At 35.6% G+C, this 461373-nt stretch carries 477 protein-coding genes, 13 tRNA genes and 3 rRNA genes (2 of these 493 running past the window's edge); 216 read left to right on the top strand and 277 right to left on the bottom strand.

Going from position 1 to position 461373, the window contains the following annotated elements; translation table 11 throughout:
* Positions 1-2318 carry the 5' portion of a RelA/SpoT family protein gene (locus AC6EJA_RS05390; protein ID WP_498501642.1) on the bottom strand. Its footprint begins 13 nt before the window's first position, so only the first 2318 of its 2331 coding nucleotides appear in the window; its start codon is at positions 2316-2318; its stop codon lies off the left edge, out of view.
* A gap of 59 nt (positions 2319-2377) precedes the next feature.
* On the opposite strand from AC6EJA_RS05390, the gene AC6EJA_RS05385 reads away from it, so the two are divergent.
* The gene (locus AC6EJA_RS05385) at positions 2378-3982 is read left to right on the top strand and encodes an ABC transporter ATP-binding protein (RefSeq protein ID WP_498501640.1); all 1605 of its coding nucleotides are present in this window, start codon (positions 2378-2380) and stop codon (positions 3980-3982) included.
* Positions 3983-3985: 3 nt separating this feature from the next.
* On the opposite strand, the gene AC6EJA_RS05380 is transcribed toward AC6EJA_RS05385, so the two are convergent.
* Together AC6EJA_RS05380 and ylqF are read right to left on the bottom strand one after the other, a co-directional pair.
* Positions 3986-4951, bottom strand: coding sequence for an RluA family pseudouridine synthase (locus tag AC6EJA_RS05380; RefSeq protein WP_498501639.1), 966 nt, complete (start codon positions 4949-4951; stop codon positions 3986-3988).
* Positions 4952-4954: 3 nt separating this feature from the next.
* The gene (ylqF, locus tag AC6EJA_RS05375; RefSeq protein WP_498501638.1) at positions 4955-5821 is read right to left on the bottom strand and encodes a ribosome biogenesis GTPase YlqF; all 867 of its coding nucleotides are present in this window, start codon (positions 5819-5821) and stop codon (positions 4955-4957) included.
* A gap of 364 nt (positions 5822-6185) precedes the next feature.
* Here ylqF and AC6EJA_RS05370 point away from each other — a divergent pair, with 364 nt between their 5' ends.
* Entirely contained in the window at positions 6186-7391 is a 1206-nt protein-coding gene (locus AC6EJA_RS05370; RefSeq protein WP_498501637.1) for a phosphoglycerate kinase, read from the top strand.
* Positions 7392-7446: 55 nt separating this feature from the next.
* Here the strand turns inward: AC6EJA_RS05370 and AC6EJA_RS05365 are convergent, their stop codons facing one another.
* On the bottom strand, positions 7447-8166 hold the full coding sequence (locus AC6EJA_RS05365; RefSeq protein ID WP_498501635.1) for a DUF8623 domain-containing protein: 720 nt from the start codon (positions 8164-8166) through the stop codon (positions 7447-7449).
* A 41-nt stretch (positions 8167-8207) separates the two neighbouring features.
* On the opposite strand from AC6EJA_RS05365, the gene AC6EJA_RS05360 reads away from it, so the two are divergent.
* Positions 8208-9272, top strand: a complete 1065-nt coding sequence (locus AC6EJA_RS05360) for a UDP-N-acetylglucosamine--N-acetylmuramyl-(pentapeptide) pyrophosphoryl-undecaprenol N-acetylglucosamine transferase (RefSeq protein ID WP_498501634.1) — start codon at positions 8208-8210, stop codon at positions 9270-9272.
* On the opposite strand, the gene AC6EJA_RS05355 is transcribed toward AC6EJA_RS05360, so the two are convergent.
* The 10 genes from AC6EJA_RS05355 to AC6EJA_RS05310 all read right to left on the bottom strand — a co-directional run bounded on the left by AC6EJA_RS05355 (position 9256) and on the right by AC6EJA_RS05310 (position 18398).
* Positions 9256-10344, bottom strand: a complete 1089-nt coding sequence (locus tag AC6EJA_RS05355; protein ID WP_498501633.1) for a pyridoxal phosphate-dependent aminotransferase — start codon at positions 10342-10344, stop codon at positions 9256-9258. The two genes, AC6EJA_RS05360 and AC6EJA_RS05355, sit on opposite strands and share 17 nt — an antisense overlap.
* A 15-nt stretch (positions 10345-10359) precedes the next feature.
* Positions 10360-11535 (bottom strand): quinone-dependent dihydroorotate dehydrogenase, encoded by a 1176-nt coding sequence (locus AC6EJA_RS05350; RefSeq protein ID WP_498501632.1) that lies wholly within the window; start codon positions 11533-11535, stop codon positions 10360-10362.
* A 1-nt stretch (position 11536) separates the two neighbouring features.
* Positions 11537-12019 (bottom strand): ribonuclease H family protein, encoded by a 483-nt coding sequence (locus tag AC6EJA_RS05345; protein ID WP_498501631.1) that lies wholly within the window; start codon positions 12017-12019, stop codon positions 11537-11539.
* Between the two features lie 58 nt (positions 12020-12077).
* Complete coding sequence (gene rplL / locus AC6EJA_RS05340; RefSeq protein ID WP_498501630.1) at positions 12078-12473, bottom strand: 50S ribosomal protein L7/L12; 396 nt, start codon at positions 12471-12473, stop codon at positions 12078-12080.
* A 49-nt stretch (positions 12474-12522) separates the two neighbouring features.
* Positions 12523-13050 carry a 50S ribosomal protein L10 gene (rplJ, locus tag AC6EJA_RS05335; RefSeq protein WP_498501629.1) on the bottom strand — a complete coding sequence of 176 codons (528 nt, stop codon included), beginning with the start codon at positions 13048-13050 and terminating at the stop codon, positions 12523-12525.
* 215 nt (positions 13051-13265) lie between these two features.
* Entirely contained in the window at positions 13266-13973 is a 708-nt protein-coding gene (gene rplA / locus AC6EJA_RS05330) for a 50S ribosomal protein L1 (protein ID WP_498501628.1), read from the bottom strand.
* 67 nt (positions 13974-14040) lie between these two features.
* Positions 14041-14466, bottom strand: a complete 426-nt coding sequence (gene rplK / locus AC6EJA_RS05325) for a 50S ribosomal protein L11 (RefSeq protein WP_498501627.1) — start codon at positions 14464-14466, stop codon at positions 14041-14043.
* Between the two features lie 110 nt (positions 14467-14576).
* Positions 14577-15200 carry a transcription termination/antitermination protein NusG gene (gene nusG / locus AC6EJA_RS05320; RefSeq protein ID WP_498503552.1) on the bottom strand — a complete coding sequence of 208 codons (624 nt, stop codon included), beginning with the start codon at positions 15198-15200 and terminating at the stop codon, positions 14577-14579.
* A gap of 111 nt (positions 15201-15311) precedes the next feature.
* The gene (gene secE / locus AC6EJA_RS05315; RefSeq protein ID WP_498501626.1) at positions 15312-15554 is read right to left on the bottom strand and encodes a preprotein translocase subunit SecE; all 243 of its coding nucleotides are present in this window, start codon (positions 15552-15554) and stop codon (positions 15312-15314) included.
* Positions 15555-15632: 78 nt separating this feature from the next.
* Entirely contained in the window at positions 15633-18398 is a 2766-nt protein-coding gene (locus tag AC6EJA_RS05310) for an ATP-dependent Clp protease ATP-binding subunit (RefSeq protein ID WP_498501625.1), read from the bottom strand.
* 145 nt (positions 18399-18543) lie between these two features.
* Between AC6EJA_RS05310 and eno the strand changes: the two genes are divergently transcribed.
* Positions 18544-19842 (top strand): phosphopyruvate hydratase, encoded by a 1299-nt coding sequence (gene eno / locus AC6EJA_RS05305; RefSeq protein WP_498501624.1) that lies wholly within the window; start codon positions 18544-18546, stop codon positions 19840-19842.
* 11 nt (positions 19843-19853) lie between these two features.
* On the opposite strand, the gene AC6EJA_RS05300 is transcribed toward eno, so the two are convergent.
* From AC6EJA_RS05300 to AC6EJA_RS05290, 3 genes are all read right to left on the bottom strand, one after another.
* Positions 19854-21518: an ABC1 kinase family protein gene (locus AC6EJA_RS05300; RefSeq protein WP_498501623.1), complete on the bottom strand. Its 1665-nt coding sequence runs from the start codon at positions 21516-21518 to the stop codon at positions 19854-19856.
* 16 nt (positions 21519-21534) lie between these two features.
* A complete protein-coding gene (locus AC6EJA_RS05295) occupies positions 21535-21774 on the bottom strand; it encodes a hypothetical protein (protein ID WP_498501622.1) in 240 nt (79 codons plus the stop codon).
* A gap of 120 nt (positions 21775-21894) precedes the next feature.
* A complete protein-coding gene (locus AC6EJA_RS05290) occupies positions 21895-22335 on the bottom strand; it encodes a hypothetical protein (RefSeq protein ID WP_498501621.1) in 441 nt (146 codons plus the stop codon).
* A gap of 236 nt (positions 22336-22571) precedes the next feature.
* Here AC6EJA_RS05290 and AC6EJA_RS05285 point away from each other — a divergent pair, with 236 nt between their 5' ends.
* The gene (locus AC6EJA_RS05285; protein ID WP_498501620.1) at positions 22572-23528 is read left to right on the top strand and encodes an NAD(P)/FAD-dependent oxidoreductase; all 957 of its coding nucleotides are present in this window, start codon (positions 22572-22574) and stop codon (positions 23526-23528) included.
* A 26-nt stretch (positions 23529-23554) separates the two neighbouring features.
* Here AC6EJA_RS05285 and AC6EJA_RS05280 read toward each other — a convergent pair whose 3' ends face one another.
* From AC6EJA_RS05280 to AC6EJA_RS05270, 3 genes are read right to left on the bottom strand one after another with little or no spacing between them, the layout of a single operon-like run.
* Positions 23555-23836 carry a P-II family nitrogen regulator gene (locus tag AC6EJA_RS05280; protein WP_498501619.1) on the bottom strand — a complete coding sequence of 94 codons (282 nt, stop codon included), beginning with the start codon at positions 23834-23836 and terminating at the stop codon, positions 23555-23557.
* Between the two features lie 3 nt (positions 23837-23839).
* On the bottom strand, positions 23840-24835 hold the full coding sequence (locus AC6EJA_RS05275) for a sodium-dependent bicarbonate transport family permease (RefSeq protein WP_498501618.1): 996 nt from the start codon (positions 24833-24835) through the stop codon (positions 23840-23842).
* Positions 24836-24842: 7 nt separating this feature from the next.
* Positions 24843-26504 carry a SulP family inorganic anion transporter gene (locus AC6EJA_RS05270; RefSeq protein ID WP_498501617.1) on the bottom strand — a complete coding sequence of 554 codons (1662 nt, stop codon included), beginning with the start codon at positions 26502-26504 and terminating at the stop codon, positions 24843-24845.
* A gap of 139 nt (positions 26505-26643) precedes the next feature.
* Between AC6EJA_RS05270 and AC6EJA_RS05265 the strand changes: the two genes are divergently transcribed.
* The 6 genes from AC6EJA_RS05265 (at position 26644) to AC6EJA_RS05240 (ending at position 32883) form a co-directional block, all read left to right on the top strand.
* A complete protein-coding gene (locus AC6EJA_RS05265) occupies positions 26644-27591 on the top strand; it encodes a DnaJ C-terminal domain-containing protein (RefSeq protein WP_498501616.1) in 948 nt (315 codons plus the stop codon).
* A gap of 35 nt (positions 27592-27626) precedes the next feature.
* Complete coding sequence (gene hemB, locus AC6EJA_RS05260) at positions 27627-28628, top strand: porphobilinogen synthase (protein ID WP_498501615.1); 1002 nt, start codon at positions 27627-27629, stop codon at positions 28626-28628.
* Positions 28629-28682: 54 nt separating this feature from the next.
* A complete protein-coding gene (locus tag AC6EJA_RS05255) occupies positions 28683-29081 on the top strand; it encodes a VOC family protein (protein ID WP_498501614.1) in 399 nt (132 codons plus the stop codon).
* Between the two features lie 15 nt (positions 29082-29096).
* The gene (locus AC6EJA_RS05250; protein ID WP_498501613.1) at positions 29097-31511 is read left to right on the top strand and encodes an endonuclease MutS2; all 2415 of its coding nucleotides are present in this window, start codon (positions 29097-29099) and stop codon (positions 31509-31511) included.
* Positions 31512-31617: 106 nt separating this feature from the next.
* Positions 31618-32604: an Obg family GTPase CgtA gene (gene cgtA, locus AC6EJA_RS05245; RefSeq protein WP_498501612.1), complete on the top strand. Its 987-nt coding sequence runs from the start codon at positions 31618-31620 to the stop codon at positions 32602-32604.
* A gap of 96 nt (positions 32605-32700) precedes the next feature.
* Positions 32701-32883: a hypothetical protein gene (locus AC6EJA_RS05240; RefSeq protein WP_498501611.1), complete on the top strand. Its 183-nt coding sequence runs from the start codon at positions 32701-32703 to the stop codon at positions 32881-32883.
* 66 nt (positions 32884-32949) lie between these two features.
* Here AC6EJA_RS05240 and AC6EJA_RS05235 read toward each other — a convergent pair whose 3' ends face one another.
* The 3 genes from AC6EJA_RS05235 to AC6EJA_RS05225 form a co-directional block, all read right to left on the bottom strand.
* Complete coding sequence (locus tag AC6EJA_RS05235; RefSeq protein ID WP_498501610.1) at positions 32950-33183, bottom strand: CP12 domain-containing protein; 234 nt, start codon at positions 33181-33183, stop codon at positions 32950-32952.
* 146 nt (positions 33184-33329) lie between these two features.
* Positions 33330-33947, bottom strand: coding sequence for a DUF2301 domain-containing membrane protein (locus AC6EJA_RS05230; RefSeq protein WP_498501609.1), 618 nt, complete (start codon positions 33945-33947; stop codon positions 33330-33332).
* Positions 33948-33986: 39 nt separating this feature from the next.
* Positions 33987-34961, bottom strand: a complete 975-nt coding sequence (locus AC6EJA_RS05225) for a glutathione S-transferase family protein (protein ID WP_498501608.1) — start codon at positions 34959-34961, stop codon at positions 33987-33989.
* Positions 34962-35011: 50 nt separating this feature from the next.
* Between AC6EJA_RS05225 and AC6EJA_RS05220 the strand changes: the two genes are divergently transcribed.
* Positions 35012-35929: an aspartoacylase gene (locus AC6EJA_RS05220; RefSeq protein WP_498501607.1), complete on the top strand. Its 918-nt coding sequence runs from the start codon at positions 35012-35014 to the stop codon at positions 35927-35929.
* On the opposite strand, the gene AC6EJA_RS05215 is transcribed toward AC6EJA_RS05220, so the two are convergent.
* Positions 35926-36294, bottom strand: a complete 369-nt coding sequence (locus AC6EJA_RS05215; RefSeq protein WP_498501606.1) for a hypothetical protein — start codon at positions 36292-36294, stop codon at positions 35926-35928. The genes AC6EJA_RS05220 and AC6EJA_RS05215 overlap by 4 nt on opposite strands.
* A 13-nt stretch (positions 36295-36307) precedes the next feature.
* A complete protein-coding gene (locus AC6EJA_RS05210) occupies positions 36308-36448 on the bottom strand; it encodes a YWSERL motif small protein (RefSeq protein WP_498501605.1) in 141 nt (46 codons plus the stop codon).
* A gap of 175 nt (positions 36449-36623) precedes the next feature.
* On the opposite strand from AC6EJA_RS05210, the gene psbA (AC6EJA_RS05205) reads away from it, so the two are divergent.
* From psbA (AC6EJA_RS05205) to aroC, 3 genes are all read left to right on the top strand, one after another.
* On the top strand, positions 36624-37706 hold the full coding sequence (gene psbA, locus AC6EJA_RS05205) for a photosystem II q(b) protein (RefSeq protein ID WP_498501604.1): 1083 nt from the start codon (positions 36624-36626) through the stop codon (positions 37704-37706).
* 350 nt (positions 37707-38056) lie between these two features.
* Positions 38057-39139, top strand: a complete 1083-nt coding sequence (gene psbA, locus AC6EJA_RS05200; RefSeq protein WP_498501604.1) for a photosystem II q(b) protein — start codon at positions 38057-38059, stop codon at positions 39137-39139.
* Between the two features lie 139 nt (positions 39140-39278).
* The gene (gene aroC, locus AC6EJA_RS05195; protein WP_498501603.1) at positions 39279-40364 is read left to right on the top strand and encodes a chorismate synthase; all 1086 of its coding nucleotides are present in this window, start codon (positions 39279-39281) and stop codon (positions 40362-40364) included.
* 51 nt (positions 40365-40415) lie between these two features.
* Here the strand turns inward: aroC and AC6EJA_RS05190 are convergent, their stop codons facing one another.
* From AC6EJA_RS05190 to psbO, 4 genes are all read right to left on the bottom strand, one after another.
* Complete coding sequence (locus tag AC6EJA_RS05190; RefSeq protein WP_498501602.1) at positions 40416-41099, bottom strand: bifunctional 4-hydroxy-2-oxoglutarate aldolase/2-dehydro-3-deoxy-phosphogluconate aldolase; 684 nt, start codon at positions 41097-41099, stop codon at positions 40416-40418.
* On the bottom strand, positions 41083-42933 hold the full coding sequence (ftsH, locus tag AC6EJA_RS05185; RefSeq protein ID WP_498501601.1) for an ATP-dependent zinc metalloprotease FtsH: 1851 nt from the start codon (positions 42931-42933) through the stop codon (positions 41083-41085). The genes AC6EJA_RS05190 and ftsH (AC6EJA_RS05185) overlap by 17 nt, the downstream gene beginning before the upstream one ends.
* 43 nt (positions 42934-42976) lie before the next feature.
* The gene (gene sat / locus AC6EJA_RS05180; RefSeq protein WP_498501600.1) at positions 42977-44149 is read right to left on the bottom strand and encodes a sulfate adenylyltransferase; all 1173 of its coding nucleotides are present in this window, start codon (positions 44147-44149) and stop codon (positions 42977-42979) included.
* Between the two features lie 122 nt (positions 44150-44271).
* A complete protein-coding gene (gene psbO / locus AC6EJA_RS05175; protein WP_498501599.1) occupies positions 44272-45072 on the bottom strand; it encodes a photosystem II manganese-stabilizing polypeptide in 801 nt (266 codons plus the stop codon).
* Here psbO and AC6EJA_RS05170 point away from each other — a divergent pair.
* Positions 45071-45259 carry a hypothetical protein gene (locus AC6EJA_RS05170; protein WP_498501598.1) on the top strand — a complete coding sequence of 63 codons (189 nt, stop codon included), beginning with the start codon at positions 45071-45073 and terminating at the stop codon, positions 45257-45259. The genes psbO and AC6EJA_RS05170 overlap by 2 nt on opposite strands.
* 35 nt (positions 45260-45294) lie before the next feature.
* Here AC6EJA_RS05170 and coaBC read toward each other — a convergent pair whose 3' ends face one another.
* Positions 45295-46551: a bifunctional phosphopantothenoylcysteine decarboxylase/phosphopantothenate--cysteine ligase CoaBC gene (coaBC, locus tag AC6EJA_RS05165; RefSeq protein ID WP_498501597.1), complete on the bottom strand. Its 1257-nt coding sequence runs from the start codon at positions 46549-46551 to the stop codon at positions 45295-45297.
* Positions 46552-46712: 161 nt separating this feature from the next.
* Here coaBC and AC6EJA_RS05160 point away from each other — a divergent pair, with 161 nt between their 5' ends.
* Positions 46713-46913, top strand: coding sequence for a DUF8635 family protein (locus tag AC6EJA_RS05160; protein WP_498501596.1), 201 nt, complete (start codon positions 46713-46715; stop codon positions 46911-46913).
* A gap of 97 nt (positions 46914-47010) precedes the next feature.
* Complete coding sequence (locus AC6EJA_RS05155; RefSeq protein WP_498501595.1) at positions 47011-47352, top strand: DUF565 domain-containing protein; 342 nt, start codon at positions 47011-47013, stop codon at positions 47350-47352.
* Positions 47353-47373: 21 nt separating this feature from the next.
* Here AC6EJA_RS05155 and AC6EJA_RS05150 read toward each other — a convergent pair whose 3' ends face one another.
* Both AC6EJA_RS05150 and AC6EJA_RS05145 read right to left on the bottom strand, forming a co-directional pair.
* A complete protein-coding gene (locus AC6EJA_RS05150; RefSeq protein ID WP_498501594.1) occupies positions 47374-48390 on the bottom strand; it encodes an aspartate carbamoyltransferase catalytic subunit in 1017 nt (338 codons plus the stop codon).
* On the bottom strand, positions 48390-48989 hold the full coding sequence (locus AC6EJA_RS05145) for a DNA-3-methyladenine glycosylase (protein WP_498501593.1): 600 nt from the start codon (positions 48987-48989) through the stop codon (positions 48390-48392). Before AC6EJA_RS05145 ends, AC6EJA_RS05150 begins: the two co-directional genes overlap by 1 nt.
* A 125-nt stretch (positions 48990-49114) precedes the next feature.
* On the opposite strand from AC6EJA_RS05145, the gene AC6EJA_RS05140 reads away from it, so the two are divergent.
* Together AC6EJA_RS05140 and gatC are read left to right on the top strand one after the other, a co-directional pair.
* On the top strand, positions 49115-49909 hold the full coding sequence (locus AC6EJA_RS05140) for a creatininase family protein (RefSeq protein ID WP_498501592.1): 795 nt from the start codon (positions 49115-49117) through the stop codon (positions 49907-49909).
* Between the two features lie 3 nt (positions 49910-49912).
* The gene (gene gatC / locus AC6EJA_RS05135; protein ID WP_498501591.1) at positions 49913-50206 is read left to right on the top strand and encodes an Asp-tRNA(Asn)/Glu-tRNA(Gln) amidotransferase subunit GatC; all 294 of its coding nucleotides are present in this window, start codon (positions 49913-49915) and stop codon (positions 50204-50206) included.
* Here gatC and crtR read toward each other — a convergent pair whose 3' ends face one another.
* Together crtR and AC6EJA_RS05125 are read right to left on the bottom strand one after the other, a co-directional pair.
* Positions 50207-51250 carry a beta-carotene hydroxylase gene (gene crtR / locus AC6EJA_RS05130; RefSeq protein WP_498501590.1) on the bottom strand — a complete coding sequence of 348 codons (1044 nt, stop codon included), beginning with the start codon at positions 51248-51250 and terminating at the stop codon, positions 50207-50209.
* A gap of 53 nt (positions 51251-51303) precedes the next feature.
* Positions 51304-51385, bottom strand: a tRNA-Leu gene (locus tag AC6EJA_RS05125).
* A gap of 136 nt (positions 51386-51521) precedes the next feature.
* Between AC6EJA_RS05125 and ileS the strand changes: the two genes are divergently transcribed.
* On the top strand, positions 51522-54425 hold the full coding sequence (ileS, locus tag AC6EJA_RS05120; RefSeq protein WP_498501589.1) for an isoleucine--tRNA ligase: 2904 nt from the start codon (positions 51522-51524) through the stop codon (positions 54423-54425).
* Here the strand turns inward: ileS and AC6EJA_RS05115 are convergent, their stop codons facing one another.
* Both AC6EJA_RS05115 and AC6EJA_RS05110 read right to left on the bottom strand, forming a co-directional pair.
* Complete coding sequence (locus tag AC6EJA_RS05115; RefSeq protein WP_498501588.1) at positions 54426-54737, bottom strand: DUF7734 family protein; 312 nt, start codon at positions 54735-54737, stop codon at positions 54426-54428.
* A gap of 9 nt (positions 54738-54746) precedes the next feature.
* Positions 54747-55358, bottom strand: a complete 612-nt coding sequence (locus tag AC6EJA_RS05110; RefSeq protein ID WP_498501587.1) for a DUF3177 family protein — start codon at positions 55356-55358, stop codon at positions 54747-54749.
* Positions 55359-55459: 101 nt separating this feature from the next.
* Between AC6EJA_RS05110 and trmB the strand changes: the two genes are divergently transcribed.
* Both trmB and AC6EJA_RS05100 read left to right on the top strand, forming a co-directional pair.
* On the top strand, positions 55460-56104 hold the full coding sequence (trmB, locus tag AC6EJA_RS05105) for a tRNA (guanosine(46)-N7)-methyltransferase TrmB (RefSeq protein ID WP_498501586.1): 645 nt from the start codon (positions 55460-55462) through the stop codon (positions 56102-56104).
* A gap of 35 nt (positions 56105-56139) precedes the next feature.
* Positions 56140-56712 carry a thioredoxin domain-containing protein gene (locus tag AC6EJA_RS05100; RefSeq protein ID WP_498501585.1) on the top strand — a complete coding sequence of 191 codons (573 nt, stop codon included), beginning with the start codon at positions 56140-56142 and terminating at the stop codon, positions 56710-56712.
* Between the two features lie 10 nt (positions 56713-56722).
* Here AC6EJA_RS05100 and thyX read toward each other — a convergent pair whose 3' ends face one another.
* From thyX to AC6EJA_RS05085, 3 genes are read right to left on the bottom strand one after another with little or no spacing between them, the layout of a single operon-like run.
* Positions 56723-57355: an FAD-dependent thymidylate synthase gene (gene thyX, locus AC6EJA_RS05095; protein ID WP_498501584.1), complete on the bottom strand. Its 633-nt coding sequence runs from the start codon at positions 57353-57355 to the stop codon at positions 56723-56725.
* A gap of 2 nt (positions 57356-57357) precedes the next feature.
* A complete protein-coding gene (gene dcd / locus AC6EJA_RS05090; RefSeq protein ID WP_498501583.1) occupies positions 57358-57948 on the bottom strand; it encodes a dCTP deaminase in 591 nt (196 codons plus the stop codon).
* Positions 57949-57957: 9 nt separating this feature from the next.
* Positions 57958-58614 (bottom strand): cob(I)yrinic acid a,c-diamide adenosyltransferase, encoded by a 657-nt coding sequence (locus AC6EJA_RS05085; RefSeq protein ID WP_498501582.1) that lies wholly within the window; start codon positions 58612-58614, stop codon positions 57958-57960.
* A 198-nt stretch (positions 58615-58812) separates the two neighbouring features.
* On the opposite strand from AC6EJA_RS05085, the gene ntcA reads away from it, so the two are divergent.
* From ntcA to AC6EJA_RS05070, 3 genes are all read left to right on the top strand, one after another.
* Positions 58813-59553, top strand: a complete 741-nt coding sequence (gene ntcA / locus AC6EJA_RS05080; RefSeq protein WP_498501581.1) for a global nitrogen regulator NtcA — start codon at positions 58813-58815, stop codon at positions 59551-59553.
* 62 nt (positions 59554-59615) lie between these two features.
* A complete protein-coding gene (locus AC6EJA_RS05075) occupies positions 59616-60599 on the top strand; it encodes a DUF3084 domain-containing protein (protein ID WP_498501580.1) in 984 nt (327 codons plus the stop codon).
* Entirely contained in the window at positions 60596-61030 is a 435-nt protein-coding gene (locus tag AC6EJA_RS05070) for a RuvC family protein (RefSeq protein ID WP_498501579.1), read from the top strand. Before AC6EJA_RS05075 ends, AC6EJA_RS05070 begins: the two co-directional genes overlap by 4 nt.
* On the opposite strand, the gene AC6EJA_RS05065 is transcribed toward AC6EJA_RS05070, so the two are convergent.
* The 4 genes from AC6EJA_RS05065 to psbH are packed head-to-tail and all read right to left on the bottom strand — an operon-like array spanning position 61014 to position 62391.
* Complete coding sequence (locus tag AC6EJA_RS05065) at positions 61014-61271, bottom strand: DUF3146 family protein (protein ID WP_498501577.1); 258 nt, start codon at positions 61269-61271, stop codon at positions 61014-61016. The genes AC6EJA_RS05070 and AC6EJA_RS05065 overlap by 17 nt on opposite strands.
* Entirely contained in the window at positions 61268-61906 is a 639-nt protein-coding gene (gene pth / locus AC6EJA_RS05060) for an aminoacyl-tRNA hydrolase (RefSeq protein WP_498501576.1), read from the bottom strand. The genes AC6EJA_RS05065 and pth overlap by 4 nt, the downstream gene beginning before the upstream one ends.
* A 32-nt stretch (positions 61907-61938) precedes the next feature.
* A complete protein-coding gene (locus tag AC6EJA_RS05055) occupies positions 61939-62157 on the bottom strand; it encodes a TatA/E family twin arginine-targeting protein translocase (RefSeq protein ID WP_498501575.1) in 219 nt (72 codons plus the stop codon).
* Between the two features lie 30 nt (positions 62158-62187).
* Positions 62188-62391 carry a photosystem II reaction center phosphoprotein PsbH gene (gene psbH / locus AC6EJA_RS05050; protein ID WP_498501574.1) on the bottom strand — a complete coding sequence of 68 codons (204 nt, stop codon included), beginning with the start codon at positions 62389-62391 and terminating at the stop codon, positions 62188-62190.
* A 335-nt stretch (positions 62392-62726) separates the two neighbouring features.
* Between psbH and AC6EJA_RS05045 the strand changes: the two genes are divergently transcribed.
* Both AC6EJA_RS05045 and AC6EJA_RS05040 read left to right on the top strand, forming a co-directional pair.
* Positions 62727-62855, top strand: coding sequence for a photosystem II reaction center protein I (locus tag AC6EJA_RS05045; protein ID WP_498501573.1), 129 nt, complete (start codon positions 62727-62729; stop codon positions 62853-62855).
* Between the two features lie 103 nt (positions 62856-62958).
* A complete protein-coding gene (locus AC6EJA_RS05040; protein ID WP_498501572.1) occupies positions 62959-64941 on the top strand; it encodes a DUF3769 domain-containing protein in 1983 nt (660 codons plus the stop codon).
* Between the two features lie 15 nt (positions 64942-64956).
* Here AC6EJA_RS05040 and AC6EJA_RS05035 read toward each other — a convergent pair whose 3' ends face one another.
* From AC6EJA_RS05035 to AC6EJA_RS05015, 5 genes are all read right to left on the bottom strand, one after another.
* On the bottom strand, positions 64957-65574 hold the full coding sequence (locus AC6EJA_RS05035) for a 3-isopropylmalate dehydratase small subunit (RefSeq protein ID WP_498501571.1): 618 nt from the start codon (positions 65572-65574) through the stop codon (positions 64957-64959).
* 9 nt (positions 65575-65583) lie between these two features.
* A complete protein-coding gene (gene leuC / locus AC6EJA_RS05030) occupies positions 65584-66987 on the bottom strand; it encodes a 3-isopropylmalate dehydratase large subunit (RefSeq protein WP_498501570.1) in 1404 nt (467 codons plus the stop codon).
* Positions 66988-67011: 24 nt separating this feature from the next.
* The gene (locus tag AC6EJA_RS05025) at positions 67012-68301 is read right to left on the bottom strand and encodes a competence/damage-inducible protein A (protein ID WP_498501569.1); all 1290 of its coding nucleotides are present in this window, start codon (positions 68299-68301) and stop codon (positions 67012-67014) included.
* Between the two features lies 1 nt (position 68302).
* Positions 68303-69550 carry a serine hydroxymethyltransferase gene (gene glyA, locus AC6EJA_RS05020; RefSeq protein WP_498503513.1) on the bottom strand — a complete coding sequence of 416 codons (1248 nt, stop codon included), beginning with the start codon at positions 69548-69550 and terminating at the stop codon, positions 68303-68305.
* 122 nt (positions 69551-69672) lie between these two features.
* A tRNA-Arg gene (locus AC6EJA_RS05015) sits at positions 69673-69746 on the bottom strand.
* A 161-nt stretch (positions 69747-69907) separates the two neighbouring features.
* Here AC6EJA_RS05015 and AC6EJA_RS05010 point away from each other — a divergent pair.
* Together AC6EJA_RS05010 and AC6EJA_RS05005 are read left to right on the top strand one after the other, a co-directional pair.
* Positions 69908-70198: a DUF3181 family protein gene (locus AC6EJA_RS05010; RefSeq protein ID WP_498503512.1), complete on the top strand. Its 291-nt coding sequence runs from the start codon at positions 69908-69910 to the stop codon at positions 70196-70198.
* A gap of 25 nt (positions 70199-70223) precedes the next feature.
* Positions 70224-70487 (top strand): cytochrome-c oxidase, encoded by a 264-nt coding sequence (locus AC6EJA_RS05005; RefSeq protein ID WP_498503511.1) that lies wholly within the window; start codon positions 70224-70226, stop codon positions 70485-70487.
* Here AC6EJA_RS05005 and murJ read toward each other — a convergent pair.
* Complete coding sequence (murJ, locus tag AC6EJA_RS05000; protein ID WP_498503510.1) at positions 70474-72069, bottom strand: murein biosynthesis integral membrane protein MurJ; 1596 nt, start codon at positions 72067-72069, stop codon at positions 70474-70476. The genes AC6EJA_RS05005 and murJ overlap by 14 nt on opposite strands.
* 79 nt (positions 72070-72148) lie before the next feature.
* Between murJ and sfsA the strand changes: the two genes are divergently transcribed.
* The 4 genes from sfsA (at position 72149) to AC6EJA_RS04980 (ending at position 76464) form a co-directional block, all read left to right on the top strand.
* Positions 72149-72898 (top strand): DNA/RNA nuclease SfsA, encoded by a 750-nt coding sequence (gene sfsA / locus AC6EJA_RS04995; RefSeq protein ID WP_498503509.1) that lies wholly within the window; start codon positions 72149-72151, stop codon positions 72896-72898.
* A 137-nt stretch (positions 72899-73035) separates the two neighbouring features.
* The gene (locus AC6EJA_RS04990) at positions 73036-74535 is read left to right on the top strand and encodes an ammonium transporter (protein ID WP_498503508.1); all 1500 of its coding nucleotides are present in this window, start codon (positions 73036-73038) and stop codon (positions 74533-74535) included.
* A 112-nt stretch (positions 74536-74647) separates the two neighbouring features.
* On the top strand, positions 74648-75859 hold the full coding sequence (locus AC6EJA_RS04985) for a 4-hydroxy-3-methylbut-2-enyl diphosphate reductase (protein ID WP_498503507.1): 1212 nt from the start codon (positions 74648-74650) through the stop codon (positions 75857-75859).
* Between the two features lie 56 nt (positions 75860-75915).
* Complete coding sequence (locus tag AC6EJA_RS04980) at positions 75916-76464, top strand: DoxX family protein (protein WP_498503506.1); 549 nt, start codon at positions 75916-75918, stop codon at positions 76462-76464.
* A 36-nt stretch (positions 76465-76500) separates the two neighbouring features.
* On the opposite strand, the gene purH is transcribed toward AC6EJA_RS04980, so the two are convergent.
* Positions 76501-78054 carry a bifunctional phosphoribosylaminoimidazolecarboxamide formyltransferase/IMP cyclohydrolase gene (gene purH, locus AC6EJA_RS04975; RefSeq protein WP_498503505.1) on the bottom strand — a complete coding sequence of 518 codons (1554 nt, stop codon included), beginning with the start codon at positions 78052-78054 and terminating at the stop codon, positions 76501-76503.
* Positions 78055-78112: 58 nt separating this feature from the next.
* Here purH and AC6EJA_RS04970 point away from each other — a divergent pair, with 58 nt between their 5' ends.
* Positions 78113-78721 carry an alpha/beta hydrolase gene (locus AC6EJA_RS04970; RefSeq protein WP_498503504.1) on the top strand — a complete coding sequence of 203 codons (609 nt, stop codon included), beginning with the start codon at positions 78113-78115 and terminating at the stop codon, positions 78719-78721.
* On the opposite strand, the gene AC6EJA_RS04965 is transcribed toward AC6EJA_RS04970, so the two are convergent.
* Positions 78718-79086, bottom strand: coding sequence for a DUF3155 domain-containing protein (locus AC6EJA_RS04965; RefSeq protein WP_498503503.1), 369 nt, complete (start codon positions 79084-79086; stop codon positions 78718-78720). The genes AC6EJA_RS04970 and AC6EJA_RS04965 overlap by 4 nt on opposite strands.
* A gap of 360 nt (positions 79087-79446) precedes the next feature.
* Between AC6EJA_RS04965 and AC6EJA_RS04960 the strand changes: the two genes are divergently transcribed.
* Complete coding sequence (locus AC6EJA_RS04960; RefSeq protein ID WP_498503502.1) at positions 79447-80556, top strand: sensor histidine kinase; 1110 nt, start codon at positions 79447-79449, stop codon at positions 80554-80556.
* Here the strand turns inward: AC6EJA_RS04960 and cobS are convergent.
* Positions 80531-81241: an adenosylcobinamide-GDP ribazoletransferase gene (gene cobS / locus AC6EJA_RS04955; RefSeq protein WP_498503501.1), complete on the bottom strand. Its 711-nt coding sequence runs from the start codon at positions 81239-81241 to the stop codon at positions 80531-80533. The genes AC6EJA_RS04960 and cobS overlap by 26 nt on opposite strands.
* Positions 81242-81384: 143 nt before the next feature.
* Here cobS and tgt point away from each other — a divergent pair, with 143 nt between their 5' ends.
* Together tgt and AC6EJA_RS04945 are read left to right on the top strand one after the other, a co-directional pair.
* The gene (tgt, locus tag AC6EJA_RS04950) at positions 81385-82527 is read left to right on the top strand and encodes a tRNA guanosine(34) transglycosylase Tgt (RefSeq protein WP_498503500.1); all 1143 of its coding nucleotides are present in this window, start codon (positions 81385-81387) and stop codon (positions 82525-82527) included.
* Positions 82528-82536: 9 nt separating this feature from the next.
* Positions 82537-82680, top strand: coding sequence for a photosystem II reaction center protein K (locus AC6EJA_RS04945; RefSeq protein ID WP_498503499.1), 144 nt, complete (start codon positions 82537-82539; stop codon positions 82678-82680).
* An 86-nt stretch (positions 82681-82766) separates the two neighbouring features.
* On the opposite strand, the gene AC6EJA_RS04940 is transcribed toward AC6EJA_RS04945, so the two are convergent.
* The 3 genes from AC6EJA_RS04940 to AC6EJA_RS04930 form a co-directional block, all read right to left on the bottom strand.
* A complete protein-coding gene (locus AC6EJA_RS04940; protein WP_498503498.1) occupies positions 82767-83771 on the bottom strand; it encodes a Gfo/Idh/MocA family oxidoreductase in 1005 nt (334 codons plus the stop codon).
* Positions 83772-83780: 9 nt separating this feature from the next.
* Positions 83781-85088 (bottom strand): hemolysin family protein, encoded by a 1308-nt coding sequence (locus AC6EJA_RS04935; RefSeq protein WP_498503497.1) that lies wholly within the window; start codon positions 85086-85088, stop codon positions 83781-83783.
* Between the two features lie 13 nt (positions 85089-85101).
* Positions 85102-85174, bottom strand: a tRNA-Ile gene (locus AC6EJA_RS04930).
* A gap of 108 nt (positions 85175-85282) precedes the next feature.
* Here AC6EJA_RS04930 and pyrE point away from each other — a divergent pair.
* Entirely contained in the window at positions 85283-85873 is a 591-nt protein-coding gene (gene pyrE, locus AC6EJA_RS04925; RefSeq protein ID WP_498503496.1) for an orotate phosphoribosyltransferase, read from the top strand.
* Positions 85874-85928: 55 nt separating this feature from the next.
* Positions 85929-86681, top strand: coding sequence for a CAF17-like 4Fe-4S cluster assembly/insertion protein YgfZ (gene ygfZ / locus AC6EJA_RS04920; protein ID WP_498503495.1), 753 nt, complete (start codon positions 85929-85931; stop codon positions 86679-86681).
* On the opposite strand, the gene AC6EJA_RS04915 is transcribed toward ygfZ, so the two are convergent.
* Positions 86673-88133 carry a TM0106 family RecB-like putative nuclease gene (locus AC6EJA_RS04915; protein ID WP_498503494.1) on the bottom strand — a complete coding sequence of 487 codons (1461 nt, stop codon included), beginning with the start codon at positions 88131-88133 and terminating at the stop codon, positions 86673-86675. The two genes, ygfZ and AC6EJA_RS04915, sit on opposite strands and share 9 nt — an antisense overlap.
* Before the next feature lie 67 nt (positions 88134-88200).
* Here AC6EJA_RS04915 and AC6EJA_RS04910 point away from each other — a divergent pair, with 67 nt between their 5' ends.
* Together AC6EJA_RS04910 and rdgB are read left to right on the top strand one after the other, a co-directional pair.
* Positions 88201-89646, top strand: a complete 1446-nt coding sequence (locus AC6EJA_RS04910) for a phosphohexomutase domain-containing protein (protein ID WP_498503493.1) — start codon at positions 88201-88203, stop codon at positions 89644-89646.
* 2 nt (positions 89647-89648) lie between these two features.
* On the top strand, positions 89649-90239 hold the full coding sequence (gene rdgB / locus AC6EJA_RS04905; protein ID WP_498503492.1) for an RdgB/HAM1 family non-canonical purine NTP pyrophosphatase: 591 nt from the start codon (positions 89649-89651) through the stop codon (positions 90237-90239).
* Positions 90240-90262: 23 nt separating this feature from the next.
* On the opposite strand, the gene AC6EJA_RS04900 is transcribed toward rdgB, so the two are convergent.
* The 3 genes from AC6EJA_RS04900 to fabI form a co-directional block, all read right to left on the bottom strand.
* Positions 90263-91750 (bottom strand): carotenoid oxygenase family protein, encoded by a 1488-nt coding sequence (locus AC6EJA_RS04900; RefSeq protein ID WP_498503491.1) that lies wholly within the window; start codon positions 91748-91750, stop codon positions 90263-90265.
* A 78-nt stretch (positions 91751-91828) separates the two neighbouring features.
* Entirely contained in the window at positions 91829-92446 is a 618-nt protein-coding gene (gene hisB, locus AC6EJA_RS04895) for an imidazoleglycerol-phosphate dehydratase HisB (protein WP_498503490.1), read from the bottom strand.
* A gap of 36 nt (positions 92447-92482) precedes the next feature.
* Positions 92483-93262, bottom strand: a complete 780-nt coding sequence (gene fabI / locus AC6EJA_RS04890) for an enoyl-ACP reductase FabI (RefSeq protein ID WP_498503489.1) — start codon at positions 93260-93262, stop codon at positions 92483-92485.
* A gap of 114 nt (positions 93263-93376) precedes the next feature.
* Between fabI and AC6EJA_RS04885 the strand changes: the two genes are divergently transcribed.
* A complete protein-coding gene (locus AC6EJA_RS04885; RefSeq protein WP_498503488.1) occupies positions 93377-93985 on the top strand; it encodes a thioredoxin family protein in 609 nt (202 codons plus the stop codon).
* Between the two features lie 53 nt (positions 93986-94038).
* Positions 94039-95187, top strand: coding sequence for a DegT/DnrJ/EryC1/StrS family aminotransferase (locus AC6EJA_RS04880; protein WP_498503487.1), 1149 nt, complete (start codon positions 94039-94041; stop codon positions 95185-95187).
* Here the strand turns inward: AC6EJA_RS04880 and AC6EJA_RS04875 are convergent.
* Complete coding sequence (locus AC6EJA_RS04875) at positions 95184-95747, bottom strand: NUDIX hydrolase (protein ID WP_498503486.1); 564 nt, start codon at positions 95745-95747, stop codon at positions 95184-95186. The two genes, AC6EJA_RS04880 and AC6EJA_RS04875, sit on opposite strands and share 4 nt — an antisense overlap.
* 69 nt (positions 95748-95816) lie before the next feature.
* Entirely contained in the window at positions 95817-96377 is a 561-nt protein-coding gene (gene folK / locus AC6EJA_RS04870) for a 2-amino-4-hydroxy-6-hydroxymethyldihydropteridine diphosphokinase (RefSeq protein ID WP_498503485.1), read from the bottom strand.
* A gap of 81 nt (positions 96378-96458) precedes the next feature.
* Here folK and bchD point away from each other — a divergent pair, with 81 nt between their 5' ends.
* Entirely contained in the window at positions 96459-98591 is a 2133-nt protein-coding gene (bchD, locus tag AC6EJA_RS04865; protein ID WP_498503551.1) for a magnesium chelatase ATPase subunit D, read from the top strand.
* Positions 98592-98593: 2 nt separating this feature from the next.
* On the opposite strand, the gene AC6EJA_RS04860 is transcribed toward bchD, so the two are convergent.
* Both AC6EJA_RS04860 and AC6EJA_RS04855 read right to left on the bottom strand, forming a co-directional pair.
* Entirely contained in the window at positions 98594-99433 is an 840-nt protein-coding gene (locus AC6EJA_RS04860; RefSeq protein ID WP_498503484.1) for an MlaD family protein, read from the bottom strand.
* A 5-nt stretch (positions 99434-99438) separates the two neighbouring features.
* Positions 99439-100221: an ABC transporter ATP-binding protein gene (locus AC6EJA_RS04855; protein WP_498503483.1), complete on the bottom strand. Its 783-nt coding sequence runs from the start codon at positions 100219-100221 to the stop codon at positions 99439-99441.
* A 197-nt stretch (positions 100222-100418) separates the two neighbouring features.
* On the opposite strand from AC6EJA_RS04855, the gene AC6EJA_RS04850 reads away from it, so the two are divergent.
* Positions 100419-101750 (top strand): gluconeogenesis factor YvcK family protein, encoded by a 1332-nt coding sequence (locus tag AC6EJA_RS04850; protein WP_498503482.1) that lies wholly within the window; start codon positions 100419-100421, stop codon positions 101748-101750.
* A gap of 1 nt (position 101751) precedes the next feature.
* Here the strand turns inward: AC6EJA_RS04850 and AC6EJA_RS04845 are convergent, their stop codons facing one another.
* From AC6EJA_RS04845 to AC6EJA_RS04835, 3 genes are read right to left on the bottom strand one after another with little or no spacing between them, the layout of a single operon-like run.
* Positions 101752-102297, bottom strand: coding sequence for an NAD(P)H-quinone oxidoreductase subunit J (locus AC6EJA_RS04845; protein ID WP_498503481.1), 546 nt, complete (start codon positions 102295-102297; stop codon positions 101752-101754).
* 5 nt (positions 102298-102302) lie between these two features.
* The gene (gene nuoB / locus AC6EJA_RS04840; RefSeq protein ID WP_498503480.1) at positions 102303-103070 is read right to left on the bottom strand and encodes an NADH-quinone oxidoreductase subunit NuoB; all 768 of its coding nucleotides are present in this window, start codon (positions 103068-103070) and stop codon (positions 102303-102305) included.
* Positions 103036-103398, bottom strand: a complete 363-nt coding sequence (locus AC6EJA_RS04835) for an NAD(P)H-quinone oxidoreductase subunit 3 (RefSeq protein WP_498503479.1) — start codon at positions 103396-103398, stop codon at positions 103036-103038. Before AC6EJA_RS04835 ends, nuoB begins: the two co-directional genes overlap by 35 nt.
* 134 nt (positions 103399-103532) lie before the next feature.
* On the opposite strand from AC6EJA_RS04835, the gene AC6EJA_RS04830 reads away from it, so the two are divergent.
* The 5 genes from AC6EJA_RS04830 to AC6EJA_RS04810 all read left to right on the top strand — a co-directional run bounded on the left by AC6EJA_RS04830 (position 103533) and on the right by AC6EJA_RS04810 (position 105630).
* Positions 103533-103889 (top strand): rubredoxin, encoded by a 357-nt coding sequence (locus AC6EJA_RS04830; RefSeq protein WP_498503550.1) that lies wholly within the window; start codon positions 103533-103535, stop codon positions 103887-103889.
* A gap of 14 nt (positions 103890-103903) precedes the next feature.
* A complete protein-coding gene (locus tag AC6EJA_RS04825) occupies positions 103904-104911 on the top strand; it encodes a photosynthesis system II assembly factor Ycf48 (RefSeq protein WP_498503478.1) in 1008 nt (335 codons plus the stop codon).
* 106 nt (positions 104912-105017) lie between these two features.
* Positions 105018-105266, top strand: coding sequence for a cytochrome b559 subunit alpha (gene psbE / locus AC6EJA_RS04820; RefSeq protein ID WP_498503477.1), 249 nt, complete (start codon positions 105018-105020; stop codon positions 105264-105266).
* 34 nt (positions 105267-105300) lie between these two features.
* The gene (gene psbL, locus AC6EJA_RS04815; RefSeq protein WP_012194880.1) at positions 105301-105420 is read left to right on the top strand and encodes a photosystem II reaction center protein PsbL; all 120 of its coding nucleotides are present in this window, start codon (positions 105301-105303) and stop codon (positions 105418-105420) included.
* Between the two features lie 15 nt (positions 105421-105435).
* Positions 105436-105630, top strand: a complete 195-nt coding sequence (locus AC6EJA_RS04810) for a photosystem II reaction center protein J (RefSeq protein WP_498503549.1) — start codon at positions 105436-105438, stop codon at positions 105628-105630.
* 13 nt (positions 105631-105643) lie between these two features.
* Here AC6EJA_RS04810 and mtnP read toward each other — a convergent pair whose 3' ends face one another.
* A complete protein-coding gene (gene mtnP, locus AC6EJA_RS04805) occupies positions 105644-106561 on the bottom strand; it encodes an S-methyl-5'-thioadenosine phosphorylase (RefSeq protein ID WP_498503476.1) in 918 nt (305 codons plus the stop codon).
* Here mtnP and selD point away from each other — a divergent pair.
* A complete protein-coding gene (gene selD / locus AC6EJA_RS04800) occupies positions 106553-108775 on the top strand; it encodes a selenide, water dikinase SelD (protein WP_498503475.1) in 2223 nt (740 codons plus the stop codon). The two genes, mtnP and selD, sit on opposite strands and share 9 nt — an antisense overlap.
* On the opposite strand, the gene AC6EJA_RS04795 is transcribed toward selD, so the two are convergent.
* Positions 108758-110035: a tRNA nucleotidyltransferase/poly(A) polymerase family protein gene (locus tag AC6EJA_RS04795; RefSeq protein WP_498503474.1), complete on the bottom strand. Its 1278-nt coding sequence runs from the start codon at positions 110033-110035 to the stop codon at positions 108758-108760. The genes selD and AC6EJA_RS04795 overlap by 18 nt on opposite strands.
* Before the next feature lie 20 nt (positions 110036-110055).
* The gene (locus tag AC6EJA_RS04790) at positions 110056-112491 is read right to left on the bottom strand and encodes an ATP-dependent helicase (RefSeq protein WP_498503473.1); all 2436 of its coding nucleotides are present in this window, start codon (positions 112489-112491) and stop codon (positions 110056-110058) included.
* Between the two features lie 527 nt (positions 112492-113018).
* On the opposite strand from AC6EJA_RS04790, the gene cpeB reads away from it, so the two are divergent.
* From cpeB to AC6EJA_RS04775, 3 genes are read left to right on the top strand one after another with little or no spacing between them, the layout of a single operon-like run.
* Entirely contained in the window at positions 113019-113567 is a 549-nt protein-coding gene (gene cpeB / locus AC6EJA_RS04785; protein ID WP_498503472.1) for a phycoerythrin subunit beta, read from the top strand.
* Positions 113568-113620: 53 nt separating this feature from the next.
* A complete protein-coding gene (gene cpeA / locus AC6EJA_RS04780; protein WP_498503471.1) occupies positions 113621-114088 on the top strand; it encodes a C-phycoerythrin subunit alpha in 468 nt (155 codons plus the stop codon).
* 35 nt (positions 114089-114123) lie between these two features.
* Positions 114124-114729 (top strand): hypothetical protein, encoded by a 606-nt coding sequence (locus AC6EJA_RS04775; protein ID WP_498503470.1) that lies wholly within the window; start codon positions 114124-114126, stop codon positions 114727-114729.
* On the opposite strand, the gene AC6EJA_RS04770 is transcribed toward AC6EJA_RS04775, so the two are convergent.
* Complete coding sequence (locus AC6EJA_RS04770; protein ID WP_498503469.1) at positions 114726-115607, bottom strand: HEAT repeat domain-containing protein; 882 nt, start codon at positions 115605-115607, stop codon at positions 114726-114728. The two genes, AC6EJA_RS04775 and AC6EJA_RS04770, sit on opposite strands and share 4 nt — an antisense overlap.
* A gap of 182 nt (positions 115608-115789) precedes the next feature.
* On the opposite strand from AC6EJA_RS04770, the gene AC6EJA_RS04765 reads away from it, so the two are divergent.
* On the top strand, positions 115790-117094 hold the full coding sequence (locus AC6EJA_RS04765) for a hypothetical protein (RefSeq protein WP_498503468.1): 1305 nt from the start codon (positions 115790-115792) through the stop codon (positions 117092-117094).
* A gap of 17 nt (positions 117095-117111) precedes the next feature.
* On the opposite strand, the gene AC6EJA_RS04760 is transcribed toward AC6EJA_RS04765, so the two are convergent.
* From AC6EJA_RS04760 to psbB, 15 genes are all read right to left on the bottom strand, one after another.
* Complete coding sequence (locus AC6EJA_RS04760; protein WP_498503467.1) at positions 117112-117690, bottom strand: chromophore lyase CpcT/CpeT; 579 nt, start codon at positions 117688-117690, stop codon at positions 117112-117114.
* A 5-nt stretch (positions 117691-117695) separates the two neighbouring features.
* Complete coding sequence (locus AC6EJA_RS04755; protein WP_498503466.1) at positions 117696-118226, bottom strand: phycobiliprotein lyase; 531 nt, start codon at positions 118224-118226, stop codon at positions 117696-117698.
* Positions 118216-118398, bottom strand: coding sequence for a hypothetical protein (locus AC6EJA_RS04750; protein WP_498503465.1), 183 nt, complete (start codon positions 118396-118398; stop codon positions 118216-118218). Before AC6EJA_RS04750 ends, AC6EJA_RS04755 begins: the two co-directional genes overlap by 11 nt.
* A gap of 221 nt (positions 118399-118619) precedes the next feature.
* On the bottom strand, positions 118620-119411 hold the full coding sequence (locus AC6EJA_RS04745; protein ID WP_498503464.1) for a phycobilisome rod-core linker polypeptide: 792 nt from the start codon (positions 119409-119411) through the stop codon (positions 118620-118622).
* A gap of 36 nt (positions 119412-119447) precedes the next feature.
* Positions 119448-120839, bottom strand: a complete 1392-nt coding sequence (locus AC6EJA_RS04740; protein WP_498503463.1) for a BCD family MFS transporter — start codon at positions 120837-120839, stop codon at positions 119448-119450.
* Between the two features lie 349 nt (positions 120840-121188).
* A complete protein-coding gene (locus AC6EJA_RS04735; protein WP_498503462.1) occupies positions 121189-121434 on the bottom strand; it encodes a hypothetical protein in 246 nt (81 codons plus the stop codon).
* Between the two features lie 107 nt (positions 121435-121541).
* Positions 121542-121614 (bottom strand) — tRNA-Phe (locus AC6EJA_RS04730).
* Between the two features lie 119 nt (positions 121615-121733).
* Positions 121734-121955 carry a DUF2470 domain-containing protein gene (locus AC6EJA_RS04725; RefSeq protein WP_498503461.1) on the bottom strand — a complete coding sequence of 74 codons (222 nt, stop codon included), beginning with the start codon at positions 121953-121955 and terminating at the stop codon, positions 121734-121736.
* Positions 121956-122089: 134 nt separating this feature from the next.
* The gene (locus AC6EJA_RS04720; RefSeq protein WP_498503460.1) at positions 122090-123343 is read right to left on the bottom strand and encodes an FGGY-family carbohydrate kinase; all 1254 of its coding nucleotides are present in this window, start codon (positions 123341-123343) and stop codon (positions 122090-122092) included.
* Positions 123344-123362: 19 nt separating this feature from the next.
* Positions 123363-124592, bottom strand: a complete 1230-nt coding sequence (gene metK, locus AC6EJA_RS04715) for a methionine adenosyltransferase (RefSeq protein WP_498503459.1) — start codon at positions 124590-124592, stop codon at positions 123363-123365.
* A gap of 31 nt (positions 124593-124623) precedes the next feature.
* Positions 124624-125394, bottom strand: a complete 771-nt coding sequence (locus AC6EJA_RS04710) for an HAD family hydrolase (protein WP_498503458.1) — start codon at positions 125392-125394, stop codon at positions 124624-124626.
* Between the two features lie 28 nt (positions 125395-125422).
* Complete coding sequence (locus tag AC6EJA_RS04705; RefSeq protein WP_498503457.1) at positions 125423-126526, bottom strand: 30S ribosomal protein S1; 1104 nt, start codon at positions 126524-126526, stop codon at positions 125423-125425.
* 104 nt (positions 126527-126630) lie between these two features.
* Entirely contained in the window at positions 126631-127110 is a 480-nt protein-coding gene (gene nrdR, locus AC6EJA_RS04700) for a transcriptional regulator NrdR (protein ID WP_498503456.1), read from the bottom strand.
* A 178-nt stretch (positions 127111-127288) separates the two neighbouring features.
* Positions 127289-127384, bottom strand: a complete 96-nt coding sequence (locus AC6EJA_RS04695) for a photosystem II reaction center protein T (RefSeq protein ID WP_320665045.1) — start codon at positions 127382-127384, stop codon at positions 127289-127291.
* A 35-nt stretch (positions 127385-127419) separates the two neighbouring features.
* Complete coding sequence (gene psbB, locus AC6EJA_RS04690) at positions 127420-128976, bottom strand: photosystem II chlorophyll-binding protein CP47 (protein ID WP_498503455.1); 1557 nt, start codon at positions 128974-128976, stop codon at positions 127420-127422.
* Positions 128977-129422: 446 nt separating this feature from the next.
* Here psbB and psbM point away from each other — a divergent pair, with 446 nt between their 5' ends.
* The 3 genes from psbM to AC6EJA_RS04675 all read left to right on the top strand — a co-directional run bounded on the left by psbM (position 129423) and on the right by AC6EJA_RS04675 (position 131135).
* Complete coding sequence (gene psbM, locus AC6EJA_RS04685) at positions 129423-129581, top strand: photosystem II reaction center protein PsbM (RefSeq protein WP_498503454.1); 159 nt, start codon at positions 129423-129425, stop codon at positions 129579-129581.
* A gap of 85 nt (positions 129582-129666) precedes the next feature.
* Complete coding sequence (gene prmC / locus AC6EJA_RS04680; protein WP_498503453.1) at positions 129667-130539, top strand: peptide chain release factor N(5)-glutamine methyltransferase; 873 nt, start codon at positions 129667-129669, stop codon at positions 130537-130539.
* Positions 130536-131135: an L-threonylcarbamoyladenylate synthase gene (locus AC6EJA_RS04675; RefSeq protein WP_498503452.1), complete on the top strand. Its 600-nt coding sequence runs from the start codon at positions 130536-130538 to the stop codon at positions 131133-131135. Before prmC ends, AC6EJA_RS04675 begins: the two co-directional genes overlap by 4 nt.
* Before the next feature lie 207 nt (positions 131136-131342).
* On the opposite strand, the gene AC6EJA_RS04670 is transcribed toward AC6EJA_RS04675, so the two are convergent.
* From AC6EJA_RS04670 to ctpZ, 6 genes are all read right to left on the bottom strand, one after another.
* A tRNA-Thr gene (locus tag AC6EJA_RS04670) sits at positions 131343-131414 on the bottom strand.
* 63 nt (positions 131415-131477) lie between these two features.
* A complete protein-coding gene (gene minE / locus AC6EJA_RS04665) occupies positions 131478-131804 on the bottom strand; it encodes a cell division topological specificity factor MinE (protein WP_498503451.1) in 327 nt (108 codons plus the stop codon).
* 2 nt (positions 131805-131806) lie between these two features.
* On the bottom strand, positions 131807-132622 hold the full coding sequence (gene minD, locus AC6EJA_RS04660) for a septum site-determining protein MinD (RefSeq protein WP_498503450.1): 816 nt from the start codon (positions 132620-132622) through the stop codon (positions 131807-131809).
* Between the two features lie 149 nt (positions 132623-132771).
* Positions 132772-133416 carry a septum site-determining protein MinC gene (locus AC6EJA_RS04655; RefSeq protein WP_498503449.1) on the bottom strand — a complete coding sequence of 215 codons (645 nt, stop codon included), beginning with the start codon at positions 133414-133416 and terminating at the stop codon, positions 132772-132774.
* 53 nt (positions 133417-133469) lie between these two features.
* Positions 133470-134723 carry an HD domain-containing protein gene (locus AC6EJA_RS04650; protein WP_498503448.1) on the bottom strand — a complete coding sequence of 418 codons (1254 nt, stop codon included), beginning with the start codon at positions 134721-134723 and terminating at the stop codon, positions 133470-133472.
* A 17-nt stretch (positions 134724-134740) separates the two neighbouring features.
* Entirely contained in the window at positions 134741-136033 is a 1293-nt protein-coding gene (gene ctpZ, locus AC6EJA_RS04645; protein ID WP_498503548.1) for a carboxyl-terminal processing protease CtpZ, read from the bottom strand.
* A 66-nt stretch (positions 136034-136099) separates the two neighbouring features.
* On the opposite strand from ctpZ, the gene petB reads away from it, so the two are divergent.
* Together petB and petD are read left to right on the top strand one after the other, a co-directional pair.
* The gene (petB, locus tag AC6EJA_RS04640; protein WP_498503447.1) at positions 136100-136756 is read left to right on the top strand and encodes a cytochrome b6; all 657 of its coding nucleotides are present in this window, start codon (positions 136100-136102) and stop codon (positions 136754-136756) included.
* Positions 136757-136827: 71 nt separating this feature from the next.
* Positions 136828-137310: a cytochrome b6-f complex subunit IV gene (petD, locus tag AC6EJA_RS04635; protein WP_320665034.1), complete on the top strand. Its 483-nt coding sequence runs from the start codon at positions 136828-136830 to the stop codon at positions 137308-137310.
* On the opposite strand, the gene AC6EJA_RS04630 is transcribed toward petD, so the two are convergent.
* Positions 137311-138777 carry a glycoside hydrolase 100 family protein gene (locus AC6EJA_RS04630; RefSeq protein ID WP_498503446.1) on the bottom strand — a complete coding sequence of 489 codons (1467 nt, stop codon included), beginning with the start codon at positions 138775-138777 and terminating at the stop codon, positions 137311-137313. It abuts the gene before it with no gap.
* Between the two features lie 644 nt (positions 138778-139421).
* On the opposite strand from AC6EJA_RS04630, the gene AC6EJA_RS04625 reads away from it, so the two are divergent.
* The 5 genes from AC6EJA_RS04625 to rrf all read left to right on the top strand — a co-directional run bounded on the left by AC6EJA_RS04625 (position 139422) and on the right by rrf (position 144612).
* Positions 139422-140906: ribosomal RNA gene (locus tag AC6EJA_RS04625) — 16S ribosomal RNA — on the top strand.
* A 161-nt stretch (positions 140907-141067) separates the two neighbouring features.
* Positions 141068-141141: transfer RNA gene (locus AC6EJA_RS04620), tRNA-Ile, on the top strand.
* Between the two features lie 9 nt (positions 141142-141150).
* A tRNA-Ala gene (locus AC6EJA_RS04615) sits at positions 141151-141223 on the top strand.
* A 310-nt stretch (positions 141224-141533) separates the two neighbouring features.
* Positions 141534-144407 (top strand): 23S ribosomal RNA (locus AC6EJA_RS04610).
* 88 nt (positions 144408-144495) lie between these two features.
* Positions 144496-144612: ribosomal RNA gene (gene rrf / locus AC6EJA_RS04605) — 5S ribosomal RNA — on the top strand.
* The 16S, 23S and 5S rRNA genes sit together here with 2 tRNA genes alongside, the layout of an rRNA operon.
* Before the next feature lie 69 nt (positions 144613-144681).
* Here the strand turns inward: rrf and AC6EJA_RS04600 are convergent.
* Together AC6EJA_RS04600 and AC6EJA_RS04595 are read right to left on the bottom strand one after the other, a co-directional pair.
* The gene (locus tag AC6EJA_RS04600) at positions 144682-145545 is read right to left on the bottom strand and encodes a DNA-formamidopyrimidine glycosylase (protein WP_498503445.1); all 864 of its coding nucleotides are present in this window, start codon (positions 145543-145545) and stop codon (positions 144682-144684) included.
* Between the two features lie 6 nt (positions 145546-145551).
* Positions 145552-145767, bottom strand: a complete 216-nt coding sequence (locus AC6EJA_RS04595) for a photosystem I reaction center subunit IV (RefSeq protein ID WP_498503444.1) — start codon at positions 145765-145767, stop codon at positions 145552-145554.
* Positions 145768-145893: 126 nt separating this feature from the next.
* Between AC6EJA_RS04595 and AC6EJA_RS04590 the strand changes: the two genes are divergently transcribed.
* The gene (locus AC6EJA_RS04590; RefSeq protein ID WP_498503443.1) at positions 145894-146937 is read left to right on the top strand and encodes a hypothetical protein; all 1044 of its coding nucleotides are present in this window, start codon (positions 145894-145896) and stop codon (positions 146935-146937) included.
* A gap of 15 nt (positions 146938-146952) precedes the next feature.
* Here AC6EJA_RS04590 and AC6EJA_RS04585 read toward each other — a convergent pair whose 3' ends face one another.
* Together AC6EJA_RS04585 and AC6EJA_RS04580 are read right to left on the bottom strand one after the other, a co-directional pair.
* A complete protein-coding gene (locus tag AC6EJA_RS04585; RefSeq protein ID WP_498503442.1) occupies positions 146953-147660 on the bottom strand; it encodes a LysM peptidoglycan-binding domain-containing protein in 708 nt (235 codons plus the stop codon).
* Positions 147661-147751: 91 nt separating this feature from the next.
* Positions 147752-149131, bottom strand: coding sequence for an aldehyde dehydrogenase family protein (locus AC6EJA_RS04580; protein WP_498503547.1), 1380 nt, complete (start codon positions 149129-149131; stop codon positions 147752-147754).
* Positions 149132-149494: 363 nt separating this feature from the next.
* Between AC6EJA_RS04580 and AC6EJA_RS04575 the strand changes: the two genes are divergently transcribed.
* Positions 149495-150247 carry a TVP38/TMEM64 family protein gene (locus tag AC6EJA_RS04575; RefSeq protein WP_498503441.1) on the top strand — a complete coding sequence of 251 codons (753 nt, stop codon included), beginning with the start codon at positions 149495-149497 and terminating at the stop codon, positions 150245-150247.
* 470 nt (positions 150248-150717) lie between these two features.
* Here the strand turns inward: AC6EJA_RS04575 and AC6EJA_RS04570 are convergent, their stop codons facing one another.
* The 6 genes from AC6EJA_RS04570 to AC6EJA_RS04545 form a co-directional block, all read right to left on the bottom strand.
* Positions 150718-151839 (bottom strand): FAD-binding domain-containing protein, encoded by a 1122-nt coding sequence (locus tag AC6EJA_RS04570; protein WP_498503440.1) that lies wholly within the window; start codon positions 151837-151839, stop codon positions 150718-150720.
* Positions 151840-151936: 97 nt separating this feature from the next.
* Positions 151937-152413, bottom strand: coding sequence for a hypothetical protein (locus AC6EJA_RS04565; protein WP_498503439.1), 477 nt, complete (start codon positions 152411-152413; stop codon positions 151937-151939).
* Complete coding sequence (locus AC6EJA_RS04560) at positions 152400-152609, bottom strand: DUF6737 family protein (RefSeq protein WP_498503438.1); 210 nt, start codon at positions 152607-152609, stop codon at positions 152400-152402. The genes AC6EJA_RS04565 and AC6EJA_RS04560 overlap by 14 nt, the downstream gene beginning before the upstream one ends.
* 143 nt (positions 152610-152752) lie before the next feature.
* Positions 152753-152860 carry a high light inducible protein gene (locus tag AC6EJA_RS04555; protein WP_498502973.1) on the bottom strand — a complete coding sequence of 36 codons (108 nt, stop codon included), beginning with the start codon at positions 152858-152860 and terminating at the stop codon, positions 152753-152755.
* Positions 152861-153015: 155 nt separating this feature from the next.
* Positions 153016-153435, bottom strand: a complete 420-nt coding sequence (locus tag AC6EJA_RS04550) for a DUP family protein (protein ID WP_498503437.1) — start codon at positions 153433-153435, stop codon at positions 153016-153018.
* Between the two features lie 86 nt (positions 153436-153521).
* Positions 153522-153725: a hypothetical protein gene (locus tag AC6EJA_RS04545; protein ID WP_498503436.1), complete on the bottom strand. Its 204-nt coding sequence runs from the start codon at positions 153723-153725 to the stop codon at positions 153522-153524.
* A 360-nt stretch (positions 153726-154085) separates the two neighbouring features.
* Here AC6EJA_RS04545 and AC6EJA_RS04540 point away from each other — a divergent pair, with 360 nt between their 5' ends.
* The 5 genes from AC6EJA_RS04540 (at position 154086) to AC6EJA_RS04520 (ending at position 158884) form a co-directional block, all read left to right on the top strand.
* Positions 154086-154268: a hypothetical protein gene (locus tag AC6EJA_RS04540; protein WP_498503435.1), complete on the top strand. Its 183-nt coding sequence runs from the start codon at positions 154086-154088 to the stop codon at positions 154266-154268.
* Between the two features lie 872 nt (positions 154269-155140).
* Positions 155141-156187 (top strand): amino acid ABC transporter substrate-binding protein, encoded by a 1047-nt coding sequence (locus AC6EJA_RS04535; RefSeq protein WP_498503434.1) that lies wholly within the window; start codon positions 155141-155143, stop codon positions 156185-156187.
* Between the two features lie 21 nt (positions 156188-156208).
* A complete protein-coding gene (locus tag AC6EJA_RS04530) occupies positions 156209-157120 on the top strand; it encodes an ABC transporter permease subunit (RefSeq protein ID WP_498503433.1) in 912 nt (303 codons plus the stop codon).
* Positions 157121-157205: 85 nt separating this feature from the next.
* Complete coding sequence (locus AC6EJA_RS04525; protein WP_498503432.1) at positions 157206-158135, top strand: amino acid ABC transporter permease; 930 nt, start codon at positions 157206-157208, stop codon at positions 158133-158135.
* Between the two features lie 5 nt (positions 158136-158140).
* Positions 158141-158884 carry an amino acid ABC transporter ATP-binding protein gene (locus AC6EJA_RS04520; protein ID WP_498503431.1) on the top strand — a complete coding sequence of 248 codons (744 nt, stop codon included), beginning with the start codon at positions 158141-158143 and terminating at the stop codon, positions 158882-158884.
* Between the two features lie 199 nt (positions 158885-159083).
* On the opposite strand, the gene AC6EJA_RS04515 is transcribed toward AC6EJA_RS04520, so the two are convergent.
* The 5 genes from AC6EJA_RS04515 to AC6EJA_RS04495 all read right to left on the bottom strand — a co-directional run bounded on the left by AC6EJA_RS04515 (position 159084) and on the right by AC6EJA_RS04495 (position 164764).
* The gene (locus AC6EJA_RS04515) at positions 159084-159614 is read right to left on the bottom strand and encodes a hypothetical protein (RefSeq protein WP_498503430.1); all 531 of its coding nucleotides are present in this window, start codon (positions 159612-159614) and stop codon (positions 159084-159086) included.
* Between the two features lie 190 nt (positions 159615-159804).
* On the bottom strand, positions 159805-160971 hold the full coding sequence (locus tag AC6EJA_RS04510; protein WP_498503429.1) for a pyridoxal phosphate-dependent aminotransferase: 1167 nt from the start codon (positions 160969-160971) through the stop codon (positions 159805-159807).
* Entirely contained in the window at positions 160968-162785 is a 1818-nt protein-coding gene (locus AC6EJA_RS04505) for a thiamine pyrophosphate-binding protein (protein WP_498503428.1), read from the bottom strand. The genes AC6EJA_RS04510 and AC6EJA_RS04505 overlap by 4 nt, the downstream gene beginning before the upstream one ends.
* Positions 162782-163570 (bottom strand): SDR family NAD(P)-dependent oxidoreductase, encoded by a 789-nt coding sequence (locus AC6EJA_RS04500; RefSeq protein ID WP_498503427.1) that lies wholly within the window; start codon positions 163568-163570, stop codon positions 162782-162784. Before AC6EJA_RS04500 ends, AC6EJA_RS04505 begins: the two co-directional genes overlap by 4 nt.
* A complete protein-coding gene (locus tag AC6EJA_RS04495; RefSeq protein ID WP_498503426.1) occupies positions 163571-164764 on the bottom strand; it encodes a class I SAM-dependent methyltransferase in 1194 nt (397 codons plus the stop codon).
* Positions 164765-165508: 744 nt separating this feature from the next.
* Between AC6EJA_RS04495 and AC6EJA_RS04490 the strand changes: the two genes are divergently transcribed.
* Together AC6EJA_RS04490 and AC6EJA_RS04485 are read left to right on the top strand one after the other, a co-directional pair.
* Positions 165509-165736 (top strand): hypothetical protein, encoded by a 228-nt coding sequence (locus AC6EJA_RS04490; RefSeq protein WP_498503425.1) that lies wholly within the window; start codon positions 165509-165511, stop codon positions 165734-165736.
* 164 nt (positions 165737-165900) lie between these two features.
* Positions 165901-166062, top strand: coding sequence for a hypothetical protein (locus AC6EJA_RS04485; RefSeq protein ID WP_498503424.1), 162 nt, complete (start codon positions 165901-165903; stop codon positions 166060-166062).
* Positions 166063-166241: 179 nt separating this feature from the next.
* Here the strand turns inward: AC6EJA_RS04485 and AC6EJA_RS04480 are convergent, their stop codons facing one another.
* The 8 genes from AC6EJA_RS04480 to AC6EJA_RS04445 form a co-directional block, all read right to left on the bottom strand.
* Entirely contained in the window at positions 166242-167351 is a 1110-nt protein-coding gene (locus AC6EJA_RS04480) for a hypothetical protein (RefSeq protein ID WP_498503423.1), read from the bottom strand.
* Complete coding sequence (locus tag AC6EJA_RS04475; protein WP_498503422.1) at positions 167348-168352, bottom strand: hypothetical protein; 1005 nt, start codon at positions 168350-168352, stop codon at positions 167348-167350. Before AC6EJA_RS04475 ends, AC6EJA_RS04480 begins: the two co-directional genes overlap by 4 nt.
* Positions 168353-168625: 273 nt before the next feature.
* A complete protein-coding gene (locus AC6EJA_RS04470; protein ID WP_498503421.1) occupies positions 168626-168838 on the bottom strand; it encodes a hypothetical protein in 213 nt (70 codons plus the stop codon).
* A 348-nt stretch (positions 168839-169186) separates the two neighbouring features.
* Complete coding sequence (locus tag AC6EJA_RS04465; protein WP_498503420.1) at positions 169187-170029, bottom strand: hypothetical protein; 843 nt, start codon at positions 170027-170029, stop codon at positions 169187-169189.
* A 45-nt stretch (positions 170030-170074) separates the two neighbouring features.
* A complete protein-coding gene (locus AC6EJA_RS04460; protein ID WP_498503419.1) occupies positions 170075-171310 on the bottom strand; it encodes an inverse autotransporter beta domain-containing protein in 1236 nt (411 codons plus the stop codon).
* Between the two features lie 403 nt (positions 171311-171713).
* Positions 171714-171926 carry a tyrosine-type recombinase/integrase gene (locus AC6EJA_RS04455; protein WP_498503546.1) on the bottom strand — a complete coding sequence of 71 codons (213 nt, stop codon included), beginning with the start codon at positions 171924-171926 and terminating at the stop codon, positions 171714-171716.
* A gap of 619 nt (positions 171927-172545) precedes the next feature.
* A tRNA-Thr gene (locus tag AC6EJA_RS04450) sits at positions 172546-172617 on the bottom strand.
* A 10-nt stretch (positions 172618-172627) separates the two neighbouring features.
* A tRNA-Tyr gene (locus AC6EJA_RS04445) sits at positions 172628-172709 on the bottom strand.
* Between the two features lie 108 nt (positions 172710-172817).
* Between AC6EJA_RS04445 and aroQ the strand changes: the two genes are divergently transcribed.
* From aroQ to cobI, 3 genes are read left to right on the top strand one after another with little or no spacing between them, the layout of a single operon-like run.
* The gene (aroQ, locus tag AC6EJA_RS04440) at positions 172818-173264 is read left to right on the top strand and encodes a type II 3-dehydroquinate dehydratase (protein WP_498503418.1); all 447 of its coding nucleotides are present in this window, start codon (positions 172818-172820) and stop codon (positions 173262-173264) included.
* Complete coding sequence (locus tag AC6EJA_RS04435; RefSeq protein WP_498503417.1) at positions 173261-173878, top strand: MiaE family protein; 618 nt, start codon at positions 173261-173263, stop codon at positions 173876-173878. Before aroQ ends, AC6EJA_RS04435 begins: the two co-directional genes overlap by 4 nt.
* Positions 173879-173903: 25 nt before the next feature.
* On the top strand, positions 173904-174689 hold the full coding sequence (cobI, locus tag AC6EJA_RS04430; RefSeq protein ID WP_498503416.1) for a precorrin-2 C(20)-methyltransferase: 786 nt from the start codon (positions 173904-173906) through the stop codon (positions 174687-174689).
* On the opposite strand, the gene dusB is transcribed toward cobI, so the two are convergent.
* Positions 174682-175680, bottom strand: coding sequence for a tRNA dihydrouridine synthase DusB (gene dusB, locus AC6EJA_RS04425; protein ID WP_498503415.1), 999 nt, complete (start codon positions 175678-175680; stop codon positions 174682-174684). The genes cobI and dusB overlap by 8 nt on opposite strands.
* A gap of 315 nt (positions 175681-175995) precedes the next feature.
* Between dusB and der the strand changes: the two genes are divergently transcribed.
* The 6 genes from der to proC all read left to right on the top strand — a co-directional run bounded on the left by der (position 175996) and on the right by proC (position 180828).
* The gene (der, locus tag AC6EJA_RS04420; RefSeq protein ID WP_498503414.1) at positions 175996-177366 is read left to right on the top strand and encodes a ribosome biogenesis GTPase Der; all 1371 of its coding nucleotides are present in this window, start codon (positions 175996-175998) and stop codon (positions 177364-177366) included.
* 3 nt (positions 177367-177369) lie between these two features.
* Positions 177370-178278: an energy-coupling factor transporter transmembrane component T family protein gene (locus tag AC6EJA_RS04415; RefSeq protein ID WP_498503413.1), complete on the top strand. Its 909-nt coding sequence runs from the start codon at positions 177370-177372 to the stop codon at positions 178276-178278.
* Between the two features lie 69 nt (positions 178279-178347).
* Positions 178348-178614: a PipX family protein gene (locus tag AC6EJA_RS04410; protein WP_498503412.1), complete on the top strand. Its 267-nt coding sequence runs from the start codon at positions 178348-178350 to the stop codon at positions 178612-178614.
* Between the two features lie 10 nt (positions 178615-178624).
* Complete coding sequence (locus tag AC6EJA_RS04405; RefSeq protein WP_498503411.1) at positions 178625-179254, top strand: YggS family pyridoxal phosphate-dependent enzyme; 630 nt, start codon at positions 178625-178627, stop codon at positions 179252-179254.
* Between the two features lie 163 nt (positions 179255-179417).
* Complete coding sequence (locus AC6EJA_RS04400) at positions 179418-179990, top strand: cell division protein SepF (protein WP_498503410.1); 573 nt, start codon at positions 179418-179420, stop codon at positions 179988-179990.
* Positions 179991-180030: 40 nt separating this feature from the next.
* The gene (gene proC / locus AC6EJA_RS04395) at positions 180031-180828 is read left to right on the top strand and encodes a pyrroline-5-carboxylate reductase (protein WP_498503409.1); all 798 of its coding nucleotides are present in this window, start codon (positions 180031-180033) and stop codon (positions 180826-180828) included.
* Here proC and AC6EJA_RS04390 read toward each other — a convergent pair.
* The 4 genes from AC6EJA_RS04390 to hpf all read right to left on the bottom strand — a co-directional run bounded on the left by AC6EJA_RS04390 (position 180725) and on the right by hpf (position 184252).
* A complete protein-coding gene (locus AC6EJA_RS04390) occupies positions 180725-181999 on the bottom strand; it encodes a glycosyltransferase family 4 protein (protein WP_498503408.1) in 1275 nt (424 codons plus the stop codon). The genes proC and AC6EJA_RS04390 overlap by 104 nt on opposite strands.
* 188 nt (positions 182000-182187) lie before the next feature.
* Entirely contained in the window at positions 182188-182979 is a 792-nt protein-coding gene (recO, locus tag AC6EJA_RS04385) for a DNA repair protein RecO (RefSeq protein WP_498503407.1), read from the bottom strand.
* Positions 182976-183662 carry a beta/alpha barrel domain-containing protein gene (locus AC6EJA_RS04380; RefSeq protein WP_498503406.1) on the bottom strand — a complete coding sequence of 229 codons (687 nt, stop codon included), beginning with the start codon at positions 183660-183662 and terminating at the stop codon, positions 182976-182978. Before AC6EJA_RS04380 ends, recO begins: the two co-directional genes overlap by 4 nt.
* Positions 183663-183673: 11 nt before the next feature.
* Positions 183674-184252, bottom strand: a complete 579-nt coding sequence (gene hpf, locus AC6EJA_RS04375) for a ribosome hibernation-promoting factor, HPF/YfiA family (RefSeq protein WP_498503405.1) — start codon at positions 184250-184252, stop codon at positions 183674-183676.
* Between hpf and lipB the strand changes: the two genes are divergently transcribed.
* The 5 genes from lipB to queA all read left to right on the top strand — a co-directional run bounded on the left by lipB (position 184235) and on the right by queA (position 190225).
* Positions 184235-184960 (top strand): lipoyl(octanoyl) transferase LipB, encoded by a 726-nt coding sequence (gene lipB / locus AC6EJA_RS04370; protein ID WP_498503404.1) that lies wholly within the window; start codon positions 184235-184237, stop codon positions 184958-184960. The genes hpf and lipB overlap by 18 nt on opposite strands.
* Positions 184961-185066: 106 nt before the next feature.
* The gene (locus AC6EJA_RS04365) at positions 185067-187004 is read left to right on the top strand and encodes an AMP-binding protein (RefSeq protein ID WP_498503403.1); all 1938 of its coding nucleotides are present in this window, start codon (positions 185067-185069) and stop codon (positions 187002-187004) included.
* 72 nt (positions 187005-187076) lie between these two features.
* On the top strand, positions 187077-187520 hold the full coding sequence (locus AC6EJA_RS04360) for a YlqD family protein (protein WP_498503402.1): 444 nt from the start codon (positions 187077-187079) through the stop codon (positions 187518-187520).
* 167 nt (positions 187521-187687) lie between these two features.
* Complete coding sequence (locus tag AC6EJA_RS04355; RefSeq protein ID WP_498503401.1) at positions 187688-189076, top strand: dihydrolipoamide acetyltransferase family protein; 1389 nt, start codon at positions 187688-187690, stop codon at positions 189074-189076.
* A 63-nt stretch (positions 189077-189139) separates the two neighbouring features.
* Positions 189140-190225 (top strand): tRNA preQ1(34) S-adenosylmethionine ribosyltransferase-isomerase QueA, encoded by a 1086-nt coding sequence (gene queA, locus AC6EJA_RS04350; protein ID WP_498503545.1) that lies wholly within the window; start codon positions 189140-189142, stop codon positions 190223-190225.
* A gap of 11 nt (positions 190226-190236) precedes the next feature.
* Here queA and cysK read toward each other — a convergent pair whose 3' ends face one another.
* The 4 genes from cysK to rpsD all read right to left on the bottom strand — a co-directional run bounded on the left by cysK (position 190237) and on the right by rpsD (position 194803).
* A complete protein-coding gene (gene cysK / locus AC6EJA_RS04345; RefSeq protein ID WP_498503400.1) occupies positions 190237-191214 on the bottom strand; it encodes a cysteine synthase A in 978 nt (325 codons plus the stop codon).
* Between the two features lie 98 nt (positions 191215-191312).
* Positions 191313-192776 (bottom strand): PLP-dependent transferase, encoded by a 1464-nt coding sequence (locus AC6EJA_RS04340; RefSeq protein WP_498503399.1) that lies wholly within the window; start codon positions 192774-192776, stop codon positions 191313-191315.
* A complete protein-coding gene (locus AC6EJA_RS04335) occupies positions 192766-193845 on the bottom strand; it encodes a trans-sulfuration enzyme family protein (protein WP_498503398.1) in 1080 nt (359 codons plus the stop codon). Before AC6EJA_RS04335 ends, AC6EJA_RS04340 begins: the two co-directional genes overlap by 11 nt.
* A gap of 349 nt (positions 193846-194194) precedes the next feature.
* Complete coding sequence (gene rpsD, locus AC6EJA_RS04330; RefSeq protein ID WP_498503397.1) at positions 194195-194803, bottom strand: 30S ribosomal protein S4; 609 nt, start codon at positions 194801-194803, stop codon at positions 194195-194197.
* 97 nt (positions 194804-194900) lie between these two features.
* On the opposite strand from rpsD, the gene yidD reads away from it, so the two are divergent.
* From yidD to AC6EJA_RS04315, 3 genes are all read left to right on the top strand, one after another.
* The gene (gene yidD, locus AC6EJA_RS04325; protein WP_498503396.1) at positions 194901-195137 is read left to right on the top strand and encodes a membrane protein insertion efficiency factor YidD; all 237 of its coding nucleotides are present in this window, start codon (positions 194901-194903) and stop codon (positions 195135-195137) included.
* Positions 195138-195205: 68 nt separating this feature from the next.
* Positions 195206-195457: a thioredoxin domain-containing protein gene (locus tag AC6EJA_RS04320; protein ID WP_498503395.1), complete on the top strand. Its 252-nt coding sequence runs from the start codon at positions 195206-195208 to the stop codon at positions 195455-195457.
* Complete coding sequence (locus AC6EJA_RS04315; protein WP_498503394.1) at positions 195454-196983, top strand: UDP-N-acetylmuramoyl-L-alanyl-D-glutamate--2,6-diaminopimelate ligase; 1530 nt, start codon at positions 195454-195456, stop codon at positions 196981-196983. Before AC6EJA_RS04320 ends, AC6EJA_RS04315 begins: the two co-directional genes overlap by 4 nt.
* On the opposite strand, the gene AC6EJA_RS04310 is transcribed toward AC6EJA_RS04315, so the two are convergent.
* Entirely contained in the window at positions 196984-198153 is a 1170-nt protein-coding gene (locus tag AC6EJA_RS04310; protein WP_498503393.1) for an aminotransferase class V-fold PLP-dependent enzyme, read from the bottom strand.
* Between the two features lie 49 nt (positions 198154-198202).
* Here AC6EJA_RS04310 and AC6EJA_RS04305 point away from each other — a divergent pair, with 49 nt between their 5' ends.
* From AC6EJA_RS04305 to AC6EJA_RS04290, 4 genes are all read left to right on the top strand, one after another.
* Positions 198203-198364: a hypothetical protein gene (locus tag AC6EJA_RS04305; protein ID WP_498503392.1), complete on the top strand. Its 162-nt coding sequence runs from the start codon at positions 198203-198205 to the stop codon at positions 198362-198364.
* Between the two features lie 160 nt (positions 198365-198524).
* Positions 198525-198851: a hypothetical protein gene (locus AC6EJA_RS04300; protein ID WP_498503391.1), complete on the top strand. Its 327-nt coding sequence runs from the start codon at positions 198525-198527 to the stop codon at positions 198849-198851.
* Between the two features lie 543 nt (positions 198852-199394).
* Positions 199395-199640: a photosystem II reaction center protein PsbN gene (gene psbN / locus AC6EJA_RS04295; protein ID WP_498503390.1), complete on the top strand. Its 246-nt coding sequence runs from the start codon at positions 199395-199397 to the stop codon at positions 199638-199640.
* Between the two features lie 195 nt (positions 199641-199835).
* The gene (locus tag AC6EJA_RS04290) at positions 199836-200501 is read left to right on the top strand and encodes a hydantoin utilization protein A (RefSeq protein ID WP_498503389.1); all 666 of its coding nucleotides are present in this window, start codon (positions 199836-199838) and stop codon (positions 200499-200501) included.
* Here AC6EJA_RS04290 and sodX read toward each other — a convergent pair.
* The 3 genes from sodX to AC6EJA_RS04275 form a co-directional block, all read right to left on the bottom strand.
* On the bottom strand, positions 200493-200807 hold the full coding sequence (gene sodX, locus AC6EJA_RS04285) for a nickel-type superoxide dismutase maturation protease (RefSeq protein WP_498503544.1): 315 nt from the start codon (positions 200805-200807) through the stop codon (positions 200493-200495). The two genes, AC6EJA_RS04290 and sodX, sit on opposite strands and share 9 nt — an antisense overlap.
* Positions 200808-200859: 52 nt before the next feature.
* Complete coding sequence (gene sodN / locus AC6EJA_RS04280) at positions 200860-201330, bottom strand: superoxide dismutase, Ni (protein ID WP_498503388.1); 471 nt, start codon at positions 201328-201330, stop codon at positions 200860-200862.
* 96 nt (positions 201331-201426) lie between these two features.
* Positions 201427-202023 (bottom strand): FKBP-type peptidyl-prolyl cis-trans isomerase, encoded by a 597-nt coding sequence (locus AC6EJA_RS04275; RefSeq protein WP_498503387.1) that lies wholly within the window; start codon positions 202021-202023, stop codon positions 201427-201429.
* A 50-nt stretch (positions 202024-202073) separates the two neighbouring features.
* Between AC6EJA_RS04275 and AC6EJA_RS04270 the strand changes: the two genes are divergently transcribed.
* Positions 202074-203573 (top strand): carbon-nitrogen hydrolase family protein, encoded by a 1500-nt coding sequence (locus AC6EJA_RS04270; RefSeq protein ID WP_498503386.1) that lies wholly within the window; start codon positions 202074-202076, stop codon positions 203571-203573.
* A 12-nt stretch (positions 203574-203585) separates the two neighbouring features.
* Here the strand turns inward: AC6EJA_RS04270 and mnmA are convergent, their stop codons facing one another.
* Complete coding sequence (mnmA, locus tag AC6EJA_RS04265) at positions 203586-204710, bottom strand: tRNA 2-thiouridine(34) synthase MnmA (RefSeq protein ID WP_498503543.1); 1125 nt, start codon at positions 204708-204710, stop codon at positions 203586-203588.
* Between the two features lie 139 nt (positions 204711-204849).
* Between mnmA and AC6EJA_RS04260 the strand changes: the two genes are divergently transcribed.
* Both AC6EJA_RS04260 and AC6EJA_RS04255 read left to right on the top strand, forming a co-directional pair.
* Positions 204850-206424, top strand: coding sequence for an NAD(P)H-hydrate dehydratase (locus AC6EJA_RS04260; protein WP_498503385.1), 1575 nt, complete (start codon positions 204850-204852; stop codon positions 206422-206424).
* Positions 206425-206552: 128 nt separating this feature from the next.
* On the top strand, positions 206553-207494 hold the full coding sequence (locus tag AC6EJA_RS04255; RefSeq protein ID WP_498503384.1) for an RpoD/SigA family RNA polymerase sigma factor: 942 nt from the start codon (positions 206553-206555) through the stop codon (positions 207492-207494).
* Between the two features lie 5 nt (positions 207495-207499).
* Here the strand turns inward: AC6EJA_RS04255 and pdhA are convergent, their stop codons facing one another.
* Positions 207500-208591, bottom strand: a complete 1092-nt coding sequence (gene pdhA / locus AC6EJA_RS04250) for a pyruvate dehydrogenase (acetyl-transferring) E1 component subunit alpha (protein WP_498503383.1) — start codon at positions 208589-208591, stop codon at positions 207500-207502.
* Positions 208592-208694: 103 nt separating this feature from the next.
* Here pdhA and AC6EJA_RS04245 point away from each other — a divergent pair, with 103 nt between their 5' ends.
* The 5 genes from AC6EJA_RS04245 to AC6EJA_RS04225 all read left to right on the top strand — a co-directional run bounded on the left by AC6EJA_RS04245 (position 208695) and on the right by AC6EJA_RS04225 (position 214549).
* Positions 208695-210791 (top strand): IMS domain-containing protein, encoded by a 2097-nt coding sequence (locus tag AC6EJA_RS04245; protein WP_498503382.1) that lies wholly within the window; start codon positions 208695-208697, stop codon positions 210789-210791.
* Positions 210792-210862: 71 nt separating this feature from the next.
* A complete protein-coding gene (ffh, locus tag AC6EJA_RS04240; RefSeq protein WP_498503381.1) occupies positions 210863-212314 on the top strand; it encodes a signal recognition particle protein in 1452 nt (483 codons plus the stop codon).
* A gap of 83 nt (positions 212315-212397) precedes the next feature.
* Entirely contained in the window at positions 212398-212763 is a 366-nt protein-coding gene (rpsP, locus tag AC6EJA_RS04235; protein WP_498503380.1) for a 30S ribosomal protein S16, read from the top strand.
* 5 nt (positions 212764-212768) lie between these two features.
* A complete protein-coding gene (locus AC6EJA_RS04230; protein WP_498503379.1) occupies positions 212769-213734 on the top strand; it encodes a PhoH family protein in 966 nt (321 codons plus the stop codon).
* A gap of 77 nt (positions 213735-213811) precedes the next feature.
* The gene (locus AC6EJA_RS04225; RefSeq protein WP_498503378.1) at positions 213812-214549 is read left to right on the top strand and encodes a Bax inhibitor-1/YccA family protein; all 738 of its coding nucleotides are present in this window, start codon (positions 213812-213814) and stop codon (positions 214547-214549) included.
* 52 nt (positions 214550-214601) lie between these two features.
* Here AC6EJA_RS04225 and AC6EJA_RS04220 read toward each other — a convergent pair whose 3' ends face one another.
* On the bottom strand, positions 214602-215117 hold the full coding sequence (locus AC6EJA_RS04220; RefSeq protein ID WP_498503376.1) for a sll1618 family protein: 516 nt from the start codon (positions 215115-215117) through the stop codon (positions 214602-214604).
* 50 nt (positions 215118-215167) lie between these two features.
* Here AC6EJA_RS04220 and era point away from each other — a divergent pair, with 50 nt between their 5' ends.
* The 4 genes from era to larB are packed head-to-tail and all read left to right on the top strand — an operon-like array spanning position 215168 to position 218421.
* Positions 215168-216115: a GTPase Era gene (era, locus tag AC6EJA_RS04215; protein WP_498503374.1), complete on the top strand. Its 948-nt coding sequence runs from the start codon at positions 215168-215170 to the stop codon at positions 216113-216115.
* A gap of 4 nt (positions 216116-216119) precedes the next feature.
* Entirely contained in the window at positions 216120-217343 is a 1224-nt protein-coding gene (gene trmD, locus AC6EJA_RS04210) for a tRNA (guanosine(37)-N1)-methyltransferase TrmD (RefSeq protein ID WP_498503373.1), read from the top strand.
* Positions 217340-217759 carry a TIGR03792 family protein gene (locus AC6EJA_RS04205; RefSeq protein WP_498503372.1) on the top strand — a complete coding sequence of 140 codons (420 nt, stop codon included), beginning with the start codon at positions 217340-217342 and terminating at the stop codon, positions 217757-217759. Before trmD ends, AC6EJA_RS04205 begins: the two co-directional genes overlap by 4 nt.
* Entirely contained in the window at positions 217756-218421 is a 666-nt protein-coding gene (larB, locus tag AC6EJA_RS04200) for a nickel pincer cofactor biosynthesis protein LarB (protein WP_498503370.1), read from the top strand. Before AC6EJA_RS04205 ends, larB begins: the two co-directional genes overlap by 4 nt.
* A 10-nt stretch (positions 218422-218431) precedes the next feature.
* On the opposite strand, the gene AC6EJA_RS04195 is transcribed toward larB, so the two are convergent.
* The 6 genes from AC6EJA_RS04195 to AC6EJA_RS04170 form a co-directional block, all read right to left on the bottom strand.
* Positions 218432-218575, bottom strand: a complete 144-nt coding sequence (locus AC6EJA_RS04195) for a hypothetical protein (RefSeq protein ID WP_498503369.1) — start codon at positions 218573-218575, stop codon at positions 218432-218434.
* A gap of 65 nt (positions 218576-218640) precedes the next feature.
* Entirely contained in the window at positions 218641-218808 is a 168-nt protein-coding gene (locus AC6EJA_RS04190) for a DUF8633 family putative protein (protein WP_498503368.1), read from the bottom strand.
* Positions 218809-218929: 121 nt separating this feature from the next.
* Positions 218930-219904 (bottom strand): DUF1517 domain-containing protein, encoded by a 975-nt coding sequence (locus AC6EJA_RS04185; protein WP_498503367.1) that lies wholly within the window; start codon positions 219902-219904, stop codon positions 218930-218932.
* 24 nt (positions 219905-219928) lie between these two features.
* A complete protein-coding gene (gene thiS / locus AC6EJA_RS04180; protein ID WP_498503366.1) occupies positions 219929-220141 on the bottom strand; it encodes a sulfur carrier protein ThiS in 213 nt (70 codons plus the stop codon).
* Positions 220138-221181 carry a thiamine phosphate synthase gene (locus AC6EJA_RS04175; RefSeq protein ID WP_498503365.1) on the bottom strand — a complete coding sequence of 348 codons (1044 nt, stop codon included), beginning with the start codon at positions 221179-221181 and terminating at the stop codon, positions 220138-220140. Before AC6EJA_RS04175 ends, thiS begins: the two co-directional genes overlap by 4 nt.
* Positions 221182-221326: 145 nt before the next feature.
* Positions 221327-222268, bottom strand: a complete 942-nt coding sequence (locus tag AC6EJA_RS04170; protein ID WP_498503364.1) for a bifunctional riboflavin kinase/FAD synthetase — start codon at positions 222266-222268, stop codon at positions 221327-221329.
* A gap of 60 nt (positions 222269-222328) precedes the next feature.
* Here AC6EJA_RS04170 and AC6EJA_RS04165 point away from each other — a divergent pair, with 60 nt between their 5' ends.
* On the top strand, positions 222329-222907 hold the full coding sequence (locus AC6EJA_RS04165) for a DUF3611 family protein (RefSeq protein ID WP_498503363.1): 579 nt from the start codon (positions 222329-222331) through the stop codon (positions 222905-222907).
* Here AC6EJA_RS04165 and surE read toward each other — a convergent pair.
* The gene (gene surE, locus AC6EJA_RS04160) at positions 222900-223697 is read right to left on the bottom strand and encodes a 5'/3'-nucleotidase SurE (RefSeq protein WP_498503362.1); all 798 of its coding nucleotides are present in this window, start codon (positions 223695-223697) and stop codon (positions 222900-222902) included. The genes AC6EJA_RS04165 and surE overlap by 8 nt on opposite strands.
* Before the next feature lie 80 nt (positions 223698-223777).
* On the opposite strand from surE, the gene pheS reads away from it, so the two are divergent.
* Both pheS and AC6EJA_RS04150 read left to right on the top strand, forming a co-directional pair.
* Positions 223778-224785: a phenylalanine--tRNA ligase subunit alpha gene (gene pheS / locus AC6EJA_RS04155; RefSeq protein WP_498503542.1), complete on the top strand. Its 1008-nt coding sequence runs from the start codon at positions 223778-223780 to the stop codon at positions 224783-224785.
* Positions 224786-224867: 82 nt separating this feature from the next.
* Positions 224868-225776 carry an NAD(+) kinase gene (locus AC6EJA_RS04150; RefSeq protein ID WP_498503361.1) on the top strand — a complete coding sequence of 303 codons (909 nt, stop codon included), beginning with the start codon at positions 224868-224870 and terminating at the stop codon, positions 225774-225776.
* On the opposite strand, the gene cbiE is transcribed toward AC6EJA_RS04150, so the two are convergent.
* Positions 225773-227065: a precorrin-6y C5,15-methyltransferase (decarboxylating) subunit CbiE gene (gene cbiE, locus AC6EJA_RS04145; protein ID WP_498503360.1), complete on the bottom strand. Its 1293-nt coding sequence runs from the start codon at positions 227063-227065 to the stop codon at positions 225773-225775. The genes AC6EJA_RS04150 and cbiE overlap by 4 nt on opposite strands.
* Positions 227066-227118: 53 nt before the next feature.
* Here cbiE and AC6EJA_RS04140 point away from each other — a divergent pair, with 53 nt between their 5' ends.
* The 7 genes from AC6EJA_RS04140 to AC6EJA_RS04110 all read left to right on the top strand — a co-directional run bounded on the left by AC6EJA_RS04140 (position 227119) and on the right by AC6EJA_RS04110 (position 232935).
* On the top strand, positions 227119-227391 hold the full coding sequence (locus AC6EJA_RS04140) for a DUF8678 family protein (protein ID WP_498503359.1): 273 nt from the start codon (positions 227119-227121) through the stop codon (positions 227389-227391).
* Position 227392: 1 nt separating this feature from the next.
* Positions 227393-227896: a DUF3122 domain-containing protein gene (locus AC6EJA_RS04135; protein WP_498503358.1), complete on the top strand. Its 504-nt coding sequence runs from the start codon at positions 227393-227395 to the stop codon at positions 227894-227896.
* A 3-nt stretch (positions 227897-227899) separates the two neighbouring features.
* Positions 227900-228997: a bifunctional diaminohydroxyphosphoribosylaminopyrimidine deaminase/5-amino-6-(5-phosphoribosylamino)uracil reductase RibD gene (gene ribD / locus AC6EJA_RS04130; protein WP_498503357.1), complete on the top strand. Its 1098-nt coding sequence runs from the start codon at positions 227900-227902 to the stop codon at positions 228995-228997.
* 105 nt (positions 228998-229102) lie between these two features.
* The gene (ftsH, locus tag AC6EJA_RS04125) at positions 229103-230962 is read left to right on the top strand and encodes an ATP-dependent zinc metalloprotease FtsH (protein ID WP_498503355.1); all 1860 of its coding nucleotides are present in this window, start codon (positions 229103-229105) and stop codon (positions 230960-230962) included.
* A gap of 63 nt (positions 230963-231025) precedes the next feature.
* Positions 231026-231979 carry an ornithine carbamoyltransferase gene (gene argF, locus AC6EJA_RS04120; protein WP_498503354.1) on the top strand — a complete coding sequence of 318 codons (954 nt, stop codon included), beginning with the start codon at positions 231026-231028 and terminating at the stop codon, positions 231977-231979.
* A 65-nt stretch (positions 231980-232044) separates the two neighbouring features.
* Positions 232045-232662, top strand: coding sequence for a transcriptional repressor LexA (lexA, locus tag AC6EJA_RS04115; protein WP_498503353.1), 618 nt, complete (start codon positions 232045-232047; stop codon positions 232660-232662).
* A 78-nt stretch (positions 232663-232740) separates the two neighbouring features.
* Positions 232741-232935 carry a hypothetical protein gene (locus AC6EJA_RS04110; RefSeq protein WP_498503352.1) on the top strand — a complete coding sequence of 65 codons (195 nt, stop codon included), beginning with the start codon at positions 232741-232743 and terminating at the stop codon, positions 232933-232935.
* Positions 232936-233158: 223 nt separating this feature from the next.
* Here AC6EJA_RS04110 and AC6EJA_RS04105 read toward each other — a convergent pair whose 3' ends face one another.
* The 5 genes from AC6EJA_RS04105 to AC6EJA_RS04085 form a co-directional block, all read right to left on the bottom strand.
* Positions 233159-234694 (bottom strand): BCCT family transporter, encoded by a 1536-nt coding sequence (locus tag AC6EJA_RS04105; protein WP_498503541.1) that lies wholly within the window; start codon positions 234692-234694, stop codon positions 233159-233161.
* 47 nt (positions 234695-234741) lie between these two features.
* Positions 234742-235926, bottom strand: coding sequence for an FAD-dependent oxidoreductase (locus AC6EJA_RS04100; protein ID WP_498503351.1), 1185 nt, complete (start codon positions 235924-235926; stop codon positions 234742-234744).
* A complete protein-coding gene (locus tag AC6EJA_RS04095; protein ID WP_498503349.1) occupies positions 235923-236990 on the bottom strand; it encodes a Glu/Leu/Phe/Val dehydrogenase dimerization domain-containing protein in 1068 nt (355 codons plus the stop codon). Before AC6EJA_RS04095 ends, AC6EJA_RS04100 begins: the two co-directional genes overlap by 4 nt.
* A 2-nt stretch (positions 236991-236992) precedes the next feature.
* Positions 236993-238039, bottom strand: a complete 1047-nt coding sequence (locus AC6EJA_RS04090; RefSeq protein WP_498503348.1) for a class I SAM-dependent methyltransferase — start codon at positions 238037-238039, stop codon at positions 236993-236995.
* A 522-nt stretch (positions 238040-238561) separates the two neighbouring features.
* Positions 238562-239656, bottom strand: a complete 1095-nt coding sequence (locus AC6EJA_RS04085) for a hypothetical protein (protein ID WP_498503346.1) — start codon at positions 239654-239656, stop codon at positions 238562-238564.
* Positions 239657-239834: 178 nt separating this feature from the next.
* On the opposite strand from AC6EJA_RS04085, the gene AC6EJA_RS04080 reads away from it, so the two are divergent.
* From AC6EJA_RS04080 to AC6EJA_RS04060, 5 genes are all read left to right on the top strand, one after another.
* Positions 239835-239907: transfer RNA gene (locus AC6EJA_RS04080), tRNA-Ala, on the top strand.
* A gap of 125 nt (positions 239908-240032) precedes the next feature.
* A complete protein-coding gene (locus tag AC6EJA_RS04075; protein ID WP_498503344.1) occupies positions 240033-240947 on the top strand; it encodes a TauD/TfdA family dioxygenase in 915 nt (304 codons plus the stop codon).
* Positions 240948-241065: 118 nt separating this feature from the next.
* The gene (locus AC6EJA_RS04070; protein ID WP_498503342.1) at positions 241066-242946 is read left to right on the top strand and encodes a carbamoyltransferase family protein; all 1881 of its coding nucleotides are present in this window, start codon (positions 241066-241068) and stop codon (positions 242944-242946) included.
* Positions 242947-242948: 2 nt separating this feature from the next.
* The gene (locus AC6EJA_RS04065) at positions 242949-243341 is read left to right on the top strand and encodes an SxtJ family membrane protein (protein WP_498503341.1); all 393 of its coding nucleotides are present in this window, start codon (positions 242949-242951) and stop codon (positions 243339-243341) included.
* A 4-nt stretch (positions 243342-243345) separates the two neighbouring features.
* A complete protein-coding gene (locus tag AC6EJA_RS04060; protein WP_498503340.1) occupies positions 243346-243507 on the top strand; it encodes a DUF5989 family protein in 162 nt (53 codons plus the stop codon).
* A gap of 90 nt (positions 243508-243597) precedes the next feature.
* Here the strand turns inward: AC6EJA_RS04060 and AC6EJA_RS04055 are convergent, their stop codons facing one another.
* From AC6EJA_RS04055 to AC6EJA_RS03935, 25 genes are all read right to left on the bottom strand, one after another.
* Positions 243598-244662 (bottom strand): glycosyltransferase family 4 protein, encoded by a 1065-nt coding sequence (locus tag AC6EJA_RS04055; RefSeq protein ID WP_498503338.1) that lies wholly within the window; start codon positions 244660-244662, stop codon positions 243598-243600.
* Between the two features lie 42 nt (positions 244663-244704).
* Entirely contained in the window at positions 244705-245658 is a 954-nt protein-coding gene (locus AC6EJA_RS04050; RefSeq protein WP_498503337.1) for a glycosyltransferase family 2 protein, read from the bottom strand.
* Between the two features lie 176 nt (positions 245659-245834).
* Positions 245835-246554: an NTP transferase domain-containing protein gene (locus AC6EJA_RS04045; RefSeq protein ID WP_498503336.1), complete on the bottom strand. Its 720-nt coding sequence runs from the start codon at positions 246552-246554 to the stop codon at positions 245835-245837.
* Positions 246544-247461: a glycosyltransferase gene (locus tag AC6EJA_RS04040; protein WP_498503334.1), complete on the bottom strand. Its 918-nt coding sequence runs from the start codon at positions 247459-247461 to the stop codon at positions 246544-246546. Before AC6EJA_RS04040 ends, AC6EJA_RS04045 begins: the two co-directional genes overlap by 11 nt.
* Entirely contained in the window at positions 247451-248098 is a 648-nt protein-coding gene (locus AC6EJA_RS04035) for an HAD family hydrolase (protein WP_498503332.1), read from the bottom strand. Before AC6EJA_RS04035 ends, AC6EJA_RS04040 begins: the two co-directional genes overlap by 11 nt.
* 77 nt (positions 248099-248175) lie before the next feature.
* Positions 248176-249396 (bottom strand): 2-phospho-L-lactate transferase CofD family protein, encoded by a 1221-nt coding sequence (locus AC6EJA_RS04030; RefSeq protein ID WP_498503330.1) that lies wholly within the window; start codon positions 249394-249396, stop codon positions 248176-248178.
* Between the two features lie 88 nt (positions 249397-249484).
* Positions 249485-250756, bottom strand: coding sequence for a glycosyltransferase (locus AC6EJA_RS04025; protein WP_498503328.1), 1272 nt, complete (start codon positions 250754-250756; stop codon positions 249485-249487).
* 81 nt (positions 250757-250837) lie between these two features.
* Positions 250838-252766, bottom strand: coding sequence for an acyltransferase family protein (locus AC6EJA_RS04020; RefSeq protein ID WP_498503327.1), 1929 nt, complete (start codon positions 252764-252766; stop codon positions 250838-250840).
* Between the two features lie 180 nt (positions 252767-252946).
* Entirely contained in the window at positions 252947-254002 is a 1056-nt protein-coding gene (locus tag AC6EJA_RS04015) for an EpsG family protein (protein ID WP_498503325.1), read from the bottom strand.
* A 173-nt stretch (positions 254003-254175) separates the two neighbouring features.
* Positions 254176-255291 carry a CDP-glucose 4,6-dehydratase gene (gene rfbG / locus AC6EJA_RS04010; protein ID WP_498503324.1) on the bottom strand — a complete coding sequence of 372 codons (1116 nt, stop codon included), beginning with the start codon at positions 255289-255291 and terminating at the stop codon, positions 254176-254178.
* Entirely contained in the window at positions 255273-256046 is a 774-nt protein-coding gene (rfbF, locus tag AC6EJA_RS04005; protein ID WP_498503540.1) for a glucose-1-phosphate cytidylyltransferase, read from the bottom strand. Before rfbF ends, rfbG begins: the two co-directional genes overlap by 19 nt.
* A gap of 261 nt (positions 256047-256307) precedes the next feature.
* Complete coding sequence (gene asnB / locus AC6EJA_RS04000) at positions 256308-258278, bottom strand: asparagine synthase (glutamine-hydrolyzing) (RefSeq protein ID WP_498503322.1); 1971 nt, start codon at positions 258276-258278, stop codon at positions 256308-256310.
* Between the two features lie 4 nt (positions 258279-258282).
* Complete coding sequence (locus AC6EJA_RS03995; RefSeq protein WP_498503320.1) at positions 258283-259230, bottom strand: NAD-dependent epimerase/dehydratase family protein; 948 nt, start codon at positions 259228-259230, stop codon at positions 258283-258285.
* Positions 259231-259412: 182 nt separating this feature from the next.
* Complete coding sequence (locus AC6EJA_RS03990) at positions 259413-260468, bottom strand: alpha-ketoacid dehydrogenase subunit beta (RefSeq protein WP_498503319.1); 1056 nt, start codon at positions 260466-260468, stop codon at positions 259413-259415.
* A 32-nt stretch (positions 260469-260500) separates the two neighbouring features.
* Entirely contained in the window at positions 260501-261481 is a 981-nt protein-coding gene (locus AC6EJA_RS03985; protein WP_498503316.1) for a thiamine pyrophosphate-dependent dehydrogenase E1 component subunit alpha, read from the bottom strand.
* 33 nt (positions 261482-261514) lie between these two features.
* A complete protein-coding gene (locus AC6EJA_RS03980; RefSeq protein WP_498503315.1) occupies positions 261515-262567 on the bottom strand; it encodes a zinc-binding dehydrogenase in 1053 nt (350 codons plus the stop codon).
* A 9-nt stretch (positions 262568-262576) separates the two neighbouring features.
* On the bottom strand, positions 262577-263248 hold the full coding sequence (locus AC6EJA_RS03975; RefSeq protein ID WP_498503314.1) for a class I SAM-dependent methyltransferase: 672 nt from the start codon (positions 263246-263248) through the stop codon (positions 262577-262579).
* A 186-nt stretch (positions 263249-263434) separates the two neighbouring features.
* Positions 263435-264937: a PfkB family carbohydrate kinase gene (locus AC6EJA_RS03970; RefSeq protein WP_498503313.1), complete on the bottom strand. Its 1503-nt coding sequence runs from the start codon at positions 264935-264937 to the stop codon at positions 263435-263437.
* Positions 264938-265033: 96 nt separating this feature from the next.
* Positions 265034-265669, bottom strand: coding sequence for an SIS domain-containing protein (locus AC6EJA_RS03965; RefSeq protein ID WP_498503312.1), 636 nt, complete (start codon positions 265667-265669; stop codon positions 265034-265036).
* 2 nt (positions 265670-265671) lie between these two features.
* The gene (locus AC6EJA_RS03960) at positions 265672-266376 is read right to left on the bottom strand and encodes a nucleotidyltransferase family protein (protein WP_498503311.1); all 705 of its coding nucleotides are present in this window, start codon (positions 266374-266376) and stop codon (positions 265672-265674) included.
* 7 nt (positions 266377-266383) lie between these two features.
* Positions 266384-267568, bottom strand: coding sequence for an NAD(P)/FAD-dependent oxidoreductase (locus tag AC6EJA_RS03955; RefSeq protein ID WP_498503309.1), 1185 nt, complete (start codon positions 267566-267568; stop codon positions 266384-266386).
* A gap of 76 nt (positions 267569-267644) precedes the next feature.
* Positions 267645-268331: a D-glycero-alpha-D-manno-heptose-1,7-bisphosphate 7-phosphatase gene (locus AC6EJA_RS03950; RefSeq protein ID WP_498503308.1), complete on the bottom strand. Its 687-nt coding sequence runs from the start codon at positions 268329-268331 to the stop codon at positions 267645-267647.
* 10 nt (positions 268332-268341) lie between these two features.
* Entirely contained in the window at positions 268342-270105 is a 1764-nt protein-coding gene (locus tag AC6EJA_RS03945; RefSeq protein ID WP_498503307.1) for an ABC transporter ATP-binding protein, read from the bottom strand.
* 18 nt (positions 270106-270123) lie between these two features.
* Entirely contained in the window at positions 270124-271464 is a 1341-nt protein-coding gene (locus AC6EJA_RS03940; RefSeq protein WP_498503305.1) for a nucleotide sugar dehydrogenase, read from the bottom strand.
* 21 nt (positions 271465-271485) lie between these two features.
* Positions 271486-272508 carry an NAD-dependent epimerase gene (locus AC6EJA_RS03935; RefSeq protein ID WP_498503304.1) on the bottom strand — a complete coding sequence of 341 codons (1023 nt, stop codon included), beginning with the start codon at positions 272506-272508 and terminating at the stop codon, positions 271486-271488.
* A 351-nt stretch (positions 272509-272859) separates the two neighbouring features.
* On the opposite strand from AC6EJA_RS03935, the gene AC6EJA_RS03930 reads away from it, so the two are divergent.
* Complete coding sequence (locus AC6EJA_RS03930; protein WP_498503303.1) at positions 272860-273972, top strand: polysaccharide biosynthesis/export family protein; 1113 nt, start codon at positions 272860-272862, stop codon at positions 273970-273972.
* Between the two features lie 7 nt (positions 273973-273979).
* Positions 273980-275608 carry a GumC family protein gene (locus AC6EJA_RS03925; protein WP_498503302.1) on the top strand — a complete coding sequence of 543 codons (1629 nt, stop codon included), beginning with the start codon at positions 273980-273982 and terminating at the stop codon, positions 275606-275608.
* Here the strand turns inward: AC6EJA_RS03925 and AC6EJA_RS03920 are convergent.
* From AC6EJA_RS03920 to AC6EJA_RS03905, 4 genes are all read right to left on the bottom strand, one after another.
* Entirely contained in the window at positions 275605-277479 is a 1875-nt protein-coding gene (locus AC6EJA_RS03920) for a hypothetical protein (protein WP_498503301.1), read from the bottom strand. The two genes, AC6EJA_RS03925 and AC6EJA_RS03920, sit on opposite strands and share 4 nt — an antisense overlap.
* Positions 277480-277481: 2 nt before the next feature.
* Positions 277482-278498, bottom strand: coding sequence for a GDP-L-fucose synthase family protein (locus AC6EJA_RS03915; RefSeq protein ID WP_498503300.1), 1017 nt, complete (start codon positions 278496-278498; stop codon positions 277482-277484).
* Positions 278499-278502: 4 nt separating this feature from the next.
* Entirely contained in the window at positions 278503-279636 is a 1134-nt protein-coding gene (gmd, locus tag AC6EJA_RS03910; RefSeq protein WP_498503298.1) for a GDP-mannose 4,6-dehydratase, read from the bottom strand.
* A gap of 204 nt (positions 279637-279840) precedes the next feature.
* Positions 279841-279914, bottom strand: a tRNA-Arg gene (locus AC6EJA_RS03905).
* A 100-nt stretch (positions 279915-280014) separates the two neighbouring features.
* On the opposite strand from AC6EJA_RS03905, the gene AC6EJA_RS03900 reads away from it, so the two are divergent.
* Positions 280015-280737 carry a hypothetical protein gene (locus tag AC6EJA_RS03900; protein ID WP_498503296.1) on the top strand — a complete coding sequence of 241 codons (723 nt, stop codon included), beginning with the start codon at positions 280015-280017 and terminating at the stop codon, positions 280735-280737.
* A 32-nt stretch (positions 280738-280769) separates the two neighbouring features.
* Here the strand turns inward: AC6EJA_RS03900 and AC6EJA_RS03895 are convergent, their stop codons facing one another.
* Together AC6EJA_RS03895 and rsmI are read right to left on the bottom strand one after the other, a co-directional pair.
* Positions 280770-280991 (bottom strand): hypothetical protein, encoded by a 222-nt coding sequence (locus tag AC6EJA_RS03895; RefSeq protein WP_498503295.1) that lies wholly within the window; start codon positions 280989-280991, stop codon positions 280770-280772.
* Between the two features lie 29 nt (positions 280992-281020).
* A complete protein-coding gene (rsmI, locus tag AC6EJA_RS03890) occupies positions 281021-281902 on the bottom strand; it encodes a 16S rRNA (cytidine(1402)-2'-O)-methyltransferase (RefSeq protein WP_498503294.1) in 882 nt (293 codons plus the stop codon).
* Here rsmI and AC6EJA_RS03885 point away from each other — a divergent pair.
* Positions 281901-282812 (top strand): 3'(2'),5'-bisphosphate nucleotidase CysQ, encoded by a 912-nt coding sequence (locus AC6EJA_RS03885; protein WP_498503293.1) that lies wholly within the window; start codon positions 281901-281903, stop codon positions 282810-282812. The genes rsmI and AC6EJA_RS03885 overlap by 2 nt on opposite strands.
* A 13-nt stretch (positions 282813-282825) precedes the next feature.
* Here AC6EJA_RS03885 and AC6EJA_RS03880 read toward each other — a convergent pair whose 3' ends face one another.
* The 12 genes from AC6EJA_RS03880 to sppA form a co-directional block, all read right to left on the bottom strand.
* On the bottom strand, positions 282826-284997 hold the full coding sequence (locus AC6EJA_RS03880; protein ID WP_498503292.1) for a polyribonucleotide nucleotidyltransferase: 2172 nt from the start codon (positions 284995-284997) through the stop codon (positions 282826-282828).
* A 177-nt stretch (positions 284998-285174) separates the two neighbouring features.
* Positions 285175-285477 (bottom strand): 30S ribosomal protein S14, encoded by a 303-nt coding sequence (rpsN, locus tag AC6EJA_RS03875; protein WP_498503291.1) that lies wholly within the window; start codon positions 285475-285477, stop codon positions 285175-285177.
* Positions 285478-285632: 155 nt separating this feature from the next.
* A complete protein-coding gene (locus tag AC6EJA_RS03870) occupies positions 285633-286709 on the bottom strand; it encodes a M50 family metallopeptidase (RefSeq protein ID WP_498503290.1) in 1077 nt (358 codons plus the stop codon).
* 13 nt (positions 286710-286722) lie between these two features.
* On the bottom strand, positions 286723-288000 hold the full coding sequence (serS, locus tag AC6EJA_RS03865) for a serine--tRNA ligase (RefSeq protein WP_498503289.1): 1278 nt from the start codon (positions 287998-288000) through the stop codon (positions 286723-286725).
* Positions 288001-288083: 83 nt separating this feature from the next.
* Positions 288084-289571, bottom strand: a complete 1488-nt coding sequence (locus AC6EJA_RS03860) for a Ycf46 family AAA ATPase (RefSeq protein WP_498503288.1) — start codon at positions 289569-289571, stop codon at positions 288084-288086.
* A 95-nt stretch (positions 289572-289666) separates the two neighbouring features.
* Positions 289667-290812, bottom strand: coding sequence for a membrane protein insertase YidC (gene yidC / locus AC6EJA_RS03855; protein ID WP_498503287.1), 1146 nt, complete (start codon positions 290810-290812; stop codon positions 289667-289669).
* 79 nt (positions 290813-290891) lie between these two features.
* A complete protein-coding gene (locus AC6EJA_RS03850; protein WP_498503286.1) occupies positions 290892-291299 on the bottom strand; it encodes a PH domain-containing protein in 408 nt (135 codons plus the stop codon).
* A complete protein-coding gene (gene rnpA, locus AC6EJA_RS03845) occupies positions 291296-291682 on the bottom strand; it encodes a ribonuclease P protein component (RefSeq protein WP_498503285.1) in 387 nt (128 codons plus the stop codon). Before rnpA ends, AC6EJA_RS03850 begins: the two co-directional genes overlap by 4 nt.
* A gap of 12 nt (positions 291683-291694) precedes the next feature.
* Positions 291695-291832: a 50S ribosomal protein L34 gene (rpmH, locus tag AC6EJA_RS03840; RefSeq protein ID WP_498503284.1), complete on the bottom strand. Its 138-nt coding sequence runs from the start codon at positions 291830-291832 to the stop codon at positions 291695-291697.
* A gap of 50 nt (positions 291833-291882) precedes the next feature.
* Positions 291883-292467, bottom strand: a complete 585-nt coding sequence (locus tag AC6EJA_RS03835; RefSeq protein ID WP_498503283.1) for a DUF2808 domain-containing protein — start codon at positions 292465-292467, stop codon at positions 291883-291885.
* Positions 292468-292562: 95 nt separating this feature from the next.
* Positions 292563-292937: a chorismate mutase gene (gene aroH / locus AC6EJA_RS03830; protein ID WP_498503282.1), complete on the bottom strand. Its 375-nt coding sequence runs from the start codon at positions 292935-292937 to the stop codon at positions 292563-292565.
* 3 nt (positions 292938-292940) lie between these two features.
* Positions 292941-293750 carry a signal peptide peptidase SppA gene (sppA, locus tag AC6EJA_RS03825; RefSeq protein WP_498503281.1) on the bottom strand — a complete coding sequence of 270 codons (810 nt, stop codon included), beginning with the start codon at positions 293748-293750 and terminating at the stop codon, positions 292941-292943.
* A gap of 53 nt (positions 293751-293803) precedes the next feature.
* Between sppA and AC6EJA_RS03820 the strand changes: the two genes are divergently transcribed.
* Genes AC6EJA_RS03820 through AC6EJA_RS03810 form a run of 3 tightly spaced genes read left to right on the top strand, consistent with a single transcriptional unit; the run spans position 293804 to position 297709 of the window.
* Positions 293804-294763: a DMT family transporter gene (locus AC6EJA_RS03820; protein ID WP_498503280.1), complete on the top strand. Its 960-nt coding sequence runs from the start codon at positions 293804-293806 to the stop codon at positions 294761-294763.
* Entirely contained in the window at positions 294763-295851 is a 1089-nt protein-coding gene (locus tag AC6EJA_RS03815; RefSeq protein WP_498503279.1) for a glycosyltransferase family 4 protein, read from the top strand. The genes AC6EJA_RS03820 and AC6EJA_RS03815 overlap by 1 nt, the downstream gene beginning before the upstream one ends.
* A gap of 16 nt (positions 295852-295867) precedes the next feature.
* Entirely contained in the window at positions 295868-297709 is a 1842-nt protein-coding gene (locus AC6EJA_RS03810; RefSeq protein ID WP_498503278.1) for an ArnT family glycosyltransferase, read from the top strand.
* Positions 297710-297724: 15 nt separating this feature from the next.
* Here the strand turns inward: AC6EJA_RS03810 and AC6EJA_RS03805 are convergent, their stop codons facing one another.
* The 3 genes from AC6EJA_RS03805 to AC6EJA_RS03795 all read right to left on the bottom strand — a co-directional run bounded on the left by AC6EJA_RS03805 (position 297725) and on the right by AC6EJA_RS03795 (position 299334).
* On the bottom strand, positions 297725-297964 hold the full coding sequence (locus AC6EJA_RS03805) for a CopG family transcriptional regulator (protein ID WP_498503277.1): 240 nt from the start codon (positions 297962-297964) through the stop codon (positions 297725-297727).
* A 152-nt stretch (positions 297965-298116) separates the two neighbouring features.
* Positions 298117-298638: a flavodoxin FldA gene (gene fldA, locus AC6EJA_RS03800; RefSeq protein ID WP_498503276.1), complete on the bottom strand. Its 522-nt coding sequence runs from the start codon at positions 298636-298638 to the stop codon at positions 298117-298119.
* Positions 298639-298932: 294 nt separating this feature from the next.
* Positions 298933-299334, bottom strand: a complete 402-nt coding sequence (locus AC6EJA_RS03795; RefSeq protein ID WP_498503275.1) for a hypothetical protein — start codon at positions 299332-299334, stop codon at positions 298933-298935.
* Between the two features lie 143 nt (positions 299335-299477).
* Between AC6EJA_RS03795 and psbF the strand changes: the two genes are divergently transcribed.
* On the top strand, positions 299478-299801 hold the full coding sequence (gene psbF / locus AC6EJA_RS03790; protein WP_498503274.1) for a cytochrome b559 subunit beta, long form: 324 nt from the start codon (positions 299478-299480) through the stop codon (positions 299799-299801).
* Between the two features lie 113 nt (positions 299802-299914).
* Complete coding sequence (locus tag AC6EJA_RS03785) at positions 299915-300424, top strand: hypothetical protein (protein ID WP_498503272.1); 510 nt, start codon at positions 299915-299917, stop codon at positions 300422-300424.
* A 627-nt stretch (positions 300425-301051) separates the two neighbouring features.
* Here the strand turns inward: AC6EJA_RS03785 and AC6EJA_RS03780 are convergent.
* The 4 genes from AC6EJA_RS03780 to AC6EJA_RS03765 form a co-directional block, all read right to left on the bottom strand.
* The gene (locus AC6EJA_RS03780; protein ID WP_498503271.1) at positions 301052-301201 is read right to left on the bottom strand and encodes a hypothetical protein; all 150 of its coding nucleotides are present in this window, start codon (positions 301199-301201) and stop codon (positions 301052-301054) included.
* 113 nt (positions 301202-301314) lie between these two features.
* Positions 301315-301506: a hypothetical protein gene (locus AC6EJA_RS03775; RefSeq protein ID WP_498503270.1), complete on the bottom strand. Its 192-nt coding sequence runs from the start codon at positions 301504-301506 to the stop codon at positions 301315-301317.
* A gap of 87 nt (positions 301507-301593) precedes the next feature.
* Positions 301594-301827, bottom strand: coding sequence for a CAB/ELIP/HLIP family chlorophyll-binding protein (locus AC6EJA_RS03770; protein ID WP_498503268.1), 234 nt, complete (start codon positions 301825-301827; stop codon positions 301594-301596).
* A gap of 1 nt (position 301828) precedes the next feature.
* Positions 301829-301936 (bottom strand): high light inducible protein, encoded by a 108-nt coding sequence (locus AC6EJA_RS03765; protein ID WP_498503267.1) that lies wholly within the window; start codon positions 301934-301936, stop codon positions 301829-301831.
* A 129-nt stretch (positions 301937-302065) separates the two neighbouring features.
* On the opposite strand from AC6EJA_RS03765, the gene AC6EJA_RS03760 reads away from it, so the two are divergent.
* From AC6EJA_RS03760 to AC6EJA_RS03750, 3 genes are all read left to right on the top strand, one after another.
* Entirely contained in the window at positions 302066-303295 is a 1230-nt protein-coding gene (locus AC6EJA_RS03760) for a glycosyltransferase family protein (protein ID WP_498503266.1), read from the top strand.
* A gap of 308 nt (positions 303296-303603) precedes the next feature.
* A complete protein-coding gene (gene glyQ, locus AC6EJA_RS03755; RefSeq protein ID WP_498503264.1) occupies positions 303604-304479 on the top strand; it encodes a glycine--tRNA ligase subunit alpha in 876 nt (291 codons plus the stop codon).
* A 118-nt stretch (positions 304480-304597) separates the two neighbouring features.
* Positions 304598-306100 carry an iron uptake porin gene (locus AC6EJA_RS03750; RefSeq protein ID WP_498503263.1) on the top strand — a complete coding sequence of 501 codons (1503 nt, stop codon included), beginning with the start codon at positions 304598-304600 and terminating at the stop codon, positions 306098-306100.
* Positions 306101-306248: 148 nt separating this feature from the next.
* Here the strand turns inward: AC6EJA_RS03750 and AC6EJA_RS03745 are convergent, their stop codons facing one another.
* Positions 306249-306488: a hypothetical protein gene (locus AC6EJA_RS03745; protein WP_498503262.1), complete on the bottom strand. Its 240-nt coding sequence runs from the start codon at positions 306486-306488 to the stop codon at positions 306249-306251.
* A gap of 86 nt (positions 306489-306574) precedes the next feature.
* Complete coding sequence (locus AC6EJA_RS03740) at positions 306575-307240, bottom strand: Fe2+-dependent dioxygenase (protein ID WP_498503261.1); 666 nt, start codon at positions 307238-307240, stop codon at positions 306575-306577.
* Between the two features lie 141 nt (positions 307241-307381).
* Between AC6EJA_RS03740 and AC6EJA_RS03735 the strand changes: the two genes are divergently transcribed.
* Positions 307382-308407: an extracellular solute-binding protein gene (locus tag AC6EJA_RS03735; RefSeq protein WP_498503260.1), complete on the top strand. Its 1026-nt coding sequence runs from the start codon at positions 307382-307384 to the stop codon at positions 308405-308407.
* 64 nt (positions 308408-308471) lie between these two features.
* A tRNA-Ser gene (locus tag AC6EJA_RS03730) sits at positions 308472-308556 on the top strand.
* Between the two features lie 247 nt (positions 308557-308803).
* Here the strand turns inward: AC6EJA_RS03730 and AC6EJA_RS03725 are convergent.
* Positions 308804-309757 carry a glycosyltransferase family 2 protein gene (locus AC6EJA_RS03725; protein ID WP_498503259.1) on the bottom strand — a complete coding sequence of 318 codons (954 nt, stop codon included), beginning with the start codon at positions 309755-309757 and terminating at the stop codon, positions 308804-308806.
* Between the two features lie 236 nt (positions 309758-309993).
* Between AC6EJA_RS03725 and AC6EJA_RS03720 the strand changes: the two genes are divergently transcribed.
* Complete coding sequence (locus tag AC6EJA_RS03720) at positions 309994-311472, top strand: hypothetical protein (RefSeq protein WP_498503258.1); 1479 nt, start codon at positions 309994-309996, stop codon at positions 311470-311472.
* A gap of 17 nt (positions 311473-311489) precedes the next feature.
* Here AC6EJA_RS03720 and rfbB read toward each other — a convergent pair whose 3' ends face one another.
* Positions 311490-312533 (bottom strand): dTDP-glucose 4,6-dehydratase, encoded by a 1044-nt coding sequence (gene rfbB, locus AC6EJA_RS03715; RefSeq protein ID WP_498503257.1) that lies wholly within the window; start codon positions 312531-312533, stop codon positions 311490-311492.
* 28 nt (positions 312534-312561) lie between these two features.
* Between rfbB and rfbA the strand changes: the two genes are divergently transcribed.
* On the top strand, positions 312562-313455 hold the full coding sequence (rfbA, locus tag AC6EJA_RS03710) for a glucose-1-phosphate thymidylyltransferase RfbA (protein ID WP_498503256.1): 894 nt from the start codon (positions 312562-312564) through the stop codon (positions 313453-313455).
* 29 nt (positions 313456-313484) lie between these two features.
* Positions 313485-313889 carry a GtrA family protein gene (locus AC6EJA_RS03705; protein ID WP_498503255.1) on the top strand — a complete coding sequence of 135 codons (405 nt, stop codon included), beginning with the start codon at positions 313485-313487 and terminating at the stop codon, positions 313887-313889.
* A 5-nt stretch (positions 313890-313894) separates the two neighbouring features.
* Here AC6EJA_RS03705 and AC6EJA_RS03700 read toward each other — a convergent pair whose 3' ends face one another.
* Positions 313895-314674, bottom strand: coding sequence for a histidine phosphatase family protein (locus tag AC6EJA_RS03700; RefSeq protein ID WP_498503254.1), 780 nt, complete (start codon positions 314672-314674; stop codon positions 313895-313897).
* Positions 314675-314973: 299 nt separating this feature from the next.
* On the opposite strand from AC6EJA_RS03700, the gene AC6EJA_RS03695 reads away from it, so the two are divergent.
* The 4 genes from AC6EJA_RS03695 to AC6EJA_RS03680 all read left to right on the top strand — a co-directional run bounded on the left by AC6EJA_RS03695 (position 314974) and on the right by AC6EJA_RS03680 (position 319332).
* Entirely contained in the window at positions 314974-315939 is a 966-nt protein-coding gene (locus AC6EJA_RS03695) for a GNAT family N-acetyltransferase (RefSeq protein WP_498503253.1), read from the top strand.
* Between the two features lie 89 nt (positions 315940-316028).
* Positions 316029-317294: an NDP-hexose 2,3-dehydratase family protein gene (locus tag AC6EJA_RS03690; protein ID WP_498503252.1), complete on the top strand. Its 1266-nt coding sequence runs from the start codon at positions 316029-316031 to the stop codon at positions 317292-317294.
* A complete protein-coding gene (locus AC6EJA_RS03685) occupies positions 317279-318220 on the top strand; it encodes a Gfo/Idh/MocA family oxidoreductase (protein WP_498503251.1) in 942 nt (313 codons plus the stop codon). The genes AC6EJA_RS03690 and AC6EJA_RS03685 overlap by 16 nt, the downstream gene beginning before the upstream one ends.
* Complete coding sequence (locus AC6EJA_RS03680) at positions 318217-319332, top strand: DegT/DnrJ/EryC1/StrS family aminotransferase (protein ID WP_498503250.1); 1116 nt, start codon at positions 318217-318219, stop codon at positions 319330-319332. Before AC6EJA_RS03685 ends, AC6EJA_RS03680 begins: the two co-directional genes overlap by 4 nt.
* Positions 319333-319334: 2 nt before the next feature.
* On the opposite strand, the gene AC6EJA_RS03675 is transcribed toward AC6EJA_RS03680, so the two are convergent.
* Positions 319335-320072 carry a methyltransferase domain-containing protein gene (locus AC6EJA_RS03675; protein ID WP_498503249.1) on the bottom strand — a complete coding sequence of 246 codons (738 nt, stop codon included), beginning with the start codon at positions 320070-320072 and terminating at the stop codon, positions 319335-319337.
* Positions 320073-320286: 214 nt separating this feature from the next.
* On the opposite strand from AC6EJA_RS03675, the gene AC6EJA_RS03670 reads away from it, so the two are divergent.
* The 3 genes from AC6EJA_RS03670 to AC6EJA_RS03660 all read left to right on the top strand — a co-directional run bounded on the left by AC6EJA_RS03670 (position 320287) and on the right by AC6EJA_RS03660 (position 322652).
* Positions 320287-320937: a hypothetical protein gene (locus AC6EJA_RS03670; protein WP_498503248.1), complete on the top strand. Its 651-nt coding sequence runs from the start codon at positions 320287-320289 to the stop codon at positions 320935-320937.
* Positions 320938-321144: 207 nt separating this feature from the next.
* Entirely contained in the window at positions 321145-321462 is a 318-nt protein-coding gene (locus AC6EJA_RS03665) for a hypothetical protein (RefSeq protein ID WP_498503247.1), read from the top strand.
* A gap of 170 nt (positions 321463-321632) precedes the next feature.
* Positions 321633-322652: a GDP-mannose 4,6-dehydratase gene (locus AC6EJA_RS03660; RefSeq protein ID WP_498503246.1), complete on the top strand. Its 1020-nt coding sequence runs from the start codon at positions 321633-321635 to the stop codon at positions 322650-322652.
* A gap of 118 nt (positions 322653-322770) precedes the next feature.
* On the opposite strand, the gene AC6EJA_RS03655 is transcribed toward AC6EJA_RS03660, so the two are convergent.
* The 4 genes from AC6EJA_RS03655 to AC6EJA_RS03640 all read right to left on the bottom strand — a co-directional run bounded on the left by AC6EJA_RS03655 (position 322771) and on the right by AC6EJA_RS03640 (position 326189).
* Positions 322771-323949 carry a glycosyltransferase family protein gene (locus AC6EJA_RS03655; RefSeq protein ID WP_498503245.1) on the bottom strand — a complete coding sequence of 393 codons (1179 nt, stop codon included), beginning with the start codon at positions 323947-323949 and terminating at the stop codon, positions 322771-322773.
* A gap of 105 nt (positions 323950-324054) precedes the next feature.
* Positions 324055-324300, bottom strand: coding sequence for a 2Fe-2S iron-sulfur cluster binding domain-containing protein (locus AC6EJA_RS03650; protein ID WP_498503243.1), 246 nt, complete (start codon positions 324298-324300; stop codon positions 324055-324057).
* A 4-nt stretch (positions 324301-324304) separates the two neighbouring features.
* Positions 324305-325801 (bottom strand): cobyric acid synthase, encoded by a 1497-nt coding sequence (locus AC6EJA_RS03645; RefSeq protein ID WP_498503242.1) that lies wholly within the window; start codon positions 325799-325801, stop codon positions 324305-324307.
* Between the two features lie 10 nt (positions 325802-325811).
* Entirely contained in the window at positions 325812-326189 is a 378-nt protein-coding gene (locus tag AC6EJA_RS03640; protein ID WP_498503240.1) for an Npun_F0494 family protein, read from the bottom strand.
* 74 nt (positions 326190-326263) lie between these two features.
* Here AC6EJA_RS03640 and AC6EJA_RS03635 point away from each other — a divergent pair, with 74 nt between their 5' ends.
* Positions 326264-326896, top strand: a complete 633-nt coding sequence (locus AC6EJA_RS03635; protein ID WP_498503238.1) for a nucleoside triphosphate pyrophosphatase — start codon at positions 326264-326266, stop codon at positions 326894-326896.
* A gap of 58 nt (positions 326897-326954) precedes the next feature.
* Here the strand turns inward: AC6EJA_RS03635 and psbC are convergent, their stop codons facing one another.
* Positions 326955-328337, bottom strand: a complete 1383-nt coding sequence (gene psbC, locus AC6EJA_RS03630) for a photosystem II reaction center protein CP43 (RefSeq protein ID WP_498503237.1) — start codon at positions 328335-328337, stop codon at positions 326955-326957.
* Positions 328321-329397: a photosystem II D2 protein (photosystem q(a) protein) gene (psbD, locus tag AC6EJA_RS03625; protein ID WP_498503236.1), complete on the bottom strand. Its 1077-nt coding sequence runs from the start codon at positions 329395-329397 to the stop codon at positions 328321-328323. The genes psbC and psbD overlap by 17 nt, the downstream gene beginning before the upstream one ends.
* A 184-nt stretch (positions 329398-329581) precedes the next feature.
* Between psbD and AC6EJA_RS03620 the strand changes: the two genes are divergently transcribed.
* Positions 329582-330142 carry a photosystem I assembly protein Ycf4 gene (locus AC6EJA_RS03620; RefSeq protein ID WP_498503235.1) on the top strand — a complete coding sequence of 187 codons (561 nt, stop codon included), beginning with the start codon at positions 329582-329584 and terminating at the stop codon, positions 330140-330142.
* 8 nt (positions 330143-330150) lie between these two features.
* Positions 330151-330843 carry a peptidylprolyl isomerase gene (locus AC6EJA_RS03615; RefSeq protein WP_498503234.1) on the top strand — a complete coding sequence of 231 codons (693 nt, stop codon included), beginning with the start codon at positions 330151-330153 and terminating at the stop codon, positions 330841-330843.
* On the opposite strand, the gene ilvN is transcribed toward AC6EJA_RS03615, so the two are convergent.
* Both ilvN and AC6EJA_RS03605 read right to left on the bottom strand, forming a co-directional pair.
* On the bottom strand, positions 330844-331368 hold the full coding sequence (ilvN, locus tag AC6EJA_RS03610; protein WP_498503233.1) for an acetolactate synthase small subunit: 525 nt from the start codon (positions 331366-331368) through the stop codon (positions 330844-330846).
* A 12-nt stretch (positions 331369-331380) separates the two neighbouring features.
* Positions 331381-332388, bottom strand: a complete 1008-nt coding sequence (locus tag AC6EJA_RS03605) for an alpha/beta fold hydrolase (protein ID WP_498503231.1) — start codon at positions 332386-332388, stop codon at positions 331381-331383.
* Positions 332389-332491: 103 nt separating this feature from the next.
* On the opposite strand from AC6EJA_RS03605, the gene petM reads away from it, so the two are divergent.
* The 4 genes from petM (at position 332492) to infA (ending at position 334227) form a co-directional block, all read left to right on the top strand.
* Positions 332492-332590 carry a cytochrome b6-f complex subunit PetM gene (gene petM / locus AC6EJA_RS03600; RefSeq protein WP_498503229.1) on the top strand — a complete coding sequence of 33 codons (99 nt, stop codon included), beginning with the start codon at positions 332492-332494 and terminating at the stop codon, positions 332588-332590.
* A gap of 57 nt (positions 332591-332647) precedes the next feature.
* Positions 332648-333610 carry an NAD(P)H-binding protein gene (locus AC6EJA_RS03595; RefSeq protein WP_498503228.1) on the top strand — a complete coding sequence of 321 codons (963 nt, stop codon included), beginning with the start codon at positions 332648-332650 and terminating at the stop codon, positions 333608-333610.
* Positions 333611-333667: 57 nt separating this feature from the next.
* The gene (locus AC6EJA_RS03590; protein ID WP_498503227.1) at positions 333668-333883 is read left to right on the top strand and encodes a DUF8669 family protein; all 216 of its coding nucleotides are present in this window, start codon (positions 333668-333670) and stop codon (positions 333881-333883) included.
* Between the two features lie 71 nt (positions 333884-333954).
* On the top strand, positions 333955-334227 hold the full coding sequence (gene infA, locus AC6EJA_RS03585) for a translation initiation factor IF-1 (RefSeq protein ID WP_498503226.1): 273 nt from the start codon (positions 333955-333957) through the stop codon (positions 334225-334227).
* A gap of 3 nt (positions 334228-334230) precedes the next feature.
* Here the strand turns inward: infA and trxB are convergent, their stop codons facing one another.
* The 3 genes from trxB to AC6EJA_RS03570 all read right to left on the bottom strand — a co-directional run bounded on the left by trxB (position 334231) and on the right by AC6EJA_RS03570 (position 336756).
* A complete protein-coding gene (gene trxB / locus AC6EJA_RS03580) occupies positions 334231-335622 on the bottom strand; it encodes a thioredoxin-disulfide reductase (RefSeq protein WP_498503225.1) in 1392 nt (463 codons plus the stop codon).
* Positions 335623-335735: 113 nt separating this feature from the next.
* Entirely contained in the window at positions 335736-335981 is a 246-nt protein-coding gene (locus AC6EJA_RS03575; protein WP_498503224.1) for a DUF8673 family protein, read from the bottom strand.
* 196 nt (positions 335982-336177) lie between these two features.
* Positions 336178-336756, bottom strand: coding sequence for an EF-1 guanine nucleotide exchange domain-containing protein (locus AC6EJA_RS03570; RefSeq protein WP_498503223.1), 579 nt, complete (start codon positions 336754-336756; stop codon positions 336178-336180).
* A 136-nt stretch (positions 336757-336892) separates the two neighbouring features.
* Between AC6EJA_RS03570 and AC6EJA_RS03565 the strand changes: the two genes are divergently transcribed.
* The 4 genes from AC6EJA_RS03565 to AC6EJA_RS03550 are packed head-to-tail and all read left to right on the top strand — an operon-like array spanning position 336893 to position 340863.
* Entirely contained in the window at positions 336893-338035 is a 1143-nt protein-coding gene (locus AC6EJA_RS03565) for a Re/Si-specific NAD(P)(+) transhydrogenase subunit alpha (RefSeq protein ID WP_498503222.1), read from the top strand.
* The gene (locus AC6EJA_RS03560) at positions 338035-338340 is read left to right on the top strand and encodes an NAD(P) transhydrogenase subunit alpha part 2 (protein WP_498503221.1); all 306 of its coding nucleotides are present in this window, start codon (positions 338035-338037) and stop codon (positions 338338-338340) included. The genes AC6EJA_RS03565 and AC6EJA_RS03560 overlap by 1 nt, the downstream gene beginning before the upstream one ends.
* Positions 338341-338354: 14 nt before the next feature.
* Positions 338355-339770 carry an NAD(P)(+) transhydrogenase (Re/Si-specific) subunit beta gene (locus AC6EJA_RS03555; protein WP_498503220.1) on the top strand — a complete coding sequence of 472 codons (1416 nt, stop codon included), beginning with the start codon at positions 338355-338357 and terminating at the stop codon, positions 339768-339770.
* A complete protein-coding gene (locus AC6EJA_RS03550) occupies positions 339757-340863 on the top strand; it encodes a YheT family hydrolase (protein WP_498503219.1) in 1107 nt (368 codons plus the stop codon). The genes AC6EJA_RS03555 and AC6EJA_RS03550 overlap by 14 nt, the downstream gene beginning before the upstream one ends.
* Before the next feature lie 43 nt (positions 340864-340906).
* On the opposite strand, the gene AC6EJA_RS03545 is transcribed toward AC6EJA_RS03550, so the two are convergent.
* Entirely contained in the window at positions 340907-342127 is a 1221-nt protein-coding gene (locus AC6EJA_RS03545) for a 1-deoxy-D-xylulose-5-phosphate reductoisomerase (RefSeq protein ID WP_498503218.1), read from the bottom strand.
* 97 nt (positions 342128-342224) lie between these two features.
* Here AC6EJA_RS03545 and AC6EJA_RS03540 point away from each other — a divergent pair, with 97 nt between their 5' ends.
* The gene (locus AC6EJA_RS03540) at positions 342225-343550 is read left to right on the top strand and encodes a sodium-dependent transporter (protein ID WP_498503539.1); all 1326 of its coding nucleotides are present in this window, start codon (positions 342225-342227) and stop codon (positions 343548-343550) included.
* Positions 343551-343584: 34 nt separating this feature from the next.
* On the opposite strand, the gene cysS is transcribed toward AC6EJA_RS03540, so the two are convergent.
* Entirely contained in the window at positions 343585-345078 is a 1494-nt protein-coding gene (gene cysS, locus AC6EJA_RS03535; RefSeq protein WP_498503538.1) for a cysteine--tRNA ligase, read from the bottom strand.
* Between the two features lie 1020 nt (positions 345079-346098).
* Between cysS and AC6EJA_RS03530 the strand changes: the two genes are divergently transcribed.
* Together AC6EJA_RS03530 and AC6EJA_RS03525 are read left to right on the top strand one after the other, a co-directional pair.
* Entirely contained in the window at positions 346099-346692 is a 594-nt protein-coding gene (locus AC6EJA_RS03530) for a DUF2939 domain-containing protein (protein WP_498503217.1), read from the top strand.
* A 145-nt stretch (positions 346693-346837) separates the two neighbouring features.
* Positions 346838-347008 carry a hypothetical protein gene (locus AC6EJA_RS03525; RefSeq protein ID WP_498503216.1) on the top strand — a complete coding sequence of 57 codons (171 nt, stop codon included), beginning with the start codon at positions 346838-346840 and terminating at the stop codon, positions 347006-347008.
* A 31-nt stretch (positions 347009-347039) separates the two neighbouring features.
* Here AC6EJA_RS03525 and polA read toward each other — a convergent pair whose 3' ends face one another.
* Together polA and AC6EJA_RS03515 are read right to left on the bottom strand one after the other, a co-directional pair.
* Positions 347040-349964, bottom strand: coding sequence for a DNA polymerase I (gene polA / locus AC6EJA_RS03520; protein ID WP_498503215.1), 2925 nt, complete (start codon positions 349962-349964; stop codon positions 347040-347042).
* A 19-nt stretch (positions 349965-349983) separates the two neighbouring features.
* A complete protein-coding gene (locus AC6EJA_RS03515; protein ID WP_498503214.1) occupies positions 349984-351060 on the bottom strand; it encodes an efflux RND transporter periplasmic adaptor subunit in 1077 nt (358 codons plus the stop codon).
* 136 nt (positions 351061-351196) lie between these two features.
* On the opposite strand from AC6EJA_RS03515, the gene ychF reads away from it, so the two are divergent.
* The 6 genes from ychF (at position 351197) to AC6EJA_RS03485 (ending at position 357379) form a co-directional block, all read left to right on the top strand.
* Positions 351197-352288: a redox-regulated ATPase YchF gene (gene ychF, locus AC6EJA_RS03510; RefSeq protein ID WP_498503213.1), complete on the top strand. Its 1092-nt coding sequence runs from the start codon at positions 351197-351199 to the stop codon at positions 352286-352288.
* A 689-nt stretch (positions 352289-352977) separates the two neighbouring features.
* Positions 352978-353565, top strand: a complete 588-nt coding sequence (locus tag AC6EJA_RS03505; RefSeq protein ID WP_498503211.1) for a rhomboid family intramembrane serine protease — start codon at positions 352978-352980, stop codon at positions 353563-353565.
* A 1154-nt stretch (positions 353566-354719) separates the two neighbouring features.
* Positions 354720-354866: a hypothetical protein gene (locus tag AC6EJA_RS03500; protein WP_320664799.1), complete on the top strand. Its 147-nt coding sequence runs from the start codon at positions 354720-354722 to the stop codon at positions 354864-354866.
* A gap of 175 nt (positions 354867-355041) precedes the next feature.
* Positions 355042-356298, top strand: a complete 1257-nt coding sequence (locus AC6EJA_RS03495) for a BaiN/RdsA family NAD(P)/FAD-dependent oxidoreductase (RefSeq protein ID WP_498503210.1) — start codon at positions 355042-355044, stop codon at positions 356296-356298.
* Between the two features lie 56 nt (positions 356299-356354).
* Positions 356355-357077 carry a Type 1 glutamine amidotransferase-like domain-containing protein gene (locus AC6EJA_RS03490; RefSeq protein ID WP_498503209.1) on the top strand — a complete coding sequence of 241 codons (723 nt, stop codon included), beginning with the start codon at positions 356355-356357 and terminating at the stop codon, positions 357075-357077.
* A 71-nt stretch (positions 357078-357148) separates the two neighbouring features.
* Positions 357149-357379, top strand: coding sequence for a hypothetical protein (locus AC6EJA_RS03485; protein WP_498503208.1), 231 nt, complete (start codon positions 357149-357151; stop codon positions 357377-357379).
* A gap of 166 nt (positions 357380-357545) precedes the next feature.
* On the opposite strand, the gene AC6EJA_RS03480 is transcribed toward AC6EJA_RS03485, so the two are convergent.
* Entirely contained in the window at positions 357546-357686 is a 141-nt protein-coding gene (locus AC6EJA_RS03480) for a hypothetical protein (protein WP_498503207.1), read from the bottom strand.
* 402 nt (positions 357687-358088) lie between these two features.
* Here AC6EJA_RS03480 and AC6EJA_RS03475 point away from each other — a divergent pair, with 402 nt between their 5' ends.
* Complete coding sequence (locus tag AC6EJA_RS03475) at positions 358089-359267, top strand: fatty acid desaturase (RefSeq protein ID WP_498503206.1); 1179 nt, start codon at positions 358089-358091, stop codon at positions 359265-359267.
* Between the two features lie 13 nt (positions 359268-359280).
* Here AC6EJA_RS03475 and AC6EJA_RS03470 read toward each other — a convergent pair whose 3' ends face one another.
* Together AC6EJA_RS03470 and AC6EJA_RS03465 are read right to left on the bottom strand one after the other, a co-directional pair.
* Entirely contained in the window at positions 359281-359532 is a 252-nt protein-coding gene (locus tag AC6EJA_RS03470) for a TIGR03643 family protein (protein ID WP_498503205.1), read from the bottom strand.
* Between the two features lie 4 nt (positions 359533-359536).
* On the bottom strand, positions 359537-360031 hold the full coding sequence (locus AC6EJA_RS03465) for a DoxX family protein (protein WP_498503204.1): 495 nt from the start codon (positions 360029-360031) through the stop codon (positions 359537-359539).
* A gap of 818 nt (positions 360032-360849) precedes the next feature.
* Between AC6EJA_RS03465 and AC6EJA_RS03460 the strand changes: the two genes are divergently transcribed.
* Both AC6EJA_RS03460 and AC6EJA_RS03455 read left to right on the top strand, forming a co-directional pair.
* On the top strand, positions 360850-361119 hold the full coding sequence (locus tag AC6EJA_RS03460; protein WP_498503203.1) for a DUF8643 family protein: 270 nt from the start codon (positions 360850-360852) through the stop codon (positions 361117-361119).
* A 51-nt stretch (positions 361120-361170) separates the two neighbouring features.
* Positions 361171-361302 carry a hypothetical protein gene (locus AC6EJA_RS03455; protein WP_498503202.1) on the top strand — a complete coding sequence of 44 codons (132 nt, stop codon included), beginning with the start codon at positions 361171-361173 and terminating at the stop codon, positions 361300-361302.
* Between the two features lie 17 nt (positions 361303-361319).
* Here AC6EJA_RS03455 and AC6EJA_RS03450 read toward each other — a convergent pair whose 3' ends face one another.
* A complete protein-coding gene (locus AC6EJA_RS03450) occupies positions 361320-362042 on the bottom strand; it encodes a type 1 glutamine amidotransferase (protein WP_498503201.1) in 723 nt (240 codons plus the stop codon).
* 421 nt (positions 362043-362463) lie between these two features.
* On the opposite strand from AC6EJA_RS03450, the gene AC6EJA_RS03445 reads away from it, so the two are divergent.
* On the top strand, positions 362464-362700 hold the full coding sequence (locus AC6EJA_RS03445; RefSeq protein ID WP_498503200.1) for a hypothetical protein: 237 nt from the start codon (positions 362464-362466) through the stop codon (positions 362698-362700).
* A gap of 326 nt (positions 362701-363026) precedes the next feature.
* Here AC6EJA_RS03445 and AC6EJA_RS03440 read toward each other — a convergent pair whose 3' ends face one another.
* The 3 genes from AC6EJA_RS03440 to AC6EJA_RS03430 form a co-directional block, all read right to left on the bottom strand.
* Positions 363027-363887 (bottom strand): DMT family transporter, encoded by an 861-nt coding sequence (locus tag AC6EJA_RS03440; protein ID WP_498503199.1) that lies wholly within the window; start codon positions 363885-363887, stop codon positions 363027-363029.
* A 99-nt stretch (positions 363888-363986) separates the two neighbouring features.
* The gene (locus AC6EJA_RS03435) at positions 363987-364445 is read right to left on the bottom strand and encodes a peroxiredoxin (RefSeq protein ID WP_498503198.1); all 459 of its coding nucleotides are present in this window, start codon (positions 364443-364445) and stop codon (positions 363987-363989) included.
* Between the two features lie 22 nt (positions 364446-364467).
* Positions 364468-364641, bottom strand: a complete 174-nt coding sequence (locus tag AC6EJA_RS03430) for a hypothetical protein (RefSeq protein ID WP_498503197.1) — start codon at positions 364639-364641, stop codon at positions 364468-364470.
* A 612-nt stretch (positions 364642-365253) separates the two neighbouring features.
* On the opposite strand from AC6EJA_RS03430, the gene AC6EJA_RS03425 reads away from it, so the two are divergent.
* Positions 365254-365457, top strand: coding sequence for a hypothetical protein (locus AC6EJA_RS03425; RefSeq protein ID WP_498503196.1), 204 nt, complete (start codon positions 365254-365256; stop codon positions 365455-365457).
* A 20-nt stretch (positions 365458-365477) separates the two neighbouring features.
* Here AC6EJA_RS03425 and AC6EJA_RS03420 read toward each other — a convergent pair whose 3' ends face one another.
* Positions 365478-366386, bottom strand: coding sequence for an oxidoreductase (locus AC6EJA_RS03420; protein ID WP_498503195.1), 909 nt, complete (start codon positions 366384-366386; stop codon positions 365478-365480).
* A 74-nt stretch (positions 366387-366460) separates the two neighbouring features.
* A complete protein-coding gene (locus tag AC6EJA_RS03415) occupies positions 366461-366655 on the bottom strand; it encodes a hypothetical protein (protein ID WP_498503194.1) in 195 nt (64 codons plus the stop codon).
* 101 nt (positions 366656-366756) lie between these two features.
* On the opposite strand from AC6EJA_RS03415, the gene AC6EJA_RS03410 reads away from it, so the two are divergent.
* Complete coding sequence (locus tag AC6EJA_RS03410; protein WP_498503193.1) at positions 366757-367212, top strand: thiol-disulfide oxidoreductase DCC family protein; 456 nt, start codon at positions 366757-366759, stop codon at positions 367210-367212.
* Between the two features lie 29 nt (positions 367213-367241).
* Positions 367242-367721 (top strand): glutathione peroxidase, encoded by a 480-nt coding sequence (locus AC6EJA_RS03405; RefSeq protein WP_498503192.1) that lies wholly within the window; start codon positions 367242-367244, stop codon positions 367719-367721.
* A gap of 17 nt (positions 367722-367738) precedes the next feature.
* On the opposite strand, the gene AC6EJA_RS03400 is transcribed toward AC6EJA_RS03405, so the two are convergent.
* Positions 367739-368695, bottom strand: coding sequence for an aldo/keto reductase (locus AC6EJA_RS03400; protein ID WP_498503191.1), 957 nt, complete (start codon positions 368693-368695; stop codon positions 367739-367741).
* A gap of 48 nt (positions 368696-368743) precedes the next feature.
* Between AC6EJA_RS03400 and AC6EJA_RS03395 the strand changes: the two genes are divergently transcribed.
* Complete coding sequence (locus AC6EJA_RS03395; RefSeq protein ID WP_498503190.1) at positions 368744-369505, top strand: MBL fold metallo-hydrolase; 762 nt, start codon at positions 368744-368746, stop codon at positions 369503-369505.
* Positions 369506-369590: 85 nt separating this feature from the next.
* On the top strand, positions 369591-370256 hold the full coding sequence (locus tag AC6EJA_RS03390) for an SDR family oxidoreductase (RefSeq protein WP_498503189.1): 666 nt from the start codon (positions 369591-369593) through the stop codon (positions 370254-370256).
* 19 nt (positions 370257-370275) lie between these two features.
* Here the strand turns inward: AC6EJA_RS03390 and AC6EJA_RS03385 are convergent, their stop codons facing one another.
* Positions 370276-372174 (bottom strand): ABC-F family ATP-binding cassette domain-containing protein, encoded by a 1899-nt coding sequence (locus tag AC6EJA_RS03385; RefSeq protein WP_498503188.1) that lies wholly within the window; start codon positions 372172-372174, stop codon positions 370276-370278.
* Positions 372175-372315: 141 nt separating this feature from the next.
* On the opposite strand from AC6EJA_RS03385, the gene AC6EJA_RS03380 reads away from it, so the two are divergent.
* The 4 genes from AC6EJA_RS03380 (at position 372316) to AC6EJA_RS03365 (ending at position 374070) form a co-directional block, all read left to right on the top strand.
* On the top strand, positions 372316-372483 hold the full coding sequence (locus tag AC6EJA_RS03380) for a translation initiation factor IF-2 N-terminal domain-containing protein (protein ID WP_498503187.1): 168 nt from the start codon (positions 372316-372318) through the stop codon (positions 372481-372483).
* A 58-nt stretch (positions 372484-372541) separates the two neighbouring features.
* Positions 372542-372709, top strand: a complete 168-nt coding sequence (locus AC6EJA_RS03375; RefSeq protein WP_498503186.1) for a hypothetical protein — start codon at positions 372542-372544, stop codon at positions 372707-372709.
* 76 nt (positions 372710-372785) lie between these two features.
* A complete protein-coding gene (locus AC6EJA_RS03370) occupies positions 372786-373649 on the top strand; it encodes an NAD(P)-dependent oxidoreductase (RefSeq protein ID WP_498503185.1) in 864 nt (287 codons plus the stop codon).
* A gap of 241 nt (positions 373650-373890) precedes the next feature.
* On the top strand, positions 373891-374070 hold the full coding sequence (locus AC6EJA_RS03365) for a Nif11-like leader peptide family natural product precursor (RefSeq protein ID WP_498503537.1): 180 nt from the start codon (positions 373891-373893) through the stop codon (positions 374068-374070).
* 127 nt (positions 374071-374197) lie between these two features.
* Here the strand turns inward: AC6EJA_RS03365 and AC6EJA_RS03360 are convergent, their stop codons facing one another.
* Positions 374198-374443, bottom strand: coding sequence for a hypothetical protein (locus AC6EJA_RS03360; protein ID WP_498503184.1), 246 nt, complete (start codon positions 374441-374443; stop codon positions 374198-374200).
* Between the two features lie 233 nt (positions 374444-374676).
* Here AC6EJA_RS03360 and AC6EJA_RS03355 point away from each other — a divergent pair, with 233 nt between their 5' ends.
* Positions 374677-375108 carry a hypothetical protein gene (locus AC6EJA_RS03355; RefSeq protein WP_498503183.1) on the top strand — a complete coding sequence of 144 codons (432 nt, stop codon included), beginning with the start codon at positions 374677-374679 and terminating at the stop codon, positions 375106-375108.
* Positions 375109-375187: 79 nt separating this feature from the next.
* On the top strand, positions 375188-375460 hold the full coding sequence (locus tag AC6EJA_RS03350) for a SemiSWEET transporter (RefSeq protein ID WP_498503182.1): 273 nt from the start codon (positions 375188-375190) through the stop codon (positions 375458-375460).
* A gap of 300 nt (positions 375461-375760) precedes the next feature.
* Here the strand turns inward: AC6EJA_RS03350 and AC6EJA_RS03345 are convergent, their stop codons facing one another.
* The 3 genes from AC6EJA_RS03345 to AC6EJA_RS03335 all read right to left on the bottom strand — a co-directional run bounded on the left by AC6EJA_RS03345 (position 375761) and on the right by AC6EJA_RS03335 (position 377075).
* Positions 375761-376066: a hypothetical protein gene (locus AC6EJA_RS03345; protein ID WP_498503181.1), complete on the bottom strand. Its 306-nt coding sequence runs from the start codon at positions 376064-376066 to the stop codon at positions 375761-375763.
* Positions 376067-376430: 364 nt separating this feature from the next.
* Entirely contained in the window at positions 376431-376685 is a 255-nt protein-coding gene (locus tag AC6EJA_RS03340) for a DUF8674 family protein (RefSeq protein WP_498503180.1), read from the bottom strand.
* 45 nt (positions 376686-376730) lie between these two features.
* Positions 376731-377075, bottom strand: coding sequence for a hypothetical protein (locus AC6EJA_RS03335; RefSeq protein ID WP_498503179.1), 345 nt, complete (start codon positions 377073-377075; stop codon positions 376731-376733).
* A gap of 517 nt (positions 377076-377592) precedes the next feature.
* Between AC6EJA_RS03335 and AC6EJA_RS03330 the strand changes: the two genes are divergently transcribed.
* From AC6EJA_RS03330 to AC6EJA_RS03305, 6 genes are all read left to right on the top strand, one after another.
* Positions 377593-377781, top strand: a complete 189-nt coding sequence (locus AC6EJA_RS03330; RefSeq protein ID WP_498503178.1) for a hypothetical protein — start codon at positions 377593-377595, stop codon at positions 377779-377781.
* A gap of 70 nt (positions 377782-377851) precedes the next feature.
* Positions 377852-378520: a DUF3386 domain-containing protein gene (locus tag AC6EJA_RS03325; protein ID WP_498503177.1), complete on the top strand. Its 669-nt coding sequence runs from the start codon at positions 377852-377854 to the stop codon at positions 378518-378520.
* Positions 378521-378591: 71 nt separating this feature from the next.
* Positions 378592-378894: a hypothetical protein gene (locus tag AC6EJA_RS03320; protein ID WP_498503176.1), complete on the top strand. Its 303-nt coding sequence runs from the start codon at positions 378592-378594 to the stop codon at positions 378892-378894.
* A 159-nt stretch (positions 378895-379053) separates the two neighbouring features.
* Entirely contained in the window at positions 379054-379200 is a 147-nt protein-coding gene (locus tag AC6EJA_RS03315) for a hypothetical protein (protein WP_498503175.1), read from the top strand.
* A gap of 309 nt (positions 379201-379509) precedes the next feature.
* On the top strand, positions 379510-379911 hold the full coding sequence (locus AC6EJA_RS03310) for a hypothetical protein (protein WP_498503174.1): 402 nt from the start codon (positions 379510-379512) through the stop codon (positions 379909-379911).
* Positions 379912-380250: 339 nt separating this feature from the next.
* Complete coding sequence (locus tag AC6EJA_RS03305) at positions 380251-380394, top strand: hypothetical protein (RefSeq protein WP_498503173.1); 144 nt, start codon at positions 380251-380253, stop codon at positions 380392-380394.
* Between the two features lie 102 nt (positions 380395-380496).
* Here AC6EJA_RS03305 and AC6EJA_RS03300 read toward each other — a convergent pair whose 3' ends face one another.
* Complete coding sequence (locus AC6EJA_RS03300; protein ID WP_498503171.1) at positions 380497-380694, bottom strand: hypothetical protein; 198 nt, start codon at positions 380692-380694, stop codon at positions 380497-380499.
* Positions 380695-380890: 196 nt separating this feature from the next.
* On the opposite strand from AC6EJA_RS03300, the gene AC6EJA_RS03295 reads away from it, so the two are divergent.
* The 4 genes from AC6EJA_RS03295 (at position 380891) to AC6EJA_RS03280 (ending at position 385551) form a co-directional block, all read left to right on the top strand.
* A complete protein-coding gene (locus AC6EJA_RS03295) occupies positions 380891-381982 on the top strand; it encodes a chlorophyll a/b binding light-harvesting protein (RefSeq protein WP_498503170.1) in 1092 nt (363 codons plus the stop codon).
* A gap of 394 nt (positions 381983-382376) precedes the next feature.
* Positions 382377-383447 (top strand): chlorophyll a/b binding light-harvesting protein, encoded by a 1071-nt coding sequence (locus AC6EJA_RS03290; RefSeq protein ID WP_498503169.1) that lies wholly within the window; start codon positions 382377-382379, stop codon positions 383445-383447.
* Between the two features lie 265 nt (positions 383448-383712).
* The gene (locus tag AC6EJA_RS03285; protein WP_498503168.1) at positions 383713-384774 is read left to right on the top strand and encodes a chlorophyll a/b binding light-harvesting protein; all 1062 of its coding nucleotides are present in this window, start codon (positions 383713-383715) and stop codon (positions 384772-384774) included.
* Between the two features lie 558 nt (positions 384775-385332).
* Positions 385333-385551, top strand: a complete 219-nt coding sequence (locus tag AC6EJA_RS03280) for a hypothetical protein (protein WP_498503167.1) — start codon at positions 385333-385335, stop codon at positions 385549-385551.
* Between the two features lie 345 nt (positions 385552-385896).
* Here AC6EJA_RS03280 and AC6EJA_RS03275 read toward each other — a convergent pair whose 3' ends face one another.
* From AC6EJA_RS03275 to AC6EJA_RS03265, 3 genes are all read right to left on the bottom strand, one after another.
* Positions 385897-386118 carry a hypothetical protein gene (locus AC6EJA_RS03275; protein ID WP_498503166.1) on the bottom strand — a complete coding sequence of 74 codons (222 nt, stop codon included), beginning with the start codon at positions 386116-386118 and terminating at the stop codon, positions 385897-385899.
* Between the two features lie 109 nt (positions 386119-386227).
* Positions 386228-386926: a hypothetical protein gene (locus AC6EJA_RS03270; RefSeq protein WP_498503165.1), complete on the bottom strand. Its 699-nt coding sequence runs from the start codon at positions 386924-386926 to the stop codon at positions 386228-386230.
* A gap of 136 nt (positions 386927-387062) precedes the next feature.
* Entirely contained in the window at positions 387063-387404 is a 342-nt protein-coding gene (locus tag AC6EJA_RS03265; RefSeq protein WP_498503164.1) for a phenylpyruvate tautomerase MIF-related protein, read from the bottom strand.
* A 430-nt stretch (positions 387405-387834) separates the two neighbouring features.
* Here AC6EJA_RS03265 and AC6EJA_RS03260 point away from each other — a divergent pair, with 430 nt between their 5' ends.
* Positions 387835-388401: a pentapeptide repeat-containing protein gene (locus tag AC6EJA_RS03260; RefSeq protein WP_498503163.1), complete on the top strand. Its 567-nt coding sequence runs from the start codon at positions 387835-387837 to the stop codon at positions 388399-388401.
* Between the two features lie 390 nt (positions 388402-388791).
* Here AC6EJA_RS03260 and AC6EJA_RS03255 read toward each other — a convergent pair whose 3' ends face one another.
* Together AC6EJA_RS03255 and AC6EJA_RS03250 are read right to left on the bottom strand one after the other, a co-directional pair.
* Positions 388792-388998: a hypothetical protein gene (locus tag AC6EJA_RS03255; RefSeq protein WP_498503162.1), complete on the bottom strand. Its 207-nt coding sequence runs from the start codon at positions 388996-388998 to the stop codon at positions 388792-388794.
* A 468-nt stretch (positions 388999-389466) separates the two neighbouring features.
* Positions 389467-390318: a PfkB family carbohydrate kinase gene (locus AC6EJA_RS03250; RefSeq protein ID WP_498503161.1), complete on the bottom strand. Its 852-nt coding sequence runs from the start codon at positions 390316-390318 to the stop codon at positions 389467-389469.
* A gap of 90 nt (positions 390319-390408) precedes the next feature.
* On the opposite strand from AC6EJA_RS03250, the gene AC6EJA_RS03245 reads away from it, so the two are divergent.
* A complete protein-coding gene (locus AC6EJA_RS03245) occupies positions 390409-390750 on the top strand; it encodes a DUF2834 domain-containing protein (protein WP_498503160.1) in 342 nt (113 codons plus the stop codon).
* 4 nt (positions 390751-390754) lie between these two features.
* On the opposite strand, the gene AC6EJA_RS03240 is transcribed toward AC6EJA_RS03245, so the two are convergent.
* Complete coding sequence (locus AC6EJA_RS03240; RefSeq protein ID WP_498503159.1) at positions 390755-392005, bottom strand: MFS transporter; 1251 nt, start codon at positions 392003-392005, stop codon at positions 390755-390757.
* A 44-nt stretch (positions 392006-392049) separates the two neighbouring features.
* On the opposite strand from AC6EJA_RS03240, the gene AC6EJA_RS03235 reads away from it, so the two are divergent.
* A complete protein-coding gene (locus tag AC6EJA_RS03235) occupies positions 392050-393597 on the top strand; it encodes an alpha/beta hydrolase (protein WP_498503158.1) in 1548 nt (515 codons plus the stop codon).
* Here the strand turns inward: AC6EJA_RS03235 and AC6EJA_RS03230 are convergent.
* The 11 genes from AC6EJA_RS03230 to AC6EJA_RS03180 all read right to left on the bottom strand — a co-directional run bounded on the left by AC6EJA_RS03230 (position 393594) and on the right by AC6EJA_RS03180 (position 402876).
* Positions 393594-394613, bottom strand: coding sequence for an ABC transporter permease (locus AC6EJA_RS03230; RefSeq protein WP_498503157.1), 1020 nt, complete (start codon positions 394611-394613; stop codon positions 393594-393596). The two genes, AC6EJA_RS03235 and AC6EJA_RS03230, sit on opposite strands and share 4 nt — an antisense overlap.
* A complete protein-coding gene (locus tag AC6EJA_RS03225; RefSeq protein WP_498503156.1) occupies positions 394600-396087 on the bottom strand; it encodes an ABC transporter substrate-binding protein in 1488 nt (495 codons plus the stop codon). The genes AC6EJA_RS03230 and AC6EJA_RS03225 overlap by 14 nt, the downstream gene beginning before the upstream one ends.
* Positions 396088-396236: 149 nt before the next feature.
* Entirely contained in the window at positions 396237-396443 is a 207-nt protein-coding gene (locus AC6EJA_RS03220; RefSeq protein WP_498503155.1) for a DUF8657 domain-containing function, read from the bottom strand.
* Between the two features lie 97 nt (positions 396444-396540).
* Entirely contained in the window at positions 396541-397860 is a 1320-nt protein-coding gene (locus AC6EJA_RS03215) for a homoserine dehydrogenase (RefSeq protein ID WP_498503154.1), read from the bottom strand.
* Between the two features lie 34 nt (positions 397861-397894).
* A complete protein-coding gene (locus AC6EJA_RS03210) occupies positions 397895-398353 on the bottom strand; it encodes a SufE family protein (RefSeq protein WP_498503153.1) in 459 nt (152 codons plus the stop codon).
* 36 nt (positions 398354-398389) lie between these two features.
* Positions 398390-398965, bottom strand: a complete 576-nt coding sequence (locus AC6EJA_RS03205; protein WP_498503152.1) for a 5-formyltetrahydrofolate cyclo-ligase — start codon at positions 398963-398965, stop codon at positions 398390-398392.
* A gap of 22 nt (positions 398966-398987) precedes the next feature.
* Positions 398988-399455 (bottom strand): crossover junction endodeoxyribonuclease RuvC, encoded by a 468-nt coding sequence (ruvC, locus tag AC6EJA_RS03200; protein WP_498503151.1) that lies wholly within the window; start codon positions 399453-399455, stop codon positions 398988-398990.
* A 4-nt stretch (positions 399456-399459) separates the two neighbouring features.
* Positions 399460-400551 (bottom strand): magnesium chelatase ATPase subunit I, encoded by a 1092-nt coding sequence (gene bchI, locus AC6EJA_RS03195; RefSeq protein WP_498503150.1) that lies wholly within the window; start codon positions 400549-400551, stop codon positions 399460-399462.
* 79 nt (positions 400552-400630) lie between these two features.
* Positions 400631-401578 (bottom strand): serine hydrolase, encoded by a 948-nt coding sequence (locus AC6EJA_RS03190; protein ID WP_498503148.1) that lies wholly within the window; start codon positions 401576-401578, stop codon positions 400631-400633.
* Positions 401579-401753: 175 nt separating this feature from the next.
* Positions 401754-402479, bottom strand: coding sequence for an RNA methyltransferase (locus AC6EJA_RS03185; RefSeq protein WP_498503147.1), 726 nt, complete (start codon positions 402477-402479; stop codon positions 401754-401756).
* A gap of 10 nt (positions 402480-402489) precedes the next feature.
* Positions 402490-402876, bottom strand: a complete 387-nt coding sequence (locus tag AC6EJA_RS03180) for a c-type cytochrome (protein WP_498503146.1) — start codon at positions 402874-402876, stop codon at positions 402490-402492.
* Positions 402877-402930: 54 nt separating this feature from the next.
* On the opposite strand from AC6EJA_RS03180, the gene petG reads away from it, so the two are divergent.
* Entirely contained in the window at positions 402931-403050 is a 120-nt protein-coding gene (gene petG, locus AC6EJA_RS03175; protein WP_036917974.1) for a cytochrome b6-f complex subunit V, read from the top strand.
* Here the strand turns inward: petG and rsmD are convergent.
* From rsmD to AC6EJA_RS03155, 4 genes are all read right to left on the bottom strand, one after another.
* Positions 403031-403633, bottom strand: a complete 603-nt coding sequence (rsmD, locus tag AC6EJA_RS03170) for a 16S rRNA (guanine(966)-N(2))-methyltransferase RsmD (protein ID WP_498503144.1) — start codon at positions 403631-403633, stop codon at positions 403031-403033. The two genes, petG and rsmD, sit on opposite strands and share 20 nt — an antisense overlap.
* A 7-nt stretch (positions 403634-403640) precedes the next feature.
* Positions 403641-404234 carry an imidazole glycerol phosphate synthase subunit HisH gene (gene hisH / locus AC6EJA_RS03165; RefSeq protein WP_498503536.1) on the bottom strand — a complete coding sequence of 198 codons (594 nt, stop codon included), beginning with the start codon at positions 404232-404234 and terminating at the stop codon, positions 403641-403643.
* 88 nt (positions 404235-404322) lie between these two features.
* Complete coding sequence (gene trxA / locus AC6EJA_RS03160; protein WP_498503143.1) at positions 404323-404646, bottom strand: thioredoxin; 324 nt, start codon at positions 404644-404646, stop codon at positions 404323-404325.
* A gap of 216 nt (positions 404647-404862) precedes the next feature.
* Positions 404863-406026, bottom strand: coding sequence for a GuaB3 family IMP dehydrogenase-related protein (locus tag AC6EJA_RS03155; protein WP_498503142.1), 1164 nt, complete (start codon positions 406024-406026; stop codon positions 404863-404865).
* A gap of 652 nt (positions 406027-406678) precedes the next feature.
* On the opposite strand from AC6EJA_RS03155, the gene gyrA reads away from it, so the two are divergent.
* Together gyrA and crtL are read left to right on the top strand one after the other, a co-directional pair.
* The gene (gene gyrA / locus AC6EJA_RS03150; RefSeq protein WP_498503141.1) at positions 406679-409303 is read left to right on the top strand and encodes a DNA gyrase subunit A; all 2625 of its coding nucleotides are present in this window, start codon (positions 406679-406681) and stop codon (positions 409301-409303) included.
* A 29-nt stretch (positions 409304-409332) separates the two neighbouring features.
* Positions 409333-410529: a lycopene beta cyclase gene (crtL, locus tag AC6EJA_RS03145; protein ID WP_498503535.1), complete on the top strand. Its 1197-nt coding sequence runs from the start codon at positions 409333-409335 to the stop codon at positions 410527-410529.
* On the opposite strand, the gene AC6EJA_RS03140 is transcribed toward crtL, so the two are convergent.
* On the bottom strand, positions 410526-412094 hold the full coding sequence (locus AC6EJA_RS03140; RefSeq protein WP_498503140.1) for a glycoside hydrolase family 57 protein: 1569 nt from the start codon (positions 412092-412094) through the stop codon (positions 410526-410528). The two genes, crtL and AC6EJA_RS03140, sit on opposite strands and share 4 nt — an antisense overlap.
* Positions 412095-412349: 255 nt before the next feature.
* Here AC6EJA_RS03140 and AC6EJA_RS03135 point away from each other — a divergent pair, with 255 nt between their 5' ends.
* The 3 genes from AC6EJA_RS03135 to AC6EJA_RS03125 all read left to right on the top strand — a co-directional run bounded on the left by AC6EJA_RS03135 (position 412350) and on the right by AC6EJA_RS03125 (position 414928).
* On the top strand, positions 412350-413972 hold the full coding sequence (locus AC6EJA_RS03135) for a 2-isopropylmalate synthase (protein WP_498503138.1): 1623 nt from the start codon (positions 412350-412352) through the stop codon (positions 413970-413972).
* Between the two features lie 84 nt (positions 413973-414056).
* Positions 414057-414290: a hypothetical protein gene (locus AC6EJA_RS03130; protein WP_498503136.1), complete on the top strand. Its 234-nt coding sequence runs from the start codon at positions 414057-414059 to the stop codon at positions 414288-414290.
* Between the two features lie 248 nt (positions 414291-414538).
* Positions 414539-414928: a hypothetical protein gene (locus AC6EJA_RS03125; protein WP_498503135.1), complete on the top strand. Its 390-nt coding sequence runs from the start codon at positions 414539-414541 to the stop codon at positions 414926-414928.
* 19 nt (positions 414929-414947) lie between these two features.
* On the opposite strand, the gene AC6EJA_RS03120 is transcribed toward AC6EJA_RS03125, so the two are convergent.
* Positions 414948-417011 (bottom strand): HDIG domain-containing metalloprotein, encoded by a 2064-nt coding sequence (locus AC6EJA_RS03120; RefSeq protein WP_498503134.1) that lies wholly within the window; start codon positions 417009-417011, stop codon positions 414948-414950.
* 107 nt (positions 417012-417118) lie between these two features.
* Between AC6EJA_RS03120 and folD the strand changes: the two genes are divergently transcribed.
* Genes folD through AC6EJA_RS03100 form a run of 4 tightly spaced genes read left to right on the top strand, consistent with a single transcriptional unit; the run spans position 417119 to position 420938 of the window.
* Entirely contained in the window at positions 417119-418027 is a 909-nt protein-coding gene (gene folD, locus AC6EJA_RS03115) for a bifunctional methylenetetrahydrofolate dehydrogenase/methenyltetrahydrofolate cyclohydrolase FolD (RefSeq protein ID WP_498503133.1), read from the top strand.
* Positions 418028-418069: 42 nt separating this feature from the next.
* Positions 418070-418972 (top strand): geranylgeranyl diphosphate synthase CrtE, encoded by a 903-nt coding sequence (crtE, locus tag AC6EJA_RS03110; RefSeq protein WP_498503132.1) that lies wholly within the window; start codon positions 418070-418072, stop codon positions 418970-418972.
* Positions 418969-419478 carry a divergent PAP2 family protein gene (locus AC6EJA_RS03105; protein WP_498503131.1) on the top strand — a complete coding sequence of 170 codons (510 nt, stop codon included), beginning with the start codon at positions 418969-418971 and terminating at the stop codon, positions 419476-419478. Before crtE ends, AC6EJA_RS03105 begins: the two co-directional genes overlap by 4 nt.
* On the top strand, positions 419475-420938 hold the full coding sequence (locus AC6EJA_RS03100; protein ID WP_498503130.1) for an AAA family ATPase: 1464 nt from the start codon (positions 419475-419477) through the stop codon (positions 420936-420938). Before AC6EJA_RS03105 ends, AC6EJA_RS03100 begins: the two co-directional genes overlap by 4 nt.
* A 39-nt stretch (positions 420939-420977) precedes the next feature.
* On the opposite strand, the gene AC6EJA_RS03095 is transcribed toward AC6EJA_RS03100, so the two are convergent.
* The 7 genes from AC6EJA_RS03095 to AC6EJA_RS03065 form a co-directional block, all read right to left on the bottom strand.
* Positions 420978-422393 carry a cobyrinic acid a,c-diamide synthase CobB gene (locus AC6EJA_RS03095; RefSeq protein ID WP_498503129.1) on the bottom strand — a complete coding sequence of 472 codons (1416 nt, stop codon included), beginning with the start codon at positions 422391-422393 and terminating at the stop codon, positions 420978-420980.
* 23 nt (positions 422394-422416) lie between these two features.
* A complete protein-coding gene (locus AC6EJA_RS03090) occupies positions 422417-423730 on the bottom strand; it encodes a glucose-6-phosphate dehydrogenase assembly protein OpcA (RefSeq protein ID WP_498503128.1) in 1314 nt (437 codons plus the stop codon).
* Positions 423731-423761: 31 nt separating this feature from the next.
* Entirely contained in the window at positions 423762-425285 is a 1524-nt protein-coding gene (gene zwf / locus AC6EJA_RS03085) for a glucose-6-phosphate dehydrogenase (protein ID WP_498503127.1), read from the bottom strand.
* 126 nt (positions 425286-425411) lie between these two features.
* Positions 425412-426578, bottom strand: a complete 1167-nt coding sequence (locus tag AC6EJA_RS03080; protein WP_498503125.1) for an FAD-binding oxidoreductase — start codon at positions 426576-426578, stop codon at positions 425412-425414.
* 84 nt (positions 426579-426662) lie between these two features.
* Positions 426663-427040 carry a hypothetical protein gene (locus AC6EJA_RS03075; protein ID WP_498503124.1) on the bottom strand — a complete coding sequence of 126 codons (378 nt, stop codon included), beginning with the start codon at positions 427038-427040 and terminating at the stop codon, positions 426663-426665.
* A gap of 305 nt (positions 427041-427345) precedes the next feature.
* A tRNA-Glu gene (locus AC6EJA_RS03070) sits at positions 427346-427418 on the bottom strand.
* A 42-nt stretch (positions 427419-427460) separates the two neighbouring features.
* Positions 427461-428609 (bottom strand): histidine kinase, encoded by a 1149-nt coding sequence (locus tag AC6EJA_RS03065; RefSeq protein ID WP_498503123.1) that lies wholly within the window; start codon positions 428607-428609, stop codon positions 427461-427463.
* A 174-nt stretch (positions 428610-428783) separates the two neighbouring features.
* On the opposite strand from AC6EJA_RS03065, the gene AC6EJA_RS03060 reads away from it, so the two are divergent.
* Positions 428784-429233 carry a DUF8650 domain-containing protein gene (locus AC6EJA_RS03060; RefSeq protein WP_498503122.1) on the top strand — a complete coding sequence of 150 codons (450 nt, stop codon included), beginning with the start codon at positions 428784-428786 and terminating at the stop codon, positions 429231-429233.
* Between the two features lie 14 nt (positions 429234-429247).
* Here the strand turns inward: AC6EJA_RS03060 and AC6EJA_RS03055 are convergent, their stop codons facing one another.
* On the bottom strand, positions 429248-430243 hold the full coding sequence (locus AC6EJA_RS03055) for a ribose-phosphate pyrophosphokinase (protein WP_498503121.1): 996 nt from the start codon (positions 430241-430243) through the stop codon (positions 429248-429250).
* Between the two features lie 942 nt (positions 430244-431185).
* Between AC6EJA_RS03055 and malQ the strand changes: the two genes are divergently transcribed.
* Positions 431186-432739 (top strand): 4-alpha-glucanotransferase, encoded by a 1554-nt coding sequence (malQ, locus tag AC6EJA_RS03050; RefSeq protein ID WP_498503120.1) that lies wholly within the window; start codon positions 431186-431188, stop codon positions 432737-432739.
* A gap of 6 nt (positions 432740-432745) precedes the next feature.
* Here the strand turns inward: malQ and AC6EJA_RS03045 are convergent, their stop codons facing one another.
* From AC6EJA_RS03045 to AC6EJA_RS03035, 3 genes are read right to left on the bottom strand one after another with little or no spacing between them, the layout of a single operon-like run.
* Entirely contained in the window at positions 432746-433330 is a 585-nt protein-coding gene (locus AC6EJA_RS03045; protein WP_498503119.1) for a helix-turn-helix domain-containing protein, read from the bottom strand.
* Positions 433288-434001, bottom strand: coding sequence for a pseudouridine synthase (locus AC6EJA_RS03040; RefSeq protein ID WP_498503118.1), 714 nt, complete (start codon positions 433999-434001; stop codon positions 433288-433290). Before AC6EJA_RS03040 ends, AC6EJA_RS03045 begins: the two co-directional genes overlap by 43 nt.
* Before the next feature lie 44 nt (positions 434002-434045).
* Positions 434046-435692: an ABC1 kinase family protein gene (locus AC6EJA_RS03035; protein WP_498503534.1), complete on the bottom strand. Its 1647-nt coding sequence runs from the start codon at positions 435690-435692 to the stop codon at positions 434046-434048.
* A gap of 194 nt (positions 435693-435886) precedes the next feature.
* Here AC6EJA_RS03035 and AC6EJA_RS03030 point away from each other — a divergent pair, with 194 nt between their 5' ends.
* On the top strand, positions 435887-437182 hold the full coding sequence (locus tag AC6EJA_RS03030; RefSeq protein WP_498503117.1) for an Orn/Lys/Arg family decarboxylase: 1296 nt from the start codon (positions 435887-435889) through the stop codon (positions 437180-437182).
* A 75-nt stretch (positions 437183-437257) separates the two neighbouring features.
* Positions 437258-438142 (top strand): phosphatidate cytidylyltransferase, encoded by an 885-nt coding sequence (locus AC6EJA_RS03025; protein WP_498503116.1) that lies wholly within the window; start codon positions 437258-437260, stop codon positions 438140-438142.
* Between the two features lie 3 nt (positions 438143-438145).
* Here the strand turns inward: AC6EJA_RS03025 and AC6EJA_RS03020 are convergent, their stop codons facing one another.
* From AC6EJA_RS03020 to rimI, 5 genes are all read right to left on the bottom strand, one after another.
* Positions 438146-438760, bottom strand: a complete 615-nt coding sequence (locus AC6EJA_RS03020; RefSeq protein ID WP_498503115.1) for a hypothetical protein — start codon at positions 438758-438760, stop codon at positions 438146-438148.
* Positions 438753-439643: an alpha/beta fold hydrolase gene (locus tag AC6EJA_RS03015; RefSeq protein WP_498503114.1), complete on the bottom strand. Its 891-nt coding sequence runs from the start codon at positions 439641-439643 to the stop codon at positions 438753-438755. The genes AC6EJA_RS03020 and AC6EJA_RS03015 overlap by 8 nt, the downstream gene beginning before the upstream one ends.
* A gap of 10 nt (positions 439644-439653) precedes the next feature.
* The gene (locus AC6EJA_RS03010) at positions 439654-440778 is read right to left on the bottom strand and encodes an iron-containing alcohol dehydrogenase family protein (RefSeq protein ID WP_498503113.1); all 1125 of its coding nucleotides are present in this window, start codon (positions 440776-440778) and stop codon (positions 439654-439656) included.
* A gap of 26 nt (positions 440779-440804) precedes the next feature.
* A complete protein-coding gene (locus tag AC6EJA_RS03005) occupies positions 440805-443342 on the bottom strand; it encodes an ATP-dependent Clp protease ATP-binding subunit (RefSeq protein WP_498503112.1) in 2538 nt (845 codons plus the stop codon).
* 159 nt (positions 443343-443501) lie between these two features.
* Entirely contained in the window at positions 443502-443975 is a 474-nt protein-coding gene (rimI, locus tag AC6EJA_RS03000; RefSeq protein WP_498503111.1) for a ribosomal protein S18-alanine N-acetyltransferase, read from the bottom strand.
* Between the two features lie 99 nt (positions 443976-444074).
* Between rimI and lysA the strand changes: the two genes are divergently transcribed.
* Genes lysA through AC6EJA_RS02970 form a run of 6 tightly spaced genes read left to right on the top strand, consistent with a single transcriptional unit; the run spans position 444075 to position 449662 of the window.
* A complete protein-coding gene (gene lysA, locus AC6EJA_RS02995; RefSeq protein ID WP_498503110.1) occupies positions 444075-445439 on the top strand; it encodes a diaminopimelate decarboxylase in 1365 nt (454 codons plus the stop codon).
* A gap of 29 nt (positions 445440-445468) precedes the next feature.
* Complete coding sequence (gene cdaA, locus AC6EJA_RS02990; protein WP_498503109.1) at positions 445469-446371, top strand: diadenylate cyclase CdaA; 903 nt, start codon at positions 445469-445471, stop codon at positions 446369-446371.
* Positions 446372-446385: 14 nt separating this feature from the next.
* Positions 446386-447174: an undecaprenyl pyrophosphate synthase gene (gene uppS / locus AC6EJA_RS02985; RefSeq protein ID WP_498503108.1), complete on the top strand. Its 789-nt coding sequence runs from the start codon at positions 446386-446388 to the stop codon at positions 447172-447174.
* A 16-nt stretch (positions 447175-447190) separates the two neighbouring features.
* Entirely contained in the window at positions 447191-448195 is a 1005-nt protein-coding gene (gene bioB / locus AC6EJA_RS02980; protein ID WP_498503107.1) for a biotin synthase BioB, read from the top strand.
* Entirely contained in the window at positions 448182-449150 is a 969-nt protein-coding gene (gene trhO, locus AC6EJA_RS02975; RefSeq protein ID WP_498503106.1) for an oxygen-dependent tRNA uridine(34) hydroxylase TrhO, read from the top strand. The genes bioB and trhO overlap by 14 nt, the downstream gene beginning before the upstream one ends.
* Positions 449147-449662 carry a hypothetical protein gene (locus tag AC6EJA_RS02970; RefSeq protein ID WP_498503105.1) on the top strand — a complete coding sequence of 172 codons (516 nt, stop codon included), beginning with the start codon at positions 449147-449149 and terminating at the stop codon, positions 449660-449662. The genes trhO and AC6EJA_RS02970 overlap by 4 nt, the downstream gene beginning before the upstream one ends.
* Positions 449663-449665: 3 nt before the next feature.
* Here AC6EJA_RS02970 and lipA read toward each other — a convergent pair whose 3' ends face one another.
* Positions 449666-450583: a lipoyl synthase gene (gene lipA, locus AC6EJA_RS02965; RefSeq protein WP_498503104.1), complete on the bottom strand. Its 918-nt coding sequence runs from the start codon at positions 450581-450583 to the stop codon at positions 449666-449668.
* Positions 450584-450591: 8 nt separating this feature from the next.
* The gene (gene recR / locus AC6EJA_RS02960; protein ID WP_498503533.1) at positions 450592-451191 is read right to left on the bottom strand and encodes a recombination mediator RecR; all 600 of its coding nucleotides are present in this window, start codon (positions 451189-451191) and stop codon (positions 450592-450594) included.
* Positions 451192-451311: 120 nt separating this feature from the next.
* Here recR and psbP point away from each other — a divergent pair, with 120 nt between their 5' ends.
* Entirely contained in the window at positions 451312-451869 is a 558-nt protein-coding gene (psbP, locus tag AC6EJA_RS02955) for a photosystem II reaction center PsbP (RefSeq protein ID WP_498503103.1), read from the top strand.
* Here psbP and AC6EJA_RS02950 read toward each other — a convergent pair.
* From AC6EJA_RS02950 to AC6EJA_RS02930, 5 genes are all read right to left on the bottom strand, one after another.
* Positions 451858-453663, bottom strand: a complete 1806-nt coding sequence (locus AC6EJA_RS02950) for an ABC transporter ATP-binding protein (RefSeq protein WP_498503102.1) — start codon at positions 453661-453663, stop codon at positions 451858-451860. The genes psbP and AC6EJA_RS02950 overlap by 12 nt on opposite strands.
* Before the next feature lie 33 nt (positions 453664-453696).
* Positions 453697-453987, bottom strand: coding sequence for a hypothetical protein (locus AC6EJA_RS02945; protein WP_498503101.1), 291 nt, complete (start codon positions 453985-453987; stop codon positions 453697-453699).
* Positions 453988-453994: 7 nt separating this feature from the next.
* Positions 453995-455833: a DEAD/DEAH box helicase gene (locus tag AC6EJA_RS02940; protein WP_498503100.1), complete on the bottom strand. Its 1839-nt coding sequence runs from the start codon at positions 455831-455833 to the stop codon at positions 453995-453997.
* A gap of 151 nt (positions 455834-455984) precedes the next feature.
* The gene (locus AC6EJA_RS02935) at positions 455985-457703 is read right to left on the bottom strand and encodes an ATP-dependent DNA helicase (RefSeq protein ID WP_498503099.1); all 1719 of its coding nucleotides are present in this window, start codon (positions 457701-457703) and stop codon (positions 455985-455987) included.
* 10 nt (positions 457704-457713) lie between these two features.
* Positions 457714-461373: the 3' portion of a UvrD-helicase domain-containing protein gene (locus AC6EJA_RS02930; protein ID WP_498503098.1), read on the bottom strand. The gene runs 105 nt beyond the window's last position; the window shows 3660 of its 3765 coding nt (coding positions 106-3765); the start codon falls outside the window, past its right edge; it ends in the stop codon at positions 457714-457716.

Here is a 461373-nt window from a genome sequence, read left to right as displayed (position 1 = left end):
GTTCTGGCTATGTCAAGAACATCTGCCATTGACTTTATTTGAGCCATTGTTGCTTTTAATTGACTTGAACTTTTTAGTTCTACTGTTAGATCAATGCAAGCAGGTTTGTTCAGGGTTGTTTGTACACGGGCATCACTAACATTAATTTGACTATCTGAGAGTCGCATTAAAATATCTTTTAAAACACCTACTCTATCGATTACTTCAATTCTTAATTGAACTTCAAATTTTTCATTACCAAGATTTGAATCATTATTCCAAAGTACAGATAATCTTCTCTCTTTTGGGATTTGTTCAACATTAAGACAATCATCTCTATGTATGGTGATTCCATGGTTGCCTAAAGCAATTGTTCCTACAATAGATTCTCCAGGAAGTGGCGTACAGCAACCACCTATTCGATAATTCAGACCTTCAATTCCAATAATTGGGCATGTATTGATTGATGGCCTTTTTAATTGTGATGAACTTGAATTAACACTAATCCTTTGAGCCATATCTTCATTACTTAATTGTTCTTTTGATTTGACATCTTCAATATGAATATCTTCATGTAATCGATTTAAAATTTGATGAAGAGTTACCCCTCCAAAGCCTAGTGAAGCTAAAAGATCATCTGTAGTTTTAAGGTTACATTTTTCAGCCACCGTTGCCATCGATTCACTTTTAAGCAAACTTTCTAATCCCTCTCTTCCAAGTTCTTTCTCTAATAATTCTCTACCTCTAAGAATGGTTTCTTCTCGATGACTTTTTTTATACCACTGTCTTATTCTATTTCTAGCGCTAGGTGTTACTACAAAATTTAACCAATCAAGACTTGGATGAGCATTTTTGCTAGTTAATATCTCAATAAAATCGCCATTATTTAAAGGTGTCGATAGAGTACATAGTCTATCGTTGATTTTTACTCCATGGCAATGATTACCGACTTCAGAGTGGATTCGGTAAGCAAAATCAATTGCTGTAGATCCCTTCCTTAATCCCACAACATCAGCATTAGGAGTGAAAACAAAAACCTCTTCACCAAATAAATCTTCTTTGATAGATGCTAAGTAGTCATTGTGGTCATTATTGACACTTTCCTTTTGCCATTCAATTAATTGATGAAGCCAATTGAACCTATCTGCACTACTACCTACTGGAGACCCTCCTTCCTTATATTTCCAGTGAGCTGCAATACCAAACTCAGCAACTTCATGCATTTCTGGTGTTCTTATTTGCACCTCAATAGGTCTATGTCGACCAATAACTACAGTATGAAGTGACTGATAGCCATTAGGTTTTGGAAGGCCAATATAATCTTTAAATCTCCCAGGTATTGGCTTAAAAGTGTCATGTACCACAGCTAGAGCACGATAACAAGATTCGACTTTTGGAACGATAATTCGAAGTGCTGCAACATCATATATCTCATGGAAAACTTTTTGTTGTCGTTGCATTTTGCTCCAAATACCAAAAAGATGCTTTGGCCTCCCACTAATTTCACAATTGTTTAATCCCACAAACTTTAGTTGTTTTTTTAATGATTCAATTGTTTGTGAAAGTCTCTCCTCTCGCTTACTTCTTTTTGTAGAGACAGCTTCTTGAATCTCTCTATATGAACTAGGTTCAAGTAACTTAAATGATAGGTCTTCAAGCTCCCATTTGAATCTTCCAATACCAAGTCTATTTGCAAGCGGCGCATAAATTTCACGAGTTTCTTGAGCTATCCTCTGCTGTTTATCCTTACTTAGCCATTCAATAGTCCGCATATTGTGCAATCTGTCAGCGAGTTTAACTAGCACTACTCGAATATCACTTGCCATCGCCAAAAACATTTTTCTGAGATTTTCAGCTTGCGCTTCGGTACGATTAGTAAAATGGATTCCGCCTAATTTTGTAACACCCTCAACTAGCTCTCTAACTTCGCTCCCAAAATATCCCTCAAGCTTGGCTGGACTGATGTCGGTATCCTCAACAACATCATGCAAAAAACCAGCTGCAATGACACTAGGCGTTGCTCCAATCTCACGTAAAAGATCAGCAACAGCTAACGGGTGCGTAATATAAGGCTCTCCGCTAGCTCTAAATTGCCCTTCGTGTTGTCTGTATGCCAGGTCAAAAGCTAATGCTAACAGTGAGTTCGAATTAAGTGGACATGAATCTCCCATTCCTGGTGGATTCTCAGTAATACATTTCTCTAGCCAGTTTGGGAGTGGAATTTCATAATCTTTAGTGCTATTTATTGGATTAGTTCTAAGTTGAGGTTCACATACAAATGATGGATCACACAACTTTTGCGCCTGAGTCGAATTGCCTAGTGATAGGGCGTTAATCATTCGACCAATTAATTTGCTTAATTTTATATTATTCAGCCTCACCAATACTTGCTACACACATGATCAATTCTTCAAAAGAAATTTTAAAAATTGAAAAATTGAGAATGAAATATATTAATCAATCTGAATGGATTTTGAATGGTATTAACCTGCAGATTAATCAAGGGGATAAGTTCGCATTAATAGGTAAGTCAGGTTGTGGGAAGAGTACATTAGCAAGGACCATTCTTCAGTTATTTCCCTGTAAGGCTATATGTGAAGGAGAAATTTTTGTTGCAGGTCAATCATCAAAAAGTATTAGTAAGGCAGCTTTAAGAAAAATAAGAGGTGAATCTGTGGGATTTGTTTTTCAAGATCCGATGACTCGACTAAATCCTCTTATGACTATTGGAGATCATTTGCTGGATACTCTAAATTGTCAAAGAGCTGATAAAAGTGAAAATTGGAAAAGGCATAGAGCCTATGATTTACTCAATTTGGTTGGAATTAATTCATCACGCTTTAACTCGTACCCTCATGAATTTAGTGGTGGAATGCGTCAACGTATAGGAATTGCATTGGCAATTTCATTAAATCCAAAATTAATAATTGCTGATGAACCAACGACGAGTTTGGATGTTCATATTGCAAATCAAATCATGAGTGTGTTAAACGACCTTTGTGATGAATTTGGCACATCCTTATTGTTGATTACCCATGATTTGGCGATGGCCTCCAAATGGTGTGAACGCATGGCCATTCTCGATTCAGGTGTGATTGTTGAGGAATCGACGAGTGAAAATATCATTAGGAATCCACAATCATTACCAGGGAAAAAACTCATTGCTGCTTGTAGAGCTAAGGAGAAAAATACAAAGAAATTCTCTCAGAGTCTTGAGCTTGCACTAGAAGTCCAAAATTTAAGATGTTGGTATGCGTCGCCAACCTTTCTTTGGAAATCAAAATGGTTCAAAGCAGTTGATGATATAAGCTTTGAACTTATGAAGGGGGAAATGCTTGGCATTGTAGGAGCATCAGGCTGTGGAAAAAGTTCGTTATGTAGAGCTATAGTTGGTTTAACACCAATAAGAGGTGGAGAAATAAAAATCAATGGAAAAAATCTTTTTGATTCATCTGGGTTGTTTTTTCATAAAAATCGAAAAATGATTCAAATGGTTTTTCAGGATCCTCAAGCTTGCTTCAATCCTAATATGTCAATTTTTGATGCGATAGCTGATCCTTTACGCATTCATAATTTAATTCAAAAAAAAGATATTGTAGGAGAAATTAAAAATTTACTGATTCAGGTAGGTTTACCTCAGTCAGATGACTTCATGCAAAAATATCCCTTTCAATTATCTGGTGGGCAGCAACAAAGAGTTGCTATTGCAAGAGCTTTAGCCTTAAAACCCAAGGTTTTAATTTGTGATGAAAGTATCAGTATGCTTGATATTCAAGTGCAAGTTGAGATACTTAACCTACTAAAAAGTTTGCAAAAACAACTTAGACTCGCAATTTTATTCATAACTCATGATCTGCTGGTGGCTAAAAGTTTTTGTGATCGAATTCTTGTGATGCATAACGGAAAAATAGTCGAACAAGGTTTAAGTCAAAATATTTTTTCACATCCTCTGAATAAAGAAACAAAGAAATTGTTAAATGCCTCACCAAAATTGATGTTATAAATTTCAACTAGTTTGCCTGAGTGTGGTGATAAGACGTTCAAGCTTTGGTGGTAGGGGAGCCTCAAAAAGCATTTTCTCCATAGTTATGGGATGAATTAGTCCTAATTTGATTGCATGTAACGCCTGCCCATCAAGGTTCCCCGGAATTTTCTTGCATCTACTATAAAGTGGATCTCCTAAAATTGGATTTCCTTGGTGAGCGCAATGAACTCTTATTTGGTGAGTACGTCCTGTATCCAGCTCAAAGCTAACTAGTGAATAGTTTCTAAAGCGTTCGATAAGTTTCCAGTGAGTACATGCATGTCTACCCATACCATCACTTACAACTGCATATTTTTTTCTGTTGATTGGATGTCTTCCAATATCTCCTAAAATTGTGCCGTTATCTCCTGAGAATACTCCATGAATAAGAGCTATATACTTTCTTTTGGCAACCCTTTGTTGAATCTGCTTTTGTAAATTGACTAATGATTCTTGACTTTTGGCTATGACAATACATCCAGTAGTATCTTTATCTAGTCGATGGACAATTCCTGGCCGAAGCTTTCCTCCAATGCCTGGAAGATTCTTGCAATGGTACAACAGGCCATTTACTAATGTTCCGCTCTTATTTCCAGGTGCTGGATGAACTGCTATACCTGCATTTTTGTTTATAACTATAATATGATCATCCTCAAAGATTACGTTTAATTTTATTTTTTCTGGCAAAAGATATGGTAATTCCTCGGGTGGAGGCATCCAGAGTTTAACTATGTCTCCATTTCTTAGGGGTGTCTTTGCTTTCCCTGTATTGTTATTAACAAGGACAAAACCCGATTCGATAAACTTTTGTATTCGTGCTCGACTTTGTTCAGACCTTTGGCTTACAAGCCATCTATCAAGTCTCATTGGCAAAGGTTTTTGATAATGAAGAGTAATTAGTTCCCCTTCACCTTCTCCAAAATTTTGCATTGGATTATTTTTATTCATTAATTAAGGTAATTCTAGTGAAATCGGGCCTAATAATGATTTACGAAAATCGTCTAAGATTCTTTGCGCCATTCTTCTTGTATTTGATGAGGTATGTAACTCTGCTGCCTTTAGTAACCAAGTATGCGGGGAGAAATTATTTTGATTCAGCTCGGTTAAATATCTCTCGGCTAAAATTTTTTTATGTTTTTTTGTCAAGTCAGGTAAGTCTGGTTTTTTAATTAATATTTCCAAAAAGAGAAGCGCTACTGTTTCTACGTCATAAGCGGCTTCTCCAATATCGTCGCATAATGCCAAAAGTAATGCAGATTTTTGGTCATCTAGTTTTGGTGGGAGAACTCCAGGAGCATCAAGTAAATCAAGCTCTTGTCCAACTCTTACCCATCGAAGTGATCGTGTAATCCCTGCTTTCCTTGAACTTGCGACTATTTTTTTTTTTACTAGCCTATTTATCAATGCTGACTTCCCAACATTTGGGAATCCCAATGTAAGTGCTCTTATCGGCCTGGTGCGCATACCTCTTGAATGTCTCCTGTCATTGATTTCTTTACCGGCATTTATAGCGGCCTCCTGGATTTGTTTAACGCCTGTGCCTAATTTTGCATTACACCACCATGGCCTGTCACCTTTTATTCTGAACGATCTATCCCAGTCTTTCATTGCTTCCTCACTAATCATATCCCTTCTATTAATAACGAGTAGATGCTTTTTCCCTTTCGTCCAGCGGCCAATTTGAGGATGGGAGGTCGCAATAGGTATTCGTGCATCTCTGACTTCGATAACCAAGTCAATTTTTTCTAAATTTTTGGCTAGTTCTCTCTCCGCTTTTGCAATATGTCCAGGATACCATTGAATAATTGGATGATTCATGGCAAGACGAAAGTAAGTTGAAAGTCATCTTGATCAAAAAATTTATTTGTTTATTTTTTAACCATCTCCAATAATAATTATTCTGACGACCATTAACTTGAATGATTTGGTTTAGTAGGGATTTTCTTGATGAGCTGGAATTAATCTTTTTAAGTGAAGTTTAGTTAATATACAAACAATTTCTTATATATTCCAAAATATTTTCGCATTAGTCAGAAATATTGCCATTACACGATATTGATTGATTAGATAGGTTGGTTTTGGCTTTATATGCTGAATAGCCAGATGCTTTTTCTGTCCGTAAATTCTTTTAATTAGGCCTGCAGCGAGGTATTGTCACTCAGATTTTAGTTTCAGAGTAAAAATGGCAAAGCGTTCCCTCTCAAGTCTCGGAGCGGAGGACTTATGCGGAAAACGCGTCCTTGTGAGAGTTGATTTCAATGTTCCACTTAATGAAAAGGGTGAAATAACTGATGACACAAGAATCAGAGCAGCTTTACCAACAATTAAAGATCTGATGGGTAAAGGATCCAGGATTCTTCTTGCAGCTCATTTCGGCAGACCAAAAGGCAAGGTTAATGAGACCATGAGGCTAACTCCTGTTGCAAAAAGACTTGGAGAACTGATAGGTAAAACTGTTTTAAAAACAGATAGGTGTTTTGGTAAGGATGCAATAAACAAAGTCGATTCTCTCTCAAACGGAGATGTACTTTTGCTGGAGAATGTTCGTTTTGAAGAGGGGGAAGAGAGTAATGGCGATGAATTTGCTAAAGAACTAGCCTCAATGGCCGATTTATATGTAAATGACGCATTTGGGGCTGCCCATCGTGCTCATGCTTCCACTCAGGGGGTTACAAATTATCTGAGTCCCTGCGTTGCTGGATACTTAATGGAAAAAGAACTTCAGTATCTTCAAGGCGCTATTGATAATCCCAAAAGGCCACTTGCAGCAATAGTAGGAGGCTCAAAAGTTAGCAGCAAAATAGGTGTTCTTGAATCATTGATAGATAAATGCGACAAAATCTTGATTGGTGGAGGAATGATTTTTACTTTCTTTAAGGCAAGAGGTTTAAATGTGGGAAAGAGTTTGGTTGAGGAGGATAAATTAGAACTTGCAAAAGAGCTTGAACTTAAAGCTAAGTCGAGAGGAGTTCAGTTGCTTTTACCCACGGATGTTGTTCTTGCAGATAATTTTGCGCCTGATGCATCAACTAAAGAGGTTTCAATAACCGAGATTCCAGAGGGGTGGATGGGATTAGATATAGGCAAACAGTCAATAAAAGTTTTTCAGGAGGCTTTATCCGATTGTCAAACAATAATTTGGAATGGACCAATGGGTGTTTTTGAATTTGAGAAGTTTGCTAATGGAACAAATTCAATTGCATCTACTCTCGCTGAATTGAGTGATAAAGGATGTTGCACCATAATTGGTGGAGGCGATTCTGTAGCAGCTGTTGAAAAAGCTGGCTTGGCTGGCAAAATGTCACACATTTCTACTGGTGGAGGCGCGAGTCTTGAACTTCTTGAGGGCAAAGTACTTCCAGGAGTAGCAGCCCTAGATAATGCGTAAAATATTTTTATAATTTAAAACTGTTTTACTTTCAGATATTTATTTAATTTTTAATTTATTGTACGTCGATAATTTTTGTTATTGAAACTACTCCTTCAGGATGAATTAACAATGCTGCTAGTGATTGTTTCCCTGCTTTCATTGGCGCTTGGACTGATTTAAATAAGCCCCCAGCACCCAATGGAATTATATCGATCTTAGGATTCGCTTTGAGGGTTTGAATTTCATTTTTAGTGTCAACTATTCCGCCCACTAAAAAGTTCTTTTCTAAGGGGTTTTCCAAAATGATATCCACATCATAAATTGAACCAGTAAGTACTTGTTCAGGAATTGCAAGTTTAATTTTCAATGGACTACCTTTCGTTTTAAGAATGGCTCGAGAACTTAAACTTTCAAAATTATTGATCTTATTATTACTCATATCTAATTTAATAAATTCTTCAGAAAATAAATCAAATATTTGATCCCCTATTTTTCTTTCCCCGTTAATTATTACTTTTACTATTTTATTTTTGTGTTTATTATTTATGATTGGAATTATTTTCCATTTTAAAGATGAATAATTATTTAAAAATGACTCTCTTTTTTTTATAAAATTTAAAAAAATATCATCTTTGAAAAAAGATTTAAGTTTACTATCATTATTTCTATTCATAGCAAATTCTAGTTTTTTACTAAAAATATTCATATCTGTATTCTCTGAATATACAGGAGAAAGAGTTGATCCAAGAGCAATCAGTATTGCAACAAAAGTGGATTTTAAAAAATTATTCATTTAATGTGAGGCGATAGTTTTCAATAGAAAGATTTATTTTTATGCCAAACCTTTTGATAGCTGCTAGTGGAACTGGAGGACATATTTTTCCTGCTTTAGCAATAGCACAATCATTACCAAAATCATGGCGTGTTATATGGTTAGGTGTACCAGACAGACTTGAAAATACCATAGTACCATCTAAATATAATTTAAGAACCATCACTTTATCAGGATTGCAAGGGAACTTAATTCAAAAGTTTTTCCAATTAATAAAATCAATTTTTGCTATTAACAAAATTTCTCACATTATTAAAAAGGAGAAAATTGAACTTATTTTTACCACAGGCGGTTATATTGCAGCTCCAACTATATTGGCGGCAAGACTATGCAAAATTAAGGTAGTTCTACATGAGTCAAATGCATTCCCTGGCCGCGTTACAAGGATTCTTGGAAATCTTTGTAATAAAGTCTTGATTGGATTGCCACCAGCTGAAAAATTTTTAAAAGGCTCAGATATTATTTTTACAGGCATACCTATTCGTAATTCATTTTTAGTAAAGCCGAATTATCCAATTTGGTTGCCTCTTGGATCAGGTCCATTAGTTGCTATTTTTGGCGGCAGTCAAGGAGCTATAGGTTTAAACTATATGGTAAAAGATTTAATCCCTTTTTTGCTAAATAAAGGGTGTAGAATTGTTCATCTTACCGGTGCAAATTATGATAATCGTGCGGAAATTAATTCTCCTAATCTTGTGGTAAAGGAATTTTCTGATGATATCCCTGGATTGCTTTATCATACAGATCTTGCAATTTGTAGAGCAGGAGCAGGAACAATAAGTGAGTTAGCAATAACAAAAACGCCAGCAATTTTTGTTCCTTTTCCATATGCTTCAGATAATCATCAGTTTATTAACGCTCAATATGTAGCTATGAATGGTGGCGGTTTAATATTCCATCAAAGGGACTATTCAAGTAATAGATTAAAAGACATAGTTGTTAATTTATTAGGTTTAGAAAATCAAGATCGAACTAATTTAATTTCTATGAAAAAATATATTGGTAAATTAGGTGTAAAAAACTCTTCCGAATTGATTGTTAATATCTTGTTTAATTATCTTCAATGATTCTTTTCAATGACATAAATATCTTTTTATTATCCGATCTTTTTTGAAGACTAATCCTCAACCAATTAGAGTTAAGGTTTTTAAATGATTGACAATCTCTAAGAAGTATTTTTTGGTGTTCAAGCTTCTCTCGTATCTGAGTAAGTGGATATTTACTCTCAATTAATTGAAAATTTGTACTAGTTGGGTGTGCCTTTATTCCATTAAGACTTCCTAAATGTTTACTAAGCCAAGGCCGCTCTATATTTATCCAGTTATGAATTTTTTTAATCCATTTTTTAGATTTTTCTTGATTATTGAATAATGCTTTTCCAGCTTCAATTGCCAATCCATTAATAGGCCAAGGGTCTCGCCATTTTTCCCATTTTTTCAATCTTGATTCAGATCCAACTACATAACCCAATCTTAAACCCGCAATAGCAAAGAGTTTTGTGAGACTTCTAATAACAATTAAATTTTGATATTGATTGACTAATGGTACTAAAGATTGCAATTCTCCATTTGGAGTTAAAGGTAGAAAGGCCTCATCACAGATAACAAGTTCATGTTTTTCTAATAGAGCCTCTAGTGATTTCTTATCCCAAAGTTGGCCAGTTGGGTTGTGTGGATTTGTTATCCATATAACTTTAGCTGCGGAATTAATAGGAAAAGCTTGTGGGATTTGATCATGCCAACTCAATTGCAAAGCAGCATAGTTAAACTTACCTTCCCAACATTTCAGAGCTCTCTCATAATCAGAAAAACACGGAGCTGGAATAGCACTCGTACCAATAGATGAAGCCTCTCTTGCTGCCCATGTAATAAGTTCAGACGCTCCATTCCCAGGCAGAATCATATCTGGATCGATATTATGCCAAGCTGCAATTGATGTTTTAAGAGCATAATGCGAACGGTCAGGATACGAACTAATCACACGTGATTTCAGTGATTTTTCAATGCTTTTTATAATTATTAAGGGAGGAGAGAAGGGAACTATTGAAGCACTTGCATCTAAGACTTGACTGGGAATAAATCCAAGTCGTTTTGCCTCAAGTTCCAAATTTCCACCATGTTGGTATCTTTTCAGTGACATATAAATTTCAGGGCTTTATATCCAAGGCGCCTTGCTCCCAACTGCCTCAGTGATTGTATTAAAGCCATGTTTATCGAGTTGACTAGAAAACTCTTGAAGAATTCTTGGTACTAAAGTTGGCCCCTCATATATCCAGCCTGTATAAAGTTGGATAAGAGAGGCCCCTGATGTAATCCTCTCCCATGCTGACTTAGGTGTTCTGATACCGCCTACTCCAACTAATGGCATTTGAGGATTCACGTTGTATAAAACATTGATTACCTCATTTGCTCTTTGACACAAAGGGTCACCACTCAATCCACCTTTCTCATCCTCAAGCGATAGATTGCTTTGTTTTAAAACTCTTTTCTCTAGACCCAATCTTTTGATACTTGTATTAACTGCAATAATGCCAGATATTTCTTCAATTTCTGCTAGTTTTGCAATATCAATTATTTCTTTATCGTAAAGATCGGGTGCAATTTTTATCAGTAATGGGGGACAATATCTCACAGATTTAAGTTTACTTATTAATTTTCTAAGTTCTTTTGTATTTTGTAATTCTCTTAGTCCAGGTGTATTTGGTGAGCTTATATTTATTACTACATAATTAGCTTCCTCAGCAAGAATTTCTAATGAAGCGGAATAGTCATCAATAGCTTCTTCTAGTTTAGTAATTTTAGATTTACCAAAATTTAAACCAAGTGTCATATGCCTTTTATTAGGTTTTAAAAGTTTTTGACTTAAGATTGACTCTTTTACTTTTTTTGCACCAATATTATTAAAACCCATTCTATTAAGAGCGGCCTTTTCTTTTGCTAAGCGGAATAATCTTGGACGTTGGTTGCCCGCTTGCGGATGAAAAGTTACTGTACCTAGCTCAGCAAAACCAAAGCCAAAGTTATCCCATATCGCTGCTGCTGATGCATTTTTATCGAAACCAGCAGCAAGACCAATAGGGTTTTTAAAATAACATCCAAAAATATTTTGTTGTAATCTACTGTCGGTAAAACATAATTCTTTTTTTAAATTATCTAGTATCTTCGAAAATAAAGGGAATTTTCTGTAAATTGATAATTTTGCGAGGGAAAATAACGCTAATTCAGATAATATTTCTGCATCAATTCCTTCATCCTTACTTAAAATAGAGCCACAAAAATTCTTATATAAATCCTCTATTTTACTATTTTTTATTTGAGAATTTGACTTCATACTAACAATTTTTGCAATTTATGGTTATGTCTTTACCTTTTGAAAATCCCACCGCTATCGCATCCACGCGATCATTATCAATATCTCCGCTATGGCCCTTAACGTATTGAAGACTTACGCCATTAATTCGAGCTGCATCAAGTTTTAACCACAAGTCTTGATTAAGCACGGATTTTCCGGATGCAGTTTTCCATCCTTTTTTTTTCCATCCAATTATCCATTTTGTGAATCCTTCAATTAAGTACTTACTGTCGGTTCTTATTTTTAGATTTTCTTGAATTGATAGATTTTTTAGTCTTTTTAAAACTTCCAATGCTGCGGATAATTCCATTCTGTTATTTGTTGTTTCAGAGGAAAATCCTCCAAATTCCTCGATACTACCGTCATCAAAGCGAATTAGAGCTCCCCAGCCTCCCGGGCCTGGATTGCCACTGCAAGCGCCATCAGTGGCAGCTGAAATTACCTTCTTTTTTGTCATTGTCATGTTAAAAAAATAGCCGGTCTTTTGACCGGCTATTTTTTTCTAAAGTGTTTTTAAAGTTTTACTTTAAAGTTACTTTGCCACCCACGGCTTCAATAGCCTTTTTAAGGGCTTCTGCTTCCTCTTTTGCCATACCCTCTTTTATGGTTTTTGGTGCTGCTTCAACCATAGCTTTTGCATCTCCAAGGCCCAAACCAGTAGCATTTCTGACTTCTTTGAGAACTTTGATTTTTGCAGATGCTTCGAAACTATCCAAGACAACATCAAATTCAGTTTTTTCTTCAGCTGCTGCACCTGCGTCTCCACCAGCAGCTGCACCGGGAGCTGCCATAACTACACCAGCTGATGCAGCAGCAGAAACACCAAAAGCATCCTCAATTTGTTTTACAAGCTCAGAGGCCTCAATCAAAGAGAGGGACTTTAAGGATTCGAGAATTTCGTCGGTTTTGGTAGACATGATTTTAAGTTCAGCGATTAATGGATGAAAATGGAGTCAAAAAAGTTTGTCAGCTTTCGCTGGAAGTTGCATGCTGATTGAGTGATCTTGCTAAACCAGAAGGAACTTCGTTGATAGCGACGGCAAGTTTTGTTGATACAGCGTTTAGTGCACCGGCAATTTGAGCAATAAGTGCTTCTTTGCTTGGCAAACTGGCAATAGCTTTTATTTCATCTTGAGATAAAAGTTTGCCCTCAAAAATTCCACCTTTAGTTAGTGATTTTTGAGTTTCTTTTTGAAACGCTTGAAGTTCTTTAAGAGCACCTCCAATATCTCCTTTAACTAAAACAAAAGCATTTGTTCCAGTTAGAAGGCCGTTGAGATGTGACCATTCAGAACTTCCATCAATAGCCTTCCTCATCAAGGTATTTTTTGTAACCTTGCAGATACCACTTTTTGAGTGCAAACGCGATCTCAAGTCAGAGATATCTTTAATTGAAAGACCCTTGTAGTCGACTACTAATGCGAGTTCAGCATCATTAAGAAGACCTTTCAGTTCATCAACTATTTCTTTTTTGCTCTCAAGGGAGCGTCCCATAATAATTGGATTGAATCAGGGGAGGTTGAATGGACAAGCAGCCATAACTTCTCATATTGAGACGAGAGCGCTGTCGATTCAATCCAAATGGAAAAATCTTTGCGATTACCTCGGCAGGATTTATAAAAATGTGGCATTTAGCCGACATATCAGACCTGCTGTCTTTGGCAGAGCAAAAGCCCTAAGCTTATCGTGCTAATAATATATCAGAAAGATTACTGATCTTGTTTGATGTCTTGAAGTTGGCTGAAATCCACTTCAACTGATGGCCCCATGGTGGATGTTATGAATAAACTTCTCCAATAACGACCTTTAGCTCCACTGGGCTTATTGCGATCAATACTTTCTTGTAGAGTTTTTAGATTTTCAAGTAGATTTTCCTCTGAGAAACTTGCTTTTCCAAAACGCACATGAACAATTCCTGCTTTATCTGCTCTAAATTCAAGTTTTCCAGCTTTGAATTCTTTGATTGCATTAGCCAAATCTGTTGTAACTGTTCCAGCCTTTGGGTTTGGCATTAGTCCTCTAGGACCCAGGACTCTTCCAAGTTTTGCAACTTTTGGCATCATATCGGGCGTAGAAATTAGGAGATCAAAATTCATCTCCCCTTTATTAATTGCTTCTACGAGCTCCTCCTCTCCAGCCAAGTCAGCACCAGAGGCTTTTGCTTCAGCGACTTTTTCTCCTCTTGTTACTACTGCTATTCGAACCTTCTGACCAGTTCCCTTTGGAAGTACAACAGTTGTTCTTAGTTGTTGATCTGTGTACTTTGGATCGATTCCTAATCTAATGTGAGCCTCAATTGTTTCGTCAAATTTTGCGTTTGCATTTTCTTTGACAAGTTTTATTGCTTCAAGGGGCTCGTAAGAACGATCCTCTATTTTTGATTTGAGTGATCTAATCCTTTTGGTTAGTTTTTTCATTTGTTTATTGGGGTAGTAACGACAATGAATTTGCCTCCCCCTAGGTTTTTTATAAGTTTAGATGATATTAACCGCTGATTGTCACACCCATATTTTTAGCTGTTCCCTCTATGACTTTCATGGCCGATGAGATGTTGTTGCAATTTAAATCAGGCAATTTAGTTTTTGCAATTTCCTCAAGTTGGTCCTTTGTGATACTTCCAACAGAACCTTTTGCTGATTCTCCAGATCCTTTTTCTATCCCCGCTGCTTTTGTTATTAAAACTGATGCGGGGGGGGTTTTTGTAATAAAGGTAAAACTTCTATCTTCAAAAACTGAAATTTCAACAGGTATGACAAAACCAGCTTTATCTTGCGTTCTTGCGTTGTACTCTTTGCAAAACGCCATGATATTTACACCATGTTGACCAAGAGCTGGACCAACAGGTGGGGCAGGATTTGCTTTGCCAGCCTGCAAGGCTAGTTTGATTACTGCTACAACTTTCTTAGCCATCTGCAAAAAATAAAAGGACTTCTAAGGGAGCAAACTATCAAAATAGCTTGTTTTGCGTACAAATTAAAACTTTATCCAGTTTGAGAGTCTTTTAAAAGCATCTCTTGGATTTAGTTTTGTTTGTTGATTTGAGAGAACTCAAGCTCAACAGGTGTGTCACGACCAAAGATGGAGAGAAGAGCTTTTAGTTTGCTTCTCTCACCAGAAACTTCAATTACTTCGCCTTGGAAATCTTTGAATGGTCCTGATGTAACAACTATTTGATCACCCTCTGCTAAGTCTAGCTTGACGACCGTTTTCTTTTCAGCGGCTCGTTTGAAAATCCTATTCACTTCCTGCCTACTTAGTGGTCTTGGCTTGATGTGACCTCGGCTTTTACCAGTAGCTCTTCTATCCTCTGCACCAACAAAATTTATGACATTAGGAGTACTTCTCACTGCCATCATTGTGTCCTCATCCAAAATCATCCGAACTAGTACATATCCAGGAAAGACTTTTTCTTCAATTGTTTGGCGACTTCCATCTTTTTTCAACTTGACCCCAGGTGTCTGAGGAATTTCAATTTCAAGTATTTTGGTACTGACACCAAGAGTTATTGCTCTTTGTTCAAGAGTTGCTTTTACTTTTTTCTCACAGCTTGATGCAACTTGGATTGCATACCATCTTGCAATAGATGTTTTTGCAGATTGATTTTGGTTTGCAAAATTTTCACCAAGATTTCCATCTGGGGCCAATTCCAACAAATCTTGTTGATCGTTAAGGTTGCTATCAGTATCTGACACTTTTTTGAGGATGAAATGAAAAAGGAAACTTATTCAAAGTCTATTCTATAGTTTTTTAATTGATCAAAGAAAAATTTGAGAAGAGGCCCATCCATAGAATCTACTAACGGCCGCGATAGAAGCTGCGGATAGCGTAACCATCAAAATTACAGCTATTGATTCGCTGAAAAGCTGTTGCCTAGTTGGCCAAACCACTAACTTGAGTTCCTCAGCTGTTGAATTCAAAAATCCTTTTTTTATTTGGACATCCTCTTCATTAGATGCAGTTGAAGATTCTTTATCCTCATTAGGTGTTGATTCTGCCACTTGATTAAGAAATCTTTTTTATAAGGTTAGATGAATTCATCATGTTTTTACTAACTTATTCGATTAATAATAATAGAGTCAGTTTAATGCAATAAATTCAAATGATTCAGAACCCTCCTTAGGAGGGCTAACCCTAATCCCCCTGGCACCTAAGAAGGTTTGCTCAAGTAGTTGCGTGGCCAGAGGATTCTCAAGTTTACGACGTATTAATCTTTTTAGTGGCCTAGCGCCGTATTCTGGTTGATATCCATCAGCCGCTATTTTTTCGATTGATTCATTATCAACAATTAATTCAAGATTTTGTTCATTTAGTAGCTTCTCAAGATCTTTCAGAAGAAGACTAACAATTCTCTTCAAGTCTTTGTTGTTTAGGGGATTGAATTGAATTATCTCATCAATTCGATTAAGAAATTCAGGCCTAAATTGTTTTTTAAGTGCTTGATTAATTTTAGTATTTATTTCTTGATTATTTTGTGATGATTGAGGATTTAAATCATCATTTTTATTTTCTTTGGCATAACTAAGAATCTCCTCGCTCGCAAGATTACTTGTCATAACTATAATAGTATGCCTAAAATCGACTGTTCTTCCTTGCGAATCTGTTAATCGTCCATCATCTAGAACTTGCAAAAGCACATTAAATACTTCTGAATTTGCTTTTTCGATTTCATCAAATAAAAGTACTGAATATGGCCGCGTTCTTACTGCTTCTGTTAATTGCCCACCTTCTTCGTAACCAACATATCCAGGGGGTGCTCCCAAGAGTCTTGCCACTGCATTCCTTTCCATAAACTCACTCATATCAAGTCTGACAAGAGCATCTTCCTTGTCAAATAAAGAGGATGCCAGGGTTTTTGCAAGCTCAGTTTTACCAACACCAGTGGGTCCAAGAAACATAAAAGAACCAACGGGTCTCTGGGGATCTTTCATGCCCGCTCGCGCTCGTCGGATCGCTGCCGATACAGCTTGTACTGCTTTTGCTTGTCCAATAACGTTGTTATTTAGCTCTGCCTCAAGATTCAAGAGTTTTTCTCTTTCTCCTGCAAGAACTTTATTAACGGGAATACCTGTCCACTTAGAGACAACATCAGCGATGTCGTCGGATTTAACTTGATCTTTGATGAAGGTATTAGGTAATTGTTTTTTTGAATTCAGGATTTTTTCTAATTCACGTTTTTGTTTGTTTAAATCTTCTAATTCATTAAACTTTAAACGTGAAGCATTTTCTAAATCACCAACTTCCTCATAATTTGAAATTTCATTTTCTAAATCTAACGTTTCTTGTACTAATTGTTGAAATTGAGAGAGTAAATATTTTTCTTCATTCCATTGATGAAGAAGTTTCTTAAGTTTGCTTTCAATTTGTAATTTTTGTTTCTCTGCGATTAATATTTTTTCTAAATCTGAAGATTTTTGATAGTCTTCTAAAATTGTATTTAGATTTAGTAGCTCTGATTCAAGATTTTCTATTATTTGAGGCTTAGAAGTTGTTTCAATCTTAATTTGAGCAGCAGCCTCATCAATTAAATCGATTGCTTTATCTGGTAAACATCTATCACTTATGTATCTATCAGCGAGACGATTTGCGGTCTCTAAGGCGTCGATACTTATACCTATGCCATGGTGAATTTCATATCGCTCTTTAACACCTCTTAAAATATTTAGGCTTACATCAAGAGTTGGTTCTTTGATAACTACTTGCTGGAATCTTCTATTAAGAGCCTGATCTTTTTCTATGGTTCGGCGAAAGTTTTCTGGTGTTGTAGCACCGATACATCTTAATTCGCCACTGGCTAAAGCAGGTTTCATCAAACTACCTGCATCAGCGATCGATCTATCGTTATTTAAGAATGTATGAAGCTCATCAATGAAAAGAATAATTCCCTGATTTGAACTTCTTATTTCTGTAATTACAGTTCGTAATCGCTCTTCAAATTGTCCTCTTAGTTTGGTGCCGGCTATTAACGCACCCATATCCAGTGAGACTAGTTTCAATCCTTGAAGCGAATCAGGCACTTCTCCAGTTATTATTCTCTGCGCCAATAATTGAGCGATAGCTGTTTTGCCAACTCCCGGAGCGCCAATTAAGACAGGATTGTTTTTACTTCGCCTTGAAAGAACTTTTATTAATCTGCGAATTTCATCATTGCGGCCAATTACTGGGTCTAGTTCTCCTAATTTCGCGGCATTAGTAAGGTCTTTTCCATAAAGTTCAATAGCATTTGGTTCTTTTTGAATTACAAGGTCACTTTTATTATCATTTTCAAAATCATCTATGCGATTTTTAGTATTAGAGACCGAAAATGATTGCTCGTTATTGTTTTTTTTGAATTTTATATCATTATTATTTGAAGGTGAAACTTTTGATTTTCCTGAAATTTCAGTGCTATTAAATGATGATGGTGTTGGTAATTTTTTAAGCTCAGCTTCAAGTTTTTCCCCTGGAAGCCCAGCTTCGTCAAAAAGTTGAGCTCCAATTCGAGGATCCCTCCCTACTGCATTGATCATGTGGGAAATATCAATCAATTTTGACCCCCAATTACTTCTTAAATTGTCTGCTGTGTCCAATAGCTCCTCAAGATCTTCTCCTATAAAAATGCTTTGATCTCTTGATATTGGTATTTCTGCGAGGAATTCTTCCAGATTTTCGAGTAGATCTGAGCTTCTTATGGGTAGTGCATCAGTAAATTTTTTGTAGTCTCTGTTAGTGAACAAGACTTGTATCAAGTGCTCTACATCTAAATTTCCATGTCTCCATCGCTTGGCAGTACTCTCACCTGCTAGTAGAAGATCCCATGCATCATCACTAAATCGATTAGGTTCTTGAGTGAGGCTTCTGCTCATGTCAAAAAAGTTTTTGCGTTCACCATATGTATTTATTCTCTATCGAAAAAATGTAAATGGTTATTTTGAAATACTTGGAGTGCTAAACAACACAGAGACAACTTACTCTAATAAACATAGGATCATAAAAAGATAATAAAAGAATTTGAACGATTCCTTAGATCTAATCATCGACACAATCTTGGCTCGTGAAGTACTTGATTCTCGAGGTAACCCAACTGTTGAAGCAGAGGTCATTCTTGATGGGGGAGCAATTGGTCGAGCAATTGTCCCAAGCGGAGCCAGTACAGGAGCTTATGAAGCTCACGAATTGAGAGATGCTTCGAGTAGATATAAAGGGAAAGGTGTTTTGAAGGCGGTTAGCAACATTCACGAAAAAATAGGGCCTGCTCTGTGTGGCCTATCCGCTCTGGACCAAATTCAGATTGATAATCTGATGTGTGAACTTGATGGCACTGAAACTAAATCTAATCTGGGCGCGAACGCAATTTTGGCAGTAAGTATGGCTACCGCAAGAGCAGCAGCCAATGCTTTAGGTATCCCTTTGTATCGATATTTGGGAGGACCAATGTCAACTCTTTTACCTGTTCCGCTTATGAACGTAATTAATGGAGGTGCACATGCTGCAAATAATCTTGATTTTCAAGAATTTATGCTTGTTCCGCATGGTGCAACAAGCTTTCGAGAGTCTTTGAGGATGGGTACAGAGGTATTTCATACCTTGAAAGCTCTGCTTGAGAATCAAGGCCTCTCAACTTCAGTCGGAGATGAGGGAGGCTTTGCTCCTAACCTTCCAAGTAATAAGGTTGCTGGTGAGCTACTTATTGATTCAATTGAAAAAGCAGGATACATCCCCGGAACTGAAATATCTCTCGCATTAGATGTTGCAAGTACAGAGTTTTTTAAACAAGGTAAGTATCAATACGGCGGAGGGAATTACACAAATGAGCAGATGGTTGAAGAGTTAGAAAAATTAGTTAATAATTTTCCAATTATCTCTATTGAAGATGGCTTAGCAGAGGATGATTGGGAAGGTTGGAAATTTCTTACGGAAAGATTAGGACATAAAGTTCAATTAGTTGGAGACGATCTATTTGTTACCAATACGAATCGATTGCAGAGAGGAATTGATAATAAAGTAGCTAATTCTATTTTGATAAAAGTAAATCAGATTGGCACTTTAACTGAGACACTAAAAGCAATTGATTTGGCGAAAAAATCTGGATATACAAGTGTAATAAGTCATAGAAGTGGAGAGACTGAGGATACAACAATTGCAGATTTATGTGTTGGTACCAGAGCCGGTCAAATAAAAACAGGCTCGCTTAGTAGAAGTGAGCGAATAGCAAAGTACAATCAACTTTTGAGGATAGAAGATCAATTAGCAGAACAGGCTGAATTTGCTGGATCAGTAAATTCAGGACCTAAAGGTAAGGAAAATTAAATAAAGATTATCTATCTTTTTGAATTACTAGGAATCCTATCTATTCTTGAATCCCTTTTCATTTTTAACTGTAACTTTATCCAACTTGCAAAAATAGGTAGTGAGCAGATAATCGGGATTAATGTAAGCGTGCCTTTATTATTTGAAATTAGTAGAGATGCTGCAATACCAAGACAGCCTAATAGAATTGATTGACTGAGAGATTGCTGAGCAATAATCATTCTGCGAAGTTGTCTATCTGACTCTCCCATTCTTATTTGGAGTTGAAGATCACCCTGCTCAAGTCTTTCTAGACTCTCGTCAAGCCGTTTTGGAATCCCAACTGCTCTACTTCCTATTTCTCCTACTTGCCGCCCAATTTCATTGATGAAATCACTGGAATTGTTGTTTGATGAGGCCATTAATGGAATTAAGTATGGTTTGGCTATTGATATCAAATTAAACCCTGAGTCTAGGCTTCGTCCAACTCCCTCAAAAGTTGAAAGAGCTCTAAAAACGAAAATTAATTCAACTGGGAGTTGAAAAGGCTTATCGTAGACGAGGTCATATAGATCTCCAGAGAGTTTCTCAAAAATATTTGGATTAAAAGGTGGAGTCAGTGCTTCTTTTAACATAACCCTCACAAATCGTCTTACAGGACCTGTATCAACATTAGAGGCGATTACCCCAGCTGATTGAAGTTCTCTTACAAGTGCATTAGCATCTCTCAGGGCTGCGGCTCTGATCATTAGACCTAACCTTTGTCTAAGTCTTTCCGATATCAGGCCCATCATTCCAAAGTCATAATATATTAATGCTCCATTTTCGCTGATAGCAAGGTTCCCTGGATGAGGATCAGCATGGAAAAAACCATAATCGACAAGTTGTTTGATATAGCTTTTTGCGCCAATATCTATAATAAAACTTGGCCTAATTCCTTTTTCTATTATTTGCTTTTGATCATTGATCTTTATTCCTTTAATATACTCAAGGCATAAAATCTTTTTTGTACTTAAATTCCAATAAACTGAAGGGATTTTGACATTTGGATCATCAAGAAACTGCTGTCTGAATCTTGCTGCATACTGTGCTTCAATTTGGAAATCAAGCTCTCTTGTAAGAACTCTTCGACATTCTTTGGCAATACCAACCCAATCTCTTCCTTGACTCCATGCATGATTTTTTTGAAGGAGACCAGCAACTTGTTGCATAACCTCCAAGTCAAGTTTAAAAAGTGTTTCAAGCCCAGGCCTCTGAATTTTGAAAACTACATTTTTACCGCTTTTTAAGGTTGCTTTGTGAACTTGCGCTATTGATGCAGCACCAAGTGGAATTTCTTCAAGTTGGTCGATATCAAAAAATTTTTCTTTGAGCTCCCTTTTTAAGATTTTATTGACAACATCAAAACTAAAAGGAGGAACCTTATCTTGTAAATCAGCCAGCTCGCTTATCCAACTGGATGGCAAAACATCAGGCCTTGCTGATAGAAGTTGCCCAAGCTTTATAAATGCAGATCCAAGAAATAGTAATTTTTTTGTAAGCCACTTTGCTCGAATTTTTTGCCTTATTTCTTGATTTCTTTTGTTAAAACCTTTTATGTAGCTGAATTTTCTTGCATCCCACCATAGATAAAAGACTAATAGAAAAACTGTCTTCCATATTTTTATAGATCTAAATAATTTTTTCTGATTAAGCATTTTCTTAATTTTAAAATTAAATTTTTTCTCCAACTTTTTTATTCAATTTAGAAACTTTAGTACGGAGAGAATCTATTTTTTCAATTGGAGTTTCTGATCCTCTCCTCTCTTCTGCTTCGTTATTTCTATTGTCACTTTCATTCTCAATTCTCTGAGCTTCCTGGTATATCTCATCCTTTAAAATTTCAAATTCATGTTTGATTTTTTCAGGGTAATCTTTTGCTTTTGTTGCAATATCTATTGCAGTTTCGACCATTTTATTTGTCAATCTTGCCGAAAGACGATTGATTGTTGCTCTCAGTAGGGGATCAGAGCTTTTCATAAAATCAATAGACCGGTGTTTAACCTAATCCATTTTTGTGGATTTGGTGTTTATTCAATATCTTGGGAGAGCTTCAAAAAGCTTTTGAATGCTGTGTTCCTGAAAAAATTCCCTATTTTCTAAATCTATTCCTTGAGGGTTAAAAGGATATTCAACGTTTTTTTTTGAACGAGGATTTTTCTTTTTTAGGTTCTGACCATTTTTGGAAAATTTCTCAGTATTTTTCTGAGGTATGTTTGAATTTGTCCTTTCCGATTTTTTTGGATTTTCAATTATTTTTTTTTCTATAGTTTCTCCAATACTCTTTGGGGTATTCATTTCTCTTATCGCCGATGGGGGAGGATTAGAAGAGTCTTTGATATCATGATTATTTCTAAGATCCCTATAAAATATTGAGGTTTTGGTAATTCCATAGCCTAAAGCGAGACAGCTCCCTAATAGAAAAGGTCCTATCCATAGATTCCACAATTTATGAATATGCTTTTTTGATTTCATGACAGATTTTTATTTTGATTGAATTTCGCCTAAGTTTTTTAACCTATGGTTCGAGGTGATTTCCAGATTTGTATATCTATGCTTATTGATTTTCTTTGTAATAGTCATTTCTTTCACTAAAGTCAATAGATAACTCTATTATTTTTTGGCTAACTTGTTTGTGTCGCAATTGCCTCAAAAATTTTTGAGCCCAATTGCTCCAGATAAGCCAGATTCTTTCAGGAGAGAAACAAACCTTGGAAACAATTGAAACAGATGTAGTGATTGTTGGCGGGGGACCTGCAGGCTGCACGTGTGCGCTGTATACCTCTAGAGCTGATTTGAAAACAGTGATTCTTGATAAGAATCCAGCAGTTGGAGCATTGGCCATTACTCATCAAATAGCAAATTATCCAGGCGTTTCTTCCGAAATGAGCGGAGAAGCATTGCTTGAGCTCATGAGAGAACAAGCTATTCAGTACGGGACTGACTACAGAAGAGCACAGGTTTTTGGTGTAGACATTAGCGATGACTGGAAAACCGTTTACACACCTGAGGGAACATTCAAAGCAAGGGCACTTGTTTTAGCAAGTGGTGCAATGGGTAGACCTGCTTCATTCAAAGGAGAGGCTGATTTTCTTGGTAAAGGAGTAAGTTATTGTGCGACTTGTGATGGTGCCTTCTACCGCAATAGAGAAGTAGCTGTAGTAGGGGTTAATAAAGAAGCGATAGAAGAGGCTCAGGTTCTTACAAAATTCGCTTCAAAAGTTCATTGGATCACCTCAAATGATCCAAAATCAGATGATTTGCATGCACAACAATTAATTGAGCAAAAAAATGTACTTCACTGGAGCAAAACAAGATTAATGCTTATCGAGGGAGATGAGTCGGGTGTAACTGGTATTAAATTGAAAAACCGCACGTCCGAAGATCAACAATCTTTGCAAGTAGATGGTGTTTTTGTATACATGAGTGGCTCTAAGCCAATAACTGATTTTCTTGGTGATCAGCTTGCTTTAAAAGAGGATGGTGGTGTTGTTGTTGATGATTTCATGGCAACAACTTCTGAGGGTGTTTGGGCTATCGGTGATATTAGGAACACACCTTTCAAGCAGGCAGTTGTTGCTGCATCGGACGGGTGCATTGCAGCAATGGCGATTGACAGATTTATAAATAGCAGGAAATCAATTCGAGTTGATTGGGTTCATTCTTGAGAGTGGTATGGGCAAATATTTTTAATTTATAAAGGGGTTGCTTCTGATACATATGCAACTCCTCCATAATAATTAAGTATTGAACGTATATATTCTCTAATTTTATCAATGACTTCTTGTTCGCAAAAAACTATTACGTGGGCATTAGCTCCCAGCCCTGTGAATTCCATGTCTTCTGTTACAACCCTCTCGGGCCCTCTACCAGTTGCATGTTTCATTACGGTATAGCCTGGGACATTTGCTTTTTCAAGAGCTGTCAGGACCTGATCAAGCTCTCTTTCACTAAAAATTAAATCTAATCTTTTCATTTTTTATAAGGTTGTGGGGATTAATTTATTAACCAAGCTCATATACATTGGAATACCAATAACAATATTGAAGGGAAAAGTGAGCCCTAAGGTTGTTGATATGTAATAGCTTGACTTGGCTTCTGGAACGGTCATTCTCATTGCTGCTGGAACAGCGAGATAGGAGGCACTGGCACAAAGGACTACAAAAAGCAACGCATTCCCTGGACCTAGTGATAAAGCTCTTGCAACAAAAACACCTATCAGTGCATTAAAAATTGGCATCAAGACTGCGAAACCAATTAAGAAGGAACCCGCTTGCTTCAATCTGGGAAGTCTTTGAGCTGCAACAATTCCCATATCTAAAAGAAAAAAGCACTCAGCACCGTAAAAAAGTTTTCCAGTAAAAGGCTGCATTTTTTCCACTCCTGCAGCATTATTAGATGCGGTAAGAAAGCCTATTAAAAGACTTCCAAGTAATAAATAGACTGAACCGTTAAGCATTGACTCGTGCAAAATTGCCCTTAGTTTCATTGGCTTTGAATTTGGCCTTTTGTGGGGCGCACCCAGCTTGACTAGTAGTAAACCAACAATTATCGCTGGTGATTCCATAAAAGCTAGTGCTGCAACCATAAATCCATCAAATTGAATGGACTGGCTTTCTAAAAAACTCTCTGCGGTGATGAAAGTTACTGCACTAATAGATCCATAGGCAGCAGCAATAGCCGCAGAGTTGAAAACATCAAATTTGACTCTTAATACGACGAAGCATATCAACGGAATAAGCAATGACATAAATATTGCCGCACTTACTGTGGGGATTACTTGACCCCCTAATCCGCTTTTTTGAAGTTCTATGCCACCTTTAAAGCCAATTGCAAGCAAAAGATAAAGAGAAAACAATTTTGGCAATGGAGCAGGTATTTCTAAATCGGATTTTAGAAATACCGCAATTGTTCCCAGAAAGAAAAATAAAATTGGTGGGGATAAAACATTCTGAAGTATTAAATTGACTTCCATAGAAACCCTAATTCTTTAAATCATTTATGGCTGCCTCTAAGGCATCCTTCCTCGAACCAATAACATCAACACCGAATTTTGAAAGACGGTCCTTGACTCCTCCACTAGCTCCAGCAACATATGCTTTCCTTGAATTTATTTTTGCCTCTTGAACCATATCTTCAATAGCAAGAGTTGCTGTTACACCCAACCTAGGAACATCAGTTATGTCCAAAATAAGAACTTTATAGTTTCTTACTAAGACCATTCTCTCAGTGATACCCTTTGCAGCACCAAAGCTTAGAGGTCCTCTTAATCTAAATAACATCACTTCACCAGAGCATTCATTAAGAAGGGATTGCTCGTCAGAAGGAAGAGGTGCATATGTTGAAACTATATTTTCTTCTGAATTAAATGGATTGTCCGCTTCCATTCCCTCAAGTTGTGTTTGAGTTATTGAGTCAATGGTGAGCATATTTGCAATAAATACACCCACTAGAACAGCCCAGATTAAATCCCAGAAAACTGTCATGAGTAATACTCCGTACATGACAGCGGCGGTTTTAAGAGATAATCGATGAGCTCTTAATAAAAATCCCCAGTCGATGATGTCCAAACCTACTTTGATCAAAATACCTGCTAGTAAAGCGGTAGGTATTTGTTCAGCTAGAGGGCCTGCTCCTACAAGGACTATAAGAAGTACCACCGAGTGAACCATGCCTGATATTGGAGTTGATCCACCGGATTTGACATTTATCACCGTTCGCATTGTTGCACCTGCTCCAGGAAGCCCAGAGAAAAGTCCAGCCACTGCATTGCCTATTCCTTGGCCAATTAATTCTCTATCCGAATTGTGTCTAGTTTGAGAAATATTGTCTGCAACTAAGGAAGTCAGTAAAGAATCGATAGCTCCCAAGACAGCTAGAACCAAACCTGCTTTAAGAATGATCGGGAAAAACTGATTAAAGCTTGGTAAATTCAAGGATGGTATACCCTTAGGAATTTCTCCAATCCGATCAAGACCTGTATCGCCAAAAAGAATTATTGATAAAGGTGTGACTATAAGCAGTGCTAGTAAAGGGGAGGGAACCCATTGACTAATCTTTCTTGGTGTGAGAAAAACTATGAAAAGAGTTAAGAAAGCAACGATTATGGCAGGAGTGCTTGGTTGAAAATTTGAGAAAACAGTTGAGAGAGATTCAACAACTCCACCTCGTGTGCTGATACCAAGGAGCGGCCCAATTTGAAGCGCTATTATTATCACCCCTATTCCTGACATGAATCCAGAAACAACTGAGTAGGGGACAAGTGTTATGTATTTACCAAGCTTTAGTAATCCAAAAAGGACCTGAAACAGACCTCCAATAACTACTGCTGCCATTACTAAGGGCAAGATTTGTTCCGCTGATAAGTCCCTTGGAACACCAGCTGCAGCAAGACTTGCAACAACTCCTGCCACAGTTACGCTCATTGGTCCAGTGGGACCACTAACTTGAGCTGGAGTTCCCCCAAATAATGCTGCTAAGAATCCCACAACTACCGCCCCATAAAGACCGTAGATAGCCCCCCCCGGCCCAAGTGCAGCGTTGCCGAATGCAAGCGCAAGTGGAAGAGCCACTACTGCTGCAGTTAGTCCGCCTAAAACGTCACCTCTGACGTTTTTAAGATTAAGGCCGTTAATTACAGTCACCTAACCACTCCAGTTAACACATAACTCATATAAGAATATATCTTTACGGTCTTAAAAAAAAAAAAATCGCGCATTTCAACCTTTTAATTGCTTAATCTTGTAACTAATTAAGTGAGAGGCTTAAAGAGCAAGAAAACTCATGGCTTCAGATGGATTTCGGAACTATTATAAGATTCTTGGTCTTGATAGACTCGCAGACGAAAATTTAATTAAAAAATCTTTTAGACAATTAGCGAGAAAGTATCATCCAGATATTAATCCTGGAAATAAAAAGGCTGAAGAGAAGTTCAAAGAAATTACCGAGGCCTATGAGGTTCTCTCTGATTCTGAAAAACGAAAAAAATATGATAATTACGGTAAGTATTGGAGCCAAGGTGATGGCGTTGGTGAAGGTTATGAAAGTTCAAAAGGTCAGGACTTGAAATTTACTGAATATGGCAATTTTGATGATTTTATTGATGAGCTTCTTGGTAGATTTAAAAATTACAGCAAACAAAATTACTCGCCACAAAATACTGCAAATTTTGACTTCAGAAGTCCTAAGAAACCAAATTTAGATTTAGAGATAGATTTGATCATCAGTTTTTTTGAAGCATTTAAAGGAACCGAGAGATCTCTTGCTATTAATAATGAACGTGTAAAAGTAAAAATACCTGCTGGCATAAAAACTGGTGCAAAGTTACGAATAAAAGGGAAAGGAAATTTACAACCAGGTAAAGGAAGACGAGGGGATTTATATCTCAGAGTGAATGTGAAGCCCCATAAAATCTGGACTTTAGACGGAGATGATGTTAGAGCTGATTTTCCTCTTTCGCTTGATGAAATTGCCCTTGGAGCTAAGTTGAGAATCAATACGTTAGAGAGTGAAGCCCAGATTGTTATTCCTCCCAAAAGCAAACCAGGACAGAACTTGAGGTTGGTCGGTAAAGGTTGGCCAACAAATAATGGTTTTGGAGATTTAATACTTACGATAGAAATTGCTTACCCTTCAAAATGGTCTGACGCAGAAATTGAGCAATTAAACAAACTCCGAATTTCAAGAAACTTTGATCCGCGGGAAAATTGGAATTATTCCTCAACTTCTTAGTAATATTAGTGACCTAATTTTACAAATTGGTCTATATGGATCTTTCTTACCGTCCACGACGTTTGCGTCGTACAAGCTCCATAAGAAGTATGGTCAAGGAGCATAGGCTACATCCTTCGGATTTTATCTACCCCTTATTTGTTCACGAAGGCGATGATATTCAGGCCATACCAGCTATGCCTGGGGCGAATAGATGGAATTTAAATGCACTTTTGGTTGAGGTTGAGCGGGCCTGGAATTTAGGAATTAGGTGTGTGGTTCTTTTTCCAAAAGTTGAGGAATCATTAAAGTCAGAAAATGGATTCGAGTGCACTAATGAAAATGGATTAATACCCAGAGCAATTCAACGCTTGAAGCAGGAAATCCCAGAGATGACAATAATGACTGACGTAGCTTTGGATCCCTATTCAATTGATGGACATGATGGAATTGTTAACAGCGAAGGAGTTATTCTTAATGATGAGACTGTTGATATTTTATGTCAACAGGCAATTGTTCAGGCTCGATCTGGAGCAGATTTAATAGGGCCTAGCGATATGATGGATGGTCGTGTTGGTGCCATCAGAGAAGCTTTAGATGACGAAGGTTTTGAAAATGTTGGGATTATAAGTTACACCGCAAAATACTCCTCTGCCTATTACGGTCCGTTTAGGGAGGCATTAGATTCTGCACCAAATATTGAAAGTTCAAAACCTATTCCTAAAACAAAAAACACTTATCAGATGGATCCATCTAATGCAAGGGAAGCTATTACTGAAGCGCAGTTAGATGAGCAAGAAGGCGCAGACATACTGATGGTTAAGCCGGGTTTGGCATACTTGGACATTATTTACAGATTAAGGCAGGAATCTGAACTCCCTATTGCTGCCTATAACGTAAGCGGAGAGTATTCAATGGTAAAAGCAGCGGCGAAAGCAGGATGGATTGATGAAAAGGCCGTTGTTTTAGAGACTTTATTGAGCTTCAAACGAGCAGGAGCGGATTTGATTTTGAGTTATCATGCTTGTGACGCGGCTGAATGGCTATCAAAAATTTGAATAATTTGTTTAAAATGAATTACCTATTTTAGATGCATTTAATTAATGGTCTCGATGTCATTAGAAAAAAAATCTACAGCTGTTAAGAGACTCGGTCACATAGCAATACGAGTTAAAGATGTTGAGCGAGCTAAAGCTTTTTATCTGAATATTGGCATGAAGTTAATCTGGGATGATCCTGATTGGTGTTATCTAGAAGCGCATCCAAGTAAAGATGGCTTAGCACTTTTAGGTCCAGGATATAAAGCTGCTGGAGCGCATTTCGCCTTTCATTTCACAGACAAAAGTGAAATCGTTGATGCCCATGAGCATCTTAAATCTGAGGGGGTTCGCGTTGGAGCTCTTCACGATCACAGAGATGGAACGACGTCATTTTATTTGAGAGATCCTGAGGGGAACTGGCTAGAGATGCTATACCACCCGCCTGAGGGCATACCAACCAATCAACACTGAAAAGAAATTTTTAATGTGTGCCTAGAAAGAGAAATTACTGAACTAGCCCAGAGGACCTTTTTAGATTCTTTGAATCTTATTGAATGGCCTACTGTATGCGAGCATCTTTCGACTTTTACCAGCACATCACTTGGTAGAAATGAATGTAAAAAATTAGCTATTCCTGCAGACATAGCAACTAGTAAACGTCTTTTGGATTCAACTGTTGAAATGGTAGGATTAGACGAGGAGATTGAAAATGGAATAAGTTTTGAAGGCATCTATGATATCACCGACATAATTAAAAGATGTTCTAAAGGAGGTATTGTTCAAGGTGAAGAATTATTATTAGTTGCGGATACTCTCAGCTCATCTAGACGTTTACGTCGTCAGATAGATAATACCGCCATGAGGCCAGTTCTAAGTGCATTGTTTAATGACTATGCAACTTTGCCAGAGCTAGAGAAGCAATTAAAAATAGGCCTCGAGGAAGGTGGAAGGATTGCAGATAGAGCAAGTAAAGACTTAGAACTTTTTAGAAGACAGTTGTTTAAGTTAATGTCTGATAGACGTATCTTGATTCAGGATATCTTGCAAAAATATAGCTCTTTGCTACAAGATTCAATCATATCGATTAGATTTGGGAGACCTGTTATTTCAATAAAATCCAATGCTATAGATCAGGTAAAAGGAACAATACATGATTATTCCTCTTCTGGAAGCACTATATACATTGAGCCCTCAAGATTAATTCCCCTGAATAATAAGATAATTGCTATGGAAGCAAAGATTTTTAAAGAGGAGCAAAGACTTTTAGCAATTTGGAGTAATATTGTCGGTAAAGAAGTAGTTAATATAAGTCATTTATTAAACGTAATCAGATTCTTAGATCTCTCTTTGGCTAGAGCACGTTATGGCATGTGGATAGGTGGGGTAATACCTGAAATCAATGCAGATGGTAAATCATCTTTCTCTTTACAAAATTTCCGTCATCCATTATTGATTTGGCAAGCAGCTCATGGCAATGGATCTAGGGTTGTCCCTATTAGTTTTGATATCAATAGTGAGTTGAGAGTGGTTGCAGTAACAGGTCCAAATACTGGGGGTAAAACGGCTTCAATTAAGAGTATCGGATTGGCTGCAATTATGACACGTTTTGGACTGTTGTTGCCATGTTCTGGCACTCCAAAAGTCCCTTGGTTTAGCATGATTTTTGCTGATATTGGGGATGAGCAATCTCTTCAACAAAATTTATCTACTTTTAGTAGTCATATTCTTAGAATTTCAAGTATTCTAAATTCTTCAAAACATGTTAATGGAGATAGTTTAGTATTGCTTGATGAAATTGGTGCTGGAACTGATCCTTCAGAGGGTGCTGCAATTGCAATTGCACTATTAAAGAAATTTGCTGAAATTTCAAAATTGACTGTCGCGACAACTCATTATGGTGAACTAAAATCTTTAAAATATAAAGATCGTAGGTTTGAGAATGCCTCTGTTGGTTTTGATGATGAGACACTAAACCCTACTTATTTATTACAGTGGGGAATACCAGGTAGAAGCAATGCGATCTCAATATCATCTAGGTTGGGATTAGATCCAGAAGTAGTAAATTTAGCTTCTGAATTAATAGATCATAGAGGTATTGAGGATGTTAACTCTATTATCGAAGGTTTAGAAAAAGAAAAAAGACTTCAACAAGAAGCATCGGAAAATACGGCTGCTATTCTGGCTAGAGCTGAATTATTGCATGATGAATTACAAGCTGAGTGGAAAAAACATAAATTAAGAACAGAAGCTTTTCGCGAGGAGGGAAGACTAAAGTTGAGTGATTCTATACGACAAGGTCAAACTGAGGTCAGAAAATTAATACGACGTCTACGAGATGGAGAGGCTGATGGTGAAATTGCTAGAAAGACCGGAAGACGTTTACGTGAGATCGAACGAAAAAATTTAAATAATGTCATTAACAAAAAATCTCACTCTTATTGGATACCACAAAAAGGTGATCGAGTTAGAGTTCTATCCTTAGGAAAAGTAGGAGAGGTTATTTCAATTTCTGACAATGGCACTATCTTGAAAATTCAATGCGGCCCTTTTAGGAGTGTAGTCCCTATCGAGGAAATTGAAAGTATTGAAGGGTTGAAACCCAAAAACTTATCTGTTAAGGTCAATTTTAATAAAAACCAAAACAACAAAAAAACTTTTGCCTGTAAAAGTAAAAGTAATACTTTAGATGTTCGTGGTTTGAGAGTTCACGAGGCAGAGTCAGAGATTGAGGAAAAAATGCGACATTCTTCAACCCCAATATGGGTGGTTCATGGAGTTGGCTCAGGAAAATTGAAAAGGGGTATTCGTGAATGGCTTAGTGGGCTCCCATATGTTGAAAGGTATAGTGATGCTGAAACTCATGATGGTGGGGCTGGTTGTACTGTAATTTGGTTGAACTAATCTCCACCTAATAGTGAGATTCAAAGATTAATTCACTGTTTATTCTTTAATGTCTTTTATTGGATGAGAAGATTAGAAACTAATCCAATTATTAATTTCTAAATCTGTGCATTTTATTGATCAAGCACAAGTAACTGTAAGAGCTGGCAAAGGGGGGGATGGGATTGTTGCTTTTAGAAGAGAAAAGTATGTACCAGCAGGTGGGCCATCTGGTGGTGATGGAGGTAATGGAGGAAAAATAATATTCCAAGCTGACAATAATTTACAAACCCTTTTGGATTTTAAATACAGACAAACTTTCTCTGCAGATGATGGTAAAAGGGGCGGTCCAAATAAAAGAGCAGGCGCTGCTGGGAGGGATCTAATTCTCAATGTTCCTCCTGGAACCGAAGTGAAACATCTACCAACAGGAATTATCTTTGGGGATTTAACTACTAATGGTGAGTCGCTGGTCGTGGCATTTGGCGGCCGTGGTGGTGCAGGCAATGCAAGGTATTTGAGTAATCGAAATCGTGCTCCGGAGAAGTTTACAGAGGGCAAGGATGGCGAAGAATGGTCATTACAGCTTGAGCTTAAGTTGCTTGCAGAGGTTGGTATTATTGGTTTGCCTAATGCAGGTAAAAGTACCCTTATTGCAGCTATTTCTGCAGCTAGACCCAAAGTTGCCGACTACCCGTTTACAACACTAATCCCAAATCTTGGTGTAGTTCAGCGACCAAGTGGAGATGGAACGCTATTTGCAGATATACCTGGTCTTATTTCTGGCGCAGCTAAAGGTGCTGGTTTAGGACATGATTTTTTGAGACATATTCAAAGGACTAAGTTACTTTTACACCTAGTTGATTCGAGTTCAGATGATCCTGTGAGAGATATTAAAGTTGTTGAAAAGGAACTTGTCGATTATGGACATGGCTTAATTGATAAACAAAGAATCATAGCTTTTAATAAAAAAGAACTCTTATCTGAACCAGATCTGATTGATCTGGTTCAAAAAGCATCCAAAGAATTTAAGGGCAAAACAATATTTTTTATTTCAGGGGCCATGAAATCAGGACTCACTGAAATACTTGAATTTATTTGGATGAACTTGTAGCTCAACAAACTTTTTTGCTTTTTTGTGTTCAGGTATTGATTTGTACTTGTTTTTTTTGTATGGATTGGGCATAAAGGAGATGAAATTATTATTATTATGAATTTTTATAGTTGTTTTGATGAAAATGGAGAAGTAATTGCACGATGTCAAACAACTGCCGATATAGAGGTTTTAAAAAAAATGGGAAGACCAATCAATGAGATAAGAGAAATGAAGCGTGAGGAGGCAGTTGTTTGCTCTCTTACCGGTAGCCCATCAGACTTCAACATGGACTATTGAGTTTGTTCATTGAAAAAAAAAAAAAAAAAAAAAGCGGGGTACTGACCCCGCTTTTTTTCTAGTAAATTAATCGTCGTATACAAGACATTCTGGTTCGTCAGGATTTGCATCACAGAATAATTCTAGAGCGTTGGGATCATGATGATCACCCGCCTCTATTTCTTCTTTGTGATGCTCTTTGTATTCCTCAAGGGAATGAAGTTCATCAGTCAAATGACGGACTTTTGGATCATCACCGGCTTCTTTTGCCGTTTGGATCTCAGATTGATCCTTAAGAATGTGTTCCTCGATTGATTTCATAGAGTCTTGGCTTTCGCCATTTCTTTATTTGAATTATATGATAATTAGCCTTAGCAGTTATGCGATGTGTGTAACGCTTTTTAAGTTGGGTTCAGAACACTTTTTAGTTTGACTATGGTGGATATCATTTGTGAAATGTTTTTTGCTCAACTTTCCATTTGTTGAAATACACTTTTGTCTCCAATATCCAAAGATGGATTTGTTCCAAATTTTCTCAGTGCCAGAACAATAGATAGTATTGAAGTCACATAAAGAAGAGCAATCACTATAGGACCTTTGATTAATTGACCTAGATAACCAACCAGTGAAATTGGCAGTAAAAGGCTTATGCCAACCGCTTCTGGCTTTCGAAAACAAAAGAATTCTTTAAAGCCAATTCCAGTAAATGATGCGAATAAAGGTCCAATAGCGAAAACCCAAAATGGATTATTAACAAGAATGGATGCAAAACTTTCGCTTCCAAGGTTAAAAATTATTAGACAGAATCCAATTGTACCGAGAAGCCAAAAAAGTATTAGCAGTCTATGCAGAGATCTCATATAAATATGTATCCATTTTAATGAGCCTCCTAAACCAACAATAAAAAGTACCATCCAAATCCAAATAGAAGTCTGATTGATAAAAATCCATTGTGAAAGGCATAAGAAAAAAGCCAAAGCAGTCAATAACAAGGACAATCTGTAACGCTTCACCTCGTACTTGTCTTGATTATTTATTGAGTATTCACCATAAATACCTTGATATTTTTCTTCTTTTTCAAGCATAATTTTTATTTTATAATACTAGTAAATTATTGAATAAAATTAACCTTTAATAATTGTTTCTAAAGAGGGCCCCTCGGGTATAATGCCACTTGGTCTTAATGGAAAAAGTGCTCCAAAATAATCCTTTCTCCACGAATTAATATCACAAGTTTCTGAAACTTTAGGTAAATTATAGAAATTTTTTCTCCATTTACATATTTGGTGGTATTTGCTTAATGGCTTCTTGCTACAACCGAAAAGGGGCTCGTAGACTGCTTCCCATCTTATCAAAGTAGGAAATAGTCTAATATCAGCAACTGTTAATTTATTGCCACATAGCCACGGACCTTTTTTGATTAAAGCCTCTTCGATTTTATCTAATCCCTCAAATAAGTTATCTGAGGCTTTTTTGTATGCATTTTGATTCCTAGCAAATCCACATTTATATACGCCATCATTCACTGAAGGTTGAATTAAGGAATGCCATTCACTTATAGAATTTTTCAATTCATCTGGTAAAAAGTCATTATTTTTTTCTTCATTAGGCCAGTTATTCAAAACCTCAACTAGTTGAGAGCTTTCATTACCAAGAAGACGCGGTGGAAACTTATTAACAATTCCTGGGTCAACTAAGGCTGGTACAGTTGCCCTTAGGGTTGGATTTGTTTTACATAAAAGATAGAGATCTAGGAGTGTCCTACATCCCATCCATGGTGGTGATATCTCCCAAGTACCATTGTGAAAATTAGGTCTTGCTATTAATAAATTGAGGTTTTTATCGAGATTTCTTAGCGAAAACATTAACCAAGTTCTATGCGCCCAAGGACAACTTTTACCAATGACCAGCCTTGGTATTTCTATTTTTGATCTAAGTTCTAAATCTTTTTTCAGAAGTGCAACTCCATTTAATTTTTGGCTAACTGGTCTTGTGTAATTCCCATCCGCATCGCATGGTGCCAACCCCCTCATGAGTTGTTTCCATTGAAACACCCAACCTTTTTTTGCAGCAGATACTAATAGTGGATGTGGAGTCATAACTATTCCTCTAAGCTTTAATTCTTAATTGATTTATCAAATTATTTTTCATGTCAAAAGTTCAATTGTTGCTTGTAGCAGGAACACATGGAAACGAGTTGAATGCACCATGGTTGTTTGATCAGTGGAGTAAAAATAATGATGTTATAAAAAGTTTTGGAGTGGTTACCAAAACTGTAATAGGTAATCCTAAGGCTAGACAAAAATGTAAAAGATACATTGATCGTGATTTGAATAGAAGTTTTTCAAAGCATTTGCTGGAATCAAATTCAATTGTTGATTATGAAGTTACACGTGCCAAAGAACTTATAAATAATTATGGACCTCTATCAAAAAAACAACCTTGCCAGCTGGTGATTGATTTTCACAGTACAACTGCAAACATGGGATCTTGTTTAGTTGTCTATGGGCGGAGGAAAACAGATTTAGCTTTGGCAGCTCTCTTGCAATATCGTTTAGGAGTTCCTATTTATCTTCATGAAAATGATTCAGCTCAGACAGGATTTTTGGTTGAATCATGGCCATGTGGCTTGGTGATCGAAATTGGTCCAGTAGCGCAAGGATTAATTAATTTAGAAAGTGTCCGTAAAGCTAAAATTATATTAGAAATTTGTCTTGAAGAGATCTCTAAAATTTTTTCTGGAGATTCAAAATATCCTGAACAAGTTATTATTCACAGACATATTTGTAGTAAAGATTACCCAAGAGATGCTAAGGGATATATAGATGCATTGATTCAAAAAAATATTCAAAATAGAGATTGGTATAGTATTTTTTCTCAAAATTATTTATTTGAAAAAGTCGAAGAAAATCAAGTAGAAAAAAGTTTTGACAAAGATGCGATACCGGTATTTATTAATGAAGCTGCCTATGCTGAAAAAAATATTGCAATGAGCTTTACTAACAAAGAAATATGGCCTTTTGAATCAAAATGGAAAATTGAACTTAATAAATTAATCTCGACTTAACCACAAGCCCAAATATTTTGCTCTTTGGTACAGGGCAAATCTGTCTTACTTCCATCTTTCCAATAGATTCTTATACGATCATCTTTGGATCCAATCCTCAGGGTTATGGATCTTATTTGACTCATTTCATCTTTCTGAGGCTCCAAAGTTTTATTGTCAATATCTTGGGTTATTCTTCTCTCCAGTCGTGAGATTTCACTTTTGAGTTGATTTAATTCTGCCTCAAAATATGGATATTGATTTACTGAAATCTGAAATTCTTCTGAAGGAGGTTTTTTCTGACAACCTACGATAACAATAGCAACGAAAAAGATAGAGAATTTTCTAGAAACTCTAGTAAAGTTTTTGAAAAGAGTTTTTCTCAAATAAATCTCTTTATTAATAATAAGTTAGCAGTCTTTCACTCCAATAGACTATTGCGCCCTGGCATTCCAATTCATTTCTTCTATGCCTTGCTGCATAAAGAGGAACCTTTTCCTCCATGCGTGAACCGTTTTGCATCCATTTAATCAACACCAAGATTCAAGGCCCGAATCGTAGGGAAAGAATCTTAAATCTTTATAAGGCTTTTTTTGTATTTTCTTAATAAATTGTCCTTCAACGTGCCCACGGAAAGCTCCCACATCAATTAAAGTTCCCCTGACAGGTTTCCTGTTCTTAAATACTCCCTTTTGGGATATCTCATTTCGTCCTCATGACCACCATTAGACAGCAACGTTCTTCGTTGCTCAAAGGCTGGCCACAGTTCTGCGAGTGGGTCACATCTACTGACAATCGTATCTATATCGGTTGGTTCGGTGTTTTGATGATTCCTTGCCTAGCTGCTGCAGCTATTTGTTTCACAGTTGCATTTATTGCAGCTCCTCCAGTTGATATTGATGGTATCCGTGAGCCAGTAGCAGGATCTTTCCTCTACGGCAACAACATCATCTCTGGAGCTGTTGTTCCTTCAAGTAACGCAATCGGCCTTCACTTCTACCCAATCTGGGAAGCAGCGAACGTTGATGAGTGGCTTTACAACGGCGGTCCTTACCAATTGGTTATCTTCCACTTCCTCATCGGAATCTGTGGATGGATGGGTCGTCAGTGGGAACTTTCATACCGTTTAGGTATGCGTCCATGGATCTGTGTTGCTTACTCAGCACCTGTTTCAGCTGCTTTCGCAGTATTCCTTGTATACCCATTTGGTCAGGGTTCTTTCTCTGATGGTATGCCTCTAGGAATTTCTGGAACATTTAACTTCATGTTCGTTTTCCAGGCAGAGCACAATATTCTTATGCACCCATTCCACATGGCTGGTGTTGCTGGAATGTTTGGTGGAGCACTTTTCTCAGCAATGCATGGTTCTTTGGTGACTTCTTCACTAATCCGTGAAACAACTGAGACTGAGTCTCTTAACTATGGTTATAAGTTTGGACAAGAAGAAGAGACCTACAACATCGTTGCAGCTCACGGCTACTTCGGTCGCTTGATCTTCCAATACGCAAGCTTCAACAATAGCCGTAGTCTTCACTTCTTCTTGGCTTCATGGCCAGTAATTTGTGTTTGGTTGACTTCAATGGGCATTTGCACCATGGCATTCAACTTAAACGGCTTCAACTTCAACCAATCTGTAGTTGATGCAAACGGCGTTGTAGTTCCTACATGGGGTGATGTACTTAACCGTGCAAACCTAGGTATGGAAGTAATGCACGAGCGTAATGCTCACAACTTCCCTCTAGACCTTGCAGCTGCTGAAACAACTTCAGTTGCTCTAGTAGCTCCTTCCATCGGTTGAGCTTAGGGTTTTAGATAAATTAAAAAGCCCCCTTTTTTAAGGGGGCTTTTTTCATGCCTTTCGTCGCAAGCTCAATATTTACTTATTTCACTTCAATTAGAAAATTCCCAAAACAAAGAGTTTGTTTTTCAAGCATCTTAAAAATTTATTTTCAGATTTGAACGCCCACAAAAAAGAAAAACCCAAGTGATAAGTTTTTCTTATTAGTATTAAAAGTAATGTTAATTGAAGAAAGCTGCTTTTTTTTGCTTTTGTATTGGTGTTTCTGTCTATTATTAACGTGTTGAGAAAAATCTCAATCTTACATAACGTCTTTTCATTTAAGACACCCCTTATAAACGCTTTAATTCATGACCACCATTAGACAGCAACGTTCTTCGTTGCTCAAAGGCTGGCCACAGTTCTGCGAGTGGGTCACATCTACTGACAATCGTATCTATATCGGTTGGTTCGGTGTTTTGATGATTCCTTGCCTAGCTGCTGCAGCTATTTGTTTCACAGTTGCATTTATTGCAGCTCCTCCAGTTGATATTGATGGTATCCGTGAGCCAGTAGCAGGATCTTTCCTCTACGGCAACAACATCATCTCTGGAGCTGTTGTTCCTTCAAGTAACGCAATCGGCCTTCACTTCTACCCAATCTGGGAAGCAGCGAACGTTGATGAGTGGCTTTACAACGGCGGTCCTTACCAATTGGTTATCTTCCACTTCCTCATCGGAATCTGTGGATGGATGGGTCGTCAGTGGGAACTTTCATACCGTTTAGGTATGCGTCCATGGATCTGTGTTGCTTACTCAGCACCTGTTTCAGCTGCTTTCGCAGTATTCCTTGTATACCCATTTGGTCAGGGTTCTTTCTCTGATGGTATGCCTCTAGGAATTTCTGGAACATTTAACTTCATGTTCGTTTTCCAGGCAGAGCACAATATTCTTATGCACCCATTCCACATGGCTGGTGTTGCTGGAATGTTTGGTGGAGCACTTTTCTCAGCAATGCATGGTTCTTTGGTGACTTCTTCACTAATCCGTGAAACAACTGAGACTGAGTCTCTTAACTATGGTTATAAGTTTGGACAAGAAGAAGAGACCTACAACATCGTTGCAGCTCACGGCTACTTCGGTCGCTTGATCTTCCAATACGCAAGCTTCAACAATAGCCGTAGTCTTCACTTCTTCTTGGCTTCATGGCCAGTAATTTGTGTTTGGTTGACTTCAATGGGCATTTGCACCATGGCATTCAACTTAAACGGCTTCAACTTCAACCAATCTGTAGTTGATGCAAACGGCGTTGTAGTTCCTACATGGGGTGATGTACTTAACCGTGCAAACCTAGGTATGGAAGTAATGCACGAGCGTAATGCTCACAACTTCCCTCTAGACCTTGCAGCTGCTGAAACAACTTCAGTTGCTCTAGTAGCTCCTTCCATCGGTTGAGCTTAGGGTTTTAGATAAATTAAAAAGCCCCCTTTTTTAAGGGGGCTTTTTAATGGGTTATTTTAGTTTCAATCAAATTCATTTTTTGCTAGCTTTTTCAAAAGTGTATGTGATTTTTATTTCCTTCAAGTAATTAATTATGGGTAGCACTTTTGGACATCTTTTCAAAATAACAACTTTTGGAGAATCACATGGTGGTTCTGTTGGTGTTGTTCTTGAAGGATGTCCACCATTAATTGAAATTGACTTAGATCAAATTCAATATGAATTAGATAGACGTAGACCAGGTCAAAGTAAAATAACTACCCCAAGAAATGAACCTGATAAATTAGAAATATTAAGTGGTTTAAGAGGAAATATTTCATTGGGGACTCCCATATCAATAGCGGTAAAAAATAAAGATACAAGACCTACTGACTACTCAAATTTAACTAATGTTTTCAGACCTTCTCATGCTGATGCAACTTATCAAGCTAAATATGGAATACAAGCCCAAAGTGGCGGTGGTAGGGCCTCCGCAAGAGAGACAATTGGCAGAGTTGCTGCAGGAGCAATTGCAAAGCAGATATTAAAGCAAGAGACAAAAACTGAGGTTCTAGCTTGGGTGAAAAGAATTCATGATATTGAAGCTGAAGTTGATCAAAGCAACGTTTCACTTCAAGCAATTGAATCGAATATTGTGCGCTGTCCTAATAAGGATATTGCTGAATTAATGATTAAGAGAATTGAGGAAATTAGTCAGGAAGGAGACTCATGTGGAGGGATGATCGAATGTGTGGTAAAAAATCCTCCAATAGGATTAGGAATGCCTGTTTTTGACAAATTAGAAGCAGACTTAGCAAAAGCATTGATTTCTCTACCTGCAACAAAAAGTTTCGAGGTGGGCTCAGGTATTCAAGGTACATTCACAAAAGGTAGTGATCATAATGATGAATTCTTACCTTCTGAAAATGGCCGACTAAAAACTGCAACTAACAATTCCGGAGGCATTCAAGGAGGAATAAGTAATGGTGAACCAATAATTTTAAGAGTTGGGTTTAAGCCAACTGCCACTATCAGAAAAAAACAAATTACAGTTGATTCAGATGGCAATCCAACAACTTTAGGAGCGAAAGGACGTCACGATCCTTGCGTTTTACCAAGAGCAGTACCAATGGTTGAGGCTATGGTTGCGTTGGTTCTTGTGGATCATTTGCTCAGGCAACGTGGCCAATGTGGGAAATAAATTAATTTAAATCGAAAAAATGTCATAGTTTTTTAATAACAACTATTGGATTTAACCAAAATTTCGATTTTTAACCCATTCTATTAATGAAGTGTCAATGTTATCATTTATATAAATTTTTCTACCCAAAGCAACTGCGCAATGCCCTGAATTAAGCCAGTCATTTATTTCTTTAGCTTTGATTCCTCCTGCGGCGATTATATATGGGATTGAATTTATTGGGGCCTTAATTATATTAATGTATTTGAGCCCGAGAACTGCAGCAGGGAAAAGTTTAATAACTCTCCACCCAAAGCATTTTGCATATTCAATTTCAGTTGGGCTGAATACCCCAGGTATTAAAAGAGTGTTAGATTCCCTTGCGAATTCTTGTAACTTTTGATTCCAAGTAGGAGTCATTGCATAATTTAATTCCAGCTTTGTGAAATCATTTAAAGCTTCTTGAGAAGTTACAGATGCAATGCCTAGAGATAAATTAGGCATCGAAGTTTTAATTTCTCTTATCAGCCTTGGCCAAAAAATGTTTTTAGACCAAGCAATTTCAATATGATTTATACCTATTTGATTCAAATGCTCAATTTTTTCTAGGAATTTGTCGCGTTCTAGGGAATTTTCTAATTGAATTTTACTTGGTCTTAAAACAATTATTAAAGGTAACTTTGATAGGGAGGATATAAAATCCTCTTGTTTAGCAATCCACTTGGATTTTTGATTCTGTTTATACGTATTCTGCAACTTTTACTTCTTTTCTGATTAGAAGGGCTTGTAATTCTTCAGAATTTACTGTTTCTTTTTCAATAAGCATATCAGCCAATTCATCTAAAATATGTTTGTTATCTCTGAGAACTTTGTTGGCTCGCTTGTAAGCGGTACTAACTAATTCTGAGACTTCTGAATCTATTGTGGCTGCTGTGTCTTCAGAGAAGTCTCTTTCTGATGCGATGTCTCTCCCCAAAAACATTCCGCCTTGAGACCTCCCAAGTGCTATTGGGCCAAGTTTATCACTCATCCCAAATTTGGTAATCATCTGCCTAGCTACTTGAGCTACTTGCTTAAGATCGTTTGAAGCTCCAGTGGTGACTTCATCGTCACCAAAAATAATTTCTTCGGCAACTCTTCCACCCAGAGCAACTGCCATTTGATTTTGTAGGTAAGAACGAGAATAAAGACCTGATTCCATTCTTTCCTCACTTGGGGTGAAGAAAGTTAGTCCACCGGCTTGTCCTCTAGGGATTATTGAGACTTTTTGAACTGGGTCATAATCTGGCATTAAAGCTCCAACTACTGCATGACCAGCTTCATGATAAGCAACTAATTTCTTTCTTCTTTCACTCATGACTCTATCTTTTTTTTCTGGACCAGCCATAATTCTTTCAATTGCATCACCAACCTCATCATTTGTGACTTCGGTAAGATTTTTCCTCGCAGCAAGAATTGCTGACTCATTTAAAAGATTTGCTAAGTCTGCCCCTGTGAATCCTGGCGTCCTTCTTGCGACTTGGTCTAGATCTACATCTCTTGAAAGTGTCTTTCCTTTTGCATGTACATTTAGTATCTCAAGTCTTCCTGAGTAATCAGGTCTATCAACTGTTACTTGCCTGTCAAATCGACCTGGACGCATTAGGGCGGAATCAAGAACGTCTGGTCTGTTTGTTGCTGCGACAATAATTATTCCGGAATTACCCTCAAATCCATCCATTTCAGTGAGCAATTGGTTGAGAGTTTGCTCCCTTTCGTCGTTACCACCGCCAAGACCAGCTCCCCTTTGACGACCAACAGCATCTATTTCATCAATAAAAACAATACATGGCGCATTTTTTTTCGCTTGTTCAAAAAGATCTCTGACTCTACTTGCACCTACACCAACAAACATCTCAACAAACTCTGAACCTGAGATTGAAAAAAATGGGACTGCAGCCTCCCCGGCTACAGCTCTGGCTAAAAGTGTCTTGCCTGTTCCTGGTGGTCCAACAAGTAGAACTCCTTTAGGTATTTTTGCTCCTACCGCAGTAAATCTATCGGGATTTTTTAAGAAATCTACTACTTCAGAAAGTTCAAGTTTTGCTCCCTCAATTCCAGCAACATCCCCAAAAGTAACTTGGGTTGAGGGCTCCATTTGCAATCTTGCTTTGCTTTTACCAAAACTCATTGCGGGATTACCGCCGCCTCCACTCCCCTGAGATCGCCTGAAAAGGAAGAATATTCCACCAAGTAACAAAACAGGGAAAATCAAGCTAGTTGCGGCTTGTTGGAGTGGCCTGGGTTGGCTAGTTGGTTGGACTGCTATGTCGACTTCATTATTGGTGAGCAATTCCAAAAGGTCCTTGTCCGGAGCTAAATTCACCTTGGAACGGCTTCCGTCAGTTTCTACAACCTGAGCAGTGCCCTGATCTGGAGATATCAAGACGCGACTGACCTGCCTATCTTCTACTGCTTCAAGAAAATCACTGTAGCGCAGGGTTTTTGTTGCTTTTGCTGGATCGGGTTGATCAAAAAATGCGCTTCCAACAAAAATAACAACCAGGACCATAAGTACATATAGTCCGATGTTTCTCCAACGTTTGTTCAAGGTTCTTTTTCCGGTACTTATAGATGTTAGTAGGCTCGAGGACTTATTTGGAGCGTCTTAGTACATCTACTACGCTTTTGAATGCAAACCATTCGGGAATTTCTTCGTTGGATCTGAGCATTTTTCTAAATTGCGTACCGCTGAGTTTCTTGATATGAAGGCCAAGTTGCTCGGCTTTTTCAGCTGTGACATAACCCTCTTCTTCAGTAAAAACTAAATTCAAAGAAGGTACGGTTTTCATCTCAAGTTCGCCAGAGCATTCTCTTGCAAAATTTTGTGCATCATATGGCCCATAAAAATCGTTACCGTCCAAAGACGATTTGCAGCCTGCCATGTCTCTACCAATAATAAAATGGGTGCAACCGTAGTTTCTTCTTATAATCATGTGTTGTAGAGCTTCTCTTGGCCCAGCCATATGCATAGAGTAAGGAAGATATGCCCATTTAATTCTTGGATTATTTAATTCATTAGCTAGTTTTTCGTAGGTTTCAAATCTCACAGCCCCTGGAATATCGTCTTGTTGAGTAGGGCCGCAGGTTGGATGGACTAAAACAACAGCTTCTTTGGCTACATTTTCGGCTTCTAGTGCTCTAGTAAAAAGTTCATAATGGGCACGATGAATTGGATTTCTGCATTGAAAAGCAACAACGTTTTTACCAGAGGGAAGCATTTTTCTGACCTCTGAAGGAGTTTTACATGGGAAAATTCTCTTTGGTAATTCAAGGCCTTTAACTTCGCCACTTAGATAATATTTTTTTCTCTCAGTTGCAATCATTTTCACAGCAGGATGCTCTAATGAAGTTGTGCCGTAGCAAAGTTTTGCTTCCAGTACTTTGTCAGGTTCCCATTTTTCTTTTACCTCAAGAATTGCAATATTTTGATTTTTGTATTTGAGAAGAATTTTGTCTCCCTTGGTGATGTCCTCTCTATCAGTGTCAAAAACAATCGGCAGTCCAAAAAGTTTGCCATTTTCTAATCTGTGATTATTGACTACCGAAAGATAATTCTTTTGACTCATAAACCCAGTCAAGGGGGAAAATCCACCAACAATTAATAGTTCAATGTCGCAAGCATTCCTATCAGAGCATTCAAGATTTTTATTGCATTCTTCTAATAGTTTTTTTTGTTCAATTTTATTTGTCATTAAGTCTATTAACTCCCCTCCATATGGAGGGATAATTGAGAGCTCTTTCGCTTCGTAATTATTTATGCCCATGGAAAATCAAAAATATATTGATGAATTCTCCCAGATAGAGGACCAATTATTTTTTTTAAACCGAAATTCACAAAAAAAGAGGCCCCGATGGGCCTCTTTTTTTGTGAATTTAAAAGCAGAAGTTAAGCTTTCTTACCGTAAAAATTACCGATGATTTTTACATCAGTAGGGTCCTTAGATCCTAGGTCGTTGTCAGAAGGTTGAATAGCTTCAAAAGAACCTGAGAATTCATTTGTATCTGAATCAACAGCTTCAACAGTCAAAGTGATCACGCCCTTGCCGGATAGATCTTTTTTGACATTTTCTCTTGCAAGCTCCTCATCGTCGCCACCAAGAGCAACTAGCCCTTGAGCATATTCAACACCTGTATCCTTGGCCCTACTTTTTGGATCCAAGAAAGCACCTGTTCTGTAGCTAGGGGTGAATGTAGTACCTTTGAATTCAGCTCCTGGGGCAATAGTTTTGCCACCATCAGCAACCATGTCTTTAACAGAGAAGGCTAATGGGAATTCTTCCCCATCAGGAGCTAGAACTGTAATTAAAGAAAAGTCAATACCACCTTTCTCAGTGAATTTTCCACCAGAAAGATCTCCATAAACCTCATCAATACTTGTGTTGAATCTAGGACTGATGATTTTTGCAGGTACAAATTCTGCTTGCTTACGCTTGCTTGCAGCTGCCTTTACAAAAATCTTTTGAGGTTGTAGGCAGAGGCTTTTGAAGTTTCCATCAGCACTGATGGAACCAGATGCACCCTCTGAGAGGGTTGTGCATTCTCCTGCCTGGCCAGTATTTACAACATTACCGAACTTGGCATTGCCTCTCTCGGGGCCTTTTACAAAGGCTGCAGAGACATCAGTTGGGGCAGATATGAAGGCAAGGCAGAAAGCCAGTGCCAAAGCTAAAAGAGGACGAAATCGCATGGGAAGTAAGCCAAAGAGGCCAAATGACTGCGGTATAAACCGCCCAATGAATCAGTTGGGAGCTTACAAGGGTAAACGGGCGTTGGGAGATGCATTAAGCACCTCTCAACAACCCGTAGCTTATTGGAATAAACAAAAAGATTGCAATAATCTCCAGATCAGCTGTGCTGCAATCGATCTGCTTTAATTTGCAGAAAAATGGAAGTTGCGATTATTTTTGATTCATAAAATATTTTTTGTTTTATTTGCCATTAATTGATCGAGGATTTTATTTGCTAAGAGAAATTTGGGCATGGGTTCAAATTCTTTCTCAAAATTTTTAGCACCAATTAAAAATCCTCCGTTTGGACAATTCCCAAAACCTTGACTTTCTACATCAATAGGATTCGCAAAAATAAAATCACATCTTTTACTAGTGAGTTTTTGCTGCCCTGAATCTTTCAGTTGCTTCTTATCGCCTGTGACTGCAGCAAACCCAACAATAGTTTGGTTCTTTACTCTTTTGGAGCACATTTCTTGCAAAAGGTCAGGAACTAACTCAAGGTTTTGACTGATCGAATGAATAAGGTTCTCTTTTCTTATTTTTTGGGTAGTTTCTCCACCGATTCTTCTTAAGTCAGAAACTGCTGCGGCCATAAATATCAATGTTGATGATGGCTGAAGTAAACACAATTTTTCCCTCATTTCCAGGGAATTCAATCCGCTATGAGTAGTTAATCCTTCTAATAATTCATCGGGAACATCTAAGGATCCATGTATTAAATCAACTTTTGCTCCTCTGAGACGAGCAGCCTGGGCAATAAAGACTCCTGTTCGCCCAGAGCTTTTGTTGGAAATTTGCCTGGCAGGATCCAATGCTTCTAATGTCCCCCCTGCAGTTACGAGAACTCTCTCATTATTGAAATCTTTTTTTATTTGTCCATTTTTTTGTCTTGTAAGAAGAGCACTCTGTATTGCTAGAACAATAACTTCATTATTTGCCATCAAACCTTTGCCCTCACTATCACAAGCTAAGAGACCATCAACTGGATCAAGCGTTATTGTTTTTGGATTATCTGCCAGGGCCTCCCAATTTTTCTTTATTGCACCATTGTTCCACATGGCTGTATTCATAGCCGCTGCAGCAATGACGGGGCATTCAGATGCCAACAAAACACTTGCGAAAAGGCCTTCTCCCAATCCAACTGACCACCTTGCGAGGGATGATGCGCTCAATGGAGCAGCAACAATTACGTCTGCCCATTCGGCGAGCTCGATATGTAAAGGTTTTGTTTGACCATGACTCCATTGATCTTTATCTAAAAAGCATTTATTCCTGCAAAGAGTCGATAGAGATAGAGGACTAACTAATTTCGTGGCACTTTTTGTTGCTACGCAACGTACATTTGCACCAGCTTTGACTAGTTCACTTACTAAAGCGGGTATTTTTACAACAGCGATGCTTCCAGATAGGCAAATTAAAATATTTGCTCCTGTCATCGGTGCTAGCTTTTCTTTATGGGGATTGTGCGTAATCAAAATATAGGAATAAAATTTACTTTTAATGATCTAAATAGTTACATGTGTATTTTATCTCTTAATGGCTAAAGTAAAAATGTACCTAAATAATTAAGGTCAGAGATTTCCCACTAATTTAATCAATGTCTCAATCAAAAAGAGAACAGGTGGTAAGTCACCTCAGATACATTCGGCAGGAATTGCGAGAAATGAATCAAGGTGTCATTGATGATGATTTGCTCCCTGAACCAGGAGAAATTCGTGGTGTTTTGGCCCAAATGGAGGCGCTCCAGGAATTATTGGAGGGAAAAGTAAAACAAAAATCAAAGAATGAAGAAACATAGGTAACTTTTAATAAAAAATAGAATCTTTTATTAAAAGTTACTGATAATGATACAAAATAAATCTAATAAATTCATTTTTTAATTAAAGAGGTTATCTATGAAAAGTAGATTACAAAAAACTAATTTGCACAAAAATATTACTTTATCTTTTGAGAGACTTGTTAATTGGTCAACTAATCCCTGGAGAAGATACTCAACCTATTTGATAATCTTCTTTGTAGGGTTTGTTCTTGGCTCCTCCTTGGGAATGATCAACGGAACATTATCTTTAATGGATCCAGTTGGAGCTTTTTTTACATTATTATTTATTGAATCAAGTATAAGATTTAGAAGAAATTTTAAATCCAATAAACATAATAGAATTATAATTGGTTTTTTAGATATGTTAAGAATGGGAACTCTATATGGATTGTTTATGGAGGCTTTTAAATTGCTCTAATAAAAGATAAATTCGCTATTGTTAGCTATAATTTTGTGTGATTAAATAGAGAAGAGCCATCCTTATTGGGATTCCATTACTTACTTGATCCTCGATTAAACTTATTGACTGATCTTCTACTACTTCACCACTAATTTCTATGCCTCTATTAACAGGTCCAGGGTGAAGCACAGGTATTTTTCTTTTGCTTATATTCAATTTTTCATGAGTTATTCCAAAATCCAAAAAATATCTTGATAAATCAGTTATTAAATTCTTTTTCATTCTCTCTTTTTGTAGTCTAAGGGTCATTACTGCATCAGCATTTTTTAGTGAATCTTTTAGAGATCTATTAATGAAAATATCACCTCTTTTATCAACAGGGTCCTTTTTTTGGCCGGGGGGAGGACTTTTAACAAATTCAGAAAAATCATTTGGTAACAAACTTGGTGGACCACAAAGAGTTACATTTGCTCCACATGCCGTTAATGCCCAAAGATTGGATCGAGCAACTCTGGAGTGCAGAATGTCGCCAACTATCGTAATTTCTTTGCCATGGATTACATCAGGGGAAGGATCCTTTGGGTTGAAGAAATTTGCGAGGGTGAATAAATCTAGAAGGCCTTGACTTGGATGACTATGAAGTCCATCTCCAGCATTCAAAATTTTGGTTGATTTATCTGTTGCATCAATGAAATTTGCAAGTTCATCAGCAATATTTGCTGAACCATGTCTCACAACAAGTACATCTGCTCCCATGGACATGTAAGTGATTGCTGTGTCCAATGGACTTTCTCCTTTACTCAAAGCACTGTTGGATGGAGAAAAGCTTTGAGTATCTGCGGATAGACGCTTAGCTGCTAATTCAAAGCTAGTTCGAGTTCTTGTGCTTGCTTCAAAAAATAGTGTGGTTACAAGTTTCCCCTGCAAAGCAGGCAGTTTTCGGGAGCTTTGATTAGGTAAAGATTTGAATCTATTAGCTAGTTCAAAAACAGTAGCGTAGTCCTCAATTGAGAAATTTGAGAGATCAATTATGTGCTTATGTTCCCAGTTGCTCATTAGCTGTTATGAAAAGAGGGTCTCCATGCATTGACATGAGAGGGGATCCGATCATTTTTAGATCTTTTGCTTATGCTTCGACTTGATTGCATGTACCACCTCCAAGGTAATTCTTTTGCTTTAGATATACCAATTCTGTTTGTTGCAATTATCTTTTGCATTTTTGCCGAGTTTGATGGTTCAGTTAGCCAGATACCATTTTCTACTGAAATTGATAGATTGTCATGTGATTTATTTAAACCAAACCTCATTGCTAATAGACCTGGACCAGATGCAACTCTCTCATTCTCTCCTGGCACAGCAACTGATCTAAGCAAAACTCCACTAGCCCAATTTGTTTTTTCTGTGACTATATTTACACAAAAATATTTCCCATATGTCATATAAACATATAACCTGCCTGGCTCTCCAAAAAGAGTTTTATTTTTCAAAGACTCATTTTTAAATCCATGACAAGCTTCCTCTTCTTGTGAATAAGCTTCCGTCTCCACAATTACTCCCCAGAGTAATGAGTTATCACTATTCCTTTTTATAAGTTTGCAGCCAATTAAATCTTGACCTACTTTTTTGGCAGATCTACAAAAAAAACTTTTATTCAAGATTTCATCTTTTATTTTAAATACCCCTTCAGACGAATATCAACTTAATAAATTTACTAAGCTTTTGGTATATATCATCATCTTCAAAATATTATTCAATCTAAACCCTAGGCTTAATTTTATAAATGTCCAAAACAATTAATCCAAATTTTCCTGGTGCAGTTGAAAACTTTGAAGATGTTCGGTTAGATCTAAAAACATGGAGTGAAATAGAAGAATATTTAACTCACTGTAAAGCGATTATTTTTCCTATTGGCTCTACTGAACAACATGGGCCCACTGGGGCAATAGGAACAGATGCCATAACATCAGAAGCAATAGCAAGAGAATTAGCAAGAAGAACGGGTGTATTGGTTACTCCAACTCAATCATTCGGGATGGCAGAGCACCATTTGTGCTTTCCTGGCACTATGAGTCTGCGGCCCGTAACTTTAATTAATTTGATTCATGATTTGGTTTTATCATTGTTAAAACATGGATTTGAGCGCATTTATTTTGTAAATGGACATGGTGGTAATATTGCCACTCTAAAGGCTTCATTTCATCAGATTTACTCAACTGCTTTGGATCAAAGAATTCCATGCGCAGATAAATTGAAATGCAAAGTTGCAAGTTGGTTTATTTTCCCAGAGGTTTTTAAATACGCTCAAGATCTTTATGGTCAACAAGAAGGCCAACATGCTACTCCAAGCGAAATAGCAATCACTTTGCATTTATTCCCATCTCTAATCGAAAAACAGATCGCCTTGAAGGATCCATCAGGAGAAGGGGCGATTTACAATAGAGTTGACTTTAAATCCAAATATACTGATGGAAGGATGGGTTCTAACCCATTTCTAGCCAAAGCTGAACATGGCAAAACACTCATAGAAAAATCTGCATCAGCCATGATCCAAGACTTATCCCTTTTTCTTCAATAAATTATGACGAGAATCACCCCAAAAGATGTACGAAAAGTAGCAAAATTATCACGTTTGGATTTAACCAATAATGAAGTAGATATGTATGCGAAACAATTAGAGGATATTCTTCAATATATTGAGCAGCTTGAGCAGGTTGTGACGGATGATATCCCAGAAACAACAAGAGCTATTGAAGTTGTTAATGTAACTAGGAATGACGAAATAGTTAATTCAAATATTCGTGAGGATTTATTAAATCTCGCTCCCAATAGAGATGGAGATTTCTTTAAAGTTCCTAAAATATTAAATGAATGATTAATGTTTTCTGGATTTTTTTTGAGGTATTATTGCAGTCTGGTGTAAGACATGTATAAATTTTTTCCTCATAAAGTGAGTTGGAATAATTTTTGCAAGGACTCTTATTTTGCTTCTGTTTTTTTTATGACTTCTGATACCCAAGACTATGTCGTAGAGAAAATTAAATCCATCTTTACTAGATTCGAAAATGCCCATCCTTTGAGGCGATCCTTTTGCATCCAGAAGTGGTTTGGTAACCTCATAAGCAGGCTTATACTCAAACCATGGTATTGAAGGCCAAAGGTGGTGAACTAGATGATAGTTTTGACCCATTATTAACCAATTCATCGTTTTGCTTGGGTAAACCCTGGAATTTTTCCACCTATTTCTCGATAGAAAAGGTCTGTGAGGAAGATAATCAAAGAATATCCCTAAAGTAACTCCGACCATCAGTGCAGGTCCAAACCATAGGTTATAAATAACATTCATAAAATTAAATTTTATACCAGCCAAAACAATTGTTATGAAAAGACTTCTTTCTATTCCCCATTGAAGTAATTCGTATTTCCTCCAAAGCTTTCTCTCAAAGAAGAAATATTCGTGGTAAAAAAATCTCGGCGCGATTAACCAAACTGGACCAAACGTGCTAACAATATGATCTGGGTCATTTTTAGGATCGTTTACGTATTTATGGTGTTCAAGGTGAACTCTAGTAAATACTGGGAAACTAAATCCCAGCAATATTGCGGCCCCATGCCCCATTGCTTGATTTATCCACCGATTAGGGTGAGCAGCATTGTGACATGCATCATGAATTACTGTGCCCTCCATATGAAGAGCTAGAAATGCCAAACCAACTAACACTGGAAGAGGCCAATTGCCTTGATACCATTGCCATACACTCAGTATCGCCAGGATATATCCTCCAATAAAAAGGCCTACAGTTATGTTCCATTTATCTGGGGGGTCGAGATATCTCTGCAGCTCGTTTTGCCAGTTAAAAGAGGTTTTTGAGTTGTTCGACAACTGTTGGGGTTTAGCAGTTGAAGAAGCTACGTTCATCGCCTTTTGAAATTAGAGCAAAATTTTCATTACTTACTACTGTAAGAAATTTATGCCCACCGGGAGACTTGAACTCCCACTACCTAAGTAACGGGTACCTAAAACCCGCGCGTCTACCAATTCCGCCAGGTGGGCTAGCAATTAGATCCAAATGATACTAGCGTGCTGAGATTCAAGCCCAGTAGGAATGTTCAAAATCCGTTTGATTTTGAACATTCTCCCGTCTAGGATTGATAATCGAATTTACAAATATTTTTAGGAACCAACGGAGATGCCAAAGGAGGAAGAGATAAAAACTTCATACAAGGAAACTTTGAATCTTTTGAAGACGTCTTTCTCCATGAGAGCTAATTCCGTTACTCGAGAACCTGAATTGCAGGAGTTTTGGCGGGTTAGAGGCATTGATTTTGAACTAGGAGCTTCTAACGAAGGAGAAATTTTTACTTTGCATGATGGTCCCCCTTATGCCAATGGAACTCTTCATATGGGGCATGCTCTCAATAAAGTTCTCAAGGATATTATTAACAAATACCAAATATTAAAAGGGAAAAAAGTCAGATTTATCCCGGGATGGGACTGTCATGGTTTACCGATCGAATTAAAAGTTTTGCAAAACCTTGATAATGAACAAAGAGAAAAATTAACCCCACTAAAACTTAGAAAAAAAGCTGCTGCATATGCAAAGAAACAAGTTGATAGTCAAATGTCTGGATTTAAAAGATGGGGAATTTGGGCTGATTGGAAAAATCCATATTTAACTCTTAATAAAGAATATGAGGCTGATCAGGTAAGACTTTTTGGAGAAATGGCTCTCAAGGGTTACATCTACAGAGGGCTAAAGCCAGTGCACTGGAGTCCAAGTTCTCAAACAGCTCTTGCTGAAGCAGAATTGGAGTATCCAGAGGGCCATATTAGCCAAAGTATTTATGTTAATTTTTCAATTACTTATCTGCCGGAAGCGTTACTAGAAAATCTCAATCAACAAACTTATATTTCTGATAAATCAGATGTAACTGGTTTAAATATTAAAGCTTCTATATGGACAACTACTCCTTGGACTTTGCCAGCAAATTTGGCTATTGGTATTAATCCAAATTTAAATTATATCTTTGCGGCTAATAATTCTGGAGAAATTATTATAGTAGCTGAGGAACTTCTTGATCATTTAAACGAAGTCACTGGTATTAATTATATAAAAAAAGCCTTAGTTAAGGGAAAAGATCTTGAGGGTATTTTATATCAACACCCTTTATTTGACTCTATCAATCCTATAGTTTTAGCTGGAGATTATATAAATACCGAATCAGGAACTGGACTTGTTCATACTGCGCCAGGTCACGGAGTTGATGATTATAAAACCGGGCAAAAGTATGGTCTAAAAGTTATTTGTCCAGTTGATGAAAATGGCATCTTCACAAGTGAAGCAGGTGATTTTGAAGGCCTAAATGTATTAGATAATGCGAATCAAAAAATAATTTCTGTGTTGGCAAAGTCTGGTGCTTTATTAAAACAATTGCCTTATGAGCATAAGTATCCCTACGATTGGCGAACAAAAAAACCTACAATTTTCAGAGCTACAGAACAGTGGTTTGCTTCTATTGAGGGCTTTAGAGATTTAGCTTTAAAGTCAATTAACGAGGTTGAATGGATTCCCATTGCGGGTCTCAATAGAATAAATTCAATGGTAAAGGAAAGGGGTGATTGGTGTATCTCTAGACAAAGAACATGGGGAGTACCCATACCGGTTTTCTATGAAAAAGATGGAGATAAAGTTCTTTTAAATAAAGACACTCTTGAACATATTTATTCTCTTTTTAAGATACATGGAGCTGATGTTTGGTGGGAAAGAGATGAGTCAGAATTACTCCCCCCTCCTTACTCTTTAGATGCTGATAAATGGGTAAAAGGTACAGATACTATGGATGTATGGTTTGATTCAGGTTCCAGTTGGAAGGCAGTTTGCTCGCAAGAAAAGGATCACAATTGCCCCGCAGATTTATACATGGAGGGGTCAGATCAGCATAGAGGATGGTTTCAGTCTTCTCTATTGACATCTGTTGCAGTTTCAGGAGAAGCGCCTTATAAAAAGGTTCTTACGCATGGTTTTGTTTTAGATGAAAATGGTAGAAAGATGAGTAAGTCTCTGGGTAACATTGTCGATCCTTTAGTAATAATTAATGGAGGGAAAAATCAAAAGATTCAACCTGCCTTTGGAGCAGATGTTTTAAGACTATGGGTTAGTTCAGTAGATTATTCAGTAGATGTTCCAATTGGATCGAGTATCCTAAGACAATTATCTGATGTCTATAGAAAAATTAGAAATACTTCTAGATATTTATTAGGTAATTTGCATGATTTTAATCCTGAGGCCGATTCTATTGAATTTGATGATTTGCCAATATTGGATAAGTGGATGCTTCAACGGACATCTGATGTGATGGAAGAAATTGAAAAGGCATTTGAGGATTTTGAGTTTTATAAGTTTTTTCAATTAATTCAGTCTTTTTGTGTTGTAGATTTATCTAATTTTTATTTAGATATAGCAAAAGATCGCTTGTACGTAAGTGCACCTTTTGATAAGAGAAGAAGATCTTGCCAAACCGTATTATCAATATTAATTGAAAAAATAGCAGGCTTAATTTGTCCTGTACTCCCTCATATGGCTGAGGATATTTGGCAGAATATTCCTTATAAGCTAAAGGAAGATTCGGTTTTTAGAAGAGGATGGCCAATCTTATCTCATTCTTTTAGAGATCCTAATATTATGGAGTCAATAAAATTACTAAGGGAATTGAGAACTGACATAAATAGAAGTCTTGAAGACTGCAGAACTAATAATTATCTTGGTTCTTCATTGGAAGCTTCGGTACGAATTGATCTTACTAATTCAGATACAATCAAATCGATTAATTGGCTTAATAAAAACTCAGAGAAAGATGTTGATAACTTTAGAGATTGGCTAATAGTCTCTGATTTAAAAATTGGAGGAGAGCCATGGGCAGAGATTCTAGTCTCAAAAGAAACCCACAATGGAACTATTGAGATTGCAAAGGCAAAAGGAAAAAAATGTGATAGATGTTGGCATTTTCAAACTGATGTTGGATTAAATCAAAAACATCCAAAATTATGTGAAAGATGCGTTGATGTTTTAGACAGGATTACCAAATTAAAATAATTATTCCCACTGATTTAAATTTAAAAAAATTTCGGGTTTATTTGGTCCCTTAACTATTTCTCTTGAGGAGAGATTCATTGGTGCCTTGATAAGAATAGCGGATAATAATTTTGAGTTTCTTGGAATTGTTGTTTCTTGCTCATTAAATTCTGTTGGGTGAGTTAATGAACTTGAGAAACCCCTATAAATGACTATCTCTAGGTCTTCTTCTTGTTTAAATTGATTTATTAAAATGCCTTTAATTATAAGAATCCTCTCTCTTTTTTCTTGACTTAGGGCCTCAAGCTTTTTTATAAGGTAATCATTTTTCATATAAATAGATTAAAATTCTCCTGCTATTCGTCCTTGTTTAGGAAATCTAATTAACAACCATTGTATTAGGCCAATAGCATAAATTATTAAAGATGCATAACCTACAAAACCAGCTAATCCTTGAGTCCATTCTCCGCCGAATAGAAATTTCATAACTATGCTTGAAACTCTATGTAGATTTTTTGGGTCCTCTGTCCAGGAAAGACAATTATTTTGATTGAAAAAGGTGAAACAATTCAAAGTTAGTGTAGAAATGTATAGATGTCCAAAACATAAAAAAGTTAATGCCCATCGCCATATTTTTGTTGTAAGAGGAAGTGCTTTCCATTTTGGCATTTCATCAAGTTCCTCATTTAAGTCAACCCAAAACCAAATTGATCCCGCAATTAAAATTGCTGAAATAAAAGCCGTCAAAATGCCTATTCGTTGATTATTTGTAAGTAAAAGGATACTGATAATTAGTAGGCTCGATACTTTCCAATAAATAGACATTAATCTAAAAATTGCACTTTCTTTTTTTGCTGCTGACCATACTAGAAGAACAATAGGCAGACCAAAGGCAAAAGTTGCCGCAAGCCGGTAATAAAGCCAAATTAATGAATCGTATTGGATTTCAGACACAGATGTTTTTAATTAAATGATATCATTAGATAGCTTATATAGAATTCATCAGTTTGTTAGTTTATTATTAATTTTCAAGTTGAACTTATACAGAAATAAAAATGCGGCAGCATGTCAATCCTTTAAGTAAATTTTATCAGGAGCCTTTAGAGTTACCAAATGTAAATAATTTATTTGAAAAAAATGATTTACCAATCCATTTAGATATCGGATCTGCAAGAGGAAAGTTTCTATTAAAAATGGCATCACATAATAACGACTGGAACTATGTGGGAGTAGAAATTAGAAAACCTTTGGTTATATCTGCTAAAAAACAAAGAGATGCTTTGGATCTGAAAAATTTAGATTTTTTCTTTTGCAACGCAAACGTAAGTTTGGAAAGATGGATAGTAAATTTGAAAAGACATATATTGAGAAGAGTTTCTATTCAGTTTCCAGACCCTTGGTTTAAAAGAAGGCACTTCAAGCGCAGAGTCCTGCAACCAGAATTACTTTTAGCGATATCTAAATCATTCCTTCCTGAATCAGAGTTATTTATTCAAAGTGATGTTTACTCAATTATCAAGCCTATGACAGAATTAATTGAGGAATCTAATTTCTATAGGAGGGTTGTAATTAATAAAAATGAATGGCTTAAAAATAATCCATTTGATGGGACCACAGAAAGAGAGCAATATGCCATAAAAAAAAATCTCCCAATATATCGAGCTCTTTACATTAGAAATAATATTGAAATAGGCAAATAATTTTTTTAATATGAGATAAATATTCGCTTTATATAATGACCAATGGCACAAAAGAAAATCAACAACTTAATACTCCGCAAAAGGTAATACTAATTTCTGTTGCTTTTATAATTTCACTTTCACTTTTTTTCTTTAAAGGAAGCTTCAACACGCGTACAACACTTCAGGAGCTAGAGGCACAATCTATCCCCTTAAATGAAGCTTTTGCAAATGGGAAACCAACTTTCCTCGAATTCTATGCGGATTGGTGTGAAATCTGTAGAGAAATGGCCCCATCCTTAAAAAATATAGAGAAAAAATATCAAGGTTCTATTAATTTTGTCATGCTAAATGTTGATAATGAACAATGGGAGAACTTAGTTAATAAATATGAAGTAAATGGAATCCCTCAGATAAATATATTTGATAAAAATACAAATCCTAAAGGTGTCTTTTATGGTCTTCAGAGTGAATCTAAATTAATTCAAATATTTGATTCATTAGATAAGGGGAAAGACTTAAATGCTTATTTAAACAAAAAACAAGAAGGTGATTTATCAGAGATAACTTCTATATTGCTAGAAAAAAATAAAAGTAAGAATTCCTTTAATCCAAGAGCTCATGGCTGATTATTAATATTTACCATTCTAGTGCGCTTGCAACGACTGGAAAGTTTGTTATAAATATTTTCCTGCAATTTTCTGCAATTTTCATGTGTTCTTTTTGGGTACCATGTGCTGTTCTTAGGGAAATATAATGTATCCAAGAACGGCATGAACCCGTCATATATATTCTTGTTGGAGTTGATAAAGGCAGAACGAATCTTGCACACTCTTTTGCGACATCTGCTTCAAGTAATTCTTCATAAAGTTTTTTTGCTGAGTCAAACTGAATTTTAATTTTATCGTTAAATTTTTTTATTATCTCCTTAGGTAGATCTTCGGTTGAGTTTTGCCTGTTTTTATTGTCTTGTCGCCTTAATTCAGGAATGGGAATACTTCCCAATTGAGTACTCTCAGAATATCTTTGAGAAAACTCTTGGAAAGTAAATGATCTATGTCTAAGTATTTGAGCTGCGATACCTCTATTTGTCTCGATTTGAAGTGTCATAAATGATTGCTCGAATACACTCCAGTGCTCATTTTTGATGCAGTACTTTAATAAACCATCGAATTTTTCATTTTCTTGATTTGATGGATTACTAACTCTGGCTATATAAGCCATAGTCTTTTCAGCATCAGGGGTAATGCTTATTAACTGAACATTTGTCATGGTTAAACTTTCGCAAGAGTGACTCTTTCTGGTTGATGTTGATATTTACCTTTTCGATCACTGTAAGTAGTTTCACATTGGTCGCCCTCAAAAAATAGCAATTGACAAATACCCTCATTGGCATAAATCCGGCAATCAGCTCCAGAACTATTACTAAATTCAAGTGTCAAGTGACCTTCCCAGCTTGCTTCTGCTGGAGTTGTATTTACAATTATCCCTAATCGGGCGTAGGTGCTTTTACCAAGACATATAACTGTTATGTTTTCTGGTACTTTCATTTTTTCTAGCGCAACTCCCAAGCCGTATGAATGTGCCGGGAGAATAAAAAATTCTCCATCTTCATCTTTTTGCAAGGGTGTTTTTTCAAGATTTAATGGATTGAATTTTTTTGGGTTCATTACCGTTCCAGGCACATGCCTGAATATTAAAAATTCTTTGCTTGATAAACGAAGGTCGTATCCATAAGAGGAACATCCAAAACTAAGTACGGGATTTTTATTTTCAGGTTTGAGATGTCTCACTAATTTTTCTTGAAAGGGAACTATCATTCCCTCCTTGGCTTTTTCAGTGATCCAAAGGTCGTTTTTTAGCATTACTTGATGTCAGCGAAGTGAAGTGACTTGGTCAGCCATTTCATTTATCTCATTGGAAATATATGGCCCTGTGAGGATTACATCAATAGCTGGAGGTCTTTTATTAAGTGTAGAAATCAAGTCATTTTCATCTATAAAACCTAATCTAACCGCAAGACTTATCTCATCAAGGACTAATCGATCGATTTCTTTTCTTATTAATTTTTCTTTGCAGATTTCCCAAATATTTTTTATTTCATTTTCAAATTCAGATTGATCAATTTCAGAAGAATCTCGATTTGAGATATCAATACAATTTGGAATGTCTGGTCTTATCCATTGGAGATTATTGCAAAGCTTAATTCCATTTTTTGGTCCTTGAGACACACCTCCCTTTAGAAATTGTGCAATGAGTACTTTGCTCCCAAATCCTGCAGCTCGCAATGCATCACTAAAAACCATAGAAAAACTTCCTCTAACCGACGCAGTATGAACTTGTAATTGCCCCTGAGGAATAACCAGCTTTAGATGGGGCCCCGTTTTTGATGTGGTTGGACTTGGTAATCCAACTAAGTGGTTTACGGATGAATCTTCAACAGTTTTAAGAGGTGATGACATTTTATTTTTAATACCAATCGCTTTGAACAATCTAGCGTCGTCAGACTTATGTACAACGCGATTAAGCACTATAGGTAGTGCTTAATAATATTTGCAGTGATATTTGTTTTACAGGAGGAACTGAAAATCAAGTTATTTCAACCGTATAGCATGGCCTTTGGTCAAAAGAGTTGAAACTAATAGAATTCATTAAGATCATAAAAAGTACTCATGGCTACACAACCATTTCTCTTGTCTTATTAACCTCAAGCCATTGATTTTCTCGTTATGGTTGCCTCCTCGAGTGGATTCCATCGATTTGCGCAGGCAAAACCCATTGGCGTTCAGTCTGTGAATACAACAAAAGATACTATTGAATTGACGAAAGCCTCATTGATTGATGTCATCAGGGCTCTTGATGGGGCTTCAACAGATGTTGTTGACCGATCTAAAACTATTTTTTTCCCTGGTGATCCTGCTGAGAGAGTTTATTTAATTAGAAGAGGTGCTGTAAGGCTATCGAGAGTTTATGAGTCAGGAGAGGAGATTACAGTTGCTTTGCTCAGAGAAAATAGTTTATTTGGGGTTTTATCTCTCCTAACCGGCCACAGATCTGATCGTTTTTATCACGCTGTTGCTTTTACGAAAGTTGAGATGATAACGGCACCTGCTGCGTCAGTTAAGAAAGCAATAGAGGCAGATACAGCTGTCAGCATGCTTCTGATGCAGGGCCTATCGAGCAGAATTCTTCAAACTGAGACGATGATCGAAACTTTAACCCATAGAGATATGTCATCAAGACTTGTGAGTTTCCTTTTAGTACTTTGCAGGGATTTTGGTGTCCCAGGCGAAAAGGGCATAACTATCGATCTTCGCTTGTCTCATCAATCAATAGCCGAAGCTATTGGATCAACCAGGGTAACCATTACTAGGCTACTAGGCGACTTGAAAAACGCAGGTCTTCTCCAGATTGATAGAAAAAAAATAACAGTGTTTGATCCTATTGCACTGGCAAAACGTTTCAACTAATCCCTTTAGGTGTCAACATATAGATACTGAATATATCAGTAAAAAAGTTAACTTTTTGGCTTGTGACGGGTTGGCTTCTAATTATTTCTCTTCTGATTTTAGGAGGACTCCTATCAACCTTGGGGGACCGCCTAGGTTCTCGCGTGGGTAAAGCAAGATTAAGCATTTTTAAATTAAGACCAAGAAGAACAGCAGTTTTTATTACTGTTCTCACTGGAAGTTCTATTAGTGCATTATCACTTGGCTTGATGCTTCTTGTAAGCAGGGAACTCAGAGTGGGATTGTTCGAACTGAATGACTTGCAAGCTAAGTTACAAGAAAGTAGAGAGGCTTTAGTTCCCTTAAAAAAAGAGAGGAAAAATTTAGAAAATAGAATTGTAAGTGGAGAAAGAGAATTAAAAAAATTAGAAATTGACTTAATTGCACTTAGGAGAGGTGATGTAGTTATAAGCAGTGGTGAATCTTTGGCTAGTTCAACTTTAAATATTAAAGATACAAATAAGATTAAGCAAAAAATAGAAAATATTTTACAAAAGGCAAATCTTTATGCTTATTTAAAAATGAGACCAGGAGAAAAACCAAATAGAAGAATTTTATTGGTAAGACGAGATCATATTAATCGGCTCGAAGAAGTTATCAAAAAAAAAGGTAGTTGGATCGTAAACATTCGCTCAGCTGGTAACGTTTTGAGAGGAGAAAATTTTATATATGCTTTCCCTGAAGTTATTCCAAATAAAAAGATTGTTGCAAAAGACGAGGTCATTGCAACAATTACTTTAAATCCAAAAAATATGACAAAACTACAAATACAAAAAAATATAAAATTGCTTCTCTCTTCAACACTTGCTGAAGTAAAAAGGAGAGGCTCGTTAACAACAGATATAAAAATAAATAAAAATAAAATAAATAAACTTGTCAGAAAACTTGAAAATAGTCAAAAAACCTTAGTCAAATTGAATTCAATTTCGGATAGCGATAGAAGTACTATTGATACTGTTTCAGTAAGTCTTGAAACTTTCAATTTAATTAAGAATATTAATCAATGAATGTCATTTCTATCGATCCAGGATCTAAGAAATGCGGAATGGTATTAGCCGAAATATCTTCTCTTTCTATTACTGAAGCAAAAGTTGTTAGCTTTAGTCATGTAATAAAATTAATTAAAATTTGGGAAGAGAAAGTTAAAATTGATTTTCTAATTTTGGGTAATGGAACAGGTAGTAAATATTGGCAAGATGAAATTAGCAACACTACGAACTTAAAAGTAAAATTAATAGATGAGAGAAATACCACTTTAAGAGCTAGAGAAAGATATTGGGAAATTTGGCCTAAAAAATATTATTTAAAATTTATTCCAAATGGATTATTAATTCCAAGAGAAAACTTAGATGCCTTAGCTGCTCTTATACTTCTTGAAGATCACATTAAATTAAAATTCACCTGGAAGACTTATAAAGATTTTAAAATTTGGCCCTAATAGTAAAAACATAGTCACTCCCTGGTTCAAGCTTATAATCGTCTTTAATGAGGAATTTTTCAAGAGAATCTTTGATTAAGGCTCTACCAAGAGGAGGAGATACAGTTAGTTCTCCTTTATTAAACTTCCATATGAATCCCCATTCATAATTACCTGCGGAGACTCTCCCCTTTATTGATTGCTCTGAAAAATCTTGTCTTTCAACCATTACGTGAGCTTTTGTTTGAGGTTTGTTTCTCATAAATTATTTTTATCAAGACTATATAGATATGAATTAATTTGGTTGGTAACATATTCTATTCCGAAACTATCTATAGATTCAAAAACCGCAATCGCATAACTAATAACTTCATTTATTATTTTTTTTTCTAAAGCAGTAAAATTTCCAAGTACATAGGAGTTCGTGCGAATCTTTCTTTGCTCAGGGTCTTTTGCTGGAGATCCTATACCTATTCTCAACCTTAAAAAATCTTGACTTCCAAGTTGGGCAATTGTGCTTTTTAGTCCCTTGTGACCTCCAGCTCCACCTTTAGCTCTAAGCCTTAATTTACCAAGAGGTAGATCCATATCATCCACAATTATAATTAGATTATCTAACTCAAGGTTGTACCATTTTAAAGCAGCACAAATTGAACGGCCACTTTCATTCATATAGGTTTCTGGCATGAGTAAAACTTTTTTGGTTTGTCCAGAGCCAAACTCTGCAATTTTCCCTAAAAGTTTTTTGGATTTATTAAAACCAACATATTTTTGAGAAGCTAAATTCTCAACCAACATAAATCCTACGTTGTGCCTTGTCCCAGAATATTCTTTTCCAGGATTACCTAGTCCAACAAACAGTCTAATTTTATTTTCTGTAGATATTGATTTTGACAATATTCTCTTGGCTAAAAATCTTTAATTAAAGATTAGCTATTTTCATTTTCGGCGCTAGCTTTGTCTTCTTGATCGTTCTCAGACATTGCTTTTTGAACTTCTTTCTCAAATTCATTGGAGGCTGATTGAAGGCCTTTTAATGTCTTCCCAAGCGTTCTACCTAATTCTGGTAGACGCTTGGGACCAAATATAACAAGAGCTACTCCTGCTATAACAGCTATCTCAGGCAAACCAATGCCGAAGATGTTCATTATAAAAACCTCTTTTTAAAAATCAAATGATCAATTAACCCCATTCCAATCAACTGAAAAACCCTGTAGTAGTAGTGATTGATTGTAAATCTGAAGCATGATTACTAGAAAAACTAGAAGCAAAACACCTATGAAAGCCATTACAGGTGCTGCTCCAAACCCAGGAACAACCTTGCCTTGCCCAGAATTGCCAATGGATTTAAGAAGTGATCCCAAAGCGGTTTTTTGTCCCATGTCTAAAATTGTCCCTCTTTTTAAGATGAATTCGGTTAATTGTATGAGACCTTGCCTTAAATCAGAGTGCCAAATTAGAAACATTTATGGAATTGTTTTTTTTTGCCGGAGAGATTTATTCTGTTTTTTTTGCTGTTCACTGCTTGGAAGGACTCAAACTGCCTGCTAATACTGACTTCCTGTAATTAATGAGAAAAATTAGGGGGTGAGAATGCACGATGAAATTTGCAACAATGTAAATCTCGGATCCCAAGTATGTGTAACACCTTCTTTACCCAAATATCAAAAAAGGGCTCACTTAGGATAGGGTTTGATTTAAGAAATAAACAGCTTTCATGCTTGCACTCAAGATTTCCGTATATACCATCGTCTTCTTTTTTGTAGGAGTCTTTTTGTTTGGCTTCCTTGCCAGTGATCCATCTAGAGTCCCCGCCAGAAAAGATCTTGAAGGCCCGCAGGAGTAGTTTTATCCTGAAGCTTTAATAGACCGCGTGCAACTGTATCGCTTAGTTCGGTGCATTGCTTTGCTATGAAGTATTTTGATTATGTGTTAGGGACCTTTTGTCGTTGAAATTCTCGAAAAAACTTATAGGGATATTTGCAATTAGCAGTGTCTTTTCTTTGCCTGTGCATTCTGACGTTTTTGAAGAAATATCCACAGAGAAAAAACAATTGCTAATTTCTACAAATAAAAATATTAAAATTCCTAGTGAGTTAAATATATTAGCAGATCGCCAGTATGATTTAAATAACAATATATTTGTAGCGGAGGGTAATGTTAAAGCTAATTTTAAGGGTGCTTTAATTACTGCTAATAGATTAGAGTTTAATCGAAAAGAAAAAGTCATTTTAGTGCAGGGTAATGTAACTTTTCAAAAAGGTGGGCAATATTTTCAGGCCAGTAAAATTAAATATAATTTTATAAATAATTACGGAGAAATTAATGATGTTTATGGTGTTTTATCAATTGATGCAATCTCAAAAGATTTAAAATTTCTTGATAAAACCACTAAAAATACAGATGGAAAAATACAAATTCAGAATAAAACAATTAGTAAAATTAAACTCAAAGATGGTTATCAGATTATAGGGGGAAATATAAATGAAAAGTACAATCCATTAATTAATCTTGAACTTAAAAAGAAAGGGATAAATATTTGGAGAATTCAATCGCAGAAGATAAATATAATTCCAGATGGATGGATAGCAAATAAAGTTAGTTTTACAAATGATCCTTTAACTCCTTCTCAAACGAGAATTGAAGCTAATAATGTTATTGCCAAAGAGGAGGATGGATCAACCTGGATTTCATTTGACAAAAGTAGATTGGTCCTTGAAGATAAAATCTCGATTCCACTATTAAGAAATAGAAAAACAAACTTTGGCCAAACTCAAAAAGCCAAATGGCTTGTAGGTCTTGATTTTAAAGATAGAGATGGACTTTTTCTTCAAAGACAGTTTGAACCAATTAACTTTTCCCGTAATTTCGAACTTTATCTGCATCCCCAGTATTTATTACAAAGATCCATTAGGGGTGAATCTGATAGCTACATAACCGCAAATAAATCTCCGATAAGCTCAAAATCTCGTGTTAAAACTAATACAGCAGATTTGTTTGGCTTGAAATCTGAACTGAATGGATCTATTGATGAATGGGGACTGAATTTAATGACTGATATATCAACATTTGATTCAAGTAGATTTTCTAATGGTTATAGATATAGAGGTACTATTAGTAAGAATTTTAATTTGAATCGTATTGAAAAAGTCAAGGCTTCTTTCTTTACGTCTTATAGATATAAAGTTTGGAATGGCTCTTTAGGTGAAACTGATATTTATAAAGCCACAGGGTTTTCATTAGATAAAAATGGCAATTATAGAAGTCAATCGGGAAAAGTAAAAAATGAATATAGTATAAAATTTGGTATTGGTAATTATGAGGCGGAAAGCTTTTTTAAAAAAGAACTTGTTGAAATAAGGAAAAATAATTTATTTGCATCATTTAAGACTACTTATCCAATCTATAGATTTAAGAATACAAAAAATTATACATTGCCAGATTACAGATACACTCCTGAACCTATAAAATCTGGTATTAGTTTTACATCTGAGGTAAAAACTTCTTATTCTATTTATGAAAATAATTACTACCAAGCTTTAATAAAATTATCTGCCGGTCCAGAATTAAAGCTTGGTCAATTTAAAAAATCTTTCTTTGATTATACAAAGATTTCTATTATGCCTGGAATAACTATTAAGGATGGTGGTAGTCCATTTAAATTTGACAATGATGTGGATCTAAGAACAATAAGTATTCAATTTGATCAGCAAGTTTATGGACCTTTATTGTTAAGCACCGGAGTTGAATATAACATTGATAAGCGCTCAAATCATTATGGAAAATCTTTAGATTCTCAAGCCGCTTTAATAGTCCAAAGAAGATCATATGGGTTTGGTATTTTTTATCAACCTTATCAAAAAGCCGGCGGCATAATGTTTACCGTTAATGGCTTTGATTTTAATGAATCAGGGAAAAAGTTTATTGATTGATTAAATATTATTAACTTAAGTTTTGAAATTATTAATGTAGGGAAGTTTTTTCATTACTTTTTGAAGCTCATCTTTTTTTTCAATTAGTTGGGAGGTTGCGTCCCATTTACCTGTGGTTAACATTTTATAGGGTCCAGATTCTAAATCTAAATCGAAACAAATTTTATCGCTATTTAACTTTTTTTTAATCAAATCTAATGTCCAGTTCATTTCGCTTGCCTCTTCTAAATGATTTTGAATATTCTTAATTGCCTTTGAAGAGGATGTTGCACAGGGTATTCCCAGGGCTAAGCAGTTACCGTAAAAAATCTCAGCAAAACTTACTCCGATAACAGCTCTAATGCCCCATCTCATTAAAGCTTGAGGTGCATGCTCTCTACTCGAACCGCATCCAAAATTATTATTTACAACAAGTATTTTCCTACTCTCCTTTGTGTAAATATCAAATGGATGTTGCCCTTGCATCTCCTTTCTATCATCGGCAAAAACATGTTCTCCTAGTGCTTCAAAGCTAACGCATTTGAGGAATCTTGCTGGAATAATTCTGTCTGTATCAATATCATCGCCTTTAAGAGCGATACATTTACCTTTTATTTGAGTAATTTTACCTTGAGGGAAACTTTTGATAGGCATTTATATCCTTTAGAGCATTTCCCTGACATCAGTCACTTTCCCATTGACTGCTGCGGCAGCAACCATTGCGGGACTCATAAGTAATGTCCTCCCTGTTGCAGAACCCTGCCTCCCCTTGAAATTCCTATTGCTTGAACTTGCACTTATTTGTCTTCCTTTTAACTTATCTGGATTCATAGCAAGGCACATAGAGCAACCCGGCTCTCTCCACTCGAAACCTGCTTCAGTGAATAATTTATTCAAGCCCTCTTTTTTTGCTTTTTTTGCAACCTGCTCGGAACCAGGTACTACAAATGCTTTTATTCCATCAGCAACACGTTTACCTCTAGCTATTTCCGCGGCAGCTTGCAAATCACTTAAACGACCATTTGTACAACTGCCAATAAAACAAACATCTATTGGCGTCCCATTTATGGGAGTACCTGGTTCTAGGCTCATGTATTTATAAGCTTCCTCAGCAATGGGGCGATCATTTTCTTCGAGGGATTCAGGTCTGGGTATACATTCATCTACCCCAATACCTTGACCTGGAGTTATGCCCCAAGTGACAGTTGGGGCTATTTTACTGGCATCAAAAATTACTTCATCGTCGAAAACTGCTCTCTTATCACTTGCCAGACTTTTCCACCAATTGATTGCTTCATCCCAGTTCTCGCCTCCAGGAGAATTTTTTCTACCTTTTAAATAATCAAAAGTTTTAGTATCAGGATTTACATAGCCGCATCTAGCTCCTCCTTCAATAGCCATGTTGCATATGGTCATTCTCTCCTCCATTGAGAGGGATTCGATTGCTGGTCCTGCAAATTCATATGCAAACCCCACTCCACCTTTAACTCCCAATTTACTAATTACATGAAGTATTAGGTCTTTTGCATAAACACCATTTTTTAATTTTCCCTGAAACCAAAGTCTCTTAACTTTAAGTTTGTTCATTGCAATACTTTGACTAGCAAGGACATCTCTTACTTGACTAGTACCAATACCAAAAGCAATTGCTCCAAAAGCACCATGAGTAGAGGTATGCGAGTCACCACAGGCCACTGTCATACCTGGTTGTGTGAGCCCTAACTCTGGAGCCATTACATGAACTACACCTTGATTCCCGCTGCCAAGTCCATGGAGTTTGATTTTATTTTCTAGGCAATTCTTTTCTAGGGTACTCAGCATCTCCTCTGCTAAAGGATCCTCAAAAGGTCTGTTTTGACTAACTGTTGGAACGATATGGTCAACTGTGGCAATTGTTCTCTCGGGATGCAAAACTTTGAGTCCTTTCTCTTTAAGTGCAGCAAAAGCCTGAGGACTGGTCACTTCATGGATTAAATGTAATCCGACAAACAACTGAGTTGAACCACCAGGGAGTTCAGTTACCCGGTGCATATCCCAAACTTTGTCGTAGAGGGTGTTTGTGCTCAAAGATAACCTCTATCTTTATAAAGATTACTTGGTTGTGAGTAAAAATATGCGAAGTTGATCTAAGGCGTTTAAAACACTCAATTTTTGAATATTTGCTCGTCCTCTTTTGGAATTGAAATTTTTGGGTCCGCAAACCATTCCTTTCTTATTTTTTATGCAAAATTGAACCAGACCAACTGGTTTGGACAAAGAACCACCATCTGGTCCGGCAATACCGGTAACTGCAATGCTCCAATCAGAATTAAATTTTTTCAAAACCCCCTCTGCCATAGCATTAGCAACTTCCTCAGATACTGCTCCGTATTTATCTAAAAGTTCTTTTGGTACATCTAATAATTTTTGTTTGATTGAGTTTTGGTAAGCAATAACGCCACCAAGAAATACATCTGAAGACCCTGGAATAGCTGTTAGTTCTGAGCCAACTCCCCCACCTGTGCATGATTCTGCAACTGCTAATGTTTCGCCTCTTTTGCGAAGTAAATCAAGAACAATTGAAGCAATGCTGTCACTGTCAGACCCAAAGCATAATGTTCCAGTTCTTTTCCTTATCTCCGAAACTACTGGAAGTAATAATTTTTCAGCAGATTCCAAGTTATTAGATTTTGCCGTGATCCTCAATTTAACCTCTCCTAGTGAGGCATAGGGTGCAACTGTAGGGTTTTGATAAGCAAGGAGATCGTTAACTTTTTCAGCAAGCTTTGATTCAGAAATTCCAGAAAATCTGAGTATCTTGCTTGTGAATGTATTGTTAAATCCTAAGTTTTGTTTTAGCCAGGGAACCGCTGTGTTTAGCCACATTTGCTTCATCTCAGAGGGAACTCCTGGGAAAGTAATAATAGTAAAACCTGCTATTGGGGTCCAAATCATTCCTGGAGCAGTCCCTGTTTTATTAGGTAATATCTGAGCACCCTCAGGTAAAAAAGCTTGTTTTTTATTACTGTTAGGAATTGATGGATTTCTAGTTTTAAATTTCTCTTGAATATCCAGCCATATTTCTTTTCTAAATTTTAGAGATCCTTTAAAAGCATTTGTAATAGCTTCTGTTGTTAAGTCGTCAGGTGTTGGTCCTAATCCTCCAGTAGTAATCAATACTCTAGATCGTTTGGCAGATTCTAAAATTACATTTTCTAGTCTATTTTTATTATCTCCAATTACAGTTTGTCTGAAATGATTTAATCCAAGAAATGCTAATTCTTCAGAAAGCCACTTTGCATTACTATTTATAATATTGCCAAGCAATATTTCCGTACCAATACAAAGTATTTCAATATCATTTGATTTGCTTTTAGCTTGTTTTTCGTTAATTGAATTCAATTTAATAAAGTTGATATTTTTCACAAAGTCTTTGAACTTCTTTTTTACATTTCATTTTAACTTTTTCGTCTTCTGCATTTAAAAGGCGATCAGCAATAATGTTTGCGATTGATTTAAATGCCTCAGGATTTAATCCTCTAGTGGTCATTGCCGCGGCTCCTAAACGTAGTCCGCTAGTCACAAAAGGAGACTCTGGGTCAAAAGGGACTGTGTTCTTATTGGCGGTAATATTTATTTCAGAAACCAATTGATCAGCTATTTTTCCAGTAATTCCAATCTTTCTTAAGTCCAAAAGCACTAGATGGTTGTCTGTTCCGCCACTAACAATGGGTATACCTCTTTGCTGTAATTGATTCGCAAGTGCTTGTGCATTTGCAATAACTGTTTCTATGTAACTTTTAAAGTCAGATTGAAGTGCTTCTCCAAAAGCAACTGCCTTTGCGGCAATTACATGTTCCAATGGGCCTCCTTGACTCCCAGGAAAGACTGCCTTATCAAACTTTTTACCAAGATTGATATCGTTGCAAAGTATCAAACCTCCTCGAGGCCCTCTGAGGGTTTTGTGTGTAGTTGTAGTTACCACATCACAAACATCTACTGGATTAGGGTGCAAACCTGCTGCTACAAGTCCTGCAATATGAGCAATATCGGCCATTAAGTAAGCCCCGACTTCATCCGCTATTGCTCTAAATGCTTTGAAGTCAATTTCTCGAGAATAAGCGGAGTATCCGCAAATTATTAACTTTGGCTTTGCTTTAAGAGCTTGAATACGAATCTCTTCAAAATCGAGAATTTCGGTTTCCTTATTGACACCGTAATGCACAGATTTGAACCATTTACCACTGAAATTTACCGGTGATCCATGGGTTAGATGCCCCCCATGCGATAAGTCCATTCCCATAATTGTGTCACCAGGGTCTAAAAGACTTAGAAATACGGCAAAATTGGCTTGAGCGCCGCTATGGGGTTGGACATTAGCCCAAGATGCATTAAAAAGTTTTTTGGCACGGTCGATTGCAAGTTGCTCAATTAAATCGACGTGCTCGCAACCTCCGTAGTACCTTTTGTGGGGTAGCCCTTCGGCATATTTGTTTGTCAATACACTTCCCTGTGCTTGCATAACAGCTTTGGAAGTGAAGTTTTCACTAGCTATTAATTCCAAATGGGATTCCTGTCTCAATAATTCTTGATTTATAAGTTGGGATATTGATGGATCGGAGTTTTTTAGCTCGGTATTAATTGATTTCAAGAATTAATCCCCTTGAGATTCGTTTTGTTTGGATGGTAATCAAATCAGATCAAAACTGATTAAAAAAATGATCTATTTCCAATTTTGTAAGGATTACCTGAAATAAATTTGTAAATTTTGTACGCGCCTGGAGAGATTCGAACTCCCGACCCTCTGATCCGTAGTCAGATGCTCTAATCCGCTGAGCTACAGGCGCATGGAGGATTAATATCAACCCATTAGGGGGGCTTCGTCAACTGTTCGAGGAGAACTTACTAAAAATTCATCATCGCCTTGTTTCTCATTTTAAATTTATTTTGATGCGATTTCACAAGAGGAGCTAGTGTTTTTTGAATAAAAATTATCGGGACTCACCTCATGAGTTTGAGCAAAAATGAACTAGACGAAGTTGAGAGTTCTATTTCTGATCGAATTTACATAAAAATTGAAAAATGGAATCTTTTCTTGGGTGATGCAGGCTTGTCAAAAGCTCTTGCCATCGAGTGTAATGCCTACCTTTCTCAGGGAGCAGATGTCGCCGCAAGAAGGGCTCTTGAGGGTGTTCAGGTACAACTTGGGAACGGAAATACTAAATTACCCCTGGCAAGAATGATTCCTTCTGGTCAAATTTTTGACCTGGAAGAGATTTTGGCGCCTTATTGCAGATAAGGTTGTTGAGACTGATTAAATCACTTTGCTTATTATTGAAGTTAAAAACGCCCGCGAGGTACTTCGCCAACGCTACGGGCGGCTAGGAGAAAGGTTTATTGGAAAAGTCCTTGATGCTGAAGAGCAGGTAGAAAAAGCTTTAATTCAGGAAATGGAAACTGCTTTTCAGGAATTTGGTATTGAGGCTAAAATTCTTTCGGTTGATGGTATAAAACTTGATGAAACTAATTCTTTGGAATTAAGAGTCAAAGTTCGTGAAGAAAGAGATGTTTATCTCACCGAAGGGTAAGATCTTTTAAACTTCTTAATATAATATTTGTCTCACTTATTTTTAAAGATTTTGTCATTGCGGTAAAAGTAAATAAGCCTATTAAAGAAGTAAATATTGTTTTAAATAAAATTGAAATACCGTTATTAAATGAGTGGTTTATTAGTAATATTAAAAATATTGAAATAACTCCTGAAAAAAATATTTTTGATAAATCAAAAAACCAACATTTTAAATTAACTTGAGGTAACTTTTCTTTTAATCTAATTAGGAGTAATCCACATGTAATGAAATTTATTATTACTGTGGCAAAAATGATACCAGGCGCTCCATAATTAAATGGTAATTTATTCCCCCATGGAGTAGGCCCGCCAGTTAAAACCCAATCAAGAAATATATTTAATATCACACCGTATGCTGAGAAGATATATGGTGTTTTAGCATCTCCTAGTGAATAAAAAACTCTTACTAATAAGTCTCTTCCAAGATAAGCAGGCATTCCAATACTATAAGCAACTAATAATTGACTTACTAATACAACTGCATCTTGATCAAATACTCCACGTTTATATATAAGTTCAACAAGATTTGAACTGTTAGGTATTAGAATAGTCGCTAATCCAAACATACTTATTGATGATATGTATAGCCCTTGTCTAATCTTTTTTATAAGAGGCTTCCTGTCTATTGAATCTGCTAGTTTTGAATATAAGGGTAATAAGGGTATTATTAAACCACTTGAAATTAATCCTAAGGGTGCTTGTACTATGAAGTTTGCATAACTAAGTCCTGAAGCTGCTCCTGTTATTGCTGAAGCAAAAAATAGATCAATAAATACATTTATCTGTAACATCCCCGATGAAAAAGTAGCAGGCCAAAGTATTTGCAGGATTTTCTTTATCCCAGGTTCATTTAGCTTTAACTTAAAATTATTGATTTGAAATTTACATTTTTTTCTAGGATTTAATTGTATAAACCATTGGAGAAAAGCACCAATTAAAGTTGCAAGCGCTAGTAAATATCCACCTTTTAAATTATATATATCATTTTTAAGAGTTGTACTTTCTATTATAAAAAATATACCTATAATAAGTATTATTGAAATGCTCGACATGATTGGTGCTATTGATGGAATAAGGAATTTATTTCTTGAATTAAGCGATCCAAATCCAATCCCAATTAATCCTGAAAGAAGAATTATTGGAGACATTATTTTTAACTGCTGAACAGCCATTTTATTAATTTCTGGAGATAATCCTGGACCTACACATTTTATTATTAAATTTGATCCGAAGAATAAAATTATAGTAATAATTATAAGTAAACTAGTAATTATTAAATTCATATTATAAAGTAGATAATCTTTTTCTTTATCGCTCTTCTTGCTTAATACGGTAACCATTGCATTATGAAAAGGCCCATTTACTCCTCCAAGTAATACTAGAAAGAAACCGGGAATAATATAGGCATAGTTGTAAGCCTCATAGGCTGGACCAATTCCAAAAGTAAAGGCAATTACAAGTTGTCTAAGTAAGCCTGAAAATTTACTAATTAGCGTTCCAAGAGTCACAATTAGGGCAATATTTTTTATGCTTTTTGTCATTTCTTAATTAATTGGTAGAAACATAAAGTTATTAACTTTTTTGATTTATATATATAGTTATTATAACTTGCGTTCTGCGATGGATGATCCGATATTAATGAAATTTGGACAACTCCATGAGGGGGTATTGATAAAAAGATATAAAAGATTTTTAGCCGATGTAAGACTTGAAAATGGAGAGGTTGTAACAGCGCATTGTCCTAATACAGGACCTATGCAAGGTGTCATTCAATCTGAAGGCAAGGTTAGATTGAGTTTTAATCCTTCACCTTCGAGGAAGCTAGCTTGGACATGGCAACAATCTGAAGTTGTTGGGCAGAATGGAAATCTTTGCTGGGTGGGTGTTAATACACTTTTAGCAAATAAAATTGTTCGAGCTGCTATTGAAAATGGCTTCCTTGAAAAGGAACTAGGAAAAATCAAAGAGATAAGTCAGGAAAAAACTTATGGTGTAAATAGAAAAAGTAGAATTGATTTATTACTGGACCCTGTTTTAGCTGAAAAAAATGATCATCGAAAGATCTTTGTTGAGGTGAAAAATACAACGTGGGCAAAAAATAAATTAGCTTTTTTCCCTGACACGATCACCAAAAGAGGTCAAAAACATCTTTGTGATTTGATAAGTGTTTTGCCCTCTTCAAGAGCAGTTTTAGTCTTCTGCATTACTAGAAATGATATTGATGCATTTTCACCAGGAGATTCTGCTGATAAAGATTATGGAAGACTTTTCAGAGAAGCGATTCATGCTGGTGTAGAAATTATTCCAGCTTCTTTTAGTTTCTACAGTGATTGCATTAAGTGGTCAGGAATTAAAAAATTAGCTCTATAAAAGTTGTCGTTAATACTTTTTTTTAGGCCTAAAGGAATTTTTGTAGCATTAAATACCTGAGCTCGGTTGATTTGAATACATAGTTAATACAAATTCTGGTTTTACCAGATAACTACACAACGCATTTAGGCATTTTTATGACTATTGCCATGCATAAGCCCTCGAAAAAAAGGGCTTCACGGCTTCAAGATGTAAGTCTTCTGAACGGTCCTTTACTTCTTTTAAGAGGTTTTAGAGGATTGAGGGCGAATCGATCCTTGATTTGGCTTTGTACGATCCCATTGTCTTTTTTGGGACTAGGTATTTTCAATTTTGCTGCCAAAGCGGAGGTTGGCCTATCAGATCTTTCAGGTGCGCAGGCTGCCTCGTTTTTAGCTGATAACCTTTGGCTTTTTGTGGCGACGATTTTAGTAATATTTATGAATGCGGGTTTCGCGATGGTCGAGGCGGGGATGTGCAGACAAAAAAACGCTGTTAATATTCTTGCCAAAAATCTTTTTGTTTTTGCCTTAGCAGTTACTTCCTATTGGGTTGTTGGATATTCCTTAATGTATGGGAATCCTGTTGTTGATGGATGGATTTTTTTTAAAGGACTTTTTGTTAATCCTGATCCCTCATCTGCATTGGCTTGTGCCGCGGGCTTGGCTGAAGATGGATGTTCTCAATTAGTGCCCTCCGTTGATTTTTTATTTCAAGCAGCATTTGCCGGGACAGCAGCAACAATAGTTTCTGGATTGGTAGCTGAAAGAGTCAAATTTGGAGAATTTATTGTTTTCTCAATTGTCTTGACAGCATTCATTTATCCAATATCCGGAAGTTGGCAGTGGAATGGCGGCTGGCTAAGTAATCTTGGTTTTATTGATTTTGCTGGTTCCTCAATAGTTCATTCTGTTGGTGGATGGGCAGGCCTTGTTGGGGCAATGCTTCTCGGTCCCAGAATTGGAAAATTTGTTGATGGAAAACCTCAAGCAATGCCTGGTCACAACATGGCAATAGCCACTCTTGGTGCATTAGTTCTATGGATTGGTTGGTATGGATTTAACCCTGGTTCAGAGTTGGCGATGGATGAATACGTAGCATATGTTGCAGTAACAACAACTTTGGCTGCTGCAGGGGGTGCAATTGGAGCAACAATTTTTTCAACTTTGACTTCTGGTAAACCTGACTTAACAATGATAATTAATGGGATATTGGCCGGTTTGGTCAGTATCACAGCAGGATGTGCAAATATGACTTTTACTGGTTCCTGGCTTGCAGGTGCTGCGGGAGGAATAATTGTTGTTTTTGCAGTTTCTGCCCTAGACGCAGCTGGAATAGACGATCCTGTTGGAGCTTTCTCAGTTCATGGCATTTGTGGTGTCTGGGGAACTGTTGTTATTGGTTTATGGGGAGTTGATTCAATGGACTCAGGTGCTTCGGGGATTGGCTTATTAAATGGTGGTGGGTTAGATCAGTTCCTTATACAAGCACTTGGAGCAGCAGCTTATGGTATCTGGACAGTAGTGACCTGTTGGATAGTCTGGTCTGTCATTGGGAGCCTCTTTGGGGGTATCAGAGTCTCTGAGAAAGAAGAGATTCAGGGACTTGATATTGGCGAGCATGGAATGGAGGCATATCCAGATTTCGCAGCAAATTAGTAAACTAACCTGAAGTTAAATCTAAAAAAGTCCGGAATTGGTCCGGACTTTTTTAGTATGACGGCAATTTAGAATAAAAACGTGAGTAAATCCTATTGCCAGGAGCTTTGAAATGGATACTCAAGCTTTTAAGCAATCCCTTCACAAATCAGATCGATACAACAGGCGAGGTTTTGCTTCTGCTGCTAAAAGGGCAGAGGCATTAGCAAACGCTTATCAGAGTAATCTGATTGGGACAATAAGAGACAACGGCAATCTCCTTGAGCATGGTCGTTTAAGAGTAAAACTTGCTGAGGCTTTTGGCTTTTGTTGGGGAGTTGAGAGAGCAGTTGCAATGGCTTATGAGACAAGAAAGCATTATCCCGCTGAGAGAATTTGGATAACAAATGAAATTATTCATAATCCATCAGTTAACGATCATCTTAGAAAGATGAATGTACTTTTTATCTCAGAGGAGAATGGTGTTAAGGACTTTTCAGCAGTTAAGGATGGAGATGTAGTTATTCTGCCCGCATTTGGTGCGACTGTTCAAGACATGCAACTCTTACATGAAAGAGGCTGCCACATTATTGATACGACCTGTCCTTGGGTTTCCAAAGTTTGGCATACTGTAGAAAAACATAAGAAGCATACCTTTACTTCAATTATTCATGGAAAGTATAAGCATGAAGAGACATTAGCAACTAGCTCTTTTGCAGGGACTTATCTAGTTGTTTTTGATTTAGAAGAGGCAAACTATGTTTCAAATTATATTTTAGGTAATGGAAATAGAGATGAATTCCTTAAAAGATTTGCAAAAGCATCATCAGATGGTTTCGATCCTGATCGTGATCTTCAGAGGTTAGGTGTTGCTAATCAAACCACCATGCTCAAGAGCGAAACAGAAGAAATAGGTAAATTATTTGAGAGAACGATGCTTGAAAAATATGGCCCCTCAGAACTTAATGAGCACTTTTTAGCTTTCAATACTATTTGTGATGCGACGGAAGAAAGACAAGGTGCGATGTTTTCTTTAGTAGATGAACCACTTGATGTAATGGTTGTTATTGGTGGATACAATTCCTCTAACACAACACATCTGCAGGAGATAGCTGTCAGCAGAGGAATTAGATCATTTCACATTGATACTCCCGAGAGAATTGGCGAAGATACAAACACAATTACTCACATGCCTCTTGGTGAAGATCTGATCACTGAAAAAGATTTCCTACCATCTGGCCTTGTAAATGTTGGGATAACTTCTGGTGCATCTACTCCAGATAAAGTAGTAGAACATGTCATTCAGAAACTTATGAAACTCAGTGAGAACAATGATTTATCATAAGTAATCCACTTTTAGACAAGTCAGTCTTCTAATATCAAAATAACTCCATTGCGAATATGTCCCAATCAAGTAATCCAAATCAAAAAACATCAAAGACAAATGCTTCTTCTCAGAAAGTAGAAGTTGTGGTTCAAAGCCCAAATGCACCTGGAGAGGTCAATATCATGGGCGAACTTGCAACTTTTGCTTTAAGAGTTGGTTTCAGCCTTTTTATGGTTCATCATGGACTTGAAAAATTGAATGATCCAGAAGGGTTTTCTGAATTTGTTGTGGGAAAATATTTCAGCTTCCTTCCTGGTGATCCCATAATTTGGACATATGCTGCCGGAGTCACGCAATTGATATGTCCATTGGGCCTGGCTACTGGTATTTTTGCTCGAATTTCAGCTTTAGGGATACTTGGAACTATGGTTTTTGCTTGCTATTTCCATTTCGTAGACACAGGACTTGAAGGGTTCCCATTTGCTGTAGTCGAAGGTCACAATTACGCCTTTGAGCTGTCAGCGATTTATGCGGCTATTTCCTTTTACTTCCTTTGTGCGGGTCCTGGAAGATTGGCTTTACTTCGTAAAACTAATAAAATTACTTATTACCCTTCAAAGTAGCCTATTAATCAACTAATCCGGTCAGCAATATTCAGTTTAATGTAAGAAATGTCTTTTACCTGTGAATATCATCGAAATATTTAAATCATTGCATTTGTCAATACATTCTTGATCCCTAATACTCCCGCCTGGCTGAATAACTGAACTAATTCCGAACCTTGAGGCTAATTCTATTGTGTCATCAAAGGGAAAGAAACCATCACTTGCAAGAACTGCACCTTTTGCTTTTTCACCTGCTGATTTGAGAGCGATTTCTGCAGAACCTATTCTATTCATCTGACCAGCTCCAATCCCAAGACTTTGCCCTGAAGCGGCAACCACTATTGCATTTGATCGAACATGCTTAGCTAATCGCCATGAGAAAAGTAAATCTTTTCTTTCTTGTGATGTCGGTATTTTTTTTGTAATTGTTACCCATTCTTTTTCATTTATATTTCCTATATCTTGATCTTGGACCAAAAATCCTCCTGAGATACTTCTCACATTTTCGTTGTGGGTTGAGAGAAGGGCTTCCTTATCGATTTCTAATATTCGTAGGTTTTTTTTATTTTTGAGGATTTCCTTTGCTTCTTCTTCAAAATATGGCGCAATAATGCACTCTAGGAACTGACTGTTAAGTTCATTGGCTGTGGATATATCGACGGCAGAATTTAGTGCAACTATTCCTCCAAACGAGCTTTTTCTATCAGCATCAAGTGCTTTTGAGAGAGCTTCGCTTGCGGAGTTGCCAATTGCAACTCCGCAGGGGTTTGTATGCTTAATGACCACAGCTGCATGCTCAAAATAATCTTCTTTTGCCTCTCTAAAACCAAATTCCCTAACAGTAGATAAAGCTGCTTCAAGATCTAACAGATTATTTGCACTTAAATCTTTTCCTTGAAGTTGTTTTGTTGCTCCAAATCCTTGCCCTGGATAACTATACCAAGATGCTTTCTGATGGGGATTCTCTCCATACCTAAGAGTTTGTTTAAGAGGAACAGATGATTCCCAAGAGTGGTTATTTTTGATTGATTGATTTATGAACCAATTAGATATTGCACTGTCATATTTAGCCGTATGAGTAAATGCTTCTGATGCAAATTTTTTTCTAAGCTCATAATCAATTTTGCCTGCTTTGAGACAACTTAGAAATTTTTTATATTGTGAAGGATTTGATAGAACTACTACATCCTTATGATTCTTAGCTGCAGCTCTTATTAGCGTTGGACCACCTATATCTATATTTTCGATAGCATTTTCAAAGTTTGAATTAGGATTATTAATTGTCTCATTGAAAGGATATAAATTGACAACAACGAGGTCTATTTCAGAAATCTTATTGGCTCTTAAGTCTTCGGCATGTGCTTGATTCGATCTTTTTGCAAGAATACCGCCATGGATTTTAGGATGAAGTGTTTTAACTCTGCCTTCAAGAATTTCTCTAGCGCCTGTGTAATCAGAAACCTTTCTAACAGTTATTTCATTATCCCTGAGATGTTCCGCAGTTCCTCCACTAGAGATAATTTCATAACCAAATTCTTCAGTTATCCTTTTGGCTAGCTCTACTATGCCTTGCTTGTCTGAAACACTCAACAAGGCAATCGGAGCCATAACTAGTAAAAATTAAATTCAGAGCTTAACTTAGTTACTTAAAAGGTAAATGGGTGAAATGAATCAAAAACTTGTTTGGTTGAACACAACAAATCCAACTTTTCGATTAATTCTCCTTCATGGATGGGGTGCAGACGCAAATGATCTTTTGCCTATTGCAGAGACTATAAGGGCGAATCTGAAAAAAAAAGTTGATTTTTTGTTAATTAATGCCCCAAATAAACGGCCAGAAGGGATTGGAAGGCAATGGTACGGACTTTTCCCTGCAGTTTGGGAGGATGTTCCTTTTGCTGTAAAGGATTTAAAAACATCAATTAATTCAATTGCTAGTCCATATGTACCTCTAGAAAAAACAGTTCTAATGGGCTTCTCTCAAGGGGGCGCAATGGCACTTTCTGTTGCGACTGAGCTTCCATTGGCAGGAGTTATTGCATGCAGTTCATATCCTCACAAAGATTTGAATGTCAAAAGATCAATGCCTCCCGTTCTTTTGACCCATGGATCAAAAGATGAATTAGTACCGATAATTGCATTAAAAAAAATAGAGGAAAAATTAAAAGAAAAAAAATGTAAATTTAATTCAAAAATATTCAATGGAGGCCATGAAATACCAAGCGATGTTCTCGATATTTGCGTTGATTACTTAGAACTTTGGTTTTGTGGCTAAACGAAAGCGTATTCGTATTCTTCAATTTCTTCCCAATCATCGGCAGTAAGCTCAAGACCTTCAAAAATTTTTTCTTCACCGATACAATCTACGATGGATCTCAGAGAGGGAAAGAGGAAGTGGTTTTCTTCAGCATATTGAGCGCTAAAAAGACCCTTTTCACCCCAAAAGAATCTATCTGTGGTGTGTTCATTTCTTCTTACATTGAGAAGACAGGGTGAATTCAGCCCAGATTCTGCAATGTAGTGTCTTGCGGCAGTAACCGGTTTGTGTTTACCCGTTTCAAGGTGAAAGGTAGGAACATGAGCCATGACTCGCTGTCCTGCCAATCGTCTTCTGCTAATTCTTTTGCGCTTCTTAGACATAAATAAAACTCTTTTAGGAGCAGTGATTGATGAAATTGGGCTTGGAATCGAGTTATAGTACTTTTACCTTTCTCAAACCTTTTTGGCTTGAGCATTACATCGGCTCGTAAATAACTTCGAAAAGTACAAATCTCTAATTAATTCAGAGAATTCGCTATCACAGTCCCATCAATAATCTGCGGTAGCGCATTTGCACAATTTGTGCGAATCTTTTGAATTAATCTTGAGAGAACTTCAATAGGCTCTTATCAGGCCTACTGAATATCTTAATACTTTTTTCTAGATTTTCAAGTTTTTTTATTTTCTTCTGAACCACTAAAAGCCTAAAAATGCAGTCTTATGAGGATTTCTGAAAGGTTCTTGAATTTAGTCAGACAACAGCTCAATAGTTTTGAGTCAGATTTTGGTGTTGAGCATTTGGTGGTTTACATAGCTCAATCAAGTGAAGGAGATTCCCCAAGCTTGGAAGTTGTTGGACAATGGCCTGAAGCTAAAAAAGTACTCAAGCCACTCGAGGCTGATACAGAATTACGTGCACCTTCTCCAAATAGAAGATGGTATCCACTTCAAGAGGGATCTATTCTTCTAGGGGTATTGCGGGCGGAGCGCTTCTCTTCATCTGATCAATGGTCTGAACAGCTTGATAGAAGATTGCAATCAACTGCTCAAGCTCTTGCTCATTGTCTTGGCTTGGAGCTTGAAAGAGAGAAACTATTAAATGAATTAAGTACTCAGAGGGATCAAATCGGATTAATGGTTCATCAATTGCGTAATCCTCTGGCGGCTCTGGGCACCTACGCAAAGCTTCTTTTAAGAAAACTTGGTCCAGAAAGTAATCATCGGTCGTTAGTGGAAGGGCTAATTAATGAACAAAAGCAATTAAATAAATATGTTTCTGTTTTAGATGACCTTAGTCAGCTAAAACTTCCATCTAAAGATGATGAACCATCTGGATTGTTGCTACCACCTGTTTTTTCGCAACAAAAGTCAATTAATTTAAAAGACTTAATTGAGCCACTTGTTGAAAGGGCATCAGTAACAGCAAATCTTGAGAATAGATATTGGACCGCACCTCCTGACTGGCCCCTCTGGATGCAACAGCCTAGATCAATTGATGAGGGAGTAGTTGCAGAAATAGTGGCTAATCTTCTAGAAAATGCATTTAAGTACAGTTCCAAAGAAACTCAAATAGGAATCTGCTTTGATGAAAATAAAATTTGTGTCTGGGATGCAGGTAATCCCATCGAAACAGCATACAGAGAAAAAATTTTTGAGAAGGGATTTAGAGGAATAAAAAATACAGACATCACTGGAAGCGGTCTTGGATTGGCTTTAGCAAGACAATTAGCTGAAAAAATTAATGGAAACTTGAAATTATTAGATAAACCTTCTGATTTTTTGCCATCTCTTCCTCAAGTAGGAAATGCATTTTTATTAATACTCCCTAAAGGATCAAAGATAAAAGTATGAAGATAGCTATTTCTGTCAGGACAACAGATGCTCCATAGCTATCTCCAGTGTGCCCTCCAAGTTTCTTGCCTAAAAAGTAAGGAATAAATATTGCTGGAACAATTCCAAGCCAAGCAGATATTAATAATTTAATATAATTATAAGTCTTGAAAGGATTTATTATTAATATGAATGTGAGACTTAAAATGAATAATATACTAGGAATCATCTCACTTTTTAGCCCTTTCCAATTGCTTTTATGTAATGCTCCAAGACCCTTTGGATGTAAATATGAAAATTTTTCAATAGCAATTAATTGAGAGAAACGCCCCCAAAAACATACAATTGGGAATAAAAAAAAAGATAAATCACCTAGTCTTAATATAGAAGAAATTTGTAATAATAATACTAATAATAATGCTTGTACACCCATTGCACCTACTCTGCTATCGCGCATTGCTTCTAGGCATTTTTCCTTGCCCGCTGAAAGTCCATCAGCAGTATCAATAAGTCCATCAAGATGAAGTCCACCTGTAACTAGATAGCCAATTGAAATAACTACAAGTGTCTTTGATTCTGTCGACCAATTTAATTGGCTCAGAATAAACCAAAGTATAGATTGAAATAAACCTATAAAGAAACCAATTAATGGGGCAAATCGTACAATTCTATTAAATGAAGTTTTAAAAATAGGCAGTTTTGGCAAAATTGTGTAAAAGATCCAAGCCCCGGCGAGATCCCTAACCCAAAAAAAAATTTTCAGTGCCTTCATCAGTTTTTCAATAAGATTAAAGATAGATACATAGTTAAATTTTGGCTTGGTTTCATTCAAAAAAGTTTTTTTAAATTGTGTTTGAATTTAAAATTTCAAATTTTTGCTCAACTACAAGAGCTAGAGCGGGATGTTTTTTCACACCTCATGGGGAGATTAAAACGCCTAAATTTATGCCGGTTGGTACATCGGCCACTGTAAAAGGGATCTCTTCTGCTCAGCTTTCACAAACTGGAGCAGAGATGATTTTGGCAAACACTTTTCATCTTCATTTGCAGCCTGGAGAAGAAATAATTTCACGTTTAGGAGGAATTCATGAATTTATGGGTTGGGATGCTCCAGTGCTGACTGATTCAGGCGGTTTTCAAGTTTTTAGTTTGGCTAAAATCAACAAAATCGACGATAAAGGTGTTTCATTTAAGAGTCCTCGAGATGGTAAGAAAATTGACCTTACGCCTGAACTTGCAACTCAAATTCAAATGAAGTTAGGTTCAGATGTTGCTATGGCATTTGATCAATGTCCTCCCTATCCATCATCGGAGAATGATGTGGAAATTGCATGTAATAGGACACATAGTTGGCTATCAAGATGTGTTGATTTTCATGAAAAAAACGATCAGGCTCTCTTTGGAATAGTTCAGGGTGGTTGTTTCCCACACTTGAGAACTAGAAGTGCTGAGGTAATAAGTGATTTTAATTTGCCAGGTATTGCTATTGGAGGTGTAAGCGTTGGAGAGCCTGTTCAAAATATCCATAGCGTCATAAGGCATGTCACCCCTCTTTTGCCTAAAGATAAGCCTAGATACTTAATGGGAATAGGGACTTTAAAGGAGATGGCAATAGCTGTTGCAAACGGAGTTGATTTTTTTGATTGTGTCATCCCAACAAGGCTAGGTAGGCATGGAAGCGCGCTCGTTAATGGTGAAAGGTGGAATCTTAAAAATGCACGTTTTCAGGGCGATCCAAAACCTTTAGACGCAACATGCAATTGCGAAACTTGTCTTAATTACAGCAGAGCTTATTTGCACCACTTAATTAAGAGCAACGAGCTTCTCGGATTGACGCTTTTAAGTGTTCATAATCTTAATCATTTGATTCGATTTACTTCCGCTATGCGCATGGCAATTGAGCATGGTTCCTTTTCAGAGGATTTCGCTCCTTGGGAATCTGCTTCGAAAGCACGTGACACGTGGTATTGTCCATCAAACGACAACCGATGATTTTTAGGGATGGCTTTTATTTCCCTCGACTTGCTTGCTCAGCTGCCTGAGGCATATCGAGCTTTTGCTCCAACTGTGGATATCCTTCCGCTAATTCCCATCTTCTTTTTCCTGCTCGTTTTTGTGTGGCAGGCTGCTGTTGGATTCCGCTAAAAAACGACTTCTTAAGTCTGTTCAGCTTAGTTGAATCTAAGTATGGAATTAAGAGAGGGATTTACCTGATCTTTTGTAATTGAGTTTTATAACTCGAGGTCTATCAATGCGCCTTTTTTGGTATTTTCAACAGCATCTTCAATTAAATCAGCTAGCCTGAGCGCTCTTGAGGCTTGCAGACCATCAACTGCAGGGACCTCTATTCCTCTAACGCATTGGAGAAAATGCTCTAGTTCGGCGTAAAGGGGTTCAATGGAGGTTGTGTTTACCTCTTCGACAAATCCATCATTCCTATAGAGCAGTTCACCATGATCTGCTGAGTACCATTCATGAGCACGCCTATGAATGTGAATGTTGTGATTTAAAAAATCTGTCTCAACAAGGCTTTGCTTGCAATGAGCACTGAGATTTCTTATTTTCCTGTGACTCATTTTGCTTGCAGTAAGACTTGCAATTACACCATTACTAAAGCCAATTGTTGCGTTCACATAATCAATAGGGCCATCACTACTTCTCCCCCCTACTGCAGCCAGTCTGATCACTCTGGAATTAGCCAGTTCAAGTACTAAGTCAATATCATGAATCATTAGATCAAGAACTACAGAGACATCATTTGCTCTGTCTGAGTGAGGACTATGCCTTCTTGCTTCAAGTACAACAACTTCCTCATTTGCAATAACCTTTGTTAATTCCCTAAAAGCAGGATTAAACCTTTCAATATGACCGACTTGAAGTAAGCATTTTGCTTTGTTTGATGCATTTATAAGCGAAGCGGCTTCATCTTGTGATGCTGCGATTGGCTTTTCGATTAATACATGTTTACCCGCTTCAAGACAGTCTAGTCCAACTTGATGATGAAGCAAAGTTGGTACTGCGATACATACTGCCTCCACATGAGGCAAAAGCTCTTGATAAGTTTTGAACCAATTGCATTCAAATTGCTCAGTGGCAAGTTTTCCACGATTCGCATCAAGGTCAGCAACGCCAATCAGTTCAGCATCTTTGAGAAGGCTTAAAACCCTGGCGTGATGCCAACCCATATTGCCGATTCCTATGACTCCAACTTTTACCGGAACCATTTTGGTTGCCATTTTAGGAGATCAAAGTTCATTTGAGATTAGCTCTCTAGATTCATCTTCAAGAGAGTCTTTAAAGAGAGTTATCTTAACTCTCTTAATTCTGGGCCCATCCATAAGTGCGATATCAAATTTCGTTCTTTGATGAATCAATGATTGGCCAGAGGAGGGGATTTTTTGAAGCTTTTCAAGTAGAAATCCAGCAAGAGTGTGATGGTTATCTGATTCAGGTAGATCTAATCGAAGTTGTCTGTTGAGTTCGATTATTTCACAATCTCCATCAGCCAACCACGAGAGTGAATTGCCTTCTATGGATCGAAGATATGGTTCTTCAATTTCTGTTTGTATCTCTTCTCCAACAATTTCACCTGTTAAGTCAGTTGCAGTAATTAGTCCCTCTGTTCCTCCATGCTCATCAATAACCAAAAGGAGTGGGTTTCCACTTTTTATAAGAGGTAGAAGTTCGGCAAGTGTCGATGTCTCAAGAACTTTTGGCGCTTTTTTTATGTAGGGTTCAAGAGGGGTTTCAGCTTGCATTAATCCCATGGATATTGGTTCAGCCAATTGTCGTAAGTCGAGGATTCCAAGAATGTCGTCAAGTGATTCGCCAGTTACAAAAAAGCGCGCATGGCGAGAATTATGAACCTCTCTCATGAGTTCAAAAAATTTTACTTCCTTTGGTAAAGTAACCATTCCTGATCTGGGTACCATTACCTCCCTAACTTGAGTATCTCTGAGTGCAAAAACCCCTTCAAGAATATTTTTTTCATCGGGTAGTAAACCTGTTACTCGCCCACTTTCAATCAGGGTCTCTAATTCTCCAGCAGATAAAGCAGAAACCAGAGAATCCCATTGGGCATTTAGTCCAATTAATTTTAGAAAAAATGAGGTAATTTTTTCAAAAAGAAAAAGAAACGGTGCAAAAACTTTCATTATTGACTCCATTAGTGGAGCAAGTTTTAAAGCAGCTGTCTCAGGCCTGTTAAGCACAAGGGCCTTTGGCAAAAGGCCTGCTAGCAAAGTAGATAACATTGTTAATGCAAAAAATATTAACCAATCAAAGTTTTCTAATAATCTAAAACTGTCTGGCAATGATTTGAGTAAATCTTTCCCGATCCATCCCAAAGAAACAAGAGATATTGTTACCCCTAATTGGGCAACCATAATTGCTCTTCTCATGCGCTTTTGAAGACGATTTATTGCCTGAGCACCAGGCTTTCCCTCCTCAAGTAAACTCTCAACACGACTTGGTCTAAGCCTTATTAATGCGACTTCACCGGCCGCAAAAAATGCCGGTAATGCTATCAGTACGCCAATTAGTAGAAATTGCATCAAAAAATTTGTATGGGGGTGGCGAGGATCGAACTCGCCTAAGGCGAATTATGAGTTCGCTGCATTCACCAGATTGCTACACCCCCAATTGATAGATTGAGTAAATCAAATTGATAATAGAGGCATATTCAGTGAATATAAATAGCCTCTAAGCAATTCAAAAAAACCATCTTATCAACTCTATAGAACTTACAATGAATTACAAAACTAAATCTAGTCAATCTCCAAAAGAAGATTTACTAGATCTTTTAGCTATCCATGCCTACAAATTTGGACAATTTACCCTTTCCTCTGGTAGGGAAAGTACTCATTACGTTAACTGCAAACCAGTAAGTCTCAGTGGGAAAGGTCTCCATCTTATAAGTGATTTGATGCTTCAATTTGTTGAGCCAGATTCCGTAGCAGTTGCAGGATTAACACTAGGAGCAGATCCATTGGTAAGTGGTGTATCGATGAGGGCCTGGCAAAATAGTCGTGATTTATCTGCACTAATTGTTAGAAAAAAGCCTAAAGGTCATGGCACAGAATCATTATTGGAAGGTGCTTTACCTGAGAAGGGCGCTTTAATTACTGTTCTTGAGGATGTTGTCACAACAGGTGGATCTTCAATTCAAGCTGTTAACCATCTTCGCGAAGCAGGATATGTGGTAAATAAAGTGATAACTGTTGTTGATAGGGAAGAGGGAGGTAGATCCTTAATGAACAATCTAGGACTTCAACTTGAGAGTATTTGTTTGCTTAGCGAGATTTACTTGCGTGCTGAGAGTTTAAGTAATGAAAAATAGCAATGTTTTCAAGTGGGAATCTTTTTTCCCCTCGATTAAATTGAAGGGTTCAGGGGTGAAAAAATTCCTACATGGTCAGACTACAGTTGATATTTTAAATGCAAATACAGGCAAACCTTTTCTTGCATGTTGGCTATCCGTTTCGGGTCAAGTTAGGGCTATTTTTGAGATTAACTTGTCTGAAACAGATGCAACTTTAATTTCAATAGTTGGCAAATTAAATGAAGTAAAAGAAGGATTTGAGGATGTAATTTTCCCTTCGGATGATGTTGAAATATTGTCATCACAGGATATATTTAGAACTCAGGAAATGGAATTTGGAATAGACTGGACTCAATCAAATATTCAATGGGATTCAACTCCTAGAGATAATAAGGATAACAAAAATAATGATAAAACAAGATTTCAAAAAATTGCTTTAGCTAATTGGCTTTTACTCAGGGAAAATCAAATGTTTAAAGAATATAATCCCTATGAACTTGGATTGTCTTGCCTAATTAACTTAAATAAAGGCTGCTATTTAGGACAAGAAGTTATGGCTAGAATTAATAGAAATAAAAATATTTATAAAAGACTTTGTTATTGGGAGTCTGAATCAATTCTTAATATGAGGAGTAATTTAATTACTTATATTGATGAAAATAATAGTAAATCAAAAAAAATAATTGGAGATATTTTAATTTCAAAAGAAGAGAATGATAATGGAAGCTATGGCTTGGCAATGATTAAAACTAAAAATATAGATAGAAATGTAATGTCTGCTAATGAAGAAGCTTTATCTTTTCTGAAAATGATTGATTTAACTTAAGGACTCTTGATTGATCATCCAAGAAGCAACTGCCAAAGTTGCTAAACAATCATCACGATTATATTTAAAAATAGAGTTTAAATTCTCTGAATGCTTTTTTTTTGAGCGTTTAGAATTTAACCATTGTCTCCACCAGAGTAAGGCTTTTGCTCCATTAGATCCTTCGATTTCCCACTCAAAACCAATATATTTACATACAGTTTTTAGACTATAGTTATTGATTGGAAGAATCCAATGCTTTCTTAATCTTGAGTGAATATCAACTAGTCTTTTATCTATTTCTTTATACTCAGCTTTTGGTATCTCCAAACGATAAGCCAAACGTCTTAAAAATAAAGACTCAGTTTCTCCATAGTGAATAATTGGCCAATTAGGATGTGAATTGATTTTATTTATTAATCTTTTCCATAGAATTATATCATTATTCTTTTCAAGTAAGAGAATTGGTTGATATGTATATTTTTTATTTTTAAATTGATATCTATTTGTATTCTTTATGCTTATAAAACCATGAAGGAAGTCAAATCTTTCATCTGGATCTGATTCGATATCATATACAAAGCAACTTTCAGAATTTTTTAATTCGGGCAAAGATGATGTTACATCTATATGAATACTTTCATTATTAGCTTGAGCACTAGCTTGCTTAATAATTTTTAAACTTATATCAGAATTATATGTTTCAAAAATTTTATCAATTTTTAGAGGATCAGAATTAGCTAAATCAGAATAGGTTTTAATTCCATTTTTTTGAAGTTTTTCCATCCTCTTTACACCCACACCACTTATTTCGCTCAGAAAATTGCTGTTAGTGGCAACTTGACTACAACTTTTTTCCCAGCAGCAAATAGTGCATTTACGTCTATTAGCTGTTATGGGTGGAGGCTCAAAGTTTTCCAGATCTTTATTGAGCTTATTAATACATTCATGAAGTTGACTCTCTAGTTGATTAGAAAGATGAACTTTCTCAAGTTTCAATAGATTATTTTTTCTTGAAACTGCAATTCCGCTATTTAAAGGGGTTTCTTGATATCCATTCAATAAATATTTAACAAGAGAAAGGTTTAGTAAATTCTCTCGAGTAACTTTTTTACCTTGTTTTGCAATAACTGGCCTGTAGGCAAATTCCCCCCAAATACTTCGCCCTTGAATCTTCTTTAAAATAGGTGGATTTGCTTTGATTTTTTGCCCTGATTGGCTAATACCTTCAAGCCTTAAACCATAATTATAATCATTGCTTCCTTTGAATTCACCTTGGCTATAATTATTTGATTTTTTTATCAACTCGATATAGCTTTCATGTTGATTATTAATCTGGAGAGTTAAGTGAGGTGTCCAAATTCTTTTATTTTTGTCTTCGTATTTGTCGAGCCATGCTTTCCGTCTACACTTAATCCAGCTTCGGAGTAAGCGGTCATTAATTTCACTTTGATTTGATAGTCTTCTTTGCATACATAGAAGATAAACCAATGGAACTAGTTATCAGAAGATTTATCTGTTTTTTATTGTAATTTGATCAATGCAGTCATTTCTTGAGAACATAAAATTTGGGACTGATGGGTGGAGAGGCATACTAGGTGTCGATTTCACAATGGAAAGGCTGATATCTGTATCAATTGCCTCTGCTCAGGAATTGGCATATAGATATCCAATTGGTCTAAAAAGTAGAAAAGTTGTAATTGGATACGATTGCCGTTTCATGGCGAAAGAAATGGCAATAGCCGTCGCTGCAGCGGTTAGGGGATGCGAATTAACACCATGCCTATCTGATGCCCCTTTGCCAACGCCTGCTTGTAGTTTTGCAGTTGTAAACACAGGAGCAATCGGAGCTTTGGTCATTACAGCAAGTCATAACCCTCCTGAATGGCTTGGATTGAAGATAAAAAGCCATTTGGGAGGGTCTGTAGATGGAGATTTCACTAAAGCTGTTGAGCAGAGACTCGAGGTTGGTGGTGTTACTGCACCCAAAAATCTAGTTAATAAATTATTTAATTTTAGGGGTGATCATTTAAATCATTTAAAAACTAAATTTGATATTCCCCACATTTCTGCAAGATTAAAATCGATTGGGTTGGAGTTAATTATCGATTCCATGCATGGATCTGCTGCAAACTGTATTACTGAATTATTTAATGAATATTCTAATGATATTATCAAAGAAATAAGAAATAATCGGGACCCCCTCTTTGATGGTAATTCTCCTGAGCCAGTTGAAAAGAATGTAAATAAATTAAAGAAAATAATTATAGATAAAAACATAAATAAAAAATCTGTAATGGGTATTGTTTTTGATGGTGATGGAGACCGCATAGCGGTTATTGATGAGTATGGAAGATATTTAAGTACTCAATACTTAATGCCTATTTTGATTGAGTATTTGTCAGCTAAAAAAAGATCTACTGGATGCATTGTGAAAACAGTTAGTGGATGTGATTTGATGAGAACAGTTGCAGAGGCTCATTCGAGGAAAGTAATAGAAATGCCAGTCGGCTTTAAGCACATAGCTAATCAAATGAAAACAGAAGATGTATTAATAGGAGGTGAAGAGTCTGGAGGAATAGGATTTGGTAATCATTTACCTGAGAGAGATGCTTTGTATACTGTTTTAGTCCTGCTAGAGGGAATTGCTGAAAGTGGAGAGCTTCTGGGTCAGCAATTTAATAATCTCAAGAAAAAATATGGAGAGTCATATTTTGATAGATTAGATTTAAAGTTCAAAAATTTTGAAGAAAGAGAAAGTTTTGAGAGGAAATTAAATCAAAATCCTCCTTCTTCTATAGCTGGATATAAAATTAATGAGATTAAAAAGATTGATGGAATTAAATTCTGCTTTAAAAGAGGCCACTGGTTGATGTTAAGATTCTCAGGCACTGAGCCACTTCTCAGAATTTATTGTGAAGCCCCAGATAGAAAAATTCTTGAAAAAACATTTGATTGGGCAAGGAATTACGTTAAGTTGTTCTAGCTGTGAAAAAAAATATTTTTTCTGAATTGATAATAGCAAGTTCTAATAAGGGGAAAATTAATGAATTTCAAAATTATTTAAAGTCCTTAGAATTAGATATTCACACTCAGCCTGATGGAATAGTAGTCAATGAGAATGGCAACACTTTCAAAGATAATGCAATGATCAAAGCTAAAACAGTTTCTGAATTTACTGATAAATTAATCTTGGGTGATGATTCAGGCCTCTGCGTTGATTCTTTAAATGGAGGCCCTGGAATCTTTTCGGCTAGATATGCCAAAGATGATAAGTCAAGGATAGAGAAATTGCTTTTTGAAATGAAATCATTCCAAAATAGAAAAGCAACTTTTGTTGCTGCTTTATGTATTGCGCATAAAGGGGAAATATTGATCCAAGTTGAGGGAATATGCAAGGGCAATATAACTTATGCGCCAAGAGGAATATCTGGTTTTGGTTATGATCCTGTTTTTGAAGTTGAGGGTACTAATTTGACATATGCAGAGATGAGTATTAACCAGAAGAGATATTTTGGACATCGTGGAGAAGCCATAAAACTGCTGTTACCTGAATTGAAGAAATTAATTTCTAATTAATAAAATGATTTACTCTTTTGATCTCATACCCAACTACCATGCAAACCGTAAGTAATTGGAATGGGTAACAATAAACTGGCCTTTTCTGACATATCCTTTGCGTCAAGAATGATTAGTTCAGTTTGCTTTTTTTCTCCATTCCAAATCAGAAGTATTATCCAACCAGAATCTTCCTTAGTTGAGTTTTGATTAGGAATCATTAATGGTTCGTTTACAAAACCCCTTGGGGCAGCGCTCCAGAAATTGCTTGTTCCTGTCTCTAAATTGATTTTTTTTATGCTTTGTAGTGGACCATTACCAATTTTATTTTGAGCGGTTGCCATCCAAGCGTATTTTGCGGGTCGACCTTCTCGTTCAGGATTGACCATAGCGAATTCACAGCATTGATCACTTAAGGTCTCCACTTGGCAGCTTTCATCTTTAGTACTTATTAGACATCGCTTTAAAATACCTTCAGGTAAAGCATTAAAATTGATTTCTCTAAAATCGTCGTCTGGACCTATAGACGGAAAATCACTATAGAAAATACTTTCTAAACATATGTTTTGCTTATCATTTTCAAAAGCATTGACATGATGAAAAACAAATCCTTCAGGAGCGTTAATGATTTTTGGTTTTTGACCTGCAAATTCTCCGCAGTCCCGGGGAATAAGCCAGAATTTTGCTTGACCATTTTCTTTGGAAGATAAGCATTGAGCGGCGCCTTTTTTCCCAAGGACAAAGGGTATGGGATTGAAGTTGATTGAATTTTGAAGAAATATCGCCCAATTAGGAGTTATTGCAAAATCGTGTAAAAAAGCAAAGCCATTGAAAGTATCTCTTCTGTCACTTAAAAGATTTCCTGCCTTATCACCTTCAGTTTCAAACTCCATCAACCTCAATGTACTTTTTGGACCGGTGCTTACCCCAAAAGTCACCATTCTTGGATTGCCATGATGCCCTGGGTCAAATCTTGGATGGGCACTAAAGGCCTCATTTGGTTTGAGAATTCCGCCAAGAGTAGTTAAACCATTTGTTTCAAGTGTTTCTGGATTAAGCGAATGTGGACTTGATGCCTCCCATAGTGCAAGTAATTCTCCACCAAGTTTTATAACATTAGTATTTGCAATATTTTTCAACCTCAAATCAAAGATATTAGCTAGCTGTCCACCAGGCTTTTGAGTGCCAAACACACCTCTGTAAAGGAACTTCTGAGCTTCTTCTTCTTCTTGCCAAGCTTGTGTCCTAATAAATCGATTTGTAAAATTTACCTTCCCATTCTCAAACTTCATAGAGGCAATCATTCCATCGCCATCGAATGGATGGTGAACCCATTTGCCACCTCTCTCAACTTGACCAGGCCCATTTCTATAAAAAGTGCCCTTTAGTTCTTTTGGAACCTCTCCTCTGATTAGCTCAAGGGTTGCATCTGTTAATTCCTTCTCAACATTCACATAAGCACTAGCCCAATCTTCCCGTCTATAGTTGTTTTTTTGGGCCAATGGTGTTGTTTTTAACAATGCTGAGGTCACAGATGGAACTATTTCTAAGAATATGATCGCTAAAAAATAGAGGAGCTGTGGTTTGAGGGGCTTTTGATGATTGAAAAATTATTTCTTTCCCCCCGCTTGTTCAAGAACTCCTTTGCTGCTTGGTACTTCCATCCCTCGTCTTGGATCAAATTCAACCGACATTCTTAATGCTCTTGCAAAGGATTTAAAACAAGCCTCGATTATGTGATGTGAGTTGGTCCCTTCAATTTGTCTGATGTGAAGTGTTAAACCACTGTTATTAACGAAAGCCGCAAAAAACTCTTTCACTAATTCAGTGTCGTATGTGCCCACTTTTTCAACAGGAATATCGAGAGAGTAACTAAGGTGAGGCCTTCCAGAACAATCTAAAACAACTTGAATTAGAGCCTCGTCAAGAGGGGCTACAAAATGCCCAAATCTATGGATTCCCGATCTTTCTCCAAGGGCTTTCGAAAAAGCTTGACCCAGTGCAATCCCAACGTCTTCATTGGTGTGATGATCATCGACATGAATATCTCCATTTGCATGAACCTCTAGGTCAAATAATCCATGACTTGATATCTGATGAAGCATATGATCCAAAAATGGTATACCAGTTTTGATCTCGCAAACACCAGTTCCATCAAGATCCATTCGGACAATTACATCCGTTTCTTTGGTTTTGCGATGAACAGATCCTTGTCTTTTGTTATTCATATCTCAAACATATTTAAAAACATTTTGACAGTTAAATTACATTCCGTTAATGCAATAGCCAGCATCAACGTAAATTGTTTGCCCAGAGATGCCGCTTGAGAGATCACTTAATAAAAATGCAGCAGTGTTACCAACTTCTGTTTGGGTAACTGTTCTTCTCAATGGAGCTTTTTCCTCAACATTGTGAATCATGTCCAAAATCCCCCCGATTGCAGAACTTGCCAATGTTCTAATTGGACCAGCACTAATTGCATTTACTCGAACTTGTTTGTCTGGTCCAAGTTCAGCAGATAGATATCGAACAGATGCCTCTAGAGCAGCTTTTGCAACCCCCATTACGTTGTAGTTAGGAATTGCACGGTCCGCTCCTAGGTATGTAAGCGTCACTACTCCCGCGTTATTTGAAAATAAAGGTTTTGCATATTTACATAGAGGAGCAAGTGAGTAGGCGCTTATGTCAAGAGCTCTTGAGAATCCCTCAGAAGTTGTTGCGCTGTAATCTCCAATTAATTCCTCTTTCCCTGCAAATGCCAAGCAATGGACAAGTCCATCAAGTTTTCCCCACTTATCAGAAATCGCTTTAAAAACCTCCTCAAGTTGATTCTTATCTTGAACGTTTAATGGCAAAAATAAAGAGGGCGAAAGAGGTGATGTAAGTTCTTTTACCTTTGATTCAAATCTTCCTCTTTCATCAGGCAGATATGTAACCCCCAGTTCCGCTCCAGCTTTATGCAACTGTTGCGCGATTCCCCATGCTATGGATCTGTTGTTGGCTATTCCTGTGACGAGGATCTTTTTTCCGCTTAAGTCGAGCATATCAAAAATTAAAAGGAACCTTTTAACAATTCTCTCTCATGCTAGGTACAGATTCATTAGAGTTGATTTATATATTCAATAAGTCAAATACACTTATTTAGTGAACTTTTAAAAATGGTAAAAACTTTTTCAACGATGTTGTCCTTAGAAACTGAATTACCAGCTTTTGACTTGGAAAATGTGAACAGTAAAACGTGCAGAGATAATTCAACGATTAATCTTCGAAGCAGCGATCTAAATGATAAACCAATCTTACTAATGATAATTTGCGCTCACTGTCCATTTGTGAAGCACATAGAGCACTCAATAAGTGATTTGGATAATGATTACAGAAATCAAATACAAATAATTGCCATATCAAGCAACAGTTTGATCACGCATCCTCAAGATGGACCATTGAATCTTTCAAATCAAGCGAAAAATAACGATTGGGCTTTCCCCTATTTAATTGATTCTGATCAGTATTTGGCTAAAGCCTTAAAAGCAGCTTGCACTCCTGACTTTTTTCTTTTTGCTTCTGATGAATTAGGTAAACAACGTTTGAAATACAGAGGTCAATTGGACAGCAGTACCCCAGGGAATGATTTGCCTAGCGATGGAAAAGATTTGCGCCTTGCTGTTGAATCAGTGCTTGATAATAGAAAAATAGATTGGGATCAAAAGCCCTCTATTGGTTGCAATATCAAATGGCATCCGGGTGAGGAACCCTCCTGGTTCGCTTGATATTTAGATGCTTTTCTATCAGAAATTACTCCTAAGCAATTAAGGTTCAATATATGCAAGTCCCCCCTTTCACTCTCGAAAAGCAACTCTCTGAGATAGGAGAGGAACTCAATAAAGCTGTATCGCGTGTTATTGAAAGTGGAACTTACATTGGTGGGAATGAGGTAACATCTTTTGAGAATGCCTTTGCTTCTTATGTTGGAGTGCAGCACGTTATCAGTTGTAATAGTGGCACTGATGCTTTAGTACTTGCTTTAAGAGCACTCGATATTGGACCTGGCGACGAAGTCATAACTCCTTCTTTCTCTTTCTTTGCAACAGCTGAGGCAGTTAGTAATGTAGGCGCTACCCCTGTTTTTGTTGACGTTGAAGAAGATAGTTACCTCCTTAATCTTGATTTAGTAGAACTCGCGATAACTCCAAAAACAAAAGCGATTATCCCTGTTCATTTATTTGGAGCTCCAGTCAACATGGATCGGTTGTTAGAAATAGCCCAAAGTCATAACTTAAAGGTTATTGAGGACTGTGCTCAAGCTGCGGGAACTACATGGAAAAATAAGCCTGTTGGTAGTTTTGGTTCTATTGGTTGCTTTAGTTTTTTTCCTACAAAAAATCTTGGTGCAGCTGGGGATGGAGGTGCTACAACTACTAACGAAAAAGGCTTGGCAAAAAAGATTAAAGAGCTGTCGATCCATGGCATGCCAAGAAGATATCTTCATACAGATTTGGGGTATAACAGTAGACTTGACGCTGTACAAGCAGCTTTATTAAAGGTTAAGTTGCCCAAGCTTGATGAGTGGATTTATCGAAGAAAATTAATAGCAGAAAGATACGAAAAAGAGTTATCGGGATTAATAAATATCAAATTACCCGTGTTCTTAAATCACAAAATTTCAAATCACTCTTGGAATCAATATGTAATACAAGTTTTAGATTACAAAAATGAAAATCTAGATATTGATATGCATAATCAAAGAGATAAGTTTAAATATGACCTTGATAAATTAGGTGTAAAAACAATAATTTATTATCCAATACCAATTCATCTTCAGCCAGCTTATGAGATTCTTTCTTATAAACCAGGTGATTTTCCTAAAACAGAAAAATTGTGCAATAAAGTCCTTAGCTTGCCTATTTATCCCGAGCTCTCATCTGATGAACAAAAACATGTAATTGAATCACTTTTTAAGCTTCTTGGTTAACTTTTTGCTAGAAATTGACACGCTCTATGCCAAGCCGTGATGCTTTTCCCATCAAGAACCTCCTCTCCGCTTGATATTTTTTTATCTAATTCATCTTTACTCATTATCAGGACCTCTATATCTTCATCAATATCTCCTTCGGGTTGTTTGTCGAGGATTTTTAAATCTCTTGCTAAGTAAAGATGAATTACTTCGTCTGAATAAGCAGGACAAGGGACCATTACGCCTAGGTCATCCCACTTAGATGCCTCATAGCCACTTTCCTCTCCGAGCTCTCTTTTCATTGACTCAAGAGGATCCTCCCCTTGTTCAAGAGTCCCCGCCGGGAATTCAAGTAATCGTCTTGCGACGGCAAATCGATATTGCCTAAGAATTATTACTTCGCCTTTTTTGGTTATTGGTACAGCAAGAGATGCTCCAGGATGGTAAATGATTCCGAAGTTTTCTTTAACTCCGATTGGCAATTGAATCTGATTAATTTCGAATCTGAATTTTTTTGCGTTAACACTGATATTTGTATCAAGAATTTTTGATGGCTCGAGAGGCGGCAATTTAGCCATGATTTGTTGTTTTAAGGAATAATATTTCTATAAGTCTATTGTTTAGGCTCAGAACTTATTAGTAAAAAATTACTCATCCCAACCTTCTATTGCTACAAGTTGTTTGGGTCTGTCATGCTCATTAGATAAAACTGCAGCTAAAGGACTTATCACGAAATTTCTCTCAATCATTCTTGGATGTGGAATGACCAGCTTTTCATTTTTTACTTGAAGTTCCCCCCAACATAGGAGATCAATATCTATAGTTCTCGGTCCCCAAAGGATATTTTCCTTTCCTCTTTTACGCCCCAAATCATTCTCAATTTTCGAGGTTTTTTCAAACAATTTAAAAATGGCTTTTTCTGTCTCATTAATTATTTCCATTTTTGGCCCATCAATTAAAACGACTGCATTTATGTAATTGTCTTGATTAGGTGGGCCGCCAATAGGTTTAGTTTCAAAAAGTGGGGACCATCTCCAATTGAGGTGCCCCTCTAAATTATTTACATTTGAGGAGATATTTAAACATTCGTTAGACCACGAGATCACGGCAGCTTTTAAAAGTTGCCTTGCTATTACTAGTGTTGCTGATGGGGGGCCATGTTTACTTCTAAGATTCGCCCCAAGTGCTATTGCAAGTGTCTTTGCCAATTGTCTTACTTAACTGCTTGTTAGTTCATAATCACAATAGAGAAATCTATTTTTCTTTCAGGATTGATGGTTGAAAACAAGATGGAATCGGAAGAAATTAATCAGGGATCTGCTTGTTCCCCAACAAGTGATTTCGCAAACAGGGCATTCCCACTGGCAGCGATAACTGGTCATGGAACGCTCAAGCTTGCTTTAATGCTGGCTGCTGTTGATCCTGGCTTGGGGGGTGTGATCATTGCTGGTGGTAGAGGTACGGGAAAATCAGTTCTTGCTCGAGCTTTGCATGCGCTAATGCCGCCAATTGAGATATTTGATGCTAATGCTTGTGACGTTGAACCTGTTTCGGAAAATGGAACATTCCCAATTGGAAAAAATCTTGATATTGGTTTTATGGAGGAATGGGATTTATGTTCAAGAAAATTGGCTAAAGAGCATAAAGAATCTGTCAAAAAGAAAGGCTGCGAATCATCATTACCAGTAAAAGTTATCCCAGCGCCATTTGTCCAAGTTCCTCTGGGCATTACTGAAGATAGATTGATCGGATCTGTTGATGTCACTGCATCATTAAAAAGTGGGGAGGCTGTCTTTCAACCGGGTCTTTTAGCTGAGGCTCACAGAGGAGTTTTGTATGTGGATGAACTAAATCTTTTGGATGAAGGAATAGTAAATTTACTTCTTGCCTCAGTTGGTGCAGGTGAGAATAAGATTGAGAGAGAGGGGTTGAGTCTCAGTCATCCTTGCCGCCCACTTTTGATAGCAACTTACAATCCTGAAGAAGGTCCTGTTAGAGATCATCTTTTAGATCGATTTGCGATAGTTTTGTCGGCTGATCAGATTATTTCAAGTGAGCAAAGAGTAGAAATCACGCAATCAGTAATTTCTCATAGTCAAAATACCGAGAACTTCTCAAAGAAATATGCTGAGCAAACAGACGCTTTGTCCACTCAGCTTTTGCTTGCTAGGCAATGGTTAAGTGATGTACAAATTAGTCTTGAACAAATTAAGTACCTTGTTGTTGAGGCTATAAGGGGAGGGGTAGAGGGGCATAGATCAGAACTTTATGCAGTCAGAGTTGCAAAAGCACATGCTGCGCTTTGCGGGAGGGATATCGTTGAAGCAGAAGATCTCAAAGTCGCAGTGCGTTTAGTTATTGCACCTCGTGCTCTTCAAATACCTCCACAAGAAGAGGATCTTGAACCCCCACAGCCAGAAGATCAAGAGCCGCCGCCTCAGGAGAATACAGATGATGAAGAGCAAGATGACGAATCTGAAGATGAAAATAATGAAGAAGATCAAAATGAAGATTCATCTCCTCCTATCCCTGAGGAATTTATGCTTGATCCGGAGGCTTGTGCAGTAGATCCTGATCTTCTACTGTTTGCATCTGCTAAGTCAAAGGCTGCCAATAGCGGAAGTCGCTCCGCAGTCATGAGTGACAGTCGAGGTCGATATGTTAAACCAATAATTCCGAGAGGTCCTGTTAGTAGAATTGCCGTAGACGCAACTTTACGAGCAGCCGCTCCTTATCAAAAAGCAAGGCGAGCAAAGAAACCTGATAAAAAAGTTGTTGTTGAACAATCCGATTTGAGAGCAAAACTTTTACAAAGAAAAGCAGGCGCATTAGTAATTTTCTTGGTTGATGCGAGTGGATCCATGGCACTTAATAGAATGCAAAGTGCCAAAGGGGCTGTCATCAGGCTTTTGACTGAGGCTTATGAAAATAGGGATGAGGTCTCCTTAATCCCCTTTAGAGGAGAACAGGCCGAGGTCCTTCTTCCTCCTACTAGATCAATCACTGCTGCAAAAAGAAGATTGGAAACAATGCCCTGTGGTGGAGGTTCACCCCTAGCGCATGGACTTACTCAGGCTGCGAGAGTTGGGGCAAATGCATTATCAACAGGTGATATTGGCCAAGTAGTGGTCGTTGCAATTACCGATGGCAGAGGGAATATCCCTTTGGGGATCTCATTAGGACAGCCTCAGCTTGATGACCAAACTCCAGTGGACTTAAAGCAAGAAGTTATAGATATTGCCTCTAGATATAGACTTCTAGGGATTAGATTGCTTGTGATTGATACTGAGAGGAAATTTATAGCAAGCGGGATTGGCAAGGATTTAGCAGATGCAGCAGGTGGAAAGTATGTTCAATTACCTAAGGCAAGTGATAAGGCCATTGCTTCAATTGCAATGGAAGCAATAAGTGATATTAATTGAATTTAAGGATAGATATCATTGAATAATTTACCTAATCCTATAGTTACATCTCTCAAGGCATTTGTTAATTCATCATCACCCAATAATTCTTCAACATTTGAAGTTAATTGATTCATTTTTTTTGTTAAAGATTTTGTAGAACTGGCAGTTTCTACAATGTCATTAAGAGTCTTTTTATTATCTATTGCCGATAGAATATTCGTAAGATGAGTTGCTGCTTTTGTCAGTTCTGTAATTATTGGCCTTGCTCTAATTAATTCTGATTTTGATAAAAGAATTAATTCGTCAAGATTAGCTTGAGTTCTATCAAACTGTTCCATTGAATCAAGAATATCTCCAATTACATCTTCTTTTTCTGCTTTATAAAGTATTTTCTGAAGTTCTTCAGTTAGTGAAGAAATGCTTTTTAGTCTTTCCCCTTTGATTATGTCACCATTACATACTATTTTTGTAGAATCACAATTTTTAGAGAGCGGGAGTTGATCTAGTGAGGGTTGACCTAGGCTAATTAAGGAGACTTGAACATCTCCACCAAGTACTGAATTGGTTGTTACTTTTGCATAGACAGGTTTAGATAAGACCAAATCTTTGTTGTTTATTTCAATTTTGGCTTGAACAAAAGATGGCTTGAATTTGATTTTTTTCACTGAGCCAACAAGTATTCCTCGATGAGAAACGGGTGACATCTCAGATAAACCACTAGCATCCTTAAAGTTTGCAGTGATTGTCCATGAATTGGAACTGAATTTGATACCTCTTAGCCATAACAAGGAACCTGAGAAAACAATGATCCCCCCAATCAATGAGAATCCCACAAAGGCATCACGTACGCTGCGACGCATAGTAATTAAATGTCCTTAGGTTGCATTGGCCCTTGAAGACTACCTCTGCGGAACTGTTTTACATAAGAATTATCACTTTGTTTGAATTCCTCAACAGATCCTTCCCATTGAAACTTGCCGTCGTAAAGCAAAATAACTCTCTTCGCAGATCTCTCAATAGTACTAAGAACATGACTTACAACAATTGATGAGCCCTTAGCAACATTTGTCGTCTTTACTATTAGGTCCTCGATTCTTGTGCATGCAATTGGATCAAGTCCTGCTGTTGGTTCATCGTACAAAAGCAAAGGCATGGCATTAGCGTCTTGTGATTCATCTATCAAAGCTCTAGCAAAACTTACTCTTTTTTGCATGCCACCACTTAATTGACCTGGATATTTTTCTGAGATGTCTTCAAGCCCTACTTCCTTAAGACAAGAAATAACCTTTTCTCTAATGAAATTTGGTTTATTTTTTTTGTTCTTTTTCAATAAGAACCCTACATTTTCTTCCACTGTAAGAGATCCAAGTAATGCTGGATTTTGGAAAACAATGCGAACATCAGGGGGATTATTTTGATCTAATCTCAGATAATGCTGTTTTTCTCCAAATAACTTGATTGATCCCTCTGTAGGTAAAATTAGTCCGGCAAGTAGTCTTAATATGGTCGACTTGCCTGAGCCTGATGGTCCAACTATCGCTACACGCTCTCCTGGATAAAGTGAGAAGTTGATTTTATTAAGAACTGAATTGGATTTCCATTTCATTTCTAAATTTTTGACTTCTAGAACTGGCAAGTTGGATCTCATTGCTAGTTATCTATCTAATCGTTTATCTAATTCTGCCGTGAATGTTTAACTAGTGAGGTTTTCTTATCTTCTTTAAACTCATTGCTATCTATTTGTTATATCTTTAAAAAAAAACATTGAAAAGCCGCCTTAAAAATGCTCCTAATTTTTTGAAGATCAGGAAAAGATCTTTAAAAGCCATCCATCAAAGTCACTTGATGGAACGCTCGCAGAGAGCTGTGAGATGGCTTTTGCCAGGTTTAGTAGTTAAGAGGTGGATGATCACATCTGGGCTTGGGTTGTTGATGGGATTACTGGGAGTGATTATTTGGGCTGATTTCAGGCCAGTTTATTGGTTTTTAGAAATTTTATTTTGGTTTCTAGGAATTATTACCACTTTTTTACCAATAAGTTTTACTGGGCCTTTTGTTTTACTTCTGGGACTCTGTTTAATAATTTATGGACAAAGCCGAAGTTTTGAATCGATTTCTCAAGCATTATCACCCTCAAAAAATACCTTTTTAGTAGATGCTTTGTTAGCAAAGAGTAAATTAAATAGAGGCCCAAATATATTGGCAATCGGTGGTGGTACTGGATTGTCCTCTTTGCTTAAAGGATTGAAAAGATACAGTAGCAACATCACTGCCATTGTGACAGTTGCCGATGATGGTGGAAGTAGTGGCATTCTTCGTAGAGAGTTAGGAGTTCAACCACCTGGTGATATCAGAAATTGTTTAGCAGCTTTATCTCAAGAAGAGCAGTTACTGACACGTCTTTTTCAATATAGATTTTCTTCAGGTAATGGGCTTGAGGGACATAGTTTTGGGAATTTATTTTTAAGTGCATTGACTTCGATCACTGGTAATTTTGAGAGTGCCATAACTGCTTCAAGTAAGATCCTTGCGGTGCAGGGACAAGTAGTGCCTGCAACAAATGTTGATGTGAGATTGTGGGCTGAACTTGAAAATGGCGAAAGGATATATGGAGAATCAGCAATAGGTAAATCTAAAAGTCCAATCGTTAGAGTCGGTTGTATCCCTGAGCAACCACCAGCTTTGAAAAGTTCAATTGAGGCAATTAATAATGCTGATATTATTCTTTTAGGTCCAGGAAGCTTGTATACTTCATTGCTTCCAAACTTGTTAGTTCCTGAAATAGTAAAGGCCATACAAAAAAGTAGAGCCCCAAAACTATATATATGCAATCTAATGACTCAACCAGGTGAAACAGATGGACTAGATGTTGAGGGTCATCTAAGAGCCATAGAATCTCAATTAGCAAGTCTTGGTATTACAAAAAGGATATTTAATACAATCTTGGCGCAAGCAGATCTGGCGGATTCACCACTTGTTGATTATTACAGACATAAAGGAGCAGAACCTGTTGTGTGTGATAGGGAAAAACTTATATCTCAAGGTTATCGTGTGATTCAAATGTCTCTTCAAGGCGATAGACAATCTGCCACTCTTAGACATGATCCAAGAAGTTTGGCAATTGCCATAATTCGTTTTTACAGGAGATATAGGAGAGCTTCAAAAATTAGGTATTAAATTAGTAAGCATCTTGCATTTCGTAAAAATCAGGTTGAACGTAATCTTTTCTTAATGGCCAACCCTTCCAATCTTCTGGCATCAGAAGCCTTTTTGGATGAGGGTGACCCTCAAATTCAATCCCAAACATGTCGTAAGTTTCTCTTTCTTGCCAATCAGAACCTCTATATAAACCGTATAAGCTTGGGACTTTTAAATCTTCGTTTCTTTTTAAAAAAACCTTTAACCTGACCTCTCTGGGTTTACTACTTTCAGGAATATCCTCCACAGCTATTAAATGGTAAAAACAGACAAGATTTTCTCCAGGTCCTTCATCATATCCTCCTTGACATTGAAGACAATTGAAACCATCGTTTTTTAACTCACTAGCAATTTGATATAAGTCCTTTGCTTCTACAGAGATAATTTCTATTCCCAGATGATCACTTTCAAGGGGTTTGTGCAATAAATTTTTTTTCGTTAAAAATTCACTAACAGGTAAGGGTTGAAGTTTTTCTATTTCTTCTGTGGCTGAATCTTTTTTAATGGGAAGTTGATTGTTGGTCATGATTTTTAATTCTCACTGGGCAATACAACTTTTTCTTTTTCTTTCGAAATCTCTAGAGCCTTCTCGAGGGCAGGTTTTAAAGCTGCTTTTTGAGTGTCAGCGTTTAAATATTTACCAGTTACTTGTGGTTCTATTCTCTTCATTTGATGCGGAATGGTGATGTAACGATGGGTTTGATCTATTTTTGATCTTTCAAGGAAGGATTCATTACCAACCTTTTTTCTCAATTTTATAACGGCATCAAAAATAGCTTCTGGTCTTGGAGGACATCCAGGTAAATAGAGATCGACAGGGATTAGTTTGTCAACTCCTCTTACGGCAGTTGTTGAATCCGCACTGAACATTCCCCCGGTGATAGTGCAGGCACCCATAGCGATGACATATTTTGGTTCAGGCATTTGTTCATAAAGCCTTACTAGCGCTGGCGCCATTTTCATAGTGACAGTACCAGCAACTATTAATAGATCAGCCTGACGAGGTGAACTTCTAGGTACCAGTCCGAATCTGTCAAAATCAAAGCGTGAACCAATAAGCGCTGCAAATTCAATAAAACAGCAGGCTGTGCCATATAAAAGTGGCCAAAGACTGCTCAATCTTGCCCAGTTGTGAAGGTCATCAAGACTTGTGAGAATTATATTTTCACTTAAGTCATTGGTAACCTTTGGAGCCGAAACAGGCCCGCAAGTTGCTGATCTTAGATCGCGAATTGATTTTTGAGAGGGAGATTCAGTCAAGAAATTAACTCCATTCAAGTGCTCCTTTTCTCCACGCATATGCTAGTGCGACAACCAGGATAGCGATGAAAATAAGAGCTTCTATAAACGCAAGAAGTCCTAAACGATGAAAAGCGACAGCCCAAGGGTATAGAAAAACGGTCTCAACATCAAAAATTACAAAAACAAGAGCAAACATGTAATATCTAATATTGAACTGAATCCAAGCTCCACCAATGGGTTCCATTCCTGACTCATAAGTAAGCTGTCTCTCTCCGGCTTTACTTTTGGGAGAAACTACCTTATTAGTAACCAGGGCTAGGACAGGTACTGCAGCTGATAAGAGCAAAAAACCAAGGAAATAGTCATAACCCTCTAAGGAAAACATTTGAATTAACTTCTTTTTAAATCATTTTGGCACTTTTTTTAGTCGAAGTGTAGATAGAGTTGAGTTGTGTGAGAGTGCAAACTGTGAGCCAAGACAAAAAACAAGCCACTGAGAATAAAAGTTCTCCTGAAAAATTGGAACTTTCCCTCGAAAACTCTCAGGAGAAAAATGATGATGAAAAAAATCATCGTTTTGAATGTTGTAGCTGCGGCTACATCTATGACCCCACTGAGGGGTTGAAGAAATATCAGATCAAAAAGGGAACACCTTTTCAAGAGATTGATCAGGAAAAATTCCGATGTCCTGTATGTCGCTCTGGATTTGGTGCTTATAGAGATATAGGACCTAGACTTAAGCCAAGTGGATTTGATGAGAATCTAAGTTATGGATTTGGGTTCAATAAGCTTCCCTCGGGACAAAAAAATGTCTTGATTTTTGGAGGCTTGGCATTTGCCGCTGCTTGCTTCCTCTCCCTTTACTCTCTTCGCTGATTTTTAATTTATCAATGAATCGTTTTTTTTCTAATTCGCTAAATATTTTACTCACTATTTTTTTGGGTATTTTTCTTAGCGGTTGCGTCGCGACAAGAATTCCAGAGGCGGTTTCAAGCCCATGGGAACCAATCAAACTTGATACAAACTCAAACCCTTTAGATATTGATTTTGTAGATGAGAACAAAGGTTTTCTTGTAGGCACTGAAAGATTAATTTTAGAAACTAATGATGGAGGGAAAAGTTGGCAAGAGAGAAGTCTTGAAATTCCATCTGAAGAGAATTTTCGATTAGTAAGTGTAGATTTCCTTGGCAGTGAGGGTTGGATAGCAGGCCAACCAGGCTTATTACTTCACACCACTGACTCTGGGAAGATTTGGACCAGGCTTTCATTAGGTAACAAGTTGCCTGGTGATCCATATCTTATAAAAACAATCAGTGATGATTCTGCAGAACTTGCAACAACGTCAGGAGCTATCTACAGAACAAATGATGCTGGTATCAATTGGGAGGCCTTAGTTGCTGATTCATCTGGTTCAGGCGGTTCTCGTGATATCAGAAGGAACCCTGATGGAAGTTATGTGACAGTTAGTAGTCTGGGAAATTTCTTTTCCGTACTTCCTAACGGAGCCACCAATTGGGAACCTCATCAAAGAGCCAGTAGCAAAAGAGTTCAAAGTGTTGGCTACAGGCCAAATGGAGATCTTTGGATGCTTTCAAGGGGCGCTGAAATTCGTTTTCTTGATGATCCAAAAGATCTTGATAGCTGGGGTAAGCCAATCATCCCAATTCTCAATGGCTACAATTATCTCGATGTAGCTTGGGACCCCAATGAATCAATTTGGGCTGCTGGCGGCAATGGAACTTTAATTGTTAGTAATGATGGCGGAGAATCATGGGTTAGCGACCCAGTAGGAGAGTCTGTTCCAACTAACTTCATAAGAATTATTTTTGACGATAATCAGAAAGACAAAGGTTTTGTCTTTGGTGAGAGGGGAAATCTCCTGAGATGGAGGGGATAAAGACGAATTTTTACAAATTCCGCAACGCTGTGTAACCACCTGCTTAAGCATTCGCGTAGTTACGTGCGAGTTTTGATAGTATCCATAAGCTGATTCGCGTAAGGCTATGGCTGCCGGCTCCACAGGGGAACGCCCATTTTTTGAAATCATTACCAGTGTCCGCTATTGGATTATCCATGCGGTAGCTCTCCCAGCTATTTTTGTCGCTGGATTTTTATTTGTGTCTTCAGGTCTTGCCTACGATGCATTTGGAACTCCTAGACCAGACACTTACTTCCAGGGTTCTGAAGCTAAAGCTCCAGTAGTAACTCAAAGATTTGACTCAAAGGCTCAACTTGATTTGCGCCTTAAATAAACAAATCACTAAATAGTGATACTCATTTTTTATCATGCAAGTCAATCCCAATCCCAACAAACTTCCCGTTGAGTTAAACAGAACAAGTCTTTATCTTGGGCTGCTTTTGACTTTCGTTATGGGAATTCTTTTCTCAAGTTATTTCTTCAACTAATTTTATTCATTTCCTATCATGAGTACAAAAGGACCAGATGGACGCTTGGGTGATCGTCTTCCAGATGGACGCCCTGCTGTTTCATGGGAACGTCGGTGGACAGAGGGTTCTCTCCCGTTGTGGCTAGTAGCAACTGCAGGAGGAATAGCAGTTATTTTTGTCTTAGGAATATTTTTCTATGGTTCATATACTGGCGTTGGATCAGCCTAAGTAGACTGAAAAACTATTTTTGGCTATCTTCCCAATAAGGGGCAGTGAAAACACTTATTTTTTCTCTTGTTTTTTTGGGAACTTTATCTTTTGAGGTCATTAAACCGTCTCTTAACGCAAAGTGAGCATCGCTCTCAGGCCTTGATTTGCCGATCCTCTTAGCTGTGGCTTCAACAATTTTTGAGGCTACTTCTGCATTTGTTTTTAGGTTTTCTAATACAAGCTCAACTGTCACATCCTTTTGATTATTGTGCCAACAATCGTAATCAGTAACCATAGACATTGAGGCATAGGCTATTTCAGCTTCTCTTGCAAGTCTTGCCTCGGTATGGTTTGTCATGCCTATGACTGAACAACCCCAACTTCTATAAAGCTGAGATTCTGCTCGAGTTGAAAATGCAGGGCCTTCCATAGCCAGATAAATTCCTCCTTTATGAATTTGTCTGCCCTCAGGAATTAATTTATCTCCTTCCTCAAGCAGAAATTTAGAAAGTATCGGACAAAATGGATCCGCCATTGATACATGAGCTACTGCACCATCTGAAAAAAAAGTATTTGGTCTTCTATGTGTTCGATCAATAAATTGATCTGGAATAACAATATCAAGAGGTCTTATTTGTTCTTGAAGAGATCCAACTGCTGATGGAGAAAGAATCCAGCGCACATTCAAAGATCTTAGCGCCCATACATTTGCTTTATAAGGGATGTCAGATGGAGGATAGGTATGGTGCCTCCCGTGACGTGCTAAAAACACAACTTCAATATCACCTAAATTCCCCAGACGCAGCTTATCTGATGGATTCCCATAAGGAGTCTGAACAGTAATCTCTTCTAATTCAGTTAGTTTGTCTATAGAGTAGAGACCGCTACCCCCGATTATGCCAAGCCTGGCTTTGGATAAAGATGAATTGGTGGAAAGATTTTGAATCATTTTAAAAAAGAAAGGTCTGTTGATCATCTGGTCCTTGCAGGAGGAGGACATTCACATGTTCTTGTTTTGCTTAGGTGGGCCAAAAAACCCAGTTTGAGACCAAAAGGACTCATAACACTTATTAATAGAAATAGCACAACTATTTATTCTGGGATGGTCCCTGGGGTTGTATCTGGTAATTATTGTCTAGAGCAGGCTCAAATTGATTTAAGGAAATTAACCCAGCAAATTCATGTTTCATTGATTATTGGAGAAATTGAAAGTCTTGATATCCAAAAGAGAAATATTGTTCTCAAAAACAGATCGGTCATTTCTTTCCAGAGAATTAGTTTAAATATAGGATCAGAAACCAATACCTCAAATTTCGTTCAATCTGAGATTGATGCTTACTCGCATATGCCAATAAAGCCATTTGAAAAATCTATCAAATGGCTTGAAAATTTCGACAGTTATTCGAGGAATAAATCCAAACAAAATTTTGCTGTTATTGGTGGCGGCTTTGCTGGAATTGAACTGATTTTTGCTTTAAGAAAAAGATGGCCAAATAAAAACCTAATACTTCAAGTAAAAAAAAATAAGTTGTCAAAAAAACTTCTTGAACACCTTTCCTCACTGAATATCCAGGTTCTCGAAAGTCAGTATCTTCCCGGTTACCCGGCATTAGTTTGCACTGGTAACAAACCACCAGACTGGATTAAAAGTACTGGGTTGTCCTTAGATAATTCTGGCAGAATTATAACTTTGTCGAGTTTTCAAACACTTAATTATCCATATATTTTTGCTGTTGGTGATTGTGCAGTTATTCAAAACGCTTTTCGTCCTGCGTCGGGGGTGTGGGCAGTTCGTGCAGCAATTAACTTATCAAAAAATCTTGAGAGAGATCTCAAGATTGAAAAATCTATAAATTGGAAACCGCAGTCAAAAGCTTTGCAATTAGTAAGTAGTTACTCATCCTTGAATAAAGATTTGAGCTGGGCTTCTTGGGGGAAGTGGATGATTGGACCTAATAGATTTTTTTGGATCTTAAAAAAGATATTAGATGAAAAATTTATTACGATGTTTAGAGACATAGACCTAATGAATACTACTAAAAATAGTTATAGTGATATGGATGCATGTAGAGGCTGTGCAGCAAAGTTATCCTCACATCCGCTTAGAATGGCATTAAGAGAGGTTGGGCTTAAAAAAATTAGCGCTCAACCGGAGGATGCTTCTGAAATCATAAAATTAGACTCAGGAGAGACGTTAATACAAAGTGTTGATGGATTCCCTTCTTTAGTAAGTGATCTCTGGTTGAATGCAAGGATTACGACTTTGCATGCATGCTCTGATATTTGGGCTTCAGGCGGATTTGTTCAGACAGCTCAGCCAATAATTAGTATCCCCTACGCTCCCGAATCAATACAAAAAGAAATACTTGCTCAAATCCTTGGAGGTATTAAATCAGCTCTTGACGAGCAAAATGCAAGTATTATCGGCGGACATACAATTGAGACGCGTAATCATATGCCATATGGAGTTACAACCGAAGTAGATATATCTATTTCAGTGAATGGTATTGTGCCTAAATCAAAAAGTTATTGGAAAAAAAGTGGCCTTAAGAAAGGGGATGTTATCTTATTGAGTAGATCTTTGGGTAGTGGTTGTATTTTTGCTGCAGCAATGAAAGGTAAAATTAAACCTCATATTTTAGACAATTTATGTCAAACCATGAATCAAAGCCAACATACACTTTTAAATGATCTTATTAGAATAGACCATTCTTTTGGGCATACAGATAGTGATAGCTGTATACATGCCTGTACAGATATTACTGGCTTCGGTTTATTGGGACATTTGAGTGAAATGTTGTTTTCAAGCAATGAACTGCAATCTGAAAAAAGTAATTCTCTGTTGAAAATAATTTTAGATGGACATTCAATCCCGAGTTATCCTGGAGTTTTTAAATTACTATCGGAAGGATACTTTAGTACTTTATCTCCCTCTAATAGACAATATTGGGAATTTTTTAAACCTAATAGTCATGGCTATCAGCCATTCGAACTTAAATTGGACGAGGACCAAATAAATCTAATCAGTAGGGATCAAATAATGGAACTTCTCGTTGATCCTCAAACCTGTGGACCTCTGGCATTAGCTTGTACTCCAGAGTTTGGAGAAAGATTAGCGAGTACTCAAAAATGGATAAAAATAGGATTAGTAGTTGGTGTCTAATAAATTCTTTCTTTGTCGATTTAATTCTTCACTTATCGAGGGCCCTGGGACCCAACCTTTCTTAATTAATTCTTTAGCGGATGTAGGGGATTTAATAAATTGCCAATTTTCATACCAGTCTTTAAATTTCTCACTTAGAGGATGCTCTAAACAAATAGCTATTGCAATTACCTCTTTTGGAGATTTTTGGGATTCAATGACTTCGCACCAATGAGATGGTTTCCAGTGTAAGTATTTTTTTTCTTCAAGTGCTTTTGTAAAAGAAGTTAGAAATATTCTATATTCTTCAAGAAGATTTATCTCTCTCTTAGGTAATTGCAATCGCCTGGCGATAATTAGACTTGATGGCGTTCCAGCAATAAAAGCTGTTAACGGATCAATATTAAATTTTGACGACAGGCTAAGGCGTTTTTCCCATTGAGTGTCTTTTTGCAGTACTTCATCAAATAAGACCATAGAACCCCAATTCTGCATATTTGTTAATGCTTTTCTCCAGTCTTCAGATTTAAGAAGGGTATTCATTTCCATTCTTAGACGTACCCCTAAGGATGGAGGAATATCCCCTAAAGAATTTTCTTGTTGGATTAGCCATGGCCAAGAGTTGATTGTGTTGGTTATTTGATTACGACTATTTTTAGAAATCTTTAGGTTGAATCTAGCCGCATAACGTGCACCTCTTACGATCCTTGTTGGATCTTCTTCAACACTTTTTGAATGAATAAAACTCAATTTTAATTTTTTTAATTGATCATATCCATCAAGTGGGTCTATTAGCTTATTGGTTGATAAGTCAAGAGCTATTGCATTGATTGCAAAGTCTCTTCTGTTGAGGTCTTCCTCTATCGAAGTTGGTTGAACTTCAGGATTTTCTCCTGGTGAGGCATACATTTCTTTTCGAGCACAAGCTAGGTCTATCTTCAATCCAAAAATATTCATTTCTACTGTTTGATATGAGCGATTGTCTCTGGTAATTTGCAGGTGGGACGAACCGAGTTCCTCAATAAGTTTGTTGGCTAGTTTTATTGGAGAACCTTCGAGAACAATATCGATATCCTGGAAAAGTGGTTTAACACTATTGAAATGATTTGCATAAAGTAAATCCCTAACAACCCCTCCGACTATAGCTATCTTCTTAATTCCAATATTCCTAGCGGCATGGCGAATGATCTCAATAAGATCGTTTGAAATTTCTGGAATTTTAATATGAATCTCATATTTACCAGATTTTTTTTCAGTCAGGGTACAGTTAAAATCCCTCATGATAATTCTGGATCTTGTGGTTAATTAATTTCATTAAAGAGTTCAATTGGAGCAAGTCTTGGATCAAGTATTTTTACACCAAGACCAGTAAATTTTACAGCTAAGGATATTTTTTCCCCCTCACCAAAGGTATGAGTTATTTCACCCTTGCCGAATGATTTATGTAGGACTTTATCTCCAATATTCCATGTTTTACCAGGTGAAGGCCCTGAATATTTTCTTCTAACTGCATTGATGGCTGTTCCTTTGAGTCTTCTATTAGCACCAAAAGTTTGATCATTTTCGTTGTTGTTTCGATTAAGCCTTTCATTTTCCCTATATTGCCTTAGTGGTGTGCCTCCTGATAAAGGGATGTCGCCTTGCAGTAGATCAGTTGGTAGTTCAGAAAGAAATAATGATGGAATTGAAGGTTCACGCATACCCCCCCAAAGTCTACGTTCATTTGCGTAAAAAAGAAAAAGCCTTTCTTTTGCTCTAGTTATGCCTACATAACATAGTCGTCGTTCTTCTTCTAGAGAAGAGGGGTCGTCTAAAGATCTATAGCTTGGGAAGAGTCCTTGTTCCATTCCGGTCAAGCAGACAATTGGAAATTCAAGTCCCTTACTGCTATGTAAGGTCATGAGGGTAACTTGATTATTAAGATTATTTTTTTTGTCAGCATCACTTGCAAGAGCTGCAATCTCTAAAAAACCACTCAAGGTTGGCGCATCACTTTCTTCTTGATATTGTATTGCTGCATTAACAAGCTCTTGTAGATTTCTTCTACGTTCTTCTGATTGATCTGTTGCACTTGCAATAAGCTCGTTAAGATAACCACTCTTCTCAAGAACTAACTGTATTAATTGGGCAGGGCTAAGTATTTCCGATTGTTCCCTGAGTAAATTTATAAGCTCGCTAAACACAAAGATCCCTTTTGAGGACCTCCCTCCTATGGTTCTAATTGATTCGACATCATTAAGTAATTCCCATATAGGTATTCCTAGTTGACTTGAGGCGTCGCTGATACGTTGAATTGTTGTTTTCCCTATCCCTCTCTTGGGTACATTTAATATTCTTAAAAGGCTTACACTATCAGCAGGATTAATAAGTAATTTCAGATAGGCAAGAATATCCTTTATTTCTCTGCGATCATAAAATCTCAAACCACCAACAACCACATATGGAATTCCCCACCTAACTAATGATTCTTCAATAGCTCGTGATTGCGCATTTGTTCTATAAAGGATAGCCATTTCACCCCAGTTTAATTCTGGATTGGCTGCTTCGAGAAGTCTTAGCTTATGAACTATTGCCTCAGCTTCTGCTATTTCATCATCGCAACATGTGAGTTTTATTAGCTCACCTTCACCTCGAGTTGCTCTAAGTACCTTATCTAAACGTTCTTTGTTGTTAGAAATTAATGAATTTGCTGCCTGAAGAATTGTTGCTGTTGACCTGTAGTTATCTTCAAGTTTTACAATAGTTGAATTGACATTAGTTTCATTTGGTTTACCAAAATCTTCTTGAAAACCCATAAGAATCCTAAAATCGGCAGCTCGAAAGCTGTAAATGCTTTGATCAGCATCCCCAACTACAAAGACAGATCTATCTGACCAATTATTGAAGTTATTTGTTGGGATACCATTTGTAACTAGAAGCTTCAATAGCTCGTATTGAGTCCAATTAGTATCTTGATATTCATCAACTAATATATGTTTAAATCTATTGTGCCAGTATTGTCTGATTTTCTTATTTTGCGTTAATAGTTCTACCGGGATTAAAAGAAGATCATCAAAGTCAAGAGCATTGTTAGCGGCCAATGCTTTTCTATAAAGTCCATAAACTTTTGAAATTATTTTTTCTCTTAATCCTTCTGCATTATTTTCAAAAACATCCGGTAGTATACCTTTGTTTTTAGCGTTACTAATTGCCCACCTTATTTTTTTGGGCTCAAATCTTTTAGGATCTAATTGAAGATCTTGAGTGACAATTTCTTTTACAAGACTTTGAGCATCGGATTCATCATATATTGTAAATTGTCTTGTCCATTTTAAACCATCTTTATCAATAAAATTATGAATATCAAATCTTAATAATCTTGCAAAGAGAGCATGAAATGTTCCAATCCAAAGCTCCTTAGTTATCTCATTGTATATTTTATTTCTCAACTGTCTTTGGTGCTCAATCTTTAATGTTTGCCAGGGTTGTCCATATTGAATTTCTGCAAGCCTTTTTGCAAGTAATAACTCAAGTCTATCTTTCATTTCACGTGCAGCTTTGTTCGTAAAAGTAACTGCCAGAATTGTTGCAGGATCTACATCATATTTTGATATTAGGTGTGCTATTCGATGCGTAAGAGCTCGTGTTTTTCCACTCCCAGCACCAGCAACAACCAATAAAGGACCTGTAAAGTGATCTACGGCAAGAGTTTGTTCATTGTTTAGCCCTTTCAAGAAATTTTTTGACTCTTTAATCATTGATTTGAATACAGGTTTTGATTTGGTATTGTTTGTGAATGGTTCTAAATTGAACTTCTTACTCCCCTCTCAATAGGAGTATATTGTTTCAAACATAGAAAACATTAATGAAGATTATTAATTACGTTTAGAAGATAAATCATGACTTGAAATTACAAAAATTTTCTTTGAATAAACCGTTGTTTTTTTATTTTCGGAGCTGAGTATATATAGATTTTTTTCTTTTGCCCAATCAAGGAAATAATGAGGTAATGATATTTGTTTTATTGGTGCGTTCTTCATGAAATTTATCAATATTTTTAATTACTCAGAAGGATAGCTCACCTTTTCAAAATTAAAGTGGAAAATACCTTTAATGAATTTTAAAGAAATCTACTTCCTCAATAAAATCAGGGTTCGGTTACGAACCATTGCGTTCTTACTAAACAATGATCAACTAAGCCATACGAAGACGTAATTTATAAATTAGTGCTTTTCCTTACTGGCTAGTAGCACTTCAATCACATTATTAGTTGACCTGCTTTCAAATGCTTGACGCATTCTCCCGAGCTGTAGTTAAAGCTGATTCCAAGGGATCACCTATTGGAAGTGATGATTTGGCCGAGTTGAAAAAATATGTATCCGATGCCAACAAAAGAATAGATGCAACTCTTGCCATAACTCAAAATGTCTCTTGCATAGCTGCAGATGCAGTATCAGGAATGGTCTGTGAGAACTCTGGACTGACTCAACCTGGGGGAAATTGTTATCCAACCCGTAGAATGGCTGCTTGCTTGAGAGATGGAGAGATAATCCTCAGATATGTTAGTTATGCATTGCTAGCTGGAGATCCTTCAATTCTTGATGACAGATGTATTAATGGACTCAAAGAAACATATTTAGCTCTTGGAGTTCCAACAGCTAATGCAATACGAGCAATAGAAATTATGAAAATAGCTACTGTTGCAATTATGACTGAAACTAATACAGGTCGAAAAATGTTTGAGGGAGTTAATTCTGGATCAGGGGCTCAATGCAAAGATATCGCTGCTGAGGCAGCCTCATACTTTGATAGGGTCATTGATTCTCTTAAATGACATCTATTCAACTCATCTGGTGCAAACTTTTTTTATTTTAAAAATTTAAAACTATGAAATCCGCAGTTACCACAGTTATCTCTGCAGCAGATGCGGCGGGCAGATTTCCTTCTTTAAGTGATCTTGAATCGGTAAAAGGTTCTTTAGATAGAGCCTCAGAGAGAATGGAGGCTGCTGAAAAACTTTCATTATCTATTGATCAATTAGCAAATACAGCAGTAGATCATCTTTACGAATCTGGAAACTTCACTCAAACGAATAAGGACAAGTGTGCGAGAGACATAAATCATTATCTGAGGCTGATTAATTATTGTTTAGTTACTGGAGGAACAGGGCCTTTAGATGAGTGGGGAATCGCAGGTATGAGAGAAGTCATCAGAATTCAGAAATTACCCTCAGCGGCTTACATAGAAGCATTTGCTTTCATTCGTGACAAATCGGATTTATCAAGTTTTGTTGGCAAGCAAGCTTTGGCAGAGTTTAAATCTTTGCTTGATTACTTAATAAATGCTTTAGCCTAAATCAATTTTAAAAATTTTTTTATTAATAAATTTAGATGCAAGATAACGATAAAAAAAAGCCTAAGTTGATTGATATCTTAATTGATTTTGAACATCCAAATCCCTACATTAACAAAAAAGCATTTGTAGCGATGGTAAATCATTGGCCTAAGGAATCTATGAAAATCTTAATCTCTAATTTGAGTAAATCAGATGACTCCTTGAGAAGGAAGTCGGTTAAAGGCCTTGCTTTTTTTGGGGACAAGGCATTTGAACCGCTGATTAGTTTATATTGTTCAAGCACCGATGATAAATTAAAAATTTCTTGCCTTAAAGTTTTTATATTAATTGCATCTAATTTAGATATAAAGTTAATACCAAAAACACTTTTTGTAGTCATAGATAAAGCCATGAAAGAAGAAAAACCCCAATTAATACTTATGGTTGTATCTCTTCTTAGACAACTTAATATTGCAGGAGTTAATTCCTTAAAAATATTATCTGTGGATCAAAATGTACTCAAAGCTAAGGCCGCTGTTAGTGCCTTAATTGAAATAAATGATTCGTCTATACCAGATTTTCTTAGGAGTCTAATTAATAATGATAATGTTGACATTCTTGTAAAACAAACTGCAATGCAGGGCTTATCAAGAGTTTTTTAAAGCGAATACTTTATTTGCTTCAAGAAGAGTAATAGGATATTTTTTACTGATTCATTATCTTCTATCAAAAGGCGATCTTGTATAAATTTGATTGATTTTTTTGAATTAATTTGGATTAGAGCCAAAACACAATTTTTTCTGACCATAGAACTTTGGTCATTGATCTTTTCGATAAGTAACTTCTCTGCTCGATCTTTATCTTTTATGAGAACTATTACTCTCACTGCTTCCGCTCTTACCTCTGCGGAAAAATCATCAAGAGCATTAATAAGAATTTTCTCGATTTCTTTTGAATTTAACTTATCAACTAAATTTTCTAACGAAGCAATTGAAGCTGAGCGGATTAGAGTGCTGCTTGATTTTGTAGCTTTTTTAATTGTTTCTGGTGCTTCTGAACTTGCAAATGTAAAGGCCCATGAGGCAAAACCAAGTTGCATTGAGTTAGCCTTAGGGTTTTCGAGGATATCAAGAAGATATTTGATAGATTTTGCACCAAAAATAGCAATTGCTCCGGCTGCTGAACCTTGAACTACAGGATCTTCATCCTCCATTAATGCAGCGACAAGATATGGAAGTGCAGATGGGTCTCCAACAAGTTTTAGGGTTTTTGCTGCAGCCCTTCTTTGAGTAACATTTTTACTTGTCCTCAAAGCTGTAATTAAATGTGGTGTTGCTTTACGTCCAATTTTGCCAAGGCTCTCTGCAAAAAATCTTCTTAGATTACCTCTTTCATCACCAAGACAGGCAACCATAAATTTAATTTTTTTTTCACCAAATTCTTTGTGTTTCCCTTCATTTAATTCAGCTTTTAGTTTGTTGGCAAAATCTTCGTTATCAATTGGCTTATAGGACTCATCTATTTTCAAAAATTTATCCATTTTCCCAGGTTTCAATTTTTAAGCAGACCGTGAAATAATTTATTCTTTTTTAAGTATATATATAAATTAGAGATAATATCCTATTCTAAATACAAATTAATAGAAAATAAATTCCTAAAAATTCAATTAAAAGAAATCTGTTATCATCTTAATTGAAATCTTTAATCAAAGTCAATATTCTTGTGGCTTCTCCAGATTTTAATAAAGAACTTGCCATAAGGATTTTAGATTTATCCTCTAAAAACAAAGAGATATCTCTTGACCCTTACTACGCTGTATGTAAATTAGAGGAATATCCTTGTCCAGAGACAAAAAAGGCTCTTGTAGAGTTTCTAAAGCTTACAAGTAAAAGAGTTTCTATAAAAATTGCACAAAGAAAGGCTGTACAGGTTTTATCACGAATGCCTGTAAAGAATACAGTCGATATAATTAGTAAATTTTTATATAGCGATGATCCATTTACAGTTGAAAATACAGCTTGGGCATTACAAGAGTTGAATTGTAATGATCCAAAAATTCATCTTCGGATATCCGAGTTGATCGATGATCCCCAGCAAAATAGAAGAGTTTTAATTCAATCATTAGCAAAGATGAATGTAATTAATCAGCTTTCTAAGATAAAAATAATCAGCAAGCAATCTTTTAATTCACCAGGAGTAATAGGAGCATCAATAGCAGCTGTTTCAAAATTTACAAAAAAAAAATATATGCTTAAAGAATTACAATCATTTTTAAAAAGTCGTAATCAAAATAACAGACAAATGGCGATCCAGGATATTATTGATGCCAATGCAATTGATTTACTTTCTGATGTCAATAGATGCCCCGTCTCGCCTTTTTTTCGAATAAGAGCTACCGAAATATTTTTTAGATGTAATTTACATAGAATCGAAAAAAATAAATTTTATAGACTCCTTGATAATTTAGTTGAGGATAGACCAGAAAATATCGATTTGTATGATTTAGATAACAAAGATATTTCAATTGAATCTCTTGTCAATCAACTTTTTAATACAGATTTTAATTCTGGATATTTTGCCCTTAAACATTTGGTTAAAATAAATCCTCATAAATTATGGCCATTAATTTATTCTAACTTAGACAGGTTTCAAAAAGACTATGGTGCATTATACTTTTTATTTAAATTATTTTATTTTGTTGATGACTGGCAGTATTATCACAAAAATACTATAGAGGTTATTCTTAAAGTAGCAATAAACAGTGATTGGCCTGAGTATGTGAAATTCCGGCCGGCAGCAATTTTATGCTTAATTAAATATGACACTTTAGATCAGGATATTTATCTTAAGAGGTTTATCGATCAAGAAAAAACAACTTATTGGTTCTCAAGATATTCAGTATTATTTGCCATTAATAAATTCTTTGATAATGAAAGGAAAAATGAATTTTTAAGAAAACATCAATCAATCTCTAAAGATCCACACCCCTTAGTAGTAGAAAAGTTTAAAGAAATATCCAGTATTTAAAATTTAAAATTATAATTTTACAGTGCATAACTTTTGATTTTTTTGAAAATAAATTGCCCATTTTCTGATCCCCATACCCTTAAATTTGTTTCTATGTCTAACCCTTCATCCTGGCAAATCCACATATCATTTAATAACTCTGCTTTGCTTGAAAGGTATGTAGATTTATATCCATGTTTGATTATACAATTCTGACCTGGTTCAATTTGACCTTTAAAATGATTAATAGCAATTTTTCTGAAATGCATATCGCATCCTATACGGTTTTCTAATTTAGCTTTATCTAATTCATCCAGAAGTTCAGGGTGTGAACCAGCACCAGCAACTCTATCTTTGTTCTGAATAGCATAATTTTCTAAAATTATTGTCTCTGAGGAATTCTTTATGAAAAGAACAGACTGTCTATATGGAGCCCATAGATTAAATTCATAACTTTGCTCTGTGTAGATTGCATTTCTTCCAAATTTTAAAAAATCTAATGGTCTAAAAAATATATTTATATTTGCGAAAGACTGAGGACTTTTTTGAGCCTGCTCTTTATTACTATATTTACCAACTAATGAATTTTTAAATTGTGAAATTAAGTTATTATTCATTTTATTTATATATTAATTTTCCGAATTTCCGACGCAAATGATGTTTGTAATATACTATTGTTTGCTGAAGACTTTACCACTGAGGATCTGCACCTAACATTTTCTGAAATAAACCAAATAACTTCTTCAGTTTTGGTTTGATTATAATTACTTGAAAGTATAAGCATGTTATTTTTATTGATTTTATATTCTGATATTACGCTCATTGGTTCTGTGTATCCCATACTTCGTATCATTTGACCATTTGAATCAGAATGTGGTATTGGTACGACTATACTCTCTCCGTTTTCTAAACTTTTTGAATCATTGCTAAATTCATCTTTAGGAGACCACTTTATTCTAAACGGGGAATCTATATATTTATTTTGAATATTATTTTTCTCTAGAAGATTCTGCACCTGAACATTATCTTTTTCTAAAAAATTAATTTCTAACCTGCTCACGATATTTTCAAATTGTTGAAAAGCAAGGGAGTGCCCACTCCTCATAGATTTCCATTCGCCTTCACTTTTAGTTACAAATTGATTAATATTCATCAATATTTTCTGCTACTGAAGAATCATTTCCATTTTCAATATCTGCTTTTTGTATCATTCTGACCATCGAATCTACCATCATCGACATTGCCATTGGAATTTCCTTGCCTGATGGCGTCTTAGATGATTGTTCTTTTGGTTTTTTATTAGATGATGGCCGATTTAATTTCATGAGGGCTTGGTATGTGGATTTTCATTTAGATTTACAAGTATTTAATTATATTTGAAGAAATAATCCATCTTTTTAAAATTCTGATAGTTTGTCTACCTTTACACTACACTTAATAAGGCAATAAATTTTTAAATTTATAATATTTTTATAAGATCAACTGAGTATTTTAATGGGAGATCAATTAATAAGAAAAACTCAGGTTTTAAAAATAATTGATTAACTTACTTTTTTTTTAAATTGTCGCTAACAGCACCCGCTCCAATTATATTCATCGTATTTAAAAATAAAGAAGTTCTCATCCCAATCTGAGTATTGACAAATCTTATAAATGGTACTGTATGGTCTCCAAAATTCTCCATATACTCCAATGAATCTATTAGTGTATCAATATGAAAATCAAATCCATCATTAGCAATTATTCCTACATGTTTTATTAGTTCATTTTGATTAATCGTTGTGCGTCCTAAAACATGCTTGAAACTTAATTCAACACATCTAATTTGATTAACATTCTCAAAGTAATGATGTTTATAAAAGTTTGACTTTGCGAGATTTCTTATGAATTCTTTTATAGTTATGTCACCATTTCTTAGTCTCCTTTCTAAGTCAATAGGCTTTTCACTTTCGAAAGCATGAAAATTGCCGTAAATTTGTCTATAGGATGCCCTAATCGCAAAAATTAGAGATTCATCATCGTGAGGTTGGAATTGCCTTTGGAATGAAAAATCCTCAATTTTTCCAGACCAAAAAGATATTGGTGTATTTATTGATAAAAGATTATGTAGAACAAAAGATTTTATTTTTCTTTGCTCTATTTCTAATGAATAAGCTCTCAATTTTTTTTTATAATTTGGTGTGAAAATTGAGCTTTGCCCTGGCATACAAGCTCCTCTTGAATGAAGTATGTAAGAAGGGCTTAAACTCCCGGAAACTTTACTTTTGCCGTAATTTATAGATTGTAATGGTGGATTGTGAAGAATCCCAATAATTTTCTGAGATGGCATTGATTTCATGAGAAATAGCCTGAAAATTACACTTTTTCTGATGATCTAATCAAGATCAGCAATCATAAGTGTCTCTAAAGAAGCAGAAGTTTCTTCTTTGAATTTTTTAACACTAACCCTTCCTAAGACATATATTGCAAGGCACGTAACAATAATTTCAAGAGAAAAAACAAAACTGAATGCCAAAAAAGGATTATCTGGACCAGTAAATAATCTTCCAACATCAAGAAGTCCACCACCAATTATTTTCCCTGCAGCCCTTGAAAGTGCCTGTGCTAATCCCCATACCCCTACCAAAGTCCCCGCCATTTCCGGCAGGGTTAAATCTAGCATTAAGGAAAGTGCGCTATTAGTTGCTATCCCTGCCGCTAATCCAAAAATAACAAGTACCCCAAATAAAGCATTTTGATTCTCAACAGAACCACTCAAAATGAGTAGAAATAATGAACAAATGATCATCCAACAACCAGTTCTTGCAGTGGCTAATTTACCTAGTCTTGGTGTTATAAATAGTCCTCCAATTAATAAACCTACAAGCGTACCAACCCCCCAAAAAGCATTTAGTAAAGTTGTTTGTGAAATTGGTAAATTAAAAACTTCAGCACCGTAACTTTCTAGAATTGGATCCTGTAAAAAAAGACCAAGTGTATAAAGAATTAAAAATACAAAGAAGATCAATATTTGCCTACTTGAAGTTATTATTGCAAATGCTTTTTTAATGCCTACTTCGTTACTCGTTGATGCTTTTGTATCCTTGAGCTTTCTATGATCAATCTTCTTTTCTATTCCAGCACATGCAAATATGGTTATTCCCAAGACTATTATTCCAACTCTCGTCATAAACTTCTGCAGTGCAGGTTCTAACAACAATGGGTCGGATACTCCATCAAGTCCTTTGGTTGCTATGGAAATTGAGATAGCACCCACAATTATCCCAATAGTCAACATGCACCAAATAATTCCAACTGCTTTTGGTCTCTCCTCTTCTGTTGTTAAATCGATTACTAGTGCGAGGTATGGAGTTGTTGCTAACGATACTGCTAAACCATAAAGAGAAAATAAGGTACATAAGCCAATTGCAGCAATGATTATTGAAAATGTACCGCCATCCGAAAGAGCCTTCTCCGTAAGAAATATCAAAGGGATTGAGGTTATTGCCATTGCGCAAAAACCAAAAGTTCCAAGCAGAATATAAGGCGTTCTTTTTTGTCCGCGAATTGGCCAAGTATCCGAGATGTTTCCGAAAAAGACTCTTGATGGAGCCATTAATTGTTCGAAAGCAAGACCCCCTCCAACTAGTAAAGCTGGAAAAGCCAGTTCTGAAATCATTATTCTGTTTAGCATGCCTGCAAAAATTACAGCTAGGCAACCCAAGCATCCTTGAAATAGACTTAGTCTCGCAAGGTTTAGGGCGGATAAACCATTAGTTTGACTCAAATTAAGATTCTCCTTTTAGAGCCGTTATGTAATAAAAATAACGCATTAAAAAATTATTTCTTTAAAACTATTTTTATTTTCCAAATTCACATTACTTGATTGGCATTTTGACTTGGCTCAATAACAAATTCAGTATAAAATCCTTCGTGCTTTTCCCGCATTGATACTAAGTCATCTTCCTTGGATTGATCTAAATGTTTTCATTAGATCCTTGAAATAAATCTTCAGTAGAATTTCATTAACTGATTTTGAAAAATTATATATCACCAGTTTTTCGCTTAGTCTCTTTGAAGAGCGCAGCCTTTCAAGAGAATTATCATTTTATGTAAGTTAAAAAAAACTTTTTAACTTACATAAGGTTTAAAAGACGAATCCGGAAATTGGCAATTTGTTTGGCCTTGGTTGGATTGTCAATGAGATAGGGATGAGATTCAATCTTTTTTAGAACTAGATTTATTTTTTGATCTATACCAAGGTCTTTGTCTTCTGATTTTGAAATTTCACTTTTCCATGTTTTATCAAAAGCGATCGCAAAACTGTCAGCGTTGTTTGCTACAAAATCGTCATTTGTTGAGTTTGGCAGATGAAAAGGCAAGATTCGTTTTGAGTATCTCTAGTTGATGAGCATAAATTAAAAAAGATAGGTTTGCATGAAAAAACACCATCACACATAAGTGCAAATTTAATAATGCGGAAGTGATATGCCAGGACCCAGATTTGAACTGGGGACACGGCGATTTTCAGTCGCCTGCTCTACCAACTGAGCTATCCCGGCGTTGAGGAAGTTCAACTTTTATTAGATTACTCTGTTGTGAGCCAATGGAATATATTTTGGTCCCAATTTGTTCGGAATTTCTGGTTTTCGAATTATGGTTTTGACAATTTGATTATTCGCTAGGAGTTTTTTGGAATCGCTTTAAGCATTGACACCAACGTTGTATGCGCATCTTTGCTGTCTTGAATTAGGTGATCAAATTTGATCTTTATAATTTTTTTATCCACAGTTAACTCCAAATATTCAGCGTCTATCCCAGTCATCACAGCTTCTTGAAAATCATGTATTCCTCCATAGTGTGTTGCATATTGTGCTACGGCATCTTTGTGATCTGAATTCATGTGGTTGCAAATCCTCTCAATCACATTGGCGTCTAATTCTTCTGATGACATGTACCATTATTATCTAAAAATAAGATAGTTCGTAAGTTGATTAAATGTGAGATTTGTGAAATTAAATTGTATTTAAGTAAAGCTTAATTTTTTTTAGTTTTTTTTAAACTATTTAAAGCAATAATAGCCGCTCCAAAGCAAGGAGGTTTGCTACTCCTCCTAATGGGTATACCTAACTTTTTTTGCCTTATTGCATGCCATTTAGAATTTTTAGAGCCTTTCCCAATAGTTACTATTCTTTTTGGTTTCGAAACTCCCAATTCAATAAGCTTTAGCCAACCTTTCTTTTCAATTTCTGCAAGCCCCTCAAGAAGAGCTTGTAGATACAATGCATCACTTATAGGTCTTGGAAAAAGAATAGGTTCAAGATTTGGATCATCAATTGGGAACCTTTCGCCTTTAGATGGAAGTGGTAGTAATTCAAGTCCACTCGATATATTCGGATTAATTTGATTACTTAATTCTTCTATTTGTTCATCTAGAAAAAATTTCTTTAGAACAGCGCCACCCGCATTTGAGGCTCCTCCGCAAATCCACCTTCCTCCAATAATATGATTTGTTATGCCCCTGGCAAATATTGGATTAGTTACATATTTTTTTAAAACAATAGTACTGCCAAGAACACAAATACCCTCTTTTGGAGATGCATCTGTGGCAATGACTGCGGCATTAGAGTCAGTCGTTCCCGCTATAAATGATAGATTGTCTGGGAGGCCCAAACGATTTGCTCGCTCGGGATTGATTTTTCCAATAAGCTGACCGCTAGAAACTATTTTTGGAAAAATTTTTCTTAAGGGATGGCTCTCTAAGCTTTTTGGCCATGACTTGTTTAGTGGATTCCACCCTAATTTTAAGTTGTTGCATTCTTCTCCATATTCCCAGCAATTCATCAGCCATCCATTAATCCAATCTGCTTGATGTCTTAATAAAATATCTGTTCCATGATCTTCAATCAGCTGTAATCCACGTTTAATACTGCAATGATTATTTTGAATTACTTCGGGACAAATAAGATTAATTTTTTTATTTTGATTCGAGCAACTATTGTAATAAGGGATTGCTTCACCAAGTGCCTCTCCGCTTTTATCACATGCAATTAATGTCCCAGAGGTTCCTGCAATAGAGCAAAGAATAATTTCTTTTTTAATGTAAACTGGAATATTTTGTATTAATTCAATTAAGCAACTTAACCAACCATAAGGTTCTTTAAAACTAGTTTTATAGTTTAAAGAATTTGTATAGATAACTTCTTTTTCAATATTTATTATAATAATTCTTACACCTGAGGTACCTAAATCAATCCCCAGGATGAGATTTTTATTAACTAGTTCTCGCACAATAGAATTTTGTTATCAATTAAAGGTTGTCTTTTATTTCTTTTACTTTATCGGATACATCCTCCCACGGAAGATTTAGATCAGGCCTCCCAAAATGTCCATATGCTGCAGTTTCTTGATAGAACTTCCCATTTCTTATTTGGGGTAGTTCTCTCAAGTTAAATTGTTCAATAATTGCTCCAGGCCTAAGATCAAATTTTTCCTCTACAAGTTTACCTAGATCTGAATTTGAGTATTTACTAGTACCAAAAGTCTCTACCAAAATAGAAACAGGTTTAGCAATCCCAATTGCATAACTTAGCTGTACTTCTACTTTTGAGGCTAGCTCAGCAGCTACAAGCACTTTTGACACAAATCTTGCGGCATATGCTGCTGACCTATCAACTTTGGTTGGATCCTTGCCTGAGAAAGCTCCACCACCATGCCTGGCATACCCCCCATAAGTGTCAACGATTATTTTTCGGCCAGTCAATCCAGCATCACCTTGAGGCCCACCAACAACAAATTTCCCAGTTGGGTTTACTAAGAATCTTGTCTCACCCTTTTTCGGTTGAATATCTAAATCTGTTGTAGCAGGTATTACCACATGCTCCCAAAGATCTTCTTCTATTTTTTGTCGAATCTTTTCTTCAGATTGAAGTCCCTCCACAAGGGCTGAATGCTGAGTAGATATGAGAATTGTGTCAATTGAAATGGGTTTATCGTTTTCATAAACAACACTAACTTGAGTTTTTCCGTCAGGTAAAAGATACTTGAGGACCCCTTGATGACGAATCTCGGATAATCTCCTTGCGAGCCTATGGGCCAAGCTTATTGGCAATGGCATTAGTTCTGGAGTCTCGTTACAGGCATAACCAAACATAATTCCTTGGTCCCCAGCTCCAATTTTGTCAAGAGGGTCGCCACTATGATCATCTGCTTCATTAACCCCCTGGGCGATATCGGGAGATTGTTGATCAAGTGCTACGAGTACCGCACAGCTATTTGCGTCAAAGCCACCAGCCTTTGCGCTTTCGTAGCCAATTTCTGAAATTACCTTTCTTGCTAATTTGATGAAATCAACTTTCGCCTTGGAGGTTACTTCTCCAGTTATCAAGCATAAACCAGTATTCACAACAGTCTCACAGGCGACTCGACTGTAGGGATCTTGACTTAAGAGTGCATCTAATACGGAGTCGCTAATTTGATCGCAAATTTTGTCAGGGTGACCTTCAGTTACTGATTCAGAGGTGAAAACAAATCTACTCATGGGATAATAATTTAGATTTTTATTTTAGTTTTTAGTGACACGTAAGGTCTTCCCAGTTAAATAATAATTTATCTTGATATGTCATTTTGGGCTGGATTTTCCAACCTGACATGAAACCAAGATTAATTCCTATTTTTGCAATTTTTCCCATTTTCATGTCTGTGTCACTATCACCAATAAACAAGCAATCGGAGCAGTTAAGGCTCATTTTTTCACACAATATTTTTACTGCTCTGGGATCTGGCTTTTGTGGGATATTCTCGCAACTCCAATAATGTTCAAAAATATTTCCTAAATGATTTGCGTTTAGGAAATTTTTAATTCCTTTCTCTGAATCATTGCTCATTATTGAACATTTGATCCCAGAATTTTTCAACTTATCGAGAGTTTCAGGAACACCTTTGATTAGTGCGCAATTCTTTTTTCCATACTTTGTCTCTAATTCAATATCTGCTTTTTCGAAGATTTCCTCAGAAATTTGAAGAGCTTGAGGCCATGAATATCCTTTTAAGCATGCAACTGTTGCTGTGCTTACAAGGTTGTCATGCCTGGATGCGATTGCTAAGGATCCATTGGGATCGATCCCGTCAGGTTTGAGACCATAGGCATCATTAAGAAGTTTCTCTAAATTAAAATTATTTTGAGAGATTGATTGTTTCCCTAGTTTTTTTATAGCTTCCTCAATTCTCAATTCTGCAATACTTTTTAGATAGTTCTCACTGCTAGATAAAGTCCCGTCTTTATCAAAGATTACTGCTTTAAAATTGCCGATAAATATATCTTTTATATAAAAATCTGGCACTTAATTATTAATTCTATTTTTGACGAAACTAAACTGTCATCACAGCAATTGGATCTTCACCTTCCTCAGCTTGTTCTAGGAGCATTTGTTTGTATTTTGCCGCCATTTCCTCGGCATTATCAAATACTTTTTTGGGGTCAGTCAACATATCCCCTGGCTCAGGCTCAAGTGCTTTAGTTGATAGCGAAATTCTTCCCCTTTCTGCGTCTAGATCAATAATCATGACTTTCATTTGGTCATTGACATTGAGCACTGAATGGGGAGTTTCTATATGCTCATGACTAATTTCTGAAATATGCAGAAGACCACTAACCCCACCAATATCTATAAATGCACCGTATGGTTTTATTCCTCTTACGGCTCCCACAACAACTTCTCCAACCTCAAGACGATTCATTTTTCTCTCTACAAGTGCTCTTCTATGACTGAGAACTAACCTGTTTCTCTCTTCATCAACTTCAAGAAATTTTAAGGGAAGAAAATCAGCGACTAACTCCTCTTTAGCTTTTCTAGTGCTTATGTGTGATCCTGGTATAAATCCTCTGAGCCCTTCGACTCTTACTAGCGCACCTCCCCTGTTTGTTGCAAATACCTCTGAGTAAATTGTTGCATCCTCTTTTTGAAGCTGTCTTACTCTCTCCCATGCTCTTTGATATTCAATACGTCTAATTGACAAAGCTAGTTGTCCATCTTCATTTTCTTCGGACATTATGAAAAATTCTCTTTGCTCAGTTGGTTGGAGAACATCGCTTAATCCCTCAACTCTATTTATGGATACTTCCTGCATTGGCATAAAAGCCGCAGTTTTTGCTCCAATATCAATCATTGCCCCCTTGGATTCGAGAGCAAAAACAGTACCCTTTACAATATCGCCAGGTTTGAAGTTGTAATCATATTTGCTTAATAATGAGGCGAATTCATCAACGGTGAAGCCTGCTCCATCAAAGTCATATTTTTTTGCTCTGCTGCTTGGATCGTCAGCAGTAGGGATATCATCAGGAATATCTTGAGATTCCAAGATCTCCTCTTTTTGTGTTGCCTGATTTTTCGTAGGCTCAGAAGATATGTTCTCTGAATTATTTTTCTGGTCTTCTATTTGATCTTGATCAGTTACTTGAAGATTTTCGGACATGTTGATTAGGCGGTCTACCTTTTAGGTAGTAGGTAAGGGTGTCCATAAAAGCCCGCCGACTTTATGGCATTTATTTGAGTACTCTACATAATCAAGCTTCAGTATTAGAGAACACTTGCTAATTGCTCTTTACTTTTGGGGTTAAAAGATTCCAAAGTCTCTATGAAATCCTCCACGCCATGAAATTGTCTATAAACTGATGCAAAACGAATATAAGCCACTTCATTGATAACTTTTAAGTGCTCAAGAACCATCTCGCCAATTTCTGAGCTTGAAACTTCTCGTAGATTTCTCTGTTGAAGCTTTGTCTCAATATCATCAATGATAAATTCAAATTTTTGATTTATTACAGATGTTTTTTCACAAGCCCTAGTTATTCCATTGAGAAGCTTGGTTCGATTAAAAGTTTCCCTGTTTCCATTCCTTTTAATTACACTTATTGGAATTGTCTCAACCCTCTCATAGGTTGTGAATCGGAAATCACAATTAAGGCATTCTCGCCTCCGTCGGACACTTTTCCCAACGTCGGCAGAGCGTGATTCAAGCACACGACTATCTGTGTTTTGGCAGGCGGGGCATTGCATTTCTGCCCTTCGATTAATAAATATAGTTATACTTTAGACATCTTTTTCGATTATGAAAAGGGTTGCTTTTAAGACCTTTATTGGTTAAGGAACTTTTTGGGTTCTCAAAATAAAATTTAGTAGAAAATCACAAACAAAAAAAAGCCCTTGCTAGTAGTGCAAGGGCTTTTCAATTGGCTTATTTGTCGTATTTTGGGGGATCGCGAAAAGCAACCGCAAAAAATAATGTGACAACTGCCAAGGTCATGAGGAGTGTGTAAGCGAAGGCTTCCATCTAGATTCTCGGTAGGGGATAAGGATTCCTTTGGTTTAAGCGCGTCCAGGCATTCGCCGTGTGGACTCGTCTCCAAGCTTCTTGAAGAGGCCGAATTCGACTCTATCTCCAAGCTCAGGATCAATTCCAGCAAATCTATCTCTAAAGAGGGTCCTGGCTGCATGCCACCAATGTCCAAATAAGAATAATAATCCGAAACATAGATGAGCATAAGTAAACCAGGCTCTTGGAGAGCTGCGGAATACTCCGTCAGATTTGTAGCGCTCTCTATCAAACTTGAAGGCTTCTCCTAATTGAGCCTTACGAGCAAGTCGCTTGACAACAACAGGATCAGTAAAGGTTTGACCGTTAAGCTCGCCACCATAGATGGTTGCTGTTACTCCAGTTTGTTCAATGGAGTACTTGGCCTCAGCTCTTCTAAATGGAATGTCTGCTCTGACGTTTCCATCAGCATCTTCAAGAATTACTGGGAAGTTTTCGAAGAAATTGGGTATTCTTCTTACCTCTAAATCATTGCCCTCTTTATCTTGGAAAGCAATGTGACCCTGCCAACCAGTTGGTAATCCATCACCATTTACAAGAGCACCAGTCCTGAAAAGGCCACCTTTTGCAGGGCTGTTCCCAACATAATCATAGAAAGCAAGTTTCTCAGGAATTGAAGCGTAAGCTTCCTCCTTTGTTGCTCCGTTGTTTATTGATTCTTGAACTCGACGGTTTATTTCAGTTTTGAAATAGCCGGAATCCCACTGGTAGCGAGTTGGACCAAAAAGTTCAACTGGGGTAGTAGCGGATCCATACCACATCGTTCCTGCTACTACAAATGAAACGAAAAGCACTGCGGCAAGAGCACTGGCTAATACACCTTCTATATTTCCCATTTTCAGGGCTTTATAGAGTCTTACTCCAGGGCGGTTAGTGATATGGAAAACACCACCAATTATTCCGATAAGTCCAGCACCAATATGATTGGCGACTATTCCACCAGCATTAAATGGATTGAAACCTTCAGCTCCCCATGCTGGAGCTACTGCTTCAACATGGCCTGAAAGTCCATATTCATCTGATACCCAAATACCAACTGAGGCACAATGAAAAGCTCCGAATCCGAAGCAAGTAATTCCTGCAAGAAGTAAATGAATACCAAAAATCTTTGGAAGATCAAGTGCTGGTTCTCCAGTCCTTGAATCTTCCCAAAGTTCAAGATCCCAATATGTCCAATGCCATATTGAGGCCAAAATTAAAAGACCACTAAAAACTATGTGCGCAAGGGCAACACCTTCAAAAGTTGAGAAGGGGAGAGCCTTGCCCCAAAAATCTAGTGAATCGAAGTCAAATGCTCCAGTCCCTCCCATTATGTCCCAGCCACGCCAGCTGTTGGTGACGCCAAGACGGGCCATAAAGGGCATGACGTACATGCCTTGACGCCACATTGGGTTTAAGACTGGATCAGTTGGATCAAAAATGGCCAATTCGTAAAGGGCCATTGAGCCGGCCCAGCCGGCAAGTAAAGCTGTATGCATGAGGTGCACGGCCAAGAGTCGGCCAGGGTCGTTAATTACGACTGTGTGCACCCGATACCAGGGCAATCCCATGTGTCAGGTTTCGTGAACGAAGCTACTTAATGCAGCCAGACCGCATGATCGTAAAGGTTCCTGCATGCTCAATGGCAAAGGTTGTAGCTAGCTGAAATGACTATTGACACTATTGGCGAAGAAATTAGCTGGTTTTTGTCTTCTTTTTACCCTATTTATTCCCCCAAATCAATGCTTGTGAAAGCGATTTGCTTGGTTTGAGTATCAAAATGAAACTTTTTTAGATTTTTTTATTTTTTTTAGATTTCTTTATTTTTTTTATGGCTCTAACCCAAATTTTTTGTAAAAAAATTCTGGTTTGAGTTTTTTTATGGAAAATTTCAACGTAATTCAATCAAAAAAAATGTTGTGTAGTTACAAAATCTCTTTTTTAAATTTGAGTAAGGCAAATCTAGTGAAAAAGAGATTTATAGTGATGTGGGTGAAATTCTACGTAAAACCAGAGTATGGAAACTACTAATTTTGGGGCAGCAGCAAGTCTTCTTTTCGTGGGCGTCCCAGTCATCTTTCTTATCGGTCTTTATCTTGCAACCGCAGATGGTGAGAAATCAAGCTTCTTTTCAGATACCAGTAAGGGAAGACTATCTCCAGAGCAAAAAAAATAAGGCTTTAATTTAGATAGGAAAACTTCAAGGTCTAATTTTTGTATAGACGTAATTTTTTCTCAACAAGAGAAAAGATATTTTTTGTATGGGACCTAATCTTGCGAGAGGAAAAGAAATATCAGCTCTTAGAGAGCTAAGTTTGAAAAAAGGTGGTGAGATTGAATCCTTTGATTGGTTACTTGACATAGCTTGTGGCATAAGTAAAAGAAAGCTCCACAGAATTAAGCTATTCCCTCAAGAGTTTTTTGAAATTAAAATAACTCTCGACGAATTATCAAAGCTTTGGAATATTCACCTTAAAAATGGAACCCCAATTCAACATTTGGCTGGGAGAAGCCCTTGGAGAGATTTCATCGTTGATGTCAACGATAAAGTACTCATACCAAGGAATGAGACAGAGCTTTTGATTGACTTGGCTTTAGAAAAAGTAAATAAAAATTTCCCCGGTAGGTGGTGCGACCTCGGTACAGGTTCTGGTGTTTTATCAATTGCTTTAGCAATGGCTCTACCCAAATGGACTGGTCATGCAGTTGACATTAGTTACCCCTGCATAGAAATAGCGCAAAAAAACATGAGAAATTTAATGCCAAAATCTAAAGTCAACTTTTATTTAGGAGATTGGTGGGAACCATTGAGAGCTTTTTCTGGCAAATTCAATTTAGTGGTATCCAATCCTCCTTATATTCCTCAAAATAAGCTCTCAACTTTGGATAAATCTGTAAGAAATTTTGAGCCTCGTCTAGCTCTCAGCGGTGGATGTGATGGACTCGAGTGTTCTAAAAAGATTATTTCCGGAGCTGTTGATGCCCTCGCAAGCAAGGGTTGGTTAATGCTTGAGCATCATTTCGATCAAAGTGAAATTACAAAAAGCATACTCGTTGATTTTGGATTTATAAATGTCTCGCATGCATTTGATTTCTCAGGAGTTAAACGATTTGCATTGGGGCAAAAAAAATGAATTTGATTCAAAATAATCAATATGGTCCTTTTGATCTGACCAAGGAAATTCTCAAAGGAAGGCCAGTAATCTTTCCAACAGATACTCTCCCAGCTCTTGGAGTGGCACCAAAATATGCTTATAAATTATGGGAAATTAAAAAGAGGCCAAAGAACAAACCCTTGATTTTGATGGCCTCGAGCATTAATTATTTAATAGATTTAATAATCCCTGAAGCTAAAAAAGATGCTTTGGAATTTGCCAATCTCCACTGGCCAGGAGCTTTAACGATGGTTTTCCCAACATCTTGTAGAGAGTTTGAAATGCTAAATCCTTTTCAAAAAAATATCGGAATGAGAATCCCCAATCTTATGGTGGCTCAGAAATTACTCTCCCAAAGTGGTCCCTTAGCTACAACAAGTGCAAATATCTCAGGCGAGAGGCCAATACTTAACGAAAAGGAGGCTTATGAAATATTCCCTGAGGTGCCCTTTTTGGGACCAACTCCTTGGCCTAAACCATCAGGCTGCGCAAGTACTGTGATTTCTTGGAAAAGTCCAGGGGAGTGGAAATTATTAAGAAAAGGATCTTTAATACCTGAAAACGTATCTATTTGAATGATTTGGTTGATTACTTTGGTAATTATTTTGCAGAGTGTGTTTTTTTATTTACTTAAGCCTCTCATCTTTATATCAACATCATTTTTTGAATTGAAATTCATACCAATACTCGGGATTCTCTTTTTAATTTGGGTTATGTCTAAAAGTGAATAAAGTTATTTTCAGAAAGTAGCTAATTGAGATTATTTGAGAAAAATTTTTGAATGCCGGCTAACAGATTTGAACTGATGACCTTCGCTTTACAAAAGCGCTGCTCTACCGCTGAGCTAAGCCGGCCTATTTAAATTTTAACTATCTCGATATCAATCTAGAGAGATCTGGATGCTAATCGTCATCATTTTAATCTGAATTGGTTTCAGATTCATTATTAGGTTCTGGTGCTTTTTCCTTTAATTGAATTTCCCCATCTTTTGTTCTTTTGATGGGGAGATTAGCCACAAGTGCAGTCATTCTATCTTCTGTCTCTAGACTTACTGCACCCTCTTCCATATCTATCTCAACGTATTTTGCTACTACATCAAGTATTTCTTGCCTCATTTTGTCAAGTAAATCACTGCTGAGGTCAGTTCTGTCATGAGCAAGAACAAGTTGTAACCTCTCACGAGCAGTGCTAGCACTTGCTGGCTGCCTTCTTAAAATCTTGTTAATTAAATCTCTTAGTGTCATTTTTAAAAAATCTTGGTTTGCATTAATTTTCTAAACTTGTCGACGAATGTGTTACTTTCTTTTGTTGGATCAATGAGAGGTATTACTTCTCCTTGAAGTCTTTTAGCAATATTTGAATAGCACTTGCCAGCTGGAGATTGACTGCCATTTAAAGTTAGTGGTTCTCCCCGATTGGTACTAACAATTACCTGTTCATCTTCCAGGACAAGACCCAAAAGGGGCAATGCAAGAATATCAGTCACGTCATTTATAGATAGCATCTCTTGAGATAACATCATTTTTGGTCTGACTCGATTAAGTACGAGTTGTACAGGGCTTATGGAATTCGTGTTTAGCAAACCTATTACTCTGTCAGCGTCTCTTACGGCTGAGACTTCTGGATTCGTGACGACGATGGCTTCTTTAGTTGCCGCTGCTGCATTCTTAAATCCGTCTTCGACCCCTGCTGGGCAATCGATTAAAACATAGTCGAATGACTCACTAAGCATTTCAACGATTTTTTTCATATCGTTAGGCTTAAGCCACTCAAGCATTCTTGGGTTTCCTGCAGGCAATAGAGCTAAATTTGGTTCTTGCTTATGCTTAACGAGAGCTTGGTCAAGCTTGCAATTTTCTTCAAGAACCTCCTGAGCTGTATAAACTATTCTATTTTCAAGGCCTAGTAGAAGATCAAGATTCCTCAACCCAAAATCAGCATCTAGTACTGCAGTTTTTGCACCTTGACTTGCAAGAGAGATTCCAAGGTTTGCTGTGAGGGTTGTTTTCCCCACACCACCTTTACCAGAACAGATAAGAATGACTCGAGTATCTTTCGCCACTGATGTTTTCAAAGTCAATGAAGTTTAGTTGAATTTTGGATATTTGAAAGGAATTGGTTGAAAATTAGTATTTTGATGGAACAAATGCTTGGGAAATTTGTTTAAAAAGTTGATTTTTACCGATTGTCTTTAAATTTGAAATTTCTGCTCTACACCTCTAAGGGGGCTATTACGATTGAATCAGAAACCAGTCTAGCTTCTTCGGCCATTCCTAAATCGGGTTTTTCTTGAGGGCCTCTAGCTACTTTATCTGCAATTCTTAACTGAACAGGACGAAAGTGAAGCGCACCAATCGTAGCTTCTCTATTACCCAATTTACCTGCATGTGCAATTCCAAGAAGCCTCCCCCATATTTTTATGTCTCCTTTGGCTGATGCAATCCCTCCAGGATTTATATCACCAAGTATTAACAAATTTTCCTCGGAATATATATCGTCACCGGAGCGAACAGTACCTATATGCAAAAACGTTTTTTTATCTTTGCGAATTAATTTAGAATTTGTATTTGAAACCTCATGATCTTTCGACTCCTGAGTATTATCAGAATTTAACCTTGCTTCAATTCTAAGTGATTTAGATGCAATTATTGTTTCAACTGAATTTGATTTTATAGAGATTATATGAACTTTTAATTTTTTGCAAATAGTATTTATTTTTTTTAAATCTGAGCAGTTTAATAGCCAGTCTTTAGAATCTAATTCTATTTTATTTGCATTCAAAGAGATTACTTTTTCTTTAAAAAAATTTTCCCAACCAAAAAATTTTTTACCATAAAGTTTAAGTGTTTTTGTCAAAATAAAATAATTACCTCCAATAGTCAGAACATAAATTAAATGCTAATACAGCTTTATTGATACCTCAAGTTTAAAAGTTCTTTTTCTAAATCATCATGAATATTTTTTTCATGAATAAGTAGTGTTGATTCTGCTGGTCTAGTTAGACTTAAAATTAATTCAGAGGAATCTTCAAGAGCTTTTAATTTATTTCCGTCCCAAAGCCTCAGGCCGCCTTTGTAAGCGTAATAGCCATGAAGTTTTTGCTTCTTTAAACCGCAATTCATATCAGGGTTTAGCCCATTCTTTAGTGATAATTTTCTTGCAATAAACAGGGCTTTTAGTTGTTTCTCTGTTGTTAAATCCTGAATTTCGATAGCTTTATGAAGATCTCTGTTGATATATCTTTTACAGAGATTAGATAAGTGCTCTTGATTATCCTCTGCCCACCGAAAAAGGTGATAATTTAATGAGATGTCGTCAATTGATAGGAAAGACTCTAGTGATATTTTGTCTTTGTCCCAAAGCCACTTATACATATGCTTATCATGCCAAATTTTTTCAGGTCCAATATTTCTAGCTAATGAGAAAATTTTTTCAAGAAGCCAATTTGATACCTCGTTTAATCGATGATTGTAAACAGTTTTGTACATGAGGTTTCTGGTAACAAGGTAATGCTCAACAGCAGATAAACCTTTTGGATGAATGGCTAAATCACCATCTGGAGCAATTGTTAAAGCACCCAGAATTCTTTCTAAATCTAAAAAACCATATTTAGTTCCAGTTGAGTAACTATCTCTAAGGAGATAATCAAGACGGTCACAATCAAGTTGACTACTAACTAAAGCTTTGATGGCTTTGTTTTCATTGAAATTCCCATTGATTAAATTGGCGATTTGAGCTGAGGAACCTTTTTGGAAACTTTCAAGAGGACCATTTATTGATGGGTGTTCTGTAATAATGCGTGATGACCAATGTTCATGTCTGACTCCGAGGAATATTTCACTAGTGTGACTCAAGGGACCATGTCCAAGGTCATGTAAAAGTGTTGAAGCGTATAATAAATAATTAAATTTTAGTAGATCAGGATTAGCTTTTTTGAGTTTTTTAAGCGCTTTTCTGGCAATGTGAAAAACTCCAATAGAGTGAGTGAAACGGCTTGATTCAGCACCGTGGAATGTTAGGAATGCAGGCCCTAATTGACGTATTCGTCTTAATCTCTGAAAAGGAGGAGAGTCAATAAGTTTCATTATTAGACTTTCTTCTGGGATGTCTTCATCAAGAGTTATGCCTTGATGAAGAGGATCGTAATAAGTTCTTTGGCTCATATTTGTTGGACTTATTCTTAAGGATCTTTAGATGAATCGACTTGGTTTGATAACTTTTCAAGTTCTAGAGAATTTCTATCAAGTGATGCCTCCATGTAAAGCTCTGCGTCCATAAGCCATCTATCTTCATTCCCACCAGGATTAAGGGGCTGTGGAAAATCGAGAACTTTATCTGGTTCTATACCCAAATTTTGTATGTCTCTTCCGCTTGGAGTTAAGTAACTTGCGACAGTTATGGCTAAGCCACTGCCATCACTAAGATTAGTTAAAGATTGAATTAAACCTTTCCCAAAAGTTTTGCTACCAAGCAATTCAGAGCGATGGTTATCTTGAAGAGCTCCAGCAAGAATTTCACTTGCACTAGCAGTTCCCTCATTTACCAGGGTCACCATGGGGCCGTCATATAGAGTTTCTTTACCTGCAGGAATAGGATCATTAACACCAGTTCTATTCCTTGTTTCAACTATGGGTTCTCCACTTATAAATGCGTCTGCCACAGCCAGACCAGAACTTACTAGCCCCCCAGAATTATTTCTCAAATCTAAAATCAGCCCTTCAATATTTTTTTGAGATAACTCAAGTAAAGCTTCTTTAACTTGTTCAGGGACTCCCTCACTGAATTGAGTTATGCGCAAGTATCCAAGCGTATGTGATTCATTCCTCAATCTTCTTGTCCTCACTGGCCTTAGATCAACAAGCCTGCGCTCAAGAGTAACCTCCTCGATTGAGGAATCAGGACTTTGAAGTTGAATCACAACTTGTGACCCTGTTTCACCCCTTAGTCGAGCGGCCGTAGCTTCTAATCCGAGTTCCTTTGGAGATTCCCCATTGACTTTGAGTAATATTGTTCCGCTTGATATCCCAGCATCTGATGCTGGTGAACCTTCCAAAGGTGAAATTACAACAACTTCATTATCTTGATTTCTTAATCCAAGTTGAAGGCCAACGCCATTGATTTCGCTACCAAGGTTGCTTGCTTTCAGAGCTTCGTAATCGGAAGGTCTTATTAGTCTTGTGTATGGATCCTCCAAGCGGAGCACCATCGCATCTATTGCTGCATAGGCTTGGAAAGATGTTGTTATGGGTTTTTCAAGGGCTCTCTGCCTTAATCGACGCCATTGAATATCATTTAGTTTTTCCGAGCTTAAATATCCTTCATTAACAAGTGACCAAGCCTCTAAAACCAATTGCTGGCCATCATTAAGGGCATATGAAGGTTGAGCTATCAACAAAAGTGATAGACAAATGGCAATAAGTTTTGGGATGAATTGCCTCATATTTTTCAGCAGAGATTTAACAGTTGGAAGCATTCGATTAACCTTTGCACTGTCCATGCGACACATCAAGTAGAATCTTTTTAAAAGATCACTGATCCAATGGCGAACTCCTCGCCCGTTTATGATTGGTTTCAAGAAAGACTTGAAATCCAAGACATTGCGGATGATGTCACTTCAAAATACGTTCCTCCTCATGTAAATATTTTTTATTGCTTAGGTGGGATAACTCTAGTCTGTTTTTTGATTCAATTCGCGACAGGTTTCGCGATGACTTTTTATTACAGGCCGACTGTAGTAGAGGCTTACAGCTCTGTGAGTTACCTGATGACTGATGTCAGCTTTGGTTGGTTGATTAGATCAGTGCATAGGTGGAGTGCCTCAATGATGGTTCTCATGCTTATTCTGCATGTTTTTAGAGTTTATTTAACCGGAGGTTTTAAGCGACCTAGGGAACTTACATGGGTAACTGGAGTTGTTATGGCAGTCATAACAGTTGCTTTTGGTGTTACTGGATATTCTCTTCCATGGGATCAAGTTGGTTATTGGGCTGTAAAAATTGTTTCTGGTGTACCAGCTGCGATACCAATTATTGGAGATTTTATGGTGGAGTTACTGAGAGGTGGTGAAAGTGTTGGCCAGTCTACTTTGACAAGATTTTATAGCTTACATACTTTCGTTTTACCCTGGGCTCTAGCTGTTTTTATGCTTATGCACTTCCTAATGATCAGAAAACAGGGAATATCTGGCCCCTTGTAAAATCTCGAAACCATCACTTAAAATATAGTTAATTAATTTTGAAAGACTTAAAAAAACCTCGCTAACCTCAAATGTCCTCACTCAAAAAGCCTGATTTAGCCGACCCAAAATTGAGAGCTAAATTAGCGAAAGGAATGGGCCACAATTACTACGGGGAGCCTGCTTGGCCTAACGATCTCTTATATATTTTCCCAGTAGTGATATTGGGAACCATCGCATGTGTGGTTGGTTTAGCAGTCTTAGACCCTGCTTTTCTTGGGGACAAAGCTAATCCTTTCGCTACTCCTCTCGAAATTCTCCCTGAGTGGTACCTTTATCCTGTCTTTCAAATTTTAAGAGTCGTACCTAATAAACTCCTTGGCATAGCACTACAAACTCTTATCCCATTGGGATTGATGTTGATCCCATTTATCGAAAACGTTAACAAATTCTCTAATCCCTTCAGAAGGCCAGTTGCAATGACATTTTTTCTATTCGGTACTGTCCTCACAATTTATTTAGGCATTGGAGCTTGTCTCCCCATAGACAAATCGTTAACTCTTGGACTGTTTTAATCAAATGATTAGTTCTGGAGGTTCTTCTTGAATGTCCAGCATTAGAACATCATTTGGCTCCGCTCTCAAAATGTGGTGAAGAAGCAGAAATCCAACAATTGTCCATGTTTGATAGGTTCTTGATTGCTGCCCAACCCATGTTCCCGTAGGCCCATCGAAATATTCAGCCCATTTTTGTCTTGGTAACTGATTTAACTGACTCCAATAGGATTCCTCCAAGAGAGCTCTCATTTGCCCCATTAACAAAACGTCTGCTTTTGGGTACCGTTTTTCATGAAGCAAAATAGACGCACCAAAAAACCACAACAAACTTGGCCAATGTCCCCCGTTGTGGTAGCTCCAAGGCCAGTTTTTAGGGTCAGATCCAGTTTTATTTTGCCACTCATCAATGTCCATTGGAGGATGACAAATTCTCATTGGCATTTGTGCCATGAGATGCTCTCTGTTGTGTAATACCAGTCTGAATAATGCTCTTTGCTGAGGAGCTGTTAGGACCCCAAACATGCAAGCAAGAGAATTACCTAAACTGTAAAAACGAAAATCTGGTCGTCCTGTTCTTATATTTCCAATTAAATAACCGCCTCTATTTTCAAGCCAATCCTGCAACCAAGAGGGAACAACTTGAGGCTGAACATTGAACTCATTCTGATGTTGATCCTCTCCATACTGCTCTGTGGGTCTTCTCCTTAAGACTTGCATGGTTTTGCTTGTGACCCAGTAATGCTTAAGGAGGAATTGACGAAGATCATGAACCCATTGCCTTGTAAGAACAAGTCTCTGATCAAGAAGCCTGCTTACTTGATTTTTTCTGCTTAATTCCATCAATTCTGTACAACTCCTAAGACAGGCATAAAGAAGCACTTCAACCTCTAAGGGTGCTCCCCAAACATCCATTGGGCGATCAATCATGAATGAGCAATCTGGAACAAATAAAACTGGAGTCCCCTCAAAAGTTGGGTGAAGAACTAGATCGAGAAGTAGTTGAATACCCCTCTGAACTTGTTGACTTGTGCCAAAGCTTGTATCTCCGCTTTTCCTGACATAGAGCCAGCATAAAATTGGCCACCAAAGGCTGGCATCTGCCGAAGTTATTCTTCCGATGGATCTTTGCCCATAATCAGCAATTAATTCGCCTTCCTCTTCGACAAAGCTTGTTGGGAATACTCCTCTTGTTTGATATGTGGTGCTTTGAAGACCCAAAGTTACAGATAGGAATTTTTTTACAATTTCATATCTTTTTTGAGTCAACAAATAAATCATTACCGGAACATTATCTCGTAAAAAGATTTCCCCATAATTGAGAGCATCGTTGTTAGCTGGGTGCTCAAGGGCTGCAACACTCCCGGTGAGGCTCCCGGAAATTTCAATTAATGTCTTCTCAAAGTGCTCTTTTGCTTTCTCAATGATTTTGTCCTCATTGGAGCTGGGCCGAACTCTTTGGTTTTGCTGACTGAATCGTCCTGCCATTTAATCCCTGTATTACTGGGGCAAAAGCTTTTTTTAGCTCGCTCCTTATATTCAAATACTAATTGTGCAATCGATAAGTGTTATTAGTTGTTGCACATGGGGGGTTTATGGTCTACATTAAATGATGCGCATCTGGCTGAGATCAGATCGCAGCTCACACGACCAACGAGACGAAAGTCTGTTCGTGAAGTGGGCACTTACAGCCAAAGATACCCTCTTTTGTTGTAAGTTCCAATACGGTCATAAAAGACCGATAATCCTTAGTCTTCAATTTTTTTGAATCTAAGGATTGCACCTGGACAACTGAAAAGTTTAGGAACTGACGCTTTTATCGCGTTCTTAAATTCCGTATGTTTATCACATGGATTTATGAATGTATTGCGATAAAGGTGTGAGGTCCCGTCAAAAGAAATTAAGTTGTTATCCCCTTTAATGCATTTGATTGGGTTTCACGGCTCATGACATGTATAGGTGTTACTGGTGGATACAACGACCGGATCTGAGATCTCGGAAAGACACGAAGAAGAGATTCTGATGTGCACTCTTTGAAACCTTCTTTAAATTGAAGGGCTGAAACTACTGAACTAATCAGTGGGCAAAGCAAATCAGACTGAGTAGATATTTTCTGCAAAAGGGTTTGACATACAACGGAGAGTTTGATCCTGGCTCAGGATGAACGCTGGCGGCGTGCTTAACACATGCAAGTCGAACGGACCTTCGGGTTAGTGGCGGACGGGTGAGTAACGCGTGGGAATCTGCCCTCAGGAGGGGGATAACGGTTGGAAACGACCGCTAATACCCCATATGCCGAGAGGTGAAATGAATTTCGCCTGAGGATGAGCCCGCGTCTGATTAGCTTGTTGGTGAGGTAATGGCTCACCAAGGCTTCGATCAGTAGCTGGTCTGAGAGGATGATCAGCCACACTGGGACTGAGACACGGCCCAGACTCCTACGGGAGGCAGCAGTGGGGAATTTTCCGCAATGGGCGAAAGCCTGACGGAGCAACGCCGCGTGAGGGATGAAGGCCTCTGGGCTGTAAACCTCTTTTCTCAAGGAAGAAGATATGACGGTACTTGAGGAATAAGCCACGGCTAATTCCGTGCCAGCAGCCGCGGTAATACGGGAGTGGCAAGCGTTATCCGGAATTATTGGGCGTAAAGCGTCCGCAGGCGGCCTTTCAAGTCTGCTGTTAAAACGTGGAGCTTAACTCCATCATGGCAGTGGAAACTGTTGGGCTTGAGTGTGGTAGGGGCAGAGGGAATTCCCGGTGTAGCGGTGAAATGCGTAGATATCGGGAAGAACACCAGTGGCGAAGGCGCTCTGCTGGGCCATAACTGACGCTCATGGACGAAAGCCAGGGGAGCGAAAGGGATTAGATACCCCTGTAGTCCTGGCCGTAAACGATGAACACTAGGTGTCGGGGGAATCGACCCCTTCGGTGTCGTAGCCAACGCGTTAAGTGTTCCGCCTGGGGAGTACGCACGCAAGTGTGAAACTCAAAGGAATTGACGGGGGCCCGCACAAGCGGTGGAGTATGTGGTTTAATTCGATGCAACGCGAAGAACCTTACCAGGGTTTGACATCCTGCGAACCTCTAAGAAATTAGAGGGTGCCTTCGGGAATGCAGTGACAGGTGGTGCATGGCTGTCGTCAGCTCGTGTCGTGAGATGTTGGGTTAAGTCCCGCAACGAGCGCAACCCACGTTTTTAGTTGCCAGCATTTAGTTGGGCACTCTAGAAAGACCGCCGGTGATAAACCGGAGGAAGGTGTGGATGACGTCAAGTCATCATGCCCCTTACATCCTGGGCTACACACGTACTACAATGCTACGGACAAAGGGCAGCTAACTCGCGAGAGCACGCAAATCCCATAAACCGTGGCTCAGTTCAGATCGTAGGCTGCAACTCGCCTACGTGAAGCAGGAATCGCTAGTAATCGCAGGTCAGCATACTGCGGTGAATACGTTCCCGGGCCTTGTACACACCGCCCGTCACACCATGGAAGTTGGCCACGCCCGAAGTCGTTACTTCAACCCTTGTGGAGGAGGACGCCGAAGGTGGGGCTGATGACTGGGGTGAAGTCGTAACAAGGTAGCCGTACCGGAAGGTGCGGCTGGATCACCTCCTAACAGGGAGACAAAAAACTGATCGTGATGTTTGAGCTTTTTTATTCTTAAACCATGATCCTGTCACCTTAGGTCGATCGGTACCTCAGTTTTGAAAGTTATTTTTAACTTTTAAAATCTCAGTTCCTAAACTTGTCTAGGTCACACCCAACAAGGGTTCTCCTGGGCCATTAGCTCAGGTGGTTAGAGCGCACCCCTGATAAGGGTGAGGTCCCTGGTTCAAGTCCAGGATGGCCCATTCGGTGTTGGGGGTATAGCTCAGTTGGTAGAGCGCCTGCTTTGCAAGCAGGATGTCAGCGGTTCGAGTCCGCTTACCTCCACTGATTTAACCACCAGAATTAACAGCGACAAGGAGAATTTTTAGTGACTTAGATTTCATATTATTGACCCCAGCTTTCTATCATTCCACTTTTTTGGTTGATAACAAGCTGGGCTCCAAAATTCTCAGAATTTTGATTGAGTTCAGAAGAACCTTGACAACTGCATAGATTAAGTCTGTAACAAAGAAGCATCTCATAGATGTAGTTTCTTTTCAGTCTGATTTCATTGGTTTATTCAATGAATTGCTGAATTGATTTTTATTGATTTTGAAAAGCCAAGATTTTGGTATTAACAAATACTGAAATTTATGGTCAAGCTACAAAGAGCTCATGGTGGATACCTAGGCACATAGAGGCGATGAAGGACGTGGTTACCTGCGATAAGTCTCGGGGAGCTGGATACACGCTTTGATCCGGGAATTTCCGAATGGGGCAACCCTTAATACGGCCAGCTGAATCCATAGGCTGGCGCGAGCCAACCCAGCGAACTGAAACATCTTAGTAGCTGGAGGAAAGGAAAGTAAAAACGACTCCCTTAGTAGCGGCGAGCGAACGGGGAATAGCCCAAACCGACGATTTCGATTGTCGGGGTTGTGGGACAGCAATATGGACCAACAAACCTAAAAGAAGCGTTTGAATGGCGCGCCACAGAGGGTGAAAGCCCCGTAATTGAAAGGAGCGTTGGCCTAGCTGTATCCCGAGTAGCACGGAGCACGTGAAATTCCGTGTGAATCCACGAGGACCACCTCGTAAGGCTAAGTACTCCTATGTGACCGATAGCGCAACAGTACCGCGAGGGAAAGGTGAAAAGAACCCCGGGAGGGGAGTGAAATAGAACATGAAACCATGAGCTTACAAGCAATGGGAGCCCGACTTATCGGGTGACCGTGTGCCTGTTGAAGAATGAGCCGGCGACTTATAGGCACTGGCGGGTTAAACCGGAAATGGTGGAGCCACAGCGAAAGCGAGTCTGAATAGGGCGTTTGTCAGTGTTTATAGACCCGAACCCTGGTGATCTAACCATGGCCAGGATGAAGCTTGGGTGATACCAAGTGGAGGTCCCAACCCACTGACGTTGAAAAGTCACGGGATGAGCTGTGGTTAGGGGTGAAATGCCAATCGAACCAGGAGCTAGCTGGTTCTCCCCGAAATACGTTGAGGCGTAGCGTCTAGTGCTCCAGCAGGGGGGTAAAGCCACCATTTCGGTGCGGGCTGCGAGAGCGGTACCAAATCGAGATGAACTCTGAATACCCTGTGTGTAACTAGGCAGTCAGACTGTGGGGGATAAGCTCCATAGTCGAAAGGGAAACAGCCCAGACCGCCAGCTAAGGTCCCAAAATCAACGCTAAGTGATAAAGGAGGTGGGATTGCCCAGACAACCAGGAGGTTTGCTTAGAAGCAGCCATCCTCAAAGGAGTGCGTAATAGCTCACTGGTCGAGCGATCCTGCGCCGAAAATGAACGGGGCTAAGCGTTGTACCGAAGCTGCGGATTTATTTATAAATGGTAGGGGAGCGTTCTATGTGGGGCGAAGCGTTAGCGTAAGCGGGCGTGGACTGCATAGAAGTGAGAATGTCGGCTTGAGTAGCGAAAACATGGGTGAGAATCCCATGCCCCGAAACCCTAAGGGTTCCTCCGGCAGGCTCGTCCGCGGAGGGTTAGTCTGGTCCTAAGGTCAGGCCGAAAGGCGTAGTCGATGGATAACAGGTCAACATTCCTGTACCAGTTATGTTTTGGGAAGGGGGACGGAGAAGGCTAGCCAATCCAGATGTTGGTTACTGGTTCAAGCGTTCAAGGCTTTGAGGAACGGAGAAAACGTTCTGAGCTGAGGCGTGAGTACGAGCTGCTACGGCAGCGAAGTTGGTGACGTCATGCTTCCAAGAAAAGCCCTACACCCGTTAAGACATAACTGCCAGTACCCGAAACCGACACAGGTGGGGTGGTAGAGAATACCGAGGGGCGCGAGATAACTCTCTCTAAGGAACTCGGCAAAATGACCCCGTAACTTCGGGAGAAGGGGTGCCAGCGAGAGCTGGTCGCAGTGAAGAGGCCCAGGCGACTGTTTACCAAAAACACAGGTCTCCGCTAAGTCGCAAGACGATGTATGGGGGCTGACACCTGCCCAGTGCCGGAAGGTTAAGGAAGCCGGTTAGCGTAAGCGAAGCTAGCGACTGAAGCCCCGGTGAACGGCGGCCGTAACTATAACGGTCCTAAGGTAGCGAAATTCCTTGTCGGGTAAGTTCCGACCCGCACGAAAGGTGTAACGATCTGGGCGCTGTCTCGGAGAGAGGCTCGGCGAAATAGAATTGTCTGTGAAGATGCGGACTACGTACACCCGGACAGAAAGACCCTATGAAGCTTTACTGCAGCTTGGTATTGTGCTCGGGCTCTGAATGCGCAGGATAGGTGGGAGACTTTGATGTAGTGCTCTTGGGTGCTATTGAGTCAATGGTGAGATACCACTCTTTCAGAGCTAGAGTTCTAACGTTTACCCGTTATCCGGGAAGCGGACAGTATCTGGTGGGCAGTTTGACTGGGGCGGTCGCCTCCTAAAAGGTAACGGAGGCGCACAAAGGTTCCCTCAGGCTGGTTGGAAATCAGTCTTCGAGTGCAAAAGCAGAAGGGAGCTTGACTGTGAGACCTACAAGTCGAACAGGGACGAAAGTCGGTTTTAGTGATCCGACGGTTCTGCGTGGAAGGGCCGTCGCTCAACGGATAAAAGTTACTCTAGGGATAACAGGCTGATCTCCCCCAAGAGTTCACATCGACGGGGAGGTTTGGCACCTCGATGTCGGCTCATCGCAACCTGGGGCTGAAGTCGGTCCCAAGGGTTGGGCTGTTCGCCCATTAAAGCGGTACGCGAGCTGGGTTCAGAACGTCGTGAGACAGTTCGGTCCATATCCGGTGTACGCGCAGGAATATTGAGAGGATTTCTCCCTAGTACGAGAGGACCGGGAGGAACGCACCTCTGGTGTACCAGTTATCGTGCCAACGGTAAACGCTGGGTAGCCATGTGCGGAGTGGATAACCGCTGAAAGCATCTAAGTGGGAAGCCCACCTCAAGATGAGTATTCCCATGGCATAAGCCAGTAAGATCACGGGAAGAACACCCGTTGATAGGCTCTACGTGGAAGCTTGGTAACAAGTGCAGCGGAGGAGTACTAATAGATCGAGGGCTTGACCTTTTTTGACTTTTTAAATTGCTTTTAGTTCAGACTAAAGTTAATAACTTAAACTCTATGCAGTTCTCAAGGCTCACTTGAGAATTTTTTTCCTGGTGTTCATGGCGATGTAGAACCACTCCGATCCATCTCGAACTCGGCTGTGAAATGCATCAGCGGCGACGATATTTGGGGGGCAGCCCCCTGAGAAAATAGCTCAATGCCAGGTTAAAATATTCCTCAAAATTTTTTAAAAAATATGCCACCCTTTGGGTGGTTTTTTATTTTATTAAACTTTTTATCTTTGACAAGATGGACACCAGTGGGTTCCTCTCCCACATATTTTCGTCTTAAGAATCTTTGAGCCGCACGTCTTGCATGGTTTTTTATCTCTTTTATAGACATAAGCCTCTTCTCCATAATTTCCATTGAGTCCTTCAATATCTCTGAAATCACTAAAAGTTGTTCCGCCTTTCCCAATACTAATTCTCAAGATCTTTTTTAGAGAATTACATAATTTTTCTAACTCAAAATTTTTAATATTCCCTGATGCTCTTGTAGGAAGAATACCTGCTTTAAATAAACTTTCATCTGCATATATATTTCCAGTACCCGCAACAATAGTTTGATCTAAAAGTGCTGATTTAATTGAGCGAGTTTTACCAGTTAATTTTTGTTTTAAGTATGATGAATTGAATTTTTTACTAAATGGTTCAGGCCCTAATTTTTTTATACCCTCATTTGAAACACTTGGGTGACTTTCATTACTGTGCCACCACATTTGTCCAAAGTTTCTTATATCTACAAATCTAAGTTCTCTACCTTTGGAATCATAAAACCTAACCCTAGTATGTTTACAGGGTTCTTGAAAGTCATTATAAAATTGAAAATGTCCTGTCATTCTGAGATGAATGATCCACCAACCTGCGGCTTCTGAAAAATTTCCCCCATCTTTAGATTTTTCCAGTTCTGCGATTATATACTTTCCCCTTCTTCCCCAAGATTTTACATTTGTGCCACTCAGCATACTAGTAAATTGCTTGACACCTCCAATACTTGCAATAGTTCTATCTTTTAAAACCTCTATTTTTGCAATCCTAAAATCTAAAAGTTTTTTCTCAAGGCCTAACTTTACTGTTTCTACTTCAGGTAATTCTGGCAATTTTTTTTATGCCTTTTCAAGTTCATAAGCAGCAAAATTATTAGTGTTTAATCCTCCTTCTTGGCCGCTGTAAACCTTGTAATCAACTTTATCGAAGCGTACTGTTATTGGATATCTTATGGGCGGAACAGATTTATCTATGGATGCAACTTTTCCCGTTTGATTAAACCAATAAGATTCGGGTCTTTTGATCCTTACGGTGTCACCTCTTGCTATTGACATGGCTCACTTAGCAAAATTTATTTGAATATCATATCGCCTTAATCCCAAAAGTTTGTTTAACCGTCACAGAATGTCGTTGCTCTTTTTATTCGGTGTGTCAGGATCTGTTTCTGCTTTTAAAATCTTTTGACATCATCACTAGAAACTGATCAAACATTTTTAGATCTAGAACTGCCTGATCCTGAGAAAGATGATTTGAGCAGTATTGATTTCTTGAAAAAACTTGAGAATGCTTGGTCCATATGCGAAAGAGTAGATTTACAGACTGAGATTTGGAGAGGGAGGATTTTAAGAGCAGTTAGAGATAGAGAAAAAAGAGGTGGTGAAGGCAGAGGCGCTGGATTTTTACAATGGTTAAGAGAGATGGAAATAAGTAAAACACGTGCTTATCAGCTTATTCAACTTGCTGATTCTTCAGATAATCTTGTTGGGGGGGGGATTTTAGAGGAGGGAAGTGTTAATAAGTTTTCAAGAAGAGCTTTTATTGAAACCTCTCAATCTTTACCAGAAGTCCAAAAAATGATTTCAGAAGCAGCAAATGAAGGGCAAGAAATTACTAGAAGACAAGTTAAAAAGTTATCAGATGAATTTACTGCTTCCACAAGCAATCTATTGCCTGATGAAATAAGACAGCTTACTCAAGCGAATTTGTTGCCTACAAGAATGGTTGCACCGCTTGTTAAAGAATTATCAAAATTACCCGAGACACAACAAGATGAAATCAGAGAAACTTTAAGTCAGAATCCCAAAATTGAATGTGTTAAGGAGGTAACTAATCAGGCACGTTGGATTGGCAAATCTCTTGATGCTTCACTCTCTCTTAAAACCTTTCAGAACCAAGAATTGAATCTTGAGGGGGCTCTCAAAGAGGCGCAGAGATTAGATGCATTGGGAATGCTCTCTGATGCATTTGGACAAGCTAGGACGATAGAAGCAGCAGTGGTGAAATTTTATCTTTCATGGAAGAAACTCAGCAACTTATACGATGCTCTTTGGGTGGAAAGTGGAAGTAGCACTCCTCATCTGAGGGAGATGCTTGAGGCACTTCAGACTATTACAGGTTCAACCATAAGGGTTTCATTAGGCGAAATTGGCGGTGGAAAAAAACTTAGGATTCAAATAGCGGAGGAATCTGCTGAGCAACTTAATACTCCTATGATAAAAAATTAAAATTCTTTTAATTTTTTAGTTGTTACACAATTCATTAATTATGGAAAACTCAAATCCCTGCTCAGGCTTTATCCAGTTTCTCCATTTACCATCTTTTCCAGTTCTATTAATAATACCCTTATTACATTTGACTGCAATAAAAAGAGGTTTTCCACTTTCATGAATTGAAGTTGCTATGTAACTTTCGTTTTTAAATTTCCAACTAGACCAATTTATTTTTAAAGGACCATAATTTTTCCAGTTGTAATTATTATCTTCATTTTCGATAACCCCCTGTAAAATTATTGATTTTTTAGTTTTATTCCTTTTTTTTGGATCGGAGTTTATATTAGTTAGATTAGAAGACTCATCATTATAATCAGTTGCGGGCAAGTAAATTCTCTGACCGATTAATATTACATCTTCGGACTTGATATTGTTTAAACTTATTAATTCCTTTATTTCTAAATCATATTGAGCAGCTATTTTTATTAAAGAGTCACCCTTTTTTACGATATGTATTTTATATGAGATTGAGTTTTTTGGTAACTTTATTTTATCGCCCACTTCTAATTTGTTGGCATCGATAATATCATTTAACTCCATCAATTCTCTCAATGTAATATTGTTTTCTGCTGCTATTTTTGTAAGTGTATCACCTTTTTTTATTAATATTTCAGTTGCTAGACTTGGGAGGCTTAATATTGAAAAAAGAAAAAAAACAAATAAAAAAGCTCTTTTCATTATTTTTGATATTATTTTAAAATATAAAACCTTTTCACTGATTTGCCAAATTAATAAATGAAGGCTTTATTAATGGTTGCGGAATGTCAATTTACCCCAAGAATTTTTTTAAAAATGATAAGTCCAGGCTATACGGCGGATACCTGAATTTAATATCAAACCAAAAGGGCTTTCTTAGTATTGACTTTTGATGCGAAAAAGTTAGGAAACCAGCGAGGCCATGATAGTAACCCATTCCACTATTACCAACACCACCAAACGGCAATTCAGGAATTCCAGCTTGCAGCACTACATCATTAATGCAAATTCCTCCTGAACTAGTTTTTGATATGAATTTATTCTGTTCACTTTGATTTCCTCCAAAAAGGTATAAAGCAAGAGGTTTTGGTTGATTTTTGATAATTTTAAGAGATTCATCAATTGTTTTATAACTAATAATTGGAATTAATGGGCCAAATATTTCCTCCTTCATTAATGGATCGTTTTCATCTTTTACATCAATAAGTGAGGGAGCAATTCGGTTTCTTGTTTCATCAAACTCTCCTCCAAAGATAAGTTGATTATTTTGTTTGGCATTGTCTAAAAGAGTTTTTAATCTTATAAAATGATGATCATTAATTATTTTCCCCAAGTTTTTTGAATTAATAGGGTTAGTGCCATAAAAACTAGATATGTACTTTTTCATTGAACTTATCAAATCATTTTTAATATCTTCTTGTACTAGAACGTGGTCAGGAGCTATGCAGGTTTGCCCTGCATTTAGACCTTTCCCCCAAGTGATACGCTTTGCGGAAATATCTACATCTGCACCTTTGATAACAATTGCAGGACTTTTACCACCTAATTCGAGTGTTACAGGAGTCAATGAATTTGATGCTGAGCGCATAACCTTTTTACCAATTTCGCTCCCACCAGTAAAAAATACGTGATCAAATCCCATCGATATCAACTCTTCAGCAATTGCACCATTACCTTCAATCACAGTCACAATATCGTTAGGAAAATATTTATCAATTAATTTATGAATTAATTTTGATGTTGCAGAAGCATGTTCAGATGGTTTCAAGACAGCTGTATTGCCGGCTGCAAGTGCACTTACCAGTGGTTGAAGAGTAAGCGAAAAAGGATAGTTCCATGGACCAATAATTAAAACGCAGCCAAGTGGTTCGGGTTGCGTAAGAGCAGTTCCAGGTTGAAGTGATAGTGGAATTTGAATTTTTTTAGGTTTTGTCCAACTCTTCAGATTCTCAAAAGCAACTTTTAATTCCTGTCGAATTGCTATTACCTCGAAGTACGCCTCTGTGGTTGGTTTCTCGAGATCAAAATACAATGCTTGTATTATTTCATCCTCATGATTTTCAAGGATTGAGTCCAAAATACTAAGCTGCTTTCTTCTCCACTCCAAAGAAAGTGTTTCACCTGAGCAGACGATATTACGCATTTTGTGAACTAGGTTTTCTTGGATAATCAAGTTACTCATATCAACTAATCAATTGGTCTAACAAATTTACGATAAATTTGTTGAAAAATATTTCTCAATATTGAACAAATTTGCTTGAATGTAGTCCTTGGAGCAATTTGAACGAAAATTTACTTGCCGTGATCAACTTCCCTCTTGAGGTTTTTTTTAATTAATTATTCCTTTGAAAATCATTGGACTTGCATCTAATATTTCATTGGTTTGTCACTTTTCATACTTAAAAAAAACAAAAGCAAAAAAAGATAGATATGGTATTATTCATTTCTTCTCTTAATTTATTCCATCTTATCAAAATAACTTTTTTGATTAAATGGAATTTAAAGTTAAGAAGATATAATATTAAAATTTTTAAAAATGATCAAGAATTTTTATTTAAAAAAAACAACTAAGATAAAAGTAAAACGTAATTCAAAATTAAAGTATATATTTATTTTTATCATAATAGTTTTTCTTGTATTTCTATATAAAAAAATTGATTTTGAATTTATAAATAGAATATTTATTGATAATCAATATTACATAGAAAACTCTAAATATTTTGCAGCAATTTTAATAGTATTTCTACGTTCATTAAGTATTATAATACCAGTAATACCGGGTACTTATTGTTCTGTTATCTGTGGTTATATCTTTGGCATTAAATCTGGACTCCCCCTAATATTTTTTGCAGATTTGATTTCTTGTTCTATCTGTTTCTCGATATCTAGAGTTCTTGGTAGAGATTTTGTAGAGAAATTATTGGGAAATAATCAAATGAAAAAAATAGAGAAATTTAGCAAACAATATTTTGAACAAAATCTTTTCCTTCTTACTGCGATTCTTATGACTTCATGGTTTGATTTTGTCTGCTATGCCGTTGGTTTGACGAAACTTTCCTGGAAAAAATTCATTTTCCCACTTATGATAAGCATAGTTATCTCAGACCTCCCCTTTGTAGCAGGAGGTTATGCCTTATCTCAGATAAAAGATATAAACTTCAGTCAAATTTTTAATGGTGAAGTAAGCATTATCGAAGGTCCATATCTAGCTATTTTAATTTCATCTGTTTTAGTTGTATTTACTTTAGGTATACTTAATGTATTTACATCAAGAAAAATAAGAAATTGACTGTTGGTTTCTGCAAAATATTTAACTATTAACTCGCTTGAGGGATTCGTGGTGACTATGCTTTAACCATTCCTCTTGAACTATATTTTTTAAATTGATTTTTATAATATTAATCCTTTTCAATGACAATATCAAATAACCTTTATGCTCATTCAATTGATTGAATTTTTCAGTTTTAAACAAATATAGCCTATTCAAGTAATTTCGTGATGTCATTAATCTTTCCATCACTTCAAAAGACAAGAAAGTTATGATATTTCAATCTTCACTCTTTTTTTTTGTTTGACAAGTTTAATTTTTTCTAATTAAAGCATTTGTAATATTTCTTCCGTCATTTCATTTTGGCTGACTTCTTTTGTTGAAATAATTAAAATATATTCCTTTTTAAATTTTCTCGAGTGGGAATTGATAATGAAAGCATCTCTATCCCTTGATCTGCAACAATTAATACTTAAATTTATTATATATATTTAAATATTAATACTTAAAAATTTTTTCTTGAAATTAAAGAAACCTGAACGGGCAAAATCCCATGCCTTTAAATCATTATCTCTCTTTATCATATTAATTTTGTGGAAATTATTTTTAGAAATATTTTTAAGGATATCCAGACTGTCACCCACACCAGGATAAATAACATCAAAAAATGTTTTTCCTTCAAGTAATCTACTGAATTCAGATAAGGTGAGGATTTCAGTTTCAGGATTTTTCTCTACAAAACTTTTGATTAGATTAAATTTAAATTCAAGTATTTTATTAGACAACTGAATCTCTCTATCTTTGTTATTTATAACAATTATATATATTTTTTTATATTTGTTAATGAGTTCTAGAATATTGGGAAAAAAAAGATCATTCTCTAGAAATACAAGGTTATCGTATTTCTTTTTAGTTGATTTTTTGAAGATTTTAGTCTCTGGAATGTAATTTGATGTTTCTTCAATTAGTATTTGATTTATATTTAACTGTTCACTATTGAATCTTGAGGCAGTATATTTAGCAATATTTGATTGATTTGCGATGTAAGGCCTTTTATTTGTGTGTAGACCTGCAACCCACCGCCAAGATAGGGTATTACTAGCAGCGTCTCCATCAAGAAGATGTTGTAAGAAGAAATTGGCACCTAACTCCCAAGGCAATCTTAATTTAAAGATCCAGATACTCGCAAACCACATTCGTGTATGGTTGTGCAAATAATTTTCCCTTTTTAATTCTTTAGTCCATTCATCAAAACAGTGAATCCCAGTTTCAGCTCCAGTCGCTTTTTCTAGAGTCCCCTCAGAAAATTTTTTAGTCAGGCTTGATTTAAAATTTCTCCAAATTTGCGGATTATTCTCTAAATAACCCCTCCAATATATTCTCCATGATATTTCCTCAATAAATTTAGTATATTTTTCACTTTTATTTGAGGATTTAATTCTGGATATTATTTCATACTCATACAGAATTCGGTGGGTGATATATTTTGATAAACAAGATGTATTATCTCTATTTTTTGGCCCTAGGTCATAATTTCTACTTTTAGCATATTTATCAATTCCATTATTAAGGAAATGATGAAAGCTATTTTCTGCCTCAGAGAATTGATTCATCAGTCTATTTTATGATTGTATAAACTTCGATGAATAGAGAAAATATTATCCCACATCAAAGATACAAATTGAACTAATACTCTTATAGCTATTATTTTTAACTTTTGCGTATATTTCTTATATAAATAAAAGCTATTGTCAATAAGCATATAAGACATACAAAAATTAATAATTGTTTTTTGATATTAATTAGAAGAAAGATTGTGAGTATAGATATCAAAATATTATTAATAATTGACTTGTAATTATGATGCTTTAAGCTTCGTTTCTTTTCTGGGATTTTGAGGATTGGTACAAATCTTCCCCTATTCTTTATATACCTTAAAGCTAATCGTCTTCTACTTTCATCGAAAATTTCTAGGCCTTTTTTCCATTCTAGTTTTGTGCTTACTTCACAAAAATATAAAACTTTATATACCTCTTCTGCAGAAAGATCATCAATCTTTTTCTCATATAGTCCATTGAATTCTTTACCTGTGACTAATGGGGCATATGCCTTTATAAAGTCGCTCCGCCACTCATTTGGTATCTTGAAATCTTCTTTATTTTCATCATAATTACTAAACTGTTTCATTTTCTTCAAAATACTTTGGGGCTAATATTAAAAATATTACCCACCATATTATTATTACAATCGTCACTAATATAGTTATATAGATGTTACTAAATATATAAAAGGAAAAGAATGATATTAAAATACCAAATAAAACTATTGTCCAAGGTTGACACCATAAAGGCTTAGTGTCCCAATATGACTTTTTCAAACTCATATTTAATTAGCTTTTTGATTCAAGCTAAAATTAACAGCTTCTTAACTTCTACCATACATAGGATAAAAAGCTTGACCATTTTTGGTGATTTTGAAAAAAAAAAAAGATCATGATTCCCATGATCTTTTTTTTTTGTGGCAGTCCTAGAAAACTCCTGGAATGATCTGACCAGTTGTTGCGTACGCGCCAAAGGCTGCAACAAATCCGAGCATAGCTGCCCAACCATTAAACTTTTCTGCTTCTGGAGTCATGAGTGTGAATGTAATTGATCCAAATCTAAAATATTCATGAAGAAAGTGTGACTATTCTGTTTATTCAGATTCAAGCAAAATTTATATTTTCCATAAGATTTTTAAATGCATTGGATAGGGATACATAACCCTGTTTTTTCATCGCGTGGACTTTTTCAGTTGTTCTTTCTCCAAAGGCTACGCTTCTTGATTAGATCTTCTAGGTTAGGCCAAGCAGCAATTAATTCTTTTACCGCCTTTCTGTTCGGTGTATATAAAATACATGAAAAAGAACTGATTATATATAGAATAAACCACCATCGACTGACTGAATACACCGAGACAAATGAAAATAAAAAACTACCTAAAAATATAAAAAATAATATCCTATTAATAATTTCTAAGGGTGGTTTTTTTAAACGATTTAAAGAGTATTTTTTCTTTTCCTTCATCTTTTTTACCAGCTCTTCTCTCTCTTCTTGAATTATTCGTTCCTTTTCTTTATCCAAGTCTTCATTATCTTTGACAAGACTAGCTAATTCTTCGTCTGTCAAATTATTAAACAGACCATCTATTTTTTGAGGATTAGATTTCATGGTCAAACTATAGGAATTTAAATTAAGGTGCAAAAAAATATAAATACTAATTATGGGATTTCATTCATGAATTTCTGGTCTTGATTTCACAAATAAATTCCCTTATCTTGAATAAACATATGGAACGTTGGATTGTTTAGGTATTGAATATACATAACGTAGGCACCAGCTAAAATTGATGCACAGCTAGCAACGATAGATCCAAAGATAAAAATCTGTTTTTTGGGAATCTCAGGTCTTGTGTCAACAAATTTAAATCCCCTTGCTGATTTTTTTCTTGTTAAAGCCATTTTTGTAAAGTAGTTATTCAACCAATAGCAAAGATTGCAGCGTGCTATTTTTTATTTAATAAATTCTTATGGTCTTAAATAATTTCTGCCAATTGATTGATTGATTATTTAAAGCCGATGCTCAAAGTGGTTTTATCGCAGAATCAACAATTTATTGCGCTTATTTAGTAGATTCTACCATTATCAATCCCTTTAAAAGGGACCCCCATTTTTTAGATCATTATAGGATAATTCTTTATGTAGAAATAACTGAGTCAAGTTGTTCTTGGACTAGTATTATCACAGGCTGTTCTAATTAGTTAATTAATGATGTATCCCTTTTTTCCCTTTGCCATACAAATTTTGGATTTGAGAGGATTGGTGAATTTACCTTTCGAAATCTTAAAGTCTCTACCAACTGACCCTCTGTCTACCAAATTATTAAGTGCTCTTCCCATTGTTGCTTTCATAGCATTGATTCTTACTGCTATTTGGATCCAAGCGAAAAAATATCCTACCAGAGCAATTCAGGATGCCAATGTAGATAGTGCAAGAAGTTTTTAGAGGGATTACTTTTTTTGATTCAATCAATCATTTATTCATTCTATCCAAATATTGTGAGTGAATTTGTGTGATTTTTTTTACATTAGACAGAAATATGCTTCTTTTTCTCCTATGAGAACTTGATTTTAATTTTCTCTCGTGAATAATTAGAGAGAATTACTTGTAATTATGATAATCAAGAAACTTTTCTATTTCAAAAATAAATTTTAAAATAGCTTGATTTTTAATATATTTCTCATAAAAGATAACTCATTGCAAGAAGAGCAGATAACTTTTTGGCACGTTACTTGAGGGTGGATTAAGGTAATCATATTAATCTGGTTGTAAAATAACTCAGTCAATTATTTCTGTATAGGATAGTGAATTAATGAAAATGCATAGAGTTGGCATCTTATTTATAAATAGACTTAGATCGAATGCTTAGTAAATTTATAAGTTGATTATCCATATTACATCTAATCATGTATAAATATCAATATTACTTTAGCAAAGCTATTTAATTATGAACAATAAAGGATTTTAAATTTAGCGTAAGAAAATTTATTTATGTTGATTTTACCTTTATAAATTAATGTTTTATACATGAATTATTATTAGGGGTGCAAGAAATGATAAAGTAAATTCATAATCTCTTCACTTAAATTTTCTTGTAATAATTTAACTTTACTTTGTTGTTACTTTATTACTCCAGTGAAAAAAATAAGATATTTAATAGTAATACTTTTATTAATATTAAATTTAATTTTTTACTCGGTTTAAAAGTAAATATTATATGTGTCAGTTTTTTATATTCGGAAAAGTATAAAGAATTTGAATTATTTACCCACTCCACTCAAATATCTGATAGACAGATAGTATAGATTGATTTGCACATGAGACGAATCCTATTAGGCTGTTTGAGTTTGACAATGCTTTTGGGCGGATGCGCTACAGTCCAAGGGCCAAATAGCTCCAGACTTGAGTTAATTAAACAACGAAATGAACTTGTTTGTGGCGTAAGTGGGAAAATACCTGGCTTTAGTTTTCTTAGGAATGATGGAAGTTATCAAGGAATAGATGTTGATATTTGTAGAGCATTTGCTGCAGCATTTCTTGGCGATGAAAATAAGGTTCGATTTAGACCCCTGACTGCTGCTGAGAGGTTTACAGCAGTACGCACTGGTGAGGTTGATCTTTTATCGAGAAATACCACCCTTAATTTGAGCAGAGATTCATTTTTGGGTAATGCCCTAACTTTTGCCCCAGTAGTGTTTCATGACGGTCAAGGATTAATGGTTAAAAAAAATAGTGGAGTAAAGTCTTTGGAAGATCTTGCTGACAAATCCATTTGTGTAGGTTCTGGCACAACTACTGAACAGAATATTAATGATGCTTTTGAAAGTAAATTAATTCCTTATACACCAATAAAATATCAAGATCTCAATCAAGTTGTTGCTGGATACTTGCAAGGACGTTGCGCAGCGATGACATCTGATCGCTCACAATTGGCAGCGGCAAGATCAGGATTCAGCGACCCCAAAAATCACATTATTCTTGAAGATGTTCTTAGCAAAGAACCTCTTGCCCCTGCATCACTGAGTGGGGATCATGTTCTTAGCGATGCAATGAGATGGGTCGTTTTTTCTCTTATTGCTGCTGAGGAGCAGGGTATTACAAAATCAAATGTTGCTGAAAAATTCAAATTGGCTAAATCAAATCCTCAACTGAAACGATTACGTAGATTTTTGGGAATAGAAGGAGATCTCGGTAGGAAATTAGGACTAGATAATAACTTTGTTGTTAATGTGATAAGTTCCACCGGTAATTATGGTGAAATCTATAATAGACATCTAGGACCAACAAGTGATGTGCCAATTCCAAGGGGAATGAACCAACTTTATAGTCAGGGTGGCATACAAATCTCGCCGCCATTTAATTAAATAACAAGCAAAAAATTATAAATGTATAAAGTCAAAAACGTTATTATACAAATCTGTTTTGTTGTTTTTATATTGTTAATATTAGCCATATTAGGGAATAATTTATACATTAATCTTTTACGAGTTGGTTTAGGATTTAACTTTGATTGGCTTTTTAATCCTTCTGGTTTTGCTTTAGCGGAACACGCCTTGCCTTACTCACCTTCAGATAATTATCTTTGGGCTCTTTTTATGGGCTGGTTGAATAGTCTTAAAGTAATTTTCTCATCTTTGATTATTTCAACTTCTATTGGTTTTTGTATTGGCATAACAAGAATTAGTCGCAATATTTTCTTGAGGATTATCTCTTCAACTTATGTGACAATAATAAGACAAACTCCATTGTTATTACAGTTGATGTTCTGGTATTTCGTTGGATTTTTAAGTATTAAAAATGACTTTTCTTTTCCTGTTAAAGGTATTTTAAATTTATCTAATCAGGGCATGGTGATACTTGGTTTTAATTTTACAGCGGAATTTTCAGCAATGTTACTTGGATTAAGTCTTTTCACTGCTGCTTATATCTCTGAAGTAGTTCGTGGAGGAATTAATTCAGTACCAAGAGGCCAATGGGAGGCTTTTAGAAGTCTAGGTTTATCGGAAAGTATTGGCTTGTTCAGAGTTGTACTGCCTCAGGCATTGCCAGTCATGATTCCAGGATTAACCGGCCAATATTTAAACTTAGCAAAAAACAGTACTCTTGCTATTGCTGTTGGTTACTCAGATATATATGCAATAGGTGATACCATTATTACTCAAACTGGAAGAGCTATTGAGGGATTTATTTTATTATTAGTTAGTTTTTTGCTCTTAAATCTTTTAATAACTAATACAATGGAATTTTTAAATACCTTTTTTCTGGTAAAAAAGAAAAACATAGTTAATCTTGATTAAAATTATGCTTAATTTAATCAAGGAAATAAGGCGGCTTACCTTTAATAATTTAAGGGACTCTTTGATCTCTATAAGTTGTATTTTTATGGCAACTTTAATTTTTATACAGATATTTAAATGGTTTGCATTTGAAGCTGATTGGATAGTTGTTATTAGGAATTTAAGACTATTTGTTTTTGGACTTTTTCCAGAGCGAGAAATATGGCGTCCAGGTCTTTGGCTTTCATTATTATTAGTATTATCTTTTGGAACACTTTTCAAATCGCAAAGATTTAGTAAGTCGAAATTTATTCCTTATTTTTGGTTTATTTCAATTCCAATAGGCATATATTTGCTTTCAGGTGGTTTTGGGCTAAGCGTTGTCTCTAGCAATGATTGGGGAGGGTTAACTTTGACTATTTTCTTAACTTTGCTAAGTTCTTTATTCTCTTTTCCTCTTGGCGTTTTCCTTGCCGTTGGTCGGCAAAGTCAACTAAATGCGGTAAGGATTGTATGCAAAATCTATATTGATTCAATGAGAGCTGTTCCGTTAATTGCAATCCTATTCTTCGGACAATTACTAATACCTCTTTTTTTGCCTGAAGGATTTGAAATAAATAGAGTTACTAGGGCAATTATAGCCTTTTCACTTTTTGTATCTGCCTATGTAGCTGAAGACATTCGAGGTGGAATGCAATCTATCCCAAATAGTCAAATAGAAGCTGCCAAAGCTCTTGGGCTTGGCGAAAGACAAATTATCAGACTTATTATGCTCCCCCAGGCAATAGCAGTAGCAATACCAGCATTGACTAACCAGATTGTGGGACTTCTTCAAAACACGTCTTTGATGTCAATTTTAGGCCTAGTTGAATTATTGGGTATAAGTAGAAGTGTACTGGCAAATCCACAATATATCGGCCGTTATATTGAGGTTTATGTCTGGATCGCTATAGTCTATTGGAGTATTTGTACGATAATGTCTCTACTTTCTAGACATATTGAAAATTCTATAAATTACAAAAAAAGTATTTGTTAGTTACTATGGCTGTTATTTTAGCTGAAAACATAATTAAGACTTTCTCCAATCATTTGCTTGCGCTTGATAATGTTTCTCTAAAAGTAAATAAAAAAGAAGTTTTAGTAGTTATGGGTCCCTCAGGTTCTGGTAAGAGCACTCTTATTAGGACATTTAATGGCCTTGAAAAATTTGATGCAGGAAAACTTGAAGTTTTAGGTATCCCACTTGATCCTGGCTTTGATGAAAGAAATGTTCGAGAAATCAGAAAGCGAGTAGGAATGGTATTCCAGCAATTCAATTTATTTCCCCATTTATCAATACTAGAAAATATTACTCTTGCCCCGATTAATGTTCAAAAACAAAAACGTAACGAGGCGGAGGAATATGCGAGATATCTTCTGGAAAAAATGGGTATTGGAAAACAGGCTTTAAAATTTCCCAACCAACTAAGTGGTGGAGAACAGCAAAGGGTAGCCATTGCAAGATCCTTGGCTCTTAAACCAGAATTACTTCTATTTGATGAGCCCACAAGCGCGCTAGATCCTGAGAGAGTGAGCGAAGTTTTAGATGCTATTCGAAGCTTGGCTAAGAGTGGAATGACGATGATAGTTGTTACTCATGAAATTGGTTTTGCCAAAGAGGTGGGAGACAGAATATTATTTATGGATTCAGGAAAAGTTATAGAAACCTCAACTCCAGATATATTTTTTACAAGTGCGCAGCATGAAAGAAGTCGTAAGTTTCTTAATCAAATCCAATCACAGTAAATTATAAATTTCTTAAATTGCAAATATTAATTTTTAGTTTTATATATAAATAATTTTATTTTTTTTTCAACTTAACTTTTTAGCATAAGTTTGCACCTGGTGCGGGATGTTATTACGATAGAATTCCCATCTAGGTTTGAAAATGATAGGAATTGGATACATTGATTGATATCAATCATACTTATAGTCTTGGGCAATTTTATTCTTCATAGTTATCATCAATCCAATCTATCATTTCTCTGATGGCTATTTTTGTGGCATTATCAAGCTCATCCTCAGATACATTTAATCCTTTTTTCTTTGCCCTTTTTTCCAGAATTAGCATTACTTCGTCCTCAGCTTCTGATCCTCCATAGGCAATTCCATATTCATCAAGTTTTTCTTGAAGTTTTTCTGGGGAAATTAGGGCAACAATTTCTTGAGGAGATGAATTGGTGATTTCAGAAAAAGTTTTTCCTTTGGTAAAAATAAAATCAAATGCAAAAACTTTATAATCATTCGGATAGCCGTCCCCAAGCAAAGCATTTTCTTCGAATTCTTCAATGTCGTCGTCACTCATTCCTTTTTGCACCCAATATTCATTTTTTGCATCCTCATTAGCATCAGGATCAAAGTTCAATGCTTCTTGGTTTTCATCAAAAAAAATAATCTTTTGTTTGTTAGTAGTACAGAGTTGAGCAATATTCCAATACTGTTCAATTTTTTCTTCAAGACTTTTTTCTTTAGTCACTTCATAGGTAAATAGCTCAGTTAAAGCATAGTTGGGTTGTCCCTATTCGTCAGCTAAATTAATTAAAAATACCAAAAGATTATCTTCTGTTCCTTACATTTCCCAGTGATGAATTTGTTTAAAAAAAAGAAATAATTATAGTATTTTATTAAATTAAAATTTCTATATATAAAATAACTTTTCTTTTTATTTAGATAAATCCTTTTTTCATTCTGGCCAATGCTGTTGTTATATTTTCCTTTGAAGTTGCAAAGCAAAATCTTACATAGCCTTCTCCTTTAGTTCCAAAATAAATACCTGGGCAGGTTGCTACATTTCTCTTTTCAAGTAAATTATTAGAGAATTGTACACTTGATGAAATGTAGTTTTTTATGTTTGCAAAAGCATAGAAAGTGCCCTCAGGCTTCATACAACTAATATCATCAATTTGATTAATTCCATCTACCAATAAATCTCTTCTTTGCTGATACTCATTAATCATTTCAAGGGAAACTTGCCCACCATGTTTTAACACCTCTGCGGCTGCTAATTGAATGAATGGAGGGACACACGAGGTAATAGTCTCAAAAAGTAATTGCATCCTTTTAATTATATCTTTAGGCCCTGTTACCGCTCCTATTCGCCATCCAGTCATTGCGAAGGTCTTACTAAAAGAATGAATCAATATAGTTCTATTAAGACAATGGTCTATTTGGGATGCTGAGTAGAAACCCGCTTGTGAATCATTAAATATCATTCTTCCATATACTTCATCTGATATTAAATAAATTCCATATTTATCGCAAAGTCTATAAAGTTCTTGGATCCTTTCTCTATTTAAAACAGCACCAGTTGGATTATGAGGTGAATTAACAATAATTGCTTTTGTTTTATTATTTATTTTTCTCTTTACTTCTTCTGGATTAAGTCTAAATGAATCTTTTTCCTGCAAAGGGATATAGACAGGAACTCCCCTACATGCTTTGATAATTGATGTATAACTTACAAAAGATGGGTCAGAAAGTATTATTTCATCTCCAGGGTTTAATAAACAAGAAATAGCTAAATAAATTTGAATATTGGCGCCAGATGTAATAAGCAATTGTTCATAAGAAGGTGAAAAACCTCTTGATTTTTCTGTGGCGGAAATACAGGCATCTTTTAGTTCGGGCAAGCCAGAACTCTGAACATAATGAGTTATATTTTTATCTAAACATCTTTTTAAGGCATCCTTCGCTATTTTTGGGCTATTAAAATCTGGATCTCCGATTTCTAAATGTATTACATCATTTCCAGCTGTCTCTAATTCCTTTGCTTTCGCCAATATTTGAAACATTTTTTGCCCTTCTAGATGTTCTGTAAAATCTGCGTATCTCATTTTCTTAAATCAATATTATGTTCTAATCCAACTTTCTCATATTCATATTTATCAAATGGTTTCATTAGATGAATATCATTAGGGCTAAAAGTTCCATCCTTATTATCTTTAAAACTAGCTGTAAATAAATTACCATGAGATGGAGAAGCAAATATTTCGAGGATGGTATGTTTTCTATACGATAAACATTTATTAAGAACACTTTTAAAGTCAGACGAACTTTTTAAAGATAGATATTCAAAATTAAAAGCATCAGCTATTTTTTTTATAGATGGTATTTCTAATCCATTCGCAAAATTAGAAGTACCGTAAAACCTTCCTTTTAAAAACTGTCCCTGTGTATGCCTTATTGCTAAATAGCCATTATTATTTATAACTATAATTAAGGAAGGTTTGCAATTTGTAATTAGTGTTTGAAGCTCTTGTAAATTGAACATTAGACTGCCATCCCCAATAATACAAAAGAATCTTTTATTATTACTATTAGCTGATACTCCAACCAACTCTGGTAAGCCTGTTCCCATTGCGGAAATTGCAGTACTACATATTAGTTCAAGGTTTGAATCTTTCGGCAAGCATTGAAAACCTGCGTATAGTGCACACCCACCCCCGTCAATAATCACACTATCCCCACCCCCTAATTTTGAATATAGGTGTGCTAAAAAAAGATGAGGGTTCGCAAAACCTTTCTCTGATAATTTTTCGGAACATTTTAATGGTGCTAAATCATCAGAAATAAATGAACAAAATTTATTCCAGTCAGTAAAATCACCGGAAATCTTTTTAGTTACAAATATTTTAAAAAAATGCTCGTAATCAATAATTATTTTAGATGAATTATTTTCAATGAAAAGATTCTCAAGTTCATTTTGATCAATATTAATATAAACAAATTTTTGCTTTTCAGAGATACTGGTGTAATTATTACCTGCCTGAGTGGCAGAGAAATGGCAACCAATAAATATAGCTAAATCTGATGTCCTCAATGCTAGATTCGCAGCTTGTTGGCCACTTACCCCAATAATTCCAACATGATTGGCCTTGCCACCAACTTTTCCTGCACTACCCCACGTTGTCAATATTGGCAATGAATTTTGAGATATATATTCAAGAAATGAGTTAAGAGTTTTATCCTCGACATAATTTCTACCCAGAATAAAAATTGGTTTATTAGCAATATTTATTTCGGCGACTAATTTATCTATTTCAATATTTGCGCTGCTTATAAAACGATCATTTATTTGCTTTTTTTCTGTATTTTTATTTTTAATTTCTAATTCTACATTAGACCATTGAAGATTGACTGGTACATCAATCCAAACAGGTCCTCTTCTGGGTTCCATACATATATCTATGGATTCTTTCATTATTTGCTGAATATCTGATTCTTCTGTGATTAGATATTGAGCTTTTGTCCAAGGTTTAACTACATCGATTATGTTGCATTCTTGTGAGCCTCTTTGTCTTACTTTTTTACCATAGCTTGTTTGTTCTTTTCTTGTTTGACCAGAGATAAATAATATTGGAATTGAGTCTTGCCATGCAGACAAAAGTCCTGTAAGAGAGTTTGTTGTAGCTGGTCCTGTAGTAACTACACACACACCAAGAGTATTATTCACCTTTGAGTTTGCAACTGCAGCCAAAGCAGAAGCTTGTTCATGATGGTTGTAGCAAACATTTATGTCAGTAACTTGATGGATTGAATCAAATATATGTACTACTGCCCCTCCCTGAACTCCAAAAACAGTATTGACATTATTATCACTTAAGCTGTTGGCTATTACATCTGTTAATTTAATTCTTTGAATTTTCATGGTTCATAATTTGAATGAAGAAAATGTCTTGATTGTCCACCATCTATACCAATTATTGATCCATGTGAAAATGATGCATGATTTGAACAGAAGAATATTACTGTTGGTGTGAATTCCTCGGTTTCCCCAAAACGACCAAGAGGACATCTTTCTTTAAGATATTTTTCGGCATGAGAGGGGTTTTCAGTTAAAACCTTTTCCCAATGCCCACCTTTTGTTTTTATGACTCCTGGGTAAACAGCTGTCATGACAATACCAGGACTCTCGATAGCAAGAATTCTTCCCCTTGTTCTGGTGTATGCGGTAAGTGCTGCCTTAGAAGATGTATAAGTTACTGGACCAGAATTTTCAAAACCCGCACATGAAGTGATATTTACAATACGTCCCCATTGATTTGAATTCATATGAGGAATGCATTGATCAGTGAGTTTTACCGCGCTTAAAAAATTTAGATTAAATATTGCATTCCATTGTTCATAGCTACAATTTGGGTCGGTTAAATTTAGTGTATGGCCTGCATTATTTACTAAAATGTCATATTCAAATTGATTGTTACTTAAAAAGTCCTCCGTTGATTTCTGCGATGATAATTCAGCTATTTTGTATTTAAATTTTGCTTTAAGATTATCATCAAGTTTATTAATAAAGATTTCTGCAGATCTATCACTTCTTGTAGTGGCTGTAACGTTACAGCCTTCTTTCATTAAATCAATAGAGATTTGAGCACCGATTCCATTACATCCCCCAGTGACTAATGCACTTTTATTAGTTATGCCTAAGTCCATTTAAATCACCATAAAAGGGGAAAATAAATAACGCGGCTCTCTATCAATAAGTTTTTGAAGAATCTTTCTATGTGCCATCCTTGTAGCGACCGCTGAAATACATATAGATCTATCTTTGAATGAAGATCTAGAATCATCATAGAGTATTGGTACATTTATATCGGCATATTTAAGGAACTGTTTCTTATCATTTTGATCATATATACCTTTTGCTTTTTTCAATGCTGGATGATACCAAAATAAAATTGGGAGCATTAAAGACGCCCCATAACAATAAATTTCATTGGTTTCTTCAATTATCTCATTTAAGAAGTTTGCCGACTTAGTAAAATGATCTATTCTATTAGCAATAAAATTATTTGATATACAACCCAAGTTGATTTTTGTTTTTGAAATAGAATCTTTTGAATTATTTAATTTATCATTGGAGACCAAGTGTACTCTTAGAGTTCCATAATGTTCAATATCAAATTGATGATTTATAAGCTTAAATCCAAAATTTTCAGAAAGCCTTTTTATTGATCCTAGCGTAAAATAATGTAGATGTTGATTGTTAATTAAATCGTATCTGTTTGATTCTACCATTAGTTCTAAAGAAGGGAATTGTAAGTATATATTTTCTAAGTTATTAAATGATCTTAAGAATTGAAAGAAACCAATTGGTGATTCTATATGTTCTAAAGTATGACTGGATACTATAGTTAAGCCTTTGTTGTCAAAAACTTTAGTGTCTACCTTTTCAAAAAATGAATTGATAACATCAAATTTTGAACCTTCAGCTAATTTAGCATTTGGATCAATTACGCATCCCGCTGGGGCATTGATATCCTCTAATAGAGAACTACTATTTCCACCGATATCAAGTGTATAATTTTGTCCGTAATTGTTTTCTAATATGAATTTGGTGAAATTTTTTACAGATAGTATTGCCCCACCACTTTCTGTTGTGACTGTGTTGTAGTTTGAATCTGCATAAAGATATTCTGGTGGTACAACTGATTTAAGGAATGCATGAGAGCATTTAGAGCATGAAATAAACTCTTGATCAACCTCAAGAAGCTTGAAGTTGGGACTCTCATTTTTCTTATAAAATAACTCTGTAATTGGATAGCTAGGCAGTGATTTAATTAGTGAGATATCAAATGATTCACAGACTGGGCAATTATTGCGAATCTTAGGCTTAACTAAGTCCATAATATTGCAAACAAGATCATTCGAGAATTTTATCATATACGCAATATTTATTATTTGAGATTGAATATTCTCTTTTGTTAATCAATTACACAAAAACGAGGATAAGTTTATCGATTGAATTTTTGATTTACTATGCCATCTACTTGTGTAAAGCCCAACATTTGGACCTGTATTTTCACCCTTATGTTAATATCAACATAATTAAAAAATAAAGCTTTTTAAGCTGAATAAATTTATTTTACTACAATTAAAAATATTGATCTTAATTTTTACTATAATAATTAGAATTTTGTCAGATAATATATCTTAGTTTGATTTATTATATGTTATTCAAATGGCTTTCAATCAAATGGTATTGGGCTGAGAAGTCAGTGAAGATATTGTGAAAAATATTTATTAAAAATTTAATAATTTTTGATATAACTCAAGGATTTTATCCTACTGTTTTGTATTAATTAAGGTTGCAAGTCCCAGAACATTTTTTGCAATAATAAATTCTTCATCCTTAATGTAGATTTGCAAGTTTCTTATTGATATAAATCCTTTCTAATATTATCATTATTGGAAATTTTATAGTGTATTTATGTAAATAGATTCACCCCATATAAACTTCAGTGGCGATTCCGCAAAAGCCTATACCTAGCACATAGCTTGTGCCACAAGAAATATTCATAGTTTAAAAAATAGAAAACAAAGATCACAGCAATGCCTGGTTAGATTATTTTTTACTAAGACTTGAATCATTTGCTACGCACCCCTATTAGGATCTGTGAAGTTGATATTTTCAGGATGGGCTTTGTCTCCTTTGCTCTTGCCTCTTCCCAGTGGGGGGTTAGCAGGTTCACAACTGATTTTTTTGCGTTAGCGGCACTCGGGGTGTTAGCGAGTTTGCCAATACTGCTCCTAAGACCTTTTGTCCAAGCCAAAAGCTTGTGGAAACCTGGAAATGCCATTTCTGATAGATTTAACTGATTATTAACATTAATGGCGAAATTCGTTTAAGGGCTTTGGTTCTTAGAGTTAGCTGCGCAAATGCCAGCAAAGCCTCAATGTCCATAGAATCAATTTTTACGATAAACCTAATCAAAAAGCACATTATGTGATTATAGTTTTGTTGCACAAGAGGTTTTCAAGCAATGGATTTTTTTGCTCTTGCTCATTCTGAGTTTGGACTAGGACATTTCGTAACCGATCTGATTCTTGTTATCTCCTTCGCGGTTGTTACTGCTCTTCCTATGTATTTGTTGCGACCCCTTATGCCTGAAAGTAAGGTGAAGAGTTCAGTTTTTAGTGATTAGCATTAAAATAATATTTTATCAATTTCTTCATAAATTACTCTCTGTATTTTCATCAAGTCTTGACAATTTAGTATTAAAAAGATGCAAGCTTAAAAATTATAATATTTTTCTAAAATTTTTAAAGAACATTAATAATATTTCCCATTCTTATTAATAACTGCGAGTTTCTTTTCATTTTTTTATTGACTTGTTTTTCTTGCTAGGAGTTTATTATAAGCTTCGTATAGATCTTCCTTAGAGTAGTTAGGGTAAACTTGATCCCATAGAACATAAGCATCAAATGATATATAGGGTTGATCCCCAATTGAGAAATTATAGGATTTCTTATAGTGCTTGGGATTATCATCAAAAGAACCTTTTGCAAAGTTTATTACAATGCTTTTTGAGCCTTTAGTGAAAAAGGACGCTCCCGCAGGGCCAGATGGTTGAACTAAATTAACCAAACTATTTGAATATAAAATAAATCTATTCTCAATATTTTTTCTCGCTTCAATATTGATTATAATATCTTCATTAAAAGTATAGTAATTCAGCTTTGTGAGATCATCAGGTACGATAATTAATTTACAATTAAGTAATTTAGAAAACTCAAAAGCTTTTACAATGTCAGATTGTTTGGTATTTCTTTCAGGCGCAAAGCCATAATCTCGTAAAGTTAAGGTTATGTATGAATTTACTGTAGACATTAAAAATGAATATGATTGTGTCGGATGTAAATTTCTAGAATCTATATCTGGATAATAAAAATTATCCAGATCTTTGAACATAGAGTGGACTTTCTTATAACAAAATACAGGAGGAGAAAAAAATACTGGATGGTAATATTTAGGTATTAACCTTTTCTTATTTCTTACAATATCAAGAAGAGTATCCCTGTTATGTATTACATGCAAATTCTTAATACATGAAAATCCTTTAGCCATAGGCAATATCATATTATTTACTCTTAAAGATAAGTCAGTATCACTTACAACTTCATTATAGGATTTCCATGTCATTGCTTTTAGTTGATATTCCTTGGGTATATAAATGACAATATCGAAATCTCTGCCTTCTTTATTATAATAATAGAAGGCACTAAAAATTAACCATAGGAAATCAAAAGTCAATGTAGAAACTCTAATGTCCCATATTAATACTGGTGATTTTTCCTCATCCTTTTTTTTTGAACTAACTATATCTCTAATCCAGTGCAATATATTTAATATTGATAAAGTAAATTTTCTGCTTGGAGAGAATAGTTCTCTGAATACTCGACGAATAAGTTGTTTTAGTGAGTATGATTTCACACAATTTCTAATGAATTTAGTTTATTAATAAAATCATCTTTTTCAAAAAGATCTCTAAAATTTTGGTTCTCAACCCAGCAATATTCCTCCCTCCATTTTAATCTTTTTGAAGTTGAATCTAATTTTACTCCTTTTGGTTGAATGCTAGTTAGTACTTCATATACATAATGAAGACATTTGTTTTTTATAAAAAACTCTTCATCGCCATATTGATATAGAGATAGAAGCATAGAGAGATTAATTGATCTTTGGAATGCATACAATATAAATGGTTTGTTTTCTTTATTTAAAATCATTTGGTCATGAATTCTTATATCAAAAGAAATTCTTTTTTTATCTATAGGTTTTGTTGCTCCATGTAGATCATACCAACTAAAGACATATGCCTGACCACTCGATAATTTAGGATGTTGAACAAATCTATACATTTGCTTATCAACAAAATCATGATGTCTAAGATAATTTGTTGAATCATATTTGTTTATTCTCTGTTGACTAGGAAACAATTTTTCAACATTTTTGTGTTTATTGAAAAAACATAAACCCCCTGTATCCTCAGCAACATCAACTAAAGCGATCCAAAAAGAAAATGCTTTTAGCCCAAACGATCTATCATAATGAGGCTGTGAATCGAATAAAGCACTTGAAATAGTATGTTCATGACTTATTTCAGGAGATGTTATTCTTAAATAGAAAATAGGGTGAAGGTAATATTGACTGTCGGGATCAATTTTTTTTATTGCGGTTTTAAGTTTTTCTTCAATCCACTTTGGCCCTAACTTTAACAATAAACGATTGGCTAATATTTTCATCCCAATTGATTCATGCCATATTGTTTGATTACAAAAATCTTCAAATGTTGTTTCTGTATTTTCATAATCTTTATAAAGTTGTACCATCTCGCTATTAATTAATTCATTAAACTTTTTTGTTTCAATTTCATTTAATAAGCTGGCCTTAATTGGAAATCTCGTCTTAAGATCAGTATCTGAAAGAGCCATGACTTAAAATATTTAGGGAAGTCTACATGCTTTGTTCACAAAATAGTGATTCCCTAAGGCAGCTTTTTTCAGTGACTTTAGGGTAAATTTCTGTTATTTGCCAGTTTCATCTTTCAATCCATATTAACGTTTCAATAATTCATTACACAATCAAATCCAGAGACCTGCCTAAATGACGAAAATTGATTTTTTACCGAAAAATATTGATTGTCTTGCCAAAACATCTTTTGTCTAATAAATCAGTCATCACAAAATTAATACAACAACAACTTATTAGCAACATTCACAATCACTTTCTTTTTTAGATGAGGGGTTCTCGAAGGCATCTGCAATATCTCTGAGCAAGAAAGCAATATACTCCGGTGGGCATTGTAATTTATTTATGTGCCCAACACAATCTTTTGCTATTTCTTGCATGGCGGGGATAATGATTTTATCAACTTGTTCCGTCGTAGGTTCCCAAATTGTTTGACTAGAGTCAGCCATGAATAAATAATCTTTTTGTCATTACATTATTACTCAATGTATTCACTTATTGTATGCCCTCATTTTTTTTATACATTTCTTCCTTTGTTTTTCCTGACATGTTGGAACAAGAGTTTTCATATAGCTCGAATCGTCAGTGACTTTAAACAAACCAATTCATCGATTAATTAATTTTTCGTATTGAAGTAGCCTTTCAGATTCATTCTTGCAGGGTATGTTTAGATGATTCGAATTTATCGCTTAAGTTACTTATTAATTTTATGTGTAATCCTAAACTGAACTGCTGAGGTAAGATAATTTTTTTCTAAGGAGTGGTGTAGTGAGTAGTCTTAGTTTGAGCAATTTGAATTAATAAACTTCAAAAGCCGGGCTAAATGGACCACCAGCAAAACCGGACATTCCACCACCACCATCCGGGATAACTGTCATCCCTCTGTTAGTAACTGTGAAAGTCACCTGTAATCCTTTGGTTGAATCAGCAATAGTAATTGCGGTAGTTGGAGCAAAACTTCCAAAAAGCCTTGTTGAACTTCCACAAGTTGCATCTCCAACATAAGTACCAGAACTATTTACTTTTCCCACAACCGCTTTCATTGTTCCAGTCACACCAGTCGTAAAAGTTTCTGAACCTGCTAGAACAGGGCTTCCCCCACATGAAGCACCATTGTCAAAGTCCATGAGATCTTCATCCCACTCAACGTTTGCACTCTCATCTGTCGATGTGCCCCCAGAGGCAACGGAGTAGTAGGTTACATCATTAATTTGATAATTTCCTTTAAGCCCGAAAGTGTTTTTAATTTTTATATAGGCGTGGGGATAAGTACCTGTAGGCGGTCTGATGTTTGTTCCAGTCAGAGATGCAGTGGCACCTCCAGCTAAATTCACCTCGCTCCCATCAGTAGATTTGAATGTTGGAGTACAAGTTGATTCATCTATTGTGTTGTCAGTAACCACATCATCATCTGCATTTAAAGAAGTACCAGCCAAGGGATCTGAAGTGCATAACCCCATCTCAAATACAGTTATTTTGTAGGTAGCAGGAGTTATGTAACAACTGGCGTTGATGCTTGTTGGATTATCTCCAAAAAGCGTTGAGCAAGCTTGCGCTTTTGCTTTGTCTTCTGAAAACAAGGTTAAAGTAGATAAAGCAATACTCAAAGTAGCTGAAGTTTTAAAAAAATTAGTTTTCATGGTTTTAAAGGGTTTTCTTAAATAAAGGTGTTGAAAAATTGATTTTTAAGATCCTTTAGCACGATTTGTAAATGCGCCTGTTGACCTTTCAATTAATACCTCATACTTTCTTCTAACCGGTTGAGTCATCTGTGTTAGTAGATTATTCTTGATATTATTTTTTTTGAATTTTACGGGACGTCCAGTTAGTTTGAACCTTATTCCAAAAAATGTTTCATCAGTCTTCGGGAGGGCAGTGTTAGAAACTGTTTTTGATGCTGAAAATTCATTAGAAATCCAAGTTTCAATATTTACATGAGGTGACACTTGCCAGTTTATTGATCCCTCAATACCACTGTTATCTTGTGTTTGCACATAATCCCAGTTAAATCCCCTAGCAAAAACAGCCAATTCTGGTTTCTTTGGGAAACGATATCCAATCTCAACATCCCAACCAGGCACAACCCTCTCTTTGTACTCGGTCCCACCAATCGAAACTGTCTTTTCATTAGTAATGGCCATGTACCAATTATTTCTTAATTCGATTCCATTCCGAAAATATTCCCCGCCTAATCCAAGTCGACTGTGTGAGGAGCTGTAATCTGTCATTCTGTAGTCCCAAAATGCATTTGCTCCTATAAGTGAGTAGTCATTTGGTCTATGTCTTATGCCAAGTCCTAAATTCGAGGTTGCTCCGTCAGAACTACTACTTGCATTTAATTTTGCCTGAGAAAATAGCAGTGTTTTCAAGTCACCTTGGTTATCTGTAGAAAAGTCTTTAAGTCGAAGAAGGCTATCAAGTGAAAAACTTGTTTCAGATTTATTTCTTGCTTGAAGTGAAAGACTTGTTTGGGCGAAGAAAGGAACTTTTTGTATGTTTTTGTTAATAACTGAATTTGAAAAATCATTTCCAGCATCAACTAATAAGCTTGCCCCATCATTTACCAGTATCTCTGAAAATTGCCCTGAGCTGGCTCCATCATTGAGCATTGGGAAAAACTTCTTTGAATAGAGTGCTGCTTTTTGTATGTAATTCTCAAGAGTACTTGTAGTTGAATAACTTTCATAGGAGTCATTGCACTCTGATTGGATGGAGTTTTTCTCTACAAAACAAAATGCAGGTTTGCTGCTTTCATAGTTTTTGGGGAATGAAATCTCTTCTTTTTTTTTCAAATCATAAGAAATACCATCCACTAATGAATTTTCCTCTGTTTGTGATGAATTTGCAGAGATTGGCGTAAAAAAACCAATTAAGGATAGGAAGTAAATAAATTTTCTTTTTTTGGAGATTGGTTTTTGCAAAGATCAGAAAATTATCTAGGGCCACTTTATTTTGTTTTTTTTGTCGAAACATTCAATTTAGACAGATTCTCTACCGGATTTTTATGTAGGCATAGCAATTGAAATAGATTCGAAATTTAGAATTTATTGGTTAGGTATCTTTCTCTTTTTCTTATAAGCACAAAATATTTACAAGGTCCTTAGTATTTCTGAGGGCTAGTTTTAATCGAGGTTATCCTATTCATTGAATATTGCAATCTATTGTTGAAGGTCTAATGACCACGTCAGAGTCTTTTAAGCAATTTTTTGGCGATTGTATTGGCTATTAAAAATATCTAATGCACTAGAAATTATTTTAGATTTGCCTCTTACTTGCTATGACTGGGAATAAGCTTTTATTTTTACCATCAGTATTATTTTCTTTTTAAAGATTTCCTTGTGTAAAGGCACAATCTTTTCTTGTGAGGCAAACAAGTTTTCGGTCTAGATCTAGATCATTCCATGTTATTGACAGCAGTTCAGAGCGGCGCATTCCAGTAGCTAGAGCAAGCTGCGTTAAACGCAGATGATTAGGGTTTTTGGCTTGAGCTAATTGTTTAAGTAAATCTTGTTCTTGTCTCTTCGTGAGGTGAGGAATTCTGGCGTCATTGGTGCCCCGAACTTTTAGATCTCGCGCTGGGTTGGATTGGAGCAGGCCGCCAAGTTCGTCTTTAGACCAATCCAGCAGAACTCTCTAGATCCTGAGTTCTCTCATAATTGTATTGTGCTTCACTTTGAGTAGGCGTTCATCTCTCCAAAGAGCAAAATGGCAAATGGAAAGTTCACTGAGCTGAACTACCCCGATTCAACTGTTAGCCATTGCCGTTAAGGAATATTGTTCGTGGTGACAACTGCGGTGCTCTTGCAGTGGTCCATCAATAAACAGATCAATTGCCTCTTTGAGAATTTGCTGTGCGGTTGATCTAATTGGGCTGGTCTTTTGAGAGAACCTTCAACAGCATTTGCCCATTAGAAAGCTTGGGTTTTTGAGCTAAATGTTTTGGCTTTTGGTCCTTGATATTGCCTCTTTCTAATTAATGCTTGCCAGCTTTTGCCGCTACTTCTAATGGTTACCATTTCTTGAATTGCATCAGGTCAGATGCATCAAGCAAGAATGATCAGAAGAGCAAAAGTGGACTCAAAAGTGGACGTCCACTTTTAGATATAAACAAGCTCTGGTGACTGAGAGGCTTTCTCTTGGAAGAGGTTGAGGACAGTGCCCTCGTCGGGACTTGAACCCGAGACCTCTCCCTTACCAAGGGAGTGCTCTACCGCTGAGCTACAAGGGCTTGTGGAAGGTGGGCCGGGTTGGATTTGAACCAACGTAGGCATAGCCAGCGGATTTACAGTCCGCCCCCTTTAACCACTCGGGCACCGACCCAGGAATTCCACCATGTGAGATTATCAGCTCAGGGGTAAAAAAGACGAAAATTATGTGCTTTTTTTGTTCAGAGGGATAACCTTTAGATGAGACTGGCAGTTTATTGATGTGAAATTACTTTTGATAAACGGACCAAACTTAAATTTTCTTGGTGTTAGAGAGCCATCTATTTATGGATCATCAAACCTGAAAACGATCGAACTTGAGCTGAAAAAAAAAGCTGAGAACGAAAATTTCAAATTAGATACATTTCAAAGTAATTCTGAGGGTGAGATTGTAGATGTCATTCAAAAATCAATGAATGAAGTGAATGGAATTCTTATTAATGCTGGGGCATATACTCATACCTCCATAGCATTAAGAGATGCACTTTTAACTGTTGGAATACCATATATTGAAATTCATTTAAGTAATATTTATTCGAGGGAAAAATTCAGACATAATTCTTACATAGCAGATAATGCTCTCGGAATAATCTCGGGTTTTGGCGCAATGAGTTATTTTCTTGCTTTGACCGGAATTATCTCATATTTAAGGGATCAACCTAATCATTGACAGTGATTAATTCAACTTTTCAAGAGCCAAAATTTAAAATTAAATGGTTAGCAAGTTCTTCAAGCGAGAAGTGGTTGAAACTTGCCATTGATAACCCTTTTGAAATATTGATTGATCATGCTCATTGCGAAAGAAAAGCTGCTGGTGCTGCAATTCAATTAATGTTTAGGTATGTCGATGAGCCAGGCCTGTCCGAAGCTCTTAGCCCGATAGCAAGAGAAGAATTAGAGCATTTTGAGAGAGTTCTTGAATTAATAAAGAAAAAGGGACATGTCCTGATCAAGTTACCTGCTCCACCATATGGAGCACTTCTTTCAAAATTGATAAGAAAACAAGAACCACAAAGAATGCTTGATAGTTTTTTGATTTCTGGTCTTATTGAGGCAAGAAGTCATGAACGAATGTCTCTTCTTGCTTTAAATTGCCCTGACAGAGATATGAGAATTTTATTTGCTGAACTGCTAAAAAGCGAAGCCAGGCATTTCTCGACGTATTGGAACTTATCTGAATTGAAATTTAGTAGAGAAGAAATTATTTCGAGATGGAAGGAACTCTCTGTTAAAGAGGCTGAGATTCTTCTGGAGTTGCATCCACATCCAAGGATGCACAGTTAATAAATCAAAACTTGCAACAATTTTTGTGACTTCAGAAAATTTTCAATCTCTTATGGGTCAATCCTCTTCTTTAACAATTATCGGAGTAGGGCCTGGTGATAAATCCTTATTGACATTGGCCGCTGTTGAAGCAATTGATAAATCAACTTTAGTAGCATTTCCAGTTTCAAAACTTGATGAGGAAAGTAACGCCGCAAAAGTGGTCTCTTTTTGGATTTCAAAAAAGAATCAATTACCTCTTCTATTCCCTATGGTTGATGATGCTAAAGAACGAAAAATTGCTTGGGAAAATGCTTCGAAGAAGATATTGTTTGAAATTAATAATGGCCAAAAAGTTGTTTTCTTATCTTTGGGGGATTCCTCCCTATTCTCTACTGCTTCCTACCTTTTAATTGCAATAAAATCAAAACTTCCTGAATTGCCAATTGAAGTTATTCCAGGAGTTAATTCTTTCTCTGCTGCGGCTGCAATTTTTCAAATGCCACTTTGTATGCAAAAAGAGGAGCTTTTAATTCTTCCTACACCAGATAATTCTAAGAAATTACAATCATTATTGATTGAAGCTAATAAACAAAAAAGAGTAGTAATACTTTTAAAATTGGGCAAAAAATGGAGTTGGGTAAGAACCTTGTTGAAAGAATTAAAATTACTTGATAAAACTTTTTTAGCTGAGCGCCTTGGGTTTGATGATCAGAGAGTTGAAAAAGCCATTAACTTTCAAAACGAAAATCTATCTTATTTTTCAATGTTGATTATTCGGCAAAGTTGGCCAGATGTTATGCCGATAGACATATCTGAACTTACTAATTGATTGAATTAATTTTTTCTTCCAAGATAGAAATAGCTTTTGATGGGGTTTGTGTATTAAGAAGCTTTCTTCTGAATTCTTTTGATCCCTCAAAACCTGTACAAGTTAAATTTAAATGTTTACGGGCAACTAAAAGACCATGCTCTCCTTTAGCTGATAAAAGATCATTGAGTTGTTCAAGTGCAATAGTAAGTTTTTCTTTTGGGCTTGGTACCTTGAAAGAAAAGTCACCTTTTAAATGTGCATCGATTTGACCAACTAACCAAGGTGCACCCATACTCCCTCTACCAATCATCACTCCATTGGCTTGTGTGATTTTAAGACATTTTTCTGCATCTCCAGGAGTATTTATATCTCCATTGGCGATTACTGGAATGGTGAGTTTTTTTTTGATGTCAAATATTGCATCCCAATTAGCTTTCCCTGAAAATGCTTGTTTCCTAGTTCTTCCATGCACAGTTAACATTTGAGCTCCAGCCTCTTGAAGACTGTATCCAAGAGAAACAGGGTTAGATGTTTTGTCGCACCAGCCCAGACGAGTTTTAACGGTCACGGGAATTTTTATGGAATTTGCTACTGCATTAACAATTTCACAAGCCAAATCAATATTTTTAAGTAAAGCACTTCCACCGCCTTTTTTTGCGATTTTTTTTACCGGACATCCCATATTTATATCTACCAAAAAGGCACCTGCATCCTCAGCTTGCTTCGCTGCCTCTACAAGTGTGTCAAGCCTGGAATCAAATAGTTGAACGCCAATAGGTCCCTGCTCTTCAATTAACTCAAAAACTTTAATTTTTCCGTATCCAAGCCCAAGACTTTTGGCGTTGACCATCTCAGTGAAAAGTAAAGCTTCAGGGGCCCATCTCCTGACGAGTTTTCTGAAGATTTGATCACTAACACCCGCTAATGGCGATTGCAAAACAATACTTTTAAGAATTCTCTTTTTTCCATTTCCCTCAAGTTTTATGTGATCTATGTCTAAATTGTCCATCTTTGGTAGAAATTAGTTAAAACTTTATGCAAGTACTTACTTGAGGTGATGTAATTGAGGATTTTGATAAGCAAACTATTTCTAGAGTTGATAATATTGCGGTGGGTATCTGGCAAATTGCAATAAAAACTAGAATCAAGTGAAGCCAAGGGATGTTAGAAGCAAGATTTGCTTTTTTTTTGCTCTCTCCCCTGGAAAATGGCCGCGAATTTGTTTTAAGCATTGTTCCAACCAACTCAATTTATAGACCAGTATGAAGAATGATTAGCCCAATTGGTCTATAAACTATAAATAAACTTATCCAGTAATTATCAATTGCCTCGTCCTGTTGTTGCCATAATCGGTCGACCAAATGTGGGAAAGTCGACTTTAGTTAATCGTCTATGTCGCAGCCGTGAAGCGATTGTTGATGATTTGCCTGGAGTGACGAGAGATAGAAACTACCAAGATGGCTTTTGGGAAGATAGAGAATTCAAGGTTGTTGATACGGGCGGACTTGTTTTTGATGATGATAGTGAGTTTTTGCCTGAAATCCGTGAGCAGACTTATCTTGCCTTATCCGAGGCGTCAGTTGCGATAGTTATTGTTGATGGTCAGCAAGGTATTACGGTTGCTGATGAATCTATTGCTGAGTGGTTAAGGATGCACCCGTGTAGGGTTCTTCTAGCTGTAAATAAGTGCGAATCACCAGAACAAGGAACGGCTATGGCTGCGGAGTTCTGGAAGTTGGGGCTTGGTGAACCATTCCCCATCTCGGCCATTCATGGTGTTGGTACAGGTGATTTACTTGACAAAGTGATATCAAATCTACCTCCGAAGCAATGCGAAGATATTGAGGATGATCCTATTGAGATAGCGATTGTTGGACGACCAAATGTTGGCAAATCAAGCATCCTTAATTGCATATGTGGTCAACCCAGGGCAATTGTCAGCCCTATACGTGGAACTACTAGAGATTCTGTAGATGCACTAATAGTTAAAAATGAAAAGTCCTGGAAAATAATTGATACTGCTGGTATACGTCGAAGAAGAAGTGTTAATTATGGCCCTGAATTTTTTGGCATAAATAGAAGCCTAAAGGCTATAGAGAGAAGTGATATTTGCGTTTTAGTTATTGATGCATTAGATGGGGTAACTGAGCAAGATCAACGTTTGGCTGGAAAAATTGAAAAAGATGGTAGAGCATGTGTTTTGGTAATTAATAAATGGGACGCGGTTGAAAAGGATAGTCATACAATGCCAGTTGTTGAAAAAGAGATTCGTTCAAAACTTTATTTTTTGGAGTGGGCCTCCGTAGTTTTTGTATCTGCACTAACAGGACAAAGAATAGAAAGTATATTCTCCTTGGCGGCTTTAGCAGTTGAGGAACACCGTAGACGAGTGAGTACGTCTGTTGTTAATGAGGTGCTTGAAGAGGCGATATCCTGGAGAAGTCCACCTACAAGTAGAGGTGGACGTCAAGGTCGTTTGTACTATGGAACTCAAGTGGCCGTAAGCCCTCCTAGCTTCACTTTGTTTGTGAATGATCCCAAATTATTTGGAGAAACTTATAGAAGATATGTAGAAAGACAAATCAGGGAGGGATTAGGTTTTCAAGGGACTCCTATTAAATTATTTTGGAGAGGTAAGCAAAAAAGAGATTTAGAGCGGGAAATGACTAAAAATAGTCAATTCTCTAGCACATAAAATATGGATTGGCTAAGAAAAATCCCCATAGGGCAATATGTTTCAGGTGAAAGTGGCTGGCTTAGGTTTATTGATCCACGACTTAAGATTTTTTGGGTCTTATTTTTTCTTCTAACACCAGTTCTTGCTTCATATCAATGGAGAGTAGCTTTGGTCGTTATTTTATTTGCCCTAACTTTTTGTAGTGGCATTGCGATTAGAGTATGGTGGCGATCACTGAGTTTTTTAATTCTTCTAGCATCCATAGTAGGGTTTTTCTCGATGATGTTGCCCACTGGTGAGCTGTCTGCTGATCTTGAAATTCGTGATCCTCAAGAATTATCAATCTCGCTTGAAAGCGAACCTTCTTGGATACTTTATAAAACCCCTTCAATCAAATTTGGGAACCTTTCATTAGGTCCTCTTTTAATAGATAGACGTTCTGCTGAATTGGGATTAAAAAGTTCAACATTAATTTTTACTGTTGTTCATAGTGTTAATTTAATGCTCTTGACATCTCCACCAGAGGATCTCGTTTGGGCTCTTTCTTGGTTCTTTTCTCCACTTAGTGCTGTGGGATTGCCTATGCGGAGAATTAGTTTTCAATTGCTTCTAGCTTTACGCTTCATACCCTTAGTTCAAGAGGAAATTCAGAATCTCATTCGCTCTCTCTCAACACGGTCGATCAGTTTTAAACAATTGGGGTTTAAAAGATCATTTCATCTCATAATATCGGTTTGCGAGAGGCTGCTTACTAATATTCTTTTGAGATCACAGCAAGGTGCTGATGCACTTCTTGCACGCAATGGGGAATATCTCCCGATAGGCTATTTAAAACCCAGTCACTCTGTTTTAAGGGCATCGTTCATAAATTTATGCTCCCTTTTACTTTTAGTGATTGCTTTTCTGTGCAGGTTTCGTCTTGATGGTTAATTTAAATCACACATTAGTTAGAGTTTTTTACACTAAAGATGTAAGGTTTTAAATATGCAATTTTAGAAGTTGAACGCTGAGCGTTATCTGAATCACCCAACATTTGGAATGCTTTATCTTGTTTCTCCAGCGGGTCAAGGTAGAGATGTATATGCAACTTTATATGCTCAAAAAATGTTTTTTTTGGTCACGCTTCAACCCAGAGGAGCCCAATTCGAAATTATTCCTTATATGGACGCGAGACATCATGCAGAGTTAAATCTAAGCAGGTGTAGAAGGGATGGCTCAAGTGAGCTCGGGAGATGGCAAGAACTTTTTAGACAAACCTTCATTTAAGAGCCTCGTTTTGACCTTCTCACTTAAAGAATTTAAAAAAGATTTACCGCCAAAAGTCAATTTACTTGCAGTAAGTAAAGGACAGGAGACCTGTTCAATAAGAGGTCTTGTTGAACAGGGGCAAGTTCACTTTGGAGAAAGTCGATTGCAAGAAGCTTTACCAAAAATTGATACCCTCTCATCAATGAAATCCATTAGATGGCATTTTATCGGTCGCTTACAATCAAATAAAGCTAGAGCAGTTATAAAATCTTTTGAATTTATTCATTCTGTTGACTCATTATCATTGGCAGAGAGAATCTCTAGAATTTCCGGGGAAGAAAAAAAAATCCCGAAAATTATGTTGCAGGTGAAATTTCGTTTAGATGATTCTAAAGGTGGCTTTCATCCTGACGATCTTCAGACTGATTGGAAAAAATTTACAGATCTACCTAACGTTAATATTATTGGTTTAATGACAATTTCTCCAATTGAACTTTGTTTGGATGAAAGAAAAATTCTATTTAAAGAATGTAGAAATCTTGCAGATAGTTTGAAATTACAAGATTGCTCTATGGGAATGACAAATGATTGGCAGCAGGCCGTCTCAGCTGGTTCAACCTGGATCAGACTAGGATCTTTATTGTTCGGAAATCGATAGAAATAAATTGTTTTTATCATAGATATTAAAAAAAAGTAATTAAAGGCCTTGCCCCAAGCATTAAGGAACGTTATTTAAGTATCAGGAACCATTTTTTTTGAATCACTTTCCTATTGTTGGTTTTAAACCAACAAGTTCACATTTATCCCGAGAGGATTAACCGGTGTCGCTTATTTCCCGTCTTCGTGCTGTCGTTGCTGGTGACGACTATCTTGATAGCGATTTTGATGAGCTTGATTACGAAACAGGAGATGAGTTTGACTCAGGGACAAGATCAAGAGATGTCCCTGGGAATATGGCTTCTCTTGCACAATCAAATCCTTTCGCTTCAAGTGATAACTCAGTATCCTCAAATGTAATTGGTATGCCTGGAATTTCTTCAACTAGTTCAGAAGTAAATCTAATGGAGCCGAGAAGTTTTGACGAAATGCCAAAGGCTATTCAAGCCATACGTGAGCGGAAAACTGTGATACTTAATTTGACGATGATGGAACCTGATCAAGCGCAAAGAGCGGTTGATTTTGTTGCTGGCGGTACTTTTGCTATTGACGGTCACCAGGAGAGAGTTGGAGAGAGTATCTTTCTATTTGCTCCAAGTTGTGTAAACGTCACGAATTCATTCCAAGAAGAAGCTTCTCCATCAACAGTGGTAAGTAAAGATAATGATCAATTAGTAAAGGATTCCCCTCCTGCTCCTGAACCTGCCTGGGGAGATTCATTCGCTACAGCACTTTAAAACTTTGCAAATTTCTCTTGGGGTTATTGGTTTTGGGAAAATGGCCCAAGCGCTCATAACCCCTCTCATTGATAAGAAACAATTTTCAGCACAAGAAATTTTTGGCGTTGTTGGGCTTGAAAGTAGTGTCAACAAAGTTTTAGATACTTTTGACAATCAATTAAGGGTTTCTGTGGCTGGTACTACGGAAGCATTAGAAGTTTGGAAGGCGCCAATCAAAATTTTATCTGTCAAACCTCAACAGCTGACAAATATAGAAGAAAAGTCTTATGAGGGAAATTGTTGGGATAAAGAAAAACCTTTAATAATATCCTTACTAGCTGGGGTTACACTCAAAAAATTGCAAGAAGTTTTTCCTAATCATCTGTGTGTCAGAGTGGTAGCAAATACACCAATTATGGTTGGTAAAGGAATCACCGGTTTAGCTTGGGGAAATGATATTGGTAAAAAAGAAAAAGCAATAGTCAAGAAGATTTTTCATCCCGTGAGCGATATTTATGAATTGCCTGAGAGAGATTTAGATGCTTTTTTGGCTCTGACTTCATCTGGCCCGGCATTTATATCTGTAATTATTGAGGCACTGTCAGATGGAGCGGTTGCAGCAGGTTTATCAAGGGGATTTGCCAAAGTTCTCACAACAAAATTACTTGCAGGAACGGTTGCACTTATTGAAGAACAACAATTACACCCAGCTGAACTTAAAGATCTTGTCTCATCTCCACGTGGTACGACTATTACTGCTCTGCGACATCTTGAAATGACTGGGTTACGATCTGCTCTAATTGAGTCTGTTGTTTTAGCGGCTGAGAGAAGTTGTGAGTTGGGTGAATTGGATTAATATTTTTTTTACTTTCCAATACGCTAATATACAGGGCTTCTAAGCAATCAATATTTTGTTTGAGAGTATATCTCTCTAAAACTCTTGATCTTGCCCTCCTCCCGAGTTCTTGAGTTAGGATTGGTTGTTCTTGAAGTACTGGTAAAAGTGTTCTTAGCTGAGAGGCGACATTTTCTGTATTAAGTACAATGCCAGCACCATTTTCAAGAACCTCTCCATCTGCACCGGCATCGGTTGCGATACATGCTGTCCCCGTTGACATTGCTTCGAGCAAAGCTATCGACAAACCTTCTACAAGGCTTGGCAGTATGAATATCTCAGCACATTGAAGAAGGGCAACTTTTGTTTGTAAATCTGATTCATATCCCCACCACAATATATCCTCTTTACCATTGAACATCGAGCTGTTTTCTAGAGTTGGTCTTAGAGGACCATCGCCAACAATAACTAGACGACATCCCTTAGGCTCAATTTGTCGCCAAGATCTCAAAAGGGCCTCAACATTTTTTTCAGAGGCAATTCTTCCCATATATAAAAATATTTTCTTTGGACCTAGAACCTCTCTTACCTTTAAATAAGTAGATGAATAACTATTAGATTCTGGGGGGACCCAAAGACTTGTATCCACCCCATTGGGAATTACTTGAAGTTTATTATCCTTTACTCCTAATTTTGCGAGTACCTCCGCTTGCATTTCGGAAAACACAATTACTTTGTCATATCTGGCTAGGGAAGGTGCGTATAGTTGATACGTAAGTTGTTGGGTACTTGCTGTTAAATTCCTGAGACGTGAATCAAATGCAGGATGAAATGTCGCGATTAAAGGAACATCAATCTGATGGCATAACTCTGGTAGCCGGAAATCAAGAGGGGAGAGAGTGAGACTTGCATGCACTAAGTCTGGTTTAAGCCTTTCGAGGGATTCTCTTAGCTCTCTTTGAGCTCTTGGCGATGGGATTGTATATACTTGCGATTTTATTAAATATGGAAGGCTGACGTCTGGATCATTGGCAAGCAGAGAAGTTTGTTTATTTTTTGGGTTTGAAGGATTATCAAAATGAATAAAACTTGTTTTATAACCTCTTTCTTTTAATGCTTTAGTCGTACTAAGACCGTAGCTGACATTACCGCAGAAAGGTGATTTTTTGCCCAGCCAGGCAATATGAGCCACCTGCTGAAAAGTAAACTGTTTTTCAAGTTAGCAGTGTTTATGTAGTTTTTCAAAAACAATAACTTATAAATCTTCTATTAAAGATAATTTTGATAAATTCCATGAATTTTTTGACCTATATCTGTAGTAAAAAATTGACTCAAAAAAGTAGATTATCCATAACTTGTATAGATCATATCTTTGCCCGATTAGTTCTCCTCAATTGCAATGGAGTTTCTTATCATTTTCAGGGAAAGAACGGATTTATTCAACTGATGCTTAATCCACTCCTCTAGAACCAAAAGTAGTTTTAGCCATACAATTTTTGGACCAATAAGATCGCCAGTTTTACTAATTGGGAGAGAAGGTTTAAGCATCCGCTGAAGTAAAGCCAATTCAGAGGGGTTTAATGTGATTTTTGACTCGGGTGTAGATCCTAGTTTTATGCCTTCCTCCGGAAGGAAGGTACATCTCCACTCCCATTGCCCAAGTGGTGGTATGAGATTTTCTCCACTTCGACAACATGTTTGCAGTGGTATGCAATATCCGCCAATGGCTAAAACATGAAAACATGATTGAATAACGCTCGCTAAGATAAGAGTTCCATCTTTTGGACTATTGATAAAATTTTCTAGTCGTTCAAGATGAATCAACACCGTTTCTAGTAATTGGGGGTGTGGATCTTCAGTACCAATAATCATCAGAATTAACTCAATGAGCGCCTGTGCAGCGGCAAGGGTTTCCAACCTTTGTCCTAACTTGGTGTAACTTTTAAGGATTTTTATCTGTCGTGCCTTTTTTAGGCCTTTTTTTCTTATTAATTGTAATTCCACTAAATTTAATGGTGAAGCTGCCGCTAGGCTGCTTTTTGGTTTTCTAGATCCAGGAATTGATACTCGATCAATGCCTTTGGTCTTTGTAAGTATTGTTAGTAAACGATCAGTCTCACCAAGAGGACCTGTCTTAAGGCAAAGCCCCTGAATTGTACTTTCTGTATTCAAGTTTTTTCCCTCGATTTGAGATCTTTAAGAAGCTGGAATCCCCATGTTGTACCAATTATGTTTGCTCCTGCCTCAAGGAGCTCTTTGACTTGTATAAGGTTTTTGATTCCTCCAACTGCTTTGATTTCGCAGCGATTTTTAACCATAGTTGATATTTCTTTTATTTTTTTACTGGAAATTGAATTGCCAAACCCATTACCAATTTGTATCCCCAAGGCACCAGCCTCAATTGATGACTCTATTGAATTGATTAATAAACTATCCGAGAGGTTATTAACATCAAGAACTACTCGAATAGGTTTTCCTAATTCAGATATATCTGCAATCTCTTCTGCAAAGATGTCATTTTTTCCATTCTTGAGAGCATAAAAATTAGGTACAAGTTCTAACTCATCGGCACCCTCCGAAATTGACCATTCTGAGAGTTGTTTTTTAAACATAAATGGTAAGTCACCGAATGGGAATGATATGAGAGCTATAATTTTTGAATTACAGTTTTTGCTCAGTTTTTTTTTAATTTTTGGGAGTTTAATTAGGTCTGTTGATATTCCTGAAAAACCTGATTCCTCAAGTGAGACAGCTAAATCGTTCAACTCTTCTTCTGAAATATAAGGATTTAAAACAGCCTGATGAATAACTGAAGGTGGATTGTTTAAGAAATCTTTAAAGCTTTTGGAAACCATATGGTCTTAGTTCAATCCTTGGCATGGATAACTCCATATCCTCCGTGATTTCTCTTATAGATCACCTGTAGTTCATTGGATGTTTTTTCTCGAAAAAAATAAAAATCATGATCAATCAAATCTAATTGATGTCTGGCTTCATCAATATTCATTGGAACCATCGAGAAATATTTTCTCCTGATACCGGGTTCTGGCAAATTAACTGTTTTCCCATTAAGGAGATCGTCTCCCAGGCTATCTTTGTTTGTTGAAGGCTCCTGCCAATCTTGAGAGAACTTTCCATGTGGGTGATGGTCTGAATGGCGTTCTTTATATTTACGAAGCTGCCGTGAGAGTTTGCTCGCAACTAAATCGATACTTGCGTAAAGGTTTTCGCTTCTTTCTTGTGCTCTGATTACAGTGCCATTGGCAAAGACAGTTACTTCAGCTATTTGTTGTGGAACCCTTGGATTTCGAGCTACTGAAAGATGTACATCAGCCTCTTTTACAATCTCATCAAAGTGGTGGATTGCCTTTTCGAGTTTCGATTGGGTGTACTCACGAAGAGCAGTTGTTAATTCAAGGTTTCTTCCATGGATAAGCAGCTTCATTTAGTTACTCCAACTTCAGGCTTTACTGAATGCATAAATACTAACCATCTTTATGAACATACTTCCTCATCAGTGCTTTTTCAGCCTAAAAATATAGTCCAGTTTGAGACTGCATGGGATTGGCAGGCGAAATGGCAATGTTCATTGCTTGAGAACCCTAACTTTCCCCAGGCTGTTTGGTTGTTGGAGCATCAATCCTGTTACACCTTTGGGAGAGCTTCTAACAAAGAAAATTTGCTTTTTGATGATAAAAAAGCACCTTTTGAGACTTTTTGCATTGACAGAGGCGGAGATGTGACGCACCACGTTGAGGGACAATTGGTTGTCTATTTGGTAATGGATCTTTCTAGATATCAAAAAGATTTACATTGGTATTTGCGCGAACTTGAAACGGTTGTGATTGAAACCTTGAGTATGTTTGATCTCCCTGGAGAGAGAATGCCAGGTTTAACTGGTGTCTGGTGTAATGGATTTAAGGTCGCTTCAATTGGTGTGGGATGTAAAAGGTGGATTACGCAACATGGCTTTGCTCTAAATGTAAATTGTGCTTTGGATGGCTTTGACCAAATAAAGCCTTGTGGGCTGGAAAGAGAGGTTATGGGGAAGATGGATCAGTGGATTGATGACATAACTGTTGATGATGTTAAAAAAGCAGTGATAACGTCTTTAGGTAAAAGATTTAAATTTCTATGGATTAATAATATTTGAAAGTCTTTTTCACGATTGTATTGAGTTTGAACGACAGTTTTGCAATCATTGGTCTATTGACAGCCCCCAAATATTTTGATTTGGGTCTTATCCTCCAATTAACTTAATGGACGCTAAATCAACTTGGGTTCCTACTAATGAGGAACTTCAAGCATTAAGTTCTCGCTCTCATGTTGACAACTATCAAAAGGTTGATGAGATTTGGCCAATGCTTGCATTGAACCATGGAGACGTGATTGCAGCAAAATCTCCTCATAGTTATCCACCGGAAACTTATAGCTATCAGGAATTATCATTAGGGATTTCTAAGGCTGCTTCAGCGTTGAAAAAACTCGGAATTAATTCGGGTGATGTTGTAGCTCTTTTTTCAGAAAATAGTCCGAGATGGCTCATTGTAGATCAAGGGATCATGAGAGTAGGTGCTATTGACGCTGTTAGAGGGGTGTCAGCTCCGGTCGATGAACTTAATTACATAGTTGATGATTCGAAAGCTATAGCTTTGGTAGTTCAAAATGAAGAGCTTTATAAAAAATTAATAAGTTCACCAGAGGATTCTAAGCGTTTCAGAGTAGTTATTCAACTGGAGGGCGAGGCTGATGATGATGCCATCTCCTGGGAGCAGTTCATGTCAATTGGGGAAGAGTATTCTCAAAACATCTCTAAATCTGAGACTTCATCCAAATCTTCAATAGATACAGTTGCTACAATCCTTTACACCTCAGGCACAACTGGCCGCCCGAAAGGTGTTCCCCTTTCACATAGAAATCTTTTACATCAAATTAAGGCCCTGGCCTGTGTTGCGAACCCCAGACCAGGTGATGCTGTCCTGAGTGTTTTACCTATCTGGCACTCATATGAAAGGAGTGCGGAGTATTTTTTCTTCTCATGTGCTTGTACGCAAAATTATACAACCATTAAAAAGTTCAAATATGATTTACCGATTGTACAGCCTGTAGTGATGGCTACTGTGCCGAGACTATGGGAGGCAATTCGTGAAGGCTTTTATGAGGCTATAAAAAAAATGTCCCCTCTAAAACAGTTTTTAATAAAGAGTGCCCTTCTAAATAGCGGTGATTACAAGTATGCATTGAGGAAAAGCAGAGGGAAACTGACCACTGAAGTTTATCCGATTGAAAAAATCATTGCCCTTATTGAGGTCGCCATACGTTTTCCTATTCATCGAATTTCTGCGAGTGTCTTTTGGCCAAAAGTTTTAAATCAGATTTGTGGAGGGAAATTACTTTTCCCAATTAGTGGAGGTGGTGCTATTGCTCCTCACGTAGATCGTTTTTTTGAATCTGTTGGAGTTGAATTACTTGTTGGTTATGGTTTAACAGAAACAAGTCCTGTTTTAACTTGTCGAAGACCATGGAAAAATATACGCAAAAGTTCAGGCAGCCCACTTCCTGAAACTCAAATACAGATAGTTGATATTCAAACTGGGCAGCTGAAGCAATTTAATGAGTGTGGTTTGGTTAAGGTTAAAGGCCCTCAAGTTATGTCGGGATATTGGTGTAATGAAGAAGCGACTAAGAAGGTAATCGATTCGGAAGGATGGTTTAACACAGGGGATTTAGGTAAATTGTTGACAGATGGAACTCTTGTATTAACTGGACGATCTAAAGATACAATTGTTCTAAGCAATGGAGAGAATATTGAGCCTGGGCCGTTAGAAGAAGCGCTTCTTGCAAGTTCATTAATAGAGCAAGCACTACTTGTAGGACAAGATAAACGGCAATTGGGATTGTTAATGGTGCCTAAGTTGACAGAAGTTCATAATTGGGCTGAGATCAATGGACTCAAACTTGATGAACAATTGGGAGGTTGTCCAGGTGATCACAAATTAAGAAAATTATTGCGCCAAGAAGTTAACAAGATTTTGCAGGCACGTTCAGGGTCTCGGGCTGAAGAAAGGGTGATCGGAGTCGCCTTAGTAAAGCCGTTCACGATTGAAAATAAATTGTTAACTCAGACATTGAAACAGAGAAGGGACAAAATTTCTGAGCGAGATTCAAAGATGATTTCATCAATTTACGAAAGTTAATTCCACGAAGGGAGATATTTGGTTGACTTGTTTCTTCATCACTGAGATTCTTGATGCTTACGATACAAAACAATGACTGAAAACACTATTCTCTCCATTAAACGTTCCGTAACAATTAAGGCAGTTGTTACCCCCACATGGAAAGAACAAGCTGAAAAAGAAATTAGTAATGCAATTTCTTCAGCAGATGAGCAACTTGCTCAATTGGAAAAAGAGGGGCAGCAGGTAGTTAGTGATGTTCGAAATCAGAGCGCAAATCCACTCGATCCTAGAGTTCAAGAGCAGGTTGCTCAAATACAGCAACAAGTTGCAGTAAAAAGAGCTGAACTTGAGGAGCAAAAGAGAAACCTACTTCAACAACAATCTCAAGTTAGGGAATTTGAAATGGAAAAAATAGTTGATCAGGGACAGGTTGAGAGTTATTGCGATTTAAAGGTGGGCGATAACTTACTTAACAAAATGGGGGTTTCAATACTTGTTAGAGATGGTGTGGTTGAGGCGATTGAGGGATCCTGAATAAAAAATAACTCCCATTTCTTAATTGTTTCAGTAACTCTTGTTGGAGAGTTCTTGTCAGAGACTTAATATTAAAAAAATAGTGCTTTTGATCTACTGTCATTTGAAATTGGAGATCAAAAAAGCCAAACTCTGTTCACCCTTAATCCAACTGTAAAGACTGAAATATGGCTTCCCACGACATTTTTATGCCAGCCTTGAGTTCCACTATGACCGAAGGGAAAATAGTTGAATGGCTTAAAAAGCCCGGAGAGAAGGTGGCTCGTGGAGAGTCTGTTTTAGTGGTGGAATCCGACAAGGCTGATATGGATGTCGAAGCGTTCCAAGAAGGCTTCCTAGGAGCCATCCTGATGCCAGCAGGAAGCACTGCGCCGGTGGGAGAGACGATTGGTTTAATAGTAGAAAGCCTTGATGAAATCGACAGCCTTAAGGTTAAAACTCCTGAGAATGTAGTTGAAGAAGCGAAGGTGCAAGTCCGTGAAGTTGCTGCACCGAAAACGGAAGAGATTCAAATAACTCAAAATAATCTCGCTCAGGCCGTAAATGCTGTCCCAAAAGCAAGTTCGCCGAATAATTTTTCTATTTCTAATTCACAATCAAACTCTACAGGCAGAATAGTAGCCACTCCTAAAGCCAAAAAGCTTGCTGAGCAGCTTGGAGTTGACTTGTCCACAATTCAGGGCACTGGACCACATGGACGAATCCAAGCTGATGATGTTCAAAAGGCCCAAGGTCAACCAATAACCGTCCCATGGGTTGCTGAGAGTAACGCTCCAGCTGCCGCAGAAACTACTCATTCAGGTGGATTTGTTGCTCCATTACCCTCACCATCAAATAAAAATGATTCTAAACAACCTCCTGCTGGCCAAAGTTTCGGATCACCAGGGCAAACTATTAAATTTAATACTCTTCAACAAGCAGTCAATAGAAATATGGAGGCAAGTCTTGCTGTTCCATGCTTCAGGGTTGGATACACAATAGATACCGATAAGTTTGAAACTTTTTACAAGCAAGTTAAACCTCAGGGTGTGACAATGACAGCCTTATTGGCCAAGGCTGTAGGTAAGACTCTTGAAAGACATCCTCAAGTAAATTCCTCATATTCCAATGACGGGATTTTTTATAAACCTCAAATTAATGTTGCTGTAGCAGTAGCAATGGAAGATGGAGGTTTGATTACTCCAGTTTTAAAGCAGGCTAACTCTACTGATTTATTTGAATTGTCTCGATGCTGGGCAGATCTAGTAAAAAGGTCGAGGTCAAAACAACTTCAACCTGATGAGTACAGTACAGGTACTTTTACGTTATCAAATTTGGGAATGTTTGGAGTTGATAGATTCGACGCTATCCTCCCTCCGGGCACTGGTGCAATATTAGCCGTGGCATCCTCAAACTCAAATGTGGTTGCTGGCCAAGATGGGTCAATCAAGGTCAAAAGACAAATGCAGGTCAATTTGACAGCCGATCATAGAGTCATATACGGAGCGGATGGAGCTTCTTTTTTGAGAGATTTAGCTTATCTTTTAGAAAACAATCCAGAGGATCTTTTGAATTAGTTGCATCAATTTAGGTTGATAACTTAAAAGATAATTTAAATCAGAAGTTTAAGAAGCATGGCAATTATCAATGATAAGGATTATTTATTAAGTTCATATAATTATCCATTTGAGGAAAAACTTATAGCTCAAAGCCCCATAGAGCCAGGTCATAATGCAAAACTTATGGTTATAGGAAAAGAGAGTATTAAATTTGAATCATTTCGTGAATGTAGAATTTGGGACATAAAAGATATATTAAAGAAAAATGATTTACTAGTTTTTAATAATACCAAAGTTCTCAAGGCAAGATTAAAAATTTATATGCAAAATGGTAAGAAAGGTGAATTACTTCTTCTTGAGCCACTAATAGACGGTAAGTGGCTTTGTTTGGTAAAACCCGGCAAAAAGATACAACCAGGAAATATCTTATTTATGGAGTTGCACAACCACCGAACTCTCGAGTTAAAAGTAATTGAAAAGCATGATGAATCAGGTGGGAGAGTTATTCAATTTCCAGTAAAATATTCAGAACGAGAAAGCATTGAATCTTTACTTGAAGTCTATGGGGATGTCCCTCTCCCACCATATATAAAACCAAACAGCTCAAATATCAAAAAATATCAAACACAATATGCCTTAAAACCAGGCGCAGTAGCAGCGCCTACCGCAGGGCTTCATTTTACAACTGAACTTCTTGATGAGTTACAAAGTAAAGGCGTTTCCTCAACAAGCATTACTTTGCACGTAGGTTTGGGCACATTTCGTCCCTTGAAGCAGGAAAATCTGTCAAATCTCAAACTCCATAGTGAATGGGTAGAGGTTAATTCAGATGTTATTGAATCAATAAAAAAATGTCGTGCGAAGGGAGGCAATGTATTTGCTGTTGGTACAACAAGTGTTAGAGCGCTTGAAAGCGCTTTCAAAATAGGCGGTAACAAACTAACCCCAATAAGATGCAAAGTTGATCTTGTTATTCAGCCTGGATACAAATTCGGTGTGGTTGATGGATTACTCACAAATTTTCATTTACCCAAAAGCTCATTATTGCTTTTAGTTTCAGCTTTTATTGGTAGGGAGCGGCTTATGTTTCTTTACAAAAGAGCAATCAAAAATAAATATCGTTTTTTCTCATATGGAGATGCCATGTTAATTAAGCCCAAGCTTTGACTCTAAAGGACTCAGGGTTGTTGGATTATTCCAGTTGGGACGTCACTAAACATCACTGAGGATATATAACGCTCTGCTAGATCTGGTAAAACTACAACGATTGTTTTTCCTGCAAATTCATCTTTTTCAGCTAATCGGATTGCCGCAGTAGCAGCAGCCCCACATGAAATCCCAACAAGTAGTCCTTCTTCTTTACTTAGTCTTAAAGCCATTTCAATAGATTCTTCATTCGAAACTTGTTCCACTTGATCAACTATTGATAAATCTAGATTCTTGGGTATAAACCCTGCCCCAATACCTTGAATTTTGTGTGGACCTGGCTTTATTTCTTCACCATTAAGAGTCTGAGTTATTACGGGGCTGTGGGAAGGTTCAACAGCCACAGAAAGAATTGATTTACCTTTTTCTTCTTTTATGTATTTTGAAATTCCTGTAATGGTTCCTCCTGTACCAACACCAGAAACGAGGACATCAATTTTGCCATCGGTATCGTTCCAAATCTCGGGCCCAGTTGTTTTGAAATGAATCTCGGGATTGGCAGGATTGTCAAACTGCCCGGGCATGAAATATTTGTTCGGGTCACTTTCAGCTATCTCTTTTGCTTTTGCTATGGCCCCTGGCATACCCTTAGCTGCCTCAGTAAGTATTAGTTCAGCTCCCATAACAGCCATTACTCTTCTTCTTTCTAAGGACATTGACTCAGGCATAGTCAAGATAAGTTTGTATCCTCTTGCAGCAGCCGTGAATGCAAGCGCTATCCCAGTATTTCCTGAGGTTGGTTCGATAATTGTTTTTTCTTTATTCAATAAACCTTTTTTTTCGGCATCCCAAATCATATTTGCTCCAATTCTGCATTTGACGCTGTATGCAGGATTTCTGCCTTCAATTTTTGCTAGGAGAATAGCTTTGGAGTTTTTTGTAATTGAGTTCAATTTGACAAGCGGAGTATTGCCAATTGCAAAGCTGTTGTCTTCGTAGATTCTTGCCATAAAATTGATTTGTATTCCTTAATAGGGAAATATAGTCATTTATTTAATGATTTAGTGGATTTGGATAGTGAATGTCTTTTAATTTTGATCCAAGCCTGTCAATTCAGGGCTTTATTAAATTTATCCCAGAGTAATTTTGTATTTTCTAATCCTACAGAAACCCTAATAAGATGTCTGGGAACTCCACAGTTCTCAGCCCAATCAAGTTCTTCATAATGGGCAAGCATAACGTAGGGACAAACTAACGTGAAGTTAGTTCCTAGGCTTGGGCCTTTGCAGACTTGAAGGGAATCATAAAATTTTTTTGCTTCGCTCATACCTCCATCAATTTCAAATGAGAGTAGGCATCCATACCCCCCATTAGTTTTAAGTAATCTATTGAAGTTTTCACAGTTTTCAGGGTGAAAGACCCGGATGATTTTTGGATGATTTTCAAGCCTCCTTTTTAAATCAAGACATGATTTATTAAGTAGTGGTAATCGCTTACTAACGTCTCTGCTAGCCATCTCAAGAGCAACAGCATCAGAATCAGATAAAACAGAAAAATGGTTGGCATTTATGCAGTCTAAAAAAATATTTCTCCAAAAGGACTTTTCATTAACTACTAGAGAACCTGCAAGAATGTCTCCCCTGCCCGCAAAACTTTTTGTTAGAGAACTGAAAATAAGATCGACATACGGCATTGGATCGATATTTAATGCTGACCCAATTGTGTCATCGGCAATAAGGGGGATCTTATAAGCCTTTGTGAGCTTACTTAACGAGGGTAAATCGATACATTGCAGCATTGGATTACTTGGAAGTTCAATAATGACAGCGGCTGGCTTTTGATTAATGAAAATCATTTCTAACTCCTTTAGATCGGTATCAATAACTAATTCGCAACCACCAAAAACATTTCTCGGTAATTTCAAAACATCAACATATGGGAAACCTATCTGTAGAAAAGGTTTTGTAGGGTTAAATTTTCTCACAGCATCAAGTGCTGTATAGAGTGATGCCATCCCAGATGGATATAGTTCTATGTGATCACAACGAGTTTGATAAATCCCAGCTATTCTTTTTTTTAGGATATCTTTTGCTATTTTTCCTTCTTCAATAGATGGGCTCAACTCTTTTTTGAGTTCAATGGCAGCACGACGTGAAGAGATTCCAAGACCAGTATGTTGCCAAAAAGCTTTAGCATGAGGGGATGAATTTTTATCAGTAAGTAAATAAAAAATCCCAGATATTTGCCGAATTTTTGTATTTCCTGAGCAATTTTCAATACAGTATTTTTTAGCCTTATTTACAATTAATTCGTTTTCGAAAGGCCAACTTTGCCATTGAGCTTTTTCTTCTTCCAAAAGTGCTTTTTTGGAAAGTTCTGCTACTAGCGGATTTAACCCAAATCGTGGATAAATTGTCTCAAGCGATTCTATGCATTCTTGATTTTTTTCTTCGTATTCGATGACGTCTTGCCACTGAGGTAGACATACTGATACAGCATGAGGACTATCAGGGAGAGCTTTACCTCTGTCCGATGCTTCCCAGCATGGATCTGTTAGAAAATTACGATGCATTTATTTGATTAAGAGAATTAATAAGATCTTTTTCTAGATCTATTAAATCCTCACACCCAATAGAGAAACGAACGAGAGATTCATCTATACCAAGTTTAATCTTCGTTTTTTTATCAACGGATGCGTGAGTCATAGTGGCTGGATGGCAAACTAAACTTTCGATGCCTCCTAAGCTCTCAGCCATTTTGAAGTATTTTAATTTCTTGCAGAACATATATGTTTTTTTTAAGTCAGTTTTCAAGCTTGCTGTGACAATTGCACCACCAAATTTCATTTGTTTTTTCGCGATGAAATATTGTGGATGATCTAATCTCATTGGATATCTAACCCAATTAACGGAGGGGTGGCTAGCAAGTAGGTTGGCAATAGTTAAAGCACTACTCACTTGAAAATTAAGTCGAAAATAAAGCGTTTTTATACCTCTAGTGATCAGCCAGCAATCAAAGGGAGATGGTTGAAGTCCAAGAGCTTTTTGAGCAAAAATCATTCGATCATGCCAGATTTTATCATTTGTGCAAATAGACCCTCCAAGAGCATCTGAATGACCATTAATAAATTTTGTGGTACTTGTGACTGATAACGTAGCTCCTAATTCTAATGGCCTCTGAATTATTGACGTTGCAAATGTATTGTCAACTACAACAGGTATATTTTCTTTTTTTGCTATTTCACAAATATTCTTGATATCTAAAATCTTAAGAAGGGGATTTGTTGGACTTTCAATAAAAATCATTTGAGGTTGATATTTTTCTATTTCTTCACCAATATTTGGGCTTGTAAAATCTATAAAAGAAGTTCTAATTCCAAATTTCTTGAATACTTTCTCAAGCAATCTGACCGTACATCCATAAAGATTTTCTTCACACAAAATCAGGTCACCACTTTTCAGTGATGAGACTATTGCTGTAATGGCGCTTACTCCAGATCCGAAGACACTTGCATGGGTACAATTTTCTAATGAGGCAAGAGTTGCCTCAAGTATCCTGAAGTTTGGGTTGCCTGATCTGGTGTAATCAAATCCTTTTTCATTCCCATGAATAAAAGTAGAACTTTGAAAAATTGGTGGCATAACCGTCCCCGTCTCATTTGAAAACAGATCTGTATGGTGAATTGCTTTAGTGTTAAATCCTTTAGGATCTTTCTTATTAGCTTGTGTGTCCACTCTTTTAAAGTTATTTGAATAAAGAATAGATAAGTAATCGGCTATTGGTATAATTTCACATAATCTTTTAAAATAAAACTAAATAATGCAGCTCTCATTTTATTGTTTGGAGATTCTCCGAATAATTTATTAAATTATGACTTGAAGGCCTAATTAATTTATTAAGATAAATCTTTTGTATCGAAAAAAAAAAAAACGAGAGACTTGATTATCTATCAAAGACTCTCGCTTATGTAAATTTGAGTGTTGACGAGATTTATACTTTTCTTGAGTAGTACTCAACGACAAGTAGCTCATTAATTTCGATCGCCACCCATTCACGTTCACATTTTCCTGTGATTTTTGCCGATAATTTTGGTTTATCTAACTCAATGTGGGGAGGAACATTTGCCAGCCCTGGAAATTCAAGATTAGCTTCTGCAAGTTTTTTACTTGCTTTTCTTTCTCTTATCGCTATCACATCGCCAGGCTTACATTGATAACTGGCAATATCTGTGATTTTGTTGTTCACAGTGATATGTCCATGATTGACAAATTGCCTTGCGCCGGGAATCGTAGGTCCAAATCCAAGCCGGAAGCAAATGTTATCCAGCCTATTTTCCAGAAGTTTTAGAAGATTTGTTCCAGTCGAACCTTCTTGTGCGCGAGCTTTCTTTACATATCGCACGAGCTGCCTCTCGGAAATTCCGTAGTTGAAACGAAGTTTTTGTTTTTCTTCAAGTCGGATCGCGTATTCAGAGCGCTTGCGACGGGCTTGGCCGTGCTGACCGGGGGGATGTGACCGCTTAGCGGATTTCCGGGTGAGACCTGGTAGATCTCCCAAGCGACGCGTGATCCTCAGTCGAGGCCCACGATATCGAGACATTAGTTAGAAATTAAAGGACATTTGTGATTTGTTGTACCATTTGAGTAATTAGAACCAAAATGGTGGCCATAACCACCGAGCTATTCTATCTCTAAATATGCTCACTTCATTGAATAGATTTTTAGTTTTCTTTCTTTCATCACTTATAAATTTCTACAGAAAATGGATTTCACCTATTTTTGGGCCTCGCTGCCGTTTTATACCAACATGCAGTCAATATGGGCTTGAGGCAATATCAAAGCACGGGCCATGGAAGGGGAGTTGGCTTACTATAAAAAGGGTTTCGAAATGTCATCCTCTCACCCCGTGCGGGTGTGATCCAGTACCAGACTGATGAGTCATTATTGTCTAATTCTCTACAGTCGCAAAGGATGTTGCCTTTGTGAAGGCCTTGAACAGCGCTTGAAAAAGATTACTTTATTGGATTTTACTCCGCCAATAAATTCAAAAATCATTGATATTGATCATTGTGATTCATCTTCAGGAATCAAAAATAAGTATGATTTAAAAGTACCAGTACTGGCAATAAAGATTGAAAATAAGAATAAAATTATTGAACTGCCAAGAGTGTCTCCAAGGCTCAGTGAAAAGGATTTGTGCAAGTGGATTCAACAAAGATTGAGTGATGTTGTTTTTGAGTACCCTGTGCAATGAATGAATCACTTGAGTTTTTAATCAAAAATGTTGGTCTTGATTTCCCGAAGGGTTTTCCAAATCCAACAATTAGAAATATTTCTTTTAATTCAAAAAATATTAATGAAGGGACCTTATTTATTGGATTGCCTGGTGAAAATATTGATGGCGGTATTTTCTGGGAGGAGGCACTAGAAAAGGGTGCTGAGGCAGCAATAATAGGAAAAAAAGCCGCTAAATTATTTCCACCTCAAACCAGCGATGCTGTAGTCGTCCTTCCAGATCCAGTTTCTAAGTGGGCGGGTGAAATTTTATCATTATTTTGGGATAAGCCTTCCAATAATCTTCAACTGGTAGGTGTTACAGGAACAAATGGAAAAACAACAATAACTCATCTAATTGATTTTTTTTGTAGCTCGATAGGCCTTCCATCAGCATTGTTTGGAACTTTAGTAAATAAATGGCCTGGATATGAAGAAACTGCTACTCATACGACTACTTCTAGTGACATACTTCATGAAAATCTTTATCGGGCCAATAAGTCAGGAGCCAAAATCGTAGCTATGGAAGTAAGCTCGCATGCGTTGGCACAATATCGCGTATCTGGATGTAATTTCGCAGTTTCTGTTTTCTCAAATTTATCTCAAGATCATCTTGATTACCATGATTCGATGGAGGATTATTTTCTTAGTAAGTTTCGACTATTTCAAAAACCTTTATTCTCAGGTGAAAAAGCTAAAGCCATTATTAATGTCGATAATGAATGGGGATTGAGGTTGGCAAATATTCTTGGAGAGAGTTGTTGGAGGTGCTCACTAAATGAGACATTAATAGAAACAAATCGAGTAGATCTTTTCGTAGATAATGTACGTATATCAGCTCGAGGACTTCATGGTATCTTTCATAGCCCAAATGGGACAGGTAATTTCGTGTCGCCCTTAATTGGAGAATTTAATTTAATGAATACGATTCAAGCAATAGGTAGTCTCCTCCAATTAGGGATCCCTTTGGACGATATGCTCAATTCATTAGCTAAATTCCCAGGTGTTAGTGGTCGAATGGAGCAGCTAAGGCTTGAGAAAAGTGATTATCTGTGTGATATACCTACCGTGATTGTTGACTATGCTCATACTCCTGATGCATTAAAAAATGTTTTAAGAGAATTAAGACGTTTGACTACTGGAAAAATTATTTGTGTTTTTGGTTGTGGTGGAGATAGAGACAGAGGTAAGCGGGAGCAAATGGGAGAAATTGCAGCAGCGCTATCAGACTCATTGATAATTACTAGTGATAATCCTCGTTCTGAGGATCCACTAAAGATAATAAAAGACATTTCAAATGGTATTCCTACTGGATCGAATTTTTCTATTGAACCTGACAGGAATACTGCAATAAAGATTGCTATTATGCGTGCACAAATAGACGACTTTATATTAATTGCTGGGAAGGGGCATGAAACTTACCAAGTGGTAAAAAATAGAACGTTGTTTTTCGATGACAGGCAAGCAGCTCTAAATGCTCTTAGGGCTAGAGCAAAGAAGGGCTAATTAGTCGACATAGCTTTTTAATACTCTTATAAGAAGATCAATCTCTTTAGTTGATGACATGACATGAACGCAAGCTCGTAACCAAGAAGGATCCTCAAGAACTCTAATCCATAGGTTCTGTTTACCAAGAAATTTCAATATCTCATATTCATTTGCTTCGCTTTGAGGAATAAAACTGACTAAACCTGTTGGTGGGGGTCCTTCAAGAATTGGTTTTATTCCCTCAATTTGATTTAAACCTTCCCATAGTCTCAAACTTTTTTGTCGAATAATACTTGAAATGGTTTTATGGTCCCCTACTGATTCCATCAAACTTATTGAACTTCGCAGTCCAGCTAATAAAGGGACACAAGAAGTTGCTATTTCAAAGCGACGTCCATCTTCATGATAAAGATTCTCATTTTGATTTAAAACCCCAGCTTCTTTTTTTAGACTTTTCCATCCAACAACAGTAGGAGATGATTCATTTAACATTCGCTCTGAAATAACTACACCACCCAATCCCTCAGGACCACATGCCCATTTGTGCCCAGTGAATGCAAAAATGTCCGCAGATTTTGCTTCCCCTGAGACAGGGATATGACCAAAACTTTGAGCGGCGTCGACGAGTAAATAAGGCTTTGATCGATATCTCTGAAGTAAATCTGCGATTTCTTTTATTGGCATTAATTGCCCCGTATTCCAAAGAATATGGGATATTACTACCAGTTTTGTATTGGGTTTTAAGGATTTTTCAACTTCATCGCAGACTAATTGATTGGTGATCTTTTCTTTATCAATTCCGTTACGAAATTTTTGGACAGCCAAAACATCAATACCAAGCTTTTTTCTTTTTGCTATTTCTTTACAGGCTGCTATTACCCCGGGATGCTCACAGTCACTTAATAATATTCTCTCAGAATTGTTAAAAGGCAGGCCCCAAAGGGGTAGGACGCATCCACTTGTGACGTTTTCAGTAAGTGCTACGCGATTTCTACTTACACCGCATAAATTTGCAAGCTGTTTTTTTGTTCGCTCGGTTTCATTTGCTATGTAGGGCCAAATATCATTTGTGAAAGGACCAAGTTCTTGTATCTTTTTCCAACTAGAAATGATTGCAGTTAATGATTCAGAGGGTAAAGGGCCTTGCCCACCATAATTAAAATAACTTTTATTTTTAAGGGACTCCATTTGATCTCTCAAATTCCTTATGCCATTGGTGCTTAAGTTTTTATTGCTAATGCCTGACATTGTGTATAATCAACTAATTAAGGAAGATCTTATGAGTATGAAAGATATGGATAATAAAAATACTATCAAATTACAGGAGTGGATTGTTAGATTTGATGGACAAATCAAAAAGATAGATAAATTAATTGATCTTAATAATAAAAAAAACTAGATAATGAAGGGTTAAGTCAAAGCCCTTTTAATCATCTCTAATTTTTTGGAAGTTCATTTACATTATATATATTTCAATCAGTTTAAGGATAGAGATATTTTTTTTAAATATAACTAACATTTTATTAATCAATTGAGCATTCTAAGATCTCAAGTTCAGCATGATGATCAGCGAAGCAAACAAGAATTCCTGGGATGACTTTTATGAAAGTTATGATGGCAAATTTGATGAAAAAAATATGCTTCATATTACTGTTAAGTCGAAACATAGAAAAGAGATTGAGAATTTAGGTTATGTTCTTCAAAATAATGAGGAGGACTGGCACAAACCTATCGAGGGGGAATTCAAAATTGATCAAGATGGAAACTTAGTGATAATACATAGTTGCCCAGATCGAGAAATTTTTAACGTTGACATTAAAGAGTTTCTTGAGGATCTATTCATAAACCAAAATTGGTTGGTTAGTGTAGATCTATCTATAATGTGATTATTGAATAACCTAAAATTTTTGTTGTGTCCTTTTGAAAATTCATATTTTATAGTAAAGTTCTAATTTTTATACTTATGAAATTTGATTTGGGCCCTTTTAAAGTTGATCTAGGCACTTTTACATTTAGCAGAATTATGAGCATCCTCTTAATACTTGGTTTTTTAGGACTCCTTGCTTATAATTCAACTTTGTAAAATTTAGTGGATATTTCACTTCATTTTTTCAATTATATTTTATGTTTCGTTTTTTATATTTAAGCATGCAGCTTGAATCACAAGGACTCTGCCCCAAGCCCCTATGATCCAAAACTGCTGACGATTAGCTGCTGATAATTGCTAATTCATTAGCAAAATTTATGATAGCTCGATATTTATTTTTTTAATTGGTAAATTTTTTAATCACACCTTTTAGATAAAAACAATACACAAGGTTATAAGATTTTTTATTGTTAAATACATGCATAAGAAAAGTTTTGATTAGACAAAGACAACATTAGTATCAGCCATAATTAGTCACTCTCGATTCTGAAGAAAATGTAGTATGATTACGTATAAAATTCTACACACCATGGAAGTCGCCGCTCAAGATCCAGCTCTAAACGCCATTATCGGAGGTATTTTATTAGTTGTTTTTGGCTCCTTAGCTTATGGGATTTATGCCTCATTCGGCCCTGGCAAAAAAGAGCTTAGAGATACCATTGATGAACATGCGAGAATGCATGAACTTGGAATAGCTCACGGTCATAGCCCTAAGGATAAGCACAACCCAGCTAGATCTCTATTCTGAGAATTAAATAACTTCAATTAAATCAGGTTTCAATATCAATAATTGAAAAATAAAACTATATAATAGCCACCTATTTTATTTTTCCTTAATATTCTTCTGATAATCTCTTTAATAATCCCTCTACGTTTTAAAATATTTTTGGATTACAAAACCATGTAGGAAAATTCTTTCTTTACATGATCTTTATAGACAGATATGTTTTTAACTATCTTCACTGGATTTGCTGCTGGTGCCTTACATGTTGTAAGCGGTGCAGATCATTTGGTAGCTATGGCACCAGCAGCAATGAGAAAACCAAGGCTTGCCCTTAGGGATGGAATAGCTTGGGGGGTAGGGCACTCAGCAGGGGTTTTGTTTCTGGCCTCTTTGGCAGTTCTTGCAAAAGATTTAGTAAACCTAAAGACTCTCTCTTCATTCGCTGAGTTCGCAGTTGGTATTACCTTATTAATTGTTGGTGTTATTGCAATTAGAAGTGCGTTGGGGTTAAACATACATATGCATAATCATGAACATGACTCAGGCAGAAAGCATGAGCACATTCATTTTCATTTTTTAGGCAGAAAAATACATGGAGCTCATGCTCATGCGGCAACAAGCCTAGGGCTTATTCATGGTATGGCAGGTGCCAGTCACCTGCTGGCAGTGATCCCGGCATTAGCTTTACCCACAATGGGTGCCGTTGCATATTTGATTGCTTATCTTCTTGGATCTATTTCTGCTATGGGGTCAGTAGTTCTTGGTATTTCAGTCACAACTGTTCGATTAGGAAGAAAGGTTTCTCCATTATTGATGGGATTTGCTGGTGGACTTTCTCTGGTTACCGGTTTTTTCTGGCTTCAAAGAAGCCCAATCTTAGGATAAATTATTAATAGAATTCCTAAAAATTCTTTCGGTAATGCCAACAACATTATTAATTTGAATCCATCCAAAATTACGACTATCGTCACTAAAAAGTAAGTTATCTCCTTGCACATAAACCCCTTCTGAATTGCAATTAATTAATCGCTTTATTATTAAATGGTTATTTATGAAGGGATGATTTAGCAATAATATTGACCCTTTTTTTAATTCATTTGCATTAATTTGTTTGATTTTCTTAAAAACAACAATGTCTCCTTCGTTTAAAAAAGGAGACATTGAGTTTCCACTAACTCTAACTATCCGCATACGTCGGATAATCAAAAGAAAAATAAGTAGAAAAATCGATTTTTGTTTTTTCTTAGCTAGCCGTGACCCAACTGTCTGCACGTCCTTTGGATTTCCAAAAAATATTATGGATTGATTCAACAGCGTTCAAAAGCTCTTCAGCTTTTGATTGATCGATATTGACTTTGGTAGCACTGCAAAGCTTTGCCGCTTTCCAGAAGATGTCATGCAAGTTAGGGTTGGCCTCGAGATGCTCTGGCTTGAAATAATCTGTCCATAAGATTAAGAGTTCTTCCTTTGTTTGTTGAGCTTGTTCTTCTTTTATTGCGACATATCTTGAGAAAGTGTTGTTGTAAGTTGCCCAATCAGATGAATTATTGCTTTGAGGGGGGGTCAAAGCGATAATTTTCTTTGTCATTGATAAAACGGCCTCGGCTGCAACTCTTGCAGAAGCTGGATCATAAACCCCACATGGGCCATCGCAATGAGCATGAACTTTTTGAATCGGAAGGCTTTTTAAAAGTGCCCAGAAAGCGTTACGCATATTTAATAATTAAACCTTTTATAAGCCTACTGTTCAAAATGACTGACTGCCATGTTTTGAATTGTTTTTTTTAAGCGCCAGACAAATGTCTTATTTTTAGTTGACCTCAATCAATTCAACTTCAAATATTAGAGTCGAGTTTGAAGGAATTGGACCAATAGCTCTTTTCCCATAGCCTAGTTCTGGGGGAATTATAAGCTTTCTTTTCCCACCCTCTTTCATCCCAGCTACTCCTTCATCCCAACCTTTTATGACTTGTCCAGCCCCTAAAGGGAAATTAAATGGTGCTCTGCCAAAACTGCTGTCGAATTCTTTACCGTTTTCTAGTGTACCTCTGTAATTTACAGAGACATTCTGACCAGCCGTAGCGGTTTTCCCCGAACCAATTTCTAAATCAGAAAATTTAAGGCCACTTGATGTGACTTGGAAACTTTCTGATTCAAAAGATCCACCCATTGGAGATTGCTTTTTTGGCTTTTCTTCTGCCATGACAAACAGGATAGGATTACTCTCCTCAGGATCAATTTCAAATGGATTGGCTAGCTCTTTTTGAAGTTGATTTGTTTTTAGATCTGCTTGGATAGTTGAATTAGCTTCAAAAGCATCTAATGATGTTGGAGAAATGATTTGGCTTGCAAAAGCCACGAAAAGACAAGCCAAGCAAATTGAAAAACTAATAAAAATGTCTTTCACAAGAAAAATTTTTGTTTCATACAAATCCTACAGAAGAAAGCATTAAATATATGTCTAATTCCAAAAACATTTTTTCATTGAAGGAGGCTTTCTTATTTAGAGCGATTATTGGTGGGGTGTTCGTTGGATTAAGTCTTAATTATGAGATAAGTTTTCTGGCGAGTTTTGGGGTTGCATTCCTTTGGTCAGTTTCAGAAAAACCTAAATATGCAGGACTTTGGGGCTTAATAGCAGTTTTAATGACTCATAAATGGTTACTTGCTCTACATCCTTTGACATGGGTTGGCATTAAGAGTTCAATAAGCGAACCCTTGGTAACCTTAATTTGGATAATTTGTGGATTAATTGGATATATCTTGGTCTTCACCTGGGCATGGATGCAAACTTTATTTTTGTGTCGATTTAACAAAAGAGAGAACCTTTTAGGAGTCATCTCACTTTCCCCTGCCCTTTTTTTCTCTGGACTATGGGGGCTTGCAGAAGTAACCCTTTCTCAGAGCCCTCTTTTTTGGATCGGGTTGGGTGCCAGTTTTCTCCCCGGAGATAGGTTGCTAGCTTCATGGGCTGAATGGATAGGAGCAGGTGGATTGGCTTCATTACAATTAATGATTGGATGGTGGATTTTTACTTTATTTAGGGAGATAAAGCAAAGAAAGAGTTTAAAAAAAATATTTTTATTTGGGACTATTATTTTAATTTTTTTACACTTAATTGGATTATTTAATTTAGAAGAAACACAGACAATATCATCTGGAAAATTAGCAGTATGGCAAACAAATATTCCTATTAGAAAAAAATTTAATAAAGCTGGATTAAATAAAATACCTCAAGATATCAATTTAAACTTAGATCAAGCCTCACAATTTGGTGCTGATTTATTACTAGTCCCAGAGGGTACTTTACAGATAAATCAACATTTAATTTATCCTCCAAAAATTGATTTAATCTCTGGAGGATTTAGATCCTTAGAGGGGAAAATAAGGAATTCTATATTGATATTCAATAAAGGCGAAATTGATTTTTCATCTCATGTGGATAAGTATAGGATAGTTCCATTGGGTGAGTGGATACCATCTTTCTTGAGGTTTAGAAAAATAGGCCTTTCTGCTCTTGGGGGGATTGAATCTGGTTCTAAAAGTAGAATTTTTGAATGGAAAGGTATTTCAGGAGTTGCTGCAATTTGTTATGAAATTGCAGATGGTAAGTTAATTGCCGATAGTGTTAGAGAAGGAGGGGTATGGATTTTATCTATTGCTAATCTTGACCCTTATCCATTGTTACTTCAGAAGCAATTTATTAATTTAGCAAAATTAAGATCTATTGAAAATTCAAGACCAGTTATCACAGTAGGAAATACTGGGCCAACTTCTCAAATTTCAAAAACAGGAAAAGTTGAAAAGCTTCTTAAACCCTCTGTTGAAAAGCTAGGTATTTTTGATTTAAAAATCAGTAAAGATAAAACTGTTTATTCAAGATTTGGAGAGATCCCAATCATTTGTCTATTATTTATTACTTTTATATTGACTTTAGTTAAGAGAGAAATTATTTAAATGCATAAATAATTACTTTTCAATTATTCCTCCGCCAAGAACAATTTCACCCCAATAAAAAACTGCAGCTTGGCCAGGTGTGATAGAAAACTGCTCATCATCAAAAATTAATTTAAATTTAGTCTCAACAGCTTTATCCAATTCACCAGGAATTCTTTTTATTGGTTGAAGGACCGTCTTAACAGGTAAACTTCTATAGCGAAGTTGAACTTCTGCTCGTACCTCTTGATTGGGTTGATCGATTGATATCCAATTTATATCTTTTACAACGCAACTTGATCTGCCAGCCTCGGATCTTGGCCCAACGATCACTTTATTTTCCGTAGCGTCGATTTTTATTACATGAAGAGGAACAGACCAAGATATTCCCAGACCTTTGCGCTGACCGATTGTGAAATGCTCTACTCCATCGTGCTCACCAAGAACAGTTCCATCTTGAAGTACTATTTGCCCTTTTCTTTCATCAATATACGAATCAAGAAAAGCTTTCATCGATCCGTAATGCTCTGAGAGGCATAGATCTTGGCTTTCAGGCTTGTTGGCGGTTTTTAATCCATATTTTTGAGCCTCTAACCTCGTCTCTTCTTTGGTTAATTCTCCAAGTGGGAATATTATTTTCCCAAGAGTATCTTGAGAAAGATCGTATAAAAAATAGCTTTGATCCTTGTTCCTATCTAACCCCCTTAAAAGCTTGTGCTTATCTCTGCTGCTTTCAGGTAAATTTTTAAAAGATGTAGTGTCATAAGCATATTTAATCCTTGCATAATGGCCTGTTGCGATTCGATCGATAGTTGAATGTTTAGATGTCCATTCGATCATCTCTGAGAATTTGACTGATCTGTTGCATCTAGAGCAAGGAGAGGGCGTAATGCCTTTCTCATATCCGCTTACAAGGTGATTGACTATCTCTTGATTAAAGGTCTCTCTCGCATCAATAATGTGATGTTTAACCTCAAGCTGCTCACAAATTCCTGCAGCATCAATTAATCCATCGGAACAACAAGAGCCCTGTCCTTTCATAAGCCAAAGTGTAATTCCTTCAACATGCCATCCTGCCTCAACTAAGAGTGCAGCAGTTAAAGAACTATCTACGCCGCCCGATAGTCCAACGGCTACTGCGTGATTACCTCCCAACATTTTTAGATGATTCAATACCCCCTGTCGAGAAAACTTTCTCTTGTTAGGTTCTTTTGAGTTTGTGAAGTTTTTGGTTTCTGTTGGCAGAGGCATCAGTTAGTTGTTTGACTTATGAATAGTGTTTTTTTGAGGGACTTAATTGGCTTGGCCTCATTTTGATAGTGATCATGTAATGGTCAACTCAACACAGATGCAGGGTATTGAGAATCTAATTCTATCCAGTGGCATGCCACAAGAGGCGTTGATGGAAAAAATTGGAAAAACAATGTCAACTTGGATGCTTGAAAGATTCAAATTAACTGATCGCAAGGTAATTGTATTTGTGGGCCCTGGTCATAACGGAGGCGACGGATTGGTTCTGGCGAAGGAATTACATTATTCGGGGGTAAATGTATCGTTGTGGACTCCTTTCCCTCTAAAAAAAAAATTAACTCAAAACCATTTTTCCCATGCAATTTGGCTTGGAATTAAATGCCAAAAAGAAGCACCCGATCCCTTTAGAAATGAATTGTGGGTTGATGCACTATTTGGCCTTAATCAAAAGAGAGGTCTTTCAGAAGAATTGGCTTTACTTTTCCAAACTCGATTCGAAAATACTCGAGCACCAGTTATTAGCCTTGATATACCATCTGGTATTTGTTCTGATACAGGAATACCAATTTCTGGGAATGCAGTTAGGGCTGACTTTACAGTCACTGTAGGTCTTTTGAAGATTGGTTTGTTGCAAGATAGTGCAAAAGAATACGTTGGTCGTATTAAGAGAATTGATATGGGTATTCCGGAAAAATTAATATCTCAAAATTTAAAAAAAGCACCACTAAGAATTACTTTTTCTGATATTTGCGAAGATCAATTGCCAATTACTAACCCTTCTTTGGAGAAATATCAGAGAGGTAGAGTTCTTGCAGTTGCTGGAAGTAGTAAATACCGAGGTGCATTTTTTTTAGCTTTAAAAGGACTTCTTGCGAGCGGGGTAGGAAGCATTCAAGCTGCGATACCAGAGTCGATCAAAGATTTTTATTCCCAATCATTGCCTGAAATTGTATCTGCAGGCTTATTAAAACAGTCTCCTGATGGATCTTCATTAATCAATGATTTTTTTGAGAACACATTGCTCAATAAACTTGATGCGCTATTGGTTGGGCCAGGCTTGGGTGTCTCAAATGAAAATTGGGATTTAATATCTAATAAATTGCTTGATTTTGAAGGACTTTTAGTTCTTGATGCTGACGGTTTAAATCGTTTGTCTAAATCTATAGAAGGTTCGAAATGGCTTGCAAGAAGGAAATTCCCAACACTTCTAACACCTCATAAAAAAGAATTTGAAAGACTTTTCCCTGATTTTGATAAGACAAATATTTTGCAATCAGTCATTGAGGCTTCAAATAGAACAGGGACTGCCATTCTTTTGAAAGGCGCTCATTCTATTTTTTCGACTCCTGAGGCCAATGTATGGCAAATAGGCGAGAGTGCACCATGGGTTGCAAGAGCAGGCTTGGGCGATGTGCTTGCTGGATTTTTGGCTGGATATGGAGCAATGGCATTCTCAGTATCAGGGCAATTGAATTGGGAATATTTGGCGCACGCCACATTGATACACGCTGAATCCGCAAAAATTTGCCCATTTGGGTCAACTGCCAGTTCTATTTCAGAGTTTTTGGGTGAATTTAATAACAGGCTTATGAGAAAGAAATATCTTGAAAGAGACATTTAATTGCTCTTTTTGTCTATTTTTAACCGAAATGTTGAGTTTTCTCACCATGAATCTGAAGGATTATGGAAGCATTTGGCTCTTTTGAGATTTTTGTAGGAGAGTCTTAGCAATTTAAAGGAGCGAAAATTATGGTCTCATCAGCTCCAAAAGCAGTTTTATCTCAAAAACGGCGTAATAGTGACCCAATTAGTTGGTACCTATCAACTATTGGAAGAGTCCCTTTGTTGACTCCAGCAGAGGAAATTGAATTGGGCAACCAGGTCCAAACAATGATGGGTTTGACTGAGGATGGAACCAAGGACGAAAAAAGTTCCGAATTCTCATCTCATCAACGTCGTCTTATTCGTATAGGAAGAAGAGCGAAAGAGCGAATGATGAAAGCAAATTTAAGACTGGTAGTAAGTGTTGCTAAAAAATATCAAGGTAAAGGTCTTGAGCTTCTGGATTTGGTTCAAGAGGGGTCTTTGGGCTTGGAAAGAGCTGTTGAAAAGTTTGATCCCACTAGGGGTTATAAATTCTCTACCTACGCTTTTTGGTGGATTCGTCAGAGCATGACAAGAGCAATCGCTTGCCAGTCAAGGACAATTCGTTTGCCAGTTCATTTAAGTGAGAGGTTGGCAACAATTAGAAAAGTTAGTTTGGATTTAGCTCACAAATTGGGAGCCATGCCAAGCCGTGTAGAGATAGCGGAGGCAATGGAGATTGAGGTTGAGGAATTAGATTCCATTCTTCGACAGGCTTTAACTACGAGTAGTCTTGATGCTCCTGTTAACGGAGATGAGGGGAGGAGTTTCTTGGGAGATCTCATAGCAGATGGATCATTAGAGGAACCTTTAGACAAAGTAGAACAACGGATACATCAAGAACAGCTAGGTAGATGGCTCAGTCACTTGAGTGAGCAAGAGCAGCATGTAATCCGGTTGAGGTTTGGTCTAGAGGGCAACGAAAGACATACCCTTGCTGAAATTGGAAGGCTTTTGCAAGTTTCTAGGGAAAGAGTGCGTCAAGTTGAGCTGAAGGCGCTTCGTAAATTAAGAAATCTGACTAGAAAGCTACCAAGCGGGATTTAGAAAAACTAGTTTTCAGCCCAAATGTATTTTGTTAATTCTTCAGGTGAAGGTTCAGGCGCTGATAAGGCAAATTCAACAGCTTCTTTTACTTCTTCATCTATTGACTTCTCAATTGCTCTAAGTTCATTCTCATTTACGAAATCTCTGGCAATTAAATCTTTCTCGAGCTTTTTAAGTGGATCTTTAGTAGCCCAAAATTCTTTCTCTTCAGCAGATCTAAGCTCATCTGGATCAGCCAAAGAGTGTCCCCTGAAACGATAGGTAAGGCATTCAAGCAAGGTAGGCCCCTCCCCGCTTCTAGCTCTCTTCAGCGCTCTTTGAGTTGCATTCCTGACAGCGATTACGTCCATTCCGTCGACCTCTTCACCTTTCATACCAAAAGCCTTGGCTTTTTTCCAAATTTCTGGATCACTCGTAGCCCGGTCATGAGCCATACCGATGGCCCACTTATTATTTTCCACAACGAAAATAATCGGCAGCTTCCATAATTGAGCCATATTCAGGCATTCAAAAAATTGACCGTTATTACAAGTGCCGTCACCAAAAAATGCAGCAGTTACAGAATCGCTATCGATTTCTCCAAGAGCATCTCTTTTGTAACGACTTGTAAATGCCGCGCCAAGTGCTACGGGGATTCCCTCACCGATGAACGCATAGCCACCAAGAAGATGATGTTCTTTAGAAAAAAGGTGCATAGACCCTCCTCTACCCTTGCTACAGCCGGTTTCTTTGCCAAAAAGCTCACTCATTACTTCTTTTGCTGGGACACCTGCACTGAGAGCATGAACGTGATCCCTATAAGTGCTGCAAAACCAGTCATGCTGCCTCTTCATAGCTCCAATGACGCCACTACTGACCGCTTCTTGACCGTTGTAAAGGTGGACAAAGCCAAACATCTTTCCTCTGTAATACATTTCGGCACATTTATCTTCAAATCGCCTTCCAAGGGTCATATCTTTGAAAAGTTTTAAGCCAATTTCTCGGTTGATATCTGAGTCTTTTTCAGGTTCAAGGCTTCTTATCCTTTCCGCATGATCGCCTGCAGCTAGAGCGATCTCAGCAGTTTTGTCTGAAGGTTTTGTTGGTGTCTGACCCATGGCTTAACTCGTTACTCCATTTACGACTGTAAGGGCATATGGATTAAAAATGGGCAGAACCCCTTCCGATGCCTAGAGTTTTTATCTAATGGCATAGTAATGATTGGAATTACCGATCGATCATTTCCGTTTATTGGGTGTTTCCCCCTCTGCTGGAGCTGAGGAGATACTCAGGGTTTTTCAGCTACGGCTGGATAGAGCTCCTGATCAAGGCTTTACTGAAGAAGTATTAGCTCAAAGAGCTGAACTCCTTAGATTATCTGCAGATCTATTGACAGATCAATTTCAGCGGCAGGAGTACGAAGGGGCTCTTTCACTTGGTGCATCCGGTTTAGAGCTTTCATCTAACAGGGAAGTGGCTGGATTGATTCTCCTTTGGGAAGCTGCTTGCCCTGGAGATGCTTTTAAGCTTGCTAGGCAAGCTTTACAACCGCCTCAAACCCCTGCGCTTGGCAGCAGTAGAGAGGCCGATTTAGCCCTTTTAGCTGCTCTAGCGTGCAGAGATGCATCGATAAGTGAGCAAGATAGAAGGCGTTACGCAGTTGCCGCAGAAGTTCTTCAAGAGGGCATTTTGCTCCTCCAAAGAATGGGTAAACTCTCTGATCAGAGGCAAATTCTTGAAGAGGACTTAGAACTTTTACTACCCTTCAGAATTCTCGATTTATTAAGCAGAGATCTTAGTGATAATAAATCTCATCAGGAAGGTCTTAATTTACTTGACTTCTATGTCATAAAAAGAGGTGGCTTAGAGGGAAAAAATAAATTCCCTCTATTTGCAGGATTAAAGCAAGTTGATTTTGAATTATTTTTTCAACAAGTCAGGAAATATATTACGGCTCAGGAGCAGGTGGAATTATTTCTTTCTTGGTATCGGCAAGGCTCAGCTGATGCAGGCTTTCTTTCTTCAATTACTTTAATTGCACTGGGATTTGTTTATAAGCAACCGCAAAAACTCCAGGAGGCAAGAAGATACTTAAAAAATTTAAATTACTCTGGATTAGATCCAATGCCATTGATTGGCTGTATTGATCTTTTATTAGGAGACATCAAACAAGCTGAGGCAAGATTTAAAAGTAGCAATGATGAAAATTTGCGAATTTGGTTGGAAAATTATCCTGGGGAGGATCTTGCCGCATATTGTCATTACTGTAGGAATTGGCTGCAAAATGACGTTCTAAACGGTTACCGGGACATTGATTCAGTTTCCCCAGATCTTGATGATTGGTTCGCTGACCAGACTGTTCAAGATTATCTTGACGATCTTGAAAATCGAGGGGCGAGGGGATTAGCAAACGCTGGCAGAAACTTTCTATCCTCTATCAAACCAGAAAAAACTGATTTTGAATCACCTTCAGATCCTATTGAACCCGAGGGATCATTGCCTATGCCGGGCGGTATACGTGAATCGGCAAGTGGAAAAACAGAAAATGATCAAGAAGAATTCAATAACCTCATACCAAATATTTCTTTATTTGAGAAATTTATTAACCTGTCAACTCAATATTTGGTTAAAGCCAAAAGTATAAATATTCGGAAACGCATAAGTAAAAATCCCATCTATGCAAGCTTATCAGTATTTTTCCTTGTATTTATTACTGGAACAGCTTATGGATTGTTAAATCTTAGAGTTAAAAATGTTGATGTTAAGGATAAAGTAAATATTGTCCAGAATGAGAAGCCAAAAAATCAATCAAATAATAAAAATTCAATTTCTGAAAATCAAATCAAACTAAATACTGTAAAAAATTCCACTGAGCAAGATAATTTTAATATTTCACTCAGTGAAAATAAAAATAAGGCTGTCTCTGCTCTTTCTGTAGACGAACCAACTGATCAACAAATAAGACTAATAATTGAAAAATGGCTTGAGGCTAAAGCGGCTTTATTGTCAGGGGAAGATCCTTCCGATTTTTCAAGTTTTGCTAGAGATAAACTTTTTGATAGAGTCATGAATGAAAGGAAAAGAGATATTAAAAATGGGCAAAAACAAATAATTAAAGCAAATATTTTAGAAATGAATTTTGTTTCAGTAAGTAATAAGAGAATCTCTGTTAATGTAAAACTTGATTATAAAGATAAAATTATTAATGATAGTGGAGATGAACTTTCAGAGACAGTAATACCATCTCTAAAAGTTCAATATATTCTTGGGAGAGAGAAGGATATTTGGCAATTAGTTGACTATGTAAGTGGTATTTAATCTTTTTATTTTTTATTTATAAAATTTATTTTTCTTTTAACTTATGATGTCATTAGCGAAATAATTTTTTAATGTTCGAAGAGCTTTCTGATCGTTTTGAAGATGCTGTAAAAGCGTTTAGGGGCGAAGCGACAATAAATGAAAACAATGTAGAAGTAGCTCTGAAACAGGTAAGAAGAGCATTGCTTGATGCAGATGTAAGTTTGTCTGTAGTCAAAGAATTTGTTGATGAAGTTCGTAGAAAAGCTATTGGCACTGAGGTTGTAAGGGGCATAAACCCAGGCCAAAAATTTATACAAGTTGTTCATGAGCAGCTTGTAGAAGTAATGGGCGGAGAAAATAAACCACTTGCAAGACAAAGCGATAATCCAACTGTAATTTTGATGGCAGGTTTGCAGGGTGCCGGCAAAACCACGGCTACCGCAAAGATGGGTTTGTTTTTCAAAGATGAGGGCAGAAAACCTCTTCTTATTGCTGCAGATGTTTACCGACCAGCTGCAATTGATCAGCTAAAAACACTTGGGCGTCAAATTGGCGTAGATGTTTTTAGCGATGATGAAAGTAAATGTCCTGAGGACATAGCCCGATTTGGCTATAAAAAGGCTTGTGAAGAAGGTTTCGACACTGTTCTTGTTGACACTGCTGGAAGACTTCAAATAGATGAGCAAATGATGGGAGAAATGGTCCGAATCAAAGAAGCTGTTAATCCAGATGAAGTGCTTCTTGTGGTTGACTCAATGATTGGCCAGGAAGCTGCGGACATAACGAGTGCCTTTCACCAAAAAGTTGGAATAACTGGAGCAGTGCTTACAAAACTTGATGGCGATTCAAGAGGAGGCGCAGCTTTATCAATCAAAAAGGTCAGTGGTAAGCCCATCAAGTTTATTGGTACAGGAGAAAAGGTTGAAGCTTTGCAGCCTTTTCATCCTGAGAGAATGGCAAGCAGAATTTTAGGAATGGGAGATGTATTGACACTTGTTGAAAAAGCACAAAAAGAAGTTGAGCTTGCTGATGCTGAAGCGATGCAAAAAAAACTTCAGGAGGCCACTTTTGATTTTTCTGACTTTGTCAAACAAATGAGATTAATTAAGAGGATGGGATCCCTTGGGGGGCTGGTGAAAATGATTCCAGGGATGGGTAAAATCGATGATGGAATGATTAAAAGTGGAGAGGATCAGCTTAAAAGGATAGAGTCCATGATTGGATCCATGACTCCTGCCGAAAGAAATAAACCTGAATTGTTATCAGCTGAACCTTCCAGAAGGAATCGTGTGGCTATTGGAAGTGGCTACAAAGTAAAAGATGTAGATAAAGTTTTGTCTGACTTTCAAAGAATGAGAGGCATGATGAAACAACTCTCAAGTGGACAAGGATTGCCAGGAATGGGAGGATTTCCTGGACTTGGTGGATCTCCAGCGATGATGCCACCTGGTGGTGGTCCTTTACAGGGAAGATCGAGTTCCGGAAATAGTCCTAAAAGGAAAAGACCATTCAAAAAAAAGAAAGGATTCGGTGACCTTTGAACCCACAACAAGCTAGAGTCTGTAATGGTTAGAGAAGTGAATTAACTTCCTATCAAAGAAGTCCTTTATCAAGTCATGCAAAGATGATCAAACTCCGCCTAAAGCGGTTTGGGAAAAAAAGGGAAGCTAGCTTCCGACTTGTTGCTTGCAACAGTACATCTCGACGCGATGGTCGCCCCTTACAGGAACTAGGATTTTACAATCCTCGAACTAAAGAAACTCGATTAGATACTGAGGCTCTTAGATTAAGATTGAGTCAAGGCGCTCAACCCACAGACGCTGTTAGATCCCTCCTTGAAAAAGGTGGACTTCTTGAAAAAAAAGTTCGACCTGCTGAAATAACTGGAAAAATTGCTCAGCAAAAACAAAGAGAAGAGGAAAAAAAATCAAAATTAAGTAAAGAAGAAGTAAGTCCTGAAGCAACCAAAGATGCTGACAATTCAAAATAAGCAATATGCCTGAAGCAATCTCGATAGGAAGCTTCGAGATACCTCTTCCAGACTCAGATGCAGCCAACGCCTTAGCTGGAGCTGGAAACAAAACTCTTGAAAAAATTGAAGCCCTTACTGGTGCAAAAATAGTTTTGAGAGGTTTGCAATTAGAACTAAGCGGAAAACCAGCACAGATCGAGAGAGCTGCTGGCTTAGTCGAATTGATCAGGCCATTATGGAAAGAGGGACAATCTGTATCTCCTGTAGATTTGCAAGCTGCTTTGTCTGCTCTTGACACTGGGCGTAGTAGAGACCATGAAGCTATGGGAGCACAAGTTCTTGCTCGAGGTGACAAGGGGAATTTTCTTAGGCCAAGAACCCTCAGACAAAAAGCCTATGTCGAGGCAATGGAAACTCATGATCTGACATTCTCTATTGGTCCAGCTGGCACAGGTAAAACCTTCCTAGCTACGGTTCTCGCTGTAAAAATGTTGACGGATAGAAAGATTCAAAAAATTATTCTCACTAGACCAGCTGTTGAAGCAGGTGAACGATTGGGTTTTTTACCTGGTGATTTACAACAAAAAGTCGATCCATATTTAAGGCCTCTATACGACGCTTTGCATTCTTTGTACGGATCAGAGAAAACATCATCTTTACTCGAAAAGGGTGTGATAGAGGTGGCCCCTCTTGCTTACATGCGTGGGAGGACGCTTGATGATGCTTTTATCATTCTTGATGAAGCGCAAAATACTACATCTGCTCAAATGAAAATGGTTCTGACGCGTCTCGGAGAGAGGTCAAGAATGGTAGTAACTGGTGACATCTCTCAAGTTGATTTGCCTAAAGGACAAATAAGTGGCCTGCAAGAAGCTATGAGGGTTCTTCAAGATGTTGAGGGAATTGCTTTTTCCTATCTGACTTCTGCTGATGTAGTTAGACATCCTTTAGTGCAAAAAGTTGTTGATGCATATGATCGAAAGAGTTAATCAATGAGGAGATCCGTACTAATAGCGCGCATTATTTTGGATTTTCGTGCCAAAGTAGTTGAAGAGATAACAAATTTATGCCAGCTAGTAGCAATTTCCAGCAGGCCATCCGCGAAGCTCAGTCGAGCGCACTCGTTGGACCAAATGTTGTAAACAAAGCCCTACCCTATGTGGGAGGTGGAATGGTAGTTACTTCTTTGGGAGTAATTGGGGGATTATCGATAATGGCATCAAACCCATCGCTATTTCAGCCTTTGTTTTTTGTAGCTTTTATTGCTGAATTAGTACTTTTTTTCATGGCTTCAAGTGCCGCCAACAATGCAAATAATGAAAAAGCTTTGCCACTTCTCGCAGCTTTTAGTCTTCTCACCGGATTTACTCTCAGCGGAATAGTCGCTCTCGCAATTGGGACTGTGGGTATTGGGTCTGTCGGCACAGCTGCTTTTGCTACAGGAATAACTTTTGCAATAGCTTCAAATGTGGGTAGACGTATGAGTGACAGTGTGGGACAGGCACTCAGCGGGGTAGTAGGGCTGGGATTGATAGGTTTAATAATAGCTATGGTATTTCAACTTATTGGGGGTATTTTTGCACCAGGAATGTTTGGTGGAAGCGGACTTGAACTTTTGATTGCAGGTTTTGGAACTGTCCTTTTTGTAGGAATGTCTTTTGTCGACTTCTACACTATGCCAAGAAGATATAACGACGATCAATATCTTGCAGGGGCATTAGGCATGTATTTGACCTATATTAATCTATTCGTTTTTATACTCCGTTTAATGATTGCACTCCAGGGAGGTGGAAGAAGAGATTAATTTTTGAAGTAAATTAATTGTCTACTTAAAGGAGCTGTGAAGCTCCTTTTTTTTATTCAGCTACCGAATAAATATTTTTACGTATATTTTCTTTTTGAATTTTGTCATATTCCCATCTTTTAATGAATTTTGCCAACTCCCCATTACCATCAAGACCCTCTAAGATTTTTTCAAGTTCTTTTTTGACCAAAACCGAATCTAAATTCCTAAGTATCTCAGTGCATCTTGCAGTAATTCTCTCAGAGGATAATTCCTGAGAAAAATTTTTTTCTAAGTGATGTTTAATTGACATTGCAGAGCTCATAGCAAGATTTTTGACTGTCAGAGCTACAACAGGTTCACCATTTTTTCTTAATTGAAAAATTAAAGGATCTGACAGTCTATCAATAACTGTAAAATCACTTGTAAGTGATAAAACAAAAAAACCTCTCATACCATCATTTGTTTTTATTAATTCTCCAATTCGATCAGCGAACACCTCATCACTAAGGCTTCCCTCATCCCATTCTCTGCACCACACATGAGCAATTTCAATTGCCTCATTAAAACTTGGTTCTCTATTAGTCATAGATTTATGTTGAATTAAACGCCAATCTGAAAGTAAAAGGACTTTTTGATATGCATTCAAAGGAGCCCAAGCCTATGGCTCATCGATCGGGATTTGTTGCTCTATTAGGCAGACCCAATGTTGGTAAATCTACTTTGGTTAATCAACTTATTGGAGAAAAAGTTTCAATAACATCACCGATTGCTCAAACGACCAGAAATCGTTTGAGAGCAATCCTAACGACAGATTGTGCTCAATTGGTCATTGTTGATACCCCAGGAATTCATAAGCCTCATCATCTTCTTGGAGAAAGATTAGTAAAAACAGCAAGATCATCAATTAGTGAAGTAGACCTTTTAGTAGTTGTTTTTGATGCCTCCTCTCAACCAGGAAGGGGAGACTCATTTATAGTTAAACTTATCAAAGATCAGCGAATACCAGTTCTATTTGTTTTAAACAAAATAGATCTTCTTAATGAGAAAGGATCTAAAGATAGAAAAGTTGCATACCAAAAATTAATCAATCATTCAAATATGTCAATTAAAGAATGTAGTGCATTAATTGGCAATGGTTGTGATGATTTGATAGAAGAAATGATAACTTTTATGCCAGAGGGGCCCAGACTTTATCCTGATGATATGGTTTCGGATCAGCCTCAGAATATTATTCTTGCAGAATTAATACGTGAGCAAGTTTTATTTAAAACTCGAGAAGAAGTCCCTCATAGTGTTGCTGTTCGAATTGATCAAATAAAGGAGGTGCCTATTCGTAAAGGGAAATTGAAAGGGAAGGATTCAAGAGTAGCTATTTTAGCTACTATTTTAGTGGAGAGAAAAAGTCAAAAAGGAATCATTATTGGTAAGGGTGGAAACATGTTGAAAGAAATTGGAACAGGCGCAAGAATAGAAATGCAAAATTTGATTGATGGACCTGTTTATCTTGAACTTTTTGTAAAAGTTGTACCTCACTGGAGAAGTAAACCCTCCCAATTAGCTGAATTGGGATACGAGGAAAAATAAAACTATGAGTCCATATCGCTTTGATGTAGTAAGCCTTTTACCTCAAGCTTTTGAATCACTAAAAAATCTCGGCGTAATTGGTAGAGCATTTGATAAAGATCTCGCGAGGTTATTTATTCACAACCCGCGGGATTTTACTTCAGATAGATATAGAAAAGTTGATGATTTGCCATATGGGGGGGGAGCGGGAATGGTTTTAAAACCTGAGCCGTTTTTCTCTGCTTATGATTTAATCCCCAAAAGAGACAAACGAAAAGTTATTTTAATGTCCCCTCAAGGAAGATTATTCACACAAGCAGATTTGGAGAATTGGTCTGAGCAATTTGATCAGCTCATACTTATTTGTGGACAATATGAGGGTTTTGATGAGCGTATAAGGTCAATAGCTGATGATGAAATTTCATTGGGCGACTTTGTTTTAACTGGTGGAGAGATACCCGCAATGAGTATTATCAATGGCGTTACTCGTCTTCTCCCAGGAACTTTGGGAGACTCAGATTCCCTCAAAAATGAAAGTCATAATGATTACCTACTGGAGCATCCTCACTACACAAGACCATTTGTTTTCAAAGGTCTTCAAGTACCAGATGTCTTAAAAAGTGGTGATCATGAAGCTATTTTCAATTGGAGAGAAAATCAGCGAAAATTGAGAACAAAAGAGCGTAGACCAGATCTTTATGAGAAATGGCTTGCCAAAAAGGATACTCTTGAGATGAGAATGGATAAATCAAGAAGAAAATCTGTGGAATTTCGCATCGGCAACGGCTACGACATGCATCGATTAGTCCCCAACAGGCCACTAATAATTGGTGGTTTATCAATTAAGCATCCGAATGAACTTGGTTTAGATGGTCATAGTGATGCTGATGTTCTCTCTCACGCGGTCATGGATGCGATGCTCGGAGCGCTTTCTCTTGGTGATATTGGTAAATACTTTCCGCCAGATGATCCAAAATGGAAAGGTGCTGATAGTCTGAAATTACTTGATGAAGTTGTCAGCCTTATAAAAGGAAAAGGATGGGAGGTTGTTAATGTGGATTCTGTCATTATTGCTGAAAGGCCGAAAATGAAACCGCATATCAATGAAATGAGAGAAAATCTCGCCAAAAGACTCAAAGTTTCTATTGATTGTGTTGGGGTAAAGGCAACCACAAATGAAAGGCTTGGTGCTGAGGGTAGAGAGGAGGGTATAAGTTGCCATTCAGTTGCTCTTTTGAGGCAAATATGAAAAAAATTGTCGTTTTATTTATAGTATTTGTGGGTTTAATTTTTATAGGAACCCAAGTTGCCTACTCTGCTGAATTATCTGGGCCATTGCAATTTGATAAACAAATAGTCGAACATCTTAAAATTTCTGTTCCGGCAAAAAATAAAAATGCATGGCTTCAAGCAGAAAAAGAAAGTTGGGAACCATGGCTAAAAAAACAAAAAGGCTTTAAAAATCGTCAATTACTTTGGGATCCAAAAGGAGAGGAAGCAACAGTTCTAATAGTCTGGAATAGTAGGGAGGAATGGAAAAATATTTCACAAGAGGAGATCAATTTTACTCAAGAAAAATTTGAACAATCCGCTCGTTCTTCATTAGGTCTAAAAAATGGGAATCCTTTTCCTCTTACTTATGAGGGGGAGCTATTGCAACAGTGAAAATCCCCGATGCAAGGTTAGATCTTAACCGTAGGGATCGATTAGGAATGGTTGAGGCGATTTGGGGACAGCACAAAACATTTGAACAATTAGTCGAAATAATTCAAACTTTTGAGAAAGCTGGTGAAATTGCCCTGGTTACTAGAGTTCAGCGAGAGAAAGCAGAGAGATTGTTGAATTTATTTGAGAATGCATCATTTCATTCAAAAGCCAATTGCTTAACAGTTGGTTCTCCCTCAAAACAATTTGATGAGTGTGGTGAGGTAGCGATTTTAAGCGGAGGCACTAGTGATTTGCCTGTTGCAGCTGAGGCGGAAGTGGCCCTTAAATTTCATGGTGTTAAAACAAATTTAATTCTTGATGTGGGTGTTGCAGGGTTGCACAGACTTATGGATCAATTAGATCAAATTAGTCAGTCAAAAGTAGTAATAGCTTGTGCAGGAATGGAAGGAGCCTTGCCAACAGTTTTATCAGGATTAATTTCTCATCCAATTATTGGGTTGCCTGTTTCAGTTGGTTATGGGGTTAGTTCGGGTGGCAAAGCTGCACTGAATGGAATGCTTTCTAGCTGCGCTCCAGGTTTAAGTGTTGTAAATATAGATAATGGCTATGGTGCCGCCATGGCTGCTATGAGAATATTAAAAACAGTTGAAAAAAGATAAGATTCTGCATTTAATTGATCTTTTTATTATTTTCAATTTCTAAAAGTTGTTCAAGCCATAAAGCAAGTGGTTTGGATAAACGATCTTCTTGGTATCTCATTAAAGCTTCGTTGATAACAGAGCTGTTGATCCAATGAATGGGTTTACTCAACATTGAACAATCGCATTTATTGAAAGGTGCAGTACCTAATTAACAAAGGCAAGAGCAAAGTATAAATGTCACTCTTTTTCGTCATATTTAGTACTCAGGCGAGAGAGTTCGCAGCTGTGGTTATCAGATTCAACATCAAGCAACCTGTTTACAAGTTCCGAGAGATCTCTTTGTGCTAATTCACCACTGCTCTCCCATTTCAAAGAGCGTGGCTCTGATTGAGAAGAACTTGACACGTTAATAGAAATTAGATGTGGATACCCTAACTCTCTTGCTGGGTTAAATTGCGAGTTGTTGCGTTAAATAGCTAAAAAAAATATAAAGAATTGGCCCGAAATGAGCTTTTATAGCAAGTCTTTATAAATGCTTAAGATTTGGGTAGTTTGTTACCAGCTCTTCCGCGGTCAGCACGTCGCCTTCTCCATCAGGTTGCCAGATAACCTCTAAAGCTATTATTTCTCTTGATGAAATTGAGCCAAGAAGCCTAAGTTCCTCTCTAAGTTGTTCGCTCCCTGTGGACTGTTTTGATAAGAAGTTACCTTTGGAAGCAACAATTATAGTAACTGCAATATATTCGTTAATCGAATCAGCCTCGCCAGCTTTTGTTGAATCTGTTTGCGGGGAAATATTTTCTCCAGAGAAATTAAATGTTGTTTCTCCTGATAGTTTCCCTCTCTCAATTAGGGAGAGTCTATTGAAGGTCGACTCAGCACTATTGAATGGAACTTTTCCTATCTCAAGATTTGAATAAGCCCAAAGATCTGAGTTTCGCAGCAAAGATAGGGTCGTTTCAGAAAGGACTCTTTGCAAGCCACTTGAAGTTTTTGTATCTGACTCCTTGGCTAAATTTCTAAGGTCTTTTTGAATCTGCTTGGCGCTAGCTAAAAGTCCTATTTGAGCTTGTATAAGTGTTATGTTTTTTGGCTGATCTGAGAATTGATTATTGTTTTTAATATTGTTTGAATCATTCCCTTGAAAAGTGCTTCCTCTGATTGCGTTAACAATTAATCCTGTAATTGTCATAAGAACAAAAAAACCGAATAGGCCCCCACCAAATCCAAAAAAAGGCAGTACGAATGGGAATCCAAATCCGCCTCCATATCTGCTTCCATATCCGCCTCCATATCCTCTTGGAATTCCATAACCACTCCCTCCATAGCTTCGAACTCTTGGAGCTGAAGGAGCGCTAAATTGCCCTCCCCCTATACGTCCACCACTAGCAGCTTCACTTTTAAGAGGTAGAAGAAAAAATAGAACTGATAAAACAATTGGAGCAAAAATTATAGGAATTTTGCTTATCAGAGATTTTTTTATTGAATGTTTTGTTTTCACAGGATTCAAAAGCTCACCTTAACTTTAGGAACCTCCTCCTACAATCGTTACAATTTCAAAAATATCATTTTCGCGTATTAATTTATTTCTCCACTCCAATGGAGGAATAATCACTCCATTTAGCTCTACAACTATTAATTTTGGATTGTAATCCAAAATTTCAATTATTTCTTGGAGACTGGGTGCTTCCGAATTTGTAGAGAGTTTTTTTATCTCACCATTAATTTGTAATTTCATTGGATACCTTTTAGAAGATTTTTGGTTGATAGCTCTATATCATTTTGATTCAAAATCCCATCAATAAGTGCGATCCTATCAATGCCTGTCGAAATAATAATATTTTTATTACTGTCATTTATCCCACCAATTGCAAAACATGGAATTTGAATTTCTTTTCCTACATTTACAAGTATATCTTTCTCAATCAGATTATTATTTGATTTATTGTTAGAGTTAAATACCGGACCTATCCCAATATAGTCTGCACCTTGTGCTTCTGCTTTTTTGGCTTGTTCGAAATTAGAAGTACTTTTACCGATAATTTTTTCATAACCAACTAGATTCCTTGCAATTTCAATTGGCATATCATTTTGTCCTAAATGAACTCCATCAGCATCAACTGCTTGAGCAATATCAATTCGATCATTAACTATAAAAAGACAATCATATTTTTTGCAAATGGAGGCTATGTTATTTGCCTCTTGAATTTTTTCGAAATCGCTTTTATTATCATTTTTAGAGCGGTACTGAACCATTTTAATCCCAGATTGTATAGCAATTGTCAACTTGCTTAAGAGATCAACTTTTGATGCGGTAATTAAATAGACATGAGTATTATTTAAGATTAGTTTTTTATTACTTAAATTATTTAGTGCCAGTATTTTAATTTCTAAATCATAAATTTCGTAACGAATAGATGCTGCAGTTTTTGCTAATTCTGGTGAAGTATTCCGACCAAATTCTTCAAGAACTCTTAGTGCTTCTTGGATCCTAGAGCAATTTGCTGATATTAGCTCATTTATATTTTTACGTTCTTTTTGTGCTGGGTGATTCAGAAGAGCTCCCTTGTCAGTGGCTGAAGATCGCGCTTTTTTAAATTTCTCGTTGTGAAGCAGGCTTAGTTGATGTCTAAAGTCTTTTATTTTTATTACTAAATCTTTTTGACATAGACCAAATCTACACCAATCCTCTATTACTCTTAAGCCTTCTCTTGCTCTATCAAGATTGGCATCTATTAGGCGATTAACACGATTGTTTGGGGGTAGTGTGAAATTCATAGATTTCATGCCAATCTTAATAATGTGGCAATGGGATTAAATTAATGGAGAAAGGTGATTCAGATAAAACAATGAATGTTCTCATTTGGGGAGTAGCTCTTCTTGGAGGCATTGCCCTCTTTGTAGTTTGGGGGCTAACAAACGCTTATTCACTTGGATAGCAGTTATTTATTTGTTTTGTCAGGTGGCTGAGAGTTGTTTCTACATCAATAGATATTTGATCTTTCAAATCATCTAAAGAATTAAATTTTTCTTGCCCCCTGATTCTGTTTTTTGGGATTATGGTCAAATTTTGTCCTAACAGATCGATATCTTTGTTGATTATATGAACCTCCACTGCTGAGGGTGAGAGTGGGTCAATAGTTGGTTGAGGCCCCAGATTCATAACGGATGCATATTTTTGATTACGCTTGTAATCAATTGTCCAGGCTGAATAAACTCCATTACAAGGCAGTAATTTTCTTCCGTTAACTTCCAAATTGGCAGTTGGCCAACCAATCTTTCGGCCAATTCCTTTGCCTTTAACAACTTTTCCTTCAAAACTGTAGGGTCTACTAAGAAGGTTTTCTGCCGACTTAAGGTCACCTTTTTTTAAGGCAGCTCTTATTCTGCTGCTGCTCATTCTTCCATTCTTGTCTTTAATTGTTGGAATTACCTTCACTTTAATCCCATAACTGCTAGAGATGTTTTGTAGGGACTTAACATCTCCAGAACGGTTTCTACCGAAGCGAAAATTCTCTCCAACTCCTACAACTTTTGTCTTGAGAGTTTTATAAAGGATTTCATGAATAAAATCCTGAGGTTCAAGGGATGCTAATTCGATATCAAATGGAATTAGAACTAATTGATCAATACCTAGTGGTTCAAGTAATGCTGTTTTTTCCAAAGGTAGGTCTATTCTTAATTTTGTTTCCCCAAAAAGAATTTCTCTAGGATGTGGCCAAAAACTTGCAACAGTGGGGGTCCCGATTTTTTCGTCAACAATTGAACTTATTACTTTTTTGTGACCACTATGTAAACCATCAAAACATCCTAAAGCGATTGCAGTAGGACGGTTTATTTGATTTGGCGAAAGGAGTGGAATCAACTTAGACGTGCAAATTTCTCTCTTTGGTGGCAAGTTTAATTAAGAGCCAAACTTATTCTGATGGCAGATCAACTTGATTTCCAGTTGCTTTCTTTGGGAATGCGACGAATTGGATGGATTCGCTTTTGGATTCAGTCAGCTCTCGGAATAATTTCAGCTGGAATATTGCTTTTTTATAATGTAGGCGGAAACCTAGGAAAAGGTTCACTCAAGGCAGCAGGATTATCCTCCGGTCTTTCAATCACAACATTGAGTTTTTTTATTTTGATGTACAGCCTTTGGCATGGATGGTTAATTGTCAAAAATGCAAGAGCTCTAAACAGTCAGGCTAGACCTAGTAGAGGGGAAACAAGTCGATTAATTAAAAGAGGAGTCATTGTTGATTTACTGGGATTAGTCTCCTCAGTCGTGGGATATCAAGCACTCGCAGGTGCTCTTACCGTTCAAGCTGCTTCACAGGTTTCAGGATTTTTTGGAGGACCAATGATGAGTGCAAGATCAACAAATGTAATGCCCACATTCCCCATAACTTCTATTGAGATGTTATCTGTCTTGAGTAACACTCAAATCCTGATGGCTCATCTAGTTGGGCTTATATGCTCACTATGGTTTTTGCAGAGAATCTACAGAGTCAATTAACTGAACCAATGGAGGGTAAATTTTTTATTTCGCCTCTCCAAAATAAATCTGGTTGTATGGGGGTTAAAGAGGGGCTATTTGCCTCAATCTGTGCAACATCGCTTGGCCAGTGAGGGGGACCATCCCCTGCCGTTTTTAAATCTTTGACGGCTTCTCCTGCCATCCAAAAATATGTGTTTCCCTGGGGATCTTTTCTTTTAATAAATTGCTCTTGATATTGCCTTATTGAAAGTCTTGTCCAGCTCACTTTTCCCATCATATTTTTGTCACAAGCAGGAATATTCAGATTCAACAAGAGGTTTTCATCCCAATGACTTGAAAGACAATTTTCTGCCATCTGCAAAGCCAACTCACTTGCGTAAATAAATTCTCTACATTGAAAACTTGCAATACTTACAGCAAGCGATGGGATTTTTTCAAGTGTGCCCTCTAATGCTGCGGCGACAGTTCCAGAGCAAAAAATATCTGTGCCTAGATTCGGCCCATGATTTACACCTGAAAGCACTAGGTCTGGTCTTTCTGGAAGGAGTTCATTTAATGCCAGCTTGACACAATCCGCGGGTGTACCACTGCATCCCCATGCGGTTATTCCTTCAGCAAATAACTCATCAGCTCTTTCAGCTCTAATTGGAGACTTAAGTGTTAATCCATGTCCAGTTGCAGACCTCTCTTGGTCTGGACAGACTACTGTTACTAAGTGTCCTCTCTTCGCCGCAGTAGCAGCAAGGGTTCTTATTCCCGAAGCGAAAACTCCATCATCATTGCTAACTAAAATTCTTAAAGCATTCATTTAAATTAAAAGTTCGAAATGGAAAAGAGAAAGAAATGAACGAGATTGATTTAGAGTTTGTTTTAAATAAGTTTTTTATCGTGAGTTCAACAGCATCCCTTGAAAAAATAATTGGCGATTTGGAATTATTAGAGGAAGAAGCAAAAATACTTATTCAAAATACCTCAGAGATAAAGGTTCTTGAGGATCTTCGTATTTCCCTATTAGGGAAGAAGGGAAAAGTATCAAAAGTTCTTGGCTTGATGGGAAAACTACCTCCTCAAGATAGACCTCAAATTGGGCAAAGGGCAAATTCAATTAAAAGTGACTTGCTTGCATTAATAACTAATCGGCAGAAAGAAATAAAAGAAAACAAATTAATTGAATTAATAAAAGAGGAAACAATTGATGTCACAGCGCCATCAGTTGGTATTTTGCCAGCTAGTAGACATCCTTTAATTTCAACATCTGATGATATTGTTGATATTTTTAATGGGCTCGGATACGAAGTAGCAGAAGGGCCCGAGATTGAAAATGATTTTTATAACTTTGAGGCATTGAATATTCCTAAAAATCACCCAGCACGAGATATGCAAGATACCTTTTATCTCAAGGATGACCTTTTACTTAGAACGCATACCTCACCAGTTCAAATTAGATACCTTGAAAAGACTCCTCCTCCAGTGAGAATTATTTCACCAGGAAGGGTTTATAGGCGAGATGCAGTAGATGCAACTCACTCGCCCGTTTTTCACCAAATTGAGGTTCTGGCTATTGATGAGGGTCTTGACTTCAGTCACCTCAGAGGGACAGTAATGGCCTTTTTAAAGGAATTCTTTGGAGATCTTCCTATCAGATTCCGAGCTAGTTATTTCCCTTTTACAGAGCCCTCTGCAGAGGTTGATGTTCAGTGGCAAGGGAAATGGTTGGAAGTTATGGGTTGTGGAATGGTAGATCCAAGTGTGCTTGAGGGTTTAGGAATAGATTCTGAAAGATGGACAGGATTTGCTGCTGGTCTAGGTGTTGAGAGATTTTGCATGGTCAGGCATGAAATTGACGATATCCGAAGATTATTCACAAGTGACCTACGTTTTTTAGAACAGTTTTGAAATATTGGGAAATTTCGGATATGTTTAAAAAGAATATTTAATTAATTAAATAAAAATTTAAAATGTTTTGCCTTTTCGATAAGTGTCTCGTGTAGGTCTAATTGTTAATGACGGCAAGGAGCTTGCTGTCGAGGCTGCACAAAAGGTTCAGCAGCTTGTTGAGGATGCAGGACATGAAGTCTTAAGGGTAAGCAGTTCGGGTGGGATGGTTGGTTTTGCTAATCCTGATCAACACATGAGGATGCTTGGCTATAACGCTTGCGTGCCCCAAGGGTTTGACTCCTCAATGGCCTTTGCGATTGTTCTTGGAGGTGATGGCACTGTTTTGTCTGCAGCTAGGCAGACTGCTCCAGTTGAGGTGCCAATTTTGACAATTAATACTGGTCACTTGGGATTTCTCTCAGAGGCATATTTGGTTGACTTGGATAACGCTATGAGAGAAGTTCTTGAATTTAATTGGGATATCGAGGAAAGAATGAGTTTAGTTGTGAGTGTTATGAGAGGAGATCAAAGAAGATGGGAGGCTCTTTGCCTCAATGAGATGGCACTTCATAGAGAACCATTAACAAGTATGTGTCATTTTGAAATCTCAATAGGGCGCCACGCTCCAGTAGATATCTCCGCAGATGGAGTGATTCTCTCAACTCCAACTGGCTCAACGGCTTATTCCTTAAGTGCTGGAGGCCCTGTGATTACTCCCGACTGCCCTGTAATGCAACTTACGCCAATTGCCCCCCATTCGTTAGCTTCGCGAGCACTTGTTTTTAGTGATTCCGAGCCAGTTACGGTTTTTCCTGCAACTCCCGAGAGATTAATGATGGTTGTTGATGGCAGTGCAGGCTGTTATGTATGGCCTGAAGACAGAGTTTTAATAAAAAGAAGTAATCATCCAGTTAAATTTATTCGCTTATCTAATCAAGAATTCTTCAAGGTTTTGAGAAATAAGCTTGGTTGGGGTTTGCCCCATGTTGCAAAGCCTGGAAAAAATTAACCTGGATTTATTTTCTTTCCAACAACAATAAAAACCGGATTCATAGGGGCTAAACGAATTCCATCACCAAGAGGAACACCTCTGTACGACTGATGTTGACTAATATTAATTTTGAATCTTTTATTTCTGAGAATGGCCTCAATTTGATCGATTGCTTTTAAATTTGATAACGGGATAACAATTATTCCGTTAGTTTTTAAATTTTCAATAATTTTTTCTAACATTTCATTTTTCAAAGAGCCGCCCCCCCCCATTACTACTCTATCTGGGGGAGGTAATACTTTATCTCTTTCTTTTAAAATATCCAATATGTCAGCTTGGTAGATTGAGGCAGGACTTACACTAAGTCTGTTGGCATTTTTATTGATTAGCTTTTGGCAACCATTTCTTTTTTCTATACAAAATAGTTTCAATTTTGGTCTTAATCTAATAGCTTCTAATCCAATACTTCCAACACCTGCCCCCACGTCCCAAATTACCCCTTCTTTTGGAAGTTCTAGATCTGAGAGAATTTGTACCCTTATTTCTCTTTTTGTCATTAAACCTGGGCGATCCTCATATTGATGAAAAAGTCCATCACTAATTCCAAAGTAAGGAATATCGGCTTCAGTGATTTTTTTGGCCTCATTTTTTATTAGAACTACAAGGTTAAGAATGTCAAAATCACTATTTTTTATTTGCTCCTCTGGCAAAATTTTTTTCATACGTTCCTTAGTTCCACCAAGTTGTTCGAATATCCAAAACTCATATATGTTTTCTAACCCAGAAGCCTTTAAATACCTCTGCACCTCTGAGGGGCCATTCTTATCTGGATCAGTTAAGATTGTTATTGCGGCTGGTCGCCTCTGAAATAAATTAAATAATGGAGAGGCGTCTCTTCCATGGAGACTTATCCATGAAGTGTCCTGCCAGCATCTTCCTAGTTTTGCAAAGGCAAGTTGAAGAGAAGTAGTTGATGGATGAAAAGAAAGTATTTCAGACGGAAAATTTTCAAGAAGAGCTCTCCCAACGCCGTACCAAAGAGGGTCTCCACTAGCAAGTAAAACGGTTTTTTTTTGAGAAATTTTTAACTTTTTTATAAGTTCGGAAATACTTTCTGATTTGATCAAGGTAGGAATTGCTTTATATTCGCAATTAACTCTCCACCAATCACCAATATTTTTTAACAGTCTCTTAGAACCTGCAATTTGTTCAGCTTCAATAACTTTGGTTTTTAAAGAAAGTGATAAGGAATTGAGACCTGAGGCATCGGTACCAATAACATCAATAAAAAGATCTGTTTTTTTCAATTATTCAGTGACTTATTTTTTTCAAAATAAATCAATCTCCTCTGGTTACTTTAATGGCTAAAGATAATGAAAACAAATCTCATTCTCTAAAACGAAGACAGCGTTTGCATGAGCTTTTAATTGCTTTGATTCAAAAACAGGAAAATTTTGAATTAATGGATGTAAATTCGCCAAGTTTCGAGTCAAACCCCACCAATCTTTGCAAAGAAGATTTATCAGAATTGATGTTGAGGAACAGAAGGATTTTGTCAAAATATCAGTCATTGGTTCGTTCTGCTATAACTTTGGATGCTTTAGTTGACTCTGAGAAAATTGATTCTGTTTAAAATGCAGCTTGTTAAAGTCGTAAAAAAAATACTTATTTACTTTTCGCTAGTAAGTTTGATTTTTGCTTTAGCCCCATCCTTGTTGTATGCAGAGACTCAATTAACTGAAAATGATCAGGGCGAAAAAATTATAAGAAGTTTAGAAAGTTTGAGAGATATTGATTATCAATCTTGGCAAGTGGTTGTTTATCAGACAAAGAACTCTTCTACTCCTATCATTTTAAGGATAGTTGGTTATCCTGGAACCTTGAGATTGGACCATCCCACAAATCTTTTGGTTAGTTCGGGAAGAAAACATTGGGAACTTGAGGATTTGACAATTAAAAATTCCAAATTAATTGGTGACTCAAGAGATGCTGCTGCAGAATTTGATTTATCTCCTCTTCTACTTGACTTGAAAAATAATCGTCCATTGAGGCTGTCAATCTTGGGAAATCTATCCGATTTGCCTGTACCACCCTATTTAGTGGGTGAATGGAGAGAGTTGCTTGAGGATGAGGTTTAACTTTTGAGTTTAGAAAATATTGAAAACATCAATCATTGGAACCAATGGATGAGAAGGGCATTGCAATTAGCCTCCCTTGGGCAAGGAACTACAAGTCCAAACCCCTTGGTTGGTGCAGTTGTTCTTGATAAAAAAGGCAATTTGGTCGGGGAAGGATATCACGCCCGTGCTGGCTACCCCCATGCTGAGATAGGAGCTTTGTTTCAGGCAGGGGGCAGAGCTAGAGGGGGGTACCTTGTTGTGACACTAGAACCATGCTGCCATGAGGGAAAAACGCCCCCTTGTACAAAAGCCATTGTTGATGCGGGGATCAAAACTGTTGTAGTTGCAATAGAGGATCCTGACCCAAGAGTTTCTGGTAAGGGAATATCCTTTTTAAAAAATGCAGGCATAGAAGTAATTAAGGGAGTATTGGAGAATGAGGCAGCTTTTCAAAATAAAGAATTTATTTTTCGAATAAAAAATAGACGCCCATGGGGTGTACTGAAAATTGCTATGAGCGCTGATGGCCGTATTGCGCTTCCCAATGGTAAGAGTAAATGGATTACAGGTGAAAATTCTCGAGAACTTGTCCATTCGCTTCGCTCCAAATGCGATGCGATTGTTGTTGGTGGTGCAACTGTTAGAAATGATGATCCTCTAATGACTAGTCGAGGCATTTCAAGTCCTGAGCCCAGAAGAGTTGTTCTGACAAGAAATTTTAATTTTTCCAAAAATCTTAGAATTTTTGACACAAAACTGGCAGAGACTATTATTTCCTTCGGTCCAGAGATCAATAAAGAAAAATTTTCAGAAATCAATAAGGGTGTTGAGCTTCTGCAGTTGAGAAAATCTGAGCCGAGATATCTTTCTGTTGCTTTAGCAGAGAAAGGATGTAACAGAATCTTGTGGGAGTGTGGTCCAAATTTGTCTACCTCTGCCATTAGCCAAAATTGTGTTCAAGAGGTAGTGATTTTCATGGCGCCAAAAATTTTGGGTGGTAAATCCTGTATGACCCCATTGGGTGATTTAGGTTTTCTGGATATGAGAGATGTTTTGGTAACAAGTAATTACTCTTTTCAAAAGCAAGGAGCTGACATGCTTTTTAGGTTCTTCACTTAATAGAATTTGGACTTAATGCTTTAGTCGCGTTCGGTTCTTACGCAAAATTGACTGTACGATTCTGAAGAAAACAAGTTAATTTATATATTAATTGCCTTAGAAAAAATGCCGATTCGCCAAGACGAAAACCAACCGAATCGGCGTTTTGGGATAATAAATTTGATTTTAATTGGTTTTGGGGCTCTACTTCTTTTTAGTAGCTTCCTTCCCAACCAAAATATGCAAGTTCCCAGGGTCCCATATTCCCTTTTCATAGATCAAGTCAATGGTGGAGAAGTTAAAAGAGCGTACATAACGCAAGATCAAATCAGATACGAGTTGTCTTCCCCTCAAGAAGGATCACCCTCAGTTCTGGCAACAACTCCTATCTTTGATATGGACTTGCCCCAGAGATTAGAAAATAAAGGTGTCGAATTTGCAGCTGCACCCCCTAAAAAGCCCAATATCTTTACGACGATTCTTAGCTGGGTTGTCCCTCCCCTCATTTTTATATTGGTTCTTCAATTTTTTGCAAGAAGAAGTATGGGTGGAGGAGGAGCTCAAGGAGCTCTCAGTTTTACTAAAAGTAAAGCCAAAGTTTATGTACCTGATGAGGAATCTCGTGTTACTTTTGCTGACGTGGCAGGTGTCGACGAAGCAAAAGATGAGTTGACGGAGATAGTTGATTTCCTTAAGAAGCCAGAAAGATATACAGATATAGGAGCCCGAATTCCTAAAGGAGTTCTTTTAGTTGGCCCTCCTGGAACTGGAAAAACTCTCCTTTCCAAGGCTGTCGCAGGTGAAGCCGAAGTACCATTTTTTATAATTTCTGGATCTGAATTTGTTGAGTTATTCGTCGGGGCTGGCGCTGCAAGAGTTAGGGATCTTTTTGAGCAAGCCAAAAAGAAAGCTCCCTGCATAATTTTCATTGATGAACTTGATGCGATAGGAAAGAGCCGCTCCGGTTCTATGGGTGTTGTAGGTGGTAATGACGAAAGAGAACAGACGCTCAACCAACTTTTGACGGAAATGGATGGTTTTGCTTCAACAGATAAGCCAGTAATTGTTCTTGCAGCTACAAACCAACCAGAAGTTCTTGATGCTGCTTTGCTCAGACCTGGAAGATTTGATAGACAAGTATTAGTAGATAGGCCAGATTTATCAGGAAGAAAAACAATTCTTGAAATCTATACAAAAAAAGTAAAACTTGCCGAAAAAATTGATTTAGATCAAATCGCTCAAGCTACTAGTGGTTTTGCAGGCGCTGATTTAGCAAACATGGTAAACGAAGCTGCTTTATTAGCTGCCAGAGCTAAAAGGACCTCAGTAGAACAACAAGACCTCAACGAAGCTATTGAAAGAGTTGTAGCTGGCTTAGAGAAGAAAAGTAGAGTATTGCAAGACGATGAGAAAAAAGTTGTTGCTTATCATGAGGTTGGCCACGCCATTGTGGGGCACTTAATGCCAGGTGGAAGTAAAGTTGCCAAAATTTCCATAGTTCCAAGAGGTATGAGCGCTCTTGGGTATACCCTCCAATTACCAACCGAAGAAAGATTTTTAAATTCCAAAGAAGAATTACAAGGTCAAATAGCAACATTATTGGGCGGTAGATCAGCTGAGGAGATTGTTTTTGGAAAAATAACTACTGGTGCTTCAAATGACTTACAAAGAGCAACTGACCTTGCTGAACAAATGGTCGGAACTTACGGAATGAGCGAGATTCTCGGCCCGTTAGCTTATGACAAGCAAGGAGGGGGGAGATTTCTAGGAGGTAACAACAACCCACGCAGAGAGTTGAGTGATGCGACTGCTCAAGCCATAGACAAAGAAGTTAGAAGTATTGTTGATCAGGCTCACGAAAATGCTCTAAAAATACTCAGAAATAACTTACCTTTACTCGAAAGTATTTCACAAAAAATACTTGAAAAAGAAGTTATAGAGGGTGAGGATTTAAAAGATTTACTAGCATCCTCTACTATGCCTTAGAAATCGGTAGAGTTCAGACATCTGACTCTTACTGATTTTATAAAAGGTCCGAAAGCGGGATTGATGAACTCTCAATTAACTGGTGTTGCTGCTCAATTAAGTTCCATCTCAGGCAAAGACTTTTTGTCTTCTTCAGATTTAACTGGTGACCAAATACTTGCACTTTTTGAACTTTCTCTCCAATTAAAAAAAAATGAGAGACGAATTGATTTAGGTAATAGAGTTCTTGGTTTGATTTTTAACAAGGCTTCTACAAGGACTAGGGTCAGTTTCCAAGTTGCTATGTCAAGACTGGGAGCTCAGACTATTGATCTAAATCCTCAAGTTACTCAGCTTGGTAGGGGTGAGCCTCTTAAAGATACAGCAAGAGTTTTAAGTAGATATTGTGATGTATTGGCTATAAGGACTTATGCACAAGAAGAATTAAATCAATATGCAAAATGGTCTTCAATCCCTGTAGTTAATGCTCTAACTGATTTGGAGCACCCATGTCAGGCTCTAGCTGATTTTCTAACAATAAAAGAAAATTTTGGCACTTTAGATGGTTTAACTCTTACTTACATTGGTGATGGGAATAATGTTGCAAATTCACTAATGTTATGTGGAGCTTTATTAGGAGTAAATATAAGAATATGCTCCCCGAAAAACTTTGAACCTCAATTAAAATTCGTTGAAACAGCAAAAAGAATAGCTACAAATTCATTTATAAATGTATCTAATGACCCCATTAGTAGTATCGATGGCGCTCAGATCATTTATACCGATGTATGGGCTTCAATGGGACAAGAAGAGGAGCAAAAAACGAGACAGAAACTTTTTAAAAATTTTTGTATTAATGATGACTTGGTCAAGAGATCTTCAAATGATTCAATAGTTTTACATTGCCTCCCTGCACATCGGGGAGAGGAAATTACTGAAGAAGTAATTGAGAGTCCTAAGAGTAAAGTTTTTGATCAAGCTGAGAATAGATTACACGTTCAACAAGCTTTGCTGGCGGCCCTTCTTGGTGGACTTTAATCCTTGCATTAAGCGCTCAAGTAGGGTACATATGTATTAGATACCTGGCTTTAACCCTATTGCTTATGTCTGAAGGCAATTTGACTCCCGCGCAAGAGGAGCTTTATAACTGGCTATCTGATTATATTGGTGTTCACCATCACAGTCCTTCAATAAGGCAAATGATGCACGCGATGGGACTAAGGTCGCCTGCGCCAATTCAAAGTCGACTTAAGCATCTGCAGGAAAAGGGTTGGATTACATGGCAAGAAGGACAAGCGCGAACTCTCCAATTGCTAGGAGATGCTTTGAATGAAATTAATGGAGTACCTGTTTTAGGATCAGTTGCTGCTGGAGGGTTAATTGAAACTTTTGATGATATAAATCAAACATTAGATCTAAGTAATATTTTGCAGAAAAAAGGAATTTTTGCTTTGACCGTAAATGGTGATTCAATGGTTGATTCTCACATAGCTGATGGGGATCAGGTCCTAATGGAACCAGTTATTGATCCAGCAAGCTTAAGAAATGGGACAATTGTAAGTGCGATGGTGCCTGGAGCTGGAACAACACTGAAACATTTTTTCAGAGATGGATCAATAGTTAGGCTTGAAGCCGCAAATATTGCGTACGAGCCTATTGAAATTTCTGCTGAGCAAGTAACTATTCAAGGAAAACTTTTAGCTGTATGGCGCGAGACTTAACTGCAAGATTAAAATAACTTATGTATTTTGGGAATATAAATTTAATGAAAGATTATTTAATTTTATAACCTTTTGATAATGGATAAAAATGATTTAAATGAATGGATTGAGGAGTTATTTGAGCAACTAGAAGTGCTTTTTATAGGATTTCTAGGGGCATTGCTTTTTTTTATTGTAATATTTTGGATTTTGCATCCGAGTATAACTTATCCTTTTAAAGAATTTTTACAATCTATGGAGAAATATATTAAAATATCAACAAGCTCTTTTTAATTAAATACTACATAATAATTGTAATGATTTCAAGAATAAGTATGGTTTTTTCAATTCTATTTGTTTTTTGTGGTATTTATATTTTATATCAAAAGCTATTACTTGAAGCTTTTTTCTCTTTTTTATTTGGTATTTTTTTTCTAATAATATGGTCATTTAAAAGCATTTTTAAATATTAATTGCTCTATTCATAAATCTTTTTTATTTGAATATTGTTAAAATTTTATTTACTTAATATAGTTCTTTTGTATTCCTTAAGTGCTAATATTGGTGCAGTATAAAGCGTTGTTAAGATCAATGGCGTCACAGGTATGGCCGTCATAACAATAAAGGATTGTAATGCATCTATATTAGTTTGTTCGCCTATATCTGATCCAATTCTTAAAAGTACAATTGTTAGTCCCCCAATCATTAAAGCCCAAAATAATCTAAGGATTTTTGGTGGTTCTTCTTTACCACTCACAACAATTGCAGCGGCGTAACTAATTGAATCAGCACTAGTTGCCATAAATAAAACTATTAATAATAATGCGATTATTATTAATAGTTTTGAAAATGGTAATTGGTTTAAAATAGCAAAAAGAACAGCCGCAGCACCTCCTGTTTCTAATTCTGATGTTATTGAGCCACCTTTAATTAACTCAGAATAAATACCATTACCGCCAAGAATTGCAAACCAAAAATTTGTAATGATAGGGCAAACAAAGGCTACAATTAATATTAACTCCCTTATTGATCTACCTTTACTTATTCCAGCTGTAAATAAACCCATTAGAGGTGCATATCCAAGGAACCATCCCCAATAAAAGATAGTCCAACCTTTTACCCATATATCCTCATTATTTGGCAGAGCCATTGTTTTAATTTCCTTCAAATATAGAAAAGTTCCACTTAAAAAGTGTTTAACAAGCCAAAAAGATGGTCCAAATGAAATAAGCGCTAATCCTAGAATAATTGTTAACCATATGTTTATTTCAGATAGATATTTTATACCTCGCTGAATACCACTCACTGTTGATATCGAAAAGATTATTGTTAATGAAATTACAATTAAGGTCTGTAAAATGCCACCATCAGAAATCCAACCGAACCTTCCAGCAAAGTTGCTTAATTGTAAGCTTAAAAATCCTAAAGGTCCAACAGTTCCAGCTATTGCTGCTACTACTGATAATCCATCAGCAAGATCTCCAAAAATACCATCTGAAAAGCTCTTTGATGAGATCGGAATGAGAAGGCTTCTAGGTCTAAGTGGAATCCCTTTTTGAGCTAACAATGCAAATGTTATTGCTACTGTTGATGAGACCAAAGCCCATGCTAAAAAACCCCAATGAAGAAAGCTCACAGCAAAAGCAGGGTCAACAGCTTCAATTGTTCCTCCAGGTATATTTTTGAAGTAGGACGCTGGACTTTTAAAATGAATGAGTGGCTCAGCTGCTGACCAGAAAACTCCACCGCCAGCAAGTAATGTACATATAAGGACGGAACACCATTGGAAAATACCTAGATTTGGCTTTGTGTTACTGCCGCCCAATTTCAACGATCCAAGAGGACTTATTGCTATGGCTACTGCGACAATAAAAATCGAAAAAACAAGCCAAATCCAAATGCCGCCAAAATAGTTTATTGCTAAATTCTTACCATATGAAGTGAGTTTGTTTGCTAATGATAAATCCAAAAAAGCTATTGAAAGAAATACTAATAATGGGATAGCCCCTATTAAGAGTGATGGTTTTAACCAAACTGAACTTTTCATAATCATGTTTTCTTGAATTTGCTTGATTTTTAAATTAACCATCTAAATAATTTTTAGTTGATAAATTTTCGGTTAATACTCCAACAATCAATATTAACGCTTGGATTTTTCTGTAAAGCTAGTCTTGCCAAAGAGTCACCAATCAAAGGAGCAAACTTAAATGCTTGTCCAGATCCACCACAAAATAAGGTTAAATTTGGACTTACCCTATCAAGAATAAAATTTACATCTTTAGTCATTGAATATGGACTAAGATTTTTATCAATTCTTCTCTTTACACCCTTTAAGTTATTGAAAATAAATTCATCTAGGTATTTAATCAATAAGTTTGAAATATTATCGGGAAATTCATCAGGATTTTTAGTGAATAATTCTGGTAGAGTCCAATCTAAGCCAACTTTAATAATTGGATATCCATTTTTATCTCTATTTAATACAGGGAAACCATAATATAATCCGCCATCCATTCCTTTTGATTCTTGAAAACAGAACCATTGAGGAAATTTATCTAAATATTCCTCCTCTACTTGATAATGTGCCCATAACATTGGCCATATATCATATTCAATATCTACATCAATACTCCTAAGTAAACTCTTAGTCCACATACCAGCAGTCAAAATAATTTGGTCACATATTATTGAATTACCATTAACTAGATTAATTATGGATTTTTTCAAATCAATATTTTTAACTGGTGTATTCTCTAAAATATTATGATGATTTTTATAAGAATTATTTTTCCAAAAAGACATAGCATTCATACTCAATATGGACCCTGCGGTTGGTTCAAATAATCCAGAAAAATTATTTTTAGATTTGATTGCGAATCTTTCTTCTATATTTTTATTATTTAATTCTTCAAAAGGTATATTTTGTTCCAGCATTACTTTTTTTGCTCCTGGTATTGATCCTTCTATTGTTTCTTCACCCCAACTTTCTCCATAAAATAATAATCCGTGTTGTCTACGAAGTTCTAAATCTGTTCTTTTTTCGTCTTCATCCCAAAGTTTATTAGCTTCTTTTGAAAGTTGGCATAATACAGGATCAGAATACATCTCACGGTACATTCTTGACTCACCGTGACTACTCGATCTTATGTGCCCTATTTGATTTGATTCAAGGATTACTACGTCTTTAATACCATATTTTGATAGGGCTGATGCACAACTTAATCCAGCCATACCTCCACCAATTATGACAAATTGTGCTTTACTTTGTTTGAGGATTTTAATCATGTTTCCAAATATTTTGAAAAGGTCAGACCTATTGGGCGGTCTATATTTCCTTCTGCAATCTTTTCTAAAGAACTTTTTACTGATAGTCCCTTTTTTCTATATTTAAAATAAAGATTAGTATTTAATTTAATGCAGTGTCTAACAAATCTATAGATGTCATTAGGATTTGAATTCTGCCAAGTTTTTGGATCAAAAAGCTCTATAGAGTCAGCAATTACAGCCCCAGCATTTACTAATGGATCAGGTAATACTTTAATATCTTTATCTCTTAAAATGTCAGCTAATAAAGGGTCAGAGAATGGCGCATTGGCTGCGGGAATTACAGCTTTAGTTTCTAAAGAATTAACAATTTCTTCTGTCAATAAACCTGATATTGAGCAGGGTATTAGTATGTCAAAGTCTTTCTTCCACCATTCTTCAGAGAAATGTACTGGCTTGGCTCCCTTAATTTCTGATTTCTTTAAATCTTTATCTACAGTTTTAACATCCCAACCTTTATTTATTAAAGAATGAGCCACAACACCTCCGACAGCTCCGCATCCATGAACTAATGCACTTTTTATCTCAACATTATTATTTAATTGCTCTAAAGATTCAACCGCTCCTAAAACGCCATAAGCAGTTGCGGTGCTTGCATCTAAATCGCTACCAACAGCAGCCAAAACATGTGGTGTGAGTTTTTGTAATCTTTCCATATCACCAATTGTTGTATTTAAATCGCATCCTGTGATCATTGTTCCATTGAGCGAGTCAAGTAATTGAGCTGTAATCTTTATAAGTTTCTTTTTTATGGAAGTTGTATTTTTTGCTCTAGCTACAACCTTTCCTCCTGAGAAGCCAGTTGCATAAATATCATGCTTATATTTCATCAGACTTGCTAACCTCAGCCCATCATCAAGACACTCCTTATCTGTGGGATAACTCAGTAATCTAAGGCCCCCATTTGCAGGTTTAAATCTTTCATTTTTTTCTCCAACAATAAAAACAGATAAGTCATCCGATTTATGTTCTGCTAGAACATGAATTGATTGATTATTGGAATTTTTTAAATTTATTTTTTTCATAATTAAATTTTTTCTGCTAATAGATGATGTTCTACATAATCAAGGCTCCAATCAGTTGGTGAATCTTTTATTTTTTGTCGTAACCTATTAAACAAAATTTCGACAGGATCATAATCTCTTTTTTGTTTAATTGAGGAACTGAAGCTGTGCTTACTCCAACTTCTGATTGTTTCCATTAATCCATTTGAAAATGATTTAGAGTCTTTATCAATAAGCCATTTTTTCTTATATGGGCATTCAATATAAACCGTTCTTTGATCAATTAATCTTAAGCCATTTTTATATGCAACAGAATCTTCATTTTTCAATGGATATATAAACTCTTCAGGTGATTTATAGAAATTCTGTATAGTTGCATCCTCATATTCCGATTTATTGATTAAATCTTCTTCGTAAATATCTTTCCAAATTTTATGCAACTCATTAAGAATATTTAGAGTTTTGCCCCCATTATTTCCTAGATAATTGTTATTAGAATCACGAGATAAATTTAATGTAAGAAGTTTGCCCCCTTTACAAAGCTCTTGGCTTCTGGTTCCTAAAATTTTATCCCAATCATCAATTGCTTGAGCCTGAAATTCTCCAAAACATTTTTTATCATGCGATGCCTGAACATGTGTGTGATTTTTTAGAGATGTGATTGGTTTATTCAGCCAATGCATTGCTGTAGCTGAAAAACCAAAACTTACTGAGTTTTTGGCATAAATTTGCTCATAGAAACTTCTAGCACTTATGAAAGTAGTTAATTTTGAGTTCTCTTCTGTTTGTTTATTGAGACTATTTAATAACTCAAGATTATTGTTAGTTGGCAAATCATTTCCAATTAATGAAAAATGACTTTCTTTATGTTTTTGGATTGCATTTTTTAGTATGGATTTCCAAAAATTAACAGCTGTACCGCCGTCTGCGGCCCCATAATCTATAAAAATATGATGATCTTTTCTTGGTAATCTATCAACACAAAATTTTGCCCAATCCTCAGCCGCCTCAATACAACGCAAAGCTCCCTCTGTTTGCTCGCTGTAACGCGAGGTCATAGCTATTGCCATTAAATCTTAAGAAAATCTAAATAAAGCTAACAAGCTTCCACCCTTACCGTGGATTGAATACAAAGCTTAGGGGTAATTTATTTTGCACAAGTGGCTATCAATCAATAATTATTGCATGACTAAATTATTTAAGATTTAGCTGTAATTAAAAAAGTCTCTTAAAAATTCAATTTTTAATTGCATTTTTGATTTTGTTTTTTTTTTCTTCATTTTCCTCTATTTGAAATCCCTTTAATAATTTTTTCTAGCTGTTTTTTAGCTCATAACTGATTGAGCATTGATGTTAATTTAAATGCAATATTTTCTAAGCCCAAATTGGAAGAACACACTGAATAATTCACTTCAACTTTGCCGTAAAGCTGAATTATGGGATCCTCTGTGTAATAAATTTTGATGAGATTTTACTATATCATTAACCTATAAAGCTCATCTAGGATAATAACTAAATTCTTATAAATCAAATATCAAATAGTTGCTCTAATAAGAGAAATAATCTTTTTAGTAGATAATTTTACCCCCATCTTATTCTTTCATATTGGAAAATATTTTAGTAAAAAGATAATTGCTGAGATAAGTAGAAGCATAGGGAGTTATATGATTATCATCTGCTGCATAATAAAATCTTCTAAAATTTCCTTCTTTCAATATAGCTTCAAATTTCTCTCTCATATATATAGTTGGATCAATTAATTTAATACTTGCATCTTTTGCTATTGCATTTAAACGTTTTCTTGGGTCTAATGTTGCACAAGAAAAATCCAATCTGTATGGATTGTAGTATGGGTGAACTCCATTGATGTCAATATCATAAATTATAGGTGTAATAAACATAATAAATTCTGCATTAATTTCTGAAGCAATTTTTTTTATTTCAAATAATTTCCTTTCAAATTGATCCCAGGCAATTTCTGATTCTTTTTCAAATCCTTTACTAGCATATGTATAAGTATATGATTGAAGATTTATCCAATCTTTTCTCTGACAATTTTTGTTGTTAATTCTTTTTCTTTTTAGAGTAGAACCATAATGTCTTACGGTTCTTGCAAAAACTGATTTATGTAAATGACGAAGAGCAAATTCACCAAAACTTGCATTTAAATGATTAAATATATTTTTTTTCTTAGTTGTAATTCTTGAATTTTCTAAATGAATATCATTAAAATTAAATTGATACATTAAATAAATTTTGTTTTTAGGAAAAGTCTCTGAGATTTTTTTTATTTTTTTAATCAAATTAAATTTGCTTAGATTACTACCATAACCCCCGGTTGGAATCACTTCAATCTTTTCTTTCTTTGTTAAATTCACTAGGTTTTTAAGCTTTACCCAATAAATATCCTCATATATCATTCCATATCCTTCTGTGATTGAGTCTCCTATAATTAAAAGGATGTCTGAATCAGAATCTATGGAAAAATCAGGCCCTGGGGTTCTCACAATTTCTATACCATTGAGAGAAGACTTATGGTAATTGATTGACCTTGTTATATTTTCTGAATAAAAATCGCCTTTAAAATCAGAGAAAAAAGACCTCGCCACCAGTTCTCCAAAGATAAGTATTAATGATATTAGTAAAGAGTTTACAGATATTATTTTTACTAATTGTTTAGAATTCATTTTTAGCTATGTGAATTTTACTAAATAAAAGGAAAGTGCTGATAAATAGAGAACCCAATGAACGATAGATTTACAGCAGAATCAACTGATCATTGAGTATTTTCGGCGTATTTAGTTAGTATCGTATAATGGCATAGTTGTATGAGAGTGATTGCAATCATTTGTATCTCAACGACTTGGGGCCATAGCTCAGCTGGTAGAGCACCTGCATGGCATGCAGGGGGTCAGGGGTTCAAATCCCCTTGGCTCCATTGATTTTTTTCATAGCAATAGATTAGGGCAAATATCATTAATTTAATAATTAGACTGATTTAGGTTGGTAGTTGACAATATAGCTAAAATCCGCAATAATTCTCGCAATGGGATTATTAATTAGTTGTTTAGCTTTGAATATAATGAAAATTATAAAACTCTCTTAGAATCAAATGATTCCCCTATATTTTTATTAGATAATTCTAGAGATCAAATTAGACAAATCTTTCACAAGTTTGGACTTATTATTTATAAAAGTAAGTTTACTAGTGATAAAGATATCTATGAAGAATTCACAGAGAATTGTTCAATTCTTGGTTTAAATCAAATTAAAGATACTACGAGAAGAAAAATATTTAACCTTGAAGAGGTTAATAATCAGAAATTATCAAGTGTAGATTTAGATTTTCCTCATGTAGATCCTCATGCTGAAACATCATTTAGTCCTGCCCGCCCAGCTTTAATTTCTTTTCTTTGCCTTGAAATATCAAAAGACGCGGAAAAAAAAGGTTTGACCACCTTAATAGATGGAAATATTCTTTGGAAAAAATTAAGTCCAAAAACTAAAATGGTTTTACAATCATTATTTATCGATTATTCACTAGCTTTAGAATTAGACCTTAAAAAAAGGCTTAGTGGTAAAAAGAAACCCTGGTTTTTGGAATACAACAATATAAGTAAAACAGAATTAGATACAAAAGAAGCTAAATTATTTTTCAATTTTAAATCTCCTTTTATAACTGAACATCCACTTACGAGGAAATTAGCGCTCGCTAATCACATATTTATCAATTTAAAAACTGAACCTCAGATATTATCTAGAAAATTAGTTTTTGAAGAAGAAGAATTTAAATTAGAAAGTGATCTATTGGAAGATATTATTTTTAATATCCATGAAAATATACGAACTTTTCGATGGACTAAAGGACTATCTTTATATATTGATAATAATAGGTTTATGCATGGGCGGCTACCTTACAACATGAAAATGACTAGAAAAATATTTATAAAGCAATTTAGAAACTATAGAATTTTTTAAATAATTTAATGTTAATTTATTAGCTTCTTATTTACCTTTTCAACTATATTAGTGCTTCATAATTCTTTAAGTTCAGTATATTGATTATGAAAGAAAAATTCCCATCTCCTTTGCAAGATTGAATTTAAAAACCACTGAAAAAAAAAGAATTATTGGACTATCCGCTTATTACCATGATAGTGCCGCTGCTTTAATTATTAATGGGGAAATTATATCTGCAGTACAAGAAGAGAGATTTACTCGCAAAAAACATGATTCAAGCTTTCCTAAAGAAGCCTTAAAGTATTGCCTAGAGAAAAGTAATTTAACTCTTAAAGATATTGATTATGTTATTTATTATGAGAAGCCGTTACTAACTTTTGAACGATTATTGGAGACATATCTAGGAGTTGCTCCTCGAGGTGGAAGGTCCTTTATTACGGCGATGCAAGTTTGGCTAAAAGAAAAGTTATTCTTAAAATCAGAAATTAAGAATCAGTTAAAAGACATCCAGAAAGGATTGCAAGATTCTGCTGAGGACTTATTTAATTTACCGGAACTTCTTTTCTCAGAGCATCATTTATCTCATGCTGCATCTGCCTTTTATCCAAGTCCATTTCAAGAAGCTGCAATACTCTGCATGGATGGGGTAGGCGAATGGGCTACAACATCGGCATGGATTGGTAAAAATAATAAAATTAATCCACTGTGGCAAATCAGTTTTCCTCATTCAATTGGCCTTCTTTATTCTGCATTTACTTACTATTGTGGATTTAAAGTTAACTCCGGTGAATATAAATTAATGGGATTAGCTCCTTATGGGGAACCAAAATATGTCGATCTAATTAAAAAGAATCTTATCGATATTAAAGATGATGGAAGCTTCAGATTAGACATGAGTTATTTCAAATACCATCGTGGTTTTCGTATGACAGGAAGAAAGTTTCATAAATTATTTGGTCATGCTCCTAGGCAAAGGGAGAGCGACTTAACTCAATTCCATATGGACTTAGCTGCATCCATACAAGTTGTCACAGAAGAAGTAACAATCGCTCTTGCCAGGTCAATCAAAAAAGAAACAGGTGCTAAAAAGCTTTGCTTGGCTGGTGGAGTTGCATTGAACTGTGTATCGAATGGAAAACTTTTTAAAGAGTCGATCTTTGATGAGATTTGGATCCAACCTGCTGCTGGTGACGCAGGTACTTCATTAGGAGCAGCACTTCTAACTTTCTATCAACACTGTGGGAATCATCGCTCCACTAATCGCAATGATTCTATGAAAGGCACTTACCTAGGACCAAGCTTTTCAAATACTTATATCCAAGATTATTTAGAAAGGATAAATGCATCCTATGAATACAGAGAAGACAATGATCTATTTGTTCAATTAGTCCAATTACTAAAAGAGGGAAAAGTAGTCGGATGGTTCAATGGTCCTATGGAATTTGGGCCTAGGGCATTAGGTGCAAGATCAATTATTGGGGATCCTCGTAATTTAGAAATGCAAAGTGTGATGAATTTGAAAATCAAATACCGAGAGAGCTTTAGACCATTTGCTCCTTCTGTTTTAGAGGAGGATGTATCAATACAATTTGACTTGAGTTCAAAAAGTCCTTATATGCTTTTAGTGGCAAAAATAAAAGAAGATCTTCGCTTTGAAATAACAGAAGAACAGTCAAAACTTTTTGGCATAGAAAAATTAAATATTCCAAGGTCTACAATTCCAGCAATAACTCATGTTGATTACTCTGCAAGAGTTCAAACAGTTAGCGAGAGTACAAATCCTCGCTACTACAACTTAATCAAGGCGTTTAAGCAAGAAACAGGCTGTCCCACATTAATAAACACCTCGTTCAACGTTCGAGGTGAGCCTATTGTTTGTACTCCGCAAGATGCTTACAGGTGTTTCATGAGAACAGAAATGGATGTCTTGGTTCTCGAGAACCATATCCTTCTAAAAAGTAATCAAGCTAATTTGGAAAAGGATGAGACATGGATGCAAGATTTTGAATTGGATTGATCATGACTAGTAGAATCTCCCAGAGACAACTACGCGATTTTGGATATTTAATTGGTTTTGGTTTGCCTTTGATTATTGGCTGGCTCATCCCATCGATCACAGGTCATACCTTTAGGGCATGGACTCTTTGGATCAGTATCCCAACTCTTGTATTAGCCGTCCTCTCTCCAAGAGTCCTTAAGAAACCCTATCAAGCTTGGATGCAATTAGGACACTTACTGGGCTACGCAAATAGCCGTATAATTCTTGGCATTGTTTTCATAGCTGTATTACTGCCAATAGCTTTTATAATGAGAGCCTTTGGATATGATCCACTACGTTATAAAAAATCAAGCTTATTGACTTTTAAAGAAAATAAGAAAGGCTCAAAGGTAGATTTAACAAGGATTTTTTAATATAATGGAAGTCTTTCTAGACCTAGCAAAAGATATTTGGGACTTTTTACGAGTAAGAAAAAAATATTGGCTTGCACCATTAATAATTACCCTCGTCTTTATGGGTGTTTTAATTATATTTACCCAAGGTTCTGTAATTGCTCCTTTTATTTATACAATTTTCTAATTCAAATATGTTTTAAGTGGTGTTAATTTCGATTTATAAACTAATTATTGAATGATTTATTTGTATAAGATTTTTAAATTAGCACCATATCTATTTCCTTAGAAAAAGTAGAGCCATCATAAAGAATAGGGATATTGAAGTAATTATATAGAAAGGAATGGATTCAATAGAATTATTTAAATTCAACAAAGGGACGCTGCATATAAGACATAAGGTATAAATGGTAAATAATGTTCTTCTGTAACTAAATCCTATATTTAGAAGTCTATGATGAATATGATTTCTGTCAGGGTAAAAGGGAGATCTTTTATTTTTTATTCTCAATATAATTACATAGAACATATCAATAATTGGTACTAATAGGACTAATAAGCCTAAATGCAAAAATGAAACATTAGCATCATTATTAATTCCTTCTAAAGTCAAAGATGCCAGTGAAAACCCTAAAAGATAAGAGCCACTATCTCCCATTAATATTTTTGCTGGCTTTGTATTAAAAATTAGAAAACCTAGGCATGCTCCTAATAGAGAAAAAGATAACAAACTGACTAATTGATTATCATTAAAATAACTTATTGAGGCAATTCCACTCAGTGTAATAACTGAAACTCCAGAGGCAAGACCATCAAGACCATCGAGCCAGTTTATAGCATTAGTAATACCCACTAACCAAATTATAGTTAAAAGATAACTAATTATTAAAGGTAATTCTATACTAGATAAATTTATCTTTAACCAACTAATATCAATTGAAGTTATGGATAAGCCAAAAGACCAGCATATTGTCGCAAAAATAAACTGTATTATTAATCGTTTAATTGCGGAGAGTTGGAATAAATCATCTAATAAACCAATTATAAAAAATAAACTTGATGAAGAAATTAATAAAGTCAAGGTATTAATTTCTCTGATTGATTCAGAGAAAAAATTACTAAAATTTAGAAAAATAAGTAAACTCGTCAAATAACCCAAGAAAATTGCGATACCACCGATTCTTACGATCTCATGTTTATGTTGCTTCCTTAAATTAGGTTTATCGATGATATTAAATTGTTTGCCTAACCTTATAATCCAGGGTATAGAAATTGAACTTAGAAATAAAGAATTTAATATTAAAGTTAAATAAATTTTTATATTGATTAATGTAGATTCCATATTAAAACTGAAGTTTTTTTAACATTATAAGACCCATCTGGATTATTTATTTTGCCTAAAAAGAAGTCTAATAGTGCAGTCATAATAAAGAAATGAGACAAGTAATTGTACGCAGATAATCATTGAAATTGTAAATAAGCTTACAGTACCTGCGGATGTGAGGATTCCTGTTGAATTACTTTTATAGACTGATATTAATCCCAGGAAAATTGCATAAAAACCTGCAAATACTGATAGGATTAATTCTATAGAACCTGGATTAAAATCTAATACAATATATTGATAAAATATTCTCTTGAAGATCAATTTTATGTGCTTTATAAAAAAGTTTGGAAATTCTTTTATTGGATTTACTGAGGAGTGAACATTATTATAAATAGGATCTATTTCGATATTTTTAATATAAATATTTTTCAAAGCACATCTAAATAATAGATCTGTTTCAAAAAAATATCTATTGTCTGTTTTAGATAAATTTATTCTTTCAAGAACATCTTTTCTGAAAACTATGAAGCCATTTGTCGGGTCAAAAAGTTCCCAGTAACCAGTTGACAATTTAGTTATGAAACTCAACGCTATATTCCCTATTAGTCTAATTTTGGGAATTCTACTTATCTTATCTAGATTAGTAAATCTATTACCTTTAGTTGCTTCACATCTTTGTTTTATTATCGGTTCGCACATCTTGGGGATATCCGCTGGGTTCATTTGACCATCTGAATCAATTTTTAAAATGATGTCACAATTATTTTTCATCAACCAATCAAAACCTAACTTAGTAGCACCACCAACCCCTTGATTTACTTTATTGTATATTATGTATAATTTTTCACTATTAACATATGATTTAATTAATTTACCAGTATTTATTGGACAAGCATCATCAATAGCAACAATATAGTCAGCAAATTCTAATGTTTGTTGAACTGTTTTAATAGCCTGCTTCCCACTCATATAGCAGGGTATTGCTACTCCTATAGAATGTTTACCTATCATTTTTATTTTGAATATGGCATTTCATTCGATTCTTAGAAACTAAATCAATTTTATACTAGTCAAGATTTCTTTGTGTGTCTATATCTATAAAGTGTATAATATTTAATTCTTTATATAAAGATAATATTTTATGATAAATATAATATCTGAAGAATAATAGCCGAATTTAAATATTTTTATTTCAAATCGCTAATTTTATTTAAAGAGATCAATTCAATTTCTTTCGCAATATCTAAAGCCTCCACTTTATAACCTCTAGTTATTAAGTGCTTTATTATATATAAAAAGCCATGTTCATTAGTATGTTTGCCAAATTTTCCGCTTAAATCTTCTCTCAACAGCTTGAAAATAGGTTCCTTTTCAAAAATAAATAATCCTATCTCTCTTTCACCCTTGCAGGGGTCAAGGTTATTTTCCCTAGTTTCAATTACTTCCTTGATATTACCTTTAAGATCTCTATTAATTATTGTATATGCCTTGTTAACTTTCCTAGATGCAAAAGTAAAAGTGTTGTTACTAGATTTATGTCTATTCAATAGTTCACTTATTGTGTTCTTTTGAAGGAATGGTATATCTCCCCAGGCTAAGATTATTGTTTGGGCATTAACAAAAGCAGGAGATTTGGAAAATTTTAGGACAGCATTACCCATACCCAATGCTCTTTCTTGAACCACTAGATAAGCTGACCTATTTTCATCCTTTAGAATTTTTTTAATTATCTCTTCCCCATCAGGACTTACAACAATTGTAGGTTTCTGATCATAAGTAATAAATGTATCCAGTAAATTGAATAAAATTGGCTGACCATTTATTTTATAAAGTGTTTTTGGGTAAGGGAGGTTTGCTCTTGTCCCTTTTCCAGCTGCTGCAATTAAGCAACATAACTTATTCTGCATAGTCTTTTCTTAAATGTCCTTTTAATCCCCTAAAAATAGCAGGATAAAAACACTTTTTATTCTTACCAACTAATAAACTGAATAAGCTTAATAACCCATTCCTTTTGGTTACTCTAATTAAGGCTATTAAAATAGTTAATAAATTTCGCATATGAACATGATTCAAATATTTTTTATTTAAAATAATTGTATTCTTTATAAAGTAATATATTTTTTGATTTGTGTAACCTCTTTGGCTAACATTAGGATGATAATGATATGCATTTTTTACAGATATAACTTCACCATAAGATCTTAATCTATAAAAATAATCAACTTCATCACCATAAAGAAAATAATTTTCATTGATATTTCCAATTTTTTTTGCAGCGTCAATAGATATTAATGCACCGTTAAAAAGATGAGCAAAAGGATAGTAGCTTTTGTCATTAATTTTCTTTTTAAGAGTATTTAAACTGTCAAATTTTCTAGGAAATTTAAAAAGCACAGGGTAACCCATATCGTCTAAGACCGGCATCCCAAATACAAGTTTATTTTTGTTATCTTCGTCTACAACGAGCGATGAAATACAAGAAAATTTTTCATTCCAATTATTAAGCAAGTTATCCAACGCATATGCATCAGGAAAACCATCATCGTCCATTAGCCAGGCAGCATCAAAGCTATTCTCAATTGCAAACTTCATACCACTTTTCCATCCTCCTGATGAGCCTAAATTTTCTTGATTAATTGTATTGATATTTAAATTCTGCAACATCTCTTTTGTCCCATCTTTACTACCATTATTGATTACTAAAATCTCGTCAGGCTTTCTTATTTGCTTCTTTAAATTTGAGATACATCTTTCAAGTAACTTTTCTCTATTATAAGTTACGATTATGGCGATAACTTTTATTTTATTTTTCATTATTCAATATGTAATTGATTAATTCCATGAAATTAAATTTTCTTACATCAATATAGTTTATGTTTGCCGCTCTCGCTGATTCTATTCCTACATTCGAGTCTTCAAATACTATCGATTGATCTTCTGATTTATTAGATATGCTTAAAGACTTCAAAAACAGATCAGGAGCTGGCTTGGAATTTTCCACATCTTCACTAGACAATATAAAATTAAAAATATTTTTGTATCCTAAAATTTCAATTGCCTTTGTTAATGTTCCCTTAGAAGCAGAGCTTGCAATTGATAATTCAAATCTATTTTTGGACCAATTAAGAAAGGAGTCCACTCCAGGAAGAGGCTTAATTGAATTTTTATTATTCAATAAATCTCTAACAAATTCCTGTTTTTTAATACAAAGATTTTCCAATTCTTTATTGTCAATTTCTATATTTTCATCTGTAAGACATTTCTTAAATGCGTCAATTGTTTTTAAGCCTGCTATTTTTTTATAATCTACTATTAAATTATAATCCATTAGAACCTCATTAAAGGCCTGTGAATGTAGAGAAGATGTACTTGCGATCGTACCATCAAAATCAAAAATTAACAATGATTTTTTATTTATCGCTTCCACGGCCTGAATAATTGTTTTGTACAAGTTTTTAATTCATTTTTACTATATTATTATAATCACTCACTTTCGAGGCTTTTTAAAGCGAATTATGTATTTTACTACTAAATAATATTTTCTTTTTTTGATTGCAATTCAAGGATTTTATTGACTAGCATTTCTCCATCATGCTTACCAGGCTCTTTGATAGATTCGTAGCAATCTACATGGCATTTAACGTCTATATCAATAAATCCATCATCGTCATATTCAACATAAGTTTCGTTTGCTTTGATTTTGCTTTTATTGATTAATATCTCATCAAATAGTTCCTTCATACTATAATTTCTTGATCCTGAAAGATTTAAATATTTGTAAGCACTTTTAATATAATCCGATGCTTTGTATGATGGTGTCTCATAGTCTGCTCCAATATTAGTTATGAATACTTTCAAGGCAGACCTATTATTAGATATACTTTCCGCCATTCCTATAGATAAATAACTAGGGTATAGTGAAGAATGTTGAGTACCTGCGGAATATATAATAATATCAGCCTGATTTATGGCGTGGCTAACAGATGTTGAGATAGTCACATAACAATGATGGCTGCTAAGGTAGTAACTTTTATCTTCATTACTTAATCTTTCAAATGTATCTTTATTCAATGGATTATCTATTAAAAATAATTTATCTATTCTTACATTTGATCTTAATTCAACAATCTCAGCCTCTGAAAAAAGAACCTCTCCATTTTCTCTAAGTGCTACTAGGTGCTTGTTTTCATTACTTGTTGAAATCACTTTGCCTCTCAATCTAAAAAGCTTATCGATAAAGTGTGTGGCCTTTTCGATATTCCTTTTAAAATAAATAAATGCCCCTGCGTATACACAATTCATAATTGAGCAGTCTGAGAAATTAAAAACTTCATTCATCACAACTTCATTGACTTTAAGTTGCTTTATAAACTCACCGAGCATAATTGATATTGACTTTCTTGTTGAATAGGGTATTAAGTTTTGATCTAAAATATCATTGGGTCGATCATCAATAATATCTTGTATTTTGTTTATTGCCTCATCCCTTGAACAGTTTTTATTAAATCTAAATTTGAAAAATTGTATAAAGCCTTTGAAACTTTTATCCTCTTTTGGAAGCATCAATTCCTGAACTTTTCTTATATCGGAGGGACCAAGCATGCTAAAAAATCTGCGTATTTCTCCCGTAGATTTACCATCGTCGTATGCATTAACTATGGAAGTTACGTATATATTATCCTTTTCAAGTAATTTTGGAATCAGAGCAGCAGCACCCCGCCCTCCATTTATTACCACAACATTGTACATCTTATTTCAATAGACTTTTAATTCTTATTCTAGCAAGGAAACTCTGATATTCATTTAATTAATTTAATTTGAATCTTAGTGAAATGATTTATTGTGCAAGCCAATCACTGAAAAGGGAACTGTCTCTATTCAGAAGATAACCTTCTTTTTCTTTGGACTGTAAAAAACTATAGGCTTCTAGTGTTCTATTCACGATATTTGTTTCAGATAAATACTCCTTTGAATAACTAATTCCTTTTGTTATTTTTCTTTCTAATGCACCAGATTCATAGTCTTCTTGAAGTTTATGATAGCAATTTATGTAATCTTCAATATTATTACCCTCAGCTATATAAAGAAGATCAGATGTAAAGATCCCACAAGTGGCATCTTTAGAGCATATGACTGGTATACCTAGAGCCAAACATTCAGCCACTGATCTAGGTAGGCCTTCTCCATATTGAGATGGAACAATTAATATTGGTTTTTTGGCCTCAATTGATAAAAGTGGATCTTTTTGTGCACCTTCAAATTTTATATTAGAGCTTCTTGAGCTATTAATTCTTACATCTTCTATTCTCAATGAGTCACTACTTGATGGATCGATTCCACCAAAGACAGTGAAATTCTCATTAATTAATCTATTTGATAATTCTATAAACAATTCAATCCCTTTTGATTTGAGTAATCTTCCGCAAAAGTAAAAATCAATTGAGGTTGAATTACTACTCCAATAATCATATATATTTCTACTATTCTTAGACTTGTAATATTTCTCTGGTATTCCTGATCCTGGTATTAAAAATCGTTTAATGTATCTAGATTCACCAAAGGAGTCCTCAAAAAATTCCAAATCTATTGGATTTTGAAATATGTAGGCTGATCGTTTATTTATAACTTTAAATCTCCATCTAGTAATTCTTTGTCTAATTGCAAAGAAATTGATAACTCTTATGACTATGAAAAATATTTGTTTTTTTATTCCTTTTGATTTTGATGGTTTTCCCATTCCAGCAAATGAAATTAGACATGGTATACCAAAAAAGGCAGAAACGATTGAGCTTAATAAATTAGCCTTCAATGTATGTGAATGAATAATTCTTGGTTTAATTGCTCTTACAAGTAAAAATAGACGAATGAATGAAATAATCAAACTTAGGGGATTTTTATCAGTACTTCTATGTATGCGCCAAGGGATGTGTATTCCTAACTTTGACAGATCAGGAGTCTTCGCATCTATAGGAGATAGTGTCATAACATAATTACCCTCTTCTTTCAATGTCTTAAGTAATTGATTCCTGTAGTGACTTAGATACCAACTGCTATTAGCAATAATTAGAATTGGTCTATATTCGTTATATCCATTTATTTCTTTTGACATGTTAGTAATTATAGATAGAGAATCCCATAGCATATCTAAAAGTATGGTTCATGATTTAGTGGTAATCAATCTATAATTTTATTATAAGAGATTATTCTTTACTATCAAATTATAAAAGTCTTCGTAAACAATTTCACTACCATAATTGGTTAAATGATCCCCGTCAGAATAAAGATAATTACCATTTATTACCACTGGACAACGATCCTTAGTCTTAGGGCAAAGCACTTCAAAAGCATCAAGGACATATACATTTGAATATTTCAAAGACAGATCATTATAAAATGTATTTACTTCTCTGGTTTTAGTTTTCAATAATTCTCTATCTGAAGATAAACAGTCTTTTGGTATGGAAAATGAAGGTCTATACCAATTTTCCTCACACAAATCATATACACCACCTCTAAAAAATGGTGTTTGATTAATTAAGATCATATTTACTCCTTTTTTATACGATTCAATAGCAATTTGTTCAAACATTATTTTCTCTTCCTTAGTGAAACTCATTGTATTATCAAGTTTTAGTGTGCTTATACTTATTATTACTATGTCGCCTTGTTTAATATCTTTAATGTGATAATAAAAAGAGTTGCCAACTATATCTTCATATCGGTTTTTAAATAGATACTTAGGATCCCATATGTTTATATTTGCATTTACATTACCAGCGCCTAACCCCCATCCAGTAATATGAAGGTTAAAATTTATTCTGTTATTTAATCTTTTAAAGATTGGGTAAAAGTGACCAAGGTGACTATCTCCTATACCATAAATAGTTTTTGTATGTTGATTTCTGTTATCTATAATTAGTCCATTTCCAGGTGACCTGGCAGTTTGACGTTCTCTATTCATATCTTTACCAGAATATAGTCGGTTGGGTAACGAGCTAAGTTGTTTAATTATTGGTATAGTGGTTAAAGTAATTAAGCCAGCAAATGTTAACGATATAAAGCCAATTTGCTTACCTTTTAAAATATTCTTTTTTCTGAAAGTAGTTTCTATATACCTGTAGGATAATTCAGAAATTACAATTATTATGGGCACTTGTAAAAATAAAGTCCACCAATATATTCCAATTGTCCAACGACTGATAGATATAATTCCCCAGTGCCATAAATATAATGAGTAAGATCTTAAACCAATATACTTGATAAATTTATTTGTGAACAAATTATATGATCTTGATTTTTCATTAATACTACAAATTATAATACTTGTTAATAAGACTATAATTATGGTATTTGCACTATTATTTGTGTATCTGGAAGACATTATACATAGCATTAATAACACAATGAAAGAAGGCGAAACCTTTTTTAGTTTTTCTACTATTAGGTAATTATTTTCAATTATGATAAATACGATACAACCTAATGAAATTTCCCAAATTCTTGTTGGCAATAGATAGTATGCTGCAGATGGCTCATTGATATAGAGGTAGCTAAATAAACATAATGAAGTTATTGATATCAAGCTAATCCAAAATAATAGTTTTTCATACGATTTCTTATCTCCTTTTTGAAACCCAGTAAACCAAACTAACCATGGAAAGAACAAATAGAATTGTTCCTCTATACCCAGTGACCAGGTGTGTGAGAAAGGGTTCAAGTACGTTGATTCAGCAAAGTAGTCAGTAGATCTCCAATATAAGAAAATATTGTTAATACCAAATAAAGATGCCGCTGATGAACGAAGCGTCCATTTGGGATCTGGGTTGAATAAGCAAATGCAAATACTTAAAATAACTATAAAAAATATTAATGCGGGCATCAACCTTTTTATTCTTCTACTATAAAAACCAATAATAAATTCCATGAAATTATTATATTTTCGTTTTGCAATTGATGAAGTTATTACATATCCTGAAATTACAAAAAATATATCAACACCTAAATATCCATTCGGAAATAATTTATTATTAAAATGATTGATAATAACAGCAATTATAGCTAAGGCTCTTAATCCGTCGATTTCATGTCGATATCTGTTTTTATATTTTGAATAAGTCATAGTTATTTATTAAATACTTAATGAATTTCTAGAAAGGTTGTATTAAATAAAATATACTATGTAATCTAATTCTTATATTATAAATATACTTTTCTTTACTAGAGTTTGATTTATATATATTATTATAAGTCATTAGAAGTATATGATTATCTGATTTTTTTTTGAATGACATTTTTCCAATTAGTCAAATAATAAATTTCTATATGGCAACCAGTAGCTTGCGTGATTTGCAAATAAAAGCCAGCCTGCCAGCATTATAAGGTTTGTGGAAACTAGTATCAATATCCAATAGCTCCGTTTAATTTTCAGGAAATTTGTGTCTGGGATGTGACAACCAACAAAAATCTGAAGCGGTACAAAGTACAGAGATAATCTGTCTACCAGTGTTGTACTAGGACTAACAAAAAGAGATGTAAATATAAATATAGTTAACAAAGAAATCATAGTGTAGAATTTTTTCTGCCTTTTGGTAATTTTAAATTTATTTCTAAGTAACAAGAAAATTAGACCAGAAAATAGAAGAGAACCTACTCTTAACAATGCTCCACTAGAATTAAATTCAGCACCTATATAATTATTAATATATCCATATATTAGTTTACTAAGAAATATTTGATAAAGCCAAATCCCAAATATTGATAAAAATCCAATTAGGAAAATACCTCTAATTCTTGAGATTTTTTTTAAATTATCTAGAATTGGCAGTATTATTAATAAGATTGCCGAAGGATGAAATATATAACCAAGGCTTGTATAACCGATATATCTTTTTATTTGGTTCCTCTCTAGTGCCTGAAATGCTAATAATCCAAAGCTTACAGCAATACCTTGCCTTACATATCCCATAGATACGACCGTTATTAAATATGGATAGGAGAGCAATAAACCCAACCATGGATATGGCATGCTTCTGCAATACTTTATTACTGCTGCGCTTACTAATCCTCCACAAATTAAATTAACCCCATAAATGCTCCAATTCATATTTGCACTCAACCAATTAATAAATGAATATCCTGGCTCTGGTATATTGCCCAAGCCTTCCTTAAGAGTTGTCCCTATATATGTATTTAAATATTGAAGATATACATCCCAATCGGCTCCGACTTCTATTCTAAACCCTATAAATATTGTTAGGATGATCCATGTTATAATACTACTATTCCGCCCAAGATTTTGATTTACTCTAAAACTGAAAATTGCTAAAAAAGACCAAATTAAAAAGTAAGGAAACATTTTATAGTGATTTATTTTAATATATTATAGCAATTCAACATCTATTTTTCATTTTATATAATTGTTCTAATAAAATATTACTAATTTAATTATAGTCTACTCATTTCTTTGTTAATTTTTCTTGTTATCTCTAAACTCATAAATTTTGACCTGGTCAATTTAAATTTTAATTATCATGAATTTTCGAATACTTCAATATCTTGATATGAGTAATGCTCTGCTAAAAATTCATTATTTTCAATTTCTTTATACCAATTAATGGTTCTCTTTACGGATGTCTCAAAATCCCATTTTGGTTGCCAACCTAGATAATGATAGGCCTTATCAATTTGTAAGTTAAGTTTTGATGACTCATGCCTAGCATATATTTCATTAACTTTTTCTAATTTCCCAGGCCAATTTTTTAAAATCTCATTAACTAACTCTTCTACAGTTTTGTTTGACTCAAGATTAGGCCCAAAATTGAATGAAGTTGCTAATGGATTTGTAGATAATTTACTTTGATTGAATTCTGAACATCCATGAAGTTTTTGAGCTAGGACAAGATACCCATTTAAAGGCTCTAAGACATGTTGCCATGGCCGTCTTGACTTTGGATTTCTAATCTTTACAATCTCGTCTTTTGTTAAAGCCCTAATCGTATCAGGAATAATTCTATCTCTTGCCCAATCCCCTCCACCTATTACATTGCCAGCTCTTGCTGTAGCTATTTGAAGAAATGGATTTTGACCGGTCTTATTTCCACAAAAGCTTAATCTCCAACTCTCAATAGCTATTTCAGCAGCGGCCTTTGAGGCACTGTAAGGATCATGCCCGCCTAACTGATCTGTTTCTCTGTATCCAAACTCCCAATCCATATTTTTATATACTTTGTCGGTTGTAATCATGACCACTGAACATTTCTTCTTGATATTCCTCAATGATTCAAGAAGGTTTAAAGATCCCATGACATTTGTTTCCCATGTGTCTATTGGGTTTCGATAGCTCTCAATGACAAGGGGCTGAGCTGCCAAATGAAAAACTATTTCGGGCTCAAATTCTTTTATGGTTTTTCTCAGATTTTCTGTATCTCGAATATCTTGATAAATGTTTCTTGATATTTTTTCTTTTATTTTGAGTTGGTTGAATAATGCTGGCTGAGTTGCAGGCTCAAGTGAAATACCTGTTATCTCAGCACCTAATTTTTCAAGCCATAAACTCAGCCAGCTCCCTTTGAAACCTGTATGACCGGTGATTAAAACTTTGCGTTTATGCCAAAAAGAATGATTATTCATTTCCAAATTTTCCATGGAGCCTGACCTCCTTTCCAGTGCTGTTCAAGTGTTTGTTTGTCTCGCAGAGTGTCCATAGGTTGCCAAAAACCATGATGCTTATAAGCCGTAAGCTTTTTTTCCATTGCTAGATTTCGTAATGGTTCTTCTTCCCAGCTGCAGTTGTCTCCTTTGATGTATTGGAGGGCGATTGGGTCAAGAACGAAAAAACCACCATTAATCCAGGCGTTATCTCCACTCGGTTTTTCTGTAAATGAGCGGACATTCGAACCTTCAAATTCAAGTACACCAAAGCGACCTGGAGGTTGGACAGCAGTCAAAGTTGCAATACAGCCACTTTGATTGTGATGCTCAATAAGTGCCTTTATGTCAATGTCTCCTACTCCATCACCATATGTAAAACAAAAAGGTTTTTTCTTATCAAGGTATTTTTCTACCCTTGCTAGACGCCCGCCAGTGAGTGTGTTTTCTCCGGTGTCTACTAATGTTACTCTCCAAGGCTCAGCCTGCCTTCTGTGGACTTCCATAGAATCTGAACTGAAATCAAAAGTCACATCACTTGTGTGTAAAAAATAATTTCTAAAATATTCTTTTATTAGATAACCTTTGTAACCAAGGCAAATAATGAAATCGTTTATTCCAAAAGAGCTATAAATTTTTAAAATATGCCAAAGTATAGGTTTATTCCCAATCTCAATCATGGGTTTTGGCTTTAAGTGTGTTTCTTCCGCAAGACGAGTACCATAACCTCCTGCAAGTATGACAGCTTTCATTTTTGAATTGGCAAGAATATTAGAATTATTCATTAGGTTTTTGATCTATTTTACTATTAAATCTTTAACTATTAGTATTTAAGCTCAATAAAGGGACGAGTTATGGAATCCTATCATATTATAAATATAGCTTTTTCAGCAATGAATTACTATAAGTATTTTTTTAGAATATAATCTTAATTGACTGATTACTTAATTTAAACATAATAAATACTTGCAAGATAAATTACAATTAATTTGAGGTGATATTCTATTCTTATATTAATTTTCTTTATTGTCTATCCAAGAAAGCCACATAAGTATAGACCATAATTTAATACTATGATCATATCTCCCGGATAGATGCTGAGACCATATTTTTTTTACTTGAATTGGGTTAATAATATTTTGGTTCTTTAAACTTTCTTGTGATAAATAATCATTTGCCCAGCTTTTTAATGGTCCTTTTAGCCATTGACCAATGGGAACACCAAAGCCTGCTTTGGGCCTTTCAATTAAGTCTTTGGGTACGTATTTATAGAGGATTTCTCTCAATGCCCACTTGCTAATATTTTTATTTTTGATTGATTTGATTTTCATTCGTAGAGGCATCCTCCATGCATTTTCAATAACTCTATGGTCAAGGAATGGTGATCTTGTCTCCAAGCTTGCAGCCATAGCAGCTCTATCAACCTTTGTCAGAATGTCGTTTGGGAGGTAATTTAATGTGTCTAGGTACATCATCCTTGAGATTGGGTCTAAATTTAGACTTTTATTTTCATTGTTTTTATAAAAAAGTTTTTGTTTATTTCCCTCAGGCTCGTAATTGACTATTTGATTTATACTTTTCCATTGACTAATAAGCGAAAAATATAAATCATCATTATTTTTTACATAAGTCATTCTCTCAGCAATTTTATGAATTTTGGAACCAATTTGATTGATACCTAAATTATCTAGGAGGTAATCATATCCTTTAGAGTTAATACTTAGAATTAATTTCCCAATTATTGATCTAAAAGGCCAGGGTAAAATACTAAATTTATCCCAGATTTTTGTACCCCAAAGGTATCGATTATAACCACCAAAAAGTTCATCTCCACCATCTCCACTAAGCGCCACAATTAATCCATTTTTTCTAGCTTCTCTACAAACAAGATGAGTTGGCAGTTGCGATGCGTCTGCAAAAGGTTCACTATAAAGATTTGAGAGATTAGGAATTAATTCTTGTGCATCTTTAGCAGTTAAGATAGCTTGTTGATGATCTGTGCCTAAATGATTAGCTATTTCATTAGCGAAAGGTGCCTCGTTAAATTGAGACTCTTCAAATCCTATTGTGAATGTTTTAATTGAATTACTAGATTGTTTTTGCAATAATGCAGTAATTAAAGAAGAATCAATTCCGCCTGAAAGAAAGCAGCCGAGTTGAACATCCGAAATGCTTTGTTCTTTTACAGATTTTGAGATTGACTTCTCTAATTCATTGATGGCATCAGTTTCATCTTCAAATTGATTTTTTATGCAGAAATTTATTGTATTTTCTAAACTCCACCATTGTTTTGATATTTTTATATCCTCTGAGAATGGATTATTAATAGTTATTAAATGTCCTGGTAAAAGTTGATAGATATTTGAATAAATTGAATTAGGAGCAGATATTGCGCCATATAAAAGTAGATCCGACAAAGCATCTTTGTTAATTGAATTATTAAAGTTAGGCACTTGTTTAAGAGCTGAAAGCTCGGAACCAAATACAAAGACTTTGTTACCATTTATTCCTGTTAAACCATAATAAAGAGGCTTCTCTCCTACTCGATCTCGTGCAAGTTGTAAATGACGATTTTTTCTATCCCAAAGGGCAAGGGAAAACATACCAACTGCTTTATTTAATGCATCGTTCAATCCATAGACTTCAATTAAATTAAGTAGAGTTTCCGTATCTGAATAACCTTTCCAATGAAATTTCCTATCTTTACTATTTAATAAGTGTCTTAGTTCAAGGTGATTATATATTTCACCATTAAAAATTAAAACATATCTTCCTGATGTACTTATCATAGGTTGCTTCCCTGCTTCTGATAGATCTAATATCGCAAGCCTTTGATGAGAAAGTGCTATTCCTATTTCTTCATCATGCCAAATTCCATAATCATCTGGACCTCTATGTTCAATAGCAGCTGCCATCTTTTTAGCAATATAATTGCTCTCAAAGTTATTCTTATTCTGTGGGATTATCCCTGCGAATCCGCACATTATTTTAGTTAGAATCAAGTTTAATTTGTTTCATCCATTTAACCGTATAACAATTATCAGAATCAATTAGTTCTCCTTTTTCATATGTACTTTTAATTTCCTCAATAGCATCATTTATGGAAAATTTTGGTTGAAATCCCAGATTTAATAATTTAGAGGAGTCTTGTCTATATGACCTGGGGTCATTAGACTTGCTTATTATTATATCTGAATCTATTTTTTCTTTAATGCATTTAGCAATATCTAATATTGATATATTCTCAAAACCAGCATTATAAAAACCAGATTCTATTGATTGATTCTCTAAAAAGAATTTATAAATATTAATCATATCTTTGATATGTATATTGGGACGAGTTTGATTACCACCAAAAACTGTAATTTTTCCATTTTTTAGGGCCTGAAATGTTAAGGCATTTACACTTACATCTAGTCTCATTCTAGGTGAAACTCCACATACAGTAGCCGGCCTGATGCAATGAACCTTTATTTTATTTGAGTAAGAGTAAAAGACTCTCTCTGCTACCATTTTTGTCTTGTTATAAACAGAAATAGGTACTAATGGTAAATCCTCAGTCACCTTGGCTTCTTTTTTTATGCCATAAACGCTTCCCGAGCTTGCAAAAATAAATTGCCTCACTTTGTTTCTAATAGCTTTATCAATTAATTGTTGCCCTGCTAGAACATTCACCTCCCAGCTAAGTACTGGATTCAGCTCAACTGCTGGATCATTTGCAATATTTGCTAAATGTATTATTGCTTCAATTCCAGTTAAATCTATTTGATCTATGTTTCGGATGTCTTGTTTATAATTTTTCAAATTTTTATGATCTGCCAGGAAGTTCCCAAACCATTGGTTGTCAATATTAATTATTTCATGGCCATCCTTAAGAAGACTAGGAATAAGAACGGATCCTTTGTAGCCACAACCACCAGTTACAAGTATCCTCATAATTTATTGAAAAAAAAATTGCTTATACGAAATTAATCTACCATATGTAGAAATACTTTTATTCAAGCAAACATATTTTAAAAGTAATTTTTATTACCAATTACTTCTGTATCTATAATCAGAATTATTCTAAATAAGTAACAATTAAAAGTTAATTAATAAAAGCTATATAAACTTAACTTTTAAAATGGTCCCTTAAACCAATCACCAGGAATGTCGTGTGGATTAGGTTCTGGAATTTCCCCATATGGATTTATCCCATCAATTTTAAGTATTTTTAAAACTTTATCTGCAATATCGGCGGCCCTTATATAAAAACCTTTAGTTAGACCAAAACTTGTAGGCTCGGGGATATCAGGCATGGCAAGTCTTGCAGGTGCATCCTTTAAATGAGTAAAACAACTTGCACAAACACAAGTAATTATCTCTGAGGATATAGAGCATGTTGTATAACCAGTATCTAAAACTAATATTCTTTGGGTTTTTTTTACAGATTCATAAATTAATTCTAAATCCATTGGTTTTAACGATCTTAAATCAATCAATTCAACTTTTATATTTTTACTTCGTAGATATTTTTCTGCGATTATTGCCTCAACGGTCATGTATGACATTGAGACAATTGTAATGTTACTTCCTTCAGTTAATTTCTTACCCAGACCGATAGGAATTCTGTAATCATTGTCAGGAACTTTACTGACTGTGTTGTGTAACCAACGGTGCTCTAAGAAAACAACGGGATTATTATCAAATATCGAACTGATTAATAAACCTTTTGCGTCATAGGCATTACTAGGCATAACCACCTTTAGCCCAGGAATGTGAGCAAACCATGCTTGCAAGTTTTGTGAATGAGTGGGCCCTTGGCCCCACCCTCGACCAATGATCAGTCGAATTGTTATTGGAATTTTTACCTTTCCTCCAAACATATAATGCATTTTGGCTGCACTATTAACTAACTGATCAAGAGCAAGAAGAAAAAAATCTAGTCGCTGATGCGTCATGACAGTTTTAATTCCCCCCATTGCTGCGCCAATAGCAACCCCTGTCATTGCATTCTCTGAAGTAGGCATGTCAAAAACTCTTGCACCCCCATATTTTTTTTCTAGTCCAATGGTTGTACCAAAAATACCTTTTGGGTCTGTTGCTCCCAAACCGTAGGAAATAATTGATTTATCAATGCTCATAGATACATCTAATGCATTATTTATTGCTTGAGCAAAAGTAATCTCTTTCATGATTTACTTAGTTAATTAGTGATGAGCTCAAGTTATGCATAAACTCCTTCATAGGCCTCTTCTCTGGAGGGGAATGGAGAAGCCTTTGCAAAATCAAAAGCGGAATTTACTTCATGTTTAATTTCCAATTCAATTTTCTCCATAATTTGATCAATGTTGGGAAATTTTTTATGTGCATGATTCTTTAATAATTGAATAGGATCTTTTAACTTCCAATCTTTATATTCATCCTCTGACCTATATCCAATATGATTGTCATATTGATACCCACAATGCTCTAGCCATCGGTAAGTTTTGAATTCAATAAACCATGGACCTGATCCTAATCTTAATTTTGAAATTACTGATTTGAAAGTTTGGTGACATTTTAGGACATCATTTCCATCGCATGAGGTGGTTTTAGCACCTATTGCAGAAGCCACTGACTCAATAGATCGATTCGGGGGCTGTCTTACATCTAATGGACTGTAAACGGAGTAAAGATTGTTTTCGCAAATAAAAAGTGTTGGGAGATTTCTTACAACAGCAAAATTCAGAGACTCATAAAAAACCCCTTCCTCAATTGCCCCATCACCAAGAAAAATGCAGGATATGTCTTGAGTTTGTTTTAATTCGATTGATAAAGCCAATCCAACGCCCAAAGGAATACTATTACCAACTATTGCTGAGGTACCCATAAACCCTTTATCTATATCAATTAAATGCATTGAGCCTCCTTTTCCACGTGAGCAGCCGTTTTTTTTGCCATATAGTTCACAGACCATTGATTTCAAATCTCCTCCTTTGGCGAGGTAATGTGCATGTCCTCTATGAGTGCTAACTGCTAAATCAGCATTAGTAATGCAACTTGATAAGGCTGAGGGGACAGCCTCCTGACCTATTGAGAGGTGAGTTGGGCATCTAATTTCATTCTCGGGGTATACTTCAGCTATTTTTTGTTCGACAGTTCTTATTTTTCTCATTGTCGAAAATAATTCGATAATGAGATTTTGGTCAGAATTTTTCTTGATCATATTATTTCTCATATGAGGTTATTAATGCATGAATCACATGTCAACAATAATACGACCTGAGCTTTTACCATTGCGCATAGATTCTATTGCATCATTTATATTGTCAAGTGAGTATCTTTCAGTGATTATTTTAGAAACGGAGGCAATCTTTTGATTGAACACGTTATTGTATCTGGGGATATCTATATCAGGTTGACTTTCACCACCATGAGATCCTGTTATTGTCTTACCGAAATGTAATGGGAGAGTATGAATATTGATATTTGAATTATGCTTTGGGACTCCAACTAAAACAATTCTCCCATTTTTATCTAGAAGTTCATAGCCCATTTCGATAACTTTTGGTGATCCTGTATTATCAATAAAAACATCCAGATTTTGATTCATAAGTATTTGCTTAATTTTATCTTTTGCATTGGATTTATTGCTATTAATTATATGTGTAGCACCAATACTTTTGGCAAGTTTTAAACGATTATCATGCAAGTCAACAGCTATTATAGGCCATGCAGATAATAATGATGAAGCTTGAATTATATTTAAACCGATTCCTCCAGCACCAAAAACAACAACAGATTCACCCATTTTTATTTTTGCATTATTTTCAACTACCCCAAATCCAGTAGTTATTGCGCATCCAAAAAGTGCTGCTAAATCGTGGTTCGTAGTTTTTGGAATTTTTGTACAACGGTTTTCACTAATAATTGCATGTGTATTAAATGTAGTTACCCATCCAGCATTTAAAGGAGATTCCCGCCATTCATATTTTGGTGTATCAGCTTGAATACCTTCTCCTTTTCTCCAATGCAAAACAACTAAATCACCAACATTGACACTCCTAACGCCTGGCCCAGTTTCAAGAACAGTTGCGCATCCTTCATGGCCCATTAAATGAGGCAGATATTTGTCTATGCCTTTAGTACCAGCTATTTCACCTAATTGAGACCCACATATTCCGCTCACGTGAACTTTAACTAATACTTGTCCTGTAAAAAGTTCCTCAGGTAATTTTATTGAATCAATTATCAAGGGTTGATTTTGTTCAACCATGATTGCAGCTTTTACTTTTTGAGGTCTTTTGCTCATTTTTATAAGCTATTCAAAATAGATAAATGAATAGTCTCCAGAATATCCTGTCTTGTTAAACCACCAAAACCATTCTTCAGGAGTATTGAAAGCTTCGCAAGTTACTTGCCAATATAAAAGATTTGCTTTTTCTGATTCATTCCGATAACTTTCAACACATAGATATTTATGTTTTGATCCTACACGTTCCATTTCTTTTAATGCCTTTTCTAAATCATTTGCGTGTAAGCAATGTAATGTATTAATAGAAATAACTAAATCAAAGTAATTATCCTCCCATGGTAATTTTGTAGAATTACCTTGAATCAATTTATTTTTAATTTCTGGCTTACAATTATCAATCGCATAATTAGATATGTCCAATCCATAAACATCGGCATCTGGAATAACTTTTAGAAAATCATAAAGAAGAAAACCCTTGCCGCATCCAATATCAAGTATTTTTGGTTTTTTAGGTAACTGATAGAATTCTGAAATTTTCCTGGCAACTTTTTCCCAGCGGCCTGCAATGTATTTATAGCCTCCATAGCAAATTCTTCTATCTCCATCCCAGTAGTCATAATCAAATTTTTTTGCAAGTGTTGCCGCTTTATCTTTTGGGAAATCAATATCATTGACTCTTGCCAAATAATTTCTTTTAGTACTTTTATGTAATGTGCTCATAAAATCAATCTCAGACATTCAAATTCTCCAAAGAAAAAATTTAAAATTTAATATAGTACATTAAGTTACACTAAATATGTTTTTTTGCATCTTAAATAAAGTCTTTCATTAATTACTTACCCTAAAGTGGGTTAACTTTTAGATTTTTATTCTTCATATGACACAGATTATGCTTAAAGATAACATAATTCCTCATATGCCAAATCAAGTTAGTATTTTTACAAGATTTTCCCTTAAAAATTCACTTTTGACAGGAGTGTTCCCCATTTGTTCAACAGTTAAGGCTGTCATGCAGCACCCTAAAGCTGCTGTTGTCATTATAGATTGATTGCTTGTTAGGCCAGTTGCCATAACTGCCAACAAAGAATCTCCAGCACCAGCCACATCTACAGGGTTTACTGATAATGCGGGGAATGATTGACTAATAATGTCTCCAGATTCAAGCCTGTCATAGGCAATGAAACCATCTGCTCCAAGTTTCATGATTAGACGGCTACAGTTTGTGTCCGCAAGTAATTTCTGACTTATTAGTTCAATCCCAGACTCTTTATCTTGAAGCGCAAGGCGGGCTTCTCTCTCATTTGGACATAGCAGAGAAAAATTTTTAAATTTTGTCACCAAACCTATTTGACTACTGCATTGAATATCGCCAAAAAGCATTAGTTTGTATTTTTTGGCAAGCTGATAAATTTTCTCAAGAATTCTCTCAGTAATCACTCCATAAACAAAATCCGAAATAACTATACCCTTTGTATCTGGTGCTAATTTTTCCAGAGAAGAAATTACCTTACTTTCAATTTCATCACTAAGAGAGTGATCCTCAAGTCTGCTAACTCTAAAAAGTTTTTGATTCTCAACGATATAGCGCTTTTTAAATGTGGTTGGTCTTGAAGAATCCGTGATTAGATGAGTGCCTATTTTTTCTATGGAAAGTTTTTCTCTTACTAGCTGAGAGGTTTCATCATTGCCGACTACTGAAATAAAATCACACCTAGCCCCTAATGCTTTTATGTGCGAAGCGACAATTGCTGCGCCACCAATAAAATTGCGAGTTTTCAGTTCTTTAACAACAACAACTGGAGCTTCAGCACTCATCCCTATTGCTTCACAGGCTGAATATTGATCTACAATTGCATCACCAATAACTATAAGACTGGTTTCTTCCCAAGCTTTCATAGATTTAAGCAATATCGAAAGATTTAACTCTTGCTTGCTACAAGAAGCTTGAAAACTTCGTTTTTTCTTGTCAGCTAAATCCTGTTGAGTGCCAATAAGTAGGTCGGTACTTGCATATTTAATTTCTCCAGCATGAAAAAGTGTTCTACGTCCATCCTCTTTCAGCAGTTTAATTGCCAACATCACATCTGGATCAGAACTATTTTCAAATTCTTTACCTAACACTAAAAGTTTTGGATGTAATTTATTAATTACATCAGATAATGTTTGGTTGTTTTCAAGAAGTACAATTACATCAGCTAGCCCCAACATTGCAAGGCTTTCCGCCCTTTCTATTTGATTAAATTGAAATTTTCGCTTTTCTCCAATTGGAGCATCTCCAACAATAGCCACTATCAATCTTTGCCCTTGATCTTTTGCATGCATTAAATATCTAATATGTCCAGGATGTATAGAAGTGAAATGACCAAATGTTAGAACAGATTCTTTTGATTTTTTTAAAGCTGAAAAATTTATTATTTTTGATTTCATAATAATTATTGGTAAGAATGTATGTAATCAATTAGTTATTTTGCTTAAACTCATATCTCATAACTTCTTGTGGGATTTACTAGGAATTTCTATTTATCACAATAGAGGGTTAAGATCTTTAGGCTTGTTATTTGTTAACCATTGCATACAAATATGACCTATCATTAGTTGAGTGTCTTCGGCGATTTGCATATCATGAACTGGGAAATATATTGGCTCATCAGCTAGATCTAAAGCAGCACCACCTGTGAAAGCTATAACTGCGTAAGTTTTAATTTCCATTCTTTTAGCTGTTTTAATTGCATTTAAAATATTTGGAGATTTTCCACTTCCTGATAGTGCAATCAAAATATCTCGTGGGGAGCCTTTAACTTGAAGCTGATGAGAGTAAATATTTTCATAACCAATGTCATTGCCCAAGCAAGTTATAACTCCTTGATTAGCAGACAAAGCATCAACTCTTAAACCTGGAATAGACGGTTCAGGGCCACATGCTCCTATTCCATAATGAAAATCGTTGGCCATATGAATTGCATTTGCACCTGAGCCACCATTGCCACAAATAAATACCGTTCGCTTTTCTTTCCAGCATTCGAGCAGGTCGTTAGCTAGTGAGTTAATTTTTACGTAGATTTGATCAGTGAAACAATTGCCTAATCTCTGAACATAATATTCAGCATGCAATCTGAATGATTCTTCTCTGGGACTCAAGTTGATGTCTTTATAGATCATGTTCAAATTAACCTGGCTTCTTGAAGGGATTCAGGTGTGCCTATGTCTATGTAAGGCTTTGTAGTATGCCATGTTGCAATGCTGCCAACCAAGTGAGGTATTACATCGTTACTAAAGTCATGAGAATTTGGATGATATGTAGTTAGCCATTCCAGAAAGTTAGGATCAAAAAGGTAAACAGCTCCATTTGCTCTATTACCTGGTGGGTTTGAAACCTTCTCATGAAAATTAATAACAACACCATTAATATCGATTTCAACTATTCCACATTTCTGTGGATTTTTAGAATCAAAAGTCAGCATAGTTAGTAGACATTTTTTTGGACGATTAAAATGGAATTTTATAAACTCTTTTAAATCACTTTGAGTATAGTTGTCTGCATGTATCATCATACCTGTATAACCATTAAAGAAATTATTGTTATTAATTAATGTACCTGCTGTTCCACGCAAATCTTTTTCATAAGTTATCTTTATTTCCATCTTAGATTTAGGTCTTTTCTTTAAAAAATCATCTACCTTCTCTGATAAATAATGAGTATTTATTAATGTTGAGTATATACCTAAACCCTCCAGTTTAAGTAACCAATTTTCTAATAAAGTTTGATCTTTTATTTTTACAAGACATTTTGGAGTATTAAGAGTGATAGGTCTTAATCTTGTTCCTAGCCCTGCGGCTAACAATAAAGCCCTGATAGGTTTTTCCATATAAAGTTTATTTTGATTCAAATTTAGAATTTATTATTAAGTCTGCTAATTCGAAGCTGGCTGTAAAAGCTGGCGATATTGCATTTAAAATATGAGTACTTGAATCCCCCTCAACACAAAGAAAATCATCGACCAACTCCCTTTTCTTTAAATTAAAAAGCTGTGACCTTATTCCTAATTTTTTACTTAATTCCATATCACTAAATTTAATTGATGGGATAAGTTCTTGCGCTCCTTTTAAAAATAAAGGAGGTAGGTTGAGAAAAGCTTGTTCATGAACATATCTTCTAAAGCCTTTTTTATTGTCTATATATTGCCGAGCTAAAATTGACAAACTATTAAATGTCATTTTTGCTTCAAACTTTTCAAATCCATTATAGTTTTCTCGCCCAAATGCCGGTGTAGCTGTTGGTCCAATGCTGACAGGAGATGACTCTGAAGGTCCAGGTGTAAAATGAACTCCAAGAAAAGGAACATTTAGATCTGGTACTGGATATAGATTAGTTTTTATTTTGATGGGACAATTTTTCTTCAATTGCCAATATATGCCTTTAAAAGGAAGTATTATATAATCAGCTCCTACGTCAAATTTGCGTGCAATTCTATCAGCTTGTAATCCTGCGCAATTAAATAAGTGATTAAAATAAAATTTTTTACCATTAGATAATTCTAGAATGTTCTTGTTATTTTTATTAAATTTAATATCCATTATGCCTTTAATTATCTCAATACCTCTATCTTTTAATTCCTTTTGTAAATGTGATATTACTTGAATAGGTTTAACTACAGCAGTATTGGGACTCCAAATAGCTCTACCTGTTGTTGTTCTGGCTTTGGGAATTAATTCTTTTAATTGCTTCTCATTTAAAATTTCAACTACGGAGCCATTTTTTACGCCTCTATCCACAAGAAGATCAAGTTGACTGTCTAAATATTCTTTTTGTGGAACTATTACTTTTCCACATTCATTTATTGAAAGATTTCTTTCTTTAACCCATTCTCTTAAACGTTTTGCACCACTTACACAAACTTTTGCTTTTAAAGAATTTGGTTTGTAATACAAACCTGAATGAATCACTCCACTATTCCTACCAGAGCTGTGAAGTCCAAGTTCCATTTCCTTATCAAGAATCAAGATTTTTTTTGATATATTTCTCTCAAGTAATTGATTTGCAAGGGATAGGCCGACCATCCCTCCTCCAATTATTATGAAATCATAGCTCGGTGTTATCAAAATAAGATTCTAGTTATTTATTTTATAATAATATTTAATTTTGATTTAAAAATCTTTCTTTTGGAAACTCACTTAAATCTTTAAGTAATATTATTTCAGAACGTTTTTTCTCTATCTGATAAGTATGTGAAGATTCATTTTCAGCTTTTTTAGTATTATCAGATATTTGTTTTCTTTCTTTTTTTCCATGCCCTGTTAATACGTGGAAAACTGTTTTTACCCCAGCGCGAACTCCTGCAATAATATCACTTTCTCTATCTCCTATAAGTATAGATTTTGATAGATCAACATTGTATTCCTGAGAGGCATAAGTAATCATGTTTTTATTTGGTTTTCTCCAATCTTGTTTCTCTGACTCAGGTGAATATCCGTTTGCATAAATAGCTGAAATTAAATTATCATTATTTATTAAAGATAGCATTTTCTTATTAACTGCTTCATAATCTTTCCAATTAAATAATTTTCTGGAAATCCCAGATTGATTTGTAATTATAAATATAAGCCAATGGTTTAAATATGCTTCTTTCAAGAGTTGAATGCAAGATTTTGTTAATACTACTTTTTCAGGTTCAAATAAATAATGACGATCTTCTATAATTACGCCATCTCTATCAAGAAAAAGTGCTCTCCGCTTTTTAGAGTTATTATTACGGGGGGGTATAAGAGTTGTTATGTGCTTCATTTTTTCTTTAATTTCTATTAAATTTTCTGAAAAATCCATTTATCTAAAATTATTTAACCGTAAGTTTTCCATCTTTTAATTCAAATAATTTATTGCAACGATTTAGGCTTCTAATTCTATGAGCAATCATGATAATTGTTAAATTCTTGTTGAAAGAAGATAGTGCGCTCATAACAGCCTCCTCAGTATCATCGTCAAGTGCGCTTGTAGCTTCATCTAGTACTAAAACATCTACATCTTTGTAAAGTGCACGAGCAATTCCAATTCTTTGTCTTTGTCCTCCGCTTAACCTAATCCCTCTCTCCCCTACTCTGGTTGAATATTTTTCAGGAGATGAATCAATAAAAGAATGGATTTGAGCTAATTCTGCTGCATGTATAACTCTTTTAATATCAATGAATTCAGGACTAACTCCAAAAGCAATATTTTCAAGTATTGTTGTATCTGCAAGAAATATTGTTTGAGGTACATGAATAATAGAAGATCTCCATGAATTCAAAATCTGGGGTTTTTCAGAATTATTTATATCAAGATCATCAACTAATATTTTACCGTAAGTGGGTTTGATCAAGCCCATTAACAAATCAAGAGTTGTACTTTTACCACCGCCTGTTTTTCCTGTAAGTCCTATGCAATCGCCTTTTTCTATTATCAAATTAAGATTGTTAATTACGTAAGGCAAACTTTTACCATACTTGAATCCAACATTACAAAAATTTATACTTTGCCTTAAACCTAATGGCGTGCGACTAAGGTTTTCTTGAGGTAATTTTCTCTCTAATAATTGCACTAAGTTTCTTAGACTTTCTTTTGCATTTCTGGACATTGTCCAGGCTTCATATATTTTTTGTACCATCGGCATTAGTCTGATTGAAGCTAATGCCAATGCGCCTAACATTGGTATGGCGGATTCAATCCCACCAGTTTTTACTAGCACATATCCTAAAATTGCTATAAAAGATATACTTAGCGGTTCTAAGAGTAATCTGGGATAGCTACTGAGAAATACTGCTTTAGCCTCATAGACTCTCATATTCTTATCGGTTTTTGAAAAAATTTTTGTATAAATTTTCTGAGTATCTCCTAAAATGACATCTCTAATAGCTCCTAAACTCTCTTGAAGTGTTTGAATTAATTTAAGATGCAATTGAACTAGGCTTGAGCTGATTCTTTTTGAGGGCTTACGTATTAATGCTATGGCGATTCCATAAACTAAAAAAATAAGAAGGCCTGTTGTTAATGCAATAGACCAATTTAAAAATAACAAAGTTGAAACCAATCCTAAAGCTATTAGGCTTGATGAAAACATTTGCAATAAAGGATAAATAATCCAAGTAGAAACTCTATCGACATCACGGCTAATTGACGAGATAATCTCACTGCTATTTGAAGCTAAATGAACAGAATAAGGTTGATATAGTGTTCTTTTATAAGCTTCAGAACTTAGTTCGGAACCTATAGATGCAGCGAGTCTGCCATTTAACCAAATATTTAAAATCCTTATAAAACCTGAAATTATTGCCGCAAAGACAAATAATATGGTTAAAGGTAGAAGTAAATCACTTGATGAATTGATACCAATAAGTGGAGCATATTTAAATAAATTACTTTTTTGCCAAAAATTTTCAGGGTTAGTTAATACAGCTAAAAAAGGGAATACTGAACTTAAACTAATTATCTCTGATAAACTACTTATTACCATTAGTACAAATGTAAGCTTAAGTTGATTCTTTCTTTTGGAATTTAAATGAAAAACCCAAAGTCTAGCTAAAAGCTGAACTAGCGTAATTTCCTTTTTCGTATTGAGTGTCATTTCTTTAATAGTCATATTTTACAGTCTTAATGCATTTAGCTCTCTGGGTAAGATACCTTTGAGATCAAATAAAATGCCATTTTCATTAAGAAGATCTTCCCAATATTTTATTTCCTTAATAAGGAAATTATTATGTGCTACAGCAATTATCACGGCTGAGTAGGTCTTTCCATAAGGGACTTCACTTAAGAGCGTTAATTCATATTCATTTTTGGCTTCGCTAGCTTTAGCCAGAGGGTCGACGATTGTTACATCAATATCATAACTACTTAGCTTTTTTATTATGTCAACAACTTTTGTATTTCGTATATCGGGACAATTTTCCTTAAACGTTAATCCCATTATTAATACTTTCGCGCCGCCTATAATAATTCTTTTAAGTGCCATTTCTCTTATAAGTTGCTCTACAATCCAGTCGCCCATACTGTCATTTATTTTTCTTCCTGCCAATACGACCTCAGGTTTATAACCCAATTGCTCGGATTTAAATGTTAAATAATATGGATCTACACCGATACAGTGTCCACCAACTAAGCCAGGTTTAAAATTTAAAAAGTTCCATTTAGTACAAGCTGCCTCGAGAACTTCAAGAGTATCGATATTCATTTTTTTAAAGATAATTGCCAACTCATTTATTAGAGCAATATTTAAATCTCTCTGTGTATTTTCTATTACTTTTGAAGCTTCAGCTACTTTTATACTTGACGCCCTGTAAGTTCCTGCTTTTATTATTGATTGATATAGCCTGTCTATCCAATCGGCTGAATCTTTAGTTGAACCACTGGTTACTTTTACTATTGAACTCAAACGATGTTCACTATCTCCTGGATTTATTCTTTCGGGGCTAAAGCCACAGTAAAATTCTTTGTTGAATTCTAAACCGCTTTCTTGTTCTATTAATGGAGCACAAAGTTCTTCTGTAGCTCCAGGGTAAACTGTGCTTTCAAAAATTATTAATGGAGAAGTTTTAATTTGATAAGATCTATTTTTTATTGATTTACCTATTAATTTGCATGCGCTTTTAATTGATTTAAGATCGGGATTCTTTGCGGAATCTATTGGTGTTGGTACGGTGACTATAAATACATCTGATCTTGAAAGTATATCTTGATTTGAAGTGAACTGTAATTGAGAGGAATTCAATAATTCTTTTTTCGTGACCTCATTAGTACTATCTTGCCCTAATTCTAGATCTGAAAGTCTTTTTTGATTGATATCAAAACCAATTACTTTCCGCGAAATTTTAGAACCTGTTATTAAACATTTTTGAGTTTTTCCAAACTCTACTGATAATGGCAATCCAACATACCCAAGTCCAATTATCGCTATTGTGCAATTATTAACGTCAGGGAAGGTCATTGGATTATTTCTTGTGAAGGCTCAGATTCCATAAAATGCTCGATACCAACTAACAAAATTGCTTACTCCAGCTTCAATTGTTGTGCTGGGTTTAAAACCTACCCAACTTTCTAATTTAGAAACATCTGCTTCAGTTGAAGGAACATCTCCGGGTTGTATCGGTTTGAAGTTTTTAATAGCTTTTCTTTGAAGGGTATTTTCAATTGCAGCAATATATTTCATAAGAGATGTTGGATTAGAATTACCAATATTAAATATTCTGTGAGGAGCCCAACTGCTAGAGGGATCTGGGCTTTGGAAATTGAATGATTTATTTTCAGAAGGAGGCTTCTTTATAACTCTAGCCAAGCTTTCCACTACATCATCTACATAAGTAAAGTCTCTTGACATGTTGCCGTTGTTATATACATCTATTGGTTCTCCTTTTAAAATAGCCTCAGTAAATAAAAACAGTGCCATATCAGGTCTTCCCCATGGACCATAAACTGTAAAAAACCTAAGACCTGTTGCAGGAAGACCATATAGATGACTATAAGTATGAGCCATTAATTCATTGGCTTTTTTGGTTGCCGCGTAGAGGCTCACAGGGTGGTCAACTCCTTGCTTTTCTGAAAAAGGCAGGTTTTTATTTCCTCCATAAACTGAACTACTACTTGCATAAATTAAATGGCGAACATTGAAGTGTCTACAGGCCTCAAGAATATTCCCAAAACCTACTAAATTTGATTGTATATATGAAGATGGGTTTTGAATTGAATAGCGCACTCCCGCTTGTGCCGCTAAATTTACCACTTGTTGTGGGTGATGTTTTTCAAATAAGGAATTCACCTTTTTATTGTCTTCGATAGAGCCCTTCTCGAAAGAGAATGGAGCGGAATTTTTCGCTGAGATTTTCCTGAGTTCTTCTAATCTAGATTCCTTTAGATTAGTGTCATAGTAATCATTAATATTGTCATATCCAATAACGTGTATACCCTTTTTTAAGAGGTAACTACTCAAATGAAACCCGATAAAACCTGCTGCACCTGTTATTAGTATTGCCACGTACTTTCAAAAATATAAAAAATCATATATTAAAAATTGTATAATTGCAACTATTATATTTCAGTTATATATAAATAAATAATTTAAAAGACTTAAATGCTTGATGAATAATATTAATTTGTCTCAGTTAGGAGATATAGATGTGAAATAATTTGAATTTATTGATCTAGAGGCGCATTAATTTTTTATTGTATATGACGATATAAATCCCGTCACAGGAAGGCGATTGCCTTATGATTGGTATTATAGTATACTAAAAAAATACCAGTCATAATTTTGTTGGAAATACTTTTCAGGAAAAATAAGTTTTTATTGATAAAAGCTTTAGCTTTAAGTTTTTTGCTGACTCCATTGTCTCTTGCGCAAGATTTAAAATTAAAAACTAATGATATTTCAGTTAAGAATAATGATAATTTATTAGATGATAAAATAATACAAAGTGAATATATTATTGGACCCGGGGATAATATCCAACTAGAGATTTATGATCTACCTGAATTAAGTGGAGTCTTTGATGTCGGTCCAGACGGAAATGTTTACTTGTCTGAAGTAGGAAGCGTCAAGTTAGAGGGACTTACTGTTAACGAGGCTAGCGAAAAGTTGTATTTGGAATTTTCAGAATATGTAAAGAAACCAAAATTGGATCTCAGAGTTGTAACTTACAGGCCTGTCAAAGTTTACGTGACTGGAGAGGTTGTAAGGCCAGGTTATTATTTTTTATCAGGAGTAAAGCAAGCCCCCCGTACTGATGTTGGCGTAATAGATGAAACATTAACTCCAGGGAGTGTATTCATATCGCCTGAATATCAAGTATCTCAAAAAATTCGCGATGAGTATAAAGCTAATAATTTTCCAACTGTTTTTGATGCCATAAAGATTTCACGGGGAATAACACCTTTTTCCGATCTTTCGAAAATAAGTTTAATGAGGAAAGCCTCTAAATCATTAGGTGGAGGATATATCAAAACAAATCTAAATTTTCTACCTATGATGATAGAAGGAAATCAATCACAAAATATAAGAGTTCTTGATGGAGATATCATAAAACTTTCTAGAAGCAACAACATGATTGTTGAACAAATGCTTATGGCGCGAAATAGTAATATAAATCCAGACTTTGTAGATGTTTTTGTAAGTGGGGAAGTCGAAATACTTGGGAAAGTACAAGTTCCTAATGGATCAACATTAAATCAGGCAATAGCTATGTCAGGAGGTAAAAAAATATTTAGTGGAAAAATAGAATTTATAAGATTTGAAAAGGATGGTACTGCAAAGAGAAGAGTTTTTGAGTACGATCCAAATGCAAAAGCTGGAATTTATCGAAATCCTGTTTTGATGGCAGGTGATATAGTTAATGTAAAAAGATCTGCAATTGGCTATAGCACTGAAGCTATTGGAACAATCACTAAGCCCATTCTTGGTATTTACACATTATTCAATATCGTAGAAGATATTGCAAATTAAATTAAATATGAAAAAAAACACCTCTTCGAATCAAAATAAGTCATTTAACTCTAATGAAAATGATGATGATATTGACATTAAAGAAATAGTAAGTTCTCTCATTAGAAATAAATATTTAGTTGTTACTATTACTTCTATATTTACAGCTATAGGTTTTACCTCTGCCTTAACAAGAAAACCAGTGTGGGAAGGTAACTTCCAGATTGTCATCAAAGATAAATCCTCTGCTGGAGCCGGATCTTCTTCTTTAGCAAATCAGCTCACTAATGTTTCAAGCTTTACACTTGGAGGTGGGACATCAAAAACGGTTTTACAAACAGAAATAAGAATTCTTGAAAGCCCATATGTATTAAAGCCTGTTTATGATTTTGTAAAATTAGAAAAGAAAAATAGAGGTTACGATACCACAAATTGGACTTTTTATGGCTGGAGATCGGGGAGTCTAAATATAGAACTATTGACTGATTCAACTGTGTTAAATCTTTCTTACAGAGATACAGATAAAAGTCTAATACTTCCAGTTATTGATAAAATTTCTCAAACTTATCAGAAATACTCTGGATCAGATAGGGAAAGAGGTATTGCACAGGGCATAAATTATCTTGAAGATCAAATTTTTGATTTAGATATTAAATCTAAGAATTCTCTTGCTGATTTACAAGCATTTTCACTAGAGCATGGTTTGGGAAATGAGGATGGGTTGCCTGTTCTTGATCCATCACTATCGCAGCAAAATCTAAATAATCTAGATCAGTTCCTCGCAAATAAATTTCCTTTTAAAATAAATCAATTTTCTAATTTTGATACTCTTGGTAAATCAACTCAAACGATGAATAGATATTCAGATCAATTTGAAAGACTATCCAAGCTTGAGTCGACCTTGGCTGAAAAATCTGCTCTTTTAAAACCTAATTCAAAGATAATACGCTCTTTAAAAAGTCAAATTGAATCATTAAAGTCCTCATTAAGTAGACCAAAAGAAATACTTTTAAAATATCGAGAATTAAAAAATACCGCACTAAGAGATGAACAATCATTAGCAACTCTACAATCTAATTTAGGGCAGTTAAAACTTGAGCAAGCTAGACAAACAGATCCTTGGGAATTGATTTCAAATCCTACCTTGCTAGATTATCCTGTTGCACCAAAGAAAAAACGTTTAGTAATAATCTATTTTTCTTTAGGTCTTCTTTTTAGTGGAATCTCTTCAATAGTTAAAGACAAAATATCAGGCAGGATATATAAAATAGATGATTTAAAAGAGAAAATACCTTTTAAATTATTAAAAACTCTTCCATCTAACAAGACTGCGATGTGGGGAGATTCTGTCAACCTTTTGCTTTCTCAGTTTGAAGATATTAAAGATAATGATGGAATAGCAGTTATTCCCATTGGAAGCCTAATTGACGACGATAGAACTTTAGTATTTACTAAATCACTTAAAGAAAGTATTAAAAATATAGATTTAAAGATTTCAAATAATCTAAATGAAGTTAAAGGTTGTTCTTACAAGATACTATTATTTTCTCCTGGATGTTGTACTTATAATCAGTTAAGTTATATTTTAGAAGATTGTGAATCTCAGCAAAAATCAATAATCGGTTGGATTTTATTTGATCCTGATCTAAATATTTAAAATACAGTTCCTAAATTCACACCGAAAATCTGAGAATCTGATTTAAAAAATTGCCCTGTATCCATAAAACTAAGGCTATTAGTGCTATATAAATCTATATATTTGCCCTTTTTTTTAGATAATCTTATTGCCAATGTATAATTATTTATACCTTCATTTACGGCGATATTTGTTTCTGGAATAACCGTAATTAAATTATTTATTTTCCAATGAATGCTTCCGCCAATTGATTGAGGATTACCTATTGCGCTCCAGGCAAACTTTGGATTTAAATTAAATACAAGGTTATTATTGATCCTATATGAACTTATAATTTCACTAAAGATCCAACCAGTGCCCTTAACTCTTCCTGCGCTTAGCCGCAACCCCCCTGAAAATAAATCTCCTTTTCTCTGGTCAAGGAATGTCGCTGTTCCTCCTGCTCTAAAGTTCATTTTGCCTGGGTTGTTGTAATTTATTCCCAAAGAATTGAAGGGGTCTGCATTTTGATTAACTTTACTAAGAGAAAAATCAAAATTAAATAAATCACTAGCACCAAAATCTATTCTGCTAAACCAGCTACCCTTAGCACTATTACTTAATCTAAATCTTCTATTGCCTTCTTCAATAGTGCCTGGAACTGCAACACTTAACCCTGGCATGGCAATGTTAGTTTCTATATTTTTATAAATAGCTCTTGGAATTTTAAATTTTCTAGGTGTGTAAATTAATTTTCCAGAATATAATAAATCATTTCCACTTGGTATAGTCAATATGCTAGTGCTTGGAGAGCTGCCAAAACCATTTGTAATAGAACCTTCGAAGGTTATGCTTGGGTCAAGAGAGTAATTGAAACCTGAGGTAAATATTGTTTTCTTAGAATAAATCAAATCTTTATCAAAGCTATTATTTCCATCGCCAAACGGCACGTAGAAAGAACTAAAAGTATTTATGTTATTTATAGGTTGAAATTTGATTCCAAATCCTAATCCATAGTTTGTCTTAAAAAACTCACCCTCCCCTGAGCTGTTACCTTGTGATTTTGGAAGAATGGTGACTCTTGGAGTAAATGTTGCTTCAACCTTTTTAGATAGATACCACGTAAAGGGAGTCGCTAGCATTCCTACTGTGTTACTATTAAATACAGGATTTAAACTAGAATTAAATATATTATTCGACTCCGATTTGCAGTTATATAAGTTACAACCACCACTTTTTACATCCCATTTTTCTACTGAAGAAACTATTGCCATATTCATATTTTCTGTACTTTTATATTTCCATTTAATTGAAGCTCCATAACTAATCCATCTGTTTCCTGGTTGAATATCTTTATTAGTTATTCTATTATTTAGTGGATCATCACTATGAGTATAGAATCCACTTAAATTTAAATTATTTTTAAGTCCATAGTCTATATTGATATTATAATTTTGATTGCCAGTTCCCTCAGCATATCCTCTTTCAATTGCAGATATTTGTTGAAAGGAGAATCTCGCAGAACCCTCATTTATTGTTAATGCTGTAGGAACTGAATTGCCGAGAGTCAACATTGTAAAATTAATTTGTTTTTTATAAGCAATATCTCTACCTGATAAATCATTATTTATATTTATTGTCTCTTTAAATGTTTTTCTGATTTTGTAATTCTCCTTTTTTTCTATATTATCAATCAATTCCCACTTAATATTATTTTTACGTTCAATAATTTGATCTTGATTTATTTTTTCCCAAATAATTGTTTTTGATTTATGTTGGATTGACTCTTTTAAATTTTTATCATCATTATTATATATTCTGGTTTTTAATTTTTGCTCACTATCAACCTCTGCTAGTAATGATGCAAGAGGCGTGAATATTAATATAGCTGAAGGTATAAATCTTTTATTCATTATTAGGTCCTAATTTTGTTATCCTTACACTCTTTTTTGTAATTCTTGATTGTATCTTTAATACCTTCTTCAAAATTTATTTTTGGTTCCCAACCAAGCATTTTAATCTTTTCAATATTTAACTGTTTTTTTGGGGTGCCGTCGGGTTTGCTTTTATCCCAAATTATCTCTCCTTTAAAACCAGTCTCGAAAGCAATTTTTTTTGCGAGATCTTTTATCGAAATGTCTTGCCCAGTTCCTACATTAAGATAAATAAGGTTTTCCCCATTAGCTTTTTTAGGTGCATCTTCTGATGAAGGGTGCCAACTCTCAAGACTGAAAATAGCTGCTTCGGCAAGATCTTCGACATGAAGAAATTCTCTTAAAGGTTTTCCACTGCCCCAGCATCTGACTGAGTTGGCTTCTGTTTTGGCGGCTTCAGAAAATTTTCTTATAAGTGAAGGTAGAACATGACTTTGAGTGGAATGATAATTATCTCCAGGTCCGTATAAGTTTGTAGGCATAAGGCATATTGCATCAAAACCATATTGAATTCTAAGTGCCTCGCAAAGTTTTATTCCTGATATCTTCGCAATAGCATACGACTCATTTGTTGGCTCTAATAAACCATCCATCAGAGATTCTTCCATTATTGGTTGTTTGCAGAATTTGGGATAGATGCAACTGCTGCCAAGAAAAAGTAATCTTTTAACATTGTGCAACCAAGAGCTCTCAATAACATTGATTTGTAATTTGATGTTTTCAAGTAAAAAATCTACGGGAAATGAATTGTTGGCAAGTATTCCACCAACTTTTGCTGCGGCAAGGATTACCACATCGGGTTTATGCTCTGCAAACCAATTATTAACTTGTTTTTGATTAAGAAGATCCAGTTCGGATCTTGCTGGAGTCAGTAATTTACCACCAAGAATTTTGTTGCCATAGCCTTTTTCTAACAACTTTTGTTTGATAGCTTTCCCCACCATCCCATTGGCACCGGCTATAAAAATTTTGTCTCTTATTGAGATTTTATTTTTCATCCTATTAATTCAAAGTATTTGATGGTGGTGATTCCATTGAGCCCTTTACTTTGAAGCCTTGCTTCTTAAGATGAGCTTCCTTTAAGGCTTCCTCTTTATCAAAAAGTATCATCTCTTGAATCATTTCCTCTAGGGAAATCTTTGGCTCCCAGCCAAGCTTCTTTTTTGCTTTTTGTGGATTACCCAAAAGTTGATCAACTTCTGTTGGCCTGAAATATCTTGGATCAACTTTTACCACTATTTGACCAGTGTCAGCTCTTCTTCCAATCTCTTCTGTTTTCTCTCCTTCCCAAATAATCGATGGTAAGTCTTTACTCTTATTCCAGTTAAGAGCTTTAGCACTCAACTCAATAAATTTTCTAACTGTCTCCATTCGCCCAGTTGCAATTACAAAATCCTCAGGTTCATTTTGCTGCAACATTAGCCATTGCATCTCTACATAATCTTTTGCATGCCCCCAATCTCTTCTTGAATCTAAATTTCCCATAAATAAACAAGATTCAAGTCCGGTGTCTATTCTTGCTAATCCTCTAGTGATTTTTCTTGTGACGAACGTTTCACCTCTTCTAGGACTTTCGTGATTAAAAAGAATCCCATTACACGCAAAAAGACCATAGGCCTCTCGGTAGTTGATTGTTATCCAGTAGGCGTATAGTTTTGCGGCAGCATAGGGACTTCTTGGATAAAAAGGTGTTGTTTCACTTTGAGGTGTTTCTTGAATAAGTCCATATAACTCGCTTGTGCTTGCTTGATATATTTTTGTTTTTTGAATTAAACCAGAAATCTTCACCGCTTCCAAAATCCTCAAAGTCCCTAGTGCGTCGCAATTGGCCGTGTATTCAGGAGTTTCGAAACTTACTGCGACGTGACTTTGAGCACCTAAATTGTAAATCTCATCGGGTTTTACCTGTTGAATTATCCGAATTAGATTTGTACTGTCAGTTAAATCTCCATAATGAAGCGTTAAGTTGGGATCGTTTTCGTGGGGGTCTTGATAGAGGTGGTCAATTCTTGTTGTATTAAAACTACTTGAACGTCTTTTAATACCATGTACTTCATAGTTTTTTTTTAAAAGAAGCTCTGCTAGATAACTACCATCTTGACCGGTTATTCCTGTTATTAAAGCTTTTTTTTTCATTATTTTATTAGAATTATATGGATTTGTTTTTGTATACTATCCTAGTAAAAAAAAGGTTTTTCTTTAATCTCTATAAACTTTAATCTAAGCATGCTTAAAATAAATTAAGTGTAAATTTTACATTATAAAAGGCGGTTTTTCTAAACATCCAGAACTTTCATCGGATTTCGAAATGGCATCGTAATATCTTGATTTAATGTTAGACGCTCCCTGCAGGATTCGAACCTGCGGCCCACTGCTTAGAAGGCAGTTGCTCTATCCAGCTGAGCTAAGGGAGCATTTAGTCAATTTACGTAATAGACCCAGAAAAGACTAGTCTTAATAAGAGTTAGATTTACTAAATTGGCAAGGAGGCTGACCGAAAACCAAAAGCTAAAAATGGTAGAGGGCTTTCGATTAGGAAGTTCCTCAACAGATTTAGCCAGAGAGTTTGGTTGTAGTAGTAATACCATAAACAGGATTGTTAAATCAATCCTTAGCAAAGAGGAATATCAGGAAGTTAAAAGATTACGAAAAAAAGAGAAAGTTGAAAAAGCTGATGAAACTGTTAAAGCATCTTCACATTCATCAGTTAAAAAGAATAATGAGCAAGTCTTGGTAGATCCAAATTTTGAGAAAATCAATGGTCAGAAAAATATTATTGATACAGTTGTAATCAAATCTAAAGATAGTGATTTAAGCACAATTAATGAGCAATCTCAATTAACCTCAAACGTAGAAAATGATAGTAATGTATTTAAAGAGGTCGCTCCTTTAGTAACAGATTTTGGTTTTGAGGATAATCCTCAGAAGGTTATTTCTAAATCTCTTGATGATATTAATTTCCCACAGATATTGTTCATGATAGTAAATCAGAAAGTTGAATTAGAACCAAAGTTACTGGGAGATTTCCCCGAATGGAGTTTTTTGCCAGATGATGAGAAAAGTAGAAATGCTATCTCGTTGTTCGATAATCAAAGAGCAGCTAAAAGAAATTGTTTAAGAGGACAAAAAGTAGTTAAGATACCCAATTCAAATGTATTAAATATTACTTCAAATTATATAGTAATGAAGGGTATTACAAGAATTGTTTTTGATGATATTTTGATAACTTTAGATTGATCAGGAAAATTAATCAGTAAAAAAATCACTTATTAATCATCTTTCATTGAAATGGCAGCATAGCTACCGCCACTTATTACCCCTAAGCATATAGATATACCAACAATAAATCCATTTGGAAAAGGCGCGGTTTTATTTAAACCTATATTTATTTGATATCTATTATTTATATTTTGTGATCCTAAGCATAATACTGCCAGAAGAACTGCTGAACTGGTTATGCTGAAAAAAAGTAATCTAATTTTGTAGATCATATAATAGGTATGATTTATTATGGTAAATACTATAAGTCAGAATTAATGTTCTGGTGTATTAGATTGTAAAGTAATCTTTTGGAGTAGTCATTTTCTTTCGCCACTTTTTTTATTGCTTCACTTGTTCTTATTCCCTTTGATATTAGTTCGAGAATCTCATCTTTCATTTCTAAATCACTCTTAACTTCAGAATTATGCTTTATCTTTCCTGAGATGATTATTGTGAATTCACCCTGTGGTTTTTTTTCGTTGAAATGTTCAATTGCTTCTGCAATTGTTAATGATAAATGTTCCTCATAACGCTTAGTTAGTTCTCTGGCTAAGTGAATAAGACGTCCTTTCTCACAAAAAGAGGATAATTCTTCAAGAAGCCTTACAAGTCTGTGAGGTGATTCATACAAAATAATTGTTCTCTCTTCATGAGAAATTTGTTCAAGAATCTTTTTTCTTTCATTTGTTTTGATTGGAAGAAAACCTTCGAAGCAAAATCTCTTTGTGCTCATTCCACTTGCCACTAAAGCTGTTATTGCGGCACATGGTCCTGGTATACAAATAACCTCAAATCCAGCTTTTTTAGTAGCTATTACTAATTCCTCTCCAGGATCAGATATCCCAGGTAAACCCGCATCACTTATTAGGGCAATACTTTTTCCTTGTTCTAAAAACTCTAGTAACTCAGGAATTCTTGTTTGAGTATTGTGTTGATGAAAACTCAATAGTTTGCTAAATACGCCAATTTTCTTTGTAAGTTTGTAACTTCTTCGGGTATCTTCACATGCAATGACAGAGACTTTTTTAAGTAATTCAGCCGCTCTTGATGATAAATCACCAAGATTTCCAATGGGAGTCCCTACTAAATAGAGCACACCTGAATCTGGTTCAATTCGATTTTTTAAATTCTCAACCTTCATGAAAAATACATCGCTACAAACAGAGCTGCCTGATACCGTTAATCTCGAGGATCTGTTAAGCAGATTGAGAATTCTCAGTTGGGAGTCTGCGGATATATTGAAGGCTTATGCAAGAGGTAACAAGCCCCCACACGGTCTATCTTCTGCTTTGGATATAAAAGAGGGAAAGGAGGGACCTGTTACGGCCGCAGATCTTGCTGTTAGTTGTTGGTTGCTTGATGGATTAAAAAAGGCATTCCCAAATGCAGAATGGTCAATGATCAGTGAGGAGACAGCTAAAAATAATGATCAAAAAATACTGCAAAATAAGTCTGATTGGATCTGGATTCTTGATCCTCTTGATGGAACAAGAGATTTTATAAATGGATCTGGAGATTATGCAATTCATCTTGCTTTGATTTATAAGCATTATCCTGTTTTGGGAGTGATTGTTATTCCTGAAATTGACGAACTTTGGTTTGGAATAAGTGGAATTGGTTCTTGGAGAGAGGATAGAAAAGCCAAACGATTCCCCCCAACATTTAAGAAGCTTGATTCGATTAAAGATATTGTTTTGGTTGCAAGCAAAACCCATAGGGAAAAAAAACTAGAAAAAATTATTGACAAACTTGAAATTAGAAGTGAAAAAGCTGTTGGAAGCGTTGGATGCAAAATAGCCAACATTTTAAGAGGTGAAAGTGATTTTTATATATCAATATCAGGCAAAACATCTCCAAAAGATTGGGATCTTGCGGCACCAGATGTAGTAATAAGCTCTGCAGGTGGAAAATTTACCCGCTCAGATGATTCCAGATTGACCTATAACAAAGGAGATTTCAATCAAAAAGGTTGTCTAATAGCTAGTAGCGGAGTTATGCACAACAAGGTTAGTGCAAAGATCCGAGAAATAATTGAAGATATTGATTGTTAGAGAGGTTTATGAATTAATTCAAATTTAAAGGAGCAACGGGAGTAGGGGTTGGTTCTTGATAGGACATTCCTCCATTTTGTGGAACTCCCCTGAGAGTTAAATTTATTCGACCTCGGTTATCAATCTCTCTTACTCTCACAGTTACTTGATCTCCAACTTTCACGACATCTTCAACCTTTTCGACTCTTGCCTCGGAAAGTTGAGAGATATGAATCATTCCTTCCTTACCCGGGAGAATTTCAACAAAAGCTCCAATAGGAATGATTCTTGTTATTGCCCCTGAGAAAATTTCTCCTTCATGAACTTTTCTGGTTAAACCTTCAATAATCTTTTGAGCTTCTTCCGCTGCAGCTCCATCATGAGATGCAATAGTAACTATTCCTCCATCTTCAATGTCTATTTTTGTGTTAGTTCTCTCAGTTATTCCTTTGATAGTTCTACCACCAGGTCCAATTACTGTACCAATGAGTTCAGGATCGATTCTAAAACTAAGAAGTCTTGGTGCATGAGGAGAAAGCGCCTCTTTGGGTTGGCTTATTACCTCATTCATTTTTTCAAGTATGTGAATTCGAGCTGGTCGAGCTTGATTAATTGCTTCGGAAATAATTTTTAATGGTAAACCATTAATTTTCATATCCATTTGAAGAGCAGTTATTCCTTTGTCTGTACCAGCAACTTTGAAGTCCATATCACCTAGGAAATCCTCTATCCCCTGAATGTCAGTGAGGATTTTTACTTCTTTACCTTCTTTTATAAGACCCATTGCAGCTCCACTCACTGGAGCTTTAAGAGGAACTCCTGCATCCATGAGGGCCATTGTGCTTCCACATACTGAACCCATGGATGTTGATCCGTTGGAACTCAAAACTTCACTAACAACCCTTAAGACATAGGGGAAAGTATCTTTTGCAGGTAAAACCGGAATTAAAGCTCTCTCTGCGAGTGCACCATGCCCAATCTCCCTTCTGCCAGGGGTTCTCATTGGTCTTGTTTCTCCAACAGAGTATGGAGGGAAGTTGTAATGGTGAATGTATGTTTTATCAGTGCTTGGATTAAGATCATCCATTTCTTGGGCATCACTAGGTGTTCCAAGAGTTGCTGTTGAGAGAACTTGAGTTAGTCCCCTTTGGAATAAAGCAGAGCCATGAACTCGGTTAGGTAAAACTCCAGAAGCAGCCTCAATTTTTCTAACTTCATCCAAAGCCCGTCCATCAACTCTTTTACCATCTTTGACAATTTGTTCACGCATTAATTTTTTTGTAAGCCCCTTAAAGCTATTTCCAAGAATTTTTGGATTTAATGCGATTGATTTATTTACGGCATGATCTTCTTTTAAAGCCTCAATTTTTTCTGTTGCGCTTGATTTAATTTCTTCAAGTTTGGCATCTCGTGAGTCCTTAGAAAGATCAAAATCTTTGAGAATTTCTTGAATTGATTTTGTACAATTTTTTTCTAGATATTTAGAGACAGTATCGTCCTGTTCAGGCTCTTTAATATCAATTTTTTCTACATTAGATTCTTTAATTACCTCCTCCTGAGCTTTAATTAATTCACCGACAGCTTCCATCCCAAAGTCTATTGCTTCGATAATGTCTTGTTCACTTAATTGATTGGCTCCTGCTTCGACCATGATTACACCTTCGGGTGAGCCTGCTACAACTAAATCCAAATCACCTCTCTCAATTTCTCTAAAACTTGGGTTAAGTACAAAATCATCACCAAGTAAACCCACTCTTACAGCTGCCATAGGCCCCGCAAAAGGAATCCCAGCTAATGATGTCGCGAGAGATGCGCCTGTAACTGCCAAAACATCAGAAGGTACCCTTTCATCAAGAGATAGGCAAGTGGCAACAATTTGAATTTCCTCTCTCATCCAATGAGGGAAAAGAGGCCTCATTGGACGATCGATAAGTCTTGAAATAAGAGTTGCTCTCTCGGGGGGTCTGCCCTCTCTCCGCATAAAGCTTCCAGGTATTCTTCCTGCTGCGTAGAGTCTTTCTTCATAATCACAAATGAGAGGGAGAAAATCACCACCTTCTCTTCCTTGATTATGAGTTGAAGTCACGAGAACGGCTGTATCCCCGCATTCAATTAAAACTGATCCACCTGCTTGTGGAGCGTAACGTCCTGTTGTAAGGCGTATTTCTCGACCGTCGAATGAGATCGTCTTTGTCTGACCTTGCACGAGAGCTTATGTATTTTTTTCTATTTACATTGTCGCACTTAATAGGGACTTAAGTGAGCAAAAACCTGAATTAAAGTTTTTTTCTATTAATTTTTGTTTGTGAAAACATAATTAATATGAGCAGATTTTCTTTGGATCTTTTACTACCTCTCAGTAATAACAGGGTATCTCAAGGTTTTACCAACTTGACTTGACAACTCCAGGAAGCTCACCTCTATGAGCTCGTGATCTTAATTGATTCCTACAAAGGCCGAAATCTCTGTAAACACCTCTAGGCTTACCAGTCGCCCAACAGCGGTTTCTTATCCTGTTCGGAGCGCTGTTACGTGGTAAAGCTTGAATCTTGCGATGAATCTCTAATCTTTCCATGGGGTCTTTTGCGGCGTTAAATGCCTCCAAAAGGGCCTTACGTTTTGTTGAATAACGCTCTACTAGCTTCTTACGCTTTACATCTCTAGCAATCATGGACTTTTTGGCCATATCTGAAGTGAAAAATTCTTTATCGTCATATCTTAACTCCTCGACTAAAAACTTTCTAATAAAGAAGGGTTTAGATAGTGAATAAAAATAATTACTGGAATCAATTTTTTCAGAAACTAAAAAAATTTGTTGCTATTTTTATTGCCTTGGAAGTTTTATTTGCTAATTATTTGTTGAAAAAAGCTGAGTTGGGTTGTGTCTCTAATAATCAAGACAATGCTAAGTCCAACTAAAAGAAGAAATCCTGATTGCATGAAAGCCATTTGAATTTTTTCAGGCACAGGCTTACCTCTGACTCCTTCAATTAAAAGCAAAGAAAGCTGACCTCCATCAAGCAAAGGAAGCGGCAAGGAATTGAGAACAGCTAAATTGATCGAGACCAGTGCAGCAAAAAGATATAAACCATTACTACCCTTTTGTGAAAGTTGAGCACCAATTTCTATTATTTTTACAGGTCCACTCATTTGCTTTGCCGTCGAATTAAAGTCTGTAAAAAGGCCCTTATAACCTTTAATTGTTCTTGTAAGTATGTCGAAGAATTGTTTTCCTGACTGATCTATCAATTCTCCAATTGATTCGGCTTTTCTAATTTCTCCAGAGATATTTTGCTGTAGCTGCGCACCTATTCTTCCATTTCCACCACTAAGGGTAGGAGTAACTTTGACTGTTTCATATGAATTACCTCTTAATCTTTCAAAAATAATTTCTTTATTGGGTGATTCTTGTATTTTGTTGACTAAATCTCCTACCGCTTCGGCTCCTTTCCCTAGTTTTATTCCATTGACAGCTGTGATTTGATCTCCAGCAATTAGTCCAGATTGATCAGCAGCTTCCGATTCTTTAACGGCAACTACCACAACTCCTACATCAGGTTGGCTAGGGAGTCCAACAAAAGTTGCTTGGCTAAAAAGCACTAACCACGCAAGTAATAAATTAGCGATAACACCTGCAGAGATAACTAATGCTCTTTGAGGTATTGGCCGGTTTCTCATTAAATTTGGATCATCTAGGGGTATATCGCTCTCATCATCTGGAAAAGATACAAAACCACCCAACGGCAATGCTCTTATTGAGTATGTAATTCCCTTAAATTCTTTTTTTATTAAAGCAGGACCAAATCCTATTGAAAATCCATTCACCCGAATTCCCTGAAGGGTTGCAGCTAAAAAATGTCCTGCCTCATGAAAAAAAATAAGGAAACCCAATACAAATATTGATGTCAGAACGTTCATTTAGATTTTGGAATTAAACCAGGGTTAATTTTTCTTTGCCGAAATAAGGTACGAGGGCCTCAGGGAGACTCACACTTCCATCGGATTGTTGCCCATTTTCTAGTATTGCAGCCATAGTGCGACCAATAGCTAAAGCACTACCATTTAATGTGTGTACTAGCTTAGTGCCTTTCTCTGATTTTGTTCTGATTGATGATCTCCTTGATTGGAAATCACCGCAAATGCTACAGCTTGATATTTCTCTATATTTTTTTGCTCCAGGGAGCCATACCTCCAGGTCATAAGTTCTCTTAGCCGAAAAGCCTAGATCACCAGTGCATAAATCCATAACTCTGTATGGCAATTGGAGTTTTTTAAGAACATCCTCAGCATCTGATGTTATTGACTCATGAGCATCCTGAGACTTTTCGGGATCACAGAACCAATACAGTTCAACTTTGTTGAATTGATGCAATCTTATTAAACCCTTAGTGTCTCTTCCATAACTACCTGCTTCCCTGCGAAAACAAGGACTGTAAGCAACATATTTCAAAGGAAGATTCTCGAAAGGGACTATTTCATCACGATGAAAAGATGTAATTGGTACCTCTGACGTGGGCGATAACCAAAGATCATCTTGACTACAGCGAAAACTTTCATCGGCAAATTTTGGAAGCTGACCTGATCCTGTGAGACTCTCAGTATTTATTAAAACTGGAGGCAAAATTTCCTTGTACCCATTCTTAACATGAATATCAATCATGAAATTGATTAATGCTCTCTCAAGTCTTGCCCCCTGATTAAGAAGAGTAATAAATCTACTTTTAGCTATGCGGGTTGATCTTTCGAAGTCAATTAATTTCAATTCACTTGCAATTATCCAATGCTCCTTAAGCTCATCACTTGATCGTGGTGTACCCCATTTCCTAATTTCTTTGTTTTTTGACTCATCCTCTCCCGTAGGACAATTCTTAGAGGGAATATTAGGTAGATTAAGAACCTGATCTCTTATTTCAGCAGAGATAGATCTTTGTTTCTCATCAAGCTCAGCAACTTTTTTTTTGATTTTATTTCCCTCTTCCCTTAGCTTCATAATCTCTGGTGAGTTTGGTGCTACGCCATCTTTTATTTTGAGCCCTACTTTTTTGCCAATAGAATTGCTCTGTGCTTGCAAAGTCGAGCGTTGATTCTCAACTTCCTTAAGTTTTTGAGCTTGTAACTGTAGAGAATAGAGGTTCACCTTTAAACCTCTTTTGATCAATCCCTCCTCAATAAGATGAGGGTTGTCTCTTATTAATCGCAGGTCTAGCACAAATCTTTAATGGATCATTAACTAAGCCTATATCGTTGGACATTCGAATTTTTAATTAATCAGAAAAAATTTTCCAGTTATGGTTAGCTTTGAAAGCTTATTGAGATAGATGCAGGCCTCGCCCTTCCTGTTGATGCCCATTGTTTGAGTGATTCAAGTTGTTCTTTAGCGGTTCTTGATAAAGGAACTAGATTTGATGCTGCGAGTATTAAGTCATTTTCTTGGAGTTCTCTTTTTTCTGAAAAAGCAAAATGCATTCCTTCAATAATTACTTGTTCAAGTTCTGCACCTGAAAAACCTTGAGTTCGATCAACTACAGATTGAAGGGGTATGTCGAGAAAAGGGCGCCGATGTTTTACGTGGAGATCTAAAATACTCATCCTTTCGTGAGTAGTAGGTAAATCAAGTAGAAAAATTTCATCAAATCTTCCTTTTCGTAAAAGTTCAGGTGGTAATTTTTCAACACCATTTGCCGTTGCAATAACAAAAACCGCAGATTTCTTTTCAGCCATCCAAGTGAGAATGTTTGCTAGCACCCTTTGACTAGTTCCCCCATCACTTCTGGAGTCGCTGCCAAAAGCTTTATCAATTTCATCAATCCAAAGTATGCAGGGTGACATAGCTTCAGCCCTTTGGATTGTTTCTCTAGTCCTGGCTTCACTGGCACCGACTAATCCAGCGAAAAGTCTTCCTACATCAAGTCTTAGTAAAGGCATTGACCAGCTATCTGCAATCGCTTTTGCTATTAGTGATTTTCCTGTACCTTGAGGCCCAAGTAATAAAACCCCTTTTGGAAGAGGTAAACCGAATTCTTTTGCTTCATCAGAAAATGCTGCAAAACGTTGACCAAGCCACTTTTTAAGTGCATCTAGCCCCCCAATATCTTCCTCAGTTGCAGTTGTCTCGCAGTATTCAAGTACTTCACTGCGAGCAATGTTTTGTCGTTTTTCCTCCAATACTTCAGCAAGATCTTCTTTCCCCATTTTTCCTCTTTTTGCTAGAGCTCTTGCAGCAACTTGCCTTACTCTTGATTCGGTTAGACCACTGCATGCTCTAGTTAATTCATTTAAAACCTCTGTCTCAAGTGAATTACCACTGGCATCTGCAATATTTCTAAGTAATGTTTTTAGCTCTGCTTGTCTTGGTAAAGGCATATCGATAATTGTAAGAGCATCATCAAGGTCAATTGGAGGAGACCAATCACTTGAGCAAATAACAATGTTATGAGGAGTTCTCCGAAGTTCTGTCGACAAATTTTTCAACATTCTCAGAATGCCTGGATCCTCACAAAACTTGTGAAAATCTTTTAAGAGCAGTGTGGTGGGGGATTCGTTGTCAATGTTTTGGAGCCATTGAAGAACCAACATTGGTTGTTTTGCTCCTATTCCATCAAAGTTAATAAGACCTTTAAGGCCTTTGATGTAGTCCCAAATCCCAAGACGCCTTGGACTTAAACGCTTGGCTGAATTCTCTAATAATTCCTCTACTCTTGCCTCTTCTGTACTACGAATATATATCAACGGTGTTCTAGCCCTGATAAGAAGATCAATATTCTGTTCCAACTTTTTCATCAAAAGAATTCTATAACTCGAACAACAATAAAAGAATTTTTAAAAGTTAATCATCTATTAAATAAGTTAATGATTAATTTTTGCTATTGGTCATATCATTTTTTGCTTTTTGGTTCAAAAGGCAGTCTGTCAACTTCGCTAGAAATTCCACCTGTGGCAAGAACTGTTTTTGAATTTTGTGAAAGTTGATCATCAAGTATTTTTTGTAAGTTTTCGGGAAGTGCTTCTTTGCTTAAAAGAAATGTCTGAAGTGCTTGGAAAATATTTGCAATGACCATGTATAGCAAAACACCAGCTGGTAAAGGGAAAAATAAGAACATGCCAGTAATCATTATTGGTGTAATTTTGTTTGCTGTTGACTGTTGGGGATTAGCTGGCATCCCCTGACTTGAGAGGGTTTGAGATAGCAACAAAGTGAGACCAAAACCACCTACGAGTATGGCAATGTCCCAATTAATAGATCCATTTACATAAAAACCAACTTGGCCAAGGGCTTTTATGAAAAGAAATCCGCTTTTAGCAGCAAGTCCTGGTATTTTTGCTTCTATCGTTGCATCTCCTGGTGCGATTGCTGATACTTGTCCGCTTGATGAAACTTTTACAAGGTTTTCCCCCTTAGTAACTCTCCAATTGGCTTCGAAATTGCTCCCGTCTTCATATCGTGAAAGCGCCTTTGAATAGCTCTCCCCGTTGGGTGTTTGGAGGCTTATGTTCACTGAATCTCCTGTTCCAATTTTAGTTCCCCCAGGTAATGAGGCTATTACTGGAAAATGATCTTTTTCAGTAACAAAAATGGAATGCTTGGCAGTTTTGAATGGTTTTGGTTCTATGGCAGCAATTTGCTCGGCGGGAAGGATTTTTAAGTTTACGAGATATGGCACATCGGCAAAAGGTGATCCTCTCAATGTTGCAAATAAGGCAAATAAGATTGGCATTTGAACCAATAACGGAAGACAGCCAGCAAGAGGACTTCCGAATTCGCTCATAAGTTTGCCGAGTTCTTCTTGTTGTTTTTGAGGATTATTAGCGTATCTGCTTTTTATTTCAGCCTGCCGCTTTTGCATTACAGGTTGCGCGATTTTCATCCTTCTGGCACTTCTGATGGAACCAGCGCTGAGAGGGAAAAGAGCAAGCCTTATGACAATTGTTAGGGCAACAATGGCTAAACCATAACTCGGGACCAATCCGTAGAAAAAATCCAGAATTGGTAAAAGTAAGTTGTCTGAGATGTATCCAATCACAGTTTTTTAGTAGGCAATGAAGACTTCGTATAAATAGCAATATAAATCATATTAAGTCATTGGATTGAATGAGATTTGATTAAGCGGCAAACCCTTTGACATTATCGCCTTGCTCTTTATCAGCCTTGGTTTGAATTTTTTGTGAGATATAGACTTCTGCTTCTCTAAAGTTTGGCAATGATCTCATTTCTAGTCTTGCACCATCTTTCAAAACTAAAACCATATCTCCGTAAGAACCCAGCCCTCTGGGGATAGAGCGAACCTCTGAAATTTGACTGTACACCAACTGAGTTTTGTCTCTTCCAAGCCAGCCTCCTGTAACAGATATCCTTTTGTTAGTAATTTTGAACCTTAACCAAAGAGATCTAACTATCGCGCCAACAGTAAAAGGTAAACCTATGAGAGTAAGCCCCGCAAGCAGATTGATTATTAAATCAGCTTTGGACGGTCCCCCTTCAAAAAAAATTTTTTCAGTGCTGTTAATCATTTTAAAAGACCAGCTTTAATTAGAAGATGATCGCATTCATTTAACAATGATTCTAGGGACTCACCGGCACTAATTGGTTTTAGACTTATCAAGGCCCATATTTGGTTTGAAAAAGTTTTCTGAGAAAATTGTTTTCTTAGGTGCTCATGAAATCTTCTTCTAACCTTATTCCTCATTACTGATCTTTTGCTTACTTTATTGCTTATGGATACAGCACATTTAAGATGTTTTGAGTTAAGTGAATATTCATTTTGGTCTCTAAGCGTCAGTTTAGAATTTACTACCCTCAGGGTCATTGATTTTCCGTAAAACCTCCTCCCTTGTTTGCGTAGGTAATCAAAGCGTTTGTTTCCTCGTAAACGAAGGGATTTTGGTAAAACCATTTTTAATCACATCTATACAGCCAAACGAGCTCTTCCTCTTTTTCTTCTTCCTCTAATAACTCTTTTACCGGTGTGAGTCCTCATACGAACCCTGAACCCGGATACTCTTTTTCTTTTTCTACTGGTTCCTCCAAGCGTTCTTTTGGTCATTTTTAAAAATTCGTGAAAATGATAAACAAATCATTACTTAATTTATCAGCTTATTGAATCTCAATTAAGTAACTGCCCAAATATAAGGAAACAGGAAGATCTCCAGGCGATTGAGAAAATGCGTTGATTTGGTAGAAACCTCTTTTTCGTGGATTAAACATTTTAAGTTTTAGTGCGTAGGTATTTTTATCAGCAGGGATTGCTGTATTGGGGTAAACGTCAATGTTCCGCATGGACTCATCAATTTCAACAACTGCAGGTATGTTTTTAACACATTTCGTTCTTCCTGAATAACCACCTATTTTGACTTTACAAAGGCTTATGTTTTTCGGTTTTAAAGTGGCTTTAAAATAGTCTGGGAATCTATAGGAAAGTTTTAAAATTGCCGTTTGCCTTTCTTTCCTTCTTAGAAAAAAAAAGTAAGTTGATCTGTCTAATCTCTGATCTGACCCTTGGAGAAATTTTAATTTTTTATAGTTTCCGTCCTGGTTCCATCTGAATTCCATTATACCCGAAGCTTCTGAAATATTTTTTACATTTGAACCCTCAAAATACAAACAAGACAACAGCAAACCTGGAACTAAGAAAGCTTTTGTTAATTTTTTTTTAGTTAAAAAGTTTGCCAAAATTTTCATTTTTATTATTCCTTAGGAATATTAGTAAATTTATACTGACTCAAACCATGTCAGAAAAGAAAATATATATGACGGACCTAAAGGTGTCAGAAAAGTTATCTGTCCGGACGAAGCTTAGAGGCCCCTTCCAAGTAAGGATGCTTGGCTGTCTGCTCCGGCATTAGCCATACATGAGCCAAAATTCTTATGCATCTTTTTAAGTCATTCTTGACGTACATTTGCTGACAATCAAGTAAAGCAACATTGTTAAAACCAATTTTCTTACGAGCAATGGATGCTGGGAAGCAAGCGTCCAAGTCATTTGTCACAGAGAAAACAATTGAAATTATTTGATTTGGGAGGAGTTTGTTTCTATCAATTAATTCATTTATAAGTTGAATTACTGCAAACTCAATACATTCAGGAGTATTTGCTTCACAAGTGGTGGCTCCCCTTAGGGCATTAAGGACTCTTTTTTCATTGCTTTGCATAGTTTATGGACGAAATAACCAAAGAATTTGCCCATTAGATGAAAATTCTAGACTTAGTTCATCTACTAATCGCGCAACTGACTCACTCCCCGGGATGAAACCCAATAATTTTTTTTTGGGTTTACCGAGTGTTATGGGTTGCAATTTTTCATCTATCTCAGCAAGTTTTGCAGCAGTAATTCTGGCATGATCCTCATCACCAATTTCATCTACTAAGCCAAGTTCCTTAGCTTGCATTCCTGTAAAAACTCTTCCATCAGCAAAGCTTTTTACGTTTTCTTTTGATAAGTTTCTACCGTTAGCAACAGCCTCGACAAATTGCTCATAGCTGCTATCTATCAGAGACTGAAGTAAGTTCCTTTCCTCAGGACTTAAAGCTCTATCTGGAGAGAGAATGTCTTTATAAAGTCCGCTTTTAACTGTCTCAAAACGAATTCCAATTCGATCGAGCAATTTAGATAGGTTGTTTCCTCTTAAAATGACACCTATGGAACCTGTTATGGTCCCTGAGTTGGCGACAATTTTTTCTGCGCCGACTCCTACATAAACTCCCCCTGAGGCTGAAATGTTGCCAAAGCTTGCAACTACCCGACAGCCCTTTTCTCTGAGCCTAAGTAATGCTGAATGGATTTCTTGGCTATCTCCCACAGTGCCACCAGGACTATCTATCCTTAGAAGCAATGCTGGAAATTCTCTTTCCTCAACCTGCTTAATAGCTTTTAGGACGAGCTTGCGAGTAGAACCATTGATTGCCCCCTCAATGATTATCCGAGCCATCCTTTTTTTTGATTTTCTTCTAAAAGGCCAGATCATTCAATTTATGCAGATGTATTCGGATCTTAAAAAGGAGTTAGCCATTTGACCTCATGTTTTTAATTTGGCGCTGGTTTTTGATGGTTCTCCCATTTGCATTATGGGGCACTGCAATGGCAGCAATGGCTCCGCTTGTTCGCTCAGCAGGCCCAGAAATAGTGGCTTTTTTGAGATTAGTCCCTGCGGGTTTGGTGGTTGTTTCTGCAGCGGCTGTGCAAAAAAGAAAAATAAGTATTTCTAAACAAGATTTGTTTTGGTTCGTAGTTTTTACTCTTATCGATGCAAGCCTTTTTCAAATTTTCCTTGCCAAGGGACTCTCTGAAACCGGGGCAGGTCTTGGATCTGTTTTGATTGATTCACAACCTTTAATGGTGGCACTTCTAGCTAGGGCTCTTTTTGGTGATTCCATTAATCCAATTGGATGGATTGGCTTGATGATTGGATTGGCAGGAATTATTTGTTTAGGGGTTCCAGCAGATTTCTTGAATCATTGGTTGCTTTTAGGCGGTGCTGTAACAGGTCGCACTCTCTTTAGTAATGGAGAAGGCTGGATGTTGGCTGCAGCGATGGCGATGGCATTTGGAACGGTTTTGATTAGATTTGCATGCAGAAATAGCGACCCTGTTTCTGTCACTGGGTGGCATATGTTCTTGGGTGGTTTTCCAGTTTTAATTATTCATTCTCTTGATAAAGAATGGGCATTTTGGCCATCGTGGACAAATTTCGAATGGGGTCTTATGGCCTACGCAAGTATTTTTGGAAGCGCACTCGCTTATGGCTTATTTTTTTGGTTTGCAAATAAAGTTGAGCTTACTAGTTTCAGTACTCTGGCATTTTTAACTCCGGTGTTTGCTCTTTTTACGGGTGGTTTATGGCTTGGGGAAAGACTTCAACTACTTCAGTGGATTGGGGTTACACTGATTTTTATATCAGTCCTTCTGGTTAGTCAAAGAAAGCGTTTTTGGGGGAAAGATATTTTTAACAGTGAAACTCTTGAAGAGGGATTGGGGTAATGAAAACTGCCGCCCTAAAAATTGTTGTTGTTACAACTCCTATAGGATTTGTTGGGAGTGGCAAGGGTGGAGGAGTTGAGCTGACTTTGGTCTCTCTCATACAAGGGCTCAAATCCCTTGGGCATGAAATAACTCTTGTCGCTCCAAAAGGTTCTATTCTCCCTGAAGATTGCTCAGCAATTGAAATTAAGGAGGTTGATGGCAAGGATCAACCTAGTTGGCAACATCAAGAAAAAAATAGTCCTGTAAAAATTCCTTTAAATGGTGTACTTCCCAAGCTTTGGGAGACTGCTATAGAAATGGGAAAAGAAGCAGATGCAATATTGAATTTGAGTTATGACTGGTTACCAATATGGATTAGTCAATTTCTCGATCAAGAGATTTTTCATCTTGTGAGTATGGGAAATGTTTCAGAGGTAATGAAAAATCTCATTAAAGATGTTTCAAAGCTTGATTCAAGAAAATTTGCATTTCACACCTACAGACAAGCCTCAGATTTTTATTTGGACTCAAAACCCATAGTTGTGGGTAATGGTTTTGAAATGAAAAATTATCATTTTCAGTCAGATGGAGATGGTCCGATTGGTTGGGCTGGCAGAATTGCTCCAGAGAAGGGGCTTGAGGATGCAGCAGCAGTTGCATCAACACTTGGTGAGAGGCTTCTGGTTTGGGGGCTTATAGAGGACGATGAGTATGCTGCAAGTGTGCAAAATTTATTTCCCAATGGAATAATAGAATTCAGAGGATTTTTGAGAACAAGTCTTTTTCAGAAAGAGTTGGGATTTTGCAGAGCATTAATTAATACCCCAAAGTGGAACGAAGCTTATGGAAATGTTGTTGTGGAAGCTATGGCATGTGGTGTACCAGTAGTTGCTTACGATCGAGGAGGACCTGGCGAACTAATTACTCCTGGCATTAACGGATGGCTTGTTCCACCTGATGACGTCAAAGCTATGGTAAAAGCAGTCAAAAATGTTGAACTAATTAACAGAAAAGACTGTAGGGATTGGGTTAAGAAATGTGCCTCCAAAGAAGTTTTTGCAAAAAGAATAGAAAGTTGGATCCTTTCAAATATTTCATGCAAATAAAAAATATATTCATCTTATGAGTTCAGAAAAAACAAAAAAAATCTCAAAAACAGAAAAAAAAATAGGCTTATTTTTTATTTTTTTAATTGGATTTTCTATATTCTTCTGGCAATTAGGTTCTACAGGCTTATTTGATGAAACGCCGCCACTTTTTGCAGCAGCAGGAAGGGCAATGTCTGAGACAGGTGATTGGATTACTCCAAGAGTAAATGGCTTGACTCGTTTTGATAAACCTCCCCTGATCTATTGGATAATGGGAGCTTTTTATTCTTTTCCAGGACAAACAAACTTAGATATTTTTGGCACATGGGCAGCTCGATTACCAAGTGCAATATCTTCTCTTTTTGTGATGATATTTATCGGTGAGACAATGATGTCTTTCCCTCAACGGGAGGATATAAAACCAAGAAGAACAGCAATAGTATCTTCTTTAGGATTTGCCTTATCACCTCTTGTTATTATCTGGAGCCGAATAGCTGTAAGCGATGCACTCTTGTGTAGCACGTTGGGAATAAGTTTATTATTTCATTGGAGAATGTATGCAGAAGAAAATAATAAAAATTGGTTTCTTGGATGGATATTTTTATCTTTGGCTGTACTTACAAAGGGTCCTGTTGCGGTTGTTCTTAGTTTTATGGTGCTTTTTTCTTTTGGTGTTTTACAAAAAGATATGAATACATTAATAATTAGGATTAAGCCTATTAAAGGTATATTTCTCACATTATTACTAAGCCTCCCATGGTTTGTTTTAGAATTTTTAAAAGAAGGATTACCATTTTGGAAAAGTTTTTTTGGTTACCATAACTTTCAACGATTGACATCAGTCGTTAACAGCCACCAACAACCATGGTGGTTTTTTGGATTTATATTAATTATAGCTTCTTTCCCTTTTACACCATACCTTTTTAAGGGTATTTACGATCAATTTAAAAATCTATTAAATTTCAAGGAAAAAAGAAAAATTAACAAAATTAGTTCATTAGGCTTATTTTCTTTGTGCTGGTTATTTTCAATTTTATTACTTTTTACTTGTGCAGCAACTAAGTTGCCAAGCTATTGGCTGCCAGCAACACCCGCCGCTGCAATACTTATAGGCTTGTCTTCTATTGACGAAGGATTAGATAAAAAAATAAAAAACATATCATGGTATTCCTCGCTTTCATTAATATTGTTACTCTCCCTGGCTATTTCAGTTCTTCCTAATTGGATTTATCTTATTAATGATCCTGAAATGCCAGATTTGGCGGCTACATTAATTTCCAGCCAATTAAGTAAAAAAGGTGCATTAATTGGTTCGATTTTTATATTTTTATTTATATTTTCATATTCTAAAAGAATAAAAAACAGCATTATTTTTCTTCAGATTCTTTTTTTACTCAATAATATTTTTATTGTTAACTCAGTTTGGCAAATTGGAGATAAATTAAGACAAAAACCACTAAGAGAAATCTCAAACAAAATTCTAAAGGAACAAAAAATAAATGAACCAATAGCTATGATTGGAATAAAAAAACCCTCAGTACATTTTTATACAAAAAAAATTATTTTATATGAATCAAATGATGATATTTCTCTGATTAATTTAGCCGAAAGATTGAGAGAAGAAAAAAGAGATGGTTGGCAGGGGAGAAATTTTTTAAACAAAAACTTGTATCCTCAAAAAACTGTATTAATAATCATTGATGATTACACAAAACAATATCCCCATTGGGATGACCTCGATCCTATTCTGCTTGAAAAAAAAGGAATCTACAATCTTTGGCGATTAAAAGTTGATTCACTTGAGAAACGTGAGTTAACTTTAAAAAGTAAAGGCATCAATTCCAATTGGAAATTACCAAGACCTGAGAGAATTTAGTTTTAATAAGAAAATCTATTCAATTACCTTCATCAAGTCCTCTTTACTGCACTTATCTGGGATATTTATCTCGTTAGGGAGACTATTATTTATTTCAAGATCAATTGCTGCATCCTCAGCAAGGATACTAAGAACGTCATCAATACTTAACCCCATATCCTCAGCCATTTCTGATAAAAGTAGAACAGTTTCTACTTTCAGAGAAACGGTCACGGGGAAAAGAATCTCATCCCCTGGATTATGTCTTGAGTTCATAAAGAAAATCTTAAGACATTTGGGGGCATATGTCTTAAAAGCATGACATTGTGACACATCAAAAAACAAACCCTCGACAAAGTCGAGGGTTTGTTTTTTCAATCGATACCTTTCAGGTACGTTGAAAATTTTGGCGAATTTGGTTAAGTGAATTACAAGCCAGGAATTTCGGCTTTTAATTTTTCAGCCCAACCAGCGATGCGAGAATCAGTCATGTCAGACTCGCTATCTTCATCAAGAGGTAGTCCGCAGAAATCTTCACCAACAACGCTTTTGGACTCATCAAAGGTGTAATCACCTTTACTGACATATCCAACCATTGAGGCACCAGCCTGTTGGAAGTATCTGTGAAGCTCTTCCATGGCATCACAGTAATTTTCTGTGTAAGTGGAAGAATCTCCAAGACCAAAGATTGCTACTTTTTTGCCATTGAGGTCAAGTTCACCAATGTCTTCAAGAATGGAATCCCAAGCTGTACCAGATCTCTCAGAGTCAGCACCAGTGTTCCAAGTTGGTATTCCACAAATGATGCCGTCATGACCACTTAATTCACTTAAGTCATCAACATCTGAAATATCCTTTGGAGCATCTGCGGAGTCAAGTAATCCGTGAAGCCGTTCAGCTATATCCTCGGTTTTACCTGTTGTTGTAGCGAAGTAAATTCCTACTGTCATGGAATGATTGAAAATCTTGGTTATCTTAATGCAAATTTGATCAATTAGAGGGCGATTATTTTTTTAAGGCTATTTTTTTATACAACGTAAAGTCTCAATTAGTTACTGGGGATGTTTTTTCCAATAAAAAGCCTTGCTGCTACTAGTTATTCATGAATAACCTATTACACCAACTAAGGAGTACCTAAGAAAATTATTTGGTAGAGTTTTGTTTATTTCAAAATAGAGTTACCACTTTAGCTCATATCAATAATGAGTTTCTCAGGGAAAATTTATCAAATATTTTTTAAATTATTAAATTAGATTAAAACCACTTTGAAGCCCAAAGGTAATGAGCACAAATGTTGTGACACCCAGCCCAAGAAGAACAATTGTATAAAGTCTGTTGACGCTGTACCCACTTTCAACTGGGTTGAAATCAGCTAATACAATTGATTGTCTTGTGTATTTATTTCTGTCAGGCAAGCCAATTGACTGAGTCAAGGGGCGGAGTTGACCTTTTTCAAGCTCAGACCCATTCTGATTGTCTATGGATGCTGAATCACCTTGAAAAGCTAATTCTGGGGTTCTTGTTAACTTATCTTCCCTGAAAAATCTTGGAAACATGTAAGTGTGCCATAGACCAATAATTGCAGCCCAAGCAATCATGCTCACTCCAGCCAGTCCAAAAAGGACGTCTTTAAAACCAAAATCCATAATTGTTCCTGCAGAGGCAGTCTGTGAAGCTTAACAGATGTATTTCATTCACCCTAGAAATGCTGCAATAACTACTGCTCTCAATAAGATCTGTTACAGAATAGTCATGCACATTAATGTAAGCAACTTTTTTGGGACCATCAATGCAACGATTAGTTGATAAATTTTTTTTATTGATGGACTTCAGACTTCTTCTGGTTCTTGCACCCATTATATTTTCTGTTGCATTCACAGATTTTTGGCTTCGTAGATGGGGAGTTTTTGTTTGGGACGGAAAACCAACAATTCAAAATCAACAAGTTTGGGAAGACACTGCAATTGTTGCAACAAAGGGACGTCCAGAAAATGGATACCCCGTTTTTACTGTAAGAACATTGGCGGTTAATGCTCTAGGCATTCCCACAGTATTTTTTCTTGGCGCAATTTTTGCAATGCAATTTATCCGTAGAGGAGTAATAAATGCTTAGTTGGAGTATCAGTCTCTAGCTATAACTTCTTTACAAGATAATTAAGAAAGTTCAATTAGGGGATTTTTATCTCCATCAGTTGCCTAAAATTTCTAGAACATTCGGATTTACGCATGGAAGATTTAACACTTAATAATTCAGAGGAAAATACACAAGAAGAAGTTTCTGATCTACTTGATTCAACAGATACTTCTTTTGATGTACCAGTAGAGGGAGATTTATTAGAGGAAAATGAAATTTCTGCTACTCAAGAAGCTGAACATATTTACTCACTAATTGCAAGTGCAGTGCCTAAAAAAGATGGCTTTAGGAAAAATATTGGTAAAAGAGATTTCGCCCTATGGGTTTTACCAATCCTTGCAATCAACAGAATAAGAAGATTCACCAGAAAAAATGCAGATGTAATTATCCAACCCTACACAGAAAGTAAAACTTCAAAGTTTAAAATTAAAACTACAGAAACTGTATATACCTCTACTAAAAACGTTTTCAATGGAAATGAAACTATGAAATTCTTTGGACCTAGGTTTATGTCAATTTGGGTATTACCTATGGCAATAACAGGGGCATTTATGGAATTTCTCTTTGTTGGCCCGCTTAATGGAACAAACCCATTCGGGTAAAACAAATATTTTTGGTTTATTTTTTAGGAAGCAGTTAGGAATCTTCTTCTAATATACATAAACAAACATAATGCACCAATGATTAATGGTGGATGGGCAGCAAGTGAATTTCCAATTAGTTGAATCTCTTCAGAGGACATTATGTTAGTTATATTTGATACATTGAATATACTACTATTATCATATATTTGAGTTGTAAAAACACAATATTTAATGGAAATTACAGTTTGCTGGTAAAAATACTTACCTAATATTTATAAAGGGACCAAATGTTTAAGATGAATTATCGAAATTCATTTTCAGGATCTTATTTCTATTTATTGACAAATTATGAAAGAGTTTGAGAAAAAAACTTTAGATGAAAAAATAGATACCATTTTGGAAGAGAACGATGAATCTATCATTTCTTCTAGGGAAAAACTAATAATTAAATTTTTAATACTTATACCTTCGATTGCACTAATAATAATTATTTTGAATTATGGTTTCAATTTTGATTCATTTTTTGCGAGTTTATTTTTCTTCCTTTCGCTGATTTCCATGGGGGTAATTTTATATTCCAAGATGTTTAAGTTTTTTCAAAAATAAAAATTTCATCTCAAGACTTGAACAAAGCCTGTTGAGTTATTAGTTCCCCTCAAATTTTTCATCAGTTAAAGGAATCAATTCCATTAATGGCTTTAGGGCCTCTTCAAGTTGCTGATCCGTTTCGAAACCTAGAACCTCCTTAGGCTCGCAGCCTAAAGATACATTGAGAGTATCAATAGGAATAACCATAAGTATTCAAGCAGCTATAGTAGTTATAGTTAAAAATTGAAAAAATTCAATAAAATAGATATTTATTACTAATGGAAATTCAAAAATATTTGGGATTTAATTAGACAATAGTTTTAACGGCCAAAAAGGCCTCTCTTTACTTTCTTTTCCTCTTTCTTTGGAGTGGGCGATTGACTGATGGTATTAGCTGTGGGATCGTTAAGACCGAAGTAAACAAAAGCCACAACTGTTAAAAGACCAAGAGCACCTAAACCTGCAGCTATTGGATTGAAACCTCCAATTGTAATAGTAGTTAAATAGTTCATAAGTTTTGTTGGTTGAAAAATAATTTGGAAAGTTTAAGAAAACCTAATGAGATAAAAATGTCTTCTGGTTAAGTTAATCAGAGATAATTAGTAAATTCCTGGAATTATTTGACCAGTCGATAAGTAAGCACCAAAAAGAGCAATAATTCCTATCATCGCCCATCTACCATTTGCTTTTTCAGCTTCCTGGGGATAGTTTGTGTAACTATCCTGAAGTTGCATAGGTGCCTCCTTGGCAAATATATTTTGCTTGCCATATTCGCTAATAACTGACCCATCAACTGAATCGATTTGATTAGACGTTTGTGTTTTTTCCGTCATTTTAAAATACACCTGGGATAATTTGACCTGTGGAGGCATAAGCGCCTAAAGCTGCTACGAAACCTAACATTGCGGCCCAGCCATTGAGTTTTTCAGCTTGAGGTGACATTGGAGATGATTAATTGTTAAGCAATGTATCACACTCTTTGAAGTTTTGTAAACCGGTTTTTTATTGCGAGCCCAGTCCAGGCTTCCCCCGGGTGGCTTTGACTATTAATATGAAATTAAGTATATAAAAATGAGCAATAAGCAAATTATGTTCCGATTAAAAAAAATAGAAAAAATATTTTTATTAATGCTCTCTCTATTTATTTTTGTGAGTATATTTTTTCATATTCCAGGAAGTGAATCCCCTATTGGGATATCATCAGAATATCTAGACATTGGTGATCGATATTTTTATATTGATCGAGGAAAAAATGCATATACAGGAAATTTTCTATATCCAACTATCCTAAAAGTAATAACAAAATTTACTCAGATATTCAATCAAGACTCTACTTCAATGATGTGGAATACTTTAGTTATATCTATTACAAGCTTTTTTTCTTTTTTAATACTTAGATTTTTAGCTACATCATCCGAGATTTTTTTTGGTAAGAAAGTTTCATTTTTTGCATCGATACTTTATTTAATTAATCCTTATACATATTTCTATTCATTGTCTGGTGGACTGACAAATTATATATCCTTAGGAGTATCATTTATTCTTTACTTGTTTAGTTTAGACTATAAACAATACTTAAATAATCAACAGGAATTTAATTTTAAAAGGTTTATATTAATGCTTTTAGCCTGTATTTACCTATCCTCTTTAAGGCCTACAGGTGGAATTATCTCAGTTGTTATTTTGTCCACCTATCTAGTTAAATTTGTTTTTTACAGATTTAAATATACACAATTCCGTTACTTGTCTATTTTTCTTTTAAGTATCAGTTTAATATATACATTTTATTCTTTGATAGATGTTTCTTACTATATTTCAGATACAATAAAGATATTTCAAAACGAAAGGGGTAATTTCTTTGGCTATCCTCGGGAAGTACTTCGTAATGTTTTAAATTTCGATGGTAATCTATTTCAAGATTTTAAATCTTCAATATATTTATTTTTATGGAAGGCAACTGACTTTGTATCAGGCTTATCAGACATAAGAGACACTCATGAAGGTTTTTCGCGTTATAGTATTCTTCCTTTTATAGCAAGAACCACAACTGGTATATTTTACATATATCCTCTTAATTTATTATCTTTTGCTGGAATGATAACTTTTAGAAAAATAATTTTTAAATCTAATCTCTGGATTTTACTGCTTGCTTGCTTGTTATCGATTAGCCCAAGTATTCTTGGAGTAGCAATGAGCCGATATTTGATGATGATTTATATACCATTTTTAATTTTTGCTGCTAAGTTGTTGAAAGAGATCATATCAATAAGAGAAATAGATCCCAATTTAAAAAATATTTAACATATGATTTATTTCTAAAATAATCATATTTATCAAATCATTCTATTATTAAATATCTTTTAAGAATTAACACTTTTTATGCCTATGTTTTCTCCTAAAATAATATGTAAAGAATTTTTTCTGTATTGAATTACTTGAATAACCTTATTTATTTATTTAATTTTATTTTAAATAATGAACTGTCCAATCCCTCCTTTTATCACCTCTGTAAATCGTCTGCATAATTAGGGGGATACTATTAAACTATTTTGGGGTGTCGATGAAATTCACTTTTTACCCTCCAGAAAATTTCTGAAGGAGATATAACAATGTATTTTCAAGAGATAATTAGCCATTTGAATGATTTTTGGAGTCAAAATGGTTGCCTAATCCTCCAACCTTTTGATACTGAAAAGGGAGCAGGAACTATGAGCCCTCATACATTCCTTAGAGCGATAGGGCCAGAGCCTTGGTCTGTCGCTTACCCTGAGCCTTGTAGGAGACCCACCGATGGAAGATATGGTGATAATCCAAACAGAGCCCAGCATTATTTTCAGTATCAGGTACTGATTAAGCCATCTGCTGACAATATCCAAGAAACTTATTTGTCATCTCTGGAAAAGATTGGAATTTCACAAAAAGAACACGACATTAGATTTGTTGAGGATAACTGGGAGTCTCCAACACTTGGGGCATGGGGAGTGGGATGGGAGGTTTGGCTTGATGGTATGGAAGTCACCCAATTTACTTATTTTCAACAATGCGGAGGAATCGATTGCACTCCAGTTTCAATAGAAATTACTTATGGCCTCGAAAGGCTGGCTATGTACCTGCAAAATGTAGAGAGTATTTGGGAACTTCAATGGAATGCAGATCTTTCATATGGCGATATTTGGCTGTCCTTTGAGAAAGAAGAATGTGAGTACAACTTTAGTTCTTCTAATCCGGAAAAATTAAAAACACTTTTCTCTATTTACGAAGAAGAGGCAGCGAGTCTGGTAGATAATAATTTACCTATACCTGCCCTTAACTTTGTACTCAAATGCAGTCACACCTTTAATTTATTGGAAGCTCGTGGTGTGATCTCCGTCACAGAAAGAACCAGCATTATTTCTAGAATCAGAATCCTTGCTCGTAAAGTAGCTGAAACCTGGTTAAAAAAAAGAGAGGAGCTGGGGTTTCCCTTGCTCAATGAAAGTCTCTAAAAGGTTATATTTGCTACTCATCAAACTCGTATTTGCACAAAGACTGGCGGATTTTTGTATGAAGCTATACAATTAGATTGCCCAAATTATTTTTGGGCATATCCGTGTGAGGAATTAAATGAAACTTTTCCAGCAATTGCTGGTGGCACCTGCTGCATTGGGCCTTTTGGCACCTTTGGCTGCAAATGCCGCTGAATTGAACATCAACGAAGTTTCTGGTTACGCTTCTTCTTCAGAAGTACAGAGCTTCTCTGATGTTTATCCAACAGACTGGTCTTACCAGGCTTTGACATCTCTCGCTGAGCGTCATGGCTGTGCTGTTGCAAATCCTTCAGGCAGCATCACTCGTTACGAAGCTGCTGCACTTTTAAACAAGTGCCTAGGAAACGTTGCTCAAGTTAACGATGAAGAACGTCGTTTGATCAACGAATTCGCTCCTGAGCTTGCTGTCATTAAGGGACGCATTGATGGTTTAGAATCTCGCGTTGGCGAATTCGAAGCTGGTCAATTCTCTGATACAACAAAATTAACAGGTAAGGCTTCTTTCATTGTCGGTACAGTTAACAGCGACACTGCTGGTGCTGTTGATAACGCATTGACAATGGAGTACATGTATACATTGAACATGAACACCAGTTTCACTGGTAGAGATCTACTGTATGCACGTATTAAGACAGGTGATGTAGAAGGCTACTTTAAGGACAAAAGCGAAGGTACTTATTTAAGTGCTGCTGGCAGTGGAGCAGCAAGAAATTCTGCTGATTCAGGTACTGAGTACAACATTCTTAAAGTTGACAAAATCTGGTATCAATTCCCTATCGGTGACCAAGTAACTGGTTGGGTTGGACCAAGAATTGAAAACTACTACATGCTTGCTAGTGCTCCTTCAATTTATCAGCCAGTATTAAAACAGTTCGCCCTTGGTGGTAATGGTCCTGTTTATGGATCAAGCACAACTGGTGGTTTCGGTCTTGCTTGGACTCAGTCTGTTGACGATCCTTCTAACGCAAGATGGGCTGTCAGTGCAGCTTTCACCTCAAAAGGTACAAAAGCTGATGATGAAGGCCAAGGTCTCTTTGGTGAATATGCCCAAACAGCTCTTCTTACAAAAGTTGAGTATGGTTCACCAAGATGGCAAGTTTCTATTGCTGCAGCCTTCAAAGACAGAGGCTGGACAGACGAGTACTTTGCAACAACTCGTGCACAACAAAGAGCCGCTGAAAGTTCTGAAACTGCAATCGGTCTAAGAGCTTACTGGAAGCCTGAAGAAGTTGGCTACATCCCAGCTATTCAGTTCGGTTATGACACAACCACTATCGACAACAACCTTACATACGTTAAGGAAGCCGATGGCTACATGGTTGGTCTTGGCTGGAAAGACGTTGTAGTTGATGGAAACAAAGCTGGTGTAGCTTTTGGTTCAAGATTATCTGCTAGCAAGTTCGCTTCTGGCAGCGCTTTGACTGAAACTGCTGAGGATACATTCTCTTGGGAAGCATATTATGAATTCCAAGTTAACGACAACGTTTCTGTTACTCCAACAATCTTCAGCAACGACGATCCTGCTACTAACACAAACGACAACACTGGTTACGTAGTTCTTACTAACTTCAGATTCTGATTTTTCAATCATTCTGATTGTGTAAAAAAAGCGTCCCTAATGGGACGCTTTTTCTTTTAGATTTTTTGTAATTTTCAACAAACCCTAAAAAAAGCGCCCCATTAGGGGGGCTTTTTTGTATTGAATAGTCTTTATATTAAATTAAAATTTACCAGCAGTTTTCACCCTCTCCTATTGGTATGCATATGTCGGATTTTTTTGCTTTCTCGGCAGCTTTTTTGGCCGCTTCATCTAGTTTGCTTTTTTCTTCTATACTCTGATCCGTATTCCATTCTTTTAGTCCACCCATGTCGTGGTCATAGGCTTTTGCCGCTTCATTTGTAATTGAACCAGAAGCAAGAATTGCAGTCGCAGCAATAAAAATGCCAATAGGGGATCTTTTACCCATCAAAAAATATGCCAATAATGTATTCTGACTCTTTTTAACAATTCAGTACACATCCAATACTACTAAAAAAAGTATAAAATGTACATTCAGTCTCCAAGTCGTCTTAGGAGATTGCTGTATGACTGAAAAATTAGATCCAATTCTTCAGATCTTCCATATTTTGCAAGGATACCTTTTGCACCTGCTTCAAGATTAAATAAGTAATTTCTTTCTTCATTGCTTGATATGTAACTCTCAATCCATCCCACACAAACGACCCTCAATCCTTTGGTCACTTTTTCCACAGAGTGTAGGTATGTACTTGGATAAATTATCATTTCTCCAATTTCTAATTTAAATTTTTTTTCCTCGTTGGTTGTTTGAATACATAGTTCACCCCCTTCATAATCTTCTGGATTACTAAGAAACAAAGTAAAAGAGAGATCGCTTCTCCCTGAGGACATATATGGATTATCTACATGGGTTCCGTATCCGTCTCCACCCGAGGATTTAGTAAACATTAGTCCATGTATTTTTTTTGGTATTGTGAAGCCTCTTATTAGTGCATCTTGCATCATATATTTCTTGATTTTATTTGACTGTTCCATAGAAATGTCGCATGTACGATCAAGCTGCATATTCTTCTTTACATTTGCAGCATGAGAACCTGCCGTTTTTCTTCCATCTTCCCATTTTGCATCTTCATTAAGAATCTTTTTTTTAATTTGATTAACGTCAGATTTTATAAATAACTTTTGGATAAGATGATCCATGGAAGATTTTTATAATTCAAGGGAGACAAAAATTACGACTTAGTACAATTGCTACCAAGCAGGGTAACAATGTTTAAGCCGCATAAATCTTTCTGTAAGCATAGATATTCTATGTATTAAATAGCCATTAGTTAATTTAGTATGTTTTTTTCAAGTCGATTTTCTTCATCACTTTTAGCAACTTCCATACTTCTATCTGGAATAATCCTTCCCACAAAATCCTCTGAAAGAGAAGTTAGGGTTTATTCTGGACGCCATTACAATACCGATAGGCAAATATATAAAAAGTTCTCAGAGGAGACAGGTATTAAAGTCAGACTGATAGAGGCTACGGGAATTTCTTTAGTAGAACGTCTGAAAAGGGAAGGTTCTAACTCTAAAGCTGACGTGATTTTGTTGGTAGATGCTGCTCGAATCAGTAATGCCGCAAAATCAGGCCTTTTACAGAGTTATCGATCAGAAAAATTAGATAAAGATGTTCCAGCTGAATATAGAGATCCTCAAGGTCGATGGTATGCACTCACTAGACGAGTAAGAGTGATGGTTGCAAATCCCTCTCAAGTTGATGTTAATAAAATAAAGAGTTTTTCAGATCTAGCAGATCCCTCTCTTCGAGGAAAAGTATGTCTTAGAAAAAGGAATAGCCCCTACAATCAATCACTCGTAGCAAATCAGTTAGTCAATAGAGGAGAAGATGTAACTAAGAAATGGCTCAATGGAATGTTAGCTAATGTTTCACAACCATATTTTCCAGGAGATATTGGAATTATCAGAGCTGTGGCACAAAAAAAATGCGGAATAGGAATTGTCAACCACTACTATGTCGCCAGAATGTTGGGAGGGGTAAATGGTTTAAAAGACAGACGTTTAGCTAGAAAAGTAGACGTAATAACCCCAGATCCAGCTCACGTGAATGTAAGCGCAGGTGGTATCGCAAGGTACTCAGAAAATAAAGAAGAAGCGATTCAACTTTTAGAATATTTAGCTTCACCTAAAGGTAGTTCAGGACTAGCGGTTCCAACATATGAACATCCACTGGTTGGGTTTAATAAATCCAAAGAGTTAAGTGGTTTTCCTTCTTTTACTCCAGACAAGGTAACTATTAATCAATTAGGAGAATTTAACAAAAAAGCAATTAACCTTATGGCAGATTCAGGATGGGAATAAATTAGTTTAAATATTTTTCAGTGAGCTATATCTAATTAACAACTACAATAATAATCTTATTCCTGGAGAGGTGGCTGAGTGGTCGAAAGCGAACGACTCGAAATCGTTTGACAGGTAACTGTCCGTGGGTTCGAATCCCACCCTCTCCGTTTAAATCAGTTAATTATTTTTTTTTAAATATGTTTATCTTAATGGATATCAGTTAAGGTTAGATAAACCCTCATCTAAATTAGTTATATCTGTTCCTGTCTCCTCCTAATTATTTAAATAATATTCCAAAAAATACGCACAGAATATGCACAATCTGCAACTAATTAAGTTATTTTATACAGAAGTCTATATTTGTTAAAGTTTATTTGTTTTAATACGGGGAAAAGAAATTTAACGATAATTAATTCATCTTTTAATAAATGTTTGGGTAGTAGCAATTATATATTTCGGCCTTCCTTTTGTATTATTGTAGGATCTTGATATATAAGCTGACATTATTGATAAGGCACAAATATTTAACGATGAAAAGAATATAATTGTTAATATGATAGCTGTATATCCAGGAACATTAAGTTGTCCAAATATTTTTGCAATAAATACCATACTTCCAAATATTGAAGAAAATAAAAGACCTGTTACTCCTATTAATTCTATAAATTTAATTGGTAATTCAGAGAAAGAAAATATACTATCAAAAAAATATTTATAGGTATTTCTTAATTTCCATGAACTTTTGCCATATGGCCTTTTTAGTCTTTTTGTAGGTATAAATGTTCTTCTAAAACCAATCCAAAATAGTAGTCCTATTAACGTCGAATTAGATTCATTCATTGCGGTTAAATGTGTTTTTACTGAATTATTAAAACCAAATAAATCCACTCCTCCTGCTGGCATGTCCGGTTGTACGAATTTACTATAAAAAAACCAGTATATATTTGCAAATAATTTTTTTATGAGAGGGTCTTCCCTAAATGATCTAACTGCGATAACAATATCCGTCTCTTTTTTTTCTAATATCTTAAAAAATTTATAAATAGTCTCAGGGGGGTCTTGCAAGTCGGCTGACATGACAGCAAAAAAATCTCCTTTAGCTAGGCTCATTCCGGCAATTACAGCTTCTTGAGCACCAAAGTTTCTTGAGAGGTTAATTAATTGAGAATTAAATTTTTGAGATGGAAGATTTGATACTAAGAAAAAACTTGAATCATCAGGAGAGCCGTCGATGACAAATAATACTTCAAGATTATGTGATAATTGTTGATTCAAAAATTCTAGTTGTAGAAGTAATTTTGGTAAAGACTCTCTATTTTTAAAGACAGGTACCACTATCGAATATTTAAATTTACTATCAATATTCATTGTTTTTTGTGTAGAAAAATACTCACATATGGAGAGATATTAGTTCAATTATACTTGAAATATTGTAAACACGCTTTTTATGAGTGTAAAAGTTTCATATGCTTCTTGTTTTTCTATGATTCCATTTGATTTTTAAAATTTATAAATATATTTTGTTCTCTAATAGTCTCACTTATTTATTTATAAGTGGTATTTGTTGTATTATATTGTATAATATTTATGAACAATTTATTTATATGAATATTAAGTATAATCGTAGTATAGTTCAGAAATCTATATATTACCTTGATACAAAGTTTTGGACGATTATTATTTCGATTTTAACTTCCAAAATTATTTACATATATTATTTTAATAATAGAAGCGGCGACTTTGGACGTTATGAGAGAATTGTCGATGGAATTTTAAATGGATGCGGTTTTGCAATTCGCAATAATGACGAGATTTGTACAACAATAGTTGGCCATTTCTTCCCCGGATTCTTTTATTATATGTCACTATTTTATTCTTTTGGACTTGGTTCAAAAGGATTCCTTATCTCTATAGCTATATTGCATTTGTCTTCTGCAATATACTTGTTTTATATTATAAAAAAATATATTCGAAACATACATCTTGCAAAGTACTCATTATTATTACTATCATTATCTCCTCTAACTTATGGCTTCAATAGATTATTGTTGATGGAACCACTTCTAACAGTATTTAGTATATTTTTGTTGGCTGAAATAATAAAAATATTATACGAGGGTTTTTCTATAAAAAGTATTACTATACTTTTTATTATTCAAATACTATCACTTTACATTAAAGCAACATCTATCGTTTTTAGTATTCCTGTACTTTTAGTTGCTCTGTTCAAATTTAAACTGATTGAATTTATAAGAAAAGCCATACTTTGGATTTTAATAATAGTGCTTTCAATAGCTCCCTGGGGAATGAGGAACTTATCTCTATCAGCAACCAGACCATTTCCAAGTGTGTTGGAGTCTAACTTTATGCCTCCCAATAATTCAGGTTATTTAAGTTGGTTATCTACCTGGGTCGTAACCGAACATGAATTAGCTAGAAATGGATCTATTATTTGGAAAAACCCATTAAACTTAAACCCACAAAAAAACAGTGTTAATCCATTCATTTCAAGTTTAGAGTTAGAGTTTATTAGCAAAAGATATAAAGATAAGGACTCTTTTTCAAAAGCAGATGACGATTATTTTGGCAATCTTTCAAATCAACGTTTAAAAAAACTAGGTTTAAGCGGAATATTAGCTTTAAATCTTTCTAAGATTATGAGTATATTTTTCAATCCTATGAATTCTTGGGGATGGCCTTTAGAGATCAGTCAATATTTAAAGCAGCAAAATATTCTTTTAAATGATTCTGATATTTCATCAAAAATTTCTCTTATACTTAATCCTGAAATCTTTAAAAGAGTATTTTTAAAAGTATCCTTACTTTTTTATAGGATTATTCTTTTTTATAATTTTTTCAGTGTAACTTTCTTTTCTTTTCTAAAAGCATCACCAAAAATAAAAGTTAACCAAATCAGAAATCGTATATTATTATGTTCTATTTTTCTTTTATCTGGGATTATCTATATTATTGTATTCCAATTTAATTCTCTTGAGCATAGATTTATCTCTGTGGCTATACCCTGGATTGAATTCTCTTGTCTTTTTTATTACTTAAATCATAAATCCTCAAAAATCCAGTAAAATAATATTTTATTCGATTAATTTCTTAATGAATGTTCCCACCATTTTTGATTCATAAAATACCATTCTACAGTAATTTCTAAACCTTTCTCTAAAGATACTTTCGGTTCCCAGTCTAATTCCTTTATAAGTTTTGAAGAATCAATAGCATATCTGAAATCATGACCTGCTCTATCCTTTACAAACCTAATCAACTTTGAGGATGGACAAAAACTTAAATTTCTTTCAATTTTTTTAGCATATATATCTGCTAGTCTACATATTAAATCGACAAGCTCAAAATTAGTTAGTTGGCTATTGCCTCCAATACAATAAGACTCCCCAATTTTACCTTTCTCTAAAATCTTTATCAAAGCATTACAATGATCGCCAACAAAAATCCAATCTCTTATATTTCTACCTTTGCCATATATTTCTATATTATTACCATTTATTATATTTATTAGTGTAAGAGGGATTAGCTTTTCTGGATATTGATATGGTCCATAATTATTAGAACAATTACATATAATTGTTGGTAAATCATATGTATGATGCCATGCACTAACTAAATGATCACTAGCTGCTTTACTGGAGGAGTATGGTGAACTTGGCTTATAATTTGACAATTCATTAAATGGTAGTTCTTTTTCAGAGAGACTTCCAAATACTTCGTCTGTACTTATATGTAGAAATTTCCAATTATTGGGTTTATTTTTATGGTACCAGAATGCTTTAAATTCCTCAAGGAGATTATATGTACCAAGGATATTAGTTTCCATAAATTGATATGGTGATTGAATAGATCTATCTACATGAGTTTCAGCCGCAGAATTAATTATGTAGTTTATTTCATATTCAGCTAATAGTCTTTTAATAAGTTTTTTGTTTGTTATTGACCCCTTAATAAATTTGATTTTATTTTTCTTTATTAGATCATCTAATGAACTTATATTTGCTGCGTAACTTAGAGAATCTAATACAACTACCTTCCCTAGTTGACTTTTAGAACATATCAACCTCGTTAAATTTGATCCAATGAACCCAGCTCCCCCTGTAATCAGAATATTTTTTTTCATCATGTTACAGTAGAGTAAAAGTTAATCAAAAGTGCAGGAAGGTTCAAACCAAGATAATCAGCGCAAAGGAATAATATTGGCTGGCGGAAATGGTACAAGACTATATCCCACAACCAAGGCAGTTTCAAAACAGTTGCTTCCTGTTTATAACAAGCCAATGATTTATTATCCTCTTACAACTTTAATGCTTTCTGGCATAAAACAAATATTAATTATTACCAAACCCAATGATCTAACCTTATTTATGAATCTCATTGGAGATGGTAGAAAATGGGGCCTAGAAATTGAATATCAAACCCAGGAACAACCCAGAGGTCTTGTTGAGGCACTCCTCATTGCTGAGGATTTTATAGGAAATTCACCAATCGCATTGATATTAGGAGATAATATTTTTCATGGCGACGAATTTATATCCACTCTAACTAAAGCTAGTAGCCATGTTGGTGGAGCTACTGTTTTTGCATATTCTGTAGGAGACCCTGAAAGATACGGTGTTGTGGAATTCGACGAGCAATTTAAGGTTCAATCCTTAGAAGAAAAGCCCATAAAGCCAAAATCGAATTTTGTAATCACAGGACTATATTTTTACGATAATAGTGTCATAGATCGAGCGAAAATGATCAATCCATCAGCAAGAGGTGAGGTTGAAATAACTGATTTGAATAATAGCTATTTCAAAGATTACCAATTAAATGTAGTGCCTATGGGCAGGGGAATCGCTTGGTTTGATACTGGAACATATCAATCGCTTTATGATGCATCGGTCTTTATTAAAACACTGGAACAAAGACAGGGTCTAAAAATTGGAAGTCCTGAAGAGGTTGCATGGAGAAAGGGTTTAATAACGAAAACAGAATTAAATCACTTAGCGCACAATGAAATTGATTGCGAATATAAAGATTATCTCCTACGAATAATTGAATAAAATTTAAAGAAAATTTTTATTAGAAAACAATGAAAATAATATTTAGTAAATTAATTATCAAGAACAAGCAACTATTAAGATATTTAATTAGTGGTTTAATAAACACTGGCTTTTCTTATTTAGCTTATTGCATAGGTATTGCATTTTTACCATATATAACAGCCTATACAATTGGCTTCATAGTATCAGTAATTACTGGATATTTTTTGAATACATGTTTTGTTTTTAGAGTGGGTGTTAGCGTAAGAAATATTTTACCTTATTGCTTTGTTTTAGTTACTCAATTAGTGGTTGGGAGGGAATTATTGCAATTCTGGGTGGAATACATGCAAATAAATAAATTTTTAGCACCTTTATTAAATATAATTTTAATTTCACCATTGGCATATATTATTAACAAAAATATTACAAAAAAATATGCTAAAAATAATTAATTAATTTATCTTAAATAAAAGACTCTTATAAAATCATTGAAATTATGAAATTCATGTTCTAAATATAAAGAACCACCTTTTTTTGATAAAACATAGAAACCACCTTCTTCAAGATCAAGTTCTTTGTCGTTGTTATTAGTAAGAATATCCGAGTGCAAAACTGAATTATGAGATGAGACAATTGTGTTTGTTGACTTTTTAATTGGTAGATTTACATAAAAATCACGAAGGGTTTTAGCTCTTTCTTTTTGGTTCTCACTATAGGGCCCCTCATGAACAAGTATTCTGTGCAATGACTGAAACCCTCCAAATGCAATATCTGCAGTTTGTCTTGATCTACAACTTGGACTTGAGACAACATGGCCAATTGGAAAATTTATTGCCTTTAGATGTTCACCTATGGCTCTAGCTTGAATAATACCTCTTTTGTTTAAGCAAACAGCTTCTTTAAAATAATCATTCTCTGCAAACCTTGACCCATTTTTTCCATTGCTATGTGCGTCACTTTCAAGTGAGTCATACATCTGAACATCTATCCATTTATCTCTCTCGGCATGTCTAAAATGAAGTATGTAGCCACCATCAATTATTTTTCTAGCCCATTCTTGATCTTTTTTTGATCCAGCAAGGTCTATTTCTCTTTGATACTCAGGAAGGCCTTTTTTTATTAATAACCCTCTGTTGATGTAGAGAGTTACTAAAGATGATAATGTAATTATTGATAAAGATGTAAAAATACTTGTTTTTACAAATAAATTAAATAATGAATTCTTTGAAAGTTCCATTTTTTTTACACTATTTTTTACTATACATTCTGTTAGAAAAAAATCAGAGGTTTAATACTCTCTTTTAATAAATTGATGTAAATGGATAATTTAAAATATGCCTAGGAATTTCTCATGTATATAAATAAGAATATATAATTCTCATTTTATGAGAAGTTTAAAGGAGCTAATTAACTCTTTAAGAATATTCAGTATCTAGCTAATATTGGCTTGCCATAAAGTTGATAATTTAGTTTAATGCTACTATATTATAATAAACAAATGCCACCCTAAGCATTTGCAAATAATTTTGAATTCAAATGGACGTTAAAGAGATTAGAATTAATAAAGAATTCTTTATATCTTTAAATTATATAAATGAAAATAATTTTAGTATTTTTAATCAATCAAAATTTTTAGATCTTCATAAAAATAAGTATATCAAAAATAATTCATTTGCACTTATAGAAGTAAAAAATAATAAATGTGTAGCCATATTTAATATTTCAAAAATCTCTGAGAATCAATTTAGTTCACCATGCATTGGTTCTTATGGATCTTTCGAATTTAAAGAAAATATACAATATTATACCAAGGAAATATTTGTAAATAAAGTTTTAGAATTAGTCGATCCATATCGAAATTCAAATATATTTATTACTTTACCTCCAGAGGTCTACAATTTTGAGAATAATACTCAGCTGATTTCAATTTTATATCGTTGTGGTTTTAATATAAAAAATATAGAAACAAATCAGTATTTTGATTTGGATGACTTTGATCAAAAAAGGCATGTATCATATAATAAAAATCAGAGAGTAAAAAAATCTATAGATTTAGGCTTATCATTTAAAAGATTTGATAAAGAGGAATATCAACTTGCATATAATGTAATCTTGCAAAATAGAATAAGAAGAAAATTTAGAATTTCTATGTCTTGGGATGATATAAATAAAATGATAAATAAATTTCATGAGAAATTTTATGTTTTTGGAACTTTATATAATGAGGAAATTGTTGCATCAGCAATATGTTTAGAAGTAGTAGAAAAAATACTTTATGTTTTCTACTGGGGTGATGCTAATGGTTATGATAAATTAAGTCCTATGGCATACTTATCAAGTGAATTAATTAAGTATGCAAAACTTCATTGCTTTAATATTCTTGATATTGGAACATCTTCTAGTCAATCCTTACCTAATTACGGTTTGTATAAATTTAAACGTGAACTGGGCTGCAAAACCTGTGCTAAGTTTATATTGTCAAGACATCCTCCATTAATTTGAAATGGGATAAAAACGTAATATTTTTTTTTAAATATTTGCGAAGTATTTATAATCTAGTTAATATCAAAAAAATATATAAATTTCAATAAATGATAAATGTTATCAAAAATCAAAATGATTTACAAAATATAGAAAATAATTTCATAGTAAGTAAAGTTGATATTAATAAATTAGATAACTGGCTTTTGGGTGAGGATTTCTCCTTAAAGCATGTTTCAAATAGTTTCTATACATTTATTGGGATAATTCAAAATTCTAAGCCTTCTTTTCTAATAATTCAAAATGAGGTAGGACTTTTAGCTTCATTAAAACAAATATCTTCAGAGAAATTTCTAAATAATCATTACCTGGTTCAAAAGAAGTTTGAACCAGGTAATGAACCTCTCTTTCAGATATCACCATGCATTCAAATGACATATAGTAATTTGATGGGAAAACATGGAGGATATAAGAAAGACATAGTTTTTTTTAATGGTCTTTCCCCATCAATAATTTATTCAAGCTTACAATCTGAAGAATCTGATACTTTTTTACATAAGAAAAATTTGAATGTACTTATTAAATATTCTGATGAAATATTTGAAAGTCTTAATGTTAAAAACGAAATATTCTCGATAAATACATTAAATTTGTCTCAATTAGCTCTAAAAGGTTCTTATATTCACGCAACTTTGAGATCATTACTATTTTACGAATTCTTAGTATCAACATTAATTAATAGTCCCTATACTAGGAAATTTACATTAAATTCTTTTCAATTTTTTAATAATATTGGTGAATTAAGTTTCCTTAAGCAAAAACCTTTTACGTTTTCAAAAATTTCTGAGATATCGAAATATCACAAGGGATCTTTAATCTTAAATGGACAAGAGCAAAATAAAATATCAGGTTATAAAATACAATCTAATATTTCTTCCGAATTCAAATGGTCGCAGCCATTACTTATTATACCCCCAAAAATCTATACTCTTATAATTACATTGAAATCGAATACTATTTATATACTTTTATCAAAGGTAAATTTGCCAGGAGCATTTACAGAATTTGAAATTTCAACGACATTTATAGATCCTTTCACTGAAGATAATATTTCTATTCATACTAATAATTCTAAAGAGTTACATTCTTCCTGGCAAACTGAAGAGGGAGGTAGATTCTGGCATAGAAAAAATCTACACAAAATTCTTTACTTAAACGATAAAGATACTATGAAGATCACAGATCTACACATATGGATTACCTTAGATGATTTAAAATATATGTTTGATAATGGTTTCAATATATCATCCGAATTAAGATCAATTTCTTTTTTATTCTTTTCTTTCCTAATTTCTAACTCATGGAAATTGCAATAGTTGGCTATTCTTCAATATCAATAAGGAAGGTCATCCCCTCTCTATTAAAAATAAATTCTATAAAAAAAATTCATATCTTTTCTAGGAGAATTTTAGAAAAGGAATCTTTACCATTTAAGAATGTAGAAATATTTGTAATACATTTACTTAGAGATTTAAATGAATTCTCTAAATCAAATAAATGCCTATTATTTTATATTTCAACAGAAAATCAACTACATTTTGACCTAGCTAGAACTTTACTTGGTCATAATAATAATGTGGTAATAGATAAGCCTGCTTTTATAAGTGAGAGTGAATTTAATATATTATTGGATTTAGCTATTAAAAATCATTGCTTAATCTCAGAGGCCTTAACATGGCAATTTCATAAGCAGCTTGATCATTTATTCAATCATTTAGACAATTATGATAAATTTTGCTCGATAGAAACTAGTTTTACTATACCTCTACCAGACCAAAATACATTCAGGACTAATAACACTACTGGCTCAGGTGTTTTTTGGGATATGTGTACATATGCTATAAGTTCATATCAACTCTTAGGAGTTAATTCTTTTCCCGAAATTTCTTTCTCCCAAAATATTGGAACTCATAAACCTCAATCTTTTAGAATATCATTAAAATCGCCAGATAAACTTTTTAATGGTTTCTTTGGTTTTGGATTTGATTATACCAATAGATTAAAAGTAACTACTCAAGACAAAGTAATCAAATATCAAAGAATATTTACTTCGGAGTGTGATAAGCCTTGTATAGTTGAAATAAATGATAATTTAAAAAAGGAGTTAATTGAAGAAATAGATGATAGCTTTAAAAATTACTTAAATTTTATTATTAACATGATAATATCTAATGATTTTGAATTTGAACGTAATCTTCTTGTTGATCGCTATCAAACTATTTTCAATTTATTTGAACAATGAATAACGAATTCATACCATCTTGGACTTATAGATATGACCTAGATCGAAATAGAGGTAGCTATTTGAAATTAATAAATAAAGTTTTTGATTCTGGTAGGCTTTTATTTGGAGAAGAGCTTTTAACATTAGAAAGAAATTTTTCCTCATATATTGGCGTTAATCATTCAATTGGCTGTGACAATGCTACAAACGGAATATTTCTTTCTCTCAAAGCACTTGGTATTAGCGCTGGCGACAAAGTACTCACCGTAGCAAATACAGCCATACCGACTGTTTCTGCTATACGGCAATCAGGCGCAACTCCGTGTTTTATTGATATTAATGAGTTTGGATTAATTGATGATTCCTCTTTAGAAAAAATACTATGTAAAGAAATCAAAGCTATTATTGTAGTTCATTTATTTGGATTTCCATGTAATATGAAATCAATAATGCTATTAAGTAATAAATATAATATTCCTATTATTGAAGATTGTAGTCAAGCGCATGGAGCAACTTTGGATGGAAGAAAGGTAGGTTCTTTTGGTGATCTATCTGTCTTTTCATTTTATCCCACAAAACCTCTTGGTGGATTTGGAGACGCTGGAATTATTTGCACAAATGATTCAAAGAAAAATGAGAAACTTAAGAGACTAAGATTTTATGGAATTAATAGTAATTATATAGCTGAAGAGGACGGATATAATTCACGAATGGATGAAATTCAGGCAGCATTAATTAACTATAAACTTAAAAATTTAGATTCTAATATTAAAGATAGAAATAAAATATATAATCTTTACCATAAATATATTGATAGCTCAATAATTAAACCTTTACCAAGGCCATCGAATTGTATTTGCTCAAATTATTTGGTACCTTTTATAATTTCTCACGATCGCGACAAATTTGCTGAGATACTTAAGATAAACGGAGTTGGCACTAATATCAGTTATTCCACTCCAATTCATTTAATGCCAGCCTATAAAAGCTTAGGATATAGGGTTAATTCTTTGCCTAATACAGAGTTATTATGCAAATCTATTATTTCATTTCCAATTTTTGATTATATGCCGATAAAAATTTGTTATGAGATTATTGATAAGATTAATAAAGTCATCAAATTACTTTAACATTAAATAGTTAAATTCAAATACATTTCTGCCCCAAATTCTGGTACGTATTCAACCATTTCAGATAAAGATTTTACTATCTTCTCGTTAATTATCTCTTTATCTAATAGGTCTTGCATTTGTCTATGAGTAAAAGGTTTGAATGAGAAAAATCCTTTGTCTTTTATTTTAAATCCATTTGCCTTAACAAGGTTTATAAAATCCCTCATAGAAAATACATTATTTCTTTGAAACTTTTTTTCATTTTCTGATTTTTGATATACACTTTCTATTATGCCAGCTTTAACAGCTAATAATCTATGAAAAGAATAAGCATTAGGTACACTAATATGAATCACAGTGTCATTTTTAGCTACTTCTGATATGTAAGACAAAAACTCAGTTTGATTCTCAATTTCATGTAATAATCCAGAACAAATTATAAAATCGAAGTCATTTATCTTTTCATTAATTCCCTTAAAATATTGATTTAATATTACTATATTCTCATGTTTATTATTATTTGATGCTTTTTCAGAAGCTATCTCATAGAATTTTTTTCCTGGTTCTACTACCACATATTTATCAAAACAATTCAGATATTCAAATATAGGTTCAACTCCACATCCGATTTCTAGTATTTTTTTAGATTTGTTTTTTTTTAATTGTTCTAGAATTATATTTCTTCGGAACTTAACCATGTATTTTTCAAATGGATTATTGCTTATGTATTCTTTTTGATAGTCAATTAAGTCCCTCATTTTAGCGATTATTTTCTATATATATTTTATCTTACAAAAGTATATACTTTTATCAACTAATAAAAATGACTTATAAATTGTCAAATTTTTCTAATAATGGCCCTAGTGATATGAATTCTAAGGATTTTATCTGTTAAGATCTCTCACATATGGGCTTTTTTTTTGTGGATCTAAATGATTCAAGTCATTACTGTAAAATTATTAATAAGTTTCAATGTCAAATTTAATTAGATTTGAAGATTCTCTTTCAATCTATCTAAAATCGATATACCATATTTCTGAAAGAAAGTTTGACTCAGCTCTCGATCTTTTATCAGATTTTAACCAAATCACCAATACCAAAGATGATGTTTTATATACCTATCTCTTTTGTGGATATTTAAGATCACTTATTAAAAAACACCTCTTAGCTATTAATGATTTCTCAATGGTTATAGAATTGTCAATCAAATCAGAAAACAATCTTTTCTTACTCTCATTGGCTTTTCAGGGTAGGAGTGAAGCTAAATATAAAACTAATGATTTTAGGGGGGCATTTTATGACTTACTTAAAAGTCAAAAATATTTGAAGCTTTATGAAAATAAATTTAATGAAACTATTCAATCTGTTCTTAACAGATGTTTATTATTTGATTTACAGCTACAACTTAACTCTTTAGAAAATCTTAGATTTCATCTTCTTAGTAGAATCAATGAGAGCATAGTTAGCAAGTATGATCTAATCACTGATTATAAAAAAAGACTAGATAAACAAAAAAGATTAGATATTTATAATAAGCTTAAAAAATCAAGTGAGATATTTTTCTCGAAAGGTGACTATAAGCGTTCTATCAAGGCGCTTAGACGAGCCATTAGATACCTTTGATAGACACAATATTTACAAGTTAAGATTGTATTCAGAGTAAAAATACTATATGTTCAATTTATTTAAATAATTATTGACAATTTTGTCTTAGCAAAAACTTGTGATCATGAATGCTTATAAATTCAGCTCTATTGTATGAAAAAATACACATAAGCTCGCAATTTAAAAGAAAATAAGCTAAGTTTTTTGAATATTCATTCTTAGACAATGTTACGTAAACAGGAAAAAAATGCTATTACAAGAGGCTCCCTTCTTCTTTTGGGTTGGGGAATTGGTTTAGACAGATTTTATGAGGGAGATAAGAAAGGTGGGATTTTGTCGATTTTTGGTTGGTCGATAATCTCCATTTCTTTCCTCTTTCTTAAATGCTCCGGTTTTGAGTATGTAGATGGTGTCAAAGACTACTCTAATTATGAAGCAAACCCTTTTATCGTATTGCCATTAGTTGCAGCAGCAATAGGCCTTTACTTGATAATTCGCAAAGCATTTACATTAGCAAAACAATTTGAAAATGCTGCTGATTAAACATTCCCATCTGATAAAAATTTATACTTTTACAAAGATAGATATTATGACATATGATGATTTTAAATAAAAGAACTTAATAATCATGCTTGATTTTTAATTAATTTTTATCTATATTTTTTTATTTCGATTATATATCTGTATATGTTATGATTTAACTTTTAAAGATAATGTCTCTAACTTTTCTAGTTATTGGTAGTAATAGTTTCAGTGGCTCAAATTTTATATCTTATTTATTAAAAAATTCATATAAAGTTATAGGAGTCAGCAGGTCGAATGAACCAGACAGTCTTTTTCTCCCATATTTATGGGGCAACATTAACTTAAGTAAAGAGCAATCTTCTGAGAAAAATTTTCAATTTTATAAATATGATTTAAACAAAGAAACTAAAGAAATAGTTGCTCTAGTTGATAAATTTAAGCCTGAATACATTGTAAATTTTGCATCCCAAGGAATGGTTGCAGAGAGTTGGAAAAATCCACTCGATTGGTATAAAACAAATTTAATATCTCAGGTTAATTTGCATGAAATGCTTAGAAAGAGATTGTTCATTAAAAAATATGTTCATGTTACTACTCCAGAAGTTTATGGCAGTACTGACAATGGGTGGTTAAAAGAATCAGAAATCTATTCTCCAAGTACTCCATATGCTGTTAGTAGAGCCGCTTGCGACCTTCATCTAAAAAGTTTTTTTAAAGCTTACGATTTTCCCGTGGTTTTCACAAGAGCTGCGAATGTTTATGGACCAGGTCAACAGCTTTATAGGGTAATACCACGCTCATTTTTGAGTGCACATACTAGTAAAAAGATGAAATTACATGGTGGTGGTATATCTGAGAGAAGTTTTATACATATTGATGATGTTGCCTCTGCGACTTTATCTATTTCATTAAATGCAATACCAGGGTCCTCATGGCATATCTCTACAAAAAAATCAATTTCAATAAGAGAATTAGTTAATAAGATCTTTAATTTAGTAGGAGCACCATTTGAAAAATATGTTGAGATTTCTGAAGAACGATTAGGTAAAGATCAAAGTTATCTTCTCGACAGTAGTAAATTGAGAAATGAATTAAACTGGTTTGACCAGATTAATTTGGAAAAAGGTTTAAATTCTACAAATGAATGGATAAAGGAAAATTTGGATTCTCTAACCAAAATGAGTTGGGAATACAAACATAAGGCCTAAAAATAGATTCATAATTATTTTCAATAGATAAAAATTATATATAGATCGACAAAAAACATTTTTTTATTACCCAATATAAATTAAATGTTTTATATTATTTACCAATTTATTTAATATATTATTGAAAATGATAACTCCTTATTTCTTTATACAAATCATTATATTTACAGACGGCTTTTTCTAAGGAGTAATATTTATATGCTAGTTTTCTTGATTGAAAACTTACTTGTTGATTCTTAATCCTATCAAATAATTCATGAGCACTCTTATAATTATTCATTATTTCTCCGTCAAAATTATTAATTATTTCGACAGAAGATGATTCTGCGGCAAGCCTTTCCATCGCAGCATTTCCTTTATTACCAATAATATAAAGACCGGCGGAAAGATATTCTCCTATTTTTGTTGGAGAACTCATTCTTATCCATTCTCCTCTACTAAGAAATACAAAACCACAATCATATGTTCCAAGATATTCATAGATTTCATCGGTTTCATAACTCTTTATGGAAAAATTCTTTATAGGGAAAGAACATCTTTCTCTTTCTTTCTCAATTAACTCATGATCCCCTTTATTTATAAAGTCAATTGTGCAATCAATTTTATTAGAAATCATGTTATTTACAAATTTCATGACCTCATAAACGTTATAGGGCGGAAATCTTCCTCCACCGAGGTGTACAAATCTAATTTTTTTAGTGCTTGATTTTGTACTGAGCTTGAATTTATCAATATTTGTAGATGTTGATATAGTTTTTATTGGAATTTCTAATTTATATTTCTTGTCTAAATATTCTTTACCTGATTTATCAAGAACTACAATTCCGGCCGCATTTTTAATAGTTTGATCATCGAATTTTTTCAAAATCCTATCCAAAAATGAACCATTAGATGTTCGTCCACCATCTGCCCATTGCCCCCAAAAAGCCCTTATGTCATAGATGTAATTAACTTTAGATAATGATAATTTAAAAATTAATGCTGAATAACCACCTCTCAAATGAACTATTCTAATACTATGCTTTAAAATTATATACCTTATTAATAATGCACCTAAAAGAAATCTTTTTAGAACATTAAACTTATTCCTATTAAAAGTCAATCTGTACCACTTAATACCTTTTCCCTTAAGAGTTTCATTCAATTGCAATATTTTCTTCTTGCCATATTGTTCTTTTTCGTAGCTAATAATAACAAACTTATTTAATTCTGAATTAATTCCATATATGTAGGGCAAGATTTGACTTTGTCCTAATGGATCCAATAAGCCATCGTAAGTTATGTAGAGATATTTCACAAATCAAAAAAAGTATTCATCAGTATATTACTTGTATTTTAACAATATACAAGTACTTAATATATTAATAAAGGGTTTAAAATACATTGTTCAAAAACAATTAAATTACCAGTAAATATCATTACTAAAATCAACTGCGATTGGTTTGTTTTTATTAGATTTAATATTAACAGTGCAAGATTTTACTGTTTTACCGTTTACTTCAATTTCACATGCTCCACAACTGCCTCTCTTACAGCCTAAGGGTATTTCTACACCAGCTTTCTTTGCTGCTTCTAACCATGATATCTCACTATTTTCATAACTAACTTTTCCATTTGGCCAATTAATTTTAATTAGATTATCTTTCATATTACTAAAATATTCTTCCAATATTTATATTATTTTCAAAGTTATCAGTTAATTTATCTAAAACTTTGTTTCGCATGTAATTATAGTTTTCAATCTTGGTTTCTAAGGAACTAAATCCATTATTCGCTCTTAGCTTGTTTAGAAAAACTCTTCGCCATTCCCCGTTATCAAAAATACCGTGGAGATAACAACCTGCAATAAAATTTGATCTATCACCACTAACAACCCAACCTAAATTATGCGTTGTTGAAAATTCAAAAAATTTCTTGTCACTTTCTTTCAAGGGTCTGCTATCTCCATGATGAATTTCAAATCCAGATACATTCATTGTCTCTGGCCATAATGTATCTATGTTTTGCTGGCTTAGCCTCTTGGCGTTATTGAATGTTGTTTTTATTGGGATAAGATTTAACCCCTCAATTGGTAAAGAGCTATTTGAGGTTATGGAACCTTCTATATTTTTCTGATCCTCTAGTGTTCTTCCGAGAATCTGCATCCCTCCACAAATTCCAAATATATTCCCACCTGCTTTGGCATACCCCTTTATTTCTTTGAAGATCCCAGTCTTCTTTAAGAATTCCAGATCTTTTATGGTTTGTTTGCTACCTGGAATGATCAGTAAATCAGGGTTTCCTATCTTTCCAGGCTTGCTTACCCAGTTTATATTCACAGTTTCCTCATCTTCAAGAGGATCAATATCAGAAAAATTACTTATTGAGGGTAGTTTTATTACCGAAATTTCTATTTCTCCATAATTAGTAGACTTATTTCTATTAATTAAGTCAAGTGAATCTTCTGCTGGAAATAATTGATCAAGCCAGGGCATTATTCCCAAAACAGGTATACCTGTTTTACTTTCTATCCATTCTTTACCGGAATCAAATAAGGAAATATTTCCCCGAAAACGATTGATAATTATTCCCTTTATTAGTGCTCTCTCATGTGGCTTCATTAAGGATAATGTTCCAACAATTTGAGCGAAAACTCCCCCTCTTTCAATATCTGATACGAGAATACAATTTGCTTTTAGGTAAGTTGCTAATTTTAAATTAGTAAGGTCACGATGTTGAAGGTTTACTTCGACAGGGCTCCCGGCACCTTCTAAAACTAAGACTCCATTTTTGTGTTTTTCTTCAAGGATTTTTAAACCTTTTTTTATTGCCAGCCAGCCACTGTCAAACCAATTTTCATAATATGAAGCTGCTTTTGTTGTTCCTACACTTTTCCCAAGATGGATAACTTCGCTTGTTTCATCTCCTTTTGGTTTAAGAAGTACTGGATTCATCGCTGATATTGGCTCTAATTCTGAAGCCCAAGATTGAACAACTTGTGAATAAGCCATTTCACCTCCATATTTATCTACCCAAGCGTTGTTACTCATATTTTGACCCTTGAAAGGGATCGGCTGATGTCCTTTCCTTAAAAGATGTCTACATATTGCAGCGGTCATAAGTGATTTGCCACAACCACTTGATGTGCCAAGAATCATTAGGGGATTCATTTCAGGAAAATTACTTAAGGTTTATTTTTCTACATAACCAATGCTTGGCAATTGTAATTAACCCTGGGCTTTTGTTAATTAGATCAGGTTTATTCTCTACAATTTTTCGTCCAAGTGGGGTAAGTCTAACTTTAGATGTTAATCCTTGACCATCAACTTCTCTTCTTAAAATTCCAAGAGTAATTAGCCAAATGAATTCTGCTTCAATTTCATTGGATTTTTTTAAGGTAGATGAACAAAATATTTTTATGTATTTTCTTCTACTCCTGAGAACATCTTCTGCACTTAATCCATGCATTTGCGCAGATTTATAAAAATTTGTTGTAAAACCAAGACAGGCCATTGATATCTCTGCTCTTTTTATAGCTTTTGGATTGATATAGTTCATAAAGTTTTTATAAAACAATTGCTATGAGAATCAAACATGCAGATTTTTAAGTATTTTAATAGAAATTTAAATTAATGTTTATTCTTGCATCTGCTTCTGAGCCACGAAGCAGACTACTGAAGCAAATAGGTCTTTCTCATGTTGTCATTTCAAGTGGAATTGATGAAAGTAAATATTATGATAATGATGTTTTTGGCTTAGCTGATAAACTTTCTTACGCAAAGGCTATTAGTGTTTTTAAAAAAGTATCAAGAAGTTCAAAATTAAATAAAATCCAAGTTAATAAAATTACTTTACTAGGTTGTGATTCAATCTTTGAATTTCAAGGTAAATGTTATGGGAAACCAAGTAATCAAGACGAAGCAATTACTAGATTAAAAGAATTCTCATCTTCTTCAGGATATTTGCATACAGGGCATTGTTTATTATCAAACCATTTTAATTTTGACCAAGATCAAAAGTTAATAGTTAAGAAAAAGGTGATTTCAACTAAAATTAATTTCAATCAATTTTCTCTATCAGAAATATTAAATTACGTAGAAAGTAAAGAACCGATGCGCTGCGCTGGTGGATTTTCTGTTGAGGGAAAAGGATCAGTATTAATAAAGAATATAGAAGGTTGTTATTCAAATGTTATTGGCTTGAGTTTGCCATGGTTAAAAGAGACTTTGAGTGGTTTGGACTTACATGAAGAATTTTTTTCATAGGGCACTAAAAAAGGCCTCCAATGGGAGGCCTTTTTTTTCTATACCCCAAAACAGGATGTTAGTCCAAGTCGGGCATTGATAGAGCTGGTTCTGCGTTCCTATCGATTCCTTTTTCGAATCCAGCAGCAGCAGCGCGAGCTCTCCCTGCATGCCACAAGTGGCCAATGAATGTAAACCATCCAAGGAAGAACTGTGCAGCAGCGAGCCACTGACGAAGGTTAACGAAATTAACAGCATTAGGCTCTGTAATGATTCCACCTACAGAGTTGATGGAGGCGTTTGGTGCGTGAGTCATGTATTCAGCTGCACGACGAACTTGCCATGGTTGAATATCGTTTTGGATTTTGTCCAAACTTAACCCATTTGGTCCTCTCAATGGTTCCAACCAAGGGCCACGAAAATCCCAGAAGCGCATCGTTTCACCACCAAAAATGATTTCTCCAGTAGGTGAACGCATGAGATATTTACCCAGTCCTGTTGGACCCATTGTTGTACCAACGTTTGCGCCAATTCTTTGGTCTCTTACAAGGAATGTAAAGCTTTGAGCCTGAGATGCCTCTGCGTTTGTTGGTCCATAAAATTCAGATGGATAAGCGGTATTGTTGAACCAAACAAAAGTTGAAGCAACAAAACTCGCAACACAGATTCCACCAAGAGCGTAACTAAGAAGACCTTCGCCGTTCCAAATAAATGCTCTTCTAGCCCATCCAAAGGGTTGGGTGAATAAGTGGAATAGACCTCCGATGATTTCAATAACACCAACGTAAATGTGCCCACCTACGATGTCTTCCATTGAATTGACACCTATCATCCAACCTCCACCACCCCATGGGGTCTGTAAGAGATAACCAAAAATAATTCTTGGATCAAGAGTTGGATTGATTAGACGAACTTCTCCTCCACCTGGAGCCCAGGTATCGTAAGCGCCGCCAAGGTACATCCAATTAATCGACCAAAGAAGAGCACCAACTCCAAGGACAATCAAATGAAAACCAAGAATATTGGTCATTTGATTTTTGTCTCTCCAATCAGTGGAGAAGAAGGGGAATGCTTCTTCTAATTTTTCTGGTCCTGCAAGAGAGTGGTAAATACCACCAAATCCCAAAATTGCTGAGGCAATTAGGTGAACTACTCCTGCTGCGAAGAAAGGATAAATGTCGGTTACTTCTCCACCAGGGCCTATGCCGTAACCAAACATTGCTACGTGGGGCATACAAATTAGGCCTTGCTCCCACATTGGCTTATCGAAGGTGAAATGACTCACCTCAAAAAGCATCATTGCACCAGCCCAGAAGACTATTAATCCTGCGTGAGCAATATGTGCACCTAGAAGGCGACCAGACAAGTTGATGAGTCGGGCATTACCTACGTACCAGGCGTAACCTGTCTCATCAATACTTTGGTTGGGCGCCTTTAGAAGATTATTAAAGGGCGTTTCCACGTGGGAGTACCTCCTCTGGGAATACAAAATTTTCGTGAGGTTGGTCAATAGATGACAACCATGCACGCATACCCTCGTTTAAAAGGATGTTCTTTGTATAGAACGTCTCAAACTCGGGGTCTTCAGCAGCCCGGATTTCCTGGCTGACAAAGTCATATGCTCTCAAGTTGAGTGCGAGACCAACGATACCAATAGAAGCTGCCCACATACCCGTAACAGGCACAAAAAGCATCATGAAATGTAGGAAACGCTTGTTAGAAAATGCAATTCCGAAAATTTGACTCCAAAAGCGGTTGGCAGTAATGAAAGAGTAAGTCTCTTCTTCCTGAACTGGGTCAAAGCCTCTGAAAGTACTACTTTGCTTCTTACCTTCGGAGTACTGACTTGAATCCTCATAGAGAGTATTTTGAACAGTTGCTCCGTGAATTGCGCAAAGAAGTGCTCCACCCAAAATCCCACCAACACCCATCATGTGAAATGGATTCAGGGTGATGTTATGGAAACCTTGAATAAATAGAACAAATCGGAAAATAGCTGCTACACCAAAAGATGGTGCGAAGAACCAGCTGTGCTGACCTAATGGGTAAATTAAGAAGCAAGCAGTGTAAACAGCAATAACTGCTGAGAATGCAAGGGCATTGTAAGGACGAATACCAACTAATCTCGCGATCTCAAATTGTCTGAGCATGAAGCCTATTAAGCCAAATGCACCATGGAGGGCAACGAAATTCCAAAGTCCACCTAGTTGGAACCATCTAACTAGGCTTCCTTGGGCTTCAGGGCCCCATAAAAATAGAAGGCTGTGACCCATGGCATCGCCAGGGGTGCTGACAGCAGCTGTGAGGAAATTACATCCTTCTAGATAAGAACTGGCAACACCATGTGTGTACCAGGAGGTTACAAAGGTTGTGCCTACGAACCACCCACCAATGGCCAAAAAGGCGCATGGGAAAAGTAGTAGACCAGACCAACCAATAAATACGAATCGGTCACGCTTTATCCAGTCGTCGAGGAGGTCGAACCAACCTCTTTCTGGTGCGCTTCCAACAGCGATCGTCATGAGGGAACGTTGCTGAGCTTTGGGATACGGGGCGACTGTAACAAGATTGACGTGATATTTGGGGAAATATTGCGCTTAAATAAGTGTGTTGTATTGGTATTTAGTATTTTTTTCACAATTACTACCACCTCTAAACCCTTTATTGGTGAATAATTATCAGTGATAAGAAGCTATGTCGGTCAAAATGGAAAATTTTACAAAATCAGCACTTTCTGAAAATAAGCTTGAGCAAAACATCAAAGGCTCACGCAAAATTTCAAACTTCATAGTTTGGGGAATGGTAAGTATTGGTGGGTTGGGCTTTCTTTTAGCTTCTGTGTCTAGTTATCTGGGTAAAGATCTTTTACCGCTCGGGAATCCCTCAACTTTGATTTTTGTCCCACAAGGACTGGTTATGGGACTCTATGGAATAGCTGCATTCATTTTGGCCCTTTATCTATGGAGATTAATCTCAATTGATTTTGGTTCAGGTAAAAACTGTTTTGATAAAGATTCAGGAACACTTCTTATTACAAGACGGGGGTTTTTCAAAGAAATAGAGATTCAATTACCCTTAAAAGATATTAAGGCGGTAAAGCTTGACGCCAGAGAGGGATTTAATGCAAGAAGAAGAATATGTTTAAGGATTCAAGGTAGAAAAGATTTGCCAATTTCAAAAGTCGGCTCCCCTCCACCTCTTCTTGAGCTCGAGGAAGAGGGTGCAGAGTTGGCAAAATTCTTAGGTGTAAATTTAGAAGGTATTTAATTAAGAAATTGATTAGAAATATAAAAAATATAAATATCAAGAATAATTTTAAAATAATTCTTTTTTTGTTATTTTTTTCGATTCTTACTACATCTTGTAAAAATAAATATGAAATCCCAAGTAGTAAGATTATTTGCGATGAATATAAATTAAAGTGCTTTGATAAACCTCAGAAAATTAAGATTCAAACCTCTAAAGGCAATATATTTTTAATTTTGTATGCAAAATCCTCTCCAATAACTGTTGCAAATTTTATTGATTTAGTAAATAGAGATGTTTATCAGGAAACAATTTTTCATAGAGTAATTAAAGAACCTTCACCTTTTACTGTTCATGCCGGTAAAGTCTTAAATAAAGATAAATCAAAATTTCAGCCTCCAAAAAACTCGGGAAATTTTAATTTCAGATCTATCCCGCTTGAAATAAAGTTATTAAATGATAGAGAACCTAGGTATAATTATGTTATTAGTAACATTAAAGATATCAAAAATATAATTCATAAACATAAAAAAGGGTCGATTTCAATGGCTAGAGGTCTTGACCCCAACTCAGCAACTAGTCAATTCTTTTTATCTTTAAATGCCTTACCTATTTTAGACGGTAGGTACGCTGTTTTTGGTGAAGTTGTGGATGGTTTTGATGTTCTAGAATTAATAGAAGTTGGTGATTCGATAGAAAAAATTATTCATATTGAAAATTAATTAAAATTTTCCTATATGAGAGTTTGCTTTTAGCATTTCAGTATTAATTCCTGAAGCTCTTTTTAATGCTACCTTGCCAGTCCTTGCAATTTCGTTTATTCCATAAGGTGCAAGTAGTTTTTCTATTGCGACAAGTTTACCTGGATCTCCCACTACCTCAAGAATTAGTGCTTCGTCAGACACATCAACAACTTTTGCTCTAAAGACTTGAACAAGGTCTAATATCTTATCTCTTTGCTCCGCTTTTGCATTTACTTTTAGAAGCATCAATTCCCTTTCTACAGCAGCTAAATTAGTTAAATCTGATACTTCAAGAACGTTGACCAGTTTGTCTAATTGTTTTGACATTTGCTGAAGGGTTTGATTATCACCCTCAACCACCATTGTTAATCTGGATATTCCAGGAGCCTCTGCAGGACCAACGGCAAGACTATCGATATTGAATCCACGACGGGCAAAAAGTCCAGAAATTCTGCTTAGAGCTCCAGATTCATCTTCAACCAGCACTGAGAGTGTGTGCTTCATAAGGGAAATTTATTAAGTAGGTAAATTCAGGTTCAACCAGTCTAGTACTTCGTTGTTGAAGTACTTTGGGGCCTCGTCATGGGGGCAATGCCCAACATTATCAGGTACTTTTAATTGAACCCATTCAAATTGACTTTTCAAATTTTTTCCGATTACAAGAGGTACTAATCTATCTTCCTTTCCCCATACTAAAAGCAATGGTGATTTAATTATATTGAGACTTAATTTCGACAAAATAGAGGGCGCTGTCATCTCTGTTGATCTAAGGCTCATACCTATGCACATTGAACGTAATGCTCGTGGAGCAGTAGCTCTCAATGCGGGCCTTTTGATTAGTTTTATTAGATCTTTATCACAAGATATATTTTTCTTATAAGCAAATTGCAATGCTATTGAAATTAATTTAGTTTTTGCAATGATTGGAACTATTAGTTCTAAAGGTAATAAATTAAAAATTACTTTAATAAAACAATTTTTAATTTTAAGTAAGTAACGATTCAACTCGATTTGCTGTTTTTGAGCTAATGCTGGGTCAGGAAGAGGGCAGGCAACAGTTGCTTCTACAAGTTCAGGATTCTTGGCCAGAATTGTTACAGCTACTAGTCCGCCAAGAGAATTGCCTATAAGTACAGCTTTTTTATTTTGATCATTTAAGACAATTTTTTTTAAAAAATAAGTAACTTGTCTCGCCCAAAATACATTTTCCAAGGAATTAATTTTTTTTCTAGATGGCTGTTCAGATCGTCCGAATCCAATTAAGTCGAGAGCAAAAACTGAGAATCCTGCCTCAGCAAATGCTATGGCATTTTTTCTCCAGTGATCGGAGCTGGCTCCAAAGCCATGAATGAGGACTATGGGCTTTTTGGCTTTGTCCCCTAATACTCTCCAATGAAAAGTAAAACCATTCCAATTTGCGAAGTGGTGATCACCCCATTCAGGTCCATCTAGAAGTATTTTTTTATCCTTACTTGAATATGAATAAATTCTTTCCAATGTGAAAACTTTAGCTTTTTGGACCATAAGCAAGTTTGTTTCTTTTAGTGGGTTTTATGGTTTTTTTTCAAAAAGTTTTTTCTTGGGCATCAATAAAGGTTTTAATGGTCTAGTGAAATAAAATCAAAGAATGGCATCTGAAATTTTTGGCATCGCAGCAGTTTTCTGGGTTCTTATTCCAGTTGGATTATTGGGTGGTGCTCTCCTCTTAAAAATTCAAGGAGATTAATTTCTCACGTTTTTGTATTCTTCCATTTAGGCTTTTCCTTTGATAATGAAATCTCCTATGCAGGTTCTCATTTTTGGTGGAACCGGCACCCTCGGTCGACAAATCGCAAGAAATGCAATTGAGTCTGGTCATAAAGTCAGGTGCATGGTTCGAAGACCAAGGAGTGCTTCATACCTCCAAGAATGGGGTTGCCAAATCACCGAAGGGGATTTGCTCAGCGATGAAGACATAAAATATTCTCTCGATGGTATAGATGCGGTTATTGACGCTGCTACAAGCCGTCCCGATGACCCAAGAAGTGTTTATGAGGTTGATTGGGATGGAAAACTAAATCTTTACCGATGTTGCGATGAGATGGGGGTAAAGAGAGTTGTTTTCTTATCTCTTCTTTCCGCTGAGCAGCATCGAAATGTCCCTTTGATGGATATTAAATATTGCACTGAGAAATTGCTACAGAGTTCAGATCTCGACTACACAATTATTCAAGGAGCAGCTTTTATGCAGGGTGTTATAGGGCAATTTGCTATTCCTATATTGGATAGTCAGCCAGTTTGGATAAGTGGAAAACCTGGAGAAATCGCTTACATGAATACACAAGATATGGCTAAGTTTGCAGTCGCAGCATTAAATAGTCCAAATACCATAAGAAAAAGTTTCCCAGTTGTGGGTCCAAAAGCTTGGAAAGCTGATGAGCTTGTAGAACTTTGTGAGAGGTATTGCGATAGAAAAGCAAGGGTGTGGAGAGTTGCGCCATTTGTGATATCTGCGGCTCAATCCTTAATCTCTTTTTTCGAGTCAACTTTGAATGTTGCTGAGAGACTTTCTTTTTCTGAAGTAAGCGGAAGCGGTACCTCTCTAAATGCAGAAATGGATGATACCTATGCTGCTTTTGGATTAGATCGCTCTGACACAACCACTATGGAAAGTTATTTAAAAGAGTATTACGACGTTATCTTGAAAAGATTGCAAGAAATGGGCGCTGATTTGGATAAAGAGGACAAAAAAAAGTTCCCTATTTAGAATCCGAGTTGCAAAAAACTAGTTTTTTTGTACTATAAAATAGATTTAATAAAAACTTTGGGTATTTCACAGACCAAAAACATATCTCGCAGACTTAGTAATCTTGAAACCGAGGCTTGTCTAGAATTAGACAAAGCTTGTGGTAGTGAAATATGGAAATCTCTTGGGTTCGACGCATTTGATAGTTTAGATGATGCTGACAGAAGGGCTAGGGCAAATTACTATTACGGCCAATTACAGACCGTACGCGAGTTGCAATCGGTTTTTCATTAATGGTTAATTAACTATTATTGTGATATTGATTTAGTAAGATCTAATTCTACAAACTTTGTTTTTTTACAAACATGATTGAGACTTCGGGAGTTATTGAGAAAGAACAAGGAAACGGATTTTATCTGGTAACTCTTGAACAGCCAGAGGGGCATCAATGTTTATGTAGAGCAGCTGGAAAGTTAACTAAATTTAGAATTAAGTTGTTAGCTGGAGATAAGGTCCTCGTTGAAATTAGTCCCTATGATTTAACAAGAGGGAGAATTACTTATAGAGAACGTAATGCAGGCGGATCAGGAGGAGGTAGGCCTGGAGGCAATCGACCTGGGGGTTCCAGAAGAAGGTGAAAACTATAATTTTCCTTTAATTACATCCTCTATCACTACTTTAAACTCGCTTCTTTGCTTGACACCTTTCCATTCTTTTTTTAGTTCTTTTAAATAAAAGAGTTGCATTGTTGGTGTTCCGTTAACTCCGGCCTGATGTGAAATTTCTTGATCACTTTCAATATCTATTTCTACAACTTGCACGTTACCTGTAAGTTCTTCTAAAACTCTTTTTACTTGTGGTTTAAGAACGTGGCAAGGACCACAGTTTTTAGAGGTATAAACTACTAAAAGAGGCTTTTTGCTCTCATGATAGAGCTTCCTGAGTGCATAACTTCCTTTTTGCCAAATTGAATTTAAATCGAAGTTTTCTTCATTTGAAGTTTCAATAGGGGCTGATTTTGATGATGACGCAGGTTCAGGCTCGTTTCTTTTAATTGGTTTGGCCAGGTTTTTTAAGCTGAGCCATCTTTCAGCGGCTAATGCTGCTTTACATCCACTTCCAGCTGCCGTTACCCCTTGCCTCCATTCTGCGTCAGCCACATCTCCAGCCGCAAATACTCCCTCGATAGAAGTCTCAGGCCTTCCTGGTGGCGTAATGAGATATCCATGAGAATCAATATTTAATTGTTCACTAAAAACTTCAGTATTTGGTGTATGTCCAATTGCATAAAAAAGACCCTTGGCTTTTATTAATTCTTCTGTATTTGTAGTCAAGTTCTTAACTCTTAAGAACTCTAGCCAATCTTTTCCTTCAACATTAAGAAGTTCTGTTTTGAAGTGAATCGTTATTTCAGGATTCAATAAAACTCTATCTGCCATTGCAGCACTTGCTCTCAATTGATCAGAACGAACTAATAAATGTACATGACTTCCGTATTTTGTTAGATAGACAGCTTCCTCACATGCTGAATCTCCTCCCCCAACAACAGCAAGTTCCTCATTACGAAATTGGGGCGTAGCTCCATCACAAATTGCACATGCACTAATACCCTTACTCCAAAATTTTTTTTCATTTTCTAGATGCAATTTGTTCGCACTTGCCCCGGTCGCAATTATGAGAGAATGGGATTTGAGCTTTTGATTTGATAATTGGATTTCAAAAGGTCTTTTAGATAGATCAAAAGCAATAGCATCCTCCTCGATTAATTTAGTTCCCCATCTCTGAGCTTGTTCTTTTATTAGATCCATCAGTTCTGGACCCATGATTCCATCTGGGAAACCAGGAAAATTTTCAACAAAGGTTGTGGTCATAAGCTGCCCGCCAGGAATTCCTCCTTTTTCGAAGCCAGTAAGCAAAAGTGGATTTAAATTTGCTCTGGCTGCATATATTGCGGCTGTGTAGCCAGCTGGGCCAGAGCCAATGATTATTAGATTCTCTATTTCTTGAGAATGGGTACTTATCTCAATCCCCATGAATTTCTATTGACTAAAATAATACAATAAGAAATTTTTAATACTTTATGGCGTTTCTCAATATCAGAATTGGAAATGTCTGAAAATTATATCTTTTGGAAATTACTTAATTCTTACAACTCAAGAAGTTCATCGAGGTCTACTCTTTCCTCTCGATGTGAGGAGGAGATGTGATTTGGGTATTCCATCACGGAGGATTTAAATAGTTTTGAATCCTGATGAGGGCATGTCAACCACTCTCTAAATTCCTGGGTAAGTGCATAGCTCTCTTCGTATTTCTGAACATCATCAAGAAGGGAAATCCTATTAGAGACCCATGAAGCTGTTATTCCTATGTGTCTTTTTAAAGAAAGGTCCATGTAGTTCCTCCTATCGGGGGTGGAGGTACCTTTACATGTAATGGGACCAAATATTGTAGTTATTTAGCACAAAGGCGATTTGTGACTAAAAAAGAATGTTTGCTTAAGGTTTTGACTTTTCTTAATTATTAGTATTTTTGAGTCTTAATTACTAGTAAAAAATAACTATTAGTTTATTTATTAATTTATTTTTGGACTAGACAGCTTCAGTGTGATTTACAAGAAGCCTCTCAACTTCTTCAATCCCAGCATTTGCAGCATCACGAGCTAATTCAAATTTACCCTCTGCATCCTCAAGAAGATTTTCTGCCAAGCGATCAAGTATTTCATCTTTTTTTTCTTCAATAATTTGTATCAACTCATTGTCGATTAATTTCCTTACAGCAATTGAACGAAGTTTGTCATTTGTTGCCTCAGCGAAAGTGCCTTGAACAAGTTCTTGAATGAAAAGTCTGTGTACTTCGCTACTTCTTAGAAAACTCTCTGTAGCGTTGATAATCCCCTCAACAAGAGCTTCATCTGGTTCCGAATCATGATTTGATAGCTTAAATTCCCAATCAAGATGCTTCCTTTGCCATCCTGAGCCATGAAGGCTAGGCATAACAGTTTGCGAGAAAGTATCCACAGACATTTCATAGATTCTCTCGGCTAAACGCTCACACCATTCCTTTCCATGATTCTGGAGATTCTTTTGCATAGCTGTTCTGGGAACTGCATGCCCACCGTGATGGCTATGACAAACTCCATCTGGACATTCGATCGCGGTGAGACTCATTGAATTCTTTATTTGAAGACCTTCCTACTTATTAGCTAATAATCTTTATTAGGAAAACCTTTCTTGAAGAAAGTTGTGAGGATTAAAACGAACATACCCTGTAACCTCAAATTGCTAGATAAAAAATTTAATTATTTTGGCTAGATTTTTTGTTCCTTTGGAATCTGCTCCAGGCGAAAAAAGAGTTGCTGTCACGCCAGAGACAGTAAGAAAATACATCTCTTTAGGATGTTCTATATCTGTCGAAAAGATGGCAGGTGAGGCTGCTGGTTTCTCTGATAAAGATTATTTATCAGCTGGAGCTGAACTAATTGAGTCAGAGAATCAAGAAAATCTCTCTGAAATAGATGTTGTTCTTTGCGTAAGACAACCAAAGTCAAACTTGTTGAAAAAATTTCCAGAGGGCACTCTCATTTTGGGTTTACTTGAGCCTTATGGGAATCAATCCTTATCCGAAATCTTGGTTGAATATAAATTATCAGCAATTTCACTAGAGTTACTTCCACGAATTAGTAGAGCTCAATCAGCAGATGCTCTGTCGTCTCAGGCGAATATAAGTGGATATAAATCAGTTCTAATTGCCGCTAGTTCTCTTGATAGGTATTTTCCTATGTTGATGACTGCAGCAGGAACTGTTCAGCCAGCAAAGGTAATAATACTTGGCGCGGGCGTTGCAGGGCTTCAGGCAGTTGCAACCGCAAAAAGATTAGGAGCGGTTGTTTTTGTGAGTGACATAAGACCTTCAGTGAAGGAGCAAGTAGAATCATTGGGTGGAAGATTCATAAATCCACCTGAGATTAAAGAGAAGCCTCAGGAATCTGGAGGATATGCGAAGCAAGTCTCAGATGAATTTTTATCAGCTCAGAGACAGGAGCTAAAAACACATTTATCTGAAGCAGATGTAGCCATTTGCACAGCTCAAGTGCCAGGGAAAAAAGCACCTCGATTGATTGATGAAGATATGCTCGATCAGATGCGCCCAGGTTCAGTTGTGGTCGATTTGGCTGTTTCTCAAGGCGGTAATTGTTCAGGGACCCTAGAAAATGAGACAGTCATAAGAAAAGGAGTAAAGCTTATCGGTGCTTCAGATTTACCTTGCACTGTTCCAAATCACGCAAGCTCTCTTTACTCAAAGAATTTGTTAGCTCTTTTAAATCCCATGCTTACAAATGGTGATCTAACCCTTAATACTGAAGATGAATTAATTAGCGGAGCTCTAATTGTTAAAGATGGGATCGTCAAATATCCAGAAATCTTATCCACTGGGAGGAAAAACTGATGTCAGGAAGTGAATTGTCTATTACGGATGCCCTGTGGGTGCTGATTCTGGGTAGTTTACTAGGCCTGGAACTCATCGGGAAGGTCCCACCTACATTGCATACTCCACTTATGAGTGGGGCTAATGCGATCTCTGGAGTGACGATGTTGGCAGCATTGACTTTAATAATTAGAGCAGGGGAAAACTTTTCACTCTTATTTATGGGCTCTGTTGCACTGGGATTTGCTCTTTTTAATGTTATTGGAGGTTTTTTTGTAACGGACAGGATGCTTGCAATGTTTAGTCGAAAGACAAAGCAAAAATAGGGAATTTTTTAATTATGAGTATTTCACAAATTTTAAAGCCATCCATTGAAATCTTGGCAGTTTTATTACTTGCCTTAGGCATTAAAGGATTGTCAAAAGTTCGCTCAGCTAGAGAGGCCAATAGGCTTGCTGCTTTTGCACTAGCACTCTCAGTTATTGGCCTACTAATTGATTTTGTAAGCAAAGGAGAAATTACTTCAACAGAATGGAGTTGGATTTCGATAGGCACTGCACTTGGAGGTTTTTTAGGCATTCTTATTGCAAAAAAAGTTCCAATGACCGCGATGCCTGAGACAGTCGCACTTTTTAATGGGTGTGGTGGGATGTCTTCTCTACTTGTTGCTGTTGGAGTTGCTTTATTTCCAATCTCTGAATCAATTGTTGAATCTATTTCTATTGTTATTTCTATATTTGTAGGTGCAATTACTTTTACGGGCTCTGTTATTGCAATGGCAAAACTTCAGGGTTGGTTATCAACTCCTGGCTGGATGCAAAGCAAATCCCGTCATGTTGTAAATATTGCAATATCAGTTATTTGCTTAATTGCCTTAATAGAGCTTTTGTCGGGAGCTAATAATGGTCTTTGGCTTTTGGTAATTAGTTCATCTCTTTTGGGCATCGGAGTTACTCTCCCTATTGGGGGAGCAGATATGCCTGTTGTAATTTCATTATTAAATAGTTACTCAGGTATCGCAGCAGCGGCAGCAGGATTTGTTGTAGGGAGTCAATTGTTAATTGTTGCAGGAGCAATGGTGGGAGCGGCTGGATTAATCCTCACCCAAGTTATGTGCAAAGGGATGAATAGGTCCTTAGTTTCTGTTCTTTTTGGGGGAGCACTTGGTGGCTCCTCCCTTGCAAGCAAAACCAGCAGTGAATACACAAACATAACCAGTTGTAGTGCAGAGGAATGTGCCCTTACTCTGGAGGCTGCGGAGCGTGTTGTCATAGTTCCTGGATATGGACTGGCAGTAGCCCAAGCTCAGCACACACTTCGAGAAGTTTCCAAAGCTCTTGAAAGCGCTGGCATTGAGGTCTCATATGGCATTCACCCTGTTGCAGGGAGAATGCCAGGTCATATGAATGTTTTGCTTGCTGAGGCTGATGTGCCATATGAACAACTTAAAGAAATGGAAACTATTAATCCAGAGTTCCCTGCAACAGATGTTGTATTAATTCTTGGCGCTAATGATGTTGTCAATCCTCAAGCAAAAACTGATACTAGTTCCCCTCTTTACGGCATGCCAGTACTAGATGTTCAAGAAGCCAGAACAGTATTTGTTGTAAAAAGGGGAATGAGTGCTGGATATTCAGGCATAAAAAATGATCTCTTCGATTTACCAAATACATCAATGCTTTTTGGGGATGCAAAAAAAGTTTTAGGCGATCTTTTAATAGAACTTAAGGAGTTAGGAATTGGTGGAAAGGGCTAAATCCCAGTCGGTTTTTTTAAGTAAATTACAACTTCCTAATTTCTTGCAAAGAAAACCATGGATTGGTGGAGATTTACAGACTTTAAGAGATACTTTTGTATTTGAAAAATTACCAAAAGATTGTGGTGAAAGAATTGAAATATCTGTTCCAAAAACAAAAACAGGTATGGGTTCAGGCAAATTAGTTGCTTTTCTTGATAGGCCTAAAAAACAAAAAAGATTGGTTGGCTTAGTTTTGATTTTGCATGGATTAGGTGGATCTTCAAAACGTCAAGGCCTTCGTCGAATGGGGCAGAAACTTCTTCAAGAGGGTTTTGCCGTTATTAGGCTAAATCTCAGAGGAGCAGATCCAGGAAGAATTATGGCGCCTGGCACTTACTCCGCTTGCTGTAATAGTGATTTGACACCAGTAATTAGATACGCAAGAGAATTATGTAATTCATTAAATAAAAAATATTCAAATTCTGGAGAATTGCCTCTCTATGGCGTTGGTTTATCTCTTGGTGGAACCATGCTTTTAAATGCTTGTATGGCAAGTAGTAATGAGACAGATTCTAAAAAAAAATTATTAGATGCACTTGTTTGTGTTAGCAGCCCTCTGGATCTTTCAGCGTGTAGTTCTTCAATAGAAAGACCAAGAAATTTTATTTATCAGAGGTGGCTTTTATGGAGACTCGTCAGACAAACTTTGGCCGATCCATTTGGAGTTGTTGAATCTGAAAAAGAGGCTCTCACTGGTAAGGATAATTATGGAAAAAAAAATATCTCCTCAATTCGTGATTTTGATGCGGCTATTACTGCTCCAAGATGGGGGTATCTAAATGTTGATGATTATTATCAAAATGCTTCCCCTCTTAAGGGGGTAATGAAAATGCCGGAATCATTACCTAAGTTATTAATTATTCAATCACTTGATGATCCCTGGGTTCCTAGTCAAGCAGCGGAAGAACTTGAAAAAATTTTCCCTTTATTAAATTTTGAAAATAATTTTCAGGTTTTTATTGTAAATAAAGGCGGACATAATGGGTTTCATGGGAAAAATTATTGTTGGGGAGACGCAATTGTTTCTAAATGGCTTAAAAATATTTTATAAAAATATAAATAGTAAAAATATTCAAAGGAAATATTATTTATTTTTAAAATTTTCTCGTCAATAAATTCACTTGTTCACGCGCCCATTGATCAAAGAAAATGATTTCATCAAGAATTGGATGAGGATTAAATTCTGATTTATGATTTTCACATGCTAATTCAATAACTTTAGGAATATCAGTGAAATTAATTTTTTCTTTTATGAATTGTGAGACGGCTTCTTCGTTAGCAGCGTTCAATACAGCTGGCATTGTTCCACCTTTTCTTCCGGCAGCGTAAGCCAAGTCCATACAGGGATATTTTTTTCTATCTGGAGTTTTAAAAGTTAATGATTTTACATCTGACAACTTCAACCTTTTCCATTTTGTACTAAATCGTTTTGGCCAACTCATACAGTAAAGAATTGGAAGTTTCATATCAGGCCAACCAAGCTGAGCGAGAATCGATGAATCTTCCAATTCAATCATTGAATGAATAATGCTTTGTGGATGTATGACTATTTCTATCTGGTCATAATCAATACCAAATAAATAATGTGCCTCAATAACTTCTAATCCTTTATTCATTAATGTTGCAGAATCAACCGTTATTTTTTTTCCCATACTCCAATTTGGATGACTTGTTGCATCTTTCACAGTTGCTTTTTTTAAATCTTCTGTTTTCCAATCTCTAAAAGCTCCTCCAGACGCAGTTAGGTGGATATTCCTTAGACCGGGTGTAGGTACTCCAGTTGATAGTCGAGCGTTTTCTGCCAGTGGCGTTCCCTGAAGACACTGAAAAATAGCTGAGTGTTCTGAGTCTGCTGGGAATAGTCTGCTTCCGCTTTTTTGCAATTCAGGAAGAACTACCGGTCCTGCTGCTATCAAAGTTTCTTTGTTGGCAAGAGCTAAATCTTTTCCAGCCCTAATAGCTGAAAGAGTAGGTAGCAATCCGGCACAACCAACAATTCCCGTAACTACTAGATCAGCACTTCCCCAGGATGATGCCATTTTTAAACCCTCTGAACCCCCAACAATTTCAGGCAAGTCCAACTTGGATTGGTACTGGGGCAGTCTTAAAAGTCTCTCTTTGAGTTCTGATAGGTGCGACTTGCTCGCTAAAGCAACAATTTCAGGCTTATGTGTCTGGATTTGCTTAATAAATAACTCAATGTTTTTGCCTGCAGTTAGGGCTACCACATTGAATTCTTGAGGAAATTCCTCTGCTATTTCAAGAGTCTGAGTACCTATTGAACCCGTAGAGCCTAGAACGCTTATGGCTTTCACATTGTGAAGTCAACTTAGACCAGTCTCCCATTAGGAGGTATAACCCATGAAAGATTTATTTCTAAATAAGTCTCGATTCTTAAGAAAACGGGTTTTTATGGATTCAAGAGAAAATTGGAATTCTGGTTTGGGGTTCGTCTTAGCTGCTGCGGGGAGTGCCGTTGGCCTAGGTAATCTTTGGGGGTTTGCTTATAGGGCATCTCAGGGAGGCGGGCTAGCTTTTCTTCTTCTTTATGTATTGATTGTTCTTGTGGTTTGCTTGCCCGTTCTTGTCGCTGAAATGGTCTTAGGAAGAAGCACAGGCAATAGCCCTCTGCTGGCACCAATTGTGGCTGCAGGTGCTAAATGGCGTCCAATGGGATGGATTTTTGTCACTGCAGCCTCAGGAATACTTGCGTTTTATGCAGTCTTGATGGGCTGGACTGTAGATACATTTTTTCACTCTCTTTTCTTCGGGTTGCCAAGTAATCAAATTGAGGCAGAGACTTTTTTTAACGGGATTAGCAGTGGAAGCAGTGTTCTAATGGGGCAGTTGTTAAGTCTGGTATTGACCGCTGCTGTTGTTGGGGCAGGAATTAAAGGTGGAATAGAAAAGTTAACAAAATGGTGTGTTCCATTTTTATTTCTCTTATTAATAATTTTGGCCTTTTGGGCGGCAACTCTTGAGGGCACTTGGGAGGGGTATAGAACTTTTTTATTGAATTGGGATACGTCACAATTATTTAATTCCACCACGGTAAGAAATGCCTTTACGCAGGCTTTTTTCTCTTTAAGCCTTGGCATTGGTGTAATGGTCGCCTATTCCTCCTATCTTGATAGAAGTAAAAAATTGCCAAAACAAGCTATTGGAGTGGCCTCTCTTGATACGGCAGTCGGTCTTCTTGCTGGCATGGTGACGTTTCCAATAGTGATGAGTTTTGGTCTCAAAGACGCCATTAGTAGTTCAACTGTTGGTACTTTATTCATTTCTTTGCCTACTGGTTTAGGCTCTCTTGGACTTACAGGTAGAATTGTCGCTGTCTTATTTTTCCTTTTAGCTTTCATTGCAGCCATAACTTCATCAATTTCTTTACTTGAGGTCCCTGTAAGTTCCTTTATGGATCAATTGGGTTGGAGTCGATATAAATCTGTTTTGGTATCTACAAGTGCAATATTTTTAGTAGGGATTCCATCGGCTTTAAATTTGGATATTCTTGGAAAAATGGATAGTATTTTTGGAGGGGTAATGCTGATACTTGGTGGTTTTCTTTTATCAATTCTTCTTGGATGGTTCATTCCTAGAAGGTTTGATGAGGACTTATCATTGAGTAATTCTTCTATTCAAATTAGGAGATATTTAAAATTTATGCTCAGATGGATTTCACCACCTGCAATTGCATTTGGACTTATTGTTAGTTTTATTGACTTATTGAAAAGTTGGTAGTCTTTTACTTTTATAATTAAAATGTATATTTAATTTAAATACTTCTTATCCAATCTGTGGAGCCATCTTTTTTGTCGATAAGATCAATCCCTTGATTTTTTAAATTATCTCTAATTTTATCTGCTTTTAAAAAGTCTTTTTTTATTTTAGCTTCTTTTCTTTCTTTAATTGCATTAATTATGTATGGATCATCAAAGTCTTTTTTCTTTATGGGAATTTTATTAACTTCTTTATCTAAGCCAAGAATAATTGATAATTTTTTAAGTAAAATCCATTTATTCAAAAACTTTTGATTATCACTTTTACTTATATTTATCTTTGTATCAGTTTTTATCTGATTAGATAGTGACTTTAATGGTTTGGCAAGTTCAAATAAAATAGAAATAGCTTTTGAAGTATTTAAATCATCATTCATTGCATCCATAAATCTATCTGATAATGAGAGACACTCATCTGTTATGTCGATAGATTGATTGATACTTTGCGAATTTTTGCCGCCAATCAGCTTTTCCCATCCGAGATTGTTCATTTTATCTTCCCCAAGTTGTAATGCCGTGTTAATGACATCCCAACCATTAGATGAAGCCCGCAAAGCCTTTTCTGTGAAATCAAGTGGTTTTCTGTAGTGAGACTGAAGCACAAAAAGTCTTAATGACATTGGGGAGACTCCATTCTCCAAAAGAGATCTTATTGTTGTGAAATTCCCTAGTGATTTGCTCATTTTTTGTCCGTCAACGTTCACCATTCCATTGTGAAGCCAAAATCGAGCCAATTCTTTATTATTAGCGGTCTCTGATTGTGCAATCTCATTTTCATGATGGGGAAAAATTAAGTCTGCTCCACCTAAATGAATATCGATAGTATCTCCTAATTCATCTTTTACCATTGCTGAGCATTCAATATGCCATCCAGGTCTACCATTGCCCCATGGAGAGGGGAAACTCGGTTCTCCCTCTTTGGCTTTTTTCCAAAGAGCAAAGTCAAAAGGATTTCTTTTTTTTGATTCATCTTTACTTAATCTTCCACTTGCATTATCTAGTTGGTCTTTTAATTGTCGCCCACTTAATTTCCCATAAGAATCATATTGTTTTACAGCGAAGTAGACGTCACCATCGATTGAATAAGCAGCTCCCTTCTTTTCAAGTTGGGTAATCATGGTTCTAATACCATCCAAACTTTTTGTTGCTCTTGGCATATGATCTGGTCGAATTATTCCTAACGCATCCATATCATTAAAAAATGCTTTGATATTTTTTTCACAGACCTCATATATTGATGTATTTTCCTCCTCAGCTTTTTTTAGAATTTTGTCGTCAATATCAGTGAAATTTTGAACAAAGGTGACCTTGTATCCCTTTTGAATTAAGAATCTCCTTAGAACATCCCAAACTATGTAACTTCTTGCATGCCCAAGATGACAAAGATCGTAGACAGTGACACCACAACAGTAAATACTCACCTCGTTAGGAACAATTGGTTCAAAAACTTCAATTTTCCTCGTAAGGCTGTTGGTTAATCTCAAAGTCACTTTCAATTATTATGAGACCCTTTCTGGATCTTCAAAACGATAGTTTCTCTATTATTCTGCATCCAAGAACTATATATTTGGCGGTTTTAGAATGGGATGTATCAATTAGGGCACAAAAATATTTTTTATTCTCACAAACAATCAACTCTCCATTAATTAGTTGAATTAAAGCTATTACTGCTTCGCGGGCAGATTCACACCTTGTCCATCATTGTCACTTTTTCCACCGATAAAATAAACTAAGTAGAGAACAGATCCTGCAATTCCGCAGATAATGGCAAAAGAATTCATAATTGAGGGGCATGACTTTTAGATATATACTTCAAATTTTTTGATAAAAATATCATATACAAATATCTTTAATGATATGAAAAATTATCAAAATAATCCAGAAAAAAAAATCTCCAAAACAAAAGAACCCAATGGGTTCTTCTGCTTTGGAGATTTTTTTCGAAGATTCTGGCTTTGGCACCTGGGGCCATTTTTCTAGGTGTGATTATCATCTCTTTTAAGGGCACCTAAGACGATGCATAAGAGAGCCGACTGAATTGACGCACTTTAATTTGCCGCACCTAAATCATTGATCCTTGGCAAATAAGAATTGAAAACTCCAATTCTTTAACTTTGTCGCTTCAGACGAAATTTCACAGTGTTTTTGAGACTGTTGGAGCAGGGACCAGAAGTCAGTTTGCTTCTATGGAGTACTCAGGTGGAGTGTCGACCATTTTTAGGTGCCTCCTAATTCTTTGCTTATTCTTATCCTTTAAGGATTACATTGCAATCAGTTTTAATGCCCATTGCCAAATATTAGTAAAACTAAGATGATATAGGTTTTGAAATTTTTTCGTTACTTTAGTAATTTAATCATTCTCGTTGAAATTGATGGCATGCTCTTGTTAAGGAGGAAATTAACCTGAGAAAACTTTGCTTCCTGTGTGTATTTATACTTATTTTGGACTCGCCTTTTTGTTGATCCTTTCAAGTTGTGGGTGTATCCTAGCTTTATAGAAGGAAGTAAATATGAATTTTTTTTCTTTTCTGAGGGGGCATACTTTAAAAAGAATTGTGTATGTGAAATTACTTTTTTCTATTACATTATTTTATACATATTTATCTCCTTATCTATCAGTTTTATCCCTAAAATCAGCAATAGAAAGACGCGATTACGATAAATCGATGAAACATATTGATCTGCCATTGGTTAGGGAAAATTTAAAAACTGAATTGAATAATATTATTAGATACAAAATAAAAATAGAGTCTTCTGCTACTCCTTTTTCTGAATTAAGTATGATTTTATTTAGCCCTATTATCTCTACTTTAACTGATTCTATTGTTGATTCAACTCTGACTCCTGGTGGAGTAAAAGCATTATTCTTTAATGGCAAAATTTCCTCTAATAAAATTCAATTTGATCAAACAATAATCAAACAAGAATATGATCAAAATAACAAAATAAGTCTCTATTATACTAACCTTAATCGATTTGTTGTTTCTAATAAGATTCCAAATTTTAAAGAACCTGTTAAAGCAATTTTCTATAGATATAGATTTATAAATTGGCGCTTGGGTGAGATAATTATTCCGAAGGATGTACTTTTAGATATTGATTGATACTTAATTTTTAATCATATTTATAGGTAATTTCACGGATTATGCGGTAAGAAGTTTGCTATGCCAATGAGCATTAATGTATTCTGATTTCTAAATAACCAATAAATAAAAAATCAATTTCTTTAAGAGCCTTTGCCATTTTCCAATGAAAAAGAAATTCGAATCATCAGAATTTAATAATGATGGCACCTCAGAAAGAAGGTCTTCCAATTTGATTGCTTTTCCAATTTTAAAAAGAATACAGAGATTACGAGCAAAAAATAAAATTAAAGAAGCACAAGCAATTTTAGAGGAGTGGTTTTTACCAGTAAAATAAAAGCCTGAATTTTTGATTAAGCTAAAAATTGCTATTTACAATTCATCCAATTTTCACCTATTCCTATATCAACTTTGAGAGGCACATCGAGTTTTGTTGAGTTTTCCATAGTTTGCTGTACCAATGTTTTAATTTCATTTGAGAATTTTGTATCAAACTCTAGAACAAGCTCATCGTGTACTTGTAATAGCAAATTAGCAGGAAGTGATTCTTCCCTTAATCTTTTATCAAGTTTCACCATGGCTATCTTGATAATGTCTGCACTTGAACCCTGTATTGGAGCATTTGCAGCAGCTCTTAATTGTTGAGCTTCCATTCCAGCTCTTCGAGCTTGTAATAGGTTTATTTCTTCAAGCTTTTTTCCAAAAAGTCTGCCTAGTCCATTCTCATTAAAATGAAAATATCGTCTTCTTCCGAGAATTGTTGATACAAATCCCTGGGTTAAAGCCAATTTTTCTTGCCTTTCAAGGAAATCAAACACCTTGGGATATCTTTCTTTATAAAGAATCAGAAATTCTTTGGCTTGATCAATGGATACACCTGTCGCTCTTGCAAAACGCTGGGGTCCCATTCCATAGATCACTCCAAAATTAATTGTTTTTCCTATTCTTCTCTCCTCTTGATTGATTGATTGCTTCCCGAGTAGAAGCTTTGCCGTAAGAGCATGAACATCATCACCATCTTTAAATGCCTTTATGAGTAACTCTTCTTTTGTTAAGTGTGCAAGAATTCTCAGCTCTATTTGAGAGTAATCAGCACTCATCAAATGCCAATCATTTTTGGGAAGAAATGCTTTTCTTATTCTTCTACTAAATTCTGTTCTGATAGGAATATTTTGCAAATTAGGGTTACTGCTACTTAATCTTCCAGTAGCTGTTACGGCTTGATTAAAGTTTGTATGTACTCTTTGGGTCTCTAATTCAACTAATTGAGGCAGAGCATCTACATAGGTACTCAATAATTTATTTAATGTTCTGTGCTCGACAATTTGAGGAATTATCGGATGATCAGATATTAGCTTCTCTAATACATTCGCATCTGTGCTCCAGCCTGTCTTTGTTTTACGTGATTTTTTGCGATCAAGATTTAGTTTCTCAAATAACAAATCTGCCAATTGTTTAGGGGAGTTTAAATTAATTTCATACCCAACGGAGGAAAAAATATTGCTTTCTAATGTTAGTAATTTTTCCTTAAATTCTTGTGATAAATGCCTAAGATATTCGTTGTCAATTTTAATTCCCGAATTCTCCATATTTGCTAGTACTTTTTCGAGTGGAATTTCAATTTCATCAAGTATATTTATAAGATTTTTATCAATTGATTCTAATTTATCTCTTAAGATTAACGATAATTTTCTCGTAACATAGACATCCATTCCACAGTAAATACTTGCATCATGCAGAGAAACCTCCGAAAAATTATCTTTTTTATCTAATGTATCTTTGAAACTTTTAGGAATATAATCTAATTCTCTTTCGCAAATTTCTGATAAAGAATGTTTTGATGTTGGGTCAATAAGATAATCTGCAAGTAAGGTATCTGTAATTACTCCCTCTATTAGAATTCCATGTCTTAATAAAATAAGTCTATCGAATTTTGTATTTTGTAGAACTTTTGGATGATCATTACTTTGCAACCAAGGACTGAGTTTGTTTAGAACTTGATTTAATTCAAGTTGATTTTTTAATATTACATTATCTTCTTTATGCAAAATTGGGATGTAGGCAATATCATTATTATTTTCGCCCCAGCAAATTCCAATACCAACAAGTTCAGCCTTAAAGGGGTTTAAATCAGTTGTTTCTGTATCTAATGCTACGGGATTATTGTTATCTTTGAGTCCTAAAAGCTTATTTTCAAGTAAATTCAACTCATCATAAGTTTGTACGATAATAGGATTCAAATTGGGTATTTTATTTTTTCTATCTGATTTATTTGTATCTTCATCGGTTTTTATTTTTTTGGTGCTGATAATATTTTTATTAGTCTCTTTATCAGAAAAAACTTTCATAAAAGAAGATATTTGCCTAACTAGACTTGTTAATTCTAGTTCTTCTAGAGAGTGCTTAAACTTTTCAGAATCTATACTTGAGAGTTGGAAGCTAGGTGTATCTGGTAGTGGTACTTCGACTATTATGGTGGCTAATTTTTTGGATAAATATGCGTTGTCTTTATCAACTTTTAATTTATTCTTTAAAGCACCTTTGATACAACCCTTTTGTGAGTCAGATCCTGATTTCTCTAATTCCTGCAAAGAGAGGTAAATACCATCGAGGTCATTATTTTCCTTAAGTAAATTAATAGCAGTTTTAGGGCCAACCCCCTTTACTCCAGGGATGTTGTCTGAACTATCTCCAGTAAGAGCTTTTAAATCAATAACCTTCTCAGGTATTACACCGAGCTTATTTTTTACTCCCTCTTCGTCCATAAGTGTTGGAGCCCCACTTTTGGAGTAAGGCCCCCCTCCCATGTAAAGAACAGCAATATCTTTGGAATCATCGACTAGTTGAAAAAGATCTCTGTCACCAGTGAGTATCCGAACTTTCCAACCACTAATTGAATTTGTTTCGGCTAATGTTCCTAAGACGTCATCTGCTTCAAATCCCTTAACACTACATAAAGTAATATTCAAATCTTCCGATAAAATCCTTTGTAATTGTCTGAGATCCTCAAAAAATATCTCGGGAGCCACGTCACGATTAGCTTTATAGTTTGGATCTTCAATATGTCTAAAAGTTGGTTCGCCTGTATCAAAAGCAATTGCTATTCCATCTGGTTTTAAATTCTTGCAATTATCGTGAAGGCTTTTTAAAAATCCATAAGTAACACTGGTTGGAATTCCATTAGAAGTTTGTAATCCTCCTTCTCCGCCCTTTGAAAATGCATAAAAGCTTCTAAAAGCTAGAGAATGGCCGTCGACAAGTAAAAGAGTTTTTTCTTTGGAATTTTTAGTCATATAAATGAAATTTCCTTGGTTAATTGTTAATTTGTTTTGACCAGGGTGGGATATCTATAAATATTTGATCACCTGGATTGGCTCCCTTGATGATTGATGTTTTGCTGCCACTGGAGATGCCTAATTCAACCTTTTTAAATATTGGTTGTTTATCTTCACTGACAAAAAGTAGGCCAGGTAAACCATTTTTGGTGACTATGGCTACTGTTGGTACCAATATATTTATCGATCTTTCACCAGTTACAAATTCAATATCTGCTGTCATTCCAATTCTAAGTATTGGAGAAATCTTCTCAAGCAATAGAGTTACTTCGAAAGAAGTTACGTTATTACTCTTAACTGCTCTAGGGGCTATTTCCTCAACTCTGGCCTTGAATATTTTTTCAGGAAAAGAATCAACCCTTACATTTGCAACTTGCCCAACTTTTATTCTTCCAATATCACTTTCAGGGACATTTGCGATTACTTCGAGTCCCCTTGAAAGTTCAACAATGGAAGTACTTATTTGATTAGTATTTGAGGTTGAAGGCGATGTTCTTGAAGGGGTTACATAAGCTCCAGCTACTGCATATTTACTTGTTATTGTTCCTTCGAATGGAGCAAGTATCTTTAAATCTTTATTTTCCACCTTGAGTTGATTAAGTTTGGCTTTGCTTTTTATAAAGGAGTTTTCAAACTCTTCAAATCTTTCTCTACTTATAGCTCCTTCCTTGAAGAGTAGTTCTCTTCTTATATATATGGCTTTTTGTTTTTTGAATTCTGCTTTTAATTCATCTAATCTAAAACTCATATCACCACTGTCCATTGACGCTATTAACTGACCCTTGGATACTTTGTCGCCTGCTTTTACGTAAACCTTTTCTAGAATTCCTTGTCTCTTTGGACTTACATTAACTGTTTCAACTGATTGCAATTCACCGCTTGCAGTTATTAACCCAGGTAAGGCGCCGCTCTCTGCAAAAGTTGTAAAACCTGTAAGATCACGTTTTTCGTTTCCAAAAGGACCGTTTCTCGCAATCAAGGCCCCTGCCAAAACAGCTATTACAGAGGTAATTCCAATTAGCTTTTTATTTTTTAAATTAATTTTTTGGATCATTTGAAATAGAGAAAATTTTTGAGCTCCTTTTTGCGAGGATGTTTTATTGTTGGATGGGACCTTGTACTTGTTAACTATTTTCGGTTATTCGAGAATTTAAGTGTGTTGGTCTAGTTTACAAGATTAAATCTTAAAAATGCTTAAGGCTGGTATTGTCGGACTCCCTAATGTTGGAAAATCAACTCTGTTTAATGCTCTTGTTGCTAACGCGAAAGCTCAAGCTGCAAACTTTCCCTTTTGCACTATCGAGCCTAATGTGGGCTCGGTTTCTGTCCCTGATAATAGGTTAGAAATTCTCGCTCGCATAAGTGCGAGTAAATCTACTATTCCAACAAGGATGGAATTTGTTGATATTGCAGGTTTAGTCGAAGGTGCAAGTAGTGGAGAGGGCTTGGGTAATAAGTTTTTAGCGAATATACGTGAGGTAGATGCCATAGTTCATGTTGTTAGATGTTTTGAGGATGAAAATGTTATTCATGTCTCTGGGTCAGTAAATCCTTCAAGAGATATAGAGATAATTAATATTGAATTGGGTCTTTCTGATTTAACTCAGATTGAAAAAAGAAGAGACAGAATCAGAAAAAATATAAGAACTAGCGAAGATGCGAGAAATGAAGATGATGTTTTGCAGAAAATTCATTTAGAAATTGAAAAAGGTGGTTTTGCAAGAAATATAGAATTGAATAAGGAAGAAAAGAAAATTATTGAGCCATTGGGGCTATTAACAAATAAGCCAATAATATATGCAATGAATTTATCTGAGGATGATCTTGCAAAAGGTAATTCTTACTCAATAGAAGTAAGCAAACTAGCAACAAAGGAGAATTCAGAATCTGTAAAAGTTTCTGCTCAAGTTGAATCTGAATTAATTGAATTAGGTCAATCTGAAAGAATTGATTATTTAAGTGGACTGGGTATTAATCAGGGTGGACTTGAAAGTTTGATTAAGGCAACTTATAAATTACTTGGTTTGAGTACTTACTTCACTACAGGAGAAAAAGAAACAAGAGCATGGACTATTAGGCTAGGGATGTGTGCCCCTCAAGCTGCCGGTGTAATTCATACCGACTTTGAAAAAGGATTTATTCGAGCACAAACAATTTCTTATGAAAAATTTGTTGAAGCAGGCTCGTTGGTAGAAGCAAAAAATAGAGGTTGGATTAGAAGTGAAGGAAAGGATTATGAGGTTCAAGAGGGCGATATAATGGAGTTTCTCTTTAATGTCTAGTGCCCAGTTGCTCGAGGGGGTTTCATACACTAGAGAAGAACTCCTCGACCTTTTTAATTAGGTTTAATCCCAGAATTTTAAGAGATCTCTATATATTATCCAATTTATAAGGGTATATATGACATTAAAATTTTCCTCTATGAAAAATTCTGACAGTGAGAGAGAAGCAATTTTCAGGCAATTTGAAGTTATTCTAATTTCTTACATCTTGCCATTTGTCTGGCTTGTTATTTTTTTTCATGCAAAATTTAATTATTTGCGAGGTATTACTCGATAAGAAAAATAATATGAGAGGAGAAATAGGTTAGATCTGGAAATCAATTTATGAATTTGAAAGGTATTGACTGATTTCAAAAATATATTAATGTTTAAATTAATTGCCTAAAAAAAATGTGTACTACAGGAATTTGTAATGCAATATATATCTTTTTGATTTGTTTTTCAGGTTGGCTGGCAACTGCTTTTTTGATTTTGACGCGAGGAAGAAAAATTAATGCTAATAGAGAATTAATAAACCCAACTTTTATATGGATTAAAAAAGAATTCATACTCCCATCTTTATTATTAATTAATTCTATATTCTCTATTGCTTTTTCGGTGTATTCAGATACTACTAAAATTAGTAATTATAAATATAATGCTTGATTTAAAATAATTTTAAGTATAGTTTTAATGTAATAATTAAATTAATGCTTAGAAAGATTTCTTCAATTGATTTTCAATATTTATTTATATTTGCAATTTGCTTATTTTTCTTTTTTATTACTGATGTATTAGGACTTTTAGATAAAGTTGATTATTCATATTGGTCTGGAAAAATAATTACTGAACCATATAGGGTCTTTACTTCACATTTTATACATGGAGACACTAATCATTTATTGGCGAATATATTTGGTATTGTAATATGTAGATACTGTTTGATCTCCCAAGGCCTTAAGTCGAATTATTTTTTCCTTGTATTTGTTTTTCTAATTCTGCCAGTCCATTCTTGGATTTTTATGGTGATAGATATTTATATTTTTAATAATTATAATTCTATATCAATAGGATTTAGTGGCGTTATATACGGCTTTTATGCTTTTTTACTATTAAGTTCTATTTATGGTAAAAAAAACTTTTTGGGTTTAAAAATTCATCTTAATAAAAATATTAAGGTTCGTAAAATAATGTCGATAATTTTATTGATAGGCTTTTTATTTTCTTTATTGCCAGGCATTAGTTTCTTGGGTCATTTTTCTGGTTTATTATCTGGAATTCTACTTTACTTTATTTAGTTGATTTACTATTTATATCTTGGTATTTAATTTTTGTTTTTAAATTAAATAGAAATAAATAAGATTATTTATCTTTTATTGAAATGTTCAATAAAAAGCTAAATATATTCAAGTTCTTTACTATGGAAAAGAGAAAACTGATTTTCTTGATTTCATAACAGAAATTTTCATTTCAGTGATTTTTAAACTGCAATACCTAAAAGAACTTTTAATTTCGAAGATTCACCTGCTTTTCTTAAAAATTTGAGGATATTTGAGTCTAATTTGAATCATTTCTCCTTGTAATGGTAAATATACTTCTGATTATTGGATGCTTATTATTCCTTTTGGGAAAAGATCAATAATTAGGACTAATTTTAAGATTGCTTTTCTAAATGACAATAACAATTGTCTATAATTTTTTTCCTTTAAATCTTATGGTTCTTTATTTGACTTATCACTCATTGGAGCCTTAATGCTCCTATGCTCTCGGGACTAAAACTTTTAAACTCAGGCATAATTAAGTTTTTACTTGGAAACTATTTGATTTTTTTTTTGGATAGTATTTAGTTAATACAACAATTGTGCTTTGGGGAATGATCATCTAAAAAATTTTATCCGATCAAATTAGATTTGATAAGGCACTCCACTCACAAGGTAAAAAAGCTAGCTCTGCTAGAGAGATTTAATATATTTCTAACTCTTAAGGATTTGTTTTCAGTCCTGAAGAGTTGAAATCATGAATTTGTAGATACAATCTCAGGCTGACATGCGAAGAAGCAGGACACTAACCTTTCTTATAGTTTTGGAGTGAGTGGTAATTAGCTAGAAATTTAAATCTAGACCTTATGAGTTGTGACTTCGGCTTGCGAGATAAAACGGCTTATTATTTTTAAATGTCTCAAGATTTCTGTATTACCATTAGGAAAGAGGAAAATTAATCGACTCTCGGCTATTTTTTGCCCCTATCTTATTAATGATGAATTTCTTACAAAGTAGGCTCTTATCGGTCTAACTCCTCTTTATCCCCCATTGTCATTGAAGTTTGGGCGTTGAGGGTGGTGTATTCGAGCTTGAAAGTATGATCATAAGTTACATCCCGATTACAAAATCAATATGTTTTGTGCTTTTTCTTCCATCTCCAAGTAACTTTGCATGATGATTTTGTAATTCTCATGCTTACTACTTTTGCTGGACTAACAAGTACACCAGCTCCTACAGCAATACTTGTCGGCATTGCCTCAATTGTTCTATTCGCCATCGTTGGAGTAATGGTGGGTCCTGACTACGATGGAATGAATGCCCCTGAGGTAAAAAAATAGATTTTTGATCTCTAATTAGATTTCTTAAAGCTCTCTCTTATGGGGGCTTTTTTATTGTTTTTGTGCATTCTTAGAAGTTTATTAAAAGTATAAATTTTCAAAACGAATAAGTTTTCAAAGAAAAAATTGAATTGTATTATTTATCTAGAGAAGTTGCTTTTGAATTTAGTAACGAATGCCAGGTATAAATGGTGATTGTAATCTAGCCGTTATAGGAGGTGGTGCTGCAGGCTTTATGACTGCTCTAAGAGCTGCAGAATCAGGTCTTAATAATATTGCAATTTTTGAGTCCACTAAAAGTCACCTTCAAAAAGTAAGGATAAGTGGCGGGGGAAGATGCAATATTACAAACGCTTGTTTTGAGAACTCTGATTTAGTAAATAACTATCCTCGAGGAAAACTTTCACTTAAAGGAGCTTTTTCTAGGTTTTCAACTAAAGACGCGGTCAGTTGGTTTGAGAAGAGAGGTTTACAATTAAAAATTGAGAATGATGGCCGAATATTCCCTAGATCAAATACCTCTAAAGATGTAATTAACTGTCTTATCAAAAATGCTGAAGAACACAATATTTCTTTTACAACAAAAATGGAGTTAGTCGATGTTAAAAATTTAGTATCTGAAAACTTGTTTCAGCTGGAATTTAAAAATGGTTTAATTCTCAAAACTAAAAAATTATTGTTAGCAACTGGATCTGGGAAAATAGGAAAGAAAATTGCTCAGAAACTCGGACATAGATTAATTCAAGATGCACCATCTCTTTTTAGCTTTAAAGTTTCTGATACTAATCTCTCTAAACTTAGTGGAATCACGGTTGAGGGTATAAAAGTTAAATTAATAACTAAATCAAAAAAATTTGTCGAACAAGGTCCAATATTAATAACACATAGGGGAGTTTCTGGGCCAGTTATTTTAAAACTATCTGCTTTTGCAGCTAGAGAATTATACTCTTTAAATTACTCTGGTATTATTAAAATAAATTGGATTAATAAATCTTTTGATACAATTAGGAGTTTACTTTTTGATTTTAGAGATAAACACTCATCTTTGTTTATTCATAAATACTATCCATTTAAAAATATATCTAAAAGATTATGGGCCTTCTTTTTAGAAAAAAATAAAATTTTTATTAATCAAAGGTGGTGTGGTTTATCAAATAAGGAGATAAATAGATTAGCAAGACTCTTAGAAGACAATACTTATCAAATAATTGGGAGAGGTCCTTTTGGCGAAGAATTTGTTACTGCTGGTGGTGTTTCTTTAAAACAAATTAATTTTTCTACTATGGAAAGCAGGCTATGTAAAGGATTATATTTTGCTGGAGAAATCTTAGATATTGATGGTATCACAGGTGGGTTTAATTTTCAGCATTGCTGGACAAGTGGATGGATTGCGGGGGAGGCCGTCGCTAGAGCAATTTTATTTTCAAGCTAATTTAATTAAGACTTTTAAAGTGATACAGAGGCTTATTGTAGAATTGAAATAAATTAATGAAAGAATCATCACTTGAAAGTACAAAATCAGATAGGCATATAGTTGCTATTGGCGGCGGAGGATTTGGGAGATCAATAGGAAAGTTGAAAATCGAAAGATATATTAGAAATTTAAGTAATTCTCAAAAACCAAATATCTGTTTTGTCCCTACAGCGACTGGAGATAGCGATTCTTATAAAGTAAATTTTTATAGTGCATTTTCATCACTTGAATGTAATCTGAGTCATATTGACTTTTTTAAGCGAACCATAAATCTAGAGGAGCATATTAGCCATCAAGATATCATTTATGTCGGTGGCGGAAATACAAAAAGCATGCTGGGTGTCTGGAAAGAGTGGAATTTTGATCGCATCCTTTCAAGCGCATATAGAAGGGGAGTCATTATGAGTGGAGTCTCTGCTGGTGCCATTTGTTGGTTTCAAAGGGGTATAACTGATTCTTTTAAAGATGATTTATCAATAATGAAGTGTTTAAATTTTGTTGATGGTACTTGTTGTCCTCATTTTGATGAAGAAAAAAATAGAATCCCATATGTGGAGAGAAAGCTTGTCGATAAAGATATAAGCGAATGTATAGCTATTGAGGGTAATTGTGCATTACATATTAAAAATGAAACTCAAATGAAATCAATCGATTTTGGTGAAGGGAAAAATAGCTATGTATTAAAAATCAAAAATGATAAAGTTGAAAAACATAAGATCCCAGAAAAATTTCTATAGTCTTTTGCAATTAATTTGTTTTTGACCTAAAATTTAATTTTAGATATATGGATTTAAAAAAAATCTTTAACTTGAATAATTACACTTGGTGGCGTAATCATAGAAAACTTGTGACCTATTCAGGATTGTTAATTATTTTTTCGGCGTTTGTTTATCCTGTGGTTCAAGAAGCCAAAGATAAAAATAAATGTATAAGTATTGCCCAAAAAAGATTTCTTGAGGAATCTGCTGAAAAAAATCAGTTAGCTAAGGACTCAGCATTTGTTCTTGCGTATCAAGTTTGTAATCATAGAAGTCAATAAGAGAGAAAAATTTTTTGCTCATGAGAATTTTTTGCTCATGAGCGCCAGATTATCTTAAATTTTTAAAATATTATGAGCTGGATCTTATGAGCAACACTTTACTTTAAGTGAGGCTTCTATCAGCAGCAGTTTTATCAAAGTACTCCTTTTGATAAAACTCATAAACTTATTCTTCTTCAAATTTGCTTAAGTTTGGCCCAGCGATAACTCCAACTAGAACAAAAAGAACAAGCGATGCAATTCCAGCAAAGATAGCAGAGGTACTTGGTTCACCAATCGCGAACGTCGTGAATGTGAGTTGTGACATGAAAATCTAAGATTTTAAAATCGATAACCAATGGAGCATACAAAATAAGTGATCATTGCAGACAACAAGGCCTTAAATCTTCTTATTTAGTTGATTTTTGTAATCATGTCAGACAGGCTTTATTTATCAAATGCTAGTCCTAGACTACTTTTTTTCTTAGTACTGTTCTAATCTGAATATTTTGGTCCCTTCATTTATTGCGATCTGAATTTGAATAAAAAGCTTTTTTAAGGTTAATTTTTTTACTTTGCAACCATTTAATTTTTTCTCAACCCTAATTTTGTTTCCTTTAATTCGATAATCCATTACTATTAAAAACATATAAGAAGTTAATCACTTCCTAAAGAGCCTTATTTTGCAATAAGCAATTTTGGTTTCAAATGCTATAGATTTCAAAAAATTGTGGCAATTAATTCTGGATTAGAATTCTCTGAAAACGTACTTCTCTCAGGCTTGAGAGGAAAAGCGCTAAACATTGAGAAGGGCGATATCCCATCAATAAAACAAATTACTGCAGCAATTTCGCCAGAGTGCTTCAGAAGAAATACCCTAGCTTCTATTGGATTTTTACTTCGCTCAATAGTTATTCAAATTTTTGTTGTATTAATTGGATTGAAAATTCCTCTTTCTCAAGAATTTATCCCAATCTGGGGTATTTATGCTTTTATCTCGGGAACTACAGCGATGGGTTTCTGGGTTTTAGCGCATGAATGCGGACATGGAGCTTTTTCCGATAACCGAAAACTAGAGACCATGGTTGGATACTCATTACATTCAATTCTTCTGGTGCCATATTTCTCTTGGCAAAGATCTCATGGGATTCATCATAGATTTACTAATCACATCACAGATGGTGAAACACATGTTCCATTAGTTATTGGCAAGAAAAAAATTGGAGAAAAGGAAGGTGGAGACAAGGAAATTCGCCTGTCTAAGAAATTAGGGAAGGTACAATATGGAATTGTACAGTTAGTTTTACATTTAATATTTGGGTGGCCTGCATATCTTTTAACAGGTGCAACGGGTGGGCCAAAGTATGGAACTTCTAATCATTTTTGGCCAGTTAAACCTTTTTCTAAGAAACTATGGCCATCAATCTGGGCAAAAAAGGTTTGGCTATCAGATTTTGGTGTAGTTGTGGTTTTATTTTTACTTTTATGTTGGGGATTGAATTATGGATTTGCCTCTGTGATTGCAATATATTTTTGCCCCCTTCTTGTAGTGAATTGTTGGCTTGTCATTTACACATGGCTTCACCATACAGACACAGATGTTCCACATCTTGCTGGATCAGAATTCTCTTTCGTAAGAGGAGCTTTTTTGTCTATCGATAGACCTTACGGCAAAATTATTGATTTTTTACATCATCGAATAGGATCAACGCATGTTGTACACCATATTTTCCCCTCTATTCCTCATTACCATGCAAGGAAAGCTACTAATCAAATAAAGAATGCTTTTCCGGATGTTTATCTATATAATCCCACCCCTGTTTATAAAGCTCTTTGGAGTATAGCTAGCAATTGTATTGCAGTTAAAGTCGATCAAACAGGAGAAAGATATATATGGGAAAAAATGTAAAGCTTGTTTTTGTTTAAATTTTGTTGGCTGACTTAAAACGAATAGATTTGGAAAATGCTAGATGTTTGGTTTTTCTACCGGTAACTCTTTTTCTCCAAAGCTTAAATGATGAAGGCTTTAAATTTGACCGCATGATTTGTTTTACTTCTTTTTCTTTCAAACCAAATTGGTAGAAAATATCATCAAAACAAGTACGGTCTTCCCAAGCCATTTCAATAATTCTATCTACAACTTCTAAATCTAGAATTTGAGATATTTTAGTCATTCAATTATATTGCGGACTTAATTGAGTTTTTTTCTTCTTTGAAAAATAGCTCTATTCTATCAATTTTCTTTTTAAGCCTTGACTCGAAAATTCTTACGATTAATTCATCAAGTGAAAAAATTCCTGGCCCTGCAAGCAAAATAGCAATGGCTAAGGCCTCATATAGTGCTAAAAGTTCTAAAAGATAAATATTAAAACCTGCTGTTACCAATGAGTGATAAATAGCAACACCAATGGTTCCAACAATTGAAGCAGCTCCCAATCTTGTTCCTATTCCTAAAATTATTAACCAACTACCACCTATCTCTGAAGCTGCAGCTACGTAAGATAAGAGGATGGGAAAAGGCAAGTGGAGAGGCCTGACAAAAGCGTCTGCAAAATTTTCGATATTGGCTAATTTTTCGAAGCCGTGGTGGATTAGGAATGACCCAGTCAAAACTCGCATGACGAGTAATGCAGTGTCAGTAGAAAAAGACTTAGTAAGTATGGTTTTGATCATTCAAGGGTTGGAGCATGCAGACACCTTAAAAAAGAATTTTTTTGAATGTGGATTTCAGAGCCTTATTTTACAAATTACACTACAGTCTCTTACTAAAAAAATTGAGTTGCATAAGTAGAAATTTAGATATTGATTATGAAAAACAAAGAATTACATTCAAAAGTCGTGCATTGCAGTGATTTTGTATATCTTTTCTTAATAATCTCAGGTCGCGATTTTGTCTTGCATTGAAGATAATTTAAATGAGGTCCATTTATCTGAGCTTGATGGATCTCAAATCATACTAATTACCAAATTGTCTACAAAAGAAAAAGTCGACTCCAGTTCGTGCAAAAATTGTGGAGGCAGTGGATATAAAAAATCTGCCCCAGATGTATATACAACTTGCTTGTGCTGTTTAGGTACCGGTAAAAACTAACGACACTATATGTATTTTATAATCGTACAAATAATTCAAACAAAAATTTCTTCTCAGTAAATTATGTTCGGTAAATATCACCTTTAAATCTCATCAACAATCTCTTTTTTTTGTAGAACATATACAGATTATTTTTTATCATGAAATTAATTACCCCTTTCACTATTGTAAATAAAAAATTTAGAGACATAATACAAGTCGTTCCGTTGGTATCTTCAAAATTTAAAACTTCTGATTCTGAATCTAATTACTCACATTCAGTGCACAGAAGAAGGGATTTGGATGCTCTTTAAGGTTGTCTAGGACTTGGTTAGTTTTTTAGGTACAAAATTTATCAATCTTCAATTCCCTAGCCTCACGAAAACTAATAAATTTCGTTATTGTTTAATTTTTAAATAATATGTTCACAACTTTTACCTTCCTCCTTTCAAGTATTATGTGGGTTCAAGTGCCACAATGGAGTGATGATTGGTCCAAGTGTGCAGTTGACGTTCCAGATGCGGCCTGTCACTGGTACGTTACTGCCCCTGATAATACATTTGGAAAAGGTTTTAGTTGGGAGAATGCTCCCTGGTTCAATGCAAGTGGTCTTAACGATGTCCCAAAAATTTCTAAGTCTAGTGCACTGGAAAAAATTCAAAATAATAAATCATTAACAAATAAAATTTGAATTTAATACAATCATTTCAAATAATCTTTAGTTTTAAATTCATTACTTTCAATGGCTAAATTAAAAAGAGATAAGGAAGTTGATCCTAAAATTCAAAAAGCTGTTTTATTATTTTTTGGTTTAGGTCCTATCCTTGCAATGGGTTGGTTTTTAACCTCACAAGGTTTTTTTAATAGCCCGTAAAGTTATTGCTGGTAAAACTAACAAGGCATTAAAATATTAAACAATCCGTTTATTAATTTTAACCTGTTTTTTTTGCTTTTTTGGGAGTATTTAAGTTCCTGCTGGTAAAGAATACTTTGAGCTTTTTTACCTAATGCCCTACATATAAATTCACGGTCATTTTTAATCCATTCTTTAATCATTATGTTATCTGTTTCAATATGAAATTGTAATCCAAATGCTTTTGCACCAATTTTAAAAAATTGCTCTTCACATAGATCACTTGAAGCAAGTTGCTTAGCATGTTCTGGAAGAATAATTCTATCCTCATGCCAATGAAGAACATCTAGAGGAGACTCAAAAAAACTCATGATAGCCTCATGATTACTGTTGGAACAAGATTTGACTTTTCCCCAACCAACTTCAGCTATAAATTTTTGATTGCGAATATCTTTTAGTTTTTCTATTTTTCCGCCTGCAGCAAAAGCAATTAATTGTGCACCGAGACAAACCCCAATTAACCCAATTTCTTTATCGAGTGAATATTTTATAAGGTCCAGTTCATTTTTCATCCAGGGGTATAAAGGTGAGCTGATATCTTTAATACCCATACTGCCGCCCATTATTAGGATCACATCACCTTTTTTGGGTTTAGGAAGCCTGTGACCAAGATACAAATGACATGTATTCACTTCTAAGCCTTTCTGCTTAGCAACCTCTACAAATAAGTTTGCCCTCTCTCTCTTGAGATGTTGTAGCACATGTAGTTGCTTCAAAGTCAGGTAAATAAAAGTAAAGATAACAAGCAAATCATAATTTACATGCGATTATTTTAAATATATGCTCTTTAAAAATGAATTTATTATTGATGATTATTGGAGCATCCCTAACCATAGTTGCTCTAACTTTTTTTTATTTTCTGAATATTTATAAGACAAAGATCAAGAGTATTTACTCTTAATTTAAAATAATTAATAGAATTATTATTAACTAATAAATATTAATACAATAAAATTTTAAGGTAATTTCGGTTTTGTTACAAATTTTATTTTCCATAGCTAAATACTTTATTGACTGGATCGATTATATTTTCTAAATTAAAATAGTTATGTATCTATTAAAAAAGCTTTTTAAACTTTTTATGGGTATGTATCTTATAGGATTATTTATCCAAATTTAAATATGTACTTTACTGCTTCTGAGGATGAGAATGAAGAGATGATTTGGAGCAAGATATTGAAAAATCTTGACTCAGAAATGGCTAGAGAAGTTTGCGCCTCTTCTTCTAGTTTTTACAGGACAGCTGATGGAGTGGAATGCGCTATAAGAAAATCAAATGGTGAATTGATAGCTAATTGCTATTCTGAATCGGACAGAATGGGGACAAGGAGATGGTCATTCGTTTTCGCGAATAGTTAATTTCTCACAACTTATTAGTTCCTATTTTTAGTAGCTCAAGAAATAAATATAGCTTTGAAATCGACTTTAATCCCCTTTATATATATAATTTAGAATTTATCCTCAATTTTTTGAAGTGAATACAATATTCTTATGTTGATTATAAACCTGTATACTTTTAAAAGTTCATAGAAAACTAATGTTTGGTCCTTTAGATCCCGTCCAGCAAGTTTTTTTTGGAATATCACTCATTGCTATCATAATGCTTGCAACTGTAGCATTTATGGTAAGTAGTGATGGTTACGAAAACAGTGATAGACTTAAAAAGCTATTTAAAAAGTAAATTATTATAAGAATGTTATAACGACTCCAAGAAAAGCAGTAAATGTCAATAGGATACTATTGACATTTATATTATCCTTTTCCTTCTTTGCAAAAAATAGTGAAAATATTGGAGATGTAGAAAGAATTGTCCACCCTATTCCAATAGGCAATGTTTTAAAAACAACTTGTTGTAGGTATATTCCTAAATTAGTCCCCAGTAAAGATGATATGAAAATGTTTAATTGTCTTCTTTTACTAGATTCAATTAAAAATAAATCTTTACTTATGTCATTAATGATAATTAAAAAAATAAATCCACCAACTAATCTTATGGCTGTAGTATTTAACGGGTTTATATTATATTTTACTAAAATATATCTAGATAAAGATCCACCAATTACAGCACAAAATATTGAGGCAAAGGCAAAAATGACGCCATTTTTACTATTATTTTCATTGTATTTATTTATTGACCTATCTTGATATATAATCAAAATAAGTGAGATAGTAACTATAGATGAACCTAAAATCATTTGTAATGAGGGGCTCTCATTTAAAACTAAGAAACCTATAAAATTCGCCATCAAAGTAGATAAAGACTCAATTGAGAGTGTTTTTCTTGTTCCAATCTTTTTTAAAGATGTTATGTAAAAAGAATCTCCAATACCAATGCCAATTAATCCACTAAACAATAGAAGAAAAAAATCTTCACGATTTAATGATATTTCAGGATAAAAGAGAAAAGGAGAGAAAAATAAAAGAGCTATAAATGTTTTCAAAAAGTTAATTCTTTTTGGACTTATTTTGTTAGTCTCTGACTTCCATAAAAAACAAGCAATTGTCCAACTTATTGAGGCCCCTATACCGGCAATTAAACCCAACATTTATTTATATTATTTTATAATAATAATTTTAAAAAAATAGTTAGCCATATATATAATATTTTTTCATATTATTTATTTAAGAAAGAGAATCAATAAATATTATTTAACTTGAATTTCTTTAAGAACTCTTAATGCCTCTTTTATGTGAGCAGGTCCATTAAGTAAATCTTCAAATATATGCCTTACGTAACCTTTCGAGTCAACAATGTAAGTGACCCTTCCTTCAATCAGTCCAAGAAATTTTGGCACACCGAATTGTTTCCTAAGTAGATTGTTAACGTCGCAAAGAAGGGGATATGGCAAGTTGTTTTTATTTGCAAATGCAAGGTGACTAGAACTATCTCCATTACTTACTCCCCATACTTCTGCTCCAAGAACTTTGAAAAGATCATATTTATCTCGGAATCCGCATGCTTCGATGGTACAGCCAGGTGTATCGTCTTTTGGGTAAAAAAACAAAACAAAAGGCTTACCAGAAAGTTGATTGTTGTTTCTATTTTTTCCAAATTGATCTGTAAGGGAAAATTCTGGAATTTTATCGCCGACTTTAATTGACATTTTCTTGATAGTGTTCGTTTGATTAGCGATTTGCGACTTGGTAAGCAGGAATCATCATGCCAGAGTCATCATCATCATCATCATTGAAACTACCGAAGAAAACTTCAAATATTATCAAAACAGCAAAAGGGTAGAAACACCATAGTATTGATCTCCAAACAGGTAAACTTTCTACAGCATTCTGGAGTTCAATCATTAGTTCCAATAGATTAGGCAAATATTACATGTTTTTTTTGGGGGACGTGGTTAATTTTTTGTATGAAACTGTATAAAATAATAAATTTTTGAATACATTCATTAACTATTCAGAATAAAAATAATCTAAATATCCCTTAAGTAATTTCCTTTTAGTGTGTAAAACTTACTCTAATATCATAATGATAAATTAGCAAATAGAGCTCAAACCCTAATGTTTTCAATAAAAAAGCCTATATTTGATACTCAAAGTGGGCTAAACAGAAAAGGTGATGCTTCACAATAGTTTACATTATGTGTTATATTTCTTTATAAGCAATCACGCGGAAAAATTTGTACTGATGATTTTCACTCATCTTCAGAAATTTCTGTCACCGGTTCAATAGGGATTTCGGTTTCACGTACCTGATTCCACCAGAAAGCTTAATTCAGTTTATCTAAAAACCGTAACGCCTTATGCGTGATTCCTTTATGCAAATTTTTATTTTTTACAATGGAACTTAATCCTTTCAAACCAATTTTTCAATCTTTCAAAAGATTCTTTAAGTAATTAAATAAAACTAAAAAAATTATAGAATTTGAATTGGTAAAATCATTTTTCTAGTCAACAGGGATGAAATCTGGCCTTTTAAATTTTATTTCGGTATTTCTAGCCGTAATAACTGGTGAAATCGCTGTCAATTTCTTTTATGGATTTTTTAGCCAATGTGTTTCTTCGGACCAATATGGGTGTGCGGAAATTAGAATTAATTGCGTTAAAAATAATCTTAAACAGCCAGCAACAGTTCTTTCTTGCCTGAATGAACCAAAAATATGATTGTTGAATAAAAATATTGTTTAGATATGTTCCTCTATTAATTTCATGCTAATTTCCCAAAGTTTTTGACCTGATTTCACATTTTTCGCGTAATCTGAAACTCTACATAATTTAGGATATCCTCTAAAGTTCCACTTAGGCCCGTATTGCTCTCCTCCCTGGACGGTATGGTTTGTGGCTGCAAACAATTGTGGCAAAGCACCCATGATTGGTGATTGCATAAATGGTGATATTAAATCAAGCAGAAATTCATCGATTTTTGAGGGATTATGTTTTAGTGAATTTTTCTGTAAATTTGTTTTTGCAATTCCAGGATGTGCAAGCAAAGAGATAACAGAGTTTTCTTTTAACTTGAATATTCTCTCTAACTCCAATGCAAAAAGAACATTACATAATTTACTTTGTGCGTAGCAAGCCCATTTGTCGTATTTTTTATTTCCTTGCAAATCATCCCAATTTATCTTTGCCAGGTATTGTGCGGCAGATGTAACTGTAACGACTCTGGAATCTTTACTATTTTCGAGCAGTGGTAACAGTTCAATTGTTAATGCCATATGGCCAAGGTGGTTTACTCCAAATTGACTTTCAAATCCCTGCTTAGTTAAGTTATAAGGAGGGGCCATAATTCCAGCATTATTTATCAATACATCGATTTGAGAATAAGAGCTTTTTAATTTATTAGATGCTGTTTTTACTTTTTTTAAGTCATTTAAATCTAACTCTATAGTGTCGATAACCCCGTTATGAGATTTTTGCAGCAAACTTTTCTTAGCCGACTCTGCCTTTTTGATTGATCTACATCCCAATATTACAGTCGCACCTTTGCTGAGTAAAATATCTGAGGTTTCAAAGCCAAGTCCACTATTGGCTCCAGTTACAAGATAAGTTCTGCCAGACTGATCAGTAATGGAATCAGTGTTCCAAATCATGAATTGTCAACACTAAAGCTTTAAATCTTACTTAATTTATTTTTATTTCGTGATTAGAGAATAAAGAATGTTTTCTACTTTTGTTCTTTTTTAGTTGCTTTTTGGGCCAATTCAATCAATATATTTTCCATATCCCCTTTTTTATTTAACTTTTCATTTGATTTTATATTCTCCAAATAAAATTTGAGTATTGCCGAAATGAAAAATAACCCAATAAATGCCCAAAATAATCTTTCAATAATTAGTAGTGCAGGATTTCCAATTGGCATAATAATTCTACGCTTTTGACAAAATAATTTTTGGTGATTATAACCAATTCACTCAAGAATTTTCGTTATGATTTAGCAACAGACTCGAAAAGCCCCTTTTGATGAAAAAAGACAAAATTTCTGATAATTCCAATAATTTAGAATCTAAAAACAAAATCGCACTGACCATTCTTTTTGATGGTGGCTGCCCTCTATGTCTTAGGGAGGTTAAATTTCTTAAATCAAAAGATAAAAAAAGTAATTTAGAATTTATCGATATTGATTCTGTTGATTACTCCCCTAAAAAATACAATGGAATTTCTTATAGAAAAGCAATGGGAAAAATTCATGGAATAAACTCATATGGACTTACAATTGAAGGTATTGATGTATTCGCTGAAGCTTATAAATCTATTGGGTTGGGATGGATTTATTACCCTACAAAGATTATCTTTGTCAAAAAAGCTGTGAGTAAAGTCTATGAATTCTGGGCAAAATACAGATTAACCGTCACTGGAAGGCCATCAATTGACAAATTATGTGAGTGTAGAGAGACAAAAACACAAAATATTCACTAGAGTTGCAAAAAATTTATTCATTTGATTCCATGCAAATCGATGTCTCTAACACCTTGATTGAATGCGCTGACGGTAGCAAGAAGAAATTAGGCGAATACAGAGGGAAAGTCCTTTTGATAGTTAATGTTGCAAGTATGTGCGGAAATACTCCTCAATATAAGGGGTTACAAGAACTACAAAACAAGTATGGAAACAAAGGCTTTGAAGTTTTAGGTTTTCCTTGTAATGACTTTGGTAATCAAGAACCTGGAAGTTTATCTGAAATAAAGGAATTTTGCACTTTGAATTATGGAGCTAAATTTGAGATTTTTAACAAAGTACATGCAAAGGGCGCAACAACTGAACCCTACACAACTCTCAATAAAACAGAGCCAACTGGAGATGTGTCTTGGAATTTTGAGAAATTCCTAGTAGGAAAAGATTCAAATGTAATTGCAAGGTTTCAGCCCAGAACTGAACCTACCAGTGAAAAACTTATAACTGCAATTGAGGTTGCTCTAGATTCTTAATTTTATGCTTCCATATTTTAATTACTTTGGAAGGGATTCTCAGGCATTTTATCTATACATTCTTCGCTAAGTAAATCTAATGTTTCTTTCTCATTTTTTGACAAATTCCAAGTTAAAGCTTGAATAATTTCTCTCGCTTGCGATGTTTTTCTAATACCTACTATTGGATTGACTCCATGTGAAATAGTCCAATTTAGTGCAACCTGAACTTGGGAAACTCTTCTATTAGTAGCTATATTAAAAAGTTCTTCTCTTAAAATCTGACTCTTGGGAATCAACCTTTTATATAAAAGATTTCTTCCAATCGTTAAAGTTTGTAGATTATTATCTGGACTCACAGCAAGTATACCCAGAGCCAAAGGGCTGTATCCCCAGAAACCTATATTAAGGTTTTTGCAAAGCGCCTTGATTTTATTTTTACCTTTGTTATTGGGGGACAATAAGGAATATTGTGTTTGAAAAGTTTTAATTTGAATATTACGTTTTTTTAGTCTTTTACTAAACCATTCCAATCTTTTTTCTCCCATATTAGATATACCTATTTCAAACCTTTCACCACTTTCACAAAGATCACATAAACCATCAATAAGATCAACCTCTTGCCATGGAAAATATCTTGACGTACTCCAGTGGAGTTGAACAATGTCAAGTTTTCCTTTTAGTCTTTTTTTACTTGAAAAATATGCTTTCTTAAAACCTCTTTTTCCTTGACGCCAAGGATAAGGTGCCAATTTTGTAGCAACTGTTATTTTATTTTTATCCGAATCTGGAATTATTTCAAGAAATTTACCTAAAAGCTCCTCACTCCTTCCATTGTTTTTCCCTGTCCCATAAGAGTCTGCGGTGTCTATAAAATTCAACCCGCCTTTGATTGCTAATTTTAAGGAATCTCTAAGTTCATTATCGTCTATAGGGTTGTAACCCCAAACCAATTCATTCCCCCATGCCCATGTGCCTATTCCAATCATCCCCATTTTTGATAAAAATTTTATAGTCTAGTAAATCTTATCTGTGTTACTGATGTGACTCTTTATGCAACTTATTTTGGTTCAAGTAGCTGGTTAATAGAGTTTGAAAAAATGAGAGTTCTTGTTGATCCCTGGTTCACAGGAAATCTTTCTTTTCCACCGGGTCCATGGTTAATAGAAGGAAAATTGAACTCACAATTTGAATTGCCGCCTAACCTTGACTTGATCCTATTAACTCAGGGGTTAGCAGATCATGCTCATCCGAAGACGTTATCTATTATTCCAAAACATGTTCCTGTTTTCGGATCATTTTCAGCAGCATCAGTTGCTAATGAATTAGGTTTTGAATCAATAGATGCTTTAAAACCCCAGGATTCGAAAACAATAAATGGTCTAGAGGTCATAGCAACAAAAGGAGCACCTGTTCCAAGTTTTGAAAATGGTTATCTTTTGTCTGATGGCGAGGCAAATATCTACATTGAACCTCACGGATATCTTGATAAAGATTTAGCTTCTAAGGACTTAGATGCTGTGATAACACCAGTTGTTAATCTCAAATTACCTTTAGCTGGAAAATTTATACGTGGTAAAGATGTTCTTATTGATCTTGTTGAACTTTTCAATCCTAAGGTGATTTTTGCTAGCACGGTTGGTGGTGACGCAAGTTTTTCGGGTATTGTTAATGACTTAATAAAAGTTGAGGGCTCAAACGAGCAGGCCAATGAGTTACTTACAGGAAAAACACATTTTATTGATCCTCTCCCTGGAAAAAGATATAAATTAGAAACAGAGAAAGGAATTCGTAACGGATTTTGAATTATTAAGTATTATCGCGAAAATTAAAGATTTATATTGAGAGGTTAAATTATTTTACTAAAGTACAAAGAGTTTTTTAGGTTTTTTGGCTACTTATTTAATAACCGGAGCTAACAGGGGAATTGGATTAGAATATTGCAGACAACTAAAAAAGTTTGATCATCAAATTATAGCTACTTGTAGAGAATCAAGCGAAGCCTTAAATAACTTGAATGTTAGAGTTGAAGAAAATATAGACATTAGTTCTGGTGACTCAGTATTAGGTCTTTTGAAAAGATTACAATTTATCAATATAGACGTGATGATACTTAATGCAGGTATATATGAGAATAATAGTTTAGAATTATTAAACCCAGAGAGTATATTAAGACAGTTTGAAGTTAATGCACTTAGTCCTCTATGTATGGTTAAAACTTTTCTGAAAAGAATTAATAGTGGAGGTAAAATTATTTTAATGACTAGTAGGATGGGGTCTATTCAAGATAATACAAGTGGTGGTTCTTATGGTTATAGAATGTCTAAAGTTGCTCTTTGTATGGCAGGAAAATCATTGGCAATTGATTTAAAGGCAAAAAATATTTCAGTGGCTATTCTACATCCAGGTTTGGTAAGTACCCGAATGACTGGTTTTACTCCAAATGGAATTTCTACTGATGAATCTGTTTCTGGCTTGTTAAGTGTTATTGATAATTTAAACCTTCAAAATAGTGGCTCTTTTTGGCATGCTAATGGACAAATACTACCCTGGTAATAAATTTAAAAATAGAAAATCAAATCAATTTTTCATTGATTTCTAGCCATTTTTCTTCAAGAATATCAATTTCTTTGACGAGATCTGCAAGTTTGTTGCTTAGTTCATCAATATTTCCCTTATCTCCTTTAATATTTTTTTCTATTATTAGTTTTTCTTTTTCTAAGAATGGTAAATTAGTTTCTATAAATTCTAATTCTTTTTTCTCTTTGAAAGATATTTTCTTAATAGAGGTATTTCTGCTTTTATTATATATTTTTTTGTTTTGTGATTTTAACTTATCTAAACTTTCATTTTCCTGAATAGAGATAGTTTTTTCTATGAAATCTGAATAGTTACCCTCATATCGTCTTATTTTTTTATTTGTTATGTTAAAAATTCTGTTTACTACCTTGTTAAGAAAGTATCTGTCATGTGATATTACTATTATGCAACCATTAAATTTTTCAAGATAGTCTTCAAATACATTCAATGTATCAATATCTAAGTCATTAGTTGGTTCATCTAAAAGAAGTATATTTGGTTTTTGTATTAGTATTTTACATATATTTAATCTTCGTTTTTCTCCGCCTGATAACTTAGATATGGGTGCATGTTGTTGAGCTGGTGTAAATAAAAATCTTTCAAGTAACTTTGATGCGCTTATCTTGGTTTTATTAATTTCTATAGTTGAGCCCACTTCTTCTATATAGTCAATAACTTTTCTTTCTAATCCTTCTCTATCAAATAAATCTATAGTGAATTGATCTAAGTAACCTATCTTTACAGTATCTCCATGCTTTACGCTCCCAAATGATGGAAGAATTCTTTTTGCGATTGTATCCATAAAAATGGATTTGCCACTACCATTTTCTCCTACTATGCCAATTCTATCTGTTGGAGAGAAACTATAATTAAAATCTTGAATTAGAGTTCTTGCTTGACTTGACTTACCTATTTTTATTGTGAGGTTTTGTATTTCGATTACTCGTTTCCCAATTTTACTTGAATTTAATTCAAGCTCAAGTTTGTCATTTTTTTTAGAAATATTATTTTTTCGAATATCATTAATTCTGTTTATCCTTGCTTTTTGCTTGGTACTTCTCGCTTTAGCTCCTTTTTTTAGCCAGGCTAGCTCTTTCCTAATAAGAGCTTGTAATTTTTTTTCTTTATTGATATCAATTTTTTCATCTTCTAATTTCTTTTGAAGGAAATAAGAGTAATTACCTTCATAAGGTTTTAATTTACCATCTTTAACTTCTAAAAGTTTATTTGTAATTGAATCTAAAAAATATCTGTCATGGGTTACTAGTATTAAAGCACCTTTAAAATTCTTCAACCAATTTTGTAGCCACTCCGCAGCTTTGGAATCTAAGTGGTTTGTAGGTTCATCCAAAAGAAGAACATCGGGGTTTTTAATCATTGCAGATGCAAGACCTACTCTTTTTCTATATCCACCTGATAATTGACAAATAGGACTTTTAAGATCAGTTATACCAAGTCTAGTTAGTATTTCTGTACATTCTCTTTCTAAATTCCAGGCATCATATTGATCCATTTGATCAACAATATTACCAAGCTTTTTTATGTTTAATGGATCCTCAGGTTTAACAGATAATTCCTTATTAATTTCACTATATTTAAGAAGTAAATCTTTTTTTTCTCCTTGATTTGATAATACTTCATCTAATACGGAATTTCTTGAATTATCCAGAATGCTTTGACCTGCGAGTGCAATTCTAATTGATGCTGAACATTCTCTTCTGCCTCTATCGAGTTTCTCGTTACCTGCAATGATTTTTAATAAGGTGGATTTTCCAGATCCATTGGAACCAATTAAACCCAATCTTTCTTTTTGATTTATATGAATATCTATATTTGAAAAAAGATTTTTGATTCCGTAATCTTTTGACGCATTAAATAAGCTTATTAAACTCATATTTAATTTAGAATAATAAACTTTTTGTTCTAAATCTCACGAATAAAAGAATATACATTCATTTTTTTCTAAAGCTTTTTCATTTTATACTATAATACAAATATAGTTAAAATAAAACTAAATTAAAATCTTTTTTGGGAAATGAAATTTAGAGTTAAGGAATTAGCTAGTGCCCTTGAAGTAGACAGTGCTGATATACTCGCTATTTGTTCGATACTTAAACTTCCTGCAACTTCTGTTCTAAGCTCCTTATCTCTTCAACAAGCAAAAAAAATAACGGATTACTATGAGGAACAATGCAAAAATTGATTTTTTGCATTGTTAGGACATATTATTATTGTCATTATTGAACTCAATTTTTATCCTAATGACTAAAAACAACCTCACTGAGGAGCAACTGGCAGAAATTTGTGAGGATGCCTTTGTTAATATCAAAGAGGCATGTTTAACTCTGCAGGAGAAAACAAAGTGTTCTAATAAAGTTGTTATTGATATGCTAAATAACGTTGTCGAATATTACTCTTCTCAATCATAAAAAAAATTATTAAATTTCAGTTCAATTTTAGTTGTAAGTAATAAAATTGTACATATAGAATGAAAAAAAAATTTAATTGACTATTGATTGCGCTTTTATTGGCCTTGGTTCTATGGGCTTACCAATAGCCGGTAATTTAGTAAAAGCAGGTTTCAGACTTAAGGTTTACACAAGAAATCGAAAGATTTATAGTTCTCGAATTTTGGATGGCTCAAAAACTGCTGATACTCCAAAAAGTGTTGTCAAAAACTGCAATTTTTTATTCCTTTGCTTGAAGGATGCTAAAGCTGTAAAAGAGACAATCTTTGGGAAGAATGGAGCAATTGACCACTTTGATAAAGATTGCTTAGTTGTCGACTTATCCACGATAAGTCCATCAGAATCTCGAGAAATCTCTAATGAACTTGCCTTAAAAGGTATTAGATATTTAGACGCTCCTGTTACTGGTGGGACAGAAGGGGCCAAGCTTGGAACCTTATCAATTTTTGCCGGCTGTGAAAAAGATGATTATCCAGATTTAATCCCTCTACTTGAATCTATTTCAAGCAAGACTTATTTTTTTGGTGCTATCGGCAAAGGTCAAGAAGTAAAAGCATTAAATCAAATACTTGTGTCCGGTTCCTACTTAGCCTTGGCTGAGACAATTTCTATGGGAAATAGACTTGGATTGCCTATGTCAAAGGTTGTAGAAGCCTTGAAAGGAGGAGCGGGAGGATCTTGGGCATTGTCTAATCGTGCTGAAAATATGATAAGAGGTGAATATCCTTTGGGATTTAAAGTTAGCTTGCATCATAAAGACCTTACGATTGTTTCCGAACTTGCGGATCAATTAAATATTGAGCTGCCCTTAACAGAGACAGTTCGAGAGCTTGAAAACGCACTAATTGAAAGGGGTTTAGGCGATTTAGACATCTCATCTTTAAAGAAACTATTTGACTAATCTACAAATCGTAAAGATCAGGAAATTATTAATTGAGATCTTTATTATGTATGAGCACTACCTGTAGTGTTAGGTGATATAAAATTGATGCTATATGTGGGGGCTTGATTTTCTTGTCTTAATGCATTAAAAATAAGGTCCCCATCACCCAGGCCCTGGAACCTCTAGGGTCTTTTTTATTTCTTGGAAATTGTGGAGATTAGCTTTGTCTATTGATGACATAAAAAAATTTTTGCTTGCAATGCAAAGTGATAACGAGCTCAAGACAAACGTATTGGCAGCCTCAACTGCTGATGATGTAGCGCAAATAGCCTCGAAATTAGGTCTAGAATTTTCTGGTGATGAACTTCTACGTTTCTCTGGTAAAAAAGTAGGAAAAGTAACTGTTAGGAAAAAGGAGATTCCTGGCGAATATAATTAATATTGAAAAAGAAAAAAGCTTAAATAAATTTGTTTAAGGCATAGGAAATTATAGTTTTTAAAAAATTCTCAGCACAATTTATTAGATTCTTCTTATGCTGATCCAATTTGTGACTGGTTGTTTTTAACTAGCTATCGAGCTTAAAACCTTTATCAAGTAATTTTTGGTAGAGTAATCTTGCTCTGAAAGCAAGAATTGTTTCCTCATTCTGAGGAGTTCTTATGATGAAATAATGCTCGTCCAGTTTATTTTTGGAAAAAACTACTGTTTCGATTCCATTTTTTAAAACCCATTCATCGTTTTTTGCTAGTTTTTGATCTGGCCCACCATCCCAAGGACATTTTTCAGGGTACTTTTCTCTCCTTGTTGCCATTGCAAATTAGACACCTACATAAAAAATTTAACAAACTTTTGTGATATTGACATCATTTTTTGGCCTCTCCTAATTTAAGGGGCTCGATTTCATACACAAAAAATTAAAAATAGTTATTTACTATACTCAATTGCAATATTAAAAATATTTAAGAGTTTTGTTTATTTTAATGGGGAATTATAAATATAAGATAGAAATAAAATGAACTTTTTATTATTTGGCAATTAATTTCTATGGCTAGATTAAGCTCAATTAGAAGGTTTTACTCTCCAAGAAAAACTTTTTTTAATTTAGTATTTTACTGTTTTATATCTCTTTCTCTATTTATTTGCATTGGTACAGAGTCTGCCTCGGCAATTGATATTAAAAGTTCAGACATAAAAATATATAATAGGTTATCCAATAAATTCTCCAATAAATTTTGCAATGCAATTGGTTTTGGACTTTCTAGTGATAGTGCTCTCAAATTCTCGGTTGGTGAAAATAAGAAAGAGAGATCAAAAAAAAATAAAATAATAGATCTTGATACAGATTATTTGTCAGAGCAGATTTCTACTGAAATTGTTGAGAATTGTGGCTATAATATTGGATATGAAGGTTTTGAAGGAATAAATAAGTTTAAGGAGTATATTTTGAAAAATAAAGTTATTGATAGTTTTAAATAAAATTATTCTTAATAATATATTTTAAAAATAAAGTTTTTACTTTTATTCGCTAGCATTATTTTGTAAAATTGACTTCTTAATGTCCTTTGAATCAATCTTCTCGCCTGATTTTTATGGTTTTGCGGCTGCTGTTTTAACTACTGTTGCTTTTTTACCTCAGCTTTTAAAAACCTGGCGAACGAAATCGGCTGAGGATGTTTCTTTTTCTATGTTGATCCTTTTTTTAACGGGTGTTTTGTGTTGGATTATTTATGGAGTGTATATAACTTCGATACCAGTTATTTTGGCTAATGTATTGACTTTTATTCTTAATGCCTCAATTTTATTTCTTAAAATACGTTATCGAGTTTAAATTCCTTACTAAAGAATTGGTAAAACATTTAAACTAAACCTCTATTGTTCTCGCCAAAAAATTCAAACGTACCGAGCTCAATGAGGCTAAAAGACTTACTACTATACTTTTCATATCTTTCTTTATTTTTTTGATTTAATATTTTACAAGTTCTTAATAAAATTACTTCAAAAATATTCTGCAGTAGGTTTTGTGGATTAATAGCGAATTAAAAATTTTCAAAAAAAAATGTAAGAATATTTATAAAATCATTGTAATGATTTTCTCATCTAATCTATTCAACCAATTTTTTATTTTATTTCAACTGTTAGAAACAAGACCAGAAGCAAAAAGAGCGTCAAATATTCTCGCTCTTCGGCTTTTCCCAGATTCAACGGGTCTTAATCTATCTAATATTGCAGCGTTGCAAACAATCCAATAACTGCCTCTTGGTAGGTCCGCTTGATCACAAACAATTGCTGGTGCAATATTTGGAAAACGATTGTAGTGAAAAGTGTTCAAAGAATCCAACCAGCATCTGTCTAGAAAATCTAATTCTCTATCGGTCAACTTTTGAGAATAACAATAATTCTCCAATACTGAACATAAATTCAATGAAGCAAGCATTCGGATACATCAACTACATGAGTGAAAAAATAACATTTAAAATTGTGTTGGTTAGAAAATATTTCCTTTAGTGATTATTAAGAAATTGACCAAACCGAAGAGTCAGCCACAGATGAGTCCAACCTGAGACATTAAGGCTAGTATGAGTCTATGGAAGCTTGGCACAGCTTTGTCTAGTGAAACTAGAAAAATGAGAAGTGAAACGCATGTCATTGAAAGATATTGAGCCCAATGAATACCCAGCTTGTCTAAGCCTGAATTATTGAAATCAGCGTAGCTCATCTTTAGTAAATAAGATTTTAGTAACCTTAACGGAAAAATTTATTAATTGTCATTTTTTTTACATCGAAATAATTTTGATGTATCAAGAGTAAAAAAGTATGACCAATCCTTTTCTTAAATCATGGGACTCTGTCTCTTCCCTACTCAAGTCCAATCCAATTTCTAAACCTTCCTTAGCAGCGTCTTCATAAATTTTAGAAGTGTTTTGTTTTTGATTACTTTTTTGAGTAGCAGCTATTCCTATGGGAGTGGCATGCCATATAAATTTAGAAGTTTCACCTATTGGAGGTTCTTTGAGAGAGTCCTCTAATAATTTCTTGATCGAATTACTTGCCAATGTTTTTTAAGACCATATTTTCCTGTAGAGGGAAAAAATTTTGAATTACGCAATCTTTTCTTCTTCCTCTTCAATTATTTCCATTAAATTTGGGGAAAATTCAGATAGGGTTAAATCATTGCTTTCAAAATCTTTAGAATTTTCGAAATTTACTAAATTATTTGATAGATCGTTATTAGTATTTTTATTTTTTTCAAGTGATAGATCGCTCAGAACATCTTTAATTAATAGCGTTAGTAGATTTTTAAAGTTTTTAATTAATGCTTTTGAGTTCGAAGCCATAAAACTTAGAGTTATTTCTATCTCTGCCTGATTTTTCCCCTCACTTTTCAAAGCGAATAAAGTAAGACCAGCTATAGAAAAAGAAAACAAAAAGAAAATTAGTAGCATTTTTAATTAATTATTCCCTCAAAGTTTCTCTTAGTAAAAATTCAAAGCAATACTGATTCTGCTTTAACTACACTTTTCGACACATAATAAATGTAAAATCAGCGATTGAACAAATTAGCCAACCCAAGAGCTTCCTTTTAAATGAGCGAAATCTCTAATTATTTATAGAACTTAATTGTTTTTGCATCAAGTGCGGTCTAGCTCTACAAAGAAAAAGTAATGTTTTATAAAGACTTTATTGGTTAAAGTGGCAATTTCTACTAGCTTTTAAGTAAAACCATAAGCCTATAAAAGAATGCTTTTATACCTACATAACTCAAATCAAATTTTTAAATATGAGAGCCCAGTCTTTATTTTGATTTTAATAATTGGAATTTTATTTACTTCAATGACAATGTATGTCTTTATTAATGTGTCAACTAACCAAGAATCATTAAGTGAGAAAAAAGCCAGAATTATAAAAAGAGAGCAACAGCTTAAAAAAATAGCAAGTCTTTATCCAAGCAAAAATACGTAAATGACAAGAGCACTCACCTCCCTTACAAGAAATAAACTTGAAAAGCTTATCCTCAAAATTAGCTGTGGTTTAGAAGTTTCTTTAGGTGAAAGGATATTTCTAAATAAATATGCTGCTTATCATCCATTTTTATCTAAAAAGCTTGAGGAAGCCTTAATGAAAAAAGAAAACTTCTCAAATGATTCATGAATGTGTGAACATAGAAACTAGGCATGGATTTTTCTTTATAGTATTATTAAATTATTAAATTAAATTGGATATGTATGATCACAATTCAAATCAAGATCTAGCTATTGGTGATGATTGTAGGCATATATTTAAGCAAGCATATGAAAATAGATACACATGGAATTCTGATTTTAACGGAATTAAAGGCAACTTCCATGGTTCCATAGGGGAGGATATTTTTAATGGTAATTTCTCAATAGACAAGAATTTCAAAGTAAATATTAGTGATTTCTCAAATTCAGATATAGAAAAAGCAGTTAAATCGCAACTATGGGAAATTTCTATTCATCGTGTTAGACGCTCATTTGAGGATGTACATGGAGAGAATACTTTTTCAGTTTTAGGAATTGATAATGATGAGATAGAGGTTCTTGTTGGAGGTAAAAGTTCTGGAGATGTCTATAAAGTTAAAAATAAAGTTATTACAATGGTTAAAAGGCATATTCATAATCACCTGATTGTTATTCAAACTCAGAATATTTTTGATACCAGAAATGGATACTTGTCCAATTCTTATACTAGTCAGTACCATAATCCCGAGACAAAAAAACCAATAAAACCAATTTCCAAATTTAAAGATGAATTTACTTTTGTAAAATCTATAGGACTTTGGTTTCTATCAAAAAGAATTATTTCAACTATTAACAATGGTAAAGAGATAACCGAGCTTTATAAATTTGATGAATTAGTAAAAATTTAAAAATATTCTTTTCAAATATTATCTTGGCAAATATCATTTCAGAATTAATTCTCAGATTTTTACTCTATTTGATGATTCTTTTCATTAATTCATCACAAGTTTTTGCTAATGAATTTGAAAATAATCATCTACTTATTAATGATTGGATTAGAAATAAAAATTTATCTAAAATTCATCTGGAGAAAGCAGAATTTTTTTTGAAAAGAGGAGATAAGATGAAAGCATGTCAAGAGCAAAATAAAGCTAGCTTTTACGGGGAAAAATCTCTGGCTTCTCTGAGGCTTGCCTTTGAGTTTTATAAAAAAGATTTTGACCCTGATTTGTTAGCGACTTTGAGCAAAAAGCTAGATAATCTTGGAGAAAAATGCAATTGATCCTTTTTAATAGCTTTGAAAACCAGCTTTTAAAGTTTCGAAGCCTTTTCAGCATTCTTCATATATTCAAGGAATCAGAAAAAAGTGCGTTACTATTACGCACCATTAAATAAACGAAAATTTTCTCCAAATTTTTCTTTTGATTCTGCGGTGCCTTAAATGGATAGCGATCTCTTAATACCTCTTTTTTGGACAATCACTTTTGCTTCTTTGATTGTTCTTGGGTTGAGAAAACTCAAGAAAAAGTCACCCAGGGAAAAGAAGTGGGTTAGACCCTCTTCCCAAGATAGGGAAGGCGACAAATAGTTCTTAATGGCACATTTATCAAATCTTATTTATATGGAAAATTTTCAGAACCTTTTTGAATTTGCAAGATTAGTTTTAATTTTGGTTTTGGGGGGGACCGCTTTCAAAGTGTGCATTTCCCTTATCCAAGGCAAAAAAATAGAGGTAAATCCATTGAACCCTCTAAATTTAAAAGCAAGATGGCCTTCAGAAAAAAAAATAAATGAATCTAATGAGGGCAAGAAATAAACGCCAGATTATCTTCAAAAAATCATAATTGCTAGGAACTTTTTTCTTAATTAAATTTTTGATTAAAGGAACTTAAATTTTATGGTAATCAAAATCCGACCCATAACACCTTTGGAGAAATTTGAGAGAGCATTAAATTGCGCAGACCTTTCAGAGAGTGATCAAGAGTTAATTGAATATGTTCGGTATGTAGGAGTTTTCACTCAACCTTCTCTGGTAAAGGATTTAAGACTTAAACCTAAACCACCTGTTCTGACAATAATTTGTAAGGCCTGTCAAAAAATTGGTGAGCACATACCAGAACATTTTGAGAAAGTAAGAGCTTGGTCAAAAACTATCAATGATTTTGGAGTTAGATGGGACGGGGATTTGCTTTGTAGTACTGCAAGAAATGTTGATGGTGATCCCCTTACTCCAGAAGCTGGAACTTCTCCCTACGACACCCTGGTAGTTCACAAGGAGTTATTTAAAGGATTCGATTGACTTACTGTATTTTTAAGATCAGTTACTAATAAAATAAGAAAAATTATCTTGGTTATTTTTTTAAGGCGAAGACATCAATACCTTTTTGTTTGAGAAAAAAAAATCCAGCAAAAGCAATTATATTCAGAAAAATTACGAAAAACCATAATTTCCAAGGCTGTTTTTTGTCGAGTTTCATTCAAAAAATAAATTGTTTGATAGCAGAAGTCTTTCATTGTTTTAGACATCTTGATTATGAATCAAACTCAAAAAAAACTTTTCAAGGTGCTACGAGATTGATTTTTTTTTACTTTTTTGTGGTCTTTTCGGGTTTATTTATATTCGTAACCTTTTGTGCCAATGATCCACGCATCAACTTTATTAGGAACAATCACCATTGGAGGCTTCAATCCAATTGCTGCTGCTTTTGGAGTTTTGGCTCTGATTCAAGTCTCTCAATTCATTTATTACGGACTTGATGCTAATGATCCAACCAAAATCTGAATCAAGTAGTCATTTTGGTTGGTCTTTAACAATTTTCAAACCTGATTTTTAAAGTCGGCTTTGATTATCGATAAAAAAAGGCGGGTTATAACCCGCCTTTTTTTATTTGTCCTGCTTGGCCCAGGGATCAATTCGTTTTGAGTCATCAGAATAGTAAAAAAATTGGGTCATGCCAAAAAAAGCACCCAATCCGCAAAGAGCTGCGCTTAAATTAAAGCCTCCTGATGGCTTTATTAACCCAATATCTGAGGGATGAGGAAGTTGAGTTGCAAAATCAAGAATGTGCGTTGGATCAATCATTTAGTTGGATTGCATGAGATAACCCAGGTGGCCACTATGCCAAACCCGTGTTTTGAGATTTTACAACAGCTTCAAAACTATATTTGCCATGAGAATAAATTGAAAACAAATAAATAAAGACCTTTAACTATTTTGTACTTTTGAATTGTGTCGCTAGTAGAGTTTGTTTGGTTTTTCCACTTTCTCTCTTAACAATATGCAGACCTATGGAAATCCAGATGTCACCTATGGGTGGTGGGCTGGTAATTCTGGGGTCACCAACCGCTCAGGCAAGTTCATTGCTGCACACGCTGCACATACAGGCCTGATCTCATTCGCGGCTGGTGGTGCAACCCTCTGGGAGCTTGCACGTTTTGATCCCTCTGTGCCAATGGGCCATCAAAGTTCAATATTTCTTGCGCATCTAGCATCATTTGGTATTGGTTTTGATGACGCAGGAGTATGGACAGGGGCAGGTGTTGCCTCAATTGCCATAGTTCATTTAGTTGCCTCAATGGTTTATGGAGGAGGCGGCTTATTGCACTCGCTTCTTTTTCCAGGCGACATGCAGGATTCAAATGTTGCTCAAGCCAGAAAGTTCAAACTTGAATGGAATAATCCAGATAATCAAACATTTATTCTGGGACACCATTTGTTTTTCATGGGACTTGCTTGTACGGCTTTTGTCGAATGGGCAAGAATTCATGGAATCTATGATCCAGCAATAGGCGCTGTTCGTCAGGTCAACTACAACTTGGACTTGACAATGATATGGCAACGTCAATTTGATTTCCTATCTATAGATAGCCTTGAAGATGTCATGGGTGGCCATGCATTTCTAGCCTTCGTAGAAACAACCGGTGGAGCTCTTCATGTTATTGCTGGTTCTACTCCTTGGGAGAAGAAAAGGCTTGGCTCTTGGAGTAAGTTCAAAGGTTCTGAGTTGCTGTCAGCTGAGGCAATCCTCTCTTTCTCACTTGCTGGTATTGGCTGGATGGCCATTGTTGCAGCCTTCTGGTGTGCATCAAATACAACTGTTTATCCAGAGGCCTTTTACGGCGAACCACTCCAGTTGAAATTTGCTATCTCTCCTTATTGGGTTGATACAGTTGATTTATCTGGAACTAATGCTGCGTTTTGGGGGCATACCACAAGAGCAGCTTTATCAAATGTTCATTATTACTTCGGTTTCTTCTTTATTCAAGGTCACTTATGGCACGCATTGCGAGCTCTAGGCTTTGATTTCAGCAAAGTTAGAAGTGCTATTGGAAATGATTCAAGCTCTGAGGAATTTCGTCTTAGCTCCTAGAAAAAATTTCTAGTTCTAATGCATCAAAAAACAAAAACCTCACAAATTTTGTGGGGTTTTTTTTTTGTATTGTCTTTTAAGATCCTTATCAAAGTCAGTTCTTAATTTTGTATGGATTTGCTTTTCAAAAGATCTTGATTTAGTTAAGCGATAATTATCAAAGAGGATAAATTTTTATAAAACCTTATCCTCACAGCTTTCTGAATATTTACGACTCTTTGATATTTTGAATTGGAAAGCTTTTTTAATCAAATTATTCTGAAGTTTTACTGTTTTTTTTTTTTTTGAAAGATTGACGAAATGCATCAACTCAATAAAGACCTCTAACTATTCTGACCATATTAAATGACACGCTTGTAATCTGATTTAGGTATGTTGCTCGTTCTCTTAAATTATGCAGACCTATGGAAATCCAGACGTCACCTATGGGTGGTGGGCTGGAAATGCTGGGGTCACTTATCGCTCAGGCAAATTTATTGCTGCACACGCTGCACATACAGGCCTGATTGCTTTTGCTGCTGGCGCAGCCACCCTTTGGGAGCTTGCTCGATTTGACCCGTCAATTCCGATGGGCCATCAGAGTTCCCTATTCTTAGCTCACCTTGCAACCTTTGGAATTGGTTTTGATGAAGCCGGTACCTGGACCGGTGCAGGGGTTGTTTCCATTGCTGTTGTCCATTTAATTGGTTCAATGGCTTATGGCGCTGGAGGCTTATTGCACTCAGTGAAATTTGAGGGTGATATGCAAGACAGCTCTGTTAAGCAAGCTAGAAAATTCAAGCTTGAGTGGGATAACCCCGACAATTTGACTTTTATTCTTGGCCATCATTTAATTCTTTTTGGCATCGCGAACATCATGTTCGTCGAATGGGCCAGAATACATGGAATCTTTGATCCTTCTGTTGGCGCTGTAAGGCAAGTTGAGTACAACTTAAACTTGGCTTCTATATGGAATCATCAATTTGATTTCATCACTATCAATAGTCTCGAAGATGTGATGGGGGGACATGCATTTTTAGCTTTTGCTCAGATTGCTGGAGGTGCGCATCACATTGCTACGAAAATGGGTTCTGGTTTACTTGGACAATACACTGAGTTCAAAGGTGCCAAGGTCTTATCAGCTGAATCAGTACTTTCCTATTCGCTAGCGGGAATTGGTTGGATGGCTATTGTTGCTGCTTTTTGGGCTGCAACTAATACAACTGTTTATCCTGAACAATTCTATGGAGAAGTGCTTACTTTCAAATTTGGCATTGCTCCATATTGGGTTGATACCGTTGAGGGTGGCTCTGCTTTTTGGGGGCATACTACTCGCGCAGCTCTAGTTAATGTTCATTACTACTTTGGATTTTTCTTTATTCAGGGTCACCTATGGCATGCGATTAGGTCTTTGGGCTTTGATTTCAAAAGAGTTAGCAGGGCTGTCTCTAACTTGGGCGCAACCTCGGTATCTCTTAATGGTTAAAGAAATTTAATCAAATTTAAAATCCTTTTAAGGAATAAACAAAAAAGCCCCGATATTTAATCGGGGCTTTTTTGTTTTCCACTCTTAGATAAAACGACCCGTAAAAACGCAAAGAACGCTTCACAGTTCTTATTGTATATGTAAAGATTCATTAAGAAGAATAATTACCCCCCTCTATCGCAGTCCATTACAGTAATTCAACACATTATGAATCGAGTTTAAAATTTGTGTAATGTGCCAAAGTATAGATTTTTTTAATTAAATTATGCAGACCTATGGAAATCCAGACGTCACCTATGGGTGGTGGGCTGGTAATTCTCGGGTCACCAATCGCTCAGGGAAATTCATTGCTGCACATGCTGCGCATACTGGTTTGATTTCCTTCGCTGCTGGAGCAAGCACTCTTTGGGAGCTTGCTAGGTTTGACCCCTCAATAGCAATGGGCCATCAGAGCTCAATTTTTCTAGCTCATTTGGCTTCAATAGGAATTGGTTTTGACCAAACTGGTACTTGGACAGGTGAAAATGTTGCTTCAATAGCGATTGTTCATTTAATCGCATCTCTGGTTTACGCCGGAGGAGCCTTAGCTCATTCATTGTTGTTCAACGCTGATCTTGAAAGTGGCCCAATTCCAACAACCAAAAAATTCCAAATCAAATGGGATAGTCCAGATAAATTAACATTCATTCTTGGCCATCATTTGATATTTCTTGGTGTTGCCTGCATTTGGTTTGTTGAATGGGCAAGATGGCATGGTATCTATGATCCAGCCATTGGAGAGGTACGACAGGTTTTTCCAGGGTATGGTGATTTTGGCAGAATCTGGAGCCATCAGTATGACTTCCTGAAGATTGACAGCCTAGAGGAGGTTATGGAAGGACATGCATTTTTAGCCTTTTTGGAGATTAGTGGGGGAGCCTGGCATATTGCTACTCGTCAAATTGGTGAGTATGACAAATTTAAAGGAGCAGGCTTACTAGGTGCAGAAGCTGTTCTTTCTTGGTCCTTAGCAGGAATAGGTTGGATGGCTATTGTTGCAGCCTTTTGGTGTGCATCAAACACAACCGTTTATCCTGAAGCCTTTTATGGCGAACCGCTTGCATTGAAATTTGGCATCTCACCTTATTGGATAGATACAGGTGATCTATCAGATGGAAATGCATTTTGGGGGCATTCCACGAGGGCTGCTATCTCCAATGTTCACTATTATTTTGGTTTTTTCTTTATTCAAGGCCATATCTGGCATGCGCTCAGAGCAATGGGCTTTGATTTTAGAAGAGTTGCAAACGTAATCGGGAATGTAACAGGAGCATCCGCTACCTCTTAGTTTTATTTAAAACAATTATCTATTTTGGTAACCTAAAGGTCAGATTAATTTTGACCTTTAGGTTTTTATTTTTAATATATTATTAATTTCCAATTATTATTTTAAATTTTACAAACAAATATTTTTATCTTAAAAATCTTCTTGATGTTATTTTTTGGAATATAAAAATTTAAAGATTTATTGTTCTCAATAATAATAATATTATTATTACGATTCAAATACAAAAGGCATTTATGCTAGTTATGATGGGATTAATTAACTCTCAAAGGAGAACATTCTCTAATGTTTCTTTCTCAGATGCAGATTATGAAGATAGAGAGACCTTATTTTACTATAAAATTATAGAGATTGAATGATTAATCGGTAGAAGAATTTTTTAAAAACTCATCTCATTTAGTTATTTATATGGCCGAAAAAAAAAAAAAAAAAATGCAAAAGAGAAAAATGCTCCAAGTGGAAAGGTGGTAAGTGTAAATGCGGTAAAAAAATCACAAAAATTTAAATGCGTGGCTCGGTTCTAACTATTTGGCTACAAAATAAATAGTTGGATTTATTCAAATGTCCAAAGCTGTTCTTAACGAGGAGGATCTCAAGAATATTCTTTTTGATGTTCTTGATGGAATTCCAGCTCAAGGAGATGAGCCTCAAGAAGCATTTACTTTTAGGCAAGAAATTGAGAAGAGTGATGGCATTATGGCTATTCGAGCAGAGGAACTAGGATTGAAAAATGTTTTACTTGAATTTCCAACAGATACACTTGGTTATTTATCTGATTAAGTTAATAAGTTAAGTTAAACCAGATATAATAAAAATATTAATTTTTCACTAGATTTCTTTTCTGCATATTACTTATTATTTCCCAAAAATAAGCTATTGCAAAAGGACAAAACACTACTCCTAGTGTGGGAATTATAAGATACTCTAAATTCATACATCTTTGCACTACTTCTAGTGATAGCTAGAAAAATAAATTGTGTAAACCTTTTTTAAGGGTTTTATATTTATTTTAAATATGGTTTGTAAATTTTGTTACTGGCAACTATTAAAATCACTCTTTTCTATTCTTATAAAAACTAAATGCATATTTAATTAAGCATTTACAAGCTTCACCATGAAGTTTATTCATAAATGTTGAGGACATTTTGTTGCAGCAACAGCTACTGCTGCGATAGATATATTACTGGATTTCTGAATAACGGTTTTAACTTCCTTAACGCCGTATTTCTCACTAGCATCACTATACGAAAGAAGTAAAGACTTATAACTATCATTACCCTCAGATCGATATTTGCAGAAATTATCTCCAACTGTATTTAATAACGCCATTAATGTAAGTTCAAGCATTTTAAAAGAAAGTAATTTAAAGTAATTAATTGATCTCTAAATAATCTACTTCATTGCTAACTCAATATTTGTTGATAAATGCTTATTGAACTTAATTCTATGAATCATTTCATTCATTGAAATTTCCTTCTCTTTTTTCGTTGTCTTCTGAGAATTTTGATATTTCATCGTTTTTGTCAATATTTTTTTGAAGTTTATCAATATCAGAATTGATAGAGGGTATTGGTTGATCTGATTGTTCAGTTGGTTTGTCAAAATCAGAATTGATAGAAGGTATTGGTTGATCTGATTGTTCAGTTGGTTTGTCAAAATCAGAATTGATAGAAGGTATTGGTTGATCTGATTGTTCAGTTGGTTTGTCAAAATCAGAATTGATAGAAGGTATTGGTTGATCTGATTGTTCAGTTGGTTTGTCAAAATCAGAATTGATAGAAGGTATTGGTTGATCTGATTGTTCAGTTGGTTTGTCAAAATCAGAATTGATAGAAGGTATTGGTTGATCTGATTTTTCTGGAGAAACGGTACTATTTTTCTCTCCCATATCATTTATAGAATCATTTTGAATCTTTGATGTCTCAGTGCTCTTCGATATATTTACTTTTAAAGTGGCGTTTTCACTTCTCTTTTTATCAATAATTTCTTTTAAGTAAACCAAAAGCTTTTTGAGATTTGAAAAAAGCTTTTTCAAATCATTGAAAATTTCAGAAAGCATTAGCTTGATTTCAGTTGCTTCATCTCCTTTATTGAGGAATAACAGCAATCCAGCTATTGATCCTAGGAATATTAAAAAAAGAAAAAAATAACCCATGAAAATATGACTTCTTAATATCAAGATCCCTCTTAATTGTTTGAAATCAAGTGCTTAGGCTAAGTTTTGTATGTATTTGATATACATGTAAAAAAAAACGATTTTTAGGTCAGAGTTAAAATAAGGAGAATTTTATTTACCCAAAAGTATTACCGTCATATCCCCATTGACTACCATTAATGTCTTCAAATGCAATGTAAATCCTGTCTTTTGGAATGCCCATTGAATCGAAAATTAGATTACAGAACGAAGAAGTCATTTTTTTTGGATTGAGAGAACCAATTGATTTGATTTCTATAAAACAAGCAGGATCATTCTTTTCTCCTGCAAAAATCATTGGTTTCCCCATCTCCAAAATTACCATTACATAACTCTCAGGTTTTCCTGTCGCAATTGAAAGCTCTGATGAAAGTCTTTGAAGGAGTTTAGTTTGATTTTTGGAATCTTTTAACGAGGTTGTGACTCTAATTAGAGGCATTTTGTTTATTGTGAATAAATCAAAACTATCAGAAATTTTAATATTTTTAATTTTTTGTCCAATATGGATTGCTCATTCAATGACCAAACTCGCACTTGGCTGAGTTAATGGTTAAGGTGTGTTTTTTGTTACATCATTGGATGAAAAACAATATATCTACTGTATCTGTAGAACCAATTAGTAATTTTGACGCCAGTCGAGACCAAGGGATGATGATGGGCTCACTTTTAGTGGGCTTTAATTTGCTGCTAATGATAGGCGTTACTCTTTATTGGACAAATACCACCTTTCATTGCTTAATTTCAGGTAAACCACTCTGAGTACACATTTAATAGAATATTTAAGAAAGTAAATTGATTTATCTTTCTCTTTCGTAAACCCCATAAATCAGCTGATCTGGGGCAAAGTTATACAAACAGCTAATCGAGTGATGTTTAAAAGCATTAAAAGAGATTTTTTAATTCCCTTGATCCTTGGAGTTTTCTTATTCACTATTGCTCCATTTTCAACAAATGCTGCTGCCTCTTTTGAAAAGACAGGAGAGGGTGACGAAGTTCCAAATTACGTTCGAGCTGACATAACTGGGTTTGATTTACACGGTCAGGATTTATCTAAGTCTTCCATTGCTGGGGCAGTTGCTAGGGACGCAAATTTTAGCGATGTGGACCTGCATGGCACTGTTCTTACTTTATCTGATCTTAAAGGTTCAAATTTAAACGGTATAAATCTCACTGACACTCTCTCCGATAGGGTTAACTTCCAAAAAACGGACCTTAGAAATGCCATCTTGATTAACATGATTGCCTCAGGGAGTAGTTTTGCCGGGGCTCAAATAGAGGGAGCAGATTTTACTTATGCAATACTTGACAGTGATGATCAAAAAAACCTGTGCGCAATAGCAGAAGGCACTAATCCAATAACAGGTGTAAATACAAGAGAAAGTCTTGAATGTGTTGGAGGTGGAGGTGGATATAAGCCAGCGATGCCGGGAACATAATAAAGCCAATCAATTCCTACAGCTATTGCACTTCTCTTGCTTTGCTGTTTTGCTTGGACAGAGTTCTTCTTAATTAATTTGAATAGATTCTGGCCACACCGACCCTCTCCAAAGGGATTTTCAATAGAAAAACTTGCTAGAGATTATCGCCAAAGGGTTTCTGGCAACTATTTAAGGACAAAAAATAACTCCAATAATGAAAAAATTTCACTCGTGGCGAATAGTCAGAAATCACCACAAAGTCAATTTATCCATTGGGCAAATCGTGATTTCAATGAGTATCAAGATTTTTTATGATCTTTAAACTGATTTATTTTAAATTTAAAAATTATCATAAAGGAAAATAAAAAATAGAATAATTCTTTGGAAATATAATTTAAATTAATAACATTAAAGGTATTTCTTTTTCCCGTCACTTCCATATTTATAAACTCCGCCTTTAGGACCTAAAAAAAGCATTTCTCCATTCATTTTAGATTTTCCATATTTACTCAACCTGGCTCTATGAATATCTGCTTTTTCTCTGATTTCAAATTCATTGTACCAGGTGCTTATTCTTATATTTATTTCAGGGTCATTCATTAATGAATCTGACATCCTTTCTGATAATTTGATTCTGACATGATTCTTATTTTTAAACTTATTTTTAAATCTTTCAATTAAAGTAACTGATTTTAATTTTTTCCTCGAATTAAATTTAATGATAAAGAAAATTAATAAAAGTGTAAATAAAATAATAACTAGAATGGAACTTATCAAGATTGCTATCTATATCTAAGAATTTATTCTATCAGAAAGTTTGATGCTTTTATATGATTAAGAGAAAATATTATTTTTTGTTGTTTTAATAATTGTATATTTAGTTTTTTATAATAATATCAAATCCCACATTGCTTTTATAAGTTAAAATTTCTTTTTTAAAAATTCCTTTTTTAAAGAATAAAACTAAAATGTAGGATGATTCTATGAATAATAAAACTAATATTATATTAATTAAAATATAAAAATTTACTAAATCGAAATCTTTTTTTTCTTTTATTGGATTTAGTTGGTTCATTTTAGAATTTAATCATATTTAGTATAAGGACCAAAATAAGTGGCACATTTCGCCCCACAATGTGCCCCTAGGCTTAATGCCTTAACAATATCCCAGCTTGCTGCCATTCCAACAGTAAATCCTGCAGCAAATTTATCTCCACATCCATAAGTGTCAACTGGTTTGGAATCTAATTTGATAGATTTAAATCTTCCCGTTGGGTAAACAATTCCACCCTCAGCGCCTCGAGTCTTAATTAGAAGTTTTGGTGTTTTTTGTATTTCATCTGATTGATATTTTTCTCCTGGATCTAGATCACTCCCGACAAGAGCATCAAGTTTGATTTTTGATTTATTGATAGCACCAATACCCAAACGAGGAGTTGCAGCTAAAAATTTAGCTTTTCTGGCATACCTAATTGAATCAACATCACCAGCAGTAATAAAAACGCCATCAAAATCATTTAAATCTTCCCAAGGGAGATTATCCATTGAGTTGGGTTCAAGTCTCTCTCCCATAACAGTTATTGCTCTATCTCCAGAATTGTCTACAAAGCTAATTCCTTCACGAGTGGAAGAATTTCTCCAACCAACGTGAAGAGTAAGTCCTAGAGTTTCTAATCTTTGGTAGCATTTTTCACCTATTGAATCTCTCCCAAGAGCCGTAAAGAAGTGCACAGAACTATTAACTATATTTCTCATTTCCACTGCAATTAAAGCCCCACCACCAGCAGGTTCTTCAATCCCATAACTTGAATGAGAGATTTGCCCTCTTTTCGGTAATTGATCCACTTTTAAAAACTTTACCCATTCAACATGACCAATAACAGCAAGCTTTAATTTTGGTATTTTATCTAAATGTCTAAAATCAACTAAATCCATCTGAATAACAGAAGTAACAAAAACTCATGCTTGAATCTATTTTACAAAACATTTAGGATTCAAACTGATTTTTAATTTCTTAGTTTTTAAATGAATCAATCTAGAAAAATCCTTAGTTTTGTTTATTTGGCTTTTGCAATAGCGGGTTTGATTCTCCCCACTCTATCAAATATAAACTATGCAAATTCGTATGGAAGTTTTGATATTGCAAACTTTATTTCATTAGCTAATGCAAATCCTGCCGCACAATCTCTTTCAAGGGATCTTTTTATTGGCGCTGGTGCTGTAACAGTTTGGATTGTGAGTGAATCTAAGAAATTAGAAATGAAAAACATGTGGATTGTCTACAGCTCATTTTTGATTGCTTTTGCTTTCGCTGCACCTTTATTTTTATTTTTAAGAGAGAAACGTCTTCTTGAATTGGAGAAATAATCTTTTAATTTACTTGATTTGTTGGATTAATTTTCTTTGCAAGAGGTACTAATAATAGTGCTATAAAAGAAAGTGAAATCCAGAGTATAAAACCTCCGCTATTCTTATCTAATAAGTATCCTGCAATTATTGGGGCTACAATCGCACTTATACCAAAGCATTGTGAAAATAAGGCCATTGAAATACCTCTTCTGGATATGGAGGAGTTTTTAACAATACCCTCCGTAGCTGTGGGTAAGAATGCTGTTATCCCAAGTGCAATAAAGAATAAAGCCAAAATTACTATTGTAATACCTATTTTAAAAAGACTTGATAATGAAATAAGTAAGCAACCTAATCCTAAGCAAGTAAGGCTAAAATTAAGTCCATAATTAATACCCTTTTCACTCATTACTTTACCAACTGGCCACTGAAATAACAGAATTAGGCCCAGTTGAAGAGCAAGTATTAAGCCACTGATTGTATCACTTAAAGCCGGCCTTTCTAAACCTCCTTTAACTAGATCTAATGGGAGGGCACTTTGTAAAAGAGTAAATATGGAAGTAGCAAAAAGACTAATTATTAATATGGGAATAATATTGCTTAGCCATTTTTTTAAGTTAGATCTTTTTATTTTTTTATCCTCGATTAAATAATTTTTATTCGAGAAGGTGTCTTTTTTTAAGTTTTCGATGAATATTTTATTATCTATCAAAAGTCTCAAAAGCAGAAGCATAAAGAATATATCCAAGTAATAAATGTATCTAATTTGATTTATTGATGAAAAAACTGTACCTAATGACGCACCAAAGCATATCCCCAGTGCATCAGCAGCTCTAACTAAGGCAAATCCTTTGCTAGAAGGATATGTTCCACAATTTATTGGAACTGCCAATTCGACTGATGGCCAATATGTTCCCGCTGCTGCACCTAAAAGAAATTGTCCTTGAAGGAATCCAATATAGTTTGAAGCCTGGAGTAGTAATAAATCTGCCAAAATTGCAAGGCAAGCAGCAATTCGAAGTGGAAGCCAAAAGTTTATTTTTTTGTCAAGAAAAAATCCCGAGACTATTCTTGCAAAAGTCCCAGAAAGCGCTGCTACAGTTACACCTGTGCCTATTTGAGATGCAGAAAAACCAACATTATTGAATAATAATGGTGTCAAATACAGAACTGCCCCTGCACCTATAGAGGCATAAAGTCTTCCCTTGGCTACTAAACGTAGTCCCTCAGGGAATTGACTCCACCATACTTTTGGATTTTGTGTCGAAATCAATTCGTTTATTGCAAAGAATAGTTTTTTTCAGCTTTATGGGCAGCATGCTAACTGCTGTTCATCCTAGTTTTGATTTAAAGGCCGCTGAGAGAGTTGAGATCCATTTTGAGGAGATGTCTATACCTATTTCCATTAATGAATTGGATAATTGGAGTAAAAGAGATGGTGAGGGAAATACTGAATTGGCTACATGGTTGAGTTTGCTTGGATTTGAAAATAGAACTGCTTTGTTGAAATTTCTAAAGGAACCGCATTTAAAGGATGAAGAGATTATTCTTCAGTTTCTTCGAAGTTGGTTTGGAAGAGAGCTTTTTAATGAATTAGGCAAGATTATTCAATTAGATAATGAAAAGTCTGAGAAAAAGATTTTCCAGACTATTGAAAATATCCTTATAACGAAAGATGATGCTTCATTGATTTCAATTTTACAATCAATGCCTGGTGAAGTTATTAATATAAATCTAGACAGATTAGTAAAAATTATCGGTAAATGGCGAACTGAATTAAAGAAACAGCAAAAATTATTATCTGATCTAAATTTAAGTTCGTTATCTATTGATAAAAGCAATATCGAAATAACATCAACCTCAAAAAATAATGCTTTAAAAGAGTCTTTTTATGAGATAGTCCCCCTCAATGTAAAGCATCGAAATGAGTCTTTAAATATTGAGATTTGGAAACCATCAAGTTCAAATAATACTCGTTCAGATTTAATTATTTTTATGCCTGGAATAGGGGGAGATAGAGATCATTTCAGGTGGTTGGCTCGAAGTCTGAGTCATCATGGTTGGCCTGTCATTCTCTTGCAGCATCCTGGAAGCGATTCGAAATATTTGAAAGCTCTCTTTAGCGGAGAAGTTTCGGCACCTGGTATTGAAATCGTTCCAGATAGAATCAAAGACATATATTCAGTTATTGAAGCAAAGTCAAATAATTTGATAAGTGTTCCTGGTGAAAATATTGTTCTTATTGGCCACTCTCTTGGCTCTTTGACAGCATTCCTTGCTGCAGGAGCACCGCCTGGAGACTCTCTAAAACAAAGTTGCTCTTATGCTCTTGAAGACTTCTCTTTGACCAATCTTTCTGTCTTATTACAATGTCAATTTGTTGATTATTCACCTATAGCTATTAAAGAGATTCATACTCTTAAGGCAATTATTGGAATAAATAGTTTTGGTAGTTTAATTTGGCCTGAGGTTTTAGATATTGATAATCAAATCCCATTCTTTTTCGCAGGTGGAACTTTTGATCTTGTTACTCCCGCGATATATGAACAACTTGGATTATTTATGGCTACAAAACCCCACCCGCATAGCAGAGTTTTGATTATTGAAGGAGCAAGTCATTTCTCACCCATAAGAGTAGGAGGCCAGTTAGACAATAAGACTAATAATGATGTCTTCAATTTAACTAAAGATTTTGTTGGATTACATCCACTTTCAGTTCAAAGTTTACTTTCAAATCAAATTATTAATTTTCTTGATAACTTAAATACTGAGAAAGGACTAAGAGTTAACCTTAATTTAGAAAAAGATAATATCAAATATCATTTAATTGACAGATCAAAAATAGAAGAATTACTAAATAATTAATATTTAATTCTTGGATCAAAAATTGCTATCAGTAAATCAATAGAAATACTAATAAAAATTATCATAGATGAGACAACCACAATAAATCCTTGAACTACTGGGTAATCTCTAAGGTTGATAGCTTCTTGTAAACCAAGAGCTAATCCAGGCCAAGAAAAAGTAATTTCTATTAAAAGAGCTCCACCCACAAGAGATGCAATAGTTAATCCAGAAATGGTTAAAAGTGGAAGTAGAGAGTTTGGAAGTGCATGATTAAGGATTATTTGTTTTTGTTTTAAACCTCTGCTTCTAGCAGCCTCTATGAAGTCTCCTCTTAAAGCTTTACCAAGATTTAGTCTCAATGATCGACTAAAAATACCACTTAACAAAAAACCTAAAGTGAAGGCTGGGAGCGCTAAATGTCTAATAGATCCCTGTAAGGCCAACCAATCTTTTGAGAGAATACTATCCAAAATCAAAAAACCAGTGCCTGAGGGTTCAATCAAGTTGGGGGGGAATCTTCCCCCAATAGGTAGCCAACCCAGAGAAACTGCAAATAAAAATTGGAAAACCATCGCGACCCAAAAAGGCGGTAATGCATAAGTTGTAATGCCAAACATTCTTCCAGAAAAATCTATTTTTCCTTCTGGCTTTGCTATTCCACTAAAACCAACAATAATTCCTATTGTTAAGGCGATTAATAAGGCTAATAACCCAAGTTCAATACTTGCTGGTAGGGCTCTTAAAATCATATTAAGGACTGGTTCTTGAGAATTTAATGATTCACCAAAATTTCCTTTAATCAGTTCCCCAAGGTAATTTAAATATTGTTTTATAAGTGGTTGATCAAGCCCAAGTCTTGAACGCATTAATTCTTTAGCAGTCTCGTTGGCCTTGTTACCGAGAATTGCATCAACAGGATCACCTGGAGCAATTCTCAAAAGAACAAAAACTAAACTTGATATTATCCATATCATTAAAGGAGCAAGAGTAATCCTAGAGATTACATATCTGAAAATTAAACTATTTCGATTCATGATTTAGTTTTTCAAGTTTTTTTAATAAAACAAAACCAGTACCATCAAATTTTGGTTTATTAATCGTTTTTTTAGACCATGCACGCGGACGGACATTCCAAATAGGAACATATGCTGAGCCTTCTGCAGCAATTTGTTCTACTGTCTCGAGGACCTCTGAGCGCTTATTGCCCTGCAAATGTTCAGATTTCACTAAAAGTTTCTCTATTTCGGATGAAGCCCAAAAAGTTCCACTGAATACGGCCTCTCCCTTCTTGCAGATATTCGATTCCATTTCATTACAGCCAAATAAGGGATAAAGATATGCATAGGCATCTGGGAAAGCTCCTGTCCAATCAAGCATTACAACGGGAAAAACACCTTGGGATAATTGTTTATAGACAGTATTAGAATCAATTCCGTTAATGTTAATTAATAAACAATCGTTAAGATCGCGTCTTATTTGTTCTTTCCATATTAGTGCAAATAATTTATCTGCTGGAACATTTGAACGATAAGTTAAAGGGATAACAAGTCTCTTAGTTCTACAAAAACCCGATTGAATTAATAATTTCCGTGCTTTTGATGGATTGTATTTTGGCCAATATGAGTTTTTTTGGCCTCTTAGTACTTTTGGAGTAATTGATCTTAATGGCTCCCTAAATCCAAAACTTACTTTTTTGCTAATTAAATTGCGGTCAATAGAGAGCGCAATGGCTTGCCGTATTAATTTATTTGAAAAATCTTCATTGTTACTTCTTATTGTTAAGTAACCTATTTCCATTGCAGGTCCTGTTGCTTCATTTAAAAGATTTTTGCTTGCCATCTTACTAAGCGAAAGTATTTGACTATCGGCAATTGAATTTGAGAGAAGCATGTCAATATCGCCATTTTTTATTGCTCCATATAAAGAGAATGAGTTTCTATAATTTATATAATCAATACCCTTGTTCTTTGGCTTTTCCCCCCAATAATTTTTAAATGGTTCGATGCTTTGTTTTTCTGGTTGGAATGATATTAATTTATAGGCGCCTGTGCCTATAAAATTATTATTAAGGAACTTATTTTTATATTTTGAATAGAATGTTGGGGATACTGGAGTTAAATTTATTGAAGTTAATAGACCATTAAAAGATGTTGAAGGCCTTTTTAGATTTAATCTTAATAGGTATTCATCAGGAGTCTCTATACTCTTAATCCTATCCCCAATAATATAACTTTGAGTGCCTATTTTTAGAAATCTGTTGATACTAAATTCCATAGCTTTAGAATTAAATAGTGTTCCATCATGAAAAAAAATATTTTTTTTTAGCTCAATATCTATGGATAAACCATCTTTAGATATTGAAGGTAAACTACTTGCAAGTCTAGGCTCAAGCGTACCATTCTCATTAAGGATATATAGTGTATCTCCGAGCGCACTTATTAATTGTAAAGATCTTAAAGTATTTGCTTGAGCCGGATCAAGCGATTCAATCTTGCCTGCACTAGCCACTACAATTCTATTAGATTCTTTTATGGCTTTACATGAAACTAACGAAAAGTATAAAAATATAATTGTAATTATTTTTAAAATTGTCCTCGGTAGATATACAATTTTGTTTGATTTATTTTTCAAAATAATCCATAAAAATAGAAAATAATTTATTGTAAAACAATAACTTGAGTGGTTGATATTTCGAAAACTGGAGAGCCATTAGTTAGTAATGGCCATCTTCTTAACCAACACTTATTATGATTGTTGTCAACACCTATAACTTGAAATAGATTTTTATCATCAATTAGCTTAACGCAATCTCCTTGATTTATAATTTTGTCAAGCTCTTTCGAACTATTTTTTTTTAGTGACATAGTACTATTCGAGTGATAGAAGCCAATAGACATAAAGGCCACCATTCTTTTTATAGAATTAGCAATTCCTCAAGATAATTGCCAGCTTTGCCTTCATTTACAAACAACCTAAATTTGCTTCTATAGATTTTACTTCAGGTAATTTTTTAATGTCTAATAAGGAATTGTCTATTAACCCTTTATGAACTTTATGAGTAATTACAACTATTTCAGCCTCCCTTTTTATTGCATCAAATTGCACGATTGATTGTATTGAAACATTATTGTCCCCAAAAACATTGCCAATTCGACCAATTACCCCTGGAGAATCTTCAGTAATTAACCTGATATAGCTTTTCTTTAAAAATTTACTTTGATCAACAATTTCGCAAAATCTCCAACTTACGGAAGAGAGAAGTGGGTCAAGGCAATTAGAGGACTGTTCCATAACTTTGATGCCAGAAATATTTAAAATATCTGCAACCACTGCAGATGCTGTTGGCCCTGAACCGGCTCCTGGACCGTAAAACATTACATCGCCAATTGGTTCTCCCTCTATCAAAATTGCATTGTTTACATCATTGACTGATGCAAGTGGGTGCTCCAAGGGAATTAATGTTGGTTCCACCCAAATAGCAAGTGGTGTAGTGCCAGTTTTTTCTTGTTGATACTCTTCAAGATTTTGTCCTGTTGCTAGAAGCTTTATCACATAGCCGAGTCTTTGGGCATATTCAATATCTCTGCTTTGAAGATTATTTATTCCCGCTGTTGGTATTTGATCTCTTTTAACACTTCCCCCAAAGGCTAATCCGCTCAATATTGCAATCTTGTCAGCAGCATCAGAGCCCTCTACATCAGCAGCAGGATCAGCTTCTGCGTAACCTAGTTCTTGAGCTTCTTTAAGAATAATCTCATATCCGGCTCCCTCCTTAGTCATTTTGCTCAGGATGTAGTTGGTTGTTCCATTGATTATTCCACTTATCTTTTTTAATCTGTTTCCACCTAACGATTGTTTTAAAGGTTCAATAATTGGAATGCCTCCGCCAACTGCTGCTTCGATTAATACATAAACTCCCTCGTGGTTAGCTGCCTCTTCGATTTCTTTACCATGTCTTGCAATTACTGCTTTGTTTGCGGTTACGACGGATTTACCAAGGGAGATAGCTTTCAATATTAGTGACCTGGCAGGTTCTACCCCTCCCATAACCTCGACGATTATGTCGATACTTGGATCGTTGACGACTTCTAGAGGATCTTCAGTGAGCCGAGCAGTTTTTAGAGAGATAGTTCTATTTTTATTGATGTTTTTAACGGCAATACTCACAAGCTCGATTTTTGAGAGAAGAGGATTACGTCCCTCTGGTTCATTGAAAATTTTTAAAACACCACTGCCTACGGTTCCAAGTCCTAGAAGACCTACGCGAATTTTTCTAGCCATGTTTTTTTTGTTTAATTGTGTTCTCAGATTTGACTCAATTGATTGGAGCCTGCATTGAGAGATTTTTTGCTTGGCCTTTCATATTTAGCAGTATGTTGAGGAATCCATTGGCTCTTGATGGAGTAAGGCTGGAGTTTAGTCCAGTTGCTTTAATGAAAGAGTTGTCAACTGCAAGAATTTCCTCTGGTGTTAGGTCATTAAGCCCTTCTATTAAAATGCTCAATAATCCTTTAGTTATCAAAGCATCTGAGTAGCCTCTCCATTTGATTACGCCATTTTCCAATTTACCTAAAACGAAGACTTGTGAAACACATCCTTTGACTTTTATTGAGTCGCATATTTCCTCAGCAGGCAGTAGCGGAAGTTTTTTTGCCATCCAAAGGACGTATTCATATTTTCTTTTGGGATCAGCTGTCGACTGTAACCTTTTTACAATTTTGTCAAGGAAGTCGCTACCGAGACTTTTGAGTGGTGGATTTTCTACGTGTGACATATCAATATTTTAAATCCTTAACTGTAATAATTTTAACTAGTTAATTTTTTTAAGTAGACCATTTTCTGTAATCCAATTGTCAAAGGGGATATCCCATGGGTCCCTTGGTAATGGTTTTTCGGAAACGCAACACTGTGGCAAAATGACTATTGCTTTTATTGAAAGCCAATTTCTTTTTGATCTCAATCGATCATAAAAGCCACCTCCAGCCCCAAGTCTGTAACCATTTCTATCAATGGCAAAAGCTGGAATAAAAAGGGTTGATATTTCCTCAGGTTTTAAGGGCGGGTTAGTCATTGGTGAGGGTATGCCAAAAAAATCTTTCCCAAGAGGTTCACTTGACCATCGCCTATATGTCAAGGTTTTATTTTTCTCGCAATGGGGTAAAGCAAATTTTAAGTTTTTTTTTCCTCTCAACAAACTTAGATCAACCTCACCAATAAGTGGCCAGTAAATACCTATGTATTTTTTTCTTAACTCCGATGTATTTAAGAAGGTTTCGATATAATTATCTACCTGTTCGTATATTAATTTTTGATTATTTTTTATTTTTAGGTTTCTAATCTCAGAAAAGCTTTTTCTTGCAATATTTTTTTCTGATTTACTTTTCATAATTATAAATTAGTTTTTCTTCTTAAATTTCAGACTGAAGAGATGTTAATGCAATTGCTAACGCATCAGCAGCATCATCAGGCTTAGGGGGAATATCTAAATTGAGTTCGCTCATGACAGATTGAATTACTTCGTTTTTACTTGATTTCCCAGATCCAGTTACAGCTAACTTTACTTGCATTGGCGCCAGATTAATTATTGGTATATTCATTTTTGCTAAGGTCATAATTATTACTCCCCTAGCTTGAACAACACTGATTGTTGTACTTGAACGATAGAAAAAAAACTTTTCAACAGCTGCTTTGTCAGGCCTCCACTTTTTAAGCAATAATTCTAAATCTTGATGTATTTCTAATATTCTATTTTCTTCACTTGAATCCTTCTCAGTTTTTATTATGCCGCAATCAAGCATTATATTTTGATTATTATTTGAATCAATAAGCCCATATCCCACTCTTGCTAAACCAGGGTCAATTCCAATTATTCTCAACTTTCTAGTTTGAAAAAGTTAATTTAAAATCTTCCAGATTATTTTCATCATCATTCCTTTCAAAAATTTTGCAAAAAGCTTTGATGACTCTTTCACCAGAGTCAACTTGCTCTAGTGGATCTTTCCTTAAGCGATGTCTAAGAGAGCAGGAAATGACTTTTGCTACATCTTCTTCAGTAACTTCATTTCTGCCTTCAAAGGCTGCAAGTGCTCTTGAGGCTCTATTGGTGACAATGTCCCCCCTTAATCCATCAACATCAAGTTCTCCACAAATTGCAGATATTTTCAATCTAAGGTCTTCATCAATATTTACTTCTTGAAGTCTATTTTGAGCCTCTATTACTTTTGCTTGAAGAGAATCTTGGGTTGATTTCTTTTGGAGTGAAAATTCCTCAGGGTCATTATCAAATGCAGTTCTTTGATCAACGACTTGGACTCTTAATTCAGCCTCTCTGACAGTGCAAACCTCAACACTCATACCAAATCGGTCCAGTAACTGAGGTCTGAGTTCCCCTTCCTCAGGGTTACCTGATCCTATTAAAACAAATCTAGCTGGGTGTCTTACCGATACTCCCTCTCTTTCCACAGTATTCCAACCAGATGCCGCAGAATCGAGAAGAACATCAACTAAATGATCATCAAGCAAATTAACTTCATCAACATAAAGCAAACCTCTATTTGCTTTTGCTAAAAGACCAGGCTCAAAGGCCCTTACTCCCTCACTAAGAGCTTTCTCAATATCTATAGTTCCGCAAAGTCTATCTTCAGTAGCTCCAAGAGGTAAATCGACCATTGGAACTTGACTGTCCTGAGTTGATAAAGATTCTCCTTGATCAATGCGTTGACGAACTTCTGTACTTTGTAAATCAGGATCAGTTGGAGAGCTGTTGTAGGGGTCTCCTTCTACTGTTTGTATCGCTGGGAGTAAATCTGCAAGTGCCCTTATGGTCGTGGTTTTTCCCGTTCCCCGGTCGCCCATTATCATTACCCCCCCAATCCTGGGATCAATTACATTTAGCAAAAGAGCTAATTTCATTTCCTCTTGCCCGATCACGGCTGTGAAAGGGAAAACTCTGCGCTTCCTGGAAGAACTCACTGGCTGTAGTTTTTGTTGTTTTATATTTTTCCATAAGTAGGTTACAAGCGAACTGTTTACTTGCTCAATAAATGCCAGGTTAAGATTGGTAATTCTTCTTGTTTGTTTTCATTGATTCGGACTTGATGAAATCAATGAATGATTTGGATATCTCTCTAATCAAATCAGCAGACCTAGTGTCGTTGAAAGGTCCCTTGACGTTGATACCTACATAGGCCTTTACTCCGTCAGGCATTTCAATTAAGGCTACATCCGCATAAGTAGTGCCAATATCACCGGTTTTATTAAAAACTCTGTAACCCTTGATCAGTAATTGATAATCAACATTATTTCCATTGACCCCAAGTGAATTCAATATTCCTTTTGGTATAAGATTATTTGATTTTGAAGTGCTCATAATGTCTCTAAACAAATCTCTTTGCTGAAGGCTTGTAAAAACCCCTGAATCTATTAACGCTATTGACTGAATAAGGTCTTTTACTGTTGATACATTTGTTCCTTCTAAATCAGGTAATAAATTATTGATTTTTGTTTGAGTAAGACCCATTGAAATAAAACTTTGATTTACCTCATCAATTCCACCAAGACGATCTATTAATAGATTTGTGGCAGTATTATCACTAACTCTGATCATTTCGGTTGCTAATTCATATACAGGAAAAAAACTTCCGGGTTTTTCATATGCAATCCAACCAGCCCCCCCTCCAATGAGACTTTCTTCTAATTTGATTGTCTCATTTAAATAAATTTTTTTTCTATCAATCATATTAAGTACTGATAATAGTATTGGGATTTTTATAGTGCTGGCGGATGATATTTCCTTATCACCATCAAATTCAGCAAACAAATTTTTTCCAGGAAGTAAAATATAGGCACTTGTCTCAAGATCTTTATTTTGTTCTGCAAGCTGTTTTATTTTTTCGCTAAGTAATTTTATTTCTTTAGGATTTGTATTAATTTTATTGGATTCAATAAATCTATTGTTTTTTATATCTTCTATATAATTTTTTGAAAGACTTGTTTGCATTTTATTAACTTGTTTTAAAGAAAATAATTTTATTAATGAGCCAGAAATTATTCCAAGGCTAATTCCAGAAAGGATTATGTTAATAAAAAATTTGATGTATTTATTCAATTTTTTCTATTAGGTTTATGAAACTATTTAGATTTTAGCCTGAAAAGTTATGGCTTTAAAAAAATAATTATTTTTTTAAAGCCCATCTGAATTGTCTAATAATCCCTCTCATTAATGCGACTTCCTTTTTTCGTATTTCAGATCTTAGAAAAAAACTTTTTAATTTATTCATTCGCGCTGAGGCTGTGTGCTCTATGAGAAATCCTGTATCAAGAAGAAGATCCTGGGCATCTTTTAAAAAACTATCTAATTCGCTGGGTGGACAAGGATCATTTTTTAATGATCTTTTTTCTTTAAAATTCGATTTTTTGAAATTTTTTATTTGATAGAGAATAATTGCTACTGCATGAGAAAGATTGAGAGAGGGATTTTCCTCTGAGATGCTAAGACTGATTACTTTTTGGGCAAGTAATAATTCTTGATTTTTAAGACCTTTATCTTCTCTCCCAAAAACGAGTGCAATTGATGTTTCGGATGAACTTTCGCTTATCCACTCGGCAACTTCAGTATCAGTATGCAAAGGTATTTCTCCATGATTTATTCTTCCGCAAGTCGCAATAATGCGGGTGCAGTCAGAAATTGCATCTAAAAGGGAGTGGTAAATCGTTGCTTTTTTAAGCAGATCTTTTCCCTTGACAGCCATTCTGCTTGCTTCAAGAGAATTTATCTCGCAACGGGGAGAAACAATTCTAAGTTCATTTATTCCAAAGTTATTGCAAAGTCTTGCTACGCTTCCAACATTCACTTCCCCTCTCGGTTCAACAAGCACAAGCTTAATTTGCTTAAGGTTCATATGGAGTTAATTAAAGTGAATGCATGTATGCCAGCAAATCGGCCATTGATTGTGGATCAATCTCAAAACTTGGCATAGGCGGAGTTAGTCCTTTTACAACTTGATTGACAATTTTTCCATCGCTAAGTCTTGAGGTTGCCCCATGTAAGTCAGGACCAACTAAACCTTGACCCGATATTCCATGGCATCCGACACAATTTGTTTTGAAGATTCGGTTCCCTTTGCTAATCGAACCCTCTGATCTGAGAGTAACTGAGATGAATGGATCAGAATGATAATTCCCAAAAAACCAAAAAATTAAAAATAGAGAGAAAGCAACACCAGCAGGCAGAAAAAACCTAACCAGAGTTGTTTTAAGGAATGTATTTAATTGCACTGATGATGAAGGAACTATCACAAAATCATGTACGACGTGGGAGAATCATGTTTAATAGGACAAAAGCATAAAAAAATGATTGAACCTCTTTTATGCGGAATCGTTTTAGGTCTGGTTCCAATAACAATATTAGGCCTTTTCGTGGCGGCATGGAATCAATACCGAAGAGGTAGCGCTATGCCGGATTGGGAGTGAGGAATACAATTCCCACATTCCCATAATTCTTTTGCTTGGTTTTTTTCCACTTATTTGATATTTGAAACATTTCTCTAGTTGCGTATTCGCAAATAACTATTGTTTTTTCTTTAATCCATTCTCCTAATATCAAGTTTTCAAGAGTAATTTCATATAAATTTGAATTAAAAGGTGGATCCAGGTAGACAAAATCAAATCTAAAGTCAATTTTTGGAAATTTACTAATAAATTTAGATGAGTTGTATTTACATCCTAACTTTAAAGTTTTTATTACCTCTGCATGAATAACCTCGTGATGGAAATTTTCAGAAGAATTAATAGATATAGATTTTATATTTGATAGACATATCTTAGATGTTTTTTTATCACCTTCAATAGACAAGACTCTAAAAGCTCCACTCTGAATTGCCTCACAGCTAATAGAACCAGTTCCGCTGTATAGATCCAACCAACTGCAATCAGAAATATCATCTTTAAGAATATTAATAAGAGCCTCTCTAACTTTTCCAGTCGTAGGTCTTGTTTGAAGTCCTTTTGGACTTATTAAAGTTTTGCCTCCTAAGAGTTTGATATTATTATTCAATTTTTAACTATTGATTTTTCAACCATTTAACCCATTGAGATAAAATCAAATGGCCAGTTTTACCTGATTTCTCTGGATGGAATTGACAAGCACCAACATTATTTTTCCAAACGATTGCTGTTAGTTTAGTATTGCCATAAGGGACAGATGCAGCTAAATCTTTTTCTTCTGAGACGATTGCTGAATAGGAATGAACAAAATACACCCATTGATGTTTATTTTCATCTGCTATTAATGGACAATTCCTTTCGCTTTTAAGTTTGCCCCAGCCCATATGAGGTATTTTTTCATCTTTAAAATGTGGTATTTTTTTTACTTTACCTTTGAATAGACCCAGACCTTTATTTGTCCCCTCTTCACTGTAATCAAAAAGAAGCTGTAAGCCCAAACATATTCCTAATAAGGGCTTTTCACTCTTTACCCAGTCTAATAGATATGGGACTAATGTTGTTTTCTCTAAATTCTTTATAGCAGGGTCAAAAGAGCCAACTCCAGGTAGAATCAATGCATCAAATTTATGCATTTTTTCTGGAGATTTGAACCTTGTAAGGGATATGTCTAATCGTTTAAAACTTTGCTCTACAGAGTGTAGATTTCCCATCCCATAATCAATTAGGCCAATATTCACATTTACTCCAAATATGTAAGGCTTAAATTAAGCAAAATTGTCATTTTTTTTATTCTTCGATCTACAAATGTTTTGAAATTGTTCCAGAGAGTGTCGCTTTTGGTACAGCTCCTACAACTGTGTCTACTTTTTGTCCTCCTTTAAAAATCATAAGAGTTGGAATACTTCTTATTCCATATTGGCTGGCAACGTTGGGATTTTCGTCAGTGTTTAATTTAAATACTTTGATCTTCCCCTCGAAATCCTTTGAAATCTCCTCGACAATTGGAGCCACCATTCTGCAAGGGCCGCACCATGGAGCCCAAAAATCCACGAGAACAGGTACGTTGCTCTGGAGGACTTCCTGTTCAAAGGAAGAATCTGTAACAGCAGGAGCGCTTGACATACCTTTTGAATTTACGAAAGAAGTTTTATATCTAACATTTTGCCTGATAAATGAGATGCTGCCATCACTTGTATTAACTTTGACCGTTTGCTAGCAAAAAACAAAAAGCCCGAACATGTCGGGCAAGGGTGTGTGAGGAGTGTGTGGGCCTAAGCCAACACTTCTTAATTCTACTCCTACTTAAATTTCACATATCTGGTAAACCTAAAAAAAGTCTTATTTTCCCATCCCAAGTTGTTGGGCTTTTTGATAAATCTTTCCTTCTGTAAGGAGAGACGGTGCGATAACAATCTCAACTTGTTGCATTTCTTTAATTGTTTTTGCCCCGAGGGTACCCATTGATGTTTTCAGAGCTCCAAGAAGATTGTGGGTTCCATCATCCAAAAGTGCAGGACCTTTTAGAATCCTTTCGAGACTTCCCGTCGAACCAACTTTAATTCGGGTACCACGCGGAAGAACAGGACTAGGGGTAGCCATTCCCCAGTGATAACCATTCCCAGGGGCTTCATTCGCTCTTGCAATAGGAGATCCGATCATTACAGCATCTGCCCCGCAAGCAATGCATTTGCAAATATCTCCACCGTTAACAATTCCCCCATCTGCTAAGACAGGGACGTACTTTCCAGTTTCTTTATAGAAATCATCTCTAGCAGCAGAACAGTCCGCTACGGCAGTTGCCTGTGGAATCCCAACACCCAGTACACCTCTAGAAGTGCATGCCGCGCCAGGACCTATTCCAACGAGTATTCCAGCCGCCCCAGCTTTTAATAGATTATGAGCGACTTGATAAGTAACGCAATTCCCTACTACAACAGGTATCCCAAAATTATTGCAGAGATCCTTTATGTCCAAATTCTGATTACCTTGCCTGCCCAGGTGTTCAGTTGAAACAACAGTTGCCTGCAGAAAGAATAGATCTGCACCAGCGTCCTTAATTGTTTGTCCATGTTCAATAGCTGCCAGAGGAGTGCTGCTGACGCTTGCTATTCCGCCTAATTTTTTTATTTCCTTGATTCTTTTTGTTATCAGATCTTTTTTTATCGGTGAACTATAAATATCCTGCATTAATGGCACAAATTCTTCTTTTGATACGCTGCCTATTTTTTCAAGTATTGGTTTTGGATCTTCGTATCTTGTCTGTACTCCCTCGATATTAAGAACACCCATTGCGCCAAGCTTTGATAGAGAGGCAGCCATTTCAACATCTACAACTCCATCCATTGCACTTGCAATAATGGGTACTTCTCTTTTGATTCCTCCGATTTCCCAGCTGGTGTCAGTTACCATTGGATCAATAGTTTTGGATCCAGGTACAAGAGCTATTTCATCGATCCCATAAGCTCGACGAACAGTTTTGTTGTGTCCAATTTTAATATTCACATTTGGCTAAATAATGTGAAGTAAAACTACCAACTGACGAGTAAAAAGCTGTAATTAATCTGAATATATGATTAAAAATCTGCATTTGCGGATCATTGCAGTCCAAATTCGTTTTTGATTAGAACTTGCATCAAATTATGTTTCTTTATATTGGAAAAATATAAATGATTTATCCAAATAATAACTACTGCCGTTGCCTTTTATAATTAATAAGTCTAGTAATTGTTTCCAGGTAATTGCTCGCAGCGGTTATAGGCTTTATTATCTAACCTGTAATTTGATTAATAATTCTTGATTCCTGGTATTGAAATAAATCCTCTTAAGATTCATTTTGATATCTAAAATATATTATTAATTAGACTTGCAATGCCCGTACTTAAAAGGTTGATCTGCTTTGATGATGATATTGATTCTTGCGAAAAACTTTAATCTGGATGATTGCTTGTCAATTTACTGATTTATTTGGTCATATTGGCTTGGCGAGTGTGTTTTTGTGACTCTTTTGTTACCGAATTGGGTATTTAAATTTAGAAAACAAGATTTTCGTGTGCGTTAAGCGTCAAGAAAGAGACGAAAGTACGCTTATTTGGACAAAATTGGTATCCACAAGTGAATTATCGATATATCGTAGGGACCGGTTAACCCCTCTTTCATGGCTGATCCAATGGGACCAGTAAATAGTGGTCCTGAAGATTCGGATAATCGGATCATCCAGACAGATTTAAGAAACGAGATGTCGCGTTCCTATTTGGAATATGCGATGAGTGTAATTGTTGGGAGAGCTCTCCCCGACGCCAGAGATGGTCTTAAACCTGTGCACAGGAGAATTCTCTATGCAATGTATGAATTGGGTTTGACCAGTGATAGGCCATATAGAAAATGTGCACGTGTCGTTGGAGAGGTTTTAGGCAAATACCACCCTCATGGCGATACAGCGGTTTATGACGCTCTTGTGAGGATGGCGCAAGACTTTTCAATGCAAATGCCCCTCATCGATGGGCATGGAAATTTTGGATCGGTGGATAATGATCCCCCTGCGGCGATGAGGTACACGGAATCCCGTTTGCAGTCTCTTACAACAGATAGTCTTCTTGAGGATATTGAATCTGAGACTGTTGACTTTATTGATAACTTTGATGGATCTCAGCAGGAACCAACAGTTTTACCGGCACGCATACCTCAGCTTTTACTAAATGGCTCCTCAGGAATTGCGGTAGGAATGGCAACAAATATCCCTCCTCATAATCTGGGAGAATTAATCGAAGGTATGAAGGCTTTAATTGTCGATCCAGATATATCTGATCAGGAATTAATGAATATTATTACAGGTCCCGATTTTCCCACGGGTGGTCAAATACTTGGCAAAAATGGAATCAAGGAAACCTATCTGTCTGGCAGGGGTTCAATAACAATGAGAGGTGTAGCTGCAATTGAAACAATTGAAGTTACTGGTAGACCAGATAAAGACGCGGTTATTATCACTGAATTGCCGTACCAAACTAATAAAGCTGCTTTGATTGAAAGAATAGCCGATATGGTTAATGATAAAAAACTTGAAGGAATAAGTGATATTAGAGATGAAAGTGATCGGGATGGCATGAGAGTAGTAGTTGAATTAAGGAGAGACGCCTATCCACAGGTAGTATTAAATAATCTTTTTAAACTTACTCCTCTTCAAAGTAATTTTAGCGCGAATATGCTGGCCCTTGTTAATGGTGAGCCCTTGACTTTATCGCTGAGAAAAATGCTCGAAGTGTTTTTGGGTTTTCGAGTTGAAACTATTGAAAAAAGAACAAAGTATCTATTGACAAAAGCAGAGGAGAGGGATCATTTGCTTTTGGGATTATTGCTGGCGCTGAATAATCTTGATGAAATAATTCAGTTGATTAGATCGGCTCCAGATAGTGCGATTGCTAAACAAAAGTTACAGGAAAATCATGGTTTAACGGAGACTCAATCCGATGCAATACTCCAAATGCAGTTAAGACGTTTGACAGCTTTAGAGTCAGAAAAAATAAGAAAAGAACATGAAGACCTATTAGTTAAAATAGAAGATTTAAAAGACATACTTAATAGAAAAGAAAGAGTCCTTGCCATTATTCAAGAAGAACTTTCTGCCCTGTATGAAAAATATAATTGTCCTCGTAGAACAGAAATATTGAATCTTGGCGCAGGGCTTGAGGATATTGATTTAATAGCTAATGAAAGATCGGTCGTTCTTTTAACAGAGACAGGTTATTTAAAAAGAATGCCTGTAAGTGAATTTGAAGCAACAAGTAGAGGTACTCGAGGTAAAGCTGGAACTCGTAGCCATGGTGAGGAGGAAGTTAAATTGTTTATAAGTTGTAATGACCATGACACTTTATTGTTGTTCAGTGATAGAGGTGTTTCATATGCCTTGCCTGCATATAGGGTACCTCAGTGTAGTCGTGCGGCTAAAGGGACCCCCATAGTACAGTTATTGCCAATCCCTCGCGAAGAGGCGATTACCTCTCTCTTATCAGTTTCTTCTTTTGATGAAGATAAACATCTTTTAATGCTCACAAAAGGTGGCTTTATAAAAAGGACGTCTCTTTCTGCTTTCAATAAGATTAGATCTAATGGATTGATTGCCATTGGTCTTGAAGAGGGTGACGCCTTGACATGGGTCCGTTTGGCTGTTGCTGGGGATAGTGTTCTTATTGGCTCCAAAGCTGGTATGACTATTCATTTCCGTCTAAATGAAGATGAGTTAAGACCTCTTGGAAGAACTGCTAGAGGGGTTAGGGCAATGAATCTAAGATCTGGTGATTCATTGGTAAGTATGGATGTTCTGCCTGTCGAACTTGCTGATCGTATTGATAGAACACCAGAAGAAAATGAAACAGGAAATGGATTAACTTCCAATGAAGGGCCTTGGGTTTTGGTTGCATCTGCCAATGGTCTTGGGAAAAGAGTACCTGTCACTCAATTCAGACTTCAAAAAAGAGCTGGTATGGGATTAAGAGCAATGAAATTTAGACTTGATGGTGATGCTCTTGTCGGATTAAAAGTACTTGGACAAGGTGAAGAACTTTTATTAGTAAGCGAGCGTGGAGTAATAGTAAGAACTAGTGCTGATAATATTTCTCAACAATCGCGAGCTGCTACTGGTGTTCGAATACAACGCCTTGACCCTGGAGACAAGTTATCTGAAATGGTTTTGGTCCCTCATGAATCTGAAGAAGAAGATGCAAATGATATTGATGAACCAAGTGCAAATGATATCTCGCTGCCAAAAAAGAATTCCTCTGATTGAAATTGGAAAATACTACCGACGTATTAGTAATGGGAGCTGGACCTGCAGCGTTATGTATAGCTTCGGAACTAATTCAACAAGGGTTAAAAGTTAAGGCCATAGCCTCGATCTCTCCTGAAACGCCATGGTCTAATACATATGGAATTTGGGCTGAGGAACTTGAATCACTTGGTATGGAGTCTTTATTGGAACATAGATGGTCTAATACTGTAAGTTTTTTTGGCAAATCAAAAGCCATTGACATCGATGGGAATCTCCCCACTAAGCATGATTTTGACTATGGGCTTTTTAATTCTGTTGCTCTGCAGAAGGCACTCCTGAAAAAATGTCTAGGCTTAAAATGGGATGTACAGACAGTCGAAGAGATAGGTTTTGTAAACTCAAAAACTCTAGTTACTTGTACTTCAGGTGAGACATATATAGCCCGAGTAGTTATAGATGCGATAGGTCATAAAAGCCCTTTTATTTTAAGACCAAATAAAGGACCTGTTGCCCAACAAGCGGCCTATGGAATAGTTGGTCGTTTTAGTCGTCCTCCTGTTGAGAAAGATCAATTTGTGTTGATGGACTTTAGGCCTGATCATCTTAATTGCAAAGAGAAGTCCGAACCCCCATCTTTTTTGTATGCAATGGATTTTGGTGAAAATGTATTTTTTGTTGAAGAAACATCTTTGGCTTGTTATCCACCATTATCTAAAGAACTTTTAGAGAAAAGACTTTACTCCAGACTTGCTTATAGAGGTATTCAAATTGAGGAAATTTTCCATGAAGAGAACTGTTTATTTCCAATGAATTTACCTCTTCCTTATTTAAACCAATCACTTTTGGCTTTTGGAGGTTCTGCAAGTATGGTGCATCCTGCATCAGGTTATATGGTTGGAGCATTGTTGAGAAGAGCTCCAACCTTGGCAAAGGCTATTGCTGATGCAATTAATTTAAAACCTGAGTTGAGCTCGAAGGATTTGGCAAAACTAGGCTGGCAATCTCTCTGGAATCCTGAACTTGTTCAAAGACATAGGCTTTATCAGTTTGGATTGAAAAGACTAATGAGCTTTGAAGAATCATTATTAAGAAAGTTCTTCATAGCATTTTTTAAGCTACCCAAAAAAGATTGGTCTGGTTTTTTGGCTAATACTTTACCGCTTCCAAAATTAATCATAGTAATGTTGAGGCTTTTTTATATGGCCCCTAATGATGTTCGACTTGGAATGATTGGCCTTAACTAATAATGATTCTTAATCCAGTCACTTGTCATGATTGATGGAAATAAAGAATCTTCTTCTTCTATTTTTTTTAAATCTTCAGTAGATATAGATTCAAAACCATCAATTAATTTGTATAGACTCCAAAATCTTTGTAGGTGAAGGTTAATTCTGTCCTTAGCTAATTGCGTGGTTGTCCCAGCTCTAATAATAAAACTCCAATCTGAGGATTGAGCTAATAGCAACTCTCGACCTGCTTGTTCAAGAAGTTTCATCTCCGTACTATTACTGACAGTCGAGGAGCACTTTTTAATAAAAGCACTTGATGCTTTATTCCATTCAGGGATTATCCAAGAATTACTATCATTACTCCAATAATTGTGATATCCTCCCTGCCCCCAGCTTGATGGAGATGGCTCGCAAAGTTGGATATTTGGACTATTTGATAGTTGATCAATAAGTCGGGTAAAAGCAATACCTTCATTTTTTGATTGAGAGAAGATTTCGGCTAAGAATTGTGGCCCTTCAAACCACCAATGACCAAAAAGTTCTGCATCAAAAGGTGCGACAAGTATTGGTTCAATACCAGACACATTAATCAATTGATCAAGTTGTTTTCGTCTAGCCCGCAAATAATCTTTTGCATGTTTTTTTATTATTACTTTTGCTTTCTGGGGCTCATAAAATTCTTTATTTGCAAGAGGCAGACTTTGACTTGTAACTTTATAGAACTTAAGACTTAAAGGTCTGGGTTCATTAATGCCAACCTTCTTTAGTTGATCTTTATCTAAATCCCAACCAAGATCTCTATGGAATTCTCTATACTCAGGGTGACCAGGATAACCTTGTGTTGCTGACCAAACTGGCAAAGTTGACTTGCTATCTCTTCCAAAAAAAGCCACCCCATTTTTGCTGCAAATAGGTGCATATAATCCGTATCTAGGCCGGGGAGTAGCATGAAGTAAGCCATGTCCATCAAGAACGGCATATCTAAGTCCAGCATCTACCATTAATGAGTCAAGACCTTCGTAATAAGCACATTCCGGGAGCCATATTCCTAGTGGTGCTTGACCGATTAAACGTGTATGCTCTCTTGAGGCGGTTCTTAATTGTCCAATAATTGATTCAGGGTTTTCTCTCAGAAGTGGAAGGTACCCATGAGTTGCGGCACAGGTTAAAAGATCAATTGTTTTTTGTTTTTGCAGACTCGCAAACTTTGAGATTAAATCTCCTTGACAATTCTCCCAAATTATTAACTGCTCCTCGATGAAACTATATGAATATCTTGCGATGTGATCATGAGAATTAGGAAGATTTTTAAGTAATTCCAACCTTATTTTTATCCAACTTGGGAAACGGTTCTTCAATTCTTGACAATCAAAAAGTGATAAAAGGGTTGGGGATAGGCTAAGGGTAAGCTTGGGATCTTGATCTTTGCATGATGACGATTCCTGAAGGATATTGATCAATGGAAGGTAACATTCTAGTAAAGCTTGAAAAAACCAATCTTCCTCCAACGATCCAGGTTCAGATGACCTCACATATGGCAAGTGAGCATGAAGTACAAAAGCTAGTTTCCCTTTTTGCAACTTTTAGATCAACAAAAGGTTGATTTGAATTTATTTTGGAATAGATATTACGATTTTGTCAGACTTTTTTAGATTAAAAGATTTTTTTTCATTTAATTCTTAATTATTCCATCTCTTTGAACATCTTGAGGTGATAAATGATGAGAATTGAATTGGTCAAATTATATTAATCATTAGTATTTTTTAACTTAAGCATAAAAAATCAATTACAATGATTGATAAATTTACCAATCAACTTGAAAATTTGAAGTTGTTATGGCAAAAGATCCAGGGCGAGTTTTGATTTTTGATACCACCTTGAGAGATGGTGAACAATCTCCGGGTGCAAGCCTTAATTTAGAAGAAAAACTTGCCATAGCTCAACAACTTGCGAGGTTAGGAGTTGATGTAATTGAGGCAGGTTTCCCTTTTGCAAGCCAAGGAGATTTTGCTGCTGTTCAGAAAATTGCTGAGATAGTTGGTGGGGATGATGGGCCAATTATTTGTGGATTATCCAGGGCCTCAAAATCAGATATAAAAGCCTGTGCCGATGCGATTTCACCTGCTCCCAGGAAGAGAATACACACATTTATCGCTACTAGTGACATTCATCTTGAGCATAAGCTTCGGAAAACAAGAGATGAGGTTTTGGAAATAGTTCCTGAAATGGTTAATTATGCTAAAAGTCTCGTAGATGATGTTGAATTTTCCTGTGAGGACGCAGCTAGAAGTGATCCAGAGTTTCTTTTTGAGGTTATTGAAAAGGCCATAGCTGCAGGCGCAGGCACAATCAATATTCCCGATACGGTTGGCTACACGACTCCTTCTGAATTTGGCAGCCTGATAGCAGATATCAATAAAAATGTAAGAAATATGGATGAAGCCATACTCTCTGTTCATGGACATAATGATCTTGGTTTGGCTGTGGCAAATTTCCTTGAGGCTGTAAAGAACGGAGCTCGTCAACTCGAGTGCACTATCAACGGGATTGGAGAAAGAGCGGGAAATGCTGCCCTTGAGGAATTAGTTATGTGTCTTCATGTACGAAAGGGCTATTTTAATAGCTTTTTTGGTAGGGAAGTCGATTGTCCTACTCCTTTGACTGCTATTCGGACTGAAGAAATAACTAAAACTTCCAGACTGGTTTCAAATTTAACTGGAATGATAGTTCAGCCAAATAAGTCCATTGTCGGTGCAAATGCTTTTGCTCATGAATCTGGAATACATCAAGATGGAGTTCTTAAAAATCGACTTACCTACGAAATTGTTGATGCTAGAACAATCGGACTTACTGACAATAGGATTTCCTTAGGTAAGCTCAGCGGCAGAAGTGCAGTTAGAGCAAGACTAGAGGAACTTGGATATGACTTGAATAGGGAGGATTTAAATGATGCCTTTGCCAGATTCAAAGATCTTGCTGACAGAAAGAGAGAAATAACTGATCGAGATTTAGAGGCAATTGTTAGCGAACAAGTTCAACAACCAGAGTCCTTTTATCAGCTAAAACTCGTTCAAGTAAGTTGTGGTACTTCTCTAAAACCAACAGCAACTGTGACACTTATCGATCAAGAAGGAGCAGAAAAAACTTCAGTTTCTTTGGGGACAGGCCCTGTTGACGCTGTTGTTAGAGCTCTTGATTCTTTGGTTGGAATACCCAACGAATTAACCGAGTTTTCTGTTAAGTCAGTGACAGAGGGAATTGATGCTTTAGGGGAAGTAACTATAAGAGTTAGGTTTGAGAACAAGCTTTTTTCTGGTCATTCTGCAGACACAGATGTAGTTGTTGCTGCTGCTCAGGCATATACAAATGCAATTAACCGACTAGTGTCCTCTAGTAAAAATAAGCCTTTACCCTCTCCGAAAAACCAGTTAAAACCTACACAACATCAAACTATTTGACCTCAAATTCTATTTTCAGTAGTTTTACTCTTGTAATGTCATATGGGCCTGCATATATGATTCGATGGTGTTAGTTGGTGATTTATGGCTTTTGAGCAAAGTATTTATAGGCTTATCGGCTTGGATGGCAGGCCGCATAAAGTTTTAGACGCGCCATACGAGTCTCTTGAGGCGGCATTGGGAGCTGCAGAAATATGGATCAAACGTCAAGGACACAGTAATCTTCTGGGTGACAGTTCTATTGGAATAGAGGTCTTAACCAGTAATGGATCATGGAGAACAGTCAGATATCAGCATAATTCTGCCCAGTCAGCCTGATTTAAGATTTTATTGGTTTTAGGTAAGTTTAAATTTTATTTAATCTATTCTTTGCTATTTAAAAAGTTAGTTTTAAGATAATTCTTGACCTTAAAAAAAATTGGATAAAATTAACAAATTTATTAGGTGTAATTTACATTAGAAAATCATTTAGGACATCAACAGGTTATTTCAATCACTAAAACCTTTCTTTAACTTTGATTATTTCTCTGACATTTGATTAACTTAGTAGTAGAAAATTTTTCTTAATGCGAAGTTCTCTTAATGGTTACTGGACTTTTGCTTGGTTAGGCCTGCTAGCAAATATTGCTGCGATACCATTTATTGCTTTTGTAGTGAGTTCTGGTCCACCTTTAAAATGGGCAAACCTATGGTCTGCAGTTTTTCTTGGTTGGCCTGCTGCAGTTGTTGGAATCGTTGCTGCCTCAGCACTTTTTGCAGAGAGGCAATGGGGGGTAATCCTTTCAATTATTGCCTTATCAATGGCAGTCTCGGGAACGCTTCCTTATGGCATTTATAGATTAATCGAAGAGGGGGATTTGTTTGGTTTGAGTGGATTATCTTTGCTAATTGCACTTTTAAATCTCATTGCTTTAGTTTATTGGTGTAGGCCAGGTCATAGAAAAATACGACTTTAATTAAATTTTTAAATTATTATTACTTGAAGACTTTTTTTGAACTTATTGGATATTTGAGTCTTCTGTGCCTCATCCTTTTCCACACACGAACAAAACCTCTATTTATTAATTCAAGCTCTGCTCTTGAAAGATTACTATCTAAAAGTTGGCCATCTTTCTGGCGAGACTCGATTATTTTTTTAATAGTCGTACTTGCTTCAGACTCATTTGTGGAGCTATCTAATGATCTTAAAGCTGCTTCGCAACCGTCAGCAAGCATCAATATTGCAGTTTCTTTTGACCTTGGGATGGGCCCTTTGTATCTAAATTTTGCTTCTGAGACACTTGGGTCTCTCTGTCTTGCCTGATGAAGGAAATACCCCATTTTTAAAGTACCTTGGTGTTCTGGTATGAAGTCAGCAATTGGGCTTGGAAGACGATATCTTCTTGCAAGTTTTAGTCCTTCATCAACATGCGCTTGCAAAACTTCCGCACTTTTGTATGGATCGTTAATTTGATCATGTGGGTTTATTCCATCATCCTGATTTTCTATAAACCAATCAGGGGCATGTAACTTTCCTACATCGTGATAAAGAGCTCCTGTCCTAATTAAATCAATATCTGCTCCAATACTTCTCGCACCTTCCTCGGCAAGACCACAAATGGTTAATGTGTGTTCAAATGTGCCCGGTGCTTCTTTTGATAATCTTCTAAGTAGGGGTTTTTCCTGGTCCATTAATTCCATGAGTCTTGCATTTGTAAGAAGTCCAAATGTATTTTCAATAATTGGAATAAGTAGAATCGTAATCATTAACATCGCACTAACAAATATCGCCTCAGTAAAAAGACTCTCAGGGTTTTGAATAACATTTTCTTCGGGTAATATTTTATTCGAAATATCTCTATTAAAAAAGAACCACTCTGCAGCAAGAGCGACAAAAGGTACCAAAACAACAATTTGCAAAATCTGAGCTCTGCTTCTCATTCTTCCTCCAAGGAAAGCTACCAATGCTGAAGCGATTGATGCAATTATTAGACGCCCTTCTCCTATTCCACCAACAGGCATTGGCCATACAAGACTACCAATGGCCATCCAAGCAAGGGCAGTGGATGTTCCGATCCCCTGCGAGAGAAGTAAGGTAGGTGCTAAAAGTAAACCTAGGGGACTAATCGAAGCGCCGAACCAAATTTTACTAATTTGAACGATTAATAATAGACCAAGAGAAAGTAATGCTTGTCTTGCTTTTAATCGTGGTTTTTCTCGTCTTAAAATAAGAAGCAATATCCCACAAATAGCAAATACTTCAGTAAATTTAATAAACCAAATATATGGCCTTGGACTACTTTTTATCAATCCATAATGGGAAAGTATATCAAAGCGTTTTTGAGTTATTCTCTCTCCTTTTCTTATAATAATATCGCCTTGCTTTATAAGTGGATATTTTGGTATTACTTGTTCTGTAATTTGCTGTTCAAAGAGTTTCTGACTTCTATTTGGATCATGCCTTAGGTTACTTTTGCCGTAAAAAACATCAATTATTATATTTGTTCCTATATTTGAGAAATTATTTCCTTCACTTTTGAATTCAGAAAGTTGAGAGGATATAGATTCTCTCAATTGTTCTTTATCAAGATTCTTTACCAGTCCTTGACTTAGCATTCTTTTTGACACCAAGTTGATTCTTTTCCAGTAAATATCTCTTTCTTTTTGATTAATTTTTTTGAGCCAAATTTTTTCTTCTTCAGAAAGTCTGATTGGTAGGCGATCAATCTCATTTTTCTCTATGTATCTTTCAATTTTTCTTGTATTCTCAATAATTGTATTTAATAATTTCTTTGATTCTTTTTTATCAATGACTTGTACAAAAGTTAAAGAGAGAAGTTCGGAACGTTTTTTTTGAAGAGCAATACTGTCAGTTATAAGAGCTTCTTTAGGGGCTATTGCTTCGAAGGAAGATAAATCTCCAGGCTTAATATCTGGTACTGCAAGTAACTTGTAACTTGAAACAACTGCAGTAACTAGGCAAACAAGTAGTAGCCCTGCTTTGTCTGCAGATCCCCATTTAAGGAGAGATCTTTTTGGAGATTGGCTGCCTAGCCACATTCTCCAAATCTTTTTCAAGCTTGGTATTTTTGACACAGAGTTTGGAAGCAGAACATAAAGCTAGCTATTTATGAGATGCATGTTGTTATTGAGGTTGTTTGGGTCTTATGGGGATTACTCTCAACGGCAAAGAGCTCTCTAGGGAGATTGAGGAAAGGCTGACGCATGAAATTGATGTAGGTAAAGAAGTAGCGGGAAGGTCTCCTGGGCTTGCTGTCATAAGGGTAGGCAATGACCCTGCTAGCGGTGTTTATGTGAAAAATAAAGAAAAAGCATGCTCAAGAATAGGTATAAAAAGCTTTGGTCTGCATTTAGATCAACATACCTCGTCAGATGACTTAATTAATGAAATTAATAAACTTAACCAAAATACACTTGTTGATGGAATTCTTTTGCAATTGCCTCTCCCCAAGGGACTGGATTCTGATCAAATATTAAAATCAATCAAGCCTGACAAGGATGTTGACGGACTACATCCATTGAATTTGGGCAAATTATTAAAAGGAGAATATGGTCCGAGATCTTGCACTCCAGCTGGGATTATGGCACTGCTAGCTAAAAATCAGATTTCTATCGAGGGAAAACGTGCTGTGGTGATTGGAAGAAGTGTCTTGGTAGGTAAACCGATGGCATTAATGCTAGATGCAGCAAACGCTACAGTTACTATTGCTCACTCCAAAACAAAAAATTTGTCTCAAATCACCCAACAGGCTGAAATTTTGGTTGTAGCTGCAGGCCAACCAAAATTAATTGACCAAACTTTTGTTAAAGAGGGTGCTGTTGTTATTGATGTTGGTATTCATCGTGTCCAAAACGTTAATTCAAAAGAAGTAACCCAGTCCACTAAACTTTGTGGTGATGTTGACTATGACAAAGTCAGTTCAAAAATTAGTGCAATCACACCAGTCCCTGGAGGAGTTGGACCTATGACTGTTTCAATGCTATTGGTAAATACTGTAAAAATGTGGCAAAAGCATTGCGATTTGTCATTTACTCTTAGTGATCTTCTCCCATGAGGGACAAAGTCCTGAGAGAATTCTTTAAAAGAGATTTTGATAATGATTGAAGCGGCAAACTCCTCTTTTGACTTTGCAGCTTATTTGGCAAATTCAAAAAAATTAATCGAAGCTGCTCTGGATGATTCTCTAGGACCAGAGAATCCCGATGTACTTAGGGAGGCAATGCGTTATTCCCTTTTGGCAGGGGGGAAAAGATTAAGACCAATTTTGTGTTTAGCAGCTTGCGAGTTGGCCGGAGGTAGCTCCTCAAAAGCAATCCCAACAGCGGTTGCTCTTGAGATGATTCATACAATGTCCTTAATTCATGATGATCTCCCTGCGATGGACAATGATGATCTTCGCCGGGGGAGACCCACGAATCACAAGGTATATGGAGATGCACTTGCAATTCTCTCTGGAGATGCCCTGCTTACAAGGGCATTTGAAATGGTTGCAATACGTACTCCTGAAGTCGCTTCGGAAAGGTTGCTTAAAGTTGTGGGTGAACTTTCCTTGGCGGCAGGTGCCCCGGGTCTCGTTGGCGGTCAAGTAGTAGACCTTGAAAGCGAGGGTAAGGAAGTTGATCTAGAAACACTTGAATACATTCACTTGCATAAAACAGGAGCTCTTCTGAAAGCATGCGTTACGTGTGGTGCAATTATTGGCGGAGCCAATGAAACTCTTCTTGCGGCATTGTCCACATATGCAAAAGGTATTGGCTTGGCTTTTCAAATCATCGACGACATTTTGGATGTTACCTCTAGCAGCGAGGTCTTAGGTAAAACAGCAGGAAAAGATCTTATCGCCGATAAAACTACTTATCCAAAATTACTTGGTCTGGATGCTTCAAGAGATCGTGCAAAAGAGCTTGTGATTCAAGCAAAAGGTGCTTTAGATCCCTGGAAGGATGGCGCGGCTCCATTATTAGCTTTGGCTGACTACATTACAAATCGTGATAGATGACAAATCCAGAAACTTTTATTTCTTTTCTTTCTCAATTAATGAATAATTCCGTTTTAGCTTGGGGATTGATAGCTTGCGGTTTAGCACAAATTTCAAAACTTTTTTTTGAAATTGTAAAGAATGGAAAGGTTAGACCCTCAGTACTTTTTGAGACTGGAGGTATGCCATCAAGTCACTCCGCATTGGTTTCAGGAACGGCATCAGGCGTTGGATGGGAGAGAGGATTTGATGATCCAATTTTTGCTTTAGCCGCAACAATTGCTTTTATTATTATGTATGACGCAAGCGGTATAAGATTAGCTGCTGGCCTTACTGCGCAGAAAGTTAATGAGTTAATTGAAATTAAAAATATCCCAGTCGATAAACCACTCAAAGAAAGCCTAGGGCATACGCGAGCGCAAGTTATTGTTGGTAGTTTATTTGGACCCAGCATTGCTTTGCCAGGAATAATTTTTATTGGTTCTCCATTAGATTTGATTCATTCAGTACAGTCTATTTTTGGGTGAAGAAATCAAAAGAGATAGCTTATTTGCGCGAACTTACTAATGATCAGAAAACCGCATTTAAGTCATTTTCCTCATGGCTTGAAATTGAGAATATTGATCAGCCATTTGTTTTGACTGGATTCGCTGGTAGTGGCAAGACTTTTACAGCAATGAAATTCTTAAAATTAGTAGACAGTAAAAAGCTTTGCTGGACGGTAGTGGCACCAACTCATAAGGCAGTAAATGTATTAAGAAAAGCATTAGATAATGAGGGACTTCAATCTACATGGTACCCCTCTACTTTGCAGAGACTTTTACGTTTAAAACTTAAAAGGCAAAAAGACAAAGAGATTTGTGAAGAAACGGTTCATACTTTAGAGTCTTTACAAAGACTATCTTTAGTAGTCGTTGATGAGTCATCAATGATTGACTATAATCTCTTGAAAATATGCATGAAATGCGCGGATATCTCGGGAACTCGACTTGTATTTATAGGAGATCCTGCTCAATTAACTCCCGTAGGAGAAGACAATAGTGCTGTTTTTTGTTTGAAAACTAAATATAGTGCTCATTTAAGTCAGGTGGTAAGACATAAAGGGCCTATTTTAAGATTGGCTAATGGTATTAGAGATTCTTCCTTACCTTGTCACCAACCTCCTATTTTTGATGTCTCTACTTTTCAAAAATGTTCTTTAAGATGTTCACATAAAAAAACATGGCTGGAAGCTGCTAAATCAAAATTGGCTTCTGCTTCAATTAATTGTAATCCCGATGAGGCGAGAATTCTTTGCTATACAAATAAACTTTTAGAGAAATTGGTCCCATATGCCAGAGATGCTGTTTATGGAGATATGGCTGAACAGCTAGCCGTTTTACCTGGGGAGGTTTTGATTTCTAGAGGGGCCATAATGGCTGGTGCATCAACTTTGACTTTTTCAAAAAGTGATGATTCTGATTTACTTATTAATTCAAATAGAGAGATGACGGTCTTAGATGTAAAAACTGAGAAATTTAACTCATTTAATTTTGGAATTGATGATATTCATGATTTTTCATTACCAATAATAGAGACTTTAGTAGCTAATGTTAAATGTGGGGAACGAGAGTTCTCTTTAAGGCTTCAGCCACAAGCAGGCTCAAATTCAAGAATGATACTTGATCAGTTTTTAAAAAGATGTAGTCAAAGGGCCAAATCAGCGAGCAAAAGAGACAGTAAAAAATTATGGAAACTATTTTTTTTGACAAGGGATTCATTTGCTTCAGTTGGACCTGCTTCAGTGTTAACAGTGCACCGTAGTCAAGGAAGTACTTTTGAGAATGTTTTCATTGCACCTGATGTGTTTTGGCCCTCTGATATAGCCTTAAGACAAAAATTAGTTTATGTAGCTGTAAGTAGAGCAAGTGAAGAAGTTTGGCTGGTTGGGAATTCCGATAAAAATATAGAAATTAGACAATGGAAAGATTATCTATGTGAGAGATAGGGATTTTTGTTATGAGTGTTTTCTATGAGGAATCATGCCTCATAAATTTTTAGCATTTTTTATAACGGAAAGTAGCCATAATTCCAGAACATTTGAAGCAGTGGGCCAATGTAAATGCATCCAACTAGCATGTAAGTTCCTTTCACTCCACCCTTCTTTGCAAGTTGGAAAATTCCAACCTTTGACTTCCCAGATACGGGAAAATTCTATTTGTCTATACTTTTGAAAATTCATTTGATTAGAAGAGAAGTTTTTGGAAATGGGATTAATTTGCCAATTATGGAATTCGTGACCAATTAGTTTCTGACCTTTGTTTAAAATCAGGCTATTTTTTAGACTGAAAAGTTCGCGATATCCAACATCTAGTGATCCTTTTGAAGCCTCAAAAGGTAATATCCCTGCCATTTTATGTCTTTTACCCTCTAGGTCAGTAAGACTTTCTCCTAGGAGTAGCATCCCACCACATTCGGCATAAACAGGATGATTATTTATGAACTTTTGAAGTGAAGTTATACTTTTTTTTGAGCTACTCAGTATGTCGGCAAACTTTTCAGGAAAACCTCCTGGTAAAATTAAACCTTTTGCTACTGCCGGTATGGGTTCATTTTCTGTCGGTCGCCATGAAATCGTGGGCATACCTATCTTTTCGAGGTATTCTCTAGTCTCTGGATAACAAAAATGAAAAGCCTTATCATCTGCTATCGCTATTGGATATTTAGTCATAGAAGTATATTTTTCTAAATTCATATCATTGATAAAATGATTTTTTACACTTGAGTTGGGTGCTTTAAGAATATTTTTTATTTTTTTTAGGTCTAAAAAATTTGCAGCATTTTTTGCCATGAATTCAAGTCTTTTTGACAGATCTACAATTTCAGCAGGTGGATATAGTCCTAAATGTTTACTCGGCAAATCAAAGTAAGGGTTTGTTGGAACGAATCCTAAAACATCAATACCTATTGAACTTATGACTTCCTTCAATAACTCTTTATGTCTTTTAGTATTTACATGGTTAAGAACTACCCCAACAATATTTGTTGTGGCTTCATGATTTTGAAATCCTTTAATCAAAGCACAGATTGAATGTGCTTGTCCCTTTGCATTAATGGTCAGAATGATAGGTAATTTTAACTTTCTAGCTACATCTGCTGTACTCCCAAGTGAAGAGCTTCCCAGACCGTCATATAAGCCCATCACACCTTCAACAAGTGTGAGTTCAGCAGCACTACCATATTCTAAAAAATTTGATATCACCCATTTATCGTTACTTATAACTAGGTCGAGGTTTCTGCACTTTCTCTTGGAAGCTTTACTTAAAAGGGAAGAGTCAAGATAATCCGGTCCCACTTTAAATGTTTGTATTGACTGTCCATTACTACTTGCCCAGGCGGCAATCATGAGACTTACAAGTGTCTTACCACTATTACTTGAGGGTGCTGCAATCACACATGCCATGGGATTTACATGAAAATAATCATTTATTTTTTCTTAGAAGTTGATGAGGAATTCAATAATTTCAAGGCAATAGGTGCAGCACTTGCAAGCAATGGGCTAGAGGTACCTCTACTACTAGATAGTAGTCTGGCGACATCTGTTTCAACTGATTTATATTGCACGGGAACAACTTCCTCAATAAGCTCCATACTGGCCATACCTCCAGCCTCAAGTCTCATACATTCTCCGGATTCAGAGGCCAAAATCACACAGAGTGATTTCTGAGGGTTATCTTTGGGTTTGCATATGAGTCGTAAACCTACCAATTGTCCAGGATGTATGCTTGGATTGCCCACTGGTAGAGGGGTAAGACGAAAATTTACTGTCTCACCATCTGGTCTAGTGAAACGTGCTTCAACAAAATTTCCTACTTTTGATTTGCTGTTAATTAAGGTCCAATTCAGTCTGTCTGCTAGCCATGCCAATAAAAGCAATCCTTGCACTGGATGATCACCTTCTATGTCTATATCAAAGTTGATGACATTATGTAAGTAATTCCTTCTTTGTAGTGAGTCAAAAACCATTGCAAGAGTTTCTCTCCAACTTCTTAGTCTCAGCCAATTCAGGTCATTTACAGCATGAGCAGCATCAAGTTTATCGTTAAGTAATTGTAGACATGTTTTGGGATTACCAAGTGCTGTGTCAATGATTAAACGACGACTTGGAATAGCTAATTTCTCAAATAATTGTGGTGCCTCATCTAAACTTCCATTCCACCAAATCCATGAAGGCAGATCCTCAGGAACCAATTCTGTAAGAATATCTAAACCATCATCCAGACATCTCCGGTTACCCCTGAGCACAACTACATCACCACATGCATTGTTTCCACCACCCTCTTCAGGAAGAGGGCAATAAGCTGCGACTAAAGATTCGAGTGTTTCTCCATTTTTTAAGGTTGGGGCTAATGTTATTAATCGCCTGGGCTGCAACTCACTAATAGCTGAATCTATATGTTGACCTCGAAGATCCTCTGTTAAAATTTCCGATTGATCAAGCGGAATTGAGGATGAGACACTTATGTCTAATGGGGGGGTGCTATGATGTAATTTATTGTCGAGAATAAATTCTTTCGCCGCTTCAATTACTTCAAGCCTTTGGTTTCCAAGAATAGGTCCTTTTACTCGTCCTTCTTGAATTAATTTTTGCTCTATCCAAGCTGGCTGCCAAATTATAAGAGAAAATGTATTAGCTCCTTTGTTACCGCTTTCATCATGAGACCACAATTGCTGAAGATAGCTAGGTATCTCCGAGGGAGGTAATTGAATAGGAGTTTGAACTGTTAGTTGAGGTGCCATAAGAAATGTGTTTTGTAATCTGTTTATTGACTTAGGGACGTCGCCATAACAAATGATCTTTCGCTAATAGTGCATCTGATTCAGCAGGTCCCCATGTTCGAGATTCATAAGGGTATATGGGTAGTTGCCAGGGGACATCGTCTATTAGCTCTAATAAAGGAGTATAGAGTCTCCATGCTGCCTCAACTTCGTCACTTCTTGTAAAGAGAGTTGGATCTCCCAGCATTGCGTCTGCTAATAACCTTACATATCCCTCATCAGAAGGTTCCCCGAAGGATTCATCATAAGAAAACTCCATTTCAACTGGTCGGCTTCGCATACCAGAGCCTGGCGACTTTACTTCAAATTTAAATTCTGCACCTTCGTTGGGTTGAATTCGAAGAATTAATTGATTAGAAGTTGGAGTCCCGCCTGCTGAATCAAAAAGGTGTACCGGAGCCTCTCTGAATGTAAGAACAACTTCACTTAGTCTTTTCGGTAATCTTTTTCCTGTCCTTATAAAGAAGGGAACCCCTTGCCATCTCCAATTATTGATAAAAATTTTCGTAGCTACATATGTTTCAGTTGTACTGTTCGGATTAACACCTGCTTCACTTCTGTATCCCAAGAGAGGATTACTACTGTTGCCGCCTGCTGCATATTGCCCTCTTACGCAACAATTCCATGGCTCGAGTTCACTCGCTAAATGAGCAGCTTGAAGAACTTTTGCTTTTTCGTTACGTATTGCTTCTGGGTCAAAATGCCCAGGTGGTTCCATTGCTGTTAAAGCGAGCATTTGAGTCATGTGGTTTTGAACCATGTCTCTTAGTGCTCCCGAACTTTCATAATATCCAGCTCTGTCCTCTACACCTACTGTTTCAGAGCTGGTAATTTGAACACTGGAGATAAAATTTCTATTCCACAGGGGTTCAAAAATTGCATTTGCAAACCTTAAAACAAGAATATTCTGGACAGTTTCTTTACCTAAATAATGGTCTATCCTGAATACTTGACTTTCTTGACAACAGCTAAGAACTAGTTTGTTAAGTGATTGAGCACTGCTGTAATCCCTACCAAAGGGCTTTTCAATCACTACACGACTTCGCTTTGGATCACTCAATAGACCTGCTGAGGAAAGTGCTTTACATCCTGCACCATAAAATTTTGGAGATACTGAGAGATAGAATGTTCTGTTTCCGTGAGTAGCTTTTAGGCGGTCAATTTCTTTAAGACGCTCTCCCAAGTTGACTACATCATCTGGACGTTGAAGATCTACAGGTTCGTAAAAAAGGCAAGAAGAGAAACTCTCCCATTCTTTTTGATTACTTTCTGCTTGACCTTTAAGTGCAACTCCCATCTTTGAGCGGAATTCTTCATCATTCCACGGTCTCCTAGCGCAACCAAGGATGGCGAATTCGCTTGGTAGTCTTCTTTGCTTAAAAAGTTCAAAAAGAGCTGGAACTAATTTTCGATGAGTTAGATCTCCACTGGCTCCAAAAATTACTAGACATTGTGGAGGAATAACCCTTTCCTGTCTAAGTCCAATTCTTAATGGATTCGTTACTGGCATGCTCATTATATTGGCCTTACTAGGTGTTCTTTAATAATTCAAATATTTATTTTGTGGATTGCTATGTTTTATTCTGGGATGCCCAAATAATCGAGGATAATTATTCGCTTGTTTGTCTAATGAATTTATTTTTTAGTATGTTTCTGCATGCCATCTTCCAGCTTTTCTGAGTTGAGGTCTTAATTCAGACCAATTAAGCCCCTTAGCAGCAGCAGCAGTTGTCATAGCCTCATCAATACCAGGTTCCATACCTTTAAGCCCACAAAGATATATGTGCGTTTTGGGGTTTTCTATCATGTTGAAAATTTCTTCAGCATGCTCAAGGACTCTATCTTGTATGTACATTCTTCCGCCTTTTGTATTTTGTTGCTCTCTACTTATTGCTTTTGTGTAAATTAGGTTCTCAGGGAATTGTTTTTTATAATGCTCGAAATCCTCATCATAAAGAAGATTAGCTGTTTTAGGTGCTCCCATAAATAACCAGGCTTTTCCCCTGAAATTCCAATTGTTTTTTTCTTTTTCAGTTGGTTCAAACATTCTTCTTAGATACGCTCTCATAGGAGCAATACCTGTCCCTGTTGCCAGCATTATTATGTTTGCATCTTCTTCATCTGGAAGGAGCATTTCTTTCCCGACAGGGCCACTTATTTTAACTTTGTCTCCTTTTTGTAAGTCACACAAATAGGTTGAGCAAACGCCATTGATCGTCTCGCCATCTTTTTCATATTGAAGCTGCCTTACACACAAAGAGACTGTGTTACCTGCATAATTATCTCCATGTCTTGTACTAGCAATAGAATATAACCTTGGTTTATGAGGTTTACCCTTTGCATCCTCTCCAGCAGGGATGATGCCTATACTTTGTCCCTCAACATATTTTAGAAAAGGGTCTCCACCGGAAAGATCAAATGTGATGTGTTGAACCTTTCCAAGTGCTCCGTCTTTTAGTACTGAATAATTTTCAGAAACTGTTCCTAAGAATGGGGCTTTTGGTTTATATGTATTGATTGGAATGTCTGAATGTGGTTTTTTAACAGATGGTTTTGGAGGAGCTGATTGAGTTTTTGGGGAAGTTATTTTTTCTGGTTCAGTTGCTTTTACAGGTGAAACCTCTTTGATTGCTGAAGATGAATTTTCTTTTTGTGTATTGTTTTTATCTTTTTTAACAGCTGGCGCGTTTATACCCTCGAATCCAGGCCCAACCACAACACCGACTATTGCAAATAACAGTAGCGAACCAATACCAACTAAAACTGCAGTTGGTGCAGGTGTGCCGAGCAAAGAGGAAAAAGTATACATGGGATTTTTTAATGAAGATAACTTAAAGAATGACTATTCTTCCAACTTGTTTGAAGATGGAGATCACCAAGAAGGGATTAAAGATTATTTCACAGTGGGATCGGAATTTTTGGTTTTGTCTGGATTTGCTTCAGATACTTTAGTTTTTTTAATCGGTTCTATTTTTGGTGGGACAGTGGAAGAGGTTGAGGAAGAGCTATCCGTTCCAATATTTTTGTCAGAGGATATGGATTTTTGGAGTGCTTTGTTCGCAGGGGCATTTTTAACTGGCTGACTTGCCGTTGTTGTTTTTTCTTTTGCTGGTGACTCCGGTTTAGAGCTCTTTTTTGCCGGGCCTTTTGACTCTTCAGTCGTAACAGTTTTTTTTGCAAAGATTTTGTTTTCTATAAAGTAAAAAAAACCAATAATTATTGGAATGTGAGCAAGACCACCTGCGATAACTTTTATTTCTGAATAAGCCATCAAGTATTTGTATTAGATGGTGAGACTACCAATTTTTGGAATCATTTTGTGGAAAAACCTAGTTAGATGTTCATGTTTTGAGATTGGCGGATGTTTTCTTTGTGATTATGAATATCTGATTGTTTCAAGAATGAAATAATATTTAGGTTTTGATATTGGATTATTGGGAGCCTCTGACCATGAAAAAAAACATACATTGAGATTTATAGAGTTGTGTTCAAGAACATACAAATCAAAATTTTTTTACTTAAAAAGACATCCGTATTTATAGACAGAAAAACTGTCATCTTAAGTCTTTAGCAAAGTAGCCCCAAGGGGATTCGAACCCCTGTCGCCTCCGTGAAAGGGAGGTGTCCTAGGCCTCTAGACGATGGGGCCAAGTAGTGACCTTTCTTTTATAACATTGATCACAAATGAAAACTACGGTCCAACCTCACCACTCGTCAAGGTTCCCTCGGTCTTCTCTGGTCCTTGCCAAACAGGTAGCGTAAAGAAAAAGCTTGCCCCCTTGCCTTTTTCAGAAACTACCCATATCCTGCCGCCGTGAACCTCGACAATCCTTCTGCAAACTGAGAGACCAATTCCAAATCCAGAAGTTCTCTCAGAGGTTTGGGGTAATCGAACTCTGTCCAAAAAAATTCTTTTCTGTTCTTCTTCAGGTATTCCTGGCCCACTATCACAAACGCTGATTTCTACCCATTGATTTGTTCTGTGCAGCATCTTTATTGATATGTCCCCTCCATCTTCTGAGTATTTAAGGGCATTCTCAATCAAATTTAGAAGGACCTGTCCAATTCTTCTTTGATCACCAAGAACACTCGGTAAATCCGTTGGTATGTCTGTTTGTATTCCAATGTTTCTTGTAAGCCAAAGTTTTTCGAGTTCGAGAATTACCTCTGCTGAAATATTAGCCAAGTCAATTTTTTGAGGATTGAAGAGTGCTTCCCATCGAGTACTTCCAACCTCTAAAAGATCTTTTGACAATAATTCAATCTCTTCCAATCTTCGCTTGAGAACATCTTGAAATTTTGAAATGCTTATTTGACCAAGTTTTTGGCTTTGTGCGGCAAGAACTGCTGCAGTTAAAGGTGTTCGTAACTCATGTGCAACCATCCTTAAGAGTCTTTCTTGAGATTGAATCCTATTTGTAAGAGTTTCGTTCTCTTGCCTTAGAAAAAGAACTTCATCTTCTAATTGAAGTTCTCTTTGGGTTCGTGCATTGGCATCCAACTCTATTGGGTTTGAATTTAGATCTGATGCAGTAATCAAACCCTCCTGATGCCATCTAGGTATCCAATTTTTAAGTTGATCAAAAATTGCACTGCCTGCAAATATTTGCTTTGGATGGGGAGAAAGCTTTATCAGAGCAGGAATAGCAATAATTTTGTGTAATTCAAGTATTTCTGGATGCTCACTAGGTTCTGCTACTTGTAAAGATACTTTGAAACCAATTTCTTCGCTTTCCAAAAAACCAACAAGTGACCTTAAATCTCCTCTAGTGAGATGGTGACGACCTGCTACAAGAAGTAGCCTCAACTCCTTTATTGGTTTTAGGTCGGCCCTCGACAAGATAATTATCGGTTTAGTTAACTACAATAAAGATCTTAAGAGATTGTGAATCGATTTCCTTACTCCAGGTCAAGAATTTGCAGATCATTTACTACATTACATAGTCTGAGGAATTATTATTTTTCTATTGATTGATTATTTCAATCATGCATTTATTCGAATTATTCTGATCCATTGAAGTATTTTCAAACTTTTTCGATAAAGAAACTAGCAATTGCAGTGACAATTGTTCCACTAGCAATATTTTGCATAAGCCCCTCAATTTTGGCTGCAGATAGATCTTCAAAGAAGGCTGGAAAGTCAGAATCCAATACACCACCAGCGACAAAACAAGATACATTTTTATATCGGCAGATTGGTATCAATTTTTTATGTAGAGCACGAGTAGCAAAAGTTGAGTTTCCAAAGGCATTAGGAATAGCCTCAGCTACATTCGCAGACATAATTGCTCAAAAACACTCAGGTTTCGTTGAGGAGGTGCCTGATAAACAACTTGAACCTAAGCAACTTTATTTAAGCGGAGAAATACAAATACTTGAAGGTGCACTTAAATTCTGCCCCGATCAAGTACCCAAAGATGCTAAGAAAAAGTTCGAGGAATTTTTAAAGAAAGAAAAGAAGTAAGTAAGGGCTAACTTTTAACGAAACATAGAACTTATTGAGCTCTCTTCGTGAATGCGCCAAATTGCTTCTCCAAGCATATTTGCTACCGATAAAATTTCCAGCTGTTTGAAATGTTTAGAGGTTGATACTGGAATACTATTTGTAACAATAACTTGTTCGAAGAGACCTTCCTCAGAGAGTCTCTCATAGGCAGGGGGAGAAAAAACTGCATGCGATGCACAAGCTATAACTCTGTTGGCACCCTCTTTCCTGAGAAGTTCAGCACCTGCATAGATTGTCCCCCCAGTATCAATCATGTCGTCAATAAGAATTGCTGTCTTGTTTGAAACTTCTCCTATGACAGTTAAACTTTCAGCAACATTATGTCCTGAGCGTCTTTTATCAATAATTGCAAGGGGTGAGTCTTTCATTTGCTTTGCGAATGCTCTTGCTCTTGCGACGCCACCAACGTCTGGTGAAACAACTACAATTTCGCCAAGATTTTGTTTGGAGAGATAATCAACTAAAACTGGTGAACCATATATATGATCGCAAGGAATATCAAAATAACCTTGAATTTGAGCAGAGTGAAGATCCATTGCTAAGACTCGATCCACGCCAGATTTTGCCAATAAATTTGCCGTCAACTTGGCTGTAATTGACTCTCTACCAGCTGTTTTTCTATCAGCTCTTGCGTAACCAAAATAGGGAATAACAGCTGTTATTTGCCTTGCTGAAGCTCTTTTACAAGCATCCACCATGATCATCAGCTCCATAAGACTGTCATTAACAGGAGCACAAGTTGGTTGGATCAAAAAGACGTCACAACCCCTTATAGATTGTTGGATTTGAACATAAAGCTCACCATCTGCGAATCTTTTAGAGACCAATGGAACATCATCAATGCCAAGATAGTTGGCAATTTCCTTTGCCAATTGTGGATTTGATGTCCCGCTTATTAGACGAAGTCTTTGGGTATCGTGATGGACCTTTTCTGGATGTATTTGTGCCGCTGTTTGAAAACTTGTCACGGTCACTTGATTTGAAAAGATGTTTTCTTATGGTAGAACTCTTCTTGCACCTAATCTAATTAATTAATATCCTTATCTTCGGACTGTGATTTGTTATGTGCCTTTCTTTGTCTCTATCAACAAACATTCTGACCAGGCTTATCCTTCCGAATGCTTTGCAATTACTGAATTCTTGGGATGTTGTCTTAGCAAATATTCTGTGAATGAATCTTCTAGAGAATGCTTGATTAAATAGATTGAGAATATGACTTTTATCATCTTCTTGGAGATGGAGCGATTTTTACAATTGAGAACGGTAGTTGGTTTGAAGCATTTGTGGTATGAAAATTACGATTTTTTTTTTAGTTAGATCGACTCGTGAGGAATTTATCTCAGAAACTACATAAGCTTATTGGGCTTTATGTAATCACTTTTAATACCTTTAATATGTTTAACTCAATTGGGTGGTGACTGGAGGGAATTTTAAAGGCCCTTTTATAGACTTCATTGTTTTGGACATATTTCGAGATCTGAGAAGGATCTGATTTATTTAATGAATCTCCAAAAATTTTCTGATCAATCTTGAATCTCAAATTTATTAAATAAGTAAAAATTTAAGTGCTTTGTGCAAATCAATGAGTGGAATAAGTATTTAGTATTGGAAGTAAAGTAATAATAAATAAAAAGTAAAAAGAGTAAAACTCAATCTTTGAGTTCTTTTAAATATGGCAGTTGATTTTTAATGATTCCCTCTCCATAAGTGTCTTTAGGCTCCAACGAAAAGAAATTAATAAGATTCAAGGTGATCCAAAACCCTGCAAATATCACACCTAACTGGTGAATGATCTTTCCAGCATGACTAATTGAATATTGTCGCATCTCTAATAAAAACTTGATTTATTTCCTCTGTGGACGAGCTTAAGTACATATCAAAAATTTTTTTCTTTTGGATTTACATTTTTAATGAACCAAAATAATTCGAATTTACCAAAGACTTTTGGAGTTTTGATGCATCCAACATCTCTGCCAGGAAGCCCTGTTTGTGGTACTTTTGGAGCCCCTTCGAGGAATTGGATAAAATTACTATCTCAAAATAGTATTGGGGTGTGGCAAATTTTACCCTTAGCTCCTGTCGATAAATTTGGCTCTCCTTATAGTTCTCCTTCAAGTTTTGCCTATAGCCCTTGGTTTCTTGATGCGGATGATTTAATTGCCCAAGATTTTATGCCAGCTGATGTTTTAAAAGACTTGCCTGGCTCAGAAAATATAAATAATTCTGTTATTGATTTTGAATTGGCTGAATTACGTGTAAAAGCAATTGGGGAATATTTAAGAATTTACTGGGCAGATCAAACTCTTGATCGGCATGAGGAATTTGATCTTTGGAAAAAAAGTCAATCTTGGCTTGAAAAACACTCTTTTTTTATGGAACTACGACGAATTAATAAGGAAGTTCCCTGGTGGAACTGGGAAGAGAAGTTTGCAAATTATGATCTTTTTAAGGAAAAATCTGTTTATTTAGAATTAACAAATAACTTATTGGAACACCAATTACTTCAATGGCATTTACATAGACAGTGGAGTTGCTTGAGAAAACTTGCGAATAATATGGGAATAAAAATTTTAGGAGATTTGCCTTTTTACGTATCGAGAGATAGCTCAGATGTATGGGCTAATTCATCTTTATTTTCAATAAAAAAAGATGGGGGTATGCAAAACCAAAGTGGTGTCCCACCTGATTATTTTTCCGAAACGGGACAATTATGGGGTACGCCTGTTTACAGATGGCAAAAACATAAAACTACAAGATATGGTTGGTGGCGAGGCCGAATTAAAAGACATCTTGAGCAAGTTGACTTACTTCGCATTGATCATTTCAGGGCACTTGATTCTTATTGGTCTATTCCTGGGGGCGACAAAACCGCCAAGAGTGGAAGCTGGAGATCCTCTCCAGGGTTGCAAATATTAAATCGAGTGCGCAGAGATAATCAAGGAAAACTTCCTTTAATTGCAGAGGATCTAGGAGTGATTACATCAAGAGTTTCAGCTTTGCGTGATTATTTTCATCTTCCTGGTATGAAAATTCTTCAATTTGCATTTGATGGTAATACCGATAATCCTTATCTACCCAAAAATATTAGAGGAAACAATTGGATTGTTTATCCTGGGACTCACGATAATGCCCCAACAAATGCCTGGTGGGAATCCCTGAATGAAAAATCAAAAAATTTTATTGGAGATATTATTGGAGATAAATTAATTACTGATGAACCCTCACCAAATTGGAAACTAATTGATATTGGATTGTCAACAGATGCAAAAATTTTCATTTGTACTTTGCAAGATCTATTGGGATTGGGTGAAGAGGGAAGAATTAATAGGCCTGGTTCTTTGGGAGGGAACTGGAATTGGCGGATGAAAGTATTTGATAATAAAGTCAATGAGGTATTAAACAAATACAGTGAGAAAGGAAAATACTGGAAAAGATCCTTTCGTGATGCCTCAAAACTTATTTAGAATTTATTATTTTTTCTTCTCAATATAAATTTCATTAATTATTATATTTGGATTAACTTCATATAGTTTATCCGATTCGTAAATTGTGTTTTCTTGATTATTCATAAGCAATATCGAGGTAATAATTAATACGAAATATAAAATATTCCCATACCAATTTCTAAAAATACCAATATTTATAGGGGAAATTTTATTCCTGGCTGGAGTCAATTTCGTTGGTTCAGATCTATTAAGTATTTCTAGTAAACTTCCTTTTTCAAGATTTAGTTCAGACTCTAGTGATATGAGCATTTTTTTTAAAAAAGTCCTCTCTGGGAGTTGATTAACCCAGCCTTTCTCTATAGCCTCAATAACAACAACTGATATTTTTGTTTTCTTTGATAATTCTTTTCGAGTGAAATTATATTTTTCTCTTTTGAGTCTTAATAAATTGCAAGCATCTGTAAATTCTTTATCTTCAGATAACTTTTGATTACTAATATCCCTGTTTGTAAAAGATGAAAAAAATAATTTTACTTTTTTGATTTTTGACATATTTTTGAATTTATTTAAATTAAGTTTATCCATTCCTCTTCTTGAAGTTCTCGCCATTCACCTTCTCTCAAGTTTCCTAGGGCTATACTTGCAATTGATACTCTTTTAAGGTCAATAACAGAATGACCGAAATATTCTGCAGCTTTTCTAATTTGTCTATTTCTGCCTTCTCTAAGGACTATTTTTAATTGAGAAACATTTTTATCTTGATTTATCTTTTTTATATCAACTTTTGAGGGCAAAGTTTTGTTTTTATCAATAGTGATACCAGCTCTCCAACTTCTTAGCGACGATAAGCTGGGAATACCAGAGACCCAAACATGATAAATTTTTTCATGCTTGAATTTAGGATGGGTTAATTTCATCGTTAACTCACCATTATTTGATAACAACAATGCCCCTCTACTATCAAGATCTAATCTGCCAATAGGATACAATCCTCGTTGTAAAGAAATTGGAAGAAGATCTTTAACGGTCTTTCTTCCCTCAGGATCTTTACATGTTGATATGACACCAACAGGTTTATTTATCAAAATAACTTTTACTTTTCTAAGTGGTTCTATTATTTTTCCATCAACACTTATTTGATCTAATAAAGGATCTGCTTTATCTCCCAAAGAGGCCAATTTTCCATTAACTAAAACTCTGCCCTCTTTTATTAGAAGCTCAGATCTACGTCTAGATGAAAATCCCGCTCTGGATATCAATTTTTGTATTCTTTCATTCATTAATAATTAGATTTAGTACCTATTTGTTAGTGATGAATAAAGATCTATACCATAGATGGAGTTATCTTTCTTATAAGACTATTACCAATTTTTTTAGGATTAAAGGTTTTCCGAATTAACTTTAATAAATCTCTAATATCACTGACGTTTATTTTTTCATCTTTGATTAAACTCATTAGCAAACTTTTTCTTATTTCAGATCCTTTTGGACCTATCAATAGCTTCAAGCTAGCAGTTGCTACAGGTATGAGTTCATCCCCAGGAACATCTGAATCTTCGATTAAAACACCAAATAAATTTTCTAATCTGTTAACTCTTAAATTACCGTTTTCGTCAAAAATAACTTGCAATAAAATTTCTAGCATTTCAGTCTCATCAGAAGTAAGTAACCTTTTAGCTACATAGGGGTATGCCAGGCTAACTATTTGAAATTTCGAATCGAGTTTCAGTGCAAGCCCCTCCTGACTAATTACAGCCCGAATTATTAGTGCAAATCTTGCAGGAACTCTGAAGGGATAATCGAACATTAGTTCAGAAAATTTATTAGTAATTTCTTTAAAATTGAATGAAAAAACATCTTTTTCCATTGCTCCTCCCAATACTTCCTCAAGAACTGGGACAATGGGGTCTAGGTTTTGTGAACTATTTAAAAATCCTAGATCTCTAAAATTCTCAGCTACTGAATAAAAATCCCCGTTAATTATGTTAACAATTGCTTTGGTTAGAGTAATTCTATCTTTATCAGTTATTGAGTCCATCATCCCGAAATCTACATAAGCAAGATGTCCCATTTCTCCTGTATTGCCTTTGAGAGCAAACATATTTCCAGGATGGGGATCGGCATGAAAATAACCAAATTCCAAAAGTTGTCTGATACCACTAATAACCCCTGTCCTAATTATTGAAGAGGGTTCAATTTCATTTTTAAGAAGCTGTTCCTTATTGCTCAGTTTTACTCCTTCAATCCAACTTGTTGTAAGTATTTTTTTTGTTGATAAGCTTTCTTCTACATCCGGAACAGTAACACTGGGGTTAGTTCTAAAAAGTTTGGAAAATCTTTTAGCATTAGCGGCCTCTTTTTTATAGTCAATTTCATCAAATAAACTTTTACCAAATTCATCAATAATTTCTCCAAGACCAACTCCTAAGTTCAAGGGAAGAAGTGGTCCTGAAACTATGCCTAATATTTTTACTAAGACAATATCTCTTCTTATTATAAAATTGAGATTAGGTCTTTGAACTTTGACTGCTACGAATTTATTTTCAGCTAGTTTTGCTTTATAAACTTGACCTAAACTTGCCGAAGCAACTGGCTTAGAGGGAAAGTATTCAAAGAAGTTATCAACATCATCACCCAACTCGGTTTTCAAAATCTCAAGGGCTTTATTATGATCAAATGCTGGTAAGTTATCTTGGAGGTTGGTTAATTCTTCTAGCCAGTCTCTCCTAATTAGGTCCGGCCTAGTTGATAAAGCTTGACCTACTTTTATGAAGCATGGTCCAAGGTCTGTAAGCGTATAAAATATTTTCTTTGCTAGTTTCTTCTGAACCTCCGCATTCTTATTGGATACTTGAAATGTGATTGTTATTACTAAGGATAACAAAGAAAAAATGATATAAGAAAGTCTGGGCAGCCAAATCCATGGCTTCATGAGAAGCCATAAAAAATCTCTCTCAAAGTCATATTCCATTAAGACATCATATATTTTTTTAGACAAGACTTGACTCAAATGTTCAACTGAATAAAAAAAAGCTTTCCAAAAAGCTCAAAATCAAATGCCATTTTATGGAAATCTCCTCTTTTTTAAGATCTTTTAAAGGCAGACGATTATTCTTTCCTTCCCATGGAGGAGGCTCTGGGCTTTCTTCGAGCTCGAAACGACTTATGAACCAGGGGCCTGGACAGTTGGATCTACCTGAGTTGCCTGACTTTGGTGGTCCTTTGCTATCTGAGGGCGTGGTAGCTGACAGTCAAAAAATATCAGCAAAGATATTCGGTGCAAAAAGGTGTTGGTACGGCGTTAACGGTGCTACTGGTTTATTGCAAGCTGCACTTTTATCAATTTCGAAACCTGGCGGATCAATTTTAATGCCAAGGAATGCTCATCAAAGTGCAATTTATGCTTGCATTTTAGGAAATCTAAAGCCTGTTTTTTTTGATTTGCCCTTTCTTGAAGATAGGGGGCATTTCAATTCCCCAGATTTGAATTGGATAAAAAAAATACTCAATAATTTACCCAAAGATGTTCCCCCCCTTCAAGCAGTTTTATTAGTAAATCCCACTTATCACGGTTATTCTTCAAAAATTGAAAGTTTGATATTGGAGTTTCATAAATTGCATATCCCAGTAGTCATAGATGAGGCTCATGGGACACACTTTCTTTCAAAATTAGGAGAATTTCCTTCCTCCGCACTTTGCTTTGGGGCAGATTTAGTAATTCATTCTTTACATAAATCAGCGGGTGGGTTGTGCCAAACAGCAATACTTTGGCAGCAAGGGGATCTAGTGTCCTCAGAGGAGGTTGAAAAATCTCTCAAGGCTCTCCAAACCTCCAGCCCCAGTTCATTATTATTGGCATCTTGTGAATCCTCAATAAGGGAATTAAGTGATGTCAGAGTACAAAAAAAACTTTTGAATCGTTTGAGATCAGCTAAAAATATTTTCTTAAGATTATCTGATTTTGGACTACCTTTGCTGAGAACGGATGATCCACTCAAGTTGATATTACATACGGCCTCAGAAGGAATTAGTGGATTTGATGCTGATGAGTTTTTTATCTCAAGAGGTGTTTTTGCTGAATTGCCCGAGCCAGGTTGCCTTACGTTTTGTTTGGGGTTCTCAAATCACAGAGGGATTGTAAGACAATTAAAAGAAACATGGAATGCTTTAATCTCAATTAAGAAAAGAAAAAGTTCACTAAATGAATTTACTCCGCCACCTTTCCCTTTGATTATGAAGCCAGAATTTTCTTGCTTTTCAGCCTTAAAAGCAAAAAATAAGATTGTTGATTTGGCCGATTCAATAGGAGAAGTTTCTGCTGAGATGATTTGTCCTTACCCTCCAGGAACACCTATGCTAATTCCAGGAGAGTTGATCAATGAAGATTATGTTAATTGGTTGAAATTGCAAAGAACTCTCTGGCCAAATCAAATACCATCTAAATTGCGAGTGATGTTATGAAATATTATAATCTTTAAATTTTCCAAAAAATTTTAATTTACTTCACCTTAATTTTTTATTTTAACTAATTAATTAATGTCTAAAATTTTCTTAAATAATCGTTTTCTTAGTGGATTAGGCGCAGGCATTTTTGGGATAATTATTATTAGTTTAGGAGGATGGTTTTTTGCTATTTCCCTTGGTGTGATTGTGCATCTTGCGTTGCTTGAGTTTTTTAAAATGACAGAATTCGCTGGCATCAGGCCAGCGACTAAGACGACTCTTTTAGCTTGTCAAATCTTATTGATTTCGACTCAATTAGGAATTGATGGAATAATCTCGGATGACCTTAGCGCAGCTGTATTGCCAATATCGGGCGCAGCAATTTGCGGATGGTTATTACTTCAACCAATAACAGGATCTATCTCCGATATTGCTTCTTCTATTTTTGGATTATTCTATTTAGGCTACCTGCCTAGTTATTGGCTCAAGTTAAGAAATCTTTCCTATCAAAGTTTAGGAGGAACCGAATCAACCTTTTCTTTTAATTACGGTTCTTTAAATACAGGAATGTCTATTACATTTTGCGTTTGTTTAATGATAGTTGCGTTTGATATTGGATCATATTTTTTTGGGAGAAAATACGGAAGAAATACTTTGTCGCCTATATCCCCTTCAAAAACAATAGAGGGTGCAGTATGCGGTCTATTGTCTTCAATTATTATTGGCGCAATTTCAATAAATATATTTAATTTGGGAATGAGTAAAATTATGATATTAATATTGGCTTTATTAATCTCCTTTTTTGCTTTAGTTGGCGATCTTACTGAATCTATGATGAAAAGGGATGCAGGTATTAAAGATTCAGGGAATGCTTTGCCAGGACATGGAGGAATACTTGATAGGATAGATAGTTATCTTTTCACTCCAGTTATCATATATTACATTCTGATAATAATTTTCCCTCTTTCAATTAGTTGAAATTTAACTTTGAATTGATGAATTGAAAGATAATACTAATTGATTATTTACTATTCCTGCCTCGTTAATTTCTATATTTTTATCAATTGGTATTTCTGATTTATTATTATTAAGTATATTCTTAATAATAATTTTATTTGAATTGTATGATATATGATTTTTACTTATGGCTCCAATACCATTTATTTCAAGATTATTATTCGAAATCTTAATGCTGTTTAAATCTTTTAAGCAAAGAATTTCTTTTGCAATTTGAATTCTTAAATATTCCCACTTTTTTGAAAAAAGTGTTTCTCTAATAGATTTGTCGGATATAACTAAATCCACAAAAATACCGAATTTTTTCTTTAGTAGAAATTTTCTTTTAAAAAGATTTAGCTGGAAACCTATTTCTTCTGTCTCAAGATTAATTTTATCAATCTTTATTTCTTTGAAACATATATCATTTCCTGATAAAATTATTTGTTTGATTTTACCCTTTAGAAAATCAGATATTTCTCCATTCAATTTGATTTTGATAGATTTTGAACTTTCGCATCTAGAAGATAGCCATTTCTCAATACTACTTTCTAGAAGTGTTATGAATAACTCTTTATCTTTTGGATTTGATTTAGTCAATTTCTATGAAATTTTTCCAACTTTCAACAACTATTTCTGGTTTATCGAGATGTGGAAGGTGTCCACAATTATTAATTTCAAAATGATCTATTCCAAGTAGAGAAGTTGACTTTTGTCGATCTAATCTTTTAATTATATTGTCATTTGATCCCCAAATGACATGAATAGGATGACTTGGTTTGGGTAAGTCGAAAGCTGATACACCACCATTTCTTGCAAAAGCAGCAAGTGATCTTTGCCATCCTGGTACTTTTAAGTGAGCAGAGGCTATTTGTTCTTCCTCTTTTCCTACGCTTTTTTGGGGATCTGCAAAAGCTTGTTGACAGAGTTTTTTTCTCACAAAGCTTTGTTTTAGGAACCAAGTGCCAAGTGAATCAAAAGGTCTCGGTACTTTTTTGGATTTAGTTGTGAGTCCAGCCGGGGATAATAAAAAGATTCTATTTATGCGTTCAGGAAAGAGTTTTGCAAATTTGATAGCAACAGCGCCTCCCATAGATGCTCCTATTACGCTAACAGGTTCGTTAATTGAGAGGATTTCTATTATTTTTCTTAAATGCTTTATTAATCCATCAGAGCCGTACTCGTTTGATTTTGGTCTTGGGCAGAAACCGAAACCGTATAAATCAGGAATTATCAATCTATGATTATTTTTTAATAGAGGGGCAATTCTTCTAAATTCTAAAAATGAACTATCAAATCCATGAAGTAACAAAATTGGACTACCAGAACCAACTATTGCTACGGGGTATAATTCTTCTTTTGATTTTGATATTTCATCTAAATAAATCAGCTGAACATTTTCTGCCAAGTTCCTTGCGGATGAGTCATAAAGAGATAACTTAATCTCATTAATTATTTGAGATGTGTTTTTGGTTGAATTCAATTTACTCGATTTAAAAAGTATTTATGTCAATTAAAGAATTTTCTTTATCTAAATCTATTATGGTTTTATAAAGTGATTTTTCATCAATATAAAAAGGTAAACTTTTTAATGAAATTTCATTCATGTATATATATTTGCATATTTCTTTAAGTTCAATTGATTTCACTTTCTCATAACCTAAGGAAGAAATGTCTGTAGGTAAATTTATTTCTTTCATGTATTTTTTCAATTGCATTCTGGCTTGCTTGGCTAATTTGTTTTTGCTGTGTAATTCCTCTAACCGAAGTTGAACTAGTATTCCAAATCCTACAATTTCTCCATGAAGAGATAATTTTGGATGATTCAACTGAGTTATACCATTATGGATGGGATGCGCGGCAGCCGTCCTGCAAGAGGGACCACCTATCCCTCCAATAAGTCCAGCGGTCAAAGCACATCCTTCTGCGACTCTTGCCCAAGCATCACTCGTTGAATCTTCATAGGCTATTTTTCCATCTATAAAAAGTTGATCTCTTAAGACTCTTGCCATTTGAACAGCTTGTTGAACAAAACCATCAGTGCTTTTGCTCGAACTAAGGGAGGCTTCATACCATTTTGCTAAAGCATCTGAAATACCACTTGCAAGTGTTTTTTTAGGGGCACTTCTTACGAAGCCGTGATCAAAAATTAGTAATTTGGGGCAAGATTTTAAAGATTGATCTCTGATAAAAGCGCCTTGTGGAGAATATATATTGGACAGAGCTGTCCAACCAGCGCAAGTTGCTGCACTTAATGGGATTGTTGTGCAAGGAATTGAAAGCCTATCAGCGATAAGCTTTCCTGCATCCAAAACTTTTCCTCCACCAGCTGTGATAATGGAATCACAATTATTTATTTGGGCAAGATTTTCTATTCTTGCTAAATCTTCTTCACAACAGTCATATTTCAATTTTTCCATCATAGGACTGATATTTAGTTCTTTAAGGTCCTTATTTATTTTGTAAGTAAAAGCTTCCGTAGCGCTGCTTCTTCCTAGGATTAGAGGCTTTTTGCTAAACGATGGAATTAATTTCTTACTATTTTCCCAAGCATTTTTTCCACGGATAACTCTCTCTGGCGCAATTTGATTATTTGAAAAATAGTCATTTGATTTCATTATTAATTTTTAAACCTCAACCCAACCTATAAATTGGCACCAGCAAGTTCAGGTTTTTTTGAATTTACATCCAATAACCTTACAGTCACTTTTTTTTCTTCGTCAATGTCAACTATCGCGTTGTCTCCTTCTTTTATTCTTCCTGAGAGAACTTCCTCTGCAAGACTATCTTCTAAAAGTCGCATTACAGCCCTTCTTAGGGGTCTTGCGCCGTAGGCAGGATTGTAACCTTCCTCCACTAGTCTTTCTTTAAAGCTGTCCGAGACACTAAGAGTAATTCCTTTATCCTTGATCCTGGAAAATACTTCTTTTAGCATAATCTCAGCAATATCTTTAACTTCATCTCGTGTGAGTTGTCTAAATACGATTATTTCGTCTAATCTGTTTAAAAATTCTGGCCTGAAATATTGTTTTAGTTCTTCATTAACTAACGATTTAATCCTGTTATATTGACTGTTTTCAATACTTTCTCCTGAGAACTCAAAACCAAGACCGCCGCCACCTTTTTCTATTACTTTAGAACCTATGTTGGAGGTCATTATTATCAATGTATTTTTGAAATCAACAGTTCTTCCCTTCGAGTCGGTTAGACGGCCTTCTTCAAGAAGTTGTAGGAGAAGGTTAAAAACGTCTGGATGAGCTTTTTCGATTTCATCAAAGAGTACGACTGTGTAGGGTCTTCTCCTAACGGCCTCTGTTAGTTGGCCACCTTCGTTAAAACCCACATAACCAGGAGGAGAACCAATGAGTTTACTCACAGTGTGCCTTTCCATAAATTCCGACATGTCAAGTCTTATCATGGCTTCTTCACTTCCAAAGAAATATTGAGCAAGAGCTTTTGTTAGCTCTGTTTTTCCAACTCCAGTTGGACCAGAGAAGATGAAACTTGCTATCGGCCTATTTGGATTTTTTAAACCGACTCTTGCTCTTCTTATTGCTTTAGATACGGCTTTTACAGCTTCATCTTGGCCTATTAATCTCTGATGAAGAGTCTCTTCCATATTAAGAAGTTTTACCGATTCGCTTTCAGTTAGCTTTTGAACAGGTACACCAGTCCAGGAGGCAACTATGTGGGCAATGTCTTCCTCACTCACGATTGGAGATTTAATTTTTAAGTCAATGTTAGATGTCTCTTTTTGTTCTTCGATATTTGTTTCTCCCTCACTTTCTTGAATTTTTTTATTTCCTTGTAAAAGATTACTAATTTTTTCCCGTAATTTAACTTCCTTTTCTTTTAATTCACCAGCCTTATTGAAATCCTGTTCTCTCACTGCTTCTTCTTTTTCTTTTTGAACAGCTCTGAGTTCTTTGTCAACTTCTTTTGCTTCAGGAGGCAGTTTGGAGTTCAATAACCTAACTCTACTTCCAGCTTCGTCTATTAAATCAATAGCTTTATCAGGTAAAAATCTGTCTGATATGTATCTATCGCCCAGATTGGCGGCGGCTTTTAATGCTTCGTCGGTGATTTTTAATCTATGGTGTTGTTCGTATCTTTCTCTGAGACCTTTGAGAATTTCAATAGTGTCATCGATTGATGGTTCTCCGATCATTACGGGTTGAAAACGGCGTTCTAATGCAGCGTCCCTTTCGATGTGCTTTCTATATTCGTCAAGAGTTGTTGCGCCAATGCATTGCAGCTCTCCTCGTGCTAGCGCTGGTTTGAGAATATTTGCCGCATCGATTGCGCCTTCAGCAGCACCTGCACCTATAAGAGTGTGTACCTCATCAATTACTAAAATAACGTTGCCAGCTGACTTTATCTCTTCCATTATTTTTTTTAAACGCTCCTCAAACTCACCCCTGTACTTTGTTCCAGCAATAAGTAACCCAATATCTAAAGTCAGAACTCTTTTTTCTTCAAGAATATCTGGTATTTCGCCCTGCTGGATTCTTTGAGCTAAGCCCTCTGCGATTGCAGTTTTTCCTACACCAGGTTCGCCAATTAATACAGGATTGTTTTTGGTTCTTCTTCCCAGGATTTGAACAACTCTATCGATTTCAGAATGTCTACCAACCACTGGATCTAATTTAGATTCACTGGCTAGTTTTGTAAGATTTGTTCCGAATTCGTCTAGGGTTGCAGTCTTAGCCGATCCCTTTGCGGATCCGCCACCTGCAGCAACTTCGGCAGTTTCACCAAGCATTCTTATTACTTGGGTTCTTACTTTTGTTAGATCTACACCTAAATTCTCAAGTACTCTTGCAGCAACCCCTTCACCTTCTCTGATGAGACCAAGTAATAAGTGTTCTGTGCCAATGTAGTTGTGACCTAATTGTCTTGCTTCTTCAAGGGAGAGCTCTAGAACTCTTTTAGCCCGGGGTGTGAAGGGTATTTCGACAGCAACAAAGCCAGACCCTCTACCAATTATTTTTTCAACTTCAACTCTGGAATCCTTCAAATTGACTCCCATTGATTTCAAAACCTTTGCAGCTACACCAGTACCTTCACCAATAAGCCCAAGTAAAATTTGTTCTGTTCCAACAAAATTGTGCCCAAGGCGTCTAGCCTCTTCTTGAGCAAGCATTATTACCTTGATGGCCTTTTCGGTGAACCTTTCAAACATGTTTCAGGTGCCCAAGATTATGTGTTACCAACTTATCAGGATTGTGAGGCGATTGTGAATGCGATGATCCCGAACTTGTAGTTATATGTTGGAATTGGGTTTAACATTTTTAACTTTGACTTGGTTTTTTTTTAAGTCTTAATTGATTATGAAGTGCGGTTATCCGTACTGATAATTATTTTTTTTTTCATTTTTGTGAATGATTAAATCTGTGCTGAAAATCAAAGCATCACTACCATCCCTGTAATAATTCTTACGAACTCCAGTAACTTCAAAGCAAAGCTTTTTATAAAAACTTATTGCTGGCTGATTGCCTTCTTTAACCTCCAATGTTGCCCTTTTTGCTCCATTGGCCTTTGCTTCTTTTAAAAGGAATGACATCAAGCTCAAACCGATTCCGTAACCTCTGATCTCAGGGTGAACCGCAATAAACATGATTTGCAGCTCATCAAGGAAATTACGTCCGATTACCATGGCTAAGATTCGCTCTGATGAGATATACGCAAAATTAAGTGCTTCGTTGTTGTTGAGTTCTTTTTCCCATTGATATGAGGACCAAAGCCCCTGGAAGCATATCTTGTCCAACTCAGTGCATTTGTTTTTGTGGTCAATTCCTAGACGGACCAATTTCATTGAGGGGATATTTTTCTCTGAAATAGCTCTTTATGTTCATTACGCGTTTATATTATTGTCTCATTGTTAATGTTTCCAAGTTTCTGGTAATCAATTTAGATGAATAGCCTGAACTCTTTTCTACAAAATAGGGATTTAAGCAGTCCCAATAGAAATATTTTCCCGGTCACAACTGAATTAGTTGAAAATTCTATTTATGTTGGTGGATGTCGGCTTAGTGAGCTCGCTGAAAGATATGGGACTCCTCTTTATGTTTTAGATGAGGAAACGATTAGATCATCTTGTAAGGCTTATACAGAGGCACTGACAACTTTTTATCCTGGAGAGTCTTTGGCTTTATATGCCTCAAAAGCTAATAGCTCATTGGCATTAAGTAGCTTGATTGCTTCTGAGAATATGGGACTTGATGCAGTCTCTGAGGGAGAATTATTAACTGCTTTAAATGGCGGAGTAGATCCTAAAAATATAGTTTTTCATGGAAATAACAAATCAGATTATGAATTATTTTTTGCTTATAAGAACAACGTAAGAATCGTTATTGATAACGATTTTGATATTGAAAGACTTGAACAAATTGTCCCTTCAGGTGATGAACCAGCAAAACTTATGTTGAGGTTTACACCTGGCATAGAATGCCATACACACGAATACATAAGGACTGGTCATTTAGATAGCAAATTTGGTTTTGACCTTGATCAACTTGAGGAGGTTTTAATAAGGCTTAAGAGAAGTCCTTGGGCTAATTTGACAGGTTTGCATGCACATATAGGATCTCAAATCTTTGAATTGCAACCTCACAAAGATTTAATTTCAGTTTTAGTAGATGCATACTCTCTCGCGTTAAAAATAGGACATCCAATTAAGGACTTAAATGTGGGGGGTGGTTTAGGAGTTAAATATGTCAAAGCAGATGATCCACCCTCAATAAAGGATTGGATTAGAGTTATTGCAAGTGAACTAGCAAGAGAATGTGAATTGAAAAATCTGAAGTTACCAAGATTACTTTGTGAACCTGGTCGCTCTCTTGTTGCTACTGCAGGGTTAACACTTTATACAATTGGATCAAAAAAAAATATTCCTGGAATCAAAAAATACATTTCAGTTGATGGAGGCATGAGTGACAATCCCAGACCAATAACATATCAATCTGAATATGAGGCATGTCTTGTAGATAAAGCAACAAAGGAACCTTCAGAAAAAGTGACAATTGCAGGAAAGCATTGTGAATCTGGAGATATTCTCCTTAAAGATTTTCCTTTGCCGAGGGTCAATAGTAAGGATATTCTGGGAATTTTTGGAACTGGTGCATATAATTTTTCGATGAGTTCAAACTACAATCGAATTCCAAAACCGGCTGCTGTGATTGTGCTGAATGGATGCTCTGAAATTGTCCAAAGAAGAGAAACTGCCGAAGATTTATTGCGATTAGATGTTATGCCAGATCGCTTTATTGGAAGTAATTAGGTAAGTTAAAAAAAGGCTGGGAAGAGGGAGTGAATTTTTGGTGGTTTATAAACCTTCGACTTCTCCTCGATGCACTATTTGCTTCTGCTTTAGGGATACTACTGTTCTCAAGAGTAAAGGAGTCAAGAACTTTATGGCTTTTAAGAGGATATCTATTTTTAGTTTCTCTAGCTTGGTTTGTCCAACGTTTTGCGAATCTACCAATTACTTCCCAGTTTGTTGATGCATTGTTATTAGCTTGCTCACTTTCTTTAGCGATACTTTGGCAAGGTGAGCTAAGGAGATTAATGGAGTTATTGGGTACTGGGAGGTTGGCTGTTTTGTTAGGCAATCCTCAGAAAGAGTTCCAAGCTAATGCCAACACAATAACCAAACTTACCGATGCAGCTGGACGACTTTCTCAAAATAGAAGAGGCGCTTTATTAGTTGTTGATACAGGAAGCGATTTAAGACCAGAAGATTTTCTATATCCTGGCATACCCATTGATGCTCAACTATCAACAGAATTGTTACTAAACCTTTTTGCATCGGACACTCCTCTGCACGATGGAGCGGTTCTTATAAAGGGTAATAAAATTATTTCTGCAGGGGTTATTTTGCCTTTATCTCGTCAGGGAATTAGTCGATACGGAACAAGACACTTGGCAGCACTTGGAATTACGGAGAGATTTGATCGCTGCATTTGCGTGGTTGTTTCTGAGGAGTCTGGAACTTTATCGTTGGCTAATCAAGGGCGATTAGAGAGGCCTATTACAAGTAGTAGGCTGCTTGATTTGTTAAATGAATTAATGGGTGCATCAAAACCACAAAACAATTCAAAAGCACAATTGAGTAACCTGAATGCATCAAAACAAAAGTCCTCTAATCTTGAACCAAAAGTTACCCAGACCAAGATTGGTGTTGTCGCTTCAAGCCCTAAAAAAGAAACCTAAGGGAGAGAGGTGCCTTGGCAATTAGTTCTGAACAAGCGAAAGTTTCAAATCCAATCCCCCCAGGATTGGATCCTCTTCGAATGCCACAACACCTTGCCATTATCATGGATGGCAATGGGCGTTGGGCTAAGGGTAGAGGGTTGCCTAGAGTCATGGGCCACAAGGCTGGTGTAGAAGCTTTAAAAAATACACTTAGGAACTGCAGTGATTGGGGTATCGGAGCCCTAACTGTTTATGCATTTTCAACCGAAAATTGGTCCAGGCCTGGTGAAGAGGTAAATTTTTTGATGAGCTTATTTGAAAATGTTTTAAAAAGAGAACTTAAATCACTACAAATAAAAAATGTGAGAATAAGTTTTATAGGGGATTTAACCCCTCTCCCAAAAAGATTGAAAGAATTAATTAAAGTAGCCACTGAATCAACTTCAAGAAATAACGGTATTAGATTTAACGTTTGCACGAATTACGGAGGTAGACGGGAGTTAGTTATTGCTGCTCAAAAACTGGCGCAGAGATGTGTCGAGGGAGAGCTTGATCCAAATTCTATCGATGAAAATATATTTGCTGCTGAACTTTTAACAGCTGAAGAGGTTGATCCTGACTTGGTTATAAGAACAAGCGGAGAGAGGAGAATAAGTAATTTTCTGCTTTGGCAATTAGCATATGCTGAAATTCATATTACAGAAACATTGTGGCCTGATTTTGATCAGCTAGCTTTAAAGAAAGCATTGGTTGATTACCAATCTAGACGTAGACGATTTGGGGGATTAGAACCAAAAATGACAAAACATTATGAGATCTAACTTTGGGTTATAAAAAATGACTTTACTTGCTCCTCAAGTTAAGAAAAAGAAATCTTTTGAGCTTCGTTATGACTGGACTATTCAAGAGATAAAAACTCTTTTAGAGAAGCCCTTAATGGACCTTTTGTGGGAGGCTCAGATCGTTCATCGAGCTGCTAATCCTGGATATAAAGTGCAGCTTGCTTCTTTGTTGAGTGTCAAAACAGGTGGATGTTCTGAGGATTGTGCCTATTGTCCGCAGTCAATTCATAACAATAGTGATGTTGATGCAAAAGCTATTCTTGAAGTTCAATTAGTCCTTGATAAGGCTAAGGCTGCCAAAAAGGCTGGCGCGGATAGGTTTTGTATGGGATGGGCTTGGCGAGAAATTAAGGATGGAAAATCATTTGAGTCTATGTTGAAGATGGTTAGTGGTGTGCGCAGTTTGGGTTTAGAGGCCTGCGTAACGGCTGGTATGCTTACTGATCAACAAGCTTTTCGATTAGCCGAAGCTGGATTAACAGCTTATAACCATAACTTGGATACGAGCCCTGAAAATTATGACCGAATTATTACAACGCGCACCTATCAGGATCGTCTTGAGACATTAAAAAGAGTTAGATCTGCAGGAATAACTATTTGCTGTGGTGGAATTATTGGTATGGGGGAATCAACTAAAGACAGAGCTTCATTATTAGCAGTTTTGGCAACTATGAACCCTCATCCTGAGAGCGTACCCATAAATTCCTTGGTCGCAGTTCAAGGAACTCCTCTAGAGGCGGTTACATCAATTGACCCTCTTGAAATGGTAAGAATGGTTGCTACAGCAAGAATATTGATGCCCAAGAGCAGAGTGAGACTTAGTGCTGGACGTGAGCAACTTGGAAGAGAAGCTCAAATACTTTGTTTGCAAGCAGGTGCTGATTCAATCTTTTATGGCGACAAACTTTTAACAACGAGTAATCCTGTTGTTGATGCTGACAGATTATTACTTTCTAAAGCTGGAGTTAAGGTTAATTGGAGCCTAAATGAAAAAGAGTGAATTGAAAAAAAAAAGTAAACTTGATAAGTTTACAGTAGTCGCATTTTATACTTTCCAAAACTTGGATGATTCAATTCTTGCTGTGCTTGAACAAGAGGTGTCTAAAACATGTAGAGATATCGATGTTAAAGGAATGATCTTGATAGCAAATGAGGGAATCAACGGGACGATATGTGGCGTTAATGATTGTGTTGAAAAAATTATTGCCCAAATTAAATCGCTATTATCAGATCCCACTCTTCATTTGAAATTTAGTTTTTGTCCTAAACAAGCATTTAGAAAATTTAGGATGAGAAGAAAAGCAGAAATTGTTACTATGGGAGTAGAAGATCTAAATCCTTCATCTGTCACAGGTAGCTATGTTAAGCCATGTGATTGGAATAAGTATCTCGACGACCCTAATACGGTAGTAATTGACACTCGAAATGACTATGAGATTGCTGTAGGAGGTTTTGAGGGTTCTTTAAATCCAAATACCGAAGTATTTAGTCAGTTCCCTGAATGGGTTGATAAAGTTCTTAGGCCTATGATTAAAACTAATAAAATCGAACGAATTGCCATGTTCTGTACAGGAGGTATCCGATGTGAAAAAGCCTCTTCATACCTAAAAAAAGAGGGGTTTGATAATGTTAATCAACTGCATGGTGGTATTCTTCAGTATTTAAAAGATGTGCCCAATGACGAAAGTAGATGGAAGGGGGAGTGTTTTGTCTTTGATAGACGAGTTTCATTAAATCACCAATTAGAACCAGGCACATATACGTTATGTAATGCATGTGGAATGCCTCTTTCGGTAGACGATTTAAAAAAAAATGAGTATTCAAGAGGTATTAGTTGTCATAATTGTATTGAGCGGTTTACAGATAAAGATAGACTTAGGTTTGCAGAAAGACAAAAACACATTGACTGGTTAAAAAAAAATAAACCCAATGATAATCATTGGCCTTGCCCATGAAACTTCCGTCCCTGTCATTACTTGAGAAAAAGGCCTCAGATGCTGGGTTTATTCTTCGAATTAAAGTAAATCGACCTTTAAATATATGGTCTTTTAAGGTAGTCGTTGCCAAAAAAATCGAAAAAGAAAAAATAAAGATATATGGAGAAATGAAAGGTTGGGCCTATCGAGGAAAAAAAGGATTACAGCTTGATACTATGCGAACTTTAAAAAGTTCGCCAGCTCAGGTAGGGCACTTGGTTTGGTCTGCAACAATGGCTTGGGCTCTTGAGACGACTCCATGTACAAGCGCAAGGTTGTTAGCTATCTACGATGATGAATTTCAGCATCGTAGATTAGTCAGGTATTTTTTAATGAGAAAGTTCCATACAGTAAAGCAAGTGAAATCCTCATTTTTTGATTTACCTCTTCGTATGGTGTGGGGTGGATCAGGTTGTCTAATGATCGGAGATTGTAATGAAGTTTATGAGTATAGTTTTAGAAATTATGAAAAATTTCTAGGCAATCATTAATTATTATTTTGAGGCGTGATAGCTACTTCTAACTAATGGTCCGCTATTAACTTTTTTAAAGCCAAGATTTTTTGATATGTCTGCAAATTCTTGAAAGTCGGATGGTTCCCAATAATTATTAACTGGGATATGGGCTAGAGAAGGGCGCAAGTACTGACCAATTGTTATGAATTGACAGTCTACTGATCGTAAATCTTTTAGGGTTTGGATTATTTCTGTTTTGGTTTCTCCTAAACCAAGCATTAATCCAGATTTTGTAGGAATAGATGGTTCAATTTCTCTGGCAAAATGAAGCAATTGCAAAGAATGTTCATACGTGGCGCCTCTCCTTACTTCACGCTGTAATCTTTCTACAGTCTCAAGATTATGATTAAAACAAACAGGTTTAGATTGAAGGACCTTTCTTAAACGTTCTTTTTGATATTTGCTTGATTCGGATTTACATTTGTGACCCCCCCAAAAATCGGGTGTTAGAACCTCAATATCAATTTCGGGCTGTAGCCTTCTGATTTCACTCATTGTATTTGTGAAAAGGCTTGCACCGTGATCAGGTAAGTCATCTCTCGCAACAGCGGTTAATACCACATATTTTAATTTCAATAAAAAGACAGCATTAGCAACTCGTTCTGCTTCTTTGTTGGTAATTCTTTCTGGCTTGGTTCCTTTATCAACTTGACAGAAAGCACAACTTCTAGTGCATATTGAACCACCAAGAAGAAATGTTGCTGTGCCAGCTGCATAACATTCGCCCCGATTGGGACATCTACCCTCTTCACAAATGGTGTTGAGCTTGTACCTTTTGACAAGGTTTTGAACTTTTTCTAATTCTGAGGCTTTCCCAATAGCGGGTTTTATCCAATTAGGTAAACGCTCTTTTGGAGGCCTAACACTATACTTACTTTGTCTCTGTTTAGTAGACATAATAAAGCCTAGTTTATACCTATACGGCCCTCCAGGGCTCTAGATAGTGTAACTTCATCTGCGTATTCAAGTTCACTTCCCACAGGGAGACCGTAAGCAATTCTAGTAACTTTTGCAAAAGGTTTCAAGAGCTTCGCCAAGTATAGGCTCGTTGTATCTCCCTCTACGCTGGGTGTCAAAGCAAGTATTACTTCTTCTACATCATCTTGAGCAACCCTATTAATCAGACTTTTCACGTTTAGCATTTCTGGACCAATACCATCAATGGGAGAAATTAATCCTCCCAGCACATGATAAAGCCCTTTGAACTCTCTTGTTCTCTCGAGAGCAAGTAAATCTCTAGAATCGGATACAACACAAATCATATCTTTCACTCTAGTGGGATTTAGGCAAATCTCACAATTCTCTCCAGCTGTTAAATGAAAACAATTTTTGCACTGACCTGTCTGCTCCTTGGCAGAAATTAATGCCTCTGCAAAAAATTCAATTTTTTCTTTTGGTTGTCGCAATAAATGCAAAGCAAGTCTTTGGGCTGTTCTAGGACCAATCCCCGGTAATTGCTCGAATTGGTCTATTAGTCGAGCTAGTGGTCTTGTGAAGCCGCTCAGGAGTCGAAAGCAAGTGTTTTGAATTTACACACAAAATCATATTTGAAAAGAAAAGAAAAATTTCTGCTGTCAGTTTTGCCCAGTTTCAGGCACAATAGAAAATGAACAATTCATTGATAAATGAGTAAATTGCTTCGCTCCTTTACAAGACTGCTCTTGAGTATCAGCCTGATTATTACTTTAAGTGCATGTAGTGCAAGCTCTTCAGCTGGTCTAGAGCCTTTTAAAAGCACTGATGGACGATATGGATTCCTCTATCCAACTGGTTGGACTAGAGTTGCCGTAAGTGATGGCCCTGCTGTGGTTTTTCATGATCTTATTAATAGTGATGAGACACTTAGTCTGGTGATATCAAAACTAAACTCTGAAATTGACTTGGAAAATCTTGGTACTCCGGAAGAGGTTGGAGATCGGTTAATTAATCAATTGATGAGTCCTGAAGATAATGATCGCAAGGTTGATTTACTTACCTCAAATGAAAGAGAGAGTTCGGGGCACATTTTTTATGACTTAGAATATGTGATTAATTATCCACAGGAAACTCGACATGAATTGGCTACTGTTGTTATTGACAGGGGTAATTTATATACCTTTGCAACAGGAACAAGTGAAAATCGTTGGCCGAGAGTAAAGGGTATGTTTACTAAAGTTATTGATTCATTTACTTTATTGATTTAAATCATTTTCTTCTTTTTTTATCCCAGCTTGTACATTCCATAGATCAGAATATATTCCGAAATTTTTTAATAATTCACTATGAGTCCCTGATTCAACTATTTTTCCTTTGTCAAGAACTAATATTTTGTCAGCGTTTCTTATTGTGCTCAACCTATGAGCAATAACAATTGTTGTTCTATTCTTGGTTATTTTTGCCAATGACCTCTGAATTGCGGCTTCGGTTTCGTTGTCAACAGATGCGGTAGCTTCGTCTAAAACAAGTATTGGAGCATCTTTTAAAATTGCTCTTGCCAAAGCAATTCTTTGTCTCTGTCCACCTGACAGTCTTTGCCCTCTTTCTCCAACAATGGTCATGTAACCATTTGGTAGCTTTTCTATGAAATCTGAAGCCTCTGATAGTTTTGCCGCATTAATAATTCTCTCTTCGGAGGCTGTTTCGCAACCGTAGGAAATATTCTCTTTTACTGTTCCGTGAAATAAATAAACATCTTGACTGACAAGTGCAATACTTCTTCTAAGATCCTTCAAATTAAAGGAATCAATTGGAATATTGTCTATTTTTATATTTCCTGATTTTAAAGAATAAAGCCGTAAAAGTAATTTTACTAAAGTACTTTTACCTGATCCTGTAGGTCCAACGATTCCAATGGTTTTTCCAGCTGAAATTTTTAGATTTAAATCTCTAATTAGTGGAAAACCTTTTTCATATTCGAAATTCACACTTTGAAAATCTATGTCTCCAATTATGTCTTTTGTTTGTATCTTCCGTAAGCCACTTGAGATTTTTACTGGGGTATCAATCAGATCTAAAACTCTGTTTGTAGAGGCCATTGATCTTTGGTAATCATCAAGTATGTGACCAAGTGTTGTTAGAGGCCATAGTAGTCTTTGCGTGATGAAAACCAAAAAACTATAAGTGCCAATAGCCATTTCGCCTGACCATGTTTGTAACCCACCAACAACAAGAATTGCTAGGAATGCAAACAAAATTGCAAATCTAATAAGAGGTATAAATGCGGCAGAATAGCGAATTGCTTTTTTATTACTGATTTGATATCGCCTACTATCAGTAGTTAAACGATTGACTTCCCATTCCTCTGTCGCAAAACTTTTTATAGTCAAAATCCCCCCGAGGTTATTGTTTAGTCGTGCAGATAAATCCCCAGCACGCTCTCTAACTTCTCTATATTTTGGAGCAAGACTTTTTTGAAAATTTATTGATCCCCATAGAATTACTGGAATTGGAATAAAGGCTAAAAATGCAACACCAGGAGCGAGAATCGCCATTGCGGTTCCAACAATTATTACTGTTACAAGGAGTTGGATGATTTGATTGGCACCTTGATCTAAAAATCGCTCAAGTTGATTTATATCATCATTTAGAATTGCTAAAAGCCTGCCTGTGCTGTCCTTTTCAAAGAAAGCCATTTCCAGCTTTTGAAGATGATCGTATGCCTTTATTCTTAAGTTGTGTTGGGTTGATTGAGCCAGATTTCTCCAAAGATACCCGTATAGATACTCGAAAAATGACTCAGCACTCCAAATAAAACACGAAGCGAAGGCAATAATTCCTAATTGACTAGGAACTGTTGAAAAACCTAAGGATGCAATCCAAGATGATTGTTCTCTTGCTACAACATCAACGGAAAGTCCAATCAGAACAGGTGGAGCTAAATCAAGAACTCTGTTTAATATCGAACAGATAACTGCTGCAAAGACAAGATTCTGTTCACGCTTTAAATTACTTAGTAACCGTATTAGAGCATTGTCTGAATTTTTAATTTTTGATTTCAAAGACATCATTTATTGATCGTTAGAGATTTCTATTTACTTTGGTAAATCATATTTGATTAAAGCTTCTCTTTTACATTGTTCCTGGGCAAATGCTATCGAGAAGCCAGTAGTGACCTTCTCAATAAAACAATCGCATGTTGTTGAAGCTATCTCACTTGTATTAGAAATTTTTTCGGTGCTTGATGAAATCTCATTACTAAAGTTTATTAGACAAATTTTTTTTATTAGAGAAATATTTGTATTATCGTCGGCTCTTATTGGTTTTATTTTGACTCCTAATAAGAAAAGAAGTATTAAAGATGTATGGGCGATCGATTTTATCATTCTAAAATTAATTACTCCTATTAATCTGTAGCTCACGGTTCATTACCTTGACTTTTTTTAAATTATTAAAAATATCAACTGGCATTTTTTTGGGTAAATCTATAAAACTATGGGTTTCAAAAATTTGAATGCGACCAATCATTTTTCCTCTTAAACCTGTTTCATTAGCTATCGCTCCTACTAGGTTACCTGGTTTGACTCTGTCACGATGACCTACTTCAACTCGAAATCTTTCCATATTTCTGTCAATAGAACTACTCTCGAATTCACCTCTATTTCTATGTCGACCTCTCTCATCTCGACGGTCAAATCGACCACCCCTTCTATGTTCGATATTTTTGATCCAACTCTCATCTTCTTGAGTCATTAGTGGAGTTTGTCCAAGTGCCAGGTTAAGAGCAGCTAGTGCTATTTCACTAGAGTCGATATTAAGTTCACTTTCAACTTGTTGTATGAGCTCTTTCAATATTGAAGTCTCATTTTCATGTTCTCTTCCCTTAATAGATGCTTGTATGAGACTTTTTTGGAGTTTGCTTATCCTTGTTTTATTGATTGTCTCATTGTCAGGGATATTCATTTTTTCAATGGGCTGACCTACTGCTCTCTCAAGATTGTGAATGAAAGATCTTTCTCTTGGATTTGCGAAGAGTATTGCCTCACCGCTTCTCCCTGCTCTGCCGGTTCTTCCAATTCTATGAATATAAGCCTCTTTATCAAAAGGCATATCAAAATTTATGACTAACCCTATTCGATCTACATCTAATCCTCTTGCGGCAACATCAGTTGCTACAAGAATATCTATAGTGCCTTTCCTTAATCTTTCAATTGTTCTCTCTCTTTGATTTTGTGGAACATCACCGTTTAATACAGCAACATTATGTCCACATGCTTCAAGTTTCTCCGCAACAGTAAGTGTTATTGCTTTAGTCCGAGTAAAAATAATGACTCCCTCCTCTGCAACTGCCTCAAGTACTCTTGTCAGAGCATCAATTTTAAAACTATTTTGAATTACAATATGTCTTTGTCTGATCAAATTTGTTTTTTGTTTCGCAGCTTTGATTGTTATTTCGGCTGGATTATTTAAATATTTCTTTGAAATACTACGTATTTCTTGAGGCATTGTTGCAGAGAACAAAATCATTTGCCTTTCTTCTGGCAATTGCTCAAGAACCCATTCAACATCGTCAATGAAACCCATCCTGAGCATTTCATCAGCTTCGTCAAGTACTAAACAATTTAATTCTGTTTTGTTTATTGTCCCCTGTCGGAGGTGGTCCATCACTCTGCCGGGGGTCCCAACTACTATGGCTACGCCCCTCTTGAGAGCATTTATTTGTGATCTGAAGTCAGCCCCCCCATAAATCGAAAGTATCCTTAGCTGAGGCTGATCAGATGCATATGAGCGAAATGACTCAGCTACTTGTATTGCCAATTCCCTTGTTGGCGTAAGGACTAAGACCTGTGGTGGGCCGCTTGGCTTGTTTAACCTTTCAATGATTGGTAATGCAAATGCAGCAGTCTTACCTGTTCCGGTCTGAGCTTGTCCTACAAGGTCTCTTCCAAGAAGCAATTCAGGGAAGGCCGCTGCTTGTATCGGAGTTGGGTTGTCATAGCCCTTGTTTTTTAATGTTTTAAGCAGAACTTCATTGAAGCCGAAACCTTCAAAACCAATGTTCTCGCCTGATTTGGTGACGTGATTGGATGACCCCTCACTTTCAGACTTTTTGATGATTGGAGTGTTTTCAGCCTTGATGTTTTCACCAATTGCTTGGTTTGACTTTTCAACGACTGCAAATTCCAGGTTCTCAGAAATTGAGGTATTGTTTGATTCTTTTTTTTTGGACATTTAGTTTGTGATTTGCCTGCTTGACTTGATACTTCAATTCAGGCAGACAACTTCCAGTCGGAATTTAACCGTGATGTGTTGACTCGCCTATTTAAAGCCTCGAATATAATTTATCATCTTACGAAGATTAAAAATCATGAATCTAAAGATATCAACTCAATTTACTTTTTAGAAATTCTTTACTGACATTGATTTCCAATGTATTTTTAGCTCTTGTTATTGCGGTATAGAGCAATCTTTTTTCAAAGTCATCACTGTTGTTAGTAGATTTAAAAAAACTCAATGATTGCTCTGTGTCCGAAGGCCAAAGTAAAATGACCTTATTAGATTCACTCCCCTGCGATTTGTGTATTGTTAAAGCAAATGCAGGAGAAAGATGACGTATTCTTGAGGGTGAAAATAATTTAGGAACAAGTTCGAGCTCATCAGAAAAGATTCTAAAAAGTATCCTCAAATTCTCACCTTTTCCAATGATTAAACCAATATCTCCATTTGATAAACCTAAGTCTTGCTGGTTCTGAGCACAAATCACTGGAGTTCCCTCAGGCCAACAATTTGGACCATTTTCAAAATTAGTTCCTAGCAATGTTCTATGAATATGATCAATTCCCCATGGACCAAATCTGGTGGGACATAAAAGAAGAAAACTTTCAAGGGTCTTGAATATTTCATTTGTTTTCTCACAAACTTCAGAATAACTGCCTGGATCAAAACTTTCATTAGGAGTTATGTAAGTCCTAAATTCTTGTGCAAGCTTTTCTAATATTTTCCTTTGAGTATAAAGTTGTAGAATTACATTTTTTGGTATATTGAATTGTGATGTTTTAAATAATTTTATGTTGGAATAAGAATTTAAATTGGAAATCTTTTTCCAAAAGATATCTTGACCGAAATCATTTAATTCTTTTGCTATAATCGCTAGATCTCCACGATTTCTATATAGTTTATTTAAATGTATTGAATTTTTTTTGAAGATAAAATTAATTTCTTTTCGATGCAGCTCGCTCCAAATAGCGCCACATTGGATTGGTGGTAGTTGATTAAAGTCACCTACAAGGATAAGTTTTGCTTTTTGCGGTAGAGCCTCAAGAATTGATTTGAAAAGTATTAAATCAACCATGGACATCTCATCAATAACAAGTAAGTCAAGAGATAAGGGTGATTTTTTATTTTTACCGAAACCGTTTGGTTTAGCCTCTAGCCAGCTATGAATGGTTTTGCAAGGTATATTTTTAAGGTTGTTTTTAAACATATCATCAGCTCTATTTATATTGTCTTGAAATGTATCTTTTAATCGTCTAGTTGCCTTCCCTGTCGGTGCGGTTAACCCAATTCGAAGACGAGGATAGAGGGATAATACATTTGAAATCATTTCAATTATTGTGCTTGTTTTTCCTGTTCCTGGTCCACCACTAAGAAGAATAAGATTATATTTGTTAATTGCGATTACGGCATCTAGCTGCTCTTTATTTAAAAAAAGATTTTTCTCTTTGGGGATTTTATATTTTGTTTTTTTAATGTCTAATGAGCTAATTTTATTTGTAAGTGATTTTATTACTTCTTGAAGTTCATAATGCCAACGAGCCAAACTTAGATTTCTTCCTTCTAAAATAATGGGAGATAGTTTATGGCCAATCCATCCATCATTTTTCATTACATCTAAATATTCAGTAACAGAATTGTGAGAAGTCTCAAGATTATTGAAATGTTCATAAATATCAAAATAAATTTCTCCATTTTGTAATGAATTTATTAATAAATAAATTGTCTTTTTAATATCTAAAGAGAATTTGTTATTTGGATAGCATTTTCTTAAAACCTTTATTAGATCTTTTGAAATATTATTCGACTCATAATTAAAGGTGCTCATATGTATATTTCTACTCTGAGAATAAATTACTAAATTCAATAATATCTCTGGGGGCAATTGTATTTATATATACTCCTGATATTTGTTGAGACTGGTCTTTTGACTCTAACTCTATTCTATTTGGTAACCCTCTTAGGAAAATATATATATACCCACCTAAATGAAAAGATGGAGAGTAGTTTACTAGTCTCCATTTTAATAATCTATGTAAAGCGACTAAATAAATATGGGCCTGCAGGTGATAATGGTGATCAATCATAACTTTTTCCATTGATTCCTTAGAATAATGATATGGTCCACATGTTGGTGAAAGATCAAGATTTGGATCGGAGCCAATCCAATTACTTTTCCAGTCTACAATCCACCATTTAGAATTATCTCCTTTTTCAGAGAAAATTAAATCAATTGAACCAGTTAATAATCCATTACTATTAATATTTAGTTTTTCTATAGTTTTATAATAGTCATCTGGAATATTTGTGTTAACGTTATTTTTGAATATATTTGCAATATCAAGTGCTTTAATTGTAGATCCTTCTTTTGAAAGTGGCAGATCGAATTTTAATTCATGTATTCTATTATTTTTTTCTAAATTATTAAATCTAAGATTTTTACTGAGAGGCAAATAAAGCAATCTTGATAAACATTCTTGTACTTTTTCGATTTGGTTAGATTCTATTCCAAAATTATTTAGCTCTTCTTTAATTAATGATGTTGACTCAGTCGAATAAATATCAGCTTGAAAGTTTAAGTTCTCCAGAATTCGGTGCAAACATTCACCTGCATTAGCTCCTCGTGGAAATTCTGATAAAGGACTCTTTTCATATATACAATTTTTTTCTTGAAGTAATCTCCGAGACAAATTTTTTTTATCCTCACTAATATCAAGTATTGTTGTCTCACCATCCATATCGAATTCATTATTTCTTAAAGGTATATTCGTTTTTTCATTATTACTTTTAACCCAGGATGAATAACTATGTCTACCCCATGTTCTTTCAAGTGGTCGATTTGGTATTGGACCAAGTGATGTTTTCTCTCTTGGGATACATTTTACCCATTGTTTAATAGCGTCACTTTTAGTTTTAATAGATATTGATATTGGCAGATTATTTTTTTTCAAGAGGTCTTTTATTACCTTTTCATTACTGTAATCTAACTGAGAGTTAATTATTTGGTGACCAAGCAGAAGACTTGAAAGTGGGTTGCCCTCTTGCTTAAAAGCTTGACCCCAGAAAATTATTAACAGTTTTTGAGCACGAGTGAATGCAACATAGGCAAGCCTTTCCGCTTCTTCAAATGATTCTCTTATGGACTTTTGTTGAAGAACTTTTCCCCTTCCCCAATTTGTATTAACGCAAAGTTCCCAATAGATTGTTTCGTCTGTTTCCCAAAGAATACCTTTAGGTTCTGGTGGGGATTGCCACAAATAGGGACAGATTACTACTTTAAATTGAAGCCCTTTACTTCTGTGAATAGTAATGACATTAATTGATTGATCATTTGTGTCACTGTTTGGTCTGCGATTATCGTCAATTAAGGACGCAGTTTCCAATCTGGTGACCTGTAACCATCTTGCAGCCCCTTTTATATCTAATGATTGGCGATATATCTCTTCCTGAACAAGCTGAGAGGATTGATCTATGTCACTTAATAATCTCCCCATCGTTGACATTTGCCCATATATTTTAGTTTCAAGGATCTCAGCAATACACCCTTGTAGCCCTATCTCTGGAAATTTTTGCGCTAGTTTTACAAATTTATTGGAGAGTTCATCAATATTTAGTTGTGATTGTGCTTGGCCTAAATGCGAAATGGGCCACTGTATTAGTGGAGAGCAAGCAATTAAATGAAGATACGTCGAATTAGCAGGATCAGATAAACAGTTGATAAATTGTTGTAGGACATACGCCCCCTCTGTTTTGAAAATATCTCCTTTGCTTATTAATCTAGTAGGCAGATTGGAATACGATAGTGAATTTCGAATACTTTCAGCCTGCTCATGTGTATTAACAAGGACACATATATCTGATGGGTCTATATCTTTAGAATATTTTTCTAATAAATCAATTATTTTATTACTTACTAATCCTGGAATTAATTTTTCAAAATACTGCTTGGAGTCTTGATTGTCACGATCAGATTTTATACTTTCTTTTTTTACATGTACTATTTGTAATGGATATTCATCTTCTTTTACAAATGATTCTAAATTTGATTTAGGCGTTAAATTTGGAATTTGTAATCTTGAACGCAGCAAGCCATTTTTTAGAAATTTATTTAACCCATCCATTAAAATAGGCGTAGTTCTATAATTATTTTTTAGTTCATCAATTCTATCTACTTCTTTTCTTACTTTTAGATAAGTATTTAAATCTCCACCTCTAAATTTGTAAATAGCTTGCTTAGGGTCTCCTATTAATATTAATAATTGAGACTCTTTTGATGTAAATACATTGCTTAATATTCTCCATTGAACTGGATCAGTATCCTGAAACTCATCGACTAATCCAACTTGATAACGTTTGTTTAATTTATTGAATACACTATTAAGTTCAATTGTTCTATTGGAACTAACTCCCTCTTCAATGTCTAATGGATCAAGTTCTCTCAAAAGATCAGAACTTGTAAGTGTCAATGACGCTTTCCTTTTTTTTCTTAAAAGACTTAAAGTGTTAGAAAGGGCATGATTCCAGACTAATTCTGCAGGCCCATCACAAATTCTTGCAATATATTCATGTAATTTTTCTAAATAATTAGGAATATCATTGATTTCATATTTATCTTTCAGATTATAGAAATTAGATGGATGATAATAATCAGAAAGATAGTTTTTTGGGTTTAAAATTTCGTCATAGAAAGGTAACCGTTTTTCTTTAATTAAATCGTTTTTTTGATTATATGATTTTATCCAACTTGATATTAAAAGATTCCGCTCCTTTTTTGGATTCGATGAATATGGCCTTGTATTTTTTATTCCAATCTTTTTAAGGTTGTCTGCGAAAAGCCTTAGCTCTCTTTCAAGGTTATCTCCATTAATCTCCCATTCTTCAATAAATTCATTCCAGTATTTAGTATATTTTTGGATAAATTGATCTTTAAGACTATTTTTATTGTCTAAATCTTTAAACTTCATGCTTGAATTATTTTCAATTTTTATTAGATTTTTTTCAAGCAAATCAATTTTGAATCCGGCTTTATTAAGCCCTCTGATGTGACCAGCTTCAAGATCTAAAATATTTTTTGCCCAATATTCATATATAACCTCTTTAATTAATTTACCATCATTATTGTCTTGTATATTAATACTAAAAGGAGAACCTAATGATAAGGACTCTCTTTTAAGTGTTCTGCTACAAAATCCATGAATAGTTGTAATATCTGCTTTATCTATCGATCTTATTGAATTAAGTAATATTGAAATCCATTTTTTTCTTGTACCTGATGATTGTCCATTGAATTTTATCCAATCAACAAGAGTGAGGTCATTTTGACTATTATTCAATGATTCTATATTTTCAAGGGCCTTAATTGTTTGCGTAATTCGTTTTGTGATTATTGATCTCAATTCCGCAGCCGTTGCATTAGTGAAGCTCACAATTAATATTTTTTCAATAGGTATTTCCTTCTCTGTTAATAATCTGATTACGATATGAGCTAAAGAAAAAGT

Source organism: Prochlorococcus sp. MIT2309 (assembly GCF_059772305.1).
The sequence above is the reverse complement of the archived record's forward strand: the minus strand, read 5'-3'. Positions and strand labels throughout refer to the sequence as shown.

Coding starts and splice junctions, on each gene's coding strand:
- polA (WP_498503215.1), bottom strand. CDS start 349,964: ATGACTAAAAATTCCAAAGAAAAAACTCTTTTACTTGTCGACGGCCAT.
- AC6EJA_RS04520 (WP_498503431.1), top strand. CDS start 158,141: ATGGCTGTTATTTTAGCTGAAAACATAATTAAGACTTTCTCCAATCAT.
- AC6EJA_RS03970 (WP_498503313.1), bottom strand. CDS start 264,937: ATGAAATCAAAAATAATAAATTTTTCAGCTTTAAAAAAATCAAAAGAA.
- AC6EJA_RS02940 (WP_498503100.1), bottom strand. CDS start 455,833: ATGTCCAAAAAAAAAGAATCAAACAATACCTCAATTTCTGAGAACCTG.
- purH (WP_498503505.1), bottom strand. CDS start 78,054: ATGGCTCCGATTGCCTTGTTGAGTGTTTCAGACAAGCAAGGCATAGTA.
- AC6EJA_RS03130 (WP_498503136.1), top strand. CDS start 414,057: ATGGCTTTTGAGCAAAGTATTTATAGGCTTATCGGCTTGGATGGCAGG.
- hpf (WP_498503405.1), bottom strand. CDS start 184,252: ATGAAGCTGCTTATCCATGGAAGAAACCTTGAATTAACAACTGCTCTT.
- AC6EJA_RS03515 (WP_498503214.1), bottom strand. CDS start 351,060: ATGATCCAAAAAATTAATTTAAAAAATAAAAAGCTAATTGGAATTACC.
- psbH (WP_498501574.1), bottom strand. CDS start 62,391: ATGGGACAAAAAACCGCTTTGGGATCACTTCTTAAATCCATTGGCAAT.
- AC6EJA_RS03415 (WP_498503194.1), bottom strand. CDS start 366,655: ATGCCAATTGGAAATCCTGCACTACTAATTATTGAAAGATTATTTTGG.
- AC6EJA_RS03575 (WP_498503224.1), bottom strand. CDS start 335,981: ATGGACCTTTCTTTAAAAAGACACATAGGAATAACAGCTTCATGGGTC.
- AC6EJA_RS04525 (WP_498503432.1), top strand. CDS start 157,206: ATGGCAACTTTAATTTTTATACAGATATTTAAATGGTTTGCATTTGAA.
- AC6EJA_RS03335 (WP_498503179.1), bottom strand. CDS start 377,075: ATGCTACTAATTTTCTTTTTGTTTTCTTTTTCTATAGCTGGTCTTACT.
- AC6EJA_RS03220 (WP_498503155.1), bottom strand. CDS start 396,443: ATGTCACTAAAAAAAAATAGTTCGAAAGAGCTTGACAAAATTATAAAT.
- AC6EJA_RS04025 (WP_498503328.1), bottom strand. CDS start 250,756: ATGTCAAAAGAAATAAATGGATATAACGAATATAGACCAATTCTAATT.
- AC6EJA_RS05295 (WP_498501622.1), bottom strand. CDS start 21,774: ATGGTCGAAACTGCAATAGATATTGCAACAAAAGCAAAAGATTACCCT.
- AC6EJA_RS05370 (WP_498501637.1), top strand. CDS start 6,186: ATGGCAAAGCGTTCCCTCTCAAGTCTCGGAGCGGAGGACTTATGCGGA.
- AC6EJA_RS04855 (WP_498503483.1), bottom strand. CDS start 100,221: ATGAGATCCAACTTGCCAGTTCTAGAAGTCAAAAATTTAGAAATGAAA.
- mnmA (WP_498503543.1), bottom strand. CDS start 204,710: ATGTTGGGAGGTAATCACGCAGTAGCCGTTGGACTATCGGGCGGCGTA.
- petM (WP_498503229.1), top strand. CDS start 332,492: ATGGCATCTGAAATTTTTGGCATCGCAGCAGTTTTCTGGGTTCTTATT.
- AC6EJA_RS04030 (WP_498503330.1), bottom strand. CDS start 249,396: ATGTACAATGTTGTGGTAATAAATGGAGGGCGGGGTGCTGCTGCTCTG.
- rplL (WP_498501630.1), bottom strand. CDS start 12,473: ATGTCTACCAAAACCGACGAAATTCTCGAATCCTTAAAGTCCCTCTCT.
- AC6EJA_RS03500 (WP_320664799.1), top strand. CDS start 354,720: ATGCTTACTACTTTTGCTGGACTAACAAGTACACCAGCTCCTACAGCA.
- mtnP (WP_498503476.1), bottom strand. CDS start 106,561: ATGATTCAAAATCTTTCCACCAATTCATCTTTATCCAAAGCCAGGCTT.
- AC6EJA_RS03860 (WP_498503288.1), bottom strand. CDS start 289,571: ATGAAAAAGTTGGAACAGAATATTGATCTTCTTATCAGGGCTAGAACA.
- AC6EJA_RS04750 (WP_498503465.1), bottom strand. CDS start 118,398: ATGAAATTAAATCGGCCATCATCTAATAAAAAACCAAAAGAACAATCA.
- AC6EJA_RS03835 (WP_498503283.1), bottom strand. CDS start 292,467: ATGAAAATTTTGGCAAACTTTTTAACTAAAAAAAAATTAACAAAAGCT.
- folD (WP_498503133.1), top strand. CDS start 417,119: ATGGGGATTACTCTCAACGGCAAAGAGCTCTCTAGGGAGATTGAGGAA.
- AC6EJA_RS03035 (WP_498503534.1), bottom strand. CDS start 435,692: ATGGAATATGACTTTGAGAGAGATTTTTTATGGCTTCTCATGAAGCCA.
- AC6EJA_RS03410 (WP_498503193.1), top strand. CDS start 366,757: ATGAAAAAAGACAAAATTTCTGATAATTCCAATAATTTAGAATCTAAA.
- AC6EJA_RS04195 (WP_498503369.1), bottom strand. CDS start 218,575: ATGTTGAGTAAACCCATTCATTGGATCAACAGCTCTGTTATCAACGAA.
- AC6EJA_RS04570 (WP_498503440.1), bottom strand. CDS start 151,839: ATGAATCAATTCTCTGAGGCAGAAAATAGCTTTCATCATTTCCTTAAT.
- AC6EJA_RS04760 (WP_498503467.1), bottom strand. CDS start 117,690: ATGAATAATAACTTAATTTCACAATTTAAAAATTCATTAGTTGGTAAA.
- malQ (WP_498503120.1), top strand. CDS start 431,186: ATGAACCAAAATAATTCGAATTTACCAAAGACTTTTGGAGTTTTGATG.
- AC6EJA_RS04500 (WP_498503427.1), bottom strand. CDS start 163,570: ATGGACTTAGGCATAACTAATAAAAGTGCATTAGTCACTGGGGGATGT.
- psbP (WP_498503103.1), top strand. CDS start 451,312: ATGAGTAAATTGCTTCGCTCCTTTACAAGACTGCTCTTGAGTATCAGC.
- AC6EJA_RS03305 (WP_498503173.1), top strand. CDS start 380,251: ATGATCCACGCATCAACTTTATTAGGAACAATCACCATTGGAGGCTTC.
- AC6EJA_RS04650 (WP_498503448.1), bottom strand. CDS start 134,723: ATGAGCCAAAGAACTTATTACGATCCTCTTCATCAAGGCATAACTCTT.
- lipA (WP_498503104.1), bottom strand. CDS start 450,583: ATGTCTACTAAACAGAGACAAAGTAAGTATAGTGTTAGGCCTCCAAAA.
- AC6EJA_RS04980 (WP_498503506.1), top strand. CDS start 75,916: ATGTCCCAATCAAGTAATCCAAATCAAAAAACATCAAAGACAAATGCT.
- AC6EJA_RS04965 (WP_498503503.1), bottom strand. CDS start 79,086: ATGTCTAAGAAGCGCAAAAGAATTAGCAGAAGACGATTGGCAGGACAG.
- AC6EJA_RS04465 (WP_498503420.1), bottom strand. CDS start 170,029: ATGAAAACTAATTTTTTTAAAACTTCAGCTACTTTGAGTATTGCTTTA.
- AC6EJA_RS03135 (WP_498503138.1), top strand. CDS start 412,350: ATGGCAAAAGATCCAGGGCGAGTTTTGATTTTTGATACCACCTTGAGA.
- AC6EJA_RS05355 (WP_498501633.1), bottom strand. CDS start 10,344: ATGTCACTGAAAAGATACCAACATGGTGGAAATTTGGAACTTGAGGCA.
- AC6EJA_RS03260 (WP_498503163.1), top strand. CDS start 387,835: ATGTTTAAAAGCATTAAAAGAGATTTTTTAATTCCCTTGATCCTTGGA.
- AC6EJA_RS03765 (WP_498503267.1), bottom strand. CDS start 301,936: ATGTCACCTCAAGCTGAAAAACTCAATGGCTGGGCCGCAATGTTAGGT.
- AC6EJA_RS05360 (WP_498501634.1), top strand. CDS start 8,208: ATGCCAAACCTTTTGATAGCTGCTAGTGGAACTGGAGGACATATTTTT.
- rsmI (WP_498503294.1), bottom strand. CDS start 281,902: ATGAAGGTTGAGAATTTAAAAAATCGAATTGAACCAGATTCAGGTGTG.
- AC6EJA_RS04340 (WP_498503399.1), bottom strand. CDS start 192,776: ATGCATCGTAATTTTCTAACAGATCCATGCTGGGAAGCATCGGACAGA.
- AC6EJA_RS04230 (WP_498503379.1), top strand. CDS start 212,769: ATGCCTGAAGCAATCTCGATAGGAAGCTTCGAGATACCTCTTCCAGAC.
- AC6EJA_RS05255 (WP_498501614.1), top strand. CDS start 28,683: ATGTCATTAGAAAAAAAATCTACAGCTGTTAAGAGACTCGGTCACATA.
- ffh (WP_498503381.1), top strand. CDS start 210,863: ATGTTCGAAGAGCTTTCTGATCGTTTTGAAGATGCTGTAAAAGCGTTT.
- AC6EJA_RS04945 (WP_498503499.1), top strand. CDS start 82,537: ATGGCTTTTATTTCCCTCGACTTGCTTGCTCAGCTGCCTGAGGCATAT.
- AC6EJA_RS03920 (WP_498503301.1), bottom strand. CDS start 277,479: ATGAATAAAAGATTTATACCTTCAGCTATATTAATATTCACGCCTCTT.
- AC6EJA_RS03375 (WP_498503186.1), top strand. CDS start 372,542: ATGACTAAAAACAACCTCACTGAGGAGCAACTGGCAGAAATTTGTGAG.
- AC6EJA_RS03770 (WP_498503268.1), bottom strand. CDS start 301,827: ATGACGGAAAAAACACAAACGTCTAATCAAATCGATTCAGTTGATGGG.
- AC6EJA_RS04910 (WP_498503493.1), top strand. CDS start 88,201: ATGCAGTCATTTCTTGAGAACATAAAATTTGGGACTGATGGGTGGAGA.
- psbB (WP_498503455.1), bottom strand. CDS start 128,976: ATGGGATTGCCCTGGTATCGGGTGCACACAGTCGTAATTAACGACCCT.
- sppA (WP_498503281.1), bottom strand. CDS start 293,750: ATGATCTGGCCTTTTAGAAGAAAATCAAAAAAAAGGATGGCTCGGATA.
- AC6EJA_RS04875 (WP_498503486.1), bottom strand. CDS start 95,747: ATGGCTAAATTGCCGCCTCTCGAGCCATCAAAAATTCTTGATACAAAT.
- AC6EJA_RS04175 (WP_498503365.1), bottom strand. CDS start 221,181: ATGAATTTCACACTACCCCCAAACAATCGTGTTAATCGCCTAATAGAT.
- AC6EJA_RS04055 (WP_498503338.1), bottom strand. CDS start 244,662: ATGGAATCTACATTAATCAATATAAAAATTTATTTAACTTTAATATTA.
- AC6EJA_RS04935 (WP_498503497.1), bottom strand. CDS start 85,088: ATGCAATTTCTACTAATTGGCGTACTGATAGCATTACCGGCATTTTTT.
- AC6EJA_RS03700 (WP_498503254.1), bottom strand. CDS start 314,674: ATGGAACTTTCAAAGAATTCATTATTTAATTTATTTGTAAAAACAAGT.
- AC6EJA_RS05220 (WP_498501607.1), top strand. CDS start 35,012: ATGTCAAAAGTTCAATTGTTGCTTGTAGCAGGAACACATGGAAACGAG.
- psbL (WP_012194880.1), top strand. CDS start 105,301: ATGCAAGTCAATCCCAATCCCAACAAACTTCCCGTTGAGTTAAACAGA.
- psbE (WP_498503477.1), top strand. CDS start 105,018: ATGGCTGCCGGCTCCACAGGGGAACGCCCATTTTTTGAAATCATTACC.
- AC6EJA_RS04915 (WP_498503494.1), bottom strand. CDS start 88,133: ATGCAAAGAAGACTATCAAATCAAAGTGAAATTAATGACCGCTTACTC.
- pyrE (WP_498503496.1), top strand. CDS start 85,283: ATGAATTACAAAACTAAATCTAGTCAATCTCCAAAAGAAGATTTACTA.
- AC6EJA_RS03705 (WP_498503255.1), top strand. CDS start 313,485: ATGAAAATAATATTTAGTAAATTAATTATCAAGAACAAGCAACTATTA.
- AC6EJA_RS05345 (WP_498501631.1), bottom strand. CDS start 12,019: ATGACAATGACAAAAAAGAAGGTAATTTCAGCTGCCACTGATGGCGCT.
- AC6EJA_RS03480 (WP_498503207.1), bottom strand. CDS start 357,686: ATGTCACAACTCACATTCACGACGTTCGCGATTGGTGAACCAAGTACC.
- AC6EJA_RS04205 (WP_498503372.1), top strand. CDS start 217,340: ATGAAAAAAATTGTCGTTTTATTTATAGTATTTGTGGGTTTAATTTTT.
- AC6EJA_RS03120 (WP_498503134.1), bottom strand. CDS start 417,011: ATGTGGCTAGGCAGCCAATCTCCAAAAAGATCTCTCCTTAAATGGGGA.
- AC6EJA_RS04110 (WP_498503352.1), top strand. CDS start 232,741: ATGGATAAAAATGATTTAAATGAATGGATTGAGGAGTTATTTGAGCAA.
- AC6EJA_RS03985 (WP_498503316.1), bottom strand. CDS start 261,481: ATGATCAAGAAAAATTCTGACCAAAATCTCATTATCGAATTATTTTCG.
- bioB (WP_498503107.1), top strand. CDS start 447,191: ATGACTTTACTTGCTCCTCAAGTTAAGAAAAAGAAATCTTTTGAGCTT.
- AC6EJA_RS03690 (WP_498503252.1), top strand. CDS start 316,029: ATGATAAATGTTATCAAAAATCAAAATGATTTACAAAATATAGAAAAT.
- AC6EJA_RS04825 (WP_498503478.1), top strand. CDS start 103,904: ATGAATCGTTTTTTTTCTAATTCGCTAAATATTTTACTCACTATTTTT.
- AC6EJA_RS03745 (WP_498503262.1), bottom strand. CDS start 306,488: ATGGGTAAAAGATCCCCTATTGGCATTTTTATTGCTGCGACTGCAATT.
- AC6EJA_RS03425 (WP_498503196.1), top strand. CDS start 365,254: ATGAAATCTGGCCTTTTAAATTTTATTTCGGTATTTCTAGCCGTAATA.
- AC6EJA_RS05035 (WP_498501571.1), bottom strand. CDS start 65,574: ATGCCTATCAAAAGTTTCCCTCAAGGTAAAATTACTCAAATAAAAGGT.
- dcd (WP_498501583.1), bottom strand. CDS start 57,948: ATGCTAAAAAACGACCTTTGGATCACTGAAAAAGCCAAGGAGGGAATG.
- AC6EJA_RS03870 (WP_498503290.1), bottom strand. CDS start 286,709: ATGAACGTTCTGACATCAATATTTGTATTGGGTTTCCTTATTTTTTTT.
- rpmH (WP_498503284.1), bottom strand. CDS start 291,832: ATGACCAAAAGAACGCTTGGAGGAACCAGTAGAAAAAGAAAAAGAGTA.
- trxB (WP_498503225.1), bottom strand. CDS start 335,622: ATGGGGATTGAGATAAGTACCCATTCTCAAGAAATAGAGAATCTAATA.
- AC6EJA_RS04630 (WP_498503446.1), bottom strand. CDS start 138,777: ATGGCAGGACGATTCAGTCAGCAAAACCAAAGAGTTCGGCCCAGCTCC.
- AC6EJA_RS03640 (WP_498503240.1), bottom strand. CDS start 326,189: ATGAACTATATCAATCCAAAAGCTATAAAAAGAGCAGAGATATCAATG.
- AC6EJA_RS03670 (WP_498503248.1), top strand. CDS start 320,287: ATGTCAAATTTAATTAGATTTGAAGATTCTCTTTCAATCTATCTAAAA.
- AC6EJA_RS04100 (WP_498503351.1), bottom strand. CDS start 235,926: ATGATTAAAATCCTCAAACAAAGTAAAGCACAATTTGTCATAATTGGT.
- AC6EJA_RS03330 (WP_498503178.1), top strand. CDS start 377,593: ATGACAAGAGCACTCACCTCCCTTACAAGAAATAAACTTGAAAAGCTT.
- AC6EJA_RS03385 (WP_498503188.1), bottom strand. CDS start 372,174: ATGAGTTTAATAAGCTTATTTAATGCGTCAAAAGATTACGGAATCAAA.
- AC6EJA_RS03440 (WP_498503199.1), bottom strand. CDS start 363,887: ATGTTGGGTTTAATTGCCGGTATAGGGGCCTCAATAAGTTGGACAATT.
- AC6EJA_RS02935 (WP_498503099.1), bottom strand. CDS start 457,703: ATGAGCACCTTTAATTATGAGTCGAATAATATTTCAAAAGATCTAATA.
- AC6EJA_RS03090 (WP_498503128.1), bottom strand. CDS start 423,730: ATGGCACCTCAACTAACAGTTCAAACTCCTATTCAATTACCTCCCTCG.
- AC6EJA_RS02945 (WP_498503101.1), bottom strand. CDS start 453,987: ATGATAAAATCGATCGCCCATACATCTTTAATACTTCTTTTCTTATTA.
- dusB (WP_498503415.1), bottom strand. CDS start 175,680: ATGGACAATTTAGACATAGATCACATAAAACTTGAGGGAAATGGAAAA.
- AC6EJA_RS04795 (WP_498503474.1), bottom strand. CDS start 110,035: ATGAGGGATTTTAACTGTACCCTGACTGAAAAAAAATCTGGTAAATAT.
- AC6EJA_RS05290 (WP_498501621.1), bottom strand. CDS start 22,335: ATGAAATCAAAAAAGCATATTCATAAATTGTGGAATCTATGGATAGGA.
- AC6EJA_RS03285 (WP_498503168.1), top strand. CDS start 383,713: ATGCAGACCTATGGAAATCCAGACGTCACCTATGGGTGGTGGGCTGGT.
- hemB (WP_498501615.1), top strand. CDS start 27,627: ATGGATCTTTCTTACCGTCCACGACGTTTGCGTCGTACAAGCTCCATA.
- rpsP (WP_498503380.1), top strand. CDS start 212,398: ATGATCAAACTCCGCCTAAAGCGGTTTGGGAAAAAAAGGGAAGCTAGC.
- AC6EJA_RS03675 (WP_498503249.1), bottom strand. CDS start 320,072: ATGAGGGACTTAATTGACTATCAAAAAGAATACATAAGCAATAATCCA.
- AC6EJA_RS05280 (WP_498501619.1), bottom strand. CDS start 23,836: ATGAAAAGATTAGATTTAATTTTTAGTGAAAGAGAGCTTGATCAGGTC.
- trhO (WP_498503106.1), top strand. CDS start 448,182: ATGAAAAAGAGTGAATTGAAAAAAAAAAGTAAACTTGATAAGTTTACA.
- AC6EJA_RS03795 (WP_498503275.1), bottom strand. CDS start 299,334: ATGGATTTTGGTTTTAAAGACGTCCTTTTTGGACTGGCTGGAGTGAGC.
- AC6EJA_RS04300 (WP_498503391.1), top strand. CDS start 198,525: ATGATGATCAGCGAAGCAAACAAGAATTCCTGGGATGACTTTTATGAA.
- AC6EJA_RS03380 (WP_498503187.1), top strand. CDS start 372,316: ATGAAATTTAGAGTTAAGGAATTAGCTAGTGCCCTTGAAGTAGACAGT.
- AC6EJA_RS03635 (WP_498503238.1), top strand. CDS start 326,264: ATGTTTATTCTTGCATCTGCTTCTGAGCCACGAAGCAGACTACTGAAG.
- rimI (WP_498503111.1), bottom strand. CDS start 443,975: ATGAAATTGGTCCGTCTAGGAATTGACCACAAAAACAAATGCACTGAG.
- AC6EJA_RS04885 (WP_498503488.1), top strand. CDS start 93,377: ATGGTAAAAACTTTTTCAACGATGTTGTCCTTAGAAACTGAATTACCA.
- AC6EJA_RS04085 (WP_498503346.1), bottom strand. CDS start 239,656: ATGAATTCTAAACAATTAGTAAAAATAATATCTGTAAACTCTTTACTA.
- AC6EJA_RS04020 (WP_498503327.1), bottom strand. CDS start 252,766: ATGACTTATTCAAAATATAAAAACAGATATCGACATGAAATCGACGGA.
- AC6EJA_RS03190 (WP_498503148.1), bottom strand. CDS start 401,578: ATGCAAACAAGTCTTTCAAAAAATTATATAGAAGATATAAAAAACAAT.
- AC6EJA_RS04105 (WP_498503541.1), bottom strand. CDS start 234,694: ATGATTATGAAAAGTTCAGTTTGGTTAAAACCATCACTCTTAATAGGG.
- AC6EJA_RS04940 (WP_498503498.1), bottom strand. CDS start 83,771: ATGGCAACCAAAATGGTTCCGGTAAAAGTTGGAGTCATAGGAATCGGC.
- AC6EJA_RS05310 (WP_498501625.1), bottom strand. CDS start 18,398: ATGAGCAGAAGCCTCACTCAAGAACCTAATCGATTTAGTGATGATGCA.
- AC6EJA_RS03025 (WP_498503116.1), top strand. CDS start 437,258: ATGTCTAAAATTTTCTTAAATAATCGTTTTCTTAGTGGATTAGGCGCA.
- thyX (WP_498501584.1), bottom strand. CDS start 57,355: ATGACAAATGTTCAGTTAATAAGCATTACCCCTGATGCTGAAAAGACT.
- AC6EJA_RS03295 (WP_498503170.1), top strand. CDS start 380,891: ATGCAGACCTATGGAAATCCAGATGTCACCTATGGGTGGTGGGCTGGT.
- lexA (WP_498503353.1), top strand. CDS start 232,045: ATGTCTGAAGGCAATTTGACTCCCGCGCAAGAGGAGCTTTATAACTGG.
- AC6EJA_RS03045 (WP_498503119.1), bottom strand. CDS start 433,330: ATGGCGAGAACTTCAAGAAGAGGAATGGATAAACTTAATTTAAATAAA.
- AC6EJA_RS03555 (WP_498503220.1), top strand. CDS start 338,355: ATGAGTATTTCACAAATTTTAAAGCCATCCATTGAAATCTTGGCAGTT.
- AC6EJA_RS03235 (WP_498503158.1), top strand. CDS start 392,050: ATGCTAACTGCTGTTCATCCTAGTTTTGATTTAAAGGCCGCTGAGAGA.
- AC6EJA_RS04550 (WP_498503437.1), bottom strand. CDS start 153,435: ATGAAATCTAATCCTCAAAAAATAGATGGTCTGTTTAATAATTTGACA.
- AC6EJA_RS03010 (WP_498503113.1), bottom strand. CDS start 440,778: ATGAAATCAAATGACTATTTTTCAAATAATCAAATTGCGCCAGAGAGA.
- coaBC (WP_498501597.1), bottom strand. CDS start 46,551: ATGACAGGAGCAAATATTTTAATTTGCCTATCTGGAAGCATCGCTGTT.
- zwf (WP_498503127.1), bottom strand. CDS start 425,285: ATGAGCATGCCAGTAACGAATCCATTAAGAATTGGACTTAGACAGGAA.
- AC6EJA_RS03650 (WP_498503243.1), bottom strand. CDS start 324,300: ATGAAAGATAATCTAATTAAAATTAATTGGCCAAATGGAAAAGTTAGT.
- AC6EJA_RS05010 (WP_498503512.1), top strand. CDS start 69,908: ATGAGTTTGAGCAAAAATGAACTAGACGAAGTTGAGAGTTCTATTTCT.
- AC6EJA_RS05160 (WP_498501596.1), top strand. CDS start 46,713: ATGTCTCAATCAAAAAGAGAACAGGTGGTAAGTCACCTCAGATACATT.
- AC6EJA_RS03960 (WP_498503311.1), bottom strand. CDS start 266,376: ATGGAAAAACCTATCAGGGCTTTATTGTTAGCCGCAGGGCTAGGAACA.
- AC6EJA_RS05045 (WP_498501573.1), top strand. CDS start 62,727: ATGCTTGCACTCAAGATTTCCGTATATACCATCGTCTTCTTTTTTGTA.
- AC6EJA_RS03980 (WP_498503315.1), bottom strand. CDS start 262,567: ATGAGCAAAAGACCTCAAAAAGTAAAAGCTGCAATCATGGTTGAACAA.
- AC6EJA_RS04380 (WP_498503406.1), bottom strand. CDS start 183,662: ATGGTTTCCAAAAGCTTTAAAGATTTCTTAAACAATCCACCTTCAGTT.
- gatC (WP_498501591.1), top strand. CDS start 49,913: ATGACGAGAATCACCCCAAAAGATGTACGAAAAGTAGCAAAATTATCA.
- aroC (WP_498501603.1), top strand. CDS start 39,279: ATGGGTAGCACTTTTGGACATCTTTTCAAAATAACAACTTTTGGAGAA.
- AC6EJA_RS03290 (WP_498503169.1), top strand. CDS start 382,377: ATGCAGACCTATGGAAATCCAGACGTCACCTATGGGTGGTGGGCTGGA.
- sodN (WP_498503388.1), bottom strand. CDS start 201,330: ATGCGTAACGCTTTCTGGGCACTTTTAAAAAGCCTTCCGATTCAAAAA.
- AC6EJA_RS03265 (WP_498503164.1), bottom strand. CDS start 387,404: ATGCCTCTAATTAGAGTCACAACCTCGTTAAAAGATTCCAAAAATCAA.
- trmD (WP_498503373.1), top strand. CDS start 216,120: ATGAGTCCATATCGCTTTGATGTAGTAAGCCTTTTACCTCAAGCTTTT.
- AC6EJA_RS04475 (WP_498503422.1), bottom strand. CDS start 168,352: ATGGCTCTTTCAGATACTGATCTTAAGACGAGATTTCCAATTAAGGCC.
- AC6EJA_RS04270 (WP_498503386.1), top strand. CDS start 202,074: ATGTCTAATTCCAAAAACATTTTTTCATTGAAGGAGGCTTTCTTATTT.
- AC6EJA_RS03720 (WP_498503258.1), top strand. CDS start 309,994: ATGAATATTAAGTATAATCGTAGTATAGTTCAGAAATCTATATATTAC.
- crtL (WP_498503535.1), top strand. CDS start 409,333: ATGGGAGCTGGACCTGCAGCGTTATGTATAGCTTCGGAACTAATTCAA.
- AC6EJA_RS04225 (WP_498503378.1), top strand. CDS start 213,812: ATGCCAGCTAGTAGCAATTTCCAGCAGGCCATCCGCGAAGCTCAGTCG.
- minE (WP_498503451.1), bottom strand. CDS start 131,804: ATGACACTAAGAGATTTAATTAACAAGATTTTAAGAAGGCAGCCAGCA.
- AC6EJA_RS05100 (WP_498501585.1), top strand. CDS start 56,140: ATGACCAATGGCACAAAAGAAAATCAACAACTTAATACTCCGCAAAAG.
- psbO (WP_498501599.1), bottom strand. CDS start 45,072: ATGCGATTTCGTCCTCTTTTAGCTTTGGCACTGGCTTTCTGCCTTGCC.
- AC6EJA_RS03430 (WP_498503197.1), bottom strand. CDS start 364,641: ATGATTGAACTCCAGAATGCTGTAGAAAGTTTACCTGTTTGGAGATCA.
- AC6EJA_RS03760 (WP_498503266.1), top strand. CDS start 302,066: ATGAGCAATAAGCAAATTATGTTCCGATTAAAAAAAATAGAAAAAATA.
- AC6EJA_RS05155 (WP_498501595.1), top strand. CDS start 47,011: ATGAAAAGTAGATTACAAAAAACTAATTTGCACAAAAATATTACTTTA.
- AC6EJA_RS03605 (WP_498503231.1), bottom strand. CDS start 332,388: ATGGTCCAAAAAGCTAAAGTTTTCACATTGGAAAGAATTTATTCATAT.
- AC6EJA_RS03680 (WP_498503250.1), top strand. CDS start 318,217: ATGAATAACGAATTCATACCATCTTGGACTTATAGATATGACCTAGAT.
- AC6EJA_RS04575 (WP_498503441.1), top strand. CDS start 149,495: ATGATCAAGAATTTTTATTTAAAAAAAACAACTAAGATAAAAGTAAAA.
- AC6EJA_RS03405 (WP_498503192.1), top strand. CDS start 367,242: ATGCAAATCGATGTCTCTAACACCTTGATTGAATGCGCTGACGGTAGC.
- surE (WP_498503362.1), bottom strand. CDS start 223,697: ATGAATGCTTTAAGAATTTTAGTTAGCAATGATGATGGAGTTTTCGCT.
- AC6EJA_RS03810 (WP_498503278.1), top strand. CDS start 295,868: ATGAGTTCAGAAAAAACAAAAAAAATCTCAAAAACAGAAAAAAAAATA.
- AC6EJA_RS05230 (WP_498501609.1), bottom strand. CDS start 33,947: ATGCTTGAAAAAGAAGAAAAATATCAAGGTATTTATGGTGAATACTCA.
- bchD (WP_498503551.1), top strand. CDS start 96,459: ATGGAATCGGAAGAAATTAATCAGGGATCTGCTTGTTCCCCAACAAGT.
- proC (WP_498503409.1), top strand. CDS start 180,031: ATGGCCCAAGCGCTCATAACCCCTCTCATTGATAAGAAACAATTTTCA.
- AC6EJA_RS03455 (WP_498503202.1), top strand. CDS start 361,171: ATGGCTAAATTAAAAAGAGATAAGGAAGTTGATCCTAAAATTCAAAAA.
- thiS (WP_498503366.1), bottom strand. CDS start 220,141: ATGAAATTACAAATTAATGGTGAGATAAAAAAACTCTCTACAAATTCG.
- ilvN (WP_498503233.1), bottom strand. CDS start 331,368: ATGAAGCACACACTCTCAGTGCTGGTTGAAGATGAATCTGGAGCTCTA.
- AC6EJA_RS03740 (WP_498503261.1), bottom strand. CDS start 307,240: ATGGATCATCTTATCCAAAAGTTATTTATAAAATCTGACGTTAATCAA.
- AC6EJA_RS03620 (WP_498503235.1), top strand. CDS start 329,582: ATGGAAAATTTTACAAAATCAGCACTTTCTGAAAATAAGCTTGAGCAA.
- infA (WP_498503226.1), top strand. CDS start 333,955: ATGATTGAGACTTCGGGAGTTATTGAGAAAGAACAAGGAAACGGATTT.
- psbD (WP_498503236.1), bottom strand. CDS start 329,397: ATGACGATCGCTGTTGGAAGCGCACCAGAAAGAGGTTGGTTCGACCTC.
- AC6EJA_RS03420 (WP_498503195.1), bottom strand. CDS start 366,386: ATGATTTGGAACACTGATTCCATTACTGATCAGTCTGGCAGAACTTAT.
- AC6EJA_RS03435 (WP_498503198.1), bottom strand. CDS start 364,445: ATGTCAATTAAAGTCGGCGATAAAATTCCAGAATTTTCCCTTACAGAT.
- AC6EJA_RS03400 (WP_498503191.1), bottom strand. CDS start 368,695: ATGGGGATGATTGGAATAGGCACATGGGCATGGGGGAATGAATTGGTT.
- AC6EJA_RS03925 (WP_498503302.1), top strand. CDS start 273,980: ATGAAAAAAAACACCTCTTCGAATCAAAATAAGTCATTTAACTCTAAT.
- AC6EJA_RS04775 (WP_498503470.1), top strand. CDS start 114,124: ATGCAAGATAACGATAAAAAAAAGCCTAAGTTGATTGATATCTTAATT.
- psbM (WP_498503454.1), top strand. CDS start 129,423: ATGGAAACTACTAATTTTGGGGCAGCAGCAAGTCTTCTTTTCGTGGGC.
- AC6EJA_RS03270 (WP_498503165.1), bottom strand. CDS start 386,926: ATGGGTTATTTTTTTCTTTTTTTAATATTCCTAGGATCAATAGCTGGA.
- AC6EJA_RS03245 (WP_498503160.1), top strand. CDS start 390,409: ATGAATCAATCTAGAAAAATCCTTAGTTTTGTTTATTTGGCTTTTGCA.
- AC6EJA_RS02970 (WP_498503105.1), top strand. CDS start 449,147: ATGAAACTTCCGTCCCTGTCATTACTTGAGAAAAAGGCCTCAGATGCT.
- AC6EJA_RS03525 (WP_498503216.1), top strand. CDS start 346,838: ATGAAAAAGAAATTCGAATCATCAGAATTTAATAATGATGGCACCTCA.
- ntcA (WP_498501581.1), top strand. CDS start 58,813: ATGGTTGCCTCCTCGAGTGGATTCCATCGATTTGCGCAGGCAAAACCC.
- AC6EJA_RS03495 (WP_498503210.1), top strand. CDS start 355,042: ATGCCAGGTATAAATGGTGATTGTAATCTAGCCGTTATAGGAGGTGGT.
- AC6EJA_RS03820 (WP_498503280.1), top strand. CDS start 293,804: ATGTTTTTAATTTGGCGCTGGTTTTTGATGGTTCTCCCATTTGCATTA.
- AC6EJA_RS03040 (WP_498503118.1), bottom strand. CDS start 434,001: ATGAATGAAAGAATACAAAAATTGATATCCAGAGCGGGATTTTCATCT.
- AC6EJA_RS03360 (WP_498503184.1), bottom strand. CDS start 374,443: ATGGCAACAAGGAGAGAAAAGTACCCTGAAAAATGTCCTTGGGATGGT.
- psbF (WP_498503274.1), top strand. CDS start 299,478: ATGCAACGATTAGTTGATAAATTTTTTTTATTGATGGACTTCAGACTT.
- gmd (WP_498503298.1), bottom strand. CDS start 279,636: ATGAAAAAAAAAGCTTTAATAACAGGAATAACCGGTCAAGATGGTAGT.
- AC6EJA_RS03205 (WP_498503152.1), bottom strand. CDS start 398,965: ATGAAAAGTAAATCAGAAAAAAATATTGCAAGAAAAAGCTTTTCTGAG.
- AC6EJA_RS04745 (WP_498503464.1), bottom strand. CDS start 119,411: ATGAAATCAATGCCATCTCAGAAAATTATTGGGATTCTTCACAATCCA.
- AC6EJA_RS03750 (WP_498503263.1), top strand. CDS start 304,598: ATGAAACTTTTCCAGCAATTGCTGGTGGCACCTGCTGCATTGGGCCTT.
- AC6EJA_RS04545 (WP_498503436.1), bottom strand. CDS start 153,725: ATGGCTTTAACAAGAAAAAAATCAGCAAGGGGATTTAAATTTGTTGAC.
- AC6EJA_RS04360 (WP_498503402.1), top strand. CDS start 187,077: ATGACTGAAAACACTATTCTCTCCATTAAACGTTCCGTAACAATTAAG.
- AC6EJA_RS04675 (WP_498503452.1), top strand. CDS start 130,536: ATGAATTTGATTCAAAATAATCAATATGGTCCTTTTGATCTGACCAAG.
- psbA (WP_498501604.1), top strand. CDS start 36,624: ATGACCACCATTAGACAGCAACGTTCTTCGTTGCTCAAAGGCTGGCCA.
- AC6EJA_RS04065 (WP_498503341.1), top strand. CDS start 242,949: ATGACTAGTAGAATCTCCCAGAGACAACTACGCGATTTTGGATATTTA.
- glyQ (WP_498503264.1), top strand. CDS start 303,604: ATGTATTTTCAAGAGATAATTAGCCATTTGAATGATTTTTGGAGTCAA.
- AC6EJA_RS03310 (WP_498503174.1), top strand. CDS start 379,510: ATGGTAATCAAAATCCGACCCATAACACCTTTGGAGAAATTTGAGAGA.
- AC6EJA_RS03965 (WP_498503312.1), bottom strand. CDS start 265,669: ATGATCTATAAAGACATCAACTTGAGTCCCAGAGAAGAATCATTCAGA.
- asnB (WP_498503322.1), bottom strand. CDS start 258,278: ATGTGCGGATTCGCAGGGATAATCCCACAGAATAAGAATAACTTTGAG.
- AC6EJA_RS03915 (WP_498503300.1), bottom strand. CDS start 278,498: ATGAAAAATAAAATCTCAATAAGAGACAAAATTTTTATAGCCGGTGCC.
- crtE (WP_498503132.1), top strand. CDS start 418,070: ATGATTGAAGCGGCAAACTCCTCTTTTGACTTTGCAGCTTATTTGGCA.
- AC6EJA_RS03850 (WP_498503286.1), bottom strand. CDS start 291,299: ATGATTAACAGCACTGAAAAAATTTTTTTTGAAGGGGGACCGTCCAAA.
- AC6EJA_RS04220 (WP_498503376.1), bottom strand. CDS start 215,117: ATGACTAATAGAGAACCAAGTTTTAATGAGGCAATTGAAATTGCTCAT.
- AC6EJA_RS03215 (WP_498503154.1), bottom strand. CDS start 397,860: ATGGCTAGAAAAATTCGCGTAGGTCTTCTAGGACTTGGAACCGTAGGC.
- AC6EJA_RS05275 (WP_498501618.1), bottom strand. CDS start 24,835: ATGGAAGTCAATTTAATACTTCAGAATGTTTTATCCCCACCAATTTTA.
- AC6EJA_RS03660 (WP_498503246.1), top strand. CDS start 321,633: ATGTCTCTAACTTTTCTAGTTATTGGTAGTAATAGTTTCAGTGGCTCA.
- petG (WP_036917974.1), top strand. CDS start 402,931: ATGATTGAACCTCTTTTATGCGGAATCGTTTTAGGTCTGGTTCCAATA.
- AC6EJA_RS03665 (WP_498503247.1), top strand. CDS start 321,145: ATGTTACGTAAACAGGAAAAAAATGCTATTACAAGAGGCTCCCTTCTT.
- AC6EJA_RS05380 (WP_498501639.1), bottom strand. CDS start 4,951: ATGAATAAAAATAATCCAATGCAAAATTTTGGAGAAGGTGAAGGGGAA.
- AC6EJA_RS05115 (WP_498501588.1), bottom strand. CDS start 54,737: ATGAAAAATGATTACCTTATAAAAAAGCTTGAGGCCCTAAGTCAAGAA.
- AC6EJA_RS03300 (WP_498503171.1), bottom strand. CDS start 380,694: ATGATTGATCCAACGCACATTCTTGATTTTGCAACTCAACTTCCTCAT.
- AC6EJA_RS03885 (WP_498503293.1), top strand. CDS start 281,901: ATGAAAAATACATCGCTACAAACAGAGCTGCCTGATACCGTTAATCTC.
- AC6EJA_RS04535 (WP_498503434.1), top strand. CDS start 155,141: ATGAGACGAATCCTATTAGGCTGTTTGAGTTTGACAATGCTTTTGGGC.
- AC6EJA_RS04755 (WP_498503466.1), bottom strand. CDS start 118,226: ATGAATATTAATCAATTTGTAACTAAAAGTGAAGGCGAATGGAAATCT.
- AC6EJA_RS03990 (WP_498503319.1), bottom strand. CDS start 260,468: ATGAAAGAGATTACTTTTGCTCAAGCAATAAATAATGCATTAGATGTA.
- AC6EJA_RS05150 (WP_498501594.1), bottom strand. CDS start 48,390: ATGAGCAACTGGGAACATAAGCACATAATTGATCTCTCAAATTTCTCA.
- cysK (WP_498503400.1), bottom strand. CDS start 191,214: ATGGCAAGAATCTACGAAGACAACAGCTTTGCAATTGGCAATACTCCG.
- fabI (WP_498503489.1), bottom strand. CDS start 93,262: ATGCTCGACTTAAGCGGAAAAAAGATCCTCGTCACAGGAATAGCCAAC.
- rfbB (WP_498503257.1), bottom strand. CDS start 312,533: ATGATGAAAAAAAATATTCTGATTACAGGGGGAGCTGGGTTCATTGGA.
- AC6EJA_RS03255 (WP_498503162.1), bottom strand. CDS start 388,998: ATGTCAGATTCATTAATGAATGACCCTGAAATAAATATAAGAATAAGC.
- AC6EJA_RS03570 (WP_498503223.1), bottom strand. CDS start 336,756: ATGAGTCTCACCGCGATCGAATGTCCAGATGGAGTTTGTCATAGCCAT.
- AC6EJA_RS05300 (WP_498501623.1), bottom strand. CDS start 21,518: ATGCTTAATCAGAAAAAATTATTTAGATCTATAAAAATATGGAAGACA.
- AC6EJA_RS04725 (WP_498503461.1), bottom strand. CDS start 121,955: ATGAATTCAGATCACAAAGATGCCGTAGCACAATATGCAACACACTAT.
- AC6EJA_RS04585 (WP_498503442.1), bottom strand. CDS start 147,660: ATGAAAAGAGCTTTTTTATTTGTTTTTTTTCTTTTTTCAATATTAAGC.
- AC6EJA_RS05235 (WP_498501610.1), bottom strand. CDS start 33,183: ATGAAATCAATCGAGGAACACATTCTTAAGGATCAATCTGAGATCCAA.
- AC6EJA_RS03685 (WP_498503251.1), top strand. CDS start 317,279: ATGGAAATTGCAATAGTTGGCTATTCTTCAATATCAATAAGGAAGGTC.
- AC6EJA_RS03645 (WP_498503242.1), bottom strand. CDS start 325,801: ATGAATCCCCTAATGATTCTTGGCACATCAAGTGGTTGTGGCAAATCA.
- AC6EJA_RS04560 (WP_498503438.1), bottom strand. CDS start 152,609: ATGAGTTTGAAAAAGTCATATTGGGACACTAAGCCTTTATGGTGTCAA.
- AC6EJA_RS04790 (WP_498503473.1), bottom strand. CDS start 112,491: ATGATTAAAGAGTCAAAAAATTTCTTGAAAGGGCTAAACAATGAACAA.
- AC6EJA_RS03775 (WP_498503270.1), bottom strand. CDS start 301,506: ATGAACTATTTAACTACTATTACAATTGGAGGTTTCAATCCAATAGCT.
- AC6EJA_RS03315 (WP_498503175.1), top strand. CDS start 379,054: ATGGATAGCGATCTCTTAATACCTCTTTTTTGGACAATCACTTTTGCT.
- AC6EJA_RS04880 (WP_498503487.1), top strand. CDS start 94,039: ATGCAAGTCCCCCCTTTCACTCTCGAAAAGCAACTCTCTGAGATAGGA.
- AC6EJA_RS04495 (WP_498503426.1), bottom strand. CDS start 164,764: ATGGACTTAGTTAAGCCTAAGATTCGCAATAATTGCCCAGTCTGTGAA.
- argF (WP_498503354.1), top strand. CDS start 231,026: ATGAACTCTCAATTAACTGGTGTTGCTGCTCAATTAAGTTCCATCTCA.
- murJ (WP_498503510.1), bottom strand. CDS start 72,069: ATGACAAAAAGCATAAAAAATATTGCCCTAATTGTGACTCTTGGAACG.
- AC6EJA_RS04845 (WP_498503481.1), bottom strand. CDS start 102,297: ATGACCAACAATCAACTTCCCATTAAAAAAGATTCAGCCACAGAAGAA.
- AC6EJA_RS03125 (WP_498503135.1), top strand. CDS start 414,539: ATGCGAAGTTCTCTTAATGGTTACTGGACTTTTGCTTGGTTAGGCCTG.
- AC6EJA_RS05170 (WP_498501598.1), top strand. CDS start 45,071: ATGGGAAGTAAGCCAAAGAGGCCAAATGACTGCGGTATAAACCGCCCA.
- rfbG (WP_498503324.1), bottom strand. CDS start 255,291: ATGGAAAATTTGGAAATGAATAATCATTCTTTTTGGCATAAACGCAAA.
- AC6EJA_RS04305 (WP_498503392.1), top strand. CDS start 198,203: ATGCCTGACATTGTGTATAATCAACTAATTAAGGAAGATCTTATGAGT.
- rplA (WP_498501628.1), bottom strand. CDS start 13,973: ATGAAAAAACTAACCAAAAGGATTAGATCACTCAAATCAAAAATAGAG.
- lysA (WP_498503110.1), top strand. CDS start 444,075: ATGAATAGCCTGAACTCTTTTCTACAAAATAGGGATTTAAGCAGTCCC.
- AC6EJA_RS04335 (WP_498503398.1), bottom strand. CDS start 193,845: ATGCCACCAATTTTTCAAAGTTCTACTTTTATTCATGGGAATGAAAAA.
- AC6EJA_RS03470 (WP_498503205.1), bottom strand. CDS start 359,532: ATGACTAAAATATCTCAAATTCTAGATTTAGAAGTTGTAGATAGAATT.
- trmB (WP_498501586.1), top strand. CDS start 55,460: ATGCGGCAGCATGTCAATCCTTTAAGTAAATTTTATCAGGAGCCTTTA.
- AC6EJA_RS04040 (WP_498503334.1), bottom strand. CDS start 247,461: ATGAAAAATAAAATAAAAGTTATCGCCATAATCGTAACTTATAATAGA.
- AC6EJA_RS05140 (WP_498501592.1), top strand. CDS start 49,115: ATGTCCAAAACAATTAATCCAAATTTTCCTGGTGCAGTTGAAAACTTT.
- AC6EJA_RS03975 (WP_498503314.1), bottom strand. CDS start 263,248: ATGTCTGAGATTGATTTTATGAGCACATTACATAAAAGTACTAAAAGA.
- ileS (WP_498501589.1), top strand. CDS start 51,522: ATGCCAAAGGAGGAAGAGATAAAAACTTCATACAAGGAAACTTTGAAT.
- rfbF (WP_498503540.1), bottom strand. CDS start 256,046: ATGAAAGCTGTCATACTTGCAGGAGGTTATGGTACTCGTCTTGCGGAA.
- yidD (WP_498503396.1), top strand. CDS start 194,901: ATGCTCACTTCATTGAATAGATTTTTAGTTTTCTTTCTTTCATCACTT.
- AC6EJA_RS03815 (WP_498503279.1), top strand. CDS start 294,763: ATGAAAACTGCCGCCCTAAAAATTGTTGTTGTTACAACTCCTATAGGA.
- AC6EJA_RS03250 (WP_498503161.1), bottom strand. CDS start 390,318: ATGGATTTAGTTGATTTTAGACATTTAGATAAAATACCAAAATTAAAG.
- sfsA (WP_498503509.1), top strand. CDS start 72,149: ATGGATGATCCGATATTAATGAAATTTGGACAACTCCATGAGGGGGTA.
- lipB (WP_498503404.1), top strand. CDS start 184,235: ATGGATAAGCAGCTTCATTTAGTTACTCCAACTTCAGGCTTTACTGAA.
- AC6EJA_RS03005 (WP_498503112.1), bottom strand. CDS start 443,342: ATGTTTGAAAGGTTCACCGAAAAGGCCATCAAGGTAATAATGCTTGCT.
- AC6EJA_RS03075 (WP_498503124.1), bottom strand. CDS start 427,040: ATGGCTTATTCAGAAATAAAAGTTATCGCAGGTGGTCTTGCTCACATT.
- AC6EJA_RS03560 (WP_498503221.1), top strand. CDS start 338,035: ATGTCAGGAAGTGAATTGTCTATTACGGATGCCCTGTGGGTGCTGATT.
- petD (WP_320665034.1), top strand. CDS start 136,828: ATGTCCTCACTCAAAAAGCCTGATTTAGCCGACCCAAAATTGAGAGCT.
- era (WP_498503374.1), top strand. CDS start 215,168: ATGCATTCAAAGGAGCCCAAGCCTATGGCTCATCGATCGGGATTTGTT.
- AC6EJA_RS03445 (WP_498503200.1), top strand. CDS start 362,464: ATGTACTTTACTGCTTCTGAGGATGAGAATGAAGAGATGATTTGGAGC.
- AC6EJA_RS03895 (WP_498503295.1), bottom strand. CDS start 280,991: ATGATCTACAAAATTAGATTACTTTTTTTCAGCATAACCAGTTCAGCA.
- AC6EJA_RS04990 (WP_498503508.1), top strand. CDS start 73,036: ATGACTATTGCCATGCATAAGCCCTCGAAAAAAAGGGCTTCACGGCTT.
- AC6EJA_RS04770 (WP_498503469.1), bottom strand. CDS start 115,607: ATGGATAAATTTTTGAAAATAGATGAGTCCTATAAGCCAATTGATAAC.
- AC6EJA_RS04165 (WP_498503363.1), top strand. CDS start 222,329: ATGGCAGATCAACTTGATTTCCAGTTGCTTTCTTTGGGAATGCGACGA.
- AC6EJA_RS04290 (WP_498503389.1), top strand. CDS start 199,836: ATGTTTTTAACTATCTTCACTGGATTTGCTGCTGGTGCCTTACATGTT.
- AC6EJA_RS04045 (WP_498503336.1), bottom strand. CDS start 246,554: ATGCAGAATAAGTTATGTTGCTTAATTGCAGCAGCTGGAAAAGGGACA.
- AC6EJA_RS03490 (WP_498503209.1), top strand. CDS start 356,355: ATGAAAGAATCATCACTTGAAAGTACAAAATCAGATAGGCATATAGTT.
- AC6EJA_RS04050 (WP_498503337.1), bottom strand. CDS start 245,658: ATGATAGGTAAACATTCTATAGGAGTAGCAATACCCTGCTATATGAGT.
- AC6EJA_RS03275 (WP_498503166.1), bottom strand. CDS start 386,118: ATGCTTGAACTTACATTAATGGCGTTATTAAATACAGTTGGAGATAAT.
- rnpA (WP_498503285.1), bottom strand. CDS start 291,682: ATGGTTTTACCAAAATCCCTTCGTTTACGAGGAAACAAACGCTTTGAT.
- AC6EJA_RS04530 (WP_498503433.1), top strand. CDS start 156,209: ATGTATAAAGTCAAAAACGTTATTATACAAATCTGTTTTGTTGTTTTT.
- rpsD (WP_498503397.1), bottom strand. CDS start 194,803: ATGTCTCGATATCGTGGGCCTCGACTGAGGATCACGCGTCGCTTGGGA.
- AC6EJA_RS03595 (WP_498503228.1), top strand. CDS start 332,648: ATGCAGGTTCTCATTTTTGGTGGAACCGGCACCCTCGGTCGACAAATC.
- AC6EJA_RS04695 (WP_320665045.1), bottom strand. CDS start 127,384: ATGGAAGCCTTCGCTTACACACTCCTCATGACCTTGGCAGTTGTCACA.
- AC6EJA_RS03900 (WP_498503296.1), top strand. CDS start 280,015: ATGGTAGAGGGCTTTCGATTAGGAAGTTCCTCAACAGATTTAGCCAGA.
- AC6EJA_RS05225 (WP_498501608.1), bottom strand. CDS start 34,961: ATGACTCCACATCCACTATTAGTATCTGCTGCAAAAAAAGGTTGGGTG.
- AC6EJA_RS03210 (WP_498503153.1), bottom strand. CDS start 398,353: ATGTCACACGTAGAAAATCCACCACTCAAAAGTCTCGGTAGCGACTTC.
- AC6EJA_RS05240 (WP_498501611.1), top strand. CDS start 32,701: ATGAATTTTTATAGTTGTTTTGATGAAAATGGAGAAGTAATTGCACGA.
- AC6EJA_RS04135 (WP_498503358.1), top strand. CDS start 227,393: ATGCAGCTTGTTAAAGTCGTAAAAAAAATACTTATTTACTTTTCGCTA.
- AC6EJA_RS04365 (WP_498503403.1), top strand. CDS start 185,067: ATGGACGCTAAATCAACTTGGGTTCCTACTAATGAGGAACTTCAAGCA.
- cpeA (WP_498503471.1), top strand. CDS start 113,621: ATGAAATCCGCAGTTACCACAGTTATCTCTGCAGCAGATGCGGCGGGC.
- AC6EJA_RS03540 (WP_498503539.1), top strand. CDS start 342,225: ATGGATTCAAGAGAAAATTGGAATTCTGGTTTGGGGTTCGTCTTAGCT.
- AC6EJA_RS03945 (WP_498503307.1), bottom strand. CDS start 270,105: ATGACACTCAATACGAAAAAGGAAATTACGCTAGTTCAGCTTTTAGCT.
- AC6EJA_RS03695 (WP_498503253.1), top strand. CDS start 314,974: ATGGACGTTAAAGAGATTAGAATTAATAAAGAATTCTTTATATCTTTA.
- nuoB (WP_498503480.1), bottom strand. CDS start 103,070: ATGCGTGGAGAAAAGGAGCACTTGAATGGAGTTAATTTCTTGACTGAA.
- AC6EJA_RS04485 (WP_498503424.1), top strand. CDS start 165,901: ATGGATTTTTTTGCTCTTGCTCATTCTGAGTTTGGACTAGGACATTTC.
- AC6EJA_RS03785 (WP_498503272.1), top strand. CDS start 299,915: ATGGAAGATTTAACACTTAATAATTCAGAGGAAAATACACAAGAAGAA.
- AC6EJA_RS03355 (WP_498503183.1), top strand. CDS start 374,677: ATGGCTAGATTAAGCTCAATTAGAAGGTTTTACTCTCCAAGAAAAACT.
- AC6EJA_RS03325 (WP_498503177.1), top strand. CDS start 377,852: ATGTATGATCACAATTCAAATCAAGATCTAGCTATTGGTGATGATTGT.
- hisB (WP_498503490.1), bottom strand. CDS start 92,446: ATGAATAACAAAAGACAAGGATCTGTTCATCGCAAAACCAAAGAAACG.
- AC6EJA_RS03780 (WP_498503271.1), bottom strand. CDS start 301,201: ATGGTTATTCCTATTGATACTCTCAATGTATCTTTAGGCTGCGAGCCT.
- fldA (WP_498503276.1), bottom strand. CDS start 298,638: ATGACAGTAGGAATTTACTTCGCTACAACAACAGGTAAAACCGAGGAT.
- gyrA (WP_498503141.1), top strand. CDS start 406,679: ATGGCTGATCCAATGGGACCAGTAAATAGTGGTCCTGAAGATTCGGAT.
- AC6EJA_RS04565 (WP_498503439.1), bottom strand. CDS start 152,413: ATGAAACAGTTTAGTAATTATGATGAAAATAAAGAAGATTTCAAGATA.
- ychF (WP_498503213.1), top strand. CDS start 351,197: ATGCTTAAGGCTGGTATTGTCGGACTCCCTAATGTTGGAAAATCAACT.
- hisH (WP_498503536.1), bottom strand. CDS start 404,234: ATGGGAAATCTACACTCTGTAGAGCAAAGTTTTAAACGATTAGACATA.
- metK (WP_498503459.1), bottom strand. CDS start 124,592: ATGAGTAGATTTGTTTTCACCTCTGAATCAGTAACTGAAGGTCACCCT.
- AC6EJA_RS05055 (WP_498501575.1), bottom strand. CDS start 62,157: ATGAACATCTTCGGCATTGGTTTGCCTGAGATAGCTGTTATAGCAGGA.
- AC6EJA_RS04835 (WP_498503479.1), bottom strand. CDS start 103,398: ATGTTTTCCTTAGAGGGTTATGACTATTTCCTTGGTTTTTTGCTCTTA.
- AC6EJA_RS03940 (WP_498503305.1), bottom strand. CDS start 271,464: ATGACCTTCCCTGACGTTAATAATTGCACAATAGCGATAATTGGACTT.
- AC6EJA_RS04505 (WP_498503428.1), bottom strand. CDS start 162,785: ATGAAAATTCAAAGAATTAAATTAACAGATGTAATAGCCAACAGCTTA.
- rplJ (WP_498501629.1), bottom strand. CDS start 13,050: ATGGGACGCTCCCTTGAGAGCAAAAAAGAAATAGTTGATGAACTGAAA.
- sat (WP_498501600.1), bottom strand. CDS start 44,149: ATGGGCATAAATAATTACGAAGCGAAAGAGCTCTCAATTATCCCTCCA.
- AC6EJA_RS04315 (WP_498503394.1), top strand. CDS start 195,454: ATGAATGAATCACTTGAGTTTTTAATCAAAAATGTTGGTCTTGATTTC.
- AC6EJA_RS04595 (WP_498503444.1), bottom strand. CDS start 145,767: ATGTCAATAGCAAGAGGTGACACCGTAAGGATCAAAAGACCCGAATCT.
- AC6EJA_RS03030 (WP_498503117.1), top strand. CDS start 435,887: ATGAACCAGGGGCCTGGACAGTTGGATCTACCTGAGTTGCCTGACTTT.
- AC6EJA_RS04470 (WP_498503421.1), bottom strand. CDS start 168,838: ATGGCTGACTCTAGTCAAACAATTTGGGAACCTACGACGGAACAAGTT.
- AC6EJA_RS04355 (WP_498503401.1), top strand. CDS start 187,688: ATGGCTTCCCACGACATTTTTATGCCAGCCTTGAGTTCCACTATGACC.
- AC6EJA_RS04985 (WP_498503507.1), top strand. CDS start 74,648: ATGGATACTCAAGCTTTTAAGCAATCCCTTCACAAATCAGATCGATAC.
- AC6EJA_RS03185 (WP_498503147.1), bottom strand. CDS start 402,479: ATGAACCTTAAGCAAATTAAGCTTGTGCTTGTTGAACCGAGAGGGGAA.
- pdhA (WP_498503383.1), bottom strand. CDS start 208,591: ATGGGTCAGACACCAACAAAACCTTCAGACAAAACTGCTGAGATCGCT.
- AC6EJA_RS03460 (WP_498503203.1), top strand. CDS start 360,850: ATGTTCACAACTTTTACCTTCCTCCTTTCAAGTATTATGTGGGTTCAA.
- AC6EJA_RS03280 (WP_498503167.1), top strand. CDS start 385,333: ATGTCCAAAGCTGTTCTTAACGAGGAGGATCTCAAGAATATTCTTTTT.
- AC6EJA_RS04850 (WP_498503482.1), top strand. CDS start 100,419: ATGGAACGCTCGCAGAGAGCTGTGAGATGGCTTTTGCCAGGTTTAGTA.
- prmC (WP_498503453.1), top strand. CDS start 129,667: ATGGGACCTAATCTTGCGAGAGGAAAAGAAATATCAGCTCTTAGAGAG.
- AC6EJA_RS03805 (WP_498503277.1), bottom strand. CDS start 297,964: ATGAACTCAAGACATAATCCAGGGGATGAGATTCTTTTCCCCGTGACC.
- AC6EJA_RS05385 (WP_498501640.1), top strand. CDS start 2,378: ATGATCAATTCTTCAAAAGAAATTTTAAAAATTGAAAAATTGAGAATG.
- AC6EJA_RS03230 (WP_498503157.1), bottom strand. CDS start 394,613: ATGAATCGAAATAGTTTAATTTTCAGATATGTAATCTCTAGGATTACT.
- AC6EJA_RS04310 (WP_498503393.1), bottom strand. CDS start 198,153: ATGGAGTCCCTTAAAAATAAAAGTTATTTTAATTATGGTGGGCAAGGC.
- AC6EJA_RS03950 (WP_498503308.1), bottom strand. CDS start 268,331: ATGGATTTTTCAGAAAATTTAATAGAAATTAAAGAAAAAATGAAGCAC.
- AC6EJA_RS04860 (WP_498503484.1), bottom strand. CDS start 99,433: ATGCGTCGCAGCGTACGTGATGCCTTTGTGGGATTCTCATTGATTGGG.
- AC6EJA_RS03080 (WP_498503125.1), bottom strand. CDS start 426,578: ATGTATACTTTTTCCTCTTTGCTCGGCACACCTGCACCAACTGCAGTT.
- cpeB (WP_498503472.1), top strand. CDS start 113,019: ATGCTTGACGCATTCTCCCGAGCTGTAGTTAAAGCTGATTCCAAGGGA.
- AC6EJA_RS03505 (WP_498503211.1), top strand. CDS start 352,978: ATGCTTAGAAAGATTTCTTCAATTGATTTTCAATATTTATTTATATTT.
- AC6EJA_RS04095 (WP_498503349.1), bottom strand. CDS start 236,990: ATGAAAAAAATAAATTTAAAAAATTCCAATAATCAATCAATTCATGTT.
- AC6EJA_RS04555 (WP_498502973.1), bottom strand. CDS start 152,860: ATGACTCCAGAAGCAGAAAAGTTTAATGGTTGGGCAGCTATGCTCGGA.
- AC6EJA_RS05365 (WP_498501635.1), bottom strand. CDS start 8,166: ATGAATAATTTTTTAAAATCCACTTTTGTTGCAATACTGATTGCTCTT.
- AC6EJA_RS03995 (WP_498503320.1), bottom strand. CDS start 259,230: ATGAGGATACTTGTAACTGGTGGTTGTGGCTACAAAGGATCCGTTCTT.
- rplK (WP_498501627.1), bottom strand. CDS start 14,466: ATGGCTAAGAAAGTTGTAGCAGTAATCAAACTAGCCTTGCAGGCTGGC.
- AC6EJA_RS03345 (WP_498503181.1), bottom strand. CDS start 376,066: ATGCTTGCTTCATTGAATTTATGTTCAGTATTGGAGAATTATTGTTAT.
- AC6EJA_RS04705 (WP_498503457.1), bottom strand. CDS start 126,526: ATGTCCGAAAATCTTCAAGTAACTGATCAAGATCAAATAGAAGACCAG.
- nrdR (WP_498503456.1), bottom strand. CDS start 127,110: ATGCAATGCCCCGCCTGCCAAAACACAGATAGTCGTGTGCTTGAATCA.
- AC6EJA_RS04970 (WP_498503504.1), top strand. CDS start 78,113: ATGAATCAAAAACTTGTTTGGTTGAACACAACAAATCCAACTTTTCGA.
- AC6EJA_RS03725 (WP_498503259.1), bottom strand. CDS start 309,757: ATGAATATTGATAGTAAATTTAAATATTCGATAGTGGTACCTGTCTTT.
- AC6EJA_RS04415 (WP_498503413.1), top strand. CDS start 177,370: ATGGATTGGCTAAGAAAAATCCCCATAGGGCAATATGTTTCAGGTGAA.
- AC6EJA_RS04255 (WP_498503384.1), top strand. CDS start 206,553: ATGGTCTCATCAGCTCCAAAAGCAGTTTTATCTCAAAAACGGCGTAAT.
- petB (WP_498503447.1), top strand. CDS start 136,100: ATGGCGAACTCCTCGCCCGTTTATGATTGGTTTCAAGAAAGACTTGAA.
- AC6EJA_RS03955 (WP_498503309.1), bottom strand. CDS start 267,568: ATGGTCGGCCTATCCCTTGCAAATCAATTACTTGAGAGAAATATATCA.
- crtR (WP_498501590.1), bottom strand. CDS start 51,250: ATGAACGTAGCTTCTTCAACTGCTAAACCCCAACAGTTGTCGAACAAC.
- ctpZ (WP_498503548.1), bottom strand. CDS start 136,033: ATGCTTCCAACTGTTAAATCTCTGCTGAAAAATATGAGGCAATTCATC.
- AC6EJA_RS03365 (WP_498503537.1), top strand. CDS start 373,891: ATGCAAAGTGATAACGAGCTCAAGACAAACGTATTGGCAGCCTCAACT.
- aroH (WP_498503282.1), bottom strand. CDS start 292,937: ATGCAAAGCAATGAAAAAAGAGTCCTTAATGCCCTAAGGGGAGCCACC.
- rpsN (WP_498503291.1), bottom strand. CDS start 285,477: ATGGCCAAAAAGTCCATGATTGCTAGAGATGTAAAGCGTAAGAAGCTA.
- AC6EJA_RS05070 (WP_498501579.1), top strand. CDS start 60,596: ATGAATGTCATTTCTATCGATCCAGGATCTAAGAAATGCGGAATGGTA.
- AC6EJA_RS03530 (WP_498503217.1), top strand. CDS start 346,099: ATGAATTTTTTTTCTTTTCTGAGGGGGCATACTTTAAAAAGAATTGTG.
- AC6EJA_RS03320 (WP_498503176.1), top strand. CDS start 378,592: ATGATTCTTTTCATTAATTCATCACAAGTTTTTGCTAATGAATTTGAA.
- AC6EJA_RS04090 (WP_498503348.1), bottom strand. CDS start 238,039: ATGGCAATAGCTATGACCTCGCGTTACAGCGAGCAAACAGAGGGAGCT.
- trxA (WP_498503143.1), bottom strand. CDS start 404,646: ATGTCAAGCGCTCCTGCTGTTACAGATTCTTCCTTTGAACAGGAAGTC.
- AC6EJA_RS05350 (WP_498501632.1), bottom strand. CDS start 11,535: ATGAAGTCAAATTCTCAAATAAAAAATAGTAAAATAGAGGATTTATAT.
- AC6EJA_RS03350 (WP_498503182.1), top strand. CDS start 375,188: ATGTCCTTTGAATCAATCTTCTCGCCTGATTTTTATGGTTTTGCGGCT.
- AC6EJA_RS04510 (WP_498503429.1), bottom strand. CDS start 160,971: ATGAGATACGCAGATTTTACAGAACATCTAGAAGGGCAAAAAATGTTT.
- psbN (WP_498503390.1), top strand. CDS start 199,395: ATGATTACGTATAAAATTCTACACACCATGGAAGTCGCCGCTCAAGAT.
- sodX (WP_498503544.1), bottom strand. CDS start 200,807: ATGCGGATAGTTAGAGTTAGTGGAAACTCAATGTCTCCTTTTTTAAAC.
- AC6EJA_RS03095 (WP_498503129.1), bottom strand. CDS start 422,393: ATGGCATGTGTGATTGCAGCACCCTCAAGTAATAGTGGTAAGACACTT.
- AC6EJA_RS03465 (WP_498503204.1), bottom strand. CDS start 360,031: ATGATCAAAACCATACTTACTAAGTCTTTTTCTACTGACACTGCATTA.
- AC6EJA_RS04140 (WP_498503359.1), top strand. CDS start 227,119: ATGGCTAAAGATAATGAAAACAAATCTCATTCTCTAAAACGAAGACAG.
- AC6EJA_RS03735 (WP_498503260.1), top strand. CDS start 307,382: ATGTTTTTTTCAAGTCGATTTTCTTCATCACTTTTAGCAACTTCCATA.
- AC6EJA_RS03105 (WP_498503131.1), top strand. CDS start 418,969: ATGACAAATCCAGAAACTTTTATTTCTTTTCTTTCTCAATTAATGAAT.
- psbA (WP_498501604.1), top strand. CDS start 38,057: ATGACCACCATTAGACAGCAACGTTCTTCGTTGCTCAAAGGCTGGCCA.
- AC6EJA_RS05265 (WP_498501616.1), top strand. CDS start 26,644: ATGGCTTCAGATGGATTTCGGAACTATTATAAGATTCTTGGTCTTGAT.
- AC6EJA_RS04015 (WP_498503325.1), bottom strand. CDS start 254,002: ATGTTTCCTTACTTTTTAATTTGGTCTTTTTTAGCAATTTTCAGTTTT.
- ylqF (WP_498501638.1), bottom strand. CDS start 5,821: ATGAATCATCCAATTATTCAATGGTATCCTGGACATATTGCAAAAGCG.
- AC6EJA_RS05065 (WP_498501577.1), bottom strand. CDS start 61,271: ATGAGAAACAAACCTCAAACAAAAGCTCACGTAATGGTTGAAAGACAA.
- AC6EJA_RS04060 (WP_498503340.1), top strand. CDS start 243,346: ATGGAAGTCTTTCTAGACCTAGCAAAAGATATTTGGGACTTTTTACGA.
- ftsH (WP_498503355.1), top strand. CDS start 229,103: ATGCCGATTCGCCAAGACGAAAACCAACCGAATCGGCGTTTTGGGATA.